At 32.9% G+C, this 426,854-nt stretch carries 349 protein-coding genes, 2 tRNA genes, 2 other RNA genes, 1 pseudogene, 1 CRISPR repeat array and 1 riboswitch; of the genes and pseudogenes, 214 read left to right on the top strand and 140 right to left on the bottom strand.

All coding sequences use genetic code 11. The features are described from left to right. Together Q0857_RS12875 and Q0857_RS12870 are read left to right on the top strand one after the other, a co-directional pair. Positions 1–1,094, top strand: a 1,094-nt coding sequence (locus Q0857_RS12875) for an RHS repeat domain-containing protein (protein ID WP_298535918.1), incomplete at its 5' end; no start/stop codon positions are given. Positions 1,095–1,096: 2 nt separating this feature from the next. Further along, positions 1,097–1,372: a hypothetical protein gene (locus Q0857_RS12870; RefSeq protein WP_298535916.1), complete on the top strand. Its 276-nt coding sequence runs from the start codon at positions 1,097–1,099 to the stop codon at positions 1,370–1,372. A 180-nt stretch (positions 1,373–1,552) separates the two neighbouring features. On the opposite strand, the gene Q0857_RS12865 is transcribed toward Q0857_RS12870, so the two are convergent. Next, entirely contained in the window at positions 1,553–2,890 is a 1,338-nt protein-coding gene (locus Q0857_RS12865) for a DDE-type integrase/transposase/recombinase (protein ID WP_298535914.1), read from the bottom strand. Positions 2,891–3,081: 191 nt separating this feature from the next. On the opposite strand from Q0857_RS12865, the gene Q0857_RS12860 reads away from it, so the two are divergent. From Q0857_RS12860 to Q0857_RS12780, 17 genes are all read left to right on the top strand, one after another. Then, the gene (locus Q0857_RS12860; RefSeq protein WP_298535912.1) at positions 3,082–3,813 is read left to right on the top strand and encodes a hypothetical protein; all 732 of its coding nucleotides are present in this window, start codon (positions 3,082–3,084) and stop codon (positions 3,811–3,813) included. 4 nt (positions 3,814–3,817) lie between these two features. Next, positions 3,818–4,177: a hypothetical protein gene (locus Q0857_RS12855; protein WP_298535910.1), complete on the top strand. Its 360-nt coding sequence runs from the start codon at positions 3,818–3,820 to the stop codon at positions 4,175–4,177. After that, entirely contained in the window at positions 4,167–4,622 is a 456-nt protein-coding gene (locus Q0857_RS12850) for a hypothetical protein (protein WP_298535908.1), read from the top strand. Before Q0857_RS12855 ends, Q0857_RS12850 begins: the two co-directional genes overlap by 11 nt. 1 nt (position 4,623) lies before the next feature. Next, positions 4,624–5,886, top strand: coding sequence for a hypothetical protein (locus Q0857_RS12845; RefSeq protein WP_298535907.1), 1,263 nt, complete (start codon positions 4,624–4,626; stop codon positions 5,884–5,886). Next, positions 5,874–6,206 carry a hypothetical protein gene (locus Q0857_RS12840; protein ID WP_298535905.1) on the top strand — a complete coding sequence of 111 codons (333 nt, stop codon included), beginning with the start codon at positions 5,874–5,876 and terminating at the stop codon, positions 6,204–6,206. The genes Q0857_RS12845 and Q0857_RS12840 overlap by 13 nt, the downstream gene beginning before the upstream one ends. Next, the gene (locus Q0857_RS12835; RefSeq protein WP_298535903.1) at positions 6,196–6,660 is read left to right on the top strand and encodes a hypothetical protein; all 465 of its coding nucleotides are present in this window, start codon (positions 6,196–6,198) and stop codon (positions 6,658–6,660) included. Before Q0857_RS12840 ends, Q0857_RS12835 begins: the two co-directional genes overlap by 11 nt. Then, positions 6,660–7,790 carry a type II secretion system F family protein gene (locus Q0857_RS12830; protein WP_298535901.1) on the top strand — a complete coding sequence of 377 codons (1,131 nt, stop codon included), beginning with the start codon at positions 6,660–6,662 and terminating at the stop codon, positions 7,788–7,790. The genes Q0857_RS12835 and Q0857_RS12830 overlap by 1 nt, the downstream gene beginning before the upstream one ends. A 272-nt stretch (positions 7,791–8,062) precedes the next feature. Then, a tRNA-Leu gene (locus tag Q0857_RS12825) sits at positions 8,063–8,144 on the top strand. 451 nt (positions 8,145–8,595) lie between these two features. Next, positions 8,596–9,432 (top strand): DUF932 domain-containing protein, encoded by an 837-nt coding sequence (locus Q0857_RS12820; protein WP_298535899.1) that lies wholly within the window; start codon positions 8,596–8,598, stop codon positions 9,430–9,432. Between the two features lie 746 nt (positions 9,433–10,178). After that, the gene (locus tag Q0857_RS12815) at positions 10,179–10,517 is read left to right on the top strand and encodes a single-stranded DNA-binding protein (RefSeq protein ID WP_298535897.1); all 339 of its coding nucleotides are present in this window, start codon (positions 10,179–10,181) and stop codon (positions 10,515–10,517) included. A 70-nt stretch (positions 10,518–10,587) separates the two neighbouring features. Then, complete coding sequence (locus tag Q0857_RS12810) at positions 10,588–11,031, top strand: RadC family protein (protein WP_298535895.1); 444 nt, start codon at positions 10,588–10,590, stop codon at positions 11,029–11,031. Between the two features lie 17 nt (positions 11,032–11,048). Next, complete coding sequence (locus tag Q0857_RS12805) at positions 11,049–11,246, top strand: hypothetical protein (RefSeq protein WP_298535892.1); 198 nt, start codon at positions 11,049–11,051, stop codon at positions 11,244–11,246. Between the two features lie 458 nt (positions 11,247–11,704). Further along, positions 11,705–12,289 carry a BfmA/BtgA family mobilization protein gene (locus Q0857_RS12800; protein WP_298535890.1) on the top strand — a complete coding sequence of 195 codons (585 nt, stop codon included), beginning with the start codon at positions 11,705–11,707 and terminating at the stop codon, positions 12,287–12,289. Then, complete coding sequence (gene mobB, locus Q0857_RS12795) at positions 12,252–13,286, top strand: MobB family relaxase (protein WP_298535888.1); 1,035 nt, start codon at positions 12,252–12,254, stop codon at positions 13,284–13,286. Before Q0857_RS12800 ends, mobB begins: the two co-directional genes overlap by 38 nt. After that, positions 13,283–14,719 (top strand): type IV secretory system conjugative DNA transfer family protein, encoded by a 1,437-nt coding sequence (locus tag Q0857_RS12790; RefSeq protein ID WP_298535886.1) that lies wholly within the window; start codon positions 13,283–13,285, stop codon positions 14,717–14,719. The genes mobB and Q0857_RS12790 overlap by 4 nt, the downstream gene beginning before the upstream one ends. A gap of 146 nt (positions 14,720–14,865) precedes the next feature. After that, a complete protein-coding gene (locus tag Q0857_RS12785) occupies positions 14,866–15,114 on the top strand; it encodes a hypothetical protein (protein WP_298535884.1) in 249 nt (82 codons plus the stop codon). A gap of 43 nt (positions 15,115–15,157) precedes the next feature. Next, positions 15,158–15,397 (top strand): hypothetical protein, encoded by a 240-nt coding sequence (locus Q0857_RS12780; protein WP_298535882.1) that lies wholly within the window; start codon positions 15,158–15,160, stop codon positions 15,395–15,397. 86 nt (positions 15,398–15,483) lie between these two features. On the opposite strand, the gene Q0857_RS12775 is transcribed toward Q0857_RS12780, so the two are convergent. From Q0857_RS12775 to Q0857_RS12765, 3 genes are all read right to left on the bottom strand, one after another. Continuing rightward, entirely contained in the window at positions 15,484–16,131 is a 648-nt protein-coding gene (locus Q0857_RS12775; RefSeq protein ID WP_298535880.1) for a nucleotidyl transferase AbiEii/AbiGii toxin family protein, read from the bottom strand. A gap of 14 nt (positions 16,132–16,145) precedes the next feature. Further along, complete coding sequence (locus Q0857_RS12770; protein WP_298535878.1) at positions 16,146–16,631, bottom strand: plasmid maintenance system antidote protein; 486 nt, start codon at positions 16,629–16,631, stop codon at positions 16,146–16,148. Between the two features lie 147 nt (positions 16,632–16,778). Beyond that, complete coding sequence (locus Q0857_RS12765; RefSeq protein WP_298535876.1) at positions 16,779–17,345, bottom strand: hypothetical protein; 567 nt, start codon at positions 17,343–17,345, stop codon at positions 16,779–16,781. Positions 17,346–17,733: 388 nt separating this feature from the next. Between Q0857_RS12765 and cas9 the strand changes: the two genes are divergently transcribed. Continuing rightward, positions 17,734–21,207 carry a type II CRISPR RNA-guided endonuclease Cas9 gene (cas9, locus tag Q0857_RS12760; RefSeq protein ID WP_298535874.1) on the top strand — a complete coding sequence of 1,158 codons (3,474 nt, stop codon included), beginning with the start codon at positions 17,734–17,736 and terminating at the stop codon, positions 21,205–21,207. Positions 21,208–21,310: 103 nt separating this feature from the next. Next, a CRISPR array of direct repeats spans positions 21,311–23,060; the repeat unit is 36 nt; unit sequence GTTGTGGTTTGATTAAAGATTAGAGAACACGATATT. A 104-nt stretch (positions 23,061–23,164) separates the two neighbouring features. On the opposite strand, the gene cas2 is transcribed toward cas9, so the two are convergent. From cas2 to Q0857_RS12745, 3 genes are all read right to left on the bottom strand, one after another. Beyond that, positions 23,165–23,494 (bottom strand): CRISPR-associated endonuclease Cas2, encoded by a 330-nt coding sequence (gene cas2, locus Q0857_RS12755; RefSeq protein ID WP_298535872.1) that lies wholly within the window; start codon positions 23,492–23,494, stop codon positions 23,165–23,167. Next, positions 23,485–24,369 (bottom strand): type II CRISPR-associated endonuclease Cas1, encoded by an 885-nt coding sequence (gene cas1, locus Q0857_RS12750; RefSeq protein WP_298535870.1) that lies wholly within the window; start codon positions 24,367–24,369, stop codon positions 23,485–23,487. The genes cas2 and cas1 overlap by 10 nt, the downstream gene beginning before the upstream one ends. Before the next feature lie 237 nt (positions 24,370–24,606). Then, positions 24,607–24,849 (bottom strand): helix-turn-helix transcriptional regulator, encoded by a 243-nt coding sequence (locus tag Q0857_RS12745; RefSeq protein ID WP_298535868.1) that lies wholly within the window; start codon positions 24,847–24,849, stop codon positions 24,607–24,609. Between the two features lie 833 nt (positions 24,850–25,682). On the opposite strand from Q0857_RS12745, the gene Q0857_RS12740 reads away from it, so the two are divergent. The 3 genes from Q0857_RS12740 (at position 25,683) to Q0857_RS12730 (ending at position 32,546) form a co-directional block, all read left to right on the top strand. Then, entirely contained in the window at positions 25,683–28,739 is a 3,057-nt protein-coding gene (locus tag Q0857_RS12740) for a SusC/RagA family TonB-linked outer membrane protein (protein ID WP_298535866.1), read from the top strand. A gap of 17 nt (positions 28,740–28,756) precedes the next feature. Continuing rightward, entirely contained in the window at positions 28,757–30,172 is a 1,416-nt protein-coding gene (locus tag Q0857_RS12735) for a RagB/SusD family nutrient uptake outer membrane protein (protein WP_298535864.1), read from the top strand. 76 nt (positions 30,173–30,248) lie between these two features. Continuing rightward, positions 30,249–32,546 (top strand): zinc-dependent metalloprotease, encoded by a 2,298-nt coding sequence (locus Q0857_RS12730; protein ID WP_298535861.1) that lies wholly within the window; start codon positions 30,249–30,251, stop codon positions 32,544–32,546. Positions 32,547–32,708: 162 nt separating this feature from the next. Here Q0857_RS12730 and Q0857_RS12725 read toward each other — a convergent pair whose 3' ends face one another. From Q0857_RS12725 to Q0857_RS12710, 4 genes are all read right to left on the bottom strand, one after another. Beyond that, positions 32,709–32,948, bottom strand: coding sequence for a DUF6520 family protein (locus tag Q0857_RS12725; protein WP_298535860.1), 240 nt, complete (start codon positions 32,946–32,948; stop codon positions 32,709–32,711). A 75-nt stretch (positions 32,949–33,023) separates the two neighbouring features. Then, entirely contained in the window at positions 33,024–33,464 is a 441-nt protein-coding gene (locus tag Q0857_RS12720; protein WP_298535858.1) for a MauE/DoxX family redox-associated membrane protein, read from the bottom strand. Positions 33,465–33,567: 103 nt separating this feature from the next. Further along, positions 33,568–34,581 (bottom strand): AraC family transcriptional regulator, encoded by a 1,014-nt coding sequence (locus tag Q0857_RS12715; RefSeq protein ID WP_298535856.1) that lies wholly within the window; start codon positions 34,579–34,581, stop codon positions 33,568–33,570. Then, positions 34,574–34,951 (bottom strand): hypothetical protein, encoded by a 378-nt coding sequence (locus Q0857_RS12710; RefSeq protein WP_298535854.1) that lies wholly within the window; start codon positions 34,949–34,951, stop codon positions 34,574–34,576. The genes Q0857_RS12715 and Q0857_RS12710 overlap by 8 nt, the downstream gene beginning before the upstream one ends. Before the next feature lie 198 nt (positions 34,952–35,149). Between Q0857_RS12710 and Q0857_RS12705 the strand changes: the two genes are divergently transcribed. The 8 genes from Q0857_RS12705 to Q0857_RS12670 all read left to right on the top strand — a co-directional run bounded on the left by Q0857_RS12705 (position 35,150) and on the right by Q0857_RS12670 (position 44,507). Further along, complete coding sequence (locus tag Q0857_RS12705; protein ID WP_298535852.1) at positions 35,150–37,552, top strand: aminotransferase class I/II-fold pyridoxal phosphate-dependent enzyme; 2,403 nt, start codon at positions 35,150–35,152, stop codon at positions 37,550–37,552. 27 nt (positions 37,553–37,579) lie between these two features. Continuing rightward, positions 37,580–38,419 carry an RteC domain-containing protein gene (locus tag Q0857_RS12700; protein ID WP_298535850.1) on the top strand — a complete coding sequence of 280 codons (840 nt, stop codon included), beginning with the start codon at positions 37,580–37,582 and terminating at the stop codon, positions 38,417–38,419. Between the two features lie 269 nt (positions 38,420–38,688). Next, positions 38,689–38,967, top strand: a complete 279-nt coding sequence (locus tag Q0857_RS12695) for a helix-turn-helix domain-containing protein (RefSeq protein ID WP_298535848.1) — start codon at positions 38,689–38,691, stop codon at positions 38,965–38,967. An 8-nt stretch (positions 38,968–38,975) separates the two neighbouring features. Further along, positions 38,976–39,506: a hypothetical protein gene (locus tag Q0857_RS12690; protein WP_298535846.1), complete on the top strand. Its 531-nt coding sequence runs from the start codon at positions 38,976–38,978 to the stop codon at positions 39,504–39,506. After that, the gene (locus Q0857_RS12685) at positions 39,503–40,165 is read left to right on the top strand and encodes an ATPase (protein ID WP_298535844.1); all 663 of its coding nucleotides are present in this window, start codon (positions 39,503–39,505) and stop codon (positions 40,163–40,165) included. Before Q0857_RS12690 ends, Q0857_RS12685 begins: the two co-directional genes overlap by 4 nt. A gap of 143 nt (positions 40,166–40,308) precedes the next feature. Beyond that, positions 40,309–42,189, top strand: a complete 1,881-nt coding sequence (locus tag Q0857_RS12680) for an AAA family ATPase (RefSeq protein WP_298535842.1) — start codon at positions 40,309–40,311, stop codon at positions 42,187–42,189. A 7-nt stretch (positions 42,190–42,196) separates the two neighbouring features. Further along, positions 42,197–43,729, top strand: a complete 1,533-nt coding sequence (locus Q0857_RS12675; RefSeq protein WP_298535840.1) for a UvrD-helicase domain-containing protein — start codon at positions 42,197–42,199, stop codon at positions 43,727–43,729. 4 nt (positions 43,730–43,733) lie between these two features. Then, positions 43,734–44,507 carry an HNH endonuclease gene (locus Q0857_RS12670; RefSeq protein WP_298535838.1) on the top strand — a complete coding sequence of 258 codons (774 nt, stop codon included), beginning with the start codon at positions 43,734–43,736 and terminating at the stop codon, positions 44,505–44,507. A 3-nt stretch (positions 44,508–44,510) separates the two neighbouring features. Here Q0857_RS12670 and Q0857_RS12665 read toward each other — a convergent pair whose 3' ends face one another. The 3 genes from Q0857_RS12665 to Q0857_RS12655 all read right to left on the bottom strand — a co-directional run bounded on the left by Q0857_RS12665 (position 44,511) and on the right by Q0857_RS12655 (position 50,028). Beyond that, positions 44,511–48,968 (bottom strand): NACHT domain-containing NTPase, encoded by a 4,458-nt coding sequence (locus Q0857_RS12665; RefSeq protein WP_298535836.1) that lies wholly within the window; start codon positions 48,966–48,968, stop codon positions 44,511–44,513. 25 nt (positions 48,969–48,993) lie between these two features. Next, the gene (locus Q0857_RS12660; protein ID WP_298535834.1) at positions 48,994–49,281 is read right to left on the bottom strand and encodes a helix-turn-helix transcriptional regulator; all 288 of its coding nucleotides are present in this window, start codon (positions 49,279–49,281) and stop codon (positions 48,994–48,996) included. Positions 49,282–49,431: 150 nt separating this feature from the next. After that, positions 49,432–50,028, bottom strand: a complete 597-nt coding sequence (locus Q0857_RS12655) for an N-acetylmuramoyl-L-alanine amidase (RefSeq protein ID WP_298535832.1) — start codon at positions 50,026–50,028, stop codon at positions 49,432–49,434. Between the two features lie 219 nt (positions 50,029–50,247). Here Q0857_RS12655 and Q0857_RS12650 point away from each other — a divergent pair, with 219 nt between their 5' ends. The 7 genes from Q0857_RS12650 to Q0857_RS12615 all read left to right on the top strand — a co-directional run bounded on the left by Q0857_RS12650 (position 50,248) and on the right by Q0857_RS12615 (position 56,974). Further along, complete coding sequence (locus tag Q0857_RS12650) at positions 50,248–50,535, top strand: hypothetical protein (protein ID WP_097047315.1); 288 nt, start codon at positions 50,248–50,250, stop codon at positions 50,533–50,535. A gap of 272 nt (positions 50,536–50,807) precedes the next feature. Beyond that, positions 50,808–53,210: a TraG family conjugative transposon ATPase gene (locus tag Q0857_RS12640; RefSeq protein WP_298535825.1), complete on the top strand. Its 2,403-nt coding sequence runs from the start codon at positions 50,808–50,810 to the stop codon at positions 53,208–53,210. Between the two features lie 18 nt (positions 53,211–53,228). Beyond that, positions 53,229–53,810 (top strand): conjugal transfer protein, encoded by a 582-nt coding sequence (locus Q0857_RS12635; protein ID WP_298535823.1) that lies wholly within the window; start codon positions 53,229–53,231, stop codon positions 53,808–53,810. Continuing rightward, entirely contained in the window at positions 53,810–54,649 is an 840-nt protein-coding gene (locus tag Q0857_RS12630; protein WP_298535821.1) for a hypothetical protein, read from the top strand. Before Q0857_RS12635 ends, Q0857_RS12630 begins: the two co-directional genes overlap by 1 nt. A 6-nt stretch (positions 54,650–54,655) precedes the next feature. Then, positions 54,656–55,273, top strand: a complete 618-nt coding sequence (locus Q0857_RS12625) for a conjugal transfer protein TraK (protein WP_298535818.1) — start codon at positions 54,656–54,658, stop codon at positions 55,271–55,273. A 13-nt stretch (positions 55,274–55,286) separates the two neighbouring features. Next, positions 55,287–56,192, top strand: a complete 906-nt coding sequence (gene traM / locus Q0857_RS12620; RefSeq protein ID WP_367278096.1) for a conjugative transposon protein TraM — start codon at positions 55,287–55,289, stop codon at positions 56,190–56,192. After that, on the top strand, positions 56,189–56,974 hold the full coding sequence (locus tag Q0857_RS12615) for a DUF4138 domain-containing protein (protein WP_298535814.1): 786 nt from the start codon (positions 56,189–56,191) through the stop codon (positions 56,972–56,974). Before traM ends, Q0857_RS12615 begins: the two co-directional genes overlap by 4 nt. 5 nt (positions 56,975–56,979) lie before the next feature. Here the strand turns inward: Q0857_RS12615 and Q0857_RS12610 are convergent, their stop codons facing one another. Further along, positions 56,980–58,203 (bottom strand): site-specific integrase, encoded by a 1,224-nt coding sequence (locus Q0857_RS12610; RefSeq protein WP_298535811.1) that lies wholly within the window; start codon positions 58,201–58,203, stop codon positions 56,980–56,982. A gap of 241 nt (positions 58,204–58,444) precedes the next feature. Next, positions 58,445–58,529 (bottom strand) — tRNA-Ser (locus Q0857_RS12605). Between the two features lie 189 nt (positions 58,530–58,718). On the opposite strand from Q0857_RS12605, the gene Q0857_RS12600 reads away from it, so the two are divergent. The 3 genes from Q0857_RS12600 to Q0857_RS12590 all read left to right on the top strand — a co-directional run bounded on the left by Q0857_RS12600 (position 58,719) and on the right by Q0857_RS12590 (position 62,252). After that, complete coding sequence (locus Q0857_RS12600) at positions 58,719–59,348, top strand: NAD(P)H-dependent oxidoreductase (RefSeq protein ID WP_298535809.1); 630 nt, start codon at positions 58,719–58,721, stop codon at positions 59,346–59,348. A gap of 132 nt (positions 59,349–59,480) precedes the next feature. Beyond that, positions 59,481–60,674 (top strand): DegT/DnrJ/EryC1/StrS aminotransferase family protein, encoded by a 1,194-nt coding sequence (locus Q0857_RS12595; protein ID WP_298535807.1) that lies wholly within the window; start codon positions 59,481–59,483, stop codon positions 60,672–60,674. Positions 60,675–61,127: 453 nt separating this feature from the next. Continuing rightward, entirely contained in the window at positions 61,128–62,252 is a 1,125-nt protein-coding gene (locus Q0857_RS12590; protein WP_298535805.1) for a T9SS type A sorting domain-containing protein, read from the top strand. A gap of 4 nt (positions 62,253–62,256) precedes the next feature. Here Q0857_RS12590 and ribB read toward each other — a convergent pair whose 3' ends face one another. The 6 genes from ribB to tpx form a co-directional block, all read right to left on the bottom strand. Continuing rightward, a complete protein-coding gene (gene ribB / locus Q0857_RS12585; RefSeq protein ID WP_298535803.1) occupies positions 62,257–63,402 on the bottom strand; it encodes a 3,4-dihydroxy-2-butanone-4-phosphate synthase in 1,146 nt (381 codons plus the stop codon). A 163-nt stretch (positions 63,403–63,565) separates the two neighbouring features. Next, on the bottom strand, positions 63,566–65,599 hold the full coding sequence (locus Q0857_RS12580) for an LptF/LptG family permease (protein WP_298535801.1): 2,034 nt from the start codon (positions 65,597–65,599) through the stop codon (positions 63,566–63,568). An 8-nt stretch (positions 65,600–65,607) separates the two neighbouring features. After that, entirely contained in the window at positions 65,608–66,243 is a 636-nt protein-coding gene (locus tag Q0857_RS12575) for an outer membrane lipoprotein carrier protein LolA (protein WP_298535799.1), read from the bottom strand. Between the two features lie 10 nt (positions 66,244–66,253). Beyond that, positions 66,254–68,644, bottom strand: coding sequence for a DNA translocase FtsK (locus tag Q0857_RS12570; protein WP_298535797.1), 2,391 nt, complete (start codon positions 68,642–68,644; stop codon positions 66,254–66,256). A gap of 112 nt (positions 68,645–68,756) precedes the next feature. Further along, the gene (locus Q0857_RS12565) at positions 68,757–69,125 is read right to left on the bottom strand and encodes a diacylglycerol kinase family protein (RefSeq protein ID WP_298535795.1); all 369 of its coding nucleotides are present in this window, start codon (positions 69,123–69,125) and stop codon (positions 68,757–68,759) included. Next, positions 69,118–69,624 (bottom strand): thiol peroxidase, encoded by a 507-nt coding sequence (gene tpx, locus Q0857_RS12560; protein WP_298535793.1) that lies wholly within the window; start codon positions 69,622–69,624, stop codon positions 69,118–69,120. Before tpx ends, Q0857_RS12565 begins: the two co-directional genes overlap by 8 nt. A 481-nt stretch (positions 69,625–70,105) precedes the next feature. On the opposite strand from tpx, the gene Q0857_RS12555 reads away from it, so the two are divergent. From Q0857_RS12555 to Q0857_RS12545, 3 genes are all read left to right on the top strand, one after another. Beyond that, entirely contained in the window at positions 70,106–70,951 is an 846-nt protein-coding gene (locus Q0857_RS12555; protein WP_298535791.1) for a hypothetical protein, read from the top strand. A gap of 238 nt (positions 70,952–71,189) precedes the next feature. Continuing rightward, positions 71,190–73,391, top strand: coding sequence for a catalase/peroxidase HPI (katG, locus tag Q0857_RS12550; protein WP_298535789.1), 2,202 nt, complete (start codon positions 71,190–71,192; stop codon positions 73,389–73,391). Positions 73,392–73,453: 62 nt separating this feature from the next. Then, positions 73,454–73,924 carry an ankyrin repeat domain-containing protein gene (locus tag Q0857_RS12545; protein ID WP_298535787.1) on the top strand — a complete coding sequence of 157 codons (471 nt, stop codon included), beginning with the start codon at positions 73,454–73,456 and terminating at the stop codon, positions 73,922–73,924. Between the two features lie 136 nt (positions 73,925–74,060). On the opposite strand, the gene Q0857_RS12540 is transcribed toward Q0857_RS12545, so the two are convergent. The 6 genes and pseudogenes from Q0857_RS12540 to nhaC all read right to left on the bottom strand — a co-directional run bounded on the left by Q0857_RS12540 (position 74,061) and on the right by nhaC (position 78,992). Next, entirely contained in the window at positions 74,061–74,318 is a 258-nt protein-coding gene (locus Q0857_RS12540; protein ID WP_298535785.1) for a hypothetical protein, read from the bottom strand. Beyond that, positions 74,299–74,613: a co-chaperone YbbN gene (locus Q0857_RS12535; RefSeq protein ID WP_298535783.1), complete on the bottom strand. Its 315-nt coding sequence runs from the start codon at positions 74,611–74,613 to the stop codon at positions 74,299–74,301. The genes Q0857_RS12540 and Q0857_RS12535 overlap by 20 nt, the downstream gene beginning before the upstream one ends. 91 nt (positions 74,614–74,704) lie before the next feature. Continuing rightward, positions 74,705–75,349, bottom strand: a complete 645-nt coding sequence (locus tag Q0857_RS12530; protein WP_298535781.1) for a peroxiredoxin — start codon at positions 75,347–75,349, stop codon at positions 74,705–74,707. A gap of 427 nt (positions 75,350–75,776) precedes the next feature. Further along, on the bottom strand, positions 75,777–76,040 hold the full coding sequence (locus tag Q0857_RS12525) for a hypothetical protein (protein WP_298535778.1): 264 nt from the start codon (positions 76,038–76,040) through the stop codon (positions 75,777–75,779). Between the two features lie 56 nt (positions 76,041–76,096). After that, positions 76,097–77,242: pseudogene (locus Q0857_RS12520) on the bottom strand (sulfatase-like hydrolase/transferase). A 265-nt stretch (positions 77,243–77,507) separates the two neighbouring features. Next, entirely contained in the window at positions 77,508–78,992 is a 1,485-nt protein-coding gene (gene nhaC, locus Q0857_RS12515; RefSeq protein ID WP_298535776.1) for a Na+/H+ antiporter NhaC, read from the bottom strand. 97 nt (positions 78,993–79,089) lie between these two features. Between nhaC and Q0857_RS12510 the strand changes: the two genes are divergently transcribed. Then, positions 79,090–80,112, top strand: a complete 1,023-nt coding sequence (locus Q0857_RS12510) for a metal-dependent hydrolase (RefSeq protein WP_298535774.1) — start codon at positions 79,090–79,092, stop codon at positions 80,110–80,112. Between the two features lie 89 nt (positions 80,113–80,201). Here the strand turns inward: Q0857_RS12510 and Q0857_RS12505 are convergent, their stop codons facing one another. Further along, positions 80,202–81,434, bottom strand: a complete 1,233-nt coding sequence (locus Q0857_RS12505; RefSeq protein WP_298535772.1) for an aminotransferase class I/II-fold pyridoxal phosphate-dependent enzyme — start codon at positions 81,432–81,434, stop codon at positions 80,202–80,204. Positions 81,435–81,593: 159 nt separating this feature from the next. Between Q0857_RS12505 and Q0857_RS12500 the strand changes: the two genes are divergently transcribed. From Q0857_RS12500 to Q0857_RS12485, 4 genes are all read left to right on the top strand, one after another. Beyond that, on the top strand, positions 81,594–82,052 hold the full coding sequence (locus tag Q0857_RS12500; RefSeq protein WP_298535770.1) for an Lrp/AsnC family transcriptional regulator: 459 nt from the start codon (positions 81,594–81,596) through the stop codon (positions 82,050–82,052). A 162-nt stretch (positions 82,053–82,214) separates the two neighbouring features. Continuing rightward, positions 82,215–82,679, top strand: a complete 465-nt coding sequence (locus Q0857_RS12495; protein WP_298535768.1) for a CPBP family intramembrane glutamic endopeptidase — start codon at positions 82,215–82,217, stop codon at positions 82,677–82,679. A 70-nt stretch (positions 82,680–82,749) separates the two neighbouring features. Next, positions 82,750–83,253: a hypothetical protein gene (locus Q0857_RS12490; RefSeq protein WP_298535765.1), complete on the top strand. Its 504-nt coding sequence runs from the start codon at positions 82,750–82,752 to the stop codon at positions 83,251–83,253. Between the two features lie 697 nt (positions 83,254–83,950). Further along, complete coding sequence (locus tag Q0857_RS12485; RefSeq protein WP_298535763.1) at positions 83,951–84,811, top strand: histidine kinase; 861 nt, start codon at positions 83,951–83,953, stop codon at positions 84,809–84,811. A gap of 2 nt (positions 84,812–84,813) precedes the next feature. Here the strand turns inward: Q0857_RS12485 and Q0857_RS12480 are convergent, their stop codons facing one another. The 3 genes from Q0857_RS12480 to panB form a co-directional block, all read right to left on the bottom strand. Continuing rightward, the gene (locus Q0857_RS12480; protein ID WP_298535761.1) at positions 84,814–86,193 is read right to left on the bottom strand and encodes an aldehyde dehydrogenase; all 1,380 of its coding nucleotides are present in this window, start codon (positions 86,191–86,193) and stop codon (positions 84,814–84,816) included. Positions 86,194–86,220: 27 nt separating this feature from the next. Next, positions 86,221–86,856 carry an RluA family pseudouridine synthase gene (locus tag Q0857_RS12475; RefSeq protein ID WP_298535759.1) on the bottom strand — a complete coding sequence of 212 codons (636 nt, stop codon included), beginning with the start codon at positions 86,854–86,856 and terminating at the stop codon, positions 86,221–86,223. Positions 86,857–86,921: 65 nt separating this feature from the next. Beyond that, positions 86,922–87,740, bottom strand: coding sequence for a 3-methyl-2-oxobutanoate hydroxymethyltransferase (gene panB, locus Q0857_RS12470; protein ID WP_298535757.1), 819 nt, complete (start codon positions 87,738–87,740; stop codon positions 86,922–86,924). Positions 87,741–87,856: 116 nt separating this feature from the next. On the opposite strand from panB, the gene Q0857_RS12465 reads away from it, so the two are divergent. Continuing rightward, positions 87,857–88,315, top strand: coding sequence for a nuclear transport factor 2 family protein (locus Q0857_RS12465; RefSeq protein ID WP_298535755.1), 459 nt, complete (start codon positions 87,857–87,859; stop codon positions 88,313–88,315). Positions 88,316–88,822: 507 nt separating this feature from the next. On the opposite strand, the gene Q0857_RS12460 is transcribed toward Q0857_RS12465, so the two are convergent. The 3 genes from Q0857_RS12460 to Q0857_RS12450 form a co-directional block, all read right to left on the bottom strand. Further along, the gene (locus Q0857_RS12460; RefSeq protein ID WP_298535753.1) at positions 88,823–89,317 is read right to left on the bottom strand and encodes an SRPBCC family protein; all 495 of its coding nucleotides are present in this window, start codon (positions 89,315–89,317) and stop codon (positions 88,823–88,825) included. Positions 89,318–89,499: 182 nt separating this feature from the next. Beyond that, on the bottom strand, positions 89,500–90,348 hold the full coding sequence (locus Q0857_RS12455; RefSeq protein WP_298535751.1) for an AraC family transcriptional regulator: 849 nt from the start codon (positions 90,346–90,348) through the stop codon (positions 89,500–89,502). Between the two features lie 228 nt (positions 90,349–90,576). Further along, positions 90,577–91,998: an L-serine ammonia-lyase gene (locus Q0857_RS12450; protein WP_298535749.1), complete on the bottom strand. Its 1,422-nt coding sequence runs from the start codon at positions 91,996–91,998 to the stop codon at positions 90,577–90,579. 419 nt (positions 91,999–92,417) lie between these two features. Between Q0857_RS12450 and dnaK the strand changes: the two genes are divergently transcribed. The 3 genes from dnaK to Q0857_RS12435 all read left to right on the top strand — a co-directional run bounded on the left by dnaK (position 92,418) and on the right by Q0857_RS12435 (position 96,186). After that, positions 92,418–94,328, top strand: coding sequence for a molecular chaperone DnaK (gene dnaK / locus Q0857_RS12445; protein ID WP_298535746.1), 1,911 nt, complete (start codon positions 92,418–92,420; stop codon positions 94,326–94,328). A 91-nt stretch (positions 94,329–94,419) separates the two neighbouring features. Beyond that, positions 94,420–94,953 (top strand): hypothetical protein, encoded by a 534-nt coding sequence (locus Q0857_RS12440; protein WP_298535744.1) that lies wholly within the window; start codon positions 94,420–94,422, stop codon positions 94,951–94,953. 3 nt (positions 94,954–94,956) lie between these two features. Continuing rightward, positions 94,957–96,186: a class I SAM-dependent rRNA methyltransferase gene (locus Q0857_RS12435; protein WP_298535742.1), complete on the top strand. Its 1,230-nt coding sequence runs from the start codon at positions 94,957–94,959 to the stop codon at positions 96,184–96,186. Between the two features lie 49 nt (positions 96,187–96,235). On the opposite strand, the gene Q0857_RS12430 is transcribed toward Q0857_RS12435, so the two are convergent. Then, entirely contained in the window at positions 96,236–96,739 is a 504-nt protein-coding gene (locus Q0857_RS12430; RefSeq protein ID WP_298535740.1) for a nicotinate-nucleotide adenylyltransferase, read from the bottom strand. Between the two features lie 173 nt (positions 96,740–96,912). On the opposite strand from Q0857_RS12430, the gene Q0857_RS12425 reads away from it, so the two are divergent. The 10 genes from Q0857_RS12425 to Q0857_RS12380 all read left to right on the top strand — a co-directional run bounded on the left by Q0857_RS12425 (position 96,913) and on the right by Q0857_RS12380 (position 106,585). Then, entirely contained in the window at positions 96,913–97,863 is a 951-nt protein-coding gene (locus Q0857_RS12425; protein ID WP_298535738.1) for a nitronate monooxygenase family protein, read from the top strand. 346 nt (positions 97,864–98,209) lie between these two features. Then, the gene (locus Q0857_RS12420) at positions 98,210–99,151 is read left to right on the top strand and encodes a T9SS type A sorting domain-containing protein (protein WP_298535735.1); all 942 of its coding nucleotides are present in this window, start codon (positions 98,210–98,212) and stop codon (positions 99,149–99,151) included. Between the two features lie 166 nt (positions 99,152–99,317). Then, positions 99,318–99,923, top strand: a complete 606-nt coding sequence (locus Q0857_RS12415) for an MSMEG_1061 family FMN-dependent PPOX-type flavoprotein (RefSeq protein WP_298535733.1) — start codon at positions 99,318–99,320, stop codon at positions 99,921–99,923. A 28-nt stretch (positions 99,924–99,951) separates the two neighbouring features. Beyond that, positions 99,952–100,088: riboswitch (cobalamin riboswitch) on the top strand. A gap of 114 nt (positions 100,089–100,202) precedes the next feature. Continuing rightward, positions 100,203–100,679, top strand: a complete 477-nt coding sequence (locus Q0857_RS12410) for a PAS domain-containing protein (RefSeq protein WP_298535731.1) — start codon at positions 100,203–100,205, stop codon at positions 100,677–100,679. A 381-nt stretch (positions 100,680–101,060) separates the two neighbouring features. Continuing rightward, the gene (locus Q0857_RS12405) at positions 101,061–101,744 is read left to right on the top strand and encodes a hypothetical protein (protein WP_298535729.1); all 684 of its coding nucleotides are present in this window, start codon (positions 101,061–101,063) and stop codon (positions 101,742–101,744) included. A gap of 139 nt (positions 101,745–101,883) precedes the next feature. Continuing rightward, positions 101,884–102,309: a PaaI family thioesterase gene (locus Q0857_RS12400; protein WP_298535727.1), complete on the top strand. Its 426-nt coding sequence runs from the start codon at positions 101,884–101,886 to the stop codon at positions 102,307–102,309. A gap of 5 nt (positions 102,310–102,314) precedes the next feature. After that, positions 102,315–103,436 carry a chorismate-binding protein gene (locus Q0857_RS12395; RefSeq protein WP_298535725.1) on the top strand — a complete coding sequence of 374 codons (1,122 nt, stop codon included), beginning with the start codon at positions 102,315–102,317 and terminating at the stop codon, positions 103,434–103,436. Positions 103,437–103,475: 39 nt separating this feature from the next. Further along, positions 103,476–105,182, top strand: a complete 1,707-nt coding sequence (menD, locus tag Q0857_RS12390) for a 2-succinyl-5-enolpyruvyl-6-hydroxy-3-cyclohexene-1-carboxylic-acid synthase (protein ID WP_298535723.1) — start codon at positions 103,476–103,478, stop codon at positions 105,180–105,182. A gap of 96 nt (positions 105,183–105,278) precedes the next feature. Continuing rightward, positions 105,279–105,617, top strand: a complete 339-nt coding sequence (locus Q0857_RS12385) for a DUF2853 family protein (RefSeq protein WP_298535721.1) — start codon at positions 105,279–105,281, stop codon at positions 105,615–105,617. 131 nt (positions 105,618–105,748) lie between these two features. Continuing rightward, positions 105,749–106,585, top strand: coding sequence for a S1-like domain-containing RNA-binding protein (locus Q0857_RS12380; RefSeq protein ID WP_298535718.1), 837 nt, complete (start codon positions 105,749–105,751; stop codon positions 106,583–106,585). Between the two features lie 57 nt (positions 106,586–106,642). On the opposite strand, the gene Q0857_RS12375 is transcribed toward Q0857_RS12380, so the two are convergent. Further along, the gene (locus tag Q0857_RS12375; protein WP_298535716.1) at positions 106,643–107,845 is read right to left on the bottom strand and encodes an HYR domain-containing protein; all 1,203 of its coding nucleotides are present in this window, start codon (positions 107,843–107,845) and stop codon (positions 106,643–106,645) included. 164 nt (positions 107,846–108,009) lie between these two features. Here Q0857_RS12375 and mnmE point away from each other — a divergent pair, with 164 nt between their 5' ends. The 23 genes from mnmE to Q0857_RS12260 all read left to right on the top strand — a co-directional run bounded on the left by mnmE (position 108,010) and on the right by Q0857_RS12260 (position 140,330). Next, positions 108,010–109,401, top strand: coding sequence for a tRNA uridine-5-carboxymethylaminomethyl(34) synthesis GTPase MnmE (gene mnmE, locus Q0857_RS12370; protein WP_298535713.1), 1,392 nt, complete (start codon positions 108,010–108,012; stop codon positions 109,399–109,401). A gap of 239 nt (positions 109,402–109,640) precedes the next feature. Continuing rightward, complete coding sequence (locus tag Q0857_RS12365) at positions 109,641–110,831, top strand: family 43 glycosylhydrolase (protein WP_298535711.1); 1,191 nt, start codon at positions 109,641–109,643, stop codon at positions 110,829–110,831. A gap of 194 nt (positions 110,832–111,025) precedes the next feature. Next, positions 111,026–111,307: a hypothetical protein gene (locus tag Q0857_RS12360; RefSeq protein WP_298535709.1), complete on the top strand. Its 282-nt coding sequence runs from the start codon at positions 111,026–111,028 to the stop codon at positions 111,305–111,307. Positions 111,308–112,273: 966 nt separating this feature from the next. After that, positions 112,274–113,197 carry a T9SS type A sorting domain-containing protein gene (locus Q0857_RS12355; protein ID WP_298535707.1) on the top strand — a complete coding sequence of 308 codons (924 nt, stop codon included), beginning with the start codon at positions 112,274–112,276 and terminating at the stop codon, positions 113,195–113,197. A gap of 98 nt (positions 113,198–113,295) precedes the next feature. Then, the gene (locus Q0857_RS12350) at positions 113,296–114,252 is read left to right on the top strand and encodes a TIM barrel protein (RefSeq protein WP_298535705.1); all 957 of its coding nucleotides are present in this window, start codon (positions 113,296–113,298) and stop codon (positions 114,250–114,252) included. Between the two features lie 37 nt (positions 114,253–114,289). After that, a complete protein-coding gene (locus tag Q0857_RS12345; protein ID WP_298535703.1) occupies positions 114,290–116,647 on the top strand; it encodes a chondroitinase-B domain-containing protein in 2,358 nt (785 codons plus the stop codon). A 5-nt stretch (positions 116,648–116,652) separates the two neighbouring features. Next, positions 116,653–117,654: a sugar kinase gene (locus Q0857_RS12340; protein ID WP_298535701.1), complete on the top strand. Its 1,002-nt coding sequence runs from the start codon at positions 116,653–116,655 to the stop codon at positions 117,652–117,654. 120 nt (positions 117,655–117,774) lie between these two features. Continuing rightward, positions 117,775–118,716 carry a polysaccharide lyase family 7 protein gene (locus Q0857_RS12335; RefSeq protein ID WP_298535698.1) on the top strand — a complete coding sequence of 314 codons (942 nt, stop codon included), beginning with the start codon at positions 117,775–117,777 and terminating at the stop codon, positions 118,714–118,716. Between the two features lie 12 nt (positions 118,717–118,728). Beyond that, positions 118,729–120,609 (top strand): NADP-dependent phosphogluconate dehydrogenase, encoded by a 1,881-nt coding sequence (gndA, locus tag Q0857_RS12330; protein WP_298535696.1) that lies wholly within the window; start codon positions 118,729–118,731, stop codon positions 120,607–120,609. Between the two features lie 44 nt (positions 120,610–120,653). Beyond that, complete coding sequence (locus tag Q0857_RS12325; protein WP_298535694.1) at positions 120,654–121,928, top strand: Nramp family divalent metal transporter; 1,275 nt, start codon at positions 120,654–120,656, stop codon at positions 121,926–121,928. Between the two features lie 21 nt (positions 121,929–121,949). Next, on the top strand, positions 121,950–123,044 hold the full coding sequence (locus Q0857_RS12320; protein ID WP_298535692.1) for a polysaccharide lyase family 7 protein: 1,095 nt from the start codon (positions 121,950–121,952) through the stop codon (positions 123,042–123,044). Positions 123,045–123,054: 10 nt separating this feature from the next. Continuing rightward, entirely contained in the window at positions 123,055–123,822 is a 768-nt protein-coding gene (locus Q0857_RS12315) for an SDR family oxidoreductase (protein WP_298535689.1), read from the top strand. Between the two features lie 138 nt (positions 123,823–123,960). Next, complete coding sequence (locus Q0857_RS12310; RefSeq protein WP_298535687.1) at positions 123,961–126,504, top strand: chondroitinase-B domain-containing protein; 2,544 nt, start codon at positions 123,961–123,963, stop codon at positions 126,502–126,504. A 210-nt stretch (positions 126,505–126,714) separates the two neighbouring features. Next, on the top strand, positions 126,715–128,985 hold the full coding sequence (locus Q0857_RS12305; protein ID WP_298535685.1) for an alginate lyase family protein: 2,271 nt from the start codon (positions 126,715–126,717) through the stop codon (positions 128,983–128,985). Between the two features lie 20 nt (positions 128,986–129,005). Continuing rightward, on the top strand, positions 129,006–129,353 hold the full coding sequence (locus Q0857_RS12300) for a cupin domain-containing protein (protein WP_298535683.1): 348 nt from the start codon (positions 129,006–129,008) through the stop codon (positions 129,351–129,353). Positions 129,354–129,737: 384 nt separating this feature from the next. Beyond that, a complete protein-coding gene (locus tag Q0857_RS12295; RefSeq protein ID WP_298535681.1) occupies positions 129,738–132,839 on the top strand; it encodes a TonB-dependent receptor in 3,102 nt (1,033 codons plus the stop codon). 33 nt (positions 132,840–132,872) lie between these two features. Beyond that, the gene (locus Q0857_RS12290) at positions 132,873–134,309 is read left to right on the top strand and encodes a RagB/SusD family nutrient uptake outer membrane protein (protein ID WP_298535679.1); all 1,437 of its coding nucleotides are present in this window, start codon (positions 132,873–132,875) and stop codon (positions 134,307–134,309) included. 34 nt (positions 134,310–134,343) lie between these two features. Further along, entirely contained in the window at positions 134,344–135,276 is a 933-nt protein-coding gene (locus Q0857_RS12285) for a PKD domain-containing protein (protein WP_298535677.1), read from the top strand. Between the two features lie 12 nt (positions 135,277–135,288). Continuing rightward, positions 135,289–136,218, top strand: a complete 930-nt coding sequence (locus tag Q0857_RS12280; RefSeq protein WP_298535675.1) for a polysaccharide lyase family 7 protein — start codon at positions 135,289–135,291, stop codon at positions 136,216–136,218. 51 nt (positions 136,219–136,269) lie between these two features. Then, positions 136,270–137,193: a polysaccharide lyase family 7 protein gene (locus Q0857_RS12275; protein WP_298535673.1), complete on the top strand. Its 924-nt coding sequence runs from the start codon at positions 136,270–136,272 to the stop codon at positions 137,191–137,193. A gap of 168 nt (positions 137,194–137,361) precedes the next feature. Further along, positions 137,362–138,066: a FadR/GntR family transcriptional regulator gene (locus Q0857_RS12270; protein WP_298535671.1), complete on the top strand. Its 705-nt coding sequence runs from the start codon at positions 137,362–137,364 to the stop codon at positions 138,064–138,066. A gap of 179 nt (positions 138,067–138,245) precedes the next feature. After that, positions 138,246–139,529 (top strand): MFS transporter, encoded by a 1,284-nt coding sequence (locus Q0857_RS12265; RefSeq protein ID WP_298535669.1) that lies wholly within the window; start codon positions 138,246–138,248, stop codon positions 139,527–139,529. 36 nt (positions 139,530–139,565) lie between these two features. Continuing rightward, positions 139,566–140,330, top strand: coding sequence for an SDR family NAD(P)-dependent oxidoreductase (locus Q0857_RS12260; protein WP_298535667.1), 765 nt, complete (start codon positions 139,566–139,568; stop codon positions 140,328–140,330). A 462-nt stretch (positions 140,331–140,792) separates the two neighbouring features. Here the strand turns inward: Q0857_RS12260 and Q0857_RS12255 are convergent, their stop codons facing one another. After that, positions 140,793–141,170 carry a Fur family transcriptional regulator gene (locus Q0857_RS12255; protein ID WP_298535664.1) on the bottom strand — a complete coding sequence of 126 codons (378 nt, stop codon included), beginning with the start codon at positions 141,168–141,170 and terminating at the stop codon, positions 140,793–140,795. Positions 141,171–141,252: 82 nt separating this feature from the next. Between Q0857_RS12255 and Q0857_RS12250 the strand changes: the two genes are divergently transcribed. The 15 genes from Q0857_RS12250 (at position 141,253) to Q0857_RS12180 (ending at position 180,517) form a co-directional block, all read left to right on the top strand. Continuing rightward, positions 141,253–141,663, top strand: a complete 411-nt coding sequence (locus Q0857_RS12250; RefSeq protein WP_298535662.1) for a MerC domain-containing protein — start codon at positions 141,253–141,255, stop codon at positions 141,661–141,663. Positions 141,664–141,704: 41 nt separating this feature from the next. Beyond that, positions 141,705–142,058: a hypothetical protein gene (locus Q0857_RS12245; RefSeq protein ID WP_298535660.1), complete on the top strand. Its 354-nt coding sequence runs from the start codon at positions 141,705–141,707 to the stop codon at positions 142,056–142,058. A 5-nt stretch (positions 142,059–142,063) separates the two neighbouring features. Further along, positions 142,064–142,597 (top strand): molybdopterin adenylyltransferase, encoded by a 534-nt coding sequence (gene mog / locus Q0857_RS12240; RefSeq protein WP_298535658.1) that lies wholly within the window; start codon positions 142,064–142,066, stop codon positions 142,595–142,597. Positions 142,598–142,607: 10 nt separating this feature from the next. Next, positions 142,608–143,513, top strand: coding sequence for a GTP-binding protein (locus Q0857_RS12235; RefSeq protein ID WP_298535656.1), 906 nt, complete (start codon positions 142,608–142,610; stop codon positions 143,511–143,513). A gap of 402 nt (positions 143,514–143,915) precedes the next feature. Then, positions 143,916–144,512 carry a cytochrome c nitrite reductase small subunit gene (gene nrfH / locus Q0857_RS12230; RefSeq protein WP_298535654.1) on the top strand — a complete coding sequence of 199 codons (597 nt, stop codon included), beginning with the start codon at positions 143,916–143,918 and terminating at the stop codon, positions 144,510–144,512. A gap of 16 nt (positions 144,513–144,528) precedes the next feature. Then, positions 144,529–146,025, top strand: coding sequence for an ammonia-forming cytochrome c nitrite reductase (gene nrfA, locus Q0857_RS12225; RefSeq protein ID WP_298535653.1), 1,497 nt, complete (start codon positions 144,529–144,531; stop codon positions 146,023–146,025). Positions 146,026–146,111: 86 nt separating this feature from the next. Next, a complete protein-coding gene (ccsA, locus tag Q0857_RS12220) occupies positions 146,112–149,246 on the top strand; it encodes a cytochrome c biogenesis protein (RefSeq protein WP_298535650.1) in 3,135 nt (1,044 codons plus the stop codon). Between the two features lie 204 nt (positions 149,247–149,450). After that, a complete protein-coding gene (locus Q0857_RS12215; RefSeq protein ID WP_298535648.1) occupies positions 149,451–149,900 on the top strand; it encodes a hypothetical protein in 450 nt (149 codons plus the stop codon). 330 nt (positions 149,901–150,230) lie between these two features. After that, positions 150,231–151,559 carry a hypothetical protein gene (locus Q0857_RS12210; RefSeq protein WP_298535646.1) on the top strand — a complete coding sequence of 443 codons (1,329 nt, stop codon included), beginning with the start codon at positions 150,231–150,233 and terminating at the stop codon, positions 151,557–151,559. A gap of 329 nt (positions 151,560–151,888) precedes the next feature. Then, positions 151,889–153,151, top strand: a complete 1,263-nt coding sequence (locus Q0857_RS12205) for a gliding motility-associated C-terminal domain-containing protein (protein ID WP_298535644.1) — start codon at positions 151,889–151,891, stop codon at positions 153,149–153,151. A 1-nt stretch (position 153,152) separates the two neighbouring features. Beyond that, positions 153,153–155,588, top strand: coding sequence for a PorP/SprF family type IX secretion system membrane protein (locus tag Q0857_RS12200; protein WP_298535642.1), 2,436 nt, complete (start codon positions 153,153–153,155; stop codon positions 155,586–155,588). 402 nt (positions 155,589–155,990) lie between these two features. Next, complete coding sequence (locus Q0857_RS12195) at positions 155,991–169,901, top strand: T9SS type B sorting domain-containing protein (protein ID WP_298535640.1); 13,911 nt, start codon at positions 155,991–155,993, stop codon at positions 169,899–169,901. Positions 169,902–169,936: 35 nt separating this feature from the next. Further along, positions 169,937–170,920, top strand: coding sequence for a type IX secretion system membrane protein PorP/SprF (locus tag Q0857_RS12190; RefSeq protein ID WP_298535638.1), 984 nt, complete (start codon positions 169,937–169,939; stop codon positions 170,918–170,920). Positions 170,921–171,371: 451 nt separating this feature from the next. Next, positions 171,372–179,525, top strand: coding sequence for a T9SS type B sorting domain-containing protein (locus tag Q0857_RS12185; RefSeq protein WP_298535635.1), 8,154 nt, complete (start codon positions 171,372–171,374; stop codon positions 179,523–179,525). Then, positions 179,525–180,517, top strand: coding sequence for a type IX secretion system membrane protein PorP/SprF (locus Q0857_RS12180; protein WP_298535633.1), 993 nt, complete (start codon positions 179,525–179,527; stop codon positions 180,515–180,517). Before Q0857_RS12185 ends, Q0857_RS12180 begins: the two co-directional genes overlap by 1 nt. Positions 180,518–180,608: 91 nt before the next feature. On the opposite strand, the gene Q0857_RS12175 is transcribed toward Q0857_RS12180, so the two are convergent. From Q0857_RS12175 to Q0857_RS12165, 3 genes are all read right to left on the bottom strand, one after another. Then, the gene (locus Q0857_RS12175; protein ID WP_298535631.1) at positions 180,609–181,628 is read right to left on the bottom strand and encodes a cytochrome d ubiquinol oxidase subunit II; all 1,020 of its coding nucleotides are present in this window, start codon (positions 181,626–181,628) and stop codon (positions 180,609–180,611) included. A 1-nt stretch (position 181,629) separates the two neighbouring features. After that, positions 181,630–182,934, bottom strand: a complete 1,305-nt coding sequence (locus Q0857_RS12170; RefSeq protein ID WP_298535629.1) for a cytochrome ubiquinol oxidase subunit I — start codon at positions 182,932–182,934, stop codon at positions 181,630–181,632. Positions 182,935–183,092: 158 nt separating this feature from the next. Next, positions 183,093–184,598 carry a sulfatase-like hydrolase/transferase gene (locus Q0857_RS12165; RefSeq protein ID WP_298535627.1) on the bottom strand — a complete coding sequence of 502 codons (1,506 nt, stop codon included), beginning with the start codon at positions 184,596–184,598 and terminating at the stop codon, positions 183,093–183,095. A 507-nt stretch (positions 184,599–185,105) separates the two neighbouring features. Between Q0857_RS12165 and Q0857_RS12160 the strand changes: the two genes are divergently transcribed. Next, positions 185,106–188,189, top strand: a complete 3,084-nt coding sequence (locus Q0857_RS12160) for a TonB-dependent receptor (protein ID WP_298535625.1) — start codon at positions 185,106–185,108, stop codon at positions 188,187–188,189. 11 nt (positions 188,190–188,200) lie between these two features. Beyond that, positions 188,201–189,718: a RagB/SusD family nutrient uptake outer membrane protein gene (locus Q0857_RS12155; RefSeq protein WP_298535623.1), complete on the top strand. Its 1,518-nt coding sequence runs from the start codon at positions 188,201–188,203 to the stop codon at positions 189,716–189,718. Between the two features lie 75 nt (positions 189,719–189,793). Here the strand turns inward: Q0857_RS12155 and Q0857_RS12150 are convergent, their stop codons facing one another. Next, positions 189,794–194,056: a hybrid sensor histidine kinase/response regulator transcription factor gene (locus tag Q0857_RS12150; RefSeq protein ID WP_298535621.1), complete on the bottom strand. Its 4,263-nt coding sequence runs from the start codon at positions 194,054–194,056 to the stop codon at positions 189,794–189,796. A 343-nt stretch (positions 194,057–194,399) separates the two neighbouring features. On the opposite strand from Q0857_RS12150, the gene Q0857_RS12145 reads away from it, so the two are divergent. Both Q0857_RS12145 and Q0857_RS12140 read left to right on the top strand, forming a co-directional pair. Beyond that, positions 194,400–196,376 carry a thioredoxin family protein gene (locus tag Q0857_RS12145; RefSeq protein WP_298535619.1) on the top strand — a complete coding sequence of 659 codons (1,977 nt, stop codon included), beginning with the start codon at positions 194,400–194,402 and terminating at the stop codon, positions 196,374–196,376. Positions 196,377–196,412: 36 nt separating this feature from the next. After that, on the top strand, positions 196,413–197,903 hold the full coding sequence (locus tag Q0857_RS12140) for an aminotransferase class V-fold PLP-dependent enzyme (protein WP_298535617.1): 1,491 nt from the start codon (positions 196,413–196,415) through the stop codon (positions 197,901–197,903). 11 nt (positions 197,904–197,914) lie between these two features. Here the strand turns inward: Q0857_RS12140 and Q0857_RS12135 are convergent, their stop codons facing one another. Next, positions 197,915–198,949, bottom strand: a complete 1,035-nt coding sequence (locus tag Q0857_RS12135) for a glutaminyl-peptide cyclotransferase (RefSeq protein WP_298535615.1) — start codon at positions 198,947–198,949, stop codon at positions 197,915–197,917. 88 nt (positions 198,950–199,037) lie between these two features. On the opposite strand from Q0857_RS12135, the gene ffs reads away from it, so the two are divergent. Both ffs and Q0857_RS12125 read left to right on the top strand, forming a co-directional pair. Continuing rightward, positions 199,038–199,136: signal recognition particle sRNA small type (gene ffs, locus Q0857_RS12130), an RNA gene on the top strand. Between the two features lie 202 nt (positions 199,137–199,338). Beyond that, a complete protein-coding gene (locus Q0857_RS12125) occupies positions 199,339–200,142 on the top strand; it encodes an SDR family oxidoreductase (protein ID WP_298535613.1) in 804 nt (267 codons plus the stop codon). Between the two features lies 1 nt (position 200,143). Here Q0857_RS12125 and Q0857_RS12120 read toward each other — a convergent pair whose 3' ends face one another. Then, entirely contained in the window at positions 200,144–201,565 is a 1,422-nt protein-coding gene (locus tag Q0857_RS12120; RefSeq protein WP_298535611.1) for a hypothetical protein, read from the bottom strand. Positions 201,566–201,738: 173 nt separating this feature from the next. Here Q0857_RS12120 and Q0857_RS12115 point away from each other — a divergent pair, with 173 nt between their 5' ends. Beyond that, entirely contained in the window at positions 201,739–203,364 is a 1,626-nt protein-coding gene (locus tag Q0857_RS12115) for an ABC-F family ATP-binding cassette domain-containing protein (protein ID WP_298535609.1), read from the top strand. Between the two features lie 87 nt (positions 203,365–203,451). On the opposite strand, the gene Q0857_RS12110 is transcribed toward Q0857_RS12115, so the two are convergent. The 7 genes from Q0857_RS12110 to uvrA all read right to left on the bottom strand — a co-directional run bounded on the left by Q0857_RS12110 (position 203,452) and on the right by uvrA (position 215,891). Continuing rightward, the gene (locus tag Q0857_RS12110; RefSeq protein ID WP_298535607.1) at positions 203,452–203,682 is read right to left on the bottom strand and encodes a DUF2007 domain-containing protein; all 231 of its coding nucleotides are present in this window, start codon (positions 203,680–203,682) and stop codon (positions 203,452–203,454) included. A gap of 98 nt (positions 203,683–203,780) precedes the next feature. Further along, entirely contained in the window at positions 203,781–206,207 is a 2,427-nt protein-coding gene (gene pheT, locus Q0857_RS12105) for a phenylalanine--tRNA ligase subunit beta (RefSeq protein WP_298535604.1), read from the bottom strand. Positions 206,208–206,284: 77 nt separating this feature from the next. After that, positions 206,285–206,755 (bottom strand): hypothetical protein, encoded by a 471-nt coding sequence (locus tag Q0857_RS12100; protein WP_298535602.1) that lies wholly within the window; start codon positions 206,753–206,755, stop codon positions 206,285–206,287. Positions 206,756–206,805: 50 nt separating this feature from the next. Next, complete coding sequence (locus tag Q0857_RS12095; protein ID WP_298535935.1) at positions 206,806–209,217, bottom strand: thiamine pyrophosphate-dependent enzyme; 2,412 nt, start codon at positions 209,215–209,217, stop codon at positions 206,806–206,808. Positions 209,218–209,387: 170 nt separating this feature from the next. Further along, positions 209,388–212,213, bottom strand: coding sequence for a metalloprotease (locus Q0857_RS12090; protein ID WP_298535933.1), 2,826 nt, complete (start codon positions 212,211–212,213; stop codon positions 209,388–209,390). A gap of 123 nt (positions 212,214–212,336) precedes the next feature. Further along, positions 212,337–213,026: a TIGR00730 family Rossman fold protein gene (locus Q0857_RS12085; RefSeq protein WP_298535600.1), complete on the bottom strand. Its 690-nt coding sequence runs from the start codon at positions 213,024–213,026 to the stop codon at positions 212,337–212,339. A 33-nt stretch (positions 213,027–213,059) separates the two neighbouring features. Then, positions 213,060–215,891 carry an excinuclease ABC subunit UvrA gene (gene uvrA / locus Q0857_RS12080; protein WP_298535598.1) on the bottom strand — a complete coding sequence of 944 codons (2,832 nt, stop codon included), beginning with the start codon at positions 215,889–215,891 and terminating at the stop codon, positions 213,060–213,062. A gap of 125 nt (positions 215,892–216,016) precedes the next feature. Here uvrA and Q0857_RS12075 point away from each other — a divergent pair, with 125 nt between their 5' ends. Beyond that, positions 216,017–216,541 (top strand): hypothetical protein, encoded by a 525-nt coding sequence (locus Q0857_RS12075; protein WP_298535595.1) that lies wholly within the window; start codon positions 216,017–216,019, stop codon positions 216,539–216,541. Between the two features lie 10 nt (positions 216,542–216,551). On the opposite strand, the gene Q0857_RS12070 is transcribed toward Q0857_RS12075, so the two are convergent. The 3 genes from Q0857_RS12070 to Q0857_RS12060 all read right to left on the bottom strand — a co-directional run bounded on the left by Q0857_RS12070 (position 216,552) and on the right by Q0857_RS12060 (position 219,620). After that, the gene (locus tag Q0857_RS12070) at positions 216,552–217,238 is read right to left on the bottom strand and encodes a hypothetical protein (protein ID WP_298535593.1); all 687 of its coding nucleotides are present in this window, start codon (positions 217,236–217,238) and stop codon (positions 216,552–216,554) included. Positions 217,239–217,334: 96 nt separating this feature from the next. Continuing rightward, positions 217,335–219,026: a gamma-glutamyltransferase gene (ggt, locus tag Q0857_RS12065; RefSeq protein WP_298535591.1), complete on the bottom strand. Its 1,692-nt coding sequence runs from the start codon at positions 219,024–219,026 to the stop codon at positions 217,335–217,337. Next, on the bottom strand, positions 219,027–219,620 hold the full coding sequence (locus Q0857_RS12060) for an acyl carrier protein phosphodiesterase (protein WP_298535589.1): 594 nt from the start codon (positions 219,618–219,620) through the stop codon (positions 219,027–219,029). It lies immediately after the preceding gene. Between the two features lie 75 nt (positions 219,621–219,695). On the opposite strand from Q0857_RS12060, the gene glmM reads away from it, so the two are divergent. Beyond that, positions 219,696–221,087 carry a phosphoglucosamine mutase gene (gene glmM, locus Q0857_RS12055; RefSeq protein WP_298535587.1) on the top strand — a complete coding sequence of 464 codons (1,392 nt, stop codon included), beginning with the start codon at positions 219,696–219,698 and terminating at the stop codon, positions 221,085–221,087. Between the two features lie 206 nt (positions 221,088–221,293). After that, positions 221,294–222,832: a sulfatase gene (locus Q0857_RS12050; RefSeq protein ID WP_298535585.1), complete on the top strand. Its 1,539-nt coding sequence runs from the start codon at positions 221,294–221,296 to the stop codon at positions 222,830–222,832. A gap of 1 nt (position 222,833) precedes the next feature. Here the strand turns inward: Q0857_RS12050 and Q0857_RS12045 are convergent, their stop codons facing one another. Further along, positions 222,834–223,712, bottom strand: coding sequence for a lysophospholipid acyltransferase family protein (locus Q0857_RS12045; RefSeq protein WP_298535583.1), 879 nt, complete (start codon positions 223,710–223,712; stop codon positions 222,834–222,836). A 63-nt stretch (positions 223,713–223,775) separates the two neighbouring features. Here Q0857_RS12045 and Q0857_RS12040 point away from each other — a divergent pair, with 63 nt between their 5' ends. The 3 genes from Q0857_RS12040 to porQ all read left to right on the top strand — a co-directional run bounded on the left by Q0857_RS12040 (position 223,776) and on the right by porQ (position 228,192). Beyond that, complete coding sequence (locus tag Q0857_RS12040; RefSeq protein ID WP_298535581.1) at positions 223,776–224,426, top strand: rhomboid family intramembrane serine protease; 651 nt, start codon at positions 223,776–223,778, stop codon at positions 224,424–224,426. Positions 224,427–224,604: 178 nt separating this feature from the next. Further along, complete coding sequence (gene lon / locus Q0857_RS12035; protein ID WP_298535578.1) at positions 224,605–227,055, top strand: endopeptidase La; 2,451 nt, start codon at positions 224,605–224,607, stop codon at positions 227,053–227,055. A gap of 117 nt (positions 227,056–227,172) precedes the next feature. After that, on the top strand, positions 227,173–228,192 hold the full coding sequence (gene porQ / locus Q0857_RS12030; RefSeq protein ID WP_298535576.1) for a type IX secretion system protein PorQ: 1,020 nt from the start codon (positions 227,173–227,175) through the stop codon (positions 228,190–228,192). 64 nt (positions 228,193–228,256) lie between these two features. Here porQ and Q0857_RS12025 read toward each other — a convergent pair whose 3' ends face one another. Continuing rightward, entirely contained in the window at positions 228,257–230,422 is a 2,166-nt protein-coding gene (locus Q0857_RS12025; protein WP_298535574.1) for a T9SS type A sorting domain-containing protein, read from the bottom strand. 253 nt (positions 230,423–230,675) lie between these two features. Here Q0857_RS12025 and cmk point away from each other — a divergent pair, with 253 nt between their 5' ends. Further along, entirely contained in the window at positions 230,676–231,371 is a 696-nt protein-coding gene (gene cmk / locus Q0857_RS12020) for a (d)CMP kinase (protein ID WP_298535572.1), read from the top strand. Between the two features lie 68 nt (positions 231,372–231,439). On the opposite strand, the gene Q0857_RS12015 is transcribed toward cmk, so the two are convergent. Further along, positions 231,440–231,820, bottom strand: a complete 381-nt coding sequence (locus Q0857_RS12015) for a LysM peptidoglycan-binding domain-containing protein (protein ID WP_298535570.1) — start codon at positions 231,818–231,820, stop codon at positions 231,440–231,442. Between the two features lie 331 nt (positions 231,821–232,151). Between Q0857_RS12015 and rpsA the strand changes: the two genes are divergently transcribed. From rpsA to Q0857_RS11985, 6 genes are all read left to right on the top strand, one after another. Next, positions 232,152–233,984: a 30S ribosomal protein S1 gene (rpsA, locus tag Q0857_RS12010; RefSeq protein WP_298535568.1), complete on the top strand. Its 1,833-nt coding sequence runs from the start codon at positions 232,152–232,154 to the stop codon at positions 233,982–233,984. A 418-nt stretch (positions 233,985–234,402) separates the two neighbouring features. After that, entirely contained in the window at positions 234,403–234,942 is a 540-nt protein-coding gene (pyrR, locus tag Q0857_RS12005; RefSeq protein WP_298535565.1) for a bifunctional pyr operon transcriptional regulator/uracil phosphoribosyltransferase PyrR, read from the top strand. 9 nt (positions 234,943–234,951) lie between these two features. Continuing rightward, positions 234,952–235,878, top strand: a complete 927-nt coding sequence (locus Q0857_RS12000; protein ID WP_298535563.1) for an aspartate carbamoyltransferase catalytic subunit — start codon at positions 234,952–234,954, stop codon at positions 235,876–235,878. A gap of 6 nt (positions 235,879–235,884) precedes the next feature. Continuing rightward, a complete protein-coding gene (locus tag Q0857_RS11995; protein WP_298535561.1) occupies positions 235,885–236,217 on the top strand; it encodes a ribonuclease Z in 333 nt (110 codons plus the stop codon). Between the two features lie 2 nt (positions 236,218–236,219). Next, a complete protein-coding gene (locus tag Q0857_RS11990; RefSeq protein WP_298535559.1) occupies positions 236,220–236,690 on the top strand; it encodes a DUF3291 domain-containing protein in 471 nt (156 codons plus the stop codon). Between the two features lie 2 nt (positions 236,691–236,692). Continuing rightward, positions 236,693–237,598: a ribonuclease Z gene (locus Q0857_RS11985; protein ID WP_298535557.1), complete on the top strand. Its 906-nt coding sequence runs from the start codon at positions 236,693–236,695 to the stop codon at positions 237,596–237,598. A 199-nt stretch (positions 237,599–237,797) separates the two neighbouring features. On the opposite strand, the gene Q0857_RS11980 is transcribed toward Q0857_RS11985, so the two are convergent. Further along, complete coding sequence (locus Q0857_RS11980; protein ID WP_298535555.1) at positions 237,798–238,211, bottom strand: hypothetical protein; 414 nt, start codon at positions 238,209–238,211, stop codon at positions 237,798–237,800. 87 nt (positions 238,212–238,298) lie between these two features. Here Q0857_RS11980 and pdxH point away from each other — a divergent pair, with 87 nt between their 5' ends. Both pdxH and Q0857_RS11970 read left to right on the top strand, forming a co-directional pair. Beyond that, the gene (gene pdxH, locus Q0857_RS11975) at positions 238,299–238,946 is read left to right on the top strand and encodes a pyridoxamine 5'-phosphate oxidase (protein WP_298535553.1); all 648 of its coding nucleotides are present in this window, start codon (positions 238,299–238,301) and stop codon (positions 238,944–238,946) included. Between the two features lie 165 nt (positions 238,947–239,111). Then, positions 239,112–239,609 carry a CAP domain-containing protein gene (locus tag Q0857_RS11970; protein WP_298535551.1) on the top strand — a complete coding sequence of 166 codons (498 nt, stop codon included), beginning with the start codon at positions 239,112–239,114 and terminating at the stop codon, positions 239,607–239,609. A 538-nt stretch (positions 239,610–240,147) separates the two neighbouring features. Here the strand turns inward: Q0857_RS11970 and Q0857_RS11965 are convergent. The 5 genes from Q0857_RS11965 to Q0857_RS11945 form a co-directional block, all read right to left on the bottom strand. After that, the gene (locus Q0857_RS11965; protein ID WP_298535549.1) at positions 240,148–242,079 is read right to left on the bottom strand and encodes an OmpA family protein; all 1,932 of its coding nucleotides are present in this window, start codon (positions 242,077–242,079) and stop codon (positions 240,148–240,150) included. A gap of 86 nt (positions 242,080–242,165) precedes the next feature. Further along, the gene (locus Q0857_RS11960; RefSeq protein ID WP_298535547.1) at positions 242,166–244,085 is read right to left on the bottom strand and encodes an OmpA family protein; all 1,920 of its coding nucleotides are present in this window, start codon (positions 244,083–244,085) and stop codon (positions 242,166–242,168) included. A 13-nt stretch (positions 244,086–244,098) separates the two neighbouring features. Continuing rightward, positions 244,099–245,025 carry a type IX secretion system membrane protein PorP/SprF gene (locus Q0857_RS11955; protein ID WP_298535545.1) on the bottom strand — a complete coding sequence of 309 codons (927 nt, stop codon included), beginning with the start codon at positions 245,023–245,025 and terminating at the stop codon, positions 244,099–244,101. 11 nt (positions 245,026–245,036) lie between these two features. Beyond that, entirely contained in the window at positions 245,037–250,805 is a 5,769-nt protein-coding gene (locus Q0857_RS11950) for a gliding motility-associated C-terminal domain-containing protein (RefSeq protein WP_298535543.1), read from the bottom strand. A gap of 33 nt (positions 250,806–250,838) precedes the next feature. Beyond that, positions 250,839–251,336: a hypothetical protein gene (locus Q0857_RS11945; RefSeq protein ID WP_298535541.1), complete on the bottom strand. Its 498-nt coding sequence runs from the start codon at positions 251,334–251,336 to the stop codon at positions 250,839–250,841. 507 nt (positions 251,337–251,843) lie between these two features. Between Q0857_RS11945 and Q0857_RS11940 the strand changes: the two genes are divergently transcribed. The 4 genes from Q0857_RS11940 to Q0857_RS11925 all read left to right on the top strand — a co-directional run bounded on the left by Q0857_RS11940 (position 251,844) and on the right by Q0857_RS11925 (position 256,209). Then, on the top strand, positions 251,844–252,329 hold the full coding sequence (locus Q0857_RS11940; protein WP_298535539.1) for a histidine phosphatase family protein: 486 nt from the start codon (positions 251,844–251,846) through the stop codon (positions 252,327–252,329). A gap of 143 nt (positions 252,330–252,472) precedes the next feature. Then, positions 252,473–254,539 carry a polyphosphate kinase 1 gene (gene ppk1, locus Q0857_RS11935; RefSeq protein WP_298535535.1) on the top strand — a complete coding sequence of 689 codons (2,067 nt, stop codon included), beginning with the start codon at positions 252,473–252,475 and terminating at the stop codon, positions 254,537–254,539. A 3-nt stretch (positions 254,540–254,542) separates the two neighbouring features. Then, positions 254,543–255,448, top strand: coding sequence for a Ppx/GppA phosphatase family protein (locus Q0857_RS11930; RefSeq protein ID WP_298535532.1), 906 nt, complete (start codon positions 254,543–254,545; stop codon positions 255,446–255,448). A 170-nt stretch (positions 255,449–255,618) separates the two neighbouring features. Beyond that, positions 255,619–256,209, top strand: a complete 591-nt coding sequence (locus tag Q0857_RS11925; protein ID WP_298535529.1) for a porin family protein — start codon at positions 255,619–255,621, stop codon at positions 256,207–256,209. Here the strand turns inward: Q0857_RS11925 and Q0857_RS11920 are convergent. The 3 genes from Q0857_RS11920 to dnaX are packed head-to-tail and all read right to left on the bottom strand — an operon-like array spanning position 256,206 to position 259,104. Further along, positions 256,206–256,787, bottom strand: coding sequence for a tRNA-(ms[2]io[6]A)-hydroxylase (locus Q0857_RS11920; RefSeq protein WP_298535527.1), 582 nt, complete (start codon positions 256,785–256,787; stop codon positions 256,206–256,208). The genes Q0857_RS11925 and Q0857_RS11920 overlap by 4 nt on opposite strands. Before the next feature lie 3 nt (positions 256,788–256,790). Continuing rightward, on the bottom strand, positions 256,791–257,378 hold the full coding sequence (locus Q0857_RS11915) for a hypothetical protein (protein WP_298535524.1): 588 nt from the start codon (positions 257,376–257,378) through the stop codon (positions 256,791–256,793). Beyond that, positions 257,371–259,104 carry a DNA polymerase III subunit gamma/tau gene (gene dnaX / locus Q0857_RS11910; protein WP_298535521.1) on the bottom strand — a complete coding sequence of 578 codons (1,734 nt, stop codon included), beginning with the start codon at positions 259,102–259,104 and terminating at the stop codon, positions 257,371–257,373. Before dnaX ends, Q0857_RS11915 begins: the two co-directional genes overlap by 8 nt. 247 nt (positions 259,105–259,351) lie before the next feature. Between dnaX and Q0857_RS11905 the strand changes: the two genes are divergently transcribed. From Q0857_RS11905 to rnpB, 4 genes are all read left to right on the top strand, one after another. Further along, the gene (locus Q0857_RS11905; RefSeq protein ID WP_298535519.1) at positions 259,352–260,923 is read left to right on the top strand and encodes a trehalase family glycosidase; all 1,572 of its coding nucleotides are present in this window, start codon (positions 259,352–259,354) and stop codon (positions 260,921–260,923) included. Positions 260,924–261,579: 656 nt separating this feature from the next. Further along, positions 261,580–262,044 carry a hypothetical protein gene (locus Q0857_RS11900; protein ID WP_298535516.1) on the top strand — a complete coding sequence of 155 codons (465 nt, stop codon included), beginning with the start codon at positions 261,580–261,582 and terminating at the stop codon, positions 262,042–262,044. Positions 262,045–262,091: 47 nt separating this feature from the next. Further along, positions 262,092–262,868, top strand: coding sequence for a serine hydrolase (locus tag Q0857_RS11895; protein WP_298535513.1), 777 nt, complete (start codon positions 262,092–262,094; stop codon positions 262,866–262,868). Positions 262,869–263,147: 279 nt separating this feature from the next. After that, an RNA gene (gene rnpB, locus Q0857_RS11890) (RNase P RNA component class A) lies at positions 263,148–263,482 on the top strand. A gap of 59 nt (positions 263,483–263,541) precedes the next feature. On the opposite strand, the gene Q0857_RS11885 is transcribed toward rnpB, so the two are convergent. The 5 genes from Q0857_RS11885 to Q0857_RS11865 all read right to left on the bottom strand — a co-directional run bounded on the left by Q0857_RS11885 (position 263,542) and on the right by Q0857_RS11865 (position 267,078). Continuing rightward, on the bottom strand, positions 263,542–264,294 hold the full coding sequence (locus Q0857_RS11885; protein ID WP_298535510.1) for a hypothetical protein: 753 nt from the start codon (positions 264,292–264,294) through the stop codon (positions 263,542–263,544). A gap of 28 nt (positions 264,295–264,322) precedes the next feature. Further along, positions 264,323–264,838 (bottom strand): hypothetical protein, encoded by a 516-nt coding sequence (locus Q0857_RS11880; RefSeq protein ID WP_298535506.1) that lies wholly within the window; start codon positions 264,836–264,838, stop codon positions 264,323–264,325. Between the two features lie 149 nt (positions 264,839–264,987). Further along, a complete protein-coding gene (gene rsmD, locus Q0857_RS11875; RefSeq protein WP_298535503.1) occupies positions 264,988–265,536 on the bottom strand; it encodes a 16S rRNA (guanine(966)-N(2))-methyltransferase RsmD in 549 nt (182 codons plus the stop codon). Next, the gene (locus Q0857_RS11870; RefSeq protein WP_298535500.1) at positions 265,536–266,357 is read right to left on the bottom strand and encodes a DUF3822 family protein; all 822 of its coding nucleotides are present in this window, start codon (positions 266,355–266,357) and stop codon (positions 265,536–265,538) included. The genes rsmD and Q0857_RS11870 overlap by 1 nt, the downstream gene beginning before the upstream one ends. After that, complete coding sequence (locus Q0857_RS11865; RefSeq protein ID WP_298535497.1) at positions 266,341–267,078, bottom strand: hypothetical protein; 738 nt, start codon at positions 267,076–267,078, stop codon at positions 266,341–266,343. The genes Q0857_RS11870 and Q0857_RS11865 overlap by 17 nt, the downstream gene beginning before the upstream one ends. 130 nt (positions 267,079–267,208) lie before the next feature. Between Q0857_RS11865 and Q0857_RS11860 the strand changes: the two genes are divergently transcribed. The 7 genes from Q0857_RS11860 to Q0857_RS11830 all read left to right on the top strand — a co-directional run bounded on the left by Q0857_RS11860 (position 267,209) and on the right by Q0857_RS11830 (position 273,003). After that, positions 267,209–268,633 carry an ATP-dependent RecD-like DNA helicase gene (locus Q0857_RS11860; protein ID WP_298535495.1) on the top strand — a complete coding sequence of 475 codons (1,425 nt, stop codon included), beginning with the start codon at positions 267,209–267,211 and terminating at the stop codon, positions 268,631–268,633. Between the two features lie 17 nt (positions 268,634–268,650). Next, entirely contained in the window at positions 268,651–269,220 is a 570-nt protein-coding gene (locus Q0857_RS11855; protein WP_298535489.1) for a DUF4126 domain-containing protein, read from the top strand. 72 nt (positions 269,221–269,292) lie between these two features. Further along, a complete protein-coding gene (gene kdsB / locus Q0857_RS11850) occupies positions 269,293–270,006 on the top strand; it encodes a 3-deoxy-manno-octulosonate cytidylyltransferase (RefSeq protein WP_298535931.1) in 714 nt (237 codons plus the stop codon). After that, positions 269,997–270,701, top strand: coding sequence for an HAD family hydrolase (locus tag Q0857_RS11845; RefSeq protein WP_298535487.1), 705 nt, complete (start codon positions 269,997–269,999; stop codon positions 270,699–270,701). The genes kdsB and Q0857_RS11845 overlap by 10 nt, the downstream gene beginning before the upstream one ends. Positions 270,702–270,703: 2 nt before the next feature. After that, positions 270,704–271,321: a CatA-like O-acetyltransferase gene (locus Q0857_RS11840; protein WP_298535484.1), complete on the top strand. Its 618-nt coding sequence runs from the start codon at positions 270,704–270,706 to the stop codon at positions 271,319–271,321. A 49-nt stretch (positions 271,322–271,370) separates the two neighbouring features. Next, the gene (locus tag Q0857_RS11835; protein WP_298535482.1) at positions 271,371–272,453 is read left to right on the top strand and encodes an iron-containing alcohol dehydrogenase family protein; all 1,083 of its coding nucleotides are present in this window, start codon (positions 271,371–271,373) and stop codon (positions 272,451–272,453) included. A 1-nt stretch (position 272,454) separates the two neighbouring features. Beyond that, entirely contained in the window at positions 272,455–273,003 is a 549-nt protein-coding gene (locus tag Q0857_RS11830; protein WP_298535479.1) for a 1-acyl-sn-glycerol-3-phosphate acyltransferase, read from the top strand. Positions 273,004–273,152: 149 nt separating this feature from the next. On the opposite strand, the gene Q0857_RS11825 is transcribed toward Q0857_RS11830, so the two are convergent. Continuing rightward, positions 273,153–275,732, bottom strand: coding sequence for a zinc-dependent metalloprotease (locus Q0857_RS11825; protein WP_298535476.1), 2,580 nt, complete (start codon positions 275,730–275,732; stop codon positions 273,153–273,155). 148 nt (positions 275,733–275,880) lie between these two features. Here Q0857_RS11825 and Q0857_RS11820 point away from each other — a divergent pair, with 148 nt between their 5' ends. Beyond that, positions 275,881–276,621 carry an NYN domain-containing protein gene (locus Q0857_RS11820; RefSeq protein WP_298535474.1) on the top strand — a complete coding sequence of 247 codons (741 nt, stop codon included), beginning with the start codon at positions 275,881–275,883 and terminating at the stop codon, positions 276,619–276,621. Between the two features lie 2 nt (positions 276,622–276,623). Here Q0857_RS11820 and Q0857_RS11815 read toward each other — a convergent pair whose 3' ends face one another. From Q0857_RS11815 to thrA, 12 genes are all read right to left on the bottom strand, one after another. Then, on the bottom strand, positions 276,624–277,673 hold the full coding sequence (locus Q0857_RS11815) for a ThuA domain-containing protein (RefSeq protein ID WP_298535472.1): 1,050 nt from the start codon (positions 277,671–277,673) through the stop codon (positions 276,624–276,626). A gap of 89 nt (positions 277,674–277,762) precedes the next feature. Further along, positions 277,763–278,752 (bottom strand): Gfo/Idh/MocA family oxidoreductase, encoded by a 990-nt coding sequence (locus Q0857_RS11810; RefSeq protein WP_298535470.1) that lies wholly within the window; start codon positions 278,750–278,752, stop codon positions 277,763–277,765. A 1-nt stretch (position 278,753) separates the two neighbouring features. Beyond that, positions 278,754–279,530, bottom strand: coding sequence for a hypothetical protein (locus Q0857_RS11805; RefSeq protein WP_298535468.1), 777 nt, complete (start codon positions 279,528–279,530; stop codon positions 278,754–278,756). 41 nt (positions 279,531–279,571) lie between these two features. Beyond that, positions 279,572–280,291 carry a YebC/PmpR family DNA-binding transcriptional regulator gene (locus Q0857_RS11800; protein ID WP_298535465.1) on the bottom strand — a complete coding sequence of 240 codons (720 nt, stop codon included), beginning with the start codon at positions 280,289–280,291 and terminating at the stop codon, positions 279,572–279,574. A 127-nt stretch (positions 280,292–280,418) separates the two neighbouring features. Next, positions 280,419–280,709: a 4a-hydroxytetrahydrobiopterin dehydratase gene (locus Q0857_RS11795; protein ID WP_298535462.1), complete on the bottom strand. Its 291-nt coding sequence runs from the start codon at positions 280,707–280,709 to the stop codon at positions 280,419–280,421. A gap of 54 nt (positions 280,710–280,763) precedes the next feature. After that, positions 280,764–281,597, bottom strand: a complete 834-nt coding sequence (locus Q0857_RS11790; protein WP_298535459.1) for a sugar nucleotide-binding protein — start codon at positions 281,595–281,597, stop codon at positions 280,764–280,766. A gap of 22 nt (positions 281,598–281,619) precedes the next feature. Next, positions 281,620–282,534, bottom strand: coding sequence for a glutaminase (locus Q0857_RS11785; RefSeq protein WP_298535457.1), 915 nt, complete (start codon positions 282,532–282,534; stop codon positions 281,620–281,622). A gap of 1 nt (position 282,535) precedes the next feature. Continuing rightward, positions 282,536–283,618: a glycine cleavage system aminomethyltransferase GcvT gene (gene gcvT / locus Q0857_RS11780; protein ID WP_298535454.1), complete on the bottom strand. Its 1,083-nt coding sequence runs from the start codon at positions 283,616–283,618 to the stop codon at positions 282,536–282,538. 108 nt (positions 283,619–283,726) lie between these two features. Next, a complete protein-coding gene (locus Q0857_RS11775; protein ID WP_298535452.1) occupies positions 283,727–284,866 on the bottom strand; it encodes a putative porin in 1,140 nt (379 codons plus the stop codon). 85 nt (positions 284,867–284,951) lie between these two features. Then, positions 284,952–286,247, bottom strand: coding sequence for a threonine synthase (thrC, locus tag Q0857_RS11770; RefSeq protein ID WP_298535448.1), 1,296 nt, complete (start codon positions 286,245–286,247; stop codon positions 284,952–284,954). Position 286,248: 1 nt separating this feature from the next. After that, the gene (locus Q0857_RS11765; RefSeq protein WP_298535929.1) at positions 286,249–287,172 is read right to left on the bottom strand and encodes a homoserine kinase; all 924 of its coding nucleotides are present in this window, start codon (positions 287,170–287,172) and stop codon (positions 286,249–286,251) included. Between the two features lie 68 nt (positions 287,173–287,240). Further along, positions 287,241–289,685: a bifunctional aspartate kinase/homoserine dehydrogenase I gene (gene thrA / locus Q0857_RS11760; RefSeq protein ID WP_298535446.1), complete on the bottom strand. Its 2,445-nt coding sequence runs from the start codon at positions 289,683–289,685 to the stop codon at positions 287,241–287,243. A 344-nt stretch (positions 289,686–290,029) separates the two neighbouring features. Here thrA and Q0857_RS11755 point away from each other — a divergent pair, with 344 nt between their 5' ends. After that, positions 290,030–291,586: an NAD(P)H-hydrate dehydratase gene (locus Q0857_RS11755; protein WP_298535443.1), complete on the top strand. Its 1,557-nt coding sequence runs from the start codon at positions 290,030–290,032 to the stop codon at positions 291,584–291,586. Between the two features lie 28 nt (positions 291,587–291,614). On the opposite strand, the gene Q0857_RS11750 is transcribed toward Q0857_RS11755, so the two are convergent. From Q0857_RS11750 to Q0857_RS11725, 6 genes are all read right to left on the bottom strand, one after another. After that, complete coding sequence (locus Q0857_RS11750; RefSeq protein ID WP_298535439.1) at positions 291,615–292,988, bottom strand: thioredoxin-like domain-containing protein; 1,374 nt, start codon at positions 292,986–292,988, stop codon at positions 291,615–291,617. Between the two features lie 81 nt (positions 292,989–293,069). After that, entirely contained in the window at positions 293,070–293,924 is an 855-nt protein-coding gene (locus Q0857_RS11745; RefSeq protein ID WP_298535436.1) for a substrate-binding domain-containing protein, read from the bottom strand. 13 nt (positions 293,925–293,937) lie between these two features. Continuing rightward, the gene (locus Q0857_RS11740) at positions 293,938–294,807 is read right to left on the bottom strand and encodes a nucleoside phosphorylase (protein ID WP_298535434.1); all 870 of its coding nucleotides are present in this window, start codon (positions 294,805–294,807) and stop codon (positions 293,938–293,940) included. Continuing rightward, complete coding sequence (locus Q0857_RS11735) at positions 294,797–295,738, bottom strand: DUF1835 domain-containing protein (RefSeq protein ID WP_298535432.1); 942 nt, start codon at positions 295,736–295,738, stop codon at positions 294,797–294,799. Before Q0857_RS11735 ends, Q0857_RS11740 begins: the two co-directional genes overlap by 11 nt. Before the next feature lie 7 nt (positions 295,739–295,745). Then, the gene (locus tag Q0857_RS11730; protein WP_298535429.1) at positions 295,746–296,075 is read right to left on the bottom strand and encodes a translation initiation factor; all 330 of its coding nucleotides are present in this window, start codon (positions 296,073–296,075) and stop codon (positions 295,746–295,748) included. 1 nt (position 296,076) lies between these two features. Beyond that, complete coding sequence (locus tag Q0857_RS11725) at positions 296,077–297,027, bottom strand: 2-oxoglutarate and iron-dependent oxygenase domain-containing protein (RefSeq protein ID WP_298535426.1); 951 nt, start codon at positions 297,025–297,027, stop codon at positions 296,077–296,079. A 158-nt stretch (positions 297,028–297,185) separates the two neighbouring features. Here Q0857_RS11725 and Q0857_RS11720 point away from each other — a divergent pair, with 158 nt between their 5' ends. Both Q0857_RS11720 and Q0857_RS11715 read left to right on the top strand, forming a co-directional pair. Beyond that, positions 297,186–299,162, top strand: coding sequence for a dehydrogenase E1 component subunit alpha/beta (locus tag Q0857_RS11720; protein ID WP_298535423.1), 1,977 nt, complete (start codon positions 297,186–297,188; stop codon positions 299,160–299,162). 90 nt (positions 299,163–299,252) lie between these two features. Then, a complete protein-coding gene (locus Q0857_RS11715; RefSeq protein ID WP_298535421.1) occupies positions 299,253–299,612 on the top strand; it encodes a hypothetical protein in 360 nt (119 codons plus the stop codon). A gap of 38 nt (positions 299,613–299,650) precedes the next feature. On the opposite strand, the gene Q0857_RS11710 is transcribed toward Q0857_RS11715, so the two are convergent. Further along, positions 299,651–300,208 carry a biopolymer transporter ExbD gene (locus tag Q0857_RS11710; RefSeq protein ID WP_298535418.1) on the bottom strand — a complete coding sequence of 186 codons (558 nt, stop codon included), beginning with the start codon at positions 300,206–300,208 and terminating at the stop codon, positions 299,651–299,653. Positions 300,209–300,276: 68 nt separating this feature from the next. Then, the gene (locus tag Q0857_RS11705; RefSeq protein WP_298535415.1) at positions 300,277–300,411 is read right to left on the bottom strand and encodes a hypothetical protein; all 135 of its coding nucleotides are present in this window, start codon (positions 300,409–300,411) and stop codon (positions 300,277–300,279) included. 735 nt (positions 300,412–301,146) lie between these two features. On the opposite strand from Q0857_RS11705, the gene Q0857_RS11700 reads away from it, so the two are divergent. Continuing rightward, entirely contained in the window at positions 301,147–301,821 is a 675-nt protein-coding gene (locus Q0857_RS11700; protein WP_298535412.1) for a hypothetical protein, read from the top strand. A 100-nt stretch (positions 301,822–301,921) separates the two neighbouring features. Then, a complete protein-coding gene (locus Q0857_RS11695) occupies positions 301,922–302,575 on the top strand; it encodes a T9SS type A sorting domain-containing protein (RefSeq protein WP_298535409.1) in 654 nt (217 codons plus the stop codon). Here Q0857_RS11695 and mgrA read toward each other — a convergent pair. From mgrA to Q0857_RS11680, 3 genes are all read right to left on the bottom strand, one after another. Next, complete coding sequence (gene mgrA / locus Q0857_RS11690; RefSeq protein WP_298535407.1) at positions 302,572–303,585, bottom strand: L-glyceraldehyde 3-phosphate reductase; 1,014 nt, start codon at positions 303,583–303,585, stop codon at positions 302,572–302,574. The two genes, Q0857_RS11695 and mgrA, sit on opposite strands and share 4 nt — an antisense overlap. Before the next feature lie 67 nt (positions 303,586–303,652). Next, entirely contained in the window at positions 303,653–304,129 is a 477-nt protein-coding gene (locus Q0857_RS11685) for a sulfatase/phosphatase domain-containing protein (protein ID WP_298535927.1), read from the bottom strand. A gap of 8 nt (positions 304,130–304,137) precedes the next feature. Then, on the bottom strand, positions 304,138–304,962 hold the full coding sequence (locus Q0857_RS11680) for a sulfatase-like hydrolase/transferase (RefSeq protein ID WP_298535403.1): 825 nt from the start codon (positions 304,960–304,962) through the stop codon (positions 304,138–304,140). Positions 304,963–305,129: 167 nt separating this feature from the next. Here Q0857_RS11680 and Q0857_RS11675 point away from each other — a divergent pair, with 167 nt between their 5' ends. The 4 genes from Q0857_RS11675 to Q0857_RS11660 all read left to right on the top strand — a co-directional run bounded on the left by Q0857_RS11675 (position 305,130) and on the right by Q0857_RS11660 (position 309,242). Further along, positions 305,130–306,689 carry a DEAD/DEAH box helicase family protein gene (locus tag Q0857_RS11675; RefSeq protein ID WP_298535400.1) on the top strand — a complete coding sequence of 520 codons (1,560 nt, stop codon included), beginning with the start codon at positions 305,130–305,132 and terminating at the stop codon, positions 306,687–306,689. Positions 306,690–307,003: 314 nt separating this feature from the next. Further along, the gene (locus Q0857_RS11670; protein ID WP_298535398.1) at positions 307,004–307,456 is read left to right on the top strand and encodes a cold-shock protein; all 453 of its coding nucleotides are present in this window, start codon (positions 307,004–307,006) and stop codon (positions 307,454–307,456) included. A gap of 42 nt (positions 307,457–307,498) precedes the next feature. Beyond that, on the top strand, positions 307,499–308,413 hold the full coding sequence (locus tag Q0857_RS11665) for an EamA family transporter (protein ID WP_298535395.1): 915 nt from the start codon (positions 307,499–307,501) through the stop codon (positions 308,411–308,413). Continuing rightward, on the top strand, positions 308,403–309,242 hold the full coding sequence (locus tag Q0857_RS11660; protein WP_298535392.1) for a DMT family transporter: 840 nt from the start codon (positions 308,403–308,405) through the stop codon (positions 309,240–309,242). Before Q0857_RS11665 ends, Q0857_RS11660 begins: the two co-directional genes overlap by 11 nt. Positions 309,243–309,266: 24 nt before the next feature. On the opposite strand, the gene Q0857_RS11655 is transcribed toward Q0857_RS11660, so the two are convergent. The 6 genes from Q0857_RS11655 to Q0857_RS11630 all read right to left on the bottom strand — a co-directional run bounded on the left by Q0857_RS11655 (position 309,267) and on the right by Q0857_RS11630 (position 313,146). Then, positions 309,267–309,995, bottom strand: coding sequence for a DUF2807 domain-containing protein (locus Q0857_RS11655; RefSeq protein ID WP_298535390.1), 729 nt, complete (start codon positions 309,993–309,995; stop codon positions 309,267–309,269). A 32-nt stretch (positions 309,996–310,027) separates the two neighbouring features. Further along, complete coding sequence (locus tag Q0857_RS11650) at positions 310,028–310,186, bottom strand: hypothetical protein (protein WP_298535388.1); 159 nt, start codon at positions 310,184–310,186, stop codon at positions 310,028–310,030. 3 nt (positions 310,187–310,189) lie between these two features. Further along, the gene (locus Q0857_RS11645; RefSeq protein ID WP_298535384.1) at positions 310,190–310,843 is read right to left on the bottom strand and encodes a hypothetical protein; all 654 of its coding nucleotides are present in this window, start codon (positions 310,841–310,843) and stop codon (positions 310,190–310,192) included. 149 nt (positions 310,844–310,992) lie between these two features. Further along, positions 310,993–312,054 (bottom strand): hypothetical protein, encoded by a 1,062-nt coding sequence (locus tag Q0857_RS11640; protein WP_298535381.1) that lies wholly within the window; start codon positions 312,052–312,054, stop codon positions 310,993–310,995. 4 nt (positions 312,055–312,058) lie between these two features. Next, a complete protein-coding gene (locus Q0857_RS11635) occupies positions 312,059–312,604 on the bottom strand; it encodes a hypothetical protein (RefSeq protein WP_298535379.1) in 546 nt (181 codons plus the stop codon). Next, positions 312,604–313,146, bottom strand: a complete 543-nt coding sequence (locus tag Q0857_RS11630; RefSeq protein ID WP_298535376.1) for an RNA polymerase sigma factor — start codon at positions 313,144–313,146, stop codon at positions 312,604–312,606. The genes Q0857_RS11635 and Q0857_RS11630 overlap by 1 nt, the downstream gene beginning before the upstream one ends. Positions 313,147–313,593: 447 nt before the next feature. Here Q0857_RS11630 and Q0857_RS11625 point away from each other — a divergent pair, with 447 nt between their 5' ends. From Q0857_RS11625 to Q0857_RS11595, 7 genes are all read left to right on the top strand, one after another. After that, positions 313,594–314,694: a Re/Si-specific NAD(P)(+) transhydrogenase subunit alpha gene (locus Q0857_RS11625; protein ID WP_298535373.1), complete on the top strand. Its 1,101-nt coding sequence runs from the start codon at positions 313,594–313,596 to the stop codon at positions 314,692–314,694. 9 nt (positions 314,695–314,703) lie between these two features. Continuing rightward, the gene (locus tag Q0857_RS11620) at positions 314,704–315,012 is read left to right on the top strand and encodes an NAD(P) transhydrogenase subunit alpha (protein ID WP_298535369.1); all 309 of its coding nucleotides are present in this window, start codon (positions 314,704–314,706) and stop codon (positions 315,010–315,012) included. Beyond that, a complete protein-coding gene (locus Q0857_RS11615) occupies positions 315,012–316,391 on the top strand; it encodes an NAD(P)(+) transhydrogenase (Re/Si-specific) subunit beta (RefSeq protein ID WP_298535366.1) in 1,380 nt (459 codons plus the stop codon). The genes Q0857_RS11620 and Q0857_RS11615 overlap by 1 nt, the downstream gene beginning before the upstream one ends. Before the next feature lie 32 nt (positions 316,392–316,423). Further along, a complete protein-coding gene (locus Q0857_RS11610; protein ID WP_298535363.1) occupies positions 316,424–317,476 on the top strand; it encodes a glycosyltransferase family 9 protein in 1,053 nt (350 codons plus the stop codon). A gap of 89 nt (positions 317,477–317,565) precedes the next feature. Continuing rightward, the gene (locus Q0857_RS11605; RefSeq protein WP_298535361.1) at positions 317,566–318,108 is read left to right on the top strand and encodes a DUF4251 domain-containing protein; all 543 of its coding nucleotides are present in this window, start codon (positions 317,566–317,568) and stop codon (positions 318,106–318,108) included. Between the two features lie 213 nt (positions 318,109–318,321). Continuing rightward, positions 318,322–318,924: a hypothetical protein gene (locus tag Q0857_RS11600; protein ID WP_298535358.1), complete on the top strand. Its 603-nt coding sequence runs from the start codon at positions 318,322–318,324 to the stop codon at positions 318,922–318,924. Positions 318,925–319,043: 119 nt separating this feature from the next. Beyond that, positions 319,044–319,631: a DUF6134 family protein gene (locus tag Q0857_RS11595; protein ID WP_298535355.1), complete on the top strand. Its 588-nt coding sequence runs from the start codon at positions 319,044–319,046 to the stop codon at positions 319,629–319,631. Positions 319,632–319,704: 73 nt separating this feature from the next. On the opposite strand, the gene Q0857_RS11590 is transcribed toward Q0857_RS11595, so the two are convergent. Next, positions 319,705–320,550, bottom strand: a complete 846-nt coding sequence (locus Q0857_RS11590; RefSeq protein ID WP_298535352.1) for a glycosyltransferase — start codon at positions 320,548–320,550, stop codon at positions 319,705–319,707. 470 nt (positions 320,551–321,020) lie between these two features. Here Q0857_RS11590 and Q0857_RS11585 point away from each other — a divergent pair, with 470 nt between their 5' ends. The 3 genes from Q0857_RS11585 to Q0857_RS11575 all read left to right on the top strand — a co-directional run bounded on the left by Q0857_RS11585 (position 321,021) and on the right by Q0857_RS11575 (position 324,395). After that, complete coding sequence (locus Q0857_RS11585) at positions 321,021–322,037, top strand: AraC family transcriptional regulator (protein WP_298535350.1); 1,017 nt, start codon at positions 321,021–321,023, stop codon at positions 322,035–322,037. Positions 322,038–322,216: 179 nt separating this feature from the next. After that, positions 322,217–322,999, top strand: a complete 783-nt coding sequence (locus tag Q0857_RS11580; RefSeq protein WP_298535346.1) for a glycosyltransferase — start codon at positions 322,217–322,219, stop codon at positions 322,997–322,999. Further along, positions 322,992–324,395: a phospholipid carrier-dependent glycosyltransferase gene (locus Q0857_RS11575; RefSeq protein WP_298535342.1), complete on the top strand. Its 1,404-nt coding sequence runs from the start codon at positions 322,992–322,994 to the stop codon at positions 324,393–324,395. Before Q0857_RS11580 ends, Q0857_RS11575 begins: the two co-directional genes overlap by 8 nt. 110 nt (positions 324,396–324,505) lie before the next feature. On the opposite strand, the gene Q0857_RS11570 is transcribed toward Q0857_RS11575, so the two are convergent. Further along, positions 324,506–325,630: a hypothetical protein gene (locus Q0857_RS11570; protein WP_298535339.1), complete on the bottom strand. Its 1,125-nt coding sequence runs from the start codon at positions 325,628–325,630 to the stop codon at positions 324,506–324,508. 269 nt (positions 325,631–325,899) lie between these two features. Between Q0857_RS11570 and Q0857_RS11565 the strand changes: the two genes are divergently transcribed. Genes Q0857_RS11565 through Q0857_RS11550 form a run of 4 tightly spaced genes read left to right on the top strand, consistent with a single transcriptional unit; the run spans position 325,900 to position 328,863 of the window. Then, positions 325,900–326,901: a TRAP transporter substrate-binding protein gene (locus Q0857_RS11565; protein ID WP_298535337.1), complete on the top strand. Its 1,002-nt coding sequence runs from the start codon at positions 325,900–325,902 to the stop codon at positions 326,899–326,901. After that, positions 326,888–327,361 carry a TRAP transporter small permease gene (locus tag Q0857_RS11560; protein ID WP_298535335.1) on the top strand — a complete coding sequence of 158 codons (474 nt, stop codon included), beginning with the start codon at positions 326,888–326,890 and terminating at the stop codon, positions 327,359–327,361. The genes Q0857_RS11565 and Q0857_RS11560 overlap by 14 nt, the downstream gene beginning before the upstream one ends. Before the next feature lie 5 nt (positions 327,362–327,366). Continuing rightward, the gene (locus Q0857_RS11555) at positions 327,367–328,641 is read left to right on the top strand and encodes a TRAP transporter large permease (RefSeq protein WP_298535332.1); all 1,275 of its coding nucleotides are present in this window, start codon (positions 327,367–327,369) and stop codon (positions 328,639–328,641) included. Positions 328,642–328,662: 21 nt separating this feature from the next. Continuing rightward, positions 328,663–328,863 (top strand): hypothetical protein, encoded by a 201-nt coding sequence (locus Q0857_RS11550; RefSeq protein WP_298535330.1) that lies wholly within the window; start codon positions 328,663–328,665, stop codon positions 328,861–328,863. Between the two features lie 307 nt (positions 328,864–329,170). Here the strand turns inward: Q0857_RS11550 and Q0857_RS11545 are convergent, their stop codons facing one another. Continuing rightward, positions 329,171–330,106: a M23 family metallopeptidase gene (locus Q0857_RS11545; protein ID WP_298535327.1), complete on the bottom strand. Its 936-nt coding sequence runs from the start codon at positions 330,104–330,106 to the stop codon at positions 329,171–329,173. Between the two features lie 294 nt (positions 330,107–330,400). Between Q0857_RS11545 and Q0857_RS11540 the strand changes: the two genes are divergently transcribed. The 10 genes from Q0857_RS11540 (at position 330,401) to Q0857_RS11495 (ending at position 341,286) form a co-directional block, all read left to right on the top strand. Then, positions 330,401–331,561, top strand: coding sequence for a hypothetical protein (locus Q0857_RS11540; protein WP_298535325.1), 1,161 nt, complete (start codon positions 330,401–330,403; stop codon positions 331,559–331,561). Positions 331,562–331,813: 252 nt separating this feature from the next. After that, complete coding sequence (locus Q0857_RS11535) at positions 331,814–332,320, top strand: RNA polymerase sigma factor (RefSeq protein WP_298535323.1); 507 nt, start codon at positions 331,814–331,816, stop codon at positions 332,318–332,320. Between the two features lie 51 nt (positions 332,321–332,371). Next, on the top strand, positions 332,372–333,346 hold the full coding sequence (locus Q0857_RS11530; RefSeq protein ID WP_298535321.1) for a FecR family protein: 975 nt from the start codon (positions 332,372–332,374) through the stop codon (positions 333,344–333,346). 152 nt (positions 333,347–333,498) lie between these two features. Beyond that, on the top strand, positions 333,499–336,141 hold the full coding sequence (locus tag Q0857_RS11525) for a TonB-dependent receptor (RefSeq protein ID WP_298535319.1): 2,643 nt from the start codon (positions 333,499–333,501) through the stop codon (positions 336,139–336,141). A gap of 5 nt (positions 336,142–336,146) precedes the next feature. Continuing rightward, positions 336,147–336,986 (top strand): DUF4249 family protein, encoded by an 840-nt coding sequence (locus Q0857_RS11520; RefSeq protein ID WP_298535316.1) that lies wholly within the window; start codon positions 336,147–336,149, stop codon positions 336,984–336,986. 395 nt (positions 336,987–337,381) lie between these two features. Beyond that, positions 337,382–339,172 (top strand): prolipoprotein diacylglyceryl transferase, encoded by a 1,791-nt coding sequence (locus tag Q0857_RS11515; protein WP_298535314.1) that lies wholly within the window; start codon positions 337,382–337,384, stop codon positions 339,170–339,172. 35 nt (positions 339,173–339,207) lie between these two features. Further along, positions 339,208–339,807 carry a CDP-alcohol phosphatidyltransferase family protein gene (locus Q0857_RS11510; protein ID WP_298535311.1) on the top strand — a complete coding sequence of 200 codons (600 nt, stop codon included), beginning with the start codon at positions 339,208–339,210 and terminating at the stop codon, positions 339,805–339,807. A 119-nt stretch (positions 339,808–339,926) separates the two neighbouring features. Then, positions 339,927–340,181 carry a sulfatase-like hydrolase/transferase gene (locus tag Q0857_RS11505; RefSeq protein ID WP_367278097.1) on the top strand — a complete coding sequence of 85 codons (255 nt, stop codon included), beginning with the start codon at positions 339,927–339,929 and terminating at the stop codon, positions 340,179–340,181. 53 nt (positions 340,182–340,234) lie between these two features. Continuing rightward, on the top strand, positions 340,235–340,963 hold the full coding sequence (locus Q0857_RS11500) for a sulfatase-like hydrolase/transferase (protein WP_367278095.1): 729 nt from the start codon (positions 340,235–340,237) through the stop codon (positions 340,961–340,963). 89 nt (positions 340,964–341,052) lie between these two features. Further along, positions 341,053–341,286, top strand: coding sequence for a hypothetical protein (locus tag Q0857_RS11495; RefSeq protein ID WP_298535308.1), 234 nt, complete (start codon positions 341,053–341,055; stop codon positions 341,284–341,286). Between the two features lie 322 nt (positions 341,287–341,608). Here Q0857_RS11495 and Q0857_RS11490 read toward each other — a convergent pair whose 3' ends face one another. Further along, complete coding sequence (locus Q0857_RS11490) at positions 341,609–342,109, bottom strand: MarR family transcriptional regulator (RefSeq protein ID WP_298535306.1); 501 nt, start codon at positions 342,107–342,109, stop codon at positions 341,609–341,611. A 108-nt stretch (positions 342,110–342,217) separates the two neighbouring features. Here Q0857_RS11490 and Q0857_RS11485 point away from each other — a divergent pair, with 108 nt between their 5' ends. The 10 genes from Q0857_RS11485 (at position 342,218) to Q0857_RS11440 (ending at position 354,440) form a co-directional block, all read left to right on the top strand. Beyond that, complete coding sequence (locus Q0857_RS11485; RefSeq protein WP_298535304.1) at positions 342,218–343,678, top strand: serine hydrolase; 1,461 nt, start codon at positions 342,218–342,220, stop codon at positions 343,676–343,678. Positions 343,679–343,781: 103 nt separating this feature from the next. Beyond that, entirely contained in the window at positions 343,782–344,891 is a 1,110-nt protein-coding gene (locus Q0857_RS11480) for a D-TA family PLP-dependent enzyme (RefSeq protein WP_298535303.1), read from the top strand. Positions 344,892–345,546: 655 nt separating this feature from the next. After that, a complete protein-coding gene (locus Q0857_RS11475; RefSeq protein WP_298535301.1) occupies positions 345,547–346,602 on the top strand; it encodes a serine hydrolase in 1,056 nt (351 codons plus the stop codon). A gap of 62 nt (positions 346,603–346,664) precedes the next feature. Next, positions 346,665–347,519, top strand: a complete 855-nt coding sequence (locus Q0857_RS11470) for a CPBP family intramembrane glutamic endopeptidase (protein WP_298535297.1) — start codon at positions 346,665–346,667, stop codon at positions 347,517–347,519. 25 nt (positions 347,520–347,544) lie between these two features. Continuing rightward, positions 347,545–348,270, top strand: a complete 726-nt coding sequence (locus tag Q0857_RS11465; protein WP_298535294.1) for an NAD(P)-dependent oxidoreductase — start codon at positions 347,545–347,547, stop codon at positions 348,268–348,270. A 57-nt stretch (positions 348,271–348,327) separates the two neighbouring features. After that, the gene (locus Q0857_RS11460; protein WP_298535292.1) at positions 348,328–349,227 is read left to right on the top strand and encodes a hypothetical protein; all 900 of its coding nucleotides are present in this window, start codon (positions 348,328–348,330) and stop codon (positions 349,225–349,227) included. Between the two features lie 1,083 nt (positions 349,228–350,310). Beyond that, positions 350,311–351,660, top strand: a complete 1,350-nt coding sequence (locus tag Q0857_RS11455; protein ID WP_298535289.1) for an amidohydrolase family protein — start codon at positions 350,311–350,313, stop codon at positions 351,658–351,660. A gap of 24 nt (positions 351,661–351,684) precedes the next feature. Next, positions 351,685–352,701, top strand: a complete 1,017-nt coding sequence (locus Q0857_RS11450; RefSeq protein ID WP_298535286.1) for a metallophosphoesterase — start codon at positions 351,685–351,687, stop codon at positions 352,699–352,701. A 230-nt stretch (positions 352,702–352,931) separates the two neighbouring features. Next, positions 352,932–354,170: a carbohydrate porin gene (locus Q0857_RS11445; RefSeq protein ID WP_298535283.1), complete on the top strand. Its 1,239-nt coding sequence runs from the start codon at positions 352,932–352,934 to the stop codon at positions 354,168–354,170. A 9-nt stretch (positions 354,171–354,179) separates the two neighbouring features. Further along, positions 354,180–354,440, top strand: a complete 261-nt coding sequence (locus tag Q0857_RS11440) for a hypothetical protein (protein WP_298535280.1) — start codon at positions 354,180–354,182, stop codon at positions 354,438–354,440. 60 nt (positions 354,441–354,500) lie between these two features. On the opposite strand, the gene Q0857_RS11435 is transcribed toward Q0857_RS11440, so the two are convergent. The 4 genes from Q0857_RS11435 to Q0857_RS11420 form a co-directional block, all read right to left on the bottom strand. Then, on the bottom strand, positions 354,501–354,842 hold the full coding sequence (locus tag Q0857_RS11435; protein ID WP_298535277.1) for a hypothetical protein: 342 nt from the start codon (positions 354,840–354,842) through the stop codon (positions 354,501–354,503). 770 nt (positions 354,843–355,612) lie between these two features. Then, positions 355,613–356,590 (bottom strand): LamG-like jellyroll fold domain-containing protein, encoded by a 978-nt coding sequence (locus Q0857_RS11430; RefSeq protein ID WP_298535274.1) that lies wholly within the window; start codon positions 356,588–356,590, stop codon positions 355,613–355,615. A gap of 381 nt (positions 356,591–356,971) precedes the next feature. After that, on the bottom strand, positions 356,972–357,544 hold the full coding sequence (locus tag Q0857_RS11425) for a hypothetical protein (protein ID WP_298535271.1): 573 nt from the start codon (positions 357,542–357,544) through the stop codon (positions 356,972–356,974). 89 nt (positions 357,545–357,633) lie between these two features. Next, the gene (locus Q0857_RS11420; protein ID WP_298535268.1) at positions 357,634–358,869 is read right to left on the bottom strand and encodes a porin; all 1,236 of its coding nucleotides are present in this window, start codon (positions 358,867–358,869) and stop codon (positions 357,634–357,636) included. A 160-nt stretch (positions 358,870–359,029) separates the two neighbouring features. Between Q0857_RS11420 and Q0857_RS11415 the strand changes: the two genes are divergently transcribed. From Q0857_RS11415 to Q0857_RS11405, 3 genes are all read left to right on the top strand, one after another. Next, positions 359,030–359,647 (top strand): short-chain dehydrogenase, encoded by a 618-nt coding sequence (locus tag Q0857_RS11415; protein WP_298535266.1) that lies wholly within the window; start codon positions 359,030–359,032, stop codon positions 359,645–359,647. Between the two features lie 64 nt (positions 359,648–359,711). Beyond that, positions 359,712–360,008, top strand: a complete 297-nt coding sequence (locus tag Q0857_RS11410; protein ID WP_298535265.1) for a DUF3817 domain-containing protein — start codon at positions 359,712–359,714, stop codon at positions 360,006–360,008. Continuing rightward, positions 360,005–361,249 carry a mechanosensitive ion channel domain-containing protein gene (locus tag Q0857_RS11405; protein ID WP_298535262.1) on the top strand — a complete coding sequence of 415 codons (1,245 nt, stop codon included), beginning with the start codon at positions 360,005–360,007 and terminating at the stop codon, positions 361,247–361,249. Before Q0857_RS11410 ends, Q0857_RS11405 begins: the two co-directional genes overlap by 4 nt. A gap of 63 nt (positions 361,250–361,312) precedes the next feature. On the opposite strand, the gene leuB is transcribed toward Q0857_RS11405, so the two are convergent. The 5 genes from leuB to Q0857_RS11380 form a co-directional block, all read right to left on the bottom strand. Continuing rightward, positions 361,313–362,371, bottom strand: coding sequence for a 3-isopropylmalate dehydrogenase (leuB, locus tag Q0857_RS11400; protein ID WP_298535260.1), 1,059 nt, complete (start codon positions 362,369–362,371; stop codon positions 361,313–361,315). Positions 362,372–362,510: 139 nt separating this feature from the next. Continuing rightward, entirely contained in the window at positions 362,511–364,031 is a 1,521-nt protein-coding gene (locus tag Q0857_RS11395) for an alpha-isopropylmalate synthase regulatory domain-containing protein (RefSeq protein WP_298535257.1), read from the bottom strand. A 3-nt stretch (positions 364,032–364,034) separates the two neighbouring features. Then, complete coding sequence (gene leuD / locus Q0857_RS11390; protein ID WP_298535255.1) at positions 364,035–364,631, bottom strand: 3-isopropylmalate dehydratase small subunit; 597 nt, start codon at positions 364,629–364,631, stop codon at positions 364,035–364,037. 19 nt (positions 364,632–364,650) lie between these two features. After that, positions 364,651–366,045, bottom strand: a complete 1,395-nt coding sequence (gene leuC, locus Q0857_RS11385) for a 3-isopropylmalate dehydratase large subunit (protein WP_298535253.1) — start codon at positions 366,043–366,045, stop codon at positions 364,651–364,653. 198 nt (positions 366,046–366,243) lie between these two features. After that, positions 366,244–367,131 (bottom strand): DUF72 domain-containing protein, encoded by an 888-nt coding sequence (locus Q0857_RS11380; protein WP_298535250.1) that lies wholly within the window; start codon positions 367,129–367,131, stop codon positions 366,244–366,246. A gap of 88 nt (positions 367,132–367,219) precedes the next feature. On the opposite strand from Q0857_RS11380, the gene Q0857_RS11375 reads away from it, so the two are divergent. The 3 genes from Q0857_RS11375 (at position 367,220) to Q0857_RS11365 (ending at position 369,151) form a co-directional block, all read left to right on the top strand. After that, on the top strand, positions 367,220–367,801 hold the full coding sequence (locus tag Q0857_RS11375) for a TetR/AcrR family transcriptional regulator (protein ID WP_298535248.1): 582 nt from the start codon (positions 367,220–367,222) through the stop codon (positions 367,799–367,801). A 49-nt stretch (positions 367,802–367,850) separates the two neighbouring features. Further along, the gene (locus tag Q0857_RS11370) at positions 367,851–368,600 is read left to right on the top strand and encodes an SDR family oxidoreductase (RefSeq protein ID WP_298535244.1); all 750 of its coding nucleotides are present in this window, start codon (positions 367,851–367,853) and stop codon (positions 368,598–368,600) included. Between the two features lie 134 nt (positions 368,601–368,734). Beyond that, positions 368,735–369,151 (top strand): glyoxalase, encoded by a 417-nt coding sequence (locus tag Q0857_RS11365; RefSeq protein WP_298535242.1) that lies wholly within the window; start codon positions 368,735–368,737, stop codon positions 369,149–369,151. Here Q0857_RS11365 and Q0857_RS11360 read toward each other — a convergent pair. The 20 genes from Q0857_RS11360 to Q0857_RS11265 all read right to left on the bottom strand — a co-directional run bounded on the left by Q0857_RS11360 (position 369,148) and on the right by Q0857_RS11265 (position 388,917). Beyond that, positions 369,148–369,834, bottom strand: a complete 687-nt coding sequence (locus Q0857_RS11360; protein ID WP_298535240.1) for a DUF2461 domain-containing protein — start codon at positions 369,832–369,834, stop codon at positions 369,148–369,150. The genes Q0857_RS11365 and Q0857_RS11360 overlap by 4 nt on opposite strands. 73 nt (positions 369,835–369,907) lie before the next feature. Further along, the gene (locus Q0857_RS11355) at positions 369,908–370,696 is read right to left on the bottom strand and encodes a tRNA pseudouridine(38-40) synthase TruA (protein ID WP_298535238.1); all 789 of its coding nucleotides are present in this window, start codon (positions 370,694–370,696) and stop codon (positions 369,908–369,910) included. Continuing rightward, positions 370,697–371,326, bottom strand: a complete 630-nt coding sequence (gene hisIE, locus Q0857_RS11350) for a bifunctional phosphoribosyl-AMP cyclohydrolase/phosphoribosyl-ATP diphosphatase HisIE (RefSeq protein ID WP_298535920.1) — start codon at positions 371,324–371,326, stop codon at positions 370,697–370,699. A 15-nt stretch (positions 371,327–371,341) separates the two neighbouring features. Continuing rightward, entirely contained in the window at positions 371,342–372,097 is a 756-nt protein-coding gene (gene hisF, locus Q0857_RS11345) for an imidazole glycerol phosphate synthase subunit HisF (protein WP_298535235.1), read from the bottom strand. Then, positions 372,087–372,815 carry a 1-(5-phosphoribosyl)-5-[(5-phosphoribosylamino)methylideneamino]imidazole-4-carboxamide isomerase gene (gene hisA / locus Q0857_RS11340; RefSeq protein WP_298535233.1) on the bottom strand — a complete coding sequence of 243 codons (729 nt, stop codon included), beginning with the start codon at positions 372,813–372,815 and terminating at the stop codon, positions 372,087–372,089. The genes hisF and hisA overlap by 11 nt, the downstream gene beginning before the upstream one ends. Positions 372,816–372,877: 62 nt before the next feature. Then, entirely contained in the window at positions 372,878–373,459 is a 582-nt protein-coding gene (hisH, locus tag Q0857_RS11335) for an imidazole glycerol phosphate synthase subunit HisH (protein WP_298535231.1), read from the bottom strand. 70 nt (positions 373,460–373,529) lie between these two features. Beyond that, positions 373,530–374,666: a bifunctional histidinol-phosphatase/imidazoleglycerol-phosphate dehydratase HisB gene (hisB, locus tag Q0857_RS11330; protein WP_298535229.1), complete on the bottom strand. Its 1,137-nt coding sequence runs from the start codon at positions 374,664–374,666 to the stop codon at positions 373,530–373,532. Continuing rightward, positions 374,666–375,700 carry a histidinol-phosphate transaminase gene (gene hisC, locus Q0857_RS11325; protein WP_298535226.1) on the bottom strand — a complete coding sequence of 345 codons (1,035 nt, stop codon included), beginning with the start codon at positions 375,698–375,700 and terminating at the stop codon, positions 374,666–374,668. The genes hisB and hisC overlap by 1 nt, the downstream gene beginning before the upstream one ends. Further along, positions 375,700–376,983 (bottom strand): histidinol dehydrogenase, encoded by a 1,284-nt coding sequence (hisD, locus tag Q0857_RS11320; protein WP_298535223.1) that lies wholly within the window; start codon positions 376,981–376,983, stop codon positions 375,700–375,702. Before hisD ends, hisC begins: the two co-directional genes overlap by 1 nt. Before the next feature lie 18 nt (positions 376,984–377,001). Further along, on the bottom strand, positions 377,002–377,859 hold the full coding sequence (hisG, locus tag Q0857_RS11315; protein ID WP_298535220.1) for an ATP phosphoribosyltransferase: 858 nt from the start codon (positions 377,857–377,859) through the stop codon (positions 377,002–377,004). Between the two features lie 308 nt (positions 377,860–378,167). Further along, positions 378,168–378,983: a prohibitin family protein gene (locus Q0857_RS11310; RefSeq protein ID WP_298535217.1), complete on the bottom strand. Its 816-nt coding sequence runs from the start codon at positions 378,981–378,983 to the stop codon at positions 378,168–378,170. 13 nt (positions 378,984–378,996) lie between these two features. Next, positions 378,997–381,030: a VWA domain-containing protein gene (locus Q0857_RS11305; protein ID WP_298535215.1), complete on the bottom strand. Its 2,034-nt coding sequence runs from the start codon at positions 381,028–381,030 to the stop codon at positions 378,997–378,999. A gap of 57 nt (positions 381,031–381,087) precedes the next feature. After that, positions 381,088–381,834 carry a 3-oxoacyl-[acyl-carrier-protein] reductase gene (gene fabG, locus Q0857_RS11300; protein ID WP_298535212.1) on the bottom strand — a complete coding sequence of 249 codons (747 nt, stop codon included), beginning with the start codon at positions 381,832–381,834 and terminating at the stop codon, positions 381,088–381,090. Between the two features lie 117 nt (positions 381,835–381,951). After that, positions 381,952–382,824, bottom strand: coding sequence for a succinate--CoA ligase subunit alpha (gene sucD / locus Q0857_RS11295; protein ID WP_298535210.1), 873 nt, complete (start codon positions 382,822–382,824; stop codon positions 381,952–381,954). A gap of 100 nt (positions 382,825–382,924) precedes the next feature. Beyond that, positions 382,925–383,860 carry a UDP-3-O-(3-hydroxymyristoyl)glucosamine N-acyltransferase gene (locus tag Q0857_RS11290; RefSeq protein ID WP_298535208.1) on the bottom strand — a complete coding sequence of 312 codons (936 nt, stop codon included), beginning with the start codon at positions 383,858–383,860 and terminating at the stop codon, positions 382,925–382,927. A gap of 5 nt (positions 383,861–383,865) precedes the next feature. Beyond that, entirely contained in the window at positions 383,866–384,432 is a 567-nt protein-coding gene (efp, locus tag Q0857_RS11285; RefSeq protein ID WP_298535206.1) for an elongation factor P, read from the bottom strand. A gap of 4 nt (positions 384,433–384,436) precedes the next feature. Beyond that, on the bottom strand, positions 384,437–385,222 hold the full coding sequence (gene lpxA / locus Q0857_RS11280; protein WP_298535204.1) for an acyl-ACP--UDP-N-acetylglucosamine O-acyltransferase: 786 nt from the start codon (positions 385,220–385,222) through the stop codon (positions 384,437–384,439). Position 385,223: 1 nt separating this feature from the next. Continuing rightward, on the bottom strand, positions 385,224–386,630 hold the full coding sequence (locus Q0857_RS11275; RefSeq protein WP_298535201.1) for a bifunctional UDP-3-O-[3-hydroxymyristoyl] N-acetylglucosamine deacetylase/3-hydroxyacyl-ACP dehydratase: 1,407 nt from the start codon (positions 386,628–386,630) through the stop codon (positions 385,224–385,226). After that, positions 386,617–387,642, bottom strand: a complete 1,026-nt coding sequence (gene lpxD, locus Q0857_RS11270; protein ID WP_298535198.1) for a UDP-3-O-(3-hydroxymyristoyl)glucosamine N-acyltransferase — start codon at positions 387,640–387,642, stop codon at positions 386,617–386,619. The genes Q0857_RS11275 and lpxD overlap by 14 nt, the downstream gene beginning before the upstream one ends. A gap of 54 nt (positions 387,643–387,696) precedes the next feature. Continuing rightward, entirely contained in the window at positions 387,697–388,917 is a 1,221-nt protein-coding gene (locus tag Q0857_RS11265) for an HD domain-containing protein (protein ID WP_298535194.1), read from the bottom strand. Between the two features lie 37 nt (positions 388,918–388,954). On the opposite strand from Q0857_RS11265, the gene Q0857_RS11260 reads away from it, so the two are divergent. The 4 genes from Q0857_RS11260 to Q0857_RS11245 all read left to right on the top strand — a co-directional run bounded on the left by Q0857_RS11260 (position 388,955) and on the right by Q0857_RS11245 (position 391,846). Further along, positions 388,955–390,508 carry a bifunctional response regulator/alkaline phosphatase family protein gene (locus Q0857_RS11260; RefSeq protein ID WP_298535193.1) on the top strand — a complete coding sequence of 518 codons (1,554 nt, stop codon included), beginning with the start codon at positions 388,955–388,957 and terminating at the stop codon, positions 390,506–390,508. Between the two features lie 96 nt (positions 390,509–390,604). Further along, entirely contained in the window at positions 390,605–391,009 is a 405-nt protein-coding gene (gene tsaE, locus Q0857_RS11255; protein ID WP_298535191.1) for a tRNA (adenosine(37)-N6)-threonylcarbamoyltransferase complex ATPase subunit type 1 TsaE, read from the top strand. Positions 391,010–391,209: 200 nt separating this feature from the next. Continuing rightward, the gene (locus Q0857_RS11250; RefSeq protein ID WP_298535189.1) at positions 391,210–391,347 is read left to right on the top strand and encodes a hypothetical protein; all 138 of its coding nucleotides are present in this window, start codon (positions 391,210–391,212) and stop codon (positions 391,345–391,347) included. Further along, on the top strand, positions 391,316–391,846 hold the full coding sequence (locus Q0857_RS11245) for a hypothetical protein (RefSeq protein ID WP_298535187.1): 531 nt from the start codon (positions 391,316–391,318) through the stop codon (positions 391,844–391,846). Before Q0857_RS11250 ends, Q0857_RS11245 begins: the two co-directional genes overlap by 32 nt. Before the next feature lie 11 nt (positions 391,847–391,857). Here Q0857_RS11245 and Q0857_RS11240 read toward each other — a convergent pair whose 3' ends face one another. Continuing rightward, entirely contained in the window at positions 391,858–394,299 is a 2,442-nt protein-coding gene (locus Q0857_RS11240; RefSeq protein ID WP_298535184.1) for an outer membrane beta-barrel protein, read from the bottom strand. A 191-nt stretch (positions 394,300–394,490) separates the two neighbouring features. Here Q0857_RS11240 and Q0857_RS11235 point away from each other — a divergent pair, with 191 nt between their 5' ends. From Q0857_RS11235 to Q0857_RS11220, 4 genes are all read left to right on the top strand, one after another. Then, positions 394,491–395,690 (top strand): alanine dehydrogenase, encoded by a 1,200-nt coding sequence (locus tag Q0857_RS11235; RefSeq protein WP_298535182.1) that lies wholly within the window; start codon positions 394,491–394,493, stop codon positions 395,688–395,690. Between the two features lie 34 nt (positions 395,691–395,724). After that, positions 395,725–396,096, top strand: a complete 372-nt coding sequence (locus Q0857_RS11230; RefSeq protein WP_298535181.1) for a hypothetical protein — start codon at positions 395,725–395,727, stop codon at positions 396,094–396,096. Further along, positions 396,023–396,691: a sugar transferase gene (locus Q0857_RS11225; protein WP_367278094.1), complete on the top strand. Its 669-nt coding sequence runs from the start codon at positions 396,023–396,025 to the stop codon at positions 396,689–396,691. Before Q0857_RS11230 ends, Q0857_RS11225 begins: the two co-directional genes overlap by 74 nt. A gap of 93 nt (positions 396,692–396,784) precedes the next feature. Continuing rightward, entirely contained in the window at positions 396,785–397,864 is a 1,080-nt protein-coding gene (locus tag Q0857_RS11220) for an SDR family NAD(P)-dependent oxidoreductase (protein WP_298535174.1), read from the top strand. Here the strand turns inward: Q0857_RS11220 and Q0857_RS11215 are convergent. Continuing rightward, positions 397,859–399,034 (bottom strand): proline dehydrogenase family protein, encoded by a 1,176-nt coding sequence (locus Q0857_RS11215; protein ID WP_298535167.1) that lies wholly within the window; start codon positions 399,032–399,034, stop codon positions 397,859–397,861. The two genes, Q0857_RS11220 and Q0857_RS11215, sit on opposite strands and share 6 nt — an antisense overlap. A 93-nt stretch (positions 399,035–399,127) precedes the next feature. Between Q0857_RS11215 and aroB the strand changes: the two genes are divergently transcribed. Continuing rightward, positions 399,128–400,195: a 3-dehydroquinate synthase gene (gene aroB / locus Q0857_RS11210; protein WP_298535164.1), complete on the top strand. Its 1,068-nt coding sequence runs from the start codon at positions 399,128–399,130 to the stop codon at positions 400,193–400,195. A gap of 88 nt (positions 400,196–400,283) precedes the next feature. Here the strand turns inward: aroB and Q0857_RS11205 are convergent, their stop codons facing one another. The 4 genes from Q0857_RS11205 to Q0857_RS11190 are packed head-to-tail and all read right to left on the bottom strand — an operon-like array spanning position 400,284 to position 406,543. Then, a complete protein-coding gene (locus Q0857_RS11205; protein WP_298535161.1) occupies positions 400,284–402,644 on the bottom strand; it encodes a tyrosine-protein kinase in 2,361 nt (786 codons plus the stop codon). 8 nt (positions 402,645–402,652) lie between these two features. Continuing rightward, positions 402,653–403,423 carry a polysaccharide biosynthesis/export family protein gene (locus Q0857_RS11200; protein WP_298535157.1) on the bottom strand — a complete coding sequence of 257 codons (771 nt, stop codon included), beginning with the start codon at positions 403,421–403,423 and terminating at the stop codon, positions 402,653–402,655. Between the two features lie 40 nt (positions 403,424–403,463). Continuing rightward, positions 403,464–405,416: a nucleoside-diphosphate sugar epimerase/dehydratase gene (locus Q0857_RS11195; protein ID WP_298535154.1), complete on the bottom strand. Its 1,953-nt coding sequence runs from the start codon at positions 405,414–405,416 to the stop codon at positions 403,464–403,466. Continuing rightward, positions 405,413–406,543 carry a DegT/DnrJ/EryC1/StrS aminotransferase family protein gene (locus Q0857_RS11190; RefSeq protein WP_298535151.1) on the bottom strand — a complete coding sequence of 377 codons (1,131 nt, stop codon included), beginning with the start codon at positions 406,541–406,543 and terminating at the stop codon, positions 405,413–405,415. Before Q0857_RS11190 ends, Q0857_RS11195 begins: the two co-directional genes overlap by 4 nt. 576 nt (positions 406,544–407,119) lie before the next feature. Here Q0857_RS11190 and Q0857_RS11185 point away from each other — a divergent pair. The 17 genes from Q0857_RS11185 to Q0857_RS11105 all read left to right on the top strand — a co-directional run. Further along, a complete protein-coding gene (locus tag Q0857_RS11185; RefSeq protein ID WP_298535147.1) occupies positions 407,120–408,166 on the top strand; it encodes an NAD-dependent epimerase in 1,047 nt (348 codons plus the stop codon). Between the two features lie 159 nt (positions 408,167–408,325). Beyond that, positions 408,326–409,312 carry an SDR family oxidoreductase gene (locus tag Q0857_RS11180; protein WP_298535145.1) on the top strand — a complete coding sequence of 329 codons (987 nt, stop codon included), beginning with the start codon at positions 408,326–408,328 and terminating at the stop codon, positions 409,310–409,312. Between the two features lies 1 nt (position 409,313). Continuing rightward, positions 409,314–410,693, top strand: coding sequence for a nucleotide sugar dehydrogenase (locus Q0857_RS11175; RefSeq protein ID WP_298535143.1), 1,380 nt, complete (start codon positions 409,314–409,316; stop codon positions 410,691–410,693). A gap of 8 nt (positions 410,694–410,701) precedes the next feature. Next, on the top strand, positions 410,702–411,982 hold the full coding sequence (locus Q0857_RS11170) for a nucleotide sugar dehydrogenase (protein WP_298535141.1): 1,281 nt from the start codon (positions 410,702–410,704) through the stop codon (positions 411,980–411,982). Between the two features lie 78 nt (positions 411,983–412,060). After that, positions 412,061–413,536 (top strand): lipopolysaccharide biosynthesis protein, encoded by a 1,476-nt coding sequence (locus tag Q0857_RS11165; RefSeq protein ID WP_367278093.1) that lies wholly within the window; start codon positions 412,061–412,063, stop codon positions 413,534–413,536. A gap of 74 nt (positions 413,537–413,610) precedes the next feature. Beyond that, positions 413,611–414,873, top strand: coding sequence for a Coenzyme F420 hydrogenase/dehydrogenase, beta subunit C-terminal domain (locus Q0857_RS11160; protein WP_298535135.1), 1,263 nt, complete (start codon positions 413,611–413,613; stop codon positions 414,871–414,873). Next, complete coding sequence (locus tag Q0857_RS11155) at positions 414,860–415,996, top strand: polysaccharide pyruvyl transferase family protein (protein WP_298535133.1); 1,137 nt, start codon at positions 414,860–414,862, stop codon at positions 415,994–415,996. Before Q0857_RS11160 ends, Q0857_RS11155 begins: the two co-directional genes overlap by 14 nt. A gap of 1 nt (position 415,997) precedes the next feature. After that, on the top strand, positions 415,998–416,978 hold the full coding sequence (locus Q0857_RS11150; RefSeq protein ID WP_298535130.1) for a glycosyltransferase: 981 nt from the start codon (positions 415,998–416,000) through the stop codon (positions 416,976–416,978). 6 nt (positions 416,979–416,984) lie between these two features. Further along, on the top strand, positions 416,985–417,749 hold the full coding sequence (locus tag Q0857_RS11145) for a formyl transferase (RefSeq protein ID WP_298535128.1): 765 nt from the start codon (positions 416,985–416,987) through the stop codon (positions 417,747–417,749). Positions 417,750–417,791: 42 nt separating this feature from the next. After that, positions 417,792–418,844 carry a polysaccharide pyruvyl transferase family protein gene (locus Q0857_RS11140; RefSeq protein ID WP_298535126.1) on the top strand — a complete coding sequence of 351 codons (1,053 nt, stop codon included), beginning with the start codon at positions 417,792–417,794 and terminating at the stop codon, positions 418,842–418,844. 3 nt (positions 418,845–418,847) lie between these two features. Further along, on the top strand, positions 418,848–419,816 hold the full coding sequence (locus Q0857_RS11135; protein WP_298535123.1) for a glycosyltransferase: 969 nt from the start codon (positions 418,848–418,850) through the stop codon (positions 419,814–419,816). Positions 419,817–419,826: 10 nt separating this feature from the next. Then, positions 419,827–420,945 (top strand): glycosyltransferase, encoded by a 1,119-nt coding sequence (locus Q0857_RS11130; RefSeq protein WP_298535120.1) that lies wholly within the window; start codon positions 419,827–419,829, stop codon positions 420,943–420,945. A gap of 28 nt (positions 420,946–420,973) precedes the next feature. Further along, positions 420,974–422,068 (top strand): EpsG family protein, encoded by a 1,095-nt coding sequence (locus tag Q0857_RS11125; RefSeq protein ID WP_298535116.1) that lies wholly within the window; start codon positions 420,974–420,976, stop codon positions 422,066–422,068. An 18-nt stretch (positions 422,069–422,086) separates the two neighbouring features. Beyond that, complete coding sequence (locus tag Q0857_RS11120) at positions 422,087–422,956, top strand: glycosyltransferase family 2 protein (RefSeq protein WP_298535113.1); 870 nt, start codon at positions 422,087–422,089, stop codon at positions 422,954–422,956. Positions 422,957–422,966: 10 nt separating this feature from the next. Beyond that, entirely contained in the window at positions 422,967–423,971 is a 1,005-nt protein-coding gene (locus tag Q0857_RS11115; protein ID WP_298535111.1) for a polysaccharide deacetylase family protein, read from the top strand. Continuing rightward, positions 423,952–425,103 carry a glycosyltransferase family 4 protein gene (locus Q0857_RS11110; RefSeq protein ID WP_298535108.1) on the top strand — a complete coding sequence of 384 codons (1,152 nt, stop codon included), beginning with the start codon at positions 423,952–423,954 and terminating at the stop codon, positions 425,101–425,103. The genes Q0857_RS11115 and Q0857_RS11110 overlap by 20 nt, the downstream gene beginning before the upstream one ends. Before the next feature lie 541 nt (positions 425,104–425,644). After that, the coding region (locus Q0857_RS11105; protein ID WP_298535105.1) for a malectin domain-containing carbohydrate-binding protein at positions 425,645–426,854 on the top strand (1,210 nt) is incomplete at its 3' end.

Raw genomic sequence — 426,854 nt, 5'->3', positions numbered from 1 at the left:
GACTGTCCTACTCTGATAGTGATAATGATGGACATATTGATGTTGAAGGATTAGGGCAAGATTTAGATAATGATGGAATTGTTCAAGAAAATGAAATTATTGAGGAGAATAACTACTATCCCTTTGGTGGCTCTCACAAAGGTTACAATAATGTAGTAAATGGAGTGCATCATCCTTATGGATACAGTGGTAAAGAAGAACAGGACGAACTCGGTTTACAATGGATGGATTTTGGGGCAAGGAACTATGATAAATGGCTTGGACGCTGGATGAATGTTGACCCAGCAGCAGACGTTTTAGAATCTTCTTCACCATATGTTTACGCATTAAATAGTCCAATAGTCTATCTGGATTTAGATGGAGAGCTTCCAATACTGATAAATGGTAAAGTTGAATATGATTCTGAAAGAGGAGATGAATCTTATTGGACTTCCGAAATTATAGCTACAATTAAAGGCTCTGGTATAGCTAATCCAGGAGGTCAGATTCACTATGTAGATGGAGATAGAGGTTATGGTTATAGCTATAAATCTGGTGGTTATGCGACTAAAAGAAATGCTTTAGGAGCAAATAGTAGATATAATGGAGGTTATAAAGCAGCGGAGAAAGATATAGACAATATTATAGCTAAACTTGAAAGAGACCCAGAAACAGGGAAAATAACAGAAAAAATACAAATCTATACGCATAGTAGAGGAGCAGCTTTTGGAGCAGGATATACAAGCAGACTTTTGCGTTATATTAGAGAGAATTCTGAATTGTTTGCAGACCCAAACAATGTAATCGACTTTGTATTAAATTTAGCTCCACATCAATCTAATTCTATTGATTCTCCAGATGGAGTTGATGCTTATTCAATCGATAGAGGCTATGATATGTTATCAGGAGATGATATGAGTGGACTTAAAGGAGCATTTAAAAGTAATTCAGAAAAAGGTAAATTTGGGGAATCTCATAGAATACGGTCTTTCAAAAATGATTTAAAATCATTTATGGATGCATTTACAGAAAGTAAAGGAGATAATACTAAATTGATTAATGGTTTTATCGAAAAAATGAAAGCATATGGAATTAAAGTAACTGTTAAAGAATAAAAATGGAAGTATTAAAAAGTATTGGGTATTTAATAATAAGTTTAATCGTTTATTATCTTCTGCAAATGATAGGTTCTTTTATAGAATTTGGAATATTTGGTTCAGGAGCAGGTATTGAAGGATATGAATTATTTGTTCCTATTGGAATGGTTATTATACAACTTATTTTAATAACCTTTTTAAAATATAAGACTTCATTATTTTCAAACAATATTTTGTACGTATTAACAATGATTATACCAATAGGTCTACTGATATACTACTATTATTTCCAATGAATTATCATAAACAATGAATGATGAAGCCACCTTTAACGAGGTGGTTTTTTTGTTACATAGCACTAATCTTGGAAGCCCTGCAAAACTCAAAACGCTTTTAGAATAAGTTGTCCCTTATAAGGGAATACCATAAAGTAAATATGAGTTTCTTAAATCATTTAAGTTAATAAAAACGGCAAATTATTTAGAAGGTTTTTTACATGTGCTACAATGGGTTTTTTTGTTTTGAAGTCGTCTTAAATCTTGATGAGATTTAAAGTGGATTTTGTATTGGTTAATTTCAATGGGGTCTCCGTTAAATACCTCAAAGGGCGTATTACCACCTAGTGCTTTTTGAGGTCTTAAAGTATTATAATCCTTAACTGTTTTACTCATTATGAGATTAAGCTGTTTTCTTGAATGAATAGTTTCAGGATATAAAAATTGTTGTTTTATCACTTTATTTAAAGCTTCAATCATTGAATTTGAATAGATAACATCGTGTTGAGCAATAGTATGTTTGGAAGTCATATTTAAGTTTGACAAATATCCAGAAACAGTATGGTTTACGTTTTCGCAACCTGCATCGGTGAGAAACTGAATATGACTAGGGTTATATTTTTCTCTCGCTTCTTTGAGAATATTTTTAATAGCTCGGCCCGAATTGCTATTACATATTCTATAGGCTAAAATCATTTTAGAGAAGTGATCTATTAAAAGATGAATATAATGTTTCTTAGTGTTAGTGGTCTTAAATATAGTGACATCAGCACACCACAGTTCATTTGGTTTTGAAGTTCTAATAGGATTGTAATTGTCTGATTTTCGTTTAAGGCGTTTGGTTTTAAAGCCTAGAAGCTTGCAGTATTTATAGAATGTACTCTCACAGCAGCTCAACTTTTTATCTCTTAACGCTTTTAAGTAAATGGAAGGTTTAGACCAATGGCAATACTCAGGATGTGTTACATATTGCTTAATGGTTTCTACTTCGGAAGCCAATAGTTGGTTTGAAAATCTTTTGGTACACCATTTAAAATAAGAAGGTTCGCATTTGTGAATCACTAATGATTTATAGTTGTGGTATGTGGCTCTAGATATGTTAAAGACTTTTAGAGCGTTATTTATAGGAATTGAATTTTTTACACTTTCAATACTATTGACTATGAGCTCTTTTTGCGCATAAATTTCAGATTTAAAGCTGCCAAAGTTTACTGCTACAGCATGCAAGGTTTCAAGTAATTTAAAATAGGCTTTATTCAGGCTCTTCAACCTTTGTGTTTGGCCAATTTTGTTGAACAGCAAGATATCGTCTTTAATGTATTCTGATAGTTCACAGCCTATATATTTGTTTGAATGTTCTCGTTTCCATCTTGAAATATTAGAGGAAGCAACTTTATTTCTAAGCTCAATGGGTAAACTGTCTTCAAGGCCTAGTCTGAAATAATGTTTAATATTGGTATCCCAAGATTTGCGCTTAGCAATGTGTTTATGATATACAAGAAAAGAATCGTCGGTTTGTGCTAATGTTTTGGTGTTCATTTTTTGTTACAAAACTTCAATTAAATTTTTGACAGGTAGTAAGGGTCATCCTTAAAAAAGGTATTGTACTTTTTATACACTACTATTAGGTGTAAGTGGAAAATACAACCCTTACAAACAGTAAGGGGTAACCTTACCTTTTATGATTTGGGTTATAGTATTTTTAATGTATTGTTTATCAAGCCCAAATAATGAAACATACTCTTTTTACTTTATGCCTTATCGCTTTATTGATGGGGTGTAAAACAACATCTATTAATAAGGCATCACACGAAACTACAATACAACGTATACCTATTTGTAGCATTGGCTTAGATAAAGATGTGGTTCTGCAAACCGCGCACAATAATGTTGCATGGCCTGTATACAATGCGCCCATCAAACTCGTTGTTGAAGTGGTGCCATTTAGTCAACAAACTTATAAGTCATTCTTAAATGCATCGGCCGTTCAGTTTAATGATATTCGTATTAATTATGTTGACTCCTTAGAGTCCAAGCCAGAGTTTGTAACTTTAAAATTAATTGACAAAATAGCTGTGTTAAAGGCATTGAATACTAAAGAAAATAAAAGTGTTAAAGATTATTTAAGTCTTAACCCATCGGCCAATATTGTAACCAGTGTGTCATTGGCATTTAATGAAGAGCAGTTAAAAGCTTTAAAAATGGCAGAATCTGTATTTTTAATTGAGCATACTCCTAAAACTTACGCTTTAGAATTATACAGTTTAAAAAATGAAAAGCAAATAATATCATTTAACCAAGGTGTGGCCTTTGCTTTTAAAAAACAAAATTGCTGCTGGCAGGAAGATAAGGCACATCATATTAATATTGTAGATTTTGTACAAACAAATAAGAACTGCCCGAATAAAACTTATAGAAAAGCGAAAAAAGCTAAAACAAAGGTGAATATTTATAAATTATAGCATCATGAGAAACCTGTTTGTATTGTTTGTACTTATGTTTTTATGTCATGCCTGTGATGATATTATTGGTGTTAAAGACATATCCAGCAGCTCAGTAAAAATATTGGCGCCAACTAATAATACCGTATTGAAAGACACCTTAATAACATTTTCTTGGGAAATAGTTGAGGATGCAGAACGGTATCATATACAAGTAGCCACACCTTCATTTTCAAATGCTTTACAAATAGAAGCCGATTCTACACTAGCAGGTACCAGTTTTTCAACAACTTTAGGTTTTAAAACTTATGAATGGCGTGTTAGCGCTGAGAATTCTGATTATAATACAGGGTACACCATACAAAGTTTTAAAATTGAAGAGTAAAACAAAAACATATACTTTACTGTTGGTAGTATTGGTAGTTTGGGGGATTGTGGGTTATAAAATAATGATCACTATACATCCTAAAAAGGCAATACCAGACATGGTTGATTTTAGTAGTTCGTTTAACCCGGTTTATGAACAGAAAGTGGATACCTTTTCCATAAGCATGGTCAATAGAGATCCTTTTTTAGGAACCTTAATGGTTAAAAAAAAAGCCTTAAATAAATCAATAAAAAAAAATAGACTAGAATGGATACCATTAGAATATCATGGTACTATTTCAAAAGGCAAGGATCAAACTACACTATTCATTATATCAGTAAATGGCAAACAATATATTTTTAAAAAGGGTCAAGTTATTGAAGAAGTGAAATTAATACGAGGTACCAAATCAAGTGTTTTAGTATCCTATAAAAAGGAAAGAAAAACATTTAAAAAAACATAACATGATAAAAGTAAAAGCAGGAGCATTGCAATTCACCACCTTTATTGTTGTGGTTATAGCATTATTGCTATCTGGTTTTATTCTATTTATACATACATATAAAAAAATTGATGTTCAACAGCAACTTACTAAAGAAACTATAGACAATGCAAAATTTGGAATTTACCATTCGCTTAGTAATGAGATGCCATTAAATGATTCTACCAAGGTTAGCATAATTGAAAACACCTTTAAAACATTAACAGTATACCGTGATTTTTGGGGTATTTATGAGAAAATAGTTTCCGTTTCTAGAATAAAGAATATGGATTTTACTCAAATAGCTTTAGCAGGCAGCTCGCAACCTGAAAATGATAGAACGGCGCTTTATATTGAGGATCATAATCGGCCGTTAGTGCTTGTGGGTAAGACTAAAATTAAAGGTACAAGTTATGTGCCCCAACAGGGCGTGAGAACTGGAAATATTTCAGGACACTCATATTATGGTGCTGAATTGATTTATGGTAAGCAAAAAACAAGTAAGACCTTACCAAAGCTTCAATCAGAATGGTTAGGTGGGCTGGAGCAAATAAGTAATAAATATACACATGTTGATGCTAAGCAGTATCTCGATTTGGAACAAAATTTATCACACACAAATTCATTTAAAGCGCCTATACAAATGATTTATAGCAAATTTGATATTGATTTAACAAATGTGTCTTTAACTGGGCATATTGTAGTTCAATCAAAAACAAGAATCATTGTGGATGCATCATCCAATTTAAAAGATGTTCTTTTAATCGCACCAAGCATTCAAATTAAAGACCAAGTAAAGGGTGTTTTTCAAGGGATAGCATCAAAAGAAATTAGAGTAGGAGAAAGGTGTCAATTAAATTACCCAAGTGCACTTGTCTTAAATGATTATAGAAGTGGGGTGGATGTAGACAAAAGTGTCTTGAATTCTCCCACTATAATTATTGGTAGGGGTTCAGTACTTAAAGGTGTTATTACCTGCTTAGGCGAGATCAAAAATTATCAATCACAATTATTTATTGAGAAAGACGCTAAAGTTTATGGTGAAGTTTATTGTAATATGAATTTGGAATTGCTGGGAAGTGTTTTTGGTAGTGTATATGCATCAAGTTTTGTGGCTAAACAGTCCGGATCGGTTTATCAAAATCATATTTATAATGGAACCATTATTGTTGATGAATTACCTCAAGAATACGTAGGTCTATCATTCAAAGATTCAAACAAGGGGATTGCTAAATGGTTATACTAAAAAAAATAAAGGCTTCTACACTTATGGAAACCTTGGTTGCTACGGTTCTTATTTTGGTCATTTTTATTTTGGCTAGTATGATTTTAAATAATGTGTTCTCTAATACTATAAAAATCAATACAAAGGCTGTGAACACCTATTTTAAGGAGCTTCAGTATTTAAATAAAAATAAAAAGTTGCCCTTGCCCTTTTATGATGATTTCAAAACATGGGAAATTACTATTGAAAATCATAAAGTCAATCAAAAAAATGTGGTGGTGTTCGAAGCTATTGAAAGCCTTTCTCATAGAACCATAAAAAAAGCATTTCATGACTATTAATCATAAAATACAAGCGTACACAATAAGTGAAATGGTTGTTGTGATTATTTTAACAAGTATCACTGTTGGTATAGCCTTTTCAGTATTATCACTTGTAAGAAGCCATATGAATGTCATTCAAACAAATTTAAGCAAGGATATGAAATTGAGTTTGTTAGAGCAGTCTTTATTTATAGATTTTAATAGCTATTCAAATATTAGTTACAATGGATTGGAAGATCAATTAATTCTTAAATCTGAAATAGATTCAATAGCCTATAAGTTTGGAGATAGACTAATCATTAAAGACTTAGATACTTTCAAGATTGAAATCGCTGATAAATTGTTCTTCTTGGATGGGAATCATGTGAATGGAGGACAGGTTGATGCTTTAAAATTAAAGGTATCAAAGGATCACCATAGGCAACTGTTGTTTGTTTGTAAAGATAATGATGCTAGCTTATATATGAATTAATGGCGTTTCAATTAGATAATATAAAACCCACTCCAAAAGCTAAAAAGCCAAAGACAGATGTCGGTTTTCTTCAAAAGGAAATCACACTTTTTAATAACGCATTTTCCAATAAAATAAAAGAAGACTTTTATGCTGAATTTAGTGTTTTATTAAAAGCTGGCGTATCCTTAAAAGACGCTTTAGAGCTCATTGGGAAATCACAGAAGAAAAAGCAGAATCAAGAGATTTTGAATAAAATATGCGAGGATATTGTTTCTGGGCAAAGTTTCTCTGAAGCTTTACGGGTTCATAAACCCTTTACTAACTATGAGTATCATTCTATTAGAATAGGAGAAGAAACAGGAACATTAGCACAAGTTATTGAACAATTAGGTGAGTTTTTCACTAGAAAAAATGAGCAACGCAGAGAATTAATAAGTGCATTGACCTATCCGCTTATTATTTTAAGCACGGCCGTTTTAGTGGTGTTTTTTATGCTTCATTATGTAGTACCCATGTTTCAAGATATATTTGAACAACAAGGTGTTGAATTGCCAACCATAACCAAATTCATTATTAGGGCTTCTGAATTATTGAGTCGTTATGGTTGGGTACTACTATGCCTATTGGTATTAGTTTTTGCAGTTAAGCCTATTCTAAAAAGAAAAAAGAGGCTAAAACAATTAAAAGATCAAGCGGTTTTAAAACTCCCTTTTATAGGCGATTTTGTTAAGACAGTGTATTTATCGCAATTTACCCAAGCTGTTGCTTTACTAACAGCGTCTAAGGTGCCTATGGTTAATAGTATTCAGCTCGTAAAGCAGATGATTAATTTTTATCCCTTGCAAGATGCCTTAGAGAATGTTGAACAGTATATTTTAAAAGGAGAATCTCTAAGTGAAAGTTTAAAACAACATACTTTATTTGGTGATAAAATGGTAGCTCTTGTAAAAGTGGCCGAAGAAACAAATCAAACAGAATACATTTTTGAACGCTTAAATCAACAATATAATACTCAAGTACAGCAAAAATCTAAAATGTTGTCTACACTCATGGAGCCTTTTATAATTCTAATTGTTGGTGTTTTGGTTGGTGTTATTCTAGTGGCTATGTACTTGCCAATGTTTAAGTTGAGTTCTGTGATGGGATAACTAAATCAATGCGTATTGTTTAAAAAGTGCAAGCACATTTCCCTTCGTTTGAAAAATACATTTCATAAAAATGGCTTCACTAAAAAAGTTTCAAACGGATCTTGAAAGCTTGCAAAACTCAATTCATTTTTATAAGAGAGAGTCCTTTATTAGGGAATGCATTAAATATTCATCATATTTATATTTATTAGAAGTTTTAGTAAGTATTACAGCTTTTGCTTTTATTTAGACTTAGGAATTATTCAAGGAAGAGTTCTTAAAATATTGAAAAAGCGGGCGTGGTGGCATTGGTAGATATGCTAGACTTAGGATCTTGTGCCGCGAGGTGTGGGAGTTCGAGTCTCCACACCTGCACAAAAAGTAGAATAGAAATCTTCGACTTTTTTCTTTTAAAATAGCCCTCAATTTTTATTCGGGTACAACATAGGTAGAACATCTTCTTCTTGCTCATGACTATATAGAAAACACTGACAGGAACTTCTCTGAAACTAATTATGCTATTAGCTTACATTCTCATAGTTATTTTTCTATGCTCTTTTTTCAGAGGTATGGGGTGACATACTCAGAATTTTGAAGTAAATAAATAAACTTCAAAAAGCAGGGGTGGAGAACAAGAATGGATGAGTCTTGAAGATATATAATCCATATCACCGCAATTTAAACTCGTAAAATACACCCATCAAAAGACTACGGCATAAAGCCATCGCTTCGCCCAAAACTCATTTATTCCGTTTCCTTTTGAGCTGTGATTTTAACTTCCGTTTGGGTGACCGCTTAAATATTGTTTAATCTAAATTCAAAAGCTATGTATTTACAAAATTTACAGCAGGATGACATCTTTGTTCCATCAGAAATGAAATCCTTAAAAACTTTGACGCAAATGGAATCTAGACGTGGACTTGACAACGTCATTATCTCCAATGGGAAAATCGTCAATGTCGTATCGAACAGCTACGGACATATTCCGAATCCATTGTTCTTCAGAAAAGCTGAAGACATGCTATCCAATGCAGACCTGAACTACCATAAACGTACCATCAATAAGAATGATAGGTCCTTTATTACGGACTTCATTATTGAGGATAAAAGTCAATTCTTTGTGAAAAACAAAGAGGATTTGATATTGCCGATGCTTCGTTTTAAGAACTCTTATGACGGTAGCGAAAAGACCTCTGGCCACTTCGGGTTTTACCGAAAAGTATGTTCTAACGGTTTGCACGTTTCTCAGGCGGAAATAGAGTTTTCCATAAAGCACAGTAAGAACAACACGCATCTAATTATGCCTCGACTGAACAACTTGTTTGACAAATTTTTAGATAACGAGTTTTACACCATTACTAAGAAGTTCGATAAGATGAAAGCATTTAAAATTATTGATACACAAGAGTTCGTTAAAGCTATTCTTGATAAAACGAAGCTGTTTAGGTACGAATGTAGCGACAAGAATAGTAGCCCTTCAAAAAAGTCTCGTGAAGTCATTAAGATTTTGAATTACGAGGCCTTATTGCTCAACGAAGAACCAAATCTATGGTTAGGCTACAATGCTTTTAACTCGGTTTTACACAATACATTAAAGAAAGGCTTCGGTCAACAAGAGCGGTTGGATAAGAAGTTATTCGATGAAGTCTTTGACATGGCTTAGAGAAATTAAAGGTTTGTCCAGTACCTTAAACTGGATTTTTTAAAATACGACATTCCTAATCCCGCTCAGCACATTCCCTTTTTCTCCGAGCCTGTCTGCCGAAAAGGCAGGAAAGCACTCCTTCACAGGAAAAGAGCTTCACTACACATATCTTGGACACAATCCCCAATTTTGGCTTTCCATGCTAACCCTTCCCGCTATGCTGGGAAGGAACACTTCATTACCGAGCCCAACTTGTGAATCAAGTCCGCTTCTTCACTGGAAAGCCATCACTTCGGTTTTATTAACAGGATTTTCGGCGCGGTCTTCTTGAGACCTCACCCGAAATTTCTTAAAAACCGATCCGCTGTCATACGCATTTTAAGGGGTTTATAATAAATGACACCTTTATTGTTTTTCGGGGCATCGAAAAACAGGCACGACATAAGCACTTCTAATTTTATCACATTTACAATGGTCACTTAACTTTCTGTACGTTCACATTGAAACTGTTCTAAAAAGAATTTCTAATGTCCTTATGGAACTTGTAAAGACTATACAAGTTTTAAAAAAAAAGAAGGTTTCTACGTCCTTGAAAATCCAAAGATTTTCTACGTTGCAGACACTCCTGATTTGTGTTCTAAAAGTCTTGACAAAACCCACGTCATCTATGGTGCGGAGCACGAAAGAAATCGAACAAAACACCCCTTAAAATTTAATCTGTTTTAAATCCCATAGGGGAAACATTAATCTAAATTTTTTAAATCATGAGTACATTAAGAAACAAAGTACAGTTAATCGGAAACGTTGGTGTTGAGCCAACCATTACAGAATTAGAGAACGGTAAAAAAGTAGCCCGTATTGCCATGGCAACAAACGAGCATTACAAAAACAGTAAGGGCGAAAAACAAACCGATACCAATTGGCACAATCTTGTGGCATGGGGCAAGGTTGCGGACATCATTGAAAAGTTTGCAACTAAAGGCAAAGAAGTTGTTATTGAAGGTAAACTAACTTCACGTTCATACGAGGATAAGGAGGGTATAATACGCTATGTGACCGAAATTCAAGTTAAGGAAGTATTATTTCTAGGAAACCATAAATAGGATTAAGAAGAGGGTGTTCCCTTTTAATGTAACACCCTCTTTTCATTATTAATTTCTAAAGAAACTTACAATGAACAGCAAAGTTAATGAAATACAAATAAGTTATAAAGAGAAACTCAAGACGCAAGTAAAAATTTCAAGTTCTTCAGATGCCAAGGATATTCTTTATAAGCATTGGAATAAAAACACTATAGGTTTATTTGAAACCTTTAATATTATGCTTCTTAATAATTCAAATATGGTCAAAGGAATTTGCCAAATATCTTCGGGAGGTATTACTGGAACTCTCGTAGATGTTAGAATTTTGTTTGGTATCGTTTTAAAGTCACTTTCGGTTGGTGTTATTTTAGCACATAATCACCCTAGTGGAATCTTAAAACCAAGTGAAGCCGATAAAATCCTTACCCAAAAAATAAAAAAAGCAGCTGCGCTTTTTGATGTTAAAATACTAGACCATTTGATAATCATTCCAAATGGGAAGTATTACAGTTTTGCAGATCATAATGTCTTATAATTTAAAATTTAGGAATCATGATATACTTAAATTATAATAATCTGGATGCTGAAACTCAAGAGCGGTTACTTCAAAATTCAAAGTGTGATGTGGAGCAACAGTCTGGGGATGACTTAAAAGCTTATGCCATAGAAAATCATTTAGATTATGATACCCTTCTAAATGAAGAGGCTATTCGAAATCTATATAACTACATATTCGTTTTTAATATCTAGAGCTTACTTCAACCATCCATGAGACCTTTGAGTTTTTCAAAGGTCTTTTTTCAAAAACCGTATAAAGTATAAATGAGGATGTCATTTTTTTAAAAATCTGACGTCCTAGAACCTGCCGTTTTTGAAAATCATTTTGAATACCATAAAACCAAAGCATTTGACATCAATTCGCGTTTTTAATTAGAGCCTAAAACAAATACCTTTAATACCGTAGCAAGTTGTTATGAGTAAAAAAAGCAACGGACTTTTTAGTCAGGTTGTTTGAAAATTTTGTCATGCTGAAGCATGACGAAATCGATAAGCAAGAGGGTAACACGCGATGCGATGTTACAGGTTTTTATTTTTATGCAATCCCTTATAGATAAAGGGATTAGAGGTTTTATGAAAAAAAGGTGTTTTTCCATTTTCACGGAAAAACTCTTAGAGCCCAGTAAAACCAACAAATTTTTCACGAAAAAATGGATAAAGGATATGAAAAAGAACGATTTGAGAGTTTAAGCATCAAATCTTCAGTAGCACATAAATTTAGAAAGTATTGTAAAACTATTTCAAAATCACAGTCGATGACCTTATACCATATGATTAACTTTTTTGAATTAAATGGAGTTTCTCCGCAAGATAATCTAGGGGATAGCATTACCTCACTAAAAGGGCAAATCATTAAACGCTCTAATGCCATTATCGCCATTATCAAGAGCATAGAAAAGATGCATCACAAACCAACCACCCTCATTTTAAAAACACTGTTTGAAGAAACTGCCAAAATGGAAAGTATTGAAGAAGACACTTTTAATTTTGGAACACCAAAACTCATTACAGAACGTGAAGAACTTGAGTATTATCAGAAAGCCTATCACAAATCTCAGAAAGATTATACGAACCTAAAACAAGACACCACAGATCTGCTTAAAACATTGAAATATGTGAGAAATAATTTTGGCGTCGGACATTATAGATTAGATGTTAATAAAGAGTCTATGAAACAATTTAAAAAAAAACTGGAGCATGTACATGAGTATAACACCCCAGAAAATAGGAGCTAATTACGCAAGTTCTGTTGCCGATTTTGTTGGATATTTAGAAAAAGAGAATGAAGGGAAACCCCGGGAGGATATGGAGTTTTTTTTTAACCAATATGATGATGCCGTTTCTAACAAAACGGTTATTCATGATATTGATTCGAATACGTCCAAACTTAAGAAATCAGAACCAAAATTCTATGCATTGACAGTTAGCCCGAGTCAACATGAATTAAAACATTTAAAAAATCATTCACAAGATTTGAAAGCTTATACCCGTGCACTTATGGAGGATTATGCGAAAGCATTTAATCGCGAAATTGATGGTAGACCAATTCACGTAGACGACATTGTATATTATGCCAAAGTAGAACATGAAAGAATTTATAAAGGTATGGATAAGGCCATTCAAGAAAATGCCCCTTTTCAAAAGAAGATCGTGCGCTTAAGACATGATATTCTGAAAATTGAACAGGGTAAATTGCAAGGTGATCGTAAGGCCATTTTAAGGCAAATAAAGCAGCTTAATGCCGACGCGCCCCATCAGCTAAATGGGCAAATGATTGTTCAAGGTATGCCGAAACAAGGGGCGCAATCTCATATTCATATTATAATGAGTAGGAAAGATAAGTCCAATAGATATAGTTTATCTCCAGGGAGTAAATACAAAGCTTCTGAAGTAGAAATGAATGGTAAAATAGTCAAGCGCGGGTTTAATAGAGATGTGTTTTTTTCGAATTCTGAAAAAACTTTTGATAAAAAGTTTCAATACAATCGCAATTATGTGGAATCTTATAAGGCTAGAAAGCTTTTTATTAAAAACCCACAAAAATACTTGGCAAGCATCATGGGTTTACCAACTACGCAAAAAGCAATAGCTTTTAAAATGCTTAGTAAAGCAGGTGTGAATACAACGCTTTTAAATTTGCCTACCAATAAAGTGCAATTGATGTTAAAAGCGATTAAGTATTTAAAACGAAGTATCGGAAAAGCTATCGAATCTGGATCTATCGGGATATGAGTTTGTCATGGCCACATATTGTTCTGTATATCATCATTCCAGTACTCATTTTGAGTATTGTAGTTTATGTCTTTTTTCATGAAGAAGGTGCTGGCTCTGCTGATAAAAAATATGGAGTTCGTTTTAAACTGAAACGGGGGAAGTTGAAAATTGATAATATTAAACGTGGTGTATCTGTTATTGGTTCGGCTGGTAGTGGGAAAACAGAAAGTGTCGTTTATAATCTCTTGCAGCATTTCAGTAAACACGACTTCTGCGGAATCATTCATGATTATAAGGATTTTGAACTTACCGAAATGGCATATCCCTTGTTTCAGAATAAAGATCAAGTGACATTCTACATCATTTCATTTGATCGGATCTACTCTAAAGTAAACCCTATAGCTCCGAGGTATCTGCCGAATGAAGAAAGTGTCAATGAACTTTCTAGGGTACTTATTGAAAATTTATTGGAACAAACGGGCGTGCCCAACGCCACGTCACGTTTCTTTAATGATGCTGTGGAAGGCTTATTGGCAGGTTTGATTTGGAAACTAAAATGTGATTACCCAAAGTATTGCACCTTACCATATCTCATTGCTACCTTTCAAAGTATGCATACTAAAAAACTAGTGGCTTTTCTCAGTTCCAACATCACCTCTAAAAGTATGGCGAGTGCTTTTATTAATGGGATAGAATCTGAAAAGCAAACGGCAGGCGTGAAAAGTACGTTAGCTAATGCGTTTAAGAAGATTAGTTCTCAACGTATTTTTATGGTACTCTCAAAAGATGAAGTGCCACTTGATGCCAATAAACCAGATAATCGCGCTGTCATATCCATAGTCAATAATCCGAAATACGAATCGGCCTATGCACCTATAATAGCAACAATCATGCACACGGTTATTAAACAAATGAGTGTTCGGCATCGAGAATCGTCATTTATACTTTTAGAGGAAGCACCTACCATTCGATTAGTGAATATGCATCGCATTCCGGCTACGCTAAGGAGTTATGATATCTCTACAGTCTACATCATGCAAGATAAAATACAGAATGATATGCTCTATGGAGATAAAGCCAGTAAAGCGATTTTGAGCAATTTATCTTATCAGTTTTTTGGAAAGGTCAATGACCCCGATACCGCCAAATACTATGAGCAGTTTTTTGAGTTAATAAAAATGAAAACCACGAGCGTTAATAAAGGCTTTAATCTCAATTTTGATACCAGAGTTACCAAAGGGGAGAAGGAAGTTTCTAAACAGCGGGCCGCTATTTTCTTCCAATTAAAACAAGGAGAGTTTGTTGCCTTTGCGGATGGAAAAGATAAAAAGGTGCAGTTTAAACTCCAAAAGATAGTAAAGGTATTGCCTGAAAAAAAGGTTGTACTCACGGATGAGGAATTAGAGCTTCATTATAAGCGGATATATGGAGAGATAGCCAACTTATTTTGATCGCTTTTAATTTCATGTTGATTTTTAGACTACCATGTGTTTGTGTCATTTGTCTGTAAAGGATTAAAGTTTGACTACAAAGTAATAAATTCAATAATCGCTATGATAAACCCGAAACTTAACTAAATTTACTTATTTTATTGAATATGAATACTAAACTAAGGACTTACATTTTATGTGCTAATCAAAAAGCGATGGCCTTGTATAAGTTGTCCAAAGAAACTCTTATGACATCTACAAGCTATGATTTTATGGTCTTTGGGTTTTCCAAATGGGAGGACGTCATAGAAGATATGGAGGAATGGGAAGACTTTGTTGCTATTGATGAAACAACCTATCATGAATTACATGCTAATCTCTGTGTGAAACTCAGGGCACTGATTCGATATTTCTAAATGCTATAATATGGGAATGCTGGTTGTCTTCTTCTTTAAAATATTGGAATTTATCCTGTGGGGTGTATTCAGATCTGTCTTTCCGCGTAAAACATATAGAAACAATTACAGAACCTTGTCAGATATGGAGAAAGTAACCTATTTGGAAAGAAGAAGACAGTTCAAGGGATATAAAAAAGGATGGCTCTATTTTAGATGTAAAGAAGAAGGCTTGTTAAAAGCATACAAGCAGATGTTTAAAAAAGAGAGTATTAAGTCTATAGAGGCAAAAAAAAATGAATAAGGTTTCGTTTTAGTATGGATGCTTTTAACATTTAAATGAAGCCATTTATGGCCTGTATTTTAAAAAAAATTAGCTATTATGCTGATTTAAATATTATAAGCATGAATGACGTCGACAATATCCTCTTTAATAAATTCCCAGTGCTTTCCCATGTAACAAATAGGATCGAAGTCATGATCCGCCTGTGAAAAATCAATAAAATTTTGAAGGATTAGTGCGCTGTCATGTCCATAAGGGTAACGTTGCTTATGCAATTGTAACATGTGTTCAATATTATAAGTGTTAAAGAGTTCGTGTAAGTCCCAAAAATCCTTTTTTCTACCACCTCTTTGTATAACATCTAGCTTCATGGCAATGATTTCTTCTATGGTTGCCATTCTAATACGGTCTTCAGTATATTCAGGCTGTATATATTCATCCGTATAATAAACATCTAATTTTAAAGCGTGGTCTGAATCATGGCCTATAAAATAAGCCTTTCCTAATCCAGGGTCGATGTTACTAAGATGGTCAATATAGGCGAAGTTTGATTCAAGATAGGTATCGATGACTTTAAAGTCAATAGTACCATAAGCAGCATCGCTAAATAAATCAATATCGATAGATTCCCTATGCCCAATTTGTAGACTTAATGCTGTTCCTCCAACCAACCTGAAATCACTAAAGACTTCTGAATCCATGAGTTGTCCTAAGCTTTCTCGAAGTAAGTCATTTACTGTATTATAATATAACATGGAAATATATAGGCTTATAATCTAGACACCGTATATGGTTTTCTAGTTGTTGCGTTTAAAGTTGCATTTATTTTCTTTAGACCATAAAAGCGGCGAATCTCTTTTTGTTCATCCGTGTTGCCACGCTCAAAAACACGCTTTATAACCGCCTTATATTGTTTGTCCCAATCTATAGTGTTAATATCTGTATCCCAGAATAAAGATGGTCTTAAAATGGAAAGGTTTGGAGTTTTTAAGGTCTGTTTTTTCTTTTCTTTAGCAATGTCATAATACGTTTGTAATAGAGCTAAGGTGCCTTCTTCCATATCTAACTCAGTTTCTATCTTTAAGGCTAGATGGGTATTAAGTTTTCTTTTACCTTTAGTAATCGCATTAAGTGTTTGGGGATGTTCATTTATGGACATAGCAAATGGACGTTGACGAATCAAACGTTTATTTAGCTCACGCTCAAGTATAAAACCCGGATGGATGCCTTTGTATTTTTCTATGAGGTCATTCATAATACAAATATAAATAATTTTGTTTACATTTTTAAAAACAAATACCTTGCCAGATATCATAATTAAATGAGCATATAGGAGCATAGTGATGATCTTTAAAGGCAGAGCAGTATTCAGTTTTGATGACTACACTCTTAAATAACGGAGTTATTGCTTTTTGGTGAGCGTATCTGTAGGTAATATGTGTTCTTTAATAATGGTTGTGTTTAAGGTGTCCTGGGTAGGTTTCATGGGAATATTTAGAGCCTTTTTAATCATACTATTTCCATCAACTTTAGGTTTTGGATTTCCAAAAAATAAAATAAAACCAATCCCAATAACCGTAATTATATTACTAATGATATAAAACTTTAACCAAGGTCTTCTCTCTGTTTTGCTGTTTAAAGGTTTTGATTCAATATAAACACCAGGCTCATTATAACCTAAAGCCTCGTTACAATTTTTAAGGGTTTGAACCACTTCATTTCTTCTTTCATTATGGTTGCGAAGAATAAAATAGCATGTGGAAGCAAGTGCCAAATCTATTATAAATAACCCTATTTTTCCAAATTCGGAAAGCGAGAACTGAGATATAAAACCACCAAAGGCAAATTGTAAGGTTAGAAACCCAGAAAAAATTCTCAAATCTGCACGCATCATAACCTGTAATAAATTCGACATATCAGCATGTCTATGAAGTAATGCTTCAAATTTTTTCTGTTTGTTTAATTTCATCTAATTCCTTTGTATTAATAGCCTATTACTGCCTTATTAGGCATTTGATTAAAAAACTAAATTAATAAATACAGACTGAATAGCAAATTTCTCAAAATCCTAGGAAGTCTATGAACCTAAGTCGTCATTTTTCTATGAAGTTATACCCCAAAAAAATAGAGCCTTCAATTGCACTAATACGGCAATTAAATCTCAAAAAAAAAGTCCCACCGAAGCAGGACTCAAGAATTTCTTCTACGGCATATAGCCTTATTGTGATAAGATTAAAGATTAGAATAAAATTTTCACATCCCAAATGTACGAATTTATTTCTTAATAATTAATGAGATTTCCCGTAAGAAAAATAATAAAATTCTTTTAGCTTTATAGTCACTAATTTATTAAAATTATGACGAAAATATTAGGATTGGATTTAGGAACAAACTCTATTGGTTGGGCGTTAATAAATGAAAAGGAAAATAACATTTTAGGAATCGGAAGTAGAATATTTCCTGAGGGTGTCGTAAATCTAGGAGAAGGAGAGGGGAGAGAGGCTTCAAAAAATGCAAGTAGAACGGATGCCCGTGGTACAAGAAGACAATTTTATAGACGTAGATTGCGCAAACGCTATTTATTACGTGAACTTGCCAAAAAAGGCTTATGTCCTATAGAATACTCTGTTGTTAAGATATGGAATCAGAAAGAAATATTTAGTAATCATGATTTACAGGAATGGTTAAAATTGAATCCATATCAATTAAGGGCGAAAGCCATTAAAGAACAAATTAGTTTAGTAGAATTAGGTAGAATATTTTATCATATGATTCAGCGGCGTGGATTTCAAAGTAATAGCAGAAGCGCTGGTGCTGATAATAATGAGAAAAGTGTCATTTTTAAAGGTGATACTAAAATTGGTAAAATTGGAATTAGTGAAACTGCTGAAAGCATTAAGGATAGCCAAACACTTGGAGCTTTTTTGAATACTATTTACCCTAAAGAAAATGAGCCTTATACAGGAGATTTAAAACGTATAAGAAACAGGTATACCACAAGACAAATGTATGTTGATGAGTTTGAAACCATTTGGGAAACTCAAAAACAATTTCATCCAGAGTTAACAAAAGAACTCAAAACTATTTTAGGCGGACGAAAAAAAGATGGTTACTCAGAAGATGGTGTTCTATTTCATCAGCGACCGCTTCGCTCGCAAAAACATTTAGTGGGGCACTGTACATTTGAGCCAAAAAAAACAAAATGCCCAGTTAGTGCCATTCCAAACGAAGAGCGAAGAATCTACGAATGGGTAAATACCTTAAAATGTGATTTGTCGGGAGAAAAAGTAGTTATAACTCAAGATGAAAGGGAGAAGATATTAAAATTTCTATTTTCAAAAGAAAAAATAAAGTTCAAAGAAGTTAGAAAAACAATAGGGAAGTTAGATGGTCATTTTCAATTTAATTACAAAGACGATGATAAAATTCTAGGAAGTCATACTATTAGTAACTTATCGAATAAAAAGTTTTTTGGAGATAAATGGTTTGATTTTTCAGAAAAAGAAAAAGAAGATATTTGGCACGTGCTTTACAATTTTGATGATAGAGATAGACTGAAACAATATGCTATAGAGAAATGGGGTTTTAGTGAGGAAAAGGCTGATAGAATTTCAAAATTCAATTTAAAGGACGGTTACGCTAATTTGAGCAGAAAAGCTATTAATAATATCCTTCCATTCTTAAAAATGGGGTTTATGAATGATGTTTCTGTAGGACTTGGTGGTGTTAGAAATGCGTTAGGAGATACATGGCATACTAACAAGCAATTTATGTTAGATAATGTTCCAGAAATTGTACGATCAAACCTTAAAGGGGGTTATATAAAACCTTTGAAGGAAATGTTAAAAGCCGAATGCCGACTTTCAGATAAAGAATTATTAAAATTATACCATCATAGTAGTGCTATTGAAACAAGTATGTTATTAGACCGACTACCTGTAAACCCAATAGCAGATAAAGAAATTCAAGGCATTAAAAATCCTGTTGTTATTACAGCGCTTTTTGAAATTAGAAAATTAGTCAATGAAATTATTGATGATTACGGCAAACCAGATGAAATTAAAGTTGAGTTGGCACGTGACTTAAAATCTTCTAAAAAAAACAGATATGAAACGAGGAGGAAGCAACAATTTTTAGAAAAGCAAAACGATCGCGTAAAAGCCGAGTTAGATTATATTGGACAACGACCAACACATCTAAACCTTTTAAAATATAAGCTCTGGGAAGAATGTAATAAAACCTGTCCATATACGGGTAAAAATATCGAAGTTAATCAATTGTTTAGTGGGGAAGTACAAATTGAGCATATTTACCCTTGGAGTCGTTCATTAAACGATAGTTTTATGAATAAAACGCTTTGTTTTGCAGATGAGAATAGGGCTAAAGACGATTTAACACCTTATGAATTTTACAGTAAACAAGGAGAGGAAAAGTGGCAAGCTATAAAGTTACAAGCTTTGAGTTGTTTTAAAAATAAAGCTAATTACCCAAATGCCTATAATAAATTTAAACAGTTTGTAAAGAAAAAACAGGATGATGACTTTATTAGCCGACAATTAAATGATACACGATATATAAGTAAAGAAGCTAAAAACTACCTTTCTAAAATATGTGGTAAAGTAATGGTGGCTCCAGGACAAATGACATCTAAATTGAGACATCATTGGGGATTAAATACAATTTTGAACCAAGAAAAAGATGCTAAATCCAGGGATGACCACCGTCATCATGCCATAGATGCTTTGGTTATGGCATGCGCAACTAGAAGTCATTTACAAGAGTTAAGTAAATGGAATCGTTATGATAGAAATTATGCATTGCATCAATTTCCTATGCCATGGGAATCGTTTAGAGAAGATGCTGAAATTGCTATAGAGCAGATTTTGGTATCTCATAAAAAATCGAAATCTATTTTAACTGTAAGGACGCATACAACAAAAAAACAGGGTAAAACTTATAAAAATATAGGAGTCGCAGCAAGAGGGCAATTACATCATCAGACAGTTTATGGTAGCAATAAAAATTGTAATACTGATGAATATGTTTATAGGGTTGCCATTAATAGTTTGAGTTTTTTACAGTTAAATAATATTATTGATTTAAAATTGAAGGAGGTGATTGTTGATAATATTTTAAAATCATTTGATTATGATGAAAAGGATTTTTTTCTTAAAATGATTAGTAAAGAGAAAAATCTAGATAAACAGAATCAAAAAATAATTAAGGGAAAAGTAGATAGATATCTTAAAGAAAATAAATTTTTCATGCCTAATGAAGGTAAGAGGTATAAAAAGTTAAATAAAAAAGAGCCATCAGGAATAAAAAGAGAACCAATACCAATTTATAAAGTTAGAGTAAAGAAGGTTTTAGGTAGGGCAGAACGATTAAAGGATAATATAAAACAATATGTAGACCCTCAAAAAAACCATCATGTGTTAATTTATAAAGATGAGAAAGGGAATTTAAAGGAAGATGTAGTAACGTTTTGGACGGTTGTTGAACGCAAGCGGAAAGGATTTCCAGTATATCAATTACCTGCAGATGGAAAAGAAATAGTTACAACTTTGCATATTAACGATATGTTTTTGTTAGGTCTAAACGAAGATGAAATTGATTGGGAAAATCCTAATAAGAACGTTTTGAAAGATTACATTTATAGAGTACAAAAGTTAACCTCTGGTGATTATTTTTTCAGAAAACATACTTCTTCGACTGTTACAGATGATAAATACAAACAAGTTAGAGGTTTTGGAGAAGGTAAAACAGGTTGGTTTACGTTTAATCCTATTAAAGTAAAAATTTCTGTTACTGGAAAAATAGAAAAAATATAGATTTATATTTACAATAAAATCTAAAGTTCTTTGACATAAATTTATTAATTTTAAATAACTAAACCACAATTTATAATTGACTTTTCAGTTTTTACAATGATTTAGACCTTTTTGATTAAAGATTAGAGAACACGATATTAATAATAATGTTTAAAACTTGTGTGCAACTGTTGTGGTTTGATTAAAGATTAGAGAACACGATATTTTAGTAAAAGCTATACTTAGTTGAATTACTGTTGTGGTTTGATTAAAGATTAGAGAACACGATATTGCCAAAATAATGGATAGTTTAGATATATATGTTGTGGTTTGATTAAAGATTAGAGAACACGATATTAGAAATTGCATTTTCACAATACGGTATTGAGTTGTGGTTTGATTAAAGATTAGAGAACACGATATTTTTTTTAACAAGGTGTTTCGATGTTTTTTGGTTGTGGTTTGATTAAAGATTAGAGAACACGATATTCTCCTTAAACATTTTACACATTTGCCGCAGTTGTGGTTTGATTAAAGATTAGAGAACACGATATTGACAACTCCTATATATGGATCCATACAGATGTTGTGGTTTGATTAAAGATTAGAGAACACGATATTAAGTTTAAAAACTACCCGTATAAATTAAAAGTTGTGGTTTGATTAAAGATTAGAGAACACGATATTAGTTTAACGGGCGGAATAGGCATGATTCACGTTGTGGTTTGATTAAAGATTAGAGAACACGATATTAACTATATTGTAATACGGTGTTCCTGTATGGTTGTGGTTTGATTAAAGATTAGAGAACACGATATTCACGCACATACAATACGCTTTTAGGGATAAGTTGTGGTTTGATTAAAGATTAGAGAACACGATATTGATAAGCTTTGGAAAGAGAAGTATTTGAAAGTTGTGGTTTGATTAAAGATTAGAGAACACGATATTAATATCCATTTCCGTTTCGCGTAAAGCTTGTTGTGGTTTGATTAAAGATTAGAGAACACGATATTTGATAAGTACGACACCAATGACGCCGGATCGTTGTGGTTTGATTAAAGATTAGAGAACACGATATTACGAAATTATTTGGTTTACCTAAAGCAACAGTTGTGGTTTGATTAAAGATTAGAGAACACGATATTAAGGACAAGAATTAGATTTGTTGATGATTTGTTGTGGTTTGATTAAAGATTAGAGAACACGATATTTTCAAGAAAGGAGAAATCACTTTATCACGTGTTGTGGTTTGATTAAAGATTAGAGAACACGATATTTTCCTGACTATTCTATAAAGCCAATAAAATGTTGTGGTTTGATTAAAGATTAGAGAACACGATATTCATGATACCTCCAACGGTTTCATCATTTATGTTGTGGTTTGATTAAAGATTAGAGAACACGATATTAAAAGCTATTCCAGTAATACAAGAATACATGTTGTGGTTTGATTAAAGATTAGAGAACACGATATTTACCCGTGAATATTAAATCTGTGCCACTTAGTTGTGGTTTGATTAAAGATTAGAGAACACGATATTGTCTCCATCTGTATTACTATCTGGTGAACAGTTGTGGTTTGATTAAAGATTAGAGAACACGATATTTCGACCCGCGCATTGAAGCTGTTGCTATACGTTGTGGTTTGATTAAAGATTAGAGAACACGATATTAAGGTTCGAAAGCCTTTTTTGTGTGGAGCAGTTGTGGTTTGATTAAAGATTAGAGAACACGATATTAGTTGATGGAGCAGTTAATAATGCTCAAATGTTGTGGTTTGATTAAAGATTAGAGAACACGATATTTTGATACTGAAAGTTATATTCCTATTGTTAGTTGTGGTTTGATTAAAGATTAGAGAACACGATATTAGTTGAAGGTATGTCTTCTGATAATCATGTGTTTAAGATGAAATATCGTTTAAAAAAATGCTTCTTTTTTGCAATGATAGGGCAAGATTGAAGCATTTTTTGTTTTAAAACAATTCTAATTGTGTTGGCTGCGTTTCTTTAGGAGCTTCAGATCGTCCCCAAAAATTCATGATATTGCCAAATTGTTTGTCAGTAATTCTAAGAATGCTAACTTTTCCAAAGGGAGGTAGTAGTTTTTTAATCCTTTTTTCATGTGCATCTGCACTTTCACTACTGGCACAATGACGCATATATACAGAATATTGCATCATAGTAAAACCATCTTTTAATAAGTTTTTTCTAAATCCAGAAGCATTTTTTCTGTCTTTAGCGGTGTCTGTTGGTAAGTCAAAAAATACAAATAACCACATAATTCTATAACCGTTTAGTTCCATAATTTAGGATACTTAATTTTCTTTCTTTTTCCCGAATAACAATGTTGTAGTGAGCTAGCTGTTTTTTGTAAAGCAACTATTAGGGTGCTTTTCTCTCCTTTAAAATAAACTGTTCTGGTAAGAATTGACAGAATTTCAGATTTTATTAAAGTATTAAGTTCTTGTTCATCATATTGTTGAATAATATAATGAACAACTTCATCTACAATTGGTCTGAAAGGTTCCATTATATCGTCTGCTAGAGCAAAGGCATTATATTTACTTTTATGATGTATGCCTAAAGTATTAAGCAAACCACTTCCAGATAAGGCTCTAGCCGTTGCTGCCCTTAAAATAGCATAACCGTAGTTTAAAAAGTTATTGGGGTAATTGCCAAATCGAGCTCTTTTAAAGTCAATTTCAAAAAAAGACTTCCAATAAAAATTAGCGGCAACAGCTTCCATATTTGAAGTGTCTCCACTTAAAACTTTACTCTCTAAGAATTCAAAGTTGTTTGTTTTGTGGGTTGTTTTTTCTAACAGAATACCTTGATTTCTAATTTTCTCTTTGATGGTCTGTTGCCACAATTGTTTTTTTAAAGGTAAGCTTGCTTCAATTTGATGTTTAAATATTTCTTGTTGTATGTGATGACTGTTGAGGTTTAGTAACATCGAATTTGGTAAGTGCTTTTCATTACAAAAAATCACTGCGCAATTATTGTTTATTAATTTATTAAGAGCTGGAATACTAATGTATGTTTCACAGTGGTCTATCACCAGATAGCCAATGTCTTCAATCGGTATTGTTTTATTTCTTTGGTTAGATTTAATGACGAGTTGCTCATGAGAAGTAGTGATAGAGCATTTATTGGTAAATAATAGTGTTTTCTTTAGCATAAATTATTAAGAGTTAACAAGATTTAAAAAATATGCTAATTAATAATTAAGTTAAAGGGAGTTATAAATATAGTAATTAAAGGTGTGTAAAATAAGTTTGAACAATTAAAGTTTATTTTCAGTAGTTTTCAAATGTTGAGAGGTGTCCTGTCTAGACTAAGAAAATCTATTATGCTATAATAACAGGGATGATACAATTGTCATAAACGAGATTCAATTTAATAAATGAAAATCATCCTATATTTCAAAATCAAATAACTCTTTTGGGTGAATATTTAACCCTTTAGCTAATTCTAAAATAGTAGATAGAGAAATGTTTCTTTGTCCTTTTTCTATTTTGCTGAGATCACTATTATCTATATTGCATCTTGTAGCTAATTGCCTGTAGCTCAACCTTCTGTCTTTTCGTAGTTTATTTAGATTTTCACCAAATAAAACTTTAAAAAAATCTTTGTCAATATTATCAATTGGTGAGCTCATCAGATAGCAATTTCTAAAGTTTTTAATAAATAAATGAGGGTATATATACCTGCAATCAATATTTTTATTACCTTGGTCTCAGAATTAATATATTTGCGATTCTTCGTATTAAAAAAATTTGAAGCTATCGCTTTGAGTCTCTGAAAAGAAAACTGGTAATTTTTGCAGATGAGATGATAAGTAGATTGGCTCACGACCTAGGCGTGAGCTCTCTTATCTCTGCAAGGTATACCAGTACCTCTTTTCAGATAAGTTGAGTTTCACGCTTTTTTGTAATTATACATTTGCTTTAAACTCTCCTTGTCTTAGCGTTGTTTCGTTTTTTTTAGAATTGCATGGTTTAGATTTAATTAGAATGCAACACATTTTTTGTAATGAAAATCAGAAAACAAACTATCAGAGTTTTTACGAGCTCGGGGTTTCTGTATTAGAAATTCTTTTTAAGAAAAAACCTAAAGGCCCGATATAGGCTATTCATGCTATGAGATGTACGTTACATCTTTCTGGATTTTATTATTTACTCTTTTTTATCTCATAGCTACAACATTCATTTTAATGGTATCCAGACCAACTATTTTATACAAAGCCTAATGCTTATGTGCTTTCACATGCCCTTTTATACAGGTGTTTGAATTAGTCATTTTACACTCTATAGTGAAAAAATAATGGACTCAAGGATGTTTGAAAGCAATCCTTAATATAAAACTAATATAACACGACACTGCCTATGATTAGACACTAATAAAAACAAAAAGCCTCCTAACAAACTTTCGAACGGTCAATAGGAGGCTTATACCAATTAAACAAATTAATGTTCAACCTAATTCAAAATTATGAAAAATAATTATATAAGTCAGAGTAGGCGTATACTATTCTTTTCTTTTTGCCTAATACTTGTTCCCATATTTACCGAAGCTTTATCTATAGATGGTATTTTACTTAATCATCATACCGCTAATGCCAATATTCAACAGTCACCAATTCATGGCGTTATTAAAGATGTGGCTGGTTTACCTGTACCTGGAGCACATATTAAAATTAAAGGTAGCAGTCAAGGTGTGGCTTCCGATTTTGATGGATCTTACATCATCCTAGCACAGCCAAATGATACCTTGATCGTTTCGGCACTTGGTTTTATAACGCAAACTATTGTTGTTAATAATGTTTCACAAATCAATATTCAGTTAATAGAGGATGTTACTCAATTGGATGTCGTAACTCTTAATGCTGGCTATTATTCTGTAGAGGAAAAAGAGCGTACCGGTAATATTGTAAGTATAAAGGCAAAAACAATTGAAAAGCAACCTGTTAATAATCCACTAGCCGCCATGCAAGGTCATTTATCAGGCGTTAATATTGTACAATCTTCTGGGGTTCCTGGAAGTGGTTTTGATATAGAAATTAGAGGGAAGAATTTTATAAATGGTGTTTCTGATCCTTTGTTTATCGTGGATGGCATTCCCTTTAGTTCTCAGTCCTTAGGTTCATTTGATGTGTCTGGTCAAATCAATAATGGAAACATAAGCCCCTTGAATGCAATTAATCCCAGTGATATTGAAAGTATTGAGGTCTTAAAGGATGCCGATGCCACGGCTATTTATGGTTCTCGAGGAGCAAACGGAGTTGTTCTTATCACCACTAAAAAAGGTAAAGTGGGTAAAACTCAGTTTAAGGCCAATATGAGTAGTACACTTGGTCAAGTATCCAACTTTTTAGATTTGATGAACACCCAACAATACCTAGAGATCCGGAAAGAAGGTATTAATAATGATGGATTTGGTTCTTTTCTTGAGAATCCAGCCTTTGATTTCATTTGGCCCGATGTAAAGAGTTGGGATAATACACGTTATACAGACTGGCAAAAAGAATTAATAGGAGGTACAGCTTATCGGAATAATGCTCAATTGTCTGTTTCGGGCGGTAGTGAGGGGACACAATTTTTGATTAGTGGAGGCTACCAAAAAGAGACCACCGTTTTTCCTGGTGATGCAAACTATAAAAAGGCAACTGTACATAGTAACTTAAATCACCAGTCCAACGATAAACGCTTTAAAATGAACCTGTCTACAATTTATACAAACGAGAAAAATGTATTGCCAAGAACAGACTTTACAAGCATGGCGTATAGGCTTGAACCGAATGCACCAGAATTATACGATGATACGGGTAATTTGAATTGGGAGAACAATACTTGGGATAACCCTTTGGCTGCGCTTGAAGAGATTTATGAAGTAAAAATAAACACCCTAATTGCTAATGCAGGAATGTCCTATATGGTATTTCCAAATCTTGAATTCAAGACGAATTTAGGTTATAATACTTATGGTTTGGAATCTTATAGGACACTTCCATCTTCAGCAAGAAACCCTCAATTTGGTTTTACACCTCAAAACTATTCGTCAATAACAACGAACAATTCCAAACGGGTATCATGGATAATTGAACCGCAGTTGAATTGGACTAAACAATGGGAAAATTCCAAATTACAAGTGTTATTGGGGTCGACTTTTCAAAGAGAACGCTCGCAACAATTTGTTCAAAAGGGCATGGGATTCCCGAATAATAGTTTGATACTCAATTTAACAGCGGCAGAAACTTTAGACGTTTTAGAAGATTCAGATAGCGAGTATAGTTATCAGGCCTTTTTTGGTCGTGTTAACTTCAATTGGAAAGATAAATATATTCTCAATCTTACAGGGCGCCGGGATGGGTCCTCTAGATTTGGTCCAGGTAAACAGTTTGGGAATTTTGGTGCGGTAGGGCTAGCATGGTTGTTTTCAAATGAACGTATGTTTAGCAAAAATTCTATTTTGAGTTTTGGAAAGTTGCGAGCCAGCTATGGATCAACAGGAAGTGACAATATTGGAGACTATAAGTTTTTAGATACTTACCATGTTACAGGTTTTGATTATAATGGAGCCACCATATTAGAACCTACAGGTATTTTTAATCCTTTATTTGGGTGGGAAGAAAATATAAAGCTTGAAGCAGCTTTGGAACTTGGCTTCTTACAGGATCGAATACTAATAAATACATCTTGGTATCGAAACCGCTCGTCTAATCAATTAATTGGTATTCCATTGGCAGCAACAACCGGGTTTCCTGAGTTAACAGGGAATTTTGATGCCACCGTGGAAAATACTGGGTTTGAAGTGGATTTTCGTTCTGTTAATATTCAAAATAAGCATTTTAAATGGACGACAACATTTAATATTTCTGTTCCTAAAAATAAATTAGTGAAGTTCCCGGGACTTGAAACGTCAACTTTTGCGAATAGGTTTATTATCGGGAAGCCACTTACAATAACCAAGCTATATCATGCTTTAGGGGTAGATACAGAAGCAGGTGTTTATCAGTTTGAAGATTATAACGAAGATGACGTTATAAGTAGCCCACAGGATAGGCAATGGATTGAGGATTTGGCACCTGAATTTTATGGAGGCTTAGGAAATGTCCTCAGTTATAAGAATTTCACATTGGACTTCTTTTTCCAGTTTAAAAAGCAAAACGCATTTAATGAATTAAGATTTGTTGCAACACCAGGCTACAGAGGAAATGCTTCAGTAAGATTATTGGATAGATGGCAACAGCCTGGAGATTCAAATCCCATTGAAATGGCTTCTGGAGGATTGGCATTACGGGAAGACACAGGTGGGTTGCAAAGAAGAAGTCAGGCTGCTATTTCCGATGCTTCGTTTATCAGATTAAGGAGTGTGTCTTTAAATTATAAACTTCCTACTATTCGAAAGGGGTTTGATGTAAACGTATATCTGCAAGGGCAAAACTTACTAACTTTTACGAATTATGATGGTCCCGACCCCGAGCAGCCTTCCAATAGCCAATTACCACAATTGCGCCAATTAACCTTAGGACTACAATTAGGCTTTTAACTTATAAATTCACTATTATGAAAAGCATAAACTATTACTATTATATAAAAACGTCTCGACAATTAACTAGAGGTAGCCTATTAAAGCTACTAACCATTTTGCTTATGGGACTGGCATCTTGTACAGATTTTGTAGAGGTAGACCCACCAAAAAATATTCTGATTTCAGAAACCGTATTTAATGATCCAGCCACTGTAGAATCCGCTCTGGCCAATATCTATTTTAAAATTCGTGAACAGGGCATGGTTTCGGGAAGAAATGGATTGACAACCTTGATGGGTATTTACAGTGACGATTTGGATTATTTTGGTTTTGATGCCAGTTTTTTAGAACTATATCAGCATAATGTGGCAGGGTCAAACAACACCATTCAAGGCTGGTGGAATACGGCTTATAATATTATATATGCGACCAATGATATTATATCTGGCGTAGATAATTCTAGTACGTTAACTATAGAAGAAGGAGAACAATTCAAAGGACAGGCTTTATTTGTACGAGCTTATGTGCATAGTCTTCTCGTATCCCTATTCGGAGATATTCCATATATAACCACAACAGACTATTTAGTAAATGGAACTGCTAGTCGTCAGTCTATAGATGTTGTGTACAAGCATATTATTTCTGATTTGAATAATGCTTTGATGCTGTTAGAAAATACAGATGATACTGGTGAGCGCGTACTTCCAAATCAATTGGTTGCCAAAGCTTTGTTAGCTCGAGTCTATTTATACAAGGAAAATTGGGAAATGGCAGAAGATTTGTCATCTCAATTAATTGATACGTACAACTTAGAAGCAGATGTAAATGATGTCTTTCTTAAGGAATCTAGAGAAACACTTTGGCAGTTAAAACCTGGGGAGAGTCCAAGAAATACACAGGAGGCTAATGAGTTGATTATACAATTTATACCTGGGCAGAAATATGCTTTGACTAATACTTTAATAGCGGCCTTTGAATCAGGAGATTTGAGATTGGACCATTGGACTGGAAGTATTTCTAATACGGATGGTACAGTAACCTTGGCGTTTGCACACAAGTATAAATATACATTGACTGAAACAGAGTCCTTGGAATACTCAGTTATTTTTCGGTTAGCAGAGCAGTACTTGATACGCGCTGAAGCTAGAACACAACTTGGGAATATCTCAGGTGCTCAGCTTGATTTAAATGCTATTAGAAATCGAGCGGGGTTAGCTAATACGACAGCTAAGACCAAGACTGATTTACTGAACGCCATACTGAAGGAAAGACGTGTGGAATTGTTTGCAGAACAAGGTCATCGTTGGTTTGATCTCAAAAGAACTGGAACAGCCGGAAGTGTTTTAAGTGCTGTAAAACCGAATTGGCAAGCCACAAATGTGTTGCTCCCTATTCCTGAAACTGAGTTAGAGGCCAATCCTAAATTACTGCCTCAAAACCCTGGTTACTAATTGTAAATAAATGTCCACTGTTCTTTCAATTTACAAGAATAGTGGACATAAAATCATTAAATAAAATGAAAAAAGAATGAAGAATATTTTTTTGATTTGTTTTCTGTCCATACTTAATATAGGATTCCTAAATAGTTCTAGTATTTATAAAAATAAGAGGGCTATACCAAATGAAGCCTCAAAAGGTGAAGGGTTTTTAACTTCATTCACTAAAGGCGATCAACTTTATTTAAGCATACCTAAGTCGCATTTAGACAAGCCCATGATGTTTTCAAGGCACGATAGCGGCAATCAATATGAATTTATGCAAGTAGTTTGGTCTTTGTTTAAAGATAAAATTTTATTAAAAGCTTCACATATAGCATCTACTTCTGGTGCTATTATCCCTTTTAATAAAAACAATTTCCTTTGTGAAAACATACTAGCCGTATTCCCGAGGGAGAAGACACAGAGTAATTCAAAGCTAATTTGCATTAATATAACCCAATTTCTGTTACATCAGAATATTCCGTGGACCCCTGAATTCAATGAAAACCTTGTACCACAGTTGTCATATCTTATAGATACAAAAAATTTAAGTAATGAGGTTATTATAAGCACTCAAAGAGGTCTAGTTAAGAATCAATCTAGAATATCCATACCCGTATACTATAGCTTTTATGAATTACCAGTACCGATGAAATCAAGACGTTTTGATTATAGAATGGGGTTTTATGATGCACAAGAGAGTGCCATCAGTAGTCAAACGAAAAACAGTATGGCTAATATATCAAGATGGCGTTTGGAAAAAAGGGATAATGACAAAAAGACGAATAGACCTATCAAGCCGATAACATTTATACTGTCTCCGAAAATTCCAGAAAAGTGGAGGGAATATGTTAAGTATGGCATTGAAGAATGGCTTCCGGCATTTAAATCTGCTGGTTTTGAAGATGCCATTGTTGTTAAGGAAGTTGATAGTATGGAAGATTGGCAATTACATAGTTTAAACTACTCCATTGTAAGATGGGGAAACAATCTAAATACAGGATATAAAGAAACAGAGGGATCTACCGTTTCTAATGTTATTGATTTAAGATCTGGTGAGATTTTAAAATCAGATATTATCCTGGGGTCTTCATATGAATTTCTCGCAGATCAATATTTTATAAGATGTGCTCCTTTAGATAAACGGGCACAAAGATATCCGTTTCCTGATGACCTGATGGGTGAATTGATTCAGTCTCTTGTAGCTCATGAAGCAGGTCATACTTTCGGTATTATGGATAATAATTATGGTGAATATAGTTATCCAATTACAAAAATGAATGATAGGAGTTGGTTGGAAAAAATGGGACATACCCCAAGTATTATGACTTATGCCCGGCATAACAACATTGCCCAACCTGAGGATAACATTCCTGCGTCTTTACTTATTCAAAAACTGGGACCAACGGATCACTATTATATTAAATGGGGATATATGGAATTTCCAAATACATTTTCCAATAAGGAAGAAGAATTAGCATTGGAAGGTTTTATTAAACTTCAAGATTCTATTACTTGGTTTAGATATAACAATGATCAATTTGAAATTATTGGACCTGCTGCAACCAATGAGGTTGTAGAAAATGATAGCCCAATGAAAAGTACCAGATTGGCATTAAAAAACATTGAACGTGTTATAGACCTTCTACCTGAAGTCAATAGAGGTCAAAAAGACAATGCGAGATTAGAACGACTTTATGACAAAACGTTGAACTTATGGCATCATCAAATGAGACAGGTTGTTTCACTCATTGGTGGCTATGATATATACTACAAGTCTGTAAATGAATTAGGGAACATGTATACACCTATAGCTTTAAAACGTCAGGAAGAAGCACTGAATTATTTGATTTCAAATGCCTTTTCGCCTCCAAATTGGTTAACACATCCAGTTTTTATTTCAAAACTAAGTTACTCTACCTATCCAGACAAAATGCTGGAATATCAACAAGCTCTTTTGTTTGAACTATTAAGACCTCAAAGAATGAAAAGGTTTGAGCGCATGGAAAACCTAAAAGGTTATGAAAATATCTCTCGAATATTTATATCAAACTTACAATTTGGGTTGTTCAGGGAACTATATGAAAATTTGGATGTTGTAGATCCCAAAAGGCAGGAGATACAAAGTACCTATATAGATAAATTGATTCAGATTATTGAGCAAAAACGGGTGAATATGGATACCAATAAGAGGTTTTTTGATTACACAGACTATTCAAAAGGTATGGTATTGGAGCAATTAAGGGCTTTAGAAAAGCAAATTTTTAAGAGAGTAGCAGAAGACAAAGCGTCCGGTTCAATGGGACATTGGATGTTGTGCTTAAAAAAATTAAACTCAATTTTATGAGAAATTGTAAGACTATAAAAATTAGGTGTAGAGATCCATAATTAAATAGTCGTAAAAGTATGTTATCATGGAATCTCCTGATTCTGTGCTATCATTTTTAATTTTTTGAATTAGTTAAAGGTGTCCCAAAACGGGACACCTTTTGTAACAGACTTCCCCTTATTATGGTCTTTCCTTTAACGGAATAGTTAAGTCTTCATCAGCAAAAACCTGATAAGATCCTTCCATGCAGTTTACTGCACCCTGTGCTTGACAATCTGTTGAGATTTGTTGTACACCTAAAATAGGATGATTGTAATACCCAGTTTGAGAAGCATTACTTTCTTCCGTGGCAAATGCAAAGCTAACGGCCAGTAAAAGGGCGAAAGCTGGTAAAATGAATTTAAAAACTTTTGATTTCATAATGTTTTAATTAAAAATTTATGGCTTACTCTATTTACAGGTTTTCAGCCTTATCCCTGTCACTACGCAGTATTTTTATTTGTTAGTTGTTTTTTTTTGATTTTGAATTATTAAAATTCCTATTAAGGAAAATGCTATAAATACACCATTAAAAAAAATATGTTCTTTCCATCCCATAGCGGAAACTACGCCCCCGCAAGAACAAGGAATAGAATCACCAAACTTTAGAACGGATAGAATATAAATTGTAAAAACGGACATTAATGATAGGCTAGAGTATAAGGCTAGTATCGTATATTTTGGAAAAAGAAAGAGTGCTGCAATCAGAATTTCTAAAATAGGAATACCCCATGTAATCCAAACAGCGTGCGTTGAAATAAATGGAAATCGTTCCAAACGAAACTGGAATTGCTCAATGTTTATCAATTTGCTTACAGCCGTGTATACAAACAACACGATGTATAAAAAACGCACTGTTTTTAAATATAGTTGACAAGATTTTACCGAACGCATCATATCTTTTGTATTGATATGGTAAAGTTCTGAAGTAAAATTTAATTTTAAAGGATAACGTTTTGTCTATAAGGGATTTAATGTAAAACCTTAAAAATAGATTACATTATGAGTCCTGTTCGAGTGTTTTTTTTCGAAGCGCGCTTGGTGCATATCCATATTGCTTTTTAAACGTTCTAGAAAAGTGAGCGATGCTTTTAAATCCAATCATCTGAGCAATGGTTTTTAAAGATTGATTGGTGTATTGAATCATCATTTTAGATTTTCTTAATCGCTCTTGAATTAAAAATCGGTAAACAGAAATACCATAGAGTTCTTTAAATCCATACTTTAATTTGAATTCATTGGTGCCTATTTGCAAAGCGAAAGTTTTCAATGAAGGGAAATCTTTTTCTAAGTTGTTTATGATGATATCATGGGCGGTTCTAATTTTTCGAATATCTTCAAAACTCAATTTGATTTTTGGTTTTTTGTTAGCATCAGTATGATGAGTACTATCATTTTTCACGAGTGCTTCCTGAATGTGCCTTTTTAAATTTTGATCCAGTTGCTCATGACTTCTGGAATGATGTATGGCAGTAATTAGGGTTTGTCTATGTTCATTAGTTTTACCTAGAAACGTTGTAATATAGCATGTTTTAGGAATAATGAGGCTGCCTTGGGTTTTGAATTCAAGTTTAATATTGGTATCGTACAGTGTTTTTTGATTTAATTTATTCCAAACTTTTTGCCATTCGAGTTGAGAGGTTTCTGTTAGAAAGTTTTCGAAGGGGTGTTCAATAAGATCAACATGCAGTATGGAAAGGATATTACAAGACTGTTGGTTCGCTGTTTTTATAATGCCTTTGTGGTCAATGATAAAACTCATTTGAATAATTTCTACTAATGCATCGTTTGAATTGACATAACCGTCATGTAGCATAGCCTCTTGGATTTCCTCAGCGAGCATGTTTAGTGAAATACTGATGGCCTCAAGGTGGTCATTTTTTGCAGAGCGTTCCAAGCGATAAAAGAAATTACCTGTAGCCATTTCTAAAAGCATCTTGTTTATTTGCTGTACTCTATGTTTTTTGGTTGTACTCACTGTATCGGTATAAGGTCTTGCGAAATGTTTATTCAATATAAGTTTGCAAAAAGGCTAAGGCTTCGTCCATACGTTCAAAAGATTTGGTTGGTATGGTGGGGTTACTGGTTCTAATATAAAACTCAGACATCATTTCAGATACGGGCGGTTCGATAATAACTGCAACAGCCATTATAAGCGTAGATCCTTCTCGAGCTAAGTATGTTCTAGCAGATTTGTTAATTTCTTTAATACCTCTAATATCACAAAGAATGGGTAGGCGACGACCTTGATGCAAAGACAGGCGGTCTTTCACAATTTCAGCGGCGGCTTTTAAATCAATACAAGTCCCTTGATGATATACAATATGTAAAATATCATCATGAAATCTATACGATGTATAGTCATTTTCAAAATAATTTCTCATGATTCAGAAAACTGGTAATTCAATATAAACTTACAAAATAATCAATGAAAAAATTTTCTGTACGTCGAATAGTGCTATTAATATAGGTGTTTTGTTGATTAATAAGGATTATAAGTTTACTCTAAAGGATTATAGAGCTTACTTGTTTAACAATTTCTTACAAATGGTGCTAAATTTTATGATCTAAAAATAAAAACCATGGCAAAAATCAAGCACAACAATTTTTTACACACCGTAAATGAGGTGTTTACAGATGCAAAGCAACAAGGTATTATGCATCTCTATGCAGAGGGGGAAGACTTCTCTGGGCGTAACATTATTGTTAAAGGCAGAAACTTATTTCATTTTGGGACAACTGGGTATCTGGGTTTAGAACAGGATGACCGGTTAAAGGAATCAGCTATTGATGCGATTAGAAAATATGGCACGCAGTTCCCACTATCTAAATCTTATATTTCTAATCCACTATATCGTGACTTAGAAGCCCATATCACCGAGATGTATCAAAGTCCAATTATCATTACCAAGAACAGTACTTTAGGGCATATGGGTGTGATTCCAAATGCAGTGAGTGATCAAGACGCTATTATTCTTGATCATCAAGTGCATTGGAGCGTACAGAGTGCAGCTAAAGTTCTCAAGAACCGAAGTGTACCTATAGATATGATTAGACATAATGATTTGAATATGCTAGAGGATAAAATAAAACGTCTATCAGATAAGCATAAAAGAATCTGGTATATGGCTGATGGAATTTATTCCATGTATGGTGATTTTGCTCCATTAAAAGATTTGAAAGCTTTAAGTTTAAAATACCCGCAATTGCATTTATATATTGATGATGTACATGGTATGAGTTGGTCAGGAAAAAATGGAACAGGATATGCCTTAGGCGAACTTGGAGAAGTTTCTGAAAATGTTCTATTATTTGGAACTTTGAGTAAAACTTTTGGGGCTAGTGGAGCTGTATTGGTATGCTCGAATAAAAAAATGTATCATGAAATAAAAACCTTTGGAGGCCCCTTGACATTTTCAGCGCAGCTAGAACCTGCTTCCGTGGCAGCAGCCACGGCTTCAGCAAAGATTCATTTATCGAATGAAATATATGAATTACAAAATGACCTAAGGAGCCGCATTGAGTATTTTAACAGTCTTTTACAAGAAACAGATTTGCCACTGATAGATCAGAATCATTCTCCAGTTTTCTTTATAGGTACGGGCATGCCTAAAACAGGTTATAATTTTGTGAGTCGATTAATGAAAGAAGGGTTTTATGTGAATCTAGGTATATTTCCTGCAGTGCCAGTGAAGAATACAGGGGTGCGATTAACCATTTCTAGGCATAACGAAAAATCAGAGATTAAAAGTTTGGTAGAGGCTATGGTTTATCATTATCCAAAGGCCTTGGAAGAAACCCATACCACATTAAATCGCGTATGTCACGCTTTTAAATTGCCTGTTAAAATCAAAGCGCCAGAAGATGATACGCAACAATTCGAATGCCGAGTGCAACTAGAAGATTCAATACTAAAAATAAGCAAAACACTTTGGGATACCTATGTTGGAAAACAAGGCGTTTTTGATTGGGAAGGACTTAAGTTTTTAGAAGAAGTCTTTAGTGATAATCATGCTAAAGAACACAATTGGAGTTTTAAATATCTTATCATTTATGATGAGAAGGAAACCCCAGTATTAGCTACATTTTTTACCATGAGCTTGTGGAAAGATGATATGTTAGCCAAGGTAAGTGCTTCTAAAACAATAGAAGATATTCGGAAAACGGATCCATATTATTTAACCTCAAAGGTGTTAAGTATAGGGTCACTGTTTACAGAGGGAGCGCATTTGTATATCAATGAAAACCACCCTTTAAAGGAACAAGCCTTAAATACGCTTATGGCAAGATTGGAGTTTATGGAACAAACCAATTCTGCTGAAATGGTTGTACTTCGAGATTTTGATAATATCCCTTCATTACACGATTATTTTCAAGGTCAAGGATTTATAAGGGTGCAAATGCCTAATTCTTGTTATATTAATCTAGAACCTGAGGAATCTATGCTGGCGTATATCTCCAAGTTATCTTCAAGAAACAGAAGGCATTTAAGAAAGGAAATTTTGGAGATTGAGCCATTACTGAATATTAATATTTTAAAAACTTTAAATACTAATCAACTCAATCAAATTGAAACGCTCTATAAAAATGTGCATCAAAACAACCTGGGGCTAAACACATTTTTATTTCCAGAAAAACTTTTTAAGTGCATGTCAGCACATTCAAATTGGGAGTTTATTTCCATAAACTTAAAAGATAAGCCTAATCAGATGATAGGAGTTATGCTGTGTTATAAAAACAAAAATAACACCTATGTGCCTGCTTTTGTAGGTATGGATTATGATTTTCTTTCAGAGTATCATACCTACCGACAGTTGCTATATCAAACCATAAAAAGGGCGATTGATTTAGATTTTAATCTGATTGATTTAGGAATGACAGCAGCTTTTGAAAAAAGAAAATTGGGAGCAATTGTAGAAGAAAAGTATGCCTATATACAATCTTCAGATAATTATACATTGGAATTGATGGGTACATTAGAATAACTATATAAGGCAGGGGATTTTATATAGATGGAGTATCAAGAGTTAGTAGTTGAGTTTGAAACAAAGTTAGATGCTTTGGAATTTCGAAATGAAGATGTTTTGTTTACAGCAGAAACAGGAATTGCGCATACCGAGAAGTGTATAAAACAATTACGTAAAAGAGTGCTGAGATATGGATTTAGTTCTATTCAGGAAGAAATTCATTTTTTTAAACATGTAAAACCTCAAATACTCAGCAAGCTTATTTATTATGTGAAGCTATATCATATTGAAAGCAAACGACCAAGAAGCAGTGCTAAGTTTCAGGTGAAATATTTAAACGCTCAAATTAACAAATTGCAAAATTATTTTAATGATAATTTAGAATTTTATCATTATCATCGCAGAGGTGCAACCACATTAGATGAGCAGTATTTTATCAGAGGTCAGTCGGACTTAAGATCGCCAACAGAGTCTTTCCATTTTTTTATTGATGAAGAGTTCTCGACATGTCAAGATTGCGCAGTAGCGACCATAATGGCTTTTGATATGCTTATTGTGTATTTACAACAAGAAATTGAAAAATTAGAAAATAATACGGATTATGCTAAAGAATCTCTCATGAAGCAATCATCTAAACTTTTCTGGACAGGAAGCAAAACAGAATTAATAGAGTTAATCTATGCGCTACATGATAGTGGTGCAATAAATAGTGGTACCGCTGATATTAAAGAAATGGCATCTCTTTTTGAACGTATTTTTAATATCGAACTAGGGAATTACTATCATACATTTATTGAAATAAGAGCAAGGAAATATAGTAAAACTAAATTTTTGGATAGGCTCATTGTTGGACTTAACAAACGTTTTGACGAGGCGGATGCCTAACCCCAAGTTGCTCCCAAGGTGGGGACTTTAACAAGAAGGACTGAACCCATATATTTCACTAGAGATTAACCTTAAATAACTATTAGATTATGAGAATTAAAGTCGAATTTGTCTGTAGTTTAGAATAATAAAAATGTCCCACCTATGGATTAACTATGGATTATAGATCAAGATATTTTTTCAGATTTGTTGAACGAAAGTCAAATCGAAACAAAGTCGTCATTAAAAAATGAAACTATGGCGGCTTTGTTTTAAAAAGTATTTAAAGTATGGCAGCAGCAATCATTACTACCGAAGATCTTATGGAATTCAAATTTGAATTACTAGAAGACATCAAGCAACTACTACAAAACCAAAACGGTCAACCTACAAAAAAATGGCTAAAGTCCCCAGAAGTCAGAAACCTTTTGGGCATCTCTCCAGGTACATTACAAAACCTTCGTATAAATGGTACATTGCCTTATACCAAAATAGGAGGGGTGTTATACTACGACTATCAAGAAATTATGCAGGTTTTAGAGCAAAACAGAATTCATAATAAATTCTGAAGCTTGTTTTGCAAGAGATTAATTATATCAAGCACCTCAATGGGGTTTTTGAGCAATTTTCTAAAGATAGCAGATTGAATCCAACCCACATCAGTTTGTATGTAGCCTTGTTTCAAATCTGGAACCACAATTTCTTTAAAGATGAATTCTATATCAACCGAGAAGAAGTGATGGGCTTTTCCAAGATTGGTTCTAAATCTACCTATCACCGATGCATTAAGGAATTGAGTCATTGGAACTATTTGCTATACACACCATCGCACAATCCATTTAAGGGAAGCCGAATCAAGATGTTCAATTTTGGGACAAGTACCGAACAAGCTCTGTACCCAAGCCGTACCAAAAACGAGACAAGTATTGGACAAGCATTGGTACCTATAAACAAACATATACAAACTATAGAAAACAGTAAAAACTTAAACAAACACGAAATTTTAGAAAATTCAAATTCAAAAAATGAAGAAAACCATCTAATAAGTGTCCCATATCAAGACAACCTAAAGACTAGTTCTAATAAAAATTATGATGAACCTTTATGAGCCATCCTAAACCACATATCATTATTGAAGGAGCTGTGCAGTATTCTATGGGTACAATGCAGGGCAATCAGATTATGTATGATTTTGATAAAATGTTGGTCTATCTGGAAGCTAAAGGAAAATTGTTGTTTGGCAAGAAATTTAAAATTTACAAGGAAGACCGAGATATCCTTTACAAATTATGCTTGTACTTCATCCAAGATAGAATTGCCTGCAAAGAGTTCGGGATTGATATTGATAAAGGTATATTGCTTTCTGGCCCCGTGGGCTGCGGTAAAACTTCTTTGATTCGTTTGTTGAAACATCTCGTACCGCACCGAAAACCCTACGAAGTTGTACCCACTCGAAACATTGTCTTCGGATTTAATCATATCGGTTATAAGACCATTGAAGATTACGGAAACACCCAATTTTTCTGCTTTGATGATTTAGGGGTTGAACCTATGGGCAGACACTACGGTAAAGACTGCAATGTGATGGGGGAAATATTGCTATCTCGTCACGACCTATTTCTAGAAAAGAAGATTAAAACTCATGCTACTACCAATTTGAATGCTACGGAACTGGAAGAACTTTACGGCATTCGTGTCCGTAGTCGCATGCGACAGCTTTTTAATTTGGTGGCTTTTGATAGGGGGAGTAGGGATAAGCGCGTATAATCTTATGAGTTTTATATCAAATTGTGGGAAAACGTAAGAAATTATGTTAAAATTTCAGTATTTTTATTTTCGATTACAGATAGAAGAATATTTGAGAGAGCTAATGAGTATTCATTGGCTTTTTTGTTTTTAAAGACTTAAGAATGTACATATCAAAACTAGAAATTGAAAATTATAGAAATTTTAAAGAGTTTTCAATTAATTTAAAACCACTTACTCAAATCATTGGAGAAAACAATATTGGAAAGTCCAATTTACTTGATTCTTTAGGTCTGATTTTCAGCCAAGAAGTGTCATTTTTCAAGAGACGTACTTTAGAAATTTCAGATTTTAATTATAATACTATTGCTGCCCTTAAAAAGGCTATTATTGATGCAAGTATACCAGCTGATAAAATCTTATATCCAGTAATTAAAATTAAGGCAACCTTAACTGATTTTGATGAAAAACAGGAAGCGGTTATTACAGAATGGACAAGTAATGACGAGTTTACTGAGGCAACCTTAACATATTCTTTCGCCCCTATATCTTCTTTTAATCCAGTTGAAGAGATAGAACAGCAAAGAAAATTTTTAAAAGATTATGAAGAAGAGATAGGTTCTAAGGCTTATTTGAAAATTCCAGAAAGCGAGATACTCAATCTCTTAAATTTCCCAATTTCTAAATATCATTACCGTATATACGGAGGAAACCAAAATGAAACCTTAGCAAACACATATCACCTCAATCAATTAAAATTTGAACTTTTAGATGCACTTAGAGATGCTAAAGCAGAATTATCTGCTAGCCGTAATAGTGGATTACTTTTTAGAGTGCTCAATGCTAATGAAGAAACAGATTATCAAGATTTAAAAAAGCAGCTAGTTGGATTACAAAAAGCGATTGAAGATAATAAGGCAATAGCTGGAATTAAAACAAGAATTTCAGAACAGTTGGATAAAATATCATTGAGTACTGAGAACTCTAATAATATAGTAGACCTTATTTTTGCACTGCCTAATGTTGATGATTTACTACGGAAGTTAAGCCTTATCTACAACGATAGTCCTATCAAAATAGAAAGAAATGGAACAGGTAGAAATAACCTTTTATTTATTTCTTTAATGCTTTCTTTCATAGAAGACCCTAAACGCCTTCAATCTACTTATTTTAGGATTGTTGGTCTTGAAGAGCCTGAAGCACATTTACACGCCAACCTTCAAAATCATCTTGCCCAAAACCTAGAAACTCTTATTAAAAATGATGATGGGAAATATAGAAAAGATATTCAACTAATTATTACATCACATTCAAATCATATTACGACTAAAATTGATTTTGAAAACACGGTAGTATTACATTATAAAAAGAACAAAGTAGAACCTCACTATATGCTTGAAGGATATGGTAATACTGCTGAGGAGAAAAAACAAATCAGTTATCTTAAAAAGTACTTAGATTCTGAAAACGTAAATCTATTTTACTCAAGAAAGTTAGCTTTAGTAGAAGGTATTTCAGAAAAATTACTGTTTCCGGTATTTTATAAAATTCATACTAAAGAGACTATCGAGCAATCCTCTTGTGCGGTCATAAATGTTAATGGACTAGCATTCAAAAATTTTCTTGGGATTATTAAAAATGGGTTCCACACTAAATGTTTAGTATTAACAGATAGAGATACAGGAACAGCGAGTGAAAATCGAGGAGAAGCATTAAAAGAAGCTTATAAAGGAGTACCAGAAATAGAAATTAAAATTACAACTTTGTCAACTTTTGAAAAAGATTTGATAGCCGTAAATAGTACTGGAAATGGCAAGAGTATTTTATGTTCTGTTATAAAAATAGTTAGACCAGTTGCAGGAAAAGCATTGATTGAAGAAATAGGTGAAAACCCTATAGATATTGAATCCTTTTTTGCGTTAATAGAAGGGTGTAAAAGTGAATTTGCACTTCAACTTGCATTACATCTTAACAATAATAGTACAGGTTTTACAATACCAGAATATATAACAAATGGTATAGATACTATTCACCCACCGAAATAAATAGTAGATGCCAGCAGTTAATCCAACTTTAGTAATAGCAGGACCAGGTGCAGGGAAAACTCATGGAATGGTAGATGAGATAATAAAGGCTCTTCCTTATCTTGAGAATCACCGTTATATGATAGTTATTACATATACCAATTCAGCTACTCAAAATATAAAAAGAAGACTTTCTAAAAGGATATCCATTCCCCCAAACTTGTTTATTGGTACAACTCATTCTTTTTTAAACAAGTTTGTAGTTATACCATATTCTAGCATAAATAATCAGGATGTAAAAAGAGAAAAACTATTTATACAATGTGGTACAGATAACGTTTTGGAAAGACTATTTAAAAGCCAAACAAAACCGGACGATTTTAAAATTGTAAATGCTATAAGAGGTAGAATGAAACGTGCACTTCTTAAAGATGGATACATAACTTATGACCAAACTCTTGTACTTGCTGAGGAATGTTTCGCAAATAAACGGATAAAAGAAATTATTAGTAATCGAATTCAATACCTTTTTGTTGATGAATTTCAAGACACTAATAATAAAATATTTGGAGTGATTGAACATATACGAAAGCAGAAAAAAACTATTATATATTGTGTTGGTGACCCTGAACAATATATTCAAAGTTTTGATTCTTCAATTAAAGATTTTAATAATCTTCCAATTTTAAAAGCTTCTAGAAACTCTAAATATATAACCACTCTTAACAAATCAAATCGTAGGTCTGCACAACCTATTGTGAACTTTTTAAATCATTTTAGCAAGAGGCGGTATGACTCTGAAACATTTGAACAACAAAGGATTAATACTATCATTGGGGAAAGTGTGAAATTTATTAGTAAACCTGCTGATATAACAACAATGTTACCTGCTTTTTTCGAAATCTGTGAAAGGCATAATATCCCTCATAAAGAAAGAGGAATTATTGCTAAAGAAAATTATGTGATAAAAAAGGCTATTGCTGCCTTGAAAGGAAATGTTTTATCTCCAGATAGGTCAATAAACATTTCGCCAATTAATGAGATTAGAGATACCCTATTATCTGTATTAGATATGAGTCAATCAAAGTATTGCGAAACATATAAAGAGACTTCTTTTGATTTACGCGTGAAAAGCGTACAAATTATACGAGCTATTAGAAAAGGTCAAATTAATAATGAAAATACTTTTATAAAATTTGTTGCTGAAACTCTAAATCTACAAGTGAAGAATCGTATTCCTTTTAAAATAGATAATTTAAGGATGAGTATTGACGCACAACGAAGCACAGATGCGGTAATGGTATCAAACATACATAGGTTTAAAGGCTTGGAAGTTGATGCTGTATTAGCTGTTGCTAAAACGGAAAAGGAACTCAACTTATGGCTAGAGACTGATACAAAAATTCGGGATACGCATAAAGATAAGGCTACAAGTGATTATCCTAGATTAGGTTATGTAGCTTTTAGTCGTGCCAGAAAGATTTTATGTATTGCCTGTCTTGAATCTATTACTCCTACTACTAATGAAAAATTGGAAAATTTAGGTGTTGATATAATTTAGGACTATGATGAAAAAACGAAAACTAAGAACGTCAATACCTCAATTAAGTAAAGTCAAAGCTGAATTACAGAAAGAAATAGGCTCAGTTTGTCCTTTTTGTGAAAATAACGATGTTGGCCATTTTCAAATCCATCATATTGATGAAGACCCTTCCAATAATGAACAGAATAATTTACTTTTTTTATGTCCTACATGCCATTCTAAAATCACCAAAGATGATATTTCAAAGAAGGATGTAATTGATAAAAAATTAAATCTCCGTAATAGAAATTCTAAAGTGCAGTTTATTTCAGTTTCGGTTGATGAAGAAAACTGCAGCTGGAGACCTATTGAAAATGTTCAAAACTCTTTTGAAGCAGTAAAATTAAAATCGTTGTTTCCTATATTTAATTTTAGTTTAATTAACAATTCAGATAAAACTTTGTTGCTAACTGGTATTAAACTAAAAACAAGAAGGTTACCAATTGGATTGGCAGGTCCAAATGTTCCGTTGCCAAATATTTTAAGACCATCAATAACCTATAAAATAAAGATGACTTTAGATGGAAAAACTATAGAAACAATATTAAAAGATGAGCTTGAAGTACCATCGACAAGAGCATTTAAATTCCAAATTGAATTATACGATGATTCAATGGAAACCTTTAAGCCTCCTTTTAATAAGTATGCCCTTTTCTTTGAATTTGGGTTTAATAATGATTTCTATACTGAAATACCTATGATTCTTCTAAATAGTAGCGAATACTATGAAGAATTGAAGTATTATAGTTTAGCTTAAAAGTCAGGTAATTAAGTCCATCGCCTCATTTAAGGTACTTCTCAAATGATTGTGCTTTAACATATCATCAAAAATGTCAAGGGACTTTTTTATGAACTTTCTATTATCTTCCAAGTCCATATTTAGTTTAGAATATATTGCCAAAATCAATTGAACAGGCTCTTTATCATAATATCCTTTTCTTTGTATGTTGGGAGTTTTATGATAGTTTAGGTTTTGAATCAAATGAAGACATTTTACTGGATGCTCATTGACACAGGTTAAAAGTAATTGCAGAAAACAGCTAGGTTGAGCCATACATAATTTACTCTTTGAATACTTCAATAAAAACTCATAAGATTCTTCGAAGTTATGTTTTTTGAATTTTCTTAAAATGATTCCTGAATAGGCTGTCGCAAAATCCTCATTATTTTTATTTAAAAATTCAAGCAAGATTTTAAATGCTCGTTTTGAGGTTGTCTCATTTTCATTATAAAGATTTGCTTCAGCAATATTCAATGCACATAGTTTTGCCTCACTACTTGATTTTATAAACTTTTTATAAAGTCTTTTATCAGACATTTTTTCATTTAGCCAACTCAAAACTATAACGTGTCCATCCTTATGTAATTCTTTATTCTGAATAATTTTTTCAAAATAGGGATACATTTCTTTATGAAATTTAACATTGAAATATTGAGATGTTCTAAAAGAGTTTTTTAATAATTCAATATCATCAGTTTCAGTTAGCAGTTCAAAAATTTTAAAACTTCTTGCTAAATCTAAATGGTTCAGATAACCTAACTCTTGTAAAACTGCAACTCTTACGGATGTTTGAAGGTCAAAAGCCGCCTTTTCCGCAATCTGAAAAATAGTTTCCTCAAATTGTTTTTGTTCATAGCATTGCATTATTCTATGAATAGCAGAACCTCTAACACTATTTAAGCTATCTGATGAAGCATCATTTATTGGTTTTTCAGGGTGGGGATGATTTAATGCATTTGTGCTTAAAAAGGCTAAAATTTCATCATCAACTAATTTGTTATCTATCAGGTAATCACATTGACGAATGGCATATAAAGTATTTACTAGGTCTAAATTTAATTTGATAAATTTCTTGTATATTTTTTTAACTTTTTCCGGTTCACATTTCGCTTGAATTAATCCATCAACCCCTGATGATATATAGTCATTAGAAATATTCTCATTTTCAAATAAACTTAGGATAAAGTCATAGAACTTATTAGGGTTACTTCTCACACTATCTACAAATGCTCTAGAATGTTCGAGTTTTCCTCCTTTCGGACCACGCTCTCCACGATAATCATCATTAAACTTTGACATACTATTTTGCCAATTTTCTAAATCCATTTCTTTGTAAGCTTTTTGGGATAGGGGTGCACCTACTCCATAACTTCTACTAGAAGAAACGTTTAAGGCTTTATTACTATCCACATCACCAAACTTTCTATAATATTCTTGATAGGCTTTTTTTAAAGTAGGAATTTGCCATATTTCAACTTTTGAAAGTTGCTTAATGAACAAAAACTTTTTTTCACTAATACCGTAGAAGTTTACTTTTTCTCGTCCTTCATCATTTTCGTACTTATAATATTTGAAATCGTAAGGACTATTTACAGAAAGAAGTATTTCCGTTACTTTTTCTTTTTGCTCTGAGGAAAAGTGGGAAAAATACTGGCCAATTACCTGCCTGAAATACAATTGAAATTTATCGTCATAACCGTTAAATCCATTTTTAGCACATACAATACCAATAAACTCATATACACTATCAATATATCTGACTTTTTCATTTTTAAAAGTCAGAAGAATTAAGCGTATAATATCAATAGAGTTTGAATTTTTGTGCTCATCAAAAAATTGTAATATGTAATTACTATTTTGAAATTCTGATTTTAGATGCTTTACAAGTAAGTCTTCAATTACAATATGGACATCTTCTTTAGAACTGAAACCATCAATAAACTTGGAACATTTATAAAGTGGACTTTTAATTTCCTCCAGAAGCGATTCATCTTTGTTTTCATCTATTACTGTCTTATAGATGTCTAAAATAAAACTGAAACCCACTTCAGGGCTTTTGGCAATTATAGCCTTTAATAATTCTTCTTGTTCATGAAGAAATTTGTTACTATGCCAGGAATCTCCAGAGCTAAAAGCGTCAATTAAAATAGGCTTTAACAAATTAATTACGTACAACTCATGATGTTCAAATATTTTTTTTAAAATTTCATAATACCAAAAGTTATCTCTGCCCTTGGTCTTTTCGTTAAACGTTATATATTTTTCGAAAAATGGAAGTAATTTTTCATGCTCCCATTCGTTAAGCCCCGAAAGAACCCTTTCATTAAAATTTGGTTTATCGTCAAAATCTTCTAATTCATCTAAATATTTCATTATTGAGAGAGGGACAACATTAATATTATTCCTAAAGAATCGCCAAACCAGATTTCTTTGATAGTCAACTATATTTACAGGGTCAAACTTTTCTAAAAAATCAATGCGAACTACTGACTGTTTTTTATAAATTTTATGAATCTTATTAGCCAACGTTTCTTGATTAAAAAGAAACTTATTCAATGCTTTTTGATGTATTAAATATTCAACCCATCCTTGAGAAACAATAGAATGGACAAATACGTCTTCAAAGAGATAATTTTTCGATATGTATCTATGAAATATTTCCTTTTCTTGATTTGACGGATTTGTTACAATACCAAGATTACTTATTACTAAGGACTTTATATGAAAACGGTACTTAGAAGATTTAAGAATAGAATTTATACTTAAAACATACCTGCCATGGTCATATTCACGTAAGTATTCAAAAACCATCTTTATTATAGACCTAACCTCTAAGTTCTGTTCATTCTCATTGAGATAGTTGAATATATCATTCCCTTTCTCTACAAATTGTCTTGAAAAGGTGTAATCATAAAAAGTTTGATGAAAGAATTGAATCTCAGATTCTTCTTTGATAATTAATTGATTACTGAGCAGATATTGAATCTCCGAATAATATCTATCAGAAAACTTATCATTGACAACTATCTGCTGTCTATCATACATCTCAATAGCGATACTATAAAGTAATTCACTTAATTTTAAGTCCACCATTGGTATTATGAGACTTTTCCATAAAGCATCATATAAATCCTTTAAGGATGATAAAGTATCAAGATTAATTTTATTCTTATTAGGAAGCTTACAAAACACTTCCAATTGGTTCGGGGTTCTTAAAAGTTCTAAAACTTTTTTTTGCGAGCAATTTACCCCAAAGTTTTGAAGCGTATTTATAACTTCCTTTTCCTCTAATAGAGAAGTTTTTATATTATGGTATTCATTTGATTTGTAAATACTTAGTTCTGCATCATATTTTAGGTCAAAGCTTCTAGATGAAATAATAATTCTGATATTCTTTTCCCCAAGCAATTCACTAACTATTCTATTATAAGTCTGAATATATTCTCTATTTGATGATAGTGTTTGAGACAAAGCATCTAACTGGTCAATAATGATGACAAGTTCCCGTTTGTATGTGTTTAACGCTCCTATAATTTTTGAAAAAGTAATATTATCATCTACAAATATTTTGTTTTCGAGTTCCCTTGGGGAATTGGCATAATACTTATCTGCTTTTATACCAAATACTGCAAAATTTTGACTTTTTAGTTCTTCATATACATCTTTCAAGATTACGGACTTCCCCATCCCTTTATCGCCTTCCAAGATGAGAAGGTTCTTCTTACCATCTTTTAAATCAGTAACTACCCATTCAATTATTTTCTTTGTCTCTTTTCTATCAATATGGCTGGATTGTTTTTTATCAAAGTAATTCTTTACTCTTGATAAAAAGAAAGATGCTTTATCAAAAGAGCGCTCTATTTGATTAAAATCTATTGATGTAATTACGCTGGTATAAACCTCTTCTCCACAAAACGCTTTGCACCATTCAGTACCAAAAAAATCATATACAATTTTCGGATGTGTTTTTAAGATTCTATTTATTGAAGAATAATCCCATTTATCAACCTGTTTTCCCTTTTTTAGATACCTTTTTTTTAATTCTTCATATCGCTTTTGTACATGTACATCACTAAAACTAGCAGAAGTACAAATGAAGAATTTTTCAGTTTTATTGAACCATTCACCTTCTTCAAAATCAGATAAAATTTTATTTAAATCTGAGGTAGAAATTGATTCGTATTTTTTGCATTGAAACGTATAGTATTTCCCATTTTTTCTTAGTCCGTAAATATCTATACCTGACTGTTTTTGTCCCTTTCTTCCGAATATTTCGCAATCAGAAATGTTAAAACCTTCAACATATTCAACCATTCTTAACGAAAGCTTTTCAAAGTCTTCCCAGAGCATTCCATTTATAGGCAATAGCATTTTATTACCATCAATAGGTAAATCATATTTTGAAGAAGGAAGACTTTTTAAATATTCAAGATTCATACTAATACTATCTATTTTATAATGGCTAATACTGTTTTACTTTTTTCTTTATTTCTTTTAGGATGTCATCAACATTTTTTTCATTTTTTATTTCCTCATAAATCTTTTCCGCATACCATAAAGTCGAAAGAGTCATAAAATCAATTTCTAAGGCTTTTGATAATTTTTTCAATTGCTCTTTCGTTGGTCTTCTATCATTATTCTCAATTTTGCTTATTAGAGCTGTATCGACATCTATTTTAGATGCGACCTCTCTTAGCAATAGTCCTTTCCTTTCACGTCTTGATTTTAGCAATTCAGATAGCTCTTCCATTTGTCAAAATATTTCTTGTCAAAATTTGTCTAATTTAAAAATAAAAAATTACTAATCATATTCTTGCACTTTTCTATCGAATAAATTATTTCTTGAAATATATTTATAAGTAATCTCTCTCAAACATTTGACAATCCAAAAAAAACTATTTCACAATTCAGCATTTATGTAGCCCATAATCCCCATCAAGACCGCCAGCGCTGTAGCTTTAATATTTCTAGCTTTCAAAAAATAATCAGCTTCATCAGTATTGGTTATAAACCCCATCTCCACAAGTACAGCGGAACAAGACGAAATGGTTTCCCGTAGTACCTGAAAGTTAGCAAACTTCACACCTCGTTTTTCAAAACCAAGTTTTTGGGTACTTTCATTCAGAATAGAACCCCCAAGTGCAATAGACTTTTTATTTCTTGAATGATGCACATAAACTTCTAGACCTCTAGAATTGTTTTGAGAGGCATTACAATGTAACGACACAAATACATCTGCTTTTAAACTCTTGGCTAATCGGCTTCTATCGGATAGTGAAATAAGTGTATCGGTATATCTAGTCAAATAGATATCCAATTCGTTCTCAAAAAGGGATTTGTTCAGTTTCAAAATGGCTTTGGCAACCTTCAAAACCATATCCTTTTCATAAATACCATTTACACCAATGGCACCTGAATCAATTCCACCATGCCCAGGGTCGATGACCACAACTTTTTTCTGACCAAAAACGAAACACATTTTCAGCAGTAAAATCATAAAACTGACGTTTTTGAGCATTGTGCGATTCAAAAGTTTTGGAGTTATCAACATAGGCGTTTCAATTTTTCATACGATTTGATGTCAATTCATATCATTGAAAATCAATTAGATATAAATGATATTTTATTCACAAAATGCTGATATTCAGTATTTTGATACTCAATATAGTGTATTTTTCAAATAACGAAATCCAACAAATTTTAAATCAATTTCAACATGAAAAAATCACTATTCCTCACCGCTTTTTTACTGCTCATTTCCAATACCATTTTTGCACAAATTGGAGGTATTGAAGATTCCGTTAATGATGTTTCCGATACTATAAGAGCCATCTTTCCCATCATTCTGGGAGTAATCTTTCTAATAGGCTTCCTATTTAATGCCGGACATTTCTTTGGCGAGAATGCAGACCTCAAAAAAGGAATTACCCGTGTATTGGTCTTTGTACTAATTGCGGGTGCAGTAGTGGGCATATTTACCTATCTCATAGGCATCGTGGTGTAACATGAAACGCTACGAAATCTATAAGGATATCCGAAAGCGAGCAGTGATAATGGGGTTGCCCATTTCATTGTTCGCTTTGATGATGACATCGGTCATCGGGTCATTGCTATTCATCATCTTTTCGTTCAGATTTTTGGTCATCATAGCGGTATTCGTACTTAACGGGACATTGTATGTGGTGCTTACCCGACTTTCCAAGCATTCTGTCTTACTGCATTTCAACAAGGTATTCCCAACAACAATAAGCAACAAAAAACAAAGCCAACTCAAATATGATAAAGATTAACCTATCCGCATACCACCCCATATTAAGCATAGAAAAAAACATTGTTTTTGCTAATAATGGTAATGTAGTACTATGCTATAAAACTGATTTACCAGAAATCTATTCCTTATCAGAAAAGGACTTTGAAGACCTGCACGGTTCATGGTTTCAAGCATTCAAATCCCTACCAACAAGTACAGTAATCCATAAACAGGATATTTATCAAAAAAGCCTCTATGAGGCAAATAATCTACCCAATAAAAGCTTTTTGGAAAAGGCAACCTACAATCATTTTAAAGGACGGGAATGCATTACCCATGAATCCTATTTGTTTTTTACCCTTCCATTGGACAAAGCTTTGAATGCTTCAAAATTTACCAATCCGTTCCGTAAGTTGGAAAAGGGCATTCACAAACAATTGGACCATAATGTTCAGGAGTTTATTGCTTCGGTAAACGATGCGGTTTCCTTTATCAATAACAGTCGTAAAGTGTCCCTGAAGCCATTAAACGAGAGTGAAATACTAAATGTATGCGATGCATACTTCAATGGATTTAATGAGGGTTTTGATACCGATATTCAATTGAAAAAATCAGCAATTGAAGTTGGAGAGAACCATTTTGATGTACTGGCAGTAAATAGCGAACTCTGTTTTGGGGATTCGGTACAAAGCAGTAAGACCAATGACAAATTCACTTCAGATGATTTTGTATTCCATCAGGGCTTTATTGATAGTTTGGGTTTGAACCTAAATGAAAACCATATCATCAACCAAATCATTTACCTAGATGACAAACACAAATGGAGAAAACTACTGGACAAGAAAATTGAAGAGCTTAGCAAGAGCTCCAACTTCGGAACACAGAACAAAGTCATTCAAAGGAAGATTGAAGCCATTGTTGCTAAAATTAATGAAGACGATAGTTCAAGAATTATACGTGGGCATCTCAACATTATTTTCTGGTGTCCGGAAGCCGGACGGCTAAAAAATATTGCTTCGAAGATTAAGACTGAATTCAAGGAATTAGACATTGTACCATATTACCCAAAGGGGGAAGAACGAAAGCACTATTTCCTTAACTCTTATTGTTGTTTCAGTTCCAATTTCTCTAATGAAGATTTATATGTCTCCGATTTAAAGCATGCATTATGCTTATACATTAACAATACAAATTACTTGTCAGACGCCACTGGCGTCATTTTCAATGATAGACAATACAATATTCCAGTTTTAAAAGATGTATGGGATGAACAAAAGAAGCGTATCAAAGCCAGAAACTTTGCCATTTTTGCCCCAACAGGAGAAGGTAAATCCTTTTTAGCCAATAATATACTTCGGCAATACTTCGAAGCCGACGTTCGGCTGGTCATTATCGATTTGGGAGGTTCCTATTCCAAATTCGCGAAGCTCTATCCCAATGACAATATCATCTTACGATATGAGCAGGGAAAGAATCTAGGAATCAATCCCTTTTACATTTCCAATGAAGCAGATTTGACCCCTGAGCGATTGGAAGACCTTGCCATTTTTCTATTAGAACTATTGGCTGAAGGTAATCAGGTTTCAAAAGCCAAGGAAGTGGCCATTAAAAAGGTACTACTGTATTACTACAAGCATATCCGATTAAATCATTCACTGGCTTCTTTGTATCAGTTTATAGACGATAAAAAAGACAGCCTCATAGAGGCTCTTAGTATAAGGGAAGAGCATTTTAGTGTTTACAACTTCCTGCATATCCTTTCGGAATATGTGGATGATGGGTTGTACAGCTTCCTCTTCAATGTGAGTGAAGACCAGACTTATAAAATTGAGGATAAGCGAATGATTGTCTTTGAACTAGATGAAGTGAAGGACAACAAGGAAATCCTTTCTGTTATGCTGAAGCTCATCAAGTCAGCTATCCAAATTACTATCTGGCGTAATCGTTCCGAAAGAGGTATTATCTTATTTGATGAGTTTGCCAAACAACTGAAGTTTGACAATGTTTTGGAAAGTGTGGAATTCTACTATCAGGCTATCCGAAAACAAAATGGTGCTATTGGTATTATTCTGCAATCCATCAATCAATTACCGAACAATTCCACGTCGGCCAGTATTCTAGAGAATACACAGGTCATTTACAGTCTTCGGAACGAGAAAGGGTACGAAGAACTTCAAAAACGATTGAATCTTTCGAACCATGATTTAAACCAATTGAAATCTATCCGCAATAACCTTACGGGAGATAGAAAGTACACAGAAATGTTCATCAAGATTGGAAAGGAGAGCAATATTTTTCGCCTCGAAGTGCCCAAAGAAGTGTATGCCGCTTACCTCACAGATGGTAAGGAAAATGAGGCCATAATGACCATTTATAATGACATCGATAATATGGAAGAAGCCATAAAAACATTCATTAAACAATTATAAATCTAAAAAACGATAACCATGAAATTAAAAATCAAACTCTTAGGAATAGCCCTAACCTTTGCCCTTTTAATGCCAGCAGGCGCTGCCTGCCAAGGGATGCCAGTGTATGACAATACGAACTTTATCAGTTTTGCCAAATCCCTGCTAGAATCGGCAAAACAGACCTCTCAATTATTGAAAACAGTACAGTTTCTAAAAACTCAAAAGGAAAATATCGAGAAGGTTAACAATGTGATTAAACAGTTAAAAGCAGTACGTGATATAGCAAGAAACAATCAAAAATTATTTGATATGGTACAGAACGATTTAAGGGGAATTTTGAACTCGCCCTATATCAAATCAGATGAAGTCAATAGGGTTTCAGAATCCTTTAATTCCATAATTGAAAGCTCCTTGGAAGGATTGGATTATATAGACCAGATTCTTTCCAGTAATAATCTTAAAATGACCGATGCCGAACGTGCAGAAGTTCTTAAAGGCATAGAGTTACAATCTAAGGAAATGGTGGCTGAAATTGAGGCCAAGACCAAACGCTATCGTGAGATTATTGCCTTTAGAGAAATGCAAGATAAAATCAATAACAGGGAAACCAATTACTAATGGCAGGTATCTTTTTGGGTATAGGATTGGAATATGTTGATGCAGTGTTTACCACCATCAAAAACAGTGACTTTTCACAGTACACCATTACTGGAATGAAGACACTGGCTATCCTCTTCTTTCTCATCAATATTTTAAAAAAATACAATGAAGGTGTAGCTAATAATGAGGGATATACCTGGGGATTAACTCCAGCAGAATTGGCAAAGAATTTTGCAGTCGTCATTTTGGTCATCTTTTCTACACAGGTATTGGATGTTTTTGATACCATTCTTGTGGCCATTGAGACCCAATACCGAGACACGGCTCCTGCGCTCCTCCCTTTACAGATTCAAGATATCGATTTGGAACAGGATGTGGGCGCATTGGAAGCCGCCAAAAAAGCAATGGCCATGTTGTACGAAGCATTAGTAACGCCATTGTATGGATTAAAAATGCTGGCTTTTATAATAGGCATCTTTCTTTGGTTATTGGATTTGTTTATTTATCCGTTATTTCTAGCAGAACGCTACTTTTTACTTGGGATAATGCAAGCGTTTTTCCCGTTGGTCATTAGTCTTGCCGTTTTTGAAAAGTTCCGTTCGTTGGCATACAACTTCTTTAAACTCTATGCAGGAGTCTATATGCTAGTACCTGCTTTTTTCTTGGTCAACGTATGTGTAAACAATCTGTATACGGAAATCAATACCAACTTTTGGAACACCCTTTTTGGAACAGATTGGGGTAGTACATTTTTTGCGCCTTTACTTCAATTTGGTTCTATTGGATTTATCGTTCTGCTCAAATTCAAACTCTATCGTAGGGCAACATCATTTGTCTTTAAACTTTTCACCGCCTAATTAATTATGAAAACACCATATCAAAATATTTACAACGTACTCCGCTTGAACCGATTCATTGTTTTAGCAGTCATTATAGGAGGAGTTTTAACCTGTATTGTTTCACTAGCCATGGTTATAAAGCTTCATAAAGAATCCATTAACAATGCTTTTGTGGTCAATTCGGATGGAAGTGTCATTCCCCTTAAAATGGTACAGCAAAATGAAAATTTAGAAGTAGAAGTATTATCACATTTAGAACAGTTCCATACCTATTTCTACCACATAGATGCGAGCAATTATGAAAAGAATCTGGAGAAAGCTTTATGGCTGGGAAATAGTTCTGTGGATGCACTGTACAGACAGAAAAAATCAGATGGAGTTTACAACCGATTGTTACAATATTCTTTGGTACAAAAGGTGTTGAAAATTGAATCAAAAATCGACATTCAAAAAAAAACCTATCGATTTGAAACCACTGTCATTTTTGAAATTAATCGAGGGGCAATAATTGACGTTTATAAGCTCACTACATCTGGAAACATTATCCATGTGGATAGAAACTTTCCCAACAATACCCACGGATTATTGATAACCAACTTTTTTGAAAACAAACTGAAAAAGCTAGAAGATTATGAAAATTGAAAAGAATAAAACCGTGTTCGCTACTGTCATTTTATGTGTAGTGCTGTTCATTGGCTCATACGCTGTAATTGTATTGGGAGATGAAGAAGAACCAACGATTGAAAACAATCAGATTCCCGTTCCAGAATTGGGAGATGAGCAAAAGGAGTATGATTCCAAATTAGAAGCTCTGGATGACCTGAAGGAAGAACGGGAAACGACCGCACCATCAATTTATCCAGACCATATGATAGATGATAAGGGATACTTCAATCCCGATTATATGGAATATAAAAAGCAACGTATCATCGACAGTATTTATAATGACGGGCATATCAGTTATTCCGATAGAAGTTTTAGAAAATCTAAGGTCAAGATTGGGCTAAAGCCACTTCAAAAAGATTCTGTTTCCGAGATAGCTATGAAAGAGGAAAACATCACTTCTAAAGAATTAGGGTTGGAGCATCAACTGTTTTTTGCTTCAAATCCGTTACAGAATGAAAACCTAATAGCTCAGAATACTGACGCCTTCATTTATGTGCGAGTAGATGGTACACAAATCGTACGGAACAATTATCGTTTGCAAATGCATTTGACAAAAGATGCACTTATCAATGGAAAGACTGTCCTAAGAAATACGCCCATTTATGGTTTTGTGAGTTTTAAACCGAATCGAACCATTATAGAAATTGAAAACATCAATCACAAACCTGTTGAACTAAATGCTTTTGACCTTCAGGACGGAAGTGAGGGTATATACATTGAAAACAGCTTTAGAGCTGAAGCTAGACAGGAAGTAGTCGGAGATATTGTGGATGATATCAATATTGTTGGTGTGCCACAAGTAAGTGGAATCAAAAGGATATTCCAAAGAAATAACCGCAGCGTAAAAGTTACAGTAACCGATAATTACCAACTCATTTTAAAACCTATCCTATGAAAACCATAATTCTAATCGCAATAGCATTATTTGCAAACCATATAGTTGCTCAACAATCGTTGGATACTATCTATGCCAACGATAAAAAGAATGTAGCTCTATTTTTCCCTGAACCTATCCGTCAGGGCATTACAGGAACACCCAACTTTGTGTTTACCTACAACAGAGAAAAAGAACAATATTTTGGTTTGTTGCAAGCCACTCCAGGAACCGAGAGCAACTTACTTACCGTAACAAAAAATGGTCAAGTCTATTCCTATATTTTGAAGTATAAAGAACAGCTACCAAGGTTGAATTACTTTATTACATCTAAGGAAAGTATCGGAAGAGAACAACCAGTAATTTTAAAACAGGAACCAATACTTCAGCCATCTGGTAGGATAGATTATTTCAAAAAATTCAGTAATCATTTATTGAAATTAAATTCTGGTTCTATTGCAACCAAGAGAAAAAGAGGCATCAAATTGCGGCTGCAAAAGATGGTTTATAATCCTTCTGAAGTTTATCTGGTATTGGAAATCAAAAACAAATCTGAAATTGATTTTGAAATAGACTATTTGAACATATATACAGTTAATGGCAATAAGAAACGTAAAGCTTCTTATCAAAAACTATTGATTCAAGCTGAGTATCATCATGAAATGCCTAACATTATCAAAGTAGGACAATCACAAAGGTTTGTGTATGTAATGCCCAAGTTTGTATTGGGAGATAATGAAAAACTGATGATTGAATTACAAGAATTGAAAGGAGGTAGGAAAGTTATTCTAAAAGCTAAATAACTTCGCTAAATCTTTATTGTGGCAAGTTTGCTTCGTAAGACTTTCATATCATCACTGACTTTCATATCCAATATTTTAGCATAATGTTGTGTAGTTCTCAAAGATTTGTGACCAAGCATTTTACTAACAGATTCAATAGGTACGCCATTCGTAAGGGTAACAGTAGTAGCAAATGTATGGCGTGCTAAATGAAACGTTAAATTCTTATTGATTTCGCACAAATCTGCAATCTCTTTTAAATAGGAATTCATCTTTTGATTACTCAAAACGGGTAGTAATCTATTTTCAGTTAACAAATTAGACTGATTAGCGTATTTTTCAATTAAAGCTTCAGCAGTTGGAAGTATTGGAATGTTACTACGTGTATCAGTTTTAGTTCTTTTAATTTTAATCCATTTGGCGCCATCAATACCAATAACGATATCGTCTTTAGAAAGTTTCTTTACATCAGCATAAGCCAATCCTGTAAAGCAGCAAAAAATAAAAATGTCTTTTACCTGGTCTAAACGTTCTGTATGTAATTCCTTTTCGACCATTTTTTGAATTTCTTCTTTGGTCAAAAATCCTCTATCTACAGTCTTAAGTTTTGCTTTCCAATGAAGAAAAGGGTCTTTATCAATCCAATCATTGGCAAAGGCGATACGAATTATCTTTTTAAAATTAGTAATGTATTTAATAGCAGTATTGTGGCTGCAATTTCGTTCTGTTTTTAAATAATATTCAAAACCAGTTATAAATTTATGGTTAACATCTTTGACTAAAATATCTTTAGCTCCGTATTCTTTTTGAATATATTCAGATACATGTTTTTTTGCAGTTCTATAGCGTTCCGCTGTTCCTGCGGCAAAGTCACTACCAACAAGTTTATTGACTTTTTTGTTGTGGTCTTCAAAAATATCTAATAGCATTCGCTTATCAGAATCTTTACCTAAATAAGAATCTCTAAGTGAGATTGCAGTAACAGGTTTACCTTCAGATACAAATTGTTGTTCAATAGTATATATCCTATTTTTAATCGTATTGATATATCTATTAATGCCATGAGACTCATCAGAACTGCCACGAGCCATATTCATATCAGAATTCCATTTATCAACTAATACTTTACGCCTAATACTTAATTCGGCTCGTTGACCATTTAGAGTTATTCTAAGGTAGATATTTGCTTTGCCATTATAGTCTGCTTTGCACTTTTTTATATAAAAAAGTAGAGAAAATGAATTATTCATAGGAGTCAGTTATATATTTTACTTTGAAATTACAAAAAATAAAATAAAGCAAAGTGATTGTAACTCCTTTATTTACAGATGCTTTGGGTTTATTCGGGGTCAGTTGGAGATGAGGTGAAGTGACCCCGAATTAGCCCCCTTTTCTTTGATGATTTTTGCTATTATTTGGCAATTAATAAAATTAAAAAAGCCGATAAACGTAGTGTTTATCGGCTTTTGGTAGAATTTAGTAAATTCTTAGCGGAGAAAGAGGGATTCGAACCCCCGGAGGTGTGACCCTCAACAGTTTTCAAGACTGCCGCATTCGACCACTCTGCCATTTCTCCTTGAGTGCCTAATCAAGCTATTTGCCTGAATGCGGGTGCAAATATAGAACGCTTTTTTAATTCTTTCAAATAAAACTTCACTTTTTTAGAATAAATTTTTGCTTCAATCAAAGTATATTTATTTTTTTTGCATTGTGCTGAAAAAGAAGTTTACATCCCTTATTTTTGCAGTCAAATTTTATTTCTAAAATGGATACCATAAAACAGCTTAAATGGCGCTATGCAACAAAAAAATTTGATGCCACAAAAAAGCTATCAAAGGCTAAGTTAAATGTTGTAAAACAGGCATTTAATTTAACAGCAACTTCTTTTGGGTTACAAACCATTAAGCTTTTGGTCATTGAAAACACTAAATTAAGAGAAGATCTAGTCGAACATTCTTATTTTCAAAAACAAGTGTTAGAGGCATCGCATCTGTTGGTAATATGTATTCAAAATGATGTTCTTAAAGAAGATGTGGAAGCGTATTATAATAATATTCAGGATATAAGAAAAACGTCTAATGAAATATTAGATCCTTATAAAGAAGATTTGATTAAAATGATGGCAGGTATGTCACTTACAAAGCGTCAGCAATGGTCCACCAATCAGGCTTACATCGCTTTGGGTAATTTAATGACCGTCTGTGCTTTAGAAGGTATTGATTCTTGTCCCATGGAGGGGTTTGTGCCTGTCAAGTACGATGAGATTCTTAGTTTAGACGAAAAAGGTTTAAAGTCTGTATTGCTTTTACCTATTGGTTATAGAGCTCAGGATGACATGTTTGCCGACTTGAAAAAGGTAAGAAAACCTATAGAAGAAGCTATAATTGAATTTTAAAAATAAAATTAATAAATTGAGCGTCACCTTCGGGTTGGGCTCAATGGCATTTGCTCTTAATATAGAGATTTAACTCATGCCTCAACCTTATCGTTAAAACCACGATTCAACATATAATAAAATATTAAAACTATGCCAGGATTTGAATTAATTGGAGATTTAGAAAGAAAAGAAGTAAACGATGTATTAGACAATGGGGTTTTTATGCGCTATGGCTTTGATGGCATGCGTAACGGCCACTGGAAGGCGAAGGAATTGGAAGCTGAATTAGGAAATCAGCTTAAGTCTAAACATGTTCAGCTTGTTTCAAATGGTACCGCTGCCGTAACAGTAGCTTTGGCTGCTGCAGGAGTAGGAGCAGGAGACGAAGTTATTATGCCAACTTTTACATTTGTAGCAAGTTTTGAGTCTATAATGTTATTGGGAGCTATACCTATTTTGGTTGATATCGATGATACTTTAGGGCTTGATCCAAAAGCTGTTGAAACTGCTATAACACCAAAAACCAAAGCAGTTATGGTGGTCCAAATGTGTGGAAGTATGGCGAGAATGGGTGAATTACAATCTATTTGTAAAGACCATAATCTTTTATTAATAGAAGATGCATGTCAGGCTATTGGTGCGACTTTTAAAGGGAAACCACTTGGTAGTATAGGGGATTTAGGTTGTTTCTCTTTCGATTTTGTAAAAACGATTACAAGTGCTGAAGGTGGAGCTGTAATTACCAATAACGAAACGTATTATACCAATGCAGATCATTATACAGATCACGGACATGACCATGTTGGTAGCGATCGAGGGGCAGAAACACATCCGTTTTTAGGGTATAATTTCAGAATATCAGAACTGCATGCTGCAGTGGGCTTGGCTCAAGCAAAACGTTTACCTGAGTTTTTAGCCATTCAAAAAAGAAATTTCGGAATTATAAGAGACGCCTTATCTGAAATTCCTGAAGTAACATTTAGAGCTGTTCCAGAAGGTGGCGAGGAGAATTATGGTTTTATAAGTTTCTTTTTACCAGATTTAGATATAGCCAATAAAGTATCCGCTGCTTTTAAGGAAGATGGTGTGGATGCTTGTTTTCACTATTATAATAATAATTGGCATTATATTAGAAGATGGGACCATTTGAAAGAATTGAAGTCGTTGTTTCCAATAACTAAAGAAGTTAAAGAGGGGATATCTTACCTGAGCTCAGCAGAGTTTCCTCAATCTGATGCTTACATAGCAAGGAACATTTCTTGTTTAATTAAATTATCTTGGACTGAAGAACAAGTTAAAGAAAGAGCAGCTAAAATGGTTAAGGCTATTAAAGCTTCCCTTTAATCTAGATAATACAGGAATTAGAAATACACCCTAATGAACCATACACTTTGGCTTGTTAGGGTGTTTTTTTAGTAATGATTCCTATTTCTTCTTATGTGGTTTATATTTTGAATATAATATAAATCACTGTATTTTAATTGTTTAAGATGATTTTTGTAGTTTAATTCTTTTAAATTATTAATTAATTTAGTATCTTTAAACAGATTACAGATTAAACTCTCTGCAATATGAAACAATGAAAATGTTTGTTGTTTTATATAATATGTAATCAATTAATAGCATGACGGTAGTTAACAATTTCATTACGTTTTAGAACCGCTCCATCTTATTTTATTCTAGTTTTTAAATGATTTTATGTATGTAATAGCTACCTGTTTCAGCATATAATTCTATCAAAATGATGCGTTCATTTTGATTAATGATAATTTATATTTTAACTTAAAGCTATTAATCATGAAACATTTCTATTTTTTTTCAACATTCATTTTAATCTCACTGTTTAGTTTTTCTCAGACTTACAAATTAGAGGTTAAGAAAATTTATTCGTGGGATACTAATGAAACTCCCTCAACCTGGAAACACGACGTTACCGAGCAGTATAGTTATGATAACGGAGGTAATAAGGAAACAAAGATAATCGGATATCAGATTCCAAGTATGGAAATGATTTATCAAACTACAAAGACTTACGATTCTAATAACAACATAACCTTAAGTGTTCAGCAATTTTGGAATGATTCTTCAATGGAGTGGATAAATGGGTACAAGGTTATGTATGTCTACTACAACGGTTCAAATAATTTAATGGAAGAAACCAGGCAAACCTATAACCTCTTAACCATGGAGTATCAGAATAGCTCTAAAGTATACTATGAGTATAATGGCTTAGATATGACAGTACAGATTGATCAAACATGGGATGAGGGAATGAGTACTTGGGTTAATGAAGATAAATTAGAAATATCGTATACAAATGGTTTGGCATCGAAAGGTTTGTTTAGTGAGTGGAATTCTGGTGGTGGAATGTGGGAAGTTGAAGAACGTATAATGAGAAGTTATAACATGAATGATTTGCCAGAAGAAGATTTTGGTGAAACATGGAATGGCAGTGGCTGGGATAATTCAGAAAAAACTAACTACACCTACATGGGACTTCTTCAAACAGAACAGTTGAGTCAGAATTGGAATGGCAGTAGTTGGGAAGATAGTGATAGAGCTTTGAGTGAATATAATAATGGGAATAGGAGTGTTTTTACTTATGAAAATTGGGACGTAGGAATGGATAAGTGGATTCCTGAATATAAAGAGGAGACGACCTATTCTATGGCAGACCCATTGAGTACTAGCACTTTTGGGGCAGGTAGTTTTAAAGTATTTCCGAATCCTGTTTCAACAGTGGTAAATATAAAATCTGCCGGAACCATTAACGAGGTTGAGCTATTTAATATATTAGGGGAGAAGGTAATGTCTACTAATCGGGTGAATCAATTGAATGTTGAAGGTCTTAAGTCTGGGATGTATCTTTTGCGTATTGATATAGATAATCATACATTCTCTAGGAAGCTAATAGTTAAATAGGATTTTAATAATTTACATAATCTACAATTTCTAAGCCATAGCCAATCAAGCCAACACGTTTGGTTTGTTTGGTGTTAGAAATTAACCTCAATTTATGTATATTCAAGTCATGTAATATTTGTGCACCAATACCAAAATCTCTATTATCCATATTGATTTTTGGAGCCTTTGCAACCGAATTTAAAACTTGATTTTCCTTTAAATACCCTAAGCGGCTCAAAATATTCATAGATTGAGATTCTTGATTTATAAAGATTATCGCGCCTTTGCCTGCTTTATTAATAACACTAAACATATCGTCTAATTGCTTATCAGCATTATTAGTTAGTGTACCCAAAATATCGTTATTAAACAACGTGGAGTTTATACGTGTTAGCACATCCTCATTGTCTTTCCAATGTCCTTTTGTGAGTGCTATATGAACTTGATTGTTAGTGGTTTGCTTGTAGGCTCTTAATCTAAAACTTCCAAAACGAGTTTCAACCTGAAAGTCTTCTTTTTTCTGAATTAAGGAGTCATGTTGCATTCTATATGCAACCAAGTCTTCTATGGAAACAATCTTTAAATCTAATTTTTTTGCAACCTCCATTAATTGAGGAAGACGAGCCATTGAACCATCTTCATTCATGATTTCAACAATAACTCCGGCCGGATTTAACCCTGCCAAACGCGCAAAATCAATAGCCGCTTCTGTATGTCCTGTTCTTCGTAAAACACCACCTTCTTTAGCAACTAAAGGAAATATATGTCCGGGTCTTGCTAATTCAAAAGGCTTAGTGTCATGATCTATGAGCGCTTTAACAGTTTGTGCTCTATCACTTGCAGAAATTCCTGTAGTAACACCTTTACCGCGTAAATCTACCGATACGGTAAATGCCGTTTCCATAGGATCGGTATTGTTTCGAACCATCATATTTAATTCCAATTCCTTGCATCGGTTTTCAGTCAATGGTGCGCAAATAAGTCCTCTACCGTGCGTGGCCATGAAGTTTATCATTTCTGGTGTAACCTTATCAGCTGCGGCTAAAAAATCACCTTCATTTTCACGATTTTCATCATCTACAACAATAATTACTTTACCGTTTCTAATATCATCAATAGCTTCGCTAATGGTATTCAGTTTAAACTCTTGAGTGCTTTTTGTAGTCATAGTATTTGCCATCATTATGCAAAGATATTGCTTATTTTAAAAGATTCTGTATAATTCTATCTTAAGTCCTTCTTAATTTTTTAATTAAAAAAATGTTGCAATAAAGAATATGCAGGGTTATTTGAAATTAAATAAGGCAAGTAATAAAGGGCTAAAAGAATAACTATGCCGTTTTTTTTATTTCATTGTTTAAATGTAAATCCTTGTTTGTTTTTTTCTTTTGGTACAGGTAAATGATAAAATAGAGAGGGAGTCCTACTAGAATAAACAATATGGAATTTGGTATGGACTCCTTACCAATATGCTTGTTAAATATGGAACTACTTATAAAAGACCTTATTAAAGCAAAGAAAAAAAGAATACCAACGATAATACCAATGGTAAACAAAATATTACCGATGAAATCGTAACCATTGTTTTCTAAAATTCGACCAGGTAAGGCAAAAGCAGCGAAAATAATATATAGTATACATGCCAATTGCGAATCTTCATCAAATCTATTTTTTAATCGTATGGACTCTTCATATTTCTGATTAGTGAAATGCCCAGCGAATTTTAGCTGTTGATTGGTTATACCTCTATGATTTAAAATACCTAATGCAGTGTTTTTATAGGCAATTGAGTAATCATATTCTCGGTAATTTTTAATAATGTCTATAAGTTTATTATTATCGTAGTTGCTAAGTGTTTCATAATGTTCAGAATCACTTGTGTACTTAGTCTCATCTGGATCGATGCTAACTTTCTTAATACCAAATAATTTTTTAAGTGGCTCCAAAACACCTTGTCCTTCAAACAACCCACGATCTGCTGTTGCTCTTTTGGTTAAAAAGATTCCAAGAGGGAGCATTACTAATGTGGAAAACCAGCTTGCAAATATGGGATTGAACCCATCACTTTTAGCACTGTTAGTAGCAAAAATTCCGATAAAATGGTAGGTTAAAAACAATACTATCGCAATCACCATGGGTAAGCCAATACCGCCTTTTCTGATAAGTGCACCTAATGGAGCACCCACAAAAAATAGAATGACACAAGCAAAACCTAAGGCAAATTTTTCATGAAATGAAATAATGTGCCTATTTAACCATGCTTTGGAATTCTTAATGGTGGTCTCCTTAGATGTAATAATTTGTTTCGAACTTCTTAAGGATTTTGTAGCGAGATCAACTAATTGTATTTTATCCTTAGTTTCAAAAATGTTAAGAAGATCGCCAGAATAAACTTTATCCTCTTTTGACGTTTTATTTTTAGATGCTTGAAATTTAGAGCCTCGTACTATTTTTTTATTAAACCTAGAAAAACCAGAGCGTTGTTGTAAGTTCTTCGAAAAAGCACTATGGGCATTTTCACTTTGCTTTACAAGTGAGTCAATGGTAATGTTCAAGCCAACTACATTAAGCATGTTGTACTTGTCGGTTTGAGATTGTTCATCAAAATCAACATCATTCAATTTTGATAAATCTATATTGATAATCTTTTTCTCAAATGCACTTTTAATAAACGGTTTCTTTTTCTTTGCGCTTGCCTTTTTCGGAGATAGGTCACTGTAATAATAACCGTCCAATAAAATAAGCTTTAAAACATTAGAGTCTTTTTCGCTAGCCAGCTCTCCTGATTTAGATTTAATTACTGTAGCGTTTGTTCTACCATCACTGCCTTTAACATGTATCGTTACATCCTCTAAAAATTGATCTCTATCACCGCTTTTGTCTGCAAATTTTATATTATAGGTACCTACCTCATTAAATTGCCCCTCTGCGAGTAGCATAGCAGGTTTTAATTTCGCGATATTTCTTCTTAGGTTGTACGAGTTAAGCTCTGCCCAAGGAATAACGTTATTTGAAAAGAAGAATGTAATAACACCCAAAACAACAATAAAAATACTGAGGCCAGACATAGCACGCCTTAATGAAATTCCAGTAGATTTCATAGCAGCAAATTCATAGTTTTCAGCAAAGCTACCAAATACCATAATAGAGGCTAATAAGATAGTAAGCGGCACTACCAAAGGGATTAGCTTAGGCATAAAGTATACCAAAAACTTTACAATAACTATGATATCTAAATCTTTTCCTGCTAATTCTTTAATGTACAACCAAATGGTTTGTAAAATAAATATCAGCATGAGAATAAGAAACACGCTGATAAAAGTTTTAAGATAGGAGGTTAATATGTACCGATCTAATATTTTCACACTTTAAATTAATCGAGATTATTGATGTAATAATCTTTGTATTTGTCGGCATCAAAAGTAAATAAAGTTTTAGGTAACGGTTGGTTTGTTTCAAAAGAATTAACAGTTAATGTTGTTTTCGTACCATTTTTACCAACCTGTATTAAATTATAAATATGTTTTGTCTGTGCATCAATACCTAATAATATGTTTTCTATTTCAGAATCCGAATCAATGGGCGTGAGTTTTACATATTGAATTTTTCTTCCGTTAACATCTTGCTTAATATCAAGCATATATGTGTATCCGTCTTCATAAAAAGATAACATTTTACTTGGGGTTATCCTGTTGCTGTCTTCGTCTATATTTGAAGTAATACTAACTTCTTCATCTTCTGTACTGATGCTATAAAGTGATTTGCCATCAAACAATCTCGTTACTCCTAAAATGTTTAGTCTGTATTTGTCACCTTGCATTACCACATCTCCTTTTGTTTCTTGTTTAATGTTTTCTGAAATATTTTCAAGAGTGTATTTAAAGTCTAATGCAATATTATTATAACTTCTAACTTTTTCTGAAACTTCGTTTAAAAGGGTTTTAGCTTTGTCTTGCGCGAAGTTGATTGCGGAGCACGTGATTAATAATATGGTAAGTACTTTTTTCATATTTTTAAAATTATATTTCATTTTCTAAATGCTGATCTAAAGCTAATAAATCTGGAATTAAAACCTGTCTGGCTTTACTACCTTCAAACGGTCCAACAATTCCTGCAGCTTCTAATTGGTCTATTAACCTCCCAGCTCGATTGTATCCTAATTTTAGTTTTCGTTGTAATAAAGATGCAGACCCTTGCTGCGCTGTTACTATAACAATGGCGGCATCTTTAAAAAGTTTATCTCGATCTGAAATGTCTATATCAAGACTTGTGCCACTCTCTTCACCGACATACTCAGGTAACAAATAAGCGTCTGGGTAAGCTTTTTGAGAACCAATGTAATCTGTTATTTTTTCAACTTCAGGTGTGTCTACAAATGCGCATTGCACACGAATTAAATCATTACCTTGCGTATACAGCATATCTCCACGACCGATTAGTTGATCTGCTCCAGAACCATCTAAAATGGTACGGGAATCTATCTTGGAAGTTACCCTAAAAGCTATTCTGGCCGGAAAGTTTGCTTTTATAATACCAGTGATTACGTTAACCGATGGTCGTTGGGTAGCAATGATCAGATGTATACCTATAGCTCGTGCTAACTGCGCTAAACGCGCAATTGGAGTTTCTACTTCCTTTCCTGCAGTCATAATTAAATCAGCAAACTCATCAACAACTAAAACAATATAAGGTAAAAACTGGTGACCATCATTTGGGTTTAGCTTTCTAGCTTTAAACTTCGAATTATACTCAGCTATGTTTCTACAGAAAGCATTTTTTAAAAGCTCATAACGGTTATCCATTTCAATACAAAGCGAATTTAAAGTATTGATAACCTTTGTGTTGTCCGTTATTATGGCATCCTCGCTATCTGGAAGTTTTGCTAAATAATGGCGTTCAATCTTATTAAATAGAGTTAACTCAACTTTTTTAGGATCAACTAAAATAAACTTAACTTCTGCTGGATGCTTTTTGTATAACAAAGAGGTTAATACGGCGTTTAAACCAACCGATTTACCTTGGCCAGTAGCTCCTGCCATAAGCAAGTGTGGCATTTTTGCAAGGTCGACAACAAAAGTTTCATTGCTAATAGTTTTTCCTAAAGCAATAGGTAATTGCATTTCAGAGGTTTGGAACTTCTTAGAGGCAATCACAGATCGCATAGAAACGATAGTAGAATTCTTATTAGGAACCTCAATACCTATAGTTCCCTTCCCTGGAATTGGAGCAATTATACGTATGCCTAAGGCAGATAATGATAAAGCAATATCATCTTCTAAGTTTTTAATTTTTGAAATTCTAATACCCGCTTCTGGTACAATTTCATATAAAGTAACTGTGGGACCAATAGTGGCTTTTATGCTCGAAATACCTATTTTGTAATTACTAAGGGTATCAACAATTCTATTTTTGTTTTCCTCAAGCTCTTCTTGATTAATTTTAATCCCTTCGGTATTGTATTTTTTTAATAAATCTAGAGTTGGAAATTGATATTTTGCAAGTTCAAGAGTTGGGTCAAACTGTCCAAAGTCTTCAACCAATTTATTGGCTAGATTATTAGTTTCTGAAATCTCTTCCTTGACATCTTCTACTTTTATTTCTAATTCTGGTTCTTCTTCTTTAACTTCAGGTTCAGTAACTTTAACTTCTGTTAAAGACGGTTTTATGTCTAATTTTTTATCCTCTTTGTGTTCTGTTTTTTTATTCTCTAGAGGAATTTCATAAGCATATTTAATGGCTTCTGCTTCTTCCGATAAATTGTTATCAAGTGGTACAATAAGCTCTTCTTTTAAATCTGAAAGCTCATTTTTAAGATCCTTTTTTGTAGATTTAAAAACACGTTGAATACTTTCGAAAGTAACTTTAAATCGTATGGCTAGGTAAGTAATAAGGCCAAATAATAATAAAAGAGCCGTTCCTATTTTACCTATATAATCTTGTAAGTATGTGTTAATTTCAAAACCAATAGTACCCCCAAGAATGGCATTGTAATTTCCTAAAAAGCCTAATAAAATAGATAGCCAAATAATAATTAAAATCCCCCAGAACCAGTGTTTAAAAAGTTTAAGCCGACTTAAGTTCATTAATACATATACCCCAGAAAGAAAAACGAGTCCTGAAAATATAAACGAAGAGACTCCAAACCCTCTTTGGATAAAAAAGTCACTTAACCAAGCTCCTGATTTACTTAACCAATTTTTAGTTTTTACATCTCTAGAACCAAATTCAGTCAAAGTACTTTGATCGGCTTCACCAGTAAACAAAAAGGAAATAAATGCTGTAAATAGAAGTAAACCAATAATAATCAAAAAACTGCCTAAAACAAGTTTTTGTTGACTTGATAGTTTAAAGCTAGGAGCCTTTATTTTTTTTCTAGGTGCTTTTTTTGTTTTGGGTTTACGCTTGGCCATTAAAGGTTTGTTGATTCAAATTAAGAAACAGAAAATATGTTCTTGATTGGATTGTTTTCACAATGCAACAAAAATACAAATTACTAACGTTTATCCTAAAAGTATTAGTATTTTAAAAAATCTTTGGGAGATATATTATAAGTCCAATGATTGAAGCAAATACAGAGGCTATAAAAACAGCCCCTGCAGCTATATCTTTGATTAAACCTATTTTGTTATGACGTTTTGGATGGATAAAATTGGCAATTTCTTCAATGGCGGTATTCATACCTTCCATACTCATTACCAAACCAATGGCTAAGAGTTGTAAAATCCATTCATTTGAAGAAATTTGGAAATAAAACCCTGCAGCAATTACAATCAGTGCAATAACAAATTGCACTTTAATGCTGGCCTCAGTTTTTAAAAGCAAAAGCGCACCTTTAAAGGCGTACCCTACACTTTTTAATCGGTTAACAAAAAAAGGTTCTTTTTTATGCATTGTAAAGCGCTTCTAAGGCAGCTTTATAATTTGGCTCTTCACCAGTTTCGGGAACTTGTTCTGTGTAGATTACTTTGCCTTGGGCATCTACAACAATAACGCTTCTTGAAAGCAAACCGCTAAAACCACCGGTTTCAAAAATTAAACCGTTGTTTTTTCCAAAATCACCAGTTTTAAAATCGGATAGCATGATAACATTATCTAAGCCTTCGGCAGCACAGAATTGATCTTGAGAAAAGGGCAGGTCTCTCGAAATACATAGTACTTTAGTGTTCTCTAATTCACTCGCTTCTGTATTAAACTGTCTTACCGATGCCGAACACACTCCAGTGTTTACACTAGGGAAAATATTTAAAAGCAATTTACCGCCTTCAAAATCTTTTAGTGTTTTGGTAGATAAGTCAATAGCAACCAATTCAAAGTTTTGTAATTCAGAGCCTATTTTAGGTAATTCTCCTGATGTTTTTACGGGTGTTCCTCCCAATGTGATATTAGCCATAGTATATTTTTTGAGATTTTAAAAGTAGCAATATTTATTTGATTCGAAAATAATTTAAGAATAGTTTGATTGTTTTTTTAACATTGGGCTTACTTCCTTTAAAGACTAAAAGATTGGTATATCCATTGGGATTAAAAAACAGATGTTATGCCTTTGATTTTAAGGCTAGTTAATCATCGAAAAGCAGCAATTGCTTTTTTGAATGCAATAAAAATGGACCAAGATTAGGATTTAAAGTTATCTAGGAAATAGCCCTTGCATGCCTAATAGACTGGATATAAATTCATTAGATATTTCGGAATCAAATAGTTTATCAATAATTTCTTGATTAACAGAGATTTAACTATTTTTAAGCATACAGTTCGCCCTTTCTTCTACTTTTTTGAGATTAATGTATACTGGTTTTCTTGACCTTATTGATTATGTTTTTGCATTATTAGTCGTGTATTTTAACCAACTATCAATAAATATTTTTTAAATTATGAAGACAAAATTAGTGTTAGTAATGCTTGCAATTGGTCTAACAGCTTGCCAGCGGCCAAAAGAACGTTACACGCAACAATCTCCTGAAATAGATGTTGTTAAAACGCTTATAAGCGAATATAACGCCAAGAATTACGATTTCAGTGCTATGGCTGATACTTGCAAAACCTACTTCAATTCAAAAACCAAAGCCATGTCTAATGACGAATTATTGGCATATCATAAAGGCAATGAAGCTAATTATTCAAGTCGTAAATTTTTAGATAAGGATCAGGAATATGAAATGGTTGTAACAGATGACGGTGAGACCTGGGTAAATTGTTGGCTAGATTGGCAATGTAAATTAAAAGGAAGTGAGCAGGTTGTGGATGTTCCTGTACATTTAACGTATCGATTTGCTGAAGGCAAGATTGTACGTCAAATAGGCATGTGGAATAGTTCTGAGGTTATTGCCGCTATGCAAAAAATGGCAAGTGTATCTTCTGGGGATTCCGCAAGCGCTAGAAGCGAAGACAGTGATAGAGCACAAGTGCAGCAAGTTTCTGAAATTAAGGAAATGCCTAAAGCAAGCATGTCTGATAGTGCCAAAAAAGACAAACAAGACTTGTCAGAAACTATTGGTGAGTTGCTTCGTAATCCTGATTTTGCAGTAGATGAAAATTCTAAAGGCCAAGTGAGATTAACGGTGAACTCTGCTAACCAAATTATTGTTTTAGGAATAGAAACTGAAAATGCAGATGTTAAAAAGTTTGTTCAAGATCGACTTAATTATCATCAACTTGATTTTGATTTTTCTGAAAAAATGAAAGTGTATACCATAGCTGTGAAAATACAGTCAAGTTAGTTTTATAGAGAATCCTTAGAATAGGTTATTATTATGGATATATAAGACCTATTAAAATTGAAATTAAAAAAGTGCTACTTTATAGGTAGCGCTTTTTTTTAGGTTTAGTAATAGTCTGTTTTTTTATTTCATAAATATTATCAATTGGCAAATAATGTTAAGAAATAGAGAATTGTTTATTTGTGACTATTAAATGATTAAATTTAGTTCATTAAGAAATTTAAAAACATTATAAGATATGGATGATAAACATAACGGCCAAAATGGCGATTTAAGTAAATGTCCTTTTTTTTCTGGCAAACAAAAGGAAACTGCAGGTAGTGGAACAAGAAATAGAGATTGGTGGCCCAATGAGCTTAAACTTAATATTTTAAGACAGCATGATAAAAGTTCTAATCCTATGGGGGAAGATTTTGATTATGCTCAGGCTTTTAATAGTATTGATTTTGATACGTTAAAGCAAGAAGTTATTGATTTAATGACCGATTCTCAAGATTGGTGGCCTGCTGATTATGGCCATTATGGACCGCTTATGATTCGTATGGCTTGGCACAGTGCCGGAACCTATCGGGTAGGAGATGGTAGAGGAGGAGCAAATACAGGGAATCAACGTTTTGCACCTCTTAATAGTTGGCCAGACAACGGAAATTTAGATAAGGCGCGTTTGCTGTTATGGCCTATTAAAAAGAAGTATGGTAAAAATTTGTCGTGGGCAGATTTAATGATACTGGCGGGTAATTGTGCCTTAGAGTCCATGGGATTTAAGACCTTTGGTTTTGCTGGAGGACGTGTGGATGTTTGGGAGCCTGAACAGGATGTATATTGGGGGTCTGAAACAGAATGGTTAGGAAATAAAGATCGATTTGAGGAAAAAGAATTAGAAGGACATTTGGGTGCGGCACATATGGGGCTCATCTATGTGAATCCTGAAGGTCCTAATGGATCATCCAATCCGCTTGGTTCAGCGCAACTCATGCGTGAAACGTTTGGCCGAATGGCAATGAACGATGAAGAGACAGTGGCATTAACGGCTGGCGGACATACTTTTGGGAAAGCCCATGGTGCGGCAAATCCTGATGAGTATGTGGGCGCAGAACCTCAGGGCGCTCCTATTGAAAACATGAGTACCGGATGGAAAAATAGTTATGGTTCTGGCGTATTAGATGATGCTATTACCAGTGGCTTAGAGGGGGCTTGGACGCCAAACCCAACAAATTGGGATCATGATTATTTCGATGTATTACTGAATTATGATTGGGAATTAACAACAAGTCCAGCAGGTGCCAGTCAATGGACACCCACGCAAGCTTCTCAAGCCAAAATGGCTCCTGCAGCTGGAGATGCTTCAAAACGACAAGCCTTAATGATGACCGACGCAGATATGGCTTTGAAATTAGACCCTGAATATTTAAAAATATCGAAGCATTTTCACGAGAATCCAAAAGCGCTTGAGGATGCATTTGCCAGAGCATGGTATAAATTAACGCATCGCGATATGGGACCTATTTCTAGGTATTTGGGACCAGAAGTTCCGGAAGAAGAATTATTATGGCAAGATCCTATTCCTGTTGGTGATGCTGCTTTATCTAACGCCGATATAGCTTCATTAAAAGGGATGATTTCAGCTTCAGAACTTAGTGTTTCTCAGTTAGTAAAAACAGCTTGGGCATCAGCATCAACATTTAGGGGATCTGATATGCGTGGTGGCGCAAATGGGGGTCGCATTCGCTTGGCGCCACAAAAAGATTGGGAAGTTAACAACCCGTCTGAGCTTGCTGTGGTCTTAGAAGTTTATGAAGGCATAAAGAAGGCATTTAGCGGGGAAGTATCTATAGCAGATTTGATTGTGTTAGGAGGATCTGTTGGTGTTGAACGGGCAGCGAAAAATGCCGGACATGCCATTGAAGTGCCATTTACCCCGGGAAGAGGAGACGCTTCACAGGAACAAACCGATATAGAATCTTTTGGTTATTTGGAGCCTATAGCAGATGGTTTTAGGAATTATATGAATGCTAATCTAAATGTGGCGGCAGAAGATGTATTGGTTGATAAGGCTAATTTAATGACGCTTTCTGTTCCAGAAATGACTGTTTTACTTGGTGGTCTGCGTGTTTTAGGGGCAAATTATGATGACTCTAATTATGGTGTATTTACACAAAACAAGGGGAGTTTAACAAACGACTTCTTTGTTAATATTCTTGATTTTACATATACTTGGAGTGCTACTTCAGATGATGATAGTTTGTTTGAAGGTCGTGATCGAAGAACGGGGGCATTAGCATTTACGGGAACACGTGCTGATCTTATTTTTGGTTCGAATTCAGAACTGAGAGCAGTAGCCGAAGTATATGCAGCAAACGACGGAAAAGATAAGTTTGTTAATGATTTTGTTGCGGCGTGGACTAAAGTTATGAATTTAGACCGTTTTGATTTAAAATAAATAGATTAATAAACAGGGGTGCATGTTTATTATATGCATCCCTGTTCTATTTAAATGACTTTATGAACGATAACGCTCTCTTTTTTAATACCATACAATCTGGAAGTCCAGAACAACTTAAAGCGCAACTAGATAAGACCCCAGGACTTATTAATGTTAAAGATACAAGGGGTTTTACCCCTTTAATTTTTGCTGCTTATTTTGATAAAGTAGCCATAGTCAAAATTTTAATAGCACAAAAGGCGCCTGTAGATGATGTAGATGCTATGGGTAATACAGCTTTAATAGGTGTGTCTTTTAAAGGGAATCTTCCAATTGCCAAATACTTGATAGAACATGGAGCCCAAATAAACGCACAAAACAATTTAGGATATACCCCCTTAATTTTTGCTTCCATGTATGACCAAACTGAAATGGTAGCCTTATTATTAAAACATGGTACAGATAAAACAGTGACCGACAAGTCCGGTAAAATAGCAGTGGACTATGCAAAAGATAAAGGATATCAAAAAATTATTGGTCTTTTAGAATAAAACGGCCTAGTCTATTTCCAAGTGTTTATTATCAGTGTAATAGAATCTATTTTGGAGAAAGTTATGGATAATAAAAGCAAAAAACCACTTTGCATACACAAAGTGGTTTTTTTTAAGATCCATTTTTCTTTTTCAATTATGTATCTATTGAGCCCATAACTCTGCCCATAAAACTATTTAAAGCTTCTTTTTTAGGCATACCATCTTTTGTCATTTTGTTGACTTCAATGGCGCCATACATATTCGAGATTAATTCGCCTATAACATCTAATTCTTCGTCTTTTAGTGAAGATACTTCTGTTAAGGCTTCTAAAGTCTCAATAGTTTCAACAACATAATCTTCGTCGTTGTCTTCAATAAATTGTGTTAAGTGCTTAATTACTGGTAACTTCATTTACTAAATCTTTTAAAACATCAAATTTATTAGTCTGAACTTGGTTCACAAAGGTCCCATTTTTAAAAGTAGCGAACGTTGGTAAATTATCAACAGTGGCTAATTTTCTACTTTCAGGAAACTTTTCCGCATCAGCGATAATAAAAGTCACATCTTCTAACTCAGAAGCCAACTTTTTAACTTTTGGTTTCATGATTCTACAGTTTCCACACCAAGTCGCTGAATATTGTACCACAACAGTATCGTTTTCAGAAACTAAGCTTTGTAAATTATCTTCGTTTAATTCTTTAACCATAATTTATGTTTTAAATTTATTACCACAAAAATGAAGCAACCTGAGTATGACGATTTGGTCGCTTCACTTTGCTGCAATAATGTTTAACTCTTTAGTTAGCATGAGCTGCTAAATACTCAGCAGTAGCTTTCGCATTGGCATTCATAGCACTTTTACCTTCTTCCCAATTTGCAGGACAAACTTCTCCTTTTTCCTGAACGTGTGTTAGCGCATCAACTAAGCGCAAATATTCTCCAACGTTTCTCCCTAATGGCATATTGTTAATGCTTTCGTGTTGTACTATACCATCTTCATCAATAATATAAGTTGCTCTATAAGTCACATTATCTCCTTCAACTTGCACGGTACCAGTCTCTTCATCAAAAGTTTCGTTTGTGATGTCTAGAATACCTAAAACACTAGATAAATTTCTGTTGCTATCTGCTAAAATAGGGTAGGTTACGCCTTCAATACCGCCATTGTCTTTTGCCGTGCTTAACCATGCAAAATGTACTTCAGGAGTATCGCAAGAAGCACCAATTACAATCGTGTTTCTTTTTTCGAATTCAGCTAAAGCTGATTGAAAAGCGTGTAATTCTGTAGGGCAAACAAAAGTGAAATCTTTTGGGTACCAAAACAATACAACTTTTTTCTTATTGTTAACCGCTTCCTCAAGAACGTTTACTTTAAAAGTATCCCCCATCTCATTCATTGCGTCAACGTTTAAATCTGGAAATTTTTTTCCTACTAATGTCATTTTTATATGTTTTAAATGTTAATAATTTTCAAAGTGCAAATATAGAACTAGGTGTTAGTTTTAGTGGAAATAGAAATTTTAATTTCTTATTAATCTATAGATTTTGCTTATTAAGATTTAAAGAATAAGAAATATGTAATTATTGGAGAATTCTTTATCAATACGTTAAAAATAATAGGTGATTTTTTTGATAAAAAAAACAGGCCTTAACGCGTAAACATAAAGACTTGTTATTATTATTACTAAGTTCTACCAGAACATCATGTTCAGGTTAGCTCCAAATGAATAAGAATTATAATTAGTAGTTTTATTTTTCTTTGGAAAATACGTTGGGTTATCAGCACATCAAGTTGATGATTTAAAACAAAAACCTAGTAACTAGCTACTCGGTTTTTGCTTCATACATACTGCTATTAATAAGGGTTTTTTATTTGTCTCTAGCTCCTTTTGTTACTTGTTCCATAACACGATCTAGACTAAAACTACCTGGTTTTTGACCAGGAGGGAACTCTTTAAAGCTTTGTAGCCAGTTGCCAACATAAATTCCTGCAGGAGCGAAAACAAACATATGTTCAAATTGCCATTTTCCATATCCAATCGTTTCATGATGTGCTCTTTCAAAAGGATCAGATCTTAAGTTTCCTACCATAGGCATGCGTAATTGTTCATAAGGCTGTTGCCAAACGTGCATGCCGTGGCCATTCTGTCCTAAAAAGGTAATTTTCCAGTTATTATATCTTAACGCAGCTACATTGCCATCATCTGTCCAGTATAAAATTCTTTACTTGGCCAGTTTTCTTTAGCTGTTAATGCAGGAATAAGGTTATAACCATCTAAGTGAACTTTATAATCTCTTCCCAAAGATTTCCCTTTTGTGCCTTTTTTAAGGTTTTCTTTTACATCTGTATCTCCAGCTGCCGCTAAGAACCTAGGAAACATATCTTCATGGGCGCCTATATCATTAATAATTGTACCGGGTTCAATCACACCTGGCCATCTGATAACTGTGGGCACACGGAAACCACCTTCCCACTGTGTGGCTTTTTCTCCAGCAAACATGGTTGTTCCTCCATCAGGCCAAGTAAATACTTTAGCACCATTATCTGTAGAATACATGACAATGGTATTGTCTGCAATACCTAATTCCTCTAGCTTGTCTAATAATTGCCCCACCATAGCATCATGTTCAACCATGCCATCTGCATATACGCCTAACCCTGTTTTTCCTTCAGACTCTGGCTTAAGGTAAGTCCATACGTGCATACGTGTTCTGTTCCACTACACAAAGAATGGTTTGTCATCTTTTACAGCATCAGCCATAAAGCGAAAAGCAGCATTAGTTACTTCAATGTCTGCTGTTTCCATTCTTTTCTTTGTCAATGGTCCTGTGTCTTCAATTCTACCATCGGCATAAGAATGTATAACACCTCTAGTCCCAAAGCGTTCTTTCATGGTACTACCATCTTCAAATTTGAAATCTGCAGGATAATCTGGTAATTCAGGTTCTTCCTCCGCATTTAAATGGTAAAGGTTTCCAAAAAATTCATCGAAGCCGTGGTTAGTTGGTAGCATTTCATCTCTATCACCTAAGTGATTTTCCCCAAACTGCCCTGTAGTATAGCCATGATCTTTAAGCATGGCAGCAATAGTAGGGTCTTCTATTTTCATACCTTCAGGAGCACTAGGTAAACCTACTTTTGTTAAGCCTGTTCTAATGGGGGATTGCCCTGTAATAAAAGCGGCACGTCCTGCGGTACAACTTTTTTGTCCATACCAGTCTTTAAATGTGGCGCCTTCCTTTCCTATGCGGTCAATATTAGGGGTTTTATAGCCCATCATACCGGTATTGTAGGCACTTACATTAAACTGCCTAATGTCGTCACCCCAAACCACAAGTATATTGGGTTTTTCTCCTTTTTTTTGTGCCTAGGTACCAGCGATAATCAATAAAATCATCGCAACAGATAGTCTTGTTTTTTTCATAAATCTAAAATGTTAAGGTTATTCTTGTTTACAAGATAATTAATTAAGCTATTAGTTTTTTAGTCTCTATTTATTTAGCTGGTTTATCCACCGTTTTTCAACAAGTGCTTTAATAATTTCTTGTGAGGGTCTTCCAGTTTCTAACAAACCATGTTTCTGTTCATATAAGCGTATTCTATTTTGACCTTAGCTGTTTGATTTTTATTCTGAAAGCGGCAAACAAAAGCGTTGTAAATGGACTTAACCAATTAAAAACAGCAAAGAAAAAATAATCTGCAACGGGTACACCCAAAACGCCTGACTGATAAGCGCCACAGGTATTCCAAGGCACAAGGACTGATGTTACTGTTCCAGAATCTTCAAGTGTTCTACTTAAATTTTCAGGAGCGAGGTTTTTGTCTTCATAAGCTTTTTTAAACATTTTGCCCGGAACGACTAAAGCTAAATATTGGTCTGACGCGGTTACATTTAAAGCCAAACAACTGGCTACCGTACTTGCAAACAGCCCAAATGTTGTTGAAGCTAAACTCAATAAGGCTTGACTAATTCTGGCTAGTGCTCCTATAGCATCCATTACACCACCAAAAACCATGGCACAGATTATTAACCAGATCGTTTTTAGCATGCCTTTCATACCTCCTGAAGAAAACAAATCATTAAGCTCTTCGCTTGAGGTTTGCACTGAAGTATCGATTGTAATAGCATTCATAACACCTTTATATGCTGAATGAAAAGAAAATGAGTCAGCCTCGGCAACCGTTACCACAATATTGGGTTGTGCAATTATTGCAGCGATACCTCCTAAAATTGTACCTATAAGAAGAGCTACTAAAGGAGGCGTTTTTTTTACTATTAAAAAAATCAACACAATAGGAACTAAAAAAAGCCAAGGAGTAATATTAAAGCCTTCTCTTATGGCTGAAAGTTTATCCGAAATATTAGGCGTTCCTGAAATGTCAATATTGAAACCTATTATTATAAATACCAATATTGTAGCTACAATTGTAGGTACAGTTGTAAGCGACATATATTTAATATGAGAAAACAATTCGCCTCCAGCCATTGCAGGTGCTAAATTTGTTGTATCACTTAGTGGCGACATTTTATCTCCAAAATATGCGCCTGAAAGTACCGCGCCGGCTGTCATACCTAATGAAATTCCAAGAGTTTCTCCAATACCAATTAGGGCTATACCTACAGTTGCCGAAGTAGTCCATGAACTACCTGTGGCTATCGATATAATGGCGCATATAACAACACAAGCCGCTAAAAATATTGTTGGATTTAATAATTGTAGTCCATAATAAATCATAGAAGGAATAATGCCACTTATTAGCCAAGTACCTGCCAATGCTCCAACCATTAATAGAATTAAAATAGCGCCAGCTGCAGATTTAATATTTTCAGCAACTTCATCAAGCATTTGCTTGTAAGATACTTTATTGTAAAAACCAACTATAGCAGCAACGGCCGCACCTAATAGCAAAATAAACTGATTACTACCATTTAATGCATCGTCTCCATAAACAAAAAACACATTGAAAAACAACATGATAACTAGAGCGAAAACAGGAATTAAAGCTTCCCAAATATTAAGTTCTTTATTTTCAATAATATTTTCGTCCCGTGGTTCTTTTGGTACAATGTTTTGGCTATCCATAAGGCTTTTTGAATTTCACTTGTAATGTTACGATTTTCAATAATGCTATGCAAATGCGAATAGTTCAGTATTTTAGCCATTAGCTATAAAAAAGACTATGGATTCATTAACCCAAATTGTGTTAGGAGCGGCTTGTGGAGAAGCTGTTTTAGGAAAAAAAAATGGAAATAAGGCTTTACTGTTTGGTGCCATTGGTGGAACCATACCAGACTTAGATGTTTATGTAGGTAGTTTGTTATTTGGGAATGAAATAGATGCTATGCTTTTTCATCGTGGATTTATGCACTCGATATTTTTTTCGATTATTGCAGCTTTATTATTGGGTTGGCTGGTATGTAAATTATACAATACTGGAAATCGGCAGGGTACCACTACGAGAAATGATTGGATAAGTTTGTTTTTTTGGTCGCTTTTTACACATCCCATATTAGATTGTTTTACACCTTACGGCACACAACTCTTTGCTCCAATAAGTAATTACAGAGTGGCTTTTAATAATATAGCGGTTGTCGATCCAATATATACCTTGCCTTTTTTAATTTGTGTAATAGTGCTTATGTTTTTTAAACGCGCATCGAGCAAAAGAAGACTCTGGTTAAAGTTAGGATTAGGTATGAGTTCTGCTTATATGCTATTTTCTATTGGAAACAAATTATATATTGATTCGGTTTTTAGAAAATCGGCGGAAGAAAGTCATATTGATTATATAAGATTTAGTACTCAGCCAGCCATTTTTAATAATGTGTTATGGTATGGTATAGCTGAAACTGCTGATACTTATTATGTGGCAGACTATTCATTATTCGATACTAAAAATAGGTTTTTAAAATTCACCGAAGTCCCCAAAAAGCGTGATTTAAAACCATCTGAATATGACGATATAGCAAGTCTTGCTTGGTTTAGTAATAATTTCTACAGTGTTTATAAAATAAGTGAATTAGAATACCGCTATAATGATTTGCGTTATCCGCTTCTTGATTTAAACGATCCTGATTCATCTGTATTTAGTTTGTTGCTATATAAGGATAAGAATCGACTAAATATGAAACCGTTTGAACCTAAATTTGACAGCCTAGGTAATGCGCTAGCTTCACTTTGGAAACGCGTTAAAGGCATCTAATTTTATGAATATTCACCATACACGCTTTATGCTTTGGCTAGTTTAAATATTTAGTATGTAATAAGCGAGTGGTTCTATTATACGCTTATTTAAAGTTTCGCAAGCTTGGTATGGTTTATATGAGGCAAAATGTTTAGAGTTTCCATGCACGTTCGCATGGTATTGTATGTGCGTTCAATATTGGCATCTAAACCAATAGAAAAACGAATTAAACCATCTGTTAACCCCATGTCCTTTTGTTCTTCTTCAGGAATTTCAGAAGATGTTGAACTTCCTGGGGCGCTAAATAAAGTTTTGTAAAAACCTAAGCTTACGGCTAGATACCCTAAATTTTCATCTTGCATCATTTCCATAAGTTCATTAGCCTTGTCTAGAGAACCTACATCTATAGTGAGCATGCCACCAAAGCCATAGGCTTCGTTCATCATATTTTTGAATAAGAGATGTGATGGATGTGATTCGAGTCCGGGATAAACTGTTTTTAAGCCATCCGCTTCAAATTTCTGAGCTAAATACATGGCGTTTTTACTGTGCTGTTGCATTCTTATATGCAGTGTTCTAAGGTTTTTTAAAACAGAAGCTGCTCTTAAACTGTCCATGGTCGATCCTAAAAGCATAGAGGCGCCATCATTTACATTGCGTAATTGGTCTATAAATTCCTGTGTACTACAAACCACACCACCTACAGTATCACTTGACCCATTAATGAATTTGGTTAAACTATGTATTATTACGTCTGCACCTAATTCAGCTGGAGAAATGGATAGTGGGGAAAATGTGTTATCAACAACCAGCTTTAAATTATATTTTGTAGCAAGTTTAGCTAAACCTTGTATATCAGCAACTTCCAATAGGGGATTACTCACTGATTCGCAATATATCATTTTGGTATTATCATTAATCAATGCTTCAACCAAATCAAGTTTCGTTATATCAACAAAACTTGTAGAAATATTGAATTTTGGTGTGAAATTTTTCAAAAAGGCATAAGTGCCACCGTAAATTGTTCTACTAGATACTATATGATCTCCAGCACCACACAATTGCATAATCACAGGGGTAATGGCTCCCATTCCTGAGGCTGATACGTTTGCTGTTTCCGTACCTTCCATGGCGGCAAGAGCTTCACCGAGATATAAGTTGGAAGGCGAAGAATGTCTCGAGTATAAATAGCACCCATCAGCGTTTCCTTCAAAAGTATCAAACATGGTTTTAGCCGATAGGAATGTGTATGTTGATGAATCTGAAATTGATGGGTTTACACCTCCAAATTCTCCAAAGTATTGTAAATCTTGTATGTTATTTGCGGGTTTAAATGCCATAGTCATGAGGTTTTAGAGTTATACAAATTTCTTAAATAATTGAATTTTAATCAATGTTTGTTTGTTAAATAAGAAAATAAATCTAAAATTATATTTATTATTAGATTATATGTTGTATTTTTAAGCAAATAGACTTCTTTTTCCGAATAAGATTCACCTATGATTTTTGATACAACTGATAAAAAACTATTAGAATATTTACAACAAGACAGTAAGCAAACTAATAAAGAACTGTCTAATAAATTAGGATTATCTGTCACCGCTGTTTTTGAGCGTATAAAAAAGCTTGAAAAAGAAGGGTTTATATTGGGGTATCATGCTGTTGTAAACAAAAAAAGAGTAGATAGGGATTTTGTAGTATTTTGCCATATAAAACTGGTACAACATAGTCAAGAATTTGTGATTCGTTTTGAAAGAGAAGTAAAAAGGCTTACCGAAGTTTTAGAGTGCTATCATTTAAGCGGGGATTACGACTATTTATTAAAAGTAATCGTGGCAGACATGACTGAATTCAGAGCTTTTATGGTAGAAAAATTAACAACAATTAATCATATAGGAAGTACGCATAGTATGTTCGTTATAAATGAGGTTAAACATACATCTGTAATTAGTTTTTAAGTGAAGAGTAAGCGGTATAAATATTTAGAACTTCTAATTATATTCATAGTTATACCAATTAGTTTTGTTTTAGATTTTTCTCCATTCATAAAGTTTGGCATGGGCCTAACGGGGTTTGTTTATGTTCTTTTCGTTTTATTACGAGTCGAAAAACAAAAATGTATGATTACCAAGGGAATCGATTGGTCGCTTTTTGTCAAAAATACGGTGATGAAGTTGTTGTTGATTATGTTGCTAACTACAGCTTTAGTTTGGTTCACAAATAAAGAACTTTTGTTTTCTGTTGTTTTAAATAAACCGCAGTTATGGGTTTTTATATTATTCATTTACTCCTTTTTTTCAGTATATCCACAAGAGTTAATTTACAGAACGTTCTTTTTTAATAGATATGAGGCGTTATTTAAGAATTCGGGGATGTTTATTGTATTAAATGCTGTACTATTTGCTTTGGCACATGTGTTATTTAAAAATGCTTTAGTTCTTATAATTACGTTCTTAGGAGGACTGCTGTTTGCGTTTTCCTATACTAAAACAAAATCTACGCTGCTTGTTTCTATTGAACATGCCTTGTACGGCTGCTGGTTATTTACAGTGGGGATGGGTGGTATGTTAGGATTTCCTTCTTAAGCCTATAATAAAATCTTACAATAGAAAACTTTTCCTATTTTAGGGGTATATTAATCAAACGACTTTAATAATGAAGAAATTAATGTACATCGCCTTAGGAATTATCATTGGCGTCCTATTGACCTATTATTTTTATCCGCCTTTAGATAATTCGGGTGAAACGGAAACGGTAGAAAATAAAATTGTAAAACCAGATGGAGTTATTACGGTAGAAGAAGCTATCGAATTAAACAATAATTGGACTAAATTTAGAAAGCCAGCTGTTGATTCTGCTGCAGCAAGGCAGGGAAGAGAAATAGATAAACGTTCTGTAGGCTGGTCTGTCGAAGATGTTCGTAACTATTTAGATTGGGCAGAGGTTGAATCTGAAAACTTAGGCTATAGCATGGATAGCATTCGTGTTTATTTAGGTGTTTATGGTAATAGAGAAGGTAAGGAGAATGACGGTTTTACTACCATGTTTATGGCACCAATTGGATTAAAGCTAAATGCAGAGGCCGGATTGTCTTCTTCTAGTTTTATTCAAAGTGGTGTAGGGCCGTTGAATAACGGGTCGGGAGGAAACCAATATTAGTGTAAAGTAAATTTTTAAATATAATAAACAGATTACCCTTTTATTAGCTGTCTAAACAATATTTTAATGATTTCCGAATGAACGATATTTTATTAAAAAATTATTCTTTTATTGTTCATTCGGTTGAGTTTTTAGCGGCAATTACGGGATTGTTTGTTTATAAAAAATATAAGTATTCAAATGCTAAATACTTTATTTGGTTTTTGTGGTATTTAAGTATTTGTGATACTTTAGGCGTCTATTCCAAGTACGTAAAGCCTGATCAATTTTTGAATTTCTTGATAGGTACTTTGTTTCAAAAAAATTATTGGTGGGCTACTCTTTTTTGGGGAATAGGCGCTATTTTATTTTATAGCTTCTATTATTACAAAATACTAAAAAATAAAAGTTCTAAAAGGTTTTTAAAGCTAATGGCTGTCTGTTTTTTTATATTTTCAGCCACCTATATCATTTTTAATATTGATGAATACTTCGTTAGATATTTGGTTCCTATTGATATTTTTGGGGCTTTAATCATATTTAGCTGCACACTACTATATTTTATAGAAACTCTTAATAGCGATAAAATTCTTACTTTTTATAGATCTCTAAATTTTTATATTAGCATAGCTGTTTTTATTTGGTGGTTGATTATTACGCCTCTAGTTTTCTATGATATTTATAACTCGCAAAGAGATTGGAATTTTATATTTTTAAAATGGCAAATTTATTTATTTGCAAATACCTTTATGTATTCAACCTTTACTTTTGCTTTAATATGGTGCAAACCGGAGAACGATTAGCGAGTACTGCTGCAGAACGTTATTTATTAGTGTATATGATAGCTGTTTTAGTTATTGTAACAGCCTTAGTAATTGTATTTTTTGTCGTGTTTTTAAAACGAAAAAATAAACTACTTCAGGATAAAATGGAGCAGCAGCAAGCGTTTGAATCAGAGATAGCAAAGGCACAGACGGAAAGCCAAGAACAGACTTTAAAAAATATTGGTTGGGAACTTCATGATAATATTGGACAGTTATTATCTTTTGCTAGCATGCAGTTAAGTATATTAAAAATGCAGGTTGATGATGAGGTTAAAGACAAATTTAAAGATACATCTGAAGCTTTAAGGGAAGGTTTGGCTGAGGTTAGGGCATTATCAAAATCTTTGAATAACGAAGTAGTGCTTAATTTAGGTTTTGAGAAATCTATAATTAATGAACTAAATCGTCTAAAAAAGATGAAGTTTGATTCAGCAGAACTCAAGATATTGGGAGATGAGGTTCCTTTTAAAGATAGAAAGCATGAAATAATTATTTTTAGAATTATTCAGGAGTTTCTTTCAAATTCCGTCAAGTATTCTGAAGCAAAAAACTTTAATTTGACTATAGATTATAAGCCCGAGGAAATTATTATTATAGCTTCTGATGATGGAAAGGGTTTTAATATTAGTGATATTGAAAAGGGTTCAGGTTTAATAAATATGAAGAGTAGAGCTGCTTTAATTGGAGCAGGTTTAGATTTGACCTCTGAAGTAAATAAAGGAGTAAGGTTAAAATTGAATTACTCAATATCCTAAATTCATCCAAGCCATTTAAAGATTTTCTTTAGTAAATTTAGCTTACCAGAATATGGCGGATACCGGAAGGAAGGGTCTGTTGTTATACCACGTTTCATAATGCCTTTTTCATGAGTAAACGTATCAAAACCAAATTTCCCATGATACCTGCCCATTCCACTGGAACCCACACCACCAAAAGGTAATCTATGGTTTCCAAAATGAATGAGTAAATCATTAACGACACCGCCACCAAAACTATATGTGTTAATCGTATTTTCTGCGAACATTTGGTTTTTAGAGAAAACATATAAGGCTAAAGGTGTGTCAGAATTAGAGATGATACGCTCAATGTCTTTTTCAGTATCATAAGATAATATGGGGAGAATTGGGCCAAATATTTCTTCCTGCATTATAGGACTGTCTAATCGAGGTTCATCAACCAAAGTAGGAGAGATGTAACAGTTATCAATATTAATATCACCTCCAAATATAATATTGGCACCTTCAAGAAGCATGCTAAGCCGCTGCGTATTATTTTTATTTATGATTCTTGGAAAATCTGGAGACTTTTCTGGATGATCTGAATATCGTTTAGTAATTTCAGTTTTTAAAACCTCTATAAGTTTTTCTTTAATTATCGATTTTACAATAAGGTAGTCTGGTGCTATACAGGTTTGTCCGCCATTAAGTAATTTCCCCCAGACAAGGCGTCTTGCAATCAATTTTAAATCAACGGTATCATCAATAATACATGGTGATTTTCCTCCAAGTTCAAGTACTACAGGTGTTAAAAAAGACGCTGCAGCTTTGGCAACAATTTTTCCAACTTCTGTACTACCTGTAAAAAAGATAAAGTCCCACTTTCTCTTTAACAGTTTAGTTGATAAATCAACCCCGCCTTCAATCGATATGGCATGAGATTTAGAGAAAACAGCCTCTACAATTTTGGTGATAATCTTGGATGTATGCTTTGTTAACTCGCTGGGTTTTAAAACTACGGTATTTCCAGCTGAAATGGCCATTATTAGAGGTTCCATAGCCAATAAAAAGGGGTAATTCCATGGTGCAATAATAAGAGTATTGCCATATGGTGCTTTGTAAATATAATCTTTAGAAGGAAAAGTTAATAGGGAAGATTTAATTCGTTTGGGCTTTCCCCATTTTTTTAGATTTTTTAAAACTAGATTTAACTCAGAAAGCACTAAACCAACCTCACTAATATAAGATTCAAATTCTGATTTTTTTAAGTCTTTTTTTAGAGCATCAAGTATAGCTTGTTCTTGAGATTCAATTTCAAGTTTTAGCGCTTTTAAAAGTTTTAATCTATGAGCAATGTTTTTAGTTTGCTGAGATTTAAAAAACGTACGTTGATTTTCAATAATGTCTTCTAAATTATTCAATACTTGTTTTTTATAAAGATATTTAAATTACGTCAAACAAGCATTCCAAGTAGAATCATTTGGTAAAGGAGCATGAATTGACATGGGTTCCTTTTTAACAGGATGAATAAATTCTATATGTCGGGCATGCAAACTTATACTGGCATCTTTATTACTTCGGTCAAAGCCATATTTTAAATCGCCTTTAATTGGGCAACCAATAGAAGCTAATTGTGCCCGTATTTGGTGATGCCTTCCAGTTTCTAAATTTATCTCAAGAAGATAATAATTATCTAGCTTTTTTATCATCTTATAGTGAAGAATCGCTTTTTTACTATCGGGAACTTCCTTTAGATACGCTTTGGATTTATTGTTTTTTGGGTTTTTTTTAAGCCAATGAATTAAGGTGTCTTCTTTTTTTTGAGGTTCATTTTTTACCAAAGCCCAGTAGGTTTTATGAATATCTTTTGAAAGAAATAATTTATTAAGTCTTGGTAGCACTTTGCTAGTTTTTGCAAAAATAACAAGACCAGATGTTGGCCTGTCCAATCTGTGAACGGTCCCTAGGTAAACATTGCCGGGTTTGTTGTATTTGTGCTTAATATATTCTTTTACTATATCGCTTAGAGGTTTGTCGCCCGTTTTGTCGCCTTGAACAATATCGCCGGCACGTTTGTTAACCATGATAATATGGTTATCCTCATAAAGAACTTGAAGATTGTTTTTATTTGATAGAACTTTATTCGACACTAATATTGCTCACTTTCATTAGGGAAATCTTTGGTTTTTACATCATCAACATATTGGGAAATGGCGGAAGTCATTTCTTCATACAAATGTAAATATCTCCGTAAAAACCTAGGATTGAATTCATGTGTCATTCCAAGCATATCGTGCAAAACCAAAACTTGACCATCAACATCTGGTCCAGCTCCAATACCTATTATGGGTATACTTACACTTTCAGCAACTTGTTTTGCTAATGCCGCAGGTATTTTTTCCAATACGATAGCAAAACATCCAACACGTTCTAAAAACTTGGCATCTTCAATAAGGCATTCCGCCTCTTCTTCTTCTTTTGCACGAACCGTATATGTACCAAATTTATAAATAGATTGTGGCGTAAGGCCTAAATGTCCCATAACTGGTATGCCGGCGTTTAAAATACGTTTAATCGATTCTTTTATTTCTTTACCGCCTTCCAGTTTTACTGAGTGCGCACCACTTTCTTTCATGATTCTAATGGCCGATCGCAAGGCTTCCTTAGGGTCGCTTTGGTAACTTCCAAAAGGTAAATCTACAACTATCAAGGCTCTGTATATAGCTCTAACAACAGATGAAGCATGGTAAATCATCTGGTCTAAAGTTATGGGTAGTGTGGTTTCATGTCCTGCCATAACATTACTTGCAGAATCTCCAACAAGAATAACATCAACACCAGCACCATCAACGATTTTTGCCATGGTATAATCATAAGCTGTAAGCATAGATATTTTTTCACCATTGGCTTTCATATCTACTAGTGTCTTAACGGTTATGCGTTTATATTCTTTTTTTGCTACAGACATGTTGTTAGGTTTAGTTAGCATGTAAAAATACTAAATAAAGGAGATACTGTTAAACTTTTCTTTAATGTGGAGTTAGATGATTAGATATCAGTTACTTTAGATGTAAAATTAACCTAATGACACGATTTATACTTTATTTGACACTTTTAATTACTTCTGTTTTATTTGGTCAAACCGAAGAGAAAATAGAAGTGAAATTTGCTGTGGATACTTTTTTTGAAGGTTTCCATAAAGGCGATACTGCTTTAATGAAAACTGTGATGGCTGATAAAATAATTATGCAAACAGCATTTAGGAATAAAGAAGGAAAGGATATTTTAGTTACTGATGAATCTGGTAAACTTATCGAGGCTATTGCAGATCGAGGGGCAAACCAAAAATGGGATGAACGTTTGTTGGATTATAGTATTCAGGTTGATGGTAACATGGCTAATGTGTGGACACCTTATGAGTTTTGGTACAATGACGAATTTAGCCATTGTGGTGTGAATTCTTTTCAGCTCTTTAAAGATGGTAATCAATGGGAAATTATTTACTTGATTGATACTAGGAGAAAAGCTAGTTGCGGAAAATAAATAGTATTTAATAACCACAATAAAAAAAATAAAGGGCGAACTACCACCCTTTATAAAGATTAATTAATTCTAACTAAATACTATCTGTTAGAAACTTTTTACACTTTTATAAACGTTCAAATCTCTTTTGTAAAAAACATTTTGAAAAGACTTTAAGTTTATAACTAGTTTATATTGATTGTTTTTCATTGCTGCTGGTACTACTGTTCGAAAGTATTTCTGAAACCTTACAAGGTTTTCCTATCTTAATTTAGATGTCCGTAATATCATATGATTTGTTATCAAAAATATTTGTGGTCTTATCAGTCTAAAATAGACCAGATTCGAAGTAGCCTAAAAATATAGATTTAATCATTTATTAGGCTTAATTACCTAAGGTCATGTTCAAAACCTTTTTTTCTTTTCATGACCTAGGGAATTTCTTAAAACTATACTATCATTTTTGTGGTACTGTTTCATGCAATACAACAGCTGAAAATTTTAATGCTGAATTCATATTGGGTAGTATTAGAGTGTTTTATAATTTTTCTTTAAAACTTCTAGGTTTATTTTTTTCTCTCCAGTTTCCATATAATGTTTATAAGCCATTAATGATTCTCTAGCTCCACTTCGCATTTTCCCTTTCATAGGCCATGTTAGAAATCGAGGTTTAAGTCTGTATTCAGAATTTTGGTAAATAATGGTTTCTCCATTACTATTCTTTTTTACACCATAGGTGATAGACATTTTTTTTAAAGGAAAATTCTCCCATTCATAAACGTCATAAGTATAGTACTGACCTTCAGAAAACTCGGTGATTTTCTCCCTAACCAAGATGTCTTTTTTGCCATTTGGAATAATACATTCTCTATAACACCCTAATTCGGCTTCATTATCACTTCCCTTTATAGATTTTGAGCTTTTAAGGCTAGAATGGAATGACCCTACGTTGCCATAACTAGATAATACGCTCCAAGCTTGTTCAGAAGTGACATCGACTGGCATTTCATAATTTACTTTCATTAATTTCATTTTTTTGTCTTTTTGTTGTGAATAAATTTGACCAGTTATTAAGCTGGTAAGTATTACAATTGAGATTTTGAAGATTGACCTCTTTATCATCATAACTTAATTTTTAAATTAGTATGGGTACAAAGGTGTACTAAAAGATTATGAAATTATTAGCAATTAGTGTTAATGATTGCTCATTTTATGTCATCTACGTATTTTGAAGGAGATTTTTTGTAGACCTTCTGAAACATTCTATTGAATGTTGAGATAGATTCGAATCCACTACGATACGCTATATCACTTACTCTAAGACTAGAATTGAGAAGTAAACTAAGGGCTTTTTCAATTTTTTTTTGGTTAATATATTTTTTTGGGCTGGTATTATAGTTCTCTTTAAAAGTCCTATTAAATGTGGATAGACTCATACTACAAAGTCTAGCGAGTTCTTCTAAGGAAAGGTTAGAATACAGATTTTTTTCTATTGTTTTTCTGAATTCAAATTGAGTCGGACTAAAAATTTGAGTTAAGAATTCTAGTTCTGATGGAGATTTAAGTGTTTTCGTTACCAAAATAATAAACTCTTTAAGTTTATTTAGAATTAATTCTTCATCAGCTAAATCAGGGTTTTCAATAAGTAAATTGATACTTTCTTTATAGTTTAAAAGTAATTTGTTTAGATGAACTTTATTTACATTTAAGCGGTTACTTGGCAATTTATTTGGTGGATATGGAAAAATTTCTTTAATAATATCTGGATATAATAACACACCAATAAGCTCTATGGTTCTATGCTTTTTTCGTTGTTCAGGCGTGGTTTCAGCAAAATAATTGAAACATTTGGCGAGTAATGCATTTTCCTTATCGAAGTTAATTATTTGATAGGGAGTTCTTATTAAAAATGTGCCTTTTTCAACAAACATAAAACAGGCTTCATTTTTGTTATATAGTTTGGGGATTCTTTTAAATGTAGGAACCGTAACCTTTTCAAATACGATCTTTTCTTTATAAGTTATTTTTTTTACCTCTATTGGGGGAAGCTCCATTTGAAAAGGGTCAAATAGTTATCTAAATTAATAATTATAGGTTTGTCAACCTGTCAATATAATCCTTACAGACAGACAAACTTTTTTTCCATAACCTATAAGGTACTTCGACAGGGCGATTTAATGGTTAGAACTAGGACGCCTATAAGTTTTGGTATAATGATGAATTTCACCATTATGGTGTGAATTTTTTGCAACTCTTTAAAGACGATAACCAATGGAAAATAGCTAGCAATCGGCTATATTCACGCTAACTGCCAACCCTCCCTCACTGGTTTCTTTATATTTACTATGCATATCTTTTGCCGTTTCCCACATTGTATTAATGACTTTATCTAAAGGAACTTTAATATTTTCTGGATTAGTGTCTAATGCCAATTCTGCGGCGTTAATCGCTTTTATAGCCCCCATAGCATTACGCTCAATACACGGTATTTGTACTAAGCCACCAATGGGGTCGCAGGTTAAACCTAAATGGTGCTCCATAGCGATTTCTGAAGCTATTAAAATTTGTTCTGGAGTACCTCCCAAAAGTTCGCACAAAGCACCAGCGGCCATTGCGGATGATACACCAATTTCTGCTTGACAGCCGCCCATTGCCGCACTTATGGTAGCCCCTTTTTTAAAGATGCTTCCAATCTCTCCAGCTACTAAAAGAAAACGTTTTATGTCTTCAAAATTACCATCATGATTTTCAATAACTAGATAGTAGGTGAGTACAGCTGGAATTACACCTGCACTACCATTAGTTGGTGCAGTAACAACACGTCCTAAAGAAGCATTAACTTCGTTAACGGCCAATGCAAAACAGCTTACCCATTTAATAATTTGACGAAATTTAACTTCGGTATCTCGTATGGCATAAATCCATTCTACTGGGTTGGAATATTTAGTGTCACCCATGAGCTTTTGATGCATATCAAATGCACGTCGCCTTACATTTAAACCTCCTGGAAGAATACCTTCGGTATGACAACCTAAATACATACATTCTAGCATGGTATCCCATATGCGTTTTAGCTCAAAATCTATTTCTTTTTCAGAACGAATGGATTTTTCATTTTCTAAAACAACTTCTGAAATAGGTAGATTTAAATCGTTGCAAAACTTAATTAAGTCTTCACCCTTATCAATAGGGTAGGGAAAAGAGCATTTTATTTCAAAGTTTTTCTTTGCATTTTTGCGTTCTTCTTTAACGACGAATCCACCTCCAATCGAGTAAAAAGTAGATTTATAGGTTTTACTTCCTATGTTGGCACAAAAGGTTATTCCATTGGAATGATATTTTAAGAATTTTTTATTAAAATGAATATCTGAAGATGGGTTAAAGGGAATAGGATATTCATTATTAAATTCTAGAACGTTTTTTTTATTTATTGTTTTAATGATGGTGTCAATACTCTTGGTTGGTATGGTTTCTGGATCTGTACCACTTAAACCTAGCATAACGGCATAATCGGTAGCATGACCTTTACCTGTAAGAGATAATGAGCCATAAAGGTTTACAGAAATACGTTCTACTTGTTCAAATTTATGAGAGGCTTTTAATTCTGAAATCCATCGTTGTGCAGCACGCCAAGGTCCTAAAGTATGAGAACTAGAAGGGCCAATACCTATTTTTAGCATATCGAAAATAGAGATACATTCCATAATTTACGCAAACGTTATAGTGAGCAAATATAGTTTTTTGTGCGTAACATCATGCTGATTTAAAAAATTAGAGGCTGTTATAATGAAACTGGTTATAAACTGACATCAACGTTTCTTGCGCAAGGGATTGAACGGTTTGTTTGAAATCCCCGACAGAGGAGGGATTGAGTAGTGAAAGCCCGACCCTTGTGGTTGCGCTCAAATTCTCAATACGTTTTCACTTTTGTATGATACTTGCAATAACAGAGGCTCTTGATTTTGTTTTGTAAACTGCGACTACAACTATAAACGGAAAGGAGATATGACACTGTGTCATACTTTTTGAGTTGGCATAATGATTGACTTATACAATTCGAATTTAAAAATGAACACAACGTTTCCGTGAAAATGGAAATTTACAAACAATAAAAAAGTATATTATGAGTAAAATTATTGGAATTGATTTAGGAACAACCAACTCTTGCGTTTCTGTAATGGAAGGTAATGAGCCTGTAGTTATTCCTAACGCAGAAGGGAAAAGAACAACACCATCTGTTATTGCCTTTGTTGAAGGCGGAGAAATTAAAGTTGGTGATCCAGCAAAACGTCAAGCAGTTACAAATCCTACAAAAACCGTTTATTCTATTAAACGTTTTATGGGTAATAAATATTCTGAGTCTAAAAAAGAAGCAGATCGCGTACCATATAATGTTGTAAAAGGTGATAATGATACACCTAGAGTTGATATTGATGGTCGTTTATATACACCACAAGAATTATCGGCTATGATTCTTCAAAAAATGAAGAAAACAGCTGAGGATTATTTAGGTGCTGATGTAAGTAGAGCGGTAATTACTGTACCTGCTTATTTTAACGATAGCCAACGTCAAGCTACTAAAGAAGCTGGTGAAATTGCTGGTTTAAAAGTAGAGCGTATTATTAATGAGCCTACTGCTGCTGCATTAGCATATGGTATGGACAAAAAAGGTACAGACCAGAAAATAGTTGTATTTGACTTTGGAGGTGGTACACATGATGTATCTATCCTTGAGTTAGGTGATGGTGTATTTGAAGTATTATCTACTGATGGTGATACGCACTTAGGTGGTGATGATGTTGATGAGAAAATCATTAACTGGTTAGCTGATGAGTTTAAAGCTGAAGAATCTATGGATTTAAGAGAAGATCCAATGTCTTTACAACGTTTAAAAGAAGCTGCTGAAAAAGCGAAGATTGAATTATCTTCTTCTGCGCAAACAGAAATTAACTTACCTTATATTACAGCGACCGCTAGTGGACCAAAACACTTAGTGCGCACATTAACACGTTCTAAATTCGAGCAATTAATTGACGATTTAGTAAAGCGTACTATTGAGCCATGTGAATCTGCATTAAAAGCGGCTGGTTTAAGTAAGAGTGATATTGATGAAGTGATTTTAGTAGGTGGATCTACACGTATTCCTGCAGTACAAGAAGCTGTTGAGAAATTCTTTGGGAAAGCACCAAGTAAGGGGGTAAATCCAGATGAAGTTGTTTCTCTTGGAGCTGGTATCCAAGGAGGTGTATTAACAGGAGATGTTAAAGATGTATTACTTTTAGATGTTACACCTTTATCTCTTGGTATTGAAACTATGGGTAACGTATTTACTAAGCTTATAGAGGCAAATACTACGATTCCTACTAAGAAATCGCAAGTATTCTCAACGGCAGCAGATAATCAGCCTTCAGTAGAGATTCACGTATTACAAGGTGAGCGTGCTATGGCTGCCGATAATAAAACTATTGGACGTTTTCATTTAGATGGTATTCCACCAGCAAGACGTGGTACACCTCAAATTGAAGTAACGTTTGATATTGATGCTAATGGTATCATAAAGGTATCTGCTACTGATAAAGCGACAAATAAAACTCAAGATATTAGAATTGAAGCGTCTTCTGGATTAACTGAAGAAGAAATTGAGAAAATGAAAGCTGATGCCGAAGCAAATGCAGAATCTGATAAAGCTGCAGCTGAACAAGCTCAGAAATTAAATGAGGCTGATTCAATGATTTTCCAAACGGAAAAACAATTGGAGGAGTTTGGTGATAAATTATCTGAAGATAAAAAACAACCAATCGTAGAGGCTTTAGAGGAATTGAAAAACGCTTATGAGTCTAAAGATTTGGAGGTTATTACCCCAGCTTTAGATAAAATAAACGAAGCATGGAAAGTAGCTTCTGAAGAAATGTACAAAGCACAAGCTGAAGCTCAGCAAGGTGGTGCTCAACCAGGACCGGATGCTGGTGCAGGAGAGCAAGCACAGTCTGAAGGAAGTGATGTGGAAGATGTTGACTTCGAAGAAGTGAAGTAAGCAATAATCCCATATAGATTAAAAAACGCAACCTTACTAGGTTGCGTTTTTTTTTGAACGCATATTAACTTAATTTTGATAAAAAATAAGTATGAAAAAAATTAGCAGTATTGTATTGGTTTTAATTATGTTCATTACATCTTGTTCTAGCGATGATAATGAAACACAAGTATTTGAGAATATTATTGGTACATGGATAGGTACAGAAATTACTCTACAAGGAGAAGTGAAAACCGAAGTAAATGGACAGACTATTTTGAGCACCATTACAGGTGATGGTTACGATTTGAATAACGAATTATTATTTGCTAAATCACCGAATACGGTTACCTCTGAAGGTAATTTGAACATGAAAATCACTTATACTATAAATGGTGTTGAACTTACTGAAGATGTTGAAAATTTTGAATTTTTAGGAGATGGTATATGGGAAATTAATGGTAGTGAGTTAATAATTACGGACCCTACATTAGATGTTGAAGATGATGATATTCGCTTAGTAAATATTTTGAAGCTTACCGAAACCGAGTTGATCATTAAAATGACTGAAACTGTGGAAGAAATTGAAGGAGGTGAAACCATAACAGGTGTAACAGAAATTGTTGCGTCATTTGTAAAGGAATAATTTGTGAATTTTTCTGAAAAAATCAAATCGAAATATTCCCCAAAACGTCTTGCAGTAAAACTTAACGCCAAAGGAGAACAGTTTGTAGTTAAAGGCCATCCTTGGGTCTTTTCTAATAATATTACTAAGATAAATAATGATGCTAAATCTGGAGATTTGGCCATAGTTTTTAGCAAAAATAAAAATAGAGTAATAGGGTTAGGATTATTTGATGCAAACTCTCCAATTAGAATAAAGATGCTTCATAGTGGTTCTGAGAAAGTAGAGATTAATGCTGCTTTTTTTCAGAAAAAGATTGATGAGGCTTTTTCTAAAAGGGAACGTATATTAAAAACAAAAACTACTAGTTATCGCCTGTTGTTTGGAGAAAATGACGGTTTTCCAGGATTGATTGCAGATGTGTATGATTCGGTATTAGTTGTTAAAATATATTCTGAAATATGGTTGCCGTATTTGGTTAAAATAATACCTAGTTTACAACAAACATCAAATGCAAAAACGGTTGTTATTCGATTAAGTAGAAGTTTAGAACAATCCAAGCTAAATCAACTTTCAAACGGAGAGGTTGTTTATGGTAAGCTTGAAAAAGAGGTGGTTAATTTTTTCGAACATGGTGTGCAGTTTTCTGCAAATGTCATTAAAGGACACAAAACGGGTTATTTTCTAGATCACAGGGCTAATAGAAGGCAGGTAGGAGAGTGGAGTAAAGGCAAAACAGTTTTAGATGTGTTTTCATATGCTGGTGGTTTTTCGGTTCATGCGCTGTTTAATGGAGCAAAGGAAGTTACAAGCCTAGATATTAGCAAACAAGCACTAGAAATAGCAATTCAAAATGGCAAGCTTAATACGTATACCGGAAAACATAAAACCATTGTAGGAGATGCTTTTGAAGAGCTCAAAAAATTAATAAAAAATAAAATCACCTTTGACGTTGTGGTTATTGACCCTCCAAGTTTTGCTAAACAAGCTTCTGAAGTTCAATTAGCAAAAAAGAAGTATAGTCAGTTAGCTAAACTAGGAGAACAATTAACCAATAGAAATGGTCTTCTAGTATTGGCTTCTTGTTCATCCCGTGTTATTGCTGAAGATTTTTTAGCTATTAATAACCATGTACTGAATTCTAGTAAAAGAAGATTTGAGACCATTCTAGAAACAGGCCATGATATTGATCATCCCATTACATTTACAGAGGGAGCCTACTTAAAATGTGGTTATTATAAATTTATAAACTAATCTTTGAATTATAAAATGATTCAAAGATTACGTCCATATCTTTTTAAACTTAAAGAAATAAACCTTTTTCGTTTGTTTTTACCATAATTGTTTGGTCATCATTCTTAATTTTTATTTTGTACTCTTGTTTTAAAGTATCCACTTCATAGTGATATTTTACAAGGTATACGTCTTCAACAATTGCCCAATTAGGAAATCGTTTTGATACGGCCTGCATCACTTCAAGTGGAAGTCTAACATTGTTATATTTTTCAATTGTTCTTATAATTTTTCCGTTTTTATCGTAAGCCGCCACAATTTTGCCTTTTGGAATATGAAAAGACACGCTGTAAGTATCGTATTCATCATCGTAAAGCTCAGATATTTCATCTTTATGATTATAGTTTAGTACTTCAGATTCTAATTTTTTAACATATATGGGTGTATTATTAGTTTCATGGTTATCTATATACTTATAATTTAAAGATATTATTGTTTGTGGTAATTCGACAGTTTGTGCATGAATATTTGCGACAGCAAATAAAGTGGTTAAAGTAAGCGCTATGGTTTTCATATTAATGTTTTTTATGATAATTAATTGTGTAAAATTAACTATGCATGCATAATAAAAGAATGGTAAAAGTCATATCTCTATTTTTATAACTTATTGTTTTTCATTACATAGGTTAATTATATCTATCTTATTTGTTATGCATGCATAATATTTTTATATTTGAAAAAAAAGACATGAAAACCAAATTAACCGAGCTTTTGCAAATTGAGCATCCTATAATTCAAGCACCAATGTTCTTGGTTTCAAACGTAGCCATGGTAAAGGAAGCTATGAATAGTGGTATAGCGGGCTGTATTCCTGCGCTTAATTATAGAACTTTAGACGAATTGCGATTGGCTATACGAGAGTTAAAATCGGTTAAACCTAATAGGGGGGCATTTGGTTTTAATCTTATTGTAAACAAGTCAAACGTAAAATATAAAGGACAACTAGAAGTGATTTGTGAAGAAGGTTGCGATTTTATTATTTCTTCATTAGGAAGTCCGGAAGAAACTATTAATCAAGCTCACAAAGTTGGCATCAAAGTGTTTTGTGATGTAATCGATTTAAAATTTGCAAAGAAGGTAGAAGAGTTGGGAGCAGATGCTATTATTGCGGTTAATAATCAAGCTGGTGGACACAGAGGAGGGAAATCACCAAAGGACTTGATAGGCGAGCTTAGTTCCAACTGTGATATTCCAATAATTTCTGCGGGGGGAGTTGGTTGTAAATCTGATATTGATAAAATGCTTAACTATGGTGCCGAGGGCGTTTCTGTTGGGAGTCCGTTTATAGCTTCTATAGAGGCTAATGTGACGGAAGAATATAAGCAAGCATGTGTTGATTATGGTGAAGATGATATTGTTATGACTGAACGTATTTCAGGAACACCTTGCACGGTCATTAACACACCATATGTTCAAAAAATAGGAACAAAGCAAACTTGGTTAGAATCCATTTTAAATAAGAATAAAAAACTTAAAAAGTGGGTTAAGATGATTCGGTTTTCAATAGGTATGAATGCTACTAAAAATGCTGCTACTAAGGCAACATATAAGACTGTTTGGGTTGCAGGACCAAGCATAGAACATACAAAAGGTATTCTTCCAGTTAAAGAGATTATTAAAAAATTAGTTAGTTCATAATTCTTAGATTTGTTATAAATATTCTTGCAATGAAAATTTCAACTACCGAACAACTCCGTGAACTCTACAATTTACCAAAAGGGCGTGCAAAAGCTAAGGTTAAAAGTAAATTAGAAAAGCATGCGATTAATTTTATAGAATTCTTGGATTTTTTTGTTATTTCCAGGTTTATAAAATCATAAGATTTAGATATCTCTTTAAAAGGTGTGAATGCTACTGTTTATGTTTCCTAAGTGAATTTAAAATTAGTAAAAAACGATATGTTACTAAAATTAAAACATTTATGATGCGACAAATAATGATAAAAACTGAAATTTCGGATTTTAATAATTAAAACATAACTATTATGACTAAAAAAATTACGCATTCATTATTTATGGCTATTTGCCTTTTGGCTTTTATTACCACGCAAAAAGCAATAGCCCAACAAAGCATCAGTTGGAGTACAGTAGCTTTAGTTGATGGAACTGAAGTTTTAACTGAAGGTACTTTAATAGAGGCAATTAATTTTTCAGGAGGAGATACAGATAGCGCACATGACACTACAATTAACACCGTTCTTTTTTCAGGAAAAGCAAGTGGAGCTGCTTCGGGTAATGCTTTTGCTAATCCTACCACAGCAAACTTTGAGTCAAATACGCAAAACGTTGTGCCCTTTACTGTTGATCAGTATGATCCTGAAGCTCCTGGTATTGCAGTTTATGATGAACTTTTAAGCCGGTTTTTATGGAATGCTGGTGCAGGTACAGTTACGATTTCTGGTTTAGAAGTTGGAAAAAATTATAAATTACAATTTTTTATGGGGGATAAACGAGCTGACCAAGCGGATGCCTTTATTGTAATAGGGGTGCAAGGCGGAACAAGTTATGGCTCGGATGCTACAACTACCTATGCTGCTGGCCCTGGTATCGTAATTAATGGTGCTTTCGAAGCAGAGAGTACCTCTTTCGTACTAGATTTGAATAAAGATTTAAATGGAACAGAAGGTTTTAATTTAAATGCTTATCAGTTACGTGAAGTTGCAAGTTTAGGCGTTGATGATGCGTCATTAATAAACTTCAATATGTATCCAAACCCAGCAAGCAAATCACTTCAAATTAGTTTAGGAAATAGTGAAGCAATTAATTCGAAAGTTACAATTAGTAATATTGCTGGACAAGTTGTTTATACTGGTAGTTTAGATTCTAAAACAAAAAGTATCGATGTATCTAATTTAAACTCGGGAATTTATCTTGTTAAAGTTGCAGGTGCAAACCTTTCGACTATTAAAAAATTAGTAATTAAATAGTCTAGTATACATAATAGATTTATTAAATTTTATAACAGCCATATGTTAAAATAAATATGGCTTTTATTTTTGATTAAAGTGTTTTAAATGTTGAGATAAGGAGTTTATGCTCAGAAATTATTTTTTTAAAATAAATCTAATTAACTTTAATTCAACATTGAATATTATGAAAATCTCCAATATTGAGCAACTTCGAAATCTTTATGATTTACCAATAGGGCGAGCAAAAACTAAGGTTCAAAGTAAATTAGAAAAGCATTCGATTAATTTTATTAAATCTTCACCGTTTATAGTCGTTTCTACTTTTAATAAATCTGGGTATTTAGATACTTCTCCAAGAGGAGGGAAAACAGGTTTTGTTGAAATAACAAATAACACAGAAATTATAATTCCTGATGCAAAGGGAAACAACAGACTTGATAGTATTTCAAATATTATAGATACTGGGCGTATTGGGTTATTATTTATGATTCCAGGAATAAATGAAACATTACGCATAAATGGAAGTGCTCATTTGTCTGTTAACCAAAAACATTTAGACTTGTTTAAGTCAGAAAATAACAAGCCAAAATCATGTATTGTTGTGTCTATTGAAGAAGTATTTTTGCATTGTGCAAAAGCTTTTATGCGATCTAAGCTTTGGGAACCTTCTTTCTATATGGATCAAGATTTATTTCCGACTATGGGGCAGATGCTTAAAGATCAATTAGGCTCTGAAGAACCACCAGAGACAAGAGAGGCTATGGAAGAACGATATAAATCTGATTTATAAATTAAGGAAGCTTGTAAAATTCTATTTATATTTGTTTAAAATTCAGGAGTTAGCTAAAGCTGATAAAAAAGGAATTGTGTTAAAATCACAAGCTGTCGCGCAACTGTAATTAATAGTTTTTAAGCTGTTATAAGCCAGATACTTATCCTGTATAAATTAACCAATAATGCTTTCGCGATTTGAAGCTTGGTCTAGATATTTATATATCAAAGAAGTTTAATTGTAGCTAATTAAACCTTCTAAGACTTCAATGACTCTGCATAAAAAAACATTGAAGTAATGAAAATAAAACAAGGGCCATTAAAATGCTGGGATATCTATTCTGAGCATTTAGCAAATCAAACAAAATCATTTAATACGAATTGCGATATAGAAACACTAAAAAGGTACCAGTGCAAATTAGGGTGGTATACAGACTTGCCTTCTATAATTCGTAGTTATGAATACGATGTGTTGGTTTTAACTGATAATAGCAAACAAATTATTTGGACTAATAAAGAGTTTTCAAGAATGACTGGATATCCTGTGAATTATGCTATTGGGAAAAAGCCTAATTTTTTACAAGGAGAAGAAACTTGTAAGGTAACGTTGGGAAGAATTAGAAATAATTTAAAAAAAGGAATACCGTTTAATGACGTTGTAACAAATTACAAAAAGAGTGGAAGTATATATAAATGTAAAATAAATATTTTTCCATTAAAAAATAATGAAAACGATATTACTCATTTTTTGGCATTGGAGATGCAAGTCCGTTAATAGCATCTAGATTCTTAAATTTATAGTGAAACGGTTTTTGTGGCCTCTATGATATATAGGGGTTAAGTCATTATTTAAAACATTTTCAATTGGTATATAGTTTATCTTATGTACAGGGGAGAAGTAAAGGTGGTTCTCAACTTGTGCATTTGTCTGATCCATTGGAAGATAATTTTCTTTTAAGGGAGTCACAACGAATACAAAAACATTTGTGAATCAAGTTAATTAAAACACAGGTATAGTCTATGTGTTTTTAGATATTGTTTTGTTTATTTTATGCTAAAAATATCAGACAATATTTCTTATATTTGATTTCATTAACAATTTAAGGACTTTTACAATATATAGTCTATAACTTAACACTTTTTAAAATTTAGAATTATGAGAAAAAAATTGCAAATGTTGGCAACCCTACTTTTATTAGCTGTTGTTTATAGTTGTGGGCCCTCAATTAAAGTAACAGATTCTTGGTCAGCACCTGATACGAGAGAAATGATTAATGATTCATTTTTAATAATTGCAAGAACTGATGATTTGGCAACAAGGCAATTGATGGAGCAAGAAATGACTAAAGAAATTAATGCTGCAGGAGTTAAGGCAACATCTAGTTATACTAAATACCCAAAGGTTAAGCATAATCAAAAACTTACAGAAGCAGATATTGATAATTTAGTCGCTCAGTTTAAAAAAGACGGGTTTCAAGGTATCGTTTTAACTGTTTTAAAAGATGTTAAAACGGAAGTTAGAACTGAAGAATCAGGCGGTTATACCACAGGAGGATATTATCCTTATTATTACGGAGGATATGGTGGTTTTGGTGGTTACTATGGATCTTTTTATTCCCCTTACGGATACGGAGGAAGTTACGTACCACGTTCACAACGCACTTATGAATCTGATATTTATAAATTAGAAACGGTTATTTATGATTTAGACAGAGAAGAAAACCGTCAGTTAGTTGCTGTAGTGTCTTCTAATATTACCGATCCTGGTTCGGTTTCTGCTATTGCAGGGCCATATGCTAAAAAGGTTGTAAAAGCTTTTAGCGATCAAGCAAAAAAGTAATCTGCACTTATATAAGGTTAATAAAAACCACCATGTTTATGATTTTAACATGGTGGTTTTTTATGATCTAAATACACACCAATATACACTTTTACCTAAGGTTTTGTATTTTTACTTCTCATATTCTTAATTCATTATTATGTCTTTCTCTAAAGAAGAAATTTCTAAAGTTTTTAATACTATTCGCAAAAAAACGTTAATAGCACATTTGGATATTGAATTTGTTGATTGTAGTGAAGATTTTATGATCTTAAAAATGCCTGTAAATGCTTCTGTTCATCAGCCTGATGGTGTTTTACATGGAGGAGCTACAGTCGCTTTAGCAGAAACCACAGGAAGTTTTGCTGCTCAAATACTTATGGACTTAGATAAAGTGTTTGTTAGGGGAATAGAAATCTCTGCAAACCATTTAAAAAGTGTTAAGGAAGGCTATGTATATGCAAAAGGAGTTTATTTGCATAAAGGAAGAACCACCCAACTTATAGAAATTCGGGTCACGGATGATCATGATAATTTGATTTCGTTATGTAAATTGACTACTATTGCTCTTCCAAAATCAAAATAAATTTGATGACTTCTGAAGACTTTGTTAAACGTATTGAAGATCAATACTTAAATCAATTACCCTTTATTGCTTATCGAAAACCAAACAAGTTAAAAATTAATGCTTTACTTCAAAAAACAAGCGAGTTATTTTTTACTAATAACTTTACCGAAAAAGGATTTGTGTTTTCGCCTTTTGATAATTTAGAAAAAACGGTTTTAATACCAATAGAAAAATCAGAAGACGTAAGTTGTTCTGATTTATATAATGTTCCCAGAAGAATAGTGACATCGCGTTTTACATCAGGTACTTCAGAGGAATCTAAAAAGCATCACATTAACCTTGTGAAAAAAGGAGTTGAAGCTATAAAGAACAAAGAGTTTCAGAAAGTGGTATTATCCAGGCGGGAAGAGGTGAAACTTTCAGAAACGAATCCAATTTCTATATTTAAAAATTTATTGGACACTTACAAGTCTGCATTTGTATATTGTTGGTATCATCCTAAAGTGGGACTATGGTTAGGTGCTACTCCCGAAACTTTAATAAAAATAGAAGGCAAACGTTTTTCTATTATGGCATTAGCAGGAACGCAAGATTATAGAGGAACACTTAATGTAAGTTGGAAAGATAAAGAGAAGCAAGAACAACAATTTGTTACTGATTTTATTTTAAATCATTTAAAACCATTGGTAGATCGTTTTAAGGTCTCAGATGTTGAAACTGTTAAAGCGGGAAACTTAGTGCATTTAAAAACTATCATTTCAGCTCGATTAAAATCTGAGGTGCTTTTAAATGAAGTTATAGATGGCTTGCACCCAACGCCTGCTGTTTGTGGTTTATCTAGAGCTGAGGCTAAGCAATTTATTTTGAATAATGAGAACTATAATCGTGAATTCTATACAGGTTTTTTAGGAGAGTTAAACTTTGAAACCGAAGTAGCGCCAAGGTCTGGTTGGAGAAATATTGAAAATAGAGCCTATGCTGTTAAAAGAAATAGTACACAACTCTATGTGAATCTGCGATGCATGCAAATTAAAGATAAACAAGGCATTATTTATGTCGGTGGTGGTATAACCGAAAGTTCAGATCCTGAAGTTGAATGGGAGGAAACAGTATCAAAATCTTTAGTAGTTAGAAACGCCCTATAAGCATCGGATTTCTTATTTTTGACAATTGATTTTTATTAAATGACATACCCTAAAATTCCTCTTGCGCAGACTGTTGTTCAATTATGTAAAGCAAAGGAAGTAAAACACATTATAATTTCTCCTGGCAGTAGAAATGCACCACTTACCATTGGGTTTACTAATGACAACTATTTTAAGTGTTATAGTATTGTAGATGAACGTTGTGCTGCCTTTTTTGCCCTTGGTATAGCTCAACAACTAAACAAGCCAACTGCCTTAGTGTGTACATCTGGAAGTGCACTTTTAAATTATTACCCTGCTGTAGCCGAAGCTTATTATAGTAATATACCTTTAATTGTTTTATCGGCAGATAGACCGGAGAAATTAATTGGTATTGGTGATGGCCAAACTATAAATCAAAAGAATGTTTTTGATAACCATATTTTATTATCGAGAAACTTAAAGCTCGATTTAAAAGATGAGTTTGAGTATTCCGATAGCCGACAAGAAGATATTCAAATCTATAATGAGAAGGATATTAACGAAGCAATAAATATGAGTGTTTTAAAAAAGGGACCAGTTCATATTAATATTCCATTTGATGAGCCCTTGTACGAAATGATTAGCGCATTGAGCGTCAATCCTTCGAAAACAGAAGTTTCTGTTAAACCTAAGCACATTGAAGGCAATATGATTCAATCTTGTGCTCAAGTTTGGAATGCGGCTACTAAAAAAATGATTTTGGTAGGGACTAACCCTCCCAATGAATTAGAACAGAAGTGGCTGGACATATTGGCTAACGATGATAGCGTTATTGTTTTAACCGAGACCACTTCAAACTTACATCATTCGAGTTTTTTTCCTAGTATTGATAAACTCATTGCTCCCTTAACAGAAGAAGAGCAAAAAGCACTTCAACCAGATATTTTATTAACTTTTGGAGGCTTGATTATTTCAAAAAAAATCAAACAACTTTTAAGAAAATTTAAACCTAAACATCATTGGCATATCGATTCTAAACAGGCTAATGATACATTTTTCAGTTTAAATAACCATATTGAAGCAACTCCAAATCAATTTTTTGAGGTTTTTTTGCCAAAGGTCACGCATTCCATAAAAAGTGATTATAAAATTAATTGGTCTTTAGTTAAGCAAAACAGGGAAGAAAAGCATGAAGAATATTTAAAAGAAATTCCTTTTTCAGATTTTAAAGTGTTTAATAAAGTTTTAAAATCAATTCCTGATAACTACATTTTACAATCAGGAAATAGTTCCGCCATTCGTTACACGCAGTTATTTAATTTGAATAATACAGTGGAGGTGTATTGTAATAGAGGAACGAGTGGGATTGATGGCAGCACGGCAACAGCTATTGGTTGTGCAGTATCTCGAAATAAACCGACTATTTTTATATCAGGAGATTTAAGTTTTCTTTATGACAGTAATGGGCTTTGGAATAATTATATACCTAAAAGCTTCCGAATTATTGTAATCAATAATCAGGGTGGTGGGATTTTTAGGATTTTACCAGGACATAAGAATACCGAAAATTTTGATACCTATTTTGAAACAACACATAATCTTACGGCGGAGTATTTATGCAGGATGCACGCTATTCAATATACAACTTCTTCATCTGAAGAGACTTTGGAGGTAGCCTTAAAATCATTTTACACAGAAAATGAACAACCTAAACTCCTTGAAATTTTTACGCCTAAAGCTATAAATGACGATGTGCTTTTAAAATACTTTGAATTCATTAAGTAATTTGTGACGTTTTGATAAATGTTGTGTCTTAAAATATAGTATCTTTAAAACGGTTAACTATTAATTAATTTTCAAATACATTAAAACGAAATCATTATGAGTAAGAGAGATGAGCTTATTGCTAAATATGCAGCAGATTTAAAAGATAAATGTGGTGTAAATGCAGATATGGATTTATTAACTAAAGTAACTATTGGTTGTGGTCCTTCAATTTACAATGCCGATGCTTCAACAGTATCGGGGTCTGATGATTCAGAATTGGCAACTGTTAAAAACAATTTCTTAATTAAAAAATTAGGACTTAGTGATGGCGCAGATTTAGATAAGGGAATTGAAGCTGTTATGGAGCAGTATGGTAAGTCAAATAGAAATAAATATAGAGCGGTTGTTTATTATTTGCTAACAAAGCATTTTGGTAAAGAAACTGTATACTAGAATATAAAATTTTTAAGTTAAAAAGCGCTACATAATTGTAGCGCTTTTTTTTGTGATAAGTATACTAATTGGTTTAAATTTTTATTATCAATCAATCAAACAGTCTTTCTTAATATGATTACCTTTGCACCATGATAATATTAGGGGAAGTAAATACATTAGAAATATTACGTGAAACAGATCATGGTATATATTTAATTGATAATGAAGATAACGAAGTGTTACTTCCAAATCGTTATGTCCCTCAATCATTTAAAATTTGGGATAAGCTAGATGTTTTTGTTTATTTAGACAATGAAGAGCGACCTGTGGCCACCACAGATATGCCATATGTTAAGCGTGGTGATTTTGCTTTATTACGTTGTAATCAGGTTACCGATTATGGTGCGTTTTTAGATTGGGGGCTGGTAAAGGAATTATTTTGCCCGTTTAAAGAGCAAGCCTTTAAAATGAAACCTGGAGGTTGGTATTTGGTACATTGTTATTTAGATGAAAAAACAGATCGGTTAGTTGCTTCTAGTAAAACCAATAGATTTTTAGATAATAGTGAACTTACTGTTAAAGCGTTTGATGAAGTAGATTTAATTGTTTCGCATCCATCAGATATTGGTATGAATGTGATTGTAAATAAAATGCATTCGGGTTTAATTTATAAGGATAACATTTTTAAAGACCTTAGTATAGGAGATAAGTTAAAAGGAGTTATAAAAAAAGTACGCCTAGGAAATAAGTTAGATGTCGCTTTAGGACAGATAGGCTATAGAAATATAGAGCCCAATGCTAACCGAGTTTTACAAGAACTTCAAGATAATAGTGGTTTTTTAAATCTTACTGATAAATCAAGTCCAGAAGCTATCAAAGATATACTACAAATGAGTAAAAAAAATTTTAAAAAGGCTGTTGGAACTCTATATAAACAACGTCAGATTGAGATAAGAACGGATGGTATTTATTTATTAGAAACTTAATATGTCTAATTTAGAGTAGGCTTTCTTCTTATTTAAATATTGCTCGTCCAGTTACGATTAGATATCCTCTAGCTTCCAAGTTCTTACCCAGTCGTATTTAGTTGTTAAATCGTCTTTAGAGCCTGTTTCAAAAATATTATCAACATCTATAGGGTTCCAATCATAGGTTTCAATAGCCATAGTTATATGCCCTTCAATGTCAAAATCTGTTGGAGGAGTAATAGTGTAGACATATTCACCATCTAGGTAAAATAATAATTCAGTTGGCGACTTCCACCAGCACCCATAAACAAAAAATCTTGAATTATTTTTTTCATCTAGGTTTACCTTACCAGGAGATTGTTTTGATTCATTAACTTCTGTGTCGCATGATCTTTGATGCCTCCATGTGTTGGAATGATAAATAGCATCCCATTTTTTTGCCCAAGAATGAGTACCATCATGGGTTCTTCCTACACATTCTTGTATATCCAATTCAAGTTTTCTAATGGGACCTGAATTACAGTTTTGAGGAAAAGCTATCCAAAATGTAGAAGACATAACGGTTTTATTGGCTTTCATACGACACTCATAATATTGACCATATTTAGCTTTAGTTTTAGACCTAAGAATTGCTCCACCATGGGTCCAAGATGTGTTGTTTACATTTTTTGGTGTATCAAATTTCTCAACTGTAATGTTAAGGTTTCCGTTGCTAACACTTACATTATCAGATTCAAATAAGGCAGGAGGTCTTCCATACCACCTAAAAGGGTCACTAGCGGGGTTCCTGTGCCATTTATTGTCATCAAAATCAGTATCATTAAATTCATCGGATAACTCTTCAATTTTACTCCACTTCTTTCCAGTAGGAGTAGGATTATTGTTAACAAAATAGGGCATTGATTGTAATGGGACTTCTTGTGTTATTTCCACATCAAAACTACATGAGGCAGTATTCCCTGATGCATCTTTTACCTCAAAGGTATTTGTGGTGTTTCCAATTGGGAATAGACTGCCTGATTTCAGCCCTTCAGTTTGTATTGTAACTGCACCTTCAATATTGTCTGTGCCAACAGGAGTTTCATAATCAACAGTTATACTGTTAGAAAACTGATCTGCACTAATATTTATATTATCAAGACACTTAATCGTTGGTAAGATCTTATCTTCACTTTTTTGTTTCTCCTCTGCTTCCATATTAGAACCATCACTACTGCATGAATTTAACAATAGAGATAAAGATAATAGAAGTAAATAGTTCAAATAATTCTTTAACATGCTTTATTAATTTAAAATACAAAGATACATGTTGGAAATATAAAAACAGGAATACATATGACCTAAAGAGTAGTAACATATGTTTTTTAAAAAAATTAGTGACTACAATTTTTAAAAATTAATTTAATAAGTATTATGCATAATCAATTTTATATTTTTGTGTGATGATAAACCAAGATACAATAGTGGCATTAGCAACCCCGTCAGGAGCTGGGGCTATAGCAATTATACGTTTGTCTGGTAGTAATGCCATTGAAATCGTAGATCAATGTTTTAAATCTGTAAAGGATAAAAAGTCTCTTTTAGAACAAAAAACGCATACTATTCATTTAGGGCTGGTTGTTGATAACAACAAAACTATAGATGAAGTTTTGGTATCGGTGTTTAAAAACCCTAATTCTTATACCGGTGAAAATGTAGTTGAAATTTCGTGTCATGGATCCAACTATATACAACAAGAAATTATTCAGTTATTCCTTCGAAAAGGATGTAGAATGGCTACAGCTGGTGAATTTACGTTAAGAGCTTTTTTAAATGGTAAATTAGATTTGTCACAGGCTGAAGCTGTAGCAGATTTGATATCAAGTGATAATGAGGCAAGCCATCAAATAGCTATGCAGCAGATGCGCGGCGGGTTTTCATCAGAGATTGCCAAGCTCCGAGAAGAACTTTTAAATTTTGCATCGCTTATTGAATTAGAACTAGATTTTGCCGAGGAAGATGTTGAGTTTGCAGATAGAACACGGTTTAAAGAATTGATAGAACGTATACGTTTTGTATTAAAACGACTCATTGATTCTTTTGCAGTTGGAAATGTAATTAAGAATGGTATCCCAGTAACGATAGTGGGCGAACCTAATGTTGGAAAATCAACGCTCTTAAATGCATTTCTAAATGAAGAGCGTGCCATAGTTTCTGATATAGCAGGAACTACAAGAGACTCTATTGAAGATGAAATAAGTATCGGTGGAATTGGTTTTAGATTTATAGATACCGCCGGAATAAGAGAAACAGATGATGTTGTTGAAAGTATAGGTATTAAAAAAACCTTTGAGAAAATTGATCAGGCTCAAGTAGTTATTTATTTATTTGATGCATCCGATTTTAAGACAGCCAGTTCAACATTTAAAGTTGAAATTGAGAAAATAAAAAATAAGTACCCACAAAAGCCACTCATTGTTATTGCTAATAAGATTGATAAACTTTCTGAAGTTGAAATTTTAAGCCTGAAAGCCGAAGTATCGAATGTAGAATTGTTATCGGCTAAAACTAAAATGGGTGTCGATGCCTTACAAGAAAAACTACTTGGCTTTGTAAACACTGGTGCATTAAGGAATAATGATACAATAGTAACTAATTCAAGGCATTATGATTCGTTATTGAAAGCTTTTGAAGAAATAGATAGAGTTAAGTGTGGGCTGGACTCTCAGCTTTCTGGTGATTTGTTAGCTATAGATATTCGCCAAGCGCTTTATCATTTTGGTGAGATCACTGGTGAAATTACGAATGATGATTTACTAGGAAATATTTTTGCCAATTTTTGTATCGGAAAGTAATTAGTAATTCCATCTGATTACATTTAATTTTAATTAACTGTAAATCATGTTACTGTTAATAATTTCAAGCGTTATAATTTCCATTAATAAAGCCATTGTTATACATTTATTGTGTCTCAATACTATATTTTCAATTATGGTGTAAAAAATGTGAATGATGTTCCGGCAACTGGAATGTTATTTACATCTAGTATAAAGTGAAGCATACAAATTTGTTTGATAAAAAAGTCTATTGTTTTATGAGTTCACAAAGTGTTTTGATATTTGTTATTATTTGTTCAACATTTTCATATTCAATTTATGGACAAAAGAAAGAAAGTAAGACTAAGCTTAGCTCGTCTATGCAACGGTTTACAGGAAATGATAGTGATAATGAATTATATACACGTTTCCGTTATAAGCCTGTTAGTGGCTTGGGATATGAAGAGGGAGTAAATAGGAGAGACCCTAGTTCTATTATTAAAGTGGGCGATTTGTATTACGTTTGGTATACCCATTGTAAAGACACAGAATCAAGTTGGTTAAATGCAGACTTGTGGTATGCTACTAGTAAAGATGGCGTAAATTGGAAAGAACAAGGTCCGGCCGTTGAGCGAGGTGGTAAAGGCTCTTGGGATGATTATAGTGTTTTTACAACTAATATATTAGTGGCTAATGGCAAATACTATTTAACCTATCAGGCAAGAACATTTTTCGAGCAACGTAATGTTATAGGTATGGCCTGGGCAGATACTCCAGACGGGCCATGGACAAAACTTTCTAATCCCATTTTACGAACAACTCCTGATGGAAAACTAAAAAATGAACACAAAACGGGTTTTACTCATGTTCTAGAAGATGCTACCTTAGAGCCAGGTTCTTGGGATAGTGGAGCTGTTCATGACCCTGGAGTTATTGTTAGAAACGGAAAATATTATTTATATTATAAAGGGCATGCCGTTGGAGAAAAGATGTATTCCGACTCTAAATGGGGAGTAGCAATTTCAGATTCACCTGAAGGCCCCTATATAAAGTCGCCTTACAATCCTGTAACCAATAGCGGACATGAGATATGGGTGTTTCCGTGGAAATCAGGCATAGCAGCCATAGTAGATTGGGCAGGTCCTGAAAAAGGAACAGTACAATATTCTGAGGATGGACTTAATTTTGAAGTCATTACTGTTTTAGAAGATATTCCGCCAGCTGGAGGTGCCTATATTGCTGATAAATTTTTAGATACTAAAAACGGAAAGGGGTTTGATTGGGGCTTATGTCATTACGGACGGTCTAATTGGACATTTTTGGTCCGTTTTGAATGCGATTTAAAACAGGATTCAAAAAAGAATTTAGATTGGGGACAATTTAAACACTATAGTACTATTAGAGATGTGATGCTATACCCGGAGAAATATGGGGTGACTTCAGAGATTTTACAAAAAAAGAGAAATTAGAGAGCGGTATCAATAATTAGATCAATTTGAAAAAAAAACGCAATATCAGATATCAGATATCATATTAGAATTCTTAGAAGCAGCTCTCAAAACACTTAGTTATAGAGAAACTCGTAAACCCACATGGTTTCAGTGCGTTGTGTCATATCAAGATAGTTGGGCTGTACGTAGAGAAGGGAATAAGCATTACTTCTATGCATAGAAATGAAGATAGATATAAACAAATTTTAGAATTATTGTCAAATTCACAAATATTTAAAATATTCTGGACTGATCAAATAAAAACTAGAGATGAGATATTAAAATATGTTTCTCAATTTGAAGATCGAAATGTTGTTATTGTACCGATGAATAATAAAATATCAACTATTGGTGCTGGATTAGCGGCAATAGAAAACAAAAACATACAATTATCTTGTTTACAGACAAACAGTTATAACTTAAAAGGTTATTCTGAAACTGGTGATTATATATGAAATGTCTAAGGCTATTTAATGTAATTGTTTTTATTTTTTACAATTAGTAATATTTAAAAAACTATATTCTTGGTTTGTAAATATCAATAATTATAAACTATAGTATGTGTTTATAAGACGAATAACTTTTATCTTATAAAATCAGTGTGTTAATTTGTTTTATTTTGAAATTTAGGTCTTGATTTAAATTCCTATTTGAAAAGAAGTTTTATTAAAACCCTTGATTGGCTCAAAAGATTAAATTTATTGCAATTGTGAATGAAGAAAATATTACCAGACTATTAAAAGGATAATAAATTTTTTGTACCACCTTTGCGCCTCAAAGCACATAAACTCCTATAAGTATTAAAAAGTTACATATGGTATAGGGAAATAGTAGGTAAGTTTAAAATAAGTCAATACAAATTTTATAGACAATCTGAATTTAAGAAATTTCAGAAAGAAGTAACCAATACCTTATCTACAAATGATTAATTAATGGTTATAATATTCGTAATTATTTAATTTTAAAATTTGCCTATTAATTCGTCTAAGCTGTCTATGGAACAAATATAATTTTCCCTTATATAAAGCCCCATTCTAATACAGTATCAATTTTTAGTTTCAGACGACCATTTATAGAATTTGACACCACATGTAGGGCATGTACCAGGATCTTCTTTTAAGTAATAATATACTGGATATTTTACTTTTATGTAATTCAAAATATTAACCTTATTGTTTCAGAATTATCAACAAAGTAATTCTAAAAAGATAATATATACTATTATTTTTTGTGTCTGTAGATCTTAAGGATCGTTCAACGTATTGTCTTTTAATATTTTTCAATAGTTTTTAATTACGATTTTCTTTAGGCTTATGTTAAAATTATTTGTCCAATCAAAATATATTATTATATTTGGAAAACCAATTTGGTTTACCAATTTGGTTTTCCAGAAATAACTAATTAATTTTAAACTATTTATTATGAAAACAAAATTACTTCTATTATTACTTTGTGTGTCTGTATTTGGGTACGCACAAGTTCAGCCAGCAGTGCTTAACAACCATTTTAATAAAATACCAAAAAGCTCCGGTAGTGACTGTTCTTGCTCTGGTTGGATGAATAAAGATATAGGCGATCAAGGAGGGTCGTCAACTGATATTGACGGATCGGGTTCGAATGATGGAGTTAAGTTTGATAAAAACAACGATGATATAATCTATCAAGAGGTTGAAGTATTGGCAAACACTGAATACAAAGTGAGTTACAGCTATCAAATAGAAGGAGAAACAACATCTACGAGTAAATTAGAGATACGTATACTAAAAGGTTCTGAATATAAGGACGGATACACACCGGCATATGAAGATACGGATAATGCGCCTTCAAGTGGATTTGGGTATGAGACATTAGCATCGGTGGAAGATGGTGCAAATAATTTAATATCCGCCGTGTTGGTAGATCCTACTGCTGATGATGAATATTATACAGCCGAGTTTACGTTTAATTCTGGGAGTGAAACAAGTATAGCTCTTTTTGCAAGAGGTATAGGTGGAGCAGATCCCGGTGTAGGAGGAAGCCCGAAAGGTTTTGATTTTATTAACGGTGATGAGTCTGTTAGGTTAGATTATATGTTTCTAACAAATGAGGTCACGGCTTCAGTTGAAGATTTATTAGCATCCAACTTTAATATATATCCAAATCCTGCAAAAGATTATGTTTCTATCGTATCTAAAAATATCACTATACGTTCTGTTGAAATATATAATGTAATTGGAAAACGATTATTAGTAAGTAATATATTGAATGATAACAAGCTTAATATTTCAAGTTTAAACTCAGGGGTTTATTTATTGAAAATTAATGCCAATGGGAAAAGTGTGGTTAAGAAAATAGTTAAAGAGTAATTGTTTGTTTAGTTGAAAAGAGCCTTTTGTAAATTATAAAAGGCTTTTTTTTTATTTAGGTATTAGACTTGTTAGATAGTATTTTTTGTAATAAAATCATGTCATCAAATAAACGTAGAAATTTCATAAAAACAAGTGCTCTAGTAGCAGGCGCTATTGTGCAATTAGGAATTTATCAAGATGCTTGGGCTTACATGAATTCGTTGCCCTCTGATCCCTTAGATATCAATGTATTTTCAAAGCACTTACATTTTTTAGATTATAAGTCACTAGGTGAAAAAGCAAATGAACTAGGGTTTTCGGGGGTTGATTTAACTGTTAGAAACCATGGACATGTACTTCCTGAAAATGTTAATAGAGACTTACCTTTAGCTATAGATGCCATAAATAGAAGTGGGTCTAAGTGCACCATGATAACGACTGCAATTGAAAGTGTTCAAAATCCTTTGGATATTAATGTGTTGAAAATGGCCTCGAAATGCGGTATTACCTATTATAGAACTAATTGGTTTCGGTATTCTGAAGAAGAAGATATGTTAAGCAGTATTCGAAAATATAAAAAACAAATTCAAGAATTGACTATATTGAATAAGGAACTTGATCTTATAGGGTGTTATCAAAATCATTCAGGCATTAAGGTAGGAGCATCATATTGGGAAGTATATCAATTGCTGGAAGGAATAAACTCTATGTATTTTGGAACTCAATATGATATTCGCCATGCCATAGCAGAGGGTGCAAATTCTTGGGAAAATGGATTAAGATTATTAAAACCATATATTAGAACAATTGTACTTAAAGACTTTAAATGGCAAAAAGTAAAAGGAAAGTGGAAAGTCGTAAACGTACCTATTGGTGAAGGATTAGTAAACTTTACTGCATATTTTAGGTTACTTAAACAATATAAGTTAAGACCACCGGTATCACTCCATTTAGAGTATGATTTAGGTGGTGCAGAAAAAGGGATGAAATCAATAAAAGTGAATAAAGAGGTTGTTTATAATGCCATGAAAAAAGATCTTGATATGGTCCAAAAACTATGGAGATTAGCCTAAAATTATAACCAACCTTGAATTACTATATAATATAACCATGAAAAAAAAATCTAATAGTGTTTCTCTATTTAATATTATAAATAAGACTGGCCTATTATTAACAGTTTTGTTTTTAAGTCTTGGGTGTAATCAGCACGATTCGGGCGATAATTTAATTTTAGTATCTGACAACGAATCATTAATAACCGCTTTAGAAAACACTAAACCTGGTGACATTATTACACTGTCTAACGGTGTATGGAAAGATATTCAAATCAAATTTAGAGGACAAGGGACCGAGGAAGCCCCTATTACTTTGAGAGCAGAAACTGAAGGAGGAGTAAGTATAGAAGGCGTATCTTATTTAAAATTTGGTGGGGAGTATCTAATAGCGGAAGGTTTACATTTTAAAAATGGGTATTCACCTTCAAGTGCGGTTGTAGATTTTAAAATAAACGATGACGAAATAGCAAATCACTGTAAAATTACGAATTGTGTCATTGAAGATTTCAATAAATTAAAGAGAGATGATAGTGACCTGTGGGTTAATTTTTGGGGTAGACATAATGAACTAAGTAACTGTTATATAGCAGGGAAAACCAACAGGGGACCAACAGTTCGCGTAAATTTAGAAGGCATTGAAAGTATTAATAATTATCATCAAATTGTAAGTAATCATTTTGGTCCTAGACCGGTGAAAGGAGGACCAAGCGGAGAAACGATTCAATTAGGAAACAGTTTTACATCTATGGCACCAAGTTACACTATGGTTGCTAATAATTTGTTTGAAGCTTGCAACGGTGAGGTAGAAGTAATTTCAAGTAAAACTAATTTCAATGAGTTTAGAAACAATGTTTTTTATAAAAGTGAAGGATCTTTAGTTACTAGGCACGGTAATTATTGTACTATTGATGGCAATTACTTTATTGGTGATGGTATTAACGAAAACTATGGAGGTATTCGAATTATAAACACAGGACATTGGGTTACAAATAATTATTTTTTTAATCTTAAAGGTAAAAGTTTTAGGAGTCCGTTAGCGGTTATGAATGGAATCCCTAAGTCTCCGCAAAATAGGTATAATCAGGTTACTGATGTTGTAGTTGCCTATAATACATATGTAAATTGTAGCTCACCATGGCAGTTTGGCGTTGGGACTAACATTGCTCAAGCTGATGTGTTACCGAAATCAGAAATCCGATCAGCTAGGGCTATTAGGACTACCGTTGCTAATAATATTATATATAGTAAACCAGGTGTTAGCCAGGTTGTTATAGAAAACGATAAGGCAGACGGAGTGACTTTTAAAAATAATGTTGCGTATAATAATGATGCGAAGTTTAATAATTTTGATGGAGGTATAATTGAAGCCTCATTAGGTTTGAAAAGGATATCAGATAATATTAGTCTTCCAACTGGTATACCTACAGAAGTTAAGCCTTTTATTGGTTTTGATTTTAATACCATTAATAAAGATTTATTTGGAAAATCCAGGCTAGATAACAATAGTATTGGAGCTGTTATTGGTATAGACGTTATCGACCCAAATATATTGGATAAAACCAAATATGGAACAGCATGGTATTCAAATGAGCCTGAAGAAAATGAACCTGTTGTGCATGTTGTAGCCGCAGAAGATAGTCTTCAATCAAAAATCGATGCTGCAAGTCCTGGTGATATTATTGCTTTAAAAGAGGGCCTATATACCGTTGATAATTCATTAATAATAGATAAGACCTTAACGATTCAATCTAAAGAAGGAGCAAAAGCACAAATTCTATTCAATGGATCTGCTAATTCGCCTTTATTTGCTCTAAACCCTAAAGGAAAATTAATTGTTAATGATTTAGTTTTAAAAGGAAACAATACAAATTATGCATTTGCTAGTTTAAAAGAAAATATGTCTAATCATTTTGGATTAAAAGTTTCTGGATCTAGTATAAGTGATTTTAATTATGTTCTAAAAGTCTATAAGGAGTCTTTTTCAGAACGAATTACTTTTAAAAATACTTCAATTTTTAATTGTGAAAATGGACTTGAACTATCAGAAGAGGTCAATGATAAAGGGGATTATAATACCGAGTATTTGACTATTTTTAATTGTGAATTCGAAAATGTTAAATCCAATGTTATCGATTATTATAGAGGAGGTTATGATGAGTCAACTATTGGAGGCAACCTTATGGTGTCTAATTCAACCTTTACTAACTGTGGTGCAAATGAAAAAAATCATATTCTGTTAAACCATCGAGGTATTATAAATGTTAAGCTTACTAAGAATACGTTTAAAAATAATCCAATTGACTTTGTGGCCATATTATGGGGCGCGAAAAACAATAGTGAGTTAGAGAATAATTTAATCAACTCTGGGAAAATTAAAACAGAGCAAAATTTAAAGTTAAAAATGATGTATTAAAAATTATGGCTAAAAAAGTTGTAACATTTGGAGAGGTAATGATGCGTTTATCACCTCCTGGATATGAAAAATTCTCTCAGGCTTCATCGTTTGAACTTGTTTATGGAGGCGGTGAGGCCAATGTTGGTATCTCTTGTGCTTATCTAGGAATGAAAGCTACTCATGTTACCCGTTTTCCTGATAATGCTCTTGGTAAAGCAGCGACGCAATTTTTACGTAGACATTGGATAAATACCGAAAATGTTATTTATGGAGACGATATGATGGGTAAGTATTTCCTAGAAAAAGGAGCTGTTCACAGACCAAGCGAGGTTATTTATGAAAGAGAAGGTTCAGCCTTTTCTTTAATTAAGCCTTCTATGGTAAATTGGGAAGAGGTCCTTAAAGATGCAGATTGGTTTCATTGGACTGGTATTACACCCGCCATTTCGGAAGGTGCAGCTCAGTGTTGCCTCGAAGCCATTAAAACAGCAAACAAATTAGGTGTAACCGTATCAGGAGATATTAACTCAAGAGATAATATGTGGAAGTATGGTAAAACCATGCAACAGGTGATTCCTGATATGGTGAAAAATTCTGATGTGGTAATCACCAGTAGCCGAGGTATCAAGGATATGTTTGGTCTGGGTGGACCTAAGGATAATTTTCAAGATTTAGCGAAACAATTGATAAATCATTTTCCTGATATCAATAAAGTAGTCAAAAAAACCAGAAGAATTATGAGTGCATCACATCACCAAATTCAAGGTAAGTTGTGGAATGGAGAAAAATATATTAAAACAGATATGCTAAACATTACTCACATAATAGACCGTGTTGGAACAGGTGATGCTTTTGCAGCAGGCTTAATATATGGATTATTGCATTATGAAGATAAGCAAGCTTTAGAATTTGCTTCTGCTGCTTGTGCGTTAAAGCATACTGTTCCTGGAGATGTAAATACCGTTTCTTTAGACAATGTACAAAGTTTAATGGAAGGCGATACTTCTGGTGCTATTAAGAGGTAAAATTAAACGAATAAAATATTATTCATTATGACTATTAAAACGATTAAATCAATATTTCAATTTTCTTTATTTATTAGCCTTGGGCTCATGATAAATAGTTGTATTGATAAATCAAAACATATGGATAATATAGATTCAAAAGCCATAATTTATCCAAATGACGTTATCCCTTTTATGGATAAATGGAGAATCCTTTTAGGAGATGGAACTCGTTCTGATAGTTTAGTGAATTTTCGAAAAAGCAACTTTTTTTACGTAGAAAGTGATGATAATACCAATTGGGTAGTTTACAAAACACCAAATTCGGGTATTACTTCTAGAACATCTAGTAATACAAGAACAGAATTAGGGGAGAAACAGCATTGGATACCAGAGGTAGGAGGAAAATTAACAGGGACATTAAAAGTACAGCACGTATCAACAACTGGAGATGCAAGTGTCCCGTCGTCTTTTTCGGTAGTTGTTGGACAGATACATAGTGACGAAGGACATGAAAACGAACCTTTAAAAATCTTTTATAAAAAGTTCCCAGGCCACAAAAAGGGATCTGTGTTTTGGAATTATGAAATTAATACAGCTGGAGATAATTCTGGTCGATGGGATTTTTCAACGGTTGTTTGGGGAACTGATTGGGCTACGGTAGGTACAAGTCCAGATGGGTATCCAAATGAACCGGAAGATGGTATTGCTTTAGGAGAAGAGTTTAGTTATGTAGTAAATGTTTATAAAGGCATGATGTATCTCTCTTTTTCGAGCGAAGGACATGAGACTAAAACTTTTACAAAAAACTTATTGCAATCAGATTTTTCAGAAAAAGAAGATATTCCAAAGCAGGTGTTGGTAGTATATGCATCAAAGAATGGAGGAGGTGTTGAGCGTGATTCTGCCTATGCTGGAGAAATACAATTTTTTAAACAAGGAGCTTATAATCAAGCTAACGGAAAATCAACTAAATCTGAAACTTATAATGGAGATATTGCAAAACAATATGAAAATGGGAGTTATGCTGAGGTTTGGTTTAGAGCAGGAACTATAGGAGCAGGTACTTCGCCTAACAACTAAAATCTATAACAATTGAAAAAAGTAGTCTTCATAATGGGGGTTTCTGGAAGTGGAAAAAGTACCATAGGAAAATTACTGTCACATCATTTAGGCATGCCCTTTTTTGATGGAGATGATTTTCACCCTCAAAGTAATATTACGAAAATGTCTAGCGGAAAACCGTTGAATGATGTTGATAGACAAGGTTGGTTAGAAGTTTTGAATGAGTTGGCTAAAAGTCAACTAGATAAAGGCGGATGTGTTATTGTATGTTCTGCGTTAAAACAGAGATATCGAGATGTTTTAAGTAGTGCAATTAAAAATGAAGTAAAATGGGTGTATTTGTCAGGGTCTTTTAAGCAGATTTTTGAAAGATTAAACAAGAGGCCTGAACATTTCATGTCATCAAAATTACTGCAATCTCAATTCGATATTCTAGAAGAACCTAAAAATGCTATCGAAATAGAAATTGCACTGACACCCAAACAAATAGTTGAAAAAGTGAAAGAAGCATTGAATATAAAGTCGGAATTCGGATTATTTGGACTAGGGGTTATGGGAAAGAGTCTGAGTAGAAACTTAGCACGAAAAGGTTTTCATATATCAATCTATAATCGTGAAATAAAAGGCGTTGAAGAAAATATAGCTGTAGATTTTAAGAATAGTTATAGTGAGCTTGTGTCAGCAAAAGCATTTTCAAGCATTAAAGATTTTGTAGAATCGTTACAAAGACCAAGAAAAATTATGCTGATGGTCAATGCAGGTGATATTACCGATATGGTAATCGAGGATCTGATTCCTTTTTTGTCATCAGGAGATGTTTTAATTGATGGAGGTAATTCGAACTACCTTGATACAAAACAGCGTTATGAATATTTGAAAGCAAGGGATATTCAGTTTATAGGCGTAGGAGTTTCAGGAGGAGAAGCAGGTGCACTTAAAGGGCCCTCTATTATGCCAGGGGGGAACAAAGAAACTTATAATTTGGTTAAACCGTATTTAGAAGGTATAGCGGCGAAAGATGCCAATAATTTGCCCTGCTGTACATATATAGGAGAAGAGGGTAGTGGTCATTTTGTAAAAATGGTTCATAATGGTATTGAATATGTTGAAATGCAACTATTAGCAGAAGTATATACCATTTTTAAAGCTATGGGGTATAATCCAGATAAAATTGCCAATATATTGGAATCGTGGATTCCTCAGGCCAATAGTTATTTGTTAGGGATAACAATAGATATATTAAGAAAAAAAGATGGTGAAGTGTGGCTAGTTAATAAAATAGTAGATAAGGCAGGAAATAAAGGTACAGGAAATTGGACCACAATTGCAACTGCGCAATTAGGCGCTCCAAGTACTTTAATTGCTTCTGCGTTATTTGCACGCTATACATCGTTTTATAAAGAAGAAAGACTTCAAGCTAGTATAAGTTTTAATATAAAGTCGACAGCCTTAGATTTGGAAGATGCAGATGTTTTAAATGCATATCAGTTTGCTCGAATTATAAATCATTTTCAAGGGTTTAAGTTAATTTCAGAAGCCGGAAAAGCCTATACATGGGAGCTAAAATTGAATGAAATAGCTAGAATATGGACGAACGGATGTATTATAAAATCTGATTTTATGGAAGGATTGATTTCAGTATTAAAAGATGGTGATAATATTTTGACACATAAAACTATAATAAAGCAAATTCAATATATGAAACCATTAATAAACCATGTGGTATCTGAATGTGTTTTAATGGAAGTTCCAGTGCCTTGTTTAAGTGAATCTGTTAATTTTTTAAACGCTTATGTTACGGCAAATTCGTCGGCAAATATTATTCAGGCTCAACGCGATTATTTTGGAGCGCATACGTATCAGCGAACAGATGACAGTGCTGGAAAATTTCACCACACTAACTGGAAGTAAATATTAAAAGGGATAAAAAGCAAGGGAACTAAATACGAAAAGTAATGTTAGAGTCGAAAAAGAAGAAATCCTTATTAAAAAAGATAATTGCTTTAGTCTTAGGTTTTGGCCCTGGTATTTTTGCTATTGGTTATACTATAGGGACTGGCAGTGTTACATCTATGATTGTTGCAGGAAGTACTTACGGAATGCAATTATTATGGGTGCTTTTGCTTAGTTGTTTGTTTTCGGGAGTTTTGATGTTTGCATATGGCAATTATGGATTGATTACAGGAGAAACAGCACTTTACGGTTTTAAAAAGCATATAAGAGGGGGCAAGTTTTTGGCTATCCTTATTATAATTGGAATTTCATTTGGTCAATGGAACTCGCTTATGGGGATTTTAGGAATATCTACAAATATGCTTTATGAGATTTTCGCAATGAACTTTGAAGATTTGGTGAGTTATAAATATGAAACGGTTCTCATTATTGCCATTGTAATTATTGCTGCTTTTTATGGTTTATTATTAGTTGGTAAATACACATTCTTTGAGAAGATATTAGTCATTTTTGTAACCTTTATGGCATGCTCGTTTATAATTTCCTTATTTTTTGTGAGCCCTTTACCAGCCGATGTAGTTATGGGGTTAATACCTTCAATTCCTGATGTGGCAGGTGGGAAAATGATGGTAGCTGCTTTTGTAGGCACAACAATGGCAGCGGCAACATTTTTATCACGCCCACTTTTTGTAAAAGGAAAAGGGTGGACCATAGAGCATTTGGCACAGCAGAAACGAGATGCTATTACAGCGGCTATACTAGTGTTTATTATAAGCGCTGTTGTTATGGCAGTAGCATGTGGTGCACTGTTTCATCAAGGAAAACCAGTAACTCAGGTTCTTGATATGGCCAATACCTTAGAGCCGGTTGCAGGTAATCTAGCCGTTACCATTTTCTTTTTTGGAACACTTAGCGCAGGTTTATCCTCAATATTTCCTTGTTTGTTAATAACACCATTACTTTTAGCTGATTATCAATCAGGAACATTAGATACAAATTCGGGACAATTTAAGATAGTTACCTTCATCGCCTGTTTGGTTGCTTTAATTGTGCCGGTATTCGGAGCTAACCCTATAGAAATGCAGATACTATCTCAAGTTTTTAATGTCTTCGTGTTACCCATTGTTATTCTTGGGATTATTCTAATGATAAATAATAAAAATGTCATGAAAGGTTACAGAACAGGTGTTTTTGTAAATGTAGGTTTGTTTGCTGCGCTTTTATTTTCTTGTGTAATATCATATAACGGAATAATAGCCTTACTGGGTTATTTTTAATAAGGATTAAACTAAAAATAAATGACTGACTTAAAAAGCATAATTAAAATGAATAAAAATAATATCATTCTATTATTGATTAGTATTGGGGTTTTCTTATCAGTATGCAGCTGTAAAAATAAGTCTAATGAAATTCAAAAAAGTGAATATTCGAGTGATGTTATTCCATTTTTTGATGATTGGAATTTAATTTTAGGTGATGGTTCAAATGTTGGTATAGCAAACAATTATGAGCATAAAGATTTCTTTTATAATACGCATGATGGTAAAGAAGATTGGGTAGTGTTTAAAGCTCCAAATGCTGGAGATACACATGGTACTTCAAATAATTGTAGAACAGAGTTGGCTCAATTAAAAAAGTGGTATCCTGCAACTGCCAATGATAAATTAACCGCTACACTTAAGGTAAAGAATGTGTCATCTACTGGTGATGCTCGGGTAGCAGCTTCATATGCCGTGGTGGTAGGTCAAATTCATAGTGCTGATGGGTTTGAAAATGAACCTTTAAAAATATTCTATAAAAAATTCCCTGGTCATACCAAGGGTTCGGTGTTTTGGCACTATGAAATTAATACAGCTGGAGATGATAATTCTCTAAGATGGGATTATTCATCAGCAGTTTGGGGTTATGATTTTTCTGTTGTTGGTACTAGCGAAAACACTTATCCAGAAGCCCCTAAAGAAGGGATTGCTTTAGATGAAGAATTTAGTTATGAGGTTGTAGTAAAAGAAGGTATAATGCACTTGAAATTTACAAGTGAGGGACATGAAACTATGACGTTTACTAAAAACTTACTAGTATCTGAATATTCAACCATTACTGAGATTCCTCAGCAAACACAAGATTTATTTGTACCAATAGGACAAGATGGAGTAGAGCGCAAAAATGCCTATGCTAAAGAAGGCTGTTTTTTTAAGTTAGGCTGTTATAATCAAACCAATGGAAAATCACCCGAAGTTAATAGAAACTGGTGTTCTAGAGCTGAAACGTTTGAAGGCGATATTCAAAAGCAATATGCCAGTGGAAATTATGCTGAAGTTTGGTTTAAAACGGCTAGTATAACAGTAAGTGGCCTTGCAGTATCTAATGAAGGCTATTTTTCTAAAAACGATTAAATAAGAAGACATGTTAAATACTAAATTATCTGGAAAAAATATACTTATTACCGCTGGTGCACAAGGTATTGGTGAAGCAATTACCAAACATTTTATTGATAACGGAGCAAATGTTTCTATCCATTATTTTTCAAGTGCGGATAGAGCTAATCAATTAAAAACATATGCAATTGACAAAGGACAAAAAGCAGTTGCTATAAGTGGTGACTTAACAAAAGAAGGTGATGCCATTACTTTAATTGAAGAGACCGTAGAGACGTTAGGTAGTTTGGATATATTAATAAATAATGCTGGTTCACTTGTAGCGCGTAAGTTATTGGGTGATATGCGAGCTGAGTTTTGGCATAAGGTTATGGATATTAACCTAACTTCTATGATGTTTGTAACACGAGCTGCATCACCCTATTTGGCAAAAAACAGCAACAGCAGTATTGTTAATTTGGCATCACTAGCAGGAAGAAAAGGGGGACATCCTGGGTCGTTGGCTTACGCTACTAGTAAGGGAGCTATATTAACCTATACAAGAGCACTTTCAACAGAGCTTGGACCTCAAGGAACTAGGGTTAATGCGGTGGCACCTGGCCTTATTCTTGGTACTTCTTTTCATAATACGCATACTACAAAAGAATCAGCAGATGCTACGACTGCCAGTATTCCAATTCAACGTGCCGGCAATTCAGATGACGTAGCTCGTGCGGTTTTGTTTCTAGCTTCAGAATACGATGGTTTCATAACAGGGGCAACTTTAGATATTAATGGAGGAGTTTACAATATGTAGTTCTGTTTAAATACCTTTTAATAAATTGAAAATAACCATAAGTTGAATCTTAATATATGGTAATCCGATCTTACTAATTTAAAAAATTTACAACCTCGTGGTTAACCAATTTGGTAAACCATTTTAAATTAATCTAAAATGAAAAATATATTACTTTGTGCATTATTACTTTTTTCGTCATTACTAATAAGTCAAACCACATATAATATCAATGATCCTGCTGCATTGGAGGATCAAGCTTATGTGCCTGGAGATGTCATAGTACTAGCAAATGGCAATTACAACTCTAGTTCCACAATTGATTTTATTGGTAATGGAACTACAGACAATCCAATTGTTTTTAGAGCAGAAACTCCTGGTGGAGTAAAATTTACAGGGGGGTTACAACTGAATATTGGTGGTGATCATGTCGTTGTTGACGGTTTTCATTGGCAAGGAGGTTACGGATCTAGTAGTGTAATTGAATTTAGAAACGGAACGGATTATGCAAATAATAGTACAATCCAAAACTGTGCAATGGACGGGTTAACAATTGAAAATCCAAGCCCAACAACAAGCACAAAGCATAATTGGATTATGTTGTACGGAACTTATAATACTGTTATAAACTGTTCATTTATGAATAAGGCATCTTCAGGAAATATGATTCTCGTTGAGCTTGCCTATAATTTTGACGATAACCCTTGTGCAGTTGTAGGTCATACGATTAGCAATAATTATTTCTATAATTATGAAAAGATTGATCCTTCGCTAAGTAATGCTGGAGATAGTGAGACTATACGAATAGGAACTAGTTCATATCAAATGGTTAACAGTAGCTGTATAGTTTCTAATAATTATTTTGTCGAGGCTGATGGTGAAAATGAAATCATTACAAATAAAAGTAAAAACAACACCTATATAAACAATACTTTCAGAAGAAGCAGGGGTTCTTTAGTGCTTCGTCATGGTTCGCATGCTACTGTTGATGGTAATTACTTTTTAGGTGAAAATGTTGATGGTACTGGAGGTATAAGAATTGTTGATAGTGAACATACCATTACCAATAATTATATTCAAGATTGTATTACGGTTGTTGATCAAGGTATTTGGAATAATGGAATAACATTTTTAGGAGGAAATGAGAATAACTCAGTACTTTGTTCGTCTTCAAACGAATCAAATGGATATCAACAAGTTGAAAATATAAACCTTTCAAATAATACTATTATAAATACTAATGCGCCTTTATTCTTTAATGAAGCCAAAGGGTCTACTGATCCAACTGGGACAGTTGCAAATAACTTAATCTATTTTTCATCTGGTAACGCAAATATTACGGATGTACTTACAGGGAACACAACTACTTCTTATGTTGGCCTTGGCACAGCCCTAACTTATGCGGGTAATGTGTATACAGGGACTGTTTTAGGTGCAACAAATACGGGTTTTTCTGAAGAAACAGGAATTTCAGCAATAGTTGATGGTGAAATATTTATGTTTTCAGGAACTGGGTCTGCAGGAAAAGGGGCAGATATGGCTTCGTATAGACCAACAACCGATGATATGGTTGGTTATGGAATTGGAGCTTGCTTTGTAGATAATTTTGGGGCTAGTATAATGGATGGTGATTGTACTATTGACATTCCAGAATCATTAACTGTAGGAAGTTTGCCAACGTTTACTAAAGATGGAGGTAGTAAAGGTGTTTCGGTTTTTGCGAATGTTAGTTGGACAGCTGTGTCAAATGATGCATGGATATCTATCGATATTAACTCAGGTACTGGCGATGCAAACGTTTCTGTTACAGTTACCGAAAACATGGATACGAATAGTAGAGGTGGAACTGTAACATTTTCACAAGATCCAGGAGGTGATGATATTATTAGAACTTTAAATGTTACACAGGAAGGTGCAGATTTAACAGATTTATACGACCTTATTAATACTGGCCTAGATAGTGACCCTGTAATTATTCATTCCTTTTCTAAACAAGAAGTAAATGGTACGACCAAGTTTAACTATGCATCTAATACACTAGATAAGGACAATGGCTCCGTTTGGGCTGCCGATGATGGTCCAGTTCTTTCGGGGGATTATAAAGGTGATGGGGAATATATCATTTATGATTTAGGAGATGAATATCATCTAGATTTAGTACAATTTAGTACAACCAATAAATCTGATGCTTTTGGTTACCAAGTTTGGGTTTCAACTACGGGAACTGATCCGTCGAATTTTTCAATGGTTTTACCAACTTCTGGAGATTTGTTATTAACCGCAACGGGCACAACAGATTTTAATCAGTATGAGGTTACTATAAATGCACGATACGTAAAATTAATAGGGTATGGGCGATTTAATAGCGGAGGTGATACACGAGAAAGTGCGTGGTCCGCTATTGGAGAAATAGAATTTTTTGGTACACTAAGTCGCTTGTCTATTAATAAGGTAAACCAAAACGACATTGTATTGTTTCCGGTGCCATCAAAAGATATTCTTAATATAAGAACTAAAGGTATCAATATAAATGAGATTAATATTTATGGTATAGATGGAAGACGTGTTTTGAATAAAGCTATGCACACACCTAAACCGGAAGTGGTTCTAAATATATCGTCACTTTCAAGCGGCACTTATCTCATTAAATTGATAGATGATAATTATTTTACTATCTCTAAAGTCATAATAATTTTATATTAATAAGTCTAAGGAAAACATTTTTAACAAAATAAAATTGGGAGGGTGTCTAATAATGATTATATTTGGTTTACCAATTTGGTAAACCAATTTAACATAAACTAAGTCCGAGTTATATTACTGCTTTGTCAAATGATGTTTAGCGAAATCACAAATTGGTCCTTGAAAGAAAGCGTGCAACAACAAAATTAGGAGTAATTGTAACCACTAACTATGAAGCTAACACAAAATATCATTTTAACATTTATACTGGCTTTAACTATGTTTTCTTGTAAAAAAGAGAATGGAGTCAATGCAGATAAGGAATCTAAAACCATAATGTCTCAAGAGCACCCTAAATTAATTTTGACCACACAAGGGGTTTCAGCTATTAGAGCGCAATTGGGTAATATTCCAATTTTTGATAATACCTTAAAAATGGTTAAAGATGAGATAGATGCAGAAATTGCTTCAGGTATTGAAGTACCCATGCCAAAAGATTATTCTGGTGGTTATACGCATTCAAGACATAAGCGTAATTGGTTTGTTTTACAAAAGGCCGGAGTATTATATCAAATTTTAGAAGACGAGAAATATGCGAAGTATGTAAAAGACATGCTCATGCAATATGAGGAAATGTATAAAACGTTGCCTTTACATCCCAAAACAAGATCGTATGCCAGAGGTAAATTATTTTGGCAATGTTTAAATGATTCTAATTGGTTAGTATATGTGAGTCAAGCATATGATTGTATCTATAATTATTTAACAGAAGAAGAACGAAATAAATTAGAAACAAACCTCTTTAAACCATTTGCAGACCATATTTCGGTGGATAGCCCACAGTTTTATCAAAGAGTACATAACCATAGTACTTGGGGGAATGCAGCAGTAGGAATGATAGGTTTGGTCATGGACGATGAAGAACTAATACAACGTGCCTTATATGGCATTAAAGGTTTAACTTTAGAAAGAACAGCAAAAGACGATGATGGTGGTTTTTTGAATAAGGATGGAAAAGCAGGGTTTTTAGCGAATATAGAAGAACCTTTTTCTCCTGATGGCTACTATAATGAAGGACCATATTATCAACGTTATGCGATGTATCCCTTTTTAGTTTTTGCCGTAGGCTTACATAATGTTAAACCTGAAGTTAAGATTTTTGATTTTAAAGAGGGGGTGCTTCTAAAATCAGTTCATGCACTTTTAAATTTATCTGATGCAGATGGTGAGTTTTTTCCGCTTAATGATGGTCAAAAAGGAATGTCGTATTACAATAGTGCTTTAGTAACTGCGGTTGATATTTCTTACCATTATGGAAATCAAGATCCTGGTTTATTAGGTATTGCAAAAGAGCAAGATCAAGTGTTGTTAGATGATTCTGGATTGGCAGTAGCAATTGGGATTAAAAATGAAAAGACTAAATCATTTAACAAAAAATCGACCAATTTATCTGATGGGTCAGATGGAAATCAAGGAGGTATCGGTATCTTGAGAAGGAAAGGTTTAGAACTTGTTTTTAAATATGCCTCTCAAGGGTCAAGTCATGGACATTATGATAAATTATCATATTCTCTATATGAAAACGGAGAAGAAATAATTCAAGATTACGGTTTAGCACGTTTTGTGAATATTGAGCAAAAAGGTGGGGGTAATTATTTAAAAGAAAACAAAACTTGGGCTAAACAAACCATTGCTCATAATACAGTAACGCTAAATGAAACTTCTCATTTTCAAGGTAAATATGAAATAGGGAATCAGCATCATTCAGAGTTAAACTACTTTTCTTTTGAAAATAAAAACGTCCAGGTAATAAGCGCAAAAGAAAATAATGCTTATCCTGGAACGCAAATGCTTCGAACTATTGCCATAATTAAAGATGAAGATTTTGAAAAGCCATACATGTTGGATATTATGAAGCTGATATCTAAGAAAGCAAATCAATATGATTTTCCATATTACTTTTTTGGTCAAGTGCTACAAACAAATTTTGAGTACCATACATCAGACATTTTAAAACCTTTAGGACGTAAAAATGGTTATCAACATTTATTTATTGAAGCAAAGGGTTATGCTAGCAAGGATAATACTAAATTCTCTTGGATGAACAATAAGTCGTTTTACACCTTAACAACACTAACAAGTAAAAAAGATCAATTATTCTTTACAAGAATTGGAGCAAATGATCCAGAGTTTAATTTACGGCGAGATCCTTCTTTATTGTTAAGACGAAAAAATACTAAAAACACAACTTTTGTTTCAACCATTGAAGCGCACGGTAGTTATAGTACAGTTACGGAGTCAGCTTTAAATTCAAACAGCAGTATTTCAGAATTAAAAGTAGTTTTAGATACAGCGGAGTATACGGGAATTTCAATTAAAAATGTAAATGGTACTACTAAACTTTTTATTACAGCAAATAAGAATGCTTTAAAAGAAGCAAGACATAGCTTAAAAATTAACGATGAGAATTATGAGTGGTCAGGTTCTTATTATTTCAAATAACAATAGATAAAAGCATAAACATGAAAACATTTGGAGCAAGTAAAGAATTTTTATTAGACGAAAAACAAGAATGGGAAGTAGTAGGAGAAGGGGTTAAACGCAAAATAATGGGTTATGATGATAAAATCATGCTAGTTAAAGTACACTTTGAAGCTGGAGGTATTGGTTATGAGCATAAGCATCATCATTCCCAAGTAACATATTGTATTGACGGAGAATGGGAGTTTACAATTGGAGGCGTAACACAAACTGTTAAAGATGGAGATTCAGTATATATTCCACCAAACATGTTACATGGAGCAACCTGTACAAAATCGGGTATTTTGATAGATGTGTTTAGTCCAATCCGAGAGGATTTTATGGAATAAAAATGTTAAAATTTTGATTTAGTTGGTTTTAACAAAAAATTAATATATATTTGGGAAACCAATCTGGTTAACCAATTTGGAAAACCAAAAACTAAGCTAAATGTATAACAAGTCAAAAAAAACATACAGAATATGAGGAAATAGCACAAAAAAAAGGACAGGTGCACGCCTATCCTTTTTAAATCATTTACTTCTTTTAGGAGGGAAGTAAAGTTAAACACACGTAAATACTTTATAAAAACATGTGAATTTCAAAATTACAAAATTTTGAATGAAGATTGTGTTTTTGCAGAGTGAATAATGATAATTATAAACTTATGGTTATCTAAAAAAGGCTTAAAAGGCTAATTAAACTTTACAATTTAAAACATAAAAAAACTAATTATGAATTTAAAAAACAAACTAACGCTAATTGTAATATTGCTTTTCAGTATTACAATGATTGCACAAGATGGAATTGTCAGGGGTACCGTTGTATCAGCTACTGATAATATACCAATCCCCGGTGTAAATGTTATAGTAATGAATACTACCAGAGGGGCGACAACGGATTTCGATGGGAACTATCAGATAAAAGTTGATGAAGGGGAGGTTTTACAATTCTCTTATATAGGTTTTCTTTCACAAACTAAAATAATTGCTGGTGAAGCGACTTTAAATATAGCACTTATTGAAGATGTTTCTCAATTAGATGAAGTTGTTGTTATTGGGTATGGAACCCAAAAGAAATCACATTTAACAGGATCTATATCAAAAGTTGTTAACGAAAACTTAGATCAAATAGCGGTTTCAAGGGTTGATGATGCTTTAATTGGGCAGGTGTCAGGTGTTAATATTCAGCAAACTGATGGTGAAGCGGGTGCTGCACCTACAATTAGTATTCGTGGTGTTGGTTCCATGGCTGGTGATTCTACACCTTTGATTGTTGTTGATGGAGTTATTGTAGATTCCGATTTTTTAGGTTCTCTAAACATGACAGACGTAAAGTCTTTTGAGATTTTAAAGGATGCTGCATCATCTTCTATCTATGGTTCTAAGGGGTCAAATGGTATCATTATGATTACAATGAAGGACGGTGTTGAAGGAAAAACAAGAATAAATTATAGTACGTTTACAGGTTATAAGGAAGCTCATCATAGCGATCCTTATACGTTCTCAATTGCAGAAACTGCAGCAGCAGAACTTGCGGCTAACGGTGTACTTTCAGATAGAACAAAATACAAACAACTTATTGGTATAGATCGTTCTTGGCAAGATGTTATTTTTGATGGTGGAATTATAACAAGTCATTCGCTTTCTGCAAGAGGGGGAAATGATAAGACTAAGTATAGCGCATCTTTAAATTACTCAAATGATGAAGGGGTGTTATTAACTGATAATTTTGAGAAATACGGGATGAGGCTTAAAATGGACACCAAAATAAATGATAAATTTTCTTTTGGGGTTAACCTTACACCTTCTTATACTAAAAGAAGACGTTTTGATGGTTCTACCCATGATATTTTAAGACAAACTAACTGGTTACCAGTATATCATGACGCAAATACGATTAGATTCGTGGATAGAGGGATTTATCCAGATGTTCAAATTGGTGATTATGCGACGCAACGTCATTTTGATAATTATGACTTATATGGAGACGGTAGTACATTAGTAGATATTAGTAACACTTCAAACACAAATCCTGCAGCAAAAATTTTAGAACGTGATCGTAATGATAATAAGTTCAAGTTATTTGGTAGTGTTTATGGTAACTATAATATTATTCCAGGTTTAAGTTATAGAACGATGCTTTCTGGATCATACCAGGATACTAAAAGAACGAGATGGCAAGGTGTTAAGTCAAACAGAAATGGTGCATCTGCCGCATCGATGAACGAGATTACACAAAGAGAAATTTATACAATTTTTGACAATTTCTTAAATTATAACAAGAGTTTCGGGAAGAGTGAATTGGGTGCAACAGCTGGTGTGGTAGTAGAATCAAGAGATTTCTTTTATTCAAGTATTACAGGTACGGGATATACTAATGATGCTGTTAAACAGATTACAAATGCATCTTTAATTTCGGCTGCCGATGGTTTTGAATGGCAAAAAAGAGGTATTTCTTATGTGTTTAGAGCAAATTACGCTTATGATAATAAATACTTAGCCTCATTTAGTATAAGACGTGATGGTAGTTCAATTTTTGGGTCAGATTATAAATATGGAAATTTTCCGGCAGCCTCTATTGGTTGGAACATATCTAATGAGGATTTCTTAGAAGACAGTAATTTTGTTAGTAATTTGAAGCTTAGAGCTAGTTACGGTGTTACAGGTAATGATAGGTTAAATACAGGTAGTGTTGATCCTGACGTAAGCAGTAGTACAAGTAGTTTAAGTACTGGTAACTTATTGGTTGATTATTACCCTTCTCTAGCTTTGCTACAGGCTAATACAGCGAGTGTTGGTGGATCTTTGCAATCTGGTTTTGCACCATTAAATATTGCTAATCCTGAATTACAATGGGAGCGTTTAGTTGAAATAAACCCTGGTATTGATTTTGGTTTCTTGAACAATAGAATTTCAGGATCGATTGATTGGTACCAAAGAACAAGTGATCAATTATTATTAAACAATCCAATCTCTGTGACTACTGGTTTTTCAAATGCTTTAGTCAATTTAGGAGAGGTTAAAAATGAAGGATTTGAATTTGAACTAAGAACAAAAAACATTTCTAAAGAAAAATTCAGTTGGAATTCTACAATTATCGCAACTACTAATGAAAACACATTAGTTGATTTTGCCGATTCTAACGGCCAAATCACATCAGTTGATCCAAAAAGAGCTGCAGAATGGATTAATCTTGAAGGCCAACCTATATCTACATACTACGGATGGGTTGTTGATAAGGATATACCTTTAGAAAACCTCAATAATGCTTATCATCCAGTAGGAGGTCAAGCACAAGATGTATATGTGAAAGATTTAAATGGTGACGGCCTTATTGATGATGAAGATAAAGCTCCATTAGGTGATCCTTATCCAGAATTGATTTGGAGTTTTACCAATGAATTCAGAGTTGGGCAAGTAGATTTTAGTTTTATGTTCCAAGGGTCTCACGGCGCTGAAATTAGAAATATGGGTGATCAATATATTTTTAATCACTTTAATAGTTCGCAAGATTTTAATCCTGCAACAACACCCAATCAGGAATTTATTAAAGAAAAAATATTTACCAATGCCATTATTCAAGATGCATCTTATATTTCATTGCGTAATGTTAATATAGGTTATAGCTTTGATAAAGATTTCTTATCAAAAGGAGGAATAACAGGATTGAGAATTTACGCTTCAGGTCAAAACTTAATATACAAAACTGCAGATGGTTATACTGGATTTAATCCAGAGTCAATTGATAGAACAAGCCCAACAAATTACGGGTATCAAAGAGCAGGATCTCCAATAGCTAGTACTATATCTATTGGTTTAAATCTTGATTTCTAAATAGTTCACAGTTTAATAAATAATATACATATTATGAGAAAAATAAAATTTTTAGCGTTACTTGTATTAGGAGGTCTTGTAGCTTCTTGTGAAAGTGACTTTTTAGAACCGGTACCAAGTTCAGGTATTACTGCAGATTCATATTATAATGATGAGCAGGAACTATTAACTGGAATTATTGGGATGTATGATGCGTTACAAGGTGTTAACGATAATAATTTAAGAAATAATCACGCCATTCAATACGAGTATTATCTTACCGAAATGCGTAGCGATAATACAAGAACCAAAAGCCAAGAAGGTGAAGCTGCACAATTTGAATTTTATACCGTGCAGGCTACTAATGGTATCGTAGCAGATTATTATGCTAGTTTTTACAATGTAATTTTTAGAGCGAACATAATTTTGGCAAATCTGGATGTCGTTTCAAATGCAGACACTAAAAAAGCTTATGAAGGAGAAGCCAAGTTTATTAGAGCTTATGCATATTTTAATTTAGTGCGCCTTTTTGGAGATATTCCTAAGATTGACAGAATTATTCAACCATTGGAGACAGATATTCAATTTACTAGAGTGGCAACTTCAGAGATTTACGATTTTATAATAAGCGACTTACAAACTGCTGTTTCAGGTCTAGATAATACTTATAAAACAAGAGCATCAAAAGCAGCCGCGCAAGCTATGCTGGCAAAAGTGTATTTAACTACAGGTGGTAATTATGCTGAAGCTCAGCTTTTATGTGAAGATATTATGGGACAAGGCTTTGAGCTTTTAGATAACTTCAACGATGTGTTTTATAACGAGCGAAATAATGAAATAATTTTTGCTATTGGTTACGAATCGGCATTGGCATCAGATAGTCAAAATTTTTCGGCAGAGTGGATGAATGGTGTTGGTAGAACGTCTGGAGTTAATTATGTAACTAATGATGTTATTACGGCATTAGAAGCTTCAGGTGGTGATAGAACCCAATATTCTTATAGAGTAGATCCAAGTCAGACAACGCAAAATCAAGTAACCAAATACCTGCCTAACGGTGAAGATGGAGGTGATGATGGTAAGACCTTTGTGAATGACGCTACTCTGGCAGGAAACGACTGGATAGTTTTGCGTTATGCAGATGTACTATTAATGCACGTGGAGGCTATTATGGCCGGTGCGGCAGAAACATCTGTTGCAAGTGCCAGAGCATCATTTCAAGAAGTTCAGGATAGAGCATTCCCAGATACAGCACCTAATACTAAAGCTATAATTACTAAAGATGAATTATTGTTAGAAAGACGTGTAGAACTCGCTTTTGAAAATCATAGATTCTTTGATTTGGTAAGATTTGGTAAAGCCGAACAGATTCTTGGCGATTTTTCTGCTGCTAATGGATTAAATTTCACGTCTTCAGCATTATTACTACCTATTCCACAAGGTGAAATAAATTTAGGTAAAGGATTAATGGGGCAGAATCCTAATTATTAATAAAAGATTATTTTTTTAATTAAAAATATAAAACATGAAAAATATAAATTATTTTAAAAAACCTGTTTCTAATACCTTTACTAAGGTATTGGCAATAATTTTGATGACAGCAGTATGGTCTTGTGATTACGAATATGAATTACCTGAAGCAGGATCGAAACAAGATTTAACTCCACCTTCTGCAAACTTTTCAGCTACTGAAACAGATGATTACTTAACGTGGACATTTGGAAACCAATCAAATAGTGCTACAGATTATAGTTGGGATTTTGGTGATGGTAATACCTCTACCGATGTGGATGGTAAAAATACGTATTCGGGTGAAGGGAAATACACTATTACATTAACGGCTTCAGATAAGTTAAATGTTAAAAGTACGTTTTCAATAGAAATTGAGGTTATAGAACCTGAAATTCCAGCGGCAATAAATCCAGAAATTTTAAATGGTGATTTTGATGGTGGTCAAGACGATTGGAAATTTTCTGATTTTACCGGAGGAACAACAAGTCCTTTTAATTCTAGTAGTGATGGGTCTAACTTTAATTACGATGGAACAGACAATGGGTCTAAAACCCCAGGAGCAAAATGGACTAATGGTACATCATCAGGAATTTATAGAAGCTCGAGCTCACGTTATGCCTATCAAGCTATAGTTGTATCTCCAAATAGAGATTACATTTTGGAGTATGAGTATGCTATTAAGAATGATAATGATGAAAATGGTGGGGCTAAGATAGTTGGAGAAATATTAGACGGTCATTTTGGTGATGGTGCCGATGGTGTTGCTAGTTCTGATGCTGGGCCTATTGTTAGAAATGAAGGTACTAAGTTAGAGGGTAAAGGTAATTTTACAGTAGTAAGACAAGCTTTTACAGCAAATGCTACCGGATTGGTCTCTATTTTTATATGGGGCGAAACTAAGCAAGATGCTTATGTTGATAACGTAAAAGTTTATCCAGCTGAATAAATTTTAACAAAAATGAAAAATTTCCGAAAAGAATTATTAGTACTCGTATTAACAATATTTCTCTCTGCAAGTGCTGCTTGTCAATCAAATAATAGCAGCACTTCAGAATCGGATAATGCTGTTGTTACCAAACAAAGCAAGAAGAAAAAAAAGAAAAAAAAGGGTAAAGTTAAGCTTCCAAGTATTGATTTAAGCCATTGGAAAGTAACACTTCCAGTTGCAGATGAAAATGGGAAACCATATGAGATTGATCCGCCTGAAATCCTTGATTTTGCTAGCAATGAAATTGCTAAGCCCTATATGTATATTGATTCAACAAAAGGTGCTATAGTATTTCATGCCATGCCAACAAACTCTAAAACTAGAAACACAAAGTATACGAGGTCTGAGCTTAGAGAACAAATGGAACCAGGTAATAATAATGTAAACTGGACATTTAAACAAGGTGCAAAAATGAAAGGGAAGCTAGCCATGGATCAGACAACTAGAGATTCTAATGGAAAGTATCACAGAACTATAATTATGCAAATTCATGGGCGTTTAACCAATGAACAGCGTGATTTAATTGGAGAAGATGATAATAATGCGCCACCCATTTTAAAGATTTATTGGGATAAAGGAAAAGTTAGAATTAAAACTAAGGTGCTTAAAAATCTAAATGCAAGTTATGAAGAAATGTTGCATGAAGATGCTTGGGATAATGATGAAGGGTTTAATTTTGAGCAAGAGGTAGGTTTTAGAAAGTTTACTTTAGAAGTTCAGGTTTCAGAGGGTAAAATGGTAATTATATTGAATGGTAATGAGTATAAGGTGTATGAAGGGATTCATATGAAAAAATGGGGCATTTTTGAAAATTATTTCAAAGCAGGGAATTATTTTCAATCTAGAGATAAAGGATCGTTTTCAAAAGTTAGATTTTACGAATTAGAAGTAAGTCATTAATAAGAAATAGGTTTTTAGTTTAAAATGGTAAGCATAAAATTAAATATAATTTTGATTCTAACAGGAGTTGTTTTGATGGGAAGTGCCTGTGAAGGAAGTTCAAGTGAAATTATAGAAGAGGAACTTGTTGATAAGCCTATTTTGAAAAAGGATGAAGAGAAAGAAGGCGAAGAGACAGAGGAGGAAGGAAAAGAAGAAACTACTGAAGTTACATTTAAGTTACCAAATATTGATTTGGCAAATTGGAAAGTAACACTGCCTATAGGTAGTCCAACTGAAGTATTACCACCTCAAATTTTAGATTATGGAAATAATGATAAACTGAAACCTTTTTTTTATAACGATTCTATTAACGGGGCTTTAGTGTTTTACACCTATCCAGAATCATCTACAGCAAATTCTTCATATTCAAGAACAGAATTAAGAGAATTGATGAACCCTGAAGATAAAGGAAAAACAAACTGGACGTTTGAGCAAGGAGGAAATATGAAAGGGACTTTACAAATGAGCGATATTTCCAAAGATAAAAATGGAAAGTATCATAGAAGTATAATCATGCAAATACATGGTAGGCTAACAAATGCACAGCGTGATTTAATTGGTCAGAAAGATAATAATGCTCCACCAATATTGAAAATTTATTGGACAGATGGGAAGGTTCGAGTTAAAACAAAAGTGTTAAAAGATTTGAATGCTTCTGATATAGATGTATTAAGAACGAACTCCTGGGGGGATGATGAAGGCTATACATTTTCACAATATGTAGGTTTTGATAAGTTTACTCTTGAGGTGAAGGTTGAAAAGAATAAAATGGAAGTGATATTAAATGAGCAGTATGTGGCAGTTTACAATGACATTCACATGGAAAAATGGGGTGTTTTTGAAAATTATTTCAAAGCAGGAAATTATTTAAGCACAACAGATTCTGAAGCCTTTTCTAAGGTTAAATATTATGAATTGAAAGTTAGTCATTGATTGATTAAATAAAAAAAATAAAATTAAAGTTTGAGTTTGTTTGAGTTGAGTTTTATTGGTCTTAATTTTAGGCCAGTAAAATTCAATAACAAAGTAACAATAGGTTAAAAGTTTTTGTTTAAATTTAGCATAATTGTTTGGTTAACCAGTTAAGAGATAGATGATATTATGAAATTAGAGACATTAATAGTAAGTGATAATCAGGATATTCAGAATGAGATAATTAGTAAGATTAAAGAATTAATCAATTTTAAGAATCTTGAACCTGGAGATAAGTTACCATCAGAGCGTATGCTATCTGATAAATTTGGTGTTACTAGGAGTAATGTTAGAGAAGCTATACAGAAATTGGAGTTTTATGGATTACTTAAGTCTATCCCACAGAGCGGAACATTTGTTGCAAATATAGGTGTTGTAGCGATGAACGGAATGATTGATGACATATTGAGGTTGGAGACACCAGATTTCAAATCTTTAGTTGAAACAAGAATTCTATTGGAGTTAAAAACGGTAAAAATGGCTTCTTTAAGAAGGAATGAGGAAGACCTAAGGCGTATTAAGGAAGCATTAGATGCCTACGAGGCTAAGGCATTATTAGGTGAACCAGCTGTTCAAGAAGATTTGCTTTTTCATTTAGCTATTGCTAAGGCAAGTAGAAATAGCACAATGAATACGTTCATGCTTACAATTACGCCTCAAATAATTATTGACTTTGAGAAGTACCATGTATGTGATAAAAACCAAGCAGTTATTGGAATAAAAGAGCATACAGAAATTTATGAAGCGATAAAAGCACAAGATCCAGATTTGGCAAAACAAAAAATGAAAGATCATTTTAGCATATTATACCAGTATTGCTATAATGTAAAGTAGAAATATAGTATTGAATAATGAAATTGCACGCTTTTGTTGTTCAAAAAAAATTAGGAGGGGAGTGTTCTTCAAGCTATAACTAGAGTTATATCAAAGGCATTCTAAAAGAGTTATATCTTATCAAAGCATTAAGTTGCATTTGACAGGATGTTCCTATAACAATTATAAACAATTATAAAATGAAAATAAAAGGCTTACGTTGGTGGATAATCACATTGATTTTTATTGCAACAGTAATAAATTATATCGATAGAACAGCTTTTGCTCTGTTATGGCCAGAAATGGGTGAAGATTTAGGGATGGATAAGTCAGATTATGCCATTATGTTAAACGTTTTCATGGCTTGTTACGCATTAGGAAAGTTTGCTTCAGGTAAGCTATACGATAAAATAGGGACACGATTAGGTTTTACCGTATCCATTATAATATGGTCAGTGGCTTCAGCTTTTCATGCTTTTGCAAGTGGTATTGTGTCACTTTCTATTTTTAGAGGTTTGCTAGGAATTGGTGAAGCAGGAAATTGGCCTGGAGCAGTAAAGAGCAATGGAGAATGGTTTCCAATTAAAGAGCGCGCAACGGCTCAGGGTATTTTTAATGCAGGAGCTTCTATTGGTAATGTTATTGCTCCGTTTATAATTGTTTTCCTTTACACTCAGTTTGGATGGAAAACAACCTATATTATTTTAGGGGCGGTAGGAATGCTTTGGGTAATTCCATGGCTATTTTTAAACAAATCAACTCCTGAAAAACATCCTTGGGTAACAGAGGAGGAGAGAAATTTAATAATGGTCGATAAAATAGAAAAGGATGAAATAATTCATAATAAGAAGATTAAAAGTTTAAGCGTAACTAAAATTTTAAGTTACAAACAATCATGGGGGGTATTGGCTTGCCGCTTCTTTATTGAACCTATATGGTGGTTTTTTGCAGGTTGGATGCCGATTTATCTAAATGACAAATTTAGCCTCAGTATTGAAGAAATAGCTAGTACGATGTGGATTTCATATCTAATGGCTGCCGTAGGTAGTATTTTAGGTGGAATGTTCGCAGGAAAGCTCATGAAAAAGCGTTCTGTCGATTTCTCAAGAAAAGCCACAATTGCCTTAGGAGGACTACTAATTTTAATAGCATTCATTGGAATTATTACAATGGTAAGGGAACACAACTTTATGGTGTTTATTTATCTTGCTGGGTTGGCATTATTTGGATTTCAGTTTGCTATTGGTAACATTCAAACTATTTCTAGTGATTTATTTAGAGGTCCTTCTGTAGGAACGTTAGCAGGTTTAGCTGGTACTGTAGCTGCGGTATCACCAATGATAATGAATTGGTTTGTAGGACAGATAACGGCAAATTCCTATACACCAGCATTCGTTGCAATATGTGTTGCAGTTGTATTGGGCGTATTGTCAATATTTTTATTTATAAAAAATATAGGTGCTGTTCGTAAATCTACAGAGTAAAAAAATTATTAAAAATAAAATTAAAAAATTAAAGATATGAGTAATTCAAATGGAAAAGTAGCAGTTATTACAGGAGCAACTGGAGGTATTGGTTTTCAGGTAGCTAAAAGACTAGGTAATGATGGTTATACGGTGGTTCTAAATGGTATTGACAATGAAGCAGGAGTAAAAAGAGTTAAGGAGTTAACTGCAGAAGGTATTAAAGCAGAGTACTATGGTTTTGACGTAACAAACGAAGAAGCAGTTTCTTTGAATATTAATACAATAGGAGAAAAGTACGGTAAAATAGATCTTCTTGTTAATAACGCGGGAGGTTTAGGCGGTAGATCTCGGTTTGAAGGTATGACTACTGAGTTTTACAGGTTTGTTATGGCTTTAAACTTAGATTCTACATTTTTTGCTTCAAGAGCGGCAATTCCATTCTTAAAAAAAGGAGAGAATGCTTCAATCATTAACTATACGTCAATCGCAGGTTGGAATGCTGGAGGTCCGGGAGCAGGGGTTTATGGAACGTCAAAAGCAGCCGTGCATACCCTAACTAGGGCTTTAGCAAAAGATCTCGCTGAATACGGTATTAGAGTTAATGCAGTATCACCTGGTACTATTGATACTGATTTTCATAAACAAATTAAATCTACTAAACCGGAAGTTTTTGCATCTTGGAAAAACAATATCATGTTAGGAAGACTTGGACAGCCTGAAAATGTGGCCTCTGTGGTATCTTTTTTAGCGAGTGATGATGCGTCTTTTTTAACGGCTGAAACTATTCAAGTCACAGGCGGACAAGGTTTAGGAGTTTAACCTGAACAGTAAATATGGTTAGTGAAATATATTATTTTTAGTACTGAGCAGACCATTAAGGCCCAAATTATAGAAGTATAATTGATTTTAAGGATTTAATTATCTTTCCGCCCCGAATATTTGTTTTTAAAATCTTTGGGGCTAACTATTTTAGTTATCTATCTTCTTATTTATTTTTAAATTTGGTCATTGTTTATTTGGTATGTGCCGCGTAAATTATATAAACGATTTTGGAATATGTAACATTTAAACATTTTAATGAAAAGCAAGAGACTGAATTATTAAATAGAGATTTTTATTTCTCGACAAGTTCTTTTACTCGATACGTACAGCATTTGTCTCCTAATCTCTAATAAATATTGAAGAAGTTAGATGTTGTATTGGGAAATAAGAATATAGTGCTATATTTTAATTTAATAATCGATTATTATCGGTATACGATTTTGTTTTTCTGATTTAAAATTACGAACAACTACTGCACTCTCCAACCATAAGTAAACTAGCAGATTCAATTTTGTAGCCCTTAGCAGATGGTAAAGTGAATTTTACTGGTAAACATTCTACTTCACCACAGGTTTTACATTGAAAATGAGGGTGAACATCATTATGCCCGTCACAAGAACAGCTATCGCACATGGCATACCATTTAAGCCCACCTTTACCAATAAATGAATGGAGTACACCATCATCCATTAGCTTGTCAACAATACGGTAAACTGTGGTTTTATTCATTTCAGATTCGAGTAATTTAACTAGCTCAACCACAGAAATTGCTCGCTTCTTTTTGTTAAAAGTATCTAATAATATTTTAACATGTCTTGTTTGTCTTGTAATTCCCATAGTGCAAATATAATGCAACTATGTTGCATTAGTTTAAAATCTAATGTAATATTGCAGCTTTGTGCATTTAAAATAATAATTCATGATTTTATCAATAAAAAACAAACCAGACTCAATAGGGGCTATTTCTAGTGCTTTATGCCTTATACATTGTCTGGCGACACCTTTTTTATTTGCGGCCCATACACAAACCATTAATCATGATTTAAACAAACCTATATGGTGGTCGAGTTTAGATTTAGTTTTATTATTAGTTTCGGCGTTAGCAATATATAAAACAACTATCACTACAACAAAAAAGTGGGTTGAAATAGGGCTTTGGTCAAGCTTTATTTTACTAACGTTTATTATCATAAATGAAAAAATGAGTTGGTTAGGTATACCAGAGGTCGCCATTTATATACCATCAATAAGCTTAATACTTTTTCATGTATACAATAGTAAATATTGTAAATGCAAAAGAGAATCATGTTGTGTAAATGGTAGATTGTAAAAGATTTACGAAATGATTTAGATACAAAGGACGTAGTTGTTATGATTTATGGTAAACATTTACGCGTATCGTCAAGAGGGATAAAAGATAAAGATCGTTATACAATTTCAATAGAATATGGTGGTTTCTTTGAAAATATTATAACCCAAGATGAATTTTTAAATGTAATCAATAGTAAAAAGGATGAAATTGGTATTTTTTACATATTTCGCCCAAGGATAAGTTATAGATGTTATCTAAGTGGCCTTTGTCTTCTTTTTTTTCGTTGGGTAGGAGGTCCAGAAACGGCAATAGAACTTCAATTTAATACAAGACAGAAACTTGTAACTAATGATATCGTATCTGTAACAGGAAAACTGAAACTAAATACAGACGATGTGGAGTACTTTAATTGAATAAAATGGAGACAATAAATATAGGAATCATAACAGTAAGTGATAGAGCGAGTGCAGGAGTTTATGAAGACCTAAGCGGACAAGCAATCATAGCGACCTTAAACGAATATTTAATTTCAAATTGGAATGAAGTTTACAAAATAGTGCCTGACGAACAAGACGATATTGAAAAAACGATAATGGATATGGTCGATAATCAAGATTGTTGTTTGGTAGTTACAACAGGAGGAACGGGACCAGCAAAAAGAGATGTGACTCCAGAAGCTACAGAGGCTGTATGTGATAGAATGATGCCTGGGTTTGGCGAGCTTATGAGAGCCGAATCCCTGAAGTTTGTACCCACAGCTATCCTATCAAGACAAACTGCCGGGCTTAGAGGTTGTAGTTTAATTATTAATCTACCGGGAAAACCAAAGTCAATTAGAGAATGTTTAGATGCTATTTTCCCTGCTGTACCGTATTGTATTGATCTTATGGAGGGCCCGTTTTTAGAATGTAATGAGCAGATTATAAAACCATTTAGGCCTAAGAAAAAATAAAGTCAACTATATGGAAGCAATTATTACTGTTGTTGGCTTTTTAGGAGCTGGAAAAACAACATTATTAAAGTATTTGGTAAAAAATTTTACAGATAAAGGCTGGAACCCGTTTGTTATTCTTAATGATTATGAAAATGCTTATTTAGATGCGCAACAATTTACAGAACAAATGAATTTGCAATGTGTCAAAGCACTCAGTGGAAACTGTATATGTTGTAGTGGTATTGTAGAACTAAGAAATATTGTAAATAGAGTTCCAGAACGGGAAAACGGCATCACACTCATTGAAGCTAATGGCACTTCAGACGCTTGTTCTCTTATGGAATTTCTTGGAGTTGGTATTAATGAACGATTCCTGCCGCCCATTCAAATATCTGTAGTTGATGTTAAAAACTGGCAAAAACATGGAGAACATAATGAACTCGAATCTAATCAAATTCAAGTATCTTCATTATTGGTTTTAACTCATTTAGATGAAGTATTATTAAAACGAAAAACTACTGTTATAGAAGAATTGAAAGAGCTTAACCCAATGGCGAAAATTGTTACGTTGAATGATTTAGATATAGCTTTACTTCCAGAATTACTACCATCTAAAAATGATTTTCAAAAATTTGGTCATTTAAAAGCACATTGGGCATCCTGTTCAGTTGATTTACCTAATCTGCCTGACACCGATTGTATTCATAAAATTTGTTCTGAATTACCAAAAAGTATACTTCGAGTGAAAGGTTGTACTAAAATTGGACAAGATGAAGATTACACATATTTTGAGCGTAAACCAGATGGAGAAGTTCATATTAGACCATTTAATGGCATACCTATAACTGGTTCTAAATTACTAACAATTGGTCCAGGAAGTGAGCCTACATTAATTAAAAGAGTGATTAATTCTTGCGGGCTTAATTTTGGTTAAGCAGTAAAATCAACTTTTTTTTTAGAACTACTTTAAAACCATTTATGTCATACTTAAAGGTGTTTTTTATTAATTATTGCGGCTTCACTAGTTCGTGATAATGAAATAATTACTGTAATCTTTAATTTAACTGATCAGAATGGTATAAACACAAACCTTTATAAGAAGATTTTTTTATCTTTTATTATAATTCTATGATAATTGTCACATTTGAAATATTATTGTAGAATTAAATTTGCTCTTAAGTTGAAGGAACTGATAAAATGCTTACTTTTAAAATAAATAAAACCAATTGATCTTGATAAACCATCATTCTTACAGTGTTTTGATTTTTTTTGATGTGAGTTCAATCGTTTCAAAGTTGAATACTTTTTTTAATAAAACGGAAAAATAATCATCTTGATGAACAAAAAGAAAGTATTACCACCAAAAACATCTAGATGGCGTCCTACGGCAGTCTTTTTTATAGCCGTTATTATAGGATTAGGTTTATTTATGGCCAGAGAATCTAGGGTGTTATCCTATATGTCTGATGATCCTACGGCCTGTGTTAATTGTCATGTTATGACACCAGTTTATAATAGCTGGATGCACAGTTCTCATCGTGAATGGGCAAACTGCAATGATTGTCATGTGCCACATGATAATATCTTTAATAAGTATTATTTTAAAGCCAAAGACGGCTTATATCATGCTTCAGTTTTTACTTTAAGAGCAGAGCCAGATGTTATTGAAATGAAAGAAGCTTCGCAAGAAGTGGTTCAACAAAACTGTATTCGCTGTCACGTACAGCAGGTAACTCAGTCCAAATATAAAGGTTGGATAAAGGACCATGAAAACAATAGAACAGGGCGTCAATGTTGGAGTTGTCATAAACTTATTCCGCACGGTAAAGTTCATGGGTTATCCACAATAAAATTTAATGTAGCACCTATTCCAACAGATCCAGAAGATGAGCTTGTAATCCCTTCTTGGTTGGAAGAACAATTAAAAAAATAATAAACGATTAACAGAGATGAAAAACAAAGTATTATTTATCGTAACCATTATTGTCGTATTTCTACTGGGGCTTTTAGCTTCTAGTATTGTCGATAGAAAATCAGAGGCTAAATATAAGTATGTACCCAAGGTTGATATCGGTGAAAATGAACCCAGAAATGAAGTTTGGGGAGATAATTTTCCTTTAGAATATCAATCTTACATGCAGACTTTAGATACTTCATTTGCGTCTATGCAAGGCGGTTCTGCTATGAGGGATGTTCTTGAAGAGGATCCAAGATTAGTTATTTTGTTTGCTGGATATGGTTTTTCAAAAGATTACAATCAAGGAAGAGGGCATGCGTATGCTATTGATGATATTCATAATACTTTAAGAACAGGAGGCCCGAAAGGGAAGGGAGATGGTCCAATGCCAGCAACTTGTTGGACATGTAAAAGCCCTGATGTACCTCGTTTGATGAATGAAATTGGTGTAAAAGAATTCTATAGCGGTAAATGGTCAGATAAGGGTGAAGAAATTGTTAACCCAATAGGCTGTGCTGACTGTCATGACCCGAAATCTATGAAGCTTCGAATTACTAGACCTGCTTTGGTTGAAGCTTTTGATGCTATGGGAAAAGATATTAATCAGGCCACGCATAACGAAATGCGCTCATTGGTTTGTGCTCAATGCCACGTTGAGTATTATTTCAATAAAAATTTACCAGGAAAAGAGGGTACACCATATTTAGTTTTTCCATGGAAAGATGGAATGACGGTAGAAGACATGGAAAACTATTATGATAACCTTGAATTTAAGGATTGGACGCATAAAATTAGTAAAGCTCCTATGCTAAAAGCACAACATCCAGGTTACGAAACGTTTACCACAGGGGTACATGCCGACAGAGGTGTGTCTTGTGCAGACTGCCATATGCCTTACAAAAGTGAAGGTGGGCAAAAATTTACCGATCACCATATTCAGTCCCCTCTAAATAATACATCTAATGCATGTCAAGTTTGTCATCGTGAAGAATCTAGTAAGTTAATTGCTAATGTTTATGATAGACAACAAAAGGCTACTGAGAATAGATTAAAATTAGAGGACTTGCTTGTAAAAGCGCATTTAGAAGCTAAAGCTTGTTGGGACTTAGGTGCTACTGAAGAACAGATGAAACCTATTTTAACCGACATTCGTCACGGACAATGGCGTTGGGATTATTCGGCGGCGGCACACGGAGCATCTTTTCATTCACCTGTCGAAACAGCTCGTGTGATTGGTAGTGGTCTGGTAATTGCTCAAGAAGCTCGTGTTAAATTGGCAAGATTATTAGCTGAATTAGGGCATAATAAACCATTAGATATGCCTGATATATCTACTAAAGCAAAAGCACAAGAGTTTATTGGTTTAGATATGGAAAAGTTAGAAGCTGATAAAGCGGAGTTTAAGAAAAATGTATTGCCTAAATGGCTGGAAGAAGCTAAGGCTCGAGAAGATAAAATGCCTATAAATACAGTTTCGGCTGCAAACTAATTATTACTGTATACTTATAATGCTTAATAAAGGTACCTTGTTGTAATGATAGGGTATCTTTTTACTTTTAATGCAAATTCTTTATAATGAATAAGTTGTTTAAAATATTATCATCATCATCCTTAGCAGTTTTACTTCTGCTTGTTTTTGGTGTAGCCATGGCAGTAGCCACATTTATAGAAAATGATTTTGGAACAGCAACAGCATGGAAATTAATTTATGATGCTTGGTGGTTCGAAATGGTAATGCTGGGTTTAGGTATTTGCTTTATCATGAATATATATAAGTACAAGCTATGGCGACTTGAGAAATGGGCTTTATTGACTTTTCATTTAGCTTTTATTATTGTTTTATTAGGGGCTGGAATTACCAGATATGCATCTTACGGTGGTATTATGAGAATTAGGGAAGGGGCTTCTTCAAATTTAATAATATCAGATCATAATTATTTACATGTGCATTTATCAGATGGACGCGCAACTAAAACAATTAGAAAAAAAATTGAATTTTCAACTTTAAGCAATAATTATTTTGAGCTTAATGACGACTTAAATGGAAAAACAATACACATTAAATTTGATGATTTTATAGCTGATGCCATTCCTGTGATTAAAGATGATGTTGAAAATGGAAAGACCATGATACAAATGGTAGTATCTGCAGGTAATGGTAGAGAGACTGTTTTTTTAGAAAGGGGAGAAGTTGAAGCTATTGGTGCACACCGCCATAAAGTAGGATTCGATGTTCAAGAGGAAGGCGTAATTAATATAATGGAGAATGATGGGGTATTTAGTATTCTATCTCCTCGTAATCTGAGCACCTTTGTTATGGCAACCGAAACAGCTGGAACTATAAAGAAAGATAGTATTCATAATATTCAATTACGAACTTTATACAGAGATGGCGATGCTTCTTTTGTACCAACATCTTATCATCCAAATGCCAAAATAGTATTAGTTAGTGAGTCTGAAAAGCCCAAGGATAATGATGAACAAAAAGATGATGCCCTAATTGTAAATGTTAGTGTTAATAATCAATCTGAAAATACAAGGATATTATATCGTGAGGGCTTCTTACCTACGAAGCATGATGTTACTCTGGACAATGTAAAGGTCTCGCTGTCTTATGGAGCAGAGCCTATAATTACGCCATTTTCAATTCAATTAGACGATTTTCAACTAGAGCGTTACCCGGGTTCTACAAGTCCTTCAGCCTACGCTAGCGAGGTGAAAGTAATTGATGGACAAGAAGAAATACCGCATCGTATTTTTATGAATAACGTTTTAGATTATAAAGGGTATCGATTTTTTCAGGCTAGTTATGATACGGATGAATTGGGAACTGTTTTGGCAGTTAATCATGATGTCCTAGGAACTAACGTGACTTATTTAGGCTATTTTTTGATGATGATAGGTATGTTTTTTACACTTTTTGGTAAGAGCTCACGGTTTACTTTAGTAAATCAGAATTTGAAAAAACTAAAACGTAAAACAACTTCGTCAATTGTTTTATTACTTTTATTTACTTCGACAGCCTTTGGTCAAACTAAAGCTCCCGAAATTTCCATTAATACTATTAGTAAATTAGAAGTGGATGAGCAACATGCTGAAATGTTTGGTAGACTTATGGTTCAAGATTTAGATGGAAGAATAAAACCGATGAATACTTTGGCATCTGAGTTTTTAAGAAAGCTATCAAGGAAACCATATTTCAAATTTACTGAAGATAAAAAGCATATCAAGTTTAGTGCTAATCAAGCTTTTTTAGCCATGCAGTCAGCATCGAATATTTGGCAATATATTCCCCTAATTAAAGTAGACTTAAAAAAAGGAGGAACTTTATTTAAGGAATTAGATGTTAGTGAAGATGGTTTGGTTTCGTTCACAGGGTTACTTGATGATAGTGGTCAATATATATTGACTAAAGCTGCCGAAGAAGCTAATAAAAAGAAACCAGCTGAACGCAGTGAGCTTGATAAGGAAGTGTTAAAGGTAGATGAGCGTTTTAATATATTGTACAATGTTTTTTCAGGAAATTATTTAAAAATTTTTCCAAATAGCAATGATGAAAATAATAAGTGGCATTCGCAAACGCATCACTTTAATGATTTTCCAGAAGAAGATGCAAAGTTTGCTCAAAACATTATACCATCATATTTCAACGATGTTAACTCAAAAAAATGGGTTTCGGCTAGCGAAAAGCTAGAATATATTAAAACATTTCAAGATGTTTTGGGTAAGGAAGTTATACCAAGCAGAAAACGAATTGAAGCTGAGTTATGGTATAATCAGCTTAATTTAAACTTTTGGTTATTTCAAGTCTTCTTTACAATTGGAGCTATACTTCTTGTAATAGCAATTATGAGGATTTTTACTGCGCAGAAGTGGTTAGAGGTATTTTGGAATGTTTTAATAGTATTTACTCTAATTTGTTTTTTAATGTTTACTGGTAATATTATTTTAAGATGGTACGTCGCTCAACATGCCCCATGGAGTAACGGTTATGAAATGTTAGTGTTTGTTTCCTGGGTTTTATTATTATGTGGGTTGCTAACGTTTAGAAAATCAGATTTTGCATTACCTCTTTCCACATTATTTGCAGGAGCTTTATTATTTGTTAGCTATTTAGATTGGTTGAGTCCTGAAATTACGAACTTAATGCCGGTTTTAAAATCGTTTTGGCTAAAAGTACATGTAGCAACTATTGTTAGTAGCTATGCACCGTTGGCTTTATCGGCAATTTTAGGTTTTATGGCACTACTATTAATGATTTTTAAAACAAAAAAGTCTAAAAAAGAAATTGATATTAGAATTAAGGAATTAACCTATATTAACGAAATATCAATGACTATAGGTTTATTTGTTTTATCCGTAGGTACCTTTTTGGGAGGTATTTGGGCCAACGAATCTTGGGGGCGTTATTGGGCTTGGGATCCTAAAGAAACCTGGGCACTCATTAGTATTATTGTATATGCCATAGTATTACATTTAAGACTTATACCAGGACTAAAGGGAGTATATGTGCTTAATATGGTTAGTGTTTTTGCTTTTGGATCTATTATTATGACTTCTTTTGGTGTGAATTACTATCTGTCGGGTTTGCATAGTTATGCCGCAGGTGACCCATTACCTATTCCTACGTTTATTTATGTGCTAATCATAATTGTTATTTTGGTATCAGTTTTGGCCTATTATCGAAAAACTAGATTTGACTTAAAGTAAAGCGGAATATGATAAGTAAATTAATAGTAGTATAATGCTATGTGTTGATTTTCAGACTAGTAATGACGTTTTAATACTTTATTGTAATTTTTAATCATATGAATAATCTTTCAAATCACTATCTTTTAGTAAAAAAATCGACAAAACGCTTGTTTTATTCGTTTAATTACATAAATTTGTGAATTGAATCCCTAAATCTTAGACATGAAATCAAAGATATTTTTATTAAGCTTTAGTCTCTTTTTGTTGACTGGCGTAGGTTTTGCACAAAAAAAAGGTAAAGGTCCTAAAAGTATTATTAGTGATAAAGTAACTATTAGTAAATATCACAATAAGGAAGAACTAGAACGTCTACAGAAGGGAGATTTAATTAAATTGTATGAAGAGAGAAATCAAGTATTAGCATGCACGTTACCATATATTGCTTTTGCAACAAAGCCTGGTGTAACCATGACTGCATTAGGAATTCCTGATAATAATGATAATACCAAAGCACTAGATGATCAATTTGAAAATACAGATGATTATCTAGAAAATACGTTGGAGTTTCAAAGGAAATTTTTACCCTATGGAGATACAAAGAATCTTATCGCTGCTATATTGTTTTATGAAGAAATAATGAAATCATTACATCAGTATAACGAATTTCGTTAATTAGAACAAATTCAATAGTACTGTTATAAATGAATGCCAAATTATGTAAACTTTTTAAGTTAACATTGTTTGGCATTTTTTATGATTTTAATTAACCTTAATACAGCTCAATTAAAGTATAAATGCATTTAAAAGTTAGCATGCTATCATAAGAACGCACTTATTAAATCGAGTATTTATGCATTTCATCGATAAAATTATGTTCATATTTTATTAAAAAATGCATTTTATCGAAATAATTGGTATTTCATAGATTTATTTTACTAAATTTGATTATTAATTAATTTTTAAAAAATCGTATATAGGTTTTAACATTAAAATGTTTTTATTATGAAAAGTTTTACCCAAATCGCTTTCATATTTCTTTTTGCTATTACAAGTGCTTTTGCTCAACAGGAAAAGGGAATAATCGGAACTAACAATTGGTTGTCTAACTGGACTGAATTTCAGCCTGGTACTGAAGATTATGACGAACCCACACAAATTTTAACTGGAAATATAACAGAAGATCTTAAACTTGTTAAAAGACATGTTTATTTATTGGTTGGAAGTGTATTTGTTACTAACAACGCAGTTTTAACAATTGAACCTGGAACGGTTATAATTGGTGATTATCAATCTAAAGGGGCTTTGACCATTTCTAAAGGATCTGGTATTGTCGCTAATGGAACTGAAACTGATCCTATTGTATTTACCTCAAATAGAAGTGTTAAACGAGCTGGTGATTGGGGAGGTGTAATGATACTTGGAGATGCACCTACAAATAAATTCGGAAACGGATCTGTGGCTTCCTTTCACAATCAACTTGACCCTTCTAACTATGTTCATACTAATTATGGAGGTACAGATTTAAATAGTAACTCTGGATTAATGAAGTATGTTAGAATTGAATATGCAGGTAAGCGTATTCAAGGAGGTGAGCATTTTAATGGTTTATTACTTGCAGGAGTAGGACGAGAAACTATTATTGAAAATATAATGGTTAGTTATGCAGCGGGTAATTCATTTGAAGTATGGGGGGGAAATGTTAACCTTAATAGAATTGTTTCATACAAAGCAAACTACAACGATTTTAAATTTAACTATGGTTCGCAAACAGAATTGACGAATTCTTTGGCATTAAGATCTCCATATATTTCCAATAGTAGTGGAGCGAGATGCTTAAAGATTGCATCATATGATAAGAAAGAGGATGTTGATTTTTCTAAAAAATTCACTTCAGTTACTGCTACTAACTTAACATTTTTAAATACTAGTAGTAATATTAAAGAAGATATTAAAATGGGCTTAGTAAGAGAAGCTGTGTATGTTGGAGAAAATGCATCACTAGATATGACAAAAAGTGTTATTTCTGGATTTAACCCAGCCGTTCTGTTTGAAGATAAAATAGCTGTAAATCAAGAAAATTTAGACAAAATTAAATTTTCTAATATGTACTTCAATAATTGTAATGGAAACATTTTTGTTGAAAATAATTCTAATAATGAAGATTTAGAAAACTGGTACGGAAACCATGCGTTTTTCAATGTTTATTCTAAAAGTCATAATTCTGAAACCTTTATTAATATAGCTGGTAACTCCAAAAGACCTGATTATAGGTTGAGAATTAATAAGATTATTGCTTCGAATGAGGTTGATTCAGATCTAAAAGATAACTAGAATTCAAAAGGTTGTTTTAATAATTAATAAAATAGAAAATTTAGGACAATTTTAAAATATGTGCTAATTAAATAAAGTATGTATTTAATTAGCACACCTTCATTTAATAAGAACGATTACAGTAATTATTAAGTGTTTTTTGAGCAATGGAAAAACAAGGTTTGATGAGAGTGTTTTCAAAAATAAATATCGTAGTTTTCTTGATCTTGTGTTTTGTGCATTTATCTTACGGACAGATAGGTAAGCCAAATATCCAGTTCAGCCAAGCGTGCGCAAATCCTGATTTCAAATCTTTCGAGGTAAGGTTTTCATTTTCGGAAGGCTCGTTGATGTCAACCAATCAATTTATTATTGAATTATCGGATGATAATTTTACTAATTCAGAAATTATTTACACTTCAGTTGCTGGAAGTGTAACTACATCACCAGCCACAATTAGATTTGATCTTCCTGAAACAGTTTATGGCGAGTCTTACAAAATCAGAATAAGAGGTACAGCTCCAGCAGCTACAAGTACAGGATCAGATACCTTTCCCGCATATTACAAATTACAGGATACCCCTTTTTCTATAAATAATTTAGTTTCAACAGCATCCTATTGTTCTGGAGGGAGTTATTTGTTAACCATAGATAATCCTGGAGGGCCAACTAATGATTCGCCTTTGCAATACCCATCCTTAACCTATAGATGGTTTATAGAAACTAGCCCGACTACATCAGAATTTGTGGCAGACGGTTCCAGTTTAGCGGTAAGTGCACCTGGAACTTATTTTGTAGAAACCAATTATGGTACATGTACTTCAAATTCACATTCAAATCGAGTTACTGTTTCAGAGCTAGACTCAGGAACAGGTACTAGTAGTATTATATCAAGTCTTGGAAATCCTTATTGCATTAATGATGGACCAACAACATTAAGTACTACAAATGGTAATGGGTATCAATGGTTTTTAAATGGAGTGGAAATTGCTGGTGCCACGAATCAAACCTATGACGCCAATGAGACAGGTGAATATTCTGTAGTAATCGACTTAGGAAGTTGTACAACAAGCGCAAAAATTGATTTAAATACAAGTGGTTTTGAAAGTAGTATTGATGCTATGGATGAAAATATTCTTGATGATGGAGAAACTTTATTTGTTACGGTAACCACTACAGCAAATAGTCCTGAGTTTACATGGTTTATAAATGATATTGTTATTCCTGGAGCTGTAAATGATAGCTATGAAGTCACTGAAACAGGGGATTATAAAGTTGTAGTAGCTCAAACAATAGGGTGTTTATCATCGGATGAATTTATTTTTAAAGTAAGTACACCCTTTCCAGATGTTGAAAATATTCCAAATATTATTAGTCCTAATGGAGATGGCATTAATGATACCTGGGTCATACCCAAGGCTTATGTTAACAAATCAGATACCGAAGTGCTCATAATTAGTGCACAAGGTAAGACCGAGCTTAGAACAAATAACTATCAAAATAACTGGCCTGAAAGAGACCTTGATTTTATGAGTGTTAATCCTCTTTTTTACTATGTTATTACCACGGCAAATGGAGAAACTAAAAAAGGAACTATAACGGTAGTGAAGTAGTATGATAAAGTACCTCCTAAATATCGCATTTATTGTTTGCTTATCATTTAATGGTTATTCTCAGGATGATGGAGTGGTTGCTCTTGATTTACCTGTAAGAAACTCATTGAGGTTTAATCAGCACATGATAAATCCAACTTTTAGTTTTGTTAGAGAACAAAACAAATACATAAGCTTTACGAACAAGCTCGAATGGACACAATTCGAGAACGCTCCACAATCTTACTTATTTGGATACGCAGGAAGGTTCGAAGAAAATATTGGGGCAGGAGTAACTCTTTTTCAACAAAACTACGGTGTCCTTACTACTTTTGGAGGAGTGGCTAACTTTGCATATAACATTGTTCTTAATAGGGAAAGTAACTTAACCTTTGGTATGAATTTAGGAATTTATAACAGCGGTTTAAATCAAGGTAAGGTGATTACAAATTTTCCTGACCCATCTTTAGACAATATTCCATCAAACCTAGTAATTACTATTAATCCTGGAATAAACTACGGAATTGGATTTCTAGATTTTGGACTTTCTATTAATAATTTAGTATCATATAATTTCACAAATTCACAAATGATTGAGGATAACCCAGAACAAGGTATCCAGATACATGGTATGTATACAGGGTATTTCAATAGTCGTGGTTTTTTTGATGAAAGTAAATTTTCAGCATTGATTCGATCTGAATTTAAAAATGATCAAACGGTTATTTCTGGACTTATGATGGTTACTGTGCCTAAAGGAATTTGGGGGCAAGTAGGCTATAATACTTTATATGGTGCATCAGCGGGGTTAGGCTTAAATATAAGCTCTCAAATAGCTATAGAGTATAACTACGAAAAAGCTTTGGGTGATTTATCTACTTTAGGTCATTCACATGATATTACTTTAGCTTATAGGTTTAAAAATAATAGTAGATACGATTATAATGGCGATGATGATGAGAAAGCTCTTTTAATACCAGAAAAGAAAAAAAGCAATTTAGCAAAACGGAATAGATCTTCGAAACCTGACCCAAGGAAGACGGCTCCAAAAACTAGTGACAATAGTGCAGAATTGGCTGTAGCCGCGCTTTTAGCTAAACAGAATAAGGAGCAGGAGGAAAAAGATAAAGCTTTAGCTTTGGCAGAATCCGAACGTTTAAAAGCAAAACAGGAAGCTAAACTCAAGGAAGAAGAGGATAAGGCATTGGCATTAGTCGAAGAACAACGCTTGAGAGCAGAGCAAGAGACTCAGGCACTTGCCCTAGCAGAAACAGAGCGTTTAAGGGCAGAAGAGGAAGCTAAACTCAAGGAAGAAGAGGATAAGGCATTGGCATTAGCCGAAGAACAACGCTTGAAAGCAGAGCAAGAAGCTCAGGCACTTGCCTTAGCAGAAACAGAGCGTTTAAAAACAGAACAGGAAGCTAAACTCAAGGAAGAAGAAGATAAGGCATTAGCACAAGCCGAAGCACAACGTTTAAAAGCGGAACAAGATGCGTTGGTAATTGCCGAGGCAGAACGTTTGAAGGCAGAACAAGACGCGCAAGCTTTGTTAGAAGAACAAGAAGAAGTTGATGAAGGTGTTGTTCCTACAGATGAAGCTACAGTATTAATGAATGATATTACCAGAGAAACTGTTGAATCAAACAAAGAACAACAAGAATTGTTAACAAGATTAACTGAAAAAGTTAGTTTGAAACAGAAAGATCTTGACGATTTAATTATAGAAAATGATTTAAGCGAACAAGGGATTGTTAGTGCTCCTAAAGCTTTTAGAAGCGTAAGTGCAGAAAATAGAGAACTAGAAGAGTTAACTTCAAATATAGATAAGGTTATTAAATCTCAAAATGACAATATTAGAAGGCTTGATGAAGTATACAAAAAAAGGCTTAAGGATGTACCTAATGAACAAGACCCTACAAATAGGTTTTATAAGCAAAAAATTAAAGATTTAAAATCTGAACAGTTAAAAGCTATTCAATTACGACAAAAATCTCTTATAAAAATTGAACAACTAAAAGAAGATATTAAAATAGAAAAGAAGCGTAGAATAAAACGAGCTCTATATGATAATGAGGATGATAGATATAGTAAAGATAGATCTGATCTTAATAGAATTAAGCAGAATACTGTTTTAAACTCTAGAACTTACAGTGCCGACGATTTTGATTTTGGTAGGACCTTAAGTACAATTCAAATTATTAAGGATGTAAGAAATGTTGAAAGTGGTTACTACTTAGTTGTGGCAGTGCATTCAGATATAAATAAGAGAGATGAGTTTATAAGAAAAGCTATTGAAGCAGGAGAATCTAATATCGATTTCTTCTACGACGTAAATTCAAGTAACTATTATATTTATTACGAAAAGCATAATAATATTAGTGACGCCCAAAATACGATGTCTTCTAAAGGCAGTAAGCCTTATAATGGAAACATGTCTATGGTAAAGATTGAAAATTAATCATCTGCTAAGGATTAAATATAAATTTTAGCCATAACTTATACTGCTAGTGTAATAGCCTTTTAATCTTAAAAGGCTATTTTTTTTAGTCATTTTAAAAAGTTCGAAAAGAAATGAATAGATACTCCTTATTTTTTTGCACAAATTGTAGTATTAATACTTCTTTTTGCGTTTAAATAACGCTTAGATGTTTAAAATATCCGATAAAATGCATAAAAAAATGCTTTTTGTCTTATTCTTTCAATAAAAATACCGATATTCACATCGTTAAAAGTCAATTAAATCGGATTAAATGTATTATTAAGAAGTTTTAATCTTACATTTTTAATTTTTTATAGAGAATCATCAACTAGCTATATTTCTTTTAATAGCTCATATAAAGGAAATATAAAACCAATTATTATGAATAGATCTACTTTACAGTTTGTTTTACTGTTTTTGTTACTCTCTATAACTGGTGCTGCGCAAACATTTGAACCTTTTACCATAAGAAAAAACATAGAGTTGAAAGGAAATATGGTAGTTGTTGGAAACAGTATACTTGGCCAGGATAACTTACCTTTTAACGATTTATCAAAAGACAACCAAGATATATCGATGCAATACATTGATATAGATGGTATATCGTCAACTTTTAGTTCTAGTAGTGCAGATGTGGTGATTCCTAATCAGCCCGATGGTAGTTCTACAACTTGTTATAGGGTAGTATATGCAGGATTGTATTGGAGTGCTATTTTGCAAAGTGGTGATAGGTCTTCTATAAATCAAATTAAATTTAAAACACCTGCTAGTAGAGTTTATAATGATGTTATTGGTGAAATAATATATGATGCCATTGTCGATCCTATTCCTTCGTTTTCAGGAGAACCGGCAAATATACCTTATGCTTGTTATGCAAATGTAACCAACCTTTTAACAGGACTTTCAAGTTTAGAGGGAACATATACTGCTGCTAATATTACCTCAAGCGAAGGATCAAATTTCAGTACTGGTTTGGCCGCAGGTTGGACATTAGTGATCATTTATGAAGACCCAAATTTAGACACGAAATCTTTTACAACTTTTGATGGATTTAGTCACATATATGATTCTCATTTTGAAGAAATTCCCATTTCTGGATTTAATACACCACCATCTGGTTCTATTGATATTCAAATGGCTTATGCTGCATTAGATGGAGATCGATCTAAACGTGCTACAAAATTAGAAATTGACGGAAAAGAGGTCACATCATCATTTAGACCTGCAAATAAGTTTTTTGGATCTGTAATTGAGAATTCAGATGGGGTATCCTACCCAAGAAACCCATTTAGCGCAAATACATTGGGATACGATACAGGTTTTTTAGAAATTAAAAATGCAGAGCCAGAATATATAAAGAATGGAGACACCTCGTCTGGATTTACTTTGCAAGTAGCCCGAGGACAAGCAGATCCAGTTTTTACTTTTTTAAACTCATTTGCGGTAGATGTTATTGCGCCAGATATAGTATTAACGAAGATAGTAACAGACGATACAGGAACTGAAATTGATGGGGCTGACGTTGTTTTAGGGCAACGATTATTTTACGAAATAACTTATCAAAGCGTTGGAAATGATAATGTGGTGAATTTCACTTTGAAAGATGTCTTGCCAGATAATATATATTTTGATCCAGCTACAGACATTGATTTAAGTAATGCTGGAGGTGCAACACTTCAATCGTATGATCCTTCCACAAGAACGCTTATTTTCAATATTCCAAGTGGCTCAGTACAGGTTGGAGATCCAGAGTTTGTTATAAGATTAGCAACACAAGTTGTATCCGATTGTTATGACTTAAGTCAAGCATGTTCAAACGAAATTACGAATCAAGCTTTTGCTTCCTATAGCGGTGTAATTAATAATGCGCTGGTAGTAGACGAAGGAAGTTTTGCTACAACAGAGTGCTTTGGAGTGCCTGGAAGTACTAATTTTTTAGTAGATATAACTAATTGTAATTATCAAAGAGATCAAGTACTTTGTGGAGCAAGTGTAGATTTAGTTGCGGCCGATGGATATGACAGTTATTCTTGGTCCAGTAGCCCGTCGGGAACACCTGTGATTGGAACTGATCAGACCTTTACAGCTGTCAATACAGGCACATATTATGTAAAAAACACAACATTATCAACATGTACTTCAATTAATGAGGAGATCACGGTGATACCATACGGTAGCACACTTACCAATCCTATAATTCCATTTGCTGATGAGGTTAATATTTGCCCAAACGATGGAAAGACGTTGCCAGATATATATTTATGTGGTGTTAATGCTACGAGGGAAATAAATACAGGAATTGCAGATGCGGTATCCATAATTTGGGAAAAATTAGATGAATCTAGTTGTTCGGCTGTTGGTATAGATAATTGTGCTAACGAAAGCTCTAGTTGTTCTTGGAATCAAATAGCAACAGGACCAAATTATGTGTCAGACACCTCTGGTCAATTCAGAATTGTTATTAATTATCCTGGGGGGTGTTTTAGTAATTACTATTTTAATGTATATGCTAATCTATTGGCCCCAACAATATCTGCAAGAGATATTATATGTAATACACAAGGTCAAGTTACAGCTGGAGGTTTTCCAGCTGATTATGAGTATAGTTTGGATCCACTAGGGCCTTATCAATCATCCAATGTATTTGCAATTAATTCACCAGGATACTATACTATTTATTCTAAACAAGTTGGTGTTGATAGTAACCCATGTATTTTTGAAACTCCGAGTATTTATGTTAGACAAAGAGATGTTTCTATTACATCAAACATTTCACAACCCTTGTGTTTTGGCGATAAAGGAACAATATCGGTTGCCATCAATGATGGTCTACCTCAATATAATTTCTCCATTTTATTAGGAGGAACACTTGTGAGTAGTTCTGGACTAACAAATCAATCTGATCATACTTTCGCAAATTTAAACAAAGGGATATATACAGTAAATGTATCTACTGATGATGGCTGTATCTTTAGTAATGATATTGAAATCATAGAACCCGCCCATTTAACTGTAAATTCTGCGCTCACTAAAGCTTTAACCTGCGAAGATGGTGAAATTACAGTTTATCCAATCGGAGGAACGCCTCCCTATTTATATTATGTTAACGGTGGGACAGATTTTCAAGATATTCCGATCATTCCTGTAACCGCTTCAGGAACTTTTAATATCCGTGTTGTAGATTCGAATAACTGTAGAGCAGAAACATCTATAGAGGTTGAACAGATTGATGAACCTGTTTTTAATATTGATGAAACAAACATTTTATGTTATGGCTCTAATTCAGGTCAAATTCAATTTAATGTTACAAATTCAAATGGTTATACTATTGAATATAGCATTGACAATGGGGTAACGTACTCTAACAACCCGATTTTTTCAAACTTAATAGCAGGAACATACCAAGCTGTAATTAGGTATTCATTGAATGGAACACAGTGCTTAAGCACGTCAAGAAGTATTACCGTTTTAGAACCAGTTGCATCTGTTACGGCTTCAGCTGGTGTGTCTCAATTAGCCGGTTGTGGTCCATCAGGCGAAGGTTCTGTTAGAATTACCAATCCTCAAGGTGGTATACCGCCTTATGAGTTTAGTTTTGATAATCAAGCCACGTGGACATCTTCTAACGAAGTTTTTTTAGCCCCTGGAACCTATACACTATATGTGAGGGATTCTAATGGATGCGTATTTCCAACCATGGATGTCACCATAGATCAAGAACCTTTAGCACCAACCATTGATATTTCAGATCCAGAATTTAATTGTGATGGTTCTGCAAATTCAACAGTAACAGTTACCAATTTAGGAAGTAACTCATTTGCATATACATATTTGCTTGATGGCGTTGAAAATCCGAATACAGCAGACCCTACGGTATTTGAAAATGTGCCTAATGGCGCACATACTATAAGTGTAACTTATCAATTACTAAGTGTACCGACTTATAGTAATTTATTATTTGAAAATTTTGGGTATGGTGATGATACATTTTCCCCCGGAATAAATTCTACTTACTATTGTTTTGAAAGGCAAGTTGCTGCAACACAATGCGGAAATAGTACACACATAAATGATGGCGAATATTCTGTTACTGCGAATATTGAACAGCCATTTGGAGCGTGGCTAAACCCCACTGACCATACACCTGGAACGAACCCTCCACCTAAAGGGAGGTATTTGGTTGTTAATATTGGTGCTTCTATTCCTACTACAGCCATCCTGTATGAAAAAACCATAAATGATATTATACCTAACCAACCCATAAACGTAGAATTTTTCGCCATGAATTTGGTGAAGGCAAGTAGTTCGTTATTTGATCCCAATTTAACTGTTGCTTTAGTTGATGGATCGGGTACAGAGATATCTTCATTTAGTACCGGCAATATTCCAAAAACAGAAGTATGGGAGAATTACCCAAAAACACCTTTAACGCTAGACCCAGGTGCAAACACAAGCTTAAAATTTATTGTTAGATCTAATGTACAACAGACTAGTGGTAATGATGTGGCAATAGATGACATTAGAGTATATCAGCTACCTACTGCCTGTATTAAGCAAAGAGACTTTCCTATAGTTATAGATTCAGGAAATGCCTTTACAGCAGCAATAGTAAGCACGACTAATGCAAGCTGTGCAGGAAGTAGTGATGGAACAATAAAAATTTCAGCTCAAAATTTTGATGCTACGAATGGTTTTCAATATTCTATAGACGGAATAAATTGGATAACTCAATTAACATCACCTCACGACATTCCTGGATTAGCTAGAGGTAATTATAATGTACAAATTCGTTTTGATAACATAGAAACGGGGTGTGATTTTAGTTTTAATCAAAGCATTTCCGAGCCAGCGCCATTAAGTGTAAATGTTTCGTCGAGCCCAATGACTTGTCTTAATGGAGCCACTGTTACGGCTGTGGGTTCTGGGGGAACACCAGCTTATAGTTATGAATTGTTAGACACTACTTTAAATTTGGTTTCAAACTTTCCAAGCACCGGTATTTTAACCAATGTTGCTCAAGGAGACTATATTATCAGAGTAACCGATATTAATAATTGCACAGAAACTGCTGCCCTTAATTTAGTAAATGCTATACCGCCAACAGCAACTATTATAAATACCGATTATTGTTATGACAGTGCCGACAAAGCATCTTTAGAAGTTTCAGCTTCTGGAGGCCAATTACCTTATCAATACAATATTAATGGTGGCCCATTTCAAACGAACCCAATTTTTAATAATTTAACACCAGGCGACTATAACATTATTGTTAGAGATGCCTTTGGATGCGAATTTACTATACCTACCGAAACAATTGCTCCTCAGGTAACAATAAATGTGGCACTAACAAAGGAGTTGGACTGTACGTCCTCGGCAGATGCTATTATTAGTGGAACTATATCTAGAGGTTATCCTGACGCTAGCTCAAATTACCAATACGAGGTCGCTTTTAATGGAGGAGGTTTTAGTAGTTTGGGGTCTACAGGAATAAACTTCACCTATAGCGCAACAGCAGCTGGAACCTACCAGTTTCAAGTTATTGATGATAATAATTGTAAAGTCCTCTCTAACGAGGTTACAGTTAGTCCTATTGTTTTACCTACTGCAACAGTAAATACAGTAAATCCAAGTTGTAACGGAAATTCTAATGGAACAGTTCAAATTATTCCTAGTAGCGGTGTAGGTCCCTATACCTTTAGCTTTAACGGAAGCTCTTTTTCATCTACCTCTATATACACAGGATTAAGTGCTAATATTAACTATAGCTACCAAGTAAGAGATTCAAAAAATTGCATATTTAGCGGCTCTATAACTCTAACAGAACCTACTATTCTTGCCTCTACAGCTACAGCAACAAATTTTAGCTGTAATGCATCTAATGGAAAACAATCGGCATTAATTACTATTGCAGTTCCAACAACAGGAACAGCACCATATACTTACAGTTTTGATGGAGGAACGAACTTTAGTTCAAGTAATACATTTACAGTAAACGATGATGGAAGCAATCAAACAATTTCTTATGCAGTAAAAGATGTTAATGGTTGTGAAACTTTGCCTCAAGATATTACTATCGATGCTTTAAACCCACCAACAGATTTAGACCTAGTAGCTTCAACGATCACTTGTAATAATCCAACGTCAACCGTAAATATTACAACAATTAATGGGGTAGGAACTTTACAGTTTGAAACGTTAGCCCCATCACCAATTATATTTAGCAAACAAACATCTTCTACATTTACGGGCTTAACAGCAGGGACTTATGTGTTTAGAGTTACTGATGCGAGTGGATGCTATTATACGGAATCTATTAATATACCGCCTGTTACTGAAATTGCTGTAACTGGTCGAATAGCGAATAATGTGAGTTGTAATGGCGGAAATGATGGAGCTATTGGTTTTAGAATTAATCGTTTTACATCGACTTATAGTTATAGTTTTAATGGAGCCCCTATTGTTACTGCTGAAAACAATCCTCGCCTTTTATTTACGGGCTTAACAGCGGGTATACAAACTATTACAGTAACTGATGAAACTACAGGATGCACGGAAACAGCAACTGTTACCGTTACCGAGCCAACCAATGCGTTAATAATTAATAGTGCTACAGCTACAAAAGTACATTGTAACCAATATAATTCACAGATTACCGTTGCGGCATCTAATGGTACGGCAAGTTACACCTATGCTGCAGTAGTTGCTGGAGACCCAGTACCCGGTGTTGCAGATTATAATAGTAGTAATGTTATTAATGTCGATACTAATACTGGATCCAATTTAGTTTGGGATGTTTATGTAAAAGATGCGAATGCTTGTATAGCATCCACTACAGCAACAATTTCTTTAGATACACCTCCAACAGTAACGGTTCCTGCACTTTCTCCAGATCAATGTAGTGTGTTGTCAGGCTTTACATTTACCGCTAATGGCACAGGTATTGCTCCTTTATCTTATAGTATTAATGGAGGTGCTTCATACCAATCAAGCCCTATATTCACGGTAAATACTCCTGGGAATTATACGGTAACTGTAAGAGACGGAAATGGTTGTACAGCAATTAGCAGTAATTCACTTGAAGTTTTCGAACCTTTAACAGCGAGTGCTACTTTGACTAAAGATATCTCCTGTGTTTTAGGTGATGAAGATGCCAGTATTGATATTACTGCCGCTGGCGGAAATGGGCCTTATACTTATGAGGTAAGTGATGATAATGGTGCGACTTATAGTACTATAGCTGGGCCTTCTTATACTACTGCGGTTGCAGATACATACCAATTTAAAATTACTGATGATAATGGTTGCGAGTATGAAACTAACCCAATAACGGTGTCTGCGCCAATAAACCCTGATATTACTAATGTAGTTCAAACACAAGCTATATTATGTAATGGAGAAGAGACAGGTGCTCTAAACATTAGTATTAATAATGCACTAGGTTTATCACCATTTGATATTAATGTTTTTAATAACACTGAAAGCAGAGATTATGGTACTCAAACTTCTGGTTTAGATGCAGGTGATTATACTATTACCGTAACAGATGCCAATGGATGTACTGATACAGATACGATTATTATTAGTGAGCCATCATCCCTTAATGTAGCATATACTGCAGTTCCCGTAACATGTATTGGACCAGGATTAACTCAAGGATCAGTTATCATTGATAGTGTAGTAGGAGGAAATGGACCATATAATTATTTTGTAACCAGTTCTAATGGATATTCAAAATCAGAGCTTAACAACTTAGGTACAACATCTGTTAATTTTGATGTTGTTGATTTTGGATTATATCAAATTCTAGTTGTGGATACAAATGGTTGTTCTTTTTTAATACAAGATGTATTAATAGCCTCGCCACCTAATGATTTAGATATAACCGTAATGGCGCCACCAGCAGATTGTTCAACTGGAGGTTCTGCTACTGTAACCATAGGTGCACCTTTAGCAGGAAGTGGACCATATCATTTTGCAATATATACGGGTTCAGGAATGACTTATACTGCACCTACAGTTTTTCCATGGCAAGATGAAACTACTCCGGGTAGTGAAGACACTATTTTTACTGATTTAATACCAGGTGCCACTTATACTTTTATTGTATATGATGAATTAACTCAATGTTATTATTATGAAGTGTCTACACTTTCTATTCCAACAAATTCAACATTAACTACTAGTGCGACAACATCCAATAATATTGCTTGTACTGGTAGTATAGATGGAAATGTGAGTTTTGATATAACAAGTATTTACCCTGTTACTACTGATGTAACATATGAAGTCTTTGATTCATTATCTTTAGTAACCACTGGTATTACAGGATCAGGTACAGTACCTGCAACAGGTAGTTTAACAGTATCTAATTTAGGTCCATTACCGGTAGGTAGTTATATTGTTGTAGTTACTGAAGCAGTTGGAGCTACTAATGCGGGATGCAGTGTTACCACATCTCCGGTTAGTATAACAGAATCTGCATTCTTATTATCAATAACAGCATCAGTATCTAAAAACGAAAACTGTAATGAATTAGGTGTTATTACTGCAGTAGCTAGAGATGGAACCGCACCATATGAATTCATATTGTTGTCAGATACTGATCCAGCACCAATAGCTTCAGATCTAAATTGGGCTTCAGCAAATACATTTAGCACATCGGCAGATGATTATACAGTATATGTGAAGGATGCTTATGGTTGTATACAAGAAGTGGATATAACTTTGGATAGAGATCTAGAACCAACAATTAATACCGTTCCGCCCCAATGTTTTAATGGGACACCAATTAATATTACCTTAGTAGAAGGTACAGGTACTGCTATTGCGCCATTATCCTATAGTATTGGAGGAGCATACCAATCAAGTAACACCTTTAATATAAGTACAGCGGGTACCTATAATCTATCGATAAAAGATGGAAATGGATGTATCGTTTCAACAACTTATGAAGTTACACCGCCTCTATTATTAGATGCAAATATGACACAAGATTTAACTTGTGATGTAGATGCTAGTATTTCTTTGACACCAGGTGGAGGCTCAGGAGCATATACCACCTACGAGTGGAGCAATGATGGCGGTCTCAATTATACCGTTATTGGAGGGGCAGTTTTTACAACAAATTTAAGTGGAACATATCAATTTAGAGTAACAGATTCTCAAACATGTCAGGCGACCTCAGCATCGATTATAGTAACTCCAAACACCACACCAACGCTTACAGAAACCCATGTAGACGTAACCTGTAATGGTGATTCCGATGGAAGTATCGTGGTTACTCCAGATAATGGTGTTGCACCGTATGAATTCAGTATAGACGGTGGGACAACTTTTCAGGCTTCAAATGTTTTCAATGGATTATCATTTTTGGGAAGTCCCTATAGTGTAGTAGTTAGGGATGCTAAAAGATGCGAGTCTCTGGCAAGTTCAGTAACTATAGGTCAGCCTTCAGCATTAGTTGTTAACGCAAGTTCACCAGGTTTCTTATGTGATGTATCTAATATTAAGCAAGGAGCTCTAGTAACTATTGATATTCCATCAACAGGAACAGCGCCTTATAGTTATAGTTTTGATGGTGTTAATTATAGTTCAACTAGATCACTCACTGTGTTTGATGATGGTACCGATCAAACTATAAATTATTTTGTGAAAGATACCAACGGGTGTACCGAATCTGGATCATTAATTCTTGAAGGATTAAATGCACCAACAGATTTAACGTTTAACCCTATTACAACAGTAACTTGTACAGTACCTACCTCAAACGTAGAATTAACAGCGACAAATGGCGTTGGCATATTAAGTTATGAAATTATAGCACCAATTTCTGTAGGGCCGCAACCTTCCAATATATTTACAGGGTTAGCTCCAGAAACTTACACCTTTAGGGTAACAGATGAAAATGGATGTTTCTATACAGCATCATATACGGTAGAACCTGTGACTAATATTACGGTACGAGGACGGGTTGCGAATGATGTAAGTTGTAATGGAGGTAATGATGCCATTGTAGGTTTTAGAGTAGGCGATTTTTCGACCACATATAGTTATGTTTTTGATAGTGACCCTGCGGTTCTTACACAAACTGATTTAGTTATTCTTAAGTCTGGATTATCAGCAGGAAATCATACGCTTACTGTTACAGATGAGGTTACTGGTTGTACAGCTACAACAGCGGTTACAGTTATTGAACCAACCAACGCTTTAGCAATTGATAGTGCTGTTGGAACAAATGTGCATTGTAACAATGATAACGCTGTAATTACGGTAACAGCATCAGGAGGAACTCCTAACTATGAATACGCAGCAGTAATTTCCGGCAGCACGCCTACACCTAGTGATTACGTCTCAAATAATGTTTTAAGTGTAGACACCAACTCTGGTTCTAATTTAACTTGGGATGTATATGTAAAAGATGCCAGTTGTATAACACCTACTTTTACAACAGTTACAATTATTAATGACCCTTTACCAACAGTAAGTATTCCTGCTCTTGCTGCGAACCAATGTAATGTAACGGGAGACCTTTATGAGTTCACTGTTACAACGAGTACTGGGGTTGGAACCTTAGAATATTCGATAGGAAACGGCTACCAAACAAGCGATACATTTACAGATTTATTACCGGGAGCTTATTCAGTAACTGTAAAAGATGAAAATGGTTGTACGGCAATAAGTCCGACATCAATTACTATTAATGAATCTTTAGACGTATCACCTTCAATTACAACTTTACCGAGTTGCTCGCTTGTAGGAGATGGCGTTATTACGCTATCAGCTTCAGGTGGCACAGGAACATATAGTTATACAATAAGCCCAAGTGCGGGTACTAGTGTTTCAGGAAATACGATTTCTGGATTATCATCAAATATTTTATATACCATAACGTTAGACGACACGGTATGTACTAAAAATGCAACTATAACATTAGATCCACCAACACCAGTAATTTTTACAACAACTCCAAAAGCAGTAAGCTGTAATGGAGGGAGTGATGGGGTTATAACAGTTAATTTACCTGTTACTAATGATAATCCTATTTATACATATGAGATTATAGCTGGTCCGATGTTAGTTGGAAATCAGACATCTAATGTGTTTTCAGGATTGATAGCTGGAGTTTATACCGTTCAAGTTACTTCGGGCAGATCTTGTATAGAAACAGAAATTGTTACCGTGAACCAACCAGATGAAATTATTATACCAATGCCGACGGTTGTGGAGTACGCTTGTACTGCAGATACAAATTCAACAAATTTTGCAACAATTACAGTAAATGGAGTCGTTGGAGGGTCTTCAAATTACACGATTTATGAGTTTATTAAAGGTGGAACAGTTGTGCAAGCAACTAGCAGTAATCTTTATACCGAAACCGATTTACTAGGAGGAACTTATACTATTAATATATACGATGATAAAGGCTGTCAAGGAGATACAGCGGCTACCATACAACCTTTTATTCAATTGAATACTTTAGATGTCGTTATTGATAATGCCATCACATGTATCAATGATGAAGACATCACTGTTTCAGTCACTTCAACAGGAGGAACCCCAACAAATTTAGAGTATACTTTAGAAGATGTTAGTGGAGCTATTGCAAATCAAACAAATATTAATGGAATATTCACAAGTTTACCAATTGGTGATTATATTATTACTGCTGAAAATACAGATACAGGCTGTAGTTTACAGACTGTACACTATGTAAATGATCCAAACACCTTTGATGTAACTATAGACAATGTTGCTAATGTGACCTGTTTTAGTGATTCTGATGGCAGTATTGACATCACATTTATAGATAGAACACCAAACCCAACAGATGAATCTGGTCCATTTACGTATACAATTGATGATGTACTAGGTAATCCTGTAACGTCAGGAACAGCTGCCAATCTAGGACCAATTACTATTTCTGGTTTGAGTTCAGGTACTTACAACATTACAGCAAGTCTCACAAATACACCGTTTTGTTCGATTAGCAAGAACTTTACCATTACGGCACCAACTGAAGCCTTGAGTATTTCAGAAACACATACTGAAATTACATGTGTAAGTGGGAACAATGATGGTTCAATTTCTGCTGGGGCATCAGGTGGATGGCCTGGTGATTATGAATTTCAATTAGAATTTGCTGCAGGAGGTATTATAAGTGCATATGCCAATATGTCAAATTTCTCAGGATTAGTAGCAGGAGATTATTTAATTAGCGTTCGAGATAGTAAAGGTTGTGTAGCTTCAACAAACGTATTGCTAGTAAATCCACAAGCAATTACTGCAGATATAGCTACTACTCTAACACCTGTTTTATGCTTCGGAGATACAAATTCTAGTATTGAAGTGACTAATGTAAGAGGCGGACAGGGCAGTAATTATACATTTACACTTAATAGAATTTTACCAGTAGCTACATCATCAGGACCCCAAACCTCTAGTACTTTTACAGGGTTAGGAGCAGGAACATATAATGTGCTTATACAAGATGGGTATAGTTGTGAATTTACAACAAGGAACGTAGTTATTACTGAACCAAGTTTAGTTGAGGCTTTGTTAGTTCAATCAACTTCTGAGACCTGTACATCAGGATCGACACTTACTTTAAGTGCTAAAGGAGGAACAGGATCCTATGAATATAGTGATGATGCATTTTTTGCAAATGTTATTGGAAGCTTTACCACAGATGTAACTATTACAGTTTTCCCTGAGACGACTTCAATAACTTATAAATATTATGTTAGAGATGCAAATGCATGTAATTCTCAAGTATCAAACGAAATAACTATAGATCCTGTGCCTAAACTTCAAGTAAATATAGATGCTACCAACGCTTTTATAAATTGTAAGGGTGACAACACTGGAGTTATAGTAGCTAGTGCGATAGGAGGCTTAGGTAATTATACATACATATTGCAAGATGAAATAGGAATAGATATTACACCAGCCCCGACCCAAAGTAACCCAGGCGTATTTACTGATTTACCTGCAGGTACATATCAAGTGCGTGTAACAAGTGGCATTGATTGTGAGGAAGTTTCAGAACAAGTAGAGATTACTGAGCCTTCTTTTACACTGGAAACCTCATTTAGCACAACAGACGTTACATGTGCTGGTGGAGACAATGGAAGTATAGAAATAATAGCTACAGGAGGTACTGGACTTATTAAGTATGCTATTTCTCCACAATTAAATCAATTTTTTGAATTTCCAATTTTTGAAGATTTAACAGAGGGTACTTATCAAGCTATTGTTCAAGATGAATTGGGGTGTTTTGTGCTAATTGATTTTGTAATTAATGAGCCTACAGAAGTTTTATTGAGTATAGTTCCTAATTCTATTGTACCTGAGATTTGTTCTGGGGATCTTGATGGCGCATTTAGTGTAAATATTACTGGAGGCACAATGCCATATAGCTATAGTCTAGACGATATTGATGGTACGTATGCGTTAGGAACACCTGCGCAAACTCAATTTGACTTTGATAATTTGAGTGGGGGTAATCATATAGTTTATGTTAGAGATGCTCAAGACTGCGAATCTGAATGGAATATTACACTACCAGAGTCTGTTTTATTAGAACCTCAAGTGGCTATCGAATATGGTTGTACCACCAATTTGTCAACTAATACCGTAACTGTTTCCGTGCATTCAAGTATTACAGATTTATCAGATGTAGATTATTCTCTAGATGGAAGTTTATTTCAGTCAAGTAATATGTTTACCGATGTTCCTTCCGGAAGCGATCATATTATAACGGTAAGGCATACCAATGGGTGCGAAGAATTAAGTCAAGAATTTGATATTGATCAAATTGACCCATTGCATATTACAATTAATGATGGAGAATTAAACCAAATTGTCTCTTCTGTTTCAGGAGGGGTGGCCCCTTATACCTATTCTGTTAACGGAGAAGAATATGGTGATGAAGAAAAATTTTATATATATAGTTCGGGAGATTATACGGTAAATGTAACAGATGCCAATGGATGCGTTTCAGCAGTGACAAGATATTTTGAATATGTTGATGTATGTATTTCAAATTATTTCACACCAAATGGTGATGGAACATTAGATGAATGGGGACCTGGTTGTACCACGCAATACAAAGATTTAACAGTACATGTTTTTGATCGATACGGGCGCGAGATAGTGCTGCTAAGAGTAAATGAAAAATGGGATGGAAATTATAAAAATAAAGCATTGCCATCTGGAGACTATTGGTATATATTAAAGCTAAACGACCCAAAAGATGATCGTGAATTTATAGGACACTTTACATTGTATAGATAATGGAAAGAGCCATAAATTCACTAATAATTAGGATTATGCAAAAACGAAAACTAATCATATACATATTACTTTTAGTGGTACTAAGAGGGTATGGGCAAGAACTAAATTTGCCAGTTTTTACGCAGTATTTAGCAGATAACAATTTTGTAGTTTCTCCTACTTACGCTGGGATTGGCGATAACCTAAAGATTAGAGCTAATGGTTTATCCCAATGGGCGGGTGTTGCAGGTGCTCCAGATAATCAATCTCTTTATGGCGACTTTAGAATATGGGATCGATCGGGTATTGGATTATCGTTATATAATGACAAAAATGGAAATACAAGACAAACTGGATTTAAATTTTCTTTCGCACACCATCTTATTTTAGATTATTATACAAAACAATACTTGTCATTTGGTATATCTTATAATGTTAACACATTCAGAATTGATATAGAAAACTTTGATGGAGGAACCGAAAATCCAACATTAGATCCATTTGTAACAGATGATAGGAGAACAACTAATAATAACTTTGATGTTGGCGTATTGTATAGAAATAAAGGATTCTTTTTAAGTTTTAATGTTAACAATATATTAGATAAAAATTTTGACGAAAGTATTAGAGTAAAAGAACCAAGACTATTACTTAATTATCAGATATATTCAGGGTATACCTTTAAAGGAAAAAAGAAAAGTGGTTTAGAATTTGAACCATCTATCTTTTATCAAATGTTTAGTAGTGATAGTCGTTCAAGTACAGATATGAGCTTTAAATTAAGAAAATATAGTAGGGGTGAAAACTACTTGTGGGCAGGTGTATCCTATCGATTCTTAAATGATCAGCTTTTTAAGCCTTTAAATGTTGGACCTATGCTAGGTTTTCAAAAATCACTATTCTATTTTGGATACGCCTATCAAATCACTACAAATCAAATAGCAAATTACAGTTCAGGAACTCATGTTGTAACCATTGGGCTAAACTTCTTACAAGGTATAAGTAACTGTCCATGTACTCAAAGTCCTGTACGCTATTGAGTTATCTATTATTTTTTAGCTTTCCTTTACATACCTTCGCTAACTTAATTTTAAGTTAAGTATCTAATAATAAGTTGTTTATGGTTTTACTTTTGAGATAATATGATACTTATAAACTCTTTTTTTATTTACATAATAAGGACATACGTAAATATTAGTGTTTTGGATTTTTACAAAACATATTTTATTGAAATGTTTTTCCTACAAATCAATGTAAAAATCGGATAAACGGCATAAAATTCTGACTAAATAACTATATTTTCCTATTCCCTTACATTTTTCTTTTAAAAATTCCGATATTTAAATCGTCTAAGAGTATTATTATACAGGTATAAGGAATATTTTGAGGAAATATTCTTACATAGATATTATAGATGTTATAATAATTAATTAAAGATTAATATTTCTTTTTGAAAGCCCCAAGTAAAAAAGAGATCTAAATATAACCGCCATGAAAAAACCTACTTGTTCAAACAACTTGTTTGTTATTGCTTTGCTATTATTAAGTGTGCAATTGTTTTCTCAAAATCTAGTCCCATTTAGTCCTAGATATGACCAAGCTATTAAGGGAGATATACTTCAAATTGGAAATAGTAATGTAGGTATACATGTTAGTGATCCGTATAACGGAACAAATACTAATGATCAATTGGATGCAGCTGTATTTGTCGATATAGATGGAGATCCAAGTACGTTTAATTCAAGTACTGCCGACTTAGACGTACCGAACGATGTAAGTTGTTACAGAATAGTATACGCGGGATTATATTGGAGTGCTGTTGTAGATGGTGATACGCCAATCTCAGATATTAAATTTAAAGTTCCTGGAGGATCTTATGTAGATATTACAGGAACAGAAATATATTATCAAAACGCTGCTAATGACAGGTTTTCAAATACATATGCTTATTATCATGACGTAACAGATATGTTAACTGCTTTAGCAAATCCTGAAGGAACATATGGCGTTGCTAATATATCTTCAATGGTAGGGCCTAAACCAAATAGCGAAGGTCTTTCTGCTGGATGGTCACTTTTTGTAGTCTATGAAGACCCACTTTTACCAAGTAAATACATTACGTCTTTCGATGGGTTTACTAAAATAACAAGTACTATAAACGAAACGTTTCCTGTTAATGGTTTTAAAACCATTCCTACTGGCCCGGTTCGGGCAAAATATGCCTTTAGCACGATTGAAGGAGATAGAAGATGGGAAGGGGATTACTTATTAATGAATGGAACACCTATTAGTGCAACTAATAACGCCGGAACAATAATTAGAGAGGAGGATAACTTTTTTAATAGTACCTCATCAATTATTGATCCTATTACGAATACGCCAGAGATAATGACCACTAGGTTGCCTGATGGTTCAAATACTTTAGGCTTTGACTCTGGAATAATTAATGTTCCTAATGCAGGAAATACGTTAATAGCAAATGGAGCAACTTCTGCAACTATCAGCTTAGGAAGTAATTTAGATATTTATTACTTCTATTTTAATGCTTTTTCTATTGAAATTATTGCTCCTAATATTGTTTTAACAAAAATAGTAGAAGATGAACTAGGGAACGATATTGGAGGTCAGATAGTAGATTTAGGAGATGAGTTATATTATACTATTGGATTTCAGAATAATGGTAATGATGATGCAACGGATTTAATTATTAGAGATATTTTACCAATAAATATTGTTTTTAATTACCCAGCAGATATAGAATTTTTACCACCAGGAGTAACGGTTCAAAGTTATGACCCCTTAACAAGAGAGCTAATTTTTAGCGTAGATAGGGATATCGTTGAAGAAAACGATCCAGTATCTGCAATTAGGTTTAAAGTTACTGTGGTTTCAACTTGTAGCTTACTTGTTGATGCTTGTTCAAATAATATTGATAACCAAGCTTATTCAACTTATAAAGGAACCATTAACCCAGATTTTGTTATTTCTGACGATCCTAGTTTTAACACGAATACGGGGTGTCTATTAACACCAGGAGCGACCAACTTTTTAGCCGATATTAATGATTGTACTTTTGAAGAAGAAGTAATTCTGTGTGGGGCAAGTGTGGAATTAACTGCTGGTAATGGCTATGACACGCATTCATGGTCAACGAGTCCTACTGGAACTCCGGTAATTGGAACATCTCAATCTATAACTGTAACAGAAACAGGAACATATTATGTGCATAATTATGCCATTGCTCCATGTCAAGATACTGATCAAGTATTTGAGGTGGTTACATTTGGTGCAAACGTTACTAATCCCGTAATACCTTATGCAGATGAGGTTGTCACATGTCCTAACGATGGTAAAGAATTGCCAAATATTTATATATGTGGATCGAACGGAGCTAGATTGATTGAAACGGGCATAACGGATACAACATCAATGATATGGGAGAAATTGGATGAAGGAAGTTGTGCGGCTGTTACAAATCAAGATTGTGCGAATGAAGATTCAGGGTGTACGTGGAATGAAGTAGCTACAGGAGCCAACTTTATGGCAGATACTTTAGGGCAGTATAGGTTGACTTTAAATTATTCAGGAGGTTGTTTTAATCAGTTTTATTTTAATATATACACAAATTTATTGGAGCCTACTGTAACATCCAGAGATATATACTGTACAGTACCTGGTGAAATTGCGGTTGGAGGTGTATCTAGTGGATATGAGTTTAGCCTTGACGGAACTAATTACCAATCAAGTAATACATTTTCAGTAACTACAGCAAACCTATATACCGTATATATTAGACAAGTAGGGGTAACTCCAAATCCTTGTATTTTTACTGTACCTGATGTTCAAATTGTTGATCATGATTTTTCAGTATCAACAATAATTACTCAACCATTATGTCATGGAGAACAAGGTAGTGTGGCTATTGCAGCGAATGATGCACGCCCTCAGTACTTCTTTTCAATTTCCCAAGGAGGAACTTTGGTTAATAGTGTTGGACCTATCACTCAAAGCGATTATACGTTTTCGAACTTAAATGCCGGAACTTACACGGTTGATGTTTCTACGGAAGACGGTTGTGTGTTTTCAGGTGACATAGAAATTATTCAACCGCCTCTTTTGGTAGCTACTTCAGCTTTAACAAAACCATTAACTTGTACAGAAGGGGAAATCACTGTTTACCCAGTTGGAGGAACACCTCCCTACTATTATTTTGTAAATAGTACTACTGTTTTTCAGAGCACACCAACAATTCCTGTAACAGCCGCAGGTACATTCGATATTAGAGTAGTGGATTCGAATAACTGTTTTGCGGAAACGTCTATAACGGTTGATCAAATAGATGCACCTAGTTTCAATATCGTAAAAACTGATATACTATGCGCAGATGGAACCGATACAGGAGTTATTGAGGTAAATGTTACGAATGCAAATGGTAATAGTTTAGAATATAGTATTGATAACGGAGTTACATTTTCCAATTCACCAATATTTGCAGGTTTAGCAGCAGGAAACTATGATGTTGTTGTGCAATATACAGCTGGAACCGATGCCTGTGTTTCGGCACCACAAGAGATAGTAATTCATACTGCTGATCCAATTGATGGTACCGCAGTCGTTACAGCACCTTATACATGTACGACTACAGGTGTTATTACTGTTTCTGGTGTTACAGGTGGTACAGCACCATATACGTATAGTATTGATGGTGTAAACTTTCAGAATGGGACAACTTTTTCAGGTTTAACTGATGGAACTTATAATGTATCCATAAGAGATGCTATTAATTGTACATTTATTGCAGCACCCGTGACAATTAGTTCTTTAACACCACCAACTGATTTAACATTTGCTAGTACACCATTAAGTTGCCCACTTATTGTGTCAGATGTTACTTTAACAACTGTAGGAGGATTTGGTACATTAGCATATGAAATAATGGCTCCAGCAAGTGCTGTTTCAAATATTTCAGGTGCAGCGAATGGGGTTTTTACAGGCTTAGTCCCAAACACATATACATTTCAGGTAACAGATGCTAATAACTGTGTATATACAGAATCATACACTATTGCACCTTTACCACCAGTAGCTTTTAGTACCGTTATTACAAAAGACCTTGATTGTACCATATCTCCCGATGCTGTTATAACAGGATCAATTACTAGTGGTACAGCACCATTTACTTACGCGGTTTCTTTTAATGGAGCCCCATACGGAACTGCTGTTTCTACTGGTTTAACATTTACGTATTCAGCCTCAAATTCAGGAACTTATCAAATACAAATTACAGATAATAATGGCTGTACAGCTGAATCTATAATACAAACACTTAGTGATCCGGTTACAGTTACAGCAACAAATACATCTACAAACCCAACTTGTAATGGGGATAATGATGGTTCTGTTACACTAACAGCCTTAACAGGGCAAGCACCATTTACTTACAGTATAGATGGAGGAAGTACCTTTGTATCCTCAAATGTATTTGGAGGCCTAATAGCTGGAAATTATAACTATGTAGTTAGAGATAGTAAGGCGTGTGAAGCAACAGGCTCTGTTAGTTTGGTTAATCCCCAGCCCATAAGTGTTTCAATAATAAGAAATCCTGTAGATTGTAGTTCAGGTACCGGTGGAAGTTTAGATGTTTCTATTACCTCGGGAGGAGTCGCTCCATTTGTTTATAGTTTATATGACAATACTTATACTCAAATAGGTTCTAGTGTTAGTACATCGTCAACCACTAATACGTTTTCAGGTTTAGTTTTTGGTGATTATTATGTAACTATTATTGATTCTAATGGATGTGAATTTAGAAGTAGCGAGCAGCGAATAGATACTCCTCCAAATATTCAATTGGATGGAACTGCTACAACTGGGTTATGTACAACAGGTGCTACAGTCGATATTTCTGTACTGTCCGGAACAGGACCATTTACCTTTTCAATATATGGTCAACCTTCAACAGCATTTACGGCTGCACTTGGCGTAACTACTCATACATTTACAGCGCTTGACCATGGTGTTACGTATCAATTTCAAGTTGAAGATGCTGGAGGGTGTTTTTCTATCATAGAAGAAACAACGCCCGTTCTTTCTAATATTGTTATTGATCCAATAACAGCGACTAACGTAAATTGTAGTGGTAATAATGATGGTACGGTTAGTTTTACCGTTTCAGATTACGACGCATCAGTATCTTCAATATATTACGAAGTAAGAGATGAATTAACGAATAACCCAATTACTCCAGCTCAAAATGGAACATTTACTGGATTATCAGGAGCTTCTGCAAGTACAACAATCTCAGGGTTATCAGCGGGTAATTATACCTTGTTTGTAGAAGAAGCTGATGGTACTTTATGTACTGCTTCAAGAATATTTCAAATTACTCAACCAATACAACCACTCCTGTCTGTTGTTGCATCAAATAACAATGCAAATTGTAATGTAGGTGCACAGATTACTTTAACAACTACAGGAGGAACAGGACCTTACATGTATGCCGTAGGAACATCAGGTTTTACACCTGCATCAGGAGATTTTGGAAGTAGTAATGTTTTGAATTTAAATTATGCAACAAGAACAAATTGGGATATTGTTGTTAGAGATGCAAATGGTTGCGAATTTAGAATTAATGAAGATATCGATATCGATCCCGAACCTGTTATTACGGCAACCGTTAATAATCAATGTACCGTTACAGAAGGTAACTTTACTATCGATGTGGCTTTAACAGCTGCTGGAATCATGCCATATACTTATAGTGTTGATGGTGGAGCTTTCCAAACTCGAACAGCACCATTTACAATTACAAACTTAAATTCAGGGACACATACAGTTCAAGTTCAAGATACAAATGGCTGTGGTAATTTAGTGAGTGTTGACATTCAAGCTCCACTTAATATAACACCTACATTAACCACGTTACCAACGTGTAACGATAATGATGGTGTAATAACAATAACAGAAACAGGAGGTTCAGGCTCGTATACTTATAGTATTAGTCCAAGTCCTGCAACTGCCATTTTGAATGTAAATGAATATTCAGGTTTACCATCGGGAACGTACACCGTTACGATAACAGATGCATTAACATCATGTACAATGGATGCAACGATAGTCGTGCCAAGTCCGTCTGCTCCAGTGGTTAGCACTACGTCTATGCCCATAACTTGTTTGAGTGATAACAATGGTACTATTGATATTAATGTAACGGGGTATTCAGGGACTTATAATTATGAGGTTTTTAATAGCTTAGGAACTTCGGTTACAACAGGTTCTGGTAATACATCGGTGAACCCTCAACAAGTAACAGGGCTTCTTGCAGATAATTATTCAGTGGTTGTTACAGAGACCGCAAGTCCGTTTTGTTCAGCAACTTCAAATATAATTGTGGGGTCTCCATCAGAGGTTCTAATGGTTGATGCAATAGAAACAGCAAGTGTTACTTGTGATAACGATGGCGGTACTATAGTAGCCATAGCAAATGGAGGTTGGGGTAGTTATCAATATGAATTAACAGGTTCAGCTTTAGTGGCCTATTCATCAAATGGAACATTTTCAGGTTTAACAGCAGGAAATTATACTGTTAACGTTTTAGATGCTGGAGGATGTATTGCTTCGGATAATGTAACTCTGATACTTCCAACTATCACAGATGGTAACATTACAGCTAGTACAAATACTTTAACCTGCTTCGGAGATACTAACGCAAGCATTACGGCTAATGTTATATCTGGAGGACAAGGAAGTAATTACACATATACTCTTAATCAAATATTACCAACGGTTAGTTCGTCAGGACCTCAAACATCTCCTATTTTTAATGGACTAGGAGCGGGGACTTATAGTGTAACTATTGCTGATGGGTATAACTGTGATGCTACCACTGCCAGAGTGACTATTTCAGAACCAACACCTATTGAAGCTACTTTGGTTAAAGCAGTATCGCAAACATGTTTTTCTACAACGACCTTAACGTTAAGTGCAACCGGAGGTACTGGAACATATTCTTATAGTGATTCGCCGGCTTTTACATCGGTTTTGGGATCGTTAAATCCATCTACTACCATAACAGTTTCAGCGGGTACTTATATGTATTATGTTAGGGATGCTAATGGATGTATCTCAACAGTTTCCAATGAAATTAAAATTGATCCACTTCCACCATTAACCGTAGTGATTGATAAAACTAATGCAACCATTAATTGTGCAGGTGATAGTAGCGGCGTTATTGTGGCCCAAGCTCAAGGTGGTTTAGGTAATTACATTTATGTGTTACAAGATGGAACGGGAACAAACATAACACCTGCTCCAGTTCAAACAACCGCAGGAGTATTTACAGATCTTCCTGTTGGGATGTATCAAGTAAGTGTTTCAAGTGGTTTAGATTGTGAAGAAGTTTCTGAAGTAATAACAATTACAGAACCTGATCAGCCATTAATGGCTAGTCCTACAGTGAATGATGTGACTTGTAATGGTGGTGATGACGGTGTTATGGAGATTACCGCTTCTGGAGGAACAGGAATTATTAAATATGCGATATCTCCGCAGCTTAATCAATTTTTCGAATCTCCAATTTTTAGTGATTTAATGGCTGGAACATATCAAGCTATTGCTCAAGACGAATTAGGGTGCTTTGTTACTTTCGATTTTACAATAAAAGAACCTTCAGCAGTTCTATTAACTATTGTTCCAAATTCAATGGTTCCTGAAATCTGTTCGGGTGATCTGGATGGAGCTTTCAGTATAGAGGTTTCGGGCGGGACTTTACCTTACAGTGTTAGTTTAGACGATATCTCAGGAACATATATTACAGGAGATGTAGCTCAAACTATATTTGACTTTGATAATTTGGACGGAGGTGATCACATTGTTTATGTTAGAGATAATGAAGGTTGTGAGTCTGAATGGAATATTACATTTCCACCATCTGTATTACTTGATCCACAAGTTGAGGTTGAGTTTGGATGTGTAGATAATTTAGCAACCAATACGGTTACGGTTACTTTGGACCCAAGTATTTCTGATAGTTCAGATGTAGACTACTCGCTAAACAATGGGCCTTATCAAACAAGTAATGTGTTTAATGACGTAGTTGCAGGCTTAGGGCATAGTATTACTGTGCGCCATACAAATGGTTGCGAGAAAACAACACTAAGTTTTGATGTAAATGAAATAGAGCCACTAGAATTAGAATTAAGTGATCAAGAAAATATTAATGAAATTGTTGCCATTGCCTCAGGAGGTACTGCTCCTTATGAATTTACACTAAATGGAGAGTCTTATGGAGAGGAGAACACATTTATTATCTACGCATCAGGGGACTATGTAATTACTGTTACTGATGCAAACGGATGTGTTGCTTCTGTGACGGGGTATTTCGAATATATTGATGTATGTATTCCTAATTATTTCACTCCCGAAAGTGAGGAGTGGGGTCCAGGATGTAGTGATCAATACAAGGACCTTACTGTTGATATTTTTGATAGATATGGTCGTAAAATAGCAACGGTAGATGTGGATACTAAGTGGGATGGAACCTATAGAGGAGCAGAATTACCAACTGGAGATTATTGGTATTTAGTTAAGCTTAATGATCCCAAAGATAATAGAGATTTTGTAGGACACTTTACGCTATATAGATAATGAGAGTTATAAAAATAAAACAGATATTAATAGGCGTTTTACTTTTAGGAGTACTAAGCGGTTATGCGCAAGAGTTAAACCTGCCGGTTTTTACTCAATATCTGGCTGATAATAATTTTGTGGTGTCTCCAACATTTGCAGGTATAGGAGACAATGTGAAAATTAGGGCAAACGGACTTACCCAATGGGTAGGTATTAAAGGAGCACCAGATAATCAATCTATTTATGGTGATGCTAGAATTGCCAACAGAACAGGTGTAGGTGCGTCATTCTATAATGATAGAAACGGAAATACTATTCAAACGGGTATGAAGTTTTCTTTTGCACATCACCTTATTTTGGACTATTATACGGAGCAGTACCTTTCCTTTGGGATTTCATATAATTTGAACAATTTCAGGGTAGACATAAATAAATTTAATAATGGTAATGATACTCCTGTAAATAATCCATTAATTACTGATGACAGAAGAACTTCGAATAACAATTTTGATATTGGTGCCTTATACAGAAATAAAGGCTTCTTTTTAAGTTTTAATGTTAACAACATGCTTCAAAAAGATATTGACGAATCTATTAGGACTCAAGAGCCTAGTTTACTTTTAAATTATCAGGTATATTCAGGATATACGATTAGTGGACCGAAGAAAAGTGGTTTAGAGTTTGAACCTTCGTTATTTTATCAATTATTCAGTAGCGATAAACGCTCGAGTACAGATTTAAATTTTAAAGTTAGAAAGTTTAACAGAAGTGAAGATTATTTATGGGCAGGTATTTCATATCGATTCTTGAATGACCAATTCCTTAAACCATTAAATATTGGTCCAATGGTAGGATTTCAAAAATCAATATTTTATTTTGGATATGCTTATCAAATTACAACTAACGAATTATCTGCTTATAATTCAGGAACACATGTCGTAACTATAGGTTTAAACTTTTTACAAGGTTTAAGCGATTGTCCTTGTACTCAGGGGGCTGTGCATAAGTAGTAAAAAAAATAGCGAATAATTTGTTTCTAGATTAGGTTTATTATGAAATTGAAAGGGGTATCTTGCATATTTACTTAAATCAGCTCACCAGTTACCGCTCTAAAACTTTTATCATTTTAAAGGATTTTAGTAAGTGAAAAAGCCCAGGCAAAATGATCAAACCTCCAATAATTAGAGTAATTCCTAATACATTAATAACATGACTTGGTGCGGCAGTTTCAATAAGGTTCATTTCTATATTTGAAGCAATTATCAAATTAGGAAAATGGGCAGACATTGCAGCAAACAAAATTAAAATGACCTGCAGACCGGCTAAAGTTCTACTTAAAACTTTTTTTGCATGTTTTATGCTTTGTAATAGGGGAAAGATTAGCAGTGCAGAAAGTATAACAAAACCAACTGTATATGGGCTTTTTATAAAATCAGTGATAAATGTAACTTCATATATAAAACCGTAGCATAAAACTACAAACCCCATAGTTATAACAGTTATAGTGGCGTATTTAGATTTTCTGATGTATATTTTTCTATTTGATGCATCAGTTTCACCAATTAAGAGAATAGAGGTTAAAAAGGTACATAGAGAAGCAAAGAAGAGTCCAACCAAAATTGAAAATCCATTTAACCATGGATTTATAAATACTTCAGAAAAAGAATAAGCTTCATAGTTATCTGTAATAATAAGTCTTCCAGAAAGCATAGAACCAGCTGTCATACCTAAAAATATAGGTGTTATTAGACTGGAAATTCTAAACATCCAATCATATAAAATTTGCGATTTATCTTTATAAGCATCATAATGTCTGAACACGAAAGCTACGCCTCTCATCGTAATACCAAGTAATACAAGTGTAAGCGGAATGTGTAAATAAACAACCAGTACATTATAGAAATTAGGAAAACCAACCCATAAAACAACCACCAAAATAATAATCCAAATATGATTAGCTTCCCAGACAGGACCCATTACCCGGTAAATTGTTTTTTTAGTGAGTAATTGGCTTCTTTCTGTAGAAAATAACTCCACAATACCTGCTCCAAAATCAGCTCCAGCTAAAACAACATATAGTACCAGAGATGTAACTAGAAAAAATAAAACAATATTTAACATTTTATGCTAATTTTGATTGATTAAGTGATTTAATCTGCCTTGTCATAAGCCATGTAACAGCAACTGTTAGTACCCCATAAAGTATTACATACATATAGAAACTATAAACCATTCCAGGCATAGGAGTTACAGCGTCTTTTGTTTTCATAATATTATGAATAATCCAAGGCTGTCTTCCTACCTCTGTAACCATCCAACCAGCCTCTAAGGCAATAAAACCCATTGGGGCAAGAAGTGTAAATAATAACCAAAACGTATTATTTTGCCACCAAGTTCTTTTTTTTAGGCTAATAAAAAATAAAATCCCAGTAAGCATAAGCAATGTTCCTAAACCAACCATAATTTGAAAAGCATAGTGAACTATAGATACACTAGGGAGAACATCTTCAGGGAAATCATTTAGACCTTTTACTTCTGCATTAAAATCACCGAAGGCCAAAAAAGATAAGGCTTTCGGGATTTCTATTTTATAAGATACCTTTTTGTTTTCTTCATCAACAATGCCACCAATATAAAGTGGCGCTCCTTTTGTGGTTTCGTAATGAGCCTCCATAGCTGCAAGTTTAACTGGTTGGCGCTGAGCGATGTCTTTAGCGGAAAGATCACCACTAATAGGTTGTAAAATGGCAGCAATAGCTCCAAATGTAATGGCAATTTTGAATGCTTTTTTATGTAAATCTACTTGTCTTTTTTTATAAATTTGATATGCATGAATCCCAGCCACGGCAAATCCGGTAGCTGTGAAAGCAGCCAATGTCATGTGTAATGCTTGCGTAAACCATGCTGGGTTTAATAAGGCCTGTACAGGGTTTATATTTAAAAACTCGCCATTTACATAATCAAAACCAGAAGGCGCGTTCATCCAACCATTTGCTGAAACGACTAGAATCCCTGAGGCAACTCCAGATATACCAACTATAACACCTGTAAACCAATGAAATTTTTCAGGTATTTTATCCCACCCGTATAAATAAAATCCCAAAGCTACAGCTTCAACAAAAAAAGCAGCACCTTCTAAAGAAAACGGCATACCAATAATGGGGCCTGCATGTTTCATGAATTCAGGCCAAAGTAAACCTAATTCAAAAGATAATGCTGTTCCAGAAACGGCACCTACAACAAAAAAAATGGCGACTCCTTTTTGCCACGATTTTGTGAGCTTCAAATAAATAGGATCTTTTGTTTTTAGCCATTTTTTATGAGCAATAACCATAAAAAAAGGCATTACCATGCCAATACATGCAAAGACAATGTGAAAAATTAGTGTAAATGCCATTTGTAGTCTAGCGGCATCCAAATTATCCATAAATAGGGATTTTAAGTAGAAATACAAAGATACTTTATAAGATGTAATTCGTACTTATTATTATTTCAAATTTCAATTATTTAACAGTTGAAATAGAAATTTACAAATTGTTTACTTGGTTTTAAACCCTAAATTAATATAAAATGAAGAAAGCTATTTTAAAGTTTTTTTGTTCCTTTAGGTTTAGACTTATTATACTTGTTTTCTATGGACATTTGATTAGGATCTATATCTCCTGAATTTTTAAAAACGTCTATGGCCCAATCATCATGTAAAGTTTTGAGCTCAAGAACTATTTCGGGATATTTACTTGCATGATTAGTTTCCTCTGGGGTATCTTCATCAAGATTAGCGAGATAATATTCAGGCATTTCAAACGGTTTTTCAGGATGATTTGAATATTTTCCAGTTGTATCGTATCCCTTATATATAAGTTTCCATTTTCCTTTTCTTACAGCCCACATGTGTTGCCACATCCAGTGCATGACTTCGTGCTTTGAAGTTGCTTTATCAGAAAGAATGATAGGTAAAGCACTATAGCCATCAAGTTTGTTTGGAGGTTTAGGAATATCTAGAATGTCGCAAATTGTTGGGAGTATATCCAAATTGCTAATAGTTTCATTTCTAACCTCGTTTTTAGGGAATTTTTTGGGATAGCTTATAATTGCAGGCACACGAAGCCCACCCTCTAAAAAACTTCCTTTTGCTCCTCGCCATTTGCCTGTGTAACCGCCTCCACCGTTTCCACCATAACTCACATCCCAGTTATAGTAATCTTCAGTAGAATGTCCGTTATCACTCATATAAATAATAATAGTGTTGTCCTTTATACCGGTGATTTCAAGAGTATTTAGTACTTCACCTATTTTTTTATCCATGGTCGCAATCATTGGTGCATATGAATTTCTTGGCCATTTTAAATGTTTGTATTTATTTGCGATTGTTGAATCGGCTTGTTCAGGATAATGTGGTAAATTAAATGGTAAATACAAAAAGAATGGCTTGTTTGTATTTTGTGTTATAAATTTTTGTGCCTCCTTTACCTGCAGATCAGGAAAGTACTGTCCATCTTTGAATATTTCTTTTTTTCCGCTATATAAATCATGAAATTGTGGACGTTGCCATTTGGCATGAAGAAAACTATGACTATAATAATCAATAAAACCTCCTCTAAAACCAAAGAAAGTATCAAACCCCTGTTCTAATGGTCCGTGATCAAGTAGGGCACCTAAATGCCATTTACCTATAATCCCCGTTTGATATCCCTGGTTTTTTAAGTGTTCAGCAATTGTGATTTCTTTTAAATTCATGACTCTTCCTAAGGTGTCTTTGATATGGCAAGAGGTCCAATTATTAACACCACTTCGTTGGGGTGCTCTTCCTGTTAATAGAGAAGCTCTTGAAGGGCAGCATACTGTGTGTGCGTAAGCACTTGTGAATCTTACTCCTTCTTTTGCTAAATTATCAATTGCAGGGGTCTTAATATCCCGAGCCCCATAACATCCTAAATCAAGAGTGCCTTGATCATCTACATATATTAAAACTATGTTAGGTTTCTTGCTATTAGAATTATTGTTGCTATCTACTTTAAGATTGTCACTATTTGAATAGTAAAAGAAGCAAGCAAATAGAATTACAATAGGGATAAGAACTAAATTTTTCATAAGCAATTAATAGGCGTTTTAAACATTGTAAAAATGTTTGTTTTTTGGCCAAATGAGTGTCATGCATTGCACGAAAAATAGCAAATTTATTGCGGTTTTAGGTTTTATCTAAACGATCTATTTATTGTAAACACGATTTTGTTTTGTTAAAAAGAAATAAGTTTCATTGTGATTTTAATTTTGGAATAACACAATTGTAATAGTTTTGATAAGGAAAATTATTTTTAATACTCTAATAAAAAACAGGTACATATATGATGTTATTGTTTTGATAATTAATAGTTTATATAGTTTTTGAATTATTTAAATTTTTCTGGTTGATATTATAGATTGATTGCATACTAACACATTTATAACAAATTTATTTGTGTATGGTGGCTAAGTTGTATTAAGAATAGGGTAATACGTGTTTTAAAATTTATAGTTTTTGAAAAATATGTGCTAATGTGGTGAGAGTTATGCAGATATATTTGTTTCAACGATTTAAACTAAATATTAACCAAAATTATGAAACACATTATGCATAAATTATTTTTTAAGCGCTTGCATCTATTATGTTTTTTTGTATTTGCCCTGACATTTACAAATTCAATAAATGCACAAAGCACCACTATAAGTGGTATTGTAACAGATGAAACGGGTGTTCCCCTCACAGGGGCTTCTGTTGTTGTAAAAGGTACAGCCAACGGAGTCACTGCAGACTTTGATGGTAAGTTTACATTACAAGATATTTCTGGCGATGTCATTTTAGAGTTTTCTTATATTGGTTTTAAATCGAAAGAGATATCGGTTGGAGATCAAACAATTATTAATGTCGTATTGGAAGAAGATCTTTCGGCACTGGATGAAGTTGTAGTAGTAGGTTATGGTAGAGAAAAAAGATCTCAAATAACAGGAGCTGTTGCTTTGGTTGATACTGAAGCTATAACAAGAACTAATACCGCTTCGGTTGATAGCGCCTTACAAGGTTTGGTAGCAGGTGTTACAGTTACTAATAATAATGCTACCCCTGGTGGCGGTGTTTCTGTAAGAATTAGGGGAGCTGGTGGTGTAAATGGCAGTGAACCTTTATATGTTATAGATGGTTTCCCCATTTCTGTCGGTCAAAATGAAAATAGTAGTCCTTTAACTTCTATTAATCCTGAGGATATTGAGTCTGTATCTATTTTAAAAGACGCTGCTTCGGCTGCAATATATGGAACTAGGGCTGCAAATGGGGTAGTGCTGATTACGACAAAACGAGGTAGAAACCAAAAAGGTCAAGTTAATATTAATGTGAGAACAGGATTTCAACAGGCAGCGAATACACTTGATTTAATGAATGCTGAAACTTTTGTACGTACTACTAATTTGGCGGCTCAAAATGCTGGAAAATCTATACCTCCAGGTTTTGACAACCCTGAAGCATTTGGTGAAGGAACTGACTGGATTGATACAATAACACGTTCAGCCGAAGTTTCAGATATCCAAGCTTCATTTTTAGCAGGTTCAGAGAATGGGAATTTTTATATGTCTTTGGGTAGATTTAAGCAAGAAGGTATTGTAAAAGGTTCTTCATTTGAAAGAATTACCGCAAGGCTTAATGCCGATCAAAACATCTCTAAGAAACTAAAAGTAGGAGGTAGTGTTGGTTTCACTAAATCAAAACAAGAAGGGCTAGGAGCTTCAAGAGGAACAAATACGGTATTGTCTTTTGCAACATTGTTTTATCCAACCATCCCTGTTTACGACGAAAATGGGAATTATGCTCCAACACCGGCAAATGGGTTCTATAAGCCTCAAGTTAATCCTTTATTTACTGCTGAAGCACCTACAACACCTCCTGTTAATCATTTTTTTCAAGGGAATATGTATGCTCAGTATAAAATATTACCAAATCTAGAATTTAAGACTTCAGGGTTTTATACTTTAAATAATACAGTAACTGAAACTTATGGACAAATTTATGAATTAGGAGCAGCAGCGTCAACCGAGCAATCAATTTTTAAATCACAGGTTTCAGGAACAACCTATTTAATAGAGAATACTTTAAACTATAACTTTAAAATAAAGAATCATTCCTTTGGTTTTTTATTAGGACAGAGTTTACAGAAAAACAAATTTCAGAGATTAGCTGTTTCTGGTGAAAATGCAAATGAGGGAGAACCATTAATTGTTACAAATTTGACTCAGAATCTGGGTATTCAGGATTTTACATCCGAAGAGAGCTTGCTCTCATACTTTGGAAAAATGAATTATAGTTTTCGAAATAAATATTTAATGACTGCTATTGTTAGAAGGGACGGTTCTTCAAAGTTTGGAAGTAATAATAAGTGGGGAACTTTTCCATCACTTTCAGTTGGTTGGAGAATTTCTGAAGAAGATTTTATATCTAAAGAAGGCTCACTTTCAGGTTTAAAACTAAGAGCTGGGTGGGGTCAAGTTGGAAGTGATAATATTGGTAATTATGAATTTTCGCCAGTAGTAGTTCAAGGGTTTAATTATCCGTTTGGTAATCTAGATGGTATTGTATCTCCAGGTTCTGCAACTCAAGGAATTGCAAATCCTGATTTGCAATGGGAAACAGTAACACAATGGAGTGTTGGTGTAGATGCCGATTTTTTTGATAATAGACTAAATATTATTGCAGAATACTATAACAAGACACAAGAAGATGTATTGGTGGGGGTTCCCCAGTCGGCTGTTTCTGGAATTTCTAATGGACGCAACCAAGGTAGTCAAAGACAAAATGTTGGGGAGTTGGTTAATAAAGGATTTGAGTTTACTGTAAATTATTCGGCAAGTTTAGGTGATTTAAATTTTTCTGTTGGAGCAAACGTAACAACAATAGATAATGAGATATTAAATATACCAGCTCCTATAAGTGCTTATAATTTTAGAGGTAATTTAACAAGAACGGAAAATGGACGAAGTATTGGAGAGTTTTATGGTTTGCTAGCAGATGGTATTTTTCAAAACCCTGCAGAAGTTGCAGCGCATGCAACTCAAAATACAGACACCGCTCCAGGAGACATACGCTACTTAGATCTATCTGGACCTGATGGTTCACCTGATGGCGTTATAGACGATTTAGATCGAACGTTTATTGGGAGTCCAATTCCAGATGTGACTTACGGGTTTAATTTAAATATGAACTATGCAGATTTTGATTTTTCGCTTCAAGGTAGTGGGATGTCCGGTAATAAAGTTTACAATGCCTCAAAATTACTTTTGCTGGATTATACGAGAAGTGAGAATAAATTAAATGTAACTCCTTGGTCTTCATCTAACACCAGTAGTGGTTACCCTAGAGCGATTGCTCAAGATGTTGGAAATAGTCAGAATTCGAGCTTTTTTGTTGAAGATGGTTCGTTTACAAGAATAAGAATTATTGAATTAGGGTATTCTTTACCATCATCCATTTTAGATAAAATAAAAATGTCGCAATTTCGAATATATGGAAATGTACAAAACCCTTTTACGTTTACTGATTATTCAGGAACAGATCCAGAGGTAGGTAATGCCAATGGAAGTAACTTAGCAGCTGGTATTGATAATTTTGTATACCCTATTGCTAGAGTATTTTCTATAGGATTAAACGCTAAATTTTAATAAATAATAACATGAAAACATTAAAATATATATTCATTCTATTAGCCTTTTCATTTTACGCATGTGATGAAGATGTTTTAGATTTAACAAATAAAAATGGCCTAAATTCTGATACGTTTATGCAATCAGAAAGTCAAGCTTTAGAAGCAACCACCGCAATTTATGATCCTTTAAATCATCTAGGGATGTATAAATTTACTTTTTTAACATTAGGTGAAATACCCACAGATAATATTATAAATCAGAACGGAGATGGTAATTTTGGTCCTGATATGATTAAGCTAAATGAATACAATTGGGATTCCAATAACATGTACTTTGTTTTACGATGGAATGCAGCATATAAAGGTATTGGAAGGGCTAATTACGTATTGGAAAATTTAGATAAAGTTTCGAATTTTTCTGATGGCGTTAGGAATCAAGTAGAAGGACAGGCTTTATTTTTAAGGGCTTTATATTATTATAATCTCGTAGCTGGGTTTGGAGATATTCCTTTGGTAACTAGCTTGTTGTCTCCAGCAGAGTCAAATAGTATAGAGAAATCGCCAGAAGCAGATGTTTGGGCTCAAATGGAAGCGGATCTGATTAGGGCAGCTCAATTATTACCAAGCTCATATCCAATTGAGGAGGTTGGCAGAGCTACAAAAGGAGCTGCTTATGGATTGTTATCAAGAGTAAAGCTTTGGATTGGTGATTATGCAGGGGCTGAAAATGCAGCAAGTGAGGTCCAAAAATTAAATTATGATTTAGTTACTGCTGACGATTATGTGAAGATGTTTGATGGTAGGTTAGAGAATAGCTCAGAATCTGTATTTGAAGTACAATTAATTCCAGGACAAGGAAATTATTGGAATGATGAAAAAGCAGAAACCTCTCTAATTATGCATATTTTCCCAAGAATATCATGGGCAGTGTATATGATTCCAAGATTAACCAATACTTATGATATTGTCGATGAGGCTTTTGAAATAGATGATATTAGGCGTGAAGCATCTATGCTTATATCTGGTGAAGATGAAATTTTTTATGTATCTGAAGACAAAACAAGCGTATTTCCAGATTTAGAAATTCATAGTGATTTTAGACTTGATCTACAAGAACAGGGAGCGTATCAAATGCGTAAATTTTTACCGTATGATACGGTGAACTGGCAACGTGGAGGTGCATTTTTTAATCAGGGAACTTCAATTAATATTCCTGTTATTCGTTATTCTGAAGTTATTCTTAATAAGGCAGAAGCTTTGGTGCTGCAAGGTAAAACTCAAGAAGCTTGGAATGCTTTACAAATAATAAGAACTCGAGCAGGGTTAACTATGGAAGGAGTAAGTAATAGTGACCAAGCTGCACTTTTGGAACAAATAAAGAAGGATAGGCGTGTAGAATTGATGTTTGAAGGTCATCGTTGGTTTGACCTAAAAAGATGGGGAGATCTGGGTAATTTAGTGGATGCTGGTTTAAACTATACAGGACAAACCAATTGGCTAATTCCTCAAGTGGAATTAGATGTTAACCCAAGTTTAAATGATTAAATTTAGTTAGTTTAGTTAGTTTAGTTAGTTTAGTTAGTTTTTAAGGCGAGAATTTTATTCTCGCCTTTTCTATTTCTAAGAGAAGGTTTTTCTATGTTCTTTTGCATACTTACTAGGAGAGGTTTTGTAAACTTGTTTAAAACATTTTGTAAAATAAGATAGGTTATTGAAACCAACATCATAGGCGATTTCTGAAATATTCATATCAGTCTCCTTTATATATTTTGCGGCTTGTTTGATTCTAAATTCTCTAATGAATTCGTTTGCAGCCATTCCACTAATCGACTTTAGTTTTCTATATAATTGCATTCTACTAAAGTTTAAAGCCTCACCCAATTCGGTAACCCCAAATTGAGTATTATTCATGTTTTCTGCAATAATACTTTCAATTTTTTCTAAAAAAGCTGTTTCAAATTTATTGGTATTATTGGATCCCTCTAACACATGATTACTTCCTAGGGAAAACTTTTCTTTAAGCAGAGCGCGTTGTTTTAATAGTTCTCTAAGCGCAACCTTTAAGTGTTTAACATGAAACGGTTTTGAAATATAAGAATCAGCTCCTACTTCGAGTCCCTCAATTCGATGTTCAATAGAGCTTCTCGCACTTAGAAGTATTAATGGAATATGGTTGGTGACAAAATTTCTCTTAATATTATCACAAAGCTCAATGCCATCTTTTTTTGGCATCATTATATCACTTATAATAATATCAGGCACGTGTTCAATGGCCATTTTAATACCCGCTTCTCCATCGAAAGCTTGAATGATTTGATAGGTTTCTTTTAGCGAATCACATATGAATTTTTGAAGTTCAAAATTGTCTTCAACTAAAAGAAGTAAAGGTTTGTCTTTAGTTATATTATCCTTTTCAACTGGAGGATCTAAGGTTTTAAGTGCTTCATTAGGATGGAGCTCATCAAGCTGCTTTAAAGGAGTAACCTTATTCTGAATTTTTTCAAAACTATTGCCTTCCGTTTGGGTCACGGTTAAAGGAAAAGTGATTATGAATTTACTTCCTTCACTTTCTTTACTTTTAACAGTTATGTCTCCATGGTGAAGCTTAACCAAAGCTTTTGTTAAAGCTAATCCTATTCCGGAACCCATGGAACTTGATCTATTTGATTTATTGATTTGGTAAAAACGATTAAAAATAAGTGCTAGTTGATTTTTTGGTATGCCAATTCCAGTATCCTCAACCATGATTTCGACTTTATACTCACCATTTAGAGTGTTTGTAAAATGCAAAGAAACATCTATTTTTCCTTGCTTGGGAGTATATTTAATACAGTTTGAAATAAGATTATTAATTATCTTTTCAAGTTTATCCCAATCAAATAGTGTGTGAAAGTTAGATTTGTTAGAATTAAATGTTAGTTTAATTTTTCTTTCCAAAGCAAGAAAATAGAAAGAATTAACTATTTCTTCAATAAATTTCGATAAATCCCCTTCTGATAAGCTTATTTGCGATTCATTATTTTCAATGCGCCTAAATTCTAGAACCTGATTAATTAATTTATAAAGATTTTTGGCATTTCGTTCTATACCAGTTAAAGTGTTTTTGACTTTAAAATCAATACTGTCGGCATCAATTAAATGCTGTAAAGGCCCTAAAATTAAAGTGAGAGGTGTTTTTAATTCATGAGAAATGTTAGTAAAGAATTCTAACTTGGCAGAGTTAAGTTTTTTTAAGTTTTCTTGTTCAATTCTTTCTATTTTGAGTTTACTTTGGTATTCATTATTCTTTGTTATAAAGTGTCTAAACAAGAACATAAGTCCTACAATTATTGAAAAATAAATGAGATAAGCCCACCAAGTTCTCCACCATGGTGAATGTATTTTTATAATTAGAGTATCTGGAGTTTCATTCCAGATAAGATCATTGTTAGATGCTTTTACTTTAAATTTATAAACTCCTGCATCAAGGTTAGAATAGGTAGCATAACGTCTGCTAGCGTCTGTTTGATTCCAAAATTGATCAAATCCTTCAAGCTTATATTGATATTTATTTTGTTTTGGAGAGGCATAATGTAATCCCGAAAATTCTAATGTGAAATTGTTAATACTACTATGTAGCTCAATGGAATCTGTTTCTGTGATCGCGTTTTTTAGTAAGGATTCGCCGCTTATTTCTTGATTAACACCTACTGATTCGTTAAAAATTTTAAGATCAACAATTTGCACATTAGGCTTAAAATTATTGGGTTTTACACTTTCCGGTTTAAAAACATTAAACCCATTAATACCTCCAAAATACATTAAGCCGTTATCACCTTTAAAATATGAGAACTTTCTAAAATTAAGTGCTTGAAAACCATCACTTGTTTGAAAATTAGTAAATCTTTCTTCCTTTCTATTGAATTTGTAAATGCCCTTATTAGAACTTAACCATAAGTTTTCATTGCTGTCTTCAAGAATTCCATAGAGTTCTTGATTTGTCAAACCATGTTCTGCACCAAAGCGAATTACGTGAGGATTTTCCGTTTCAATATATTTTTCTTCAATTTTATTCAAACCACCTCCAAAAGTTGCAATCCAAATAGCTCCGTCTTTACTTTCTGTTATAGAGAAAATATTATCGTTACTTAAGCTATTTGGGTTTTTAATTTGGCTTTTTATTTTTAAAAAATCAGTAGGGTTGTTATTTGAATCGCGCTCAATCCGCATTAAACCAGCTCCAAAAGTTCCGATCCATAATCTATTTTTGCTATCCTCATAAATAGAAGAGATATAATCCGAACTTATTGAGTTCTCGTCTAAAGACTGATGCTTATAATGATTAACTTTAGGAAAGGTATCTCCAAATTGATTTGGAGTAAATTTCATTAACCCATCTCCATCAAAAGATCCCATCCAAATATCTCCTAAATGATCCTTCATTAAAATGGATATATTATTGGAGGGAATTGCTCCGGTTTCTTTGAAATGCCTTAATATTTTAGCTTTTTTTAATGTTTTATTTTTCGGTAACTTTACATGATTTAGCCCTTGATCTTCTGTACCTATCCAGTAGTTTCCATGGTTATCCTCACAAAATGAAAATACGTTATTACTACTAAGACTATTAGGGTTTATGGGATCGTGATTGAGGTTTTTAAAGATTGTTTTACCTTCTTCAATGATGAGTTTGTTTATACCTCCGTTATGAGTGCCTATCCAAATGTTTTTCTTTGAGTCTTCATAAATTACATTTACTATATTATCACTTAAACTCGTTTTATCAAGGGCATTAAATTTATAATGAGCAATCTCTTTTTTGTTAAGGTCTAATTTGTTTACTCGACCCGCTATAACTCCAATCCAAAGCACACCATATTTACCATTGAAAATAGAGGACACCTCATTGCTACTTAAGCTATTATTGTCTCCCAAGTTTTTTTGAAATGTTGAAAATTTGCCTTGACTATATCGACTAGCACCACCATACCTAGTACCGATCCATAAATCTTTATTATCATCCTGAGATATGGCAGTTATATAATTATTGGCAAGACTATTTTTATTATTTCTATCATTAAAAAACTGAGTGAACGTAGTTTTGTTTTCACCACTAGACAAGATTAGTTTATTCAATCCATTTTTAGTACCAACCCATAAATTGTCATTGTCATCTATATATGAGGAGGTTATGAAGTTATTACTGATCGCATGCTTATTATTTGAGTTTGCTAAAAATTGCTTAAAAACAGGTTTTCCTTGCCTATTAATTGATACTCTATTCAAGCCTTTTTTTGTTCCTACCCAAAGATTATTGTATTTATCTTCAATGATCGTTTTAACAGAATTGAAGCTTAAACCTTGACTAGAACCGTCAGATTGATGTATAACTGCATCGTAGTTATTTTCTTCGCACCCAATTTGATATAGACCATTATCGGTTCCTACCCAAACAGTATTAAACGAATCTTGATAAATAGCAAATATTTTATTTTCGATAAAAAGATCTTCATTTTTTGCAGGGAGAGATCGGCTAAAATCATCAGTACTTCTATTATATCTGCACAGTCCTTGAGTGGTACCAACCCATAGTGTACCATTTTTATCTTCAGCAAGTGTTAAAATATCGTTACCTATTAGTGACCTGTTGTTTTCTAATTCATTTATGTAAATTTTATAATTGTATCCATCATATTTATACAAACCATTAAATGAACCAAACCACATATAACCCTTTGAGTCTTGAAAAATACTTGTAATAGAATTATGAATTAAACCATCTTCCGGATTTAGTTTTTCAAATTTTAGAGGAGTATTTTCTATAATGGGGTATCTGTTTTGAGATCCGAGATTAATCGAAAAAAGGAATAAACAATATAAAATCACGAAGATTTTAATTTTCATAATGAAGGTTTTGTCTTAACGATTTTAAAAAAAACATTAGTAAATTAATTCTTAAAAAAACTAAAAGGTTAGGTTGTTGGTTTTATCAAAAATAAAACATGATAATCCTGCCTAAATATACTTTATTAAATACATTTATTAAACTTTTAAGCCCGTTAGATTATGAAAAATTTAACATATTATAAGTTGGGATAGCGCACTTTTATAGACTCTTTATCAAAGGATAAAGAATCTTTCTTTTTACATTTGTTTTTGAGGGCGTGATTTTTGAATTTGTAAATCAATAAAGTTTAAGAATGCATTTAAAACTATGATTTTAATGGCCTTTTAACTAAATAAGATTATGAAAAAACTTTTATTATTAATAGCATTAATTCTAAGTGCTAATAGCTTTTCTCAAATAATAGAGCCAGTAAAATGGTCTACCTCTGTGGAAAAAATTTCAAGTGATGAATATTACTTAATAATAACTGCCGAAATTGAAAAAAATTGGCATGTGTATTCGCAGTATACGGATGAAGGTGGGTCGTTACCAATAACAATAGTGAAATCAGATGGGACTAATGATTATCAGTTGGAAGGAAAAGCTATAGAAAGTGACACCATAAAAAAATTTAACGAAATATTTGAAGTTTATGAGACTTATTTTGATGATAAGGCCATTTTAAAACAAAAAATAAAGGTAAGGAATCCAAATCTTTCTGAAGTTACTTTAAATTTGACTGGGCAGGTTTGTAGAAAGGTTTGTATACAAATAAATGAGGATTTTACTTTTTCTTTAAAAGAAAATGATTCCACTGTAAATACAGATAAAAAGTCATCTATAGATAATGATGCTGTAAACAACATGCTTTATGGGATGCTACCAAATGATATTAAATTAACTGAAAGTACCTCTGTTAAGAAGAAATCACTTTGGACTATTTTTGGATTAGGCTTTTTAGGAGGATTACTAGCCTTATTAACTCCGTGCGTATTCCCTATGATTCCCCTAACCGTTAGCTTTTTTACTAAAAAAGGAGGACAAAATAGAAGCTCGGGCATTTCAAAAGCCATCCTATACGGGTTTTTTATACTATTGGTTTATTTAATTTTGAGTATCCCTTTTCATTTATTGGATTCTGTCAATCCAGATATTTTAAATGAAATATCAACTAATGTATGGTTAAACATTATATTTTTTGTGATTTTTGTCTTCTTCGCATTTTCATTTTTTGGGTATTATGAATTAACGCTTCCAGCTAGCTGGACAACTAAAACTACAAAGGGAGAAAATGCAGGCGGACTAATTGGTATATTTTTTATGGCACTTACTTTGGCCATAGTATCGTTTTCATGCACTGGACCGATTTTGGGCTCATTACTTGCAGGTTCCTTAACGGCAGATGGAGGAGCATGGCAACTTACAGCTGGTATGGCAGGTTTTGGAGTGTCATTAGGTTTACCTTTTGCTTTGTTTGCAATGTTTCCTAATATGATGAATGCTTTGCCAAAATCCGGAGGCTGGTTAAATACTACTAAAGTAATCTTGGGGTTTCTGGAATTAGCACTTGCGTTTAAATTTTTATCGAATGCAGATTTGGTCGAACATTGGGGGGTATTAAAAATAGAACCATTTTTAATACTCTGGATTATTATTTTTGGCGGATTGGCTCTGTATTTGTTTGGGAAAATAAGGTTTCCACATGATTCACCAATAACTAAATTATCTTTCTTTAGAGTCTCTGGTGCCGTTTTGGTTGCCGCTTTTACTATTTACCTGATATCTGGTTTTCGCATTAATAAGGAAACAAATACATTTACATCTTTAACTTTATTGAGTGGATTGGCTCCTCCAGTAGGTTATAGCTGGTTTTATCCAAGTGAATCAACTAATAATCTGAATACATTTAAAGATTTAAAAGAAGGTATAGCTTATGCTAAGAAAGTTAACAAACCTATAATGATTGATTTTACAGGCTATGCTTGTGTGAATTGTAGAAAAATGGAAGAGCACGTATGGTCTATTGATAAGATAGATAAATACTTAAGAAACGAATATGTGCTTATTTCGCTTTACGTTGACGATAAGAAGGACCTTCCTATAGAACAGCAGGTAGAAGTTAATAGGGTTAATGGAGGAACTCGGTTACTCATTGATTATGGGCATAAATGGGCAAACTTTCAAACGCAGTTTTTTAAGTCTAATTCTCAGCCATATTATGTTTTATATGATGCTAACTCTAATGAAGTTTTGACTAAACCTGTTGGGTATACTCCTGACGAAGACGAGTACGCAGCGTTTTTAGAAAAAGGATTACAAGCCTTTAATAAAAAATAAGTCATACATTTAGGGAAAACACTTTTTTTAGGATATATGAATTCATTAGATAAGAAGGTATCACATCTAGAAACTTATTTTAGCCCATTTAGGGCTAATATTGTCGGGGTAGATCAATTTTTTGATGGCCCTTATGGATCAAAAAAAGTGATATATGCTGATTGGACGGCTAGTGGTAGACTCTACAAGCCTATTGAGGATAAAATAACCAATGAAATAGGCCCTTATGTAGCTAATACCCATACTGAAACTTCAATTACAGGTAGTGTTATGACTCATGCTTATCATGATGCGAGAAACATTATTAAAAAACATGTTAATGCATCAAATGAGGATGTCTTGATTACTGTAGGTACTGGTATGACAGGAGCCATTAATAAGTTTCAACGTATTTTGGGAATTAAATTAAATGAAAATTTAAAAGAGAACACTGTAATTCCAGAAGAAAAAAGGCCTATCATTTTTGTTTCGCATATGGAGCATCATTCTAATCAAACATCATGGTTGGAAACCATTGCAAGAGTAGAGGTAATTCCATCAAATGAATCCGGTTTACCATGTATAAAAGGATTGAATACTCTAATTAAAAAACATAAACATTGTTCTATAAAAATAGCTGCAGTTACAGGTTGTTCGAATGTAACTGGAATAAGAACTAATCATCATGATATAGCAAGGGTCATGCATCAAAATAATGGCTTGTGTTTTGTTGATTTTGCTTGTTCAGCACCATATGTCGCTATTAATATGCATCCAGATGATGAAGATGAATATTTAGATGCTATAACATTTTCTCCACATAAATTCTTAGGAGGACCTGGAGCCTCGGGCGTTTTAATTTTTAATAAAAAATTATATAAAAATTTAGTTCCAGATAATCCCGGAGGAGGTACAGTTAGCTATACAAACCCATGGGGAGATCATGATTATATTGATGATATTGAGACTAGAGAAGATGGAGGAACTCCTGGGTTTTTGCAGGCGATTAGAATTGCTTTATCTATTGAATTGAAGGAAAAAATGGGTATTCAAAATATATTAGATAGAGAACACGAACTTAACGCTATTGTTTTTGAAAGGTTAGATAAGATTCAAAATATCAAAGTGTTAGCTCCAAATCATAAAGATAGATTAGGAGTGTTTTCTTTTTTTATAGAGGATGTACATTATAATTTAATAGTCAAGCTTTTAAATGATCGTTTTGGAGTGCAAACACGAGGAGGATGTTCTTGCGCGGGAACTTATGGTCATTATTTATTAAATGTAGATGAGTCTACCTCCAAGTCAATAGAAGGAAAAATATTAGAGGGTTGTTTAATAGAGCGTCCAGGTTGGATAAGAATGTCGATTCACCCAACCATGACTAATCATGAAATTGTTTTTATTTGTGATGCGATAAGTGCAGTTGCCTCAAACTATAAAGTTTGGGGAATGGATTACCAATACAATTCAGTTAAAAACGAATTTATTCATTTGGGAAATCAGAATATAGAAAAAAACATTACGCAAGATTGGTTTAAACTTTAAAAAGAGTCTTCTTATTTTTCAACAATCTCTACTTCAAATAATTTATCCCAACGTTTTCCAGTAATAAAAATAGTTTTAGTACTCGGATTATAGGCAATGCCATTCAGTACGTCTAATCCTTCATGCTGCGTCACTTTTGATTTTAAAGGGGTGAAATCTATAACACCTTCAACTGCTCCATTACTTGGATTAATAATGGCGACCCCATTTTTTTGATAACGATTAGCATATATTTTACCTTCTATCCATTCCATTTCGTTTATACCAATTATTTTCCCCTTGTTAGTATATACTTGAATATATGCTTCTTCAACAAGTGTTTCATTATTAAGTAACCAGATTTTCTCAGTGCCATCACTTTTATAAATAATATTGTCATGATTGCATAAACCCCAGCCCTCCTTACTATTACCATACCTAAAACTACTTAATTTGTCAAACGTATTAACATCATAAACAAAACCAGTACCTTTTTGCCATGTAAGTTGGTACACTTTGTTATTTAAAATGGTGAGACCTTCTCCAAAATATTCATCGGCTAGATTAATATTCTTAAGCACGGTACCTGTTTTATAATCGACTTTGCGAAGTTTTGATTCTTTATGTTGCCCAGTGCTTTCATAAAGTGTATCATTAAAAAATTCTAAGCCTTGTGTATAGGAAGTAATATCATGCGGGTATTCATTAATAATCTTATACGTATATACTTTAGGAAGCTGGCTATTTAAAATAGTTAATGGCGAAGTGGTGTGCTTTTTTTCATTTTCAAAATAAACGGTTGCTTCAATAGTGTGTTTTCCTAATTTGAAGTTTTGTAAAGGCGTATTTTCTTCAATACTATTTCCATCTAAAACGTAAGCAATTGAATCAATAACATAGCTTTTTTTGTTCTCCAAGGTTAGTTTTAATGTTTCATTGTTTGAAATATTCCCTTTATTGGCGTTTGTTTTAATAGAAAAATCATTTTTTTTATGTCCAGAGTTTGAGCCACAAGAAATAAGTATTCCGCCTAAAAATATGATTGCTAGATATTTGAAAGTATTCATTGTAATCTTTTAGTTTGAGCCAAGATATTTATTTAAAATCAGTTTAAAAAATCATTGTGAAAATTTTAAAAGATTGTATCTTTGCAGCCGGCAAGTCCTACACAACCAGCTCCTGTTGAATCCTCCAGGTCGGGAACGAAGCAAAGGTAAATGGTCGTAGCGGTGTGATGTAGGTAGCTTGCCTTTTTTTGTGCCCAAAATTTAGATTCTGATAGCCAAGTGCATCAAAACATTTTATTTTGGATACCCAACAAGGATGGGGAGATGTTATTGGAAATTCAAATCTTGAAAGCTACGGCGAATCAAGATTTTTTAGTTTTTTGTAAGTTCAAGTAGGAGGTAATCTTTCGGTTAAAATTGTATTTTTACCCAATAAATAGAGAGTCGTTATGTCTAAAGTTGTTTTAATTACAGGAGGATCCTCTGGAATTGGAAAATCCATAGGGGAGTTTTTAATTGAAAAAGGGTTTATTGTTTATGGTACAAGTAGAAATCCGGACAAATACACAGAAAGTAAGTTCCCAATATTGGCTTTAGATGTTAAAGAAAACCGTACTATTATTAATACGACAGAAACTATCATATCAAAGGAGGGTAGGCTAGATGTTCTAATTAACAATGCAGGAGCAGGTATTACTGGTCCTATTGAAGAAACGCCAGAAGAAGAGATTAAAAATAATTTTGACACTAATTTTTTCGGGCCTATTAATGTTATTAAGTCTGTTTTGCCACAAATGCGTAAACAGAATTACGGTTTAATTATAAATATTACCTCTATAGCGGGGTATATGGGCTTACCCTACAGAGGTGTTTATAGTGCAAGTAAAGGAGCTTTAGAGCTATTGACAGAGGCATTTAGAATGGAATTAAAGGGTTTTAATATTGAAATGACTAATGTAGCACCAGGTGATTTTGCCACCAATATTGCAGCAGGTAGATATCATGTGCCATTGAAAGATGACTCTCCGTATAACAAACCTTACAGTGACACTTTAGATTTAATGAATAGCCATGTTAATAACGGCAGTAACCCGCTATTAATGGCTGAAGCTATTTATAAAGTGATAAACAAATCTAAACCCAATGTTCATTATAAGGTTGGGGAATTTATGCAAAAATTTTCGATTGTTTTGAAGCGAATTCTTCCTGATAGAGTTTATGAAAAACTTCTCATGAATCATTATAAACTTTAACTTATCTATTAATTAATCCTAGCAATTGTTTTTCGAAATAGATTGAAAAAATATTAGTGTTGCTATTAACTATTTTCTTTTTTTTATCAATGATAATAGTTTTTGTCATTGGATGTACAGCTAAAACTTCAGAGGCTTCTTTAGGGTGTTTAAATTGATATTCGTGTGTTTTATCAAACTGATTACCTTCCAACATTTTTTTAGATTTGTTTAAGTTGTATTCATCAACATTTATTGAAACAAATGTGACTTCAGGATACTTTTCCTTTAATTCTTTTAACTTATAATGGTTTTCCTTAAAGTGTTCATAATACGTATTAGACCAAAATGTAATTACTGTTGGCTTTTTAATTAAAGACCCTATTTCCAAATCTTTATTATTGTAATCCACTAGCCTTATTGGAGGTAGGCCAGAGCCATCTTTCAACCTGTTAATTGAAGCGTTATAACGTGTCATTATTTTTTTACCATCTTCACTAGTCGTTTTATCCAAGTAAGATTTTAAAATGGCATTATTAAATTCTTCATTTTTACTAATCGATAAATACTTAATTGTAAAATGATATAATAAATCATTTTTGATGGTCGCATTAGTTACTAGGCTGTCAATAAGGTTTAACCTATCCAAGTTATAGCATAAAGACTTTCTATTAAAAGCCTTTGCTGTAGCATGTTTATCATGAGTTCTTAACGAAAGATTGCTAAAATGTCGTCTTAAGAATGAATTGTAATTATGATAACTACTTAAAAATTCATCATTATAATTAATATTTTGTCTAAATGCATAAAAGTCTTTTGGTAAAGATTCTAGTATAGCTGCCTTATTTTTACCATAATGGACAAATGGGTATACTTCTTTATTAGAATAATAGCTATAGTTAATATTAGCCATAGCAATTTTTTCAAAAAGAGGTGAAAACTCATTTCTCTTTTTAAACTTTTCAAATGTCCTAATTCTTTTAACTTTTAAGGAATCAACATGATTTTGATAAGATTCAGGGTTTAACTGGCAAAGCCTAACTATATCACGTTCTTCCTTTTCATTTTCAAGAAAATCATTTATTAAGTAGTTGTTTTTCTTATCACCTTCACCAGTAAATACTAGTGATTCATCAAAATCTAAGGTGTTAAGTCTAAAAAGGACACTGTCGGCAGGTTCTAATAAAATCAGTTGGAATTCGCCACCATGTCTAAACGTATGTAGACCTTCTTCAAGGTTTTTAACCTTATACAGAAACCTATTTCTACCATCTAACTTAATGGTATCAATTATGGTTTTATCTTTCGATATAATAATATAGTTGGTGTTTGGGTTTATAATTTCTCCTCCTATATAGGCGTAATTAACATCCGCTTTTTTGCTATCTTCTTCGCAACTCAAAAAAGATAGGAGAAGTAATATAAATGAGAGATAAAATTTCATAGTTCCTTTTAGGGTACATTCCGGTAACAAAAGTATATGTTGTAATTAAAAACTCCTGTTAAGGCGTTGTTAAATCTTAATTTCGTGGAAAATGGGAAACACGAAAAATAGGGTATGATACTTCTTCTTACCATTTGATTTTTCTACTTTTGCAAAAAAATTAATAATATATTATGTTATCAGTATCAAATCTTTCTGTCCAATTTGGAAAACGCGTACTTTTTGATGAAGTAAATACTACTTTTAATAATGGTAATTGCTATGGTATTATAGGTGCGAATGGTTCTGGAAAATCTACGTTTTTAAAGATTATATCTGGTAAGCAAGAGGCAACATCAGGACATGTGTCTTTAGAGGCTGGTAAGCGTATGTCTGTTCTAGAACAAAATCATAATTTATATGATGAACATACAGTTTTAGAAACCGTTTTAATGGGAAATAAGCCTTTATTTGATATCAAGACCGAAATTGATGCGCTTTATGCTGATTATTCTGATGAGAATGCTGAAAAAATTGGAGAACTTCAGGTTAAGTTTGAAGAAATGGACGGATGGAATGCAGATAGTAATGCGGCGTCTATGCTTTCTAATCTTGGCATAAAAGAAGAGTTTCATTATACATTAATGGCCGATTTGGATGGTAAGCAAAAAGTTCGTGTGTTATTAGCACAAGCTTTGTTTGGAAATCCGGATGTACTAATAATGGATGAGCCTACCAATGATTTGGATTATGAAACTATTTCTTGGTTAGAGAATTTTTTAGCTAATTATGATAATTGTGTTATCGTCGTATCTCACGATAGGCATTTTTTAGATGCGGTTTGTACCCATATTTCTGATATTGATTTTGGTAAAATAAATCATTATTCTGGGAATTATACATTTTGGTATGAGTCTTCTCAATTAGCCGCGAGACAACATGCGCAACAAAATAAGAAAGCCGAAGAAAAGAAAAAGGAACTGGAAGAATTTATACGTCGTTTTTCCGCGAACGTAGCAAAGAGTAAGCAAGCTACCAGTAGAAAGAAAATGATTGAAAAACTAAATATTGCAGATATTAGACGAACCAGTCGTAGGTATCCTGCCATTATTTTTGAAAGAGAAAGAGAAGCGGGAGATCAGATTTTAAATATTGAAGGGCTATCTGCCTCTATTGAAGGTGAAAATTTATTTAAAAATATAGATTTAAATTTGGCTAAAGGAGATAAAGTCGTGGTGTTCTCTAGAGATTCTAGAGCCACAACTGCATTTTATCAAATATTAAATAATAAGGAAAAGGCTGATTCTGGTAAGTTTATGTGGGGTGTAACCACAACACAATCCTATTTACCGTTAGACAATAGTGAGTTCTTTGATAATGAGCTAACCTTAATCGATTGGCTGCGTCAATGGGCAACTACTGAAGAAGAGCGTGAAGAGGTTAATATCCGTGGGTTCTTAGGTAAAATGATTTTTAGTGGTGAAGAGGCCTTTAAAAAATCTTCGGTATTATCAGGAGGTGAGAAGGTAAGATGTATGTTATCTAGAATGATGATGATGAGAGCAAACGTATTACAATTAGATGAACCAACTAATCATTTAGATTTAGAAAGTATCACAGCTTTTAATAATTCACTTAAAAACTTTAAAGGGACAATTTTATTTACAACCCACGATCATGAGTTTGCTCAAACCGTGGCAAATAGAGTAGTGGAATTGACACCTAATGGGGTTATTGATCGCTATACTACTTTTGATGAGTACATGCAGGATAAGAAAATAAAGGAGTTGCGCGAAAAGATGTACTTGGTAACCGCTTAAAATAACTAATAACCTTGATTATAACAAAAACAACCTCGCATGTTCAATAAACCTCTGAGGTCTTTTTATATTTTATATGATTTAGGCTTAAGCCTGTAGTTCTGAGCTAAGATTCTCAATTATGGTTATAGCCTTATCGTGTTCATCCCTGTGAACATGTATTTCCTGCAAACCTTGTATGGAAGGGCCAAAACCCGCTAATCGTCCAGATTCTGATTCGTCTTTAATAACAGCACAAATATTCAGTTTTTCAAGTGCACTAAAAATGCGTTGTACCTCTATGAAATTTCCGGTAAATACTTTTATGTAGTTTGACATGACGATAAGATTTTAAGGTTTCTACTTAAATATACGAAATATTTGGATAATAAAAAAGCCAACTTATGCTGGCTTTAATGTTAAGTCATTATGTGAAACTACCTTAATTCTGCTCCTAATTGTTTTTCAAAATTGGTTTGCAGTTTTTTCATAATTTTATCTATCTGTTTGTCGTTAAGCGTTTTGTTTACATCTTGTAATATAAAACTAACGGCGTAACTCTTTTTACCTGAAGGTAAGTTTTTGCCTTGATATACATCAAATAAATTAACGTCCTTGAGCAATTGTTTTTCACTTTGCTTTGCAATTTTGTAAATAGATTCGAATGAAATATTATCATTTAGTAAAAGTGCAAAATCTCTGCGTACTTCAGGGTATTTTGGAATTGCTTTGAATTTAATACTATTATGTTTGATAAGATCTAAAATGGTGTCCCAGTTAAAATCGGCATAAATTACCTCTTGTGAGATATCAAATTGCTTTAGGATGGTTTTCTTAACTAAACCAAAATCAACCAATTTATTTTTTCCTAAAGTTATTGTTAGGCCCTCACCAAACAAATCATTCGTTATTGGCGCTTCATTAAATCTTGATATGCCCATGCGTTCAAGCACAGAAATAATTAGTCCTTTCATTAAAAAGAAATCACTTGGCTTACTTTTGTTGTGCCAATTTTCTTGAGATTGATTTCCAGTTACAAAAAGGGAAAGGTGTTTAAATTCTTCTCTAATATCCTTATAACCATGATAAGTTTTGCCAAATTCAAAGAATTTTAAATCTGCACGTTTTCTATTTATATTGAATGATATTGACTCTAAACCAGAAAATAATAACGATTGCCTCATAACAGATAAATCGCTACTTAAAGGGTTTAGCATGGTTATATTATGTTCTTCTTTCAATTGATCACTTAAAGCTATATAATTAGCCGTGGTGAGTGAATTTGATAGAATTTCATAAAACCCTTGAGAGGCTAATTGATTTCCAATTACGTTTTGAATTTTATAATCTTCAAAACGCGACGTAGTGGAAATTGATGCATTTAGCTTTTTAGTAGTTTTGACATTGTTGTAACCATAAACTCTTAAAATTTCTTCAATAATATCGGCTTCACGCTGAACATCATTTCTATAAGCAGGAACAGTTAGTCCTAAGCCAGCTTCTGTTACGTTGTTTACTTTGATGTCTAAAGAAGACAAAATACGTTTAATAATTTCTTTAGGAATTTCTTCCCCGATTAATTTTTTAGCGTTTTCAAAACTTAAGCGCACTTCAAAATCTTTGATCTTCTTGGGGTAAACATCAACAATATCACTAGTTATTTCTCCTCCTGCTATTTCTTGAATTAAAAGGGCTGCACGTTTAAGGGCATATTCGGTAATATTCGGATCAATACCACGTTCGAATCTAAACGAAGCATCAGTATTCAAACCATGGCGCTTAGCAGTCTTACGAATACTAACAGGATTAAAATACGCACTTTCTAAAAATATACGTGTTGTACTCTCCGAAACTCCAGAATACTCGCCTCCAAATACACCTGCAATACACATAGGTTTTTCGGCATCGCAAATCATTAAGTCATCTTCATGTAATTCACGTTCAACTCCATCTAGTGTCGTAAATTTTGTACCAGCTTTTAATGTTTTAACTTCAACCTTATTTCCTGAAATTTTAACAGCATCAAAAGCATGTAAAGGCTGTCCTAATTCATGTAATACATAATTCGTGCTGTCTACAATATTATTGATAGGGTTTAAGCCAATAGCTTTAAGTCTGTTTTGTAGCCACGTTGGAGACTCTTTAACTTTTAGGCCAGTAATGGTAACGCCACAGTATCTTGGTGCTAAGTCCTTGTTTTTAACATCAATATCAATTTTTAAAGTTCTGTTTTCAACTTGAAAAGCACTTACCGAAGGTGTTATTAACTCTAAATTGATGTCTTTTTGAACCAAACCGGCTTTTAAATCGCGAGCCGTTCCTAAGTGACTCATGGCATCTGCTCGATTAGGTGTTAACCCTATTTCAAATACGTGATCATTTTCTATATCAAAAATATCAACTGCTAAAGTACCTGCTTTAATTTTATTATCTAAAACAAGAATACCGTCATGAGATTTTCCTAAACCTAACTCATCTTCAGCGCAAATCATTCCATGACTTTCTTCCCCTCTAATCTTTCCCTTTTTTATTTTCCAAGATTCTCCTTCTTCCGTATATAAAATAGTGCCAATTGTAGCAACGGGAACTTTTTGTCCCGCCTCAACATTAGGGGCTCCACAAACTATTTGTAAGGGAGATTCACTTCCAATATCAACGGTTGTAACCTTTAATTTATCTGCATTAGGGTGTTTTATACACGTTAGTACTTCGCCAACAACAATACCTTCTAGTCCTCCTTTAATAGATTGGTAAGCTTCAAGACCTTCAACCTCAAGACCTAAATCTGTTAGCAATTCACTTGTTTGTTCTGGAGTCCAATCTGTTTTTAAAAATTGCTTCAGCCAGTTATACGAAATCTTCATAAATCAATATCCTATTTTATAGCCTGCAAAGATAAAATATTGAAGCAAGCATTCAAATAAAGCGCTACGAATTATGATTAAATGTCCTCTAGTAGAAGATTATAATCATATTGTAAATCTTCGTGGAGGGTTCCAATAATTTTTTTAGAGAGTAAAATTTGCCTGTCAAAAGTATTTTGTAGTTGCATACTCCTTGAAATAGTAGGTTTGAACGCCTTAAGTTTTTTGCAAAAGTAAAGTAGAAGTTCTACTTCGGTTTCTTTTTTTTGCGAGTAACGAATAAATTTTTTTACGTTTCTTAAAATCTTTCTTACACTCTTTCTGATATAAAAATAACTGTCTCTATTTATAATTTCAAACTCATCATCCATATAACTTTTTACACTGTCTATATAGCCAGTTTCATTATGTGATTCAAACAATAAATAGGTGAGAAGCTCTTTGTTTTCTTTTTTAAAACGAGATAACCTTAAGCAGAGTTCCTGAATATCTTGACTCGAAAGTGTGTTTAATTCTTTTTTAATCTCTCTTAAAGATACAGCTTTCATAAATTAAGTTTGAATGATACATATAAAAACCATTGCAATTAAAATGGTAATTATCTTAGTTTAGGATAATGACTAGGGCTTAGTTCGTGAATAACATCATAAATGGCTTCAAAGATATCTTCTCCTGAAGGTTTTGAGAAATAGTCACCATCATTACCATAAGCAGGTCTGTGTGCTTTTGCCGTTAACGTTTTAGGTGAACTATCTAAATATTTAAACGCGTCTTGTTTATTAAGAATTTCGTCTAAAATATAGGCTGAAGCACCACCAGGAACATCTTCATCTATAATCATAACTCGATTAGTTTTGGAGATACTCTTCACAATGTCTTTATTTAAGTCAAACGGAATTAAGGATTGTACATCAATAATTTCAATATTAATACCCACTGCTTGAAGTTCTTTAGCTGTTTCCTCAACAATACGCAAAGTGGAACCATATGAAACAACTGTTATATCTGTACCTTCTTTTACCGTTTCTACAACTCCTATAGGGGTTTTTAACGTTCCAAGGTTATTTGGCATTTTTTCTTTGAGTCTGTACCCATTTAAACATTCTACAACAATAGCAGGATCATCACCTAATAAAAGCGTATTGTAAAAGCCCGCTGCCTTAGTCATATTTCTTGGAACCAGTAAGTTAACACCCTTAACTAAGTTTAATATCCCACCCATTTGCGAACCGGAGTGCCATATACCTTCAAGCCTGTGACCTCTTGTTCTAATAATAAGAGGGGCCTTTTGTTTGCCTTTTGTTCTGTAATGCGTAGTAGCTAAATCATCGCTTATTATTTGAATGGCATAAAGTATATAGTCTAAATATTGAATTTCGGCAATGGGTTTTAAGCCACGTAGCGCCATACCTATACCTTGTCCAATTATAGAAGCTTCTCTAATTCCAGTATCGGCTACTCTTAACTCACCATATTTTTCCTGTAAACCTTCTAAACCTTGGTTTACATCACCAATATTTCCTGTATCTTCTCCAAATACAAGGGCCTCAGGATACATATTAAAAATAGCATCAAAATTATCACGAAGTATGATACGCCCATCAACTGGAACAGCATCTTCATCATAACTCGGTTTAACTTCATTTATTCGAACAGAAGAACCTTGGGTTTCAGAATATAGATGTGAGCTGAATTTGGGCTGAACAGTCTCAAACATTTGATTAATCCATGAATGAAGTTTTTGTTTCGCCTCAAATGTTTCTCCAATAGTATACCTTAAAACCTTTCTAGAATGAGATAAAATATCCTTCCTGGTAGGTTCATCAATTTTGGCTAAATTTTCAATTAGTTTGGTGATAAAAACCCCATTGCTACTTTGTTGAGCAACCTGTTTTAAAAGAGGGATAATTTCTTGTTGTTCCCTTTTTATAGGTTTTAAAAAGGTATTCCATGCGCTCTTTTTAGCTTGCCTTATGTCTCGTTTAGCTGCTCTCTCAATTTCAGTAAGGGCTTCATTGGTTGCAATTCCACTTTCTATAATCCACTCCCGCATTTTTAAATTGCAATCATGATTTGCTTCCCACTCTAAGCGATCGGCACTTTTGTAACGTTCATGAGAACCTGAGGTTGAGTGTCCTTGCGGTTGTGTTAATTCTAAAACATGAATTAAAACAGGTACGTGTTCTTCTCTTGCAATTGCTGAAGCTTCTTGGTAAGTTTCAACCAAGTTAGCGTAATCCCAACCTTTTACTCTCAAGATTTCATAACCCTTAGAGTCTTTGTCACGCTGAAAACCTTTTAAAACCTCAGATATGTTTTCTTTTGTAGTTTGATGTTTTGCATGTACAGAGATGCCATATTCGTCATCCCAAACACTAACAATCATTGGAACTTGTAAAACACCAGCAGCATTTATAGTTTCAAAAAATAAACCTTCACTAGTACTTGCATTACCAATAGTTCCCCAAGCCACTTCATTTCCTTTTACCGAGAAACCAGAAGTATTTATCCCTTTAACCTCCCTAAATATTTTTGAAGCTTGCGCAAGACCAAGAAGTCTTGGCATTTGAGCTGCAGTAGGAGAGATGTCTGCACTTGAATTATATTGTGTAGTCAAGTCTTTCCAACTACCATTATCATTTAAACTATGCGTAACAAAATGACCACCCATTTGTCGTCCAGCAGACATAGGTTCTAACTCTAAGTTAGTATTGGCATATAATCCAGCAAAAAATTGTTCAGGTGTCATTGCTCCAATGGCCATCATAAAGGTTTGATCTCTATAATAACCAGATCTCCAGTCTCCTTTTAAAAAAGCCTTAGCCATAGCTAATTGAGGTAATTCTTTACCGTCACCAAATATTCCAAATTTTGCCTTACCTGTAAGAACTTCTCTTCTTCCAAGCAAACTACATTCACGACTTATAACAGCAATTCTATAATCATTTATGACTTCTGTTTTAAAATCTTCAAATGACAAGTTGTTTTTCAAGTTGGTTATGGTTTGCATAGTTGGAGATGCTTTTCTGCTCATGCAAAAGTAGGTAAAGTTTGTCTTTTCTACAATTAAAAGGATGTCTAAATCGTTGATAAATATTTAAAATTACTTCAATAATCGTGTTTTTAATGAATATTATTCAACGTTATGGAATAAAAATTGATTATAATTAATTTATAAAGCTAAAACCAACGCCGCCTAAATAGACCTAAAAGCGATTTTGGATCAAGCGTAAAACGGAACCTTATACTTTGCGCATAGTTAGGTAGTCCCATTTCCCAACCTAAATTAGAATAAATAGGAAGGTATATCTCGAAATAGTCAGTGACAAGATCGATTCTAATTCCAGAGTCGTACACAAATTTTGAAGATTCGCCTCTATTTTTAACAAAACCAAGGTCACCATAGAGCAAAACATATCGCCATAGAGTGGTACTCGTGTTTAAGGTGGTTATCCATTGATTGGAAAATGCGGGATTTAATTTTGATTTAAAACCACCTTCTGCGGGAATGTATTGCTGGCTGAATAGCCCCGTTGACTCAGAACGCCCTAAATAATTATAATCGAAAAGGTAATCAGTTGGTCTATCCAATGCGAAACTGAAATAATCTGAATTAGGATCTACTTTATTAGACAGAAAGGTTCCTGCAAAGAACCTTAGATTAAGCTGTCTGTTGTTTTCAAATAAGTGCCTATATTCATAATTAAAAGCTAATTTGCTGAATTCACTACTCAATTGAAAATCTGTATACCACCTATTATAGGTGATAAGGTTGTCGTTGGAATGCGTGTATCTTGCATTAAAAACAGAATAATTAGGTTCGTTAGAGGTTAATATATTATTAATGTCTTCATCTCTGTGAATATCAACATATCTAAATAATATTGTTTTATTCTTATTAGATCTAAAGTCTGAATTTTCTCTAAACCTAAACATCAACAACGGAGTTATTTTCCTTACAAACAAGTCTTCGGCATATGAACTATAGCTTGCTGCAAGACCATACCTGATGCTATAAAGATCTCTATTTTCTAAGTAATGCGTGTTATAGGCCGAAAGAGAACCTGTTAGTGCATTTGACCCGATTGAATATTTAGGTGCGATTTTGTAATTAAAGCGCTTTTTTAGTAGCGTTTTGTTATAGGCTTTAACCCCTAAAGTTAAGCCGTCGTAGATATTATTGAATTCGATTATAGGCATTAAAAACACCTGATTATAATAAGGATCTTCAATATCTTTAACCAGTCGAACTTGTAAAGGTTTATTGTTGAAAAAGAAACCTTTTAAAGATTTCCAATTGTCTCTTAAATTTATTTCAGGAATTCTATTATTGTAGTTTAGTACTAGTTTATTTGCATCGTTTCTTGGGATGGTTATCGTCTTTTCGCTTGAAATATTTTCTACCCAAATTTTCGATACAATACTGTCATTTTTTAGCGAATATAAAGAAACGGGCATGTTGTTATTTCTCTTATTTTTTATAGTAAGAGTTACCGAGTCTTCTGTTTTAATTACATCTTTAATTTTAAAATCAATTTTCTTACTTGTACTTAAGTAATCCTTGAAAAACCAATCAATATCTTTCTTTGTTAACGATTTTAAATAGCTTTCAAAATCTTTTGTGGAGGTGGGGTTTAATTTATTATCTCTAACAAATGTCTCTAAAGCCCGTTCAACAATATCCTGATTAACAAAGTCATCAAGATACCTAAGCCCCACACCAGCTTTGTATTTGTTTGCAATATTTTTATTAAACTTTAATAATGAATCGGATGCTTTGGTTAGTTCTTGATCTCTATTACTTCTAGCCATAAGCATATAAGCAAGAACATACTTATCATTAAAACTCATGTCTGCTGCGTGAAAAGATCGAATTAACCATGTATCAGCTATAGTTCCCAGAAATTTCATATCAGGGTAGTGCGTATCTACATATTTCATGGCATAGAAAATTTGAATACCATCAAGAAGCCATTGTTCTTTTCTTGGGTTTAGAAGAAGTGTGTTTTCTAAATAATTGTGCAGTGCAATCTTTAATATTTTTAATTCATATTGAAAGTTATTTGGATAGGGTTTAATAAATTTTGGAAGAAAATTTAAACCATAAATAGGATCTTTTAAATAGTCAATTTCTGTTAATAAAAGTTTCTCATGGGGATAGTCACCAAAATTTTTAGAAATAAATTCTGTAACTCTTTCCATAATGAGAACTTTGTCTAAAACTTCTATATCCTTAGAATTTATGTCTGAAATAATCTCTAAATTATCACTTCTAAGATTTTGAAATTTTGAATCTGCACTTAAGAATAATTTATTAGTATTTCTATCTTTTCCAATTAGTTTAACTACCTGTTTGTTATTGGTTTGCGTGCTTTTACTTATATTTAAATCTGAAGTTATTTTGTAGTTTACAGGGTACTCTAATTCTAAAGAAATATCCGACTTAGGAATATATAAATCATCTAGATTTTTATTGCTATAATATTGCCATTCGCCATTATATACAGCAGGAGTTATATACCAGTACCTTAAATTGAGGTCACCTCGATTTGTAATACCGTAGCTTGTAAATTTTGAATTTGGTATTTGAACTAAATATTCAAGTTTTATGGTGTAAGAGCTTTCAGGTTTTAATGGGGCATTTAACTCAACTTTGATTATGTCATTTTGGTTTTTTAATCTTTCAAAAGTAAGATCCTGATTATTTTGCTTTATAGATGAAACCACTGAATATCCGCGATCCTCATTTTTAGCAAGGTGAAAGCTATTATTGTATTCCTCTGCTAAGCGGATGGCTAATGGAGTTTGTTTAGTTGAATAACTATTACTCCAGTCATTCAAGTAAATAGTGTCCAGTTCGCTTTCGGTAGTATTTTGATATTGAATGGTTTGAGATATTTTAATAGTTCTATTTTCAATATCGAATACCGCTTTTACGTCAATCTTATTTTGACTAAAACTAAGGTAGGATATTAGTAAGAAAATAGTACAATTAAAAAAACGCATTCTCAATAACAAAAATATTTAAGGTTAATAGATTCATGAAAGGCGGTGCAATATAGTAAAATATAGTGGTTTCAGGGTTTACCTATGTTATTGCAATACCAAATAGAAATATTTAGATTCAAATTAAAAATTTGGACTCAAACCAGATTCTTTATAGAAATTATCAAGAATATCTATAACTTCTTCTTCCGTATCTACAAGGTGAATCAAATCTAAATCTTTAGCGCTTATATTCGAAAAAGACTCTAAAAGTGTTTTTTTAATCCAGTCCATTAGGCCTTCCCAAAAATCTGTACCAACAAGAATGATTGGGAACTTACCTATTTTATGAGTTTGAATTAAAGTGATGGCTTCGAAAAGCTCATCTAATGTGCCAAAACCACCAGGCATAACTACAAATCCTTGGGAGTATTTTACAAACATGACTTTACGCACAAAAAAGTAATCAAAATCAAGGCTTTTATCAGGATCTATGTAAGGATTGTCATGCTGTTCAAATGGAAGATCTATGTTTAATCCTACCGAAGTTCCTCCTCCTAAGTGCGCCCCTTTATTTCCTGCCTCCATTATTCCTGGTCCACCTCCAGTAATCACGCCATATCCAGCTTCAACAATCTTTTTGGCAACGTTTTCAGCAAGCTTATAGTATTTATGATCCGGTTTTGTTCTAGCAGAACCAAAAATGGAAACACAAGGTCCAATTTTACTCATACGTTCAAAACCGTTAACAAATTCTCCCATGATTTTAAAAATAGCCCAGGAATCATTTGTTTTAATTTCGTTCCAACCTTTGTGATGTTGTTCTTTTCTCATAGTTTCAATTTTCTTTTTCAATAAAGATAATAACTAGCTAAGTTCTTTTTTCAAGAATTTTGCTGTGTAACTTTTTTTATGATTAATAATTGCCTCAGGGACTCCTTCAACTACTATTTGTCCGCCACCTTGTCCACCTTCATAGCCAATATCAATAATATGGTCTACTGTTTTAATAACATCAAGGTTATGCTCTATAATGAGTACAGTATTACCTTTGTCCACCAATTTATTTAGAACTAACATTAACACTCTTATATCTTCAAAATGTAAACCAGTTGTGGGTTCGTCTAAAATATAGAACGTATTTCCCGTGTCTCTTTTGGATAATTCTGCAGCAAGCTTTATACGTTGCGCTTCACCTCCAGAAAGTGTCGTACTTTGTTGGCCTAGTGTAATATAACCTAAACCAACGTCCTTTATTGTTTTAAGTTTTTTATAAATTTTAGGAATGTGTTCAAAGAAATCAACAGCTTCGTTTATGGTCATATTAAGCACATCACTTATAGACTTACCTTTGTACCTAATTTCTAGCGTTTCTCTGTTAAATCTTTTGCCTTGGCAGGTTTCACATTCCACATAAACATCTGGCAAAAAGTTCATTTCTATAACACGTAAACCACCACCTTGACAAGTTTCACATCGTCCACCTTTTACATTAAAGCTAAACCTTCCTGGTTTATATCCTCTTATCATGGCCTCGGGGATTTTTGCAAATAGTGCTCTTATCTCACTAAAAGTGCCGGTATAAGTAGCAGGGTTACTTCTTGGAGTTCTTCCTATGGGAGATTGATTAATATCAATGACTTTGTCGATATGTTCTAGGCCCTTAATACTTTTATAAGGCATGGGTTTTTTAACTCCATTAAAATAATGCGCATTTAAAATAGGGTATAGTGTTTCATTAATTAATGTAGATTTCCCGCTACCTGAAACACCTGTAACACCAATCATTTTACCCAAAGGAAATTTAACCGATACATTTTTTAGATTGTTTCCCGTACATCCTTTAAGTTCTACAGCTTTTCCGTTTCCTTTTCTGCGTTTTTTTGGAACTTCAATTTCTTTATTTCCGTTAAGGTAATCTGCAGTTAAAGTATCGTGCGTTTTTAATTCTTCTGGGTCTCCAATACTAATAATATCTCCTCCGTGTTTCCCAGCTTTAGGTCCAATGTCAATAACGTAGTCTGCACGCTCAATCATATCTTTGTCATGCTCAACGACTATTACTGAATTTCCAATATCTCTCAAGGAAACAAGCGAATTTATTAGTTTTTCATTATCTCGTTGATGTAAACCAATACTAGGTTCATCAAGTATATAAAGCACTCCAACCAACTGAGAACCTATTTGTGTAGCTAGTCTAATGCGTTGTGCTTCACCACCCGATAGAGATTTAGAGCTTCTGTTTAACGACAAGTAATTCAATCCAACATCTAGTAAAAACTGTAAACGCGATTTAATTTCTTTAACAACCTCTTCGGCTATTTTTAATTGTTTTTTAGAAAGATGATTTTCCAAATCATTAAACCAATCGGCTAACTCTACAATATCGGTATTGGCGAGTTCTGCTATGTTTTTATTGTTTATTTTGAAGTAAAGCGACTCTTTTTTTAGCCTTGAGCCTTCACAAACCGGACAAGTCACTTTATCCATAAAATCTCTAGCCCATCGTTTTAAGGAAGTAGATTCGGCTGTCTTATACTGGTTTTCAATAAAATTAGCAACCCCTTCAAAGTCAATTTTATAATCTCTTGTAACCCCTAAAGTTTTACTTTCGATAGAAAACTTATCATTTCCGCCATAAAGAATCATCTGTTTTGCTTCTTCCGGAATATCTTTATAAGCATCGGTTAACTTAAAATTGAATCGCTGCGCTATAGTTTCAAACTGTTTAAAAATCCAACTGTTTTTTTCTGCTCCATGGGGAGCTAAAGCTCCCGCATTAATTGATATGCTATCATCTGGAATAATTTTAGCTTCATTAATTTGATATAAATCACCAATGCCGTTACAGTTATCGCAAGCACCTTTGGGTGAATTAAAAGAGAAGTTATTAGGCTCTGGGTTTGGGTAAGAAATCCCAGAACTAGGGCACATTAAGCTTCTACTAAAATATCTAGTTTCGTTAGTGTCTTGATCTATAACTAAAAGTACATCTTCTCCATGGTACATGGCTGTATTAATGGTTTCAGTAAGCCGCTTATCATTGTCAACATTATCATTAATAACCAATCTATCAATCACAATTTCAATATCGTGAGTTTTGTATCGGTCTAATTTCATACCTTTTACAATATCACGTATTTCGCCATCTGCTCTTACTTTTACAAAACCTTGTTTTCCTATTTGTTCAAATAATTCTCGATAATGCCCCTTTCTTGAACGTACAACTGGAGCCAATACATTAATGCGTTTGCCTTTAAAGTCTTTCGTGATGAGTTCTTTAATTTGCTCATCACTATAACTAATCATTTTATCTCCTGTATTATAACTATAAGCATCGCTGGCTCGAGCAAATAACAAGCGCATAAAGTCATAAATTTCTGTAATCGTGCCAACCGTAGATCTTGGTGATTTACTTGTTGTTTTTTGCTCAATGGCTATAACAGGAGAGAGCCCATCAATTTTATCAACATCGGGGCGCTCCAAACCACCTAAAAACTGGCGCGCATAAGCAGAAAATGTTTCAATATAACGACGTTGCCCTTCAGCATAAATGGTATCAAAAGCCAAGGAAGATTTACCGCTTCCAGATAAACCTGTAATAACTACCAGTTTTTCTCGAGGAATAGAAACATCAATATTTTTAAGATTGTGTACTCTAGCTCCCTTAACTTCAATAAAATCGTTGAATTGGCTCATAAATTGACAAAAGTGCAAAGGTACAATTTTAGATGTTAAATTCTTGTGAAGTTTTATTTCAGATTTGTTATTATTGTAAGTATTAATTGGTGTTTTGCTTGAACAAAATAAATAAATATTGACATATGAAATTATTAGGAATAGGATCTAGAATTAATCATTCTGAATACGGAAAAGGGGTAGTTACTAATGTAACATCACAGCATTATTGGGTGACTTTTATCGATAATGGTTTAGAAACTATTGATTTAGATAGTGATTTTGATGTTATAGAAACTGCAGATGGTGATGTAGATACTATTAGTTTTTCTGAAGTAGAAAGCAGTTTGGTTCAGATTTTAAAAACATGGAGCGATGTTAGTGAAGTTGTTCCTATTTCAGATAAATACAAAGGAGGAACTCTTGTTTTAAAACCTGCAGATGATAGTTTAAAACCATATGAGCTACCCATTGATAAGTTTTTTCATAAAATAACAATGGTTAGAGATCGATTGCGAGTTATGGAACAACGGATCAATTCTAGTGATTTAGATGAACAAGGAAAAATTGATTTGCAGCAGTATATTACAAGAATATATGGTAGTTTAACAAGCTTTAATGTGTTGTTTAAATCTAAGAGCCATAATTTTGTTGGGCAAAGAAGTAAGTGAAAATGATTATTTAATTTATCGTTCCTTTAATATCTGTTATTTCCAATCCAAAAAATAAAAACTTATGAAATGTTGGGATTTGAGCTCCATTTAGTGTGGTTTTCCAATCAGACCATGAGGCTTCTAAGCCGTCAATAGGGAGTTTGGAGGTCCACATCTTAAACGCCTTTGGTTTATAGTTATCATCAAGTAACCATAAATAGGAGTCTCCAGAAGCCATTGTTACTAAAAGGGCGTCTTGATTATCAGTTGTTTTTATTAATTCACGTACAGTCCCTTTATCAAATATTTTATAAGGTGCTAACACCCAGAAGGAGTCGTTATTATAATAGTTTAGAGCTTTTGCAATGAGTTCTTCAGCCATTTCGCTTTCATTTCTAAAACCATGAATAAACACTTTGCTTTGGTTGTAATCATCTAAATCCAATATAACCTTGTTAGCTTTCCAGTAAACTTCACAAGTATTGTTTAGTTTATCTAGTTCATAGTGCCTTCTTTTTTTGAATGTCCATTCCAGGTGTACTGTCTTTTTAAAAGCTTCAAAATCTAAAGCTTCAAGCATTTTATAAGCAAGAGTATCAGCCTCTTTACCTGAAATACCTTGAGGCAACTCTTCGTTATATTTAAAATAGATAAAACCAAATAAAAGTAAACTGGGAAGTGTAAAAAACACAATGATTCCAGTAATTATTTTCAATATTTTTTTTGGTTTTGTTTTCATAAAACTTCTAAGCCTGCAAATTTGAGCGAGATCTAAACTATTAATTACAATGCTGTTATAAAAAGAAAAAGCTCAAAAACCGACAGCGGCATCATCACCTCGATGATCTGCGCCACCTTCATACCCTTGGTCTTTTAAAACAAGTATTCCATCGACCTTGCCAATAACGGGGGTGCGTTCCTCATTAATGCTATATCCTAGTAATTCCAATTTTCGAGTTAATGATTTATCAAATGAATTAGGTTCCATTCTAATTTCATCAGGAAGCCATTGATGATGAAAGCGCGGAGCGTCAACAGCCTCTTGCATAGACATTTTGAATTCATGAACATTGAGTATAGTTTGCAAAACAGAAGTAATAATGGTAGAACCTCCTGGAGTTCCTACAGACATAAGTAATTCTCCGTTTTTTTCTACAATAGTTGGCGTCATTGAACTTAGCATGCGCTTTTCTGGAGCGATACTATTAGCCTTGGCACCAATAAGTCCAAACATGTTCGGTTCTCCAGGTTTACTGCTAAAATCGTCCATTTCATTATTTAAAAAGAAACCTAGCTCAGAACAATACAGTTTAGAACCATAGGCGCCATTTAAAGTTGTAGTTGCAGAAATGGCATTTCCAAATTGATCAATAATGGAGTAATGCGTAGTTTCATCGCTTTCTATAATTTGAATATTTCCATGAGATACTGACGAAGAGAGCGTGGCATGATCAAATGAAAAATCAGCTATTCTGTTTTTAGCATAATCTTCGCTGATTAATTCTTTCACAGGAATATCAACGAAATCTGGATCACCCAAAAAATAACTCCTATCGGCATAAGCACGCCGTTCTGCTTCGGCTAGAATTTGAATAGCTTTTATACTATTATGCCCATATTTGTTAATGGGATAAGGTTCTATCATTTTCATAATTTGTGCCAAACAAATACCGCCACTCGCAGGGGGAGACATAGATATAATTCTTAAATCATCGTAGGTAAAAGATATCGGAGTTCTCCATTTTGCTTCGTACTTTGCTAAATCTTCTTCGGTAAGAATACCTCCATTTTCTTGAATAAATTGAACTAAAACTTTGGCTGTTTCTCCTTTATAAAAACCATCCTTCCCATATTCTGAAATACGCTCTAAGGTTTTTGCTAAAACAGGATATTTTAAAGTATCATTTGTTTTCCAATGTTTATCTAATATGATGGAGTCTTTATTTGCTTTAAGAAATAGAGGTTGATACTTTTTTATCCTTTTTTCTTGTTTTTTTGTGACTACTACACCTTTATAAGCAAGAGCTATAACAGGTTTTAAAATGTCTTTCATAGGAAGGGATCCAAACTTTTCATGTACGGTAAATACACCTGCAACAGTTCCGGGTACACCAACAGCCATGGCTCCAATAGTACTTTTTTCTGGAATAACATTTCCGTTTTTATCAAGATACATATCTTTTGTAGCGGCCAAAGGTGCTTTTTCACGATAATCGAGGGCTCCAACTTCGCCAGTGGATTTTCTGTAAACCATAAAACCACCACCACCTAAGTTACCAGCATAGGGGTAAGCCACTGCCAATGCAAGTTCAGTAGCTATCATGGCGTCAAATGCATTGCCACCCTTTTTTAAAATAGAGCTTCCTATTTGAGAAGCCTCAATACGAGCAGATACGACCATAGCATTTTTTGTTATGACCCCTGTTTTATGAGGTTTTCCATTTCCTTTACAAGAAGATAAAACGACTATAATAGCTAAAAGATGAAAAAGGCTTTTAAACATTTAATCTTGGTTAAGTTCGAGTAGTTTTTTTTGCGAAGTTGATATTAACTCCTCAAAAAAAATGGAAAATTCATTTTCAAATTCTTTGTAAAATTCTTTAAGTTCAATTACGGCTTCATTCATACTTGATCTGTTTTTGGTTCTTCTATTCATACCTTCCAAAACCCTACCAATACCATCTATTGATGCGTAACTTAAAAGCCAATTATCAGCCAACATATAAGGCATCATTTTTTGAATTCTAATGGGCAAAATATTGTAATGTTCTGACAGAGAATCATAGAAAGATTCAATATATTTTTTTAAGGGGATGTCTGAATACTTATACCAATTTTTAGCTAAAAAATGATCATATAGAATATCTACAATGATTCCAGAATAATGACCGTATTTTTCATGAAGGCGTTTTGTACTTTGTCTTACGGTTTTGTGGCTATCGGTAAAAGAGTCAATATAACGATGTAAAAGTATGCCAACCTGAATATCTTTAGAGTAGTCTTTATAACTTTTACCCTTAATGCCATCAGCAATAAAATTCCCTATAGTTACTAAGTCATTATCTCCAGAAAGATAAATGTGCGCTAAATAATTCATTTGTGAAATTTACGAAATCCGTTTTAAGATTTCCGACTTTGAAATATTATATTTGCTCGATAAAATAAACATGTTATGACACTAATAAAATCTATTTCAGGAATTAGAGGAACAATAGGCGGACAAGTTGGAGAAAATTTAACACCTATTGATGCGGTTAAGTTTGCATCTGCATATGGGGTTTGGTTGAAGCAACAACGCCAAAAAGATAATTATAAAGTCGTAGTTGGAAGAGATGCTAGGATTTCTGGTAAAATGATCCAGAATTTAGTCATGAATACACTTGTTGGACTTGGAATTGATGTGGTAAACGTTGGATTGTCTACAACACCAACGGTTGAAGTAGCAGTACCAATGGAACACGCTGACGGCGGTATTATTTTAACAGCAAGTCATAACCCAAAACAATGGAATGCTTTAAAACTTTTAAATGCAAAAGGCGAGTTTTTAAACGCCTTTGAAGGTGCAAAAATTCTTGATATTGCTGAGAGCGACGCTATGAGTTTTGCCGACGTAGATAGTTTAGGTAAAATAACAAGAAATAAAGCCTATATCGATTTACATATTATCGAAGTTCTTGATTTAGATCTGGTTAATGTAAAAGCTATTGAGGAAGAGCGTTTTAAAGTGGTTGTTGATGGTGTAAATTCAACAGGAGGTATTGCTATTCCACTATTGCTTGAACGACTTGGTGTTGATGTGGTAAAGTTATATTGTGAACCTAATGGAGAATTTCCACATAATCCAGAACCTTTAAAAGAACATTTAACAGATTTATCTGATGCTGTAAAAAAACATAATGCCGATTTTGGAATAGTAGTAGACCCTGATGTTGATCGTCTAGCCTTTATGGATGAAAATGGTGATATGTTTGGAGAGGAGTACACTTTGGTTGCATGTGCAGATTATGTATTGAGCAAAACACCTGGAGGAAATACAGTGAGTAATATGAGTTCCACAAGAGCATTAAAAGATGTTACCGAAAAACATGGTGGTATGTACGAAGCAAGTGCGGTGGGAGAAGTGAATGTTGTTAATTTAATGAAGAAAAATAAGGTTGTAATTGGTGGTGAAGGTAATGGTGGTATAATTTATCCAGATTCTCATTATGGTCGTGATGCTTTAGTAGGTGTTGCTTTGTTTTTAAGTTTGTTGGCCGATAAGAGAATGAGTGTTAGCGAACTAAAAAAAACATATCCTAGTTACTTTATGGGTAAAAAGAAAATAGAATTAACACCAGATTTGGATGTTGATGGCATTCTTAAAACAATAGAAGAACGTTATAAGAACGAACAATTAACAACTATTGATGGGGTAAAGATTGATTTTTCTGAAAGCTGGGTACATTTACGTAAAAGTAATACAGAACCCATTATTAGAATATATACTGAAGCTAAATCTCAAGAAGAAGCAGATACTTTAGGAGATAAGTTTATTGAAGAAATTGGAGCTATAGCTCAAAGTTAAAAAAGACAATGTTTTTTTAAATTACTAAAGCGCATTTACATGCGCTTTTTTTATTGTTTTAAAAGGCTAAGACGTTTGTTTTAGAAAATAATGATGAAAGGTAAACATAGTTCAAATTTATGCTACTTATGGTCAATTTTTGATTGCTGCTATAGTTTGAGACTTTAAAAACATATATTTATTCAACTAAAAACATTTAATCAAATATGTTTCACTTAAAAATACCATCCGTAATATTCAATATTTTAGTGCTTGTTTTGTTGGTTAGTTCTTGTAAGCCTCAAAAAAAAGAGGAAGTCGTTTTTAACCAACCCAATATTGTGTTAATTATCGCTGATGATGTAAGTTGGAATGATATTGGTGCCTATGGACACCCCAATGTAAAAACACCAAATTTAAATAAACTTGCAAAAGAAGGGATGCGTTTTACTGAAGCATTTTTAACTACAAGTTCTTGTAGCCCAAGCAGAACTAGTATTATTTCAGGGTTGTACCCGCATAATACAGATGCAGAACAATTATCGTGGCCATTGCCAGACTATAAAAAAACATTTGTACAACAACTTAAAGATGCTGGTTATTGGACTGGTTTAGCGGGCAAATATCATTTGGGAGACCCTGTTAGGGATGATTTTGATGCACTTTTAGAAATGCAATGGCTAGACGCGCCAATTGGTTTAGATAGAAAACTAAAAGGTGATGGTAGTGGGTGTGATGAATGGATTAGTCTTTTAAAGCAGAGACCAAAAGATAAACCATTTTTTACATGGTTAGCCTCATTTGATGCACATCGCCCTTTTTATGATGATAATAGTTGCCCTAAAGTGCATGATACAAGTGATGTTACTTTGCCTCCTTATGTTCCAAATACAGATTTAGTAAAGAAGGACTATAGTTTGTACTATGATGAAATCTCAAGAATGGATGATTATATAGGAAAAGTTGTTGCGGAATTGGAAGTGCAAGGCGTTGCTGAAAATACAATGGTAATTTTTATAGCAGATAACGGTAGAGCGTTTCCAAGAGATAAAACAACACTTTACGATGGAGGTATAAAGACGCCGTGGATTGTGAAATGGCCAAGTGAGATTAAAGGAGGTTCTGTAAATAATAATTTGATTAGTTCGGTGGATATTGCACCAACATTAATGCAAGTAGCAGGACTTAAACCTCTTGCTGAATTTGAAGGTTTTGATTTTTCAGGGATGTTGAAAGACACTTCAAAAGAGATTCGAGATCAAATTTACGCTGAGGATCATTTTCACGATTACGAGGACTATACCCGAGCTATTCGAACAAAACAATTTAAGTACGTAAAGAATTTTTATGACGACCTTCCTGATACACCATCTGCAGATGTTAATAGAGGCCGTAGTTGGCAAAGCATGTTAGAAGAATACAAAAAAGGAACACTTACTGAGGCACAACTAAAATGCTTTAAAAAACCTAGAGATAAAGAAGAACTTTTTGATATAGTTGCAGATCCTTTTGAGCTCAATAATTTGGTAGAAAATACTGACTACGAAGTAACGTTAAGCGAGATGCGAGATCGTTTAAAAACGACTAGAACAGAAAGCAACGATTTTTTACCGAAGGAAAGAACCCCAGATGATTTCTTTAGGGAAACAGGTTTGCCTACAAAATATCGTCTAAGGCCTAGGCCTTCAAAAGCTGTTTATATGAAAGCACAGAAAGACGGAATAATATTAGAAAATCCAGATTTTGTAGAAGCATCGGTCAAATAGGTTACTCGTCAAATTTGCCATGTTTCCAGCGTTTATGTGTCCATAAATAGAATTCAGGGGCTTCACGAATTTGTTCCTCAACTCTTTTTAATGATTGATCTGTTATATCAAAGTCTTTATAATCCCGGGGATTTCTGATAATATCAGTAAAAGTAGCCTCATAATAACCACGTTTCACTCTTCTTACTTTTAAGAAGAGTGTTACCATATCTAATCTTTTGGCCAATATTTCTGCGCCAACGTGAACAGGTACTTTTATGCCCATAAATTTTTGCCAGTGCATGGCTTTATCTACTTTGGGAGACTGGTCAAAAACAAAACCGTTAAAAGTTAACTCGTTGTTACGTTTTGCCTTGATAAGAGTAGGAAAAGTTTCTTTTGTTGTAATCAAATAACTGTTATATCGTGCTCTAATTCGTTTTACTAACTTATCAAAATACTTATTACTCAATTGTTTGTAAACCGCATAGCCAATGTAGTTTACATGTTTTTGTAAAATAAAAATCCATTCCCAGCTACCGTAATGTCCCATCATCAAGACAATACTTTTGTTTTCTTTTTCTAGTTGATGAATTTCTTCAACATTCGGGAATGTATACCTCTTAATAATTTCTTTTTCAGAAACAGTAATCGATTTTATTGATTCAATGAGCATATCACAAAAGTGATGATAGAATTTTTTTCGAATAGAAGCAATTTCCTGATCACTTTTCTCAGGAAAAGCTAATTTTATATTGTTCGTAACGACTTTTTTCCTGTATCCGAAAATATGATAGATGAAAACGAATGTAAAGTCTGATATCCCATATAATATTCTAAAAGGTAATAATGAAATCAACCATAAAAATGGATAAACAATAATATAAGCTAGTAATTGCATTATTTAGTTTTAGATTTGTACCGACAAATATATATTAAATTCAATTTAAACAAGATTTCCTTTATGGGCAATTTAAATTTAATCACAGGTATCCTTATAGCAGCGAATGCTCTTATTTCGTATAAAGGTTTTAGCGATTTTAATTTTTTTAATAAATATAAATTTCATGTTGGTTCTATAAGAGGAGGTGAGCAGCTAAGAATGTTTAGTTCTGGTTTTTTACATGCAGACACACAACATTTATTGTTTAATATGTTAACACTTTACTTTTTTGCCGATGTAGTTATTTCAATATTAAGTCCAATACAGTTTCTTTTAATTTACATAGGGAGTCTCATGTTGGGTAGTATTTTGTCCCTTTATTTTCATAAAAACGAGTATAATTATACCGCTGTTGGGGCTAGTGGAGCAGTAAGCGGAGTCATCTATTCAGCTATTTTGTTGCAACCTGGAATGAGCTTATATTTATTTTTTATTCCAATTCCTATACCAGCTTACTTATTTGGTATTGGTTATTTATTATATACTATTTACGGTATGAAAAAAAGAATAGGTAATATTGGTCATGATGCCCATTTTGGAGGCGCCATTGGAGGTTATCTTATTACCTTAATACTATCACCTTGGTTATTTCAAACTAATTTATTGATGATTGGTTTATTGGCTATTCCAATTGTATTATTGTTTGTTCTTAAAAAAATAGGTAAGATTTAAAAATCACTACTTTTTATTCTTAATAAATCTACAAATGGCATAGCTATTGAATTTATTGTTATGAAATATGTTAAATTAATTTTTTAACTATTTGATAAATAGGAGTTTAACTATTTTTTATTCACTGTTAAAAAAATGATCACTACTGTTTTAATGACAGTATGACCTAATTATATTTATGAAGAAATCTAAATTTACTACTCTTGACAGTTTGTCACTGCAGGAGTTTGATGAGAATTCAGAATTAATTCCTTTAATGACTCCTGAGGATGAAGAGGCTATTAATAATGAAGAATTACCCGAGACATTACCTATATTATCTTTAAGAAACACTGTGCTATTTCCGGGTGTTGTTATACCAATTACCGCGGGCAGGGATGCCTCAATTAAATTAATAAATGATGCAAATAAAGGTGGAAAAGTTATTGGTGTTGTAGCTCAAAAGGATGAATCTGTTGAAAAGCCAACAGCAAAAGATATTCACGAAACCGGTACTGTTGCAAGAATATTACGTGTTTTAAAAATGCCCGATGGGAATGTAACGGTAATTATTCAGGGTAAAAAACGTTTTAAAGTTGCCGAAGTACTTACCGAAGCGCCTTACATGAATGCCACTATTCGGGATATTGCAGAGGCGAAACCTGCTTTGAAAAATAAAGAATTTTCGGCAATCATAGATTCGATAAAAGATTTGGCTTTGGAAATTATTAAAGAAAGTCCAAATATTCCTAGTGAGGCGTCTTTTGCTATAAAAAATATTGAAAGCAATTCATTTCTAGTGAATTTTGTGTCCTCAAATATGAATCTTTCAGTTACTGAAAAGCAGGAGCTTTTGGAGATTAATGATTTGAAAAAGCGAGCTCTTGCTACATTGAAATACATGAATGTTGAATTTCAGAAACTAGAACTTAAAAACGATATTCAGTCTAAGGTTCAAATGGATATGAGTCAGCAGCAACGTGAGTATTTCTTGCATCAGCAAATGAAAACTATTCAAGAGGAATTGGGGGGTGTTAGTCACGATGAGGAAATTGAAGAAATGAGAGCTAAGGCTAAGGATAAATTATGGGATGAGAATGTATCGAAACACTTTGATAAGGAAATTGCCAAAATGCAGCGTATGAATCCTCAGGTGGCTGAATATTCTATACAACGTAATTACTTGGAGCTGTTTTTAGACTTACCTTGGAATGAGTTTAGCGAGGATAAATTTGATCTTAAACGTGCTATGAAGATTCTTGACAGAGACCATTTTGGTTTGGAGGACGTAAAGCGCAGAATTATTGAATATTTAGCGGTACTCAAGCTTCGTAATGATATGAAGTCACCAATTTTATGTTTGTATGGCCCTCCAGGAGTTGGTAAAACATCATTAGGAAAATCTATTGCAGAAGCGTTAGGGAGAGAGTATGTTCGGATTTCATTAGGAGGTTTACGTGATGAAGCCGAAATACGTGGACATAGAAAAACCTATATAGGAGCTATGCCAGGGCGTATTATACAAAGTTTGAAAAAGGCTGGCACCTCAAATCCTGTATTTGTATTAGATGAAATCGATAAATTATCGAATTCGCATCAAGGAGATCCATCTTCAGCTATGTTAGAGGTTTTAGATCCTGAGCAAAACAGTGAGTTTTATGACAACTTCTTAGAGATGGGTTACGACCTATCTAAAGTGATGTTTATAGCAACATCAAACAGTTTGGCAACAATTCAGCCTGCATTGCGTGATCGTATGGAAATTATCAATGTAACGGGGTATACCATAGAAGAAAAAGTTGAGATTGCTAAGCGCCATCTGTTACCTAAGCAGCTTAAAGAACATGGTTTGAGTGCTAAAGATTTGAAAATTGGTAAAACACAATTAGAGAAAATTGTTGAAGGCTATACTCGCGAATCTGGTGTTCGTGGTCTAGAAAAACAAGTGGCAAAAATGGTGCGTTATGCAGCCAAAAATATTGCTATGGAAGAAGACTATAATATCAAAATTTCTAATGAAGATATTATTGAAGTTTTAGGCGGACCGAAATTAGAGCGTGATAAATACGAGAATAATAATGTGGCGGGAGTCGTTACAGGTTTGGCTTGGACTCGGGTAGGTGGAGATATTTTGTTTATAGAATCTATTCTTTCCAAAGGAAAAGGCGCAATGACTATTACAGGTAATTTAGGTAAGGTCATGAAAGAATCGGCGACCATAGCTATGGAGTATATTAAATCAAATGCTGATGAATTTGGAATTGATGCTTCGATTTTTGATAATTATAATGTACATATTCACGTTCCCGAAGGTGCAACTCCTAAAGATGGCCCAAGTGCAGGAGTAACGATGTTAACTTCACTTGTTTCTTTATTTACTCAGAAAAAAGTAAAAAAGAGTCTTGCTATGACAGGTGAGATTACATTAAGGGGAAAAGTACTTCCAGTTGGAGGTATAAAAGAAAAAATATTAGCTGCAAAGCGAGCTAGGATTAAAGAGATTTTGTTGTGTGAGGAGAATCGTCGTGATATAGAAGAAATAAAACCAGAATATTTAAAAGGCTTGACATTTCATTATGTAACAGATATGAGCGATGTTGTTAAGATAGCGATCACGAACCAAAAGGTGAAAAATGCTAAAAAAATATAATAAGGTCTAAAAAATAGTGTTAAAAAACCTCGTTATAATACGAGGTTTTTTTGTGATTTAAAATAAATGATACATGCTACCGTTTTAAGATAGATTTATTTACTTTGCGCTGTAAATATGCTAAGAAAAATTGTTTCCCTTTTTTGTTTGTTAATGAGTGCTTTTACCGCTGCACAGGTGGGAGGGGAGTCTACATATCAATTTCTTAATTTAATTTCATCACCAAGGCAAGCTGCTTTGGGAGGGAAGGTGTTCACCAATGTTGATTATGATGTTACTCAAGCTATATTCAATCCTGCAACTATAAATGTTGAAATGGATAATCAATTGGCAGTGAATTATACAAGTTATTTGGGAGGGATTAGTTATGGTACTGCTGCATATGCATATACGATGGATAGGCGCACTCAAACTTTTCATGCTGGTGTAACTTATATTAATTATGGATCATTTGATGGTTATGATGAAGATGGAAATTCTACTGGAACTTTCTCGGGTAATGAAGCGGCATTGTCCTTAGGATACGCTTTACAATTGGGATATTCAGATTTTTATTTTGGAACTAATTTAAAATTGATTTCTTCAAAGTTAGAACAATATAGTTCTTTAGGTGTTGCCGTAGATATAGGTTTAATATATATTAATAAAGACTTAGATTTTAATGCGACCTTAGTAGTTAGAAATGTAGGAACACAAATAACAACCTATGCCGATTTAAATGAACGTTTGCCTTTTGAGATTGCTTTTGGAATGTCTCAAAAATTAGATAATGTACCAATTAGATGGCATGTAACTTTAGAGAATTTGCAGAAATGGCCTATTGGTGTTCCTAATCCTGCTCGTACTACAAGTGATTTGGCAGGAAATCAATCCTCTGAAAAAATAGGCTTTTTGGGACAGGTAATAAGACATACCATAGTTGGAGCAGAAATTTTTCCTGAAGGTGGGTTTAACATCCGATTAGGATATAATTTCAGAAGGGGAGAAGATCTTCGTATTGCCGATCAGCGTAACTTCTCTGGTCTTTCGGCAGGAATATCTATTAAAATGAATAAAATGCGTTTTAGTTATACTCATGCTAAATATACAAGTGCTGGTAACTCTAATTTCTTTGGGTTACAAATTAATTTGCAATAAAAAAGGGGATTTTGTTAATCCATTTTTTATTAAAAATACACACTTGTTTTTTAAGTGATACGTACTAATTTTTTATGAATTTGGAAGTAAACTTCGTTTCTCCAGAATCTGAAATTCTTAGGATATATAATCCAGAAGATAAGTCTGCCAAGGAAATCATTACATGTCCATTAGAAACATTTTTATCTAATTGTATCACTTTTATTAAATACCCTAATGAGGAATATATACTTATTGATAAGTTATTACTTATAAGATTGTTTGGTAGTCTAAAATTTAAAATATTATTTGTAGGGTTTGGAAACAGCTTTATTTTGTGTAAAACGTCTTCATCAATACTTAAAGCATCTCCTGTGTCTTCGATAGCATTTACACCTGCCGTCCAAGCTGTTCCTCCCAGTTCATAAGCTCCAATATCTGGAGCACTGCCTTTATAAGGTTTTTGGAAACCAGAAATTATTTGAGCCTGATCGACAACAGCACTGCCAGCTTTGGGCATAAAATTTATGTTGTCTGGATCTTCAAAAGGAGATGTAGGTGAAATTAAATTATCTTGAATGTCAAATTCTTGAGGACCATTTCCTGCAAACCAATCTAAAGTACTAGAAAAGCTATTGTAAATTTTGTTGTTAGCTTGAGGATAACCATTAACCCAAGAATCCATAGCGCGTTCGGCATTCCAAATGGTATTATGAAAAAAATCAAGATTTGTATTGTTCCAATTTACTTGATAACCACTCCAAGATACATTCCAAATGACATTATGATGAACTAAATAACCTTTACTATTATTATCGAGATATATTCCTGCTGCTTTTCCAGGACTACCTGGGGTATGAGAATATGCCGGTGCAGTAGCATCATGAAACCAGTTGTGATGAATTTCACCATTTTTTAAGTTATTATTTCCAACGGTATAAAATATTCCGGAATCACTGTTAATTAGTTGGGAAGCTGAAACATCGTTGTATGCTATTTCGCAATCAGCACCGGCAACGTACATGCCATCTCTACCTGCGTTAAAGATCGTATTCTTTAAAATTTTAGTATGATTAGCACTTGTTCTTATAGGGGATGCATGTATACCAACATAATCAATATTACTAATATAATTACCTTCAATGGTACACGTAGCAGCAGCCCAACCAGCAATTACAATACCACTTACAGAACTATGATTTACGGTACATTCCCTAACAATAGTGTTGTCTCCTAAAACCTCTAGAGCAGCTTCAGCTACTTGCGCAGAAGTATTAGTTAATGAATCATGTCCCTCGCTACCATGAACAACCATACAGTTCTCTATAATGTTATTATCTGCTCTATTATTAACCTTTAATGCACCACCATAAAAGTTTAACCTCTCTAGTTTTATATAATCACCACTAAGTTGTGCAGCATATTTTCTGGTTGCAAATTCAACACTATTATCTTCAGGTATGTTACCATCAGGGGTTTGGAAGTAAAGCGTTTTAGAGGTGTTATCATAATACCATTCTCTAGCATAGTCTAAGGCCTCTAGTTTATTAAACAAGTATAATTGCCCTCGATTATTTCCAGGATTATTCCTCCATTGTGTCGGATTATGAGGTTTGAAAGGCCATTTATTAATATCAACAGCGGTATAATTAATTTTATTTGTAGAACTTGAAGTTATGGTTCTTGTCCAACTTGTGCCAGAATGTGCTCCTAAATAATATACTAGTCCACCTGTCCAATCAATGTTAGGAATACCGTTAGCAAGAAAGTGAGAACCATCACCACCAGTTACGGGGGTACAATTCACTGTCCAGCGATTGTTGTCTGTATTATTTGGCCATCTAGCTAGATCCATATATTCACTATCATGATAAACAGCTCTAAATCGACTTTCAATGGTCATATCTACGTTTACCTTGTATATACTACCATTATGAGGTTGCCAACCATTTATTATGCTTGTTGCCTTAATATTTACTGTTTCTCCATCAGCAGCTTTAAAGGTTAAATAGTTTCCTGAATTTCCATTTTTGGCAATAAATAATTCCTCTTCGTAAGTACCTCCTTTAATGATACAAATATCTCCGGGTGTTATTACCGAAACCGCTTTACTAAACGTTTTGTAAGGATTATTGATTGATCCATCATTATTGTCATCTCCATCTGTTGCCACATATATATTTTGTGCACCATTGATGCCGGGGAACAGTAGTAGAAAAGTGAATAAACAGAGTTGATTTAATTTATCCATAGTCTTAAAATTTTTCTACAAAAAAAAGAGAAATATACTGTATCTGACATTATCAATATGTTTTTTTTAGTAACATATGATTAAAGAATTGTAGATAATAATTGAGTTTTTTAATAATTTAATTACGTTAAATGATTATTTAACAATGTTTTAATAAACTTAAACGTGTTGTTCTTGAGAATGATATTTGCTATTGAAAGGAATATATTGTTTTTTTATCGCTATATATGCCAAATGTTTATTTTTGATTTTTATGAATAAAATTACCATTGCCATTGATGGGTTTTCGTCCACTGGGAAAAGTACCATCGCCAAACAACTAGCAAAACAATTGGGTTATGTGTATGTTGATACCGGAGCTATGTATAGATCTGTTACCCTATACGCTATGGAAAATGGATTAATAAACAATAACGACTTTAATAAAGAAGCTCTTGTTTATCAATTGCCTAGTATTCAAATAAGCTTTGAGTTTAATGCAGATTTAGGGTTTGCAGAAGTTTATTTAAACGGCATTAATGTTGAAAAAAAAATCAGAACGCTTAAAGTATCTGGTTATGTTAGTCAAGTAGCTGCTGTTTCAGAAGTACGACAAAAGTTGGTGGAACAACAACAGAAAATGGGAGAAGATAAAGGTGTGGTTATGGACGGCAGGGATATCGGAACTGTAGTTTTTCCAAATGCAAAATTAAAGGTATTTATGGTTGCTTCTGCTGAAACTAGAGCGGAAAGACGTTATAAAGAACTCATTAATAGAGGTGAGCATGTAAACTATGAAGCTGTTTTAAAAAATGTTACAGATCGCGATTATATTGATACGAACAGGGCAGATTCTCCTTTAATAAAGGCTGATGATGCCATTGAGATTGATAATTCCTATCTTTCATTAGAGGAGCAATTTGATAAAATTTTGCAATTAGCTATAATGGCTATTGAAGATTATGAATAAAAAAATATTACCAATAAAGAAGGTGAATCTAAAGTTTGGATTCACCTTTTTATATTCTTTTTGACACCCTACAGATTTGGAATAATCAACTCTTGATCTGGGTGGATTAAATCAGGGTTTTTTAAAATATCAGAATTTGCCTTAAAAATGTCTTGATATTTAGCAGCATTACCATAATAATGCTTTGCTATTTTACCTAAAGTTTCTCCACTTTTTACTGTATGTCTGTGGTAAACACTTTCATCAGCAACAGTAATATTTGCTAAAATGTCAGAAGGACTTTCCCCTCCAATTTCTTTAATTTTATCCCAAAGGATGTTTTTTTCATACGGCGTATTTGCTGTTCCTTTTACTTTAAGAACCCCATTTTCTTCAGTAACACTGCCATTTTGAATGTTTAATGATTCTCCTAAATCTAATACAGATTGGTATTTCGCTTTCATTGTCATAATTATTAAGGTTTTGATTTTTAAGTTTGAGTTAAACAATATAGTAAATTTCTTATCTAGAAATATGATTATTTGGTCTTAAGTTTTTCAATTATTTAGACACGCTATTTTATTGAAAGTCACATCTTATTTTATTTTCTCATTTTTAGGTAATTAGATAGATAATACTTATTTTTGCACTCCTTTTAGCGAATCGTCAGGAAGATAAAAGGAAACGAAACGAAAAACAAAATAACACTTCTGTGTGTTAAACGCTTAAATTTCCTGAAACATGCGGAATACAAAACATAATATTATCCCATAAAGTGTGGTAATATTATCATTAAATTAAATGGCGGAAAACGCAAAACAAGCTGAAGTTGAAGCAACTGAAGCAAAAACTGTTGAAGCTCCAGTAGTATCTGAAGCAAAAGCAAATCCTGAAAAATTCTTAAAAGAGTTCAACTGGCACAATTACCAAGAAGGTATTGATGAAGTTGATGATCAACAATTAAAAGAATTTGAAAAATTAGTAGCTGAAAATTTTGTTGACACTTTAGATGACGAGGTTGTAGAAGGAACTGTAGTACATATTACAGATCGCGATGCAATTATTGATATCAATGCGAAATCTGAAGGTGTAATTTCTTTAAACGAATTTCGTTACAATCCAGGTCTTAAAGAAGGAGATAAGGTAGAAGTTTTAATTGATGTGCGTGAAGATGCTACAGGTCAATTAGTTTTATCTCACAGAAAAGCTCGTGTTATTAAAGCATGGGATCGTGTTAATAAAGCACATGAAACTGGTGAAATCGTTAATGGTTTTGTTAAATGTAGAACTAAAGGTGGTATGATTGTAGATGTATTCGGTATCGAAGCATTCTTACCAGGTTCTCAAATTGATGTTAAACCAATTAGAGATTACGATCAGTACGTAAATAAAACTATGGAATTCAAAGTTGTGAAAATCAACCATGAATTTAAAAACGTAGTAGTTTCTCATAAGGCGCTTATTGAAGCTGATATTGAAGAACAAAAGAAAGAAATTATTGGTCAATTAGAAAAAGGTCAAGTATTAGAAGGTGTTGTTAAAAACATTACTTCTTACGGTGTATTTATTGATCTTGGAGGTGTTGATGGATTAGTTCATATTACAGATTTATCATGGTCTAGAATCAATCATCCAAATGAGATTGTTGAGTTAGACCAAAAATTAAATGTTGTAATTCTTGATTTTGATGAAAACAAATCAAGAATCCAATTAGGTCTTAAACAATTATCTAAACACCCTTGGGAAGCTCTTGCAGAAGAAGTGAAAGTTGGTGATAAAGTAAAAGGTAAAGTAGTTGTAATTGCTGATTATGGTGCATTTATTGAAGTTGCTGATGGTGTTGAAGGGTTAATTCACGTTTCAGAAATGTCTTGGTCTACGCATTTACGCTCTGCTCAAGATTTCGTTTCTGTTGGAGATGAAGTTGAAGCGGTTATCTTAACACTTGATAGAGAAGATCGTAAAATGTCTCTTGGTATCAAGCAATTAACACCAGATCCTTGGACCGATATTACAGGTAAGTATCCTGTAGGTTCTAAGCACACCGGTATTGTACGTAACTTTACAAACTTTGGTGTTTTTGTTGAATTAGAAGAAGGAATCGACGGATTAATTTATATCTCTGATTTATCTTGGACTAAGAAAATTAAGCACCCATCTGAGTTCTGTGCCGTAGGTGATAAATTAGATGTTGTTGTACTTGAGTTAGATGTTGAAGGACGTAAATTAAGTTTAGGTCATAAGCAAACTACTGAGAATCCTTGGGATAAGTATGAAACTGAATTCGCTTTAGGAACAACACATACGGCTCCTATTGCAGAAATAGTTGATAAGGGTGCCACGGTTGAGTTCAACGAAGATATCATTGCTTTTGTTCCATCTCGTCACTTAGAGAAGGAAGACGGTAGTAAACTTAAAAAAGGAGAATCTGCAGAGTTTAAAATCATTGAATTTAACAAAGAATTTAAACGAGTTGTAGCATCTCATACTGCAATCTTTAAAGAAGAAGAAATTAAGAATGTAAAACAAGCAGTTAAGAAAGCGGCTAGTGCTGCTGCTGAAGCTAAACCTACTTTAGGTGATGCTAACGATGCTTTACAAGCTCTTAAAGATAAAATGGACGGGAAGAAATAATTAAATATTTTGTTTCTTAATTTCCGTGAATACGGAAATCCATATAGAAAAAAAGCCTTCAGGAAACTGAAGGCTTTTTTTTCTAAATAGTAAAGTAACTTTATAAATTTATGCCATAGGCCGACACAAGGTTACCACATAGTTTGGAATGTATTTGGCAGGTGACTTTGCGTCATCCTAATGACTTCATGTTATTAAAATATTTCTATAAGAGTACTGCGAAACGTAAAGGAGATAAAAGTTTATAATATTCATAAATATAAAAGCATGTATGAGAGCCCGTAACCACTTAGGATTGATGGCTTACATATGTCCCTCCAGACTCGATAAACTTTAGCCCTAATAAAGATTATATTTTAAGGTTTTTACTTCTAAATATTTGCATTACCTTTGTTTTCCAAACACGTTTGGATAGTATATGAGTCAAAAAGTTTTACTTAACGCAAAAGAGGTAAACATCATTCTTCATCGATTGGCTTGTCAACTTATTGAAAAACACAACGATTTTTCTAATACAGTACTTATTGGATTGCAGCCACGAGGTGTTTTTTTAGCTGATAGATTAGCACGCATACTTAGAGAAGATTATAAAGTTAAAAGCATTGAGTTAGGTCATTTAGATATTACTTTTTTTAGAGATGACTTTAGAAGAAGTGAAAAACCTCTTGAGGCTAATGCAACTCAAATCAATTTTATTGTTGAGGATAGGAATATCGTTTTTATTGATGATGTATTATATACAGGTCGTAGCATTAGAGCGGCATTAACAGCGATACAATCTTTTGGAAGACCTAACGAAATAGAATTGTTAACTTTAATAGATAGGAGATTTAGCAGGCATTTACCTATTCAGCCAGATTATAGAGGGCGTCAGGTAGATGTAATAAATAACGAAAAAGTAAAAGTAAACTGGAAAGAACATGATGATGAGGATTCGGTTTACTTAATTGAAAAATAAACTAGAATAATGAGCGAATTAAGTGTCAATCACTTATTAGGAATAAAGTATCTTAATCAAAAAGATATTCAACTTATTTTTGAAACAGCCGATCACTTTAAAGAAGTGATAAACAGACCCATTAAAAAAGTGCCTTCGCTTAGAGATATTACCATAGCCAATCTGTTTTTTGAAAACTCAACTAGAACCAAGTTGTCTTTTGAATTAGCTGAGAAGCGATTATCTGCCGATGTGATTAATTTTTCATCTGCACAATCTTCAGTAAAAAAAGGAGAAACATTAATTGATACAGTAAATAATATCTTATCAATGAAAGTGGATATGGTTGTTATGCGTCACCCCAATCCTGGTGCTGGAGTATTCCTTTCAAAGCATGTAGATGCAAGTATAATTAATGCTGGTGATGGGGCTCATGAACACCCAACACAAGCCTTACTTGACACCTATTCTATTAGAGAAAAGTTAGGAGATGTTGGAGGTAAAAAGGTCGTTATAGTTGGCGATATTTTGCACAGTAGAGTAGCCCTATCCAATATATTTGCGTTACAACTTCAAGGTGCAGAAGTTATGGTATGTGGCCCTAAAACTTTAATTCCTAAGTATATTAATGACCTTGGAGTGAGAGTTGAAGCAAATTTACGTAACGCATTGAAATGGTGTGATGTAGCAAATATGCTTCGTGTGCAAAACGAACGTATGGATATTAGCTATTTTCCTTCCACTAGAGAGTATACACAACAATTTGGTGTGAATAAGGATTTGTTAAATTCATTAGATAAGGAAATCACTATTATGCACCCCGGACCAATAAATAGAGGGGTTGAAATTACTAGTGATGTAGCAGATTCAAAACAAGCAATAATATTAGATCAAGTTCAGAATGGCGTAGCTATTAGAATGGCTGTAATTTACTTGCTAGCATCAAAAATAAAATAGTAGATTATGATTTTAGACCAGAATGGAAACACGTCCATAATCACACAGGAAAAAGTTACGGTTATAGAGTTGGTAAAAAAGGTTCAAGCTTTATATCCGAAATTTCAAAACCATAATATCATTATAGCGCTTAATACATTGGGCACTTTTGTAAAAGATGATATTGTTGAATTTTTAGAACTATCGAATACTCATAAGGCTTCAAAGCACTCTTTTGTTATAGTTTCTGACAAAATTGATTTAGATGTTGTTCCAGATAGCATTGTTGTTGTTCCCACACTCCAGGAAGCTCATGATATCATTGAAATGGAAGATATGGAACGTGATTTAGGGTTTTAATTATGATCAATTATAATCTTGCTCAAGTCAATGTAGCTAAACGTTTGGCTCCCATGGATGACCCCATAATGCAAGATTTTGTAAATAATATTGAACGTATCAATGCGATTGCAGATATAAGTAACGGATTTAAATGGCGTTTACAAGATGAGGATAAGGATGAGGCTGCGACTGTTTTTGATGATGACTCATTAGTCATAAATATGTCTGTTTGGGAAGATTTAGAATCTCTTTTTAGTTACACTTATAAATCTGGGCATATTGAAGTTTTTAAACGAAAGAAAGAATGGTTTAGTAAGATGAAGATGATGCATATGGCTTTTTGGTATGTTCCAGAAGGGTACGAACCTACTTTTCAAGATGCTAAAGAACGTTTGGATTATTTAAATGTTCATGGCGATACGCCTTTTGCATTTTCTTTTAAAAGTAAGTTTACGCCAGAAGATGCTTTAGAATATAAACAGCTAAGTTAATTATGAGGTTATCTATTTTAGGCTGTTACAGCGCAACTCCAAGAGCTCTAAACAACACAACTTCACAGGTTTTAGAAATAAACAGTCATATGTTTTTGATTGATTGTGGAGAAGGAGCACAGGTGCAGTTACGAAAGCATAAAGTCAAGTTTAACAGAATTAAACATATTTTTATATCGCATCTACATGGAGACCACTTTTTTGGTTTGGTTGGTTTAATTTCTACATTTAGACTTCTTACAAGAGAGGCAGATTTACATATTTATGGTCCAAAAGGTATTAAAGAGGTGGTGACGCTACAAATGAAGCTTGCGGACTCTTGGACTAACTTTAACTTATACTTCCATGAGTTAACTTCAACCGAATCGGAATTAATTTTTGAAGATGATAAAGTTGAGGTATATACTATTCCTTTAAATCATAGAGTGTATACAAACGGATTTCTATTTAAGGCAAAAGAAGGAGCTAGAAAATTGGATGTTCAAGCAGCACAAGAAGCTCATATAGATGTGGCCTATTATAGGAAGTTAACTCAAGGATTTGATGTTGAGAATAAAAAGGGGATAGTGATAAGTAATAATGCAGTAACAAAGCCTGGACCAAGACCTAAAAGTTATGCCTTTTGTAGTGATACGATGTATAAAGAGGATATTGTTCCTATCATAAAAAATGTGGACGTGTTATATCATGAATCTACTTTTTTAGAACAGCACGCCCATTTAACATCTAAAACTAAGCATTCTACAGCTATGGAAGCTGCTAGAATTGCTCAAAAAGCAGGAGTGGGTACATTAGTACTAGGGCATTATTCGACACGATACGATGGTTTAAATGCGTTTAAAGAAGAAGCACAGAGTGTTTTTGAAAGAGTAGAACTTGCAGAAGATGGCAAGGTATTTGACTTTTAGCAGAGGAGTTTAATAATTTAATTAGTTACTTTCCAAATAATTCTTGAAGTCGATTAACCAATTATCAACTTGCTTTTTAAATATATCGAGGCAAACTTTGGCAATTACGTTTACTACCAACCTTTAAATTTAATATAATCTATCTAGGGCTGTTACTTTAGTTGGTTTATTTTTAAAATATTAGCATAAAAAATAGAAGTTAATTTAATTCTTTCAGATTTGAAATCCAATTTACAGCTTCAGTTAAGGAATAACAACGCTTAATGCTTTTTGATGAAAACTGTTTTTCAATTGCAGCATTCATCGATGTAAAATTATTATAAGCGACTATTGCACTTGCCACAAGAATTCCATATTTCTTATATACTTTTTCCCAAGAATGGGGATTCATTGAATAGGAGTTTACCCTATTAGAAAGATAGCCCAATTTAGCATCTGCTCCATAAAACTTAATGACATCGCTCATAACATCTTTAACCATTTCCCAATCAAAATGAACACTCTCATTCAATTCTGCAATAAAAAAACGCTCACAGAAATAAAAAGTCCCAAATGGCTTTTCAATTTTAGAATGTTTAATGCTTTTGAAATATTCAGAATTTTCAAATTTCATATTGGTTATGCTATCGTGATACCAATTTAAGAAGTTTATGGCAAATTCATAACTTATAAAAATTAAATTTCCGTTATTTTGTATTCTATGAAAAAGGATTTAGGTAATTATAGAAAATCATACGAAAAAGGGACCTTGTTATTAAATGAAGTTCCCGAAAACCCTATGGAGTTGTTCCAAAAATGGTTTTATGAAGTGGATAAACATTTTATTGAAGATGAAACCAATGCGATGACGGTTTCTACCATGGGTCTAGATGGGTATCCAAAGAGTAGGGTAGTGTTGCTAAAGAAATACACCTACGAGGGCTTTATTTTTTATACGAACTATAATAGTGAAAAAGGTAAAGCAATTGCACTTAACCCAAATGTATGTCTATCCTTTTTCTGGCATGGTGCTGAAAGACAAATTATAATTAAGGGTAAAGCTGAAAAGATTGCAGAAAACCTAAGTGATGGCTATTTTGAATCTAGACCAAAAGGAAGTCAATTAGGAGCTATTGCTTCAAATCAAAGTGAAACGGTTAAGAATAGGGAGTTTCTTGAAGCAAAGCTCTTAGAATTGGAAAGAGCTTACATGGGTAAGGATATTGAAAGACCCAAGCACTGGGGAGGCTATATTGTTAAGCCAGTTGAAATTGAGTTTTGGCAAGGACGCCCCAATAGATTACATGATCGCATACGTTATCAACTTCAACAAGACTACAATTGGCAAATAGATCGACTATCTCCTTAAAAATAGGTTGAAATACATATTTTTGCATATCAATCATGCATTTCATCGTTTAAAAACTAATTATATCGACGAAACGCAAGCTGTTAATCGATTTTAACATTTTGTTAACAGCGGCTTCAAATCGCGTAAGTAACTTTATGGTCCCAAACCTAAATTGCTTAACCTATGAAGCTTTTCTCTAAAGTGCCATTTATGGTATTGTTAGTGGTTTTATCGTTGTTTTCATGCTCAAAAGATAGCTTTGACGATGGCGTAGATGCCCTAGAAATGAACTTAGTTGAAACCGAAGCTAAGACTATCGAACTTGAAATTCTTGAATTAATTAATGAGCACAGACAGTCTCTAGGTCTTAGTACCTTAGATGATATGAGTGTGGTTAAATCTGTGGCTTACAGTCATACCGACTATATGGTGGATAATGACATCGTATCTCATGACAACTTTTATACAAGGAGTAACTATCTAAAATCAAATTTAGGCGCTAAAAAAGTGTCTGAAAATGTGGCTTATGGCTATAGCACTGCTGAAGGTGTTGTAAATGCGTGGATAAAAAGTACAAATCATAAAATTAACCTTGAAGGCGATTATACAAATTTTGATATTTCTGCTGAAAAAAATAAGGATGGTAGATGGTATTTTACCAACATCTTTATAAAGAAATAAAAATATTAATTTAACCTTTGGTAAAAAAACCTCTGGTAGTTCGAGAGAATTTTTTGTGTAATTCGTTTTAGTTCTATGTTTTTAGGTATCTGTAATAACAAACTCTGTTTTCTATGTATTCGATTTACATTTAGATAAAAGTTGTAGAATTATTCCCTTGATTAATTTCTGTTATTAGCCATAAATTCAAAAAAAAGCCTTTAGGTTCACCTGTCTTATTTTTATTAGCTTTTTGGAGCCTAACCATATAATATAAAGATATCTTAGTCAATTCTATAACCTTCCATCAACCTCTTAAGTATTGATATTTGTGAATTCATTTTGAAGATGTTCAGGATTGTCATCACCTTTAAGAGTATTTATCTAGTGATTATACTACCAACATAAAGCTTAATAATGACTACCTGTATCCAAGATTCAAAAGATTAAAAGTCTTATGCTTTAACTAAATTGTTTTAATGATAGTGATACATTAAAATTAAAAACCACTAAAAACTAAGTTTCTAGTGGTTCTTAAGGTTGGTTAATTATAATTAGGTTATTTATAATTGGTAGGTACAGGAATAAAGTTAGTACGTCTATTTAATTGATGTTCTTCTTCAGTACACTTAATAGCTTCACTACAATCATTAACTAGATTCTGTTCTCCATAACCCATATATTCAATAATTCTTGAAGCACTAATTCCTTTTGATGTTAAATAATTGTATGATGAATTAGCTCTTTTTTGAGATAAGAGTTCATTGTATTTGGCAGCCCCCCTAGAATCTGAATACGCTTCAATTTTAATCGTCAAGCCCGGATAAGTGTTCAGCATTAAATCGATAATTTCATCCAGATTAGTTGTGTCTTCAGAACGTATAGTTGCACTATCAAAATTAAAATAAATAGTGCCTAAATTAGTAACTGGTTGCACTATTGTTGGAGGTATTACATTCATTGAAAAGTCAGAGGTAATGCTAGAAACATGTCTGTCAATACCTTTTGAACTGATCGTTTTGGTATCATCAACAAAGTTGTCTTTTTTAACAATAATGTTATAATCCGTATTTCTGTCGATATTTAATTGGTAATATCCATTTTCATCAGTTTTAACAAAGGCAATTTCTTGACCACTATCGTCTAAAATAGCTACTGTTGCATCTGGTATTGCTGTACTTGTAGCGTTATCGTAAACTGTACCTTCAATTTTTAACTGAGGAATTCTATCAAATGCATAAATATCATCACTACCAATCCCGCCTTCTCTATTTGACGCAAAATAACCAGATAGACCGTCATCATTCATAAAAAACGAAAAGTCATCTTTATTTGAATTTACCGGAACTCCTAAATTTAAAACATTAATTATATTTTTATCCTTATCTGCTACGGTTACAAATACGTCTAATAATCCCAATCCTTGGTGACCGTCTGAAGAAAAGAAAAGAATTCCTTCGCTATTTATAAAAGGAAATCTTTCATTTTTATCTGTATTAACAACACTCCCCGCATTTTTTGGCTTTCCGTAAGAACCATTTGCGTTAATATCAACATAGAAAATATCAGAACCACCTATGCTACCGGGCATATCAGAAGCAAAATAAAGCTTTGTTTCGTCTTCATTTAAAGCGGGATGGCCTGTAGAAAAATCATCACTATTAAATGGTAATTCTTTAATGTCGGTCCATTTATTATCAACTAATGATGCTTTATAAATTTTTATCGTTGAAATACCTTCATTGTTTCTACCTAAACTATTTTTAATAAAAGACGTTCTAGAAAAGTACATGGTATTACCATCTTTCGAAATGGTTATAGGACCTTCGTGGAATATAGAATTTATATCGCCATTAAGTTTTGAGCCATTATTTACAATGCTATCATTAGTACTTTTATCTGTGACATATACATCTAGAAAAGGTTCTTCATTCCATCCATATTTGTGTTTGGATAAAACTCCTTCATCTCTAGAAGAAGCAAAATAAACGTTGCCATTGTGTTCATAAGCACCAAAATCACTATATTTTGAATTGAATTTTACTTCGGTCAAAAAATATTGCGGCTCGCTGTTAAAAATGGAGTTTATAAAGTCAGAATCTTTTTGATAAGTTGATGTATTAAGTTTTCCTCCAGCTTCTTCATAGCGTTTCATCCAAATTCGGGATTCCTCATAATCTTTTACACCTCTTAGTGCCTGAGCATAATTGTAATAGTATTGGATAGGAACATTATTTTGTTCAATAGCTTTTTTATAGTAAACTACTGCGCTGTCAGGGTTCCTCATATAGGCATAACTGTCTGCAAGTTGCCTCACTGCAAAATCTGCATTATAATTTTTGTCTATGAGCTCATGATAAACATTTGTGGCATCAACAAACGCGAATTTGTTGAATAGGTTATCTGCTTTTTTTTGTCTACCACTTTGGGCATAGGACAAAAATCCTAGAATTAAAGTGAAGCTCGCTATTATATAGTTTTTTAATTTCATGGGGTCTTGAGTTAATTAAAAAATCTTTTCTATTCCTTTTAAGAATATATAATAATGCTCAGTATTTAATTAAAAATAGAAGGGCATCATTCCATTTTCACGACTATAAATTGTGTACGTCTGTTTAATTGATGGGCTTCTTCTTCACAATTAGCGCCATCTTCACATCCATTGGTTAATCTACGCTCACCAAAACCTTGATGCTCTGTTATTCTAGCTGGGTCAATACCTTTAGTTATTAAATAATCGTAAGTTGCATTAGCTCTATCAATTGAAAGTTTATCGTTGTATGATAGCTTACCTCTCGAATCTGTATGTGACTCAATTCGAATAACCATTTCTGGATAATCATTTTGCATCAACCTTACAATCTTATCTAATTCTATAGCTGCATCTTCTCTAATATTATACTTGTTGAAGTCAAAATAAATAGTGTTTAATTCTGCTAATTTGACAACATTAGGTACTGGATTCAGTAGTAAATTTGCATTAATGGTAATCAACTCTGTTTGAATGTTTTTAGAAGTAAATTTTCTATAATCATCAATATACTTATCTTGGCCTGCAACAATTTTATAATCTTTATTTCTGTCAATATTTATTTGATAATAACCATTTTCATCGGTCTCCATATAAGCTATTTGATTACCTTCATCATCGAACAAGGTAATTTTAGCCCCTACAATAGGTTGTGTGTTAATAGCATCTGTTACAACGCCCTCAACATGAAGTACAGGTTCTCTATGAAATGCATAAATATCATCACTACCGCGACCACCTTTTCTATTTGAAGCAAAATAACCAGTTATACCATTTGTATTCATAGTAAATGCAAAATCATCGCTATTTGAATTAACTGGTACACCAAGATTTATAACATCAGCAATAGTGTTTTCATCTTCCCCTTTAATAGTGGCAAAAATGTCTAAAAGACCTAGTCCAGTATGACCATCTGAAGAGAAGAAAAGAACACCTTCATTGTTTATAAAAGGGAATCCTTCAGCACTCTCAGTATTTACAACATCTCCAATATTTTTCATATCGGTAAGAGATCCATCAGCCTCAATGTTTACTACCCAAATATCGGAACCTCCATATCCTCCTGGTCTGTCAGAAGTGAAGTATAATTTAGTATCGTCAATATTTAAAGCTGCATGTTGGGTTGAAAAGTCATCACTATTTATAGGTAAATCTTCAATATTTGTCCATTCTCCTTCAATTAACGTCGCTCTATAAATTTTCATATTGGTTAAACCTTTATTGTCTTTTGCTTCGAAACCTTCCGTAAAGTTGTTTCTAGAAAAATACATAGTTTGTCCATTTTTTGTTATTGTAGCTGGCCCATCGTGGTAAATAGAATTTACATCGCCAGGTACTTTTGCTGTATGGTCAACATTTTTTTTAGTCCCTGCTTCCGCCATATAAATGTCTAAAAAAGGTTGTTCATTCCATCCATATACACGCTTAATTCCAACACCTTCGTCTCTAGCTGAAGCAAAGTAAACATTGCCATCATGTTCAAAAGCTCCAAAATCACTAAACTTCGAGTTAAATCGAATTTTATCTAAAAAATACTGTTGTTTAGCCCCAAAAACACTGCTAATAAAATTAACATCCTTGGAAAAGTCATTAGCGTTTACTACACCACCTGAATCTTTATAGCGTTGCAGCCATATCTGAGATTCATCGTATTCTTTTATACCTCTTAGAGACTGTGCGTATTTATAGTAATATTCAACAGGTACATTTTCCTGCTTAACTACACTTTTATAATATCTAGATGCATTTTTAGGGTCTCTTAAAAAGGCATAACAATCTGCTAATTTTCTTGTAGCATAATCTCTATTGTAATTTTTTTGAATTAAATCTTTATAGACATCTGCAGCTTTAACAAATGAGAATTTATTAAATAGCGTATCGGCTCGTTTTTGTCTTCCTTGTTGAGCGTATGTTAAAACACTTAACATTAACGTGATACAAAGTAATATGTGACTTTTATATTTCATAGAAAACAAGTATTTAGAAATATCTAGGTGATTTAAGTTTAGAACTAATGAATTTAAACTCGTACATTAATAAAATTTCGTGAGTACCAGTAGTATAACTCGCAATATCTGAAATTGGCTTTTCATAAGCATAACCTATGCGTAATTGCTTTGATACTTGAAAATCTGCAATACCACCTATAGCGGCAGTCTGCTCGTTTATTCTATATGAAGCACCAAGCCAAAATTTTTCATTATATAAGAAATTTGCAGTTAAATCATAAGATAAAGGCGCTCCGTTAGTGGCTTTAATTAAAAAGGCAGGTTTAAATTTAAAACTTTTGCTCAAGTCAACAACTACACCACCAGTAAAATAATAGCTAATGCGTTCCAGAGCTTCAAAACCTTCTTCTTGATTCATGTTAGTATTCAAAATTCTAGGAGCCGATAGACCTAGATACATTCTATTCGTACTCCAATAAACACCTGCACCAATATTTGGAGACCACCTATCCTGAGTACCGTAGATTAACGGGTCATTAATATTTGAATTGTCTAGTCTGAAATCAGTATCAAAACTAAACTGAGTAAATCCACCTTTTACTCCAAAAGCAAGTTTTCCATCGTCTCCAGTAGGAATTGAATATGAAAAATCTGCGTAGAGGTATGAAAAATTCTGTGGTCCTAGGTCGTCTTCTATAAAAGACAATCCTAATCCTATTCTGTCATTTCTTAATGGCGAATGTACAGACAATGTTTGCGTAATTGGTCCTCCTTTGAAACCAACCCATTGGCTTCTGTGCAATCCAACAACGCTTAAAGCTTCTCTACTTCCCGCATATGCAGGGTTTATTGAGATTGTGTTGTACATGTACTGAGTAAATTGGGGCAATTGCTGTGCAATTCCTATCGTACTACTAAACAACGCAATAGCGATTATATGATGTTTTATAAGTTTCATAGGTTAACTTTTTATTTGGTTCCTAAGTATACTGGGCCAGTCAAAGGACTCAATCCACTATTTTTTAAACTGATTATGAAATAATATGTCCCGTTAGGTAATTTCCCTGCACCTCCTATAGATGAACTTGGAGAAGAACCATCCCAATCTCCTTTAGCACCAGAGGTTTCTACGCTACCAAGAGTATAATTACTGGATTCATATACTAGTGCCCCCCAGCGATTAAAGACTTTAACTTCCGCCACAAAACCACATAAATCAATTCCAGTAATATCGAAAGTATCGTTGTATCCATCTCCATTAGGCGTAATTGCTTTTGAAATAACAATGTCATTTTCACCACAAGGTAGTACAACACAATCAGCATGAATATTCATTACTACTTCAGTTATGCTTATACAACCCATATCTGTTGTGCTATATCTAAATTTATAGTCAATTCCTCCTGTTCCAGGTAAAAAGTCTTCACTTAGTTTAAGTACAGTTGGATCAAAAATACTTCCATTCAAGGTCGCATCTGGATTTCCTTCAATCATTTCCCATTGCCCATCTGTATTTAGAGTGCTTGGTAAATAATTATTTAAATCGACAACACCCTCTTCAAAACATCTATCTTCTGTATCAACCTCCGAGAATATTTCGTCAAGAGTAACATTTAAAGTTTGTGTGTACACTTCCTTATTGTTACAGGCATCATTTACTGTCCATGTTCTAATAATTTGATAATCTTGTAAAGCAACATCATCAAACGTATTAACTTCATTAAATTCAACAATAACATTTGCAGAACAATTATCTGTAAAATCTAACAATGGAGCATCTGGAACATCAGTACAACTAACATCCAAGGTTGGCTCATATGTAGTTGTAGGTATAGGTGCCTTTGTATCTTGAACGATAATGTTTTGAGTATGCGATGTGGTTAATCCACATTCATCAGTTGCTATCCATGTTCTTGCAATAACATAATTTGAAGGACAATTTCCGTCTGTTCTTAAATCAATAACTGAAACAATTGTCTCTCCGCAATTATCGATAGCCGAAATATCTTCAGGATTTGGAATAGCATCACATTCAACTATAATATCTCCGGGTAATGTCTCCTCTATAAACTCAGGAGCTTTAGTGTCTTGTATAGTTATAATTTGTGTGTAAGAGGTAGTATTATCACAGTCGTCAATAGCTACCCAAGTACGAGATATAATGTAATTATTCTTACAATCCCCATCAGTTCGAATATCGCTAACTGTTACAAAAGCTAAACTACAACTATCTGTTGCTGTTAAATCCTCAGGCTCTGGAACTGCATCACATTCAACAGTTATATTTGCTTCTGGTAGAGGTTGATCAAAAGTTGGTGGGGTTGTATCTTGAACTGTTATGGTTTGAATATGTGTATTTGTTAAACCACAATCATCTGTAGCAGTATATGTTCTTTCAATAACATAATTATTATCACAATCCCCATCAATTCTTAAATCCTCGACAGTTACAATGGCATCACCACAATTGTCGGAGGCTGTTAATGTTTCAGCATCAGGAACTTGCCCACATTCTACAATGAGGCTAACTGGTAAATCAGTTTGACCAAATATAGGGGCAGTGGTGTCAGATGTTGAAATCATTTGGATTGCACTTGCAGTATTACCACAAACATCTGTTGCTGTCCATGTACGTTCAATAGTAAACGTTCCTGAACATGCACCGTCTGTCCTCACATCTTCAAAGGTAATAGTAGGAGCATCATCACAATTGTCACTAGCCGTAGCTGTACCAAAATCAATTGGCGATAAATCATCACTACATTCAGCTGTGGCATTTGCCGGTAATGTAAGAACAGGTGCAGTATTATCTTTTATTGAATAAGTGTATGTCCAATCATCGGAATTACCGACACAATCTGTATATGTGTAAGTATATGTTCTTGTTCCTTCGCAAACCATAGGGTCAGGACTTTGAGTAATCACTGCTTCTGACGGTACTAATGTATTACCGCAACTATCAGTTACTGTAGGTAAGGTAAAGGTTTCTGTGGCATCTGCTATACATTCGACCGTACTTGAACCATCAACATCGGTTATTGTAAAAGCAGGTGTGTCAATTGTATAGACATAAGCCCAATCATCAGAGTTACCAGCACAATCTGTATACGTAAAAGTATATGTTCTTGTTCCTTCGCAAGTTAATGGGTTAGGACTTTCTGTAATCGTAGGAGCAGATGGCAGCAAATTACTACCATTTGAGTCCGTTACAACTGGAGGAGTTGGAGAAATAGCATCTGCTATACAACTAACGGTACCAGCTTCATCATCAGGTGCAGTAAAGGGTGTTAATTCTAAAGTATAAGTATATGTCCAATCTGCTGTATAACCCGAGCAATCAGTATAAGTGAACGTGTAAACTATAGCACCCTGACAAGCAGGTATAGTTGATGTTATAGGTCCTGTAGGAACTATAGTATTACCACAATTATCATTCACAATAGGTGGCGTTGGTACAACTACATCGTTTAAATTATCAACAATTTCAACATCATTAGCTGGTAATGTAAACTCTAATAAATCAATAGTATATATATAAACCCAATCATCAGAGTTACCATTACAATCTGTATACGTGTACGTATATGTTCTGGTTCCTTCACATGTTAACGGATCTGGGTTTTCTGTAATTACTGCAGAACTTGGTGTAAGTGTGTTACCACAAGCATCAGTTACTGTAGGTAAGGTAAAGGTTTCTGTAGCATCTGCTATACATTCTACCGTACTTGAACCATCAACATCTGCGATGGTAAAAGTAGGTGTTTCAATAGTATATGTATAAGCCCAATCATCAGAGTTACCGGCACAATCTGTATACGTATAAGTATATGTTCTTATTCCTTCACATGTTAATGGGGTAGGGCTTTCTGTAATTACCGCAGTGCTCGGGGTAATCGTATTACTGCAGCTATCAGTTACTGTAGGTAAGGTAAAGGTTTCTGTGGCATCTGCTATACATTCGACCGTACTTGAGCCATCAACATCGGTTATTGTAAAAGCAGGTGTGTCAATTGTATAGACATAAGCCCAATCATCAGAGTTACCAGCACAATCTGTATACGTAAAAGTATATGTTCTTGTTCCTTCACATGTTAATGGGTTAGGACTTTCTGTAATCGTAGGAGCAGATGGCAGCAAATTACTACCATTTGAGTCCGTTACAACTGGAGGAGTTGGAGAAATAGCATCTGCTATACAACTAACGGTACCAGCTTCATCATCAGGTGCAGTAAAGGGTGTTAATTCTAAAGTATAAGTATATGTCCAATCTGCTGTATAACCCGAGCAATCAGTATATGTGAACGTGTAAACTATAACGCCCTGACAAGCAGGTATAGTTGATGCTATAGGTCCAGTAGGAACTATAGTATTACCACAATTATCATTCACAATAGGTGGCGTTGGTACAACTACATCGTTTAAATTATCAACAATTTCAACATCATTAGCTGGTAATGTAAACTCTAATAAATCAATAGTATATATATAAACCCAATCATCAGAGTTACCAGCACAATCAGTATATGTGTACGTATATGTCCTTGTTCCTTCACATGTTAATGGATCTGGATTTTCTGTAATTACTGCAGAACTTGGTGTAAGTGTGTTACCACAAGCATCAATTACTGTAGGTAAGGTAAAGGTTTCTGTAGCATCTGCTATACATTCTACCGTAATTGAACCATCAGCCTCAGTAATACTGAGCGGTGAAGTTATATTAATAGTTATGATTTGATCCACAAAAATGGTATTACCACAGTCATCTGTTACACTATATCGTCTAGTAATGACTTCAGGACAAGTATTATTATCTGAAGTATCTGAAACAAACTCTATAATCGCTGGGTTACCAGAATTTGTCAAAACGTTGGTTACAACAGATGTGTCTGGAGCAGAAATATCAGTTGGACATTCTACATTTATTGGATCTGGAGTATCTGCAGTTGGCGGCTCGCTAACAAAAGAAACATAGTCTATATCAATAATAATTGGAGTTGGTATCGGTTCTCCTATACATAATCCATTTTGCTCAAATCCTTTAATTAAAGGCGTATTGAAAGAAATACCCGAAATTTCACCAGTTCCACTAATAAAGCCATTTGTACTTATGGTAGGGACAAAATCAGGATCATTTAAAATTGAACAATCTAGTGTGGCCGTTAATCTAAAACTTATGTCAGCCAACACAGTGTCTGGATTAGTCGGTAATGGCAATCTACCTAAGTTCCATACTATAGCTCCATTAGGGCCTAAATTTGTATCTGGATCATAAATAGGTGCCGAGTAATTCACAAGAGGTGTGTAAAATGTATTTTCATTAAATGATAAATTACTAACATCAACATTGGCAGGTATAGGAATAGTAAGAACATTACCGATAATTGCTTCAGTACCTCTATTTGTTAGTTGAATATCAAAGTCTGCATTACCACCTGGCTCTAAAGTCAAATTTGGAGGGTTTGCATTCCCATTAATAGTTGTGTTTGTTAATACGCCTACTGGTTCAGGCACATAAGCATCTACAGAAAACGTTACATTAAAAATAGCATAACCATCTGAACTTGACCCATATCTAAAGGATGTAGAGCTTTGCCCATTAGTAATTACGCTATTTCCTGCATTTGGAATATCAAACATTAAAATATCTACTCCTGTATTGTTAAACAGGGATGGGTTTCTAATATTTCCTCCAGTTAAAATAGAAGATGTGAAAAAATTACTATCAGAATTTGTTGCAGGATGTGTTAATCTTTGATAAGTATCTGTATTTAGAACCTCAATCTCAAGATAATCAGAAGTAAAACCTCTTTCTCCTTCACTGGCCATAACACCAAGCTTTATATTCACATCTCCTCCCAACGCCGCATTAAAACCATTGACGTCAAAAGAATAGATTTCACTTGGACCATTACCTCCTACAAAAGCATGACCATCAAAAACAGTTATATCCCTCCAGTTCATTTTAGAGTTCTCGTATACAACTACAATACCCCAACCTCCAGTGAGGCCATTTTGATCAGAACTCCCTTCTCTTAATGCCATATCAGCAACAAAATATTCTCCAATACCACCTCTATCAGTATCGTTTACATAAGCGGTGATATCAGCAAATGCAGTATAAATATTTTGATCTATATCCGAAGGGAAGTATATTTCGTCATTACCACTAACGACGCTAGCTTGAATTTCTTCGTAACCATTTGCTCCAGGTCCGTTGAGTAAAACTTTGGTTTTATCAAAATCTTTAGTTTCAGAACCTTTAGTAATTCTGAATGTATTAGGGTTATTATCACCATCAGCATTATCATCAGCACCAACATTAGCTCTACCAAACCAATATAAACCGGCATATAAAATATTAGAACATTCTGGAAGGGCACCATTTTCTGTAGAAAAATTTAATGTGGCGGAAGATGAATTCCATGTATTATTAACACCTGGGTTGTCTTGTACACCATCATTATCGGTATCGCTATCAATATCAACATACCGCATATCATTATTATTCGTGCTATTATTGTTATAATTCACTAAAGTAAGATTTGTATTGCCAATCATTTGGAAATCTCCTTTTACAGTGTAAATGGAGCTTGATGGAGGCAGGTTCGATACTCTAGGGCTAAAAGGCTCTCGTACTTGACCTTGTATACTTATTATTCCAATAAAAAGAAAGAACAAGAAAGGTAAAGTGTGCTTTTTTGTTAAAAACATAGAATGAGTTGCGTATAATTTTTTCATTTGACTACTTTTTTAAAATGGATCAAATAACTATTAATGTGGATTTTGAGCAAAATAAAATATCCTAACATTAGGATTTGCCGAAATAAAGCTTTCAATCTGCTGAGAGCTTGTTTTAAAAAGACATTTGATAAAAATGAACTTTAAATTTGTCATCTCTGATAATTCTGTTAAATCTATTTTGCTGCTAAGTTCGTTAACGTTCTTAATCTTAATAGTAATCAATTCAGCAGACTTATATTCCATTTGATTTAAGACTAAGATATCGGTTGAATTAATATCTTCTAAAGAAATCTTTACAACATCTCCTTCACCATACTTATTCTCAACCTTGTTGCCTTTTAGGTAAACAGTAGTTTTTAAATTAAATGCTAAATCATAGAAATCTTCTCTATCATTTTGGTCAAAACCAGAATTATCTGAAATTTCAAAAATATCTCTATCCTGTCCCATCATATAACTTGATGGCAATAAGTAAATAGAAAAAAATACTAAAAGAAAAGAAAGTTTAAAGGCAGATTTGTTTTTCATGGCTCAGTAAGATTAAAATATTGGCTTGTTCTGTTAAAGTATATTCTAGGACAATATAGGGCAACTAAATGCCATAACTATTGCTAATACAGTTTGTTAATAAAAAATCAATACAAGTTTTTGAGGGGAAAACAAGAAAAGAGGTACTTCTAAATTTAAGTGTTAAATAACACTCTGATTCAATTGGGGTCATAAATTTCATTTTTAAGTAGGTCTAGCAAAAGAACATATATGATAATAGGTGTTCAAAAAAAAATGGCAAATCACATAAATATTCGATTAAAGGTTAAAACATGTCCTATTATCGATATAATTAAAAGTTTTATCGCTTGTTAATTTCATAAAAAATAACTTACTATAAATCAGATTATTGCTATTTTTAAAGAACACAATCATTATGTCTTTTAAGACTCTAAAGAACAAATAAATCACATTTTATCGATAAATAAAACATTTTATCGATAAAATTATCTTTTTAACGACAAAAAATGCATTTTATCGATATATATGAAAAGACTTATTCTAATACGGCATGCTAAATCTTCTTGGGAATATGATGTTATTGATCATGAAAGACCTCTTATTACGCGTGGCTTAAAAGATGCTAATCTAGTGTCTAACCATTTAATAAGTAGCATTATAAGTATTGATAGTGTAATTTGTAGTGATGCTAAAAGAACTATTCAAACAGCAGATATTTTTATTGCAGGCCTTAATATTGATCCCGAAATTGTCCGTTATAATCATAATTTATATGATTTTGTTGGTAAAGAATTAATCAACGTTATAAAAAATTGCGATAATTCTGTGCATAATCTTATGATCTTTGGTCACAACCATGCTATTACTTCATTTGTTAATGCCTATGGAAGTGAGCACATTGATAATGTACCTACTTGTGGTGTTACAATAATTGAGTTTGATATTTTCAATTGGATACATTTAGAACAAGGCAAAACCATTAAAATATTATTCCCCAGAGATTTAAAGTAATATCTATTGTTTTCTATGAAATCAGATAGTTTTAATTTTCCCAATAAAACTCAAAATTTTTAGGAATTCCTTAGTCCTTAAAGATATAATATTTATGATAAATAGAATATATTTGTTTAGCAATTAATATTAAATACTATTTGATGACTAAACCTGAAATTTCCAAAAATAATAGATATATAAATAGAGAAATTAGCTGGCTACAATTTAATGCTAGAGTTTTGCAAGAGGCTCAAGACGAAACAGTTCCGTTAATTGAAAGATTGCGTTTTTTGGGAATATTTTCTAATAATTTAGATGAGTTTTTTAAAGTAAGATATGCTACGGTTAAAAGAATTGTTGAGGCCGGTAAAGGAGGAAAGAATCAACTAGGGGGTATTAAGGCTAAAGAACTTCTTGAAATTATTACTCAAATAGTTATAAAGCAACAAAGTGAAAGTGTTGGAATACTCGAGGAAATTGACGAAGAATTAAAAAAAGAAAATATTTATATCATTGATGAAACGCAGATTGATGATGCGCAACACGATTTTATAAAGCAATATTTTATAAGAGTAGTTAGTCCTGCATTGGTAACGATTATTCTTAACGATTCAGTAGTATTACCGAACTTGAAAGACAGTGGTGCATATTTGGCCGTAAAAATGCTTATGCCAGAAAATATAAAACAATTTGCCTTAATCGAAATACCAAAATCGGTCGATCGTTTTGTGGTTTTACCAAAACAAGGCGATAAGAATTTTATAATAATGGTAGACGATTTACTAAGGCATTGCTTAAGTGATATTTTCAATATTTTCGAGTATACCAGTATTTCAGCTCACATGATTAAAATTACTAGAGATGGTGAGTTAGATTTTGAAAGTGATTTAAGTAAAAGCTTTATTGAAAAAATATCAGACAGTGTTAAACATCGTCAAGTTGGTGAACCGGTTAGGTTTGTTTATGATAAAACTATAAACGATGAAACTTTAAAATATTTAATGTCGAAAATGGGGATAGATGATACAGATAGTATTATTCCTGGAGGCAGATATCATAATCGAAGAGATTATATGGGATTTCCCAGTTTAGGAAGAACAGATTTGATGTATGATAAAATTGAAGCTTTACCCATTAAAGGGCTAAGCTTGCAGGATAGTATTTTCAAAGCAATTGCAAATAAAGATTATTTACTTTATGCACCTTACCAAACGTTTTCATATGTGGTTAAGTTCTTGAGAGAAGCAGCTTTAGATCCTAAAGTTAAAACTATTAAAATAACTATTTATCGCTTAGCGGAAATATCTCATATTGCAAGTTCCTTAATTAATGCTGCTATTAATGGTAAATCTGTAACAGTTTCTATTGAGCTCCGTGCTAGATTCGATGAGCAGGCTAATATTGATTATGCACAGCAAATGGAAGATGAAGGCGTGAATTTAATATTTGGAGTAGCTGGACTTAAAGTGCATAGTAAAATGTGTGTTATTGAGCGTGAAGAAGGCAAAAAAATAAAGCGTTATGGCTTTATTAGTACGGGTAATTTTAATGAGTCTACGGCTAAAATATATACGGACTATACTTTATTTACTTCAAGTCAAAAAATATTAAAGGATGTAAATAAGATTTTCGATTTTTTCTTAACCAATTATAAAATTAATACTTACAAGCATCTTATTGTCTCCCCGCATTATACTCAGAAATCTGTATTTAAATTAATTGATGACGAGATTGAAAATGTAAAAAATGGAAAAACGGGACTAATTCGCTTAAAAATGAATAGTATTTCCAGCTACCCTATGATTGATAAACTCTATGAAGCAAGTAGAGCAGGAGTGAAAATTCAAATGATAGTGAGAGGGCTTTGTTGTTTGATTCCCGGCGTGAAAGGTATGAGTGAAAATATAGAAGTTATAAGTGTTATCGATAAATTCTTAGAGCATTCTAGAATTTATATCTTTGGACATAGTGGAGATACAAAATTGTATATTTCCTCTGCAGACTGGATGACCAGAAATATAGACAATAGAGTAGAGGTGAGTTGTCCTATTTATGATGAAGATATTAAAAGAGAAATCATCGAAACATTTAATATAAGTTGGAACGATAACGTAAAAGCAAGACTATTAAACGATTCACAAGAAAATGAGTATAGAGTTAATGGCAATGAAAAAGTACGATCTCAATATGCTGTATACGATTATTATTTAAAAAAATTAGAAGAATAATATATGCTTTCCATTAAAAAATATGCGGCCATAGATATAGGTTCGAATGCCGTAAGACTTTTGATTTCCAATATTATAGAGCAAAAAGGCAAACCAGTTCAATTTAAAAAAAACTCTCTTGTTAGGGTTCCCATACGTTTGGGAGCAGATGTTTTCATAAAAAATAAAATATCTAAAGAGAATACGCAGCGTATGCTGGATACTATGTTAGCTTTTAAATTGCTTATGAAGTCTCATAAAGTGGTAAAGTATAAAGCCTGCGCAACATCGGCAATGCGAGAGTCAGTCAACGGTAAAAAGGTGGTTGATTTAGTATTAGAGCATGCAGGTTTAAGTATTGATATTATTGGAGGTGAGGAGGAAGCCGCAATAATTGCTGCTACAGATTTAAATAAATTTATAGATCCTAATAAAACATATCTTTATGTTGATGTTGGAGGTGGTAGTACAGAATTTACTGTTATCAATAAAGGAGAACAGATAGCCTCCAAATCATTTAAAATTGGTACGGTTAGGTTACTGAATGACATGGTTAAAAATGAAGCATGGCAAGAACTAAGAGAATGGATTGGTAAAAATGCCAGGGAATATGATAAAATATCGGTTATTGGTTCTGGCGGAAACATTAATAAAATATTTAAAATCTCTGGAAAATCTATGGGAAAGCCGCTTTCATATTTCTATATGACGTCATATTATAATACACTTCAAAACTACTCTTACGAGGAGCGCATAACAGAACTTGATTTAAATCAGGATAGGGCTGATGTGATTATACCTGCTATGAGGATTTATTTGTCAGCTATGAAATGGAGCGGAGCTAAGAATATTTATGTTCCAAAAATTGGATTAGCAGATGGAATAATAAAAAGTATCTATTATGATACGGTTTCGAGCAATACACAGTAGAATTGTGCACTTTAGCTTTTATAATTGTTCTTTTTTGGATTTATAATATATATTCGTACCACAATTATTGTTATTAATTAATACCCAAATCTATTAATAATGAAATAAGCCATATTAAACTTTATATAAATGGCTAATTACATCTGATAGATTTAATAAAACATAAACAGATGAAAAAAGCACTACTATCAGCAATTCTATTTTGTTTTTCAATTTATGGATTTTCGCAAGAAGAATTAACTAATCAGGCGAAGGATACGGTTAAAGTTCAGCAGACTAATTCAGGATCTAAAAGCGTTAAATATGGTATTAGAGGCGGTTTGAATATTTCAAATTTAGACTTCGATGAAACTATAGCTTTTGATAACAAGCACAGGAATAGTGTATTTATTGGCTTTCTTGCCTGTATCCGATTTTCTAAAACATTTTCGTTAATGCCGGAACTGCAGTTTTCGGCGGAAGGAGCCAAAGCAGAACCACTTCATTTAGATTATATCCAAGCCCCAATTTTGTTTAGATTTAAGTTAAGCAATAAAATTCATGCTGGTGTAGGACCTCAAGTGGGATTAAAAGTTCATAAAGAAGGGGACCTATCCAATAATATGGCATACTCTGGTGTTGCAGGTCTAGAATATAGACTTAATTATGCGCTGTTTGTTGATGCACGTTATACTTACGGATTTAGAAATGTGTTTAATGATAATGTAGGTCTAACCGCAAAAAACACTAATATTCAAGTAGGAATTGGTTATAAATTTTAACCATGTACTTTTTCAGAAGTACCTAAATTACTTATTATTTTAGCTTCATATTCAAGAAGTTGCTGCCATTTGGCATCAACTTCTTTTTTATTTCCATATTGTCTGGCAAAGCCTAAAAACATGGTATAGTGGTTAGCTTCACTTACCATAAGATTCCTATAAAAATCGGCTAATTCTTTATCTTTAAGTTCTTCTGAAAGCAACCTAAAGCGTTCACAGCTTCTGGCTTCTATTAATGCCGCATATAGTAATCTGTGCACAAGCTGAGTGGTTCTACTACCGCCTTTAGGAAAGAATTTAACCAGTTCTATAACGTAGTCATCACGTCGGTCTCTGCCTAATACCCAGCCACGTTCTAGTATTTTATCATGTACCATTTTAAAATGGCTTATTTCCTCTTTAACAAGAGCTACCATTTCTTGAATTAACTCTGTGTATTCTGGAAAACTTACTATTAGTGATATTGCAGTACTCGTAGCCTTCTGCTCGCAAAAAGCATGATCAGTAAGTATTTCTTCAATATTTTTTTCTACAATATTTACCCAACGTGGATCAGTTGGTAGTTTTAATCCTAGCATAATTTACACGGTTTTAGCTAAAAAAATATTTTCCTTAATTTGAACGACACCTTTTTTGTCTATCGTGATTATAAAATCTTTAAAGGTTTCAGTATTTGGTATTCTAAAGGTCGTATTCAAGCATAGTATATTTTCTGTTGACGCTTCAAAATTAACCCAAACAAATTGCATGATTGCTTTATTCCAAAATGTAGGGTATTGAAAATCTTTTAAAAAAGCCTTATTTAGAATGAAGTCATTACAATAACTACCATCTTTAATAATATCAACTTTAGCTTCAAAATTACTATAAAATGTACTAACGCCCGAATTCTCCGAAACATCAAAGGTTTCTTTAATATAATTATCTTTTAAAGAATGGTATTTTATTTTCACCTGAAAACCATTATTCATAATGGTATCTGTTACAATTTCAATTGGTTGTTCAGGCACAAATCTTACTTGCTTTTTAAAAGCATTTGTAAGATTTGATTCTGCCAATACTTCTGTAGGACTTTTAAATTTTCTATATCGACCATCACAACTAAAAAACGCAAAAACAGCAAGTAGAACAAAAACAGTTAATGTATTGTTTTTTAATATTTTATACATCTAAATCGAAAGTTTTTCTTAAAATATCAATATTAGGATTTTTATCCTTAAGTTTCTCAAATTTTTCAAGAGTTGTATACGCATATTGCTTTTCCATAACTTCATTAATAGTTATGGCTAAGCTAATATCGAAGTTATTTAAAGCTTTTCTAACATAACCTAAAAGATCATATTGTTGGCGTTCAACTTCTACCTTGTTTGTTGCATTTGGGAATTCTAAATGTGCTATGCTACGTTTTACTTTTGGAACATCAATTGATAAAATTGATGCCAAATTATGTTTACCATCTTTTCGTAATTTATCGATATACTCATTCCAAACTACAATAAATGCCTCTTCAGTAAAGGGTTCTTTAGGAAGTTCTTCTTCGTTAATAACAACTTCCATTTGTTTAATTTGATGCTCTTTTTTAGCTCGAATACTGCTTAAAGATAATCCAGACCTTCTTTTACCTTCCTGTTTGAGTATAATTTTTGGAGGTTCTTTTACTTGAAATTTTTCAACAACTTCCTTTGTGTTTTCCCTGGTTTCAGTAAATTGACTGTCAGTTTTAGAAGAAGCAACATCATGCTCCCTTTTTGAAGGTACTTGAACAGGAATAGGCTTAATTCCTTTATTCTTAAAATACGAAGCTGGAATTATGTAATGTTTGCTATTTTTTTTTTCTCCATCAAAAGTGATAGAGGCAAGCTGCATAAGGCAAAGTTCAACGAGTAAACGTTGATTTTTACTCGTTTTATATTTGAGATCGCACTCATTGGCAAGATTGATACCTTGCATGAGGAAGGCTTGAGAAGCTTTTTTAGCTTGATCTAAATATTTAGCTTTAGTTTGGTCGCCAACTTCAAGAAGTTCGATGGTTTCTTCTGTTTTACTAACCAGTAAATCTCTAAAATGAGAGGCTAAACCAGCAATAAAGTGATGTCCGTCAAAACCTTTAGAAAGTGTCGTGTTAAATTGAAGTAATAATTCTGGTATTTTATTCTCTAAAACTAGATCTGTACTTGTAAAATAAGTATCGTAATCAAGGACATTTAAATTCTCCGTAACGGCCTGTCTTGTTAAGTTTTTTCCAGAAAAACTAACCACTCTATCAAAAATAGATAAAGCATCACGCATGGCACCATCTGCTTTTTGCGCAATAATATGCAAAGCGTCATCTTCAGCAGTTATACTTTGTTCTTCAGCAATGTATTTAAGATATTCTTTAGCATCTTTAACGGTAATACGTTTAAAGTCAAATATCTGGCAGCGCGATAGAATCGTTGGTATTATTTTATGCTTTTCAGTAGTAGCCAAAATAAAAATACAATGCTTTGGTGGTTCTTCTAAAGTCTTAAGAAAGGCATTAAAGGCCGCTTGCGAGAGCATATGAACCTCATCAATAATATAGACTTTGTATTTACCAACTTGTGGGGGAATTCTAACTTGATCTGTTAAACTTCTAATGTCGTCAACCGAGTTATTGGATGCGGCATCTAATTCAAAAATATTAAAAGCAAAATCTTCATCAACCGATTCAGAACCATCACTATTAATCATTTTAGCTAAAATTCTAGCGCAAGTTGTTTTACCTACACCTCGTGGCCCTGTAAATAGTAGGGCTTGTGCTAAATGATTATTATCAATGGCATTAAGCAAAGTGTTTGTAATGGCTTGCTGCCCAACCACGTCTTTAAACGTTTGGGGCCTGTATTTTCTAGCCGATACTACAAAGTGTTCCAATTTTGCTGAATTTAATTCAGCATCTATATGATGCCTATTGAATTGATAACAAAGTTAAAAATTCAATTTAGAATTTAGAATTTTAGGCTTAAAATTTGATAGGAGTTATTAACAAATATAGGATGAATTATACTCACCTTGTTTTCTTGATTTTGTACAAAAAATCAACTAAATTCGTTTAAAGTAGGATATAAGACATTAGAACGATTTCATATCATGATAGTTGTACATACTTAAAAAAATAACGATGAAACCTATAGCTTTTCTATTCATTTTAATAATTTGTATTCCTTCTATAGCTCAAACTGAAAGAGGGAAATTTTTTGAAAAAAAGAAATATGATAACAAACCCATTCCAACCTTTCAAGAAAGCAAAAAACAACTTCCTATCCCAATTCTCGATGACCATCCTGAATGGGTAGAAATGTATTGGAAAACATGGGAACTTGCTTTTTCGAATTTTAAAAAACCGCCTCAGGGCTCTCCTTTTGTTTCTAATTTTATAGATGAAGCCTTCAACGAGCTCATTTTTCAATGGGATACCCACTTTATGATTATGTTTGCAAGATATGGTCATAATATTTTTCCAGCTATAGAATCTCATGATAATTTTTATTGCCGTCAACATAATGATGGATTAATTTGGAGAGTTATTGCCGAAGCAGATGGAAGTGATCATCCATGGGGAGGTGGAAAAAACTTCTCTAGAACCATCAACCCTCCTGTATTTAGTTGGGTAGAAATGAAAAACTACGAACTGACAGGAGACGACTCTCGTTTTAAAATCGTTTTTCCAGTCCTTGAAAAATATGTTGAATGGTTAGAAAAACATCGTATGTCTATAAATACGCCTCATCAATTATACTGGACTAATGGACAGGCCTCGGGAATGGACAACACACCAAGAGACAACGAAAGACCCGATGGTCATAGCAGTTATTCACCTGTTGGATGGGTAGACATTAGCTGCCAAATGGTAATGAACTATCAAGACTTATCTAATATCTGTAGCATTCTTAATTATAAGAAAAAAGCAAAAAAATATAATATAAAAGCAAAAAAATTAGGACACAAAATTAACAAGTGGTGTTGGAATGAAGAAGATGGAATCTATTACGATGTAGACCCTAAAGGTAAACAACAAAAGATAAAAACAATTGCGTCATTTTGGCCAATGTTAGCAGGGATTACTTCAGATAAACAGAATAAAAAACTTATAGAACATCTTAAAAACCCAAATGAGTTTTGGAGAAAAAATATATTTCCTTCACTTTCCGCTGATGAAGAAGATTATTCTACGATTGGTAATTATTGGAAAGGATCGGTTTGGGCACCAACCAATTACATGGTAATTAAGGGCTTAGAAAGGACTAATAATGAAAAATTTGCGACACAATGCGCGGAAAAATATTTAGATGGACTATACCAAGTATTTGAGGAAACTGGAACTTTATGGGAATGTTATGCGCCAGATTCATTTTCCCCAGCAACATTTGAACGCAATAGAGATCTTCAAGTTCGTAAGGACTTTGTTGGTTGGACTGGAGTTGGCCCTGTTGCCTTATTAATAGAAAATATTCTTGGAATACGAGTAAATGGTAGTGCCTCTGAAATAGAATGGATTCTCAATCGAAAAGACAGACATGGAATCAAAAATATTTATTGTGGAAACACCTTAGTATCGCTGTTATATGAAATCAAAAAAGGAAAACCAACTATAACTATTACAAGTAATAATGATATAAAACTTAAAATAGTTCAAAATAAAAAATCAAAAAGTTATCGTCTTTTAAAGGGAGAAACTATTATTGAATTATAATATATAATAATTACTATGTACAACACCGTATAAAGTTAATGTGGGTTTTTATGGCTTACTACAAAGTATTCCAATTTTACTGAATTTAATTCAGTATCTCCTGAGGCCTATTAAATTGATAACGGTAGTTGAAAATTTAAATTAGAATTTAGAATTTTGGCCCTAATATTTAAGATGAGTTATTAACAAATTTGGATAAATTATACTTACCTCGTTTTCTTGACTTTGTAAAAAAAACAGCTAAATTCGTTTAACGTAAAATATAGAACATTATAACGATTTCATATCTTGATAGCTATGGTTCGTTGAATAATCTGGATCCTGAACTCAGAAACTTAGCGCAACAAATCATACCTTTAGATTTTTTGTGTGAAGCAGAAGAAATACACCTGACTCAGATACTTTCCTAAAGGCACTAACTTCAACAAGGCAATTGCTCAACAACTTCAAATTGTACAAGACAGACTCAATAACGCACCAAGGAAAATACTGGTTACAGGACACCATTAGAAGTTCTTATGCCCGAACAACAAGGGTTCCAGAACCATTGTCTAAAAACCAACCTACAATTTGAAGATCCACTTAACCAAAATGACTACCTTTGATCATGTCTTATTTATTAACATTGTTGCGCTAAGACCTTGAATGCACCCTTAATGAGAACGCTTATATTATTCTTATGTTTTTTGATGGTACAATGTACTGTAAAGGAGAAAGCAAAAAATGGTGCTTCCATAACAGAAAAACAATTTACAAACTATTCTGACTTTTCACTTCAAGATTCCCGAGAAATTCATCGAAAATTTATGGAAGGAAATTGGGGAGAAACTTTGGCTGACTGGGCTCATCAAGGAAATGATTCGAGGTACATTTTTCTTAATTACGGTGAATTCTTTTCAACATCAGTAATAAAATGCATACCCAATAAAAAGAAAGAACTTCCTGTAAGGTTAAATTCTAAAATAGAGGATTTTTTGATTGAATTAGATTCGGGAAAAATTCCGTTGAAAAACTACATTACTGAGGCGCCTGTTGATGGACTTATTGTTGTTCACAAAGGGAAAGTTGTCTTTGAAGATTATCCGCGTATGCTTCCATCAGATAAGCACTTATACATGTAACTAAAACATTTGTATCGACAGCTGTTGTATTGCTTGAAAACAGAGGTTTGATTAATTCAGAAAACACAATTAGCACCTATTTGAACGAATTGTCCGGATCAGGATGGGAAGAAATAACAATTCAAAATATTCTTGACATGGCATCTGGAATTGATTGTCCAGTTGACTTTGAAAATATGGACGCATGTTTCGCTAAATCCATAATTGCCTATGGCATCTTTAATTTTAACCAACAGCTGGAAAATCCTCTTGACTATTTGAGAACCATAGAATTTTCTAAAAAGCAGGGAACTGTGTTTGAGTACTCAGATATAAACACGATGATGCTAACGATGTTGGTAGAAAAAGTAACTAACGAGCGTTTCATCAAGTTTGTTGAAAGAGATATTTGGCAAAAGATAGGAGTAGAAAATGATGCAATATTTCAAGACGGTGGATACGGGAGAGCTGCTTCGCCACTTGGAATGAATTCAACATTAAGAGATTTGGCAAGATTTGGTCTTGCATTTAGCCCATCTGGTAGAACGGATGCCAATCCAACCATTTCGGATAGATTTTTAAACGAAATTCAAAATAATCTTAACAAAGATCTAAAGACCAGATCATGGTTTTCGGATGAGGAGCGATTTAATTCTTATCAATGGGACGAAGTTTATGAGGATGGAGATTTTTACAAACATGGACATGGAGGACAGGGACTATATGTATCTCCGTCGGAGGATTTAGTTATCGCCTTCTTTGGAATGGCGGGTAAAGACGTTACAGAACACTGGTTACCAACCATAAGTAGGCAACTAGCAACTTCAGAAATTTTCAAAAATTAACAGTACCGCAACGAACACCTTCCAAAAACAAAGCATGTATTCAATTCTAATCGATAAATAGCAAACAAGCGCATTAAGGATTGAAGTGACATCCTTTTTTGTGCATAACTATAAGTTTGTTTTGTGGGTTTAGTTTATGAATACATCAAAAATACTTGATGAGATACTGAAACAAGTTTAGCCCAAGAAAGATATAACGGAAAGCTTGGCCCGATAGGGGAATGCCTAAATAATTAAATAAATTTATAATAACCAAATTAGGAATTGTAATTTTGCGCTCAAGTAAATCGCCTTATCGCTGCGCTTTTGCGTAGAGGAAAGTCCGAACACCATAGTGCAACATAGTGGTTAATGGCCACCAGCCGAGAGGCTAGGAAAAGTGCAACAGAAAGTATGTACAGGTAATGCTGTAGTGAAACCAGGTAAACTCTATGTGGTGCAATGTCATGTAAACCAGCGTTTGAAGGCGGCACGCTTAAGGCTGGAGGGTAGACAGCTAAAGTGTATTAGTAATAATGCACTCAGATAAATGATAAGGGTGTTTTGTTGTTGTGGATGAGATTCTGAAACAAGTTCAGAACATACAGAATTCGGCTTATAGGTTTACTTTAACATAATAAACCCTTCTTTATTAATTTAAAGAAGGGTTTATCGTTTATAATAGTGACTAACTCTATTCGGTTTTAGGAGTATAATCCATGTCTGGACGCATAGATCCGCGGTGTTCTTCCATTCGGCTGACGTAGTTCATGACCTTGTTAAAGGTTTCCATTCTATCTGGGCCTAGTACTTTTTTGTTTTCTTCACTTCTTTGTGCCGCATCCATTTCGTCTTTAAACGCGACAGAAACCATATAATAATGCTCCATTTGCCCTAAACCATCGCTATACACCCGGTAATATAGTTTAGACCCTTTTTCTTTAAACATATCTCTAACGGCTATCATGCCTTCTTTAATGTTTTTGGCATCTTCTGGTTTGTAGTACATATAATACCATTCTCTATAAGTTTCATCGGCTGGTGCATTACTTACGCCTTCTGGCATGTATGAAAGCTCATCATTTTTTACTATGACATAGGTGCCGTGCGAATCGTAACACCGGTCAAAACGGGCGAATAAATCGGTAAAATCATCACCCATGGCTTTGGCCATATCTGCAAAAGGACGCTCATCGAATGATGCAAAATTTTCTATTGGTGATACATAGAAATATTTATTGTCGTTGGTCATTGCAGTGAACCAAGTTACATCAATGTTATGTTCTGTGGCCGCCGTTTTAAATTCTTTCGCAATAGCTTCGTATTCCATTAACTTAGATGGTTTTACGTTATCCTGATGGATTCTGAACATTTGTTGTGCTAATGCAAGACTAGAAGTTAAGCACAAGGTTAGAGCAATTAAACTGATTTTTTTAAGGGTATTCATAATTTTATTTTTTGGTTGGTTAGTACGTTTAAATTTCAGAATTTATAGTGTCTGTTTGAACTTCGCTTAATGCTGCAAATTCTGCATTCATTTCAGTTTCATTGAAATAAATATGTTCTTCAACAATTTTACCATCAACAAATTGAACCGCCAAGTGAACTGGAATGGAAAGCTTTTTATTGCTCTTGGCGAAAGTATTGTTATGAGTGGCCCAATAGTACACCCAAGTTTCATTTTCTTTATCAAGAACCATTTCTATGTACTCTTTATCATGATTAAAACCATATGAAGACATAGCGCCCGCCATAGCCTCAAGAGCTTTCGCTCTTTTATCGACAGTAGTATGTTTAACGGAATTGACAAAGATTTTGGCCGTATCGCTAAAATGACTTTTCCATTTATCCCAATTTGCAGTTTCGTAGGCTTCTATGCCAGATTTTAGTATTTCTGTTTCTGTTGATTCAGAGAAATAACGTTGTTGAGGAGGTTCTTTGCAGGCCACAAAAAGAATAGCTGTAAATGCGAATAAAAAAAGATGCTTCATTAGATATAGTTTTAAAGGTTAGTGTTTAACTTTAAACCATATACATAAACAGCAAAAAAAAATTTTGGCTGTGAGTCAACAATTCATAGAACCTTGGGACTCTTAGGAGAGAGAACTCTAAAGTACTGAAAAAAAGATAATTAAAAAAATTAGTTTATTTGATTCTTTTCAAAAAAACTAAAAACGTTACCGCCATAACTCTTAGAATAGGCGTAGTGTTCAACTTCAGAAAGGTCTGTATGTTTGGAGTGTTCCACTATAAGTATGCCTTCTTCCATTAGGATGTTGTTTTTAAAAACAAGCTCTGGGATTTTAGAAAATTGCTCAAGAGAAAAATCATAAGGAGGATCTGCAAACACGATGTTAGCTTGTATAGTACACTTTTCTAGAAATTTAAAAACATCGCTTTTTATGGTCTGTATGGGCATTTCAAATTTATTAGCTGTTTGATCGATAAATTTAATACAACCAAAATCTCGATCTACACAAGTGATGTTTTCTGTACCTCTAGAGGCAAATTCATAACTAATATTGCCTGTGCCAGCAAACAAATCTAATACTGAAACATCATCAAAATAATAGAGGTTATTTATAATATTGAATAATGACTCCTTAGCCATATCTGTTGTAGGTCTAACAGGTAAGTTTTTTGGAGCAACAATTTTACGGCTTTTATATAATCCTGATATAATGCGCATTATAGGCTTTTTAATAAAGTGTAGTTTGAGTGATTTGCACTTTTTTGATTACTAAAATCAAAAGTATGTAAGTCACTACCAAAACTTATGTTTCTAATGTATTTGTATGCGATATTATATAATGCATTGCCCTTTTCTACGTCACCAAGAAAAATAAGATCAAACGCTTCTGGGTCTAAATTTAATTGTTCGGTAGTAAAGAGGATATAATAGATGAAGTCTTCTTTTGAGAGATATTTAGAGGTGTTATATAGTTTTAAAGTTCCGTTTTCAATTACAATAATTTCAAAATGATTTTTATTTACATTTACGTAAACTTTTAATCCATTACCATTCTTTTCGGTTTTTAATATACTTTCAATTAAGATGGTAGAAACATGTTTAAAAGTAAAACTGCCAAATTTGTCGTAAATAAAATTGTTAATGTTGATATAGGGGACATAAATATTAATACTATTATTCTCTTCTATAGAATCGTAAGTTATAAAATCAGATTTAAGAATTTTGGAGTTAAATTTTAAATAGTCCGCTAAATGTTCTTCATTAAACAATTCCTTAGGAACCTGTGCGCATAAATCGTTATCATGAATAACAAAAACTTTTTGAAATTCATTATTTAAATCCTGCTCAGTAATGAATAAATTTTTTAAATAGTCTAGAACTTCTAAAGGATTGAGGTTTTTATGAAAACTTTTATGTTCTAGTTTGGTAATAGTATTTGAATCTCTTTGTAGTATACAAAAAGAAAGTCCACTCAAACTTATTTGAATGGACAATTCTAGATTAGTTAGTTTGTTAGAACTATTATTCGTTTGAGCCATATGTTTTTGGCCAGTTTCCAGTTGTATTTACTTCGTCCATCGATCCTACTTTTAAGGCGTCTCCATTAACTCCATCAACCGATACCACTTGGTTTTCTTGAGCAACAAGATCTTTGTTTTGATCAAAAAGAATAATTGCTTTTTTAACAGATGCTTCGAAAACAGGAATATTGATACTGTTTTGCTCGATAAAACCAGCCTTTAAATCAAATTTAGAACCAGCCTCACCAACAGGTACATTCATCATGTTTTTATATCTATCAGATGATTTAAATAAAGAATCTTTAACAGGAACAAATCCTAAAGTATCAATAATCAAAATATCTTTAAACGTATCAACTCCATATAATTTTGTTAATTCCTCATCAACAATACTAGAATCTCTACGTTGAGTAATGGTATAATCTGCAGTATCAATAAATTTAATTAAACCATTAAAATCTTTAGCGAATTTACCAGTTACTTGTCTGTGAGCTAATTGAGAGTTTCTAATGTCTTTTAAACTTTCAATTACTTGAACATATCTTTTGTTTTTCAATTTATTGAATTGAATTGGCTCATAAATCGACATATATGTTTGATAACCTAAAAATGCAATTAATAACCAAAGTACTATGTTTAGAATAGGTTTAAACTTTGAAGGAATAAATTTATCAACCAACTTAACCAAGCCAATTGTAACTAATATCACTGCAACTGCAATAAGAATAAATGTTAACATAGTGTGTTATTTAATTTAAAGTTTATTAATGGTATTTAGCAAATCTACAATTTTTTTTTAATCGTAAAAACAAAGAGAGTAAAAATCATTTTTATCTTTGAATAAAAAATTAAGACAGACATAGCTCTAAATGACCGCATCCGAATTTTATTCCCTTATAAAACAGCAGTTTCCATTTCAGCCTACCGTTAAACAAAACATTGTTTTACAACAGCTATCTAATTTTATTTTTAGTAAAGATAAAAGAGAGTTGTATGTTTTGAAAGGCTATGCCGGTACAGGGAAAACTACTATTATCGGGGCTATAGTAACAAATTTATGGAAAGCTAAGAAAAGTGCTGTACTAATGGCTCCCACGGGAAGAGCAGCAAAAGTAATTGCAAATTATTCTGGTAACGAAGCCTTTACAATTCATAAAAAAATTTATTTTCCAAAGAAAGAAAAGGGAGGTAGCGTTAAATTTGTATTGCAACCTAACAAGCATAAAAACACCATTTTTATAGTTGATGAAGCTTCTATGATTCCTGATACACCAGGAGATTCCAAGTTATTTGAGGATGGTTCGTTATTGGATGATTTAATGCAATATGTTTACTCAGGACATCAATGCAAATTACTTTTAATAGGAGATACCGCCCAGCTTCCCCCAGTTAAATTGGATTTAAGTCCTGCCTTAGATGAAAACAACTTAAGTCTAAATTATAATAAAGAGGTTACAAAAATGGAGCTTGATGAGGTGGTGCGTCAAGAAGAAGGCTCTGGTATTTTAGCCAATGCAACAGTGCTTCGCGATGCGCTTTCAAATACCTTTTTTGATAATTTTAAGTTTGATTTAGAACCCTATAAAGATATTGTAAGGCTTATTGATGGTTATGAAATTATGGATGCCATAAATGATGCTTATAGTGAACTGGGTAATGAAGAAACCACCATTATAGTAAGAAGTAATAAACGAGCAAATTTATACAATCAACAAATAAGAAGTCGGATACTTTTTAATGAAAATGAGTTAACGGCTGGCGATTATTTAATGGTTGTTAAGAATAATTATTTCTGGATAAAACCAACTACTGAAGCTGGATTTATTGCTAACGGCGATATTATAGAAGTTTTAGAAATATTTAGTATTCAGGAAATTTATGGTTTTCGTTTTGCAGAAGTAAAGATAAGAATGGTCGATTACCCTAAAATGCGTCCTTTTGAAACGGTATTGCTTTTAGATACAATTGATGCAGAAACGCCATCTTTACCCTATGAAGACTCAAACAGGTTGTACCAAGAGGTTATGAAAGATTATGAAAGCGAAACGACTAAATATAAAAAGTTTTTAAAGGTTAAAGCTAACAAGCACTTTAATGCTTTACAGGTAAAGTTCTCTTATGCAATTACTTGTCACAAATCTCAAGGAGGTCAATGGAAAACCGTATTTGTTGAGCAACCATATCTTCCCAATGGTATAGATAAAGAATATTTACGTTGGTTATATACAGCCGTAACAAGAGCTAAAGAAAAGTTGTATCTTATTGGTTTTAAAGATGATTTTTTTGAAGAATAAACCATATTTTGAATACTATGACTATTGAAACTATAATAAGTATTTGTCTTGGAATAGGCTTATCTGCATCGGTAGGATTTAGAGTTTTTTTACCCTTATTTGCTTTAAGTTTAGCTTCATATTTTGATGTTTGGCAACTTAATGAATCTTGGCATTGGATAGGTGGTACAGCTGCTTTGGTGACATTAGGGGTAGCAACCTTAGTCGAAGTTTTTACTTATTTTATTCCTTATATAGATAATTTATTAGATACTATTGCGGTTCCTTTGGCGGCTCTTGCTGGTACTGCAATTATGCTTTCAACAGTTGCCGATTTGAGTCCCGTTGTAACGTGGTCATTAGCTATTATTGCAGGAGGGGGAACAGCAGCAGCGGTGGCAGGAACTTCAAGTACTACACGTTTGGCCTCAACCGCTACTACAGGTGGAATTGCGAATCCGGTAGTATCTGTTTTAGAAACAGGAACTTCGGTAGTAATGTCTGTAATTTCCATTTTCCTTCCAATTTTGGCAGGTATATTAGCGCTTCTTATTTTATTTATTGTTTACAAAATCTATAGAAAGTTTAAATCCTCGAAGGTTAAATAGCAAGAATTTTTATGTTATTTTTGGACAAGACTTTTTAACCTAATCAAATCTTAAATTGTGAAAATTATTTCAATGATTCCGGCTCGTTATGCCGCTTCGCGTTTCCCAGGTAAACTTATGCAAAAGTTAGGCGGAAAAACCGTTATTCTCAATACTTATGAAGTAGCTGTGGCAACAAATTTATTTGATGATGTATTTGTAGTTACAGATAGCGACATTATTTATAATGAAATTGTAGATCATGGAGGAAAAGCTATAATGAGTAAAAAGGAACATGAATGTGGTAGTGATAGAATTGCTGAGGCGGTAGAGTTTATGGATGTAGATATAGTAGTTAACATTCAAGGCGATGAACCTTTTACAGATAAGCAATCACTTTTAGAACTCATGGAAGTGTTTAAGGATGACCATGACAAAAAGATTGATTTGGCCTCTTTAATGGTTGAAATCAATGAAGAAGAAGAAATTAAAAACCCTAATATTTGTAAGGTTATTGTTGATAAGGATAACTTTGCACTATATTTTTCGCGCAGCCCAATTCCTTACCCTAGAGAGACTAATGTTGGTGCTAAATATTACAAACATCAGGGTGTTTATGCGTTTAGAAAAGAAGCTCTATTAGATTTTTACAGGCTCCCCATGTTGCCACTTGAGGCTTCCGAAAAAATAGAATGTATTCGTTATTTAGAGTATGGCAAGCGCATTAAAATGGTTGTAACCGACATTCAAAACGTAGAGATTGATACGCCGGAAGACCTAGAACTTGCTCAAAAATTATGGAAATAAATTATCAAAATATTAAGGTAATTGGTTTTGATGCTGATGACACTCTTTGGGTAAATGAAACATACTTTAGAGATGCAGAGCATCAATTTGCGCAATTACTTTCAAAATACGAAACTCCAAATAAAATTGATCAAGAATTATTCAAAAAAGAAATAGACAACTTGCCTTTATACGGTTATGGCGTAAAGGCTTTTGTGCTTTCAATGGTAGAATCGGCCATAGAGCTATCTAATCATAACGTATCTACACAAACTATTGATACCATATTGAATATTGGAAAAGATATGCTCAATAAGCCTGTTGAATTATTAGATGGTGTTAATGAAGTATTAAAAACCCTATCAAAAAAATACAGACTTATATTAGCTACTAAAGGTGATTTGTTAGATCAAGAACGAAAACTTGAAAAATCTGGTTTAACTGACTATTTCCATCACATTGAAGTTCTTAGTGATAAAAAGGAATTGAATTATACAAAGCTTTTAAAGCATTTAGATATTAATCCGTCTGAGTTTTTAATGATAGGGAATTCATTAAAGTCTGATGTTTTGCCTCTAGTAAACATAAAAGCAAATGCTATACATGTTCCCTTTCATACTACTTGGGCTCATGAACAAGTGAGTGAGGAAGAAACGAATGGTGTGTCGTATAAAACTATTAACTCCTTAAAAGATCTCTTGAAATTATTAAAGTAATTATGAGGGTAATTGATATTGAAAATTGGGAAAGAAAGCAGCTTTTTGAACATTTTTCAAGACTACATGATCCATATTTCGGTTTAACTATTCCTTTTGACGTCACACAAGCTTATAAAATTTCAAAAGAAAAAGATATTAGTTTTTTTGGCAAATATCTTCATGATTGTATGAAAGCAATTAATGAGGTTGAAAATTTTAAATATCGCATCGAAGAAGGGCGTGTTGTTGCGTATAATACTATTCATGCTTCAGCGACTATGATAAGAGAGGATAAAACCTTTGGGTTTTCTTTTATAGATTATGATGAAGATTTAAAGGTGTTTTTGAAGAATGTGGCTTCTGAAAAGGACAGGATTAAAAGCACCAAAGAATTGTATCCACCAAAAAATGGGCAGGATTGTATTCATTGTTCTGCCTTGCCTTGGGTGAGTTTTTCTGGTCATAAAGAACCAGCTTCAGATAAAATTGAATCCGTTCCCAGGCTAGCATTTGGTAAGGCGACTGTAGTTGATGATAAATTAATCATGAATGTTGCTATAAGTGCTAATCATGCATTGGTAGATGGCTACCACGTTGGTTTGTTTTCTGAAAAATTTCAGAAGTATTTAAACCAGTAGTATTTAAATTAATAGTATTTTTGATTGTTGTAAAAGTAAACCTATACAAATGAGTTATAAAAATTTTCCAATGGTGTCGAATGTTATTTTCGGCAGAGGTAGTTTCGATCAAATTAATGATGTGTTAGCACCTAAAAGACTTAGTGCTAAAGCACCGTTTATTTTTTTAATTGACGATGTTTTTAAAAATAATTCTTGGTTAACTTCAAGAATTTCATTGTCTTATGACGATAAAATTATTTATTGCTCGTCTGCAGAAGAACCTAAGACTTCTCAAGTTGATAAGCTAGTTGAAGACATCATCTTAATGACTAAGGAAAAGCCATCTGGAATTATTGGTATAGGCGGTGGTACTATGTTAGATTTAGCGAAAGCAGTTGCAATCATGTTAACTAATGAAGGTCCTGCAAAAGATTATCAAGGTTGGGATTTGGTTAAAAACCCAGCAATTTATCATGTTGGTATTCCTACTATTTCTGGAACTGGAGCAGAAGTCTCTAGAACAACTGTGCTAACTGGCCCTGAACGTAAATTAGGTATCAACTCAGATTATACGCCTTTTGATCAAGTTATTTTAGATTCTGAGCTAACTAAAGGTGTTCCCACAGATCAATGGTTTTATACAGGTATGGATTGCTATATTCACTGTGTTGAGTCTTTAACAGGAACCTATTTAAATAAGTTTAGTCAAACTTTTGGTGATATGGCTATTGAATTATGTAGAGATATTTACTTATCAGATAAGCTTTCTGAAGAAGAATCTCAAGAAAGTTTAATGATGGCATCATGGCACGGAGGAATGAGTATTGTTTATTCTCAAGTTGGCGTTGCGCATGCTTTAAGTTATGGACTTTCATATTTATTAGGAACTAAACACGGTATTGGTAACTGTATTGTTTTTGATCATTTAGAAGAATTCTACCCTGAAGGTGTAAAAGAGTTTAAACAAATGAAAGCTAAGCATGGCATTGAATTACCTCAAGGCATTTGTGCTGATTTAACTGATGAACAGTTTAATATCATGATTGATGTAGCTTTGAGCTTAGAACCACTTTGGGAAAACGCTTTAGGTAAAAACTGGAAAAAGGTAATGACTAGAGACAAAGTTAAAAGTTTATACCAAAAAATGTAATATGCAATGGCTAGCTAAATTCATTTATTTTAAACTATTAGGCTGGCAGATACTAGGTAATACCTCATTTTCAAAAGAGACTATTAAAAAGGCTGTAATAATTGCGGTGCCACATACAAGTTGGCATGACTTTTATATTGGTGTGTTATTACGTGCAGTTGTTCAAGTAAAAACCAATTTTATTGGAAAAAAAGCATTGTTTGTTTTTCCTTTTGGTTATTTCTTTAAAGCGTTAGGAGGCGCTCCTATAGATAGAAAGGTTAATGAAAATAAAGTAGATTCTATTGCTAAGTTGTTTGATGAAAACGAAGAGTTTAGAATGACTTTAGCTCCTGAAGGAACAAGAAAAAGGGTGGAGGAGTGGAAAACAGGTTTCTACTATATAGCTAAAAAAGCAGAGGTTCCAATTATTATGTTTACCCTTGATTTTGAGAATAAAACAAACAGAATATCCGAACCTTTTTATCCAACAAATAATATAGAAGCAGATTTTGCTTATATGTATAAGTTTTTTAAAGACGTAAAAGGTAAAGTGCCTGCTTATTCTTGATTATGGCATAATAGTTGTATTACAATTATCAAGCACATGAAACATAAAGTAAACAATTAATTGTCCCTAAAAAGAAACATGAGGCCCCAAATAAAAAAAAGCTACTTCAACAAGAAGTAGCTTTTTTGTTACCATAAATGATCGGACTTCTATTTTATTTCCTTGGAGGCATTATCAATTAAAACTCGTAAATGTTGCTTATGTGCTCTAGACGAAATGTCTCCTGATAAAGTACTCATCGTTCTTATACTTTTTAAATTATACAAAGCCATAGATTTTGCATGATGTGTGTATTTACTGCTTTGTTTCCCATTCAATATTTCAATTAGCATATTAGTATATTCTAACTGTAAATTTTGCCTGAGCGAATTTACATTTCCATATATATCTGCTTTAAAAATAGCGTTATTTAAATCCGTCATCATCGTTGAAAACTTATAAGTATTCCCATAAAGTTCTGAGTCCAATATTCTTTGTAAGGTGTTGGGATGTAATAAATGTGTAAGCACACGCTTTTGATATTTCAAAATTTGATTATGAATTTGAGGATCTTCTTGGGTGTAATCAAACCCACGCCTTTGTCTTGACAAATAATTATATAAGTCTTTAGGAGCAGTAAAGGCATTTGGTGCAAAAACATATGTTTTTAAGGCATGCATTGCTCTTTTTTGATCCGTATAACTTACCGGAGTATAAGGTTGATTAGCGCCCTCTTGACCAACCATGGCTCGATCAATATAAACACCTCCAATGTACCTTGATATAACGCCGGCTGCCGTAGCTTGTTGCCCAATAAGGATGTTGTAAACACGTTTTAGTTCTTCATAAGATTCATTTGTCTTAAGAAACTTATCCTTTGATGTTTTAAGCAATGTATTAGATAGTTTAATTCTATCAATTGCGTATGTAATGGCATCACTTGATTGATCGTGAATCATTACCCTAGGGTCAATGCCTTTTCCTGGAGAGCGCATGTCATCAGCATCATTTCCAAAAATGTGCTCTGGCCTTGTTGATTGTTTAAGTAATGTTTCACGGGAGGAGTCATTTTTAAATGGTGTATAGCCAAATTGAATGGCCCAAACATCATAAGGTCCTACAGCAACATCATCGTATTGGCCTTGCTTATGTCTATCTGGAACGATATTTAAAGTTGCATAATCCATAACTGATGCTGTTAAACACTTACCTTTTATGAACTCGGGATCATAAAGTTGTTCTGGAGAGTAGAGTTGGCTGGCCTTCATATTGTGATTTAGTCCTAAAGTATGCCCAACTTCATGCATAATAAGGGCTGTCATGGACTCTTTTTTTATCCGCTCTAATTCTAAATCATTTGCTCCTGAAGCAACTGCACTGGCCTGAGCATACATTAACTCTTGTTGCATGCCATGTGCAAATGAGCATTCATGTGTGTCGTACTCTGGTTCTATCTCGTCAGAAATATCCGAATTATATATTTTATCATAAAAAACTCGATTGGTAAAATGCACATATTCTAACATAATATCTGCCCCCAATATTTGTCCGGTTTTAGGGTTGACCATACTAGGCCCATAACCACCAAAAGGAGGTTGTGGTGATGATGTCCATCTTAAAACATTATATCTTATGTCTCCCGCATCCCAATCGGCATCATCTGGTTGAATTTTTACAACCATTGCATTTTTAATTCCAGCTTTTTCAAAAGCAACATTCCACTTTAAAACCCCTTCTGCTATAGTTTCTCTCCATTCTAATGGTGTTGAATTTTCAATCCACCAAACAATGGGTTTAACAGGTTCTGATACTTCGGCGTCTGGATTTTTCTTTTTTAAGTGCCATCTATGAACCAAATCTCTGTAAGCAACTGTTTTAGTTGAAGTTTGGTCATCTACTTTAGTAGTAAAATAGCCTACTCGCGGATCGTCATATCTAACTTCATAATCATTGTCGGGCAAGGCGATTAAACAATGTAAAACTTTAATACTTACATGTCTGGCATCAGAAACTGCATTAGAGCCTTTATTTAATACTGAGGGATTGTTATAAACATACTCAATCTCCAAATTTGTGTTTTCTGGATAATTTTTTATAGCCCTAATTTTGCTTTTATCTTTGTCTAACTTACCAAGTTTAAAAGCGGTAGGAGAGGCTCCCGGTTTACTCGCTGGTTTAATTTGCTTAAAAGTTTCTTTAAGAAATAAGTCATCAGCTTTTATAAGAAATAGACCTTTTTTCTGGTCTTGAGCTTCTATATTTAAGCTTAATAAAACCCCTTTACTTATGTTGGCATCTTTAGATTTTGACAAAGGGCTTTCTGGGTCAAAGTAAAATGATGTGTTTTGAATAACAAACTCAATTTTATCAAAATAGCGTTCGACTTTAAAAATTTTCGACCCTCTGTAAGAACCACGATTAATTCTGCCTGCATCTAAAACCCCATTGGTAATTTGTGCAAAATGAATATATTCAGTATTCAACTGATCTTCTTGTATTAGCATTTGAAGACTTCCTGTTATGGTATCTTGATAAATAGTGAATAAACCTTCTATCCTTTTGCTTGACTTTGTTAAGTCATCAATAGTTTTTTCATCTTCACTTTTTTTTGAGGTTTCTAAAACTACCTCTGTTTCATGTTTTTTCTTTTTCTTTTTTTTCTTTTGAGCTTCAGTAGCCTGAGGTAATAAGAGGATAAACGACATTAATACAAGGCCAAATGTCCTGGTGAACTTTGTTAAATTTATCATGCTAGAAATCGATTTTAGAAGGAAATATCCTTAATTATTTGAATTAGTCGTTTCAAAAATAGTGAGATTAAAAATCGTACCTATCTAAAGAAAAGTTAAATTACCTTCTTCTGTTAGATACGCCTTTTTATCCCTATATTTAGCAGATATGATAAAAGACACAAAAATCGCAGTGCTCATAGATGGTGATAACATTCCGTCAAAGTATATCTCTGAAATGATGGAAGAAATTACGAAGTATGGAACGCCAACTATAAAACGAATTTATGGGGATTGGACTAAGCCACATTTATCTAAATGGAAACATGTACTGCTTGAAAATGCCATTGCACCAATTCAACAGTACGGCTATACAACTGGCAAAAATGCTACGGATTCGGCTATGATTATTGATGCTATGGATATTTTGTATTCTGAAAAAGTGAATGGTTTTTGTTTAGTGTCTTCAGATAGTGATTTTACCAAACTAGCAACACGTTTGAGAGAGGCTGGCATGGTCGTTTATGGTATGGGAGAGAAGAAGACACCCAATCCATTTATAGTGGCTTGTGATAAGTTTATTTATTTAGAGATTCTTGCAAGTGATGATGAAGATCATGATAAAAATGAAAAAGGAGTAAAACCCAAAAAAGCCAATTTATACAATATTACCCCTAAAGTTATACGATTATTAAAAAACTCGGTTGCAGATGCTGCTGATGACGATGGATGGGCTTTTTTAGGCGATGTTGGTTCTTTAATTTTAAAGAAACAACCTAATTTCGATTCAAGGAATTTTGGTTTTCAAAAACTAACCCCTTTATTTAAATCCCTTAAACAATTTGAAATGGAACAGCGTGATCAATCCAATGGCCGTTTTAAATTAATTTATGTAAAAAACAAAGACTAAACTTATTTATCCCATTTACGAACAACCACTTTGTCAGCAGAAGGAAAATCGTTAGGAACTTTTTGAGTAACTTGCCCTGTTGCAGCCCATTCAACACCTCTTTGAAAAGTTGTAATAAATCCAGCACATTCAAAGGAATAATCCATATGCCCTAAAGCAGAATGAAAAATTCTACCGCTGCCATACTCAATAGCCATTAACATAGGTTCATGTCTTCCCGTTCCTGGTACCCCTTCTTTCCATGGTGGAGCATTTTTTTTTGCATCTGAATATGCGGTTGCTAGTATGGTCATATTTTCTCCGTGACCTCTCATACGGTCGTAGAGTTCATCTTTAGTGTGCATCCATAATTTGGGTAAGTCTTTCATTATAGGATGCTCAGGCGCTCTAGTTTGAAGCTGAAATTCATATTGCGGACCATGTGATGCACAAATACCATCAGAAGGATCTTTTACTATTTTATCTGTATCATTATAAAAAATATAAGGTCCAGATTCAACATCTCGTCCTCCCCAGGCTCCAAGCCCAATCATTCGATTGTATTCTTCCCAATCTCCCCAGGCATTGTTTGCAGCATGAACGAGAACAAAACCACCACCTTGTTTGATATAGTCCTGAAAATTTGCTTTAGTCTCTTTAGGCCACTCCGAAGATTTCCACCCCAAATTTGAGACCACAACGTCGTAAGCCTTAAAATTTGGACTGAAGTTTGGGTCATATTTCGTAGAATCAACAGCAGTTCGTTCAACTTTATCATTTAAAGGGTACATACTAAGTAATTCATTAATATCTGAAACACCTTCAACTTCATTATAATGAGGACCTATCCAAGTATACTTTTTTCTATTTATATCAACTTCAAATAAGCCCGTCTCCTCTAAATAATCTTTCATCATAAAAGTCGTTTTAGGCCATATCCCATGATTATTTTCTCCATCAACTATAAGGACTTTAAGTTTTGATTTTGGCACCTCTTTATTATTAGTGGTTCTAGACTTGCAACTTGAAAAAATGGTAAAAATAATACAGATTAAAATCAATTGAATTCTCATAAAATGAGTTTTTAAATATTAAGATTGAAAGATATAAAAAAGCTTGGTGTTTTTAGGAATCTAGTTAAAATGATAATTAAAATAATCTTCTAACTATTTAAAGTTCCTAAAATTTTATCCATTACCCAACTTGTATGTAAGGCTGTTTTACCCGTAGATGGGTGCTTCTTAAAGTTTGTAAAAGAGTCGCCCATGTTTTCTACGTGAAATTGCTGAATGTGTTTAGGATTTTCTATAAATAACGTTTCATTTTTTTTGTCACTTTTTAAAACTATTGGTTTTTCGTGAAATACAGAGAATTCTATAGTACCTTTATTCCCATAAATAGTAACCGTATCACTATGGTGGCTACACCCAAAATTCCATGTTCCCACGCCCGTAATTCCGTTTTTGTGTAACCAAGTTGCGGTAACAGCATCTTTTGCCGAATATAGTTTTTGCTGATTAGTAGCAATTCCCGTAGCCTCCACTATATTACCTAGAAGAAAAACAAACAAATCTAAACCATGACTTGCTAAGTCATCAAAATACCCACCTGGTGCTACTTGAGTATCTGTTCTCCAATTATACGCTTTTGATAAATCTTTTTCACTAGCTGGCTTACTAAGGTGTGTACTAATATGCCTAATCTCTCCAATAAAACCATCACGTATCCAATCTTTTACTTTTAAAAACCGTGGTAAAGAGCGCCTGTAATAAGACACAAATAAAGGTGTATTCAGTTTTTCAAAAGCTTCATAAATACTTAAGCTATCTTTATAACTGGGGGATAGCGGCTTTTCAATACAACAAGCTTTACCTACTTCTGCGACTTTTAAAGCATAATATTTATGCGTATCTGGTGGCGTTGCGATATATATGGCATCAATATTTGGGTCGTTTATTAGTTCATCGGCATCAGTATAAATATTTTCAATGTTATGACGTGTTGCATAATCTTTAAGTTTGGTAATATCCCTACGCATTACAGCATAAACTTTAAAACCTGGTGTTTGCTGATACGCTGGGCCACTTTTTATTTCTGTTACACTACCACACCCAATAAAACCCCAATTGACTGCTTTAACTGAGTCTCTCATTTTAACTTTGTTTTGGTGTTCCTAATAGATATAGAATTACTCCTGGTCCAGACTTAACTCTTTCTATTTCCCAATGGAATTGTTCTTTGTTTTTCAATTGATTTACAATCTCTTGCATCTCTTTTATTGAATATGTTCTTAAGCATGAAACAATACCATCCCAGAGCACAAATAATGGCACTATAGGAATTAGATATGTAAAAATAATTCGCCCTAATTTAAAAGGTCGAATAAATGGAGTTGTAAACAATACGCTTAAGGGAGAAAATAGCATAGCTATAATGCTCGGAACACTTCTTTCTTGAGCTTCAAAAACAGCAATACTACTGTTAGAGTTTACTGCGTTTTGCAATATTTTATGGGCGTCATTAGGTTTAAAATGGTGCAAAGACAAAAACTGTGTTCTTAGGCCTTTTAAATCATCAGGAACATTTTTAGCATCCACTGATGTGCTTATATAGCTAAAATTGTCAGATTGTTCAACCGTGTATTTAAAAGCAGATATGTTTGGAAAATAATCGGTTAAGACGATTTTTAAATTGGGAATATCTTTTTTTAACTTACTGTTTAACCAGAGTAAACCTCCGCCGCCACCAGATGCCAAATCAATAATGGTATTGGTGTTGGCTTTTTTTAATCCTTTTTTAATTACTGAAATTATGGGTTTATATAACTTTGTTTTGTTTGAAAGAAATTGTAGGAAATCTGTTCCATAATTTCTTATGGATTCTGGAAACCACTTTTGGTCTTCAAATTCAAAAAGATGTATTCTACCCATTTAAAAAAAGAGAGCTATTTAGGCTCTCTTATATTTTTTTATTACTCTGTTGTTTCTTCCATTGTGTGATAAACATTCTGCACGTCATCATCTTCTTCAAGTTTTTCTAAAAGCTTCTCAACGTCTGCAACCGCATCACCTGATAATGGCTTGGTAACTTGAGGAATACGCTCAAACCCAGAAGACAAAATTTCAATTTCTCTGTTTTCTAATTCAGCTTGAATGGCTCCAAAGCTTTCAAAAGGCGCATAAATTAATATACCATCGTCATCTGCAAAAACTTCTTCAGCTCCAAAATCAATAAATTCTAATTCTATTTCTTCAGGATCTAGTCCTTCACTATTAATTCTAAAATTACAAGTATGATCGAACATAAAAACAACAGAACCTGAGGTTCCAAGGCTTCCATCACATTTATTAAAATAGCTTCTAACATTAGCCACAGTACGGGTATTGTTATCAGTTGCTGTTTCTACTAAAATAGCGATACCATGAGGGGCATAACCCTCAAAAATCACTTCTTTATAATCGCCTTGACCTTTTTCGCTAGCCTTTTTTATAGCACGCTCCACATTATCCTTTGGCATGTTTACAGCCTTAGCATTTTGTATAACCGCCCTTAAACGGGAATTACTGTCTGGATCTGGCCCACCTTCTTTTACAGCCATAACAATATCTTTACCTATCCGTGTAAAGGCTTTACTCATGGCAGACCAACGTTTCATTTTTCTTGCTTTTCTAAATTCAAAAGCTCTTCCCATAATTTAAATTGTTTTATTTATTGTCCTAGCATAAACCAGAACTTTATTTTTTCTTCTATTCCGCTAAAGCGAAAGCTATCATTAATTTTAGGCTCACAAAGTTAAAAACCTATGAGGTAATTACAAATTATTCCTCAGGTTCTACAATATGCTCGATCGCAGCAGCCAATTTAAAATCTTTATTGGTTACCCCACCAACATCGTGGGTTGATAATGAAATGCTTAAAACATTATAAACGTTTGACCAATTTGGATGATGATTTAAAGCTTCGCACTCGAAAGCAATACGGCTCATTGCGCTAAAACAATCTTTAAAATTCTCAAACTCAAATTCGGCATGTATGGCGTTTTCAAAATAATCCCAATCTGGGTATCGTAATAGCTTTTTTTCTATATCTTCTAAAGATAGTTTACTCATAATACTGTAAAATATAATTGTTCCCAATTTAGGAAATTGTGCTTTTAAAATCAACTATATTTTTAATTCTGTTAATATGTCCTGACTATTTAATTGTAAATGTTTTGGAAGTTTGTTAAACTTTGGTAAAACGGCTAAATACCGGTCATCATTTGTAGTATATACGCGTTTATAATGTGTCGGGTTTTTAAATTCTAAAGTCGAAATTATTTCTTTAGTAAAATCATCATGATGAACCAAATCTTCACTTCCAAGGTGAAATATACCCGATTTATTTCGATTAATGATATAATGAATTTGCTGTGTTACCTTTGAATCGGTCGTAACATTCATTATCAAATTTGGAAATATTTCTATAGGCGCTTTGTCTTTATTCAATTCTATTATTTCAAGAACCCTTGGCGATTGCGGACCAAACACCATAGGAAGTCTTAATATGGCCACTTGCTTTTTAGGTAAGCGTAATAGCATGTTCTCAATTTTAATTTTGAAATGCCCATAAATACTATTACTATATGTTTTGTCTTGCTCGTAACTCGGATATTTACTGTAAGCATCAAACACGTTGGCTGAAGATAAGAAAAGGAGCTTTATTTTGTTCGAAAACACATATTCGGTAAGATGCTGATGCATTAATACTTGTTTGGAAAAGTCCCCACGTATGGCAGAAATAATAATGGTAGGCTTAACAATTTCTAAAATCTCGTAAATATCATCTTCTTCAATGTTATACTGAAAAAAGTGATTATTTTTTTCTAAAGCATTGTTAGCTGTACTATAAGTTCCAAAGGTCTTAAAATAGGCGCAAAGTTCTTTGTAAATGGATCCGCCTAAATAACCACTGGCACCAATAATTAATATTCTATGTTTGTCTTCTCTCTTTAGCATATATCAAACATCAAAAGACCTTTTAAAAAATAGATAGCTTTGTTTTGGTTGTAAATTGTTCAAGTGATTGCATGCCTAATAAAGAATTACCTTTGGGATTTAAACCGGGAGCCCAAGTAGTAATTACAAAATGATTTGGTAACAAAGCCACAATGCCACCGCCAACACCACTTTTGCCTGGCAATCCTACTTCAAATGCAAATTCGCCAGCTTCGTCGTAAAATCCACACGAGAGCATAAGGGCATTAATGCGTTTAGCTTGTGTTTTTGTTAGTCTAGATTTATTAAGTAAACAGTTTCCTTTATTGGCTAAAAAGAAAAAAGTATGGTTTAATTGACTACAAGTCATTTCAATAGAACATTGATAAAAATAAAAGTCTAATACATCTTCAACGGCATTTTCTAGATTATTAAATGACTTTAAAAGATTAGCGGCTGCATAATTTTTAAATCCAGTTATTTTTTCTGATAACGCTACATCTTCATTAAAACCAATGCTATCATCATTGGCTAAATCTCTTATATAACGCAAGAAATCATCTTTAGGATTCTTTAAATATGAAAGTAAAATATCGGCAATTACGATAGCACCAGAATTGATAAATGGGTTTCTGGGAATCCCTTTTTCAACTTCAAGTAAAGCCAATTGATTAAAAGGGTGCCCTGAAGGTTCAACACCAACGCGTTGCCAAACGGTTTCACCAATTAAAGCTATTGCCTTAGAAAGTGCTAGTACTTTTGAAATACTTTGAATGGAGAATGAAGTATAGCAATCTCCAATTCCAAATTCAAATCCGTCTATGGTTTTAAGATGAATACCAAATTTATTTTTATCAATGTGTGCTAATTCAGGAATATAAGTTGCTACTTGCCCTTTGTTAGTTTTAGATGATAAATCACGATGAATATCGCCCAATATAGCTTTGTAATCTTGCATTTTAGCTTTTGTAAAATGGCAGTTTAACAACCGTGGCAGAAATAGCCTTTTTTCTAATTTGAATATGTATTTTGCTACCTAAGTCGGCAAAAACAACTGGTACATAACCTAATCCAATCCCTTTTCCCAGAGAAGGAGACATGGTGCCCGAAGTTACGATTCCAATTTTATTTCCGTTACCATCAACAATAGCATAATCATGACGCGGGATACCACGATCTTCTAATTCAAAGGCAATAAGTTTTCGTTTCGGTCCGCGCTCTTTTTCTTGTTTTAGCGCTTCAGAATTCGTAAACTCTTTTGTGAATTTTGTTATCCAGCCTAATCCAGCTTCAATAGGAGAGGTATTATCATTTATATCATTTCCGTAAAGACAGTAACCCATTTCTAAGCGCAAAGTATCACGTGCTGCTAATCCAATAGGCTTTATACCGTAATCTGCTCCAGCTTCTAAAACCTTATCCCAAATTTGTTTGACTTCAGAATTTTTGCAGTAAATTTCAAATCCTCCACTACCCGTATAACCGGTTGCAGAAATAATAACATGGTCTATTTCCGCAAAATCACCAACTACAAAATTATAAAACTTAATAGCCGATAAATCATGACTACTAAGACTTTGCATAGCCTCAATGGCTTTCGGGCCTTGAACAGCTAATAAAGAATAGTCTTCACTTAAATTTCGTATATTAGCACCTATGTCATTTTTAGATTGTATCCAATTCCAATCCTTTTCAATATTACTGGCATTAACTACCAGTAAATAGGTGTTTTCTTTAATTTTATAAATTATTAAATCATCAACAATACCTCCATCATCATTAGGTAAGCATGAGTATTGGGCTTTTCCAATCGTTAATTTGGAAGCATCATTACTGGAAACCTTCTGAATTAAATCGAGAGCATGTTCACCCTCAATTAAAAACTCGCCCATATGAGATACATCAAAAACACCCACAGCACATCTAACGGTTTCATGTTCAATATTTACACCTTCATATTGTACAGGCATATTGTATCCGGCAAAAGGAACCATTTTGGCACCAAGTGTTTCATGAGTTGATGATAAGGCTGTGTTTTTCATTTATAAATTCACTTTAAATTTTAATGAAAACAAATGTATTGAAAAAATATAGATATAGCTTTTAGTGAGGAAAAGCTTAACAGTAATTGTACTGAGGTTAAGAAAAAATTAAAATCTAATATCTAAATCTAATCGTATACGATCTCCATTTTCTTTGGTAATTCCGAATGGGATCAATTGCTCAACTTTGTAATACTTTAAAGTAAGTTTCATGTTTTTTTGTATTCCATAACTTGCTACTAACTCAATGCCTTGCATATTTGTTAGACGTCCGTCGGGAGAGTCAAATGAAGAATAATCCCATCTTGCCCAGTCATTTTGAGCTAAAAAATCAACAGCAGCATAGCGTTCTAAATAGGTGTAAGTAGCTTTAAATTTCCAATCACCTCTATTGTTTAATTTTCCATATCCTATCCCAGAAATAAAGCCATGTTTCTGATTTTTAAAGGCTTTATCAATATTTGTGTTACTATTGTAATCTTCAAAATTATAATAGTAATCTAACTCCAGAAAAAGAGGTTCCGATGTTAATAGGGCATAGGATGCTCCAAGATTGAAAATGGAATAGTTAAAAAGAAATGTATCGCCACCATCTGGAATATTAGGCATATTTCGAAACAAATATAGTGAGCCGAAAAGGTCGAACTCTTTGTTGAATAGTTTGGAATGTACTTGTAAGCCTTGAAAATAACTATCTTGATCTAGACTCATGCCACTGGTTCTTATAATAAAATGCCCTGCACTAATATCTAGCCTCTCATGACGTTGAGGATTTAATCGAAATTTCTTTTTGAAAAACACACCTTCTGGATACACATTATCACTCCAAAACAACTCATGCTGTTTATAAAAAGGAAATGTGTTTTTTCCTAGCCATAAGGCATAACTTTTATCTTCTGCTTTAAAGTATAACTTTTCCAACCCAATAGGAAGCGTATTAAATTCTCCAAAACCATCACCTAAAGTTAATTGCGGGTCTTGTTGCTTATTGGCAAATCCTGTTCGCAATCTGGCTCCAAAAGAAGCCCATTCGTTATATTGATAATCAAAACCTGCTCTTAATCTATATCTAAGTCTGGTTCTATCTTCTCTGTAAGTACCATCAGGCTTTATTGAGTTCCAATCTTCTTCTATTCTAAACCGAAAATCGGCATTAAAATTCAACTTTTTAGAATCTTGACCCGAGGAAATAAGAGGTAAAACAAAAAAGTAAATTAAAAAATATGACCCGAATATTGATTTAGCCATGATAAAGTTTAGTTTTTGAAAAACGTAAACTTAAGACTAGCTAAGCCATGAAAAAATGATTTAAATCATAAACTAAATACCTGAATTAAGATTGCAATAAATAGCTTTTAAGATCTTCATACGTTGAAATAGATATAGCTTCTTTTTCTCTACCCATAACGGACTGAATTTGTTCAGGTAACGGTTGCTCTTCTTTAATAACTTCTTTAACCACATCTAAAAATTTGGTAGGATGCGCGGTCTCTAAGAATACACAGTGTACTTTTGGGTTTTCTTTTAAGTAAGCTTTACTTCCTAAATAACCAACAGCACCATGTGGATCGGCCACATAGTCATATTGTTTATAAATCTCTAACATAGCCGCTTTAGTTTCTTCGTCTGTAAAACTATATGATGATACGTTATTTTTTAACTCCTTAAAGTTATTTTTATAAATTTCTTGGATTCGAATAAAGTTACTTGGCGCACCCACATCCATAGCATTTGATACAGTTTGGATAGATGGCTTTGGCTCGTATAATTGAGAAACTAAATACCTAGTCACCACATTGTTTACATTGTTTGAAGCTACAAAATGTTTAATTGGTAAGCCTAATTGTTGCGCCATCATACCAGCACAAACGTTACCAAAATTTCCGCTAGGTACTGAAAAAACAATATCGTCGTGTTCCTTATGTAACTGTTTGTAAGTAAACATAAAGTAGAACAATTGAGGTAACCAACGTGCTACATTTATTGAGTTTGCAGAAGTTAATTGCATTTTACTTGTTAAACTTTCATCCAGAAAAGCTGTTTTAACCATGGCTTGACAATCGTCAAACGTACCATTAACCTCAAGTGCTTTAATATTTTGACCTAAGGTAGTTAATTGTTTTTCTTGAATGTCGCTAACCTTACCACTGGGGTATAGAATAACCACATTTACACCTTTAACACCTAAAAAACCATTGGCAACAGCTCCTCCAGTATCACCCGAGGTTGCAACTAAAACCGTTACCTCTTCGCTATTATTTTTATTAAAATAGCCTAAACAACGTGCCATAAAACGAGCTCCAACATCTTTAAACGCCATGGTTGGTCCATGAAACAATTCTAGAGTAGAAATGTTATCACTTAATTTTACCACAGGAAAATCAAAGCATAAGGTTTCCTCAACGATAGTTTTTAATATTTCTTCTGGAATCTCAGGAGATACAAATTGTTTTATTGCTTCAAAAGCTATTTCTGAATATGATAAATTATCAATATTGTCGAAGAAAGATTTTGGTAAAGGTGTTATACTTTCAGGGAAATATAAGCCTTTATCTGGCGCAAGCCCTTTTATTACAGCATTTTTAAAAGTTGTATTTGGAGCTTGTTTATTTAAACTATAATAGTTCATTTTAATTAATAATTTTAACACCATTGGTGTTTATTTTTGAGACATGTATTTCAAAAGCAATTCCTGTTTTAGAATATATACTTTCCATCGCATCTTTTACTTTAATAGCCGTTTCAGAACTTTTACTGAGTGAAAATATTGAAGGTCCAGAACCAGAAATTCCAGCACCCAATGCGCCAGCCTTTAAAGCAGCAGTTTTAACAGCATTAAATTCAGGGATTAATTTACCTCTGTGAGGTTCTACAATAACATCAGTTAAAGAGTTGCTAATTAAATCATAATCACTAGTATGCAAAGCGTGTACTAAGCTTCCTAAATTTGCCCATTGCTCTATGGCTTCAGACAAAGGCACTTCTTTTGGAAGAATGGCTCTTGATTCTGAAGTTTTAATTTCTATCTGAGGATGAATAATAGTTGCGTACAAATCATCAGGAGAAGGTATTTCTAAAATTCGTAACGGCGAAATACTTTTTACCAATGTAAACCCACCAAATAGGGCAGGAGCCAAATTATCGGCATGCTCACATTTACTTGCTAAGGCTTCGCCTTTAATGGCAAATTCAGTGAGTTGCGTTTTGCTGAAAGGCCTATTTAGTAATTCATTCATTCCAAAAACACTACCCACGGCACTAGCGGCGCTACTCCCAATTCCACTCCCAGGTTTAATGTTTTTATAAATTTCAATTTCGAAACCAAAGTCAACATCAATAGCATCGTACATGGCCAAAGCTGAAACACCTGCTACATTTAATTCAGCCTCGTATGGTAAATTAAAACCTTCAATACGCGTAATGTGAATCCCCTTCTTATCGGTTTTCCGTATTACCATATCATCTCCAACACTATCCAGACAAAAGCCCAAAACATCAAACCCACAGGCAACATTGGCTACGGTAGCAGGAGAGAATATTTTTATTTCGTTCATTTTTTCAATTAAATAATTTTCGGCCGCACTGCTACAAGAAATATCACTTTGATTATGTAGTTCCATAATTAATCGTTTCCTAATCTAATAATATCTGCAAACAATCCAGAAGCCGTTACATCTGCTCCAGCTCCAGCTCCTTTAATAATCATAGGTTGTTCTGGATAACGCTCTGTATAAAACATGACAATATTATCGCTTCCCTCTAAATTATAAAATGGATGCCCTTCTGGAATTTCTTGTAAACCAACACTTGCCTTTCCGTTATCAAATTTTGCCACATATTTTAGCTGGCAATTATTCGCTTTCGCGGAAGCAAATAAAGCCTGATAATGGGCCTCATCTGCAATTAATGTTTTATAGAAATCATCTACAGAATCGCTTTTAAGTCCAGCTTCCGAAAGGAAAGAACTATTCTCGATATCCTCCAAATTCATTTCAACGCCACTTTCTCTGGCTAAAATCAAGATTTTCCTAGCCACATCAACTCCACTTAAATCTATTCTTGGATCTGGCTCAGTATATCCTTCAGCACCAGCTTGTTTTACAATGTCATAAAATTTTGTTGAATCATTGAAATTATTAAAAACAAAGTTTAAACTACCCGATAAAACCGCCTGAATAGAATTAACCTTATCGCCAGAAGCCACCAAGTTATTTAGGGTATCAATTATAGGCAAACCTGCTCCAACATTTGTTTCAAACAAAAACGGCGCATTGTATTTTAACGACAAGCGTTTTAGTAATTTATAGTTTTCAAAATCACTTGAGCATGCAATTTTATTGCAAGCTACAATAGCTATGCTTTCTCTTAAATATTGAGCATATAAATCTGAAATATCTTTGTTAGCAGTTACATCAACAAAAATACTATTGCGTAGGTTTAAAGCTTTTACGTTTTCAAAAAAGCCTTGTAAGCTAGCTTCTTCACCATTAGCTATATCAGCTTTCCAGTTTTTTAAACTCAACCCGTTTTCATCCAATATCATACGTCTTGAATTTGACAATCCAATAACACGTAATTTGATTTTTAAGTTGTCTTTTAGGTATTTCTTTTGTTGCTTTATTTGCTCAACCAAGCGTTCACCAACATTACCAACACCTGTTATAAATACATTAATTTGTTTATTTTGAGCTTCAAAAAACTGCTCATGCAATATATTCAAAGCTTTCTTTACATCCTTTTCTGCAATTACAGCTGTAATGTTTTTTTCTGATGCGCCTTGAGCAATAGCTCTAATATTAATATTGTTTTTGCCTAAGCTACTAAACATTTTACCACTAATTCCTTGATGATTTTTCATGTTATCACCAACCAAAGCGATAATTGATAATCCTGTTTCAATTATTATAGGTTCAATTTTATCTAATGCAATCTCGTTTTCAAAAATGGCATCGATAGCAATTTTGGCATTTTCGGCATCTTTTTCTTCTATAGCCAAGCAAATCGAGTGTTCTGAAGATGCTTGGGTAATCATGATTATATTAATTTTTTCCTGAGATAAGGTTTCAAACAAACGCTTTGAAAACCCAGGAATACCAACCATTCCGCTTCCTTCTAAAGTTAACAAGGCAACATTACTAATATTACTTATTCCTTTTACTGGAGCAGTAGAATTAGTTTCGTCATTTGAAATGATTGTGCCAACGGCCTCAGGTTCTAACGTGTTTTTTATATGAATTGGAATATCCAAACTCAATACAGGCTGGACTGTTGGCGGGTACAATACTTTGGCTCCAAAATGCGATAATTCCATAGCTTCTTGATATGAAATTTTATCAATAGGGTAAGCCTGTTTTACAAGTTTTGGGTTGGTAGTAAACATACCGCTAACATCTGTCCAGATTTCTAATTGATCAACGTTTAAGGCTGCAGCTACAATAGCAGCGGTAAAGTCAGAACCTCCACGCCCTAGGGTAGTAATTTCCCCAATTCTAGATTTTGAAATAAACCCAGGCAGAATAGTGATGTTTTCCTTAGCAGATTTAAAGTAATCTCTAATATTTTGGTTTGTAATGCTATAATCTACCTCTGCTTTTGAGAAATTCGAATTAGTAATAACTAATTCCTGAGAGTTCTTTCTATCTGCAGAAAGCGCTCTGTTTTTCATAGTCTCAGCAATAATGAAAGAGGATAGCAACTCACCATAACTCACTAATTTATCTGAAGTTTTGGGAGATAATTCGTTAATTAAATATATACCTTCAAGCAAACTTTTTAAGCCGTTTAACTTGTCTTGAACGTAATCCAAAACAGTTTCATTTTCATTAGGGTTAAGCTCTTTTATAATATCAAAATGTCTTTCAACAATCTCTTCATAAGTTTCTAAAAAATTATGATCTTTATTTAAAGCTTGTTTGCCGGCCAAAAGCAATTTGTCAGTAATGCCACCAACGGCAGAAACTACGCAAACTACAGAATCATTTTCCCCATAGTTTTCTAAAATACTAATAACGTTATTTATGTTTTTTGAAGAACCAACTGATGTTCCACCAAATTTTAAAACTTTCATGTTTTAATGTCTTGAATAATTAAAAATAATACTTGAAATGTTGTGATTATTAAAATCACAAATATAGCCTGAAGAATATATAACTAGCAACCCCAAAGGGTTGTGATGTTTGTAGTTGTACCAAAAATAGCAGCTGTTCCTTTTGTAGAAAAAGGAATTGATTGCTTTATATTTTGGTTGAAATGATTCATTATCGTTATATAATACGCATCAAAAGTATTACATTTAACTCTATAAAAAAACAAAATCATTTTTTTTATGGTATTCTTATATTGACTGGTGTTTCATAGAAAAAAAATGAGAAACTACAATAAGAACTGAAAAATCAATAACAGACTTTAATAATGAAAATATTCTCAAAAGACCAAATATATAGCGGTGATAAGTTGACTACTGAACGACAAGATATTTCTTCTACCGATTTGATGGAACGTGCGGGTATTGGAATTTTTAATTGGATGCATTTACGTATGCAGGGTGCTCAAGTACCTATTCATGTATTTTCAGGAATTGGAAATAATGGCGGGGACGGATTGGTTTTAGCTAGGCATTTAATAACTCATGGTTATAATGTACATACTTATATTATTAATTGCAGTGATAAGCGTTCAAAAGATTTTTTAATCAACTATGATAGAATTAAAAATGTAACTAAAAAATGGCCAGAACTACTTAATTGTGCCGATGATTTTCCTGAGATACAGCCTGAAGATATTATTGTAGATGGCGTTTTTGGGATAGGGTTGAACAGACCTATTGATGATTGGGTGAAAAACCTATTCATACATTTTAGGAATAGTAAAGCTTTTACCTTGTCTATTGATGTGCCTTCCGGACTTTATACTGATAAGGCTGTTATTGATGAAAATGCTGTAGTTTGGGCAGGGTTTACTTTGAGTTTTGCCTCGCCAAAGCTGGTTTTCTTTTTACCTGAGACCGCAAAATATACAGTGCAATGGGACGTTTTAGATATTGGTTTAGATCCTGAGTTTTTATCTTCCACACAAACGAGCACTGAACTAATTGGTAAACATGAAATACTCCCTAATTACGTTCCTAGAGATAAATTTTCACATAAAGGCGATAACGGACATGTATTAATAATTGGAGGAAGCTATGGGAAAATTGGTGCCGTGACTTTGGCGAGCAAAGGGGCGTTATCGGTTGGATCTGGATTGGTTTCAGCATATGTTCCAAAGTGCGGATATATTCCTTTACAAGCATCATTTCCTGAGGCAATGGTTATTACCAGTGAAGATGACGACTTAATAAGGTCTATAAGCTTTGATATTAAACCAACTGTAATTAGCATTGGAGTTGGACTTGGGACTCATACTAAAACCGTAAGTGTCTTTAAATCCTTTTTGAAAAGCAATAAAACGCCATTGGTTGTAGATGCAGATGGAATCAATATTTTATCTAAAGATAAAAACTTATTAAAACTACTCCCGGAGCAGACCATTTTAACACCACACCCCAAAGAATTAGAACGCTTAATTGGAGTCTGGGAAAATGATTTTGAAAAACTTGAGAAAGTAAAGGCGCTTTCAAAAAAGCATAATATAATTATTGTTATTAAAGGCGCTCATTCTACAACTGTTTTTGATGGCAAACTTTATATAAATACTACGGGAAATCCTGGCTTAGCTACCGCAGGAAGTGGCGATGTACTAACAGGAATTATTACAGGTTTAATTGCCCAAGGTTATAATCCACTTGTGGCGGCTATATTTGGGGTCTATTTACATGGCAAATCTGCTGATATTGCGGTAGAGGATTGTGGTTATCAGAGTTTGATAGCAAGTCATGTTATTGAGTACTTAGGGGCTGCCTTTCTAGATTTATTTAAACAACCTGACCCGCCGCCAGTGAATGAAGAAAAACAAAAACAGGAAGGATAAAAAAAAGCCGCAGATAGCGGCTTCAATTTTAAATATTCTCTTCTTGAAATAAAGCTTCTAATGTTGGGTCTGATGGTCTTGGGGCATTATGGTCTACAATCTTACCTTCAGGATCAATCAAAATAAACCTAGGAATACCTTGAATTTGATATTCTTTTACAAAATTTGAGTTCCAGTCGTTATCAGCCATTAATTGCGTACCGCTTAATGCTTTATCGGCAACCATAGCTGTCCATTTATCATGGTCGGTAAGTTTGTCAATTGAAACACTTACAAACTCTATATTCTTACCATGGTATTGCTTTTCAATTTCTTTTAGTGCAGGAATCTCTCTTATACAAGGTCCACACCAAGTTGCCCATACATCTACGTATACATATTTCCCCTTTAAATCAACTAAGGATGTGGTTCCACCTTTGTAGTTTTCATAGTTTTCAAACTTAGGTGATACGTTACCCTTCGCAAGAGCAGTAAGTTTCTTATATTTTTCTGTTATGATTTCATTGTTATCTTGATTGGTCGAGTTTGCCATAAAAGTGTCGTAAAAAACTTTAATATCACTAGAGTAGCTCATATTGAAGTTTGCAAATTCAAACAGCAAATCATTTTTAATAACCTCACTTTTATTAGTGCTTGTTATTTTCACAAAAGCTAGGTCGTTTGTTAAAGAATCTTTTTCAGCTAATTTTCTTGATTCTTCTACAAAATGATTTGAAACTATTCGTTTGTAGTTGTCAGAGAACACATAATCTTCTTCATTTGAATAATCAAATGCCACAAACTCTTTTAAAAAGTCATCAGAGGTTTGGAAGGATTCATTTTTAGTAAAATACCTATGAGCCCCTTCATAGTCCATTAAGCTTTTTAAATAAAAATAGCGAATGTTTCTCTTTTCATTCTTAACAAATTCTTTTGAAAGTCCACTAGTGTTATTTAATAATCCAAACAGGGTGTCTTTTATTTTTGTAAACTTGGATTTAAAATCACTTTCATTAAGAGTATATGTTTCATTAGCGTTACCAAACATTCTACGCTCTGTTTTTTTTCGCGCCATAATATAGTTTGACACTTCAGATCCTACTCCTGTAATAGAGAGTGTGTTTTCAAAATCGCTGGCATCATAATTTATATTTAATTTATCGCCAGCTTCAAGTCTAATAAAAATAGGGTTTTGTCCATCATATAAAACGTACGACTTATTATCCAAGGCAAGTGTATCACTAAAAGAACCGTCTTCAGTAAATTCGATACTTTCAGAAAAAGACCTATTGAGGCTGTTTATTGTAACAGCGCCTACTGGCTTATTTGTTATTTTTCCAGATATAATGGCGTAATCCGGCTGAATGTCCTTTTTACATGCTAAAAACACAATCGCCGAAGCGAATATTAATACTTTTTTCATTATTTAGTTTTAAATTGAGTCAAAAATAAACAATTGTATATTTTTTCTATTGACTTTGATAAATTATTAACATTGGAAAGTTTATAGATTAAGGGTTAACCTTTTGTAACTTACAACTTCAGGAATGATATTTAGTTTAAACAATTCATTCTGCACATGCATGACTGTATCTTCATCTATTAAATCTTGAGACCATTCTGTAATACTCAACCATTCCTGTACATCACTTAATTCCTGCTCATATCTATTTGCTATGGTTTTATCTATACTGGGGATATCCTTAAATTCTTTAGTAGTGCTATTTATAATGTTAAGAATAGTTTTCAGTTCTTTCTTATTTGATTTTATAAAATCTTCGCTAACAGCTATAACAAAACAAGGCCAAGGTGAAGGGCAATTATCAATTCGTCTAAAAACGCCATTATCTACCAAAGGTTTTGTGGTAAATTTTTCCCAAAGGAAATAATCGGCATCTCCCTCGGTTAAACCTTTAATTGCACCATTTAAATCTTTTATAACTTCAAAATCTAAATCTTTTTCTAGATTCCAATTATTGTTTTGTGCATGAATATAAGCCATTAAATGAGAACCAGAACCATATCTACTTATGGCTGCTTTCATTCCTTTCAAATCCTCTATAGTTTTATAAGATGAATTTTGAGCTACATGGACACCCCAAATAAGTGGAGTTTGTACAAAAGTTTGCACAATTTTACTGGGGTTACCATCAATTATATCTTTTATAATACCTTCAGTTAAAATAACCGCAATATCAATATCTCCATTTCTTAAACCTTTACACATGGCGCCTGTGCCTCCCGGGTAATCGTGCCATCTCAGGTTTATATTCTCTTCTTTGAATTCTCCTTCTTTCAGTGTTAAATACCAGGCTAAATTAAAGTGCTCAGGCACACCACCTATGTTTACTTTCTTCATTAATCCGCTAAATTTATTCTGTGAGTTTATTAAGTGTAAATCTGATTAAATCATCAATAACTTTTGCTGGGTTTTTACTAAAAGTACCGTTCGCTCTATTGGCAATTATGGCATTTAGAGATAAGGCCTCATGACCTAATAGTTTTGCTAAACCGTAAATAGCTGAAGTTTCCATTTCAAAATTAGAAATACTCATATCTTTATAATTAAAAGTATCCATTTTTGAATTAAGGTTTGGGTCTTGTAAAGCAAGTCGTAACACCCGCCCCTGTGGACCATAAAACCCTCCAGATGTAGCTGTTAATCCTTTATGAGTTATACTACTCTCTAATTTCTTTTCTAACACTTCGCTACCATTTATAATAATGGGATTTGCTTTATTTGAGCTCCAATTTGTTTGCTTAATAAAAGCATTTTCAATATCAGAATTATTAATACTTGTAATTTCATAGGAGTGGAGCATGCCATTTATATCCAAACCGTGTGTACTTAATACAAAAGCATCTACGGGTATTTCAGTTTGCAACGCCCCAGACGTTCCAATTCTAACAATATTTAAGGTTGTTAAATGTGTTTTAATTTGCCTGGTTTTAAAATCAATATTGACTAAAGCGTCAAGTTCGTTGAGAACAATATCAATATTGTCAGGTCCTATCCCTGTTGAAATTACTGATATTCGTTTACCTTTATAGAATCCAGTATGCGTTTTAAATTCCCGTTTTTGAGTTTCAAATTCAATGGAGTCAAAATATTTAGAAACTTTTGAAACACGATCTTGATCACCAACAAAAATGATGGTGTCAGAGATATTTTCTGGCTTAAGATTTAAATGATAAATACTACCATCAGGATTTAAAATAAGCTCTGACTCTTTAATTGGCATGTGATACTATTTTAATCAGTTTGTTTTGCTTTTTGTCAAAATGAAAGTCTGCGACATTTACACCGCCATAGGTCATGCCATCGTTCATTTCTTTTGAAAAATTATACTGCTTTAGTAAAGCTTCGAATCCTTTTCTGTTTAATGATATTTTGCCCTCTTCTTCATTAAAAAAGTAACTTAACTTGTCAATAATTCTATTTAGCTGCATGTCGCCAAAGCCATAATACCCTTGATAATTTAAAGCATATCCTAATAAATGATTTCTCGATTTTATGTTATTTTCTTTAATTAAAGATAAAATGTTTGTTTCTAAAACATTCAGTCCACTTTTTGAATCTGGAAAACGTTCTAAATGAGCTTTTAAACAATTGCTTAAATATTTAAAAGAAGAGCTTTGAACGATAAATGGCTTTAATAGATTATGATCCTTTCCGCAATAAATACCCCATAATGTAGATGCTAAATCAATATCATCTTGATTTAGTCTTACCTTATCTTTATAATGTTTAAACAATTGAGCTGCATTTAATTCTGATAACCCTTTTAACGCACTAACTCCTGAAATTCGGCCACTACAAACTAAATATAGGGGTAAATCTATTTTTTTTTGTTGTAGTAGGTTTATAACGGCTAGTAAGTTTATGTGGCAAAATAAATCGTATTCAAACCAAAGTATTATTTCAGAGTAGCGCTCAAGATTACTAAGTTGTCCTAATGCAAATTCAACTTTATTTAAATCCAGTTCAACGTTATAGCATGTACTTAAGAAATCACTTCGAAGCGCAATAAATTCATCTGTGTGAATCACATGCTGAGTAGGGCCTTCGCATAAAATTTCTTGCCATGTTAATTTTTCTCCTGCAATTTCTAATTCGTTTAAATATGATGTAAGTATGCCACCATTGGTAATGTGTAAGGGTTCTTTGCTCATATCTATTTTATCCGCCTACGCGCTTTACATTAAACCCTTTATCTTTTAGCATTTGCATGATTTTATCTCTGTAATCACCTTGTATAATGATTTTGTCATCTTTAAAACTACCACCAACACTTAGTTTTGTTTTAATCGCTTTAGCCAGAGCTTTAAAATCTTCATTAGCTCCATTGTATCCTTCCAAAATAGTGATTGGTTTGCCTTTTCGCTTTTCGTATTTGCAAATTATGGGGTCTTCCTGCATCCAAATTCCTGAGTTTTCCATATCATTAGTATCCGAAACTTCTGGTTTATGCTCTGGAAATAAATTCTTGAGTTGATCTTGTAAATCCATTCTATTTTTTTATCAAACCTAATTCAATTAAACGTTCATTTAAAAATTCACCTGCTGTAATATTATTAAATTGTTTAGGGTGTTCTTCATCAACACAACTTGTTAAAACATCAAGTTTCATAGCGCTAATGGGATGCATAAAAAAAGGAATGGAATAACGTGATTTCCCCCAGAATTCTTTTGGAGGATTAACGACGCGATGTATGGTAGACTTTAATTTATTGTTAGTGTGTCTGGATAACATATCGCCCACATTAATCATCAACTCATCTGGTTCTGCTATGGCATCAATCCATTGGCCAATATGGTTTTGAACTTGTAATCCTTTGCCTTGCGCTCCCATTAACAAGGTAATTAAATTAATATCACCATGGGCAGCAGCTCTTACAGCTTCTTTAGGTTCTTCTGTAATCGGCGGATAATGGATAGGACGCAAAATAGAATTTCCATTTTTTATGTATTCATCAAAATACGTTTCATCTAGCTCTAAATGTAAAGCCAAGGCACGAAGTACATATTTTGCCGTTTTCTCTAGCATTTTATAGGCTTGCTCTCCTGTTTTATTAAAATTAGGAAGCTCTTTAACCATAACATTTTCATGATATTCCTTTTTTAGAATATCGTCGTTTTCAACATACTGTCCAAAGTGCCAAAACTCTTTTAAATCACCTTCTTTTTTTCCTTTAGCACTTTCCTTACCAAAAGATACATAGCCTCGTTGTCCACCAATACCTTCTATCTCATATTTTTGTTTAATCTCCAAAGGCAAATCAAAAAAGTTTTTGATTTCTTTATATAAATCATTAACCAACCTACTATCCAAAAAATGACCTTTAAGAGCCACAAACCCAATTTCTTCATAGGCCTTCCCAATGGCAGCAACAAACTTTTGTTTTTTTACGATATCATCAGATGTGAAATCATTTAAATTAACACTTGGAATTCTATTCATTGGGTTTTACTTTAATATTGAGTATTACAAATGTACAAAAAGCATTAAATTTTATTGAGCTATCAAAGGCTTAATAGTTGCCTAGCATATTCCTTAATTATGGTATATTTGATTGGACAAATTATTTAATTTTTTAAAATTAAACTTCGCTGAATTTAATGAACTATTTAATTAATAACCTTGAGAATAATATCCTTATTGATTTGTATAAAAACATGATCAAACCAAGAATGGTAGAGGAGAAGATGCTTATTTTATTGAGACAAGGGAAAATAAGTAAATGGTTTTCTGGTATTGGTCAAGAAGCGATTTCCGTTGGGATTACTATGGCCTTGAACAAAGATGAGTATATCTTACCTATGCATAGGAATTTAGGTGTTTTTACAACAAGGGGAATCCCTTTGAAAAGATTATTTGGACAATGGCAAGGTAAAGCATCAGGTTTTACCAATGGGCGTGATCGATCGTTTCATTTTGGTTCAAAAGAGCATAGAATTGTAGGAATGATTTCTCATTTAGGGCCTCAACTGGGCGTTGCTGATGGTATTGCTTTAGCATCGAAATTAAAGCAAACTAACCAAGTTACTACAGTTTTTTCTGGGGAAGGCGGAACAAGTGAAGGTGATTTTCATGAAGCTCTAAATGTAGCTTCGGTTTGGCAACTGCCGGTACTCTTTTGCATTGAAAATAATGGTTACGGGCTTTCGACCCCTACAAATGAACAATATAATTGTAAAGATATTGCCGATAGAGGTCTGGGCTATGGTATGGAATCTCACATTATTGATGGAAATAATATTATTGAAGTTTATTGCAAGGTAGATGAAATAGCTCAAAGCATACGTCAAAACCCTAGACCAGTATTATTAGAATTCAAAACTTTTAGAATGCGAGGGCATGAGGAAGCAAGTGGCACGAAGTATGTTCCGAAAGAGCTACTAGACGCTTGGCGTGAAAAGGACCCTATATCAAATTACGAAACTTTTTTGCTAAAGACTGAAGTTCTGACTAAAACTAAAATCCAAAAAATTACTGATGATATTTCTAGTGAAATAAATACACATTTAGACGCTGCTTTTAATGAAAAAAGTATAATACCAGATAAAACTATAGAGTTAGGTGATGTGTTTCAAAGTTACTCATGTCAGCAAGTTAATCACCTTGAAATTACTCAAGAAATTCGTTTAGTGGATGCCATATCTGATGGGTTGAAACAAAGTATGGAGATTCATAAAGACCTTGTTATTATGGGGCAAGATGTTGCAGAATACGGAGGAGTTTTTAAAATAACTGAAGGCTTTGTAGAGTTGTTTGGAAAGGAACGTATAAGAAACACTCCTATTTGTGAATCTGCAATTATTGAGACCGCCATGGGGCTATCGATAGCTGGTATAAAAAGTATTGTTGAGATGCAATTTGCCGATTTTGTATCCTCTGGATTTAATCCAGTCGTAAATTATTTGGCTAAATCACACTACAGATGGGGACAAAATGCAGATGTGGTTATAAGAATGCCATGTGGGGGCGGAGTGGCAGCAGGCCCGTTTCATTCTCAAACAAACGAAGCTTGGTTTACAAAAACTCCAGGATTGAAAGTTGTTTATCCGGCGTTTCCTTATGATGCTAAAGGTTTGTTGGCTACTTCAATACATGACCCTAATCCGGTATTATTTTTTGAACATAAAGGACTATACAGAAGTATTCGTCAGAATGTCCCTTTAGATTACTATACATTACCACTAGGAAAGGCTTCTATTGTTAAATATGGTGAGTCCATTACTATTGTGAGTTTTGGAGCAGGAGTGCATTGGGCTCTTGAGACTTTAAATGAGAACCCACATATATCAGCGGAACTTATTGATTTAAGAACACTTCAGCCTTTGGACATTCAGACCGTATATGATTCGGTTAAAAAAACAGGAAAACTAATTATTTTGCAAGAAGACTCTCTTTTTGGAAGTATTTCTAGCGATATATCAGCACTTGTGGCAGAGCATTGTTTTGAGTATTTAGATGCGCCAATAAAACGAGTTGCTAGTATGGAAACACCCATACCTTTTGCAAAACAATTGGAAGAACAGTATTTGCCAATTCAAAGATTTGAAATAGCCTTAAAATCTCTTTTATCCTACTAGGTTTTAATAATTATGTTTTAAGATTTAATGAAAGTATTTGTTCCAAAAATATTTATATGTGTTTTTCTGTTTCAGTGTTTCAGCTGTAACTTGGAAAAAAAATATGAAGACCAGTTTATTTGGGATTCTTTGAACGTTACAGCCACGGCTTATAATTCATTAGTTAATCAAACCAATTCTAATCCTGAAATTACTGCTTTTGGAGATAGTTTGAAACCAGGTTTAAAGTATATAGCAGTTTCCAGAGATTTATTGAGGATGGGATTAAAACATAATACACCAGTTAAAATTGAAGGTTTTGAAGGGATTTATTTAGTTAAAGATAAAATGCATTCTAAATGGACAAAACGTATTGATATTTATATGGGTATTGATATTGATGCTGCAACGCAATGGGGTAGAAGGCGGGTTTGTATTGAATATGGCACCCTCAAAAAAGACAATAATTGAGCTATCCAAATTGCCGTCTGAATAGCTCAAAAATATTTTTATTTCGTTTCAGCTTCTGATAGAATAAACGGATAAGCATTTTTTACTTGTTTCATTTCCGTTTCGGTTAATTTATCAACCACTTTTCCAATTTTATTCAAGCTATAAGCTTGCCGTAATTCATAATACGCTTTAGTCAGTTCATTTTGAACAGCAATAAAGGTTTTATATGTTGTTTGTTTGCTGTTTTGTAATGATACAATAGCCTCCTTTGGGTTATCAGAAGAAATATTGTTTTTGTCTCCATTGCAATAGCCACAACTCCCATCTCCATTATTGTCAAGAAATGTTTTAGTTCTTTCCTTAAGATCTTCAATAGAAACAATTTCATTTTCTATCATGATTTCGTCGTTACCATTTATAACGACTCTTAAAATGTTACGTTCGTTTACGTCAGTACTGCAATCTGTTCCAGTAGGGCATGGTCTAGGTAACAACCTATTTAGGCCTTCATCAGAAGAAATAGTAGCGGTAACTAAAAAGAAAATAAGTAATAAAAATGCAATGTCGGCCATAGAGCCGGCATTGACTTCTGGGATTAATTTTGAATGTCTCATAAAATTATAGTTTAATGTTAATGTGGTTTCAAACACAAAAACAATACCATAACTTTATGAATATCTTATTAATGTGCGTAACGCTTGGTGCCTTTCCAAAGACCTGAATTTGAAAAACGAAAATCTATTATGCGTTTAGGTGTTAATAAATTCTCATGAGTCACGAGATTTAGATGTCTTGATATTTTAATGATGGTTTTCATTTTGATTGATTTTATTGATACCGAAACGGACTCAGTATATGATTGATGAAAGTTTTTTGCTTTAAAAGACGTTACCTATCTGTAACGTCTTTTTGTGTTCCATTGGTTAGTCTTAGTTCCTTTTAATGTGTTTGATAATTGATTGTTGTTTAAAGTTCTCATGATGTTTGATTTTGATTGATGATTATTTGTACTTGGTTTTTAAGTGCTAGTTATCTGTAGCGTCTTTTAGTATTCCATTGGTTGGTCTTAGTTCCTTTTAATGTATTTGATAATTGATTGTTGTTTAAAGTTCTCATGATGTTTGATTTTGATTGATGATTATTTGTATTTGATTTTTAAATGCTAGTTATCTGTAGCGTCTTTTAGTATTCCATTGGTTGGTCTTAGTTCCTTTTAATGTGTTTGATAATTGATTGTTGTTTAAAGTTCTCATAATTTTAAAGTTTTAATTGATTAGTAAATAACTGTTGTTTTTTGATTGTTATATTAGATAGACGAGCCAATTATTATTTTGTTACAGTACTATGCATAACAAAGTAATGATTTAACATATTTTAACATTTCGCATATTAAAAAACTAGGGGATGATTAAAAAAAAGATGGATAATAACTATTAAGGAATAGTTATTGTTAAACCCATACTAAAATATCTACACCAAATGCATGTATTTCGAAGAAAGAAATATCTTTGTGGTATATTTAGCACTTGGTTAAATTAAGTATATAAGACTCATGAGACCTATATTAGTTGTTTTACTAATTTTATTTTCAGTTTCTGCTGTAGCCCAAATTGACAGCAAGAATAAATCTTTTAGTGTTCCTGCCACTGAAGCTCCAAAAGAAACACCAGATATTAAACCAGAGTTACCAAAACCGAAAACGAATACAAATAGTAGTTTTGGTATAAATATCCCGAAACCTTTAGTTGATTTAGAATTTGACAAGAAAGAAATATCTATGTTTCCTGAAGAGGAATTTGGGAACCCCGGAGAACTTTATATTGATAAAATTAACAAGTCTCTTGACAATATTAGATTAAGTAAAAAAGAAATGGAGTTGCGAAATGGTAGCACTACTGATCAATATTTTGGTGATTTTAAAAGTAAATCTAAAACAGTCAATGTAGTTTATAGAGACCATGGTTATACAGATGGTGATATTATTCAGGTAAAAGTTAATGATGACATTATATATCCTAGAGTTTTTTTAACAGGAGGTTTTAAAGGGTTTACCTTAAACTTAAAACCAGGTTTTAATAAAATAGATTTTCTAGCATTAAATCAAGGGGAGTCTGGCCCCAATACGGCTGAATTTAAAGTAATTGACGATAAAGGCATGGTGGTTACACACAACAGATGGAATCTAGCCACTGGAGTAAAAGCTACGGTTATTGTGGTAAAAGAGTAGTTTTTTATTACTTTAGAGTAATATCTTTAAGCATATGCAAAGACCATACCTGCTAATATCTTTTTTCTTATTCACTACTTTTGGTTTTTCTCAAATCTTGATGGATAATAATTGGGTTTTAGAAAGCATAAAAATTGATAATATTTTTTATCCTAGCTCAGACGGATATCCTGAGCTTGATGATGATGGAAATCGAATACCCTTAATTTTTCATCCATCAGAAACTTTAAGTTTTGATTCTACTGTTTGTGGTTTAATAGAAGGTCAGTTCAGCATGGATGATGAAGAATTCAATACCTTTACTATACTATCTACAAACACCACTTTAGAATCTTGTACTAATTTGGGCGACCAAGATTTTGAGAGTTTATATTTTGGTTTCTTTCAGCCCTCAACAACTTACAGATATGATATCGGATGCTTGTTAAGTGGAAGCGCATGTTATTTGACGATTTACTCTCCTAATGGAGATGAAGTTCGATACTGGAATGGATTGCTTTCAATACCGCGTCGTGATAAATCTTTATTCTCGAAGTACCCCAACCCAGTAAAAGATATACTCCATATAAAAACAACTCATAATTTAAGTGATTATAAAATAAAAATTATAGATTTTACAGGGAAAGTTATTTGGGTACAAGAAAATAATAACACGAATTCAATCAATGTCGAAAAACTTTCACAAGGTGTTTATTTTATTTCAATTGAAGATGAATTAGGAAACGTTTCTAGCGAAAAATTTATTAAAAGTTAAGAAATCACGGCTTCAATCATCTTTAATTCCTCTTCTGAAAAATTTAAATTATCCAAGGCTTTTATATTCTCCTTTAATTGATTTGAAGAGCTTGCACCCACTAATACAGAAGCTACTTGTGGTTGTCTTAAAATCCAGGCGATAGCCATTTGTGATAACTTTTGCCCGCGTTCAATGGCTAGCTTATTAAGTTTTTGAATTTTATCTAAGTTACTAGATACAGTTTCAGAATTTAAATACGTTAAATCTTTAGCTGCCCTGGAACCTTCAGGAATCCCATTAATATACTTGTCAGTAAGCAGACCTTGCGCCAATGGGGAGAACGCAATACAGCCAACCCCATTTTTATCCAACGTATTTAAAAGGCCATCTTCAACCCAACGATCGAACATCGAATATCTAGCCTGATGCAAAATAAATGGGGTATTCAAATCTTTTAACAGCTCTGCAGCTTTTTGTGTTTCTTCAGGCTGGTAATTTGAAATACCTACGTAGAGTGCTTTTCCCTGACGTACAATATCGGCTAAAGCTCCCATGGTTTCTTCTAACGGCGTATCAGGATCAGGTCTATGATGATAGAAAACATCTACATAGTCCAAGTTCATACGTTTTAAACTCTGGTCTAAGCTAGAGATTAAATATTTTCTAGAACCCAAATTACCATAAGGTCCAGGCCACATATCATAGCCCGCTTTGGTAGCAATAAATAATTCATCTCTATAGTTTTGAAAGTCTTTTTTAAATATGGTTCCAAAATTTTCCTCAGCGGAACCATATGGCGGACCATAGTTATTAGCTAAATCAAAATGAGTAATTCCCAAATCAAAGGCCGTTCTTAAAATATCTCTTCCATTTTGAATGGGATCTATAAACCCGAAATTATGCCATAGCCCAATGGACATGGCAGGTAAAAGCACGCCACTTTTCCCTGTTCGATTATAAGTCATGGATTCATACCTCGAATTGGCAGCTAAGTAATGTTTAACGCCCGATTTGTCATTAATTTGCATAAGGAAAATTTTATGCTATAAAAATATAAATTAGTTCTTTAGCTAAACAACTATTTTCTAGAATATATTAATTTCTAATGTCTTGGAGTTTTGCGGTTAGTTCATCTTTAATTGTTTTATCAGTATCACTAAGAGGTAATTGATTGGCATGAAGTAAATTTGGGTTCTCCATTGGATTATTGCTTAAGTTAAATAATGCTTCAGATCCGTCATTGAAATAGATATATTTATGTGTTGCATTTCTAATCGTGTAATCAGCATTTTCGGTATACGTATATATTCGTTTGTTTGCTTCAGAATCATTTAGTAACCCTTTAAAGCTTTTGCTATCATGTATTTCCGATGTTTCTGTACCTGCTATATCCGCAATAGTGGCATATAAATCAGTGGTGTTTATTAAAGCATTCTCCGTACTATTAATTCTATCTACACCTTTTCCAGAAATTATCATCGGCACATTTACGCCACCTTGATAAATACTACCTTTTACGCGTCTAGAATTGTATTCTTGAGCAACTTGGTTTGGAGTACCATTATCTCCTATAAAAATAATTATAGTATTACTTTTTCATCATTTGATAATGAATTAATCAATCTACCCATTTCAGTATCTAAAGCTTCAAGTGCCGCCAAATAGTATGACAACGGATTAATATCAATGCTCGATTGATCTGATGATAAAGCGCCTTGATAGTGCAAATCTTCAGGTGGCAAATGAAAAGGTGTGTGCGGTGCATTATATGCTAACCATAAAAGCCAAGGTTGCGTTTGGTTGTCTTTCCATTCAATAGCTAAATCTGTAAACCTTGTTGTCGTATATTCCGTAGAGCGATTCATGACACCATTAACGTTTAAAGTCCAATTTGTATAAGAAGGCACACCACCTCCGGTAAAACCTGCAAAATAGTCAACACCCATATCATTTGGATGGTTATCATCTTTGGATAAATGCCATTTCCCAATTACTGCATGTGCGTAGGTATTATTTGTGTTAAGGTCCAAGTATTTTTGTATCGATGTTTCTGATGTCGAAAGTGGATCATCAACCGCTAATACATTGGTTCTAAATCCGTATCTTCCTGTAATTATACCTGCTCTTGTTGGGGTGCAGGTAGGGTTTGACCATAAGTTGGTAAACCTAACACCAGAATTTATTAAACTTTGAAGATTTGGCATATGGGGTTTAACATTCCCTATGTCATAACCGGGGCATGCATCTAATCCCATATCATCTGCTATTATTAGTAAAATGTTTGGAGTAGTAGGGGCTGAGCTATTTTCAAGTTCTTCTTCGACTTCAAAAACTTCTACAGATTCATCACTACAGGACATTATTGTTAATATCAGAAAAAACAAAAACTTTATTCCTACTTTCATACTTAAATAAATTATAATACATTTATTTAGATGCTAAGCTGTGAATTAACTTGCGCCAAAGAATCAATTTATTTTGAAGATGTTAATATTCCTTAATAATTTTCCTAATAAACATTGTAGATAAACCCTTTAAAGATGTTATTTTTGCACGTCATTAAAATGCAAGCATGTCGATTACAAAAGCTGAATTAGAAATAGAAGAAAGAAAAGAAGGTAAAGATTTATATAGTTACCAAAAAGGTGCAATAGACAAAATTTTTACTGCTTTTGAGGAATCTCCGGAAGATTATCATTTACTATATCAATTGCCTACAGGTGGAGGGAAAACTGTTATTTTTTCTGAGATAGTTAGACAGTACCTGAAACACCATAAAAAGAAGGTTTTGGTCATGACTCATAGAATAGAGTTATGCAAGCAAACCTCTAGTATGCTTACAGAATTTGGCGTACATAACAAGGTTGTTGACAGTAAAGCAGATTTAAGTGATCAACAAGAATATAGTTGTTTCGTAGCTATGGTTGAAACTTTAAATAACAGACTTAATGATGATAAATTAGATATTTCTGATATTGGGTTAGTTATTATTGATGAGGCACATTACAATTCATTTACAAAACTGTTTAAATTTTTCAGTAAATCCTTTATTCTGGGAGTTACAGCAACGCCACTTAGTTCAAGTATCGAATTACCGATGACCGATAATTATGATGAATTAATTGTAGGTGAAAGTATAGAATCTCTTATTGAAAATGGGTTTTTAGCACGTGCTGAAATGTTCACTTATAATGTAGGTTTAACCTCATTAGTCGTGGGTGCCAATGGTGATTATACTGTTAAATCATCAGAAGACCTGTATACAGATAACGATATGCTATCTAAGTTATTACAAGCTTACGAGGAACGATCAAAAGGTAAAAAAACACTCATATTTAATAATGGTATTAATACCTCACTGCATGTATACGATACGTTTAGAAGAGCCGGTTATCAAATTGCACATTTAGATAATACAAATACAAAAAAGGAACGTGCACTTATATTAAAATGGTTTAAAAATACTCCGGGGGCTATTTTAACTTCAGTGAGTATTTTAACCACGGGTTTTGATGAGCCAACCGTAGAAAGCATAATACTCAATAGAGCAACAAAATCGCTTACTTTATATTATCAAATGATTGGACGTGGCTCACGTATTTTAAAGGATAAAAGTACATTTTCAGTTATTGATTTAGGAAATAACTTTCACAGATTTGGTCCTTGGGGTGATGATTTAGATTGGCAAAGAATATTTAAATCACCAACATATTATCTGGATTCGATATTAACAGATGAAGATTTAGAAAGCAATTTCAGATATGAAATGCCCGATTCATTGCGTGAGGAATTTGCAAAATCAAAGGATGTTCAATTTGATGTTCAAAAAACCTATGTAGACTCTATTAGAAATGGAGAATCATCGAAAGTAGTTTTAGAACGTTCTATAGAGCAGCATGCTAAAATTTGTATTGAAAACAGTGAAGATGTCTACGATGCTTTGGCTTTAGCAAAAATGTTGGGTGATGATGTTGATTTTAGGATTCAGCGTTATACAAAATGCATTAGTAAGAGTACTTATAACTTCGTAGAGTGGTTAAAAGGGGATTATAGAAAGAAATTAAACTCTTATTTGCGCTCAAACTTTGATGAAGTGTTTGAGCAAATTCATGGTTATCCACCAGAAGAATAAAGTGTTATCATCATTTCTTTTAAAATTCTTGTTTTCAAATAGCATGATTTAATAGTATTTTTTGAAATTTAAATTGAATTAAGAATAGAAAGGTATATTGAACTCCTAGACCTATAAAGGAGCGATAAATATAAATCCTATTCTTCAATTCCGACTTGATTCAAGAATAAGTAAGGTCCTAACAAAATATTTACATTAGGCCTAAATATCATTTAGAATAACTTTTAATAGCTTGATTATTATAGCATCGAAAAAAATAGATGTATCTTTACATCATTATTAACCCTTAAAAAATCAGTAGGATATTATAAACTATGGCAAAATCGCAAGTAACATTTAACAAAATAGAAAAAGAGAAGAAACGCTTAAAGAAAAGAGAAGAAAAACAAAAAAGAAAAGAAGCCAGAAGAGCTGAAGCTAAAGAAAATCCGCAAGGTATTCAATTTGCTTATGTTGATTTCAATGGAAATTTAACAGATACTCCACCAGATCCAGCCATGCGTGAAAAGGTAGAAGCCGAAAGTATTGAATTAGGGATTCCTAAAAAAGAAGATAGAATAGAAGAGGAGCCAGTCGCTAAAGAAGGTAAAGTATCTTTCTTTGATCATTCAAAAGGTTTTGGTTTTATAATTGATAGCGTGAATCAAGAAAAATATTTTGTTCATATTAGTGGTACTTTAGAGCCTATTGAAGAGAATGATAAAGTGACTTACGAATTAGAGCGTGGTCAAAAAGGTATGAATGCTGTAAAGGTTAAAAAAATATAACCTTATTAAAATTATTTTATACCTCATAACGTAATGATAAGTATGAGTATATCGCGAAAAACGCTCTTAATACTTTTATCTTTTTTCGCTATTTATGTTATTTGGGGTTCAACATATTTATTAAATAAAATTGCGGTAACTGAGTTACCGCCTTTTTTTTTGGCATCCATTCGCTTTATTGTTGCTAGTGTATTTATTTTTATAATTGCTAAAGCTTTAGGCATAAGTATTAAAATTACACTTAGGCAATTTAAAAATACCTGTATTGCTGGTTTTTTGTTCTTAACTTTTGGGAATGGTGTTGTGGTTTGGGCTTTAAGATATGTGGATAGTGGTTTTGCTGCCTTACAGATTTCAGCTCAACCCCTTGTAGTCCTTATTTTAATGCGTATTCTTCAAGGTAAAAAAATATCTTTGATGTCCTATATTGGTGTTATCCTTGGTTTTATAGGTATTTTTCTTTTGGTTAGCCAGAAAGAGGTTATTAGTCAGGAAGGTCAAGTTATTGGTATGCTAACCATTTTTTTGTGCATGATAAGTTGGGCGTATGCCAGCATATTTGTTGGTAAAGCTGATTTACCAAAGAATCATTTTGTAAACACGGCATACCAGATGTTTACAGGAAGTATTATGCTAGCCATAATTAGTTTGTGCTTAAATGAGTCATGGTCTTTACCTTCTAGTTGGACGAAAGATGTGCAATGGTCTATGCTGGGTCTTATTCTTTTCGGAGGTGTTATAGCATTTACAGCTTTTAACTATCTCTTAAAGGAAGTTTCTCCAGAAAAAGTGGCTACATCTACTTATGTAAACCCTATTATTGCACTCATTTTAGGATGGTGGGTGTTAAATGAACAGATTACTATGCAATCTATTATTGCAGCTATTATTTTGTTAACGGGAGTTTATTTTATTAACTCAAAAAGACAATTTAAACCTAGAGGATATGGACGTTAAACTTGCTATTAAGTTTATGTTTATAAGTACTTTAGCTTTTGCATGCATGAATGGAATTGTTAAGCACTTAACTCATATAGGTGCATTTCAAATTGTTTTTTTTAGAGCTTTAGGATCTTTGTTTTTTACGTTGGCGTTTCTTTTTAAAAACAATATTTCTATGGTTGGAAACAACAAAAAATTACTAATAGCCAGAGGTTTAGTTGGGGTTACTTCAATGTCTTTCTTCTTTATGTCCACTAAATTTTTACCAATTGGTACTGCGGTATCATTACGATATATGGCCCCAATTTTTGCAGCCGTATTTGCTGTTTTTTTATTAAAAGAGCATGTAAGACTCTTGCAATGGTTGTTTTTTGGTTTGGCTTTTTTGGGTGTCATAATTTTAAAGGGTTTTGATACTGAATTAAACGTTTATGGGCTTTTATTAGTTTTATTGTCTGCCATTTTTAGTGGGTTAGTTTATGTGGTACTCAGTAAAATTGGGAAGACTGAACATCCAGTTGTTGTGGTTAATTATTTTATGGTAATATCTGCCATAGTTGGCGGTATACTTTCTATTAATAATTGGATAACTCCTATTGGCATGGAATGGCTAATGCTTTTTGGACTCGGCGTATTTGGGTATTTTGGACAGGTTTTTATGACCAAAGCTTTTCAAGAGGCATCTACAAATCAAGTGGCTCCACTAAAATACCTTGAGGTTGTTTTTACAGTGTTATTTGGTGTCGTAATTTTTAATGAAATATACACCTTCTGGAGCCTCCTTGGTATTGCCATGATTATTTGCGCATTGATTTTGAATGCGCTTTACAAAGGACGAAAATAGTTTCAAAATTAAAATCAATAGAAATCAATCCATTTTAACAAGTCTAGCATCAGCTTTTAAATCTTGATAAACAATGGAGGCGTTCCCTTTGTATTTTAAAATGCAATCAGCTTTGGCATCAATATAAATACTGTTTTTAACAGTTAAATTTGCACCGCAATCTGCAACCATTTTCAGTTTTAAATCATTAACAACTAAATCGTAATCTGAAAGTCTAACATCAGCAGAAAGGTTTGCATTTAAGTAGTCAATATGACCATATAAGTCTGCTCTAACATCGGCTGAAGCTCTTAGTTCTAAGTCTTTTACATCTAATTCACCCGTAAAATAACTATCCGCAGATAAACTGATATAAGCCTTATTGGCTACCAATGTATTTTCCAAAGTTATATTAGAATCGGCAGTTGCCTTAAAGTTTTCGATTGCCTTCGCACTTAGATAAACATTTAGTGTTGGATTTCCTTTAACGTTTACTCTATTTTTTAGTTTAACAGTGAGTTTATTATCTCTTATTTGGGCAATAATAAGATCTTGCAAATTACTATTTCCTTCTACTTGTATAGATTCGCTATCTTCAGAAAAAGTAATAAATGCATTAAAACCATTTCCTATTTCTATACTGTTATAATTTTCTACAGGGACTTCTCTTAAAGTAATAGTATCTCCGGGTGAAACACGAATTTTATCTGTGTAACAAGATGAAAGTACTAAAGAGAAAAGCGTAAAGATTAAGTAATAGCTGCTCGTTTTCATTGTGATTGATTTTTGATGATGAAATAAAAGTTTTAATGATTCATTGTTTTATTAAGTTCAAATACAGGAATCCATTGAAAATTAATTGAGTGCCACTTATTACTTTCCGTATTCGATTTTATAAAAACTTTATTTTTTTTTGAAACCACATGAATAGTTTCAATGATTGATTTGTTTTGTTTTGATTTCATTTTTTATAAGTTTTGTTTGTATCTGTTTCTTCCCATATTAAAAACACCTAGCTTAACGCCAATTCCTGCAGAAAACCCATTTATATTACTAATATTATACTCAGGCCTTAAGTTTAACTTACTTGAAAACCTATATTTAATTCCCGCCTCTAATTGAATATATCTTGAAATGTTGTATAATACATTAACTCCTGGTTCTGCTACAAAAACACCTTTCCAGTCATCTTCTTCAATTGTGACATCGTTAAATACATCTTCATTTAGTAATCCAACAGCACCACCTCCTATAAGTAGGGGTAACGATAAATTAAATTTTGATTTACCAAAAAAAATGGGCTCTAGGTGCAAACCACCATAAAAACCAGCAAGGTCTCTGTTTAGGTTATCTGTTCCCAATCGGTTTAAGTCTGTATAAAATCCAGTGCCTATAAACCCGATTTCAAATTGCTGATTTGCGACATAAGCCACCTTAAAACTGGATGCGTAAGTATCTGCCTTATCAATGGTTCCATAATGAAAGCTTAAACCTAAATACACCCCATGAACCGTGTTTTTTCTATCGTTAAATTCGATGTAATCTGTTTCTGTTTCTTGACCACTTAGCATATTTATGGAGCTAATAAGTATCAATAGCAAAAGAATAGAGTAGTGTTTCATTTTATGATTTTATTTGATTGTATTTATTATTATAGACAACCATAATATCAATAGGTTGCATATTTTTTTGTTTTTTTTTACTATATTTTGAATTCCAGTATTTATTCAAGTTAATGGAGAATATCAACGGTTTTTACTGGTTATATAAATTAGTCATCTAGTACAACGACTCCTTTTTCCCCTATGATAACCAACTCACCTAATTTTGAAGCACCATAGGTTGCCGTAATTTCACGAATTCTCTTGCTCTTATCTATTACGTTGTTTTTAATATTTGAAACTGTTTTTGGTAAACGCAATAGTCCCTGTTCTAGATTTGCTTGAAAACTAAATGAAAAACCCTTAATATCAATATTAATATCTGAAGACTCTTGCTTTATTCTAATTTCGGCATCGGCATCTTCTATGTTTCTAACTCTTAATTCTGCTAAATGCATGTTAAGGTCTATTTTACTTGCTATTGAATCAATTCTAATGTTTGAATATTTAAGTTCTCCCTTGATGTTTTTAATATGAGAAATTGATATCTCATCCTTACTTGACATTAATTCTAGGTCTTTAATTGTATTTAATTCTATATTCGTTCCACTTGTATTTAATAATAAGTTTTCGGATTTCTCAATCTCTATATCACCGTTTTTCAAGTTAATAACCCCATAGGTGATACCTTTTCCACGTAATTTCCCGAATTTCATATTTACTTTGGCATTGGTAACAGAATTATTAATCCATAAATCTCCATGCTCGACATTGGCATTTAATTTCCCTGTCCATGAATCGATTAGAACATCACCAAACTTATTGGTTACATCAATTTCACAATTTGTGGGCAAGTATATAGTATATTGAATATCAACATTGTTCTTATCGAATTCAAAAGGGTTTACTTTCTTGAAATAATTTGAAAACGTACTTGTGCTTTTTTTAGATATAGCTGAAGTTATACTTACAAAATCGTTAGCTGTTTTTGTTTCAGGCACTATTCTATCTAGTAATTCCTTTGCATTTTCTTTCTTTTTATGACTAACTTCAACGTTTAAAATCATTTTAACCTTGTTTTCATCCCATCCTTTTAAAGAAACATTTCCATGCTTATTATCAATATGTAATTCTCCTCCATTTGTCATTTTGAATGTTTTCTCAATTGTTTTTGTAAGTGTTTCTTGAGAAAACACTGCTGTGCTTATCAGTAATATGATAAGAACTGCCATTTTTTTATAAAATGTATACATCTTCATCATTTGTTTTATTAGAACTATTAATTTGATTCAATAAGTTCTCAATTAATTCAATTCGTTTTTTATAATTAATAACAATAGCTTCTAAAACCCTTTCATTGTCTATGTTTTTCTTTAATTCTTCTTTAAGGATTTCATATTCGGCATCTAAGTCATCCATAAAGGATAAAAAGTCTTTCTTTTCTTCGTTTGTTAATTTGGGAGTATTATTAATCAGTTTTACTTGATATGCCACTAAACCGCTATAATGCGAGTCAATATCTTCCAATTCCTGTGAAACAAAATAGTTTGATTTCGAGTTAGAATTACTGGTCATTATATTTACTGCCGTAAATAAGCCAAATGCTAGTACTATTGAAGCGGCCACCTTAAACGCAGTACGATTCCATAACCTAATAACCTTTGGTTTTGTGTCTTGCTTTTCAAGTTTAGCTTCAATGTTTGCCCAAAGTTTATCTTTATTTGGTTTATGAATATCGAAGGCATTACTGTTTTCTCTTATGTATTTTTCAAATTTGTCCACTATAAAGTTTTTATAATTTCAATTAATTTTTTCTTTGCTCTGTGGTATTGAGATTTAGAAGTAGAAGTTGATATTTCTAGTATCTCCGAAATTTCTACATGATCATATCCTTCAACTAAATACAGGTTTATGATTTGCTGATATCCAGCTGGTAACAACTCAATACTTTTAATTATTTTTTTGATATCTAAAACAGACGTGTCTTCATCCTCAATATCAGATTTAATGTGATACATTTCTTTTTCAATCGAAACCACAGGTATTTTCTTCTTTTTAAGCTGATTAATACTCTTGTTAACAACAATCCGTTTAAGCCAAGAACCAAATGTGCTTTCATATCTAAATGATGCCATATTGTTAAAAGCTTCAATAAAACTATCCTGTACAACATCTTCTGCATCTTCTTTTATCTTCATCATACGCATACTTACATTGTACATAGCATCAACATATAGTTCATACAATTTGTACTGTGAAACACGATCTCCTAACTTGCTCTTTTCTACAAGTTCTCTATGCGTATGCAAAATGTTAGTTTCCAATTAAAATCAGCTAGCTTTTAAATTGTCCTAAAAATAGTTTTATTATTTCAGTTACTATTATAGACAAAACAAATATTGAAGGGTTGCATTTAACTCAAAAAAAAAAATAAAGTAATCGATAAGCTTTTAATCTTTGTGTTAAAGGTTGGGGGTTGTTAGCGCTTTTAATTTCTGCATAATTGATAACAGGTTAATTAAAATAGCAAATTACTTTTCCTTCAATTAGGTAATGTATCATAGGAATAGTACAATAAATGGTCAATATTCCATCAAATAGACTTTTTTACTCATTAATGTTTTGAAGTATTTTCCATATCATTAATTATTAATTATTTTGTTTTCAAAGAATTTTATGGATTGCCTCACAATTCGCAAAAGTGATTTTAGATAGCTTTCTCTTAGGGTCCTTTTAGATATATTTGTTAGCTTAAAATAGCACAAACTAACATGAAAATAGGGATACTTAAGGAAACTCAAAAAGGGGAAAAACGAGTTTCATTATCGCCAATAATTGCAAAACAGTTTATTTCTAGGGGTTTTGAAATTTTGGTCGAAGAAGATGCAGGTTTAAACTCATCTTATGAAAATTCTGATTACAAAGACGTTGGAGTTCTTGTAGAAAAAAGAGGCGTCGTTTTTAAAGAATCAGATATTCTCTTAAAAATTAACCCTTTTGATGAAGATGATTTAAAGTTGATAAATAAAGGCCAAGTTTTAATAAGTCAGCTTTATCATAAATCTAGCCCAAAATTAATTGAGGCTATAGCTTCAAAAGATGCTACGGCTTTTTCACTGGATGCGATGCCAAGGATTTCAAGAGCTCAGGATATGGATGTTTTAAGTTCTCAAAACAATTTAGCGGGATACAAAGCAGTTATTTTAGGAGCTTATGAGATGACAAAAATATTTCCATTAATGATGACCGCGGCCGGAACAATTACGCCTTCTAAAGTTCTCATTTATGGTGTTGGTGTGGCAGGACTTCAAGCCATCGCAACAGCTAAACGTTTAGGAGCCGTTGTTGAAGCTACAGATATTCGTTCTGAAACTAAGGAACAAGCTGAGTCTTTGGGTGCTAAATTTATTTCTGTTGATAATGAAGGAGAAGATTCTGAGGGAGGTTATGCGAAAGAGGCTTCTGAGGATTATGCGCGTAGACAAAAAGAAGCTGTTAATAAGTCACTTTTTCAAGCTGATTTGGTAGTTACAACCGCAAACATTCCAGGAAGAAAGGCCCCTGTTTTAATTACAGAAGAGCAAGTTTTACAAATGAAAAACGGTTCTGTAATTATTGATTTGGCTGCTGCTCAGGGAGGGAATTGCGAAGTTAGTAAGCTAAACGAAACCGTTGTTAAAAATGGAGTTAAAGTTATTGGTACGACAATAGCTCCAGAAAGTGTTTCAACAAATGCCAGCGAACTTTTCGCAAAAAATATATTCAATTTTATAATTCATCTTACAGAAGACAACAGTTTTAAATGGGATTTAGAAGAAGAAATCACAGACCAAACACTTATTGTTAAAGATGGAGAAATCAGAAAAAAATAATTCAAACAAATGAATCAGTTAATAGAGTTTATTAGAGATAATATTCAAATCACATATATTCTTATTCTTGCCATTTTCGTAGGAGTAGAGGTGATAAAAAGTATACCAGCTGTACTGCACACCCCATTAATGTCTGGGGCAAATGCTTTAAGTGGTGTTGTAATTGTAGGTGCTATTTTAGTAATGCTGCACTCAAACCCCAATGATTATATAGCATTAACTTTAGGTTTTCTAGCTGTAGTATTGGGAATTTTAAATGTGGTTGGTGGTTTTGCCGTGACTCACAGAATGTTACAAATGTTTAAAAAGAAAAAATAATGAGTGTTTTATTAAGTGTTATATATCTTATTGCAACAGTAACTTTTGTTGTTGGCTTGAATAAATTAGGCCATCCTGAAACTGCTAAAAAAGGAAATCTTATTGCTGCCTTTGGTATGGGGTTAGCGATTGTTGGGACTATTTTTATTCATGATTTAAATGTACCCACTGTAATATACATATTAATTGGAATTGCTATTGTTATAGGTTCGATTATCGGATGGCTGATTGCCGTAAAAGTTGAAATGACTAAAATGCCAGAACTCGTATCATTATTTAATGGTTTTGGAGGTGCTAGTGCCACTTTAATTGGATTAGTAGAGTTTAGCAAAAATGTTGAGAGTATAATGCAGGCAACTACTATAGTTTCAGGTATTATTATTGGAGCAATTACTTTCTCAGGGAGTTTAATTGCGTGGGGGAAACTTAATGGGTCTTTAAAAAGTGTTGTTAAGATTCCACAATATAATATTGTAAATAATCTATTTTTTATAGGAATTTTAGTTTTAGCAACTTACATGATAGCTACGGGTGGTTATAACCCCATACTACTTTATGGGCTTTTAGCTGGGGGTTTAGTTTATGGTATTTTGTTTGTTTTACCTATTGGCGGTGCGGATATGCCAGTGGTTATATCATTACTAAATTCATTAACGGGTATTGCCGCTGCAATTACTGGTATATTATATGATAATATGGTTATGCTGGTTGGTGGTATTTTAGTTGGTTCTGCGGGTATTATCTTAACCGTGGCCATGTGTAAAGCTATGAATCGTACTTTAGGTTCAGTTATTTTTGGCTCATTTACTGCTAATAATGATGTTTCTGGTAGTAATAAAACTTTAGGAACTATTAAAAACACCACAGCAAGTGATGCTGCAATAATGATGAATTATGCATCAAATGTTATTATTGTTCCTGGCTATGGGTTAGCCGTTGCGCAAGCGCAGCATGTTATTCATGAATTAGAAGAAATACTTACCGATAAAGGTGTAAACGTTAAATATGCAATTCACCCTGTTGCTGGACGTATGCCCGGACATATGAATGTACTATTGGCCGAATCGAATGTAGATTATAGTATTCTAGTTGAAATGGACGATATTAATCCACAATTTAATAATGCCGATGTAGTATTAGTTGTTGGAGCAAATGATGTTGTTAACCCAGCAGCTCATAACGATCCTAGTAGCCCAATATATGGTATGCCAATTTTGGATGTTGAAAATGCCAAACATATCGTTGTAAACAAGCGTAGTATGAATGCTGGGTATGCTGGAATTGAAAATGAGTTATTCTATAATTCAAAAACATCAATGCTTTTTGGAGATGCAAAAGCGGCGTTAACAGAATTAGTTGGAGAGTTGAAAAATATGTAGTTTTGCAACACTTTACTTAAAAATTAGTTTTAATGTCATTCAAAACGCGTGTTAACCATATTAGAAGAACGGTTATATGGAATCTTGCTAAAAGTGTTGGAAACTCCTATACAGAACCTGAGTATGGCTCCTGTGATGTTTTAATGATAAAAAAAGTATTGATTATAAGACCTAATCATAGGTTGGGGAATCAGTTACTATTAACACCATTAGTTCAGGAAGTAACTGATCTATTCCCGAACTGCGAAATTGATTTATTTGTTAAAGGAGGGGTAGCGCACCCTGTTTTTGAGAATTATAAGAGCGTAATAAACATTATTAAGCTTCCAAAAAGACCTTGGAGCCATATTTTTAAGTACATCAAATGTTGGCTATCTATCAAACAAAAAAAATACGATTTCGTCATTAATGGAGATAGAACATCATCTTCTGGTAGATTATTAACTCAAATTGCCAAAGCCGATTTTAAAATCTTTGGTGAGGTTGATGACTCTCAATTTAAAAATTTAGATGGATATCAGCATATGTCCATCTATCCTGTTTATAATTTAAGACTATATTTAAAAAACTTAGGCGTTTCCATGGATATCGTAAAACCTGTACCTGTTTTAGATATTAAATTGAATGAAACTGAAATCATAAATGGAAAGAAGGTATTAGATGGTGTTGTACCAGATCAATTGAAAAAAACGATATGCATTTATACGAATGCTACCGGTGATAAGTGCTATTCTGAAACATGGTGGGAGACTTTTTACGCAAGATTATTAAAAGAATACCCAGATTATAACGTCATTGAAATGTTGCCTATTGAAAATATTTCGAAAATTAATTTTAAGGCGCCTAACTTTTATAGTCAAGATCTTCGAGAAATGGCTGCAATAATTAGAAATACCAGCGTATTTATTGCTGCGGATAATGGTGTCATGCATTTGGCGAGTGCCTCATTAGCACCAACCTTAGGGTTCTTTTCGGTAACAAGTCTGGAAATGTATAAGCCATATGGCAATGGTAATGTTGCACTTCAAACCAATGAAACTACAATTAATGATTGGATAAAAGCAATAGATAATATTTTATCTTAAGCTAATATTATTTCTTACATGCTTTAACAAAGTCTTAAAAGTATTTAGATACGAATTTCGTAATTTAGGTTATTAATAATATTTTTTTTATGAAAAAGTCTTATTACCTAATTTTAACTTTTTTAGTACTGTTAAGTTTATCATGTAAGTCTTCAAAGTCAGTAGCTTCGCAAGTAGAAGTTGATAATCTAAACGCTATAATAAACAGTAAAAGTTATAGAATAGAATCTGATTGGGCTTATCCACAAGTTACAACTGCCGTACAAAATGCAATGAATTCTGGTTTAGTTCAACCGGGAAGTAGTTCTAGCTCTATTAGTTTAATAGGTAATTCTAATTTTCTTGAGGTTAAAAATGATAGTGTTCAATCGTATCTGCCTTATTTTGGTGAGCGCCGTATGCAAGTAGGGTATGGCTCAAGTGATAGTGCTATTCAATTTGATGGCGTGGTTGAAAATTATAAGGTTAACCCCAACAAAAAGGGTGGCTATGATATTTCTTTTGAGGCTCAAAGCAAATCAGAAAAGTTTAATGTGAATATTACAATATTTCCAAATTTAAACGCCAATATTGGAGTTAATGGTGGTTCAAGGCTAGGAATACGGTACTCTGGTAAGGTTATTACCAAATAATTTTTCTACGATATATTGATTCGAAATAGGTCCTTAATCATATATTAACAGTCTTTTCACCAATTCGGGTCGTTTATTTCATTTTAGAACGTATTTTAACGATGATTTTTGCAATCGTTTTCATTTCAACGTTTTATTTATGTGTTCATGAGGTTTTTAGTTCTAGTAAGTCTCTAATCATTTAGTTTTGACTCGATTAATAAACTAAGCCCCATGAGATCATTAATTATTATTTTACATTTAGGATTACTTTTATCGACTAACAGTAACGTTTTTGCTCAAGACATAGCAATGACTTCTAATTCTAAAAATCCTTTTTACGACTATACAGAAAAGACATTAACCAATGTAGGTACTATTCCAGATTTTGATAGCAAAGAAGAAAAATTAAAAATTACTGGAACAATTTACCTTAGTGATGGTATTACGCCAGCTAAAGACGTTATTCTTTATATAGAGCAGCCTAATGAAAAAGGAAGCTACGAAATGGTTAAAAAAGATTCAAAACGTTATGTACACCATAGAACTTGGATAAAAACAAACGAAAATGGTCAATATACCTTTTATACTTTTGTACCAGGAAAACGTTTATCTAGTAGAAAATTAAAACATATTCACCCTGTTGTTAAACAACCAAACATGGAAGAATATAGTTTACCAGCCTACCTGTTTGATGATGATCCAAAATTATCTAAAATTTGCCGTAAACGTTTGGCAAAAGGAGGTATTGATAGTATACTTACTTTAGAGAAAAAAGATAATATTTTAGTTGCTAAGAAAGATATTATACTAAGTCAAAAAGAAACTACACTTTAAAAAAACAGATTATTTATAAACAAAAAAGACTCCTAATTAGGAGTCTTTTTTGTTTTCTGGAGATTGCAGAACAACCTTTTCGTACAATTCTTTATATTTATTGGAACAATATAATTTTTATGAGAAAGATAATATTATTGTTTTTGTTATTAATATGTTATTCCCTTCCTTCTCAAACAGAAGATCATAGGTTTAATGTAATTCACAAAGGAAAACTATTAGGAACTCTTGACGCTACTAAAACTATTATTGGAAACAAAATTAGCTATCAAAGTCATACTAATATTGAATATCAATTATTAGTGGCGATAACTATTGTTTATAAATACAATGTGACCTATGAGAAAGGTATTTTAAAAGAGGCCAATGCTCATATTACAGTTAGGGGAAAAGATAAAACCAAAGTGCGAACTATATGGACAGATGAAGGTTATAAATTCTATTCGGAAGATGAATTGGAAAAAGAATTAAAAATGACAATTAAACATAGTATTATTCAGTTAGTTTTAGAGGAGCCCACTGGTGTTTCTAAAATCTATGCCGAAGAACATGGCGATTTTCATACTATAAAGAAAATAGGGGAGCATGCTTATCTTAAAACTGCTCCAAATGGCAGAGAAAGTAAGTATTATTATGAAAATGGTGTGCTACAAAAGTCTGATGTTGATGCTGGAATAATTAAGTTCTCAATTGTTAGAAGAGATTAATCCACAATACATAGTTGATACTAAAATCTTGCGTTTCAACAGGATTTTGGAATTTAACAAATACTTGTAATGCTTACTTTTTATTATAAAACCCTAAAGATCTTTTCAAATTTTTTGAAATAAACTTCCAATATGAGGATAAAAAATTTATCGCACTTTCAAAACGCCACTTTTCAACCAAAATCGTTTTTTCTTTAATATACTGTTCTTGATTTTTTGATATCAAGAAAGATTCAAAAAAATCACTCACATTTACATGACCATACCCAGTAAATTCATTTACTTTGTTTTCATGGTGTATTACCGAAGACCATATTTTCACATCTCTAACCTGTAGCACATTTTTTTCCTTTTTCCAGTTTCTATGGGAACGATCACGTATCGTTTTTGGGTTTACATTTCTTTCAAAAAGTGAAATAAACGGATTGTATTGATGGAGTTTTTTTCCAATTTTTATGTCAGATTGAGTTTGAATGGTATAGCCATCAACAAAATCTAAAGCCATAAACTCTTGCTTATCAAACCTTTTTTGTATTTCCTCAATAAAGTTTTTACTAATGCAATCATCATTATCAATACCTGTGGTGATAATATAATCTTCCTCAAAATCTTTGACATAGTCTTTAACCGCAGGAAGGTATAAATCCATACCATCAATATAAATAGGCTTAAAATTGGAAAATTCCTTAGCTAAATCAGAAACTATATCTCTAAATTCATCCTTGGTCGAGGTATCAAAAAACACAATCCAATCGAAGTTTGTATTCGTTTGGGCAGCTACACTAGGAAAACAGTAGTCTTTAAACAGTTTAAATCGATTTCTATGCCACTCATCAGTTAATACAGCTTTGTTATTTTTATTAGTCTTCCAGTCTGATTTTCTAAGATTAAATCTAGTAACTAAAAAGTGTTTAAACATGGTAAAATCAATTTATCAAATTTATTATTGGCTAAGATACAATTTGAATTTATATATTCTTAAAAAGGAGTATTGATGTAAAAATAAAGAGCTGTTTATTGATTCCTAATTTTGAAAATTATGCCGTATTTAATAATACTGAAATACAATAAAATCAGATTTTTTTGAAAACATATAATTAAAAAACTGTTTATAAATTCCCCTTAATACTTAGTAAAGTCATAACCTGAACACAAGCTAATTACTACAAAAACTGTATATGAGCCAAATCTTTTCAAATGGCTACTTTTTTTTATTAACTAATTTTTTCACAAGATAAACCTTAGCTTTTTCTTATAACATGTTTTATATCTGATACTTGAGTTTTAGAATTAGTCGTTGAACGTCTATTCACGAAAAACATTCAAAACATCGTGTTTTTTTGAATAATATTTTACTTTATTTTAGTGCCTAAGTTAGACTTCTGATAGATGTTAAAAACCATTCAAATCGTTGCGCTTTTACAAGGAATATTTCTATTATTCATCGTTTTTAAGCATAAACATCATTACAAAAAGCCAAACTTTTGGTTGTTGGTAGGTTGTGTTTCATCTGTTTTATTATATGCTTTAGGGGACGATAGTTATAATCTTTTTATTAAAGATGCTAATTGGTTCGTTTTTCACGATATACTTATCATTACGTTCTTTTTTTTATTTATGCGCTATTATAAATCGGGAAAAGAGAGTTTCAGTTCTAAAGACTTTGTTTTTTTTATTCCATATTTAATTAACATACTTTTATTAACAGGGTATTATTTCGAAATATGGGAGGCTACACCTTTTTTATTCTTTATGAAAGAACTTACAGAACTTACTTTTTTAGTTTACTTAACATATACAATTTATCATATTCTTAAATCGAAAAAAGAAAAATGGTTGCTCTTATTTGCAATTCCACTCACTATTATTTTTATCATAGATGAAGTTACCTTTTTATTAACCAAATCGAATAATTCTCCACTTTTTTTAGACAGTTATGGCATAATTATTATCGCCGTTTTGTTATTTTACTTTGTTCTTTATAAATTGATCTTAACACCTAAAGCCATATTACCAAAATCTAACAACTTAAAATATAACGCATCAAGTTTACAACAAAAGGATATTATTTATTATAAGTCGGAGTTAGTTTTATTAATGACTCAAGAGAGGCTCTATAAAAATCAGAAACTAACTGTTAATGATGTTGCAAAAAGGCTAAATATTCCTAGACAGCATTTATCTGAGATTTTAAATGTACACATGAATATTGGGTTTCAGGATTTATTAAATCAATACCGTGTTGAAGACTTTATACTATGCTTACAAGCAAAAGAATATAAAAATTATACACTTTTGGGAATTGCGAATGAAGTTGGGTTTAGTTCAAAATCTTCATTCAATACAACTTTTAAAAAATTAAAGGGTATAACGCCTAGTCAGTTTAAAAAACAACTTCTTCAGTAACCTTTGCTTTAAATTTATAAGGTTCAGAATACGTATTCTGAACCTACTTCATTTTATATCCTCATATTATCGAGATACTTTTGATTTCGTTTTAAAACAAAAATAGGGTATTGCTACCTTGTAAACGTCTTATATTTAAATACACTCTTATGAAGCACAATTACATAAATTTTTAAATTATGTATACCACCTTCGAGCTAATTATAGTTCTCCCATGTTACAATGAGTCAAAAAGAATTCAGTTAAATAAGTACCATCATTTTATTAAAAACAATCCTAAGGTTATGCTTTGTTTTGTAAATGATGGATCAACCGATGTTACAATGAACTATTTAAAATTTTTAAATAGTAATCATCCTACTCAGTCACATATAATAGATTTAAAAGATAATAGAGGAAAAGCTGAAGCGGTTAAAATGGGAATTATTTCTTGTTTAGAAACTTTTATGTTCAAAAATATAGCCTATCTAGATGCTGATTTATCAACATCTCTTGAAGAATGTTGGACTATTAGTAATCAACTAACCTCAAATGTCACATTTGCATTTGGATCTCGTATAGCTAAATTAGATGCGAGCATTGACAGAAAAAAATACCGTTTTATTATAGGTAGGTGCTTAGCAACTTTAATTTCAAAACAATTAAACCTAAAAGTATATGATACCCAATGCGGATGCAAAATATTTGAAAGAAGTTTAGCTGCTCAGTTATTCAAAGAAAAGTTTGTCTCAAAATGGCTTTTTGATGTTGAGTTATTCCATCGGTTATTATTTTTATATGGTAAAGATAAATTGGTAGAAAAAGTAAAAGAGGTTCCTTTAAACTCATGGATAGACACCCCTGACTCTAAAGTACCTTTAACCTATTTTTTTAAACTTTGGATTGATTTAATTCTTATTAAATACACCTATAAAGTACCTGCTCAATCAAGTGAAATTAAAAATGAAGCGGTATATGAATAACCCAAAGTTTTATAAGTATACGGTAATAATAATTCTTGTTATTCGTGGCATTTTAAATGCGGTAATTCCTTTAATGGATAAAACAGAAGCTCGTTATGCAGAAATTGCAAGATTAATGGCGGAAACAGGAAACTGGATTACACCTCAAATTGACTATGGTATTCCTTTTTGGGCTAAACCACCATTGTCAACCTGGTTATCCGCATTATCCCTTAAGGTTTTTACTATTAATGAGTTCTTTGTTAGATTACCTTCTTTACTCTTAACAATTATTTTAATAATAGTGATTGGTAAATATGCAAACAGAAAAGGTCTTCCATTTTTTTTGCCAGGAGTTATTGTATTAACAATCCCAGAATTCTTGATCCATGCAGGCGTAGTATCAACAGATGTATCCTTAACTTTTGCTATTACATTAGTTATGCTTTCCTTTTGGGAATCGGTAAAAGAAAAGCCTAAACCTTATTCGCAATATTTAGTCTTTTTTGGGCTCGGACTTGGCTTACTAGCAAAGGGACCCATAGTTTTAATTTTAACACTACCTCCAATTCTTATTTGGGCTTTAATATTTAAAAGAATTGAAACAGTATTAAAGAAAATATCTCTCTTAAAAGGTTCTCTTGTTGTCATAACGGTAGGTGTACCTTGGTATATGCTAGCAGAAAAGGAAACACCCGGGTTTATTGATTATTTTGTGGTTGGAGAACATTTTAAACGTTTTTTCGACTCAAGCTGGTCTGGAGATAAATACGGATTTCCGAAATATCAAGCTTTAGGAATGATCTGGGTTTTCTTAGTTTTGTTTACGCTTCCATGGGGACTTATCATTTTAAAAAATGTATGGAAGAAAAGACATTCAATTTTGAAAAATGAATGGACGGCATTTCTGTTGTTTTGGATTCTGTGGACACCTACTTTCTTTACAATTTCTAGAAGTTTAATTCATCCTTATATTATGCCAGTAATGATTCCGATTGCTTTAATCATAGTAAATTGGTGGACTGATATCAAGCATAGAATAGTATTGATAAAGTCAAGCGTAGTATTCCTTTTATTATCTTTACTTATTGGCGTTTATAGCACTACAAATAAAAGATCTCGCAATTACTATAATACCGATAAATATTTATTAGAAACGCACACCTTCCGCGATACGCCCCTTTTTTGTTTACATAAAGCAAATTATTCAGGTCAGTTTTATTCCAAAGGGTATATGGAAACAATAACTTTAATGGAATTGCAGCAGTTTTTAGATTCAGAAAAACCTTTTTTAGTGGTCATTTTAAATAACCACTATTCTGAGCTACCCGCTGAAACTACAAAAAAAATGGTTTTGCTTGAAGCAAATTATAAAAAAGGTTTGTATGCTTATAAGATAAAGAGTATTGATTTTTAATGGGTGTCAGTAATTCTATTATATAATTGATAAATAACTAAAACCTCTGAGTTTATAATTTTATTAGTATACCGCATTAAATATTTTTTAGTCAAGAATAGCCTAAAAAACTATTTAATTACCGAATTGGTAACCTCGATAGGCGTATCATCATGCATTGAAATACTGTTGTATTTAGGATACCAAGAACCTCCTAGATTATTTTGTATTGTCGAATTATCAATAATGATGTTTCCAGAATGATCATTACTCACAAAAAATATGGAAGACCCAAAGGCATTTACTTCATTTTTTTCAATTTGCGTGCCAAATAAACTTAATGTCATGGTATTACCATCATTGTATATAGCCCCCCCACTTCCACCTCCAGGTGTTCCAGAAATAGCAGGATTTCCTCCATTCCCAAGAGCTTTATTATACGAAAATAGACTATTATAAATGGTCCAGGAAACACCAATACTGCTTATAGCTCCTCCGTTAGAACCACTATTTCCATAACCTTCGGCACCACCAAAAGTAGTATTTGTAATATATACTGGTAAATTATTATATTGACTAAAGACTCTAATTGCTGCGCCACCTACATCTGGTCCTGTTTTTTTGCACGTATTGTTGAAAAAACGTGCATTAACAACTTTAAGTCTACCACCACGAACCCAAATAGCCCCACCTCCTGTATATTCAGTTTCGTTAGTTGAGTTACCATCAGAAAAGGTGATATTCTGTACGATAAGTCGGGGAGTGCTTTGATTTTGACAATGATCTGTTGTCCATACTTGATTGGCATCACAGGTGTTCATGTATAGAATTCTAGTCCTTCCCTGGCCACTTAAGGTAATTAAACCACCTCCGTCAATAATAATATCTGGCTTCGCATTATTAAATACTTTTGCAGGTTCAGTCATTTCAATAGTTAATGGATCAGTGCCACAATTAAAAACTATTTTCCCTCCTTTAGCCACTGCATCAATAACAGCATCACATGTACAACTATCTGGTGTGCCATCTCCTATAATAATATCCGGAGTTGAAACATCTTCAAGACTAGCTTCTAACGGAACTGAGACATTTCCAGCAGGGTTTCCGGCAGCTGGACCATCTTCAGGATTCATTAACGGGTTATTTAATGTAATGTCTTTTGGAGTTGTATCATCTGTACGCGAACAACTATTTAGTAAACAGCAAAATATTATGCTAAAAACAATCGTAGTGATGGGGTAGGTTAAGAGTTTCATTTATAAAACGGTTTTGAAGCATATACGATGTGTATGGAACATATGGTTTAGAATATGGGATATCCACTACCATTTATCGGATATTTCCTTTCTAATGAAGTTTAGAGCTTCATTTCATCTTAGCCTAATTATTGAAGCTATATCAACTTGTCGCTAATAGAATGTGTTGTCAAAACATGATATTTACACTCTTAAAAGCAAAAAAAAAGCTTTTTATTGGGATTGTATATTTCAAATATGCTATTTTGTGATCATAAACTTTATAGTTGGTGAAGCATCGATTTCTAAATTTTTATTGTATTCTTTTAACTTTAGCGATTGCTTTCATAGCTATAAGTAGCTGTAATGTTAAAAAAGAGCCTGAATTTGTAATTAGGGCGAGCCTTTTAGTAGGAGAAGAGCATACTTGGTTTAAAGCTTTTCAATATTTTGAAAAAATTATAGAAGAACGATCTGATGGACGAATACAAATTCAAAGTTACCATTCAGAGCAATTAGCAAAAGAGATTGAAGCCATAAGACTGATACAGTCAGGAGTTATAGATATGACTACGACCAGTTCGTTATTAAGCAATTGGACTGAAATTATGACGTTTTGTGAAATGCCTTTCCTTCTTGAAAATCAAAATCAAGTTGCAAATTTGATTAATGGTCCCTTAGGCAAGCGAATTAATAAAGAAATGTTAGATAAAACAGGCTTGAGACCATTGGGCTATTTTCTTGCAGGAGCAAGGCATTTAACTTCTAACAGACCTATAAAACACCCTGATGATTTAAACGGATTAATTCTTAGAGTACCTAATGTACCATCTTTTGTTACGGCATGGGAAGCACTTGGTGCCAAAACAACGCCTATGGCATATTCTGAAGTATTTACATCATTGCAACAAGGTACAATTGATGCTCAAGAAAATCCACTAGCTTTAATTAAAGTAACCGGTTTTTATGAAGTTCAGAAATATGTAAATCTTACGGGACATGTCATAAGCTGGACTTATCCTGTAATAGGTGAAAAGCAATTTCAAGCTTTTCCCGATGATCTCAAAAAAATATTTTTAGAGGCAGCTAAAGATATGCAGGCCTATGAGCGCCAACTTTTTTTGGAAAATGAAAGGAAAATTAAGGAGGAATTAGAAGCATTAGGGATGACTTTTATAGCCGTTGATAATAAAGCTTTTATCGAAAAATGTGGTGCGGCTATTTTTAATACGCTTTCACCAGAAATGCAAGAGATTTATAAAACCATAAAGCCATCGCATGCAAATAATTAATAAAATACAAAAAGGGTTGGGCGTTTTCTTAAAAGCGGGAACCATATTAAGTACGTTCGGCTTTATTGGAATTACGCTTATACAAATTTATGGACGTTTTTTTATGGATAAAGCTCCGTCTTGGACTGAAGAAGCTTCTCGCTTGCTATTTGTTTTTGCGATTGCCTTTTCTTCCGGATTGGCTATGAAAACTGACTTCTATGTCTCCTTTGATTTTATATTCAATAAGTTTTCAAAAATTTGGCAAAAACATTTACTGAAAGCAACATATTTATTTGTTATTGTCTTGTGCATCATTTTTACTTTTTACGGTATGCAATTGGTAGAAGCAGGATGGAAAGAGCAATCACCGAGCATGAAGTTTCCCATGGCCATTGCTTTTATAAGTATGCCTTTAATGGGGCTAACTATTGGTATTTATGCATTATTAAAAATGTTTAAGCTTTTTAAAACAAAATAAGCTATATGGTTTGGATACTTATCTTGTCGTTTATAGTATGTCTATTACTTCGCTTTCCTATTGCTTTTTCCTTAGGAATTTCTTGTTTAATTTATCTTTTAGTGGCAGGTACTCCCTTAGCTGTTATTCCAATGAAAATGTATTCTGGTATAGATGTTTTTGTGCTCATGAGTATTCCTGGGTTTATACTAACAGGGAACCTAATGAATCAAGGTGGGTTAACCGAAAGAATTATTACATTTTGTAATCACTTAATTGGCCATGTTAGAGGTGGTTTAGCTTTGGCAAACATTGGTGCTTCCATGCTTTTTGCGGGTATTTCAGGAACCGCGATCTCAGATACAGCTAGTATCGGGTCCGTAATGATTCCTGCTATGAAAAAAGAAGGCTATGATGCTGATTTTTCTTGTGCTGTAACAGCTTCTTCTTCAACTGTAGGACCAATAATTCCACCAAGTGTACCAATGATTATTGCAGCTACTTTATGTGGGCTTTCTGTTGGAAAACTATTTTTGGCCGGTGCAATCCCCGGGTTTCTTTTAGGCTTCGGACTCATGTTTGTAACCTATTTTATCTCCGTAAAGAGAAAGTATCCTAAGCATGCGAAAAGTAACTTAAAACAGATTTTTTCATCATTTTTAGATACGTTTTGGTCATTGTTAATGACGTTTATTATTCTTTTTGGAATTATAGGTGGAATATTTACACCTACCGAAGCCTCTATTATAGCGGTTTTATATGCTTTACTTATTGGTATATTGGTTTATAGAAGATTAAACTTTAAAAGAATTGTTGTTATTACTTTGGACGCCATGAAAACTTCTGCGTCACTTATGGTATTAATAGGTTTTGCAAATCTTTTTGGATGGATTTTAATTGTAGAACAGTTACCACAGTATATTTCAAAGGAAATTCTTCTTTTTTCTGATAACAAATATGTTGTTCTTCTGCTAATTAACTTATTGTTGATTTTTGTTGGAACATTTATGGAGACTATTGCTGCACTTTTAATTTTATTTCCAATCTTATTAAAAGTAGCAACTGCTGTAGACGTAGACCCAATTCATTTTGCTGTTATCGCACTATTAAATTTAATGATAGGTCTTACAACACCTCCACTAGGTATTTGTCTTTTTGTTTCGTCAAGTATAGGCAAAGTTTCAATAAGCAAAGTAAGCAAGGCTAGTATTCCCTTTTTACTTGTTAGTTTATTTGTATTGGTTTTAGTAACACTTTTCCCTGAGATCTCTTTATTCTTGCCCAGTTTATTTATGGATTAAAAACTCTATTTTAACTTTATAATGAAAAGCTTACCAAAAATAGAGTATAAATCAAACAAAGAGCTAGATATTGAGGTAATGACGTTTGCAAAAACTCAAGAAAAGCTTGAAAAGACGAGTAATCATAATCCATTTTCTCCTCATAAAATTCAGTTTTATTTAATCTTAATAATAACAGAAAATATGTACTCACATTATGTAGATTCAGATTTTATAATCTAAAAGAAGCTAATGTGTTATTTGTTGCAAAAAAACCTAGTATATCATTTTATGAAGGGTTTTCAACATGCTAATGTGGTTTAATACCCTTTACGCAGATTAATTAAATAGCTGGGTTTATTGTTTTGAATTTTACTTAAAGACATAGAATTCAAATTGCTTAACAAAAAACTCAACTTCAATATTGGCATTTATAAACCTCTTTTAAAACATATTGTTCCACCCATCAAAAGAAAACAATATATTTTGACTAACTAAACATTTGGAGTGACATAAACAAACCAATCACGCGCATCAAATTTCAAATACTTTAATAAATTAATAGCTTCTTTCCAATTTTTAAAATACCATTTTCTGCTATGGCGTTGGTTTTACATAGTTCAACTAGAGATACATGATACTTTCTAGAAATTGAATAAAGTGTATCTCCTTGTTTAACAATATGAATTTGTTTGTTATTTTGTTTTGATTGACTAGCCAGGGCATCTTCGTAGCTATTATAAAAAGTTATATGGCTTTTTACTCTAGAATTATGAAAATGAGCACCAACCCAATGTTTAGTTATCCACTGGCTTTGTTTTCTTATTTTATTATCTTTTCCAAAATCAAATAAGTATTCTGGATTTATAAAATTTCCCTTATAGCTAACTACGAGATGCAAATGACTCCCCCTTGCATTTCCTGTTGTTCCACCCAAACCAATAATTTGTCCTTTTTTAACTGTATCATTAACTTTAACGGCATATTTGGACAAGTGTGCATAGGCCGTTTCTAAACCATTATAATGACGAATGACAACAGTTTTCCCATGTCCTGAACTATAACCGGCAAATCGTATTACCCCTCCAAGCATAGCCATAACATCATCACCAGTTATTAAATCAATATCAATTCCTTGATGAGGCCTGCCTTTACGCCATCCAAATCGCGATGTAATCACTTTTTTTCGGTTTATTGGAGAAGCATATGTGCTATCTGTAAATTGAACAAGAAAAGGATACGTTTTTAATTCGTCTTTATAAGGATTAAATTTAAAAGTGTTCCATTTTTCGAATATGGCAAGGTCATGAAGGCTATCTGCTATTTTCTGTTGTATTATAGAATCTTCAAATCTGTCATTTGTAACCAAAATCTTTTGTGATAAATCTATTTTGAACGCTTTTTTATCGGTTAAAGAATCTTGTTCTTGAGCAAACATACTGCTGCAAACACATAAAAAAAGGAGAGAGAAAATAATTGATTTCATTAACTAATTTGATGAATTATTAATTTATAACAGCTTTATTTTATTGCTTTTTATATTGACTTTTTTTTGAACGGATTCTGCAAATATAGTCGTAAAACTATAAATACAGTCATGCTAAAAGTCTTTTGGAGTCTCAAGATTCCATTTATTCATAAAGACTGAGTTCGTAGATATTCTTTTTGCGGAATGACTAAGCTTTTTATAAATCAATAACCTCTTGTTTTTATGACTATTATCATGAAAAATGGTATCACCTTTTTATAATTTTAGATTAATTATAAAGCTAAATTAATTATGAAAAATTCGAACCTATCATTCATTAGAACTGTTTGTTATTGTGTATTAATCCTTGGTTTTTTGTTTACGTCCTGTAATGACAAGACTTCAAAAGATTCAAAAGATAAAACGAATAAAACTGAAACAGAAGAAATTGCAAAAGTTAAGGATATCTACTGGAACGTTAAAGCGATTGATCCAGATGGAAAAAGTTTAGATATTAAAGTCTTTGACAATGAGGGAAAATCGTTTGATGTAAAAGCCATTCAAAATTCCGATCAAGATGAGCTTTTAGATGTAAAAGCTATTATGGGAGAGGAGAAATTACCTGTAAAAATACTCGTAAGCAAAAATCAATTTGCACCGGTTGTAGCTATCACAAATAACGGTAATGCTTACAAACTTAAAGCAGTAGTTCCAGAAGGGGAAAACATGGATGTTATTGGAGTTGTTAGATTTGGAAATATCGTTATTATGAAGGCCATAACCAAAAAAGGGAAATTCTATGGCGTGAAAGCTATGTCGCCTTCGGGAAAGCTTAACAATATTAAAGGTATAAAAATTAATTCTCAGGATAGAGAAATGACGTCAAGAGGACATAGCATCTATGCACATGTAAAAGCTATGCATCCATCTGTCAATGAAGATAATTTTAATTTACCTAAGAAAAATATTAAGAAAACAGCTTATAAAAGTGATTTCAAAAGAATTATTTGGAATATTAAGGCAGTAACAGCTGATGGTAAAAATTTAGATGTGAAAGCTTTTGATGCTGAAGGTAACAAGTTTGATGTGAAAGCAACTCAAGATTCTAAACAGCATAGTTTTATGAATATTAAGGCATTTGTAGAGGGAGCCGAATTACCCGTTAAAATAATGCAAAACACTGATGATGATAAATATGCACCTATTAAAGCTATTGGGGCAGACGGCACGATTTACGATATTAAAGCAGTAACTGAAAATGATGTAAAACTTGATGTAAAAGGAACGAGTCGCTCAGGTATTATTATTAATGTTAAAGCGATTAGCGAAAATGGAGAATTTTATGGTGTTAAAGCTTTCTCTCCAGACGGAAAATTTAATCTAGTTAAAGGCATTAAAATTTTCGAAAGGGAAGTAGAGATGAAAGTGCAGGGAAATCCAGTATATGCACATTTAAAAGCCATTAATCCATAAAAGATTTTGTGATTTATGCGAAATAGAAAGTAGAATAATAGCTATCAATTAAATTTATAAAATTGGTAGCTATTACTTTTCACCATTAATAGTTGACTTTGTATCAAATAATTAGGTACCATACCTGAACGTATTAGTTATAAAAAATGGATAATAATTAACTTTTTAACTTAGCGGGCTACAATATTTTATAGATTTATCAGTTGAAAAACGAACAAACGAATTCTCTATAGAAAAGCAGGAAATTAATAAGTGAAGTCAGTAAGAGTTAAGAAAAAAATATTCTCAGAATTATTTGATAAGTATTACAAGAGGCTTTTTAATTATGCAGTTAAAGTGATTAATCATAGAGATGTAGCAGAAAGTCTTGTCCAAGAAACATTTATTAAGCTTTGGGAAAATATTGAGAATATTAAAGATGATGAACGTTCCATAGAGTCCTACCTAATTACGGTCTTGAAAAATAAGATTATAGATAATCATCGTAAAAATAAAACTCAAGAAAAACACTTAAACCTTTACAAGTTAAATACTGAGTTTACTACAGACATGAATAATGTCTGGGAACTAGAAAAAGAAATAGATGACATATACAATTCATTACAGCCGAAGACTTCTGAAATATTTAAGTTATCAAGAGACAAAGGGCTGACATACCAAGAAATAGCTTCTTTAAAAAATATATCTATTAAAACAGTTGAATCTCATATTTCAAAGGCCTTGCATACTTTCAGAAAGAAATTAAAAGATTATTTATAAAATAAAATAGGGGATTACTGGATGACAAACGTTTTATAGTAAACACCTATTATGAAACACAATTTAGTTGAAGAAGTAGAGATTTGGGCTTATGTTTCTAAAAATGCAGATGAAGTTACACGAATAAAAATTGAGAATTGGAAAAACTCAAATAATTTTGATAAAGAGTTATTCAATTCAATCGTCAAGCTTTATGAGGTAACGGAAAAGAATCCGTTTGACGATACTATTGACATTGAAGAAGAGAAAACTAAATTCTTCTCAGCAGTAGTACCTGCTAATAGAAAGAGTCGAACTATACAAAAATACTTAAAGTATGCGGCTGTAGTTATCTTATTTATTTCAATTGCAGGAACAGCATACCAGTTTTTATCGAATAACATTATTTCTCTAGAAACTGGTTATGGACAAGAAAGAGAAATTATTCTTTCTGATGGTTCTGTAGTTTGGCTAAATGCTGGAAGTAAAATCTCATATAAGGAAGGCTTTCCAAGAACAATTCAATTACAAGGTGAAGCCTTTTTTGAAGTAGCAAAAGATAAAACTCATCCGTTTACAGTTGAAACACCAGATAATGTTATTGTAAAAGCTTTAGGTACAAGTTTTAATATCAAGGCTTATCCAGAGAATACCTATTCAGAAACTACACTTCTTACAGGGAAAGTTGAAGTGTCCTCAAAAAACTACTTTGAAGAGAAAATCATTATGCTTCCCAATAATAATATTAGAATTCTAAAGGTCGATGGTACGCCATTAAAAACCTTAATTCAAAATAAGCAAACTGTTTTGGCTTGGAGAAACGGTAAAATTCGATTTGAAAACGCACCGTTTAAAGATATTGCTAATGATTTGAATAATCAATTAAATATAAAATTAGTGTTTGAAAATACAACTATTGCAAATTCTAAGTTTACTGCCATTTTTGATAAATCAACACCTATTGAAGAAATTTTAGAAATTCTTAAGGCCTCTAAAAATTTTAAGTATAACCTAAATCAACAAACGAATGAGTGGCTGATTAAATAAAAAAGTGGGGAAATTCGAGCTTCCCCACTATAACTGTCAAAAAATAAATCTTCGAAGATTAATATTAATTAACAATAATCAAATTTATGAAAATAAAACAACTCGCTGTTTTAATAAAACAGAAAAGCGTTTTAAAAAGGAGTAATTTTTTAATGAAATTATCATTTACAATTTATATAGTCTGCTGCTTTCAATTGATGGCATTTACAAGTTTTTCTCAGAATCAAGTGACCTTGAAGATGGATAATACTTCTTTACAATCCATACTGAGTCAAATAGAATTCCAAACAACTTTCAATTTTGTATATAATAATGATGAAATAGACAGTAATCTCAAAATCAGTATTGATATTGTTGAAAAAGATATCTCATCTGCTTTGGATGTATTATTTGAGAGTACAGAAATCCAGTATAAATTTCGAAAAAACCTAGTCATTCTTTCAAAACAAAAAACTCAAAAAACAAACTATACTATTAGTGGAATCATTAAGGATGCCGAAACCGGAGAGACACTTCTTGGAGCAAATATAATTGTGGATGACGAAGGTAAAGGGGCTACAACCAATGAATATGGGTTTTACTCCTTAACCTTACCCGAGGGAATCTATACGTTACAAATTTCCTATTTAGGGTATACCTCAAAGAAAGAGGTTTTAGAATTAAAGCATAACATCAAACAAAATTTTGAATTACAGCCATCACCAGATATGCTTGACGAAGTAGTAATTACTTCAGGTAATACGAATAAAAGTCAGGTGAATAATGTGCTAACAGGCGTAAATAATTTGAAAATAACAGATATAAAACAGCTTCCTGCCTTTTTTGGTGAACCCGATATAAACAGAGCCATATTAACACAACCCGGTGTAACGTCAGTAGGTGAGGGTACAGCTGGTTTTAACGTTCGAGGTGGTAATATTGATCAAAACCTAATATTGCTAGATGAAGCCCCATTATACGTGTCATCTCATTTATGGGGACTCTTTTCAATAGTAAATGCTGATGCCATTAAGGATGTAACGCTATATAAAGGTGGAATCCCAGCTAGGTATGGAGGAAGAGCGTCCTCCGTGCTAGATATTCGCCAAAAAGAAGGAAACACCAAAGAGTTTAAAGGAGAAGGAGGGGTGGGAACCTTATTCTCAAGAATCACCTTAGAAGGACCGATAATAAAAGAAAAACTGAATTTTCTTGTTTCAGGGCGCAGATCATACATGGATATATTCTTTCCACTTGGAGGGGAAAGTTTGGACGGTACGAAATTGTTCTTTTATGATTTGAACACCAAGTTATCTTGGAATATTAATAAGAACAACAAACTATTTGCATCTGGTTATTTTGGTGCAGATGTAATGAAGTTGGATGATACAGTGAGTGACGATGAACCAGATTCTTCTATAGATTTTCGTTGGAAAAATGCTACCACTACATTACGTTGGAATCACCTCTTTTCAGATAAATTGTTTATGAATATATCTGGAATTTATAGTAGTTATACATATGCTTTGGCATCCCAAAATGACACTGGTGGTTTTGTTAATGGTGCAGGTAGTTTTAAATGGAATTCTGGTGTAGAGAATTGGATTGTAAAACCTGATTTCACTTACTACGTAAATCCAAATACCAAAATGAGATTTGGTATCAATAGTACACTTTATAAATTTACGCCAGCAGAGCTATCAAGTGAGGAATCCGGGTTAAGCCCTGAGGATTTTGACATTGACAAAGGTTTAGAAATTGCTCCATATTATGAAATAGAAAAAACGTGGGACAAACTCTCTATGAACCTTGGCTTTCGCTATTCTTGGTTTGGAAATGTAGCTCCGAGTACGGTTTCACTCTACAATCCTGATTTACCCTTAACCGTAAATACCATTACAGGCACTCAAGAATTTGGGAAAGGTGAAGTCGTTGAAAGTTATTCTGGTTTTGAACCGCGATTCTCCTTAAAATATGATTTGAATCATCGAAAAGCAATAAAAATAGGATATAATAGAACATTTCAATACGTTCACCTAATATCCAATACAGCTGCGGCTTTACCTTTTGATATTTGGAAACCTTCAGGAAAGTATATAAAACCACTTGAGGTCAATCAGATATCTGGTGGCTATGCATATGATACTCCAAAAAGAAAATACAATATATCTATAGAGGGCTATTATAAAACTTTTAAAAATATTGTAGAGTATAAAAATGGTGCTGATTTATTTATTAATGAGAATATTGAAACTCAATTACTCCCTGCTGACGGTTATGCCTATGGGTTGGAGTTTGGTTTTTATAAAAATAAGGGAAGGCTTACTGGTAATTTAAATTACACCTATTCCGTTTCCAAACGAAAAACAACAAGTGCATTTGATACAGAGAATATCAATAATGGAAGCTATTACCCTTCTAATTATGATAGACCTCATTTATTAAATGTAACTGCTAGTTATAATTTAGGTAAAAAATGGGACTTGGGGGTTTTCTTTACCTATCAAACAGGAAGACCAACTACTGTACCTACTGGTAGATTAAGTTTTGAGGGTGATCCCTATTTGACATATTCGGATAGGAATGCATTTCGTATTCCAGATATTCATCGAATGGATATTTCCTTCACCTATACACCTACAGGTAATCCAAATACGAAATGGCAGGGGAGTTGGAACTTTGGATTTTATAATGTCTACGGTAGTCCAAATGCTTTTTCAGTGTTTTCTACTTTTCAAAACAACGAGTTAAAAACTTTTAAATTTTCGGTATTAGGTGCTCCCATACCTTTTGTAACCTATAATTTCAAATTCTAAATCTTATGAAATCAATATATAAAACATTAATATACCTCTTAACGATATTACCGTTTACAGGCTGTGTAAGTGAAATTCCAAATGCATCAAATTTTGAACCTCAAATATTCATTTCGGGTTTTCTAACTAATGGGACAGAATATGTAAATATTAAAATTCAGCGAACTGTTCCTGTTAATGAGCAAAATTTAAACCCTATAAATGACGCTCAAATTTCACTTTTCATGAAAGACTCGCATGGAAATAATGAGCTAATAACAGACTCTTTTGATATAAGAAAGGGGACATACAGAAGCTCTGAAATGATAACTACCATTGTAGGTAACGCATATTGGGTAGAAATTATGCTGTCAGATGGTACAACATTCGTATCTGAAAGGGAGGTTCTAAAACCTGCAATAGTCGTTAAGGATATTGAAATAACTAGCGAACTTAATCGGGTAATTTTTTCGGACCCTCTTGATGATACAAACTTCTATTTAATCAATTTCCTTTTCTATAATGGTGGCTCGTTAGATCTTAAAGTAAATGAACTTACTAATGACGTTCTTTTTAATGGAAATGAAAACGCTACGTTTGATTCAACAGAATTTCTTGTTGATAATCCGCAGGAAGTACGAGTTCGCATTTCTAATCTTAATTTTAATTCGTATCAATTCTACTTAAATCAATTTGCGCAGTTTGAAAATCAAATAACAAATGCGGGAAGTGAATCAGACCCTGGTCAATTGTTCCTGCCTCCTCCTGCAAACTTAACCGGGAACATTGTAAATACAACCAATAATACTAAAGCTCTTGGTTTTTTTAGTGTACGGAACACTACAGAATTCATTAAACTTTTTTAATGTAGATATTGTACTTTTCTATAAAGTTCATCTTCAAAAACTTTTTATCATTAAGAGATAGGTAGTTTATTTCTACCTTCAGAAATAATTTTATAGTTTAAAACAGTCATTTTCTTTAAAAACTTACAAGTATATTTTTTTTAGTATCTTTATGTATCATATTGTTATACAGCAAGATAATAATATAATCTTAATATGCTTGAAAAGTATATAAGACAGACCATTGCCTTTCAAACTATTCTGTTTTTAATCTGTACCCATAACTTATACTTGAAATTGTAATTTAATAAAGAATCAGTATGTCCTAAGTTATTGTTCATAGAACTTAGTTGGACTATAAATTCAATTATTACGAATTAAGTTTATTAAAAATGTTAAACTAAATCTCAAAAATTATGGATATTTCAGTAGGTAACGCGCATACTTCCTATCAATTATTTTACCAGTTAGCATTTATATTTATGTTTTTTGTAGTTATCTACAAAAGCATAAAACAGGGTTATCATTTACGTTCTGTGTTATTAATGTTAACCACAATTACGCTTTTTAGTGTAGTAGGTTCAAGATTATTTACAATTCCCATAGAAAACTGGATTCCTGCGACCCGCACAAAACTCCCAGAATTCAACAATAGATCTTCTATAGGAGGATTATTATTTGGCTTAATAGGGCTTTTAATTTCCCAACGATTATTTAGATTTAAAAGACCTATTTTAGACTTATTTGCTTGGACTGGGCCTATATCTTTAGGTATTATGAAGTTGGGGTGCCTATTTAATGGGTGCTGTTTCGGCCTTCCTTTTAATGGGTTTTGTAGTGTTCAGTATCCCGTAACCACCAATGCTCATTATAATCATTGGTTTAATGGTAGTATAGAAAACGATGCCACGTTATCATTGTCGGTGCACCCTGTTCAGTTATACGAAAGCCTTATATTAATAATTATAGGCTGCATTGTATGGAAAACACATAAAAAATGGAGAAAGAATGGAAGTGCTACGCTATTTGCTCTGTTTGCCTACTTTACTGTACGATTTGGAGTTGAATTTTTTAGAGACCATAGTGTATCTCAATTTGGTACAACTTATTATTTAGGCATCTGGATTTACCAATGGATGATGCTAGGCTTTGGCATCTTTTTAGCTGTAGTTTTATGGTTAAATGAAAAACGGTTAAAATTTGAAGTTATAAAGGGTAGCCAAAATTCACCATATCTCCATGCTGAATTCGTTTATATAGTAATCCTATCATTTTTCATTTATAACTTGACAAATTTACTTTTGCCTTTTGAACTTAAGGTTGTTTGGTTTATGTTTATTCCTGCCATTATACTATCGTTTTATCATCTTTTTACCGAGAACAGATTAAAAAGCCATCCTATACTTGTCGCATTATGGTTAATCGCACCTTTTTATGTTCTGGCCCAAACAATACCAAATCAAACACCAGTAATTAAAAAATACAAGCGTATAGATTTTGGTGGCTCTTTTGGTAATTTCGCAAATGAAGTAGCTTTTGATCCTCAACAAAGTGAATGTGGTAGTACCGTTTATTTTCGCGAATACTTTAAGCAAGTCTACCAAATAGTAGGAGCTGGATATTCTATGGTTAGCATAAAAAATAATAAAACTAGTACTTTTGGTGTCAATGTTTCGGGAGGTAATATTAAAAGCACTAATTTAAGCACCAATGAAACAGACTCAGAATTTGTATTTGCTGTAAACCCATATGCGCAATGGGATAGTAAGTGGTTTGGCGCAGGAGCAGGGTTTCAATTTGGTAAATTACGTGTCAATAAAAACGAAACTATAGACGCAACAAATATTGAAGAAGCCAATAAAACCTATAACATATTACCCGAGTTCCATTTAAGAGTAGGACCAGAAAAATATGTAGACATAGATTATAATTATGGTTTTATGATGCCATCAGCTTATCCAACATTATATTCCAGATCCAGTATAGGAAGTGCATTCGGGTTCAGCCGAGACTATAGCCTAAGATATGGCCGTATTTGGAATTTAGAGACTGATTATATTTCTGCCGAAGCTTTAGTTACAGAAAACCTAGGTATTAATCTTATGTACGTCTTTAAAGAAAATAATTTTCAATTTGAACAAGATCAAGCTTCTGGAAAATTTGTATTCTCACTAAACTATCGATTCGGACATAAGACCAAACAATAAAGATCTATATTAAAAAGTTTAATTCTAAGCGGCCCATGAGTATACCAATTGCATTAATAATATTTCGTTTAATGCTCGTGCCAATTATTTTAGCGTTCGCCTATTTTATTGGGAAAGATTCTAAATTAACTATTCTTATTCTGATGTATTTGGGGTTACTATCAGATATTTTAGACGGTATTATTGCCAGAAAACAAAATATATCTTCAGAAAAATTAAGACGCATGGATAGCCAAACCGATATGGTGTTTTGGCTATCTATGGGTTTCGCAACGTGGTTATTATATCCGGAACTAATTTATGACAATGGTTTCGCCATTCTGGTTATTATAAGCATGGAAATAATGTGTTATACGATTAGTTTCATAAAATTCAAGAAAGAAACCTGTACACATGCATTTCTTTCTAAACTTTGGGCCATATCATTGTTAGTAGCATTCACATCATTAATCGGCTTTAGCCATGCAGGAATTCCTTTTGCTATTGCAGTTATTCTAGGTTTTATATCTTACATAGATGTTGTTCTAATTATCCTAATTCTACCCAAATGGACGCATGACATCCCAAGTGCATATCATGCGTATCTTGTTAGAAAAGGAATTAAATTTAAACGAAATGAATATTTAAACGGATAAATGACTGTTTTTAAAACATTACAACTTAAACATTCTTCATTCTTTAGCTTTAAGTAAACACTTGTTAAATGAGAATTAAACTTTTATTTTTACCTAGACTTTATAAAGGATGAAAAAAAATACTGCTTCTATTTACTGCTACGCTATCTTACATTTTTAGTTATAGTCAACAAAAACCTAATATTATTTTTATACTGTCAGACGACGTGGGCTGGTCCAATATAAGTATGTACAACCAAGGCATGCTTGGTTTTAAAACACCAAATATTGATAGAATTGGTAAAGAAGGGGTTATGTTTACCGATGGATACGCACAAGCTACTTGTACCGCAGGTAGAGTAGCTATTATCACTGGACATCTCCTTACAGAATAGGACTTCTAAAAGTAGGATTACCTGGAAGTGAACAGGGGTTAAATAAAAAGGATGTGACATTAGCTAGTTTACTAAAAGACAAAGGCTATAAAACAGGTCAGTTTGGTAAGAATCATTTAGGCGATTTAGATAAACGTCTACCTACAGTACATGGATTTGATGAGTTTTTCGGCATTTTATATCATTTAAATGCTATGGAAGAGCCAGAAGAACCAAATTACCCTAAGGATCCTGCTTTTAGAAAAAAGTTTGGTCCTAGAAATGTTTTACATACCTGTGCAACGGGAAAAGAAACTCAAAAAATTGAAGATGAAGGACCGCTTACTAAAAAGCGAATGGAAACATTTGATGAAGAAACTTTAGAACATGCGATTACATTTATGGATAAAGCTTTAAAAGAGGATAAACCATTTTTTACTTGGTTTAACACCACCAGAATGCATAATTACACACATCTTTCACCAGAATATGATGGTAAAACAAAACTTGGTCTTGGTGTTTATGCAGATGGCATGACACATCATGATGTTGTTATTGGTCAAGTATTAGATTATTTAGATAAAAACAACATAGTAGATAACACTATTGTTGTGTATACTACTGATAATGGTGTACAATATGTAGCATGGCCTGATGGAGGTTCTACGCCTTTTAGAGGAGAGAAAGGAACTTGTTTTGAAGGTGGCCAAATGGAATCCCTAGTGGCAAAATTATTAATGGTATATTTTCATCTGAAGATTGGTTGCCTACTTTACTTGCCGCAGCTGGTGATGATAATGTGAAAGAACACTTAAAAAAAGGAGCTAATGTTGATTGAGATTTTTATAAAAATCATTTAGATGGGTATAACCAATTACCTTTCATAAAAGGTATGGTAGATGAATCTCCTAGAAAAGAATTCATATATTTTAGTGATGATGGTGATTTAGCCGCTGTTAGATATGGTAAGTACAAGCAACACTTTGCTATTAATGACAATAAAGGTATAGACGTATGGCAAAAACCATTTGAGAAACTTAGATCTCCTTTACTGTTCGATCTTGGTGTTGACCCTGGAGAACGTACTGATTCTAATGGTGGTCATGAACAATGGTCAGGCATATGATGTATGTTATGGTACCCATTCAAGCCTTTGTAAGCGATTTTTTAACTACTTTTAAATAATTTCCACAACGTCAACCTATTGGCAGTTTTACGATAGATAAAATAATAGAACAAATGTTTATAAAACCAGGAAATTAATACTAGATAGAATTCAAAAAAAGTCCATTAAAAAATGGGCTTTTTTTCCACAAGAATCAAGTATTTAAAAATTTTTATGACTCAGGTACATAGGAAGGATCTGTAATGTGTGTGTGGAATGGGTTATAATACAATTCATATAAGCCAAAAAAAGAAACTTTAAATTGGATAACAACCTAATTAAATTACTCATTGTCAAAATGCAATATCATTTTTTTCAATAAATTGGATAGTTGTAGCTTTTCAGCTTTTGTAAATATTTTTACAGATTCATCAGCATTTTTAAATCTAGTTTCAATTGCGACATCAATTACGTTAATTCCTTTTTTAGTTAAACCAGCACGTTTTATACGGCCATCTAGAGGGTCTGGAGAACGATAAATCAATTCCAATTTTAGTAATCTATCTAAAAGAGCCGTCATAGCTCCAGATGTAATTAAAACTGATTGCATTAATTGTTTAGGTGTTAGCTCATAAGGCTTCCCAGATCGTCTTAAAGTTGCTAGTACATCTAAGTCTGTGTAATATATATTGTTAGAACTTAAGGCTTTATTGGTACTTTTTTCTAAAATTTTGCTCAGCTTTAAAATTCGACCTATAACTAGCATTGCTGAAGCATCTAAATCTGGTCTTTCTTTTTTCCAATCACTGACTAGACTATCTAGTAAATCTTTGTTTTTACTCATTATATTAAATTTTTTGGATAAAAAAACGGCATAAAGTATCTTTATGTAAAGATATTTTGTATTATTGCTTCATATATCTTTATGTAAAGATAATTAAATAATAAGATTATGAAAATTATAAACTCAAGGATTCTCTTGTTGCAACACTATCTTATATTATGCTCTCTGATATTTTTTTGCAATTGTGCATCACAAAAAGCGCTAAAGCAAACAGATGATAATTTAGCATCTAAAGCACTAGTCAAAGATCTAATAGAAGCTTATATGGAATTACCAAGTACACCTCCAGGAATGTCGGTAGCTATTGGAATAAATGACAGTATAACATTTGCTGAGGGTTTTGGTTTTTCAAATGTTGAAAAAAAGGAAAAGGTTACTTCAAAAACACAATTTAGAGCTGCTTCTGTATCTAAAATTATTACGGTGACCCTATTAGCTAAATTAATTGAAGACAAAAAATTAAGTTTAAATGATCATATTCATCCATATATTCCAGAATATTCTCAAAAAGCACACCCTATAACAATAAAACAATTATCTGGGCACTTATCAGGTGTACCCCATTATTCTTATCAAGATAAGCGCGAAAAACGTTACTATAGTAGTGTTGAAGATGCTATGGATGTGTTTTCTCATATTCAACTTTTGCATGAACCGGGAGTGCAGTATAAGTATAGTACTCATGGTTATACCTTACTATCACGTGTCTTAGAAAAAGCTTCGAATAAAAGCTTTCTTGATTTGGTTAATGAAAATTTATGCAAGCCATTATCTATGAATTCTACAGGACCGCATATAATTAGTAATCCTTCTGCAGATATGACACAACTTTATGGGTTTCAAAAAAGCTCCGGTTATGTGAAAATTACGTCTCCAGAAGACCCAAGTTATAAGTGGGCGGGGGGAGGACTGGTTTCTACACCGTCAGACCTAGTTAAAATGGCAAATGGATACACAAATGGATTCATAAGAAAAGATATAGTAGATACAATGTTTCAGACCCAAACGTTAAACTCAGGAAAAGAAACGGGCGTTGGAGTTGGATGGCGACAAAATTGGGATATAGATAATCGTGAAGTACATGAACATGCGGGTTCAATGGAAGGCACGCGCACTGTTATAAGCCTTTTTCCAAAAGATAAGTTGTCGATTGCCATAATGTTCAACGCTTATGGCGTGGGGCGAATAGAGGAAACGGCTCATATGCTTGCATTGCCTTTTTTAACGCAATCATCACCTAGGCCTCAGCCTAAAGGATCTGCCAAACTAAATGTAACCGTAAATGGAAACGGAACCCCCATTTTAAAGAAAGGGGATCTAATTTTAGATGATGGGAATAATCGCTTTATTTTAAATGCCGGCACTGAAGAGGAGGTAAGTTACCAGCTTAAATATATGGGAAGAGATTATACATACGCCTTATTGCATCCCCATGGTATACTATACACAGAGTTGTTATTTGATAATGACACTGTTACAGGAAAAACCATGTATTATGGGAGCCCCAATATTAGTAAACCATCTGAAAAACAGCCTTTATTTATATTTAATGGACATTTTAAAAAGTAAATTTAGGTAGTATATGAAATGAGTCATAATAATAGATGTGAATACCCACCAAAATGTTAAGTGGTACATCGCATCTGACCTATTAAACTATAAATTTAAACAGATGAAAACTTGGTATGGCATAGATAATATTGATGTAATTGATTCTCCTTCCATAGTACTTTATAAAGATCGTTTAGAATACAATCTTAACAAAATGATTTCTATGGTAAAAGGTAATACGGCTTTACTGATGCCCCACGTAAAAACTCATAAAATGCCCGAGGTCATAAAAATAATGGTTGGCTTGGGAATCAAAAAGTTTAAGGCCTCGACTATAGCTGAAGCTGAAATAGCTGCGAGCTCTGGAGCAGAGTGTGTTTTAATCGCACATCAATTGGTTGGACCAAAAATAAAGCGATTTTGCACTTTATCTAAATGTTTTCCGCAGACTTCTTTTTTTACAATAATTGATACTATTGTTTCACTTGAAAAACTTAACTCGATAGCCAAAGCATCTGAGCTTAATGTTGGTTTCTATATTGACATCAATAGTGGCATGAACCGCTCAGGAATTATGTTAGGTTCTGATTTAGATAACGTAATTAAAGAAATTCCTAAATATGATTCACTTAGTTTTAACGGATTTCATATATATGATGGTCATTTAAGAGACAGAGACTTTGAAAATAGAAATAGTAAAATTGAAAGTGAATTAAAGCCCATAAAAACTTTATTTGAAACACTTAAGAAACAGTATTTTAGTATAAACTTAATATGTGGAGGCACCCCATCATTTACATCACATTTACTTAGTGAACATCGAATTTTGAGTCCCGGAACTTGTGTACTTTGGGATTGGGGGTACAGTGAAAAATTAGTTGAGCAGGAATTCAAATATGCTGCATTACTAGTTAGTAGAGTTATTTCTAAGCCTAAAGAAGGCATTGTAACAATTGATCTTGGACATAAATCTGTAAGTTCTGAAAACCCGATTCACCAAAGAATTATATTTTTAAACCTAGATAATAGTCAACTAATTTCCCAAAGTGAGGAGCATGGTGTTCTAAAAGTAAAAGGTTGGGAACATATTAATATTGGAGATATTATTTATGGGCTTCCGTATCATATATGCCCAACTATAAACTTACATGATGAAGTTTCAGTAATTTTAAATAATAAGTTTATTGATACATGGCAAATTACAGGAAGAAAACGTAAGCTAAATTTTTAAGCTGATTGATAGAGAAAGATAAAAAAAACAAAATATCAATGACCCCAGAAGTCGCATTTATAGAACAAATTGTGATTTAAGACATATTACTTTGAATGAATTTTTTTTTTTTTTAAATTTAATCATCCACTGGGCTATCAAAAATTGAAAATGTACTATAATGTTCTGCGTTATGTAACTTGAGCTTTTACTCATTGTTTGTTGTTTTAATAAGTAAGTATTTGTGAATCTCGTTCCTCGATTTGGATTAAAGGCAGGGTAGAGTCTTTAGAAATAGTCCTGCGAACTTTTTTAGTGAATGAGCCAGTTTGCGCTTTGGCACGATATATTTTCTTGAAAAATTTTATTCAAATAGTTTCTTCTACGATAATACGGGCCACTATTTATTTGACAACGTACGAGAAAAGCATAAAATGAGTGGAATGAAATAGTAGTACTCAATTTATATTTACTTTTAAAAGGCATATTGATAGATGTAACATCAGATTCGATCCAGAGATAGGGTAATGAAGTTTAGTGTAATAAAATAAATAATAAGTTCAGCACATAAAATTCAATTCATCTTCAATATCTTACAGTTCAGTAATCTACAATTTATTTATAGTTGAATCCAAAATACATTTGTCCTATAAATTAAAAAGAACAGTATAGAGTTATGGAAAGTGCCAAACCAAAAACCAGTAAAGGAAAACAGATTTTTAGAATTGTTTTACTTGTTGGTACATTCATCTCATTATGGTTTGTGCCATGGATTTTGGTGAAATCTTGGATATTACCTTTACCAGATACGGTTGAAGAGCAAGTAGAGCAAACTTTAAGTTATGGTTTTGATGGTGTTATAATTTATGTAGATGAAGCTGGAAAACCGCCAGCGTTTTATTCAGCAGGGTATCATAACCGAGAACTTAAAATACCCGCCCATCCTAATGCATTGTTCAAAATTGCTAGTATTAGCAAGCTATATGTTGCTGTTTCAATAACTAAATTGGCTAATGCCAATCATTTGTCTTTGGATAAAACAGTAGCCGATTACTTTCCAGAATTCGTAGAAAGAATTGAAAATGCTGATAAAATCACTTTGAGAATGATGGTTCAACACAGAAGTGGTATACCCAATTTCACAGACAATCCTGATTTTTGGAAAAACCAACCAAACACAAATATAGATGTGCTTCAATATGCACTTGACTTGCCTGCCCGTTTTGAGCCAAACGCAGATTATAGCTATTCCAATACAAATTATTTATTGCTATCAAGAATCATTGAACAAGTTACCGGAGGTAGTCGTCAAGACTATTTCAAAAAAGAAATTTTAAGACCTCTCGGGCTGAAAAATACTTTTGGCTCCATTGATGAGGTCAACTTAGACGATGTTATGAGTGGTTATTATGTTGGAATTGATAAGGATTTCAAAAATGAAAATAACGGAATGATGATAGCTACAGCAGAAGATGTTGGTATTTTTTTAAGGGCCTTAAATGATGGTTCATTACTTAATGAAAAGGAAATGGAAATTTATGCGTCTATTTACGAATTTAATCATGGAGGCTTAGCACCAGGTTATCAATGTATGGCAGAATATCATAAAGACATTGATGCTGTTGTTATTCAATTTATGAATACCACCGATTTTGAAGGTTACCAATGGAACTTACTAGAAATAACACATACTCGAGTTGTTAAAATCTTACGTAAAGCAAAGGGTTTATAAAATATTTATAGCGTAGTGTAACAACTTTCACAAACTCTCGTCGTAAAGGCAATTAGGAAACCATGACTGACTCAACCAAAACGAAGCATAAAACCTGGCAAGCAATTCTCCTGTTTTTAGCCATTCTTATAGTACTTAGCAGCATTTGCTACTATGCCATATTGAAACTAAATCCAACGAGTATTTATATTGGTGCTTTAATGTTATGTCCTGCTATAGCATCGTTTATTACTTTAAAACTTACAAAGCGTTCCATTTCAAGTTTACCATGGCGTTTAAAAAATATTAAATATTTAAGTCTTTCTTATATACTGCCAGCATGCTACGTTACCATGTCCTATATATTAATTTGGGTTTTTGGCTTCGGAGATCTTGGTAATAAAAATACAATCGCAGCTTGGTCAGCGGAATTAGGAATGTCAGGATTTAGTACATCCATGGTAGTCTCAGTTATGATTTTACTGTTAGCTATTGTTGGAGTGGTTAAAAATATGGGAGCTACTTTGGGAGAGGAGATAGGGTGGCGTGGTTTTTTTGTTTTTGAACTTCGAAAAGTGTTATCCTTTGAAGGTACATCCTTGCTTAGCGGATTCATTTGGTCGGTCTGGCATTGGCCAATAATTTGGTTAATTTATAATGGAAGTGGAGCACTTTTCTTTCATATATCAGCATTTACCTTAATGATTATGGCTATTTCTGTTATCATGACCTATTATACCTTTAAATCCAATAGTTTGTGGCCAGCAGCGCTTTTTCATTCAGTACATAACATTTTCATTCAAAAAATATTTACGCCGGTAACAACAACAAATGAAGTTAGTGCTTTTTGGATGGATGAATATGGCTTGATGATTCCAATAATCGCTAGTCTTTTCTCCCTTGTATTTTGGAGGAAAGCAAGAAAAGAGAAATTATAATTACATCAATCAATCAGAAAATAATATGACCATTTTAGTAGTAGGTGCAAGTGGTGCCACAGGTAGTCAATTAGTAGAGCAACTTCTAATTCAAAATCAGAAAGTAAAAGTCATTGTAAGAACGTCAGAAAAGTTGCCAGATTCATGGAAAACTAATGATGATTTACAAATTATAACTGCAAGCATTTTAGATTTAAGTGATGCAGAAATGCGCAGTATTGTTAGCAACTGTGATGCCGTAGCGTCATGCCTTGGACATAACTTAACTTTTAAAGGCATCTATGGTAAACCACGACGATTAGTTACAGATGCAACAAGTAGGCTGTGCAATGCCATAATGGCAAACAATAGTAAAGATAAAACTAAGTTTGTTTTAATGAATACAACAGGAAACCGTAATCGCGATTTAAAAGAGCCTATTTCTTTTGCTCAAAAATGTGTAATTGGTCTGCTTCGTTTGCTATTACCACCGCATGTTGATAATGAGAAAGCTGCAGATTATTTAAGAACGGAGGTTGGGCAAAATAATGATGCCATTGAATGGGTGGCTGTAAGACCAGATGACTTGATTAATGAGGTCATAGTAAGCCCATATGAGATTCATCCTTCACCAATAAGAAGTGCCATTTTTAATGCTGGTCAAATAAGTCGTATTAATGTTGGTCACTTTATGGCTAGTCTAATCATGGATGATATTATATGGAGGAAGTGGAAAGGGCAGATGCCTGTAATCTACAGTAAATCAACATAAGAAAAGAATAAAAACTCAGGCCTACTAAAACTATAATCCAACAACTTAAAATATATAATGAAGAACATAAAGACCGCAACAATCGTCATCTTAACTTCTTTTTTAACTCTCTCTTGCAGTACTGATAATGGTGATACTTTAAACGATATATATCTAGATATCCCAGATAGTCATTTTGAAACCATTTTAATCGAACAAGGTATAGACTCCGATGGCATAGTAAATAAACTCATGTTAAAATCGGACGCCAAAAAAGTCAACAAATTAGATTTAAACCTGTCTACTCATTTTGGTGAAATTGCCGATTTAACTGGAATTGAAGGGTTTTATAATATAAGTTTTTTGTCTGCCGCCGGTCAGAACATTAAAACTATTGATTTAAGCTTTAATACTAAGTTAGACACCCTATACCTTAATGGAAACCAGCTTACCAGTTTGGATGTGAGTCATAATTCAAATCTAATTTTATTGGATGCACAATCAAACGAACTTAATTCCATTCTAGGGCTTTCAAAATTAAACACATTGCATCATGTTAATTTATCCTTTAATAATTTTGAAGAGATTAGTATTAAAAATGAATCTATTCAAATACTATACATAAGTCATAATTTATTAAAATCAATAGACACAAAGGGTGCTCCAAATTTAAAGAATCTGTTTATAATAATTAATCAGCTTTCGGCAGCAGACTTTAGTTTAAATACCCAATTAGAGACTTTGGTGATTTCTGGTAATAAACTTGAAAGCGTTAAACTAGACCAAAATGCAAGTTTAACTCATTTATATAGTTCCAGCAATTTACTCACCAGTCTTGATGTAAGCAATAATGCCCAATTAATTGATTTACGTGTAGATCGAAACCCAGAATTAACATGCATTAAAATTGAAAATGGCCAAAACATTCCGACTGTATCTCTATCTGATTACCAAAACTTAAACACTTGGTGTAATTAGCTTTTAAAGCGCAATACCAGTTAAACAGGTTATTTTTAATTTCAAAATGAAATGCAATTTCAATAAGATTTGCCGACAATGAAATAAAACAAGTAAAAACAATAGGAGAGTGGAGTGTACATATTTTAGGCTATACAAATACAACATTTAACTAAATGGCTACTTCAAATCGTATTTAACTAAAAATGCACCTTGGGTACATTTTTTTAACGCTAAATAGTCTAAAATATAGCGAATGAACCGTTAATTGTTTCCAAAATTATATGCTGCCTTGAATTTTTGTTTCTTTTGTTTCAAGACATTATTTTAAAGAATTGATTAAGTATCAATTTTTAAAATACCTAATAATGAATCATTAAAAAAAAAGATTAATTGAAATTCTACAGTTAATAAGTGTATAGAAATTTTTAAGCTAGGATTTGAGCAAGGGAAAATTTTATACTCTTGTGGCAATCCACGAGAATCGTCTAAAATATTTTATTACGTACAATTTTATCGAATACGCGATTTTTAATAAGAGCAAAAAGGTTAGCTTTATTTTGGCGTTGGCAAGCGATGGAAGTTATTCGCAAAATTTCTATTTTAAACAAATGAGCTCATGAATGCTTCGCATTTGTGTGTAAAATAAATTGCCAGAGCAATTTGATTTTATAAAACAATCGAGCGCAAAGGCAGCGGCAATTTTATATAATGGTTAATTATAGATACAAATGTTTTTAAACGCTGCGAAGCAAACCGCTTATTAGTTTAATGATCCAAGTTCCAATTATTCTTATGAATACGAATGCTTCTGGGATGTTTTACATAATACTACATTATAGCTGTAAAATGGATAAACCACTCTTATTAACGAAACAATAATTTTTAGCACGTCGGAATTGATGTTCTAAAAACACATCTTATTTACACCTTAAGGATTAGAGTTTTAATTTTTTTTTTTTGTTAACTTCGATACTTTGAACCTGAAATTGCAAACATGAAAAGGTTAATATGTTTTTAGTTTTAAAGGAAAAACATAACCAATGGAGCAATTAATACACCTTTTAAGCAATACTATTTAAAGATTAATTAAAACTATAACCAATGAAAATTTTATCAAAATCACTATTCTATATTTTTTTTCTAATAGGTATATCATGTACGATTTTAGCACAAGAACAGGAGAAAACAATTATTCTAATAACTAATGTTAATGTTTGGGACGGCACCTCAGACAATACAATTAAGGCAGATGTTCTAATTGAAGGTGATAAGTTTAAGGAGATAAAGGCCAATATCAAAGCGCCCAAAGGAGCTAAAGTTATAGACGGACAAGGCGGTACTTTAATACCTGGTTTAATAGATATGCACCAACATTTAATGTTATGGGGAGGCACTACAGAAGGCACCTACGAATATGATGCCTATGGACAAGGGGCAAGAGCAATTAAAATGGCTGAACGACTTATTCAACAAGGGTATACTACGGTTAGAGATATAGGCGGTAATTCCTTGTCAATTTCTAGACTTATTCTTGAAGGAAAATTAGATGGGCCAAGAGTCTATTCTGCTGGACCAGTCATATCTCAAACTGGAGGCCATGGAGATTGGGGACCTACTAATGAAATGCCAGGTGAAGGAAATTATCAAACCATGACTGCGAATACTCACGTGGTAGATGGCGTGCCAGAAGTTATAAAAGCAGCAAGATGGAACTTTAGAAATGGAGCAAACTTTATTAAAGTGATGGCCGGCGGGGGAGTCGCTTCTACTTTTGACCCTTTGAATATGACTCAAATGAATATGGATGAATTAAAGGCCATTGTAGAAGTTGCTAATGCCTATGAGTCTTATGTTGCTGTGCATTCTTATCATGATCGTTCATACAACATGGCATTAGATGCAGGCGTAAAGTCTTTTGAACATGGATTTTTAATCACAGAGCCAACTGTTAAAAGAATGTCTGAAACCGAAGGTGTTTTTTGGTCTTGGCAACCTTACGGAAGTTATACATTATTTGCAGGTGGTTTTCCTGATTGGTTTACCCCTGATATGAGAGAGAAAGGAGCTGCAGTAAACAAAGGGGCCGTAATAGTGCCCCCATTAATGAGGAAATATGGTGTAACCGTAGTGCTTGGTTCTGATATGTTTGGAGATGAAGTGCGGTTTGCCAGAACGAATATTATTTCGGCTAAAGAAGTTCCAAATACGGGCTATACAGATTTAGAAATCTTAAAAATGGCGACAAGCAACTGCACAAAAATTTTACAAATGAGCGGTCCAGGAAGAGACCCTTACAAAGCTGCTAAATTAGGTGTAGTGGAAGTTGGAGCTTGGGCAGATTTGAACATTTGGAAAGATGATCCAACAAAAGATGTGTCGGCTTTAAAATCGGATGATGATTTAAAACTTGTTATTAAAGGCGGTAAGGTTTATAAAAATAATTTAAAATAAACGTTCAAAAAACAGGTATTAGTAATGAATTTGAAGTTTCTTAGACACACCATTTATATTTTAAATATTGGCATGCTAATCCTCATTTTGGGATGTAAATCGCATAAAGGGGATTTCAGTACAGATTCTAATCTTAAGACTCAGCCATGGACGCATACTGCATTTGATGCTTCCGAAGAAAAATTCTCTTTTGCTGTTTTTTCAGATCTTACAGGGGGAGAGCGCGAAAATATTTTTGAAGCAGGTGTTTCCCAAATAAATTTAATGCGTCCAGAATTCATTGTTAATGTAGGCGATTTAATAGAAGGTGCAGAAAAAGATGCAACGGTTTGGAATGCACAATGGGATTCATTTGATGAAAGAGCTAAAAAAGCTAGGGCACCCATTTTTTATACCGGAGGAAATCATGATTTAACTGGTAATTTGGCTCATGCCATCTGGAAGGAACGTTATGGACCTAGTTTTTACCACTTCATCTACAAAAACACACTCTTTCTTATCCTGGATACGGAAGATCATATTGCTGCACGACATGATGAGCTTGAAGCCATTAGAAATGAAGCCATAATAGTTTATAAGACAAAGGGAGTAGAAGCATACAAACAAACAGAATATGCCAATTTACCAGAACAAAAATGGGGAGATATCAGTCGGTCGCAATCCGATTATTTTATAAGTGTTATAGAGGATAACCCTAGCGTTACTTGGACATTTTTATTATTGCACAAACCGATTTGGGAAAACTCAAAGTCTACTAATTTTAATACCATAGAAAAAGCGCTAAATGGTAAAAATTATACGGTCTTTAACGGTCATACCCACCTTTATAAACATACCAAACGCCTTGGTCAGGATTATATTAATTTAGCAACTACGGGCGGTAAACAATTTCCGGAGCGTGGCTTGTCTTTTGATCATTTTCTTTGGGTAACTGTAGATAATAACGAGGTGTCATTAGCAAACCTTAAAATGAGTGGGGTTTTAGATAAACAGGGTAAATTACCAGTACATCTTAACACAGATAATAAAACAGACAAATAGTAATACGGATGAGTTAATTTAGGTACAGTACAATAATATTACTGGTTTTCTACCGGTAATGGTTGGCAAATGGAGATATCACGAATCAATATGTAAACTATGTTCAAGGTCAATATTTTTTAACGCAACCTGAGGTTATTGGTCCAAATTGGGGGATTTTCTTTTCAATAGCCCCTGTGATTAAAGTACCTTAGTAAATTATTGTAGTATTAATGGGTAACATGTTAAAAATGAGAAATATTAAAATTCTATTAATTGTTAGCATACTTATTTTTTCCAAACAGTTAAGTGCACAAGAAAATGACTCTATTCCCAAATTGGGTAGTGTAGATCAAGTTGATAATCGATTGGCCATAGATAATAAAACAAAACAACCCGTTTTAGAATTTCCATTTCTTGATCCCTATTTTGATTTTAAGAAAAACCTAAAAGATAAGACGGGGTTAAACTTTGCGCTGGATTACAATAGTGCTTATTTTGGAACAAATTCTAAAATAGGCGAGGGCGATGCCGGTGCTGGCGTATTTCGATTTTATGGGTCTTGGGATCTCGTTGGTAAGGAATCCGGTAATTCTGGTGCTTTAATTTATAAATTAGAACATCGTCATAAATATAGCGCAATTCCGTTATCAAGTCTCGGTTTAGATATGGGTTATGCTGGTTTAATAGGGGCTCCGTTTAACGATACTGGTTATAGAACTCAAAATTTATATTGGCGACAACGGCTGGCAAATGGAAGGCTATCTATTGTTGTTGGCTTTTTAGATATTACAGATTTCTTAGATGTTTACGCGCTTGCTAGTCCTTGGATGCATTTTATGAATTTTAGTTTTTCTACCGGTGTAGCAGCTGTTAATGTGCCTAACGACGGCTATTTAGGTTTAGGTGTTGGTGGTTGGATAACCAAGAATATTTATGCCATTGCTGGTATTGCCGACCAAAACGGCAATACAGGAAATGTTTTTGAAGGGTTTGATACTTTTTTTAACAAAAACGAATACTTTAAACATCTAGAATTTGGTATCACATCTGCTAAAGATTATATTGTTTTAGACAATATACATGCTACGTTTTGGCAAAGAGATGAGACCTCTGCTACTGGTGATCCGGATGGTTGGGGATTTGTACTTTCAGGAACTAAATATATTAATGAGACTTGGTTGCCGTTTGTACGTTTTGCCTATACTGAAGACGCCGGGAGCTTTTTACAGAAAGCCTTAGCTGTTGGTGTTGGTTATCAACCCAAGCCAGGTGGTCATTTATTAAGTTTAGGATACAGTTGGGGCCAAACTAATGAAACTACGTTTGGGGTTGCTGAAGATCAGCATACCTTTGAGTTGTTTTATCGTCTTCAATTGTCTCAAAAAATTGCTATAACCCCAGATGTGCAATTCGTTGTAAATCCTGCGCTCAATGAGCAACAAAATTTCATTTTTATTTATGGTATTAGAAGTAGAATTGCTTTGTAAAATAATCAAATGAGAAATACTTTAGGTACATTATTTTTCTTTTGCCTAGAGGCAATATTATTGGCTCAAGATACTGAGAACAGGGATAACAAAACAACCTTTAAATTTGGAGGCTATATTAAGGCAGGCTTTATTAATTCTATTTATAATAAGGGCGATGTTGAAAAAGGGAGTCCCTTGAAAGATATTCATTTGCCTGGTCAAATACCCTTGGGTCCCAGCGATGAGAATTTTAAGTTAGACACAGAGTCATATCTAGATATAAAATAGAAGAAAGGCGTTACAACTTTGCCTTGTAACGCCCTTTTTATATTCTTAAAAATGTTTTAATTAATAGATAGTTGAAAGAAATTGTATTGAAATAGTATAAAACCTGTAATTGTTGTCTTGGTCTATATAAAGTTCTTTTTCATTTAATCTTTTTTTTATAAATCTTGTAAGCCTTTCACTATTGGAGTCGTTAGAGATTACCGTAATCTTATTGTTGTCATCTATTTTAAATTTTATGGCGACTACAATGTCTTCATAAATTGTGGTTTCTGATGCTTTTAACAAGGTTTCAATTTGCTGGGTAACTGATGTAAAGTCATTTGGAGGAAGCGTTGTTTTCGCCTCAACAGGACTGTTAAAACTAATGAGTACGATGAATAGAAATGTTTTGATTGTGTTCATGGCTTGATTGATTGATTGATTGATTGATTGATGAAAGGTTTTGTTTATCTAAAGCGTCTTTTGCTATTCCACTGATAGCTTTTAGTGCTGTTTAAAGTTTCTGAAATTTGGTTGTTGTTTAAAGTTCTCATGATTATCGTTTTTTTGATTGATGAAAGGTTTTGTTTATCTAAAGCGTCTTTTGCTATTCCATTGATAGCTTTTAGTGCTGTTTAAAGTTCTCATAATCTTTGTTTTATGGTTAAAATATTTCGGTTATATAAGATAGACGACTATAAATATATTTTGTTACAGTACTATGTATAACAAAGTAATAAATTAACATATTTTAACATTTAAGAAGTAACATCGGGTAGGGCATATCTGGTCCAAAAAAAATCAATAAAGCCCATATTACACTGGTTTTGAATGGATAGACCTCCTATAAATGTGCCTGTATTACACGAAGACGCGATGACCTTGTATTCTGTAGAATTAAATACATAAGTTTCTATAATATGGTTATAAGGTCAAGTTACAGATCCCAAGAACACAATTATAATTTCGCCAAATCTTCCTTTTTTTCGAAACAACAACTATATACATTGCACTTACTGCGACTTTGTCTGCTCCAATTAGTACATTTTAATAAAAAATTATGTTCAATAAGTGTAAAAGTTCTATTAATCTGAAGCAACGGTGTAGTAGGGAAGCATAATTTGGTGGAATGATTTAAAAAGCTTTGAATAGTTACGAGTTAAGTTAAACTCAACAATTATTCCTGATTTTCACTATTTTATTAATATAATTTTCTTGGTATAAAAACCAATATTGAAATAAGTCTTAACAAAGTAGACTCCATTAGATAGAGAAGACATATCTATAGACATTTGATAATTAGAGATTGACACCTGTCTTCCAAAAGCATCAAAAACACAAATTTTTTCTATTTTTTGTGTTCCTTCTTTAATATTTAAAATATTTGAAGTTGGGTTAGGGTATATTTTTGGTTCTTCATTTGAAACTTTAATATCTCTAATACTTAATAATGTACATAACTCATTTGAAACTTCTTGAGAACTTAGAGCTCTTCCCCAATATTTAAAATCATCTAAACTCCCTTTAAAATAATTTGCTAGTGCAGAAATACTTCTATCATGCCTTCCAAGGTTTCCAGCAGTTGTTGAATAAAACAAATTGCCTCCAGACCCTGAAGTGGTACCTCCATAGTCAACACAGTTAACATATATTTTCATATCCAATGCAGAATTTACGACAAGAACAAGATGCGTCCATTCATTTATTTCTGCGGCTCTATTTGAATTATAAGTTCTTCTAGTTGATGCTATATAATTGTTACCTCCATCACCATAAGCAAGACTGTAGTTATTGGTTGAGGATTGTAATGTAAAAAACACCCCTGAACTTTTATCTTCTTCAAATGATGTATTAAAAAGATCTGAATTTAAAGAAGAATAATCATCGTATTTAATCCAAAAAGAAAACGAAACTGGAAGATTTGGCTTTAACTGAGCTAAATTAGGCATACTAATAAAATCATTAACCCCATCAAAATAAATTGCGCTGTTTTCATTGCCATGCCTATCATCAGTATAGGTTGCTCCGAAATTAGTTCCATTGAAACCATTTCCACTACTATCATTTAAATCTCCATTGAAAGTATAATGAATAAGTAAATCAGTATTTAGATCTTGAGAGACTATATATAAAGAATTTAAGATTATCAATAATTGTAATAGTTTTTTCATGTTTTTTCAGGATAAGTGCTAATACAAATGTACGTAAATACAGATATATTTGACAATTATTTTGTGAATATGAAATAATAATAAAACGATGGATAATTATGTGTAAAACAATCGAGCGTTTGGCAGTGGCTATTTTACATAACGGCAAATTATAGATACAAATGCAAATAACTCTGCGAAGCAAACCGCTTATTAGTTTAATAACCCAAGTTCTAATTATTCTAATGAAAACGAATGCTTCTGGGTTATTTTACATAATACTAAATTATAGCTATCAAATGGACTTCTCTCATAAAATACCAATGATAACATTTGTACTATAATTTATATTATGTAAAATAGGAATTCACAATTGTATATACATATTCCCCATGCATACACTTAATACTTTATTTGAGGAATAGATTTAATGTGAGCGAATACCTCAATCCCATTAACCGTAGTTTCAACTTCATCCGTATTCATTTTAATACCCTTTACCGCATTGATTTTACCATCTGGAGAAATAGCAATCACATTATAAAAAATAAGGTCCTCATAAATCGCTCTAATATGCACAATATTTCCAGATTGACTTACACCTTTAACTGGTAAAAAATCCTCATTATCTGTTATCGCTTTGATGTCTAAAATTTGTCCATCTTCATCTATAGCCTTTATAGGATGATATTTTCCCTGTCCCACTAACATTTTTACCGGTAAGCGTTTGCCTTTTACAAAAGCCTTCACATCTAACAAACTGGTTTGTTCTGAGTTCTGTATGGCTTTGACGTCATATATTTTACCAGATTTATCTATGGCTTTAATTTTTAAAAACTTGACCTCAGGTTTAAAGCCTTTCACATGCCAAATCACCTCTTTAAAGTCCGTTTTTATGGTGGTATTTTCATTTTGAGAAAAACAAAGTGTACTACTCAGTACTACTGTAAAACATAATAAAATTGAATTTTTCATGGCTCGTATATCGTATGACATAAATGTACAACGACCCGACCTATCTTGATATGATAATTATCAGCTTACTATGGCTTGATTTATGAATTTTATAAGGATATATCCCATTGAATTCTGAACCTAAGGCCGCTATCACCTTCAATAGTATCACTTTGCAACGCGAAATATGTAAACTCAGCAGATAATTTATTTCTATGTCCCCCCTTAAAAAACCAATTGAAGGCCAGTGCATATTCCTGTTCTAAATTTTTAGTAATATCAGCGTTGGGATTATAGGATGCAAAACGTCCTGCAACCTCCAATGGTTTTGGTACAACCGGAATTAGATTAGAGAAAAAATAACCCGCTTGGAAATAACTACCATTTAATTGGGTCGATTTAAGATTTACATGATCTATAATTTCTTTACTGTGTAATTCACTCTGCCATGAAAATCCTTTGTATTTAAAAGCCGTTTCTATCATAAACTGATTGACTTCATATTGACCAGTGACCCCTGGTTCAAAACCATCAAGTTGTCCTCCACCATCTTGAGAAAAGCGCGTATACGGACTGGTGTTAGTTGCTGCTGCTAAGGCAATTAAAGACTCAGGCTTTAAGCAATAATCTAAATCTGATCCAGACATGGATACCTCCCTTCCTAGGAAATTCCATTGCAGTCGCCCGACATACATGAGATGATTATCATCATTTTCAGAAGCCCCTCTTCCCGATCCAGTCAAAATAGACATATGATAGGTCATATCCGCTAGAGACCCTTCAAAAACACGACCAGAGAATTCAATACCCTGCTGTCTATCTAAAGTAAACGGCCGGGTAATAATTGAGCGTTCTACCATTTGCTGTTTTCCCGATGATATAACCCGTTCTCTATTATAATACGTTTTCCATTGGCCTACTTTTATATTAAAGGCCTTCCATTTTGTAAACATCAGCCTAAAATCTAACAAATTCCCTTGTGCCAATTCGTATTCAAAATAATACTTTAAATACGGCTGAAAAGCGTGCCCTCCTACCTTTAACCGAGCTCTATTAATTTTAAATACGGTATTATCAGTGGCATAAATGTCATCATAATTAAGTGGATTTTGGTCTCCAGGAGTGGCAAATCTAAATTGTAATCTTGATTCGATATGCAGTAAATGACGATTGTTTGATGTTTTAAACTGAAACCCCTTACTGGTATATGCAATGTCTATCTTCTTTTGCTTCGTTGAGTCCTTTTGAATCTCTTGAGAAAACATAACATGAGGCAGTATTAAAACCATTAATACTAATAATTTAGAAAAGCCATCTTTAATTAATGCCAATAAACTTCTACTCATCAAACTAAATATTTAAGGAGAAATTACTATTTAACTTCATATATTGAATTACAAATGTAATTTATGACATTTATTTTCGTCTAAAAAAAGTGCATAGATTTTTATAATATTTATGTAAATAATGTCCTAAATATTATCTTTGCCTATTCAATGCCCCAAAATGAAAAATTCATCAAAAGCTAAAAGCGATAAATCGCGCTTGCAACTATTGCATCAGTATTACCAATATACTGGGTTCTATGTGTTTGTATGGAATGCAGTCAAAAAAGCCTTGCCATATATCATAGGAATTGTTCTACTTGTTTGGGGGCTAAATTATTTTTTTAATATTAATGATGCCCTAGTTCAAATTACCGAAATACTTCCAGCGTATGGTGTTTTAAGCTTCTTTTTTGTTTCTGAAACGCTTCTGGGCTTAGTTCCTCCTGAAATTTTTATTGCTTGGTCAGACAAAACAACAGATCCTTGGTTTAATTTAAGCTTACTTGCCATATTATCTTATGGTGGTGGTTTATTGGCTTACTGGATGGGGCGTTCTATGACCAAAATTCCTTCGGTACATAACTACCTAGAGGTTAAAATGGAAAAACAACTCAGAAACTCAAGAAAATGGGGCGGTTTTTTAATTATAGTTGGAGCTTTACTACCACTACCCTTTTCAATTTCATGTATTGCTGCTGGTATTATAAAATTTCCTTTTAGAGCTGTTGTACTTTATGGATCCTTAAGGCTATTGCGGTTTGCCATATATGGACTAATTATTTTCAATGCCATTTAAAAAACACCTTAACTAGTAGTGTTTTATACTTTTGTGTTCTACTTTTGCACTTAAAACATAAAACATGTTATCTTTTAAAAATATATTCAGAATTGTGGCACTTTTAGAAGGAGTCTCTTATATTCTTCTTTTGTTTATTGCCACACCCATTAAGTATTTAGCAAACGACCCGCAATATGTGAAGTTGTTAGGTATGCCTCATGGCTTACTATTTATTGCTTATATTGCCTTAGCCATCATTTTGAAAAATGATTACCAATGGAATACCAAGCAATTTCTAACCGTGTTGCTAGCTTCAATCATTCCTTTTGGAACATTTTATATTGACAAAGTTTATCTTAAAAAAGCAATTGTAAAATGAATTCAATTAAGCAGCATGTTTATGATTATATGATTTCCGTTGGACTATCAGATTCAACAGCCAAAAATTTAAATATTTTTCTGTTTCTATTCGCTCTGCTTGTCATTATTTTTATTATTGACTTTATTATTAGAAAGCTGTTAATACAAGCTTTTGTTCAATTTTCTAAACAGACTAAATCTAATTTTGATGATTTATTAATTGCCAACAAAGTACCGAGAAACATAGCTCATATAATTCCATTTTTAATAGCACTAGAATTTATTCCAGACATTTTTGAAGATTTTTACGATTTTGAGATCATTGTAGAAAAAGGGTTAATCGTATTTTCTTTAGTTCTTATTTTATGGATGGTAAGAAGCATATTAAATACCATTGAAGACTACTTAAAAACCTTACCAAGGTTTAAGGACAAACCTATTGATAGCTATATTCAAGTATTCATGATTTTTGCTTGGTTAGGAGCTTTTTTATCGTCCATAGCCATAATAACGGGGATTCCTTTTATAAAATTCCTGACCGGTTTAGGTGCTATTTCGGCTGTTGTTTTGCTCATATTTAAGGATACTATATTAGGATTTGTGGCCAGTATTCAAGTGGCCATTAACGATATGGTGCGCATTGGTGATTGGATTACTTTTGAAAAATATGGAGCCGATGGTAATGTAGAAGAAATAAATTTAGCCACGGTAAAGGTTCAAAATTTTGATAAAACCATCACAACTATACCTACTTATGCCTTAATTTCTGATTCGTTTAAGAATTGGAGAGGTATGACTAGTTCTGATGGCAGACGTATAAAGCGGGCTTTGTTTATTAAGCAAGATGGCGTTAAATACCTAACGCAGGACAAAATAGAAGAACTTAAAAAAATTCAATTAATTTCTGATTATTTAGACACCAGACAAGAAGATATTCATGCTTTTAATGCCTCAAATAATATTAACAAAGAATTATTGCTAAACGGTAGAAACCTGACGAACCTGGGCGTGTTTAGGAAGTATATAGATACCTACTTGCACAACCACTCGGCCATAAATAAGGATATGATTATTATGGCTCGCCAATTGGCACCGACCACTCAAGGTATTCCTTTAGAAATTTATGCCTTCAGTAGCGATAAACGCTGGGAGAATTATGAATATATTATGTCTGATATATTTGACCATTTAATAGCAGCACTTCCCTATTTTGATTTAGAAATTTTCGAACTGCCTAGCCACGGTAGCTTTAATGTATAAAAAAAACCTGTTAAACATTAAGCTTAACAGGTCTATAAATTTATAATATTTGAGATTTTCTAATTAGATATTAGCGGCTAGCCAATCTCCTACTTCCGTTGTTCCATAAGACTTTCCTCCATCGGCTAAATCTTCAGTAACAATACCTTCGGCTAAAGCCTTATTCACAGCGTCTCTAATGGCTTTACCTTCCTCTGGTAAGTTGAAAGCTGTTTCAAACATCATAGCAGCAGACAATACGGTTGCCATAGGATTAGCAATGTTTAATCCTGTTGCTTGTGGATAAGACCCGTGAATAGGTTCAAATAAAGCAATATCGGCTCCCATAGATGCCGATGGCATTAATCCCATAGATCCTGAAATCACAGATGCTTCATCGGTTAAAATATCTCCAAATAAGTTTTCAGTAATTAAAACATCATAACTATTAGGCCATTGTACCAAACGCATAGCTACGGCATCAACAAACTCATAAGATACTTCAACTTCAGGATAATCTTTTTCCATTGCCTGTACCGTTTCTCTCCAAAGTCTAGAGGTTTCTAAAACATTAGCTTTATCAACACAACATAATTTTTTAGAACGGGTCATAGCTAATTCAAAACCTTTTTTAGCCAAACGTTGTACTTCTTTTCTAGTGTAAACACAATTATCAAAAGCTGTTTCACCAGCATCTCTTCTACCCTTTTCACCAAAGTAAATACCGCCAGTTAACTCTCGTAAAAATACTAAATCTGTACCTTCAATACGTTCTTGCTTTAAAGGCGATTTATCTAATAAAGAAGGAAATGTAAACGTTGGGCGCACATTAGCAAATAAGCCTAAAGCTTTACGCATTTTCAATAAACCTTGCTCCGGACGTACCTTTGCAGAAGGGTCATTATCAAATTTAGGGTGGCCAATAGCTCCAAATAAAACGGCATCAGAATTTTTACAAACCTCATGAGTTTCGTCTGGGTAAGGTTCTCCAACAGCATCAATAGCTGCGGCACCTGTTAGAGCTGGTTGCCATGTAATGTCATGTCCAAACTTCTTTGCAACAGCATCACTTACTTTTACTGCTTGATCAATAACCTCTGGTCCTATTCCGTCTCCGGCTAAAAGCGCAATATTAAATTTCATTGTTTTATTTTTAGTTAAATTTTATCTTTTTTTAGCCTTACCACAGCGGTCGGGCTTTACGTTACAAGTCCTCACTCCTCCGTCATTGCATGATTTTCACTACAATCCCTAACGCAAATTCGTTTTCAATATTCAAATTTTAGTTAACCACAATATTTAGCATTTTTTCAGTAGCCTTAATTGCCGAAACTGTTTGATCTGAGTCTAACCCACGTGTTTTAAATTCTTTCTCAGGATATTTCCAAGTAATTATGGTTTCACATAATGCATCAGAGCGACTTCCTGGAGGAATTCTAACTGCATAATCAATCAAATCTGGTAATATCGTTTTCTTTCTCTTAAATACATTTCTAATCGCATTCATAAAGGCATCAAACTGCCCATCCCCTTGCGCATATTCTTCAAAAGTTTCCTCTTCTATCGTTATAGAAACCGTTGTTGATGGTTTTAAACCTTTAGAATGTGTTAATACATATGAGTTTACTTTTATTTTTTCCTCATATGTCCTATCTAAAACATCAGAAATAATATAGGGTAAGTCCTCTTTAGTAACCACTTGTTTTTTATCACCCAACTCAATAATACGCTGGGTTACCTTTTTTAAATCTTCATCATCAAGTTGTAATCCCAATTGCTGAAGATTCTTTTGAATATTAGCTTTACCAGAAGATTTACCTAAAGCATATTGCCGTTTTCTTCCAAAACGCTCTGGCATTAAATCACTAAAGTATAGGTTGTTTTTATTATCACCATCAGCATGTATACCAGCCGTTTGTGTAAAAACATTTGCACCAATAATGGGTTTGTTTGAGGGAATCAAAATTCCCGAAAAGTTTTCAACCAATTTGCAAACGGTATATAGTACTTTTTCATTTACGCCCGTTGTAATACTCGGCATAAAATCATTTATAACCGCTATGGTACTAGACATAGGTGCATTACCAGCTCGCTCTCCCATACCATTTATAGTAAGGTGCAAGCCGTCTGCTCCAGCTTTTAAAGCCTGCATGACATTAGCAACTCCTAAATCATAATCATTATGTCCATGAAAATCAAAATGTAAATCTGGATACTTGTCTTTTATTTCTTTTACAAATTCAAAAGACTCTTCAGGGGTTAAAACCCCTAAAGTATCCGGCAGCATAATACGCTTTACAGATTGTGTTGACAGGAAGTCTAAAAACTCATAAACATAGGCTTTGGAGTTTCGCATACCGTTACTCCAATCTTCTAAGTATACATTCGTACCAATACCCTTTTCTCGGGCCAAATTAATGACATCAGAAATTTCTTTAAAATGCTGATTAGAAGTCTTTTTAAGCTGATGAGTCAAATGGTTTAATGAACCTTTGGTCAATAAATTTTGAACCTTTGCTCCGGCTTCAACCATCCAATTAATGGATACACCATTATCAACAAAACTTAATACTTCAACTTTATCGAGATAATCATGTTCAGACGCCCAATCGGTAATATCTTTTACCGCTTGAAATTCACCTTCTGAAACACGAGCAGATGCAATTTCTATACGATCTACTTTTAGCTCTTCCAGTAATAATTTAGCTATAGTAAGTTTCTCAGAAGCAGAAAACGACACAGACGAGGTTTGTTCACCATCGCGCAATGTCGTATCCATTATTTCTATGTGCTTTACACTCATTATTTAGAAAGGACGAGATTCTGTGAATGTTTCAATCTCACTTTTCATGTTTTGTAAATAGTCGATATCATCAAAACCATTCAGCATGTTTCCTTTCTTGTATCCATTAATATCAAAAGACTCTTGAGTTCCTGATGATAATAATGTTATAGTTTGTGCTTCTAAATTTATTTCTAATTCTGTATTCGAATCAGCATAAATAGCTTCAAAAATTTCATTTGAAAATTCTGGACTAATTTGTACTGGTAATACACCAATATTTAAACAGTTATTCTTAAAAATATCTGCAAAAAAACTAGATACTACGCAACGGAAACCATAATCGTAAACCGCCCAAGCAGCATGTTCTCTTGAAGAACCAGAACCAAAATTCTTTCCTCCTACTAATATTTTTCCTTTGTAAATGGGATTGTTTAAAACAAAATCTTGTTTTGGTGTATCATCACCATTATATCTCCAATCACGAAATAAATTATCTCCAAAACCTTCACGCTTTGTAGCTTTCAAAAAACGCGCTGGTATAATTTGATCTGTATCTACATTCTCAATTGGCAATGGAACTGCAGTACTCGTTAATGTTGTAAATTTATCGTAAGCCATTTTCTTGTATTCTAATTTATTAAAGTAATTCTCTTGGATCGGTAACAACTCCAGTAACAGCTGCTGCTGCAGCAACTAATGGACTAGCAAGTAATGTTCTTGATCCTGGTCCTTGACGACCTTCAAAGTTTCTGTTTGATGTACTTACCGCATACTTTCCTGCTGGTACTTTATCATCATTCATTGCTAAACAAGCAGAACATCCTGGTTCTCTTAAAACAAAACCAGCGTCTTCAAAAATATCAAGCAATCCTTCTTCTTTTATTTTAGCCTCAACAATGTGCGAACCTGGAACTAACCAAGCTGTTACATTATCAGCTTTTTGTCTACCCTTAACAATAGATGCAAAAGCTCTAAAATCCTCAATACGTCCATTAGTACAACTACCAATAAAAACGTAATCGATTTTCTTACCAATCATTTGATCATTCTCAGCATAACCCATATAAGCTAAAGACTTGTCATAAGTTGCTTTACCACCTTCTACAGCATCAGCCGATGGAATATTATTTGAGATAGCTATTCCCATACCTGGATTGGTACCGTAGGTAATCATAGGTTCAATATCACTAGCATTGAAAGTTAATTCTTTATCAAAAACAGCATCGTCATCTGTTTTTAAAGTTTTCCAGTATTCCATGGCCTTATCCCAATCAGCACCTTTAGGTGTTTTTGGGCGACCTTTAATATAATCGTAAGTTTTCTCATCTGGAGCAACCATTCCTCCTCTTGCACCCATCTCAATAGATAAGTTACAAACAGTCATACGACCTTCCATAGTCATGTTTTCAAAAACATCACCTGCATACTCAACAAAATATCCAGTAGCACCAGAAGTTGTTAATTGAGAAATAATATATAATCCAACATCTTTAGGTGTAACCCCTTTGTTTAAAGTACCATTAACGCTAATACGCATTTTCTTAGGTTTAGGCTGCATGATACATTGTGTAGTTAAAACCATTTCAACTTCAGAAGTACCAATACCAAAAGCAATAGCGCCAAAAGCACCGTGAGTTGATGTATGTGAATCTCCACAAACTATAGTAGCTCCTGGAACCGTAATACCATTTTCTGGTCCTACAACATGAACAATACCATTATTTTGATGACCTAATCCCCAGTGGCTAATACCGTACTTGTTTGCATTATCTTCTAATGTTTTTAATTGATTAGCAGATAAAGGATCTTGAACTGGTAAGTGTTGGTTAATGGTAGGTGTATTATGATCGGCAACAGCAAATGTACGCTCCGGGTACAATACACTTAAGCCTCTACTTTCTAATCCAACAAAAGCTACAGGACTAGTAACCTCATGGATTAAGTGACGGTCTATATATAATACGTCTGGTCCATCTTCAATGTTTCGCACAACATGCGAATCCCATACTTTATCAAACAATGATTTACTCATAAATATCTTTAATTATTTTGTTAAAACTACTTTGGAAGTTATAAAGCAGCACAAATTTATATTTTATTACAGTTATTTAAAACTTTAAGACCCTTTGTTATTGAATTTTTATAAAATTGCCAACGGATGCATCATTATTTGAATTTAATGCAATAGAATAACAAAATTGATTACAATTTTTAAACAATAATGAAGGGGTCAAAAAAGACTTTGCTGGTCGTCTTCATTAGGTGTTTTAAGGTTGTAACCGAGTTCCGAATTAATCTTTTTTATAAAATAAGCTGAAAGCAGTGGCGATTCTTTCTCTATATTTTGATGTATAAAAAAATCAATTTCTTTAACACCTTGATCTTTCCATAGTTTTAATCGCTCAATCCAATCATCCAATCGGGTATAATCTGAAGGGTGGTTTGCACCTACATAGCGCACAAAGGCCATGGGATTAGTCAATCGCATGTGCATTAAATCACGTCTCCCAGCGGTATCCACAATCACGTTTGAAATATTATTGCCTTCCAACAATTGATACAAATCTTCCGCAATGGCTTCGTCATTGTACCAATTGGTATGCCTGAACTCTACTGCTAAAGGTATTTCTTTAGGCCAACTTTCCACGAAAGTGATCACTCTATCAAAATCCTTAGGAGTAAAATTGTTGTTCATTTGTAGAAATACAGTACCAAGCTTTTCTTTTAAATTTAATGCATTGTTTAAATAGTGATCGACAACTTCTTTAGTATCATTTAACCGTTTCCAATGACTAATCTCTTGATTTAGCTTAGGAAAAAACTTGAATCCATCGGGTGTTTTATCATACCATGTTGAAAATTGTTCAGCAGGAAAAATCCTGTAAAAGGTCGCATTTAATTCTATAGAATTGAACTGAGAGGAATAGTAAACTAATTCATCTTTAGTACCTCTTGGATAAAACCCTTTCAGATCTGCTTTATTCCATTTGGCACAACCTACATAAATATCAGGAACATTATCGTCTTTAACTTTTCCTAGAACACGAGCTGTATCCAAATGATCATGTGGTAAAGTGAAATCAATATTCTGCGGGTTTTCAACACTTCCAAATTTCATGAAAACTAGTCTTTTTTCAAAAATAACTAAATTTTAACATTGCGGTTTAAAATTAATTTTTAATTTTGAAACGTTCATTCCAAATAAAATGCCGAAAGTAGAAACATTCGATAGAGGTTTAGTAATTGCACAGGTAACCGACGTCTTTCATGACAAAGGTTTCAATGCGACGTCTATGCAGGATATTGTGGATGCAACGGGTTTAAATAGATCAAGTATTTACAACTCATTTGAAAATAAGCATAATCTATTTTTAGAGTGTTTAAAAACATATAAAAGCAAGTGTAACACCCAATTATCTGAGAAATTGAGTAAAGCTTCAAATCCATTGGAATCGATCGAGTTAATTTTTGATATTTATATTTTAGAGATGACCAAGGATGAACAGGATAAAGGTTGTTTGATAGTGAATTGTGCTTCAGAAATGGCTAATCACGATGTTTCCATCACTAACTTTTTACAGAAAAACCAAAATGATATGCTGACTCTATTGGAGGGTTTAGTAAGTAAAGCACAACAAGATCATCTTATAAATTCTAAGAGAACAGGCAAAGAATATGCCTTATATCTCTATTCCAACATGCAGGGATTTAGAATGACGGGAATATTAATTTCAAATAAATTAGAACTTGAAAGTATCAAAAACACGATTATACAAACATTAATTTAATTTTTTTTAATTTAATCTGAAACGATTGTTTCAAATAAATATTTTTATTATGAGTAAACTTAAAAACAAAGTAGCAGTTATTACTGGAGCCAACAGTGGTATTGGATTAGCAACAGCAAAACTATATTTAAAAGAAGGTGCAAAAGTTGTGTTGTCTGGCAGACGGCAAGAAGCACTTGATGATGTAGCAAAAGACTTAACAGGTGATTTTATAACCGTATTAGCCGATGCTGGTAAAGCAGAAGATAATAAACGTCTTATAGAAACCGCTAAAAACCATTTCGGCAACATAGATATTTTATTTCTAAACGCAGGAATAGCTCCTCCTATTCCAACAACAGAAATTACAGAAAGTCATTATAATGACATCTTTGACATTAACGTAAAAGGACCAATACTCGCCATTAAAGAAGCGCTACCTGTAATGAATGATGGTGGATTTATTTTATTTACTACTTCAATTGTAAGTCAAAAAGGGTTTGATGGCTTTGGAGTATATTCAGCAAGTAAAGGTGCACTGCGCTCTTATGCACGCGTTTTAACTTCTGAAGTGAAGTCAAGAGGAATTAGAGTGAATTCAATTGCACCTGGCCCTATAGAAACTCCTATTTATGGTAAAATGGGTTTACCACAGGATGTTCTTGATGGTATGGGCACTGAGTTTGCTAGTCATGTACCACTAGGCAGGTTTGGTACATCTGAAGAAATAGCAAATACAGCATTATTTTTAGCATCAGATGATGCTTCTTTTATCAATGGTATAGAAATTGAAGTTGACGGCGGACTAAGTCAAATTTAATAGTAGATTCACCTCTTTAGAAAAGCCGAAAAATCTACTTTTCGGCTTTTATTGTTAATAACCTAGTTAACAATTATAAACCTTAAGCAATTATTCAGTCTTTTTAATGAATATTTTTAGTAAAAATCTACATCATGAACTCAAGACAATTCCATCTAAAAAGTATTAGACCAGAAATTTCAAGTGCTACGATTAACGATGATATGAGTAGCGATGAGCGGTTTCAGAATTCTGTTTTGCGCCCTGCCATTAAGTTTCAAAACGATTTACTTATTGAAGTTTTTAGAAATTACATCACTAAGCATAAATCTGTTTTTTATGATTTGATTTTAGATAAGCGCATGGATTATATTGAAAATGCAATTCAAAAGGACATGAAGCTAAGAAACTCAATGAAAGGTATGATTATAGGCTTATTCTCTGTTGAAGAATATCTTATTTACATTGAAAACTCTTCAGCGTTAAACAAGCGCATGATGAATTTGGTTAAAGAGCGTTTATTAAGCAATATTCAACTTTTAGACAAACCTGAATTATTGGAAGCGGTTTAATCTTCAATCAAAGATACCCCATTCAAATCGGTAGTTAACACATCGCTCATATAATCAAAAAATGGGCGAATGTCTTTAAATGCTGAATCAATTTCATTTAAGAAACCCGAGGATAACACTTCTTTATCTGTGTACTTCTTTGTGAAAATATATTGTTTTTTCTTGATTAAATCTATGGCTTTATGATCTTTTGCAAAGCCTCTTGGTGCTGACTTCACTTCATCTCCTACAAAGGTGTCTCCCCAAACCGAATTGAAATTTTTATTAGCCAGTATCTCACGAATTTCAGAATCATCCATTTCAAATTCTTTACGAATTCTCATCAAATCTTCTTTTGCTGGCTCCCAAAAACCAGTGGCAATAAAACTTTCATTATTTGGTTGAATATGCAAATAGTAACCTCCTCTTAATCTTGGCTTTGTGCGATGAAAAGATCCTCCAAAATGTGTTTTATAAGGTAATTTGTTTTTTGAAAAACGAACATCTCTATATATTCTGAATATTTTGAGTTTATCAATCTCGTCATGTGTATTTAAGTTTTCAAATATCACATTATAAAAGGCCTTAACTTCTTTTTCTAAAGCTTTAAACTCAGGTTTATTATCATTAAACCAATCACGGTTATTGTTTTTTTCTAAATTTTTGAAAAATGTAAAAACGTCTTTAGGAATAGTATTCGTCATAATTGATTTTTTGATTGATGAATTTATGCAAACATAGCAATATTAAGCAAGACAAATTACAAAACCTTTTGCTCTATTCAAACTCAATATTATTCAAAATCAATCCAGAGGCTGGAGCTATATAATCCATCTTAACCTTACTTTCAGGAAGTAAACTTATTTTTATGTCGTCTAGAGATAATTTACCTTTACCCAAATCTATGAGTGCTCCCATCATTAATCGGATTTGATTTCTCATAAACCCTTTTCCTTTAACCCTCAGTATATAAGATTTTTTTGGGAAATAATTGGCGGTATATACTTTGTTTTCAACCAACTCACAAGTTTCGATTACCCTCATATATATACCATTATTTGTTGGCTTGTAGCAATATGATTTCATGTAGTGCTCGCCTTCAAACAATTTAGCTCCTTTTTTCATGAGTTCAATATCTAAGTCATCTAAAATAGTAGTCATTATTGGTGCACAAAATGGGTGACATTTTTCTCCATATGTAAATAGATATAAGTATTCTTTAATTTTAGGATTATTAATTATATTGAATTTTTGATCAACTTCTTTTATTTTAAGAGCTCTTATGTCTTGGGGTAAATTGTAGTTAAACAACTTTAAAAACGCATCTAAATTGTCTATTTTATGACGTAAAAACAGCTCTAAAGTAGCATTTTCAGCAGAAACCATAGCATCGGTTCTTCCTGAAACAAGTGTTTTAAAATATTTATCCTCCAGAATATAATTTAACGTTCTATCGACCATTAAATGTAATGTTTTCACATTGGGTTGTTTCTGCCATCCATGAAAACGATAGCCTAAATACTGGAAGTTTATAAGATAATAATACTTTTTAGGCTGAAACTGCATCTACTTTTGTCTCCCTTTTAATTCAGCTTCAATATCCTTTAATGTAAAGCCCTTGGCTTGTAATAACATTAAATAATGAAATAATAAATCTGCCGATTCGTATAAGAACAGTTCATCATTATTATCCATAGCTTCGATAACAGTTTCTACTGCCTCCTCACCTACTTTTTGAGCTACTTTATTAATACCTTTTGAAAATAAGCTAGCCACATAAGACTTTTTGGTGTCTTTATTTTCAACACGTTCCGAAATAACGTCTTCCAAGGTTGAAAAGAATCCATAAGACGGCTTGTTTTCTTCCCCCCAGCAGTTATCAGTACCTTTATGACAGGTTGGCCCTACTGGATTAACCTGAATTAAAAGCGAATCATTATCACAGTCATTTTTAACATCTACAAGATTTAAAAAATTTCCAGACTCTTCACCTTTTGTCCACAAACGTTGCTTACTTCTACTAAAGAAAGTTACTTTATTAATCTCCAATGTTTTTTGGTAAGCTTCCTCATTCATATAACCCAACATTAATACATTTTTTGTTGTGGCATCTTGAATGATTGCTGGTACTAATCCGTTTTGATCGTATTTAATTTCCATTGTTGTTTCTTTATGACATGCTGAAAATAAATTCAGTATAAAAGGTCGTTTTTACAAACGCACTTGTATATTATTATCTTTTAAATCTTTCTTTAATTCTGGTATTGGTATTTCTCCAAAGTGAAATACACTTGCTGCTAAAGCTGCATCCGATTTTCCTTTTTCAAAAGTATCAATAAAATGCTGTACATTCCCCGCACCTCCTGAAGCTATGATGGGTATGTTCAATTCATCAGATAATTTTGACAAAGCTTTGTTTGCAAAACCGTTTTTAGTACCATCATGATCCATAGAAGTGAATAATATTTCACCTGCACCTCGTTTTTCAACTTCTTTAGCCCATTCAAACAATTTAATATCTGTTGGTATAGTACCTCCTGCAAGATGAACAAACCACTCTCCTTCTATTTGTTTAGCATCAATAGCAACAACTACACATTGACTTCCAAATTTATCAGCCAATTCATTTATTAATTCAGGTCTCTTTACTGCCGATGAATTAATGGATACTTTATCTGCTCCACATTGCAATAATGCATCTACATGTTCCACACTAGAAATACCTCCACCTACAGTAAACGGAATATTAACTTGTTCCGCAACATGCATCACCATATCTAAAGTAGTCCCCCTATTTTCAAGAGTTGCTGATATATCTAAGAATACTAATTCATCAGCACCTTGATCTGCGTATTGCTTTGCTAAAGCTACAGGGTCACCTGCATCTCTTAAATCTACAAAATTAACACCTTTTACGGTACGTCCGTTTTTAATGTCTAGACAAGGTATAATCCTTTTAGTTAGCATTTACTATATAATTTTCAAGTTGTTTTAAACTAATTTTATTTTCATAAATAGCTTTACCAATTATAGTGCCTTCACATCCTAATTCGGCTAGTCTTGGTAATTCCTCAAATTCTGAAATACCACCAGAAGCAATCAATTTTACATGAGGTAACTGTTTCAACATCTTCTCATATAAATCAAATGATGGACCTTCTAACATGCCATCTTTTGCTATATCGGTGCAAATAACATATGACACGCCTTCCTTCATATAATTCTGAACAAAAGGAATTAACTCTTCATCAGATTCTTCTAACCAACCGCTAATTGCAATTTTTTCATTGTTAGCATCTGCACCTAAAATAATTTTATCGGCTCCAAATTTTGACAACCAACTTTTAAATACTTCAGGTTTTTTAACTGCTATACTACCTCCTGTGATTTGTCCTGCCCCAGATTCAAAAGCTATACGCAAATCCTCATCTGTTTTTAAACCTCCTCCAAAATCAATTTTTAAATTTGTTTTTGTAGCAATCTGTTCTAAAACCTTATGGTTAACAATATGACTTGCTTTCGCTCCATCTAAATCTACTAAATGCAAATACTTAATACCATGATTTTCGTACTGCTTTGCTATTTCTAAAGGGTTTTCATTATAGATTTTTTTGGTGTTATAATCGCCTTTCGAAAGACGCACACATTGCCCATCTATAATATCTATTGCTGGTATTATTCTCATATTTTAGCTATTGGCTTTAGCAATTGGCCATTAGCTAAAAGCTAAAGGCTAAAGGCTAAAAGCTACATATTTATAAAGTTCTGTAATATTCTAGCACCTTCATTTCCACTTTTTTCTGGGTGAAATTGAGTACCATAAAAATTTTCATGTTGTAATGCAGAAGCGTAATTCAACCCATAATCAGTTGCAGCAATGGTTTCATTGCAATGCTCTGCATAATAACTGTGTACTAAGTACATGTATTCGTTTTCTTCAATCCCTTTAAATAAAGGAGATTTTAAATCTTTAATAACGTTCCACCCCATCTGAGGAACCTTTACATCATTTGAAAAACGCTTTACATTGGTTTGAAAAATCCCTAAACCTTGTGTATGGCCTTCCTCTGTCCGTAAGCACATGAGTTGCATTCCTAAACAAATTCCTAAAACAGGTTGTTTAAGTGTTGGTATCAATGTGTCTAATCCACTTTCTTTTAACATTTTCATAGCAGAACTTGCCTCTCCTACACCAGGAAAAATCACTTTGTCAGCGGATTTTATTTCCTCTGGATCCTTTGACAAAACTGCATTATACCCCAAACGATTAAAAGCAAACTGGATGCTTTTGATATTTCCTGCGCCGTAATTTATTATAACTAATTTCATTTTTTCAACTCTTGGCTTTTGCCTCTTTGCTCTTGGCTAACCGCTAATAGCATAAGGCTAAAAGCTATTTTTACAACATTCCCTTAGTTGACGGTAAAATCATTTTTTCAATATCTCGCTTCACAGCCATTTTAATTGCTTTTGCAAACACTTTAAAAATAGCTTCAATTTTATGATGTTCGTTTGTGCCTTCTGCTTTTATATTCAAGTTACATCTTGCGCCATCTGTGAAAGACTTAAAGAAGTGATAAAACATTTCTGTTGGCATTTTACCAATCATTTCCCTTTTAAAATCTGCTTCCCAAACTAGCCAGTTTCTACCTCCAAAATCAATTGCTGCCTGAGCATAGCAATCATCCATTGGTAAACAAAATCCGTAACGTTCTATTCCAAGTTTATTTCCTAAAACTTTATTGAATAGCTCACCTAAAGCTATAGCCGTATCTTCAATAGTGTGATGTTCATCAACTTCTAAATCACCATCAACTTTAATATTTAAATCTAATTGTCCGTGACGCGCAATTTGATCTAACATATGATCAAAAAACGCAAGTCCCGTATCAATTTTGCTTTTCCCTGTACCATCAAGGTTTAATTGAATAGCAATTTTAGTTTCATTTGTATTTCTTATCAATCCACCAGAACGCTCATCTGCTTTTAAAAAAGCGTATATCTCAGCCCAATCTGTACTTTTTAGTGCTATACAGTCAAATATTTCTTGTTGAGAAGATTCAATTTCATCAGCACCTAATTCTGGATCTTCAGATAGGTAAATACCTTTGGCTCCTAAATTTTTAGCAAGTTCCATGTCTGTAATTCTATCTCCTAAAACAAAAGAATTCACTAAATCGTAATCTTCTGAGAAATACTTAGTCAGCAAGCCTATTCTTGGTTTACGTGTATCAGCATTTTCACTTGGAAATGTTTTATCTATGTGAATTTCAGTAAACACAACACCTTCTTTTGAAAATGCATCAATGATTTTATTTTGAGCTGGCCAAAACGTATCTTCAGGAAAACTATCCGTCCCCAAACCATCTTGGTTAGTTACCATTACCAATTCGTAATCTAACTCACTGGCTATTTTTGCCATGTATTGAAATACTTTTGGGTAAAACTCTAATTTTTCAAGGCTATCCAGTTGATAATCTACTGGCGGCTCCAATACCAAAGTGCCGTCTCTATCGATAAAAAGTACTTTTTTCATTATATTGAATTTAAAGTATCTATTAATATTTTATTTTCCTCTGGAGTTCCAATTGTAAAGCGCAAACAGTTTTCACATCCTGGTTGGGTCGTTCTGTTTCTAATTACAATGCCTTTTTCAATTAACTGATTGTAACGCTTTGTGGCATCATCAACTTTTACGAGAACAAAATTTGCATCTGATGGGTAAATTTTAGAAATATAATTTACATGCTCCAAATTATTCACTAAAACTGCTCTCTCTTCTAAAATATTTGACACTTGCTGTTTTGTCAATTCGCTTTTTTCTAATTGAGAAATCGCTTTCTGTTGTGTCAATTCATTGACATTATAAGGAGGCTTAATACGATTTAAAACTGAAATAATTTCCTTTGAAGCATAACAAATACCAAGCCTTATTCCCGCCATTCCGTAGGCTTTTGACAAGGTTTGTGTAACAATTAAATTTGGAAAATCTTCCAAACGACTTGCCCAACTTTCTTCATTTGAAAAATCGATATAAGCTTCATCAATAACAACTATACCTTTGAACTCCTTAATTAATCTTTCAATTGATCTAGACTCAAAACTATTACCGGTTGGATTATTTGGTGAACAAAGAAAGAGCAATTTCGAATTTGAATCTGCTATTTTAAGAATTTCATCAACTTTAGGCTGAAAATTAGCGCCCAATTGAACACTTTTTATAGATATAGCATTAATATTAGCCAGCACACTATACATCCCATAAGTTGGTGGTAACGTAATAATATTATCTTGATTTGGCTCGCAAAAAGCACGATAAATCAAGTCTAAAACTTCATCACTACCATTTCCCAAAAGAATATTCTTCTGTGGAATACCTTTTATTTCTGAAAGCAAAGATTTTATGGTACGCTGTTGAGGATCTGGATAACGATTTACACCATTTTCAAACGGATTTTCATTCGCATCCAAAAATACCATGTCATCACTATTACCTTGGTATTCATCCCTTGCCGATGAATACGGTTTTAGTACCTTAACGGTTGGTCTTATTAAATCTTGAATATTCATTACTTCAAATCCTTTAATCGAATAGATACCGCATTTTTATGTGCTTGCAAGCCTTCTGCTTCTGCCATTAATTCTATGGTTTCTCCTATGTTTAAAAGCCCTTCTTTAGATATTTTTTGAAAGGTCATATTCTTTAAGAAACTGTCTAAGTTTATTCCAGAATAAGCTTTTGTAAATCCATTAGTTGGCAGTGTATGATTCGTTCCAGAGGCGTAATCTCCAGCACTTTCAGGCGTATAATCCCCAACAAATACAGAACCTGCATTAAAAACACCGTCTACATAAAAATCTTCATTTTTAGTGCAAACAATAAAGTGTTCTGGACCGTATTCATTTATCATTTCTAAAGCCAAATCATCATTTTCAACATATATTAGCTTAGAGTTTTTAATTGCTTTTTCTGCAATCGCTTTACGCGGAAGAACAGCCAATTGCGATTCTATTTCATCTGAAACTGAATTAATCATGCTTTCTGATGTTGAAACCAAAATAACTTGACTATCGGTTCCGTGCTCAGCTTGACTGAGTAGATCTGATGCAATATAACTTGCATTTGCAGTTTCATCTGCTACAACCAGCAATTCGCTAGGTCCCGCTGGCATATCTATTGCAACTCCATGTTTTGTAGCTAACTGCTTTGCAACAGTTACATACTGGTTTCCGGGCCCTAAAATTTTATAAACTTGTGGAATAGTTTCTGTTCCAAAGGTTAATCCTGCAATAGCTTGAATGCCACCAACTTTTACAAATTTTGTTACACCACAAAGTTGTGCCGCAAATAAAATTTCTGGAGATAACTCACCTTGTTTATTTGGAGGCGAACATAATACAATTTCTTTACAACCAGCAATTTGCGCAGGAATTACCAACATTAAAACACTTGAAAACAAAGGGGCTGTTCCACCAGGTATATATAAACCAACTTTTTGAATAGCTCTTTTTTCTTGCCAACAGCTAACACCTTTTGCCGTTTCAACTTCAACTCGTGGAGTTTTTTGCGCGGCATGAAATGCTTCTATATTCTCTTTTGCAGCTTTTATTGCTTTTTGAAGTTTTTCAGGCACTAAATTCTCAGCATTTTTAAATTCTTCTTGGGTTACAATATTCGATTCTAACTCAACACCGTCAAACTTTGCTGTATATTTTTTAATAGCTACATCCCCATTAACTCGAACATCATTCAAAACCTCATTTACAATAGCTTCAATGTTAGCAATGGTTTCTGTTGGACGTTCTAAAATTGAATTCCAATTCCTTCTATCTGGATTTTTAATTATTTCCATCTCAATTCAATTTTAAAACTAAAGCACCATTTTTTCAATAGGACATACCAAAATACCTTGCGCGCCTTTTGCTTTTAAATCATCTATGACATCCCAAAACTGATTTTTACTAATCACAGAATGAATTGAGCTCCAACCCGCTTCAGCTAAAGGCAATACTGTTGGGCTTTTCATTCCTGGTAATACATTTATTATGTCTTGAACTTTATCATTAGGAGCATTAAGCAATACGTATTTAGAATTTCTTCCTTTTAAAACAGATTGAATTCTAAATTGAATTTTTTCCAAAATAGCTTGTCGTACTTCATTTAATTTAGGTGATACCGCTAAAACAGCTTCTGATTTTAATATCGTATCAACTTCTTTTAAGTTGTTTTTAAATAATGTGCTTCCACTTGAAACAATATCGCAAATAGCGTCTGCTAAACCAATATTTGGTGCAATTTCAACCGAACCATTAATGATGTGTAGATTTGCATTTACACCATTTTTGTCTAAAAATTGTTTAACTGTATTAGGGTATGATGTCGCAATACGTTTTCCTTCTAGGTCTTTTATACTATCGTAATTATCTGCCTTTGGTACAGCAATACATACGCGACATGTTGAAAATCCTAATTTTTCAACAACATTAATGCCTTCACCTTTTTCAATTAAAACATTTTCGCCAATAATGGCAGCATCAACAATACCATCCTTTAAATACTGCGGAATATCGCCGTTTCTCAAGTAAAATACTTCTACTGGAAACCCTTTAGCTGAAGCCTTTAATTGGTCTTTACCATTATCGATAGAAATACCAATGTCTTTTAATAATTTCATCGAGTCTTGGTTTAATCGACCCGATTTCTGTACTGCAATTCTTAATTTACTCATTTTGTTGTTTTTATGAGTTTGAAACTACCAAGTTGGAACTTAAATTAAAAAACCCGCTTGATTGTCTCAAACGGGTTTAAAATATATGTTGATTTTATTCAATACATTTTCAGTTCGCTTGAGGGCAAATATGAAAATGATGATGTATTTGAATAAAAGTCATGTATTCTTTATTTGTTGCAAATATCTATAATTTATATGATTAAATCCAAATTATAAATACAATTCCTAAAACAATTTAACTATTTTAATAGATAGCTATAAAAAAATGATGATTTTTAAATAGATAGCTAAAAAACTAAATAATCTTATTGATTGCCAAGAATAATAGGCAATCCACTATCACCAGAACCTATAACAATTACTTTACTATTTGATGATTCTGATAATTTCATTGTAGCTTCTATACCCTTATCTTGAAGAATCTTATCTGTTAATGATGCACTTAAAATTTTATTAGCATCTGCTTTACCTTGCGCTTCTATACGTTGTTTTTCTGCTTCCTTTGATGCTGTGACCAATCTAAATTCATATTCTAACGATTCCTGTTCCTGACGCAATTTACGCTCAATAGCTTCTTTAATTGTATTGGGTAGAGTTACATCACGAACTAAAACTTCGTTTAGTTGTACGTATTGCTTGTCTAAAATCTTTTTTGTTTCTGCAAAAATTTCATCTTGTATAGCGTCTCTTTTACTTGAATATAATTGCTCGGGCGTATAACGACCAACAACACTACGCGCAGCAGAACGAATTGCTGGCTGAATAACACGCTGTAAATAATTTTGACCTAAAGACTGGTGTAAGTTCCCAAGATCACTATAAACAGGCTCATACCATGCCGAAGCATCAATCTGAATTTCTAACCCGTTAGACGATAGCACTTTCATTTTCTCAAAAAGCTCTTGCTGACGCACTTCGTAAACATAAACTTTATTCCAAGGTGCAACAATATGAAAACCTTCAGCCATTGGCGGCTCATCTACAACAACACCTTCTCCGAAAGTCTTAAAAAGCACTCCAGCCTCACCAGAGCCAATAGTTACTGCCGATTTTGTAAGTATAATAACTAATACTATAGCGACTACGATAAAGGGTAATGCTACTTTTGGTAATTTTTCCATTTTACTATTTTATTTAAATTAATCCGTTATATTTTCTTAAAAACCACTCTGCACTTAAAGACAATACAATAATTGCCAACAAATACTTCCAATCAATCAAAGGTATGTTTTTTTTGTTGCTTTTCTGGAGCGCCACAAACCTCGAATCATTTAGTAAATCATCAACTAACTTACCTGTTTCAGAAATAAAATATTCCTTACCTCCTGTGTTAGTAGCTACTTTTTTAAGTTTTGTTACATCTGCATTTAAAAATTGCTGTTCTACATTAAAATCTAAAATTTGAAAACGTCCTGATTTAGAGAGCTTTTCATTGCGTGTCTTTATTTGAAAACTATATTTAGACGCCGGGAGATTACTTAGGTCAACCTGATAATAATTATTTTTTAAAACTAATGGAAACGTTTTTTGATTTTTAGAATATTCATCAATTACGGTTATTGTTAAAACCTCTCTGATATCAAAAACATAGTTTTTATCAAAGAATTCTGCTTTAATAATCACATCTGTATTACCATCGTAAAATGATTCATAATCAATGTTTAATCTACTTTTCTGTTGATTTAAAGCTAAATACTGAATTAATTTCCCAATAAACTTATCAAAAGAATCGAAAGACTTCTCGTTTAAATAGCTTTGAGCACGCCATTGCCATATATTTTCACCAAATAAAAAGGCCTCTCTTTGTTGCCCTTTTTCTGAAGTCGCCAAAAGTGGTGTATTTGTATTAACGCCATTAATAGTTTTATTCAAAATAGATTCTAGAGGTTTAGTAAAATTTACATCGCCATAATTAGATAATAATGGTGGAAAAGATTCAAAATCAATATCATCAACTACAAAAGGAGAGTAATTTAGATTTAACTCAGCCTGATAACTTTCAGATTGATTAGTAATATCTAACGAAAAACTATTAGAAGCTTTGTTTAAAAAATATAAATCTGTTTTAGTCCCTACAACATAAAAAGCATTTCTGTTTTGTGTTTTCAAAAACTCAAGAATATCCTTGAACTTATTATTAGGCTGATAAACAATAATTAATTGAAAATCAGAAAGTTTTTCAATTTCATAATTTGGCTTAATCAGTTCTACTAAGCATTGTTCATTAGATTCAATACTCTTTTTTAAAGCACCGATATCTGGATGTGAAAAATTAGAAATAATCGCAATTTTAGTCTTTTGATTTATAACTTCTATCGCAAAATTCTTAGAATTATTTATTATGTTTTTCTCATTTTCCAAAGGTGTTACAAACGCCTCAAGGTTAACAATACCAGGTTGGTTAGCTGGTAAGTTAAAAGTTACGACTTTAGAATTCTCTTTTTTAGAAAATGATACAGGTTGTGAATAAATAACATGATTTCCATTTTTTACTTGCAATATAGAATTGACACTGCTATTTCCATTGTACACAAGTATAATTTCAACAGGAAAGTCATTTTTTAAAAAAGCATATTTATTTACATTTAGCTGTTGTATTTTTAAATCAGTATACGTTATGGTATCCCCGAGAATGACAGGGAAAACAGGTTGCTTGTAATCCCTAGATACTATTTCATAATCATTACCATATGTTTGATTACCATCGCTTATTAATAGTGTTGGCGAAATAGATTGATTGTGTATTTGAGCTAATTGCTTAAATGCTTCTGATATATGGGTTTGTTTTTCAGAAAAAGAAATAGAATCCTTGTTTTCTAAATTTTTACCAAAAGTATAGGGGATTAAATTAAATCTATCTTGGAGATCTGGGTTTTCTTTTAAGGCTTTAACCAATGCCAGCGCTTTATTTGCATAACCCAAATATCCTACTGACGATGAATTATCAATAGCAATTACCAAATTAGGTTTTTCGATAGATAAAGTCTTTTTTGTGAATTTCGGGTTTATTACTAAAAGCAGGACGGCGTAAAAAGTAATAAAGCGTAAAAAAGCAAAAAGCATGTTTATTTTAGACATGCTTTTTTGCTTTTTTAAATACTGAAATAAGGCCAATAAAAGTGCGATTATTCCAGCAAAAATGATATATAATAGAGTTTCAGAACTCATTAACAAATCGATATAATTTGACACAAAATCTCATTAAATAAGGTGTCTCAAATAATTTTAAGTTAGCATTCCCCCATCAACATTCAAAGTTTGCCCTGTAACATAAGCACTCATATCACTACCTAAAAACACGCAAACATTTGCAATATCTTCTGGTGTACCACCTCGTTTCAATGGAATACCATTTCTCCAACCTTTCACCACTTCTTCGTCTAATTTCGCAGTCATTTCAGTTTCAATAAAACCAGGAGCAACTACATTACTTCTAATATTTCTAGAGCCCAACTCCAAAGCAACTGATTTTGAAAAACCTATAATTCCGGCTTTTGATGCAGCATAATTTGTTTGCCCCGCATTACCTTTAACGCCAACAACCGAACTCATATTAATAATTGACCCCTTACGTTGTTTAAGCATGGTTCTTTGTACTGCTTTGGTCATATTAAATACAGATTTCAAATTCACTTCAATAACCGTATCAAAGTCCTCTTCTGAAATTCGCATCAACAGGTTGTCTTTTGTAATTCCTGCATTATTTACTAGAATATCTATATTACCAAATTCTTTTACAACATCATTAGCTAATTGCTGAGCTTCATCAAAACTAGCCGCATTACTTTTGTAACCTTTAGCTTTGACTCCTAAGGCAATAAGCTCCTTTTCTAATGCCATAGCAGCATCCACCGAAGAGCTATAAGTAAATGCTACATTAGCTCCTTGTTGCGCAAATACTTGAGCAATTCCCTTTCCTATTCCACGGCTTGCACCAGTAATAATAGCCGTCTTTCCTTCTAATAATTTCATTATTATATTTAGTTAGTTGTTATTAATCTTGATCCATTCAAATATAGGAAATACAAATGGCTTCAAATAAAAAAACCTCACAAGATTTGCAAGGTTTAATTGTATATAAGTTTTTATTTAAGCTAAAACTTCAGCTATTTTTTTTCCAATTTCAGCTGGAGAATCAACCACATGTATTCCGCAAGCCCTCATTATTTTCTTCTTTGCCTGTGCAGTATCATCGCTACCACCAACAATAGCACCAGCATGCCCCATAGTACGTCCTGCTGGAGCAGTTTCACCTGCAATAAAACCTACTACAGGTTTTTTACTTCCGCTAGATTTATACCAGTTTGCAGCATCTGCTTCTAACTGACCACCTATCTCACCTATCATAACTACGGCTTCTGTTTCGGGATCATTTATTAGCAACTCAACAGCTTCTTTTGTGGTTGTTCCAATAATAGGATCTCCACCAATACCAATTGCTGTTGTAATTCCCAATCCTTGTTTTACCACTTGGTCTGCAGCTTCATATGTTAGCGTTCCCGATTTGGAAACAATTCCAACTTTTCCTTGTTTAAAAACAAAACCTGGCATGATGCCTACTTTAGCTTCACCTGGTGTTATTACACCTGGGCAATTAGGTCCAATCAATCTACAGTCTTTATTCTTAATATAACTTGAAGCTGTAATCATATCAGCTACTGGAATTCCTTCAGTTATAGTAATAATCACTTTAATTCCCGCATCTGCAGCTTCCATTATAGCATCTGCAGCAAAAGCAGGAGGAACAAAAATTATAGTAGTGTCCGCACCAACTTGTTCTACAGCTTCTAAAACGGTATTAAAAACAGGTTTATCAAGATGTGTTTGACCACCTTTTCCTGGGGTAACACCACCAACTACATTGGTTCCATATTCAATCATTTGACTTGCATGAAATGTACCTTCGCTACCCGTAAAACCTTGTACTATAATATTTGAATCTTTATTTACTAAAACACTCATAAGTGGTTATTTTTCGTTATTAATTTTAATCTAACAAATGTAATTTTTTGAATTATATTTTTAAAGCAAAAGATTAGATTTATTTTAGGCTTAACCTAGACTATTTAGATTTTAAGTTTTTTATAATATCAGGTATTTTCCTAATGTATGCCATTTCCTTAAACTTTTCTCTAGCTTCAACAGCTGGAGAACCAAAATAGCTTTTACCTTCATCTGTAGAATGCCCCAAGCCCGATTGTGCATAAAGCTCTGTACCTTTTGCAATGGTAATACCGCTTTTCACACCTACTTGTCCCCAAATAACAACTTCATCTTCAACCACCACACACCCCGCTATTCCGGTTTGGGAAGCAATTAAACATTTTTTACCAATAATGGTATCGTGTCCTATTTGAATTTGATTATCTAATTTCGATCCTTCTCCAATTATAGTATCAGCAGTAACACCTCTATCAATAGTGCAAGCGGCACCAACATCAACATAATCATGAATAACAACTCGTCCTCCAGATTTTAATCTATCGTATCCATCTGGCCTATTTTTATAATAGAAAGCATTTGCTCCTAACACAGTACCTGAATGTACCGTTACATTATTTCCAATAACGGCATCATCATATATGCTAACATTAGAATGTATGATGCAATTATCGCCAATTGAGACATTATTCCCAATAAAGCAGTTTGGCTGAATTATAGTATTTACCCCTATTTTCGCTGATGCAGAAATTGAACAATCAGACGCCACAAAAGGCTTAAAATTATTTGTTAGTTTATTGAAATCTCTAAACGGGTCATCACTAATAAGTAAGGCCTTGCCCTCTGGACAATCGACTTCTTTATTTATTAATATGATGGTAGCAGCAGAGTCTAGAGCCTTACCATAATATTTTGGATGATCAACAAAAACTATATCTCCTGGTTCAACCACATGAATTTCATTCATGCCCAAAACCTCAAAATTATCATTTCCTACAAATTTGCAGTCAATTAATTCAGCTATTTGCTTTAGTGTGTATGGTTGCGGAAACTTCAAAGGTGTTACTCTTTTACACGTTCTTTATAGGTACCTTTCGCTGTCTCAACTTTTATTTTATCACCCTCATTTATAAATAAAGGTACATTAACTTCTGCCCCTGTTTCAACAGTTGCCGGTTTTGTGGCATTAGTAGCCGTATTTCCCTTAACACCAGGTTCAGTATGAGTCACTTCTAGAATAACACTAGCAGGCAAATCTACCGACAAAGGCATATCGTCTTCTGTGTTAATTAATACCGTAACAACCTCTCCTTCTTTCATCAATCCAGGGTTATCTAGAGCAGCTTCTACCAATTGAATCTGCGAATAATCTTCAGTGTTCATAAAATGATAATATTCACCATCATTATACAAAAATTGAAATTTATGAGTTTCAACTCTCACATCTTCTAATTTATGCCCCGCAGAAAATGTATTATCTAATACTTTTCCAGAAGTAACACTTTTCATTTTTGTTCTAACGAACGCAGGTCCTTTTCCAGGTTTTACGTGTAAAAACTCAATAATTTTATAAATATCATTATTATAACGAATACATAATCCGTTCCTTATATCACTTGTTGTAACCATTTGTTTAGTTTGATTTAAAATATCCTTTCATAATTCCACGGTGCGAATTCTTAATAAACTGAAGAATTTCATCGCGCTCTGGAGTTGCCTCCATTTCTGCTTCAATAATTTCAGCAGCCTGAGTATTGTTATAATTTTTCTGGTATAAAATCCTGAAAATGTGTTGAATTTCTCTAATCTTTTCCGTGCTATACCCTCTTCGCCTAAGACCTACAGAATTTATACCTACATAAGATAATGGCTCACGTGCTGCTTTTACATAAGGGGGCACATCCTTTCTTACCAAAGACCCGCCAGTTACAAAAGCATGATTCCCTACTGATACGAATTGATGAACAGCTGTCATACCTGCTAGCACCACATAATCACCTATGGTAATGTGGCCAGCCAAGGTACTGTTGTTAGAAAAAATACAATTATCACCAACGATGCAGTCATGTGCAATATGACAATACGCCATGATTAAACAGTTATTACCTATAACGGTTTTCATTCTATCTGACGTTCCACGGTTAATTGTAACACATTCTCTAATGGTCACGTTATCGCCAATTTCAACGGTGGTATCTTCATCGTTATATTTTAAATCTTGAGGCACTCCAGAAATAACAGCACCAGGAAAAATATTACAGTTTTTACCAATGCGCGCACCTTCCATAATAGTTACATTACTGCCTATCCAAGACCCCTCTCCTATAACCACATTACTGTGAATTGTAGCAAAAGGTTCAATAACTACATTTTTGGCGATTTTTGCACCTGGGTGCACATATGCTAAGGGTTGGTTCATATTATTTTACTTTAGAGATTTGGGCCATTAATTCAGCTTCAGCACATAATTTCCCATTAGAATAGGCATAACCTTGCATATGACAAATTCCACGTCTTATTGGGGTTATTAATGAGCATTTAAATATTAATGTGTCGCCAGGCATAACCTTTTGTTTAAATTTAACCTTATCCATTTTCATGAAAAATGTTAAATAATTTTCTGGATCTGGAACTGTATTTAAAACAAGAATTCCCCCAGTCTGTGCCATCGCTTCAACAATCAATACACCAGGCATTACAGGAGCTCCAGGGAAGTGCCCTTTAAAGAACTCCTCGTTCATGGTTACATTTTTAGTCGCTGTAACGTAATTATCAGTCAGTTCAAAAACCTTATCAATTAATAAAAACGGCTGTCTGTGGGGCAACATTGCCATGATTTGAATAACATCCATTAATGGAGGTTGATTCAAATCTATACTTGGTACATTGTTACGACGCTCGTTTTTAATTAATTTTGATAATTTTTTCGCAAATTGTGTATTAACAAAATGCCCTGGCTTATTAGCAATAACCTTCCCACGAATTCGAGTTCCTATTAATGCTAAATCCCCTAAAACATCAAGTAATTTATGCCTTGCCGCCTCATTTGGGTAATGCAAAGTAAGATTATCTAAAATACCATTTGGTTTAACCGCAATTGAATCTTTATTAAAAGCAACTTTTAGTTTTTCTACTGTTTCAGGCGAGATTACTTTGTCTACATATACAATAGCATTATTTAAATCTCCTCCTTTTATTAACCCATGTTCTAACAACATTTCTAATTCATGTAGAAAACTAAATGTTCTAGAATCGGCAATTTCATTTTTAAAATCTGATATTTGATTTAATGTTGCGTTTTGAGTACCAAGTACCTTTGTACCAAAATCAACCATCGTTGTTATTTGGTATTCTTTTGCAGGCATTACTAATATTTCACTACCAGACTCCTCATCAACATAAGAAATAACATCTGTTACAACATACTCTTCTCTAAAAGCATCAAGTTCAATAACTTCTGCCTTTTCAATAGCTTCTACAAAAAACTTAGAAGACCCATCCATAATTGGTGGTTCAGATGCATTTAACTCTATGATCACATTATCAACATCTAAACCTACTAGCGCAGCTAAAACATGCTCAGAAGTCTGTATAATGACACCGTTTTTCTCTAAACAAGTACCGCGTTGTGTATTAGTCACTGAATTCGCATCAGCTTCGATAAAAGGTTCTCCCTCTAAATCAACGCGTTTAAATCCTAATCCTGAATTTGCTACTGCTGGTTTGAATGTTAAGGAAACCTCTTTACCAGTATGTAAGCCAACACCTGTTAAAGAAATCTCATTTTTAATGGTTTTTTGTTTGATTTCAGTATTAACTATTCCCATTTGTCTTTTCTAAATCATTTATATTTTTAACTATACTCGGCAAGTTTTTAAAGTGAACATATGCCTTATTATAATCACTAAGTTTTATTGCTGGAGAGCCCTGAAGTATCTCATTATCTTTTACATTTCTACCAATACCAGATTGCGCTTGAATTCTAACATTATTACCAATTGTGATATGTCCAGCAATTCCAACTTGACCTCCAATTTGACAATGCTCACCAATTTTAGTAGATCCGGCAACGCCTGTCTGTGCAGCGATAACTGTGTTTTTACCTATTTCTACGTTATGGGCTATCTGAATTTGGTTATCTAGTTTTACACCTGTTCTAATAATTGTAGATCCTAAAGTAGCCCTGTCAATTGTGGTCGCTGCACCAATATCCACATAATCTTCTATAATTACATTTCCGGTTTGTGGTATTTTACTATATCCCCCCTCTTTATTAGGGGCAAATCCAAAACCGTCTGCTCCTATTATTGCTCCTGAATTTATAACACAATTTTTTCCAATTATGGTTTCTGAATAAATTTTAGCCCCAGAAAAAACAATCGTATTATCTCCCAGTACAACATTATCTCCAATATATGAGTTTGGAAAAATTTTAACGTTGTCTCCAATTACAGCGTTATTGGCTATATATCCAAACGCGCCAATATAAACATCTTTACCTAGGCTAGAAGATTCTGAAATAAAAGAAGGGCTCTCAATCCCCACTTTATTTAGTTTTACGGCATTATAATACTCTAAAATCTTAGAAAATGCCAGGTAAGCGTCATCTACTTTAATAAGAGTTGTTTTTATCTGATTTTCAGGAACAAAGGTCTTATTTACTATCGTGATTGATGCCTCTGTATTATATATAAAGGGTGTGTATTTTGGGTTTGCCAAAAACGTTAGAGAACCAGTAAACCCTTCTTCTATCTTGGAAAGCTTGGATACTTCAACATTAGGATCTCCAATTACATCACCTTCTAATATTCCCGCTATTTGCTCAGCCGTAAATTTCACAAGTTAAAAGTTAGTCGTTTTTTGTTTGATAATCGCAAAAATAGGAAAAATGTCCTAAAGTTCGCCTTTAGGATAGCATATATAATATTTGGTAACTGGTTTTGATAAGGCTTTTAAATTTAACTGATCTGAAGCCTTAACAATGTCTTGTGTTTTTCCTGACTTTTGAAGAATCATTATACGCTTTGCGTTTAATTGATACGCTTGATTAGAAATACTTCCTGTAAAAACAAAGTAGTTAGCCTCTTCTCTAGTTACCTTGTGTTTTTCTATCATAAGACTTATATGTACTTCAAGTTTTTTTTGTTTGATTCGCTTATTCTTGATTTTGATTTTTGGTAAATTCCTATTGATAATCATATCACATAGTTTACTCAAAACAAAATCCTCATGGTATTGCCATTCCTTTATTGCAGATAGTACATCAAAGTCATCTAACTTAGCAAAAACATCAAGTGTCTCCGAATTAAAATTATCAATTGATATTTTGTTTTCGAAAAAAAACAATAGAGCATCTGAAGCTTTAAGTTCAATACCTAAATCGAAAAGTTCTTTAGCACGTTTTAACACTCTAATAAGTAACTGCTCTGCGGCCAAACCAGTTTTATGAAGGTAAACTTGCCAATACATAAGTCGTCTGGCGATTATAAACTTCTCTACGCTATAAATACCTTTTTCTTCAATAACTAACTCATCATCAACAACATTTAACATCGTTATTAAACGTTCGCTATTAATATTTCCCTCTGCCACACCTGTATAAAAACTATCGCGTTTAAGATAATCTGCTCTGTCCATATCAAGCTGCCCAGAAATTAATTGACACATGAACTTCCTGGAGTATTCACCTTTAAATATTTTTATAGCAAGCGTTAAACTTCCGTTAAATTCTACATTTAATTGCTCCATAAAAAACAACGAAATCTCTTCATGAGAAACGTTATTTACTATACTGTGTTCCATGGCATGCGAGAATGGCCCATGTCCTATATCATGTAATAATATAGCGACATAAAGCGCCGTTTCTTCTTCATCCGAAATCGCAACTCCCTTAAAACGAAGCACATTAACAGCTTGTTGCATTAAATGAACGCAACCTATCGCGTGATGAAATCTTGTATGATGTGCCCCGGGATACACCAAATAAGACATCCCCATTTGCGTAATTCTCCGCAAGCGCTGGAAGTATTTATGCTGTATTAAATCAAAAATAAGCGAATTTGGAATAGTAATAAATCCGTAAATTGGGTCGTTTAATATTTTAAGTTTGTTCAAACTTTATTTTTTAGCTTTAATATTACAAATATAACATATGAATACAATAAAAATACTTTGGGTTGATGATGAAATTGATTTATTAAAACCTCATATTCTATTTCTTGAAAAGAAAAATTATACAGTTTTAACATGTAAAAGTGGAACAGAAGCTATCGATATTTTAGATGAAGAAAATTTTGATATTGTATTTTTAGATGAAAACATGCCTGGACTTACAGGGCTTGAAACACTGAATGAAATAAAAGAAAAAAAAGACAGCCTTCCAGTTGTTATGATTACAAAGAGCGAGGAAGAATATATCATGGAGGAAGCCATTGGTAACAAAATTGCTGATTATCTAATAAAACCCGTAAACCCAAATCAAATTTTATTAAGCTTAAAAAAGAACTTAGACCATTCTAGACTAGTTTCTGAAAAGACTACATCAAACTACCAGCAAGAATTTAGAAAAATAGCTATGGATTTAGCTATGGTGAATAGCTATGAAGAATGGGTTAACTTGTATCAAAAATTAATCTATTGGGAAATTCAATTAGAAGATATTGAGGATGCTGGTATGTTTGAAATTTTAGAGTCTCAAAAAAATGAAGCCAATATTCAATTTGGGAAATTTATAGAAAAGAATTATGCCGATTGGTTCAGACCTAATACAGATTCCCCAATGATGTCTCATACTCTATTTAAGGAAAAAATAGTTCCTGAAATAAGCAAAGAACAGCCAACGGTTTTAATTGTTATAGATAATTTAAGATATGACCAATGGAAAGTGTTTGAGCCCATAATAAACAATTATTATAAAAAGGAACATGAAGAAGCTTTTTTTAGCATCTTACCAACCGCTACACAATATGCTAGAAATGCTATATTTTCAGGGTTAATGCCAAGTGATATGGAAAAGTTGTTTCCTGAATATTGGAAGAATGACACAGATGAAGGCGGTAAAAATTTGCATGAAGCCGACTTTTTAGAATCTCAGATGAAACGTTTAGGCTTAAACCATTTTAAATATGATTATCATAAAATAACAAACTTAAAAAATGGTAAAAAATTGGCAGAAAACTTTAAATCCTTAAAATTAAACGACTTAAGCGTAATAGTCTATAATTTTGTTGATATGCTATCTCACTCCAAAACGGAAATGGAAGTTGTAAAGGAATTGGCATCAAATGACAAAGCATACAGATCCTTAACATTAAGTTGGTTTAAAAACTCTCCATTGCTCGATATGATTCAGCAAGCGCAACAGTTAGGCTTCAAATTAATTTTAACAACAGACCACGGCACTATTAATGTAAAGAACCCTTCAAAAGTTATTGGAGACAAAGACACCAGCTTAAATTTACGTTATAAGACAGGGCGAAGTCTAACCTATGATAGCAAGGATGTTTTGGTCGCTAAAAATCCAAAAGAACTTCATTTACCAGCTATAAATATGAGTAGCTCATATATTTTTGCAAAGGGCGACCTGTTTTTTGCTTACCCAAACAATTACAATCATTATGTAAGCTATTTTAGAAATACTTACCAACATGGGGGTGTTTCTTTAGAAGAAATGATTATTCCTTTCGTAGTTTTTGATCCAAAATAACTCCACGAAATACACAAAACACCGATGAAATACCTAATTTATTAGGATTATTCATATTTTATGCTTAACATTGCCTACAAAATATAGGTTTTAATCTTGAAAATTACTTATAAACTAAATGATGCTGAGGCAGTTGCAAAGCAGCTTTTAAGGCAAGTAAAAAGTAAAACTTTATTGTTTTACGGGGATATGGGAGCGGGGAAAACCACTTTAATAAGTGCTATTGTAAAAGCTTTAGGTAGTAAAGACTACGTAAGCAGCCCAACTTTTTCAATAGTTAATGAGTATAGGGCTATGGATCATATTATATATCATTTTGATATGTACAGAATTGAAAGTATTGAGGAAGCCTATAATTTTGGCATTGAGGATTATTTAGAATCTGAAAGTTGGAAACTAATTGAATGGCCAAATAAGATTGAAGATATTTTATTTGATGATTTTGATAAAATAGAATTAGAATTAGGAACAGATAACTCGAGAATTTTATTTCTCGAATAAAACGCTTAACAATTAAAAGAACGGCAACAAAATGAGTAAATAAATAACATATTTTACCTCTAAAATTGAAGTTTTACGGGAAACCCATAACGAAAAAATGGAAAACTCTTGTTTTTAACATTTCTTTAACATTTTGTAAAAAACTTCAAGATAGGCTTTAGTTACATTTGGATTATTAATTAATTAAAATCCCTTATAAAATGAAAACTAAAAAGTACTTAATTGCAATAGCAATTTTCGGAGGCATGTTGTTTTTAGCTCAATCAGCTACAACTTACAATTTAGATGCACAAGAAACAGCAAAAATTGAAAAAGGTCCAAGAGCAATCATTAGATAAAGGAAATAAAAGCAATAAAGGTTTGATATTAGGTAGTATAATTGCTACACTTATATCATTAACCCCGTATTTATTTACTTTATACGAAAGTGTTCCAAAACAACGTGTTTGGAACACTTTTTTATTTACTTATGATAGTAGTGTTTGGTTGGACGCTAACTTTGCGATGTGGGTCTTTACAGGTAAAATTATTCCTTTATTTTTATTATATATTTGGTTCTTTACATGCAGACATTGGTGGTATCATTCATTATTAGTTCCAATTTCAATGTATATGTTTCACATCTTTGACGTATTTAATGCAGAAAATAAATACTTAGATGAATTCCAACTAATTTATATGATACCTATAATGGCTATTATTATTCCTTCCATTTATTTAATTAGGGCTCGTATATTTAATAGATTAAATTCAGCAAATAAAAGCATGCAAGAACTTGAAGATGAGCTTAAAATAACTCCAAAGAACTTTTGGGACAAAGTCAAGCAATATTTTTAACAGTAATAAAATTAAGGGTTTAAACGTACACGTTCTTCCATGTTTATCTCTTTTTTATTAGTTCTTAGCTTAGAATTACCAAACTTATAGTTAAATCCAAAAGTAATAAGCCTGTTTTCTCTATTATATTTAATAAATGAATCTTGATTTAAATACTTTGTAGAAGTATTAAAATTTTGTGTATTAAAAATATCTACAATACCTGCACTTAAAGAAGCCTTATTATTCCAAATACTTTTTTTAAAACTCAAATTCAACCCTGATCTAGAACTTGTATCAGTAGGACCATCGTTAGTTGGGGACCAATACACAAAAGAAACGTTTGCAATCAAGCTCTTATCTTTAAGAAAAGTAAAATCATTAGCAATTTCAGCATACAGAGACCATCTATCCCCAGTGAAGAGTGAATTATTATTATCAAGTAGAAAAAAATTATTTTTATAGTAGTAAATTGAAGACAGAATATATAAACTCCAATTATTTAAAACACTCTTGTAAGTTGTAAAATCTAAGCCATAAGAAATTGAAGTATCAGTGTTAGTGTTTTTATAGATCAATAATTCTTCATCATTATCTTGAAATATAAATTGAAGAATTGGGTTTTTTTCATGTCTATAATAAAGCTCAAATGTGTAATCTTGATTAAAAGTGTACCCAAGAATAAAAACATCGTCTATTTGTGGTTTTAAATTTGGATCACCGACCACATAGGCATTGTCATTCAAGAAATATTTAAATGGATTTAATTGATTGTATTTAGGTCTATAAATGCGTTTGTTGTACTTAAAATAAATTTCATTGTTCTCATTCAATACATTTTTAAAATAAAATGAGGGAAAAAACTTAACATAGTTTGAATTATTTATTTGATCTGTTGATATTGAGTTTCCTTTAATATTTGTATGTTCTATTCTTATTCCTGCTTTTAAGCTCCATCTATCCCATTTATTTGAATAATTTACATATCCTGCATAATTAGTTTCATCATATAAAAACGTATCAGAATTTGGTATATCTTCTTCAATACTAGCATTTTCAATTGTGAATTGATTTAATACATTATCAGAATTTATATCTGAAACTTTAATCCCAGCATCAAATAGACCAGACTCGTTAATTGGTATCGTGTAATCTATTTTGCCTGCATTCAGTTTAATTAATTGACTCGTAAAAGTTTGAAACCTATTTTCCAAAAAAGGGTTATCCGAATCTGGTAAAAAATAATCAGTATCAACATTTTGAAAACTAGCAAAATCATAATGAGTATGGTGAATATTTAAAGAGATTTTCTTTCCCTTTTTTTTAAATTTATGAATATAATCCAGGGTGAAAGCAAAATTAAAGGTTTCATCTACTTTCTTGTTTGTAGTATTAAAAAATGAAGTAAAAACACCCTCAGAATTAAAAACTTTAGTCCATGAGTCTGAGTAGAATTTTGTATTATCTCGTGGGGATATTAATGACATCATAGTGAAACCTATCCTGTTTCTGTCATTCAATTCATAGTCTATATTTGTATTAATATTTTGGTTCATTGATTTTTCAGTTCGATTAAAATCAGTATCCCATGAGGAATTAGTAATAAAATCATGTTCACCGTCTTTCTCTTTAAAATTAATTAACTCCTTTATTTGTAAAAAGTCTTTTCTTGGGCTAATACTATAACTTAAATAAGTGTTTAGCTTCTTAGTCTTAAAAAAATGACTGGTCCCAAAAGAATATTTAGGGAATTCTGTCCCATGCTTAAAATTACCAAAAACATCACCATTATAGCCTGAAATGATATTCTTTGAAGTAATAATGTTTAACACAGCCCCTCCCTCTGCATCGTATCTTGCAGAGGGATTATTAATAACCTCAATCGACTTTACATTAGTTGCTGATGTACCTTCCAAAAGTTGTTGAACTTCTCTAGACGATAAATACACCCTCTTATCATTTATGTATATCGTTGGAACTGATTGTTTAATTGTAATGTCCTCATTACTAACTAAAACACCCGGTGTTTGTTTCAATACATCCAAAACATTACTATTTGATAACGTTGAGTTTTCAATATTAAAAACTAATTTATCCACATATCGTTTTACTGTTGGGCGTTTTGCAATTACAGTTACGCCTTCAAGTTCTTCAATATTCTCTAAAAGGTATATTACTCCTAACTCAATATTATTATCGATTAAAATATCTCTTGAATATGATTTAAAACCTAAGTAACTAATATTTAAATTGTAATTACCCGTTTTTATACCTTCAATAATAAAAATACCAGATTCATTAGTCGTTGCTCCAATAGTAGGCTTGAGACCTTCAGGATCAATTAAAACTATATTGGCGTATGCTATAACATCGTCATTAGCATCGGCAAGAATCCCTCCAACAATATGATGTTCTTGAGAAGAAGATATCAATGAAAATAGAAATATTAAACAAAAAGGAATTCTATAAATCATGGAGCTGTGTATAAAACAAAATTAAAATATTTAATCGAAATAGTCCTGATGAAAAGCCACATTAAAAAATGTTTTTTTTCTTACATTATAAGTTATGGGTAACTCCACACGTATAAAAAGAATTATTTTATAGTTAGAGTTTAGCATTAAAAAATTTATTTGTAATTTGATTTTTATAAAGAAATCCAACCATGTCGAAACCACTTTCGCCTTTTACAAAACAACAGCTCCTTCCTCAAGAAGAAACCTTAGAAATATATAAAAAAAAAGGAGAGCTATTTATTGGAATACCTAAAGAAACCGCTTTTCAAGAAAAACGTATTTGCTTAACCCCCGACGCTGTTTATGCTCTAGTTAATAACGGACATAGGGTTTTATTGGAATCTGGTGCAGGAAATGGAGCTAACTTTAGCGATAAAGACTATAGCGAGGCAGGTGCAGAAATAACTAAAGATACTGCAAAGGTTTTTTCCTGCCCTATGATATTGAAAGTGGAACCACCTACCCTTGACCAAATAAAGTTAATTAACCCGCAAACTATACTAATATCTGCTCTCCAAATAAAAACCCAGACTAAAAAATATTTTGAAGCCCTGGCATCAAAACGTATTACCGCTCTGGCTTTTGAGTTTATTAGAGATACAGATGGGAGTTATCCCGCTGTTAAATCCTTAAGCGAAATTGCTGGTACAGCTTCTGTTTTAATAGCGGCTGAATTATTATCTGAAACCAAGAATGGCAATGGGTTAATGTTTGGTAATATAAGCGGTGTACCTCCTGTAGAAGTTGTTATTTTGGGTGCCGGAACTGTAGGTGAATATGCCGCAAGAAGTGCTATTGGACTTGGAGCTGGGATTAAAATTTTTGATAACTCTATTACTAAACTGAGACAAATACAAACGAACTTAGGGCGAACACTTTTCACTTCTACAATTCAACCAAAAAACGTTTTAAAAGCTTTAAAACGATGCGATGTTGTTATTGGGGCTGTAAGAGGAATCAATAGATCTCCAATTGTAGTAACCGAAGCTATGGTTGAGCATATGAAAAAAGGCGCCATTATTATAGACGTTAGCATTGATATGGGTGGATGCTTTGATACTAGTGAAGTAACCACTCATAAAAACCCAACATTTATTAAGCATAATGTAGTGCATTATTGCGTACCTAACATTCCTGCTAGGTACCCGAGAACCGCCTCGGTATCGATTAGTAATATTTTTACGCCTTATTTGCTTAAAATAGGTGAAGATGGAGGTATAGAAAATTCTCTGAGATTTGATAGAGGTTTGAAAAATGGATTGTACTTTTACCACGGAATTTTAACGAGTAAATCTGTTGGAGAATGGTTTGATTTAAAATATAGCGATGTTAACTTGCTCATATTTTAATAATCATTTTAAGATTACAACCTAAATCACATAAATGAAACTTATTCAGCGTATTGGCTACTATCTTGGTGGCTTTTCCTTGGGGTTAATAATTTTAGCTTTCTTTTTTAATGGAAAAAAAACATCGTGCAGCTATGGTCCCGAATCTAGAGTTTTAAAAAATATTACTTCTAAAAAAATTGTTTTAACTGATCTTTCAAGGCAGATTATTACTAACAAATCGATTGACACGAGTTTAATACGCTCTATATTGAAAAAAGGTGATATCAATTTTTCAGAAAGTATACCAAGAAATAAACCATGTGGAATGTATTTGGTTGAAAGTGAATTAAATGAGCAAAACCTTGTACTTACCATACAAAACTGTGATAGCATCGCAACTATTACAGATTTCAAAATTGAATAAGATGTTGAAACGTACATTCGATTTTGTCTTTTCTATACTAGGTTTAATAGTACTACTTCCCTTTCTACTAATTATCTGTTTATTAATTAAAATCGATTCAAAAGGACCCATTTTATTTAAACAGAAACGGGTAGGTAAACATAATATAGACTTTACAATATACAAGTTTCGCACAATGCGTATTCAATCTGATAAAAAAGGGTTACTTACAATTGGCAATAATGATTCTCGTATTACTAAAATAGGTTACTTTTTAAGACGATACAAAATTGATGAATTTCCGCAACTAATTAATATTATTAAAGGTGACATGAGTTTTGTTGGTCCAAGACCTGAACTTAGATATTATGTGAATTTTTACAACAAAAGTGATATGGAAATATATCGAGTAAGACCTGGCATTACAGGATTGGCCTCACTGAAATATAGAAACGAGGTAGAATTATTAAAACAGGCTGCAGACCCTGAAACATTTTTTATAGAAACCATTATTCCTGATAAGTTAAAATTCAACAAAGAATACATTAAAAAAAGTAACTTTTTCTTTGATCTTAAGTTAATAGCTCTAACTATAATAAAGGTTATTACCAAATAAGAATTATAATGAGCTTGATACAAGGCAAAATTACCTTAAATTGCGATTGTATTTCATCCTTAAAATTTACTTTTTGACGACATTATTAGTTAAATGAATAAAGCAACCTCCAGTCGCATAGATCATCTCATAAAAAGCAGTGGTCTTTTCTCTTTAAGTGTAAAACAAGATAAATATATAAGTGATTTTGATTTTTCAAATGAAACTATACTTATTACGGGAGCTGCCGGCTCCATTGGCTCTGAACTTTCCAAGCAACTCATGCAATGCGAATTCAAAAAGCTCATTCTTATAGACATAGCAGAATCTCCTTTGTACAGTTTAATTAAAGAATTAGAATCTCATTCTAATGCGAATATTAAATTTGTATTATTAAATATTAATGATAGAATTGCCCTGAATTGTCTCTTCGAAAAGTATAGACCATCAATGATTTTTCATACCGCTGCTTATAAACATGTGCCTTTAATGGAGCAAAATCCATATGAAGCGGTGAAAACAAATATTTTTGGCACAAAAAATCTAGCTGAATTATCAATAAAATATTTAGCGAAAAAATTTGTCTTTATTTCTACGGATAAAGCGGTTGATCCTATTAGTATTATGGGAACAACAAAAGCAATTTCAGAAAAGTATTTAAGAGGCCTAAACTTAATGAATACAAGCTCTTTTACTATAATAAGGTTCGGAAATATTATTGGATCAAATGGATCCTTATTACCATTACTAAAAAAACAAATTGAAGCGGAAGCCCCTATTACGATTACCAGTAAAGAAACATCTAGGTTTTTTATAACTCGACAATCCGCATGTTATTTAACACTTATGGCTTCAACTTTTGAAAGAACAGAAAACGATACGTTCATTTTAGAAATGGGGTCACCAATTAAAATTACGGACATTGTAAACCGGGTACTTCTAACCTATGAAAACACGAATCTACAAGTAAAAATAAAGTATATTGGACTACGACAAGGCGAAAAATTACATGAAAAACTAATTTCTAAAGATGAAACTATCCAACCTTCTGAAAATAAAAATATTTTTATAATTAAATCGAAAATAAATACCGAACGAAAAGTAATTAACTTTTCTTATTTAAAGGATATTTCGCCCTTTTATTCAAACGCTGAAATCAAATCAATTTTAAACAATTTTTATAAAAGCTTATAAGGATTTTCTGCGTTCTTTTTCTTTTGTAATTAAAGCAAGTTCCCGACCAGTTTGTCCCGCTACAGAGGTGTTCTCTTCAGCTCTTCTAATTAAATATGGCATAACATCTTTTACAGGTCCAAAAGGCATGTACTTGGCCACGTTATAACCTTTATTAGCCAAATTATAACTAATATGATCACTCATACCATATAATTGACCAAACCAAACACGGGGGTCATTGTTCAAAATTTCTTTTTCGGCCATTAAGTTCATTAGGAGGTACGAACTGTCTTCGTTATGTGTTCCTGCGAAAACAGACATACAATCTAAATTATCCAACATGTAATACAAACCCAAATTAAAATTCTCATCTGTAAGCGCCTTTGTTCTGCATATTGGAGATTCATAACCTTGCTCTTCGGCTCTTTCGTTCTCCTTTTCCATATATGCACCACGAACTAATTTGAAACCAAGAAAATAATTTTCTTTCCGTGCCTTTTCATGTTCTTCTTTTAAAAAAGTCATTCTGTCATGTCTATACATTTGCAATGTATTGTAAACTATAGGTTTTTCAGTATTATACTTTTTCATCATCTTTGTTACGAGATTATCCGCAGCTGGTTGTATCCAACTTTCTTCAGCATCAATTAAAATAGCTACATCAATAGATTTAGCTCTTTTACAAACAAGATCAAATCTTTTAACAATACGATTCCATTCTTTTTGCTCTTCTTCAGATAAAGAAATATTTTTACTTACTTTCTCATATAAACTAAACCTACCCAAACCAGAAGGTTTAAATACCGCAATTGGAATAGCATCAATCTCTTTAGCAAAATCGATAATCTTTAGAATTCTATTTTTTGCTTCATCAAATTCCAATTCATTGTCTTTGCCCTCCACAGAGTAATCTAAAACAGAACTTACACCTTTCCCATACATGCTTTCAATAACAGACAAACAGTCCTCTTCATTAACGCCTCCACAGAAATGATCAAAAACAGTTGAACGAATCAACCCTTCAATAGGTAAATGCGCTTTTAACGCAAAATTAGTTGCAGCCGTGCCTATACGAACCAATGGTTCTATAGAAATCATTTTGAATAAAAAATAAGCTCGCTCTAATTCTGAATCTTTTTTTAATGCAAAGGCTACTTCGGTATTATCAAAAATTAAATCTGTATTCATCAAAATAAATTTATAGAAATATAATTTTAGCTAAGTTATCATTTTATATAAAATCTCCTTAATTTCACAGCCTTAAAAAACAACTCTAATTTTATGGATTCTATTAAAGCAAATGATAGTATTATTCATTTTAACAACAATTGCTATAACTCTTTAAATGAGCATCTTAAAAATAATAATTTTTCTAAAATTTTTATTTTAGTTGATGATAATACCCATAGATTTTGTCTATCAATTTTATTAGAAAAAATCGAAACAACAATAACCATTGAAATTATTGAAATTGAATCTGGTGAAGAAAACAAAAATATAGATACATGTGTTGGTGTTTGGAATACACTTTCTGAATTAAATGCTGACAGAAAAAGTTTAATGATTAATGTTGGTGGAGGCGTTGTTACCGATTTAGGAGGGTTTGTTGCCTGTACGTTTAAACGAGGCATAGCTTATATTAATGTTCCTACTACCCTATTATCTATGGTTGATGCATCTGTTGGGGGAAAAACAGGTGTTGACCTAGAAGCTTTGAAAAACCAGATTGGTGTAATTAGTAATCCTGATTTAGTACTTATTGACACAAAACACCTTGATACTTTACCAAAAAATCAAATGCGTTCTGGTTTAGCGGAAATGTTAAAACATGGACTCATTACTGGTGAAACCTATTGGAATAAGTTTCTTAACCTCTCCAAGTTGTCTTTGGATGATTTAGATCAACTTATTTATGAATCTGTAGTTATCAAGAAAAATGTTGTTGTAACTGATCCTACTGAACAAGGCCTTCGTAAAACACTAAACTTTGGACATACACTTGGGCATGCTATAGAATCTTATTTTTTAAGTAATCCTAACAAAACAAGTTTATTACATGGAGAAGCCATTGTAGTTGGTATGATTTTGGCTTGTTATATCTCATCTGAACTAGTTAATTTTCCAAAACAACAAACCTTAGCCATTAAAGAATTATTTACTAATTATTATGGCAAAGTTAATATTGATGAAAGTGAGTATGGCGATATCATCAAATTACTTAAATATGATAAGAAGAACAATCATGGTAATGTAAATTTTGTGCTTCTTGAAGCTATTGGCAAAACTAAAATAGATTGCATAGTCCCTGAAAAAATTATAATTGATGCTCTTAAATATTATACTAGATAAATGTAAACAAACAGCGAGTAAAATAAAAAACTCGAAACTACATTTAGTTTCGAGTTTTTTATTTTAATGTTTATAGTTTCATCTCTAATTAAGCTTTCTTTTTCCAACTAAAAAAGCTTTTCTTTTCTGGTGCTCCGTAATACCCATATTTAGCTCCATAGCCAAAATTAGACTCCTTAACATCATTTACAACAATCATCATTTTATTCAATTTCTTTTCTGCGTGCAATTCCTTTGCAAAATTTAAAATTCGCTTTTCAGTATAACCGGCCCTCACCACAAAAATAGTATAAGCAGCATATTGACTAATTAATAGTGTATCGGTTACCAACATTGATGGTGCAGTATCTACAATAACAACATCATACTGCTCTGAGGCTATATCAAATAATTCCTTAACTCGATTACCCATTAATAATTCAGCTGGATTAGGCGGAATTCTACCAGATAATAAAACATCTATTGATATTCCATTAATCTCATGGCTACTAATGGTTTCATTTAATAAAATAGTGTCATCTGCTAAGTATTCAGAAAGCCCAGGTCTCTCACCTATATCCTCAATATTTGTGAAAATTTGTGGGTTTCGTAAATCCGAACCAATCAACAAGACTCTATTTCCTGAACTAGCCGAAGTTAAAGCTGTATTCATACTCACAAAAGATTTTCCTTCTCCATTTATAGTAGAGGTAACAAAAAATACATTGTTATTTTTTTTGATTTTATTTGCTCTTTTAACAAACTCAAAATTGGTTCTAATAATCCTAAATGATTCTGATAATACAGACCTATCATTAGATTTCACTAAACCATTCTCTACATCTTTAACAGCAGGGATCTCTCCTAGTATTGGTATGTTTTTAATTAAATTATCTAAATCCTCTTTATTATGAATTTTACTATCAAGTAAATCTGAGACATAAATAATAAGAAAAGGAAATAATAAACCAATAAGCATTGCACCAATAAACAATATAGATTTTTTACTCTTAACTGGTCCTAAGCTATACGCACGATCTATTATTTTTGCATTTGGCAAAGTAGTTGTTTGCGAAATTTCTGCTTCTTCTCGTTTCTCTAATAAATATAAGTATAAAGATTCCTTTATACCTTGCCTTCTCCCAATGGACATTAACTTACTTTCTTGAATTGGTACCGTAGAAATTTTTGAATTTATACTACTCAATTGATTTTGTAACCCTTTAAGTTGAATGTTTAATGTATTTATATTATTATCCACACTTACCCTCAAGTTCTCCTTAATAGAATTTAATGTTTGGTCTAAATCAATAACTACTGAATTATTTTCACCAGCACTTTTCAAAACAACTCTTCTCTTTTCTAGTAACTCATTATATCTAGATGATAAAGCAACTATAGAAGGATCACTTCCGCCTAAATTTGAAGGAAGATTTTCAAAAGTATTACTTTGAAGTGTTTTCTTCATATAATTAAGCATGTTTAATTGAATTCTTAATTCCTGTAACTGTTGCTCACTAGTTAAACTAGAACTAGACAGTATACCGCCTGTGGTAGATATATCTGTAATTTTATTTGAAGATTTATAGCGCACTATACTATCTTCTACGCTTACTAAATCCAAAGCAATACTCTCTACTCTTTCATTAATAAAGTCAGAGGTATTTCGCGCCCTTAACTTACTTTTCTCTAGGGTAGATAAATTATATTCATCAATTAAAGCATTTATTATGTCAATGGCTTTGCTCGTCTTCTCATTTTCATAATAAATATCTACAACTTTAGAGCCTTTAGTAGATGGAAATATAGAAATGCTCTGTTTTAATACTTCAGCAAGTAAATCAACGGCTGTTATACTAACCCTAATATCAGAATCAATAATGTTTACTAAATCATAATCCTTATTTGGAACAATTATCATGCCTCCAAAAGCATTAGGGATGGTGTCGCCAAAGCTATATTTCTTAATTACATCATCTTCGTTCGCCTTATACTCAAACTCTTTATTTGAAAGAACTTTTATTAAAAATTGTGCATTTGTATTACTTATAATAGAATCAGAGGCTAAAAAATTTATCGTAAAAGGTCTGTTTTTATAAATTTCTGCCTCAATTATATTTCCTACAGAAAAAAACTGAATATTAATTTCCAGTTTCTTAACAATATTCATTAATAAACTTCTTGAATTAATAACCTGTATTTCATCTTCAACCATAGCATCTTCTGCAGATGACATAATGGATATGTCTTTAAGGATATTGCTACCTGAATTACTGTCATTATCTAAAATCATTATTTTGGCTGTAGCAGTATACATTGGTTTTTCATACCTATTTATAACATAGGCTAGAGTGAGAAATACAAAGCAGCTAATCACAAACCACTTCCAATGTTTTGTATAGCTCGATACCAGTTTTTTTAAATCAAAACTTTGACCTCCATCTTCTAAACCATTCTTGTTTCCTTCCATATTCATAATTAGATTGAGAATAAAAGAATTATTGTTGCCGTTAAACCTAAAATAGAAGCTAAGACTCCAATCCTAGCATCCCCTGATGCCCGACTTACACCGAAACTATTTGGTTCAACATATACTACGTCATTTTGTGTTAAATAATAAACAGGTGAATTAAAAACTTCTTTACTTGTTAAATCTATTCTCGTATATGTTTTAGCGCCGTCAAAATCCCTAATAACCAATACATTATCTCTCTTTCCTGTAATAGCCAAATCTCCAGCAGCCGATAACGCTTCCAAAATAGACATGCGTTCACCAGTTACAGGGTAAACACCTGGGCGATTAACCTGACCAAAAATAGAAACACGATAATTATTTATTCTAATAATAACCACAGGATCTTTTAGAAGTTTACCTTCTGCAAACTTCTTCTTAAATAATTCCTTCGCTTCTCCAATAGTAAGCCCTTCCAACTTTACTTTACCCAAAACAGGGTAATCAATATTACCCTCAAAATCAATCAAGTAATCTACAAGTCGACCTCCTGAAGTTCCTGTGGACTCAATTAAGTTATAAGGCTCTGTAACAGTTAAATCGGGCGTTGAAATATAAATATTCAAAATATCTCCTGTCTTTAATCTAGCATTGAATGTGTTCGTATCTACAATAGTCTCAGCATTTTTTGCATTCTGAAAATACAACACATCCTTTTTCGTAGAACAGGAGGTGTTAATAACTGTTAATGCAAACACAAGACATACCAACTTGATTATAGCAATCGTTTTACTCATTGAACATAGGGTTTGGGGAAAGGTAATAAAATTTAATAACTTATAGGTTTCCGTAATGGTTTTCTAAATTAGTCTGAAGAAGCCCTTTAGCCTTTTTGTATATTTGAACTCTCTTATCAAATTTTTCGTAATCTGAATTATTAGATTTATATTCTGGAATTAACCGTTTCATTTTCATTACGATATTGTTATTTTGAAAACGGTTCGTTATACATAATTCTTCTATTTGAGTCTTTACTTTATTGTGATCTAACTCCCTTGTTTTGCTAATAAGAATTTTCTTATTATACGTTGATAAAGTATTTTCCCCGTTAGCCAATAATTCCTCATAAAGCTTTTCACCAGGTCTTAGACCAGTTATTTTAATATCAATATCTTCTGGATATCTCAAACCTGAAAGCTTAATCATATTTATAGCTAAATCAAAAATCTTAACCGACTCTCCCATATCAAAAATAAATAGCTCCCCTCCTTTACCCATAGTTCCTGCCTCTAGAACTAATTGAGACGCTTCAGGTATAGTCATAAAATATCTTGTTATTTCTTTATGGGTTAAAGTAAGTGGTCCTCCATTTTCAATTTGTTTTTTAAACAAAGGTATTACCGAACCATTTGATCCTAGAACATTACCAAATCTGGTAGTAATAAACTTCGTTTTACTTTCTTTTTGAAGGCAACTGATATACATTTCAGCCATTCTTTTTGTAGCTCCCATAACACTTGTAGGGTTTACTGCTTTGTCAGTAGAAACAAAAACGAATTTTTTAACATTATACCTTGACGCTGTATCAGCTAAAATTTTCGTTCCATTAACATTTATCTTAATAGCCTCATAAGGTGTTTGCTCCATTAAAGGAACATGTTTGTAAGCCGCGGCATGAAACACCATGGTTGGCTTATGCTTTTGAAAAATAGCATCAATTCTTAAGCTATCCCTAATATCGGCCACTATAGCAACATAATTATGCTTTCCAGCTCGTTTTAGATCCTGTTGAACATCATATAAAGGTGATTCTGCTTGGTCTACAAGTATCAGCTCCTTTACGTCAAAATTTGAAAGTTGTTTTACCAACTCGCTACCAATAGATCCAGCAGCTCCAGTAACTATTACTGTTTCTCCCCTAAATTCATTTAGTAAATTTGGATTATCAATTTCTATTGGAGCTCGACCAAGTAAATCTTCAATTTGCACTTTCTTAATTTGCTTAGCACTTAATTCTCCATTAATCCATTGTTCAATGGGTGGAATCTTAGTTATTTTTATATTACAGTCCACCAATTCTTCCACTAATGTTATTAGTTTTTTCGATTTAATAGTTTGAGAAGCAACAACAATTTCCTCTATATTATTAGTTTCCACATATCTTTTTGAAACTTGCTTACTGTTAAGTACAGGAATTCCATTAATCTTTTTTCCATTCTTTTGTGGGTTGTCATCTATAAAACCAATTACTTGATACGTTTTATTGACATTACTCACTAAAGCATTATATGTTACAATCCCCGAATCAGCTGCACCATAAATTAAAACGCGCTTAGTTGATTGAAATTTACATTTCAAATATTTATAGCCCATCTTAAAAATTAATCTACTTGCGCTAAGAACAACAAAGCTTAAAAGTGCATGAATTATAATAATTGAAAATGGAACTGTAAATCCTTTCACATACCCTAAAAATCTATTAATCAGCACCAATGAGATACATGTTAAAGACATTAAAGCTATTGCTCTAAATAAATTAACAACATCTGTAAACCCAGTATGACGAATAACACTTTTAAACGATCCAACAACTAAAAAACTAAAAGTAGCAATTAAAGCTAAGAACGGCAATTGCACCAATAATTGGGATAAATCAAAATTTAAAGTAAAATTAAATCTTATTAAATAAGCTGCTAAAAAAGTAACTAATACGATGGTTAAATCTATTCCAAATACCAACCATTTAGAAGCATATTTTTCAGAAAAATTAGTAAAGTATTTTTTTATCATAAGTTTGGGGTTTTTACAATTATATCTAGAATTCTATTCAAATCATTTCTACTTAAATTAGAACCACTTGGCAAGCACAAGCCTTTTTCAAAAAGTTCCTCAGATACACCATTTACAAAGTGTATACAATCTTTAAAAACTGGTTGCAAATGCATCGGTTTCCATAAAGGTCTAGATTCAATATCATCCTTAAGCAAGGCAAGCCTAATATGTTCTCTTTTCTCATAAGAATCAGTTTTTATGCAAGTAATCCATCTGTTAGAATAAAAACCATGAGGTTCATTCAAAAACTCAATCGAATTGTACCTTGACAATTCTCTCTTATAAAAATCATAATTACTTCTTCTAGCGCTAACTCTGTCATTAATAACTTCCATTTGACCTCTACCAATTCCAGCCAATACATTACTCAATCTATAGTTAAATCCTATTGAGGAATGCTCGTAATGAACAGCATTATCTCGTGCCTGAGTTGACAAAAACACAGCCCTATCTTTTAAAGACTGGCTTTTTGTAATTAGTGCGCCTCCTCCTGAGGTTGTTATTATTTTATTACCATTAAAAGATAATACACCCAAGTCAGAAAGCGCTCCACACGATTTACTGAAGTATTTACTTCCCAATGCTTCTGCACTATCTTCAATCACTGGAATACCATATTTATTCGCAATAGCATTTATTTCAGTTACCTTATAAGGCATACCATATAAGTGAACAGCAATTATAGCTTTAGGTTTTTTATATTTCTCAATCCTATCTTTAATCGCTATCTCTAACAATTCTGGAGACATGTTCCATGTATCTATTTCACTATCAATAAATACTGGAGTTGCACCTTGATAAATTATAGGGTTAGCAGAAGCAGAAAACGTAAAACTTTGACACAAAACTTCATCACCAACTGTAACGTCTAGCAATTGCAGTGCTAAATGAATAGAAGCTGTTCCAGAACTTAAGGCAGCAACATAGCGATCCCCTCCCAAATACGTTTCTAAATCGTCTTCAAAACCATTTACATTAGGACCTAAGGGCGCTATCCAATTTGTTTCAAAAGCATCACTAACAAAGTTTTGCTCTGTCCCTCCCATGTGAGGGGATGATAGATATATTTTAGTTTTAGTCAACATTAATTTTCAAATTTAAGCACAACGAATGCGTCATAGTTCTTTACCATGACTTATAAATCACAACATGTAATTCTGAATAATCCCGCTTTAGCATAAATAAAAACAAAATAATTTTATCAATAAAATTCAATTGATTTAAAAACAATTTCCCGTTTTCTATAAATAGGAAATTACAATGAGAGTTTGTTTTTTTTCAATTAAATTAATGTGCTATTAATCAATTCAATTATGTGTCTTTACGGTGTAAATTTAACAATTGTTTTAAAGCAGGTATTGCGCAATCTACGAAATTCGCTCAAACTGTAATTAAAATCGGTTAACTACATTGTTATAATTCAATAAAAGCAAAACTATGCATATCATCGAATTTTGATATTTTCAATTACCTCCTTTAACAAAATTATGAGTAATGCCAATTAAATTAACTTAGGACCAAGCTGTGATAATTTTAAGGATTAATTTCATAAACCTTCGAATTCTATCATAGAAAACATAAACCTTTGTACAGATAGTGAATTAATTAAAATTATTTTTTTTAATATTACCAACTTCTAAATCAAATCTCAAATTCAAAATATGAATAACCAAATAAATAATTTAGAAGAAAAAACAATCTTAGTAACAGGTGCAGCGGGTTTTATAGGCTTCCATATATCAAAACTTCTTTTAAAAAAGGGGTATAGAGTTGTTGGCTTAGATAATATCAATGACTATTATGATGTGAATCTAAAATTCTCAAGATTAAAAGAATTGGGGATAAATAAAAATGAAGCATCAATCTTTAATACCCTTTCTGATAATAATGGCGCATTTTCATTTATTAGAATGAATTTAGAAGATCGCGAAGCCCTTCCTAAATTATTTGAAAGTAAAAAAATTGATGTCGTTTGCCATTTAGCAGCGCAGGCAGGTGTTAGGTATAGTTTAGAGAATCCAGAAACGTATGTAGATTCAAATATAGTTGGATTTTTAAATATTCTTGAATGTTGCAGAAATTATAAGACAAGGCATTTGGTTTATGCTAGTAGTTCCAGTGTATATGGCTTGAACAAAAAAATCCCATTTTCTACTTCCGACAGTGTAGATAATCCAATTAGTATCTATGCGGCTACAAAAAAGAGTAATGAATTAATGGCACACACCTATAGTCATTTGTTTAAGATACCAACCACAGGACTGCGTTTCTTTACGGTGTATGGCCCCTGGGGAAGACCGGATATGGCCATGTTTTTATTCACAGATGCCATAATCAACAATAGGCCTATAAAAGTTTTCAATTATGGTAATATGGAACGAGATTTTACCTATGTTAATGATATCGTTGAAGGTATGCTTAGAATTATTGAGCACCCAGCTGAAGATAGAGTTAAAAAAAATGAGTTCTACAAAGTATATAATATAGGTAATAACAAATCTGTAAAATTAATGGATTTTATAAAAGAAATTGAATTTAATTTAGATGTCGATGCCAAAATGAATATGCTTCCAATACAGCCTGGAGATGTAGAACGAACTTGGGCAGATGTAGATGATTTAATTAAGGACTATGCTTATAAACCAAACACGTCCATTAAAGAAGGTATAAGAGAGTTTGTTAATTGGTATAAGGAATATTACAAATAATTCAAAAGACATAAACCTTCTTTTAATCGATTATATCGTCTTTAAAATTTAATACTTTGATTTTAATCGTAAAAAACATCAACTTGACATAATATCTGGGTCATATTTTAAAAAAAAATTTAATATTTGCGCAGCTATTAACAAACAAACCCAAATTGAATGTTTAAAAATCTACAAAATAAAACGGTCCTTGTAACAGGAGGCGCAGGCTTCATTGGTTCTAATTTATGCGAAACACTTCTTTCAAATAATATTAAAACGGTTTGCTTAGATAACTTCTCTACTGGCAAACGACAAAATATAGAACCGTTTCTTAGTAACAATAAATTTAGTCTTATTGAAGGTGATATAAGAAACCTTGAAGATTGTCATACTGCTTGTAAAGATGTTGATTATGTGTTGCACCAAGCCGCATTGGGATCTGTGCCAAGATCAATTAACGATCCCATAACCACCAATGATGTTAATGTATCCGGTTTTTTAAATATGCTCGTAGCTGCGCGTGATGCAAAAGTGATTCGTTTTGTTTATGCTGCTAGCTCGTCAACTTATGGAGATCATGAAGCGCTACCAAAAGTTGAAGATATTATTGGTAAGCCACTTTCTCCATATGCTATTACTAAATATGTTAATGAATTATATGCAGATATCTTTCAAAAATCATATGGCCTAGACACGATTGGCTTGCGCTATTTTAATGTTTTTGGAAAAAGGCAAGACCCTGATGGAGCATATGCCGCAGTCATTCCGCTTTTTGTAAAACAATTTATTAATCATAATTCGCCAATAATTAATGGAGATGGCAATTACTCAAGAGATTTTACATATATAGAAAATGTAATTCAAATGAATATTCTGGCCATTACCACGAATAATAAAGAAGCTCTAAATACAGTTTATAATGTCGCGTTTGGAGAAAGAACTACGTTATTAGAACTCACTACCTTATTAAAAAAGCATCTTTCTGCTTTTGATGAATCCATAAAAGATATTGTAATTAAACATCGTGAGCATAGAGTTGGCGATATACCTCACTCACTAGCTTCTGTTAACAAAGCTAAAAAATTACTAAACTATAATCCCAGATACAATATTAATGATGGTATTAAAGAAGCTGTTAGTTGGTATTGGAAAAACTTAAAGTAAAATGAAAGTAACAAAGATTTGTTGTATTGGAGCCGGTTATGTTGGCGGTCCTACTATGGCAGTTATTGCAAAGAAAAACCCTGATATTAAGGTCACTATAGTAGACATTAATCAAAAAAGAATTGATGCTTGGAATGATTCAGACGTATCTAAACTTCCTGTTTACGAGCCCGGTTTAGCCGAAATAATTAAAGATACTAGAGATAAGAACTTATTTTTTTCTACTGAAATAGATAAAGCCATTGAAGAATCTGAGATGATTTTCATATCCGTAAATACACCAACCAAAACTTACGGTAAAGGCAAAGGTATGGCAGCAGACTTAAAATTTGTTGAGCTTTGCGCTAGAAACATTGCAGATGTTGCTAAGACAGATAAAATAGTTGTTGAAAAATCAACATTACCAGTAAGAACGGCACAAGCTATTAAAAGCATTTTAGATAATACAGGAAGTGATGTGAAATTCGATATTTTATCGAATCCTGAATTTTTAGCTGAAGGTACTGCTATTAAAGATTTATTAAGTCCTGATCGTGTTTTAATTGGAGGTGAATCCGAAAAGGCAATTGATAGTTTAGCCTATATATATGGAAGTTGGGTACCTCAAGAACAAATTTTAAGAACTAATGTATGGTCTTCAGAATTATCGAAACTTACTGCTAATGCATTTCTAGCACAACGCATCTCATCAATCAATGCAATTTCAGAATTATGTGAGAAAACAGAAGCTAACGTAAATGAAGTAGCTAACGCTATTGGCATGGACTCCAGAATCGGTTCTAAATTCCTTCAATCTTCTGTTGGTTTTGGCGGATCATGCTTTCAAAAAGATATCTTAAACTTAGTATATATAGCGAGAAGCTATAACTTACATAAGGTTGCAGATTATTGGGAACAAGTTATAATACTTAATGATCACCAAAAACGACGTTTTGCTGATAATATTATTAGTACACTTTATAATACCGTCTCAGGAAAAAAAATAGGTTTCTTAGGTTGGGCGTTCAAAAAAAATACTAATGATACCAGGGAGTCTGCGGCCATATATGTTGCAGATCACTTATTAAATGAACAGGCTAACATTACCGTTTATGACCCTAAGGTTAGCATTGAAAAAATACAATCTGATTTAAACTATTTAAATACAAGGTCTGAAGCAGAAAATATGAGCTTAGTTCAAGGCTCTATTAATCCATACGAGGCTTTAAAAGATGCCCATGCCGTGGCTATTATGACAGAATGGGACGAATTCAAAACTTATGACTGGAAAAAAATATATGTAGAAATGAAAAAACCCGCCTTTATTTTTGATGGTAGGAATTTATTAGATAAATCAGAAATGGAAAACATAGGTTTTGAATACTCTTCAATTGGTAAATAAAATTAATTATGAATAAAAATAAAATTGCAGTTATAGGACTTGGCTATGTTGGTTTACCATTGGCCAGATTATTTGCAACAAAATATAATGTTGTTGGTTTTGATATTAATAAAAATCGAATTGAAGAACTTTCAAAAGGACATGATTCTACTTTAGAAGTCGAAACTGACGTTTTAAAATCTGTTTTAAAAAGTGTTGATAATTCAGATAATGGTTTAATCTGTTCATCAGATATAGAAACCATAAAGGATTGTAATTTTTATATTATTACTGTCCCAACGCCTATCGATAAAAATAACAGACCAGATTTAACACCACTTTATAAATCTAGTGAAACAGTTGCTAAAGTATTAAAGAAAGACGATATCGTCATTTATGAATCTACTGTGTTTCCTGGTGCAACAGAAGATGAGTGTATTCCTGTTTTAGAAAAGGTAAGCGGGTTAAAATTTAACATTGATTTTTTCGCAGGCTATTCTCCAGAACGTATCAATCCAGGAGATAAATTACACACCGTAGATAAAATATTAAAAGTAACTTCGGGGTCAACACCAGAAATAGGTGAAAAAGTAGATGCGCTTTACGCAAGTATCATTACTGCTGGAACACACCTCGCTCCTACTATTAAAGTTGCTGAGGCGGCTAAAGTTATAGAAAACTCGCAGCGTGATATCAACATTGCATTTGTAAATGAATTAGCAAAAATATTCAATTTATTGGATATTGATACACACGCGGTCTTAGAAGCTGCAGGGACCAAATGGAACTTTTTACCTTTTAAACCTGGATTGGTAGGAGGCCATTGTATAGGTGTAGACCCCTATTATTTAGCTCAAAAAGCTCAGGAAGTAGGATATCATCCTGAAATTATTTTAGCAGGGCGTCGCGTTAACGATAGTATGGGACAATATGTCGCATCAGAGGTTATTAAACTCATGGTGCATAATGATATTCGTATAAAAGGAGCTAAAGTTTTAAATTTAGGTATCACCTTTAAAGAAAATTGTCCAGATGTTAGAAATACGAAAGCCGTAGATGTTATTACCCAACTGAAAAGTTATGGCACTGATGTAACTATTTATGATCCTTGGGCTAATCCTGAAGAAGTTCTACGTGAATATGGTTTAAAAACTATAAAAGAATTACTAAAAGAAAAATTTGACGTAATTGTATTAACTGTAGCTCATAAAGAATTTTTGACTGAAGATTTTAGTACTATACTAAAATCTAAAGGTATTTTATACGATGTTAAAGGTATTCTAAAGGACCATGTTAACGGTAGATTGTAATAAAAAACAAACAAGTTGTCTAGCCCAAAAATTATTGTAAAAAACTCTCTCTTCTTGTATATTAGAATGTTCCTAACTATGGGGGTTTCTTTATACACTTCGAGAGTTGTTTTGATTGCTTTGGGTGTGGAAGATTATGGTATATATAGTATTGTTGGTGGTATTGTATCAATGTTTGCGTTTTTTAATATGGCAATGTCCTCAGCAACCCAACGTTATTTGGCGTTTGATCTTGGACGTAACGATATTGAAAGACTGACAAAAACATTTAATGCAGCAGTTAATATTCATATCATAATTGCTGTAATTGTTTTTATTCTAACTGAAACCATAGGTTTATGGTTCGTAAATTATAAATTAAATGTACCAGTAGAGAGAATGAATGCCATCAATTGGGTTTATCAATTTTCGATATTCACGTTTCTATTTGGAATCATCCAAGTTCCATATAACGCACTTATTATTGCGCACGAAAGGATGAATATTTATGCGTATATGAGCATTGTGGAAGTACTTTTAAAATTACTAATCGTATTTTTACTCCTTTATATTAATACCGATAAATTAATACTATACGGTTTTCTAATATTTGTAATTTCAGTCATCATACGATCTTGCTATAAGCTTTATTGCAAAAGAAACTTTAAAGAATCTGTCTATCAATATTATTTTGATAAAAAATTATACAAAGAGTTAATTACTTATTCTGGCTGGAACATGTTTGGTAATATTGCATCTATTGCTAGAGGACAAGGTTGCAATTTACTTTTGAATATGTTTTTTGGACCAATTGCAAATGCAGCTTATGGAATTACTTTAACAGTTCAGGGAGCCGTTTTAACTTTTGTAGGTAATTTTCAAACAGCAATGAATCCCCAAATAATCAAAACATATGCTAATGGAGAGATAAATAAAACTTTTAATTTTATGTTTAAAAGTGCAAAATTTTCATTTTTTGCAATGCTAATATTGGTTCTTCCTATAATCTTTAATTTAGATTATATTCTTAATTTATGGTTAGTTAAAGTCCCAAAATTCGCCTATTCATTTATTTTTTTAAGTTTTATTAAAATTCTTATCGACAGCATTTCAAATCCAATTATGACAGGTATTCAAGCTACTGGAAATATAAAATGGTATCAAATAATAGTTGGAGGCTTAATATTTTTAAACCTACCTTTTTCGTATCTAGCGTTATTTTTGACAAATAGACCTGAGTGGGTGTTTTTAATAAGTATTTTCATTTCGATAGTTTCATTTGGTGCAAGGCTTAAGTTTTTGGAGAAACTAATGCATTTAAATATTATGGTGTTTCTGAAAAAAGTATTATTTCCAATTTTAATAGTGATTACCATAACCTTACCAATAGTATTATTCTTGCATAAATTTATTAAGCTAAATGAAACACTTTTCGTTTTTTTTATTAATAGTTCTATCATTTTTTTTATAACTATCTTAATTATCTATGGCTTTGGAATAAATAAGGAAGAGCGCAAATGGTTAAAAAACATTTATAATAACTTAAAATCAAGACTATTATCGAAAACTCAATAATTAAAAATATCGTAGAGCAAGATTTATGCACTGGATGTGGAGTTTGCGTTTCAGAAGCTTCAGGTTCATTAAAAATGAAATGGAATGATTATGGCTTTCTGGTGCCGGAACAAGTTTCAGAATCCTTAAATAACAAAGCAATACAGGTTTGCCCTTTTAACCCAAAACCTGAATTTGACGTACAGGATGAAGATAAAATGTCCAATATTTTTTTAAAAGAAGCAAAATATCGAGATTTTAGAATTGGAAATTATGAAAATATTTATGTAGGTTACTCTAAAGAGTATAGAAAAACTTCTTCTTCTGGAGGGCTTGCTACCTATATTTTTGAAAAATTATTAATAGATAATGTCGTTGATCATTTATACATTGTTAAAGAAATAAATGGTACTTATGCCTATCAATTTTTTTCAAATGGCGATCAAATAAAGCAAATATCGAAAACACGTTATATCCCAGTTACTTTAGAAGAACTTTTTAATAATATAGACTCAATTGATGGTAAAATAGCTGTTTCTGGCGTCGCTTGTTTTTTAAAAGCAATTCGTCTAAAACAACATTATAATCCACACTTAATCGAAAAGATGCCCTTTTTGATTGGAATAATCTGTGGAGGTCTTAAAAGTAGCTTTTTTACCGATTATTTAGCCCAGAAATCAGGGATTGAAGAAAAATACACAAAACAAGAATATAGAATTAAAGATGAATATTCTACTGCTTCAGACTATTCATTTGGCGCACTAGATGGGAACAATGACTTTAAAAAAATTAAAATGAGAACCGTTGGGGATATGTGGGGGACGGGTTTATTTAAGGCTAATGCTTGCGATTTTTGTGATGATGTAACTACGGAGTTAGCTGACATATCTTTAGGAGATGCATGGTTTAAACCATACTCTCAAGACGGTCTTGGCAATAGTGTGATTGTTACAAGAACTCCTTTTTCGGATAAAATAATTCAAGACGGCATTAAAAATAAATTACTCTCAGTTAATCCATTAGATTTAAAAACTTTTAAATCTTCTCAGCAAGGTAGTTTTAATCATCGCCAAGATGGACTAAAATATAGAATACAAAAAATGAAAAAGCAAAAGAAATTAACTCCTACAAAGAGGTCTAAATTTCTTAAAAAAACACCTTTCTACTTTAAGTCTGTTCAAAAACAAAGAATGGTTGTTAGATCTAATAGTTTAAAATTTTGGTTTGAAACTAAAGATGCTACTAAATTTGAATCTTTTTTAAAACCTTCGAAGGACAAATTACAGAAATTAACTTTGTTTTATCATAGAATGAGAAAACTTAAAAGAATATTATTGAAAGAAAATGAAAAAATATAAAATAGCGATACTGACGCAACCTTTAAAAACAAATTATGGAGGTATTTTACAGGCTTATGCCCTGCAAAAGATATTAATTGAATCTGGTAATGATGTTGTAACTATTAATAGAAAAGACAACACTTATTCAAAATTTAGGTTAAAAATAAGTAGAATAAAAAATCAACTAATTAATAAAAAAAACAAAACAAGCAAGATAATGTTTTCAGAGAAACAGATGGGTTTTATTACACAATACTCTTCTGAATTCATAAATAATAAGATAGTTTTATCAGAACTAATTAATAGTAATGATAAAATCTCTAACCATTTTAAAAAAAATTATTACAACACGCTAGTTGTTGGTAGTGATCAGACTTGGCGACCAAAATATTCACCTAATATCTATAATTTTTATTTAGATTTTTTAAACAATAATGAAACTAAAAGAGTTGCTTATGCATCCTCTTTTGGAGTAGATAACTGGGAATATACCGCCAAACAAAGCAAGAAATGCAAAAAATTAGCCTTAAAATTTGATGCTATTTCAGTTCGAGAAAAATCTGGTATTAATTTATGTAAAAAGCACTTAGGTGTACAAGCAAAATTAGTATTAGATCCAACTTTGCTCTTATCAAAAGAGGAATATATAGACCTATTCAAATCTCAGAATTTACCTGACAACAAAAACAAATTGTACACTTATGTGCTAGATCGCAGTAATTTGAAGAATGACATTATTCAATATGTATCTAGGATATTACATTTAAAAGAGTTCAAAAATCAGCCAAAGGAAAGCTGGATAGAAGGTAGAAACAAAAACTTAGAAGATTATGTTTATCCTCCAGTTGAAGGATGGATAAAGGGTTTTTATGACGCTGAATTCGTGATAACAGATTCTTTTCATGGTACCTTATTCTCTATTCTGTTTAATAAACCATTTTTAGTAATTCCCAATGTAGAAAGAGGTGTTGGAAGATTTACTTCTATACTAAGTCAATTTGGTTTAGAGAATAGAATGGTAACAAATAGTTCAGAAGTATCAGAGAGCCTGCTAACGGAGAAAATAAATTTTGATGAAGTAAATTCTAAATTACAAAATCTTAAAATTCAATCCCTAGATTTTTTAAAAGACAATATTTAAGATGCTTATATCAATTATAGTGCCCGTTTATAATGCTCAAAAATTTTTAAAAAAATGCATAGACAGTCTATTAGCTCAAGATTGCTCAAAATTTGAAATCATTCTTATTAATGACGGTTCTTCAGATGAATCGGGATCGATATGCGATAACTTCGAAAAAAAGAACGCTAATGTTAGAGTACTTCACCAAACAAATAAAGGCCCTTCATCCGCAAGAAATCTAGGTATTAAAAATGCCATAGGAAAATATATTGCTTTTGTTGATAGCGATGACTTAGTCAGTAAAAATTATATTGAAGCTTTGTTCATTTATGCTAAAGAATCAAATTCAGATATTATTCATTTTGCTTACAACAAAGAAAAATCTGGCCAAACAATAAAAGTCTCTAATAATTTAAGTAAATTATTGATTCACAAGGATATATGCTATTTGTTAAATAATACTTCATCAAATAATTTTTTATGGTATCCATGGAATAAGTTATACAAAAAATCGCTTCTTAAAAAACACAATATTTTGTTTGATTCAAATGTAAAAGTAGGAGAAGACACTTTATTCAATCTAAGGAGTTTTTATTATGCAAACAGCGTTTTTAATATTGATTCATATCTTTACACTTACGTTTGTAATGAAAATTCAATAACTCAAACTCCTTATAAAGATTATTTAAATGACAACATGCAAGCTCATTTTGAAAATAGAATGAAATTTCATGAAGAAAATATTATTGGAGAAAAAACAAAATATTACCAAGATATAGCTAAATATTATATAGAACATGTTTTTTTTCTTTTGTTATCAAATTCTTTAAACAAACCTAATCGTGTTTTAGTAGAAGAATTAAAAGAAATGAGGCAATTACAATTATTTAGTTCTTTATTTAAGCACTATAAAAGTTCTAAAAGAATAACGATAAAAATGAAGTTATTAATTTATCTATTTAAATTTAGACAATTTTCACTAATGTCAAAGCTATTATAAAATATTATGTCAAAAAAAATTGTTATGTTGGTAGGAAATGACCATTCCTCATATGCTATGTACAACGCCTTAAAAAAGGAATATAGCATAATGAATGTGATATTGGAAGAATCCAAAAGTAAAAAAGAGTTTATTAAACGACGTATAAAAAAACTAGGCTTAATAAAAGTAATTGGTCAAGTACTTTTTCAAAAATTAGTAGTACCCTTTTTGAATAAAGAATGTAAAGCAAGAATAGCAGAAATTATAAAAATTAACCATTTAAAGTTTACTGACTTTGAAAAGAATAAATTAATTAAGGTACCTTCCGTAAATTCTGATATCTGTATTAAGGCGTTGCAAGAAATAAATCCAGATATTGTGATAGTAAATGGTACAAGAATTATTTCAAAAATAGTACTAAATTCAATTAAAGGCACATTTATTAATACGCATGCAGGATTCACACCTTTATATAGGGGAATACATGGAGCCTATTGGTCTAAAGTTAATAAAGATGGTTATTGTGGTGTTAGCGTGCACTTGGTTGACCCAGGAATAGATACAGGAGGTATTTTATATCAAGGTTTAATTGAAACCAAATCAGAGGATAATTTTGTGTCTTACACATATTTGCAACTAGCGAAAGGTATAGAGCTTATTAAATATGCGATAAACGATTTAATGGAAGACAACCATAAAATTATAACAAATAGATTAGATAGCAAATTTTGGACTCATCCAACCATTTGGTTCTATTTAAAACACCGCATAATTAATAAAGTAAAATAATTTTGTCTAAATTTTTATTAAATGATTTCTTCTTTAAAAAAAATGATTCCATTATCCTGGAAAACTAAGTTGATACTATTTTCACTCAATAGACAATCAGTGAATGATTTTTCATTCCATATTCCTGATAGCAAAAAGAGACGAATTTTTATTTTTTTAGCTGCAGATTATGGAAACCTTGGGGATGTAGCTATAACCTATGCACAGCATAAATTTTTAAATAGTTCTTTTTCGGAATGCATAATTACAGAAATACCAATTAGTAAAACTTTACAGGGTATCGCTTTTGTAAAAAAAATAATCAAACCAAACGATGTAGTTACAACAGTTGGTGGTGGAAATATGGGAGATTTATATCAATCTATTGAACATTTCAGATGTTTAGTTATTAAAAACTTTAATAAAAATCAAATAGTTTCTTTCCCTCAGACCATTGATTTTCAAAACAATAAAAAAGGAATTAGGTCTTTAAATAAAACAGTGAATATATACTCAAAACACCCAAACTTGACGTTGGTAGCCAGAGAGCATAAATCATTTGATTATTACAACATTCATTTTACAAAAAACAAAATACTATTGACACCGGATATTGTATTGTCGCAAAATCAATCTATCCCACAATTGATGCGAAAAGGAGCCATAGTTTGTTTAAGGGATGATAAAGAAAAAAAACTAACAAATGAGCAAGAAACTAAATTAGTAGGTCTACTTAAAAATGAGTTTAATAAAGTTACTTATAGAGATACTCATATTGGTGGTCATGAATTGAGTTTAAAAAGAAGAGTTGAAAGTCTTAAACTAATATGGGCAGACTTTAAAACTGCAGAACTTGTTATTACAGATCGTTTACATGGAATGATATTTTGCTATATAACAGGGACCCCTGCCCTTGTATTTCTTAATAATAATCATAAAGTAAAATCTTCTTTTTTTTGGATTAAAAATGCATCTCACATAAAGCTTGTTGAAAATTTAACAGATGAATCGATTAAATCAACTATGCACGAAGTAAAAGGAAAACATATAGAAATTGACTCGAATAGTTTGACAAAAAAATATGATTCTTTAATAAAAGTGATAAAAACCAATTGAAATATGGCACCTATTTTATCAATAGTTATTCCAGTTTACAATGTCTCAGAATATATCAGCAAATGTGTACATAGTTGTTTTGACCAAAACGTTAACAAAAAATCATACGAAATTATTATAGTTAATGATGGGTCTACAGACAATAGTTTAAAAATTTGTAAAACCCTTCAAATTCAATTTCCAGAAATTACAATAGTATCGCAAGAAAACAGAGGATTAAGTGGTGCTAGGAATACAGGATTGCATTATTCAAATGGTAAGTATGTTTGGTTTGTAGACTCAGATGATTGGATTGAATCTAACAAACTAAAAACTATTTTGCAAGAATTGGAGCAAAACATGGATATACTTTGGCTAGGACATGATGTTTATCACAAAAACAAAGTTATAAATGAGTTTGTTCCAAATGCAACTAAACAGCTAATATCTGGTGAAGATTTATTTGCAAACCATCTTAACAACTTGTTCTTTATATGGAAGTTTATTTATAAAAAGAAGTTTTTAGAATCTAACCGCCTATTGTTTATGGAAGGTATTTTATATGAAGATTTAGAGTTTACCCCTAGAGCTTTATTGAAAGCCGAAAAATGCATAACACTTCCTTCTGTATGCTATCATTATTTGGTTCGCGAGGGTAGTATTGTTACAAATGTCAAACCAAAAAATATTCAGAACAGGTTTTCTATTTTAAATGAATTAACCAAATTATTAGACGAGAATACAGCGAGTGAATTATATCGTTCAACTTTATCCAAAGTTATAATTCATACAGCCGAAAGTTCTTTTGATTTAGCTGCAAAATCGGGGGTTGAGATTTCTGATGAGATTATAAACGTTATAGATAAGCTTGTCAGCAATAAAAAACTAAAATTTCAAATATCTAAAAAACTATTGTTAATAAACATAAATCCAAGATTGTATTATTTCTTTATTAATAAATCTTATAAGTTTTATAGAGTATTTTCTAATTAAAATGTAACCGATGAAAAGAATTTTACAAGTTGTTGGTACTATGGACAGAGCTGGCGCAGAAACAATGATTATGAGTTTATACAGAGCAATAGATCGATCAGAGTATCAATTCGATTTTGTATACTTTACAGAGCGTCCATGTTCTTTTGATGATGAAATTTTAAAACTTGGAGGCAAGATTTATAGAATTTCTGAAAAAAAATCAAAAACTACCATTTCGCGTACCTACAGATTATACAAAATAATAAAAAAAAATAAACCATTTCATGCTGTCCATTGTCATCAACTTTTTAGTAACGCTTTTCACTTAACAGCAGCTTATTTTTCTGGAATAAAACAAAGAATAGCCCATTCTCATAATACAAGTGATATTAATAGTGAAACCCTAATTGGAAAATTTTATCAAGGTTTTGCTAGAAAAATAATAAATACTTTAGCTACAGATTTTATTTCATGTGGCTATGAAGCTGGTAAGTTCTTGTTTTATCCTAAAAGAGATGTTCTTTTTATTCCAAATGCTGTTAATGTTAAAAAGTTTTTAAATGTAAAACAACTAAAAACTGAAAATTTCTTCAACATACCTTCAATTACTCCTGGTACATTGATTTTATCTCAAATCGGTAGACTAATGCCTGTCAAAAATGTTGAATTCACAATTAATTTTGCTGAGTATTTAAAAAATTGCAAGGTTGATTTTCATTTATTTTTTGCCGGTTCTGGGCGTTTAGAAAAAAGTTTAAAAGCGTTAGTAATAGAAAAAAAATTAGACAAAAACATAACATTTTTAGGTGTCAGATCTGACGTAGAAAAGATCCTTGCAAATTCGGATGCTTTATTAATGCCGTCATTCCATGAAGGTTTCCCAGTTATTTTAGTAGAATGCCAAACTTCTGGAACTCCGGCCTTAATTTCTAATAGAATATCAAATGAAGTTGACTTAGGAATGAACTTAATTAGTTTTTGTTCGTTAGAAGATTCTTTTGAAGTCTGGTTTAATAATCTAAATAAACTAATAAAGACAAAAGCCTTAAATTCAGATAAAAGGCATGAAATCCTTAAAAAGAAGGGTTTTGATATTGATTTTAGCGTCAAACTATTAGAAAAAATATATCAAAAAACTAAGATATGATTTACAACTAAATAAATCTAAAAAAATAATGTTTGACTTTATACCAATTAAGAGTTACTATGATATTTATTATCATACTATTGCTTGTATTTGTTTTATAGCATACTTTCATACATTAATATTAAAACCTAGTGAATCAAAATTACTTTTTTTTTGTAAGGCTGGGGCGTTCTTCTTACTTATATCTTTATTACTATATATAGGCTTTAGACCGTTACATGGGATATTTGTTGACATGACCACATATGCAAATATTTTCCAAAGATACCAGATTGGCAATTATGACATAACTAATGACTACGGCTTTTCATATTTTTTACTATTTTGTTCTAAAGTAATGACATTGGAGGGATTTTTCTTTCTGAGTGCATTTATCTATATTTTTCCGCTATTCTGCGCATCTAAAAATTGGTTTCCAAATCATTATTTTTTTGCGTTCTTATTGTTTGTTAGTTCATTTTCTTTTTGGCCATATGGAGTTAATGGTATAAGAAATGGTATGGCGACATCTTTATTTATTTTGGCAATTTCGTATAACCATAAAAACTTTAAATTGATGGTTATATTTTTTGTACTATCTTTCTCTTTTCACAATAGTATGTTATTGCCAATTGCAGCATTTTTTGTTAGTAAATTTGTTCCCGACACAATTAAGTACTACTTCTTTTATATTCTAGCTATCGTTTTATCAATTAGTATGGGGGGTATTTGGGAAAATATTTTCGCGAGTTTAGGTTTTGGTGATGAACGTTTCTCAGCTTATTTAACTGCGGAATCTGATTCAGGTAAATTTTCATCTACTGGATTTAGGTACGATTTTTTACTCTATAGCCTAGCACCAATTATATTATCTATTTTCTATAAATTTAAAAGTGGCTATAAAAGTGTTATTTATGATAGAATTTTACATACATACATTATTGCAAATGCTTTTTGGGTAATGATCATTAGAGCGAACTTCTCTAATAGATTCGCATATCTTTCATGGTTTTTAATGGCCATTGTTGTCATATACCCTCTTTTAGACAAGAATATTTGGACTAACCAATTTAAAAAAATAGGCATTTTGATTTTAGCTTATTATAGCTTTACATATTTAATGTTCTTAAAAGATACTTTTTAAAAAATAAAAAAATAATATATGGGAATTACAATTGGACTTCCGTTTTACAATGCAGAAAATTATTTAGAAATGGCGATAAAGTCGGTGTTTGCTCAAACTTATGAAGATTGGGAATTAATTTTAATGGATGACGGATCAACCGATAGGTCGCTAGAAATAGCAAAGTCTATTAATGATCCAAGGGTAAGAGTTTATTCTGATGGAAAAAACAAAAAATTAGCAGCAAGATTAAATGAAATTGTAGCATTAGCAAAATATGATTTTCTAGCCAGAATGGATGCAGACGATTTAATGTCCACAAAACGCATTGAAACCCAATTACATATTCTAAAAAAGAATCCAAATATTGATTTAGTAAGTACAGGTACAATTTCTATAACAAATGATTTGATTTATTTGGGATCAAGGGGTGCCAATTTATCAGAGCTCTCCTTTACGGATATACTATATAAAAAAGCTACACCCCTTCATGCAAGTATTGTATGCCGAACAGATTATTTCAGAAGGAATAAGTATGATGAATCAATAAAGATTGCTCAAGACTACGATTTATGGCTTAGAGTAAGTAAAAAAAATGATTTAAAAATAAGACTAATCCCCGACTTATTTTATTATTACAGAGAAGAAAGCAGTGCTACCGCAAAAAAAATACTGATCGCTTATAAAAATGAACGTGTAATGTATAAAAAATATGCAGGAAATAAGTTTTACAAATTATGGATTAAGTCTAAATTTAAATCTGTTATTGTTTGGTTAATTGCTATGATAAAAAAAGAAGATTTATTGTTAAAAAGACGAAGTTATAAAGATACCAATGACAGCTTAAAAAAGGAGACGTATCTTAAACAAATTGAAATTATAAAAAGTACTAAACTTCCAACTTACTAATTATTTTACTATGAATGGCAAATTTATAATTTCATTAGATTTTGAATTACATTGGGGTGTTTTCGATACTTTAAGTTTAGAACATTACGAAGAGAATCTTAAGAACGTTAAAGACGTTATTCATAAGTTAATCATCTTAAGTGATAAATATGGAATTAAACTTACCTTTGCAACGGTAGGATTCTTATTTGCTAGTAATAAGAAGGAGATTAAAGAATTTACACCTTCCTCTTTGCCTAAATACACAGATAAAAACCTAAATCCCTACAGGCTTTTAAGTGCAATAGGTGACAATGAGAACGATTCTCCATTACACTTCGCAAAATCGGTTATAGAAAGCATAAAACAAAATGGTAATCACGAAATTGGCTCTCACACATTTAGTCATTACTACTGTTTAGAATCGGGACAAAATTCTACAGAATTTGATGCTGACATAAAAGCAGCAAAAAAAATCGCAAATACTATGGGAATAAAACTCACTAGTATTGTATTTCCAAAAAATCAAGTAAATAAAGAACATTTGAAAATATGTGCAAATAATGGTATTACTAACTTTAGAGGTACAGAAAAACATAAAATTTATAATTATCCGAATTTCAATACTAAATCAAAAAAAATACTGAGGTTTATTGACAATTATTTTAATTTATGTGGATACAACACCTATAATATAGACAGTCTTACAAAGAGTGATTCTGAATTAATCAACTTACCATCAAGTCGTTTTTTGCGACCTTTCCTTCCTAAGTTGGCATTTTTAGAATTTTTAAAATTGAATAGAATAAAAAAAGCAATGAAGCATGCCGCTATTAAAAATGAATTGTATCACTTGTGGTGGCACCCACATAATTTTGGAACTAATATCGATAAAAATTTAAACAATCTAGAAAGTATTTTTAAAACTTATGCCGTATTAAATAAACAATACAAGTTTAAAAGTGTTACAATGACAGAATTAGCAAATGAAATTTTAAATAATAAGTCTTTATTGAATGAAAAAAAAAATTATTAAAGTTACAGCAGTACCGGCATCACTAGTGTTACTAAAAGGACAATTAAAGTTTTTAAGTAACTACTTTGAGATTATAGGTGTAACTTCTCCGGCAGGAGATTATATAGCAAAAATATCTGAAAGAGAAGGAGTATATATTGAAGCCATCGAAATTCAACGACGAATTAGTCTAATCACAGATTTAAAATCACTTTGGCATTTATATAAGTTCTTTAAAGCAGAGAAACCTTTTATTGTTCATTCAATTACACCTAAAGCTGGTCTTTTATCAATGATTGCTGCATATTTGGCTGGGGTTCCCAATAGAATACACACATTTACGGGTTTAATTTTTCCTATTAAAAAAGGTTTTTCTAAAAAAATATTAATTCTAACAGACAAAATACTTTGTTTTTGTGCAACCCAAATTTTCCCTGAAGGTATTGGAGTTAAAAACGACTTAATTAATTACAAAATCACAACAAAACCCCTGAAAGTTATTGCTAACGGCAATATTAATGGAATTGATATAACATATTTCAATCCCAATCAATTTAATATTTCTTCAAAAAAAAATTTAAAGAAACAACTGTTAATTGATGACAATGATTTCATCTTTATTTTTATCGGAAGATTAGTAAAAGATAAAGGAGTAAATGAATTGGTAAAGTCATTTAAACTTTTAAATAAAAAAAACAAGAACACTAAGTTACTTTTAGTTGGTGATTTTGAGGATGAATTAGACCCTTTAGATTTGCAAACTACATTAGAAATTAGGTCTAATAATAATATTATTTTTACATCTTGGGTAGATGATGTTAGACCTTATTTATCAATAGCTGATGTTTTAACGTTCCCAAGTTATAGAGAAGGATTTCCTAATGTTGTGCTTCAAGCTGGAGCAATGGGCTTGCCTAGTATCGTTACCGATATTAATGGAAGTAATGAAATAATCATAGAAGGGGTTAATGGTACAATTATACCACCTCAGAGCGAAAATGCATTATATTGTGAAATGTTGAAATCTTATAATAAACAGACAATATATGATAAAGGCGTCTGTAGAGAACTTATAGTTGAAAAATATGAACAACAAATAGTTTGGAGAGCTATTTTAGAAGAATATCAAAAATTAGTAAAAAATTGTAATTGAAATGTTATCTTAAATAGAATTCAATTAATTTTCAGAATATTCCTAAGTCTAATAGTAGAGCGTATTATTTTAAACTATTCGTAATAATATTTTTTTGTATAGCAAGAACTATTTGAGCTACCATTAGATGAACAAGCCACATAAATTGATAGCTTTACTCAATTCAAAACATCGGGCTCCAAGACATCAAAAATATGGTCTATTCACCAATTTGCAGTAAATACTAAAAATTTAGTCACAGAATTAAATGTCTAAAAATCTGTATTATCAGAATGTTCTGGATACTATTTTTTTTATTGAAAATAAATAGAATGCACTTACAAAAAGAAGGTTTTTTCATATAAACACGTGAATTACTAATAGTTATCAACAATTTTATGTAATTGAACTATTCTAAATTACATTTGCAATTCTTAATTTTTAAACGTCTAAAAGGAGCAGTTTATCGTATATAGGTTTGACCTTCAAAAAAAATAAGGCTTAAATCATTATTTAGATGAATTTAACTGACAGAAAAAACGCAAAAAATAAAAATCGTTCCATGAAAACTAAATTTTTTTACTTATCCTTTTTAATGTTTTATTTTACAAGTAAAACAATTATGGCCCAGCACAAGACTTTTATCCCAGACAGTAGCTTTGAGCAGGCACTCATAGACCTAGGCCATGATGATTTTTTGGATAATTATATAGTAACAAGCAATATTGAAACGATTACGAATTTGGATGTTAGATTTAAAGGCATTACTGATTTAACAGGTATAGAGTCTTTTACTGAATTAATCTCTTTGAACTGTACTTTTAATAACTTAACCAATTTAGATTTAAGTAATAATACTGCCTTAACATATTTAGATTGTGGTTTTAACAACCTAGAAGCTTTAGATGTTCTTGCTAACAAAGCCTTGAACGTATTGTATTGCGATTACAACAATTTAACTAGTTTGAATGTTAAAAACGGGAACAATCGAAATTTTGTAATTTTTAATGCAAATAGCAATCCAAATTTAAATTGTATTGAAGTTGATGATGCCGTTTACAGCAATGCTAACTGGCTCAATAAAGATACGAGCTCAATTTACTGTGATAATGGAGGTCCTATAGACACGCCTAATAACAAGGGTTCAGCACGTATTAATGTAGGTGGAAATAGTGTTGTAGAAAGTACAGACCAAGGTCCTAATTGGGAAGCCAATCCAGATAACGGAGCCTATGCAGGTACCTCCTATACCGTGAATACTGGAATTAATTATGACTCAGGACTTCAATACGAAAATAGACATGCCTCTATACCTGACTATATTGATGAAGCTACTTTTAATGATATTTTTAGTAGGTCTCGATCAGATTTAGCAGGAGGTGATAGAATGGAATTTACTATTCCACTTGCAGACGGAAACTATACCGTAAACCTATTCATGGGAAATTCTTGGTCAGGAGCCAGCGAACCTGGAGAACGTTTATTCGATATTCTAATAGAAGATGCTCTGGTAGAAAACAATATGGATCTTTCAGCACAATTTGGACACAGAGTTGGAGGTATGAAGTCATATCAAGTAACGGTAAACGATGGCACACTTAATATAGCTTTCGATCACGAGGTAGGCAATCCACTGATTAATGCCATCGAAATTGCAAGTTCAGAACCGATAATTGTGCCTGATAATGAGCATTTAGCACGTATTAATGTAGGTGGAAATAGTGTTGTAGAAAGTACAGACCAAGGTCCTAATTGGGAAGCCAATCCAGATA

Origin of the sequence: uncultured Algibacter sp., from assembly GCF_947495925.1 — a bacterium.
In the GTDB taxonomy this organism is placed as follows: Bacteria; Bacteroidota; Bacteroidia; order Flavobacteriales; family Flavobacteriaceae; genus Algibacter_E.
Note: the sequence above shows the minus strand (reverse complement) of the source record. Positions and strands in the feature narration are given on the sequence as shown.

Coding starts and splice junctions, on each gene's coding strand:
- ggt (WP_298535591.1), bottom strand. CDS start 219,026: ATGTTTAAAAGCCTTTTTCATCTTTTAGCTATTATAGTCGTTTTATCT.
- Q0857_RS11670 (WP_298535398.1), top strand. CDS start 307,004: ATGGCAAAATCGCAAGTAACATTTAACAAAATAGAAAAAGAGAAGAAA.
- Q0857_RS12635 (WP_298535823.1), top strand. CDS start 53,229: ATGAAATTAAAAATCAAACTCTTAGGAATAGCCCTAACCTTTGCCCTT.
- Q0857_RS11730 (WP_298535429.1), bottom strand. CDS start 296,075: ATGGATTTACAAGATCAACTCAAGAATTTATTTCCAGAGCATAAACCA.
- Q0857_RS12140 (WP_298535617.1), top strand. CDS start 196,413: ATGAATTCATTAGATAAGAAGGTATCACATCTAGAAACTTATTTTAGC.
- Q0857_RS11235 (WP_298535182.1), top strand. CDS start 394,491: ATGTCGAAACCACTTTCGCCTTTTACAAAACAACAGCTCCTTCCTCAA.
- leuD (WP_298535255.1), bottom strand. CDS start 364,631: ATGGCTTACGATAAATTTACAACATTAACGAGTACTGCAGTTCCATTG.
- hisG (WP_298535220.1), bottom strand. CDS start 377,859: ATGAGTAAATTAAGAATTGCAGTACAGAAATCGGGTCGATTAAACCAA.
- Q0857_RS12545 (WP_298535787.1), top strand. CDS start 73,454: ATGAACGATAACGCTCTCTTTTTTAATACCATACAATCTGGAAGTCCA.
- Q0857_RS11915 (WP_298535524.1), bottom strand. CDS start 257,378: ATGTATAAAATATTAAAAAACAATACATTAACTGTTTTTGTTCTACTT.
- pyrR (WP_298535565.1), top strand. CDS start 234,403: ATGAGTCAAAAAGTTTTACTTAACGCAAAAGAGGTAAACATCATTCTT.
- Q0857_RS11800 (WP_298535465.1), bottom strand. CDS start 280,291: ATGGGAAGAGCTTTTGAATTTAGAAAAGCAAGAAAAATGAAACGTTGG.
- Q0857_RS11600 (WP_298535358.1), top strand. CDS start 318,322: ATGAGATCATTAATTATTATTTTACATTTAGGATTACTTTTATCGACT.
- Q0857_RS11845 (WP_298535487.1), top strand. CDS start 269,997: ATGGAAATAAATTATCAAAATATTAAGGTAATTGGTTTTGATGCTGAT.
- fabG (WP_298535212.1), bottom strand. CDS start 381,834: ATGAAATTATTAGAAGGAAAGACGGCTATTATTACTGGTGCAAGCCGT.
- Q0857_RS12165 (WP_298535627.1), bottom strand. CDS start 184,598: ATGAAAAATTTAGTTCTTATCCCTATTGTAATTCTATTTGCTTGCTTC.
- Q0857_RS11575 (WP_298535342.1), top strand. CDS start 322,992: ATGAATAACCCAAAGTTTTATAAGTATACGGTAATAATAATTCTTGTT.
- Q0857_RS11765 (WP_298535929.1), bottom strand. CDS start 287,172: ATGAACGAAATAAAAATATTCTCTCCTGCTACCGTAGCCAATGTTGCC.
- Q0857_RS11900 (WP_298535516.1), top strand. CDS start 261,580: ATGAGAACGCTTATATTATTCTTATGTTTTTTGATGGTACAATGTACT.
- Q0857_RS12615 (WP_298535814.1), top strand. CDS start 56,189: ATGAAAACCATAATTCTAATCGCAATAGCATTATTTGCAAACCATATA.
- Q0857_RS11530 (WP_298535321.1), top strand. CDS start 332,372: ATGAAACACAATTTAGTTGAAGAAGTAGAGATTTGGGCTTATGTTTCT.
- leuB (WP_298535260.1), bottom strand. CDS start 362,371: ATGAAATTTAATATTGCGCTTTTAGCCGGAGACGGAATAGGACCAGAG.
- Q0857_RS11365 (WP_298535242.1), top strand. CDS start 368,735: ATGAACTCAAGACAATTCCATCTAAAAAGTATTAGACCAGAAATTTCA.
- Q0857_RS12255 (WP_298535664.1), bottom strand. CDS start 141,170: ATGGGAATTACAAGACAAACAAGACATGTTAAAATATTATTAGATACT.
- Q0857_RS12290 (WP_298535679.1), top strand. CDS start 132,873: ATGAGAAAAATAAAATTTTTAGCGTTACTTGTATTAGGAGGTCTTGTA.
- Q0857_RS11810 (WP_298535470.1), bottom strand. CDS start 278,752: ATGAGAGACTCAGTTAAAGCAGTCAATTGGGGTTTTATTGGGTGTGGT.
- Q0857_RS12485 (WP_298535763.1), top strand. CDS start 83,951: ATGGCAAATTTATTTATTTGCAAATACCTTTATGTATTCAACCTTTAC.
- hisC (WP_298535226.1), bottom strand. CDS start 375,700: ATGAATATTCAAGATTTAATAAGACCAACCGTTAAGGTACTAAAACCG.
- Q0857_RS11815 (WP_298535472.1), bottom strand. CDS start 277,673: ATGAGAATTCAATTGATTTTAATCTGTATTATTTTTACCATTTTTTCA.
- Q0857_RS11905 (WP_298535519.1), top strand. CDS start 259,352: ATGAAACCTATAGCTTTTCTATTCATTTTAATAATTTGTATTCCTTCT.
- Q0857_RS11995 (WP_298535561.1), top strand. CDS start 235,885: ATGATTTTAGACCAGAATGGAAACACGTCCATAATCACACAGGAAAAA.
- rpsA (WP_298535568.1), top strand. CDS start 232,152: ATGGCGGAAAACGCAAAACAAGCTGAAGTTGAAGCAACTGAAGCAAAA.
- Q0857_RS12400 (WP_298535727.1), top strand. CDS start 101,884: ATGTCTTTCTCTAAAGAAGAAATTTCTAAAGTTTTTAATACTATTCGC.
- mgrA (WP_298535407.1), bottom strand. CDS start 303,585: ATGCAAATTAATGACAAATCGGGCGTTAAACATTACTTAGCTGCCAAT.
- Q0857_RS11605 (WP_298535361.1), top strand. CDS start 317,566: ATGAAAAAGTCTTATTACCTAATTTTAACTTTTTTAGTACTGTTAAGT.
- Q0857_RS12145 (WP_298535619.1), top strand. CDS start 194,400: ATGAAAAAACTTTTATTATTAATAGCATTAATTCTAAGTGCTAATAGC.
- Q0857_RS12425 (WP_298535738.1), top strand. CDS start 96,913: ATGAAAACCAAATTAACCGAGCTTTTGCAAATTGAGCATCCTATAATT.
- nhaC (WP_298535776.1), bottom strand. CDS start 78,992: ATGGATAGCCAAAACATTGTACCAAAAGAACCACGGGACGAAAATATT.
- Q0857_RS11580 (WP_298535346.1), top strand. CDS start 322,217: ATGTATACCACCTTCGAGCTAATTATAGTTCTCCCATGTTACAATGAG.
- Q0857_RS11560 (WP_298535335.1), top strand. CDS start 326,888: ATGCAAATAATTAATAAAATACAAAAAGGGTTGGGCGTTTTCTTAAAA.
- Q0857_RS12315 (WP_298535689.1), top strand. CDS start 123,055: ATGTTAAATACTAAATTATCTGGAAAAAATATACTTATTACCGCTGGT.
- Q0857_RS11885 (WP_298535510.1), bottom strand. CDS start 264,294: ATGAATACCCTTAAAAAAATCAGTTTAATTGCTCTAACCTTGTGCTTA.
- Q0857_RS12085 (WP_298535600.1), bottom strand. CDS start 213,026: ATGAGAAAAGAACAACATCACAAAGGTTGGAACGAAATTAAAACAAAT.
- Q0857_RS12730 (WP_298535861.1), top strand. CDS start 30,249: ATGAAGAATATTTTTTTGATTTGTTTTCTGTCCATACTTAATATAGGA.
- pdxH (WP_298535553.1), top strand. CDS start 238,299: ATGAAAAAGGATTTAGGTAATTATAGAAAATCATACGAAAAAGGGACC.
- cas1 (WP_298535870.1), bottom strand. CDS start 24,369: ATGCTAAAGAAAACACTATTATTTACCAATAAATGCTCTATCACTACT.
- Q0857_RS12280 (WP_298535675.1), top strand. CDS start 135,289: ATGAAAAATTTCCGAAAAGAATTATTAGTACTCGTATTAACAATATTT.
- menD (WP_298535723.1), top strand. CDS start 103,476: ATGACATACCCTAAAATTCCTCTTGCGCAGACTGTTGTTCAATTATGT.
- Q0857_RS11650 (WP_298535388.1), bottom strand. CDS start 310,186: ATGAAATCAAAACAAAACAAATCAATCATTGAAACTATTCATGTGGTT.
- Q0857_RS12115 (WP_298535609.1), top strand. CDS start 201,739: ATGTTATCAGTATCAAATCTTTCTGTCCAATTTGGAAAACGCGTACTT.
- Q0857_RS11955 (WP_298535545.1), bottom strand. CDS start 245,025: ATGAAACTTATAAAACATCATATAATCGCTATTGCGTTGTTTAGTAGT.
- Q0857_RS12395 (WP_298535725.1), top strand. CDS start 102,315: ATGACTTCTGAAGACTTTGTTAAACGTATTGAAGATCAATACTTAAAT.
- ppk1 (WP_298535535.1), top strand. CDS start 252,473: ATGACTAAACCTGAAATTTCCAAAAATAATAGATATATAAATAGAGAA.
- Q0857_RS12245 (WP_298535660.1), top strand. CDS start 141,705: ATGATTTATGGTAAACATTTACGCGTATCGTCAAGAGGGATAAAAGAT.
- Q0857_RS12185 (WP_298535635.1), top strand. CDS start 171,372: ATGAAAAAACCTACTTGTTCAAACAACTTGTTTGTTATTGCTTTGCTA.
- Q0857_RS12285 (WP_298535677.1), top strand. CDS start 134,344: ATGAAAAATATAAATTATTTTAAAAAACCTGTTTCTAATACCTTTACT.
- Q0857_RS12025 (WP_298535574.1), bottom strand. CDS start 230,422: ATGGATAAATTAAATCAACTCTGTTTATTCACTTTTCTACTACTGTTC.
- Q0857_RS12705 (WP_298535852.1), top strand. CDS start 35,150: ATGGCAAAAATCAAGCACAACAATTTTTTACACACCGTAAATGAGGTG.
- Q0857_RS11620 (WP_298535369.1), top strand. CDS start 314,704: ATGAATCAGTTAATAGAGTTTATTAGAGATAATATTCAAATCACATAT.
- Q0857_RS11775 (WP_298535452.1), bottom strand. CDS start 284,866: ATGGCTAAATCAATATTCGGGTCATATTTTTTAATTTACTTTTTTGTT.
- Q0857_RS12555 (WP_298535791.1), top strand. CDS start 70,106: ATGAAGACAAAATTAGTGTTAGTAATGCTTGCAATTGGTCTAACAGCT.
- Q0857_RS11695 (WP_298535409.1), top strand. CDS start 301,922: ATGGATAATAATTGGGTTTTAGAAAGCATAAAAATTGATAATATTTTT.
- rsmD (WP_298535503.1), bottom strand. CDS start 265,536: ATGCGCATTATATCAGGATTATATAAAAGCCGTAAAATTGTTGCTCCA.
- Q0857_RS11355 (WP_298535238.1), bottom strand. CDS start 370,696: ATGCAGTTTCAGCCTAAAAAGTATTATTATCTTATAAACTTCCAGTAT.
- Q0857_RS11470 (WP_298535297.1), top strand. CDS start 346,665: ATGACTGACTCAACCAAAACGAAGCATAAAACCTGGCAAGCAATTCTC.
- Q0857_RS12835 (WP_298535903.1), top strand. CDS start 6,196: ATGACTATTAATCATAAAATACAAGCGTACACAATAAGTGAAATGGTT.
- Q0857_RS12565 (WP_298535795.1), bottom strand. CDS start 69,125: ATGCATAAAAAAGAACCTTTTTTTGTTAACCGATTAAAAAGTGTAGGG.
- Q0857_RS11930 (WP_298535532.1), top strand. CDS start 254,543: ATGCTTTCCATTAAAAAATATGCGGCCATAGATATAGGTTCGAATGCC.
- Q0857_RS11415 (WP_298535266.1), top strand. CDS start 359,030: ATGAAAAATTCATCAAAAGCTAAAAGCGATAAATCGCGCTTGCAACTA.
- Q0857_RS11880 (WP_298535506.1), bottom strand. CDS start 264,838: ATGAAGCATCTTTTTTTATTCGCATTTACAGCTATTCTTTTTGTGGCC.
- Q0857_RS12410 (WP_298535731.1), top strand. CDS start 100,203: ATGAAAATAAAACAAGGGCCATTAAAATGCTGGGATATCTATTCTGAG.
- Q0857_RS11795 (WP_298535462.1), bottom strand. CDS start 280,709: ATGAGTAAACTATCTTTAGAAGATATAGAAAAAAAGCTATTACGATAC.
- Q0857_RS12455 (WP_298535751.1), bottom strand. CDS start 90,348: ATGGAGCTTCCCCCAATAGAGGTAAAAAAAATAACTTATAAAGAAAAG.
- Q0857_RS11460 (WP_298535292.1), top strand. CDS start 348,328: ATGAAGAACATAAAGACCGCAACAATCGTCATCTTAACTTCTTTTTTA.
- Q0857_RS12300 (WP_298535683.1), top strand. CDS start 129,006: ATGAAAACATTTGGAGCAAGTAAAGAATTTTTATTAGACGAAAAACAA.
- Q0857_RS11140 (WP_298535126.1), top strand. CDS start 417,792: ATGATTCCATTATCCTGGAAAACTAAGTTGATACTATTTTCACTCAAT.
- mog (WP_298535658.1), top strand. CDS start 142,064: ATGGAGACAATAAATATAGGAATCATAACAGTAAGTGATAGAGCGAGT.
- hisF (WP_298535235.1), bottom strand. CDS start 372,097: ATGCTAACTAAAAGGATTATACCTTGTCTAGACATTAAAAACGGACGT.
- Q0857_RS11750 (WP_298535439.1), bottom strand. CDS start 292,988: ATGAAAAAAGTATTAATATTCGCTTCGGCGATTGTGTTTTTAGCATGT.
- Q0857_RS11825 (WP_298535476.1), bottom strand. CDS start 275,732: ATGATAAATTTAACAAAGTTCACCAGGACATTTGGCCTTGTATTAATG.
- Q0857_RS11525 (WP_298535319.1), top strand. CDS start 333,499: ATGAAATTATCATTTACAATTTATATAGTCTGCTGCTTTCAATTGATG.
- panB (WP_298535757.1), bottom strand. CDS start 87,740: ATGTCTGTAGCAAAAAAAGAATATAAACGCATAACCGTTAAGACACTA.
- Q0857_RS12670 (WP_298535838.1), top strand. CDS start 43,734: ATGATGAAAAAACGAAAACTAAGAACGTCAATACCTCAATTAAGTAAA.
- Q0857_RS12660 (WP_298535834.1), bottom strand. CDS start 49,281: ATGGAAGAGCTATCTGAATTGCTAAAATCAAGACGTGAAAGGAAAGGA.
- mnmE (WP_298535713.1), top strand. CDS start 108,010: ATGATAAACCAAGATACAATAGTGGCATTAGCAACCCCGTCAGGAGCT.
- Q0857_RS12450 (WP_298535749.1), bottom strand. CDS start 91,998: ATGGAATGTATCTCTATTTTCGATATGCTAAAAATAGGTATTGGCCCT.
- Q0857_RS12720 (WP_298535858.1), bottom strand. CDS start 33,464: ATGATGCGTTCGGTAAAATCTTGTCAACTATATTTAAAAACAGTGCGT.
- Q0857_RS11555 (WP_298535332.1), top strand. CDS start 327,367: ATGGTTTGGATACTTATCTTGTCGTTTATAGTATGTCTATTACTTCGC.
- Q0857_RS12125 (WP_298535613.1), top strand. CDS start 199,339: ATGTCTAAAGTTGTTTTAATTACAGGAGGATCCTCTGGAATTGGAAAA.
- leuC (WP_298535253.1), bottom strand. CDS start 366,045: ATGAGTAAATCATTGTTTGATAAAGTATGGGATTCGCATGTTGTGCGA.
- Q0857_RS11980 (WP_298535555.1), bottom strand. CDS start 238,211: ATGAAATTTGAAAATTCTGAATATTTCAAAAGCATTAAACATTCTAAA.
- Q0857_RS11865 (WP_298535497.1), bottom strand. CDS start 267,078: ATGTTAACATTTATTCTTATTGCAGTTGCAGTGATATTAGTTACAATT.
- Q0857_RS11515 (WP_298535314.1), top strand. CDS start 337,382: ATGGATATTTCAGTAGGTAACGCGCATACTTCCTATCAATTATTTTAC.
- Q0857_RS12100 (WP_298535602.1), bottom strand. CDS start 206,755: ATGAAAGCTGTATCTTTAAGAGAGATTAAAAAAGAATTAAACACACTT.
- Q0857_RS11150 (WP_298535130.1), top strand. CDS start 415,998: ATGCTTATATCAATTATAGTGCCCGTTTATAATGCTCAAAAATTTTTA.
- Q0857_RS11570 (WP_298535339.1), bottom strand. CDS start 325,630: ATGAAACTCTTAACCTACCCCATCACTACGATTGTTTTTAGCATAATA.
- Q0857_RS12805 (WP_298535892.1), top strand. CDS start 11,049: ATGATATACTTAAATTATAATAATCTGGATGCTGAAACTCAAGAGCGG.
- Q0857_RS11160 (WP_298535135.1), top strand. CDS start 413,611: ATGAAATGGAATGATTATGGCTTTCTGGTGCCGGAACAAGTTTCAGAA.
- Q0857_RS11520 (WP_298535316.1), top strand. CDS start 336,147: ATGAAATCAATATATAAAACATTAATATACCTCTTAACGATATTACCG.
- Q0857_RS12265 (WP_298535669.1), top strand. CDS start 138,246: ATGAAAATAAAAGGCTTACGTTGGTGGATAATCACATTGATTTTTATT.
- tpx (WP_298535793.1), bottom strand. CDS start 69,624: ATGGCTAATATCACATTGGGAGGAACACCCGTAAAAACATCAGGAGAA.
- Q0857_RS11545 (WP_298535327.1), bottom strand. CDS start 330,106: ATGAAATCAATTATTTTCTCTCTCCTTTTTTTATGTGTTTGCAGCAGT.
- Q0857_RS12770 (WP_298535878.1), bottom strand. CDS start 16,631: ATGAATGACCTCATAGAAAAATACAAAGGCATCCATCCGGGTTTTATA.
- sucD (WP_298535210.1), bottom strand. CDS start 382,824: ATGAGTGTTTTAGTAAATAAAGATTCAAATATTATAGTACAAGGTTTT.
- thrC (WP_298535448.1), bottom strand. CDS start 286,247: ATGAACTATTATAGTTTAAATAAACAAGCTCCAAATACAACTTTTAAA.
- Q0857_RS12305 (WP_298535685.1), top strand. CDS start 126,715: ATGAAGCTAACACAAAATATCATTTTAACATTTATACTGGCTTTAACT.
- Q0857_RS11370 (WP_298535244.1), top strand. CDS start 367,851: ATGAGTAAACTTAAAAACAAAGTAGCAGTTATTACTGGAGCCAACAGT.
- Q0857_RS12460 (WP_298535753.1), bottom strand. CDS start 89,317: ATGAAAGTAAATTATGAAATGCCAGTCGATGTCACTTCTGAACAAGCT.
- Q0857_RS11195 (WP_298535154.1), bottom strand. CDS start 405,416: ATGATAAAAAAATACTTTACTAATTTTTCTGAAAAATATGCTTCTAAA.
- Q0857_RS12865 (WP_298535914.1), bottom strand. CDS start 2,890: ATGAACACCAAAACATTAGCACAAACCGACGATTCTTTTCTTGTATAT.
- Q0857_RS11120 (WP_298535113.1), top strand. CDS start 422,087: ATGGGAATTACAATTGGACTTCCGTTTTACAATGCAGAAAATTATTTA.
- Q0857_RS11790 (WP_298535459.1), bottom strand. CDS start 281,597: ATGCTAAAGAGAGAAGACAAACATAGAATATTAATTATTGGTGCCAGT.
- Q0857_RS12090 (WP_298535933.1), bottom strand. CDS start 212,213: ATGCGTTTTTTTAATTGTACTATTTTCTTACTAATATCCTACCTTAGT.
- Q0857_RS11540 (WP_298535325.1), top strand. CDS start 330,401: ATGAAAAATTCGAACCTATCATTCATTAGAACTGTTTGTTATTGTGTA.
- Q0857_RS12540 (WP_298535785.1), bottom strand. CDS start 74,318: ATGAAGTTACCAGTAATTAAGCACTTAACACAATTTATTGAAGACAAC.
- Q0857_RS11440 (WP_298535280.1), top strand. CDS start 354,180: ATGAGAAATACTTTAGGTACATTATTTTTCTTTTGCCTAGAGGCAATA.
- Q0857_RS11745 (WP_298535436.1), bottom strand. CDS start 293,924: ATGAAGAAAGTAAACATAGGTGGTGTGCCTGAGCACTTTAATTTAGCC.
- Q0857_RS11725 (WP_298535426.1), bottom strand. CDS start 297,027: ATGAATAGAATTCCAAGTGTTAATTTAAATGATTTCACATCTGATGAT.
- nrfH (WP_298535654.1), top strand. CDS start 143,916: ATGAACAAAAAGAAAGTATTACCACCAAAAACATCTAGATGGCGTCCT.
- gcvT (WP_298535454.1), bottom strand. CDS start 283,618: ATGAAAAACACAGCCTTATCATCAACTCATGAAACACTTGGTGCCAAA.
- Q0857_RS12385 (WP_298535721.1), top strand. CDS start 105,279: ATGAGTAAGAGAGATGAGCTTATTGCTAAATATGCAGCAGATTTAAAA.
- nrfA (WP_298535653.1), top strand. CDS start 144,529: ATGAAAAACAAAGTATTATTTATCGTAACCATTATTGTCGTATTTCTA.
- Q0857_RS12680 (WP_298535842.1), top strand. CDS start 40,309: ATGTACATATCAAAACTAGAAATTGAAAATTATAGAAATTTTAAAGAG.
- Q0857_RS12320 (WP_298535692.1), top strand. CDS start 121,950: ATGACTGACTTAAAAAGCATAATTAAAATGAATAAAAATAATATCATT.
- Q0857_RS11990 (WP_298535559.1), top strand. CDS start 236,220: ATGATCAATTATAATCTTGCTCAAGTCAATGTAGCTAAACGTTTGGCT.
- Q0857_RS11855 (WP_298535489.1), top strand. CDS start 268,651: ATGACTATTGAAACTATAATAAGTATTTGTCTTGGAATAGGCTTATCT.
- Q0857_RS11305 (WP_298535215.1), bottom strand. CDS start 381,030: ATGAGTTCTGAAACTCTATTATATATCATTTTTGCTGGAATAATCGCA.
- Q0857_RS11480 (WP_298535303.1), top strand. CDS start 343,782: ATGAAAACTTGGTATGGCATAGATAATATTGATGTAATTGATTCTCCT.
- Q0857_RS12260 (WP_298535667.1), top strand. CDS start 139,566: ATGAGTAATTCAAATGGAAAAGTAGCAGTTATTACAGGAGCAACTGGA.
- Q0857_RS11475 (WP_298535301.1), top strand. CDS start 345,547: ATGGAAAGTGCCAAACCAAAAACCAGTAAAGGAAAACAGATTTTTAGA.
- Q0857_RS12335 (WP_298535698.1), top strand. CDS start 117,775: ATGGATAATATAGATTCAAAAGCCATAATTTATCCAAATGACGTTATC.
- Q0857_RS11945 (WP_298535541.1), bottom strand. CDS start 251,336: ATGAAAAACAAATCTGCCTTTAAACTTTCTTTTCTTTTAGTATTTTTT.
- Q0857_RS11835 (WP_298535482.1), top strand. CDS start 271,371: ATGAGTTATAAAAATTTTCCAATGGTGTCGAATGTTATTTTCGGCAGA.
- Q0857_RS11940 (WP_298535539.1), top strand. CDS start 251,844: ATGAAAAGACTTATTCTAATACGGCATGCTAAATCTTCTTGGGAATAT.
- Q0857_RS12500 (WP_298535770.1), top strand. CDS start 81,594: ATGATTTTTGATACAACTGATAAAAAACTATTAGAATATTTACAACAA.
- Q0857_RS12295 (WP_298535681.1), top strand. CDS start 129,738: ATGAATTTAAAAAACAAACTAACGCTAATTGTAATATTGCTTTTCAGT.
- Q0857_RS11180 (WP_298535145.1), top strand. CDS start 408,326: ATGTTTAAAAATCTACAAAATAAAACGGTCCTTGTAACAGGAGGCGCA.
- Q0857_RS11960 (WP_298535547.1), bottom strand. CDS start 244,085: ATGAAATATAAAAGTCACATATTACTTTGTATCACGTTAATGTTAAGT.
- Q0857_RS11830 (WP_298535479.1), top strand. CDS start 272,455: ATGCAATGGCTAGCTAAATTCATTTATTTTAAACTATTAGGCTGGCAG.
- Q0857_RS11155 (WP_298535133.1), top strand. CDS start 414,860: ATGAAAAAATATAAAATAGCGATACTGACGCAACCTTTAAAAACAAAT.
- Q0857_RS11410 (WP_298535265.1), top strand. CDS start 359,712: ATGTTATCTTTTAAAAATATATTCAGAATTGTGGCACTTTTAGAAGGA.
- Q0857_RS12015 (WP_298535570.1), bottom strand. CDS start 231,820: ATGACAATGAAAGCGAAATACCAATCTGTATTAGATTTAGGAGAATCA.
- Q0857_RS12095 (WP_298535935.1), bottom strand. CDS start 209,217: ATGCAAACCATAACCAACTTGAAAAACAACTTGTCATTTGAAGATTTT.
- Q0857_RS11615 (WP_298535366.1), top strand. CDS start 315,012: ATGAGTGTTTTATTAAGTGTTATATATCTTATTGCAACAGTAACTTTT.
- Q0857_RS11655 (WP_298535390.1), bottom strand. CDS start 309,995: ATGAAAACGAGCAGCTATTACTTAATCTTTACGCTTTTCTCTTTAGTA.
- Q0857_RS12655 (WP_298535832.1), bottom strand. CDS start 50,028: ATGATTTTACTGCTGAAAATGTGTTTCGTTTTTGGTCAGAAAAAAGTT.
- Q0857_RS12235 (WP_298535656.1), top strand. CDS start 142,608: ATGGAAGCAATTATTACTGTTGTTGGCTTTTTAGGAGCTGGAAAAACA.
- Q0857_RS11375 (WP_298535248.1), top strand. CDS start 367,220: ATGCCGAAAGTAGAAACATTCGATAGAGGTTTAGTAATTGCACAGGTA.
- Q0857_RS12170 (WP_298535629.1), bottom strand. CDS start 182,934: ATGGATAATTTGGATGCCGCTAGACTACAAATGGCATTTACACTAATT.
- Q0857_RS11610 (WP_298535363.1), top strand. CDS start 316,424: ATGTCATTCAAAACGCGTGTTAACCATATTAGAAGAACGGTTATATGG.
- Q0857_RS11395 (WP_298535257.1), bottom strand. CDS start 364,031: ATGAGTGTAAAGCACATAGAAATAATGGATACGACATTGCGCGATGGT.
- Q0857_RS11215 (WP_298535167.1), bottom strand. CDS start 399,034: ATGAATACAGATTTAATTTTTGATAATACCGAAGTAGCCTTTGCATTA.
- Q0857_RS12270 (WP_298535671.1), top strand. CDS start 137,362: ATGAAATTAGAGACATTAATAGTAAGTGATAATCAGGATATTCAGAAT.
- Q0857_RS12110 (WP_298535607.1), bottom strand. CDS start 203,682: ATGTCAAACTACATAAAAGTATTTACCGGAAATTTCATAGAGGTACAA.
- Q0857_RS12735 (WP_298535864.1), top strand. CDS start 28,757: ATGAAAAGCATAAACTATTACTATTATATAAAAACGTCTCGACAATTA.
- Q0857_RS12650 (WP_097047315.1), top strand. CDS start 50,248: ATGAAAAAATCACTATTCCTCACCGCTTTTTTACTGCTCATTTCCAAT.
- Q0857_RS12180 (WP_298535633.1), top strand. CDS start 179,525: ATGAGAGTTATAAAAATAAAACAGATATTAATAGGCGTTTTACTTTTA.
- Q0857_RS12045 (WP_298535583.1), bottom strand. CDS start 223,712: ATGCAATTACTAGCTTATATTATTGTTTATCCATTTTTATGGTTGATT.
- Q0857_RS11260 (WP_298535193.1), top strand. CDS start 388,955: ATGAATACAATAAAAATACTTTGGGTTGATGATGAAATTGATTTATTA.
- Q0857_RS11860 (WP_298535495.1), top strand. CDS start 267,209: ATGACCGCATCCGAATTTTATTCCCTTATAAAACAGCAGTTTCCATTT.
- ribB (WP_298535803.1), bottom strand. CDS start 63,402: ATGACTACAAAAAGCACTCAAGAGTTTAAACTGAATACCATTAGCGAA.
- Q0857_RS11710 (WP_298535418.1), bottom strand. CDS start 300,208: ATGAGACATTCAAAATTAATCCCAGAAGTCAATGCCGGCTCTATGGCC.
- Q0857_RS12845 (WP_298535907.1), top strand. CDS start 4,624: ATGATAAAAGTAAAAGCAGGAGCATTGCAATTCACCACCTTTATTGTT.
- Q0857_RS11175 (WP_298535143.1), top strand. CDS start 409,314: ATGAAAGTAACAAAGATTTGTTGTATTGGAGCCGGTTATGTTGGCGGT.
- Q0857_RS11240 (WP_298535184.1), bottom strand. CDS start 394,299: ATGATTTATAGAATTCCTTTTTGTTTAATATTTCTATTTTCATTGATA.
- Q0857_RS12365 (WP_298535711.1), top strand. CDS start 109,641: ATGAGTTCACAAAGTGTTTTGATATTTGTTATTATTTGTTCAACATTT.
- Q0857_RS12310 (WP_298535687.1), top strand. CDS start 123,961: ATGAAAAATATATTACTTTGTGCATTATTACTTTTTTCGTCATTACTA.
- Q0857_RS11755 (WP_298535443.1), top strand. CDS start 290,030: ATGAAAATATTCTCAAAAGACCAAATATATAGCGGTGATAAGTTGACT.
- Q0857_RS12345 (WP_298535703.1), top strand. CDS start 114,290: ATGAAAAAAAAATCTAATAGTGTTTCTCTATTTAATATTATAAATAAG.
- Q0857_RS11445 (WP_298535283.1), top strand. CDS start 352,932: ATGAGAAATATTAAAATTCTATTAATTGTTAGCATACTTATTTTTTCC.
- Q0857_RS11275 (WP_298535201.1), bottom strand. CDS start 386,630: ATGGGAATAGTTAATACTGAAATCAAACAAAAAACCATTAAAAATGAG.
- Q0857_RS12000 (WP_298535563.1), top strand. CDS start 234,952: ATGAGCGAATTAAGTGTCAATCACTTATTAGGAATAAAGTATCTTAAT.
- Q0857_RS12775 (WP_298535880.1), bottom strand. CDS start 16,131: ATGTTATATTATAATACAGTAAATGACTTACTTCGAGAAAGCTTAGGA.
- Q0857_RS12415 (WP_298535733.1), top strand. CDS start 99,318: ATGAAAATCTCCAATATTGAGCAACTTCGAAATCTTTATGATTTACCA.
- uvrA (WP_298535598.1), bottom strand. CDS start 215,891: ATGAGCCAATTCAACGATTTTATTGAAGTTAAGGGAGCTAGAGTACAC.
- Q0857_RS12810 (WP_298535895.1), top strand. CDS start 10,588: ATGAACAGCAAAGTTAATGAAATACAAATAAGTTATAAAGAGAAACTC.
- Q0857_RS11680 (WP_298535403.1), bottom strand. CDS start 304,962: ATGAAAGTAGGAATAAAGTTTTTGTTTTTTCTGATATTAACAATAATG.
- Q0857_RS11660 (WP_298535392.1), top strand. CDS start 308,403: ATGGACGTTAAACTTGCTATTAAGTTTATGTTTATAAGTACTTTAGCT.
- Q0857_RS12360 (WP_298535709.1), top strand. CDS start 111,026: ATGCATAGAAATGAAGATAGATATAAACAAATTTTAGAATTATTGTCA.
- Q0857_RS11430 (WP_298535274.1), bottom strand. CDS start 356,590: ATGAAAAAACTATTACAATTATTGATAATCTTAAATTCTTTATATATA.
- Q0857_RS12380 (WP_298535718.1), top strand. CDS start 105,749: ATGATAATATTAGGGGAAGTAAATACATTAGAAATATTACGTGAAACA.
- Q0857_RS11230 (WP_298535181.1), top strand. CDS start 395,725: ATGAAACTTATTCAGCGTATTGGCTACTATCTTGGTGGCTTTTCCTTG.
- Q0857_RS12830 (WP_298535901.1), top strand. CDS start 6,660: ATGGCGTTTCAATTAGATAATATAAAACCCACTCCAAAAGCTAAAAAG.
- Q0857_RS11700 (WP_298535412.1), top strand. CDS start 301,147: ATGAGACCTATATTAGTTGTTTTACTAATTTTATTTTCAGTTTCTGCT.
- Q0857_RS11645 (WP_298535384.1), bottom strand. CDS start 310,843: ATGAAACACTACTCTATTCTTTTGCTATTGATACTTATTAGCTCCATA.
- Q0857_RS12815 (WP_298535897.1), top strand. CDS start 10,179: ATGAGTACATTAAGAAACAAAGTACAGTTAATCGGAAACGTTGGTGTT.
- Q0857_RS12700 (WP_298535850.1), top strand. CDS start 37,580: ATGGAGTATCAAGAGTTAGTAGTTGAGTTTGAAACAAAGTTAGATGCT.
- Q0857_RS11840 (WP_298535484.1), top strand. CDS start 270,704: ATGAGGGTAATTGATATTGAAAATTGGGAAAGAAAGCAGCTTTTTGAA.
- efp (WP_298535206.1), bottom strand. CDS start 384,432: ATGGTTACAACAAGTGATATAAGGAACGGATTATGTATTCGTTATAAT.
- Q0857_RS11510 (WP_298535311.1), top strand. CDS start 339,208: ATGAGTATACCAATTGCATTAATAATATTTCGTTTAATGCTCGTGCCA.
- Q0857_RS12525 (WP_298535778.1), bottom strand. CDS start 76,040: ATGCACGTTTGGCAACAGCCTTATGAACAATTACGCATGCCTATGGTA.
- Q0857_RS12135 (WP_298535615.1), bottom strand. CDS start 198,949: ATGAATACTTTCAAATATCTAGCAATCATATTTTTAGGCGGAATACTT.
- cmk (WP_298535572.1), top strand. CDS start 230,676: ATGAATAAAATTACCATTGCCATTGATGGGTTTTCGTCCACTGGGAAA.
- Q0857_RS12505 (WP_298535772.1), bottom strand. CDS start 81,434: ATGGCATTTAAACCCGCAAATAACATACAAGATTTACAATACTTTGGA.
- Q0857_RS12695 (WP_298535848.1), top strand. CDS start 38,689: ATGGCAGCAGCAATCATTACTACCGAAGATCTTATGGAATTCAAATTT.
- Q0857_RS11425 (WP_298535271.1), bottom strand. CDS start 357,544: ATGAAAAATTCAATTTTATTATGTTTTACAGTAGTACTGAGTAGTACA.
- Q0857_RS11950 (WP_298535543.1), bottom strand. CDS start 250,805: ATGAAAAAATTATACGCAACTCATTCTATGTTTTTAACAAAAAAGCAC.
- Q0857_RS12575 (WP_298535799.1), bottom strand. CDS start 66,243: ATGAAAAAAGTACTTACCATATTATTAATCACGTGCTCCGCAATCAAC.
- Q0857_RS11970 (WP_298535551.1), top strand. CDS start 239,112: ATGAAGCTTTTCTCTAAAGTGCCATTTATGGTATTGTTAGTGGTTTTA.
- Q0857_RS12155 (WP_298535623.1), top strand. CDS start 188,201: ATGAAAACATTAAAATATATATTCATTCTATTAGCCTTTTCATTTTAC.
- Q0857_RS11465 (WP_298535294.1), top strand. CDS start 347,545: ATGACCATTTTAGTAGTAGGTGCAAGTGGTGCCACAGGTAGTCAATTA.
- Q0857_RS12765 (WP_298535876.1), bottom strand. CDS start 17,345: ATGAAATTAAACAAACAGAAAAAATTTGAAGCATTACTTCATAGACAT.
- Q0857_RS12685 (WP_298535844.1), top strand. CDS start 39,503: ATGAGCCATCCTAAACCACATATCATTATTGAAGGAGCTGTGCAGTAT.
- Q0857_RS11550 (WP_298535330.1), top strand. CDS start 328,663: ATGAAAAGCTTACCAAAAATAGAGTATAAATCAAACAAAGAGCTAGAT.
- Q0857_RS12745 (WP_298535868.1), bottom strand. CDS start 24,849: ATGAGCTCACCAATTGATAATATTGACAAAGATTTTTTTAAAGTTTTA.
- porQ (WP_298535576.1), top strand. CDS start 227,173: ATGCTAAGAAAAATTGTTTCCCTTTTTTGTTTGTTAATGAGTGCTTTT.
- Q0857_RS12150 (WP_298535621.1), bottom strand. CDS start 194,056: ATGAAAATTAAAATCTTCGTGATTTTATATTGTTTATTCCTTTTTTCG.
- Q0857_RS12490 (WP_298535765.1), top strand. CDS start 82,750: ATGAAGAAATTAATGTACATCGCCTTAGGAATTATCATTGGCGTCCTA.
- Q0857_RS11130 (WP_298535120.1), top strand. CDS start 419,827: ATGAAAAGAATTTTACAAGTTGTTGGTACTATGGACAGAGCTGGCGCA.
- Q0857_RS12475 (WP_298535759.1), bottom strand. CDS start 86,856: ATGGTTAACAAACGTGCCGGCGATATTGTTCAAGGCGACAAAACGGGC.
- Q0857_RS12495 (WP_298535768.1), top strand. CDS start 82,215: ATGATTACCAAGGGAATCGATTGGTCGCTTTTTGTCAAAAATACGGTG.
- Q0857_RS11200 (WP_298535157.1), bottom strand. CDS start 403,423: ATGAGTAAAACGATTGCTATAATCAAGTTGGTATGTCTTGTGTTTGCA.
- Q0857_RS11820 (WP_298535474.1), top strand. CDS start 275,881: ATGATAAAAGACACAAAAATCGCAGTGCTCATAGATGGTGATAACATT.
- Q0857_RS11805 (WP_298535468.1), bottom strand. CDS start 279,530: ATGGGTAGAATACATCTTTTTGAATTTGAAGACCAAAAGTGGTTTCCA.
- Q0857_RS11450 (WP_298535286.1), top strand. CDS start 351,685: ATGAATTTGAAGTTTCTTAGACACACCATTTATATTTTAAATATTGGC.
- cas9 (WP_298535874.1), top strand. CDS start 17,734: ATGACGAAAATATTAGGATTGGATTTAGGAACAAACTCTATTGGTTGG.
- Q0857_RS12840 (WP_298535905.1), top strand. CDS start 5,874: ATGGTTATACTAAAAAAAATAAAGGCTTCTACACTTATGGAAACCTTG.
- Q0857_RS11705 (WP_298535415.1), bottom strand. CDS start 300,411: ATGAAAACCATCATTAAAATATCAAGACATCTAAATCTCGTGACTCAT.
- Q0857_RS11170 (WP_298535141.1), top strand. CDS start 410,702: ATGAATAAAAATAAAATTGCAGTTATAGGACTTGGCTATGTTGGTTTA.
- lpxA (WP_298535204.1), bottom strand. CDS start 385,222: ATGAACCAACCCTTAGCATATGTGCACCCAGGTGCAAAAATCGCCAAA.
- Q0857_RS11190 (WP_298535151.1), bottom strand. CDS start 406,543: ATGTTGACTAAAACTAAAATATATCTATCATCCCCTCACATGGGAGGG.
- Q0857_RS12530 (WP_298535781.1), bottom strand. CDS start 75,349: ATGACATTAGTAGGAAAAAAATTTCCAGATTTAAACGTTGACGCAATG.
- hisD (WP_298535223.1), bottom strand. CDS start 376,983: ATGGAAATAATTAAAAATCCAGATAGAAGGAATTGGAATTCAATTTTA.
- Q0857_RS11485 (WP_298535304.1), top strand. CDS start 342,218: ATGAAAATTATAAACTCAAGGATTCTCTTGTTGCAACACTATCTTATA.
- Q0857_RS11590 (WP_298535352.1), bottom strand. CDS start 320,550: ATGTTTAAACACTTTTTAGTTACTAGATTTAATCTTAGAAAATCAGAC.
- Q0857_RS11455 (WP_298535289.1), top strand. CDS start 350,311: ATGAAAATTTTATCAAAATCACTATTCTATATTTTTTTTCTAATAGGT.
- lon (WP_298535578.1), top strand. CDS start 224,605: ATGAAGAAATCTAAATTTACTACTCTTGACAGTTTGTCACTGCAGGAG.
- kdsB (WP_298535931.1), top strand. CDS start 269,293: ATGATTCCGGCTCGTTATGCCGCTTCGCGTTTCCCAGGTAAACTTATG.
- Q0857_RS12040 (WP_298535581.1), top strand. CDS start 223,776: ATGGGCAATTTAAATTTAATCACAGGTATCCTTATAGCAGCGAATGCT.
- thrA (WP_298535446.1), bottom strand. CDS start 289,685: ATGAAAGTTTTAAAATTTGGTGGAACATCAGTTGGTTCTTCAAAAAAC.
- Q0857_RS12630 (WP_298535821.1), top strand. CDS start 53,810: ATGGCAGGTATCTTTTTGGGTATAGGATTGGAATATGTTGATGCAGTG.
- Q0857_RS11310 (WP_298535217.1), bottom strand. CDS start 378,983: ATGGAAAAATTACCAAAAGTAGCATTACCCTTTATCGTAGTCGCTATA.
- Q0857_RS12785 (WP_298535884.1), top strand. CDS start 14,866: ATGAATACTAAACTAAGGACTTACATTTTATGTGCTAATCAAAAAGCG.
- Q0857_RS12075 (WP_298535595.1), top strand. CDS start 216,017: ATGAAATTATTAGGAATAGGATCTAGAATTAATCATTCTGAATACGGA.
- Q0857_RS11740 (WP_298535434.1), bottom strand. CDS start 294,807: ATGCCAATTAAAGAGTCAGAGCTTATTTTAAATCCTGATGGTAGTATT.
- Q0857_RS12210 (WP_298535646.1), top strand. CDS start 150,231: ATGAAAAGTTTTACCCAAATCGCTTTCATATTTCTTTTTGCTATTACA.
- ccsA (WP_298535650.1), top strand. CDS start 146,112: ATGAATAAGTTGTTTAAAATATTATCATCATCATCCTTAGCAGTTTTA.
- Q0857_RS12640 (WP_298535825.1), top strand. CDS start 50,808: ATGATAAAGATTAACCTATCCGCATACCACCCCATATTAAGCATAGAA.
- Q0857_RS11125 (WP_298535116.1), top strand. CDS start 420,974: ATGTTTGACTTTATACCAATTAAGAGTTACTATGATATTTATTATCAT.
- glmM (WP_298535587.1), top strand. CDS start 219,696: ATGACACTAATAAAATCTATTTCAGGAATTAGAGGAACAATAGGCGGA.
- Q0857_RS11185 (WP_298535147.1), top strand. CDS start 407,120: ATGAATAACCAAATAAATAATTTAGAAGAAAAAACAATCTTAGTAACA.
- Q0857_RS11640 (WP_298535381.1), bottom strand. CDS start 312,054: ATGGCAGTTCTTATCATATTACTGATAAGCACAGCAGTGTTTTCTCAA.
- Q0857_RS12625 (WP_298535818.1), top strand. CDS start 54,656: ATGAAAACACCATATCAAAATATTTACAACGTACTCCGCTTGAACCGA.
- Q0857_RS11985 (WP_298535557.1), top strand. CDS start 236,693: ATGAGGTTATCTATTTTAGGCTGTTACAGCGCAACTCCAAGAGCTCTA.
- Q0857_RS12665 (WP_298535836.1), bottom strand. CDS start 48,968: ATGAATCTTGAATATTTAAAAAGTCTTCCTTCTTCAAAATATGATTTA.
- Q0857_RS12675 (WP_298535840.1), top strand. CDS start 42,197: ATGCCAGCAGTTAATCCAACTTTAGTAATAGCAGGACCAGGTGCAGGG.
- Q0857_RS12535 (WP_298535783.1), bottom strand. CDS start 74,613: ATGGTTAAAGAATTAAACGAAGATAATTTACAAAGCTTAGTTTCTGAA.
- Q0857_RS11665 (WP_298535395.1), top strand. CDS start 307,499: ATGAGTATATCGCGAAAAACGCTCTTAATACTTTTATCTTTTTTCGCT.
- Q0857_RS12590 (WP_298535805.1), top strand. CDS start 61,128: ATGAAACATTTCTATTTTTTTTCAACATTCATTTTAATCTCACTGTTT.
- Q0857_RS11870 (WP_298535500.1), bottom strand. CDS start 266,357: ATGGCTCAAACGAATAATAGTTCTAACAAACTAACTAATCTAGAATTG.
- aroB (WP_298535164.1), top strand. CDS start 399,128: ATGGATTCTATTAAAGCAAATGATAGTATTATTCATTTTAACAACAAT.
- Q0857_RS11145 (WP_298535128.1), top strand. CDS start 416,985: ATGTCAAAAAAAATTGTTATGTTGGTAGGAAATGACCATTCCTCATAT.
- Q0857_RS12725 (WP_298535860.1), bottom strand. CDS start 32,948: ATGAAATCAAAAGTTTTTAAATTCATTTTACCAGCTTTCGCCCTTTTA.
- Q0857_RS12860 (WP_298535912.1), top strand. CDS start 3,082: ATGAAACATACTCTTTTTACTTTATGCCTTATCGCTTTATTGATGGGG.
- Q0857_RS11165 (WP_367278093.1), top strand. CDS start 412,061: ATGGGGGTTTCTTTATACACTTCGAGAGTTGTTTTGATTGCTTTGGGT.
- Q0857_RS11735 (WP_298535432.1), bottom strand. CDS start 295,738: ATGAGCAAAGAACCCTTACACATTACCAATGGTGGCATACTTACATCA.
- Q0857_RS12600 (WP_298535809.1), top strand. CDS start 58,719: ATGGATACCATAAAACAGCTTAAATGGCGCTATGCAACAAAAAAATTT.
- Q0857_RS12420 (WP_298535735.1), top strand. CDS start 98,210: ATGACTAAAAAAATTACGCATTCATTATTTATGGCTATTTGCCTTTTG.
- Q0857_RS11435 (WP_298535277.1), bottom strand. CDS start 354,842: ATGAACACAATCAAAACATTTCTATTCATCGTACTCATTAGTTTTAAC.
- Q0857_RS12160 (WP_298535625.1), top strand. CDS start 185,106: ATGAAACACATTATGCATAAATTATTTTTTAAGCGCTTGCATCTATTA.
- Q0857_RS11720 (WP_298535423.1), top strand. CDS start 297,186: ATGAACTATTTAATTAATAACCTTGAGAATAATATCCTTATTGATTTG.
- cas2 (WP_298535872.1), bottom strand. CDS start 23,494: ATGGAACTAAACGGTTATAGAATTATGTGGTTATTTGTATTTTTTGAC.
- Q0857_RS11225 (WP_367278094.1), top strand. CDS start 396,023: ATGAGCAAAACCTTGTACTTACCATACAAAACTGTGATAGCATCGCAA.
- Q0857_RS12440 (WP_298535744.1), top strand. CDS start 94,420: ATGAAAAAAATTAGCAGTATTGTATTGGTTTTAATTATGTTCATTACA.
- Q0857_RS11490 (WP_298535306.1), bottom strand. CDS start 342,109: ATGAGTAAAAACAAAGATTTACTAGATAGTCTAGTCAGTGATTGGAAA.
- Q0857_RS11585 (WP_298535350.1), top strand. CDS start 321,021: ATGTTAAAAACCATTCAAATCGTTGCGCTTTTACAAGGAATATTTCTA.
- Q0857_RS12740 (WP_298535866.1), top strand. CDS start 25,683: ATGAAAAATAATTATATAAGTCAGAGTAGGCGTATACTATTCTTTTCT.
- Q0857_RS12465 (WP_298535755.1), top strand. CDS start 87,857: ATGACACGATTTATACTTTATTTGACACTTTTAATTACTTCTGTTTTA.
- Q0857_RS12820 (WP_298535899.1), top strand. CDS start 8,596: ATGTATTTACAAAATTTACAGCAGGATGACATCTTTGTTCCATCAGAA.
- hisB (WP_298535229.1), bottom strand. CDS start 374,666: ATGAAAAAAGTACTTTTTATCGATAGAGACGGCACTTTGGTATTGGAG.
- dnaK (WP_298535746.1), top strand. CDS start 92,418: ATGAGTAAAATTATTGGAATTGATTTAGGAACAACCAACTCTTGCGTT.
- Q0857_RS11205 (WP_298535161.1), bottom strand. CDS start 402,644: ATGGAAGGAAACAAGAATGGTTTAGAAGATGGAGGTCAAAGTTTTGAT.
- Q0857_RS12570 (WP_298535797.1), bottom strand. CDS start 68,644: ATGGCCAAGCGTAAACCCAAAACAAAAAAAGCACCTAGAAAAAAAATA.
- Q0857_RS12340 (WP_298535701.1), top strand. CDS start 116,653: ATGGCTAAAAAAGTTGTAACATTTGGAGAGGTAATGATGCGTTTATCA.
- Q0857_RS12790 (WP_298535886.1), top strand. CDS start 13,283: ATGAGTTTGTCATGGCCACATATTGTTCTGTATATCATCATTCCAGTA.
- Q0857_RS12510 (WP_298535774.1), top strand. CDS start 79,090: ATGGATTCATTAACCCAAATTGTGTTAGGAGCGGCTTGTGGAGAAGCT.
- katG (WP_298535789.1), top strand. CDS start 71,190: ATGGATGATAAACATAACGGCCAAAATGGCGATTTAAGTAAATGTCCT.
- Q0857_RS12215 (WP_298535648.1), top strand. CDS start 149,451: ATGAAATCAAAGATATTTTTATTAAGCTTTAGTCTCTTTTTGTTGACT.
- Q0857_RS12375 (WP_298535716.1), bottom strand. CDS start 107,845: ATGTTAAAGAATTATTTGAACTATTTACTTCTATTATCTTTATCTCTA.
- Q0857_RS11675 (WP_298535400.1), top strand. CDS start 305,130: ATGTCGATTACAAAAGCTGAATTAGAAATAGAAGAAAGAAAAGAAGGT.
- Q0857_RS12610 (WP_298535811.1), bottom strand. CDS start 58,203: ATGAATAATTCATTTTCTCTACTTTTTTATATAAAAAAGTGCAAAGCA.
- Q0857_RS11360 (WP_298535240.1), bottom strand. CDS start 369,834: ATGACGAATACTATTCCTAAAGACGTTTTTACATTTTTCAAAAATTTA.
- Q0857_RS12205 (WP_298535644.1), top strand. CDS start 151,889: ATGTCAACCAATCAATTTATTATTGAATTATCGGATGATAATTTTACT.
- Q0857_RS11420 (WP_298535268.1), bottom strand. CDS start 358,869: ATGAGTAGAAGTTTATTGGCATTAATTAAAGATGGCTTTTCTAAATTA.
- Q0857_RS12855 (WP_298535910.1), top strand. CDS start 3,818: ATGAGAAACCTGTTTGTATTGTTTGTACTTATGTTTTTATGTCATGCC.
- Q0857_RS12120 (WP_298535611.1), bottom strand. CDS start 201,565: ATGAAATTTTATCTCTCATTTATATTACTTCTCCTATCTTTTTTGAGT.
- pheT (WP_298535604.1), bottom strand. CDS start 206,207: ATGAAGATTTCGTATAACTGGCTGAAGCAATTTTTAAAAACAGATTGG.
- Q0857_RS12430 (WP_298535740.1), bottom strand. CDS start 96,739: ATGAAAACCATAGCGCTTACTTTAACCACTTTATTTGCTGTCGCAAAT.
- Q0857_RS12710 (WP_298535854.1), bottom strand. CDS start 34,951: ATGAGAAATTATTTTGAAAATGACTATACATCGTATAGATTTCATGAT.
- Q0857_RS12175 (WP_298535631.1), bottom strand. CDS start 181,628: ATGTTAAATATTGTTTTATTTTTTCTAGTTACATCTCTGGTACTATAT.
- Q0857_RS11625 (WP_298535373.1), top strand. CDS start 313,594: ATGAAAATAGGGATACTTAAGGAAACTCAAAAAGGGGAAAAACGAGTT.
- Q0857_RS11925 (WP_298535529.1), top strand. CDS start 255,619: ATGAAAAAAGCACTACTATCAGCAATTCTATTTTGTTTTTCAATTTAT.
- Q0857_RS12200 (WP_298535642.1), top strand. CDS start 153,153: ATGATAAAGTACCTCCTAAATATCGCATTTATTGTTTGCTTATCATTT.
- Q0857_RS12870 (WP_298535916.1), top strand. CDS start 1,097: ATGGAAGTATTAAAAAGTATTGGGTATTTAATAATAAGTTTAATCGTT.
- Q0857_RS12350 (WP_298535705.1), top strand. CDS start 113,296: ATGTCATCAAATAAACGTAGAAATTTCATAAAAACAAGTGCTCTAGTA.
- hisA (WP_298535233.1), bottom strand. CDS start 372,815: ATGAGAATAATACCAGCAATAGATATTATAGATGGGCAATGTGTGCGT.
- Q0857_RS11220 (WP_298535174.1), top strand. CDS start 396,785: ATGAATAAAGCAACCTCCAGTCGCATAGATCATCTCATAAAAAGCAGT.
- Q0857_RS11595 (WP_298535355.1), top strand. CDS start 319,044: ATGAGAAAGATAATATTATTGTTTTTGTTATTAATATGTTATTCCCTT.
- Q0857_RS12800 (WP_298535890.1), top strand. CDS start 11,705: ATGGATAAAGGATATGAAAAAGAACGATTTGAGAGTTTAAGCATCAAA.
- Q0857_RS11965 (WP_298535549.1), bottom strand. CDS start 242,079: ATGAAATTAAAAAACTATATAATAGCGAGCTTCACTTTAATTCTAGGA.
- Q0857_RS11785 (WP_298535457.1), bottom strand. CDS start 282,534: ATGCAAGATTACAAAGCTATATTGGGCGATATTCATCGTGATTTATCA.
- Q0857_RS11495 (WP_298535308.1), top strand. CDS start 341,053: ATGGTAGATGAATCTCCTAGAAAAGAATTCATATATTTTAGTGATGAT.
- Q0857_RS12060 (WP_298535589.1), bottom strand. CDS start 219,620: ATGAATTATTTAGCGCACATTTATCTTTCTGGAGATAATGACTTAGTA.
- hisH (WP_298535231.1), bottom strand. CDS start 373,459: ATGAAATTAGTTATAATAAATTACGGCGCAGGAAATATCAAAAGCATC.
- Q0857_RS12250 (WP_298535662.1), top strand. CDS start 141,253: ATGATTTTATCAATAAAAAACAAACCAGACTCAATAGGGGCTATTTCT.
- Q0857_RS11250 (WP_298535189.1), top strand. CDS start 391,210: ATGAAAACTAAAAAGTACTTAATTGCAATAGCAATTTTCGGAGGCATG.
- Q0857_RS12595 (WP_298535807.1), top strand. CDS start 59,481: ATGCCAGGATTTGAATTAATTGGAGATTTAGAAAGAAAAGAAGTAAAC.
- Q0857_RS12195 (WP_298535640.1), top strand. CDS start 155,991: ATGAATAGATCTACTTTACAGTTTGTTTTACTGTTTTTGTTACTCTCT.
- Q0857_RS12405 (WP_298535729.1), top strand. CDS start 101,061: ATGAGAAAAAAATTGCAAATGTTGGCAACCCTACTTTTATTAGCTGTT.
- Q0857_RS11115 (WP_298535111.1), top strand. CDS start 422,967: ATGAATGGCAAATTTATAATTTCATTAGATTTTGAATTACATTGGGGT.
- Q0857_RS11920 (WP_298535527.1), bottom strand. CDS start 256,787: ATGCTAGGATTAAAACTACCAACTGATCCACGTTGGGTAAATATTGTA.
- Q0857_RS12050 (WP_298535585.1), top strand. CDS start 221,294: ATGTTTCACTTAAAAATACCATCCGTAATATTCAATATTTTAGTGCTT.
- Q0857_RS11110 (WP_298535108.1), top strand. CDS start 423,952: ATGAAAAAAAAAATTATTAAAGTTACAGCAGTACCGGCATCACTAGTG.
- Q0857_RS11405 (WP_298535262.1), top strand. CDS start 360,005: ATGAATTCAATTAAGCAGCATGTTTATGATTATATGATTTCCGTTGGA.
- Q0857_RS11380 (WP_298535250.1), bottom strand. CDS start 367,131: ATGAAATTTGGAAGTGTTGAAAACCCGCAGAATATTGATTTCACTTTA.
- Q0857_RS12190 (WP_298535638.1), top strand. CDS start 169,937: ATGCAAAAACGAAAACTAATCATATACATATTACTTTTAGTGGTACTA.
- mobB (WP_298535888.1), top strand. CDS start 12,252: ATGTACATGAGTATAACACCCCAGAAAATAGGAGCTAATTACGCAAGT.
- Q0857_RS12355 (WP_298535707.1), top strand. CDS start 112,274: ATGAAAACAAAATTACTTCTATTATTACTTTGTGTGTCTGTATTTGGG.
- Q0857_RS11135 (WP_298535123.1), top strand. CDS start 418,848: ATGGCACCTATTTTATCAATAGTTATTCCAGTTTACAATGTCTCAGAA.
- Q0857_RS12325 (WP_298535694.1), top strand. CDS start 120,654: ATGTTAGAGTCGAAAAAGAAGAAATCCTTATTAAAAAAGATAATTGCT.